The sequence below is a fragment of the Streptomyces sp. NBC_01591 genome, assembly GCF_035918155.1.
GTDB lineage: Bacteria > Actinomycetota > Actinomycetes > Streptomycetales > Streptomycetaceae > Streptomyces.
In genome coordinates this window covers 1266414-1727786 of sequence record NZ_CP109327.1, presented here as the reverse complement: position 1 = coordinate 1727786, position 461373 = coordinate 1266414, and the positions used below count along the sequence as shown (strand labels likewise).

Genomic DNA, 461373 nt, shown 5'->3' with positions numbered 1-461373 from the left:
TCGAGGACTCGACGCGTACCCGCATCTCCTTCGAGGCCGCCGCCAAGCGCCTGTCCGCCGACGTCATCAACTTCTCCGCGAAGGGCTCGTCCGTCTCCAAGGGCGAGTCGCTCAAGGACACCGCACTGACCCTGGAGGCGATGGGCGCCGACGCCGTCGTCATCCGGCACGGCGCCTCCGGGGCCCCGTACCGCCTCGCCACCTCCGGCTGGATCGACGGCGCCGTCGTCAACGCCGGTGACGGCACCCACGAGCACCCCACCCAGGCTCTCCTGGACGCCTTCACGATGCGCCGCCGCCTGGTCGGGGCCGACAGCGGTCTCGGCCGGGACCTCGAAGGCCGCCGGATCACCATCGTCGGCGACATCCTGCACAGCCGGGTGGCCCGCTCCAACGTCCACCTGCTGACCACGCTCGGCGCCCACGTCACCCTGGTGGCCCCGCCGACCCTCGTCCCGGTCGGCGTCGAGCAGTGGCCCTGCGACATCAGCTACAGCCTCGACGAGGTGCTGCCGAAGTCCGACGCGGTGATGATGCTGCGTGTGCAGCGTGAACGGATGAACGCCGCGTACTTCCCGACCGAGCGCGAGTACTCCCGCCGCTACGGCCTGGACGCCGACCGCATGGCGCGGATGCCCGAGCAGGCCATCGTCATGCACCCCGGCCCGATGGTACGCGGCATGGAGATCACCGCCGAGGTCGCCGACTCCGACCGCTGCACGGTCGTCGAGCAGGTCGCCAACGGCGTCTCGATCCGCATGGCCGTCCTGTACCTGCTGCTGGGCGGGTACGAATCCGCCGCCCCGGCCACCCCGTCCCGTACCGAGGAGAACAAGTAGTCATGAGCAAGATCCTTATCCGCGGCGCGAAGGTCCTCGGCGGCGAACCCCAGGACGTCCTGATCGACGGCGAGACCATCGCAGAGGTCGGCACGGGCATCGAGGCCGGTGACGCGACCGTCGTCGAGGCCGGGGGCCAGATCCTGCTGCCCGGCCTGGTCGACCTCCACACCCACCTGCGCGAGCCCGGCCGCGAGGACTCCGAGACCGTCCTCACCGGGACGAAGGCCGCTGCCGTCGGCGGCTTCACCGCCGTGCACGCCATGGCCAACACCTTCCCGGTGGCCGACACCGCCGGTGTCGTCGAGCAGGTCTGGCGGCTCGGCAAGGAGTCCGGCTACTGCGACGTGCAGCCGATCGGCGCCGTCACCGTCGGCCTGGAGGGCAAGAAGCTCGCCGAGCTCGGCGCCATGCACGACTCGGCCGCCGGAGTGAAGGTCTTCTCCGACGACGGCAAGTGCGTCGACGACGCGGTGATCATGCGCCGCGCGCTGGAGTACGTGAAGGCCTTCGACGGCGTCGTCGCCCAGCACGCCCAGGAGCCCCGCCTCACCGAGGGCGCCCAGATGAACGAGGGCGTAGTCTCCGCCGAACTCGGTCTCGGCGGCTGGCCCGCCGTCGCCGAGGAGTCGATCATCGCCCGCGACGTCCTGCTCGCCGCCCACGTCGGCTCCCGGGTGCACATCTGCCACCTGTCGACCGCCGGCTCCGTCGAGATCGTCCGCTGGGCCAAGTCCAAGGGCTGGAACGTCACCGCCGAGGTCACCCCGCACCACCTGCTCCTCACCGACGAGCTCGTGCGGTCCTACAACCCGGTCTACAAGGTGAACCCGCCGCTGCGCACCGAGGCCGACGTCATGGCCCTGCGCGAGGCGCTCGCCGACGGCACCATCGACTGCGTCGCCACCGACCACGCCCCGCACCCGCACGAGGACAAGGACTGCGAGTGGGCCGCCGCCGCCATGGGCATGGTGGGCCTGGAGACCGCGCTCTCCGTGGTCCAGCAGACGATGGTCGACACCGGCCTGATCGACTGGGCGGGTGTCGCCGACCGGATGTCGTTCCGCCCGGCCGCGATCGGACGGCTCGACGGACACGGCCGGCCCGTCTCGGCCGGTGAACCCGCCAACCTCACCCTGGTCGATCCGGCTTACCGTGGTGTCGTGGACCCCGCGGGCTTCGCCTCCCGCAGCCGCAACACTCCCTACGAGGGGCGCGAGCTGCCGGGCCGAGTCACTCACACCTTCCTGCGGGGCCGTGCAACGGTCGTCGACGGGAAGCTCGCGTGACATCACTCACCCCTCTGTACCAGCTCGCCGCCGACCGGAAGTCGGCCGAGGTGACCGACTGGTCGGCCCGGATCAGCTGGGTCATCGGACTGATCGTGCTCATCGCCTTCGTCTACTGGCTGATGCGCCAGGGATGGAAGTGGCGGGGCAGCCTCCAGTCCGGCCTGCCGGAGCTCGGCTCCACCCCCGAAGGGTTCGCGGACGGCGAGAAGCTGCTCACGCTGACCGGCCGGTACCACGCCTCGACCACCGCCGGGCAGTGGCTCGACCGGATCGTCGCCCACGGCCTCGGCACCCGCAGCCGCGTCGAGCTCACCCTGACCGATCAGGGCCTCGACGTCGTACGCCCCGGCGCGGCCGACTTCTTCGTGCCGGCCGCCGCACTGCGTGAGGCCCGGCTCGACAAGGGCATCGCCGGCAAGGTCCTCCCCGAGGGCGGCCTGCTGATCATCACCTGGGCGCACGGCGACAAGCTGATCGACTCCGGCTTCCGCTCCGACCGCTCGGCCGAGCACCCGGCCTGGGTCGAGGCCATCGACCAACTCACCAGAACTACGGAAGGCACCGCACGATGACGATCTCCACCCGGGGAGCCGCCAAAGCTCCCGCCGTACTCGTCCTGGAGGACGGCCGCGCCTTCCGCGGCCGCGCCTACGGGGCCGTGGGGGAGACCTTCGGCGAGGCGGTTTTCTCCACCGGCATGACCGGCTACCAGGAGACGCTGACCGACCCCTCGTACCACCGCCAGGTCGTCGTGATGACCGCCCCGCACGTCGGGAACACCGGTGTGAACGACGAGGACCCCGAGTCCGGACGGATCTGGGTCTCCGGCTACGTCGTCCGCGACCCCGCCCGGGTGCCCTCCAACTGGCGCTCGCAGCGCTCGCTCGACGAGGAACTGGAGCGCCAGGGCGTCGTCGGCATCAGCGGCATCGACACCCGCGCGCTCACCCGCCACCTGCGCGAGCGCGGCGCCATGCGCGTCGGCATCTTCTCCGGTGACGCCGTCGCCGACGAGACCACGCTGCTGGCCCGCGTCCAGCAGGCCCCCGAGATGGTGGGCGCCGACCTCTCCGCCGAAGTCGCCACCAAGGAGACGTACGTCGTCCCCGCGATCGGCACCAAGAAGTTCACCGTCGCCGCGATCGACCTCGGCATCAAGGGCATGACCCCGCACCGGATGGCCGAGCGCGGCATCGAGGTGCACGTGCTGCCCGCCACCGCCACCCTGGAAGACGTGTACGCGGTGCAGCCGGACGGCGTCTTCTTCTCCAACGGCCCCGGCGACCCGGCCACCGCCGACCACCCGGTCTCCGTCATGCGAGGCGTCCTGGAGCGGAAGACCCCGCTCTTCGGTATCTGCTTCGGCAACCAGATCCTGGGCCGCTCCCTCGGCTTCGGCACCTACAAGCTGAAGTACGGCCACCGCGGCATCAACCAGCCCGTGCAGGACCGTACGACCGGCAAGGTCGAGGTCACCGCGCACAACCACGGCTTCGCCGTCGACGCCCCGCTCGACAAGGTGTCCGACACCGAGTTCGGCCGCGCCGAGGTCTCCCACGTCTGCCTGAACGACCAGGTCGTCGAGGGGCTCCAGCTTCTCGACCAGCCGGCTTTCAGCGTCCAGTACCACCCCGAAGCAGCCGCGGGCCCGCACGACGCCGCGTACCTCTTCGACCGCTTCGTTTCCCTGATGGAGGGCCAGCGTGCCTAAGCGCTCCGATATCCAGTCCGTCCTGGTCATCGGCTCCGGCCCGATCGTCATCGGCCAGGCCGCCGAGTTCGACTACTCCGGAACCCAGGCCTGCCGCGTACTCAAGGCCGAGGGCCTGCGCGTCATCCTGGTGAACTCCAACCCGGCGACGATCATGACCGACCCGGAGATCGCCGACGCCACGTACGTCGAGCCGATCACCCCCGAGTTCGTCGAGAAGATCATCGCCAAGGAGCGCCCCGACGCGCTGCTCCCCACCCTGGGCGGCCAGACCGCGCTCAACACCGCGATCTCCATGCACGAGAACGGTGTCCTGGAGAAGTACGGCGTCGAGCTCATCGGCGCCAACGTCGAGGCCATCAACAAGGGTGAGGACCGCGACCTCTTCAAGGGCGTCGTCGAGGCCGTCAACGCCAAGATCGGCCACGGCGAGTCCGCCCGCTCGGTCATCTGCCACTCCATGGACGACGTCCTCGCGGGCGTCGAGACGCTCGGCGGCTACCCCGTCGTCGTCCGCCCCTCCTTCACCATGGGCGGCGCCGGCTCCGGCTTCGCGCACGACGAGGACGAGCTGCGCCGTATCGCCGGACAGGGCCTCACGCTCTCGCCGACCACCGAGGTGCTCCTGGAGGAGTCCATCCTCGGCTGGAAGGAGTACGAGCTGGAGCTGATGCGCGACAAGCACGACAACGTCGTGGTCGTCTGCTCCATCGAGAACTTCGATCCGATGGGCGTCCATACGGGTGACTCGATCACCGTCGCCCCGGCGATGACGCTCACCGACCGCGAGTACCAGCGGCTGCGCGACATCGGCATCGCGATCATCCGCGAGGTCGGTGTCGACACCGGCGGCTGCAACATCCAGTTCGCCATCGACCCGACCGACGGCCGGGTCATCGTGATCGAGATGAACCCGCGCGTCTCCCGCTCCTCGGCGCTCGCCTCGAAGGCCACCGGCTTCCCGATCGCCAAGATCGCCGCCAAGCTGGCCGTCGGCTACACGCTCGACGAGATCCCCAACGACATCACCGAGAAGACCCCGGCCTCCTTCGAGCCGACCCTCGACTACGTCGTCGTCAAGGCCCCGCGGTTCGCCTTCGAGAAGTTCCCCTCCGCCGACTCCAGCCTCACCACCACCATGAAGTCGGTGGGCGAGGCCATGGCGATCGGCCGGAACTTCACCGAGGCGCTCCAGAAGGCACTCCGTTCGCTGGAGAAGAAGGGCTCGCAGTTCACCTTCGTCGGCGAGCCCGGCGACAAGGCGGAGCTGCTGGCCGAGGCGGTCCGCCCGACCGACGGCCGGATCAACACCGTCATGCAGGCGATCCGGGCCGGCGCCACCCAGGAAGAGGTCTTCGACGCCACGAAGATCGACCCCTGGTTCGTCGACCAGCTCTTCCTGATCAAGGAGATCGCCGACGAGCTCGCCGCCGCCGACGAGCTGGGCCCCGAGCTGCTCGCCGAAGCCAAGCGGCACGGCTTCTCCGACGCCCAGATCGCCGCGATCCGCAGCCTGCGCGAGGACGTCGTGCGCGAGGTGCGGCACGCGCTGGGCATCCGCCCGGTCTACAAGACGGTCGACACCTGCGCCGCCGAGTTCGCCGCGAAGACGCCGTACTTCTACTCCTCCTACGACGAGGAGAGCGAGGTCGCGTCCCGCACCAAGCCCGCGGTGATCATCCTCGGCTCCGGCCCCAACCGCATCGGCCAGGGCATCGAGTTCGACTACTCCTGCGTCCACGCCTCCTTCGCGCTGAGCGACGCGGGCTACGAGACCGTGATGGTCAACTGCAACCCGGAGACCGTCTCCACCGACTACGACACCTCCGACCGCCTGTACTTCGAGCCGCTGACGCTGGAGGACGTGCTGGAGATCGTGCACGCGGAGACCCTCGCCGGACCGGTCGCCGGTGTCATCGTCCAGCTCGGCGGCCAGACCCCGCTGGGCCTGTCGCAGGCGCTCAAGGACAACGGCGTACCGGTCGTCGGCACGTCCCCGGAGGCCATCCACGCCGCCGAGGACCGCGGCGCCTTCGGCCGCGTCCTGGCCGAGGCCGGGCTCCCGGCCCCGAAGCACGGCACGGCCACCACCTTCGACGAGGCCAAGGCCATCGCCGACGAGATCGGCTACCCCGTCCTCGTACGCCCCAGCTACGTGCTCGGCGGCCGCGGCATGGAGATCGTGTACGACGAGGTGCGCCTCTCCTCGTACATCGCCGAGTCCACCGAGATCAGCCCCACCCGGCCGGTCCTGGTCGACCGCTTCCTCGACGACGCCATCGAGATCGACGTCGACGCGCTCTACGACGGCACCGAGCTCTACCTCGGCGGCGTCATGGAGCACATCGAGGAGGCCGGCATCCACTCCGGCGACTCCGCCTGCGCGCTGCCCCCGATCACGCTCGGCGGCTACGACATCAAGCGGCTGCGGGCCTCCACCGAGGGCATCGCCAAGGGCGTCGGCGTACGCGGACTGATCAACATCCAGTTCGCGCTCTCCGGCGACATCCTCTACGTCCTGGAGGCCAACCCGCGCGCCTCGCGCACCGTCCCCTTCACCTCGAAGGCGACCGCGGTCCCGCTCGCCAAGGCCGCCGCCCGCATCTCGCTGGGCGCGACCATCGCCGAGCTGCGCGCGGAGGGTCTGCTCCCGGCCAACGGCGACGGCGGCACCCTGCCGCTGGACGCGCCGATCTCCGTCAAGGAGGCCGTCATGCCGTGGTCGCGCTTCCGCGACATCCACGGCCGCGGCGTCGACACCGTCCTCGGCCCGGAGATGCGCTCCACCGGTGAGGTCATGGGCATCGACTCGGTCTTCGGCACGGCGTACGCCAAGTCGCAGGCCGGCGCCTACGGTCCGCTGCCGACCAAGGGCCGCGCCTTCATCTCGGTCGCCAACCGCGACAAGCGCTCGATGATCTTCCCGGCGCGCGAACTCGTCGCCCACGGCTTCGAACTGCTCGCCACCTCCGGCACCGCCGAGGTCCTCAAGCGCAACGGCATCAACGCCACGATCGTGCGCAAGCAGTCCGAGGGCGTGGGCCCGCAGGGCGAGCGGACCATCGTCCAGCTGATCCACGACGGCGAGGTCGACCTCATCGTCAACACGCCGTACGGAACGGGCGGCCGCCTCGACGGCTACGAGATCCGTACCGCGGCCGTGGCCCGGTCCGTGCCGTGCCTGACGACGGTCCAGGCGCTCGCCGCCGCCGTCCAGGGCATCGACGCACTCACCCACGGAGACGTCGGCGTCAGGTCCCTCCAGGAACACGCCGAACAACTGACCGCGGCCCGCGACTAGCAGAACGGCAGGGGGACACCGGAAACGGTGTCCCCCTCTCTGTGAGGACACTCCCGATGTACAAGTTCTTCTTCCGCCTGGTCTTCAAGCGGATGGACCCGGAACAGGCCCACCACCTGGCCTTCCGATGGATCCGCCTCGCCGCCCGCACCCCCGTGCTGCGCACCTTCGTCGCCGCCGCGCTCGCCCCCCGGTACGAGGAGCTGCGCACCGAGGCCCTCGGCCTGCGGATGCACGGCCCCTTCGGCCTCGCCGCCGGTTTCGACAAGAACGCCATCGCCATCGACGGCATGTCGATGCTCGGCTTCGACCACATCGAGATCGGTACGGTCACCGGCGAACCGCAGCCCGGCAACCCCAAGAAGCGCCTCTTCCGCCTCGTAGCGGACCGCGCGCTGATCAACCGCATGGGCTTCAACAACGAGGGCTCGGCCGCCGTCGCCGCCCGCCTCGCCGCCCGCAGGCCGGTCTTCCGGACCACGGTCGGCGTCAACATCGGCAAGACGAAGGTCGTGCCGGAGTCCGAAGCAGTCGGCGACTACGTGAAGTCCACCGAGCGCCTCGCCGCCCACGCCGACTACCTCGTCGTGAACGTCTCCTCGCCCAACACCCCGGGGCTGCGCAACCTCCAGGCCACCGAGGCGCTGCGGCCCCTGCTCAGCGCCGTGCGCGAGGCGGCCGACCGGACCGTCACCGAGCGGCGGGTCCCGCTGCTCGTCAAGATCGCCCCGGACCTCGCGGACGAGGACGTCGACGCGGTCGCCGATCTCGCGGTCGAGCTGGGCCTGGACGGCATCATCGCCACCAACACCACCATCGCCCGCGACGGCCTCGGCCTGAAGTCCTCGCCGTCCCTGACCGCGGAGACCGGCGGGCTCTCCGGCGCGCCCCTCAAGGAACGCTCCCTGGAGGTGCTGAGCCGCCTCTACGCGCGCGTGGGCGACCGGATCACCCTGGTCGGTGTCGGGGGCGTCGAGAACGCCGAGGACGCCTGGCAGCGCATCCTCGCCGGCGCCACGCTCGTCCAGGGCTACAGCGCCTTCATCTACGAGGGCCCGTTCTACGCCCGGGCGATCCACAAGGGCCTGGCCGCGCGCCTGGCCGCCTCCCCGTACGCCACCCTTGCCGAGGCCGTCGGCGCAGAGACCAGGAAGGCCACCGTATGAGCCCCGAACCGTTCGGCGCGCGCCTGCGCCGCGCCATGGACACCCGCGGGCCGCTGTGCGTCGGCATCGACCCGCACGCCTCGCTGCTCACCGCCTGGGGCCTGAACGACGACGTCACCGGGCTCGAACGCTTCACGCGCACCGTCGTCGAGGCACTGGCGGACCGGGTCGCCGTGCTCAAGCCGCAGTCCGCGTTCTTCGAGCGCTTCGGCTCGCGCGGCATCGCCGTCCTGGAGAAGGCGGTCGAGGAGGCGCGGGCGGCCGGCGCGCTCGTGCTGATGGACGCCAAGCGCGGCGACATCGGCTCCACCATGGGCGCCTACGCGGCGACCTACCTGGAGAAGGACTCGCCGCTGTTCTCGGACGCGGTCACCGTCTCGCCGTACCTCGGCTTCGGCTCGCTGCGCCCGGCGCTCGACGCGGCGGTCCTCTCCGGCGCGGGTGTCTTCGTGCTCGCTCTCACCTCCAACCCGGAGGGCGCCGAGGTGCAGCGTGCCACCGCCGCCGACGGCCGCTCGCTGGCCCAGCTCATGCTCGACCACATGGCCGCCGAGAACGAGGGGATGACCCCGCTCGGCTCCGTCGGCGCGGTGGTCGGAGCCACGCTCGGGGACGCGGGGGTGAACCTGGCGATCAACGGCCCGCTGCTCGCTCCCGGGATCGGCGCGCAGGGTGCGACGCCCGCGGATCTGCCCGGCGTGTTCGGCGCCTCGGTGGGCAATGTGGTGCCCAGCGTGAGCCGCGGCGTGCTGAGCCAGGGGCCGGATGTGGCAGGGCTGCGCGAGGCCGCCGAACGGCTCACGGACGAGATCCGGGCAGCCGTGGCGGATAGCTGACCATGCCACGTAACAGGGCGTTGACTCTTTCCTGACCAAAAAACTCGGTTGTTATGCCGGAAATGTCCCGGTCGGCCAAGGCTGACCAGGACTTTTCGCTGGTTCTCGCTGACTCCGGCGGCCTTGGCCGCTAGTCTCCGTCGAGAGCCGACGTACACAAGTTGTCCGTCGCTCACCTGGTGTGGAGCGTTCAGCTTCCTCACCGGTCCGTATCCGACAGATCGACATCCGAGGTGACGTAGGCGTGGCTCTTCCGCCCCTTACCCCTGAACAGCGCGCAGCCGCGCTCGAAAAGGCCGCCGCGGCTCGCCGGGAGCGGGCCGAGGTCAAGAATCGACTCAAGCACTCCGGCGCCTCCCTCCACGAGGTCATCAAGCAGGGCCAGGAGAACGACGTCATCGGTAAGATGAAGGTCTCCGCCCTTCTGGAGTCCCTGCCGGGCGTGGGCAAGGTCCGCGCCAAGCAGATCATGGAGCGGCTCGGCATCTCCGAGAGCCGCCGGGTCCGGGGTCTCGGCTCCAACCAGATCGCATCCCTGGAGCGTGAGTTCGGCGGCAGCCCCGCCTGAGGTTCTCAGGCACTCCTGAGAACCTGGATAATCGCTCCATGGCTGCAACATCCCGGGGGACGTCCCCCGTACCCCCGGACGTACGTCCGCGGCTGACCGTGCTCTCCGGCCCCTCCGGGGTCGGCAAGAGCACGGTCGTCGCTCATATGCGCAAGGTTCACCCCGAGGTCTGGCTCTCGGTGTCGGCGACGACCCGCAAGCCGCGCCCCGGCGAGCGCAACGGTGTTCACTACTTCTTCGTGGACAACGAGGAGTTCGACAAGCTGATCGCCAACGGCGAGCTGCTGGAGTGGGCCGAGTTCGCGGGCAACCGCTACGGCACGCCCCGCCGCGCCGTGCTCGACCGCCTGGAGGCGGGCGAGCCGGTGCTGCTGGAGATCGATCTCCAGGGTGCCCGGCTGGTCCGGCAGTCGATGTCGGACGCACAGCTGGTCTTCCTGGCCCCGCCGAGCTGGGAGGAACTGGTCCGCCGGCTCACCGGCCGCGGGACCGAGGCGCCCGAGGTGATCGATCGCCGGCTTGCCGCCGCCAAGATCGAACTGGCCGCCGAGTCCGAGTTCGACACGACGCTGGTCAACACCTCCGTCGAGGACGTGGCCCGTGAGCTGCTAGCCTTGATGCTGGAGGCTTCCGGCCACCGTGCCGACAGCGACTGACGAAGTCGGTACGCACGCCACCGCGGAACTCCGCACCGTCAAAGATTTCTTTGATCTTTACCCCCTTCGGAAGGCAGAGAGTGTCCTCTTCCATCACCACGCCCGAGGGCATCATCAACCCGCCGATTGATGAGCTCCTCGAGGCCACCGACTCGAAGTACAGCCTCGTGATCTACGCCGCCAAGCGTGCGCGCCAGATCAACGCGTACTACTCGCAGCTCGGCGAGGGTCTCCTGGAGTACGTCGGTCCGCTCGTCGACACCCACGTGCACGAGAAGCCGCTCTCGATCGCGCTCCGCGAGATCAACGCGGGCCTGCTCACCTCCGAGCCCATCGAGGGCCCCGCGCAGTAAGCAGGAATTGCATCTTCACCTCAGGCCCGGCGGCCACGGCTGCCGGGCCTGAGGTGTGTCCGGGGCGACAGCGTCGGACCGGGTGCGGTGAGGCAGCATGGGGGTGTTCGTATCCGAGTGCGGGGAGACGCAGTGGACAAGCCGAAAGTCGTTCTGGGGGTCAGCGGGGGCATCGCCGCGTACAAGGCGTGCGAACTGCTGCGTCGGCTGACCGAGTCCGGTCATGACGTGCGCGTCGTACCGACCGAGTCGTCGCTCCACTTCGTGGGGGCGGCCACCTGGTCCGCGCTCTCCGGCCACCCGGTCTCCACCGAGGTCTGGAACGACGTCCACGAGGTGCCGCACGTCAGGATCGGCCAGGGCGCCGATCTGGTGGTCGTAGCCCCCGCCACCGCCGACATGCTCGCGAAGGCGGCCCACGGTCTCGCCGACGACCTGCTGACCAACACGCTCCTCACGGCCCGCTGTCCGGTCGTCTTCGCGCCCGCCATGCACACCGAGATGTGGGAGCACCCCGCCACCCAGGAGAACGTCGCCACGCTGCGCCGCCGGGGCGCCGTCGTCATCGAGCCCGCGGTCGGCCGGCTCACCGGCGTCGACACCGGCAAGGGCCGGCTGCCCGACCCCGGGGAGATCTTCGAGGTCTGCCGCCGGGTGCTGGCCCGCGGGCCCGTCGAACCCGACCTGGCCGGCCGCCATGTGGTCATCAGCGCGGGCGGTACGCGCGAACCGCTCGACCCGGTGCGCTACCTCGGCAACCGCTCCTCCGGCAAGCAGGGCTACGCCCTGGCCCGTACCGCGGTCGCCCGCGGCGCCCGGGTCACCCTCGTCGAGGCCAACACCGGCCTGCCCGACCCGGCCGGCGCCGACGTCCTGCACGCGGGGACCGCCGTGCAGCTCCGCGAGGCCGTGCTGAAGGCCGCCGCGGACGCCGACGTGGTCGTGATGGCGGCGGCGGTCGCCGACTTCCGTCCCGCCGAGTACGCCCCGGGGAAGATCAAGAAGAAGGACGGCCAGGAGCCCGCGCCCATCACGCTCGTCCGTAACCCCGACATCCTCGCCGAGGTGGCCGGCGAACGCGCCCGGCCGGAGCAGATCGTCGTCGGTTTCGCCGCCGAGACCGACAACGTCCTCGCCAACGGCCGGGAGAAACTCCGCCGAAAGGGCTGCGATCTCCTCGTCGTCAACGAGGTGGGAGAGCGCCGGACATTCGGCTCGGAGGAGAACGAAGCGGTGGTGCTCGCGGCCGACGGCGCCGAGACCCAGGTGCCGTACGGGCCCAAGGAGGCGCTCGCCGACACGGTCTGGGATCTCGTGTCGTCGCGGCTCGGATGAAATTCGTGTGTCACGCCCGCGGCCGGGCCGAAATCCTTGAAATATGGGCATAAATGGCATTGTCCGAGGGCGATCGGCCCGCGTCGGCGGGCCGTGCCGCAGGTCACAGATCTCCCAAAGGGCGAGACATGTTGTCCGCCGAACGAAAGCGACCGATAAACTGGGGCCGGACTACGCCGGGCGCAGCTCCCGGCCGTCCGCCAAATGATCAGCCAGCAGCCGCTGCAACCCCAGGGAGCGATGTGTCCCGCCGTCTCTTCACCTCGGAGTCCGTCACCGAGGGTCACCCCGACAAGATCGCTGACCAGATCAGCGACACCATTCTCGACGCACTGCTCCGTGAGGACCCCCGGTCCCGCGTCGCCGTCGAGACCTTGATCACCACCGGTCTGGTGCATGTTGCGGGTGAGGTCACGACCAAGGCCTACGCCGACATTCCGACCCTCGTACGCAACAAGGTCCTGGAGATCGGCTACGACTCCTCCAAGAAGGGCTTCGACGGCGCCTCCTGCGGTGTCTCGGTGTCCATCGGGGCGCAGTCTCCCGACATCGCGCAGGGTGTCGACACCGCGTACGAGAAGCGGGTCGAGGGCGATGAGGACGAGCTCGACAAGCAGGGCGCCGGCGACCAGGGCCTGATGTTCGGCTACGCCTGCGACGAGACGCCCGAGCTCATGCCGCTCCCGATTTACCTCGCGCACCGGCTCTCCCGTCGGCTCTCCGAGGTCCGCAAGAACGGGACCATCCCGTACCTGCGCCCCGACGGCAAGACCCAGGTCACCATCGAGTACGACGGCGACAAGGCCGTCCGTCTCGACACGGTCGTCGTCTCCTCGCAGCACGCCAGCGACATCGACCTCGACTCGCTGCTCGCGCCCGACATCCGCGAGTTCGTCGTCGAGCACGTGCTCGGGCAGTTGATCGAGGACGGCATCAAGCTGGACACCGACGGCTACCGGCTGCTGGTCAACCCGACCGGGCGCTTCGAGATCGGCGGCCCGATGGGCGACGCCGGCCTGACCGGCCGCAAGATCATCATCGACACCTACGGCGGCATGGCCCGCCACGGCGGCGGCGCCTTCTCGGGCAAGGACCCGTCGAAGGTGGACCGCTCGGCCGCGTACGCCATGCGATGGGTCGCCAAGAACGTCGTCGCCGCGGGCCTCGCCGCCCGTTGCGAGGTGCAGGTCGCGTACGCGATCGGCAAGGCCGAGCCCGTCGGTCTGTTCGTCGAGACCTTCGGCACCGCCGCCGTCGACACCGAGAAGATCGAGCACGCCATCGGCGAGGTCTTCGACCTCCGCCCGGCCGCGATCATCCGCGACCTCGACCTGCTGCGCCCGATCTACGCCCAGACCGCGGCCTACGGCCACTTCGGCCGTGAGCTTCCCGACTTCACCTGGGAGCGCACCGACCGCGTGGACGCGCTGCGCGCGGCGGCCGGGCTGTAGGACTGCCGCTTCTTCGTCTGTACGCCGGGGCCCGGACACCGCACGAGGTGTCCGGGCCCCGGCGCGTCCGGCCTCCCGTACCGCCTCCACGGGGCCGCTGTCAGTGCTGTCTGGTAAGAATTTGGCTGTGAGCAGCGAGAACGAGCGATCCGCGGATCCCGGCGACGGGGCCCCGGAGCAGCTTGCGCTGATTCGGGAGACGGTGCGGAAGGCCAAGGTGCCGCGGGCCAAGCCGCGGACCTGGCGCGGCGCCGCGCTCGCCAAGGAGCTGCCCGTCGCCCGAGTGCTCGTCAACAAGGGCGTGCTCCATCTCGACCAGTACTTCGACTACGCGGTGCCCGAGGAGCTCGACGCCGACGCCCAGCCCGGAGTGCGGGTGCGGGTCCGCTTCGGGGCCGGGGGGCGCAATGTGCGCGGTGGCCGGCGCGAAGGGGGCGGGCTGATCGACGGCTTCCTCGTCGAGCGGCTCGCCGAATCGGACTACACGGGTGCCCTCGCGGCGCTCGCCTATGTCGTATCGCCCGAGCCGGTGCTGGGACCGGAGCTGCTTGCGCTCTCGCGGGCCGTCGCCGACCGCTACGCGGGCAGCCTCGCCGATGTGCTGCAGCTCGCCGTGCCGCCCCGGAACGGCAGGGCCGAGTCCAGACCCTCGCCCGAGCCCCTGCCACCGCCGCCCGCACCGTCGGCGGGGAGCTGGGAGCGGTACGCACAGGGGCCGGCGTTCCTGCGGGCACTGGCCGAGGGCGGTGCGCCCCGGGCCGTCTGGACCGCGCTGCCCGGACCCCACTGGCCCGAGGAGATCGCCAGGGCCATGGCCGCGACCCTCGCCTCCGGGCGCGGCGCCCTCGTCGTCGTCCCCGACGGCCGGACCGCGGGGCGGGTGGACGCCGCGCTCACCGAGCTGCTCGGCCCGGGGCGCCACGCGTTGTTGACCGCCGACTCCGGACCGGAGAAGCGGTACCGGGAGTGGCTCGCCGTGCGGCGCGGCTCGGCGCGGGCGGTCGTCGGGACGAGAGCGGCGATGTTCGCACCGGTCGCCGACCTCGGCCTGGTCGCCGTCTGGGACGACGGGGACTCCAGCCACAGCGACGACAACGCCCCCTTCCCGCACGTCCGCGAGGTGCTCGAACTGCGGGCCGCGCACGGCCGCTGCGCGTTCCTGCTCGGCGGTACGAACTGCACGGTGGAGGCCGCCCAGCTGGTGGAGAGCGGCTGGGCGCTGCCGCTGCGCGCGGACCGGGAGCAGCTGCGGATCGCGGCGCCCCTGGTGCGTACGGTCGGCGACGGGGAGCTGGCACGGGACGGTGCCGCGAGGGCCGCGCGGCTGCCCAGCCTGGCCTGGCAGACGGTACGGGACGGGCTGCGCAGCGGCCCCGTCCTGGTCCAGGTGCCACGCCGCGGATACGCGCCGCGGCTGGCCTGTGAGCGCTGCCGCGAGCCCGCTCGGTGCCGGCACTGTGCGGGGCCACTGGAGGCGCCGGATCAGCGGGATCTCGATTGCGCCTGGTGCGGGCGGGCCGAGACCGCCTGGCACTGCGTCGCCTGCGGCGGGAACCGGCTGCGGGCACAGATCGTCGGCGCCCGCCGGACGGCCGAGGAGCTCGGCCGGGCGTTCCCGGCCGTGCCGGTGCGGACGTCCGGCCGCGACCACATCCTCGACTCGGTGCCGGACGTGCCCGCACTGGTCGTCAGCACCCCGGGCGCCGAGCCGGTGGCCGAGGGCGGCTACGCGGCCGCGCTGCTGCTGGACGGCTGGGCGATGGTCGGGCGCCCCGACCTGCGGGCGGGCGAGGAGGCGCTGCGCCGCTGGACGGCCGCGGCCTCGCTGGTGCGCGGGCAGCCGGAGGGCGGCACGGTGGTGGTCGTCGCCGAGCCGACGCTGCGGCCCGTGCAGGCCCTGGTGCGCTGGGACCCGGTCGGACACGCCCGCCGCGAGCTGGCGGAGCGGGCCGAGCTCGGCTTCCCCCCGGTGTCCCGGATGGCCTCGGTGACCGGCACGCCGGAGGCGCTGGCCGCGTTCCTGGCGGCGGCCGAACTGCCGCCGGAGGCCGAGGTGCTGGGCCCCGTACCGGTGCCGGTCACCGGACCGGGCAGGCCCCGCAGACCCGGGGACGCACCGCAGGGGGAGTCCTGGGAGCGGGCGCTGCTCCGGGTGCCTCCGGGCAGCGGGGCGGCGCTGGCGGCCGCGTTGAAGGCCGCGCAGGCGGCGCGGATGTCCCGGGGGAGCGGTGAGCAGGTCCGGATCAGGGTGGATCCGCCGGACATCGGGTGACACGGCGGACCATGGGCGCCGCGCGCGGGGTGACCAGGGCCGTTTCGACGGACGGGAGCCCCGGAGCGGTCATGCGGCTGCCCCGCCGTGCCTCGGGCGTGGCGGGGCAGTGGCGGGGTGGTCAGCCGTTGCGTGGGCCGGGGAAGACGCCGGGGCGCAGGTCCTCGCGCAGTGACGGACGGTCCGCCGACAGCTGCGGCGGCATGGAGCGTGCGGCGGGTACGGCGGGCAGCGCGGGCGTGTTGCCGGGACCGGGCACGACGGGCAGGGTGCGCGGCACCGCGGCCTCCGCGGCGGACTCGGCCGCCCCCGGCTGCCGGGCGTTGCGGCGTGCTCCGTAACGGCGGTGCACCGCCTGCTTGGTGACCCCGAGCGCGGAGCCCACCGCGTCCCAGGAGAAGCCCAGCGAGCGGTCGAAGTCGACGGCCGCGGTGACCAGGGTCTCGACGCTGTCGCGCAGTTCCTGGGCCAGCCTGACGGTGGGGGCCGGGGCCCTGCCGTAGACGACGAAGCCCGTGGACGGGCCGGAGCGGCGCGGACGGTAGACGTTGCCCAGTTGGGCGGTGAGCGTGCGCAGCGCGTCCACCTGCCGCCGGACCCGCTCGATGTCCCGCACCAACAGATGCAGACTGGCCCTCGCTTGGGCGTCGTGGGTTGCGTGGTCGGCCATGAAGAAGCCTCTCGAACCGGCATTGAAAGGGATCGGGCCGCACCGTGGCGGCTCGCTTCGGTCAATCTCTCTTGACCAACGCCTCAGCCGTGGATCTGGTCACGCTTCAGGGGCGCGTGCGCCCTTCAAAGGGGCGCGCAGTCATGCGTACGCCCCCCGGCCGCCGGGCCCATAGACTTGTGCGTTGCTCGTCACCGCACGTTCCGGCCCGAGAGGCAGTCAGCCACCCATGAAGCTCGTCTTCGCAGGCACCCCCGAGGTAGCCGTACCCGCCCTGGACGCCCTGATCGCCTCCGACCGGCACGAGGTGGCCGCCGTCGTGACCCGGCCCGACGCCCCCGCCGGGCGGGGCCGCCGCCTGGTCGCCAGCCCCGTCGCCGAGCGCGCCGAGGAGGCCGGCATCGAGGTGCTCAAGCCCGCCCGGCCGCGCGACGAGGACTTCCTCGCCCGGCTGCGGGAGATCGCCCCGGACTGCTGCCCGGTCGTCGCCTACGGGGCGCTGCTCCCCAAGGAGACGCTCGCCGTCCCCGCCCGGGGCTGGGTCAACCTCCACTTCTCGCTGCTGCCCGCCTGGCGCGGCGCGGCCCCCGTGCAGCACTCGATCATGGCCGGGGACGAGGTGACCGGCGCGTCGACCTTCCTGATCGAGGAGGGGCTCGACTCCGGCCCGGTGTACGGCGTCCTCACCGAGGAGGTGCGTCCCACCGACACCAGCGGTGACCTGCTCACCCGGCTGGCGTTCGCCGGCGCGGGGCTGCTCGTTGCGACGATGGACGGCATCGAGGACGGCACGCTGCACGCCGTGCCGCAGCCGGCGGAGGGCGTCACCCTCGCACCGAAGATCACCGTCGAGGACGCCCAGGTGCAGTGGTCCGCGCCCGCCCTGCGGGTCGACCGCGTGGTGCGCGGCTGCACGCCCGCGCCCGGCGCGTGGACGCTGTTCCGGGGGGAACGGCTGAAGCTGATCCAGGCCGTGCCCGTGCTGGACCGTGCCGATCTGGCGCCCGGCGAGCTGTCGGCGGCCAAGAACAATGTGTACGTGGGCACCGGATCGCACGCGGTCGAGCTGCTCTGGGTCCAGCCCCAGGGCAAGAAGCCGATGCGGGCCGCGGACTGGGCACGCGGGGTGCGGATCGCCCATGGCGAGCTGCTGGGGAGCTGAGGCCCGCCGGGGCCGGGGCGGCGACGTAGGCTGGGAGAGTTCGTCCTCTCACCATCAGCGGAGCACCTTTCACGTGAACGACCAGCAGCGTCGCCGTCCCGCCAAGCCGCATCGCCGCCCCAAGAAGGACCCCGTCCGGTTCCTCGCCTTCGAAGCCCTCAGGGCCGTCGACGAACGGGACGCGTACGCCAACCTCGTCCTGCCCCCGCTGCTGAAGAAGGCACGCGCCAAGGGCGACTTCGACAACCGGGACGCGGCGCTGGCGACCGAGCTGGTCTACGGCACGCTGCGCCGCCAGGGCACGTACGACGCGATCGTCGCGGCCTGCATCGACCGGCCGCTGCGCGAGGTCGACCCGCCGGTCCTGGACGTGATCGACATGGGCGTGCACCAGCTGCTCGCCACCCGGATCCCCACCCACGCGGCGGTCTCCGCCAGCGTGGAGCTGGCCCGGGTGGTGCTCGGCGAGGGGCGGGCCAAGTTCGTCAATGCCGTGCTGCGCAAGGTCTCCGCGGACGACCTCGACGGCTGGGTGGCCCGGGTGGCCCCGTCGTACGAGGAGGACGCCGAGGACCACCTCGCGGTCGTGCACTCGCATCCGCGATGGGTCGTCTCCGCCTTGTGGGACGCGCTGGGCGGCGGCCGCGCCGGGATCGAGGACCTGCTCGAAGCGGACAACGAGCGGCCCGAGGTCACCCTGGTCGCCCGCCCCGGCCGCTCCACCACCGATGAGCTGCTCACCGCCCTCGGCGACGAGAACGGCCTGCCGGGCCGCTGGTCGCCGTACGCCGTACGGATGGCGGAGGGCGGCGAGCCCGGCGCGCTGACCGCCGTCCAGGAGGGCCGGGCCGGGGTCCAGGACGAGGGCAGCCAGCTGGTGGCCGCCGCCCTCGCCAACGCACCGGTGGAGGGCAGCGACAGCCGTTGGCTCGACGGCTGCGCGGGACCCGGCGGCAAGGCCGCCCTGCTCGCCGCGCTCGCCGCCGAACGGGGCGCCGCCCTGCTCGCTGCCGAGAAGCAGCCGCACCGGGCCCGTCTCGTCGAGCGCGCGCTGGCCGGCAACCCCGGCCCGTACCAGGTGATCACCGCCGACGGCACCCGACCGCCCTGGCAGCCCGGCAGCTTCGACCGGGTCCTCATGGACGTGCCGTGCTCGGGCCTCGGCGCCCTGCGCCGCCGCCCGGAGGCGCGCTGGCGTCGCCGCAAGGAGGACCTGGAGAACTTCGCGCCGCTCCAACGCGGCCTGCTGCGCGAGGCGTTGAAGGCGGTGCGGGTCGGAGGCGTCGTCGGCTACGCGACCTGCTCGCCGCACCTCGCGGAGACCCGGGTCGTCGTCGACGACGTGCTCAAGGGACGTGGCGGTCAGCCCGTCGAGGCCGAGTGGGTGGACGCCCGCCCGCTGATGCCGGGCGTGCCCGCGCTGGGCGACGGCCCCGACGTCCAGCTGTGGCCGCATCTGCACGGCACGGACGCGATGTACCTGGCACTGCTGCGGCGTACCGCCTGAGGCGTATCCGCGACGTCCCGCCCGGCCCTGTTTCCGTCAGCGGGGTCAGGCGTCCAGCCGTCGCTTGCCGAGCCAGTTGACCATCTCCGGGTCGCGGTGGTCGAAGAACAGCGTCGCTCCGGTGTCCAGGGTGGCGATGGATGCCATCTGCTCGTCGGTGAGCTCGAAGCCGAAGACGTCGATGTTCTCCGCCATGCGCTCGGGTCGGACGGACTTGGGGATCGCGACGACGCCGCGCTGGACGAGCCAGCGGAGCACGACCTGCGCGACGGACTTGCCGTACTCCTTGCCGATCCCGGCCAGGAGCGGGTTGGTGAACAGGTCGTTCCTGCCTTCGGCGAAGCCGCCCCAGGACTGGATCTGGACGCCGTGCTCGCGCATGAGCGCCTGGTCGGCGGCGCGCTGGAAGAACGGGTGGGTCTCGATCTGATTGACCGCGGGCGTGATGTCGTTGTTGACGACGAGGTCGACGAGCCGGTCGGGGTGGAAGTTGGCGACACCGATCGCCTTGACGCGGCCCTCACGGTGGAGGTCCTCCATGGCCCGCCACTGGCCGTACACATCGCCGTACGGCTGGTGCATCAGGTACAGATCGAGTTGGTCCAGGCCGAGCCTGTCCAGCGACCTCTCGAAGGCCCGCCCGGTGTTCTCCTGCGCGGGCGCGTCCTGGACCCACAGCTTGGTCGTGACGAACAGCTCCTCACGCGGGATGCCGCTGTTCTTGATGGCACGGCCGACGGCCTCCTCGTTGTTGTAGGCGGCCGCGGTGTCGAGCAGGCGGTAGCCGACGGCGAGGGCTTCGGAGACCGCCTGCTCGGTCTGCTCCGGCGGGATCTGGTACACGCCGAAACCGAGGAGCGGCATCTCGACGCCGTTGTTCAGGGTGACGTTCTGCATGGGACTTCCTTCTGGGTGGGGCAGGCCGGCCGGCCGGAGGGCGACCGCGGGGGGTGATGGACGGACATCTCCAGGTCACGCAGCTCGATGTACTTCATCGCGCTCTCTCGCTGTCCTTCTTCAGTCATCCACCGTGCCGCCCCGCGCGCCATTCGGGCAGGCCGGGTCGTTCCGGGGAGCGGCAGGCGGGGGTGTGACAGGGCCCCCTCGCGGACACCACCGCCGCCGGCACGGGCGACACTGGTCCCATGGCACCCGAGCAGCACACCGGCGGTGAAGAACTGGGGCGCTTCCTGCGTGCCCGCCGCACCCGGACCAGCTGACCAGGATCGGCCTTCGCTCCCTTCGGGACACGGAACGGTGGGCCCCGAAGCGCCCGACGGGGGCCGAAACGCACTAATCGCACGGCCGGAACTCCTGGATCGCGCGAACTGTAATGATCCCGTGAGGCTTTGGCCCGCACCGGGGCGGGGAAGTGGCGCGGAACATGGCAGGCTTGGGACATGGCCCAGATCAACCCCAGCATCCTGTCCGCCGACTTCGCCCGTCTCGCCGAGGAGGCGAAGGCAGTCGAAGGTGCCGACTGGCTCCACGTCGATGTGATGGACAACCACTTTGTGCCCAATCTGACCCTCGGCGTGCCGATCGTCGAATCGCTCAGCCGGGCCACGGACACCCCGCTGGACTGCCACCTGATGATCGAGGACCCGGACCGCTGGGCTCCCCAGTACGTCGAGGCCGGCGCCGGTTCCGTCACCTTCCACGTGGAGGCCGCGGCGGCCCCCGTACGGCTGGCGCGGGAGATCCGGGCCAAGGGCGCCCGTGCCTCCATGGCGCTCAAGCCCGCGACGCCCATCGAGCCGTACGAGGACCTGCTCCCCGAGCTCGACATGCTGCTGATCATGACGGTGGAGCCGGGCTTCGGCGGCCAGGCCTTCCTGGACATCATGCTGCCGAAGATCCGCCGCACCCGTGAGCTGATCTCCAAGCACGGCCTCGAACTCTGGCTCCAGGTCGACGGCGGCGTCTCCGCGTCCACCATCGAGCGGTGCGCCGAGGCCGGCGCGGATGTCTTCGTCGCGGGTTCGGCGGTGTACGGGGCGACGGACCCGGCCGAAGCGGTGCGGGCCCTGCGCGCCCAGGCGGACGGGGCCACCGCCTCGGCGGCCTGGGCATGCGGCCACTGACACCGGAACCGACTACCGCTCCGATTGCGGGTCGGCCCGGCCAAGGGCAGATGAACTCGGTCCGACGGGACCGATCAAGGAACGCCGGATCTGACAGGATGAACGGCGTATCGAGAGTGTGAACAGCAGTGAGGAGATCGCGGTGTCTGCAATGTCGGCGGGCCGGTCCGCCCTGCGGATGGGGCCCGCGGAGCTGGTGCAGGCGGCGGCCATGGCCCGCCGCTTCTACCTCGAGGGAAAGTCGAAGATCCAGATCGCGGAGGAGTTCGGCGTCAGCCGCTTCAAGGTGGCCCGGGTCCTGGAGACGGCTCTTGAGCGCGACCTCGTACGGATCGAGATCCGCGTCCCCGCCGAACTGGACGCCGAGCGTTCCGACGCGCTCCGGGCCCGCTACGGGCTGCGCCACGCGGTCGTCGTCGAATCCCCGGCCGAGGAGCAGGATGACGCACCGGACCCGGAGAACCTGGGCGAGGTCGCGGCCGATCTTCTCGGCGAACTGGTGAACGAGGGTGATGTGCTCGGGCTGGCCTGGGGCCGGTCCACCATCCACATGGCGGCGGCGCTCGACCGGCTGCCGCCGTGCACGGTCGTGCAGCTCACCGGGGTGTACGACGCGGGGACGGCCGAGCGCGGCTCCGTCGAGGCGGTCCGGCGGGCCGCCCAGGTGTCCGGCGGCGAGGCCCACCCCATCTACGCGCCGATGCTGCTGCCCGACCCGGCCACGGCTGCCGCGCTGCGCCACCAGACCGGTATCGCCCGCGCCTTCGACTACTTCGACAAGGTGACGGTCGCGGCGGTCTCCATCGGATCCTGGGAGCCGGGCATCTCGACCGTCCACGACATGCTCACCGACGAGGAGCGGGCGCACTACGCGTCGCTCGGCGTCGCGGCGGAGATGTCGGCGCACCTCTTCGACACCGAGGGGCGGCGGGTCGGCCGGGATCTGGGGGAGCGGTGCATCACGGTCGAGGCCGACCGGCTGCGCCGGATCCCCGAGGTGGTGGCGATCGCGGGCGGTCAGCGCAAGGCCGCGGCGATCGGGGCGGTGCTGAGGTCCGGGCTCGTCACCAGCCTGGTGACGGACACGGCGGCGGCCGACTACCTGCTGACGGAGTCGGCGGCACCGCAGCGGCCGGCCCTGGAGCGGGCCGACCCGGACGGCGACTGAGCGGTGCCGGGGGCGGTGGTCGCCGCCCCCGCGGGTGGCGGCCACCGAACCGCCCGGACGGCGCGTGCGCGGCCCGGGCGGGTTCCGGCTCGGTGGCTCAGTCCCGGACCACGCCCAGGACCGTCGCCTCCAGGTACTCCTCCGGCTCCTCGTACTGGCTCACATCGGCCGGGTTGTAGCGCGGGGTCTGCCTCGACCAGTCGAGGTTGCCGCGCATCCAGCTCCGCATCCCGTCCAGGTACGGGGTGAGCATCCAGGACAGCTGCGGGTACGCCGCCAGCAGCTCGGCCTCGGCGGTGAGGAAGCGCTCCGTCTCCGTCGCGATCTCCGCGCAGACGTGTTCGAGCGCCTGCCGCCGGCCGTAGCCGCGATGGTGCCGGACCAGATGGACGAGATTGTGGATCTCGCCGAGCACCTGCTCCTTCTCGTACGAGTACACGTCGTTGGCCCAGCACACGACATTGCACGAGGCTTCCAGCGCGGCCATGAACCGGGAGTCGTTGTGGATCGACTCGGGAGCCTCGATCCCGGCCACGATCTCTATCAGGTCCATGCAGACATGTATCGCGCCGGTGTGGCGCCGCTTTGCGATGTACGTTTCCTCGGACGGCACCACGCCGGCCGCCCGGTTCCCGGCCTCCCACGTGGTGGCTGTCGTGAGATACGTGGTGAGGTGCCAGCCGAACCGGGTGCGCCAGTGCGGGGCCGCGGTCGGCGTGGTCCGCTCCCACAGATCGGCCAGGGCGACCACGGCGGCCGGGAGCGGGCCGTCCGGCAGGGTGCCCGGGTCGTCGCTCTCGATGACGGTCCGCATCAGCTCGACCACGTCGCGTACTCGCTCCGGGCTGCGGCCCAGATGGCCGTCGTCGAGCTGGTCGTCGACGAGAAACAGCCATACGAACCAGTCCGCGACGAGGTCGAGATTCTTGCTGTCGGCGGTCGGGTGCACCATGCCGACGAACGAACCGAAGTCCGCCTGCGCGAAGCGGTCCTTGGCCGAATCGCGATGCACCAGACCGGTGTTGCGGGTCCATTCGTCGAGGTGGACTCTGGTGTGCCCGACGTGCGGGTTGGTGCGCTGGGGGAACGGGCAGTAGATGTCCGGCAGTTCGCTCTCCACGGGTGGGTCGTGATCCTCTCCGGTCGTACGTTTGACGGAAGTTGTGACCCTTCCGGCTGTTCCTCCGGGGCGTAGACGAGACCCGCGGGACCTGCGGGTTTGAAGCTACCTGACCCGTTGTCACCAGGTCCAGGGAAGATGATCGCGAATGATTCGAATGTCCTTCGGGTAGGGTCCGCGGGCAAGGCAGGTTCCACTTGCCCGGGACTCCCGCCCGACTCCTTCGGAGGAACATACGGACGCGGGTGTCTTTTGTCGTGTCTTCGTGGAAGCGACCTGCTCCGTTTCGTGTGAAAAAATGAGCGTTATGCGTTTTCTTGAGCCCGGTACTGGTCGTTACACAGAGTCCCCCTCGGTCCCGTACGACCTCACGTACGACGACGTCTTCATGGTCCCGGGCCGTTCGGCAGTCGGTTCCCGCCAGGGTGTCGACCTCTCCTCGCCCGACGGCACCGGCACCACCATCCCGCTCGTCGTCGCGAACATGACGGCCATCGCGGGCCGCCGGATGGCCGAAACGATCGCCCGCCGCGGTGGGCTCGTCGTCATCCCGCAGGACATCCCGATCGAGGTCGTCACCGATGTCATCTCCTGGGTGAAAACGCGACACCTGGTGCTCGACACGCCGATCGTGCTGGCCCCGGGCCAGACGGTCGCCGACGCACTGTCGCTGCTGCCGAAGCGCGCGCACGGCGCGGGCGTCGTCGTCGACGAGGAGCAGCGGCCCCTCGGCGTCGTCACGGAGCACGACCTGACCGGCGTCGACCGCTTCACCCAGCTCTCCGAGGTCATGTCCAAGGACCTGGTGCTGCTCGACGCGGACATCGACCCGCGCGACGCGTTCAACAAGCTGGACGGCGCCAACCGCAAGCTCGCACCCGCGGTCGACGCGGAGGGCCGGCTCGTCGGCATCCTCACCCGCAAGGCCGCCCTGCGCGCCACCCTGTACACCCCCGCCACCGACGCCGAGGGCAGGCTGCGGATCGCCGCTGCCGTCGGGATCAACGGCGATGTCGCGGGCAAGGCCAAGCAACTCCTCGACGCGGGCGTCGACACGCTCGTGGTGGACACCGCCCACGGCCACCAGGAGTCCATGATCAACGCGGTCCGGGCCGTCCGCGCGCTCGACCCGCAGGTCCCGATCGTCGCGGGCAACATCGTCGCCGCCGAGGGCGTGCGCGACCTGATCGAGGCCGGTGCGGACATCGTCAAGGTCGGTGTCGGCCCCGGCGCCATGTGCACCACCCGGATGATGACCGGTGTGGGCCGGCCGCAGTTCTCCGCCGTTCTGGAGTGCGCCGCCGAGGCGAAGAAGTACGGCAAGCACGTCTGGGCGGACGGCGGCGTCCGGCACCCGCGCGATGTCGCCATGGCGCTCGCCGCCGGCGCGTCCAACGTCATGATCGGTTCCTGGTTCGCCGGTACGTACGAGTCGCCCGGCGACCTCCAGCAGTCCGCCGACGGCCGCTTCTACAAGGAGTCCTTCGGCATGGCGTCCGCGCGCGCCGTGAAGAACCGCACGTCGGACGAGTCCGCCTACGACCGGGCCCGCAAGGCGCTCTTCGAGGAGGGCATCTCCACCTCGCGGATGTTCCTCGACCCGGCCAGGCCCGGCGTCGAGGACCTGATCGACTCGATCATCGCGGGCGTCCGCTCCTCCTGCACCTACGCCGGTGCGGCCTCCCTGGCGGAGTTCGCCGAGAAGGCGGTCGTCGGGGTGCAGAGCGCCGCCGGGTACGCCGAGGGCAAGCCGCTGCACGCCAGCTGGAGTTGATCCCGAAGCACGGCAACGCCGGTGCCCCTCCAGGCCGTTCGAGCCCGGAGGGGCACCGGCGTTTCCGGGTGCCTCGCCGGATGTCTTCGCCGGGCGGCAGAGATGTCCGGTTCCGGCCCTCGGCCGGCGCAGCGATCCGCTTCAACCCCATCGGTCTAAGTAACATGAAGCTCAATCAGCTCTCCGTTCCTCTGTGGTAAGGGATCTCATGTCCTTCTTCACCGACCTGGCCCATCAGTACATCGACGGAGAGTGGAGGCCGGGCAAGGGGTCCTGGGACATCATCGACTTCAATCCGTACAACGGTGAGAAGCTCGCCTCGATCACGGTCGCCACGGCCGACGAGGTGGACCAGGCGTACCGGTCCGCGCAGGACGCCCAGCGCGCCTGGGGCGAGACCAACCCGTACGCCCGGCGGATGGTGCTGGAGCGGGCGCTGCGCATCGTCGAGGAGCGCGAGTCCGAGATCGGCGACGCGATCGTCGCGGAACTGGGCGGCACCCGGCTGAAGGCGGCCTTCGAGCTGCATCTCGCCAAGGAGTTCCTGCGGGAGTCGGTCCAGCTCGCGCTGCGGCCCACCGGGCAGATACTGCCCTCGCCGACCGAGGGCAAGGAGAACCGCGTCTACCGGGTGCCCGTCGGCGTCGTGGGCGTGATCAGCCCCTTCAACTTCCCGTTCCTGCTGTCGCTGAAGTCGGTCGCCCCCGCCCTGGCGCTCGGCAACGCGGTGGTGCTCAAGCCGCACCAGAACACCCCGGTCTGCGGCGGCACGCTGGTGGCGAAGGTGTTCGAGGAGGCCGGGCTGCCGGCCGGTCTGCTGAACGTCGTGGTCACCGACATCGCCGAGATCGGTGACGCCCTGCTGGAGCACCCCGTACCGCAGGTCATCTCCTTCACCGGCTCGGACAAGGTGGGGCGGCACGTCGCCACGGTGTGCGCGGCGAACCTCAAGCGCGCCGTGCTCGAACTCGGCGGCAACAGCGCGCTGATCGTCCTCGACGACGCCGATCTGGACTACGCCGTGGACGCGGCCGTCTTCAGCCGGTACGTGCACCAGGGCCAGGTCTGCATGGCCGCCAACCGGATCCTGGTCGACCGGGCAGTGGAGAAGGAGTTCACCGAGAAGTTCGTCGCCAAGGTCGCCTCGCTGCCCGTCGGCGACCCGGCCGACCCGGAGACCGTGATCGGCCCGCTGATCAACTCCTCGCAGGCCGAGGCAATTTCCTCGCTCGTCGACCAGACCGTGGCGGCCGGTGCGACGGCCCTGCTGCACGGCACGGCCGACGGCAACCTGGTGAGCCCGTCCGTGCTGACCGGGCTGGCCGCCGATTCCCCCGTCCTGTCCCAGGAGATCTTCGGGCCGGTCGCGCTCCTCATTCCGTTCGACGGCGAGGACGAGGCGGTACGGATCGCCAACGACACCCCGTACGGCCTCAGCGGGGCGGTGCACACCGGCGACATCGAGCGCGGTGTACGGATCGGGCAGCGCATCCACACCGGCATGATCCACATCAACGACGGCACGGTCCACGACGAGCCGATCGTCCCCTTCGGCGGCGAGAAGAGCTCCGGCCTCGGCCGGCTGAACGGCGACTCGATGGTCGAGGCCTTCACCACCCAGAAGTGGATCTCGGTGCAGCACGGCCGCTCGCGATTCCCGTTCTGACCGGTCACGCACCGCGGTGAGCGCGTCCGGGCGGGCGCGCCGTGGTCTACTTCGGGGGCGGCCCGTGCCGCCCCCGACTCCGGCCATCGCAGAGAAGTGAACCGCCCGAAGTGCGCCTGAACGACCTCGACGAACGCATCGTCCACGCCCTCGCCGAAGACGCCCGGCGCTCCTATGCGGACATCGGCGCCATGATCGGCCTGTCCGCGCCCGCCGTGAAACGCCGCGTGGACCGGCTGCGCGCCGAGGGCGCCATCACCGGCTTCACGGTCCGGGTGGACCCGGCGGCGCTGGGGTGGGAGACCGAGGGGTTCATCGAGATCTACTGCAGCCGCAACACCTCTCCGGAGGCGATCAAGCACGGGCTCGCGCGCTATCCGGAGATCGCCTCGGCGTCCACGGTGACCGGGGAGGCCGACGCGATCGTGCAGGTCTTCGCCGCGGACATGCGCCACTTCGAGCAGGTCCTGGAGCGGATCGCGGGCGAGCCGTACGTGGAGCGGACGAAGTCCGTGCTGGTGCTGTCGCCGTTGCTGCGGCGGTACTCCTCGGGCGTGCCGGAGTAGGTCCCGGGCGCCGGACCGCGTGAGACCCAGGTCACCCTTTTGACCTGCGAAGACGTCCCACGCAATGAATCGCCGCCGGCGACCTTTGGCACGCAATGGATCGACGGTGTACGCGCAACGGTCGAGCCTTGTCCGGCGTGAGCGGCGGACCGTACCTTCGATACGTCCCCGCCCACCCCGCACCGCCCGAGGTCAGCCATGCCGCCGTTGCGCACCGCCCTGCTCCAGAACTCCGGACGACCCGGGCATGTGGCAGAGAACATCGAGGTGCTCCACGGCGCGGCGCGGCGGGCGGCGGACGCCGGGGCGCGGCTGCTGGTCTGCCCCGAGCTGTTCCTGACCGGGTACGCGATCGGGGCCGATGTGCCCCGGCTGGCCGAGCCGGCCGACGGGCCGTCCGCCCTGGCCGTCGGCGAGATCGCCGCACGGCACGGGCTCGCCGTCCTCTACGGCTACCCGGAGCGCGCGGGCGAGCGCGTCTTCAACGCCGCACAGCTCATCGGCCCGGACGGGACACCGCTCGCCAACTACCGCAAGACCCATCTCTTCGGCTCCTTCGAGCACGAGTGGTTCACCCCGGGCGAGCAGACCGTGGTCCAGGCCGAACTGGACGGCGTACGCATCGGGATCATGATCTGTTACGACGTCGAGTTCCCGGAGAACGTCCGCGCCCACGCCCTCGCGGGCACCGATCTGCTCCTGGTGCCCACCGCACAGATGCACCCCTTCCAGTTCGTCGCCGAGTCCCTCGTGCCGGTCCGTGCCTTCGAGAACCAGATGTACGTGGCGTACGTCAACAGGACCGGTCCGGAGGGCGAGTTCGAGTTCGTCGGGCTGAGCTGCCTGGCCGGTCCCGACGGCGCCGTCCGCAGCCGCGCCGGACGCGGCAAGGAACTGGTCGTCGGCGAGGTGGACCCCTCGCTGCTGAGCGCCTCGCGCGCCGCCAACCCCTATCTGCACGACCGCCGGCCCGGCCTGTACGGCTCCCTCGTCTGAGCCCGCCCCACCCGTTCCACCTTCATTCGCGCAAGGAGTCCGTACCCCATGACGTCCACGGTGCCCAACGCCGTCCAGCACACCGAGGCCACCGAGCCGATCACCATGTTCGGGCCGGACTTCCCCTACGCGTACGACGACTTCCTGGCGCACCCCGCCGGCATCGGGCAGATACCCGCGACCGAGCACGGCGCGGAGGTCGCGGTCATCGGTGGCGGACTCTCCGGCATCGTCGCCGCGTACGAGCTGATGAAGATGGGGCTCAAGCCCGTCGTCTACGAGGCGGACGAGATCGGCGGCCGGCTGCGCACCGTCGGATTCGACGGCTGCGACCCGGAACTCACCGCCGAGATGGGCGCGATGCGGTTCCCGCCGTCCTCCACCGCGCTCCAGCACTACATCGACCTGGTCGGCCTGGAGACGAGGCCCTTCCCCAACCCGCTCTCCCCGGCCACCCCGTCGACCGTCGTCGACCTCAAGGGCGAGTCGCACTACGCGCGGACCATCGACGACCTGCCGCAGGTCTACCGCGATGTGATGGACGCCTGGAACCGCTGCCTGGAGGAGGGCGCGGACTTCTCCGACATGAACCGCGCGATGCGCGAGCGCGATGTGCCGCGCATCCGGGAGATCTGGGCGAAGCTCGTCCAGAAGCTCGACAACCAGACCTTCTACGGATTCCTCTGCGACTCCGACGCCTTCAAGTCGTTCCGCCACCGGGAGATCTTCGGCCAGGTCGGCTTCGGGACCGGCGGCTGGGACACCGACTTCCCCAACTCCATCCTGGAGATCCTCCGCGTCGTCTACACCGAGGCGGACGACCACCACCGGGGTATCGTCGGCGGCAGCCAGCAGCTCCCGCTGCGGCTCTGGGACCGCGAACCCGCCAAGATCGTCCACTGGCCGCTCGGTACGTCGCTGTCCTCGCTGCACGGTGGCGAGCCGCGCCCCGCCGTGACCCGGCTGAACCGCACCGCCGGCAACCGGATCACCGTCACCGACGCCACCGGCGACATCCGTACCTACCCGGCCGCGATCTTCACCGGGCAGTCCTGGCTGCTGCTCTCGAAGATCGACTGCGACGACGCGCTCTTCCCGATCGACCACTGGACGGCGATGGAGCGCACCCACTACATGGAGTCGTCCAAGCTCTTCGTCCCCGTCGACCGGCCGTTCTGGCTGGACCAGGACGAGACGACGGGGCGGGACACCATGTCGATGACGCTCACCGACCGGATGACCCGGGGGACGTACCTCCTGGACGACGGCCCCGACAAGCCCGCCGTCATCTGCCTCTCGTACACCTGGTGCGACGACAGCCTGAAGTGGCTGCCGCTCTCCCCGAACGAGCGCATGGACGTCATGCTCAAGTCGCTCGGCGAGATCTACCCGGACGTCGACATCAGGAAGCACATCATCGGCAACCCGGTGACGGTCTCCTGGGAGAACGAGCCGTGGTTCATGGGCGCGTTCAAGGCCAACCTGCCGGGCCACTACCGCTACCAGCGGCGGCTGTTCACCCACTTCATGCAGGACCGGCTGCCCGCGGACCGCCGGGGTCTGTTCCTCGCGGGCGACGACATCTCCTGGACGGCCGGATGGGCCGAGGGCGCCGTACAGACCGCGCTCAACGCAGTCTGGGGCGTGATGACCCGGTTCGGCGGCGCGACCGATGCGACGAACCCCGGCCCGGGCGACGTCTTCGACGACATCGCCCCGGTCGAACTCCCTGAGGACTGAGCCTCGTTACGCGGGCCGGCAGACGCTGCGCTGCCGGCCGAGGCCCGAGATCTCGACCTCCATCACATCGTCCGGGCCCAGGTAGGGGAAGCGGCCGGACAGCGCCACGCCCTGCGGGGTACCGGTGTTGACGATGTCGCCGGGCTCCAGCACCAGGTACTGCGACAGGTGGTGCACCAGGTGCGCCACGCTGAAGATCATGTCCGCGGTGCTGGAGTCCTGTCGCGGCTCGCCGTTGACGTAGCTGCGCAGCCGCAGCTGCTGCGGGTCACCGACCTCGTCGGCCGTCACCAGCACGGGGCCCAGCGGGTTGAACGTCGCGCAGCTCTTGCCCTTGGACCACTGCCCGCCCGACTCCTCCAGCTGGAAGGCCCGTTCGGAGACGTCGTTGCTGACGGCGTAGCCCGCGATGTGCGCGGCGGCGTCGGCGGGGGAGTCCAGGTAGGAGGCGCGGCGGCCGATGACGACGGCCAGCTCCACCTCCCAGTCCGTCTTCTTCGAACCGCGCGGGATGAGCACGTCGTCGTACGGGCCGACGACGGTGTTCGGCGACTTGTAGAAGAGGATCGGCTGCTCGGGCGGCTCGGCCCCCGACTCCGCCGCATGGGCCGCGTAGTTCTGGCCGATGCAGAGCAGCGCGGAGGGCCGGGCCACGGGAGCGCCGATCCGCTGACCGGTGATGTCGATCTCCGGGAGAACCGGCTCGGCGGGCACCAGGTGCGGGTCGTCGGCGAGCGCGGCGAGGAACGCGCCGTCGATGTCGTCGGTGATGCCGGACAGGTCGTAGTGACGGCCCTCGGGGCAGACGAGGACCGGGCGCTCGTGGCCCGGCTCGCCGATGCGCATCAGTCGCATGAAGTGAAATCTCCTGAACGGTACGGGGGTTGGGGGCTCTGGGCCCTTAACGCAGGCGGGCGAGTGCGTCGACGGTGACGGCGTGGACCGGGGGTCGCCCGGCGAGCAGTCGCAGCACCTCGTTGACGGCGCTGGTGCCCAGCCGCTGCCGGCACTCGACGCTGCCCGCCGCCTGGTGCGGGGTGAGCAGCACGTTCGGCAGGGCACGGAACGGGTGGTCCGTGGGCAGCGGCTCGGCGTCGAAGACATCGATCGCCGCGTCCAGCCGGCCCGAGGCCAGCTCGGCGAGGAGCGCGTCCTCGTCGACCAGCCACGACCTGGCGGTGTTCACCAGACCCGCCCCGTCCGGCATCAGCGCCAGCTGCTCGGCGCCGATCATCCGGTGGGTCTCCTCGGTGACCGGTGCGTGCACGGCCACGATCCTGCTGCGCGAAAGCAGCGTCTCCAGGGGTACGGACTCCACGCCGAGTGCCTCGGCGTCCGCGTCGGACAGGTACGGGTCGGTGACGCTCACCCGCGCCCCCATCGCCCGCACCAGGGCGATGTAGGCACGCCCGGTGCGGGAGGCACCGATCACGCCGATGTCGCTGCCGTGGATCTCGTGGCGCGGCGGGGCCGCGCTCGCCGCCGCCCACTCCAGCCCGCCGCGCAGGGCGTGGTCGAAGCGCTGGATGCGGTGGAGCAGCGAGAGCGTGAACGCGAGGGCCACCTCGGCGACCGGGCGGGCCATCTCGTCACCGGCCTGGGTGACCAGGATGCCCCGCCGGAACACCTCCTCGGTGACATAGGGCGCGACCGCCGAACCGGTGTGCGCCACCAGCTCCAGCCGGTCGGCCGATTCGAGGAGCCCGGCGTCCACCTTGGGCGCCCGCCACGAGGTGATCAGCGCGCGGGCGCCGGGCAGCGCGGCCGCGACCGCCGCCCGGTCGGAGTGGTCGTCGACGACGCTGAGTTCGGCCGCCCGCTCCAGCTCCCGCCACACCTCGGTGGTGAAGAACTGGGCCCGCAGGCCCGGCGGTACGGCGACGACCACCCGGGAGCGGTCGGCAGGATCAGGAGAGCCAAGCATCGAGGTGCTCCGCAATGAAGGCGTCATCGGTCAGCCAAGGGTAGGCCGCGGCCACCCGGCTGATCTCCTCGGCCTGTCCCGGAGAGAGCGTCTCGGCCGGGTCCAGGCACCGGATGTTCGCCAACAGGCCCTGGCGGTGCAGCACTTCGTGGACCCCGGCGATGCAGCCGCGGAACGCGCCGCGCACATCGAAGACCGCGCTGTTGGCATCGGTCAGCTCCGGGCGGCGGGCCAGGCAGCGCACCATCGCCTCGTGGTCCCCGCCGCGGGCCTTCCTGACGTCGTCGAGGAGCGTCACCGCGGAGCCGGTCCACACGGCCCACTGGCCGAGGAGCCCGCCCGCGAACCAGCGGGGCGTGCCGCCCGCAGTCTCGTACGGGGTGAGCAGATCACCGATGATGTCGTCGTCGTTGCCGGTGTACAGCGCCACCTCGTCGGCCCGGTCGGCGGCGGCCACGGCCCGTACGACATCCGCGGTGCGGTAGCGGTCGAACGGGGCGATCTTCACCGCGGCCGTGTTCGGCAGATCGGTGAACGAGGACCAGAAGTGCGGCGACAGGTAGCGTCCGCCGACCGCCTCCTGGAGGTAGAAGCCGATCACCGGCAGCACCTCGCCGACCGCCCGCGCCCGCTCCAGCAGGCCCTTCTCGTCCGCGCCGGGCACAGCGGGGCTGAGCAGCACCGCGTCATAGCCGAGTTCGGCGGCGGTCTCGGCCTCCGAGACGGCCTGCGCCGTGTAGCCGCAGGCACCGGCGACCTTGATGAACGGACGGCCGGCCTCGGCGTCGATCGTCTCGGCGGCGAGTTCCAGGACCGGCCGGAACAGACCGACCTCCGGTTCACGGATCTCGAACTGGGTGGTGTGCACGGCGACGGCGACACCGCCCGCGCCCGAGGCGAGGTAGTAGCGGGTCAGCGCACGCTGTCGGCGCTCGTCGAAGGAGCCGTCGTCGTGCAGGGCGAGCGGGTGCGCGGGGATCACGGCACCGTGGGCGAGCGCGTCCAGAGCGGGGGTCGACACGAGGGAGGGAGTGGACATGGGGTGGATCAGAACCTTCCGTCACGGACCTGGAACTTGGTGGGCTTGCCGGAGAGCGGCAGCCCGCGGCGCAGCCAGTCGGCCTGCCACTCGACGAGGGTGCGCAGGGCGACATCCGGGTAGCCGAACAGCGCGTGGCAGCGGCTCGCGTCGGAGAGCAGCGCGGTGGGCGCCTCCTCGCCGGCGAGGACCGGCTCCTTGCCGAGCTCCTCGCCGAACCACTGGGCGATGCGGCGCACCGAAGCGGTCTCGGGGCCGGTGAGGTTGAGGGTGAACGCCTCGCCGTCGGTGGCGTGCAGCAGCGAGCGCAGGGCGACCTCGTTGGCGTACCCCTGCCACACCACATTGGCGTGACCGGTCGTCACATCGACGGGTTCGCCGGCCTGTACGCGGTAGGCGATGTCGGCGAGGACGCCGTAGCGCAGGTCGACCGCGTAGTTGAGGCGGATGTTGGCGACCCTGGTGCCACGGGTCAGCGCCGCGTGGCCGAAGATCCGCTCCCGGCCCAGGCACGACATGGCGTACTCGCCGACCGGACCGACCGGGTCGCTCTCGGTGCAGCCGCCGGAGGAGACCGGCACCAGCGGGTAGACGTTGCCGGTGGAGAACGCGGCGATCCGCGCCCCCGACCAGCGGCGCGCCACCCGGTCCGGCATCGCGGCGTTCACCGCCCAGGCGTGCGAAGGGGCTCCGGCGGAGCCGAACTTGGCGCCGACCATGAAGACGACGTTCCCGGCGTCCGGCAGCTCGGCCAGATCGGCGTCCGGGTCCATCAGGTCGAAGGCCACGGTGGAGACCCCGGCGGCCTCCAGCTCGTCGGCGGCGGACTTGTCGGACCAGCGGGAGACCGCGTACACGGTCACGTCCTGGCGGCCCGCGGCGTCCAGCGCCCGGCGGGCGAGCCGGCACAGGCTGGGGCCCATCTTGCCGCCGGCGCCGAGCACCAGCAGATCGCCTTCGAGGCGGCCGAGATCGGCGACGAGCGCGGGGGAGGGGGTGGCGAGCCGCTCTTCGAGCGCGGCCTCATCGGTGAACATTCGTAGCTATCCCTTGATTCCGGACGCGGTGACGCCCTCGGTGAAGTAGCGCTGGCCCACCATGTACGCGGCGAAGATGGGCACGAACGCGATGACGGAGCCGGAGAGCACCACATTGAGCGGCACGTTCTGCTGCTGGAGCGAGGCGATGCCGACGGTGAGGGTGCGCATGTCGGTGGACTGGCCGATGACCAGCGGCCACAGGAAGTCGTTCCAGTGCCACAGGAAGACGAAGACGCCGAGCGTGGCCAGGATCGGCTTCAGCAGCGGCAGCACGATCCGGTAGAAGATCTGCCACTCGTTGCAGCCGTCGAGCCGGGCCGCCTCGAAGAGTTCGTCCGGCAGCCCCTGGATGAACTGCCGCATCAGGAACACCGCCTGGGCGTTGGCCAGGGTCGGCACGATCAGTCCCCAGTAGGTGTCCACGCCGCCCAGCTTCGCGATCATCGCGAAGGTCGGGATCATCGTGACGTGGTACGGGACCATCACCATCGACAGGAACGACCAGAACATCGTCTCCCGGCCCGGGAAGCGCTTCTTGGCGAAGGCGTACCCGGCGAGCGAGGCGAGCAGCAGCACGCCGACGACCGAGACGACCGAGTAGATCAGCGTGTTGAACAGCCAGCGCGGCACGTCCTGGGCGTTCATGACGGTGTCGTACGCCTCGCCGGTCAGCGGCCACGGCAGCAGACTGCCGGGGAACTCGACCGCCGCGGACGGCTTCAGGGAGAGTACGACCATCGCGTAGAACGGGAAGATCGTCACGATCGCTGCCACTGTCAGCAGCGCGGCGCGGCCGATCCGGCCGGCCCGGGTGGGCCGCATGCCGTGCGGGACGGTGTCCTGCTCCGAGAGCTTGCGCAGCTTGCGTTCGGCGCGGCGTGCGGCGCGGTCGGGGGCCGCGGGGGTCTTGGCCGCGGGCGGGGTCTCGGTCTGGGCGGGTGCTGCGGTCATGGTCACTGGTCCTTCCCGATCACGAGCCGCTGGATCACCGCGACCACCACGGTCAGCGCGAAGAGCGCGACGCCGATGGCGGAGGCGTAACCCAGGTCGAAGTACTTGAAGCCCGCGTCGTAGAGCTGGAAGACGAGCGTGTAGCTGGCGTTGGCGGGGCCGCCGCCGGTCATCGTGTAGACCGCGTCGAAGACCTGGAACGACGCCGTCGTCTCGATCACGGCGAGGAAGAACAGGGCGGGCTTGAGCTGCGGCAGCACGATGTACCGGAACCGCTGCCAGGGGCCGGCGCCGTCGGTGAGCGCAGCCTCCTCCAGCTCACGGGGGATGTCCTGCATCCGGGCCAGCAGGATGAGCATCCCGTACCCGAAGCGGGACCAGACGCCGACGATCGCGAGCGCGGGCAGCACCAGCACGTCGTCGGAGAGCCAGGAGCCCTCGGACATCCCGAACCAGCTCATCAGGGTGGACCACGGTCCGCCGGTCGAGAAGATCCAGACGAAGACGGTGGCGGCCAGCACCAGCGAGGTGACGACCGGCAGGAAGAACACCGAACGGAAGAACTTGGCGCCGCGGAACGCGCGGCGGGTGATCAGCGCCAGGGACACCGAGGCGATGAGCGTGCCCGGCACCGCGAGCACGGTGTAGAGGACCGTGACCTTCAGCGCCTGCCAGAACAGCGGGTCGTCCCACAGGCGGGTGAAGTTGTCCAGCCCGATGAAGCTGCCGCCGCCCGTGAGGGAGTAGTCGGTGAAGCTCATCAGCACCCCGGCGATGCCCGGACCGAACCGGAACGCCAGGAAGAGCAGGAAACACGGAAGGACGAAGAGCAGGCCGATCCGGGCCTCGCGGCGCGCCTGCGGCCCGCTGCGACGGCCCCGGCGGGTTGGTTCCGCGACGACTGCCACGGGGATCTCCTTGCGGTACGGGGGAATTGCGGGGTTTTTTGGGGGGGAATGCCCCCGGGGAGGAGCGGTACCGGGTCCGGGTGCGGCCGGACCCGGTACCGCGCCCGGTCAGCGGCCGAGCATCGCCTGCGCGGCCTTCTGCGCGGCGTTCAGCGCCTCCTGCGGGCTCTTCTTGCCCAGCAGCGCCGCCTGGATCTCGGGCGCGAGCACGCCCTGGACCTCACGGGCCTTGTCCTGCAGCGGGCCCACGGTCATGCTCGGCAGCGTGGCGCCGACCGCCGTCTGAAGGGCGTCGCCGGGGTACAGGTCGCCGCCGGACTTGCGGGCCGGGAAGTAGCCCGCACCCTTCTGCAGACCGGCCGCGTTCTTCGACTCGGCGACGAAGTTCAGCCAGTCACCGGTGTTCTTCTTGTCGGCGCCCTTCAGCATCGACAGCGCGCCGACCGTGCCGTAGCCGACCGACTTCGCGTCCTTGAGCGGCGGCTGGACGACGATGTTCTCCTTGCCCCAGAACGGCTCGACGTCCGCCGGGGTGTTCTGCCAGGTGCAGGCCACCTTGCCCTTGGCGGTCGGGGTCTGCTCCAGCTTGGGCGTGGTGGTGACCAGGTCCTTGTCGGTGTAACCGCCGTCGACGAGCTTCTTCAGGTACGTCAGCGCCTTGACGCCGGCCGCGTCGTTGAAGGTGACGTTCTTGCCGTCCTCGGAGAAGACGTCGCCGCCGGCCTGCCACAGCAGCGGGTAGAAGGTCATGTTCAGGGTCTGCTGGGTGTCACCGCTGTAGCTGGTGGCGTAGTAGCCCTTCTCCTTCAGCTTCGGGGCCAGCGCCTCCAGGTCCGCCCAGCTCGTCGGGTAGGTCTTCTCGCCGATCGCGGCAAACACCCGCTTGTCGCAGATCAGCGGGTTGGCGCTGGTCAGGATCGGGGTGCCGAGGGCCTTGCCGTCGACCGTGACGGACTTCAGCGCGAAGTCCGTGTAGTCCGACTTGGCGTCGGCCGGCATGTAGTCGTCGGCCGGGACGATGTTCTTGGCGTACTTCGGCAGCTGGTCCGGGATCAGGTAGACCGCGTCCGGGCCCTTGCCGGAGGCGATCGCGGTGGCCAGCGCGGTGTCGCGGTTGGCCCACGGGAAGGTCTCCACCTTCACCTTGACGCCCGAGTGCTCCTTCTCGAACGCCTTGACCAGGCCGTCCCAGTACGCCTTGTTCTTGGCCTCGTCGAAGATGACCGGGTAGGTCCACATGGTGACGGTGTTGTCGTCGCTGCCGCTGCCGGAACAGCCGGCCAGCACTCCGGCGGCGAGCGCGGTCGCCACCACGGGGGCGGCTACGGCGCGGACTCTGGAACGACGGGTGAGGAGACGGGACATGAGGTGGTCCTCCGAGGACGTGAGGGTGGGGCGGGAAGGAGTCACTGCGCCGGGACCGTCTGGACGGTGCCGGTGTGCCGGGCACGTTCGGCGGCGAACGCCGCGAGATGACTGCCGAGCGAGGTGGCGGGACCGGAGCGGACCGCCCCGGCGTCACCCGTGGCGACGGCGGTGACGAACGCCTCGACGAGTGCAGCGTCCCCGCCACCGTGCCCGTCGGCCGCGTTCGAACCGGAGGCGCCGAGTTCATGGACGGTGGTCTCGCCGGTACGGAAGTCCTGCACCGTGACCCGCTCGCCGTCGCCGATCAGCCAGCCGTGCGAGCCGAAGATCCGGGTCTGGCGGTGCGTCTGCTCGGTGAACGCCACCATCTGGAAGGTTGCGGTCACCCCGTCCGTCAGCTGCATCGCGAGGACCTGGTGGTCGACCACGTCGTTGTCGCTGCGGTACGCGCAGACGCCGTACGGGCCCTCGCGCAGCGCCTGCACGAGACCGGCCTCGTCGGTCGCCTCGGTGACATGGGTGACCGGCCAGACCGCGCCCTTCTCGCGCAGCGTCGGCATGTACAGCTTCAGCGCGCTGTACGGGCAGCCGGACTCGACCGCACAGTCGAGGCAGCGCTCGGCGGAGCCGGCCGGGGCGTTCTCCGGCCGGAAGTGCTTCAGCCCGCCGAAGCTCGAGACCTGCTCGATCCGGCCGCCCATCACGTACGTGATCCAGTCCAGGTCGTGGCAGGACTTGGCGAGCAGCATCGGGGAGGAGTCCTTCTCGCTGCGCCACGGCCCGCGCACATAGCTGTGGGCGTAGTGCCACCAGCCGACCGGCTCCAGATGGTCGAGGGAGACCAGCTGCCCGAGCACGCCGGAGTCCACGACCTCCTTCACCAGGTCGGTGTACGGGGTGTACCGCATGACGTGGCACACCGCGAACAGGACCCCGGACCGCTCCACACCTTCGACGATCCGCCGGGTCTCCTCCTCGGTCGGGGCGAGGGGCTTCTCGGCGAGGATCGCGTAACCGGCCTCGGCCAGCGCCAGCACCGGCTCCACATGGAAGCGGTCCTGGGTGGCGACGACGACGGCGTCGGCGATGCGGTTCTCGACCAGCGGCCGCCAGTCGTCGAACTCGACGGGTGCGCCGGCGGCGGCCCGCGCCGCGGGGCGCGGATCGGCGACGGCGACGAGCTCAGCGCGCTCGGGGTGCGCCTTGATCCACTCGGCGTACGTCAGACCGCGGTTGCCGGCGCCGACGAGCGCGACCCGTACGGGCCGGCCGGTGATCGGGGTATGCGTGGACACGGGAATCCCTGGTACTCGATGGGTTGGGGTCTTTCGTTCGGATCAGGCCGGATCAGGGAGGACAACGCGGCGAGCGTGCGTGCCGGACCCCGCGAGCCCGGCCTGATCCAAACGAGAGGCCCCACGGTCAGAACCGCAGCGTGGCCGCGGTGTGGGCGACACGGTCGCCCTCGTCCGGCAGCGCGGTGCGCTCGGTGCCGTCCTCGACGCAGCCGGTGTGCAGCAGATGGCTGGAGGTGCCGCCGAACGCCGCGGGCCGCAGTTCGAGCCGGCCGCCGGTGAAGGTGGAGCCGGTGGCCCGGTAGCGGTTGGGGCCCTCGGTGACCAGCACATGGGCGGTGCCCTTGGGCGCGGTCGAGTCGAGGCCGGTGAGCTGCCAGTCGACGGTCCGTCCGGAGCCGGTACGGGCGAGCAGGGCGCCGTCCTTGTTGGTGCCGTTCAGACGTGTGCCGTCGACGCGCAGCCGCTGGTCCTTCGCCGAGGTCAACTTCAGCCCGGTGTCGCGGAGTTCGCCGCCCAGCACGGTGATGTCGGCGTGCGCGAGCGAGACCGGGGCGGTGTCCTTGGAACCGGTCAGCGTGCACTGGTCCAGGGTGAGCGGGCCCGTGCCGTTGAACACCGCGCCGTCGACGCCCTTCAGAGTGGAGCGCTGAAGGGTGAGCGGGGCGGTGACATTGGCCTGGGTGATCTCCGCGCCCGCCGCGAACGCGAACGAGGAGTCGGCGATCACATTGGGGCGGGCGGAGAGGTCCGAGGCCCGGGAGACGATCAGCGGACCCGTGGCCGTACAGCCGCGCATCTGCACACCGTCGGCGTTGACCCAGAGCATTCCGGAGCCGGCCAGCGACTTCTTGCCGATGACCAGGACGTCTTCCAGGGTCAGATCGGTGATCTTGACCCGGGCGACGAACCAGGAGCAGGCGTGCCGGCGTACGGTGATCCGCTTGGCCCTGCCGCCCCAGGCGGCACCGGAGTTGGCGAAGGTCATCAGGCCGGAGTTGCCGGTGTAGACGAGGTCGTGCTCGAACTGGCCGTGCGTGACGAACGGGCCCTCGTCGTCACCGTCGCCGTGGCAGTTGGTGACGTAGCAGTAGGCGGAGGCCGTGAAGTCGTTGAGATGACGGGCGTTGGAGGTGTGACAGTCCTCCACGTGCCCGTACAGGCAGTAGATCTGCTGGGTGAGGTAGCCCGCGCCGCCGTAGGTGACGGACTTCGGGTTGGTCAGCGAGCACTGCTCGGTGCGGTAGTACGTGCACCAGCGGCGCATCACCACGGGCCAGAAGGTGCCGATGGCCTCGATCCCGGAGACGTCGCAGCGCACCGCGTACTCGTACGCGACCGGGTGCGAGCCGGTCATCTCGTCCTCGCCCCAGCCCTCGAAGACCATGTTGCGGACGTGGGCGCGGTCGACGGGCTCGATGCGGGTCCAGCTCAGCTTGCGGCCCGCGGCCAGGTCCCAGCCGATCTGGTAGTTGACCCGGATGTGCGTCGAGTCGACGACATCGGTGACCTGGACGAGACGCTGGATCTCCTTCTCGTACTTGCCCGCCAGGGCGTTGATCTCCACGGCCCACCACTGGCCGACGGCGAACTTCGAGGAGTCGCCGACCTCGAAGAGGTCCGAGAGGTCCGGCATCGCCGTGCTCAGGGTGTGCTCGACGGTGGTGTCGGTGACGGTGCCGCGGAAGGAGAGGACGGCGCCGAAGGGGTTGTCGTGGGTGTTCTTCTCGATGCCTTCGGTGCGTATGCGGTGGCCGCCGAAGTCGAGTTCGATGTTCGAGCGGTTCCAGAGGTGGCGTTTGGTGAACAGGAGGTCGGTGTGGGCCTCGATGCGGTGGACGCTCTTGTCGGCGATCATCGCGTCGAGGGCGGCGTCGGCGGGGGTCTTCGCGTCGAAGTGGCCGAAGGTGCGGAAGTCGAGGGTGCCGGTGTGGAGCTGGTGCCAGCGGCCGGTGCCGTTCTTGGCGGGGGCGATGACGGTGCCGCCGTTGTGGGCGGCTTCGGACTTCTTGTCCCAGCGCACGGCCATGGCGCCGCCGTCGCCGGGGGCGTGGTAGCCGGCGGTCAGGACCTGGGTGCCGTCGTCGAGGGGCTTGGTGTTCAGCGCGCGCAGTGCGGCGACCGTGTCGACGCGGAGCACGTCGCCCGTGTGCGAGGGCGCGGCCTGTGCCTGGCCGGCGGCCACGGCCGAACCGGCCATGACCAGACCGGCCAGACCCGAAGCCCGCAGCAGATTCCGGCGGGACGAAGCGGAGGTGTGGTGGTGCGGAACGCTCATGCGGACTTCGCCTTCCGAGAAGTGCGATAAGTGAGGGAGCGTTCCTGCGGGGGACTGCCATGAGGCGGATGGCTGAAAAGGGTCCGGCCGTCGGATGTTCACAGCGCGATGGGCAGGCGCCGGAACCAGGCCGGAAAGGGTAAAACGCCGGTGACCATGGAGTGTCACCGCGGTTGGCAGGGAACCTACGGCGGGTTACGCCGTTTGGTCAAGACCCGAATTCGTCGGAATGCGACGTGTCGGTGTCGGAAGTGGTGCCGTCCGAGTCGTCGACCCAGCCGAGCGAGACGCTGATCCGGCGGGCCGCGTCCCGTACCTGGCCGCCCAGTTCCTGGTAGCGCCAGGCCGGCAGGCCGAGCTTGAGGCCGGTGATGGAGACGGCCCCGGCGCACACCGAACGGTCGTCGAAGACCGGCGCGCCGATGCAGATGATGCCCTCGGCGTCCTCCTCGTCGTCCAGGGCGTAGCCGACCCGGGCTATGTCGCGCAGATGCGACAGGAAGGTCGCCGGGTCGGTGATCGTGCGGGAGGTGCGCCGGGGCAGCCCGAACCGCTCGACGACCGCGGCCGCCTCGCTCGGCGGCACGGCGGAGAGCAGCGCCTTGCCCAGGCCTGTGCAGTGCGGCAGCTCGCGCTGCCCCATCCGCAGATCGAGCCGGACGCGCTGGTCGAGCTCGACCTGGTCCACGACGACTGCATGGCCGTCCTCGGGCACGGCGAGCCTGGACGCCATTCCGGTGGCCCGGGTCAGCTCGCGCAGGACCGGGTGGGCGACCCCGCGCAGGGACACCTGGGAGCGCGCCCGGTCGCCGAGCCTGGCCAGGCTCATGCCGAGCCGGTAGCGGCGGTTCATGCCCTCGCCGTCGTCCGAGACGAGGCCGTAGGCACGCAGGGTCTGGAGCATGCCGAAGGCGGCGCTCTTGGAGATGGAGCAGGCCTGGCCGACCTCCGTGACGCTCAGGCCGTTCCCCTGTGCGGGGGCGGCGAGCGCCTCGAGGATGTCCGCTGCCCTGGCCACGCTCTTGACCCAGTACTTCGGTTCTTCTGGGGCAGCACTGTTCGTCATAGCAGAACAGCGTAGTGCCTCGGGGGAGGCCCGAACGCGCTTTCTCTGTGAAGAAAGCGCGGAATCGGGCCTTCCTGGGTTCGGAAAGGTCTTGACCGGCCCTGGAGCCGCACGTAATATCCAGGCACTGTTCTGCTCTACAGAACAGCGTTCAGAAAAAGCGAAACGCACCACCTCAAGCACCACGGATCATCCTCATTCCTGCGGCGACTGCCGGGCGGATGGCGCCAGGGATTCACGGGCCGGGCAGGGCCTGCGAAGACCGACGACTCTCGACGCAAGGAGCAAGCGATTATGAGTTCAGGCCCGGTGGGCAACGAATCCGGAGCCCGACTCGCCGAGCGCGCCCGCCAGGTCGTACCCGGCGGCGTGAACAGCGGTCAGCGCAGCGTTCCCGGACTGACCGACCTGGTTGTCACGGGGACGGACGGCGCACGGTTCCGTACCGCCGACGGACGCGAGTACACCGACTTCCACTCGGCGTTCGGCCCGCCCCTGCTCGGCCACAACGACCCCGACGTGGCCCGCGCCACCGCGGAGGCCGGCGCCACCCTCGGCCACATGGGCGTCGGTGTCACCGAGGGCGAGGTCCTCCTCGCCGAACAGCTCACCGAGCTGATCCCCTCCATCGAGAAGGTGCTGCTCACCAGCACCGGCAGCGAGGCCACGTTCCACGCGCTGCGCGTTTCCCGCGCCGCCACCGGCCGCCGCCTGGTCGTCAAGTTCCAGGGCTGCTACCACGGCTGGCACGACGCCGTCAGCCTCAACGTCATCTCCGCGCCCGAGAAGGTCGGCGGCCACGACCCCATCTCCACCGGCATCCTCCCCGAGGTCCTCGAAGCCACCCTCGTCCTGCCGTTCAACGACAGCGAGGCCGTCCGCCGCACCTTCGCCGAGCACGGCTCCGACATCGCCGCCGTCATCGTCGAGCCCGTCCCGCACAACGTCGGCGCGCTCCTGCCGTACCAGGAGTTCCTCACCACGCTGCGCGAGGAGACCACGAAGGCCGGCAGCATCCTGATCTTCGACGAGGTCATCACCGGCTTCCGCCACGACATCGGCGGCTGGCAGAAGATCTCCGGCGTCACGCCCGACCTCACCACCCTCGGCAAGGCGATCGCCAACGGCGCCCCCGTCGGCGCGATCGGCGGCCGCGCCGACCTGATGGACCTCTTCTCCACCCGCCCCGGCGCCCCCGCCTTCTTCGCCGGCACGTACAACGGCCACCCGTCCGTCGTCGCCGCCGCCCTCGCCACCCTGCGCAAGCTGCGCGAGGAGCCGGTCCACGAGCACGTCTTCCGGCTCGGCGAGCGCGTCCGCACCGAACTGACCGGGCTGTACGAGCGCCTCGGCGTCCCCGCAGTCGTCACCGGCTACGGCTCCGTCTTCGTCAGCTACTTCATGCCGGGCGAGGCCCCCCGCACCTACGCGGACCTGCTGAACAACGACGCCTCGCTGTTCGTCGGCTACCGCCGCAAGCTCCTCGACCACGGCCTGTTCGAGCTGCCGCTCAACCTCAAGCGCAGCCACATCAGCTACGCCCACACCGACGCCGACGTGGACCGTCTCATCGAGGGCACCGAGGCCGCGGTCAAGGCCGTGCTCGCCGACGGCGGCGCCGACGACCTGGAGAACACCTCCACCATGGGCGGGGCGACCCGCTGATGCTCACCGTCAACCGCACCCGCCCGGCGGGCCCCGCAGGCCGGATCACCCGCGTCGAGACACTGATGCTCGGCACCTCCTGGCGCGACTTCGGCTACGTCCGGGTCCACACCGACGAGGGCCTGTCCGGCATCGGCGAGATCACCCACCCCTACCGGGTCCGCGAGGTCTGCGCACTCACCGAGGCACTGGCACAGCGCCACCTCATCGGCGCCGACCCCTTCGACATCGAGGAGCTCTGGCTCCGCGTCTACCAGGGCGACTTCCTGCGCGGCGGCGACATGGGCGGCATCGCCCTGTCCGGCCTCGACCAGGCCATGTACGACCTGATGGGCAAGGCGCTCGGCGTCCCCGCCTACCGGCTGACCGGTGGCGCCTGCCGGGACGACGTACGCGTGTACGCCAACGGCTGGTACACCGGCGAGCGCGAGCCCGAGACCTTCGCGGCCAAGGCGAAGGAGACCGTGGCGAAGGGCTTCACCGCCCTCAAGTTCGACCCGTTCGGCCCCGGCCTGCACGAGCTGGAGCGCGCCGAACTGCGCCGCTCCGTCGACCTCGTGGCCGCCGTCCGCGAGGCCATCGGACCGGACGTCGACCTCTTCATCGAGGGCCACGCCCGGTTCGCCATGCCGACCGCGGCCCGGCTGGTGCGGGAGCTGGAACCCTTCGACATCGGCTGGTTCGAGGAGCCGATGCCGTGGACCCACATCGAGCGCTACGCGGAACTGCGCCAGCGCGCGGCGTTCCCGATCTCCGGCGGCGAGCACTTCCACAACCGCTACGAGTACAAGCAGCTCTTCGCCACCAACGCGGTCGACATCATCCAGCCCGACCTCTCCATGGCCGGCGGTTTCACCGAGGTCAGGAAACTCGCCGCGATCGCCGATACCCATGGCATGCTCGTGGCCCCGCACAACTCGAACTCGCCGCTCTGCACCACCGTCTCGGTGCACGCGACGCTCGGAATCCCCAACTTCAAGATCCTCGAAACCTTCGACGGACTCCTCGAGGACTACGTCTTCGACGCGCTCAAGGGCACCCTCCCGGTCGTCGACGGCCGCATCGGCCTGCCGACCGCACCGGGTCTCGGCGTCGAGCTCGTCGACGAGGTCTTCGAGGAACACCCGCCCAGCCACCGCTTCTGGAACATGTTCGCGGACGGCTGGGAGAAGCGGAACCGGACATGATCGTCGACGTCCACTCGCACCTCTTCCGGCACAGCCACGACTTCACCGACCCGTTCAAGTCCGACTCCGCCCGCGCCCACGCGGGCGAGGTCGACCTCACGGTGAAGTGGGAGGAGTACGCCGCCACCGCACCCGAGGGCACCCGCACGATCGTCGTCGGCGGCAAGGCGCGGCGCAGCGGCCTCTGGGTCGACGACGCCGCCGTCGCCTCGTACGCCGGACAGCACCCCGACCGGCTGATCGGCTACCTGTCCCTGGACCCGACCCAGCCCGGCTGGCAGGAAGAACTCCGCTACGGCCACCAGGAACTGGGCCTGCGCGGCATCAAGCTGATGCCGATGTACGCGGGCTTCGATCCGGCCGCCGAGGAGTACGACGAGCTGTACACGTACGCCGAACGGCACGGACTCCCGCTCCTCGTGCACACCGGCACCACCTTCGTGTCGAGCGCACCGCTGGAGTGGGCGATGCCCCGCCACCTGGACGCCGTCGCCATCCGTCATCCCGAACTGCGGATGGTCCTCGCCCACCTCGGCCACCCCTTCGAGGGCGAGTGCATCGCGGTCATCCGTAAGCACCCGCATGTGTACGCGGACATCAGCGCCCTGCACTACCGGCCCTTCCAGCTCTGGCACAGCCTCCGGCTGGTCCAGGACTACGGGGTCTTCCACAAGCTGATGTTCGGCAGCGACTACCCGTTCACGACGGTCGACGACTCGGTGAAGGGACTGCGGGAGATCGCCCGTATCCCCGGCATCCCCGGACTGCCGCCGCTCGACGTGGACGCGGTGGAGGAGATCATCCACCGCCCGTCGCTGGACCTGCTGGGCCTGAACGGCTGACCCGGCCGTTCCCCCGAACCTGCCGGTACGGCGCCGGGGTCATCCCCCTGTCCCCCGGTACCGACCGGCAGCCGGGCCGCCGCGCCACCACCCATGTGTCCCTGCGCGGCGGCCCGGACCCTTCCGGCGATCAGGACCGGACCTCTCCGGCGATCAGGACCGGACCCGACCCACCCCACCCCCTCCGCCTCCGTACCTCTCCGCCTTTCCGTACCTCTCCGCCTGGAGGAACCCCCGCCATGACCGCAGCCGTCCCGCCCCGCGGAACCGACCGCTTCGATCTGACCGGCCGCACCGCGGTCGTGACCGGGGCCGCCCGGGGCCTCGGCCGGTCCTTCGCCGTCGGCCTCGCCGAGGCGGGCGCCGATCTGGTCCTGGTCGACCTGCCCGGTGCCGAGGGCGTCGCCGAGACCGCTGCGGCGATCGAGGCACTCGGCCGCAACTGCCGGACGTACGGACAGGATCTCGCGGACATCGACGCGCTGCCCGGCTTCGTCGACGCCGTACGCGCCGAGGCCGGTCCGCTGCACATCCTGGTCAACAACGCGGGCACGGCGGCGCTGGAACGCTTCAACGAGATCACCCCCGCGAGCTGGTCGCACATCATGCGGGTCAATGTCGACGCCGTCTTCTTCCTCAGCCAGCGCATCGCCGAGCACATGACGGCGGACGCGGTCGCGGGCCGCATCATCACCATCACCTCGAAGAACGCACTGGTGGCGGAGGCCGGCCTGGCCCACTACAACGCCTCCAAGGCCGCCGCCCAACTGCTCACCGAGACCCTGGCGGTCGAACTCGCCCCGCACGGCATCACCGCCAACACCCTTGCTCCCGGCATGGTCGAGACCCCGATCGACGGCGAGTTCCCCTTCGACCGGGGGGCCTTCGAATCCGCGTACCGCGAGCGCATCCCGCTCGGCAGGTACGCGCAGCCCGACGAATGCGTCGGTGCGCTGCTGCTGCTCGCCTCGGACGCCGGGGCGTATCTCACCGGGGCGCGCATCGTCGTCGACGGGGGAGTGCTGGCCGACCAGATGCCGCGTATGCGCTTCATGCCGCCGTACCGCAACACGATCTGACCGCGACCGACCGGCAGTCGGTTCCCACCGAGCACGCATCGACAACGCGAGGAGCGCCTCCGTCATGTCCGTCAATGCTTCGTCCCCCGCTCCATCCTCCGTTTCGTCCCGCCGGAATCTGCTGCGGGCTTCGGGTCTGGCCGGTCTGGTCATGGCCGGTTCGGCCGTGGCCGCCGGCCAGGCACAGGCCGCGCCCTCGCACACGGGCGACGTGCTCCGCGTCGACACGGTCGCCGCACTGCGCGCGCTGAACACCAAGCCCCTCGACGACGGCACCCAGGTCCTGACCGCCGGCTACCACGCCCCCGGCGACGGCGGCGCCATGACCGTGCGCTGGGACAAGAAGTCCGAAGCCGCCCACAACGGCGGCACCGTCATCGCCCCCGCCAAGAACGGCACCGGCCGCTGGCACCAGCTCCACACCGGCACCCTCGACTTCCGCACCTTCGGCCACTTCGACGCGAAGACCCCCGCCGACGCCGCCCTCGACGCGATGATCGCCGACAAGAGCGTCCACCGCATCGAGGCCCACACCGACCTCCTGTTCACCAAACGCCACCTCTGGAACCGCTCGAACATCGAACTCGACTTCGGCGGCCACCGCATACGCACCGAAGGCATCGAGAAGAACACCCACGACAACCCCTTCGGCGCCGTCCTCTCCTTCCGCGGCACCGTCACCGACACCACCGTCAGACATGCGCTCTCCGGCAAGGTCATCGAGCTCACCGACACCTTCCCGGTCCCCGACGCCAAGGCGTTCGAGGTCGGTCAGTGGTGGGCCGTGCAGGTCGACCCGGTCGCGGGCGGCGGCGGTGACGAACGTGAACTGCAGAAGCTGGTCGAGATCACCGAGATCGTCGACGCGGGACACATCCGGATCGGCTACCTCAACGGCTGGGAACTCGCCGCGGGCCGCAAGCTCACCTGGACCCGCATCGAACCGGTCCACAACACCCACATCCGCAACATGGTCTTCGAGGGCGCCGGCCCCGACGAGTACACCGGATCCCACCCCGTCAGCTTCGAGTACGCCGTGGGCTGCGACGTCTCCGGGATCCACGCCACCGGGTCCTTCTGGCCGGTCATCATGCGCCGCTGGTGCACCCGCTTCCGTACCGAGGAGTGCTCGCTGAAGAACCCGCCCACCGTCGAGTACGGGGGCGCGGGCTATCTCACCCAGCAGATCTACTGCCTGTACGGACGGGTCGCGGACTGTACGACCAGCAACGTACGCCACCTCAACGACCTCACCGCCTCCGCCTACTGCACCGTGGTGAACTGCCACGGCGACGGTGACGACGCGGGCGGGAACCCCTTCACGACGCACGGGCAGTACGAGCACGACCTGCTCTTCGACGGCAACTCCGGGCTGATGGACATCGCCAACTCCGGGGCCCAGTGGGGGATTTCCGCCAAGCGGATCACCGTACGCAGACATGTCTGCTCCTGGTTCACCGCCAATACCAAGATCACCGATCTGACCCTCGAAGACATCACGGTGATCGCGCGCCCCACCTTCGACCAGGCCGGCACCCTCACCGTCAACGCCGACGGCGCCCAGGTGCGCGGCTGCACGGCGAAGACCTTCGCCGTCGCCCAGCGCTCCGCCCGCTCCACCCGGCCGACCACCATCAGCGACTGCTCCTTCGAGCCGCCCGCCGGTGCCGTCCTCGTCCAGACCCCGGTCACCGCGCCCGTGCACTTCGTACGCTGCACGTTCAAGGGCGTCGACGGCGCGATCCTGCGTGGGGCAGGGCCCGTCCACTTCACCGACTGCACCGTCACCGGCGCCGAGAACGCGGCCCCGCTCTCGGTCGGCTCGGCGGATCTGCGGATCGACGGCGGCAGTTACGACAACACCGGCATCGAGCTCAGCGCCGTGCGCGACCAGCGGATCACCGTCACCGGCGGCGCCCGCCTCACCGGAAGCAACAAGGCCAAGGCGCTGCTCGGCCGTGCGGCCGGCGCCGGGAAGGTCACCTGGGACATCACCGGACTCAGCAGCGCCGCCTCCGGACCGGACACCGCCCATGTCCGCGTCGCCGAGGGCACCAACCACTACGCGGCCACCGGAAGCCGCTTCACCGGCGGCACGCTCCACCTCGCCCCCGACGCCCTGGACTCCGTCCTGCACACCTCGTGCGTGGAGGACGGAACGAAGCGCAGCGCCATGCCCGCGAACGGCGACAAGGTGCGCACGGACGGGAACCTGACCCTGTGACAGCCGTCATCCGGACCGCGACGGCGGCCGACGACCCGGCCCTGGCCGCCCTGTGGCAGCGGTGCTTCGACGCCCCGCAGATCGCCGCCCTGCACGCCCTCGACCCGGACCGCCACCGGCACACCTTCATCGCGCAGAACGCCGCGGGGGACGGGATCGACGCGGTCGTCGTCTACGTACCGAGGCTGATCCGCGACGCGGCCGGCACCCCGCAGCGGGTCGGCGGCATCGGCAGCGTCGCCACCCGACCCGAGGCCCGGGGCCAGGGGCTGGTGCGGCGGCTGCTGGTGGCGGCGGAGCGCACCATGACGGCCGAACAGTGCGCCTGGTCGCTGCTGTTCACCGGGACACCGGGCGTCTACCGGGGCTCGGGATGGCAGGAGTTCGCCGGCACGTACACCGAGGGGACGCTCGCGCCCTCGCCCGCTGCCGGGGAGTTCCGGATCCGTGAGGCCACCGCGCAGGACGCCGCGGAGGTGGCCGCGCTGCACCACGCGTACAACGCGGACCGGCCGCTCAGCTCGTTGCGGGCGCCGGAGGACTGGGCGGTGCGCGTGCCCGCCTGGTACGGCCCCCCCGACCGGTCGCTCGTGGCCGAGGACCCCGGGTCGGGGGCGCTCGTCGGCTGGATGGTGGCCCAGCACGAAGGGGAGTGCGTGGAGGTACGCGAATTCGCGGGCGCCCCCGAGTGCCTGGGCGAGCTGTTCGCCGCCGTCGGCGAACGGGGCCGGGCGGCGGGCATGGGCCGGGCCCGGGTCCGGCTCCCCGACGGCCCCGGGGTCCGCGCCGCGCTGCCGGTCCTGCTGGCGGGCGCCCGGCAGGTGGCGGAGCACGTGGGTATGGCACGCCCGCTGCACGCCACCGCGGAAGCCGTGCGCGCCACGGTCACGGCACCCGGCGCGGTCCACTGGTACGGCGACTGCTTCTAGCGCACTTCAGGAGGAAGACCGTCGGACCGGCCCCCTGATGCGGCGCACCGTCAGCGGCAAGGGGTGAGCAGACAGCGCCCCACCGGGCCGGCCCCCGCGTCCAGCCGCCGGCGGAACTCCTCGGCCAGCAGTGGCACATCACGCAGCCGCCACAGCACCAGCGCCGCCGACCAGGCCGCCTCACGGGCCCGTTCCAGACTCCACGAGCCGAGCAGATGGGTGAGCGGGTCCGCGAGTTCCAGCAGGTCGGGGCCGGGCATCAGATCCTCGCGGATCCGCTCCTCCAGCATCACCAGGAGATCGCCCACCTGCTCGAACTCCTCCTCCAGATCGGGCGGGGCGCAGCCGAGCGTGCGGCAGGTGTCCACGGCGGCGAGCGGCAGATCGTGGCCGATGTGCGCGTTGTGCCGCGCCCCGTTCCGGTACGAGAGGCCCTACGCCTCGTTCTTCGACGTCTGCTCGTCGTACGCCGACGTGCCCGAGTCCAGCAGGGGCTCCTGGGTCTTGAGGTGTGCCGGGGCGAAGGCGCGCAGCACGTGGTAGCCGGTGATCACCACGATGGTGCCCAGCGCGATCCCGCTCAGTTCGAAGTTGTCGGTGATCTTCAGGCTGACGCCGCCGACGCCGATGATGATGCCCGCGGCGGCCGGCACCAGATTCAGCGGGTTGCGCAGATCGACCTTGGCGTTCAGCCAGATCTGGGCACCGAGGAGGCCGATCATGCCGTAGAGGATGACGGTGATGCCGCCGAGCACACCGCCGGGGATGGCGGCGACGACCGCGCCGAACTTGGGGCAGAGGCCGAAGAGCAGGGCGAAGCAGGCGGCGGCCCAGTACGCGGCGGTGGAGTAGACCCGGGTCGCGGCCATGACGCCGATGTTCTCCGAGTACGTGGTGTTCGGCGGACCGCCCACCGCGGTCGACAGCATCGACGCGGCGCCGTCGGCGGCGATCGCGGTGCCCAGCTTGTCGTCCAGCGAGGAGCCGGTCATCTCACCGACGGCCTTCACATGGCCGGCGTTCTCGGCGATCAGCGCGATGACCACCGGCAGGGCGACCAGGATCGCCGACCACTCGAAGCTCGGCGCGTGGAAGGAGGGCAGTCCGATCCAGTCGGCCTTGGCGACACCCGACAGGTCGAGCCGCCAGTGGTCCACGGCCTCGGCACCGCCGGCCGGGGAGTGGATCTTGCCGAAGACCCGGTCGAGGACCCAGGACAGCGCGTACCCGAAGACCAGGCCGAGGAAGATCGCGATGCGCGAGAAGAATCCGCGCAGGCACACTACGGCCAACCCGGTGAACAGCATCACCAGCAGGGCCGTCCACTGGTCCTGTGGCCAGTACGTCGACGCGGTCACCGGAGCCAGGTTGAAGCCGATCAGCATGACGACGGCACCGGTGACGACCGGCGGCATGGCCGCGTGGATGATCCGGGCACCGAACCGCTGCACCGCGAGACCGGCGAGGAAGAGCACCACGCCGACGACGAAGACCGCGCCGGTGACCACGGCGCTGCTGCCGCCGGTCGCCCGGATCGTCGCCGCGACCCCGACGAAGGAGAGCGAACAGCCGAGGTAGCTGGGCACCTGGCCGCGCGTGGCCAGCAGGAAGATGGCCGTCGCGACACCCGACATCATGATCGCCAGGTTCGGGTCCAGGCCCATGAGTACCGGAGCGACGAACGACGCACCGAACATCGCGACCACGTGCTGGGCGCCCAGTCCGAACGTACGGGGCCAGGAGAGCCGTTCGTCCGGCCGGACCACGGCCCCCGGCGCGGGGGTCTTCCCGTCGCCGTGCAAGGTCCAGCGCACGCCGAGGCCCATGGTCGCTCCCTGTGTGTAGGTGCGGAGCCGAGCGCCTCGCCGGGCACGTCGCTGCCGCAGAAATGATCAGCGCCATGGTAATGCCGGACCGTGGTGTGTTCGTGGCCGGGCCGGGCCCTCCTGACCACGGCCGATGCGGGTGGCGGAGGGGAGCGGCACCGGCCGCCCGCCGTCCCGAGGGCTCAGGGGCGCGGCTCGGCGGCCGCCGTGCTCGGGGCACCGGCGTCCGAGGACGACACCGCCTTGCGGTCGCCCGCCCGCAGCACCCCGGCCCCCAGCACCAGACCGAACGCGAGCACCGTCACCAGGCCGAACGACACGACCAGCGACGTCGCCTCGGCCAGCGAGCCGATCGCGGACGGGGCGATCAGCCCCGAGGTGTACGTGATCGTGGCGACGCCCGCGATCGCCTGGCTCGGGTTCGGTCCGCTGCGCCCGGCCGCCGCGAAGGCGAGCGGGACGACCACCGCCACACCGAGGCCCAGGAGGCCGAAGCCGCACATCGCGAGCGGCGCGTTCGGCGAAGCGACCACGAGCACCCCGCCGACCGTCGCGAGGACACCGCCGACCCGTACGGTCCTGACCGCGCCGAAGCGGTCGACGACCTTGTCACCGGCGATCCGGGCGACCGCCATGGTCAGCGCGAACGCCGTGGTGGAGGCCGCGGCGAGCCCGGCGGAGGTGTCCATGATGTCCCGGAGGTAGACCGCGGACCAGTCCAGGCTGGCCCCCTCGGCGAACACCGCGCAGAAGCCCACCGCGCCGATGATCAGCGCCGACTTCGGCGGCAGGGCGAACCGCGGCGGCGGCTCCTCGTCCGGCTGGCTGTGCAGGTCCAGCACGCCCTGGCAGGCGATCAGGCCGAGCACGGTGAGCACGAGGGCGGCCAGAGTGTGGTGCAGCCGGGCGTCGGCGCCCAGATGCGCGGCCACCGTGCCCGCCGCCGAACCGATCAGGGCGCCCACGCTCCACATCCCGTGCAACCCGGACATGATCGACTTGTCGAGGCGGTTCTCCACCTCGACGCCGAGGGCGTTCATCGCCACGTCCGACATGCCGGCCGACGCCCCGTACATGAAGAGCGCGGCGCACAGCGTCAGCAGGTTGGGTGCCATCGCGGGCAGGATCAGCGCCAGCGTCCACAGGGCGAGCAGTCCGCGCAGCGCGGTCCTGGCGCCGAAGCGATGGCTGATCGCGCCGGCCAGCGGCATGGCGAGCGAGGCGCCGATCGCCGGGAAGGCGAGGGCGAGGCCGAGCTGACCGGCGCTGACCCCGGCGTGGTCCTGGATCCAGGGCACCCGGGTGGCGAAGCTGCCGGTCACCGCGCCGTGCACGGTGAAGACCGCGGCGACGGCGAACCTGGCCCGCCTCACCTGCTCCATGCCGAAGACCGTGTCTGTGGAATCCGTTGTCATGCTGCCGTGCCCTCCCTTGGGAATTCTCTGTTGCCGGCGCTCCCGGCGCCCGTCTCCACGGTGCGGGCGTAAAGTATCAGGAACCCTGCCTGATAAATAGTGCGCCTGTGCATCCAGTGCGCCAGCGATCTGGAAGGATCCCGGCATGCCCGCATCACCGAGCACCGCACGGGCCATCAACGACCGGCTCGCCCTGCGACTGCTCCAGCAGGACGGCCCGCTGACGGCCACGCAGCTGAAGACCCTGACCGGCCTCTCCCGCCCCACCGTCGCCGACCTCGTCGAACGGCTGCAGGGAGCCGGCCTGATCCGCGTCGTCGGCGAGGCCGGCGCCGAGCGCCGCGGTCCCAACGCCCGGCTCTACGGGATCGCCGCCGACCGCGCCCATCTCGCCGCCCTCGACGTACGCACCGGCAGCGTCGCCGTGGTCGTCGCCGACCTCCTCGGCGCCACGCTCGCCGAGGCCACCCTGCCCATCGGCAGCGACACCGACACCGAGGCCGCCGCCGAACAGGCCGCCGCGCTCCTGGAACGCACCGCGCGCGAGGCCGGGGCCGGACCGCTGCACAGCGTCGGCATCGGCGCGCCCGGTCTGATCGACCCGGTCACCGGCGAACTGCGCAGCACCACCGGGCTGCCCGCCTGGCACCGGCGACTGGTGCGGGTGCTCCAGCAACGGCTGCCCGCGACCGTGCTGGTCGAGAACGAGACCAATCTCGCGGCCGTCGCCGAACACCGCGGCGGCGCGGCCACCGACCGCGACACCTTCGTGCTCTTCTGGCTCGGCCACGGCGTCGGCGCCGGGGTCATGCTGGACGGGAAGCTCCGCCGGGGAGCCTCCGGCGGAGCGGGCGAGATCGGCTTCCTGCCGGTGCCCGGCATCGCCGGCGCACCATCGGCCGTCAACTGCGACGGCGGGTTCCACGCGCTGGTGGGCTCCGCCCCGGTCTGCGAACTGGCCGCCGCCCACGGCATCGCCGTGCCTCCGGGCGCCGCCGAAGAGGACAAGGAACCGGGCGCGGCGTCCGCCGTGCGGGCCGCGCTGGCGGGGGAGGGGGACAGCGAGGCCTTCCTGGACGCCCTCGCCGGCCGTCTCGCGCTCGGTGTCGCCGCCATCGCCTCGGTCATCGACCCGGGCTGTGTGGTGCTGGCGGGCGAGGTCGGCCACGCGGGCGGAGACGCGCTCGCGGCGCGGGTCGAGGAGCGGCTGACCCTGATGTCACCGCTGCGCACCGAGGTCCGGGCCGGGCGGCTGGGCGGCGCGGCGGTGCTCCGCGGCGCGCTGCTCGCCGCCCGGGAGGCGGCTCAGGACGAGTTGTTCACGCCGGCCGGCTGAACCGCCGGCCGGCTGAACCGCCGGGCGGGGCACTCCCCGAACGCCGTGCTCCCCGCGGCCCGTTGGGGGCGTGGCCGGTTGCCGCGCGGGTGTTCGGCGGAGCATGGCCGGGCCCGGCGGTGACCGGGGGCGATCCGGTCACCGCCGGGCGGTACGGGGAGGGTCAGCAGGCCCCGAGGGCCTGCCGGTCGAGGCGTTGTCCGGCCCGTCGGCGCCGACCGAGAGCTTGTTGCCGCCGTCGACATGGGCGAACGCGTAATTCAAATGGGTGACTTTGTCCCAGGGGATGTCGGAGGCCGGATAAGCGGGCTTGCCGTCCTTGCCGGTCCGCCAGTTGGTGAAGTATCCGATGACCCGCCGCTGATGGTCGGCGCCCATCTTCTCGCGGCCCTCGGTGTCGTAGACGGAGCAGTAGGGGACGGCGACACCGGGCGTCCCGTAGAGCCCGTCGGGGCGACAGGACTCCTGGTCGGCGGCGGCCGACGGGGTGGTGGCGAGCGAGCCCATCAGCAGTCCGGCGACGGCTACGCCGGCTGCGAGCAGGGTGGCTCTCGCACGGGTGGGGGACAGCACGTTCGGTTCCTCCCGGGAGGTTCGGCAGAACACAACCGGCAAAGGGGTGGGTCGTGTTGGTGCCCCGGGTGTGCGCACACCGCGGGACCGCTCCTCGGAGGTGACGCAGAGATTAAAAGGACTAGACCAGTGCGTCAATAGGTCTGGACCTTTAAGTGTCAACTTCTTCGGCCGGGGTTGTCCTGTGAGCCAGTCCACAGACACTCACCCGCATGGCCCACCGCGGGGCGTGGCACACTGATCGTGTACCAGCAGCAGCGCACTCCGGGGTCGGTGCAATTCCGAACCGGCGGTTATAGTCCGCGACCCGTCCGCATCCAGCGGCCGGTTGACCAGGTGGGATTCCTGGACCGACGGTTAAAGTCCGGATGGGAGGCAGTGCGCGGCGGGCCGTTTCGCGGGTACGCCGCCGTCGGCGGATGGTTTTCGGGCGACCGATCCATCCGTGTTTTCCGGCATTTTCGGCGTTCCCCCGTGGCGTTCCCGCTTCATCTGTCGTCATCGACAGGCCCCGGAGTCCGTGCCCGAAGAGGCAGGAGGACCCGGTGGCCACCGCAGCCGACATCACCGCCATGCGCCGTGCGATCACGCTCGCCGCCCGCGGTCTCGGCTCCACCAGCCCCAACCCCGTGGTCGGCTGCGTCATCCTCGACGCCGCGGGCCGCCACGCCGGGGAAGGCTTCCACCAGCGGGCCGGCGGCCCGCACGCCGAGGTCCACGCCCTGCGCGACGCGGGCGACCGGGCCCGGGGCGGCACCGCCTACGTCACCCTCGAACCCTGTAACCACACCGGCCGTACCGGCCCTTGTGCCCAGGCGCTCATCGAGGCTGGGGTCGCCCGGGTCGTCCATGCGGTCGGCGACCCGAACCCGCAGGCCACCGGTGGTGGAGACACCCTGCGCGCGGCCGGGATCAAGGCCGAGCAGGGGCTCCTCGCGGACGAGGCCGAAGCGGGCAACGCGGCCTGGCTGACCTCGGTGCGCCTCGGCCGCCCGTACGTCCTGTGGAAGTACGCGGCGAGCCTCGACGGCCGGATCGCGGCCGCCGACGCCACCAGCCGCTGGATCACCTCTGCCGAGTCCCGCGCAGACGTCCACCGGCTGCGCGCCGAGGCCGACGCCGTCGTGGTCGGCTCCGGCACCGCCCGCACCGACGATCCGCAGCTCGGTGTACGCGGCATCGAAGACGCCGTGCAGCCGCTGCGCGTGGTCGTCGACACCGGCGCCATCGCCGTACGTCCCGGCGCCCGCGTCCTCGACGGCACCGCGCCCACCCTGATCGCCGTCGCCGAGGACGCCGACGCCCGGCACCTGCCCGAGGCGGCCGTCCTGCGGCTGCCGCGTGCCGCCACCGGCCCCGGCCTGGACATCCCCGCCCTGCTCCGTGCCCTGTACGGGCGCGGCGTCCGCTCCGTACTCCTCGAAGGCGGCCCGACCCTGGCCGGGGCCTTCGTCGCCGCGGGAACAGTCGACAAGGTCGTCGGCTATCTCGCCCCCGTACTCCTCGGCGCAGGCCCCGCGGCCCTCGCCGACGCCGGAATCTCCACCATTGCCGAGGCGTTGCGCCTCGATGTGACCGAGACCGTCCGTATCGGCCCCGATCTGCGCATCACCGCCGTCCCCGGCCCTGCCCGGAAGGGAAACTGAGTGTTCACCGGAATTGTCGAAGAACTGGGTGAAGTCACTGCCGTCGAGAAGCTCGGCGACGCCTCCCGATTCCGCCTGCGCGGCCCCGTGGTCACCGAGGGCGCCAAGCACGGCGACTCCATCGCCGTCAACGGCGTCTGCCTCACCGTCGTCGACCTCGGCGACGGCGAGTTCACCGCGGACGTGATGGCCGAGACCCTGAACAGGTCCAGCCTCGGCGCCCTGGACACCGGTTCCCGGGTCAACCTGGAACGCCCCATGGCGGTCGGCGGCCGGCTCGGCGGCCACATCGTCCAGGGCCATGTCGACGGCACAGGGCGCATCGTCGAGCGCAGGATCTCCGAGAACTGGGAGATCGTGAAGGTCTCCCTCCCCGCGGAGCTGACCCGCTACGTGGTGGAGAAGGGGTCGATCACCGTCGACGGCGTCAGCCTCACCGTCGTCGACGCCGGACCCGACTACTTCACCATCAGCCTCATCCCCACCACCCTCGCCCTGACCACGCTCGGCATCAAGGAGCCCGGCGACCCGGTCAACCTGGAGGTGGACGTCATCGCGAAGTACGTCGAGCGACTGCTCGGCAACCCCGCGCAGGAGCCCGAGGAGCCGGTCCGGTGACCGCCCTGAACTGGCTGAACTCGGAGGCGTTCACCGTCTTCGGGCAGCACATCATCTGGTCCGACATGATCGGCAACACCGTCGGTCTGATCGCGCTGACCCTGGGCTGGCTCCGCTCGATCTGGACCTGGCCGGCCCAGCTGCTGTCCGGCGTCGTCCTGGTCGCGGCCAACGCGTCCGTGCACCAGGCGGGCAGCGTCGGCAAGCAGCTCGTCGTCATCGCCGTGGCCGTCTGGGGCTGGCAGCAGTGGACCCGGGGCAGGCAGCAGGCCCAGGACGGCTCCATCGCCGTACGGTTCGCCACCTGGCGCGAGCGCGGCTACCTGCTGGGCGGCGCCGCGGTCGGCACCCTCGCGGTCGGCGGCCTGTTCACCGCGTTCCCCTCGCTCTCCTGGAGCCCTTGGGCGGACGCGTACATATTCGCCGGCACGCTCGTCGCGATGCTCGCCCAGGCCCGCGGCATGGTCGAGTTCTGGTTCGCCTGGCTGCTGGTCGACCTGGTCGGCGTACCGCTGAACTTCCACAGCGGACTCGCCTTCTCCGGTCTCATCTACGTCGTGTACGGCGCCCTGGTCCTGTGGGGCATGCGCGACTGGTGGCTGCGTTCGCGGACACCCGCTCTGGAAGGAGCCACGGCATGACTGCCCAGCCCACCTGGTTGCACCGGGAACACGAAAGCGCCGCCGAGGACCTCCGCCTGGACCCCGTCGAGCAGGCGATTCGGGACATCGCCGCCGGACGGCCCGTCGTGGTCGTCGACGACGAGGACCGGGAGAACGAGGGCGACCTCGTCATCGCCGCCGAGAAGGCCACCCCCGAGATCGTCGCGTTCATGATGAGCGAGTGCCGCGGCCTGATCTGCGCGCCCATGGAGAACGACGAGCTGGAACGGCTCGAACTGCCGCAGATGGTCGACCACAACACCGAGTCGATGCGGACCGCGTTCACCGTCTCCGTCGACGCGTCCGCCGCCCACGGCGTCACCACCGGCATCTCCGCCGCCGACCGGGCCACCACGCTCCGGCTGCTGGCGGGCGGCGAGGCAGGCCCCGGCGACTTCGTGCGGCCCGGCCACATCTTCCCGCTCCGCGCCCGCTCCGGCGGCGTACTGGTCCGCAACGGCCACACCGAGGCAGCCGTCGACCTCGCCCGGCTCGCCGGACTGCGGCCCGCCGGGGCCATCGTGGAGATCGCCGGCGAGGACGGCGTGATGCTGCGGCTGCCCCAGCTGGTCCCGTTCGCCCGCAAGCACGGCCTCACGATCATCTCCATCGAGGACCTGATCGCCTACCGCCGCAGCTCGGAGCCGACCGTCCGCCGCGAGGCCGAGGTACGGCTGCCCACGAGCTTCGGCGCGTTCACCGCCTACGGCTACCGCTCCACGACCGACGGCGTCGAGCATGTCGCGCTCGTCCACGGCGACCTCGGCGACGGCGACGACGTCCTGGTCCGGGTCCACTCCGAGTGCCTGACCGGTGACATCTTCCAGTCGCAGCGCTGCGACTGCGGCCCGCAGCTGCACGCGTCCATGCGCCGGATCACCGAGGAGGGCCGCGGCGTCGTCGTCTACCTGCGCGGCCACGAGGGCCGCGGCATCGGCCTGCTGTCCAAGCTGCGCGCCTACGAACTCCAGGAACGCGGCATCGACACCCTCGACGCCAACCTGGAGCTCGGCCTGCCCGCCGACGCCCGGGACTACGCGGCCGGCGCCCAGATCCTCACGGACCTCGGCGTCCACAGCCTCAGGCTGATGACCAACAACCCCGACAAGACGGCCGCGATCCTGCGGCACGGGCTCGCCGTCACCGGCCGCGAGCCGATGCCCGTCCAGGCCGGCGAACACAATCTGCGCTACCTGCGCACCAAGCGTGACCGCATGGGGCACGACCTGCCCTGGCTCGACACCGCCACGGCGTCGACCTGCGGCAACCAGTGAGATCACGGAAACGAGCGGTAGGAGAGACATGAGCGGCAAGGGCGCACCCGAACTGTCCGTACGCAACTGCGGTGACCTGCGCGTGGCGGTCGTCGCCGCGCAGTGGCACGAGAAGGTCATGGACGGACTCGTCGACGGCGCCCTGCGCGCCCTGCACGAACTCGGCATCGACGAGCCGACCCTGCTCCGGGTGCCCGGAAGCTTCGAGCTCCCGGTCGTGGCCAAGGTCCTCGCGGGCCGCGGCTACGACGCGGTCGTCGCCCTCGGCGTGATCATCCGCGGCGGCACCCCGCACTTCGAGTACGTGTCCCACGGCGTCACCAGCGGCCTCACCCAGGTCGCCGTCGACACCGGGGTCCCGGTCGGCTTCGGCGTACTCACCTGCGACACCGAGGAGCAGGCGCTCGACCGGGCCGGCCTGGAAGGGTCCAACGAGGACAAGGGGCACGAAGCGGTCACCGCGGCCGTCGCCACCGCCGCAACGCTGCGCACGGTCAGCGAGCCCTGGCGCTGAGCGCAGGGCACGGACCCCGTACTCTAAGACCATCATGGCGAACAAAACCTTCGAAGAGCTCTTCGCCGAGCTGCAGCTCAAGGCCGCCAACGGCGACCCCTCCACCTCCCGTACCGCCGAGCTCGTGGACAAGGGCGTCCATGCCATCGGCAAGAAGGTCGTCGAGGAGGCAGCCGAGGTCTGGATGGCCGCCGAGCACGAGAGCAAGGACGCCGCCGCCGAGGAGATCTCCCAGCTGCTGTACCACGTCCAGGTGATGATGGTCGCCCGCGGGATCTCGCTCGACGACGTCTACGCCCATCTCTGAGCACCACCTCCGCACCACGCACATCCGCACGTCCGCAGAAGACACCCTCCTCGCAAAGGAAACCTGACCTCATGCTGCGCATCGCCGTCCCCAACAAGGGTTCACTCTCCGGGCCTGCGATGGCGATGCTCCATGAGGCCGGCTACCAGCAGCGCAAGGAGTCCAAGGAACTCGTCCTCGTCGACCCCGAGAACGAGGTCGAGTTCTTCTACCTGCGGCCGCGCGACATCGCGATCTACGTCAGCTCCGGCCGCCTCGACATCGGTATCACCGGCCGCGACCTGCTGCTGGACTCCGGCGCCGACTCCGAGGAGATCCTCCAGCTCGGCTTCGCCCGCTCCACCTTCCGCTACGCCACCAAGCCCGGCACGGCACAGGGCCCGCAGGACTTCGACGGCATGACGATCGCCACCTCCTACGAGGGCATCGTCGCCAAGCACCTCGCCGACGTCGGCGTCAACGCCTCCGTCGTCCACCTTGACGGCGCGGTCGAGACCGCCATCGAACTCGGTGTCGCCCAGGTCATCGCCGACGTCGTGGAGACCGGCACCAGCCTGCGCAACGCCGGACTCGAAGTCATCGGCGAGCCGATCATGAAGTCGGAGGCCGTCGTCATCCGCCGCACCGGCGCACCCGACGACGACCCCAAGGTGCAGCAGTTCCTCCGCCGCCTCCAGGGCGTCCTGGTCGCCCGCTCCTACGTGATGATGGACTACGACTGCCGCGTCGAGCACCTGGAGCGCGCGGTCGCCCTCACCCCGGGCCTGGAGTCGCCGACCATCTCGCCGCTGCACCACGAGGGCTGGGTCGCCGTCCGCTCCATGGTCGCCGCCCGGGAGGCCCAGCGGATCATGGACGATCTGTACGACCTCGGCGCCCGCGCCATCCTCACCACCGCCATCCACGCCTGCCGCCTCTGACGGCCGGGCGACCACCCGGAAGACAGAAGAACATCATGTCCGCCCCCGCACCCCGGCCCGAACTCCCCACCCTCCCGGTCACGTTCCGGCCGACCCGAACCCGGGTGGTCCTGCTGACCGTGGGGGCGGCGATGTTCCTCGTCATCACCGCCGTCGCGCTGACCCTGGAGCAACTGAGTCCGGGGGAGCGGGCGAGCTTCGTCTTCACGGCGCTGCTGTTCTTCGGAGTGCTCGCACTCCTCAGCCGCCCGAAGATCGTCGCGGACGAGGAGGGGGTGACCGTGGTCAATCTCACCCGGACGCGCCGGCTGTCCTGGGCGGAGATCCTCCGGGTCAACCTGCGCGTCGGTGACCCCTGGGTCTTTCTCGACCTGAGCGACGGGACCAGCATGCCCGCCCTCGGCATCCAGCCGGGAATCGCCAAGCAGCAGGCCATCCGCGACGCCCGTACGCTCCGCGCCCTCGCCGAGAACCACGGCACCGGAACGGACATCGGCTGAGCCCTCTGCCCCGTACGGCCGCTTCTTGATTACTCTGGAGGGCGGCGGTGTCCCTGTGCGCCCCGCCCCGCACCAGAGGTCCATGAGAAACGAGACCGGCGGGGCTTTCCTGCGACCCAAGGAGTGACTCCTTCCAGCAATGGACGGATCGTCCGGTAGTACCTGCGCCGCCCCTTCCCCGGAGGCGGCGGCATGACCACCCCCCTGCTGCTTCTGAGCGCGGCATTCCTTCTCATCCTCGCCAACGGATTCTTCGTGGCAGCCGAATTCGGGCTCGTCACGGTGGAGCGGCCGGACGCCGAACGTGCCGCGGCCGAGGGCGACCGGCGGGCCCGCACCGTCGTCGAAGCCCTGCGTGAACTCTCCTTCCAGCTCTCCGGCACCCAGCTGGGCATCACCATCACCTCACTGGTCGTCGGCATGCTCGCCGAACCGGCACTCGCCCAGCTGCTGGACGGCCCCCTCACCGCGACCGGGCTGCCCGACGGCGCGATCCCCGGTATCAGCGTGGTGATCGGGATGATGGTGGCCTCCGCCGTCCAGATGGTGATCGGCGAACTCGTGCCCAAGAACTGGGCGGTCTCCCGGCCGCTCCAGGTCGCCCGGTTCGTCGCCGGCCCCCAGCACCGCTTCTCCGCCGTGTTCCGGCCGGTGATCAGTCTGCTGAACACCGTGGCCAACCGGCTGGTACGACTGCTGGGCGTCGAACCCACCGACGAGCTGGCCTCCGCCCGCACCCCCGGGGAGCTGGTCTCCCTGGCCCGGCATTCGGCCGAGGCCGGCACCCTCGAACAGGACACCGCGGATCTCTTCGTACGGACCCTTTCGCTCGCCGGACTCACCGCCCAGCACGTCATGACCCCCCGGGTGAAGGTCAGCGCCCTGCAGTCCTCCGCGACCGCACAGGACGTCCTCAACCTCACCCGCGCCACCGGCCTCTCCCGCTTCCCCGTCTACCAGGAGCGGATCGACGAGGTCGTCGGCATGATCCACCTCAAGGACGCGCTCGCCGTGCCCGCCCGGGACCGGCTTCGCACCCCGGCCGGACGGATCGCCGTACCACCACTGCTGGTCCCGGAGACCCTGCCCGTCGAACAGCTGCTCCAGCGGCTGCGCAACGAGCAGCCGATCGCCGTCGTGGTCGACGAGTACGGCGGCACCGCCGGAGTTGTCACCCTCGAGGACATCATCGAGGAGCTCGTCGGCGAGGTCAGGGACGAGCACGACGCCGAAGGCGCCGACCGGCCCGAACTGGCCCCCGCCGCCGCGGAGGACGGCCGCCCGGCCTGGGACGCCGAAGGCAGCTGCCGGGTTCTCACCCTGCGCCGGATAGGACTCGACGTCCCCGACGGACCGTACGAGACCGTGGCCGGACTCGTCGCCGATCTGCTGGGGCGCATCCCCGCCCCCGGCGACCGGGCCGAGCTGCCCGGCTGGCGGATCTCCGTGCGCCAGGTCGGCCACTACCGCGCCGAGAAGGTCCGCTTCGTGCGCACGGCCGAGGCGCCCGGCACCGGGGCCCCGGTGGCCCATTCAGTCCTGGAGGCCGTGCGATGAGCCTGGTCCAACTGCTCTTCGCCGCGCTCCTCGTGCTGGCGAACGGCTTCTTCGTCGGGGCCGAGTTCGCGCTCGTCTCCGTACGGCGCAGCCAGGTCGAGCCCCTCGCGGCGGCCGGGTCGGGCCGGGCCCGCCAGGTGCTGTACGGGCTGGAGAACCTGCCACAGATGATGGCCGCCGCCCAGTTCGGCATCACCGTCTGCTCACTGACCCTCGGCGCAGTCGCCGAACCGACCGTCGCCCATCTGCTGGAGCCGGTCTTCCAGGCGATCCACCTGCCCGAGGCCCTCATCCACCCGCTCGGCTACGTCCTGGCACTCGTCTTCGTGGTCTTCCTCCACCTCGTCATCGGCGAGATGGTCCCGAAGAACCTCGCGATGGCGGCGCCGGAGAAGACCGCGCTCTGGCTCAGCCCCGGCCTCGTCGGCTTCGCCCGCCTCTGCCGACCGGTCACCGCCGCACTGGGCGCCTGCGCCCGGCTGGTGCTCCGGATCTTCGGCGTCGAACCGAAGGACGAGGTGGAGGCCGTCTTCACCAGCGAGCAGCTCAACCGGCTCGTCGAGGACTCCGGCCAGGCCGGACTGCTGGAGCCGGAGGCGCAGGAGCGGCTGGAGGACGCACTGGAGCTGGGCAGCCGGCCCGTCACCGACGTGCTGCTCCGCCGGGCCTCCCTGGTGACCGTGGACCCGTCCGTCACCCCGCACCGGATCGAGGAGCTGACCGTGCGCACCGGCTACTCGCGCTTCCCCGTCTGCGCGGAGGGCGGCGGTCCGTTCATGGGCTATCTGCACGTCAAGGACGTCCTGGACCTGGAGGACGGCGAGCGGGCCGTCCCCCAGCACGTATGGCGCCCGATGGCGACGGTACGCGCCGAGCTGCCCCTGGACGACGCCCTGACCGTGATGCGCAGGGCGGCCACGCACCTGGCACAGGTCGCCGATGCGTCCGGCCGGATCCTCGGCCTGGTCGCCATGGAGGACGTCCTCGAGATGCTCGTCGGCGAGGTGCGCGACCCGGCCCACCGGGTCGCGGTCCCGCGCCGGGCGGCGGAACCCGCGAGCACGACGACCGGCTACGGCGAACTCACCGCGTCGGTCCGCTAGGTGTATTGATTGCCGGAGGGGCCGTCGCCCGGTTCCTCCGGCAACCGGGGCTCACAGGGCCGGTGGCTCCTGCGGTCCCCGGTCCACCGGCCCCCGGCCGGACAGCACCTCGCCGTACGCCTGCATCAGGTCCGGCAGCCGCAACGTGGCCAGATCGTCCCGGCTCGGCACGGCCGCGTAGCCGGAGAGCCGCAGATCGCGGTAGGCGCAGCTCTTCTCGTACAGGGTGCGCAGGAACCGGCCGTTGCCCAGCTCGTCGATCCAGCCCTGCTCGACGACATGGCCGCTGATGGAACGCAGCTCGTCCAGAGACTCCTCGTCCCACGCGTCGCCGTTCTCCGCCGCCAGCACCTCGCCGATCGAGGTGAGCTCCAGCGGCCGGTAGCTCGGGAAGTCCACCCGGGTGGTGAAGCGTGAGGAGAGCCCGGGATTGGTGGTCAGCAGCCGGTCCATGCCCTCCGGGTAGCCCGCGAGGATGACGACGAGATGGTCCCGGTTGTCCTCCGCACGCTTGAGGAGGACCTGCAGGGCCTCGTCTCCGTACGCGTCACCCTTGCTGTAGCCGCTGTTGGCGAGGCTGTACGCCTCGTCGACGAAGAGCACCCCGCCGAGCGCGGAGTCGATCAGCTCATTGGCCTTGACCGCGGTCTGGCCGAGGAACTCGCCCACCAGATCCGCCCGTTGGGCCTCGATCAGATGGTCGCCGCCGAGCAGCCCCAGCGCGTAGAAGACCCGGCCCAGGATGCGGGCCACCGTGGTCTTGCCGGTGCCGGACGGGCCCGAGAAGACGAAATGGCGCTTCGGCGGCTGTACGGGCAGCCCCTGGCCGGCCCGTAGCCGCGCCATGTTCAGCTGCGCGGACAACGCCTTGACCTGGCGCTTGACGGGCTCCAGACCCACCATCCGCTCCAGCTCGGCGAGCGCCTCGGCGAGCAGCACCGGATCGCTGGGCCCCGCCGGGAACGGGGACGGCGGCTGTCCGGTCGCCGCCGCCCTGCGCCGTGCCCCACCGGACGGCGGCGGCATCCCGAGGCCCGGAAGGCCGGGCACCTCACCGCCGGGCCGCAGCTCCCGGCCGTCCACCGGATCGGCGCCGAGCAGCGGATCCGCGTCCGGCTGAGCCTCCGACACGGTGCCGTCCGTGCCGAGCCCGGCCAGCGACACGGCGGCCAGGCCCGCTGCCTCGTCGGAGCCCTCCAGGCCGTCGTAGTCCGCGATCGCGGCGAGCCGCGCCGAGGTGTCCATGAACGCCGGGTCGATCCGGTGCACCGCCCGGTAGAGCGGCAGGGCGGCGGCGCTGCGACCGGTGCCCTCGTGCGCACGGGCCAGCCAGTAGCGCAGCTCCTTGCGCTGCGGCTGCTCGCTGCGGCAGCGCATCAGGGCGGTGGAGAGCAGCGGCTCGGCCTGCCCGTACATCTCCAGCCGTACCCGCGCCATGCCGCCGAACAGCCCCGCCTCGATGCCGAGCAGCGGATCGTCCACCAGTTGCTCGGTGTTGCGTACGAGCTGGTCCCAGTCCTTGACCAGATACGAGCGGCAGGCGTGCAGAAAACGCACCTGCGGGTCCGCGTCCACCGGCGGCAGGCCCGCGAGTGCGCGGTCCAGCTCGGGGACATGGCGGCCGTCCAGCCAGTGCGAGGCGTGCGCCAGCAGCAGGTCGCGCGCGCTCTCCAGCACCGGCTGCACCCACCAGCCCAGCCAGTACCAGGAGTTGAGCGTGCGCCGATGGCGGGTGCGCTGCTCGCCGAAGCGCTCGCGATGGCGATACATGCGCAGCAGCGCTGTCGTCGTGTCGACCCTCAGCGCGTGGAGGCCGAGCCAGCCGTCCGCCATGCCGGGATCGAGGCGAACCGCAGCCCTGAACTCCTCTTCGGCCTGCGGGTAGGCGCCCATGGTGTAGGCGTCCACGCCGCGCAGCCAGGCGAGGTCGGCCGGGGCCTGTGCGCCCTGCGTGCCGATGTCCATCTGGTCCCCCACAAACCGTGCCCCCAGGATGTCCCGCCGCACGATTCTGCCCACCGGGGCGCGCCGAATCACTTTGTCACGGACGGGAATTGACCGCACCGAGAGGCATCGTACCTGCGCAGGGAGTGTGCGACTAAGAGCGCCGCAGGCAGAAGGGAGACCGTGACCCAGGGTGAGCGGAATCCGTCGGACCGGCGTGGGGGAGGGGGTGCGAGGGCAGAACGAAGCCCCCGATCACGGGGGAACAATCGGGGGCTTCGCGTCTGTGGGGGCTCCGAAAAGCCGCACATTGAGAACGTAAGACCTGTACCGCCCCCGGGTCAAGCAGAGTTGAGGTACTTCCGGGGTGATTTCTCACCATTCAGCACGACGGCGCGAAGCGCTCACGATCTGTGACGGAATGGGTCGCTCCCGCTCCCGTTCCGAGCCCCTCCAGCAACTCGTACCCCACTGGCAACTGCCGTACCAGAGCGTCCGCGTGGGAGCGGGAAGGGTCGGCCGAGAAGTGCTCAGCCTCGGCCGCCGTCCACCCGTCCCAGAAGTCCGAGAGCGCCGGCCCGTCCCTGCGGCGGCCGCGCTCCCAGGACTCCGCGGCGGCGAGGTCCATCCACAACAGCCGGGCCAGCCGCGGCCGCAGCGCCCGGCGGCCGGCCCCGACTCCCTCGATCAGGACCACCGGTGCGGGCTCCAGGCCGCGGGGCGTTCCGAATCTCCGCGCGGTCCAGTCGTACGGCGCGTACCGCGCGCGCTCGCCGCGCTCCAGCGGTTCGAGCACCTGCTCCCGCAGCCGGTCCACCCAGGTGAAGAAGGACTCGTGTGTGGCCAGGTCGTCCAGATGCAGGACGGGGGCGTCACCGAGTGCGGCGGCCAGACGGGAGGTGAAGGTGCTCTTCCCCGATCCCGCGTGGCCGTCGACGGCGATCAGCCGGACCGGCCCGCAGGACGGCGCCAGGGCACGCAGCCGCGCGGCGAGGAGCGAGAGGTCGTTCATGTCCACCAGCCTACGAGCCGGTCCGGAGCAGTCGCAGGTCACGCCAGTGGACCAGACCAATATTGGTTTACCGACGCGAGCCGAATCGCTGGCCGGATCAGGCCACGACCCGCAATAGTTGGCGCACTGTCGTGCACCTGCACCCCATTCCGCTTACGACCGGGGGTCTCGCCCATGAACAGACCGACCTCACGCAGAACCGTGCTGACCGCCGCGCTCGCGGCAGCGGTCACCGCCGGGGCGGTGTCGTCCGCCGGCTCCGCGACCGCCGCCGTGCCTTCCGCCGCCCCGCCCCGCGCCCCCTCGGCGAAGGCCCCTGCCGTGGACAACCGTTTCTGGCACACCTGCACCGACTGGCGGGCGGGCTCCGGTGCCGGGACGCGGGCCCTCGCGGGCCGTCGCCCGGGGTTGGTGATCGACCACGCCGTGGGGCGCACCGACTACACCGATCCGCACACCGGCACGACCGCCACCTGGGAGTACGCGACCTGGACCTCGCCGGTCCACCGGTCCGCCGTCCCGGCGACCGAGGTGATCGCCTCCTGGAACGCGGAGACCCCCGCGGGCACCTGGATCCAGATCGAGCTCCAGGGCCGCTATTCGGACGGCACCTCGACACCCTGGTACGTGATGGGCCGCTGGGCCGCCGGTGACGGCGACATCCGCCGTACCTCCGTCGACGACCAGACCGACGGCAAGAGCTCCGTCTGGACCGACACCTTCTCGGTGGACGACGCGGCGAGTGGACTGCGACTGGTCTCGTACCGGCTGCGGCTCACCCTCCACCGCACCCCGGGCAGCCGCCTGACGCCCACCGTCCGGCGGCTCGGCGCGATGGCGTCCGACGTCCCGGACCGCTTCACCGTGCCGGCCAGCACCCCCGGCCTCGCCCGCGAGTTGCGGGTGCCGCGCTACTCGCAGAACGTCCACGTGGGCCAATACCCCGAGTACGACAACGGCGGCGAGGCCTGGTGCAGTCCCACCTCCTCGCAGATGATCATCGAGTACTGGGGGCGCCGGCCGACCGCCGACGATCTCGCCTGGGTCAAGCCCGGTCTGGCCGACCCGCAGGTCTGCCACGCCGCCCGGTTCACCTACGACTACCAGTACGAGGGCTGCGGCAACTGGCCGTTCAACGCCGCGTACGCCGCGACGTACGACGAGATGAACGCGGTGGTGACCCGGCTGGACTCGCTCACGGACCTGGAGACGCTGATCCGTGCGGGTATCCCGGCCATAACGTCGCAGTCCTTCCTCAAGGAGGAGCTGACCGGCGCCGGGTACGGGACCTCCGGCCATCTGATGACCGTGATCGGGTTCACCGCGGACGGCGACGTGATCGCGAACGACCCGGCCTCGCCGGACAACGAGGCCGTGCGCCGGGTCTACAAGCGCAGGGAGTGGGAGAACATCTGGCTCCGCACCAAGCGCTACGACGCGAACGGCAAGGTCAGAAGCGGTACGGGCGGGGTGTGCTACCTCTACTGGCCCGCTGACCCGGCACCGGGTCAGCACCGGGTCCTGAAGTCGTTCGGCCTGCTGTGAGCATGTGCGGCGCCATGGCCGCCTCGACCGCCTGACGGCAGAGTTCCGGGCCGTCGGGCGGTCGGGTGGCCGTACTTGTCCGCCGTGACCTTGATCGAGCGAGTGCGAGCCGGCGGGACACTTCGTGGACGGCCGCGCCGCTCGTCAAGGTCGCGGTGGTCCATTTGTGCCGCAGGTCGTGCGGCCTGCGGACCACGGTCAGCGGCTGTCGGCCGCCGCGAGGAGTGCGTCGCGGAACTCCGCGGCGGTCTGGAATCCGATGACCGGTTCCTCCTGGAGCGCCTTGTCGATCACGTCGGCCAGTGCCCGGGGGACGCTCGGCCTTCGCTCGCGGACGGGCACCGCCGGCATGTCGAGCACGACCTGCCACACGTCCTTGTCCCGCGCGAAGTCGCGGGGATACTTCCCGGTCAGGATGTTGTACAGGCACGCGGCGAGGGCCCACACGTCACCGGCCGGGGTGGCGTTCTTGAAGTCGCTGACCTGTTGGCGGGGCATGAACCACGGCTTGCCGGCGGTCTCCCCGGTGCGTGTGAGGCCGCTGAGGCCGGCCCGGTCGAAGGCCTTGCCGAGGCCGAAGTCGCTGATCTTCGCGGTCGTCGAGCCGTCCGCCTCGTTGTGCAGCAGGATGTTGGAGGGGCTCAGATCGCGGTGGATCACACCTTGACGGTGCGCGTGGTCCAGCCCTTCCAGCGCCTGGAGCATGATCCGGAGCGCCTCGTCCACCGGCACCCGTCCCCCGTTGCGGCCCGCCAGAAGGTCCAGGCTGCCACCGGTGCAGTACTTGCTGGTGAAGAAGAACGTGCCGTTGGAGAACCCGGAACTGTGCAGACGGGCGATGCTGGGATGGCCCAGCGCCTGGGTGAGCACCATTTCGCGAAGGAAGCGGGCCCGCGACTCGGGACGTACCGCCACCTTCGGGAGCATCACCTTCAGCGCCACCTCTTTCCCGGTGGCCTCATGGCGGGCCAGGTGCACCGCGCCCATTCCGCCGCGGCCGAGTTCCTTCAGGAGCGTGAACCCGGCGATGGAGGACAGCTCCTCGTGCCCGGGATGCGCCAGGCCCAGCAGCATCCGCAGCATCGCGGCGGGCTCGGCCTGGCAGGACGCGCAGAGGTACTCGCCGACTCGGACGCGCGACTCGCCGCTGACGTCCCGGCCACACTTCTTGCACCGGAGCCGTTCCGAGGTGTGCTGGACCTCGACGCCGACCCGGAAGACGGTGGCGCCGACCCTGATCTCGTCGCCCTCGTCGAGGTCGCGCTCGGGGAACATCTGGGCCGCGCCCTCTTCGGGTGTCTGGTCGCTCCGGCGCTGGCCGATCTTCCGGTCGTTGACGAAGGTGCCGTTCAGGCTGCCGAAGTCACGGATGCGGATGTCGGGCGGGTTGATGTCGAGCAGGCAGTGGTGGCGCGAGACCGTGCGGTGGTGCTCGTCGTTGGGCAGCTTCAGCGTGCAGTCGCGGGCGCGGCCGAGTACGGCGGTGGTGCGCTCGTCGAAGACGTACTCGGTGCGATCGAGCCGTCCTTCGACGAGGGTCAGCGTGACGGTGGGCGGGCGCGTCATCGGGGTGTGCCTCCCTGGTCTCCTGCGTCTCCTTGCCGCTTCCCCCGCTGCCGCTTGTAGAACTCCTCCTCGAGCTCGGCGACGGCAACGGACGGGGCGACGGAGGACGACGAGCGTTTGAAGGCACCGTCGTCGGTGACGTAGAAAATGGCGCGGCCGATGGCCATCTCACCGCGCGGCACCGGGACGTAGATCATCCAGCCGACGCTGAACCGATCGGCGACCAGCTCCGACACCGAATACTCCGGGCTGTTCAGAGACAGGCTCAGCATGTACTGCCGTACCCGGGCGAGGGCGTCCTCCTCGTGCATCGGCTGCGGCACCCTGGTCACCAGGCCGGCGAGAGAGAGCTGGTACAGGGCACCGTCGATGTCGGAACGGCCGTCGTCGCCGAAGGCGGCCACCAGGGTCTCGCGGGTGACGACCCCGTTCTCCACGGCGGACACCAGCGTCGACGCCTTCGCCCGGTGGTCCTCGCCCGGCGTACCCGTGTTCCCGATGAGACCGGCGACGATGCCGGCGACCGTACCGGCGGTCCACACACCCGGCACCGCTGTGGCCGACTCCTCCGCCGACGCGGACTCGCCGCGGTGCCACTGCCCGGCATCCCACCAGTAGCAGAACGACAGCAGACCCGTCTCGGCGCGCGGGTTCAGCACCTGGTTCGCCACCCAGTCCGGGGCGCCCGCGTACAGGTCCGGCAGCTGCTCGCCGCCGTTGTAGGCGGTGTCCAGCGCGGGAGCGTCCCACACGCCTCCCGACAACACGGCCCGTCCGTCGGGGAGTCGGTACAGCGTCGAGCCACCGCGACGGGAGCTCTCGAACCAGCCCATCGACGGCAGCATCCTGGGGCCCCAGTCCGACCCGGCGGCGACGAAGGCCGCCGAGATCACCGCCCACCGGGCCCACATGCCGGGGAAGCCCGGGAAGTCGTTCACGCTGAGGACCGGCCACACCTTCGCCCGGCGGTCGGCGCGAGCCGCGGCGGCGGCCTGCTGCGGGGTGCGCCGCTGCCTGCCGTTGTGGTGGACATACGCCGCGAGCCACACCGGCAGCCGGGTCCGCGGATACGCTGCCAGATCCTCGCGGTACTTCTCGGGCGGGAACAACTGCTCGTCCGGAAAAGGCTCCTTGCCGAAGTCGCACGTGACGTCCAGCTCGCCGTCGTCGGACAACTCCAGCAGAAGCCGCCACCAGGGACCGTCGCCGAGCCCGGCCGACACCTCGCGGTGCTCGCGCACCAGCGCGAGGACGGACGGTGAGGGCTCGATCTGCGTCGACCGGCCGCCGTTGACAACGACGACTGTCGACCGCTCGGCCGTGGCCGTCAGGGCGAACACCGAGCTCAGCGACTGCCAACCGGGCGGGGCCGTGTCCATGAGTTCACGGGCGGCACGGCGGGCCAACTGCCGTGCCTGTCCCGGTAAGCCGTATGCCCCGCCCTCGACGTCGTCGATGTTCTCCTGAAAGTCCAGCAGGAATTCGTCCACCAAGGCTCCTCACCTTTCCGGGCTCCGTCCGTCGGCCGGTCCGGGAATCTCCAACTCCCAGTCGAGCAGCCACGACCGAAGGGTCCCGTCGTCGTCTCCGGAGACCACCGTAAGTCCGTCGGGCGACACCGCGAGACAGGTTGTCGCCGTCTGCTCGGGGCTGTCCAGGGTGCGCAGGCAGCGGCCGGTGGCGACCTCCCACAGATTTATGCGGGAGCCGTGGCCGGCCGAGAACGCGAAGCGTCCGTCCGCGGTGACGCACAGCGCGTTCGGGCTCGACTCCTTCTCGAACTCCCGCACCTGATGCCCGGTGGCGGTGTCCCACAGCCGGATCGTCCTGCCATAACCGGTGTCGCAGGAGAGCAGGGAGGCTCCGTCCGCACTCGCGCACACCATGGTGACGCTGCTCGCGTGGCCCTCCAGGACACAGACGCAACGGCCCTCCGCCAGATCCCACAGCCGCACCGTCCTGTCCGACCCGGCGGACGCGGCGAGCCGCCCGTCGGCCCCGACCCACAAGGCGTGCACCGCCCCCTCATGGCCAGTCAGGGTCCGTGCCGGACCGCCGGTGTCCAGGTCCCAGACCCTGATCGCGCCGTCACCGCCCCCGATCACCGCCGACCGCCCGTCCGCGCCGAACCGCACCGGCACCGAGGGCGACGGGAGGTACTCGTACATGTGCAGGACACGTCGGCACTGTCCGGACGCGACGTCCCACAGCCGTACGGTGCCGTCCTGGCCGGCGGAGACGGCCCGGCGGGCATCGGCACTCAGACAGACCGACCGCACACCGTGCTGGTGGCCTTCGAAGGCGCGGGTGCGGGTGCCCTTGCGGACGTCCCACCAACCGACGCTCCCGTCGGAGCCGCCGACCAGAGCGTGCCGCCCGTCGTGGGTCAGCTCGACCGCGTACACCGCGCCCTGCGCCGCCGGCATGGCCCGGGGCGACCAGGCCGTCCGCGGCCGGGCGCGCACCGTGCACCGGCTCAGCTCCCGCCATGCGTCCATGACCCGCGGCGCCCGTTCGTACCCGGGAATCCGCCGGGCCCGCGCGAGCAGGTCCAGCGCCTCGGCGAGCCGCCCGTCCGTCCTGGCCTGCTCCGCCTCGGTGACCATGGCGGCCACCCGATCGTCCAGTGTCCGGAGTTCCAGGTGCGGGCGGGGTCGGCTCAGGTGCGGCGGGGCCGTGTGGCCCGCGGGCAGATCCAGCTCCCAGGCGTAGACGCCGCTCCTGTGGTCGTTGTCGCCGTAGGAGAGGGTGCCGGCCACGACCGCGAGACCGGAGCGGCCCGAGGCGTCCAGCAGCACGGCGTTCACACCCGTGTCGCGATAGGTGCGCAGACACCGGCCGCTGTCCAGGTCCCAGAATTGCGCGTCGCCCATGGTGTCGTCGCCGGTGAGCAGGAACCGCCCGTCGGAACCGAGTGACATGAGGCGTCCCCGTACGCGGCCCCGCAGAGTCCGCACGCGCAGGCCCTGGCGAAGGTCCCACAGGGCGATGGTCCTGTCCTGGTGGGCGACGACCGCTGAATTTCCGTCCGGACGGAAACACAGGCCGATCACCGGTGACGAGTGCCCGAGGAGAACCCGCGCACAGCGGCCGCTGCTCAGCTCCCACAGCCTGATCGACGGCCCGCTTCGCTCCCAGCCGCTCGACAGGGACCATCGGCCGTCCGCGCTCACCTCCACCTGCTCCACGCCCGCCGCGTGTCCGTCGGGCGTCGTCGTGAGCTCGCCCGTGCGTCTGTTCCAGAAACGGAGCGAACCGTCGTCGGACCAGCCCCACAGCGCCAGACGGCCGTCGGGGCTCAGCCGGACTCCTTGGCACTTCTCGTCGAGGGTGCGCAGGCACCGCCCGTCGCTCAGATCCCAGAGCCGGACGGTCTTGTCGTCGCCGGCCGAGACGGCGAAGCGGCTGTCCGCGGCGATGTCGACGGAGTGGACGCTCCGGCCGTGCCCGCCCTCGCCGTGTGCTTCGAGCGTCCGAAGACACCGCCCGGTCGTCAGGTCCCACAGCCGGACGGCGCCGTACTCCCCGGTCACGGCCAGCCGTCCGTCGGGAGTGACGCGGACCGGCCGGCGCGAGGAGCCCCCTTTCGGCTTGGCCCCGTACCGGAGCGTCCGGTACGTCGTACGGACGCTCCCGGACCGGACTGTGCGGAGCGCCGTCAGGACCTCCGGCTCGTCGGGCCGCTCGCGCGCCACCCCCTCCAGAAGCCCGCCCGCCGCGACGAGGTCGCCCCGCTCCAGGTGCACCTGGGCCAGCAGTTGACGGGCCTGCCAGGAGTCGTCGTCGGCCCGAGCGGTCTCCAACGCGGCGACCGCCTCTTCGTCGCCGGCGGCACCGCGCCGCCAGCGCAGCATCGCGAGGTTGTACGTGGCCCCCGGATGCCGAGGGTCGGCCTCCAGCGCCTCCCTGAACGTCTTCTCGGCCTCGGCGCTCCTGTCCGTGCTGTCCTCGGCCCCGCTGCCCAGGTCGAGCAGGGACAGGGCGCGGTTGTTGAGTTCGTCGGCGAGCAGGTCTGCCTCGGCCGGCTCCGGGCGCGGATACGTACGGCCGCACACCTGGCGGTGGATGGCGACGAGCTCCGCCGCGACATCGACCATGGACCTGGGCCTGTGCCGCGGATCCGTGGCCAGACAGCGTTCGAGGAGGTCGGCGAGCGGATCGGGCAGGGGCGGCAGCCAGTCCTCGCCCGTGCCGCCCCTGGCGCGGTAGCCGGCCAGCGACCTCCCCACGCCGGGTCCGGCATACCAGCTCAGTCCGCCGTTGAACATCTCGAAGACCGACACCGCGAAGCTGTAGATGTCGGTGCGCCGGTCGAGCGGCCGCCCCTCCGCCTGCTCCGGCGAGGCGTACTCCGTGGTGTGCCCCCCGGCGTGGGGGACGAGAACGGTGACGCCGGGCCGCGGGCCCGGCTGCGCAGTGGCGTCGGGATCCGCCGGTGGCCGGGGCACACCGGCGGCGGCCGCACGGGCACGGGCCAGCCCGAAGTCCGTCACCTTGACCGTACCGTGCTCGTCGAGAACGACGTTGTCCGGTTTGACGTCCTGGTGGACGAGCTTGCGGCTGTGCGCGTGTTCCAGGCCCCACGCCATCTGGATCGCCATGTCCAGGATCCGGGCCAGCGCTCTCGACTGCCCGCCCGCGTACAGCCGACGATCGTCGATCCAGTCCTTGAGGCTGCCTCCCGTGGCGTACTCGGCGAACACACAGGGGATGCCGTCGATCGTGCGCACGTAATAACAACTGCACACATGCGGATGCAGCCCCAGCTTCACCCAGGTCTCCGCCTCGGTGACGAACCTCTGCCGGCTCTCTGCGTTCCGGAAGTGCTCCGGCTTCGGGCACTTCATCGCCAGGTCGGTCCCCCACACCTCGTGGCGCACCCGGTACACCAGCCCCATGCCACCTGCTCTGGGCTCGTCGTCCAGCACGGTGTACCGGTCGTCGACGGTCTCGTTCTTCGCCCAGTACGAAGAGGGTGTGGGGGCCCTGTCGACCATATGCGCGCAGACCTCCAGGTCGCCGGATGCCGGGGTGGTTCATGCCCTGCTCAAGACAACAGGACACGTCCGGGGGAGCTTCCGGTTCCAGTCGAGGTGGCCCGGTGCGAACAGGCGTCGTCCCGCGGCCCGTCGGCAGGCTGCTCGTGCCGACGGGCCGCGGGACGGTTCCCCGGGCGGTCAGCGCACCCGGAGCGCCTCGCGGATGGTGGTGAACAGGTCGGTCTGGTCGGTGAGGCCCAGGACCCGGTAGGCCTGCGGGCCCTGGGCCGCGATCCGGACCTGGGTGCCGGTGTGCTCCTGCGACTCGCCGGGCGGGTTGGTCGAGTAGTTGACCTTGATCTGCTGGCCCTCGTCGGTGATCAGCGTGGAGGACAGGCCGGGCGGCTGGGCCTCCAGGGGCACGATCTGGCTGCTGTGGCCGTGGTCGGCGGTGGTGACGACGAGTGTGTCGGGGTGCTTGGCGGCGTACGCGCGGGCTGTCTTCACGGCGCGGTCGAACGCTGCGGTCTCGCCGATCTGGCCGCACGGGTCGGCCGCGTGGTCCTGCTTGTCGATCGACGCGCCCTCGACCTGGAGGAAGAAGCCCTTCTTGCTGTGCTTCCGCTTCTGCTTCGACTCCAGGAGCTGGATGGCCTTGGCGGTCTGGTCGGCGAGGTTCGGGGTGCCGGAGGGCCGGTTCGGGTTGGAGGTGACGCAGCGCTGCGGGTCGGTCCCGCCGACCGCGGCGGTCTTGCCGGTCCACTCGGTCGGAACGTTGCCGGGCGCGAAGAGCCCGAGCACCGGCTTGCCGCCCTTGACGGCCTTCAGGGAGGCGTTGTCGGTGACGACCTGGTAGCCCAGCTTCCGGGCCTGCTCGGTGACGGTCAGGCCCTTGTACCTGCCGTCGGTCACCTTCTGGTCGAAGCGCTGCTTGCCGCCGCCGAGGAGGACATCGACCTTGTGGTTGACGCTCTGCTCGGCGATGGAGCCGGGGCCGCCCTTGGCGATGGTGTCGGTGGGGCACTTGGCCATGTCGGCGGGGCCCTGGCAGGAGCGGTCGGTGGCGTGCGAGGCGAGGACGGCCGGGGTGGCGTCGGTCAGCTCGGCGGTGGTCACCGAGCCGGTCGCGTACCCGCCCTTCTGTGCCAGTTCCAGAATGGTCGGCACGGCCTTGTCGGTGCCCGGCGTCTTGGAGATCCGCCCGTTGACGGTCTTCACGCCGGTCGCCCAGCCGGTGCCGCTGGCCGCGGAGTCGGTGACGTAGTCCGGCGTGCCGTCCGCGTGCACGGCGTAGGTCGTGTAGGCGCCGCTCAGCGGGAACCTGTCCATGTTCAGGCGGCCGGCCGCGCCCACGGTGTAGTCGCGCGCGAGGGTGATCTCCGAGTCGCCCATGCCGTCACCGATGAGCAGGATGACGTTCTTCGCCTTGCCGCCCTTGATGGCGTCCTTCGCGTGCTCCTTCGTGCCGTACGCACCGGCCGTCGCCGTGAGGGCGACAGCGGCGGTGGCGGTGGCGACGAGGACCGCGCCGGTGGCTATCAGGTGACTGCGGGACAGGCGCTGTCTGGGCATGGAAATCTCCTTGATCCGGTCGGCGGGGAGCACCGACGACGATCACCTCATCAGCGGCGGGTGAACCATCGGTGACGTGGAAGCCGCGTCCGTCCTGCCGGGACATGGCATGAGGTGCCCGTCGGCTCCGGGCAGGTGCTTGCCCACCCGTGCCCGGTCGCCGCGCAGCCGCGGGCGCAGGCGCAGGCGCAGGCGCAGGCGTACGCACGACAGCGGGCCCCGGCGGAAGGAAATCCCGCCGGGGCCCGCTGCCCGGTGCGTACGGCCGGTGGCTGGTGCGTACGACCGGTGGCCGGTGTCAGTCCGTGCCGGACTCCATCGCGGCGCGGTCCAGCATCGACTCCTCGTCCGTGGCCTCGCCACGTGAGGCGATCGCCTGGGCGCCGCCCCGGTCCATGGCGCCGATCAGGCCGGTGGAGGCAGCCTGTGCGGCGCCGATCGGCGTCGGGTGGCCGGTGCCGACCAGGCCCAGGCCCGCGTACTGCTCCAGCCGTGCGCGGGAGTCGGCGATGTCCAGGTTCCGCATGGTGAGCTGGCCGATCCGGTCCACCGGGCCGAACGCCGAGTCCTCGGTGCGCTCCATGGAGAGCTTGTCCGGGTGGTAGCTGAACGCCGGGCCCGTGGTGTCGAGGATCGAGTAGTCCTCGCCGCGCCGCAGCCGCAGCGTCACCTCGCCGGTGACGGCCGCGCCGACCCAGCGCTGCAGGGACTCGCGGATCATCAGCGCCTGCGGGTCCAGCCAGCGGCCCTCGTACATCAGGCGGCCGAGCCGGCGGCCCTCGTTGTGGTACGCGGCCAGGGTGTCCTCGTTGTGGATCGCGTTGACCAGGCGCTCGTAGGCGATGTGCAGCAGCGACATGCCGGGCGCCTCGTAGATGCCGCGGCTCTTGGCCTCGATGATCCGGTTCTCGATCTGGTCGGACATGCCGAGACCGTGGCGGCCGCCGATCGCGTTGGCCTCCATGACGAGGTCCACCGGGGAGGCGAATTCCTTGCCGTTGATGGTGACCGGGCGGCCCTGGTCGAAGCCGACCGTCACGTCCTCGGTGGCGATCTCCACCGACGGGTCCCAGAACCGGACGCCCATGATCGGGTCGACCGTCTCGACGCCGGTGTCCAGGTGCTCCAGGGTCTTGGCCTCGTGCGTGGCGCCCCAGATGTTGGCGTCCGTGGAGTACGCCTTCTCCGTCGAGTCCCGGTACGGCAGCCCGTGCGCGAGCAGCCACTCGGACATCTCCTTGCGGCCGCCGAGCTCCGTCACGAAGTCCGCGTCCAGCCAGGGCTTGTAGATCCGCAGGTGGGGGTTGGCGAGCAGCCCGTACCGGTAGAACCGCTCGATGTCGTTGCCCTTGAACGTGGAGCCGTCGCCCCAGATCTGCACCCCGTCCTCGAGCATGGCCCGCACCAGCAGCGTGCCGGTCACGGCACGCCCCAGCGGCGTGGTGTTGAAGTACGGACGCCCGCCGGACTTGATGTGGAACGCGCCGCAGGCGAGCGCCGCCAGCCCTTCCTCGACCAGCGCGGCACGGCAGTCGACGAGCCGGGTGATCTCGGCGCCGTACGCGGAGGCACGGCCGGGCACGGAGGCGATGTCGGGCTCGTCGTACTGGCCGATGTCGGCGGTGTACGTGCAGGGGACGGCACCCTTGTCGCGCATCCAGGCGACGGCTACGGAGGTGTCGAGCCCGCCGGAGAAGGCGATGCCGACGCGCTCGCCGGTGGGGAGGGAGGTGAGGACTTTGGACATGGCAAGACTATGCACCACATCGCATGATCATGCAACATGGGGCATGAGACATGGCGACGACGGAATGGCTTCCGTTGCACCCGCCGCCCGTACGGTGAGCATCTGGCCCATGACGCACCGCGCGGCCGGGCAGGTCGCCCGGCCGCGCGGCCTCAGCGCGTATTCCGCGGAGCGGACGGTCCTCAGCTGATCGCCTTGATCAGCTCTCCGTCGGTGGTGTCGCCGCTGAGCTCCCAGAAGAAGGTGCCGCCGAGGCCCTGGCTCTTCGCCCAGGTGGTCTTGGACGTGATGGTGGCGGGGGTGTCGTAGCTCCACCAGTTGGTGCCGCAGTGGGCGTACGCCGTGCCGGCGACGGTGCCGGTGGCCGGGCAGCTGTTCTTGAGGACCTTGTAGTCCTCGATGCCCGCCTCGTACGTGCCGGGTGCTGCGCCGGTGGCGGTGCCGCCGGGTGCGTCCTGGGTGACGCCGGTCCAGCCGCGGCCGTAGAAGCCGATGCCGAGCAGCAGCTTGGACGCGGGGACGCCCTTGGCCTTCAGCTTGGTGATGGCGGCTTCGCTGCTGAAGCCCTCCTTCGGGATGCCGTCGTAGGAGGTGAGCGGGGAGTGCGGGGCTGTTGGGCCCTTGGCTTCCCATGCGCCGAAGAAGTCGTACGTCATCACGTTGTACCAGTCCAGGGACTGGGCGGCGCCGGCGTAGTCGGCGGCGTCGATCTTGCCGCCCTCGGAGCCGTCGGCGGTGATGGCGGCCGTCACCAGGTTGTTGCTGCCGAACTTCGAGCGCAGCGCCGAGGTGAGGCCCTTCAGCGCGGCCGGGCCGCTGGTGTCACAGGTCAGGCCGCAGGCGTTGGGGTGCTCCCAGTCGATGTCGATGCCGTCGAAGACATCGGCCCAACGCGGGTCCTCCACCAGGTTGTAGCAGGACTCGGCGAACGCGGCCGGGTTCTTCGCGGCCTCACCGAAGCCACCGGACCAGGTCCAGCCGCCGAACGACCAGATGACCTTCAGGTCCGGGTGCAGCTTCTTCAGCTTGCGCAGCTGGTTGAAGTTGCCGCGCAGGTCCTGGTCCCAGGTGTCCGCCACACCGTCGACGGACTGGTCGGCCGTGTACGCCTTCTCGTAGTCGGCGTACGAGTCGCCGATCGTGCACTTGCCGCCCTGGACGTTACCGAAGGCGTAGTTGATGTGCGTGAGCTTGTCGGCCGAGCCCGAGGTCTCGATGTTCCTGACGTGGTAATTGCGGCCGTAAACACCCCAGTTGGTGAAGTATCCGACCACCTTGTCACCGGCCGCTGTGGGGGCGGCGTCGGCGGACGCGGGGGCTGCTGCCCGCGTGGTGGTGGGGGTCGTGCCGGCCGACGCGGTGCCCGCGACACCCAGCAGGGTGGCGCCGAGGGCGGCGGTACAGGCGGCTGCGGCGAACGCCCGGAAACGGGCGCGGGGACGATGCGGTCCGAACATCTTGTCTCCTCGTGGGGGAGGGAACTTCCTTGTGGGGGCAGGCAGTCGGCCATCGCGTGGACTTGGCATGAACGTGCAAAGGCCGTTCCAGAGGGAACCGTAGATGGACTAGACCAGTGGGGTCAATGGTTCGGACCATTTCCGGTGATCGTTCCGTCCGTGGCCGAGTCGCCCGGTCACCCCGTGACGGATATCGTCCGATCGGGCATACTCAAGCCGCCACAGCCGCTGGCCAGCAGCTCTCGTAATCCGAGGGGGCCTGCGTCGGCTGGGTAACAGTGCTTTTCCGGGCCCGGCCCGGAAACCCCCGGCGGCGCCGCCCACACCCCTCGCGCGCGACCGTCGCAACGCCCGACAGGGAGGAGAGCGCCGTCATGTCCGACCGTGCCCCGCATTTGGTGGAACGCCGTCTGCCCACCGAGGAGTCCAGGCAGCTCGTCGCGCTCGTCCGCGACATCGCCCAGCGAGAGATCGCGCCCCGGGCGGCGGAGGAGGAGGAAGCGGGCCGGTTCCCGCGCGAGGTCTTCACGCTGCTCTCCGAGTCCGGACTGCTGGGACTGCCCTACGACTCCGCCCACGGCGGCGGCGACCAGCCGTACGAGGTCTACCTCCAGGTCCTCGAAGAGCTCGCGGCCGCCCGGCTCACCGTCGGCCTCGGCGTCAGCGTCCATTCCCTCGCCTGTCACGCGGTCGCCGGATACGGCACCAAGGAGCAGCGGACCGAACACCTCCCGGCGATGCTGGGAGGGGGCCTGCTGGGCGCCTACTGCCTCTCCGAGCCCGCCTCGGGATCCGACGCCGCCTCGCTGCGTACGAAGGCCGTACGGGACGGCGACGACTGGGTCATCACCGGCACCAAGGCGTGGATCACCCACGGCGGCATCGCCGACTTCTACACGGTCCTGGCTCGCACCGGAGCCGAGGGCGCCCGAGGGATCACCGCGTTCCTGGTCCCCGGTGACGCCGAGGGGCTCAACGCGGCCGCCCCCGAGAAGAAGATGGGCATGAAGGGCTCGCCCACCGCCCAGCTGAACTTCGACGGCGTACGGGTCTCCGACGCGCGCCGGATCGGCGAGGAGGGCCAGGGCTTCGCGATCGCCCTGTCCGCACTCGACTCCGGGCGCCTGGGCATCGCCGCCTGCGCGATCGGCGTCGCCCAGGCGGCCCTGAGCGAGGCCGTCGGCTATGCCACCGGGAGGCAGCAGTTCGGCCGCCCGATCGCGGACTTCCAGGGGCTGCGCTTCATGCTCGCCGACATGGCCACCCAGATAGAGGCGGGCCGGGCGCTCTACCTGGAGGCGGCCCGCCTCCGTGACGAGGGCAAGCCCTTCTCGCGCCAGGCGGCCATGGCCAAGCTGTTCTGCACGGACATCGCCATGCGCGTCACCGTCGACGCCGTCCAGGTGCTCGGCGGATACGGCTACACCCTCGACTTCCCCGTCGAGCGGCTGATGCGCGAGGCGAAGGTGCTGCAGATCGTCGAGGGCACCAATCAGATCCAGCGGATGGTCATCGCGCGCCACCTCGCGGGTCCTGAGACGCGCTGACCCGCAGCGGCCGGTCCGACCACACGGGCGTCGCCATGATCCGGTTCCACTCCTGGTCATGGCGGCCCGGCAGGGTCCGGTCCGCGCTCTCCCAATGACGCAGCAGGGCCCGGTAGATGGGCGGATCGGTGGAGTGCGGCACGGATCGCGGCGCCGGCCGGGGATGCACGGGCTGGGGCACCGGCTGTGAACCGGGCTGCGGAACCGATTCTTCGGCGGTGGGAGCGGCGAGACGGCGGCGGCCGGGACCGGCCGTTGAATGCAGCAGGGTCATGCCTGGCCAACGGCGCGGGGCGGGCCCTGGTCACTGTCCGGGCGATTCGAGAGCCCGTTCGCCCCGTCCCCGGGCGGCGGACGGTCTCACCGCGGGCACCACGTCGGCCGGGCCTTCGTGGTGCGGCGCAGATGTGCCGGGTGGGCCCGGGACGTGTCCGGGCCGGTCGCGCGCGGGCGCGGGGGTTGCCGTCAGGCGGCGTGACGCTGCATCTGCGGCACCCGCAGCGGGCGTGAGCCGGGGCCGCCGGCGTGCGAGAACGGCTGCATGCGCCAGTCGAGCCCCTGAGGGAGCGTCAACAGCAGGCCCGTCTCCTGCTCCTGGGCGTCGAGCGACTCGTCGGCGGGCCGCGACTGCGACGCCGCACGGCCGGTACCGGCGCAGACGGTCAGCACGAACGGATTCCACGGCGTCGGGCACAACGCGTGCTCCGGCAGCACGTCCTCGTCCGCCAGGAGCGCGATCGGCTGCGCGCAGTCCGGGCAGATCACCCGGTACATCTCGAATGTGTCGTACGCGTCGGGAGCGGTGTCCTCGACGGGATCCGGTTCGGTACGTCCGGTGAGCTTCAGGCTCTGCATGGGAAATTCCCCCCTCAGGTGGGCCGACCAGGCGACACGGCCTCGACCACAGCAAGCACTTCCCGTCGCGCATCGGCCGTAACCGCGAGCGGGTCGGCTACCCACCCGTAAACCTGTGGTATTCGTCACATGGCCGCCGCAGGTGCCCCTTCCGGGGCTCCCGCCGCTGTGCCTGGAGGGACCTGGGGCAATAGGTTGATCCGTATGGAGGAGCTGGACCGTCAGATCGTGGAGTTGCTCGTCAAGGACGGGCGGATGAGCTACACCGACCTGGGCAAGGCCACGGGCCTGTCCACATCGGCCGTTCATCAGCGTGTCCGCAGGCTGGAGCAGCGCGGGGTGATCCGGGGTTACGCCGCGGTCGTCGACCCCGAGGCCGTCGGCCTGCCACTCACCGCGTTCATCTCGGTGAAGCCCTTCGACCCGAGCGCGCCGGACGACATCGCGGAGCGGCTCGCGGACGTCCCGGAGCTGGAGGCGTGTCACAGCGTCGCGGGTGACGAGAACTACATCCTCAAGGTGCGCGTCGCGACGCCGCTGGAGCTGGAGCACCTGCTCACCCGGATCCGCTCGCTGGCCGGTGTCTCCACCCGCACCACGGTCGTCCTGTCCACGCCGTACGAGGCACGGCCCCCGCGGATCTGAGAGGCCGCCCGATCGGGGGTCACCCGACGGCCTCCGAAGGGGGCGCGGGCCGCGCGGCTCCGGGCAGGCGCGAGACTGGTCCCATGACCGAGAGCACCGCCCCCCAGAGCGAACACCGCACCGTGCTGCTGCGCGGTGGAGACGTCCACAGCCCCGCCGACCCCTTCGCCACCGCCATGGTGGTCGAACGCGGCCACGTCGCCTGGGTGGGCTCGGAAGGGGCCGCCGACGCCTTCGCGAGCGGCGTCGACGAAGTGATCGACCTCGACGGTGCGTTGGTGACCCCCGCGTTCACCGACGCCCACGTCCACACCACATCGACCGGCCTGGCCCTCACCGGCCTCGACCTGTCCGGTGCCCGGACCCTCGACGAGGCGCTCGGCCTGCTGCGCGCCTACGTGGCTGCGCACCCCGCGGACCGGGTGGTCCTCGGCCACGGCTGGGACGCCACGCGCTGGCCGGAGCAGCGCCCCCCGTCGCGCGGCGAGCTCGACGCGGCGGCCGGCGGCCGGCCGGTCTACCTGCCCCGTGTCGACGTGCACTCCGCGGTCGTCACCACCGCCCTGCTCGACCTGGTCCCGGGCGTCACCGGGCTGACCGGCTACCACCCCGACGCACCGCTGACCGGCGCCGCCCACCACGCGGTCCGCTCCGCCGCCCACGGCGCCGTCTCGCCGCAGCAGCGGGCCGACGCCCAGCGCGCCGCCCTGCGGCACGCCGCGTCGCTCGGTATCGGCACCGTCCACGAGTGCGGGGGCCCCGACATCTCCGACGAGGAGGACTTCGCCGCACTGCTGAAGCTCGCCGCCGCGGAGAGCGGACCGCGGGTCTTCGGCTACTGGGCCGAGCGGGTCGCCGACGAGAAGGACGCCCGCCGGATCAGGGAGCTCGGCGCCGTCGGAGCGGCCGGGGACCTCTTCGTGGACGGCTCGCTCGGCTCGCACACCGCCTGCCTGCACGAGCCCTACGTCGACGCCCCGGCCGGACACGGCACCGCCCATCTGGACGCGGCGCAGATCGCCGCCCATGTCACCGCGTGCACCGAGGCGGGGCTGCAGGCCGGTTTCCACGCCATCGGCGACGCGGCGGTCTCCGCCGTGGTGGAGGGGGTGAAGGCCGCCGCCGAGACGCTCGGCCTGCCCCGGATCCGGGGCGCCCGGCACCGTGTCGAGCACGCCGAGATGCTCACCCCAATGACCGTGGCCGCGTTCGCGGAGCTGGGCCTGACCGCTTCCGTCCAGCCCGCCTTCGACGCCGCCTGGGGCGGTGAGGAGGGCATGTACGCCCAGCGGCTCGGCGTCGAGCGGGCCAGGACCCTCAACCCGTACGCGGCGCTCCTGCGGGCCGGTGTGCCCCTCGCCTTCGGCTCGGACAGCCCGGTGACCCCGCTCGACCCGTGGGGCACCGTACGGGCCGCCGCCTTCCACCGCACGCCCGAGCACCGGATCTCCGTTCGGGCGGGCTTCACCGCCCACACCCGGGGCGGCTGGCGCGCTGTCGGCCGTGACGACGCGGGGGCCCTGGTGCCCGGCGCCCCGGCCGACTACGCGGTCTGGCGCACCGCTGACCTGGTGGTTCAGGCCCCGGACGACCGGGTCGCCCGCTGGTCGACCGACCCCCGCTCGGGCACGCCCGGCCTGCCGGATCTCACCCCCGGCGCCGAGCTGCCGGTCTGCCTGCGGACCGTAGTCTTCGGACGAACTGTCTACGAGCGGCCGAACGAGTGACGTCCGAACATTTCGTATCGTCACCGGTGGTGGTCTCCGTTCCGCCGCGACCTGCGGATCTTCGCTACTGACCAGGCAAGTTTCGTAAATATTGCAGGTCAGACGGCTATTGACAGAACGCGCCCACCGGCCGGTAGGTTCGGCCGAGTCCACCACAGGACGTCCGACCGGTTAAACCTCCACGCAGTCGTCGAACGCCGCTGGGTCATGGGGTGGTGTGCCGCACCGGCGCACCACCACTGACAGCCAGGTTCAGCGCTCGCGCCTCGGGGGCGAGGGAAGGTTTCAGCCGGTCGGCGGTGCGACCCGGGTGGGGCCCGGACGTTCAGTAGACAACGGCTCTAGGTCGACCCGCAGCCAGCGGGCCCCAGGTCGGCCCGAAGGGCGCTGGGCCCCCATCCGTAGTTCCCGTCCGTGCTCGTACCCGCACTTCTGTCCGCACTTCCGTCCTTCTGTCCCCGGCGGTGCCCGGCCCTGTCCGACCGTGTCGGAGACCGGTCCCCGCCCGCTGGATATGGTGTGCACCTGCGTACGGACTTAAGGGGCAGTAAGTGAACGACGGCGGTCAGCGGCGGTACGGCCCGCTCGGCAGAATCCTGGTGATCATTCCGACCTACAACGAGGCCGAGAACATCAAGCCGATCGTCAGCCGGGTGCGCGCCGCTGTGCCGGACGCCGACATCCTGGTCGCCGACGACAACAGCCCGGACGGCACCGGCAAGGTCGCCGACGAGATCGCCGCCGGGGACAGCCAGGTCCAGGTGCTGCACCGCAAGGGCAAGGAAGGACTGGGCGCGGCCTATCTCGCGGGCTTCCGCTGGGGCACCGAGCACGGTTACGGCGTGCTCGTGGAGATGGATGCCGACGGCTCCCACCAGCCCGAGGAACTGCCCAGGCTGCTCACCGCGCTCAAGGGCGCCGACCTGGTGCTCGGCTCCCGCTGGGTGCCGGGCGGGCGCGTGGTCAACTGGCCGAAGTCCCGCGAAATGATCTCCCGCGGCGGCAGCACGTACTCCCGGCTCCTCCTCGGGCTGCGGACCAGGGACGTCACCGGCGGCTACCGGGCCTTCCGCGCCGAGACCCTGGACGGCATCGGCCTCGACCAGGTCGCCTCGCAGGGCTACTGCTTCCAGGTCGACCTGGCCCGCCGGGCCGTCGAGGCGGGCTATCACGTCGTCGAGGTGCCGATCACCTTCGTCGACCGGGAGATCGGCGACTCGAAGATGAGCCGCGACATCCTGGTCGAGGCGCTCTGGCGGGTCACTTCCTGGGGTGTCACCACCCGTACGAACCGGGTTCTGGGCCGCAAGGCGATCTGATCCGTCGAGCCCGCCGTCACCGGCGGCGGGCACCGGGGCCGCCGCCCATGATCACCCCCTTGTGCCGCTCGGCCGCCCGTACGGGCACACTGGGGACCATGACGACCGGCACACCGCCCCCGACCGCCCCCAAACGCTCTCGCGCCCGTACCTTCGTCCCCCTCGCCATCGCCGCCTGGGCGGTGCTGGAGATCTGGCTGCTCACCGTCGTGGCCGACGTGGCGGGCGGGTTCACCGTGCTGCTGCTCCTGGTGGCGGGGATCGTGCTCGGTGCCGCGGTGATGAAGCGGGGCGGCCGCCGGGCCTTCCGCAACCTCACCGAGACCCTCCAGCAGATGCCGGGGCAGCCCGGGGCCGCCGCTGCCCCACCGGCCGCCGGTTCGGGCGGCAAGGGCAACGGCTTCCTGATGCTCGGCGGGCTGCTGCTGATGATCCCGGGGATCATCTCGGACGCGGCGGGACTCCTGCTGCTGGTGCCGCCGGTCCGTTCGTGGCTCGGTCGGTACACGGAGCGGTCGCTGGAGCGCCGGATGCGTGCCGCGAGCCCCGGCAGCCTTTCCGACGCCTTCCAGCAGGCCCGCATTCACCGGCCGGACGGAAAGGTCGTCCAGGGTGAGGTCATCCGCGAGGACGGCACACAGCCGGGCACACGCCCCGACGAGGGCCCCCGGCCGCCGCTGACTCCCTGAGCGTTCGTTGCGGGGCGGCCGGGGCCGGACACCTGCCCCGGCCGCCCCGCAACGGCCGGCACGGCCGACGGCCGGGCACATCCGCTCCGCAGTACGACAGAGCCGCGGGCCGTGACACACAGTCGGTGTCACGGCCCGCGGCTCTGTCGTACTGAGGTGTTACGCGGTCAGTCAGGCAGACTTCCTGCTGTCCCGCGGGTGTACGGCGATGTTCATGGCTCCGGAGCGCAGAACCGCCAGCCTCTCGGCGAGCACTTCCTCCAGCTCCTCGCGTGTGCGTCGCTCCATGAGCATGTCCCAGTGCGTACGCGCAGGCTTGCCCTTCTTCTCCTCGGGGCCATCCCCGTCCACCAGGAGTGCCATGGCGCCGCACGCCTTGCACTCCCACTCCGGCGGAATTTCCGCCTCTACCGAGAACGGCATCTCAAATCGATGTCCGTTCTGGCATGCGTACTCCACCGCCTGGCGCGGGGCCAGATCGATGCCGCGGTCCGTCTCGTAGCTGGTAACCACGAGTCGCGTGCCGCGGAGAGCTCGCTCACTCATGAATCGTGCCTCCCGGGCTTGTCGCCCACAGGACAGGTGTCGCTGTCGTCGTCATCCGGTCAACGTCCGGTCGGCGGTAAAGATTCCCGTTGCCGGTCATGCGTCGCCCGTCGTGCCGCTGCTTTTTCAGGTTTCCCAGGGTTTCAAGTACCCAGCGATGCCCGGTTTGTCACATCTGGCGGAAGTTGTCACCCAACGGTTTGGCCTCTTCCGCTCGCAGTAACGGTCCTCCGGGCAGGCCAAAGGCGTACACTACCGCCCTTTCACTTCAACGTCTAAATCCGTTCCGGAACAGGATTGCCCGCGGCCGCCACGGCCCGCCGTATCGGCACCCTCGCGAGCAGTACGGAACCGACCACGAAGAAGATCACCAACGAGATGATGGCATCCCGGTAGCTGCCGGTCAGCTGGTATGCGAGCCCGAACACCAGTGGCCCCAGCCAGCTCAGTCCGCGGTCGCTCATCTCGTACGCGGAGAAGTACTCGGCCTCCTTGCCGCGCGGCACCAGATGGGAGAACAGCGAGCGCGACAGTGCCTGGCTGCCGCCCAGTACCAGGCCGATCGCCGACGCCAGTGCATAGAAGAAGACCGGCGTTCCGGCGGGGAGGAAATATCCGGCGACGAGAATCAGCGTCCAGACCACGAGCGAGCCGAGGATCGTGCGCTTCGCGCCGTACACCCGTGCCAGCCGGCCCATCCCCAGGGCTCCGGCCACCGCGAGCACCTGCACCAGCAGCACCGCCGTGATCAGGGTCGTCTGGTCGAGGTCCAGCTCCTCCGAGCCGTACACCGAGGCCTGGGAGATCACCGTCTGCACCCCGTCGTTGTAGACGAGGTACGCCAGCAGGAAGGAGAGCGTCAGCGGATGGCGGCGCATGTCGCGCAGGGTGGCCATCAGCTGCCGCCACCCCGAACCGACCGCCCCCTCGCCGCTCGCCGCCACGTGCCGGTCGCGCAGCCTGCGCAGCGGCACGATCGTGAAGGCACCCCACCAGAGACCGGCCGACGCGAGACAGATCCGTACCGCGTCGGACTGGGAGAGGCCGAAGGAGTCGTGGCCCGTGTACAGGACCAGGTCGATGACGAGGACGAGCGCACCCGAGGTGTAGCCGAAGGCCCAGCCGCGCGAGGAGACCGCGTCCCGCTCCTCCGGGCCGGCGATCTGCGGCAGATACGCGTTGTAGAGCACCATCGACACCGAGATCGAGGCGTTCGCCACGATCAGCAGGAGCGCGCCCAGCAGATAGCGGTGACCGTCCAGGAAGAACATGCCGGTGGTCGCGGCGGCCCCCGTGTAGGCGGCGGCCGCGAGCAGCGGCTTCTTGCGCCCCGTACGGTCCGCGGCGGCGCCCACGATCGGCATCACGATCACCGCGACCACGACGGACACCGAGACGGCGTAGGCGAACAGCGACCCGGCGCGGACCGGAATGCCGAGCGGGTGCACGAAGCCGTCGGCGTCGGCGGCCGCCTTGGCTATCGAGGTGAGATAGGGGCCGATGAAGACCGTCAGGACGCTCGTCGAGTAGACGGAGCAGGCGAAGTCGTAGAAATACCAGCCACGTTGTTCACGTCTGCGGCTCGCGGCCCCGGCGGAATCCGCTGTCGGTTCCGTCGGCTCAGCGGTTTCCGCGGTCTCGGCGCTCAACCCGCACCCCCTCGTCTCTCCCCGTGAAGACGTCGCACGGCCGGGCGTCAGGCCCAGGCCCCCCGCTCGCTCAGCACCGTGCGCAGCGTCTCGATGTGATCGGTCATGATGCCATCCACGCCGAGGTCGAGGAGCGCTGCCATCCGTTCGGGTTCGTTCACGGTCCAGACGTGCACCTGGAGTCCGCGCGCGTGCGCCTCGCGCACGAAGCGGTGGTCGACCACCCGGACGCCGTTCTGGCTCTCCGGCACCTGTGCGCACACCGCGCCCGCCCGCAGCGCCGCCGGTATTCCGTACGAGCGCAGCCGCAGGCCCAGCACGCCCCGGACGCCGTAGGAGGTGGCGAGCCGGGGGCCCGCCAGCCGGTGCGCCCTGGCCACCCGGGCCTCCGAGAACGAGCCGATGCAGACCCGGTCCCAGGCATCTGTGCGGCGGATCAGTTCGACCAGCGGGACCAGCGCGGAGCCGGCCTTGATGTCGACGTTCCAGCGGGCCCCGGGGAACGTCTCCAGCAGCTCCTCGAAGAGCGGCAGCGGCTCCCGGCCGGCCACCCTGGCCTGCCGCACCTCACTCCACGGCAGCTCGGCAATCCGGCCGTTGGCGTCCGTCACTCGGTCCAGGGTGGCGTCGTGGAAGGCCACCAGACGGCCGTCCGACGTGGTGTGCACATCGGTCTCGAAGTACCGGTACCCGGCGTCGGCGGCCCGGCGGAACGCGGCCGTGGTGTTCTCGACCCCGTCCGCCGCACCGCCTCGATGGGCGAAGGGGATCGTCGCGGGATGGTCCAGATAGGGGTGGCGTACTGAGGTCACTGCGGAAGTATGGCCTGCTCCGGTGTCCGGGCGGTGACGGTGGCGTCGCCGTTCTCCGGCGCGGATGCGACGGCGCCCTCCTCGATGGCGCCCCCGCCGGCCCCGGTCTCCTCGCCGGCCCCGGTCTCCTCGGCCGGCTTCCCGCCGACCGCGAAGAAGCGCAGGAAGAACTGGGCGAGCGGACCGATGGCCAGGGCGTACACGACCGTGCCCGCGCCAAGGGTGCCGCCGAGCAGGAAGCCGGTCGCCACGACCGCCACCTCGATCAGCGTCCGCACCAGCCGGATGGAGCGCCCGGTGCGCAGATGCAGTCCGGTCATGAGCCCGTCGCGGGGTCCCGGGCCGAACCGCGCCGCGATGTACAGCCCGGTGGCGATGCCGTTGACCACGACCCCCGCGACCAGCACGGCTATCTGCGCGGCGAGACCGTGCACGTCGGGTACGAGCGCCAGCGTGCCGTCCATCGCGATGCCGACGGCGAAGACATTGGAGACGGTGCCCAGGCCCGGACGCTGCCTGATCGGGATCCACAGCAGCAGGACGGCGGCGCCGACGATGATCGAGACGACCCCGATGGACAGGCCGGTGCGCTCGGCGAGTCCCTGATGCAGCACGCCCCAGGGTTCGAGCCCCAGACCGGCGCGGACCAGGAGCGCCGCACTCGCCCCGTACAGCGCGAGACCGACGTACAGCTGGATCAGCCGTCGGGTGAGGTGCGCCCCGCGAGGGACGGCTGTGATGGACAAGGGGTGCCCCCTGGTGTGGTGGTAGTGGACTGCCGCATGTCACTCTGTGGCAGGGGATTGGCTGCCAACTATGGCCAATCCGAGGAAGGTGGACTGATTTCCATGGCTCAGTGGACTTCGGCAGTGGGTGCGGCGCAGCTTGCCCGGCAGCTCCGGGCCCAACAGCCCCGGCCCGCCGGACCGGGCGCCCGCAGGCCGCCCGCCTATCGCGCGCTGGCCGACGGGATCCGTCTGCTCGTCCTCGAAGGCCGGGTGCCCGTCGCCGCCAGGCTCCCCGCCGAACGCGAACTGGCGCTCGCCTTCTCCGTCAGCCGCACCACCGTCGCCGCCGCGTACGAGGCGCTGCGGACCGAGGGGTTCCTGGAATCCCGCCGGGGAGCCGGCAGCTGGACCGCCGTGCCCGCCGGGAACCCGCTGCCCGCACGCGGTCTGGAACCGCTGCCCCCGGAGTCCCTCGGCTCGATGATCGATCTGGGCTGCGCCTCACTGCCCGCCCCCGAGCCGTGGCTGACCCGGGCGGTCCATGGCGCCATCGAGGAGCTCGCGCCGTACGCCCATACCCACGGCGACTACCCGGCAGGGCTGCCCGCGCTGCGGCAGATGATTGCCGACCGCTACACCGGGCGCGGCATCCCGACCATGCCCGAACAGATCATGGTCACCACCGGTGCGATGGGTGCGATCGACGCGATCTGCCACCTCTTCGCGGGCCGCGGCGAACGGATCGCGGTGGAGTCCCCGAGCTATGCCAACATCCTGCAGCTGATGCGGGAGGCGGGCGCCCGGCTGGTGCCGGTGGCGATGGAGGAGGGGCTCGGCGGCTGGGACATGAACCGGTGGCGGCAGGTGCTGCGGGACGCGGCGCCGCGGCTCGCCTATGTCGTCGCCGACTTCCACAATCCCACCGGAGCGCTGGCCGGCGAGGACCAGCGGCGTGACCTGGTGGACGCGGCCCGCTCCGCCGGTACGGTCCTGGTCGTCGACGAGACCATGAACGAACTCTGCCTCGACGCCGATGTGCAGATGCCGCGCCGGGTCTGCGCCTTCGACCCGGCGGGCTCCACCGTGATCACGGTCGGATCGGCGAGCAAGGCCTTCTGGGCGGGCATGCGGATCGGCTGGGTGCGCGCCGCGCCGGATGTGATCCGCAGCCTGGTGGCCGCCCGTGCCTACGCCGACATGGGCACGCCCGTCCTCGAACAGCTCGCCGTGAACTGGCTGATGCGTACCGGCGGCTGGGAGGAGGCCGTGCAGGTCCGGCGCGAACAGGCCCGGGAGAACCGGGACGCGCTCGTCGCCGCGGTCCGCCGGGAGCTGCCCGACTGGGAGTTCTCGGTTCCACTCGGCGGCCTGACGCTCTGGGTGCGGACCGGCGGCCTCTCCGGCTCCCGGCTGGCGGTGGCCGGGGAGCGGGTCGGTGTACGCGTTCCGTCCGGGCCCCGGTTCGGGGTCGACGGCGCCTTCGAGGGGTACGTACGGCTGCCGTTCACGGTCGCGGGCCCGGTCGCGGACGAGGCGGCGGTACGGCTCGCGGCAGCGGCGCAGCTGGTCGGCTCGGGGGCGGGCGCGGGGGTCGAGACGCCGCGGACGTTCGTCGCCTGATTCCTCGCCCGGCCGGACCACAGGGGTGCGGGGTGACCGGCCGGTCACCCCGCACCCCTGTGAACAGCTCCGTTCAGTCGGTGACCGCCATGCCCTCGGCGGCCACGGCCACGGTGCGCGCCGCCACCGGCTCCGGGACGCCCGTTTCGGCCGGCGCGGGCGCCTCGGCCGGTGCCTGCCGCCCGGGGAGCAGCCCGAGGACCGCCTGCCGCTGGGCCTCGCCGGTCGCTTCGTCGTACGGATCGGGCGTGGCCGGGACCTGGAGCCGGAGCACGGGGCCGGTGCCGAGCCTCGCGTATCCACGGCCGGGCGGGACATCGGGTGTCGGGGTGGTGTGCGGCTCGGTACCGAGTACCGACTCCACCTGCTCGCGGGAGCAGTGGCCGAGGACGACGCGGGCCCTGCAGTGCGTCCGTACGGCCTCGCCGAGGGTGTCCAGGCTGTCGAACTGATCGGTCAGGACCACGGTGACGTTGGCCGCCCTGCCGTGCCGCAGCGGCACCTGGAGCAGCTCCTGCGGATCGGGCCTGCCGTCGGCGGCGGCCAGGTGCCCGAGGACGCCGGGCCGGTCCAGCAGGATCCAGAGCGGGCGCTTGGTGTCCTCGGGCGCGGGGTGGCCGGACTGCCGGGCGCGATTCGCGGCGATCAGCCGCCGCTCCGTCTCGTGGGCCGCCCACTCCAGGGTCGCCAGCGCGCCGGCCAGTCCGCACTCCACGGCCAGTACGCCGTCGCGCCCGGTCAGGCAGGCGTACTCACCGGTTCCGCTGCCCTCGACGATCAGGATGTCGCCGTGCTGGAGCGCCTGCAGGGCGATGGAACGCATCAGGGTCGTGGTGCCGCTCCCGGGTTGCCCGATCACCAGCAGATGCGGCTCGGTGGAGCGGGCGCCGGTCCGCCAGACGACCGGAGGGGCGTCGCGGGTGGCGTCGCCGTCGTGCACCGGGACCGTGCGCTGCACCGCGTCGCCGTCGGTGAAGCCGAGTACGGTCTCGCCGGGCGCGGTGACGAAACGCTGGGCGCCGATCGAGGTGGGCAGGGCGCCGAGGACGCTCATGACGAGCTGGTTGCCCTCCTCGTCCCAGGCGAAGTGGTACTCGCGGCCGCGGCCGGACTTGGCGTGCAGCAGCCGCTCGATCCGGGCACGGGAGGCGGCCTCGCTGTCGGCGAAGTAGGCGGGATAGGTCACCTGAAGACGTGTCAGCCGCCCGTCGGCGTCGAACTCGTAACCGCTGAAGGCCTTCTCCCAGTCGCCCCCGTGGGAGAACAGCGGACCGGGGTCGTCGGCCACGGAGAAGTACGGCACGAGCGCCTCGTACAGGGACCGCAGCCGCGCGGTCTCCGCCTCGTCGGGACCGGTCTTCACCGGGGTCCGCTCCCGCCCCGCCCAGGCGGCGGCGCCCATCATCGTGACGAGGGCGATAAGGCCCCCGTACGGCATGAGCGCGAACGCGAGTACGCAGGCCGCGACGAGGAACAGCGTGGGGCCACGCTTGTCCTTGGGCGTCGCGGCCCACTTCTGCCGTCCGGCTCCGGCCAGCAGCCGCAGACCACGGGTGATCGTGATCAGCGGATGGAGGACGTCCGTGGCGTTGTCGGCGGCCGTGCGCGCGAACTCGCGACTGCGAGTGATCGAGGCGCTGCCGCTGCTCAGAATGCGGGGGAGTGGTCGCCGGGCCACGTCGGTCTCCTGAAGGGGTGGGAGCGGTCGCGGAGGGTCAGAACTTGATCCCGCCCAGGAGGCCGGCGAGACTCGCGCCGCCCGCGGTGATGCTCGGTGCGATGGCGGTGCCTGCCAGATAGAAGCCGAACAGGGCAGTGACGAGGGCGTGAGAGGCCTTGAGGCCGTCCTTCCTGAAGAACAGGAAGACGATGATGCCGAGGATGACGACGCCTGACATGGACAGGATCATGAGTGGTTCTCCTGGTTGGGGGGACAGTCACCATGAGCCCTTCCAGGTTCACCGGAAGTATCCATACGACAAAAGCTGCATTTGGGTGAAAAGTCATTATTTTCACTTGAATGGCCGACCGGATGATCCCGGTGGGGCGGAACATTCGGTGTCGCGTACTGTTCCGCCGCACCATTCGTGATCCTTTGCCACGGGTGGGCCGGGTCATGTGCCCGCTCGAGCAGTACCCTGTCGATTCACTCGTACGGCCCCCACGGCGTACGCCCCGGCAGGTCGACAGTGGTGAAACCGGTTGCATGGAAGGCGGTCCGTCCGATGAGCGAAACCCCCGATCCCGAGGTGGTCGAGCTGGCGACGAAGGTCTTCGACCTCGCTCGCCGCGGTGAGACCGACGCGCTCGCCGCGTACGTCGACGCGGGTGTCCCCGCGAACCTCACCAACGACCGGGGCGATTCGCTGCTGATGCTCGCCGCCTACCATGGCCACGCCGCCGCCGTCACGGTCCTTGTGGCCCGGGGCGCCGACCCGGACCGGGCCAACGACCGCGGGCAGACGCCGCTCGCCGGGGCCGTTTTCAAGGGCGAGGACGCGGTGATCGAGGCACTGCTCTCCGCCGGGGCCGATCCGGCCGCCGGAACGCCCTCCGCCCTGGACACGGCGCGCATGTTCGGCAAGGCCGACCTGCTGGAACTCTTCGGCTCCCGCTGACCGGGTACGCCGTAAATGTGGTCGCGGTGGCGAAATGGCTGGGTCATCATGACGTCGCGGGCCCGGTTCCGGGCCACCGACGAGAGGCAGAGGAAGATGGTCTACACCAAGCAGAAGACGGCGGTCGGCCGATCATGTTGCTGCGCGGCGTAGTGCCCACCCGGCACTTGGAACTGCACAGTCCCGGTTGCGTCGACAGCTTGATGTGAGGCTTTTTCCATGTTTGATCCGTTCATAGCGCCGAGCGGCACCCTGCTCGGCCTGCTGCAGAGGGGCCGTGGCGACGGCACGCTCCACGCGCTCGCCGCACCACGCCCAGAGGCCCTGGCGGCTCTCAACCACTGCGTCCTGAGCGATCCGCGTCACGACTGGCAGGTGGAGAACCGCTCCCTCTACTACGCACGCCTGTATCTCGACCTCGACGGCGGCATCGAAGAGATCGAGCGGCACCTGTGCGATCCCGACGACCACCTCGACACCGACGACTCACGCACCGGGCTGGCCCTCGCCGTGCTCGGTCACCTCGCCTCGTACGGACGCGGCGACGCCCTGGCCCTGCTGCGGCGGTATGCCGCGACCGGCGCCAACTGGGCCTGGGCCCTCGACGAGCTCGCCCTGCGCGACGACGACGCGGGACTCCGCGCCCTCGCCGTACCCGTGCTCGGCCGGTTCCCGGCCACCGAGGAGGGCGCCGCCGAGCTGGCCGCCGCCGTACGGGACGCCTACGAACCCCGCCCCTGGCGGCTCTGGGCGGACGACCCGCGCGACGTGGTCGGCGCCAGGGTCAGAGCCGCCTCGGAACAGGGCTCGTTCGACCGCTGGCAGCGCCAGATGCGGCCCGGCGGCCCCCGTCCGGGCTGGAGCGTCCAGGCCGTCTTCGACTGGGCCGAGCAGGGACTCGAACGCGGCAGCACCCTCCATGTGCCGGCCGCCCGCTGCCTCACCGCCGTCGCGGGCCCCGAGGACCGGCCCACGATCGTCGAGGCCGCCCGCAGCGGCCCCGACGGCGCACGCTGTGCTGCTTTGCACTACCTGGCGGAGGCCAGGGACCCGGCCGTGCTCGACCTGATCGAGACCGCAGCGGTCAGCGCCTCGCGCACCGTCGCCGACGCGTCCGTCGCCGCCTTCGAGCGGATGTGCGGTGACGCGGCGGTGGACCGCGCCCGGCGCTGGGCCAGACGGCCCGACGCGCTCGGCGCCTCCGCGGCCGGTGTGCTCGCCTGCCGGGGCGGCGCCCAGGACGCCCCACTGGTCCTCGGCGCACTCCGCGAGGCCGTACGGGGCGAGGGACCGGACGCGCCACGCCTGTGGACCCTCGTCGACGGCGCGGGGCGGCTGGGCATCGTCTGCGCCGCTCCCGTACTGCGGCACGTCTACCGGGAGACGTCCTCATCCCATCTGCGCGGCCGGGCGGCCCGTGCACTGGCCGCCACCGATCCCTCCTTCGCCACCGGATTCGCCGTCGAGTGCCTGTGGGACTGCGAGGAGACCACCCGCGAGGTCGCCGCACTCCACGCGGAGACCGGAGACATCAGGGTCGCCGAGCGACTCCGCCGCCTCGCCGCCGACCCGGCCGAGGAGGCCGAGGTGCAGACGGCGGTACGCAGCCGGATCGGGCCCGACACCCCGGCGGCCTGACCGAGCGGTACAGCGACGCGCGTCGGGGGCGCGCGGCGTGAACGGGCGGGCGGCGCCACGCGCCCCGGCCCAAACGCTCACGGGACGTTCCCCGGGCGGAAAGATCCAAGTCGGCCCGGTCACGCCCGGCGTGGCGACAACACGGATATGCGTGTCGTCATCGTCACCGAATCCTTCCCGCCCGATGTCAACGGCGTGGCCCACTGCACCCTGCAGACGGCCCGGCATCTCGCCGACCGCGGCCATGAACCGCTCGTCATCGCCCCGGCCACGGCCGGCGCGACGACCACGTCCCGTCCGGACCCCTCCGACACCTTCGAAGCCGACGCCCCCTGCCCCGTGGTGCGCGTCCCCTCCCTCCCGCTGCCCGGCTATCCCCAGGTCCGGGTCGCGCTTCCGAGCCGGCGGCTGACCGCCGCCCTCACCGCCCACCGCGCCGAACTCGTCCATCTCGCCGGACCGTTCGTGCTCGGCGCACGGGGCATGGCAGCCGCCGCCAGACTCGGGCTGCCGGCCGTGGCCGTCTACCAGACCGATCTGGCCGGCTACGCGCGCACGTACCTCGGTACCGGCGAGAACACCGCCTGGCGCCGGATGTGCGCTGTGCACAGCGCCGCCGACCGCACCCTCGCCCCGTCCACCGCCGCCCTGCGCGACCTCACCGATCACGGCGTGCCCCGGGTGCGGCTGTGGCCACGAGGCGTCGACACCGCACGGTTCCGGCCCGCCCTGCGGGACGAGTCACTGCGCCGCCGGCTCGCGCCCGGCGGGGAGCGGATCGTCGGATACGTCGGGCGGCTCGCCCCGGAGAAGCACGTCGAACTCCTCACCGGGGCCTGCGCGATCCCCGGGGTCCGGGTCGTGGTCGTCGGGGACGGCCCCAGTGAGCCGGCGCTGCGGACCGCCCTGCCCGGCGCGGTCTTCCTCGGCCGCAGGACCGGCGACGACCTCGCCCGGGTCTTCGCCTCGCTGGACATGTTCGTGCACACAGGACCGTACGAGACGTTCTGCGGTGGCGGCATGAACGGCCGCGGACAGCGGATGGTCATCGTCCGGCTGGCGAACTTCATCACCCCGTCGTCCGGAGGGCTGCGCACCGCGCTGGCCGGCCCGCCGAAGCACCGATCTGCTGCCCCAACTGCTGTACCTGGCCGGAGCGGAGCTGCGGCACCAGGCGTGCGGCACCGGCGCACGCCTCGACCGACGGACCGAGGAGGCCCTGCGGAGCGCGCTGGCCACCGTACAAGCGCAGTGGGTCGCGCCGTCCGGGTCGTTGTCCGCACCACGGGGCAGTATGGAGGGATGACCGGACGCTGGGAGTTCTGGATCGACCGAGGCGGGACGTTCACCGATGTCGTGGGCCGGGATCCCGGCGGCCACCTGGTCACCCGCAAGCTGCTCTCCCACGACCCGGACCGCTACCGAGACGCAGCCGTGGCCGGAATCCGCGCGCTGCTCGGCCTCGGCCCCACCGACCCGGTCCCCGCCGACCGGGTCGCCGCCGTGCGGATCGGCACGACGGTCGCCACCAACGCCCTGCTGGAGCGGCGCGGCGAGCCGACCGTCCTGGTCATCACGGAAGGCTTCCGGGACGCCCTGCGCATCGCGTACCAGAACCGGCCGCGGCTCTTCGACCGCCGCATCCTGCTGCCCGAGGCCGTCTACGAGCGGGTGATCGAGGTCCCCGAGCGGATCGACGCCCGCGGCCGGGTCGTCACACCACTGGACCGGGACGCGGTCACCGAGCGGCTGAGGGCCGCCCGCGCCGACGGACTGCGCAGCGCGGCCGTCGTCCTGATGCACGGCTACCGCCACCCCGGCCACGAGAGCGCCGTGGCCGACGCGGCCCGCGAGGCGGGCTTCACACAGGTCAGCTGCTCGCACGAGGTGAGCCCCCTGATCAAGCTCGTACCGCGCGGCGACACCACCGTCGTCGACGCCTACCTCTCGCCGATCCTGCGCCGGTACGTCGAGGAGGTCGCCGCTGAACTCGACGGCATCCGGCTGATGTTCATGCAGTCCAACGGCGGGCTGCGTGAAGCCTCCCACTTCCGGGGCAAGGACGCGGTGCTCTCCGGCCCCGCCGGGGGCGTGGTCGGCATGGCCCGCACCTCCGAACAGGCCGGATTCGGCCGGGTCATCGGCTTCGACATGGGCGGAACGTCCACCGATGTGTCCCACTACGCGGGCGAGTTCGAGCGCGAACTCGGCACCCAGGTCGCCGGTGTGAGGATGCGCGCGCCGATGATGAGCATCCACACCGTCGCGGCCGGCGGCGGCTCCGTCCTGCACTTCGACGGCCGGCGCTACCGGGTCGGCCCCGACTCGGCGGGCGCGATCCCCGGCCCGGCCTGCTACCGCCGCGGCGGCCCACTGACCGTCACCGACGCCAACGTGATGCTGGGCCGGATCCAGCCCGCGCACTTCCCGGCCGTCTTCGGACCTGACGGCGACCTCCCGCTCGACGCGGACCTGGTCCGCGAACGCTTCGACGCGCTCGCCGAGGACGTGGCGCGCGCCACCGGAACCCGGCGCACGGCCGCTGAGACCGCCGCCGGGTTCCTGGAGATCGCCGTGCTCAACATGGCGAACGCGGTCAAGAAGATCTCCGTGCAGCGCGGGCACGACATCACCCGCTACGCCCTGACCGGCTTCGGCGGCGCCGGTGGTCAGCACGTCTGCGCCGTCGCCGACTCCCTGGGCATCGACACGGTCCTCGTACCGCCGCTGGCGGGCGTGCTGTCCGCGTACGGCATCGGCCTCGCCGACGCCACCGCGATGCGCGAACAGTCGGTGGAGGCGCAACTGAACGAGGCGACCCGGACCGCGGTGGGCGAACTCTGCGACGAACTGGCCGCCCGGACCCGCGCCGAACTGCGCGCCGACGCCGTCCCCGACAGCGCGATCAGCACCCGTGCCCGCGTGCTGCTCCGCTATGCCGGTACGGATTCGAGCCTGCCCGTCGGCCTGGACACCGCACCCGCCATGGCCGCGGCGTTCACCGCCGAGCACCGGGCGCGCTACGCGTTCACCATGGACAAACCCCTGGTCGTCGAGGCGGTCTCGGTCGAGGCGACCGGAACGGCCGGTCGGCACGAGCCACCCCCAGCCGACTCCACGCCCCGCGCGGGCACGAAGCCCCGACCGCGCGACACCGTGCGGATGTTCGCCGACGGCCGATGGCAGGACACCCCGCTCCACCGCCGCGAGGAACTCCGTCCCGCGGACACCGTGACCGGCCCCGCCGTGATCGCCGAGGCGGATGCCACCACCGTCGTCGACCCGGGCTGGCAGGCCGCTCTCGACGGCACCGGCCATCTGCTGCTCACCAGGGTCCGCCCGCGCCCGGACCGCACGGCCGTCGGCACCCGGGTCGACCCCGTCATGCTGGAGGTCTTCAACAACCTCTTCATGTCGATCGCCGAGCAGATGGGAGTGCGTCTGGAGAACACGGCCCACTCCGTCAACATCAAGGAGCGGCTCGACTTCTCCTGCGCGCTCTTCGACGCCGACGGCAATCTGATCGCCAACGCCCCGCACATTCCCGTCCACCTCGGCTCGATGGGGGAGTCCATCAAGGAGGTGCTGCGGCGCAACGGCGGCGCGATGCGTCCCGGCGATGCGTACGCCATCAACGATCCGTACCACGGGGGGACCCACCTGCCCGACGTCACCGTGGTGACGCCGGTGTTCGACGAGACCGACGGCGAGCGGCCGGAGCTGCGCTTCCTCGTGGCCTCACGCGGACACCACGCCGAGATCGGCGGCATCACCCCCGGCTCCATGCCCGCCTTCAGCCGCACCATCCACGAGGAAGGGGTGCTGTTCGACAACTGGCTGCTGGTACGCGACGGCAGGCTCCGCGAGGACGAGACGCGCGAGCTGCTCACCACCGCCCGGTACCCCTCCCGCGACCCGGAGGCCAACCTCGCCGACCTGCGCGCCCAGATCGCCGCCAACGAAAAGGGCATCGCCGAACTGCGCCGCATGGTCGAGCAGTTCGGGCCCGACGTCGTCGCCGCGTACATGGGGCACGTGCAGGACAACGCCGAGGAGTCCGTCCGCCGGATCATCGCCGAACTCCACGACGGTGCCTACCGCTACGAGACCGACAACGGCGCGGTCATCGAGGTGGCCCTCACCGTGGACCGGGCCGCCCGCACCGCGGTCGTCGACTTCACCGGCACCTCACCCCAGCAACCGGGCAACTTCAACGCGCCGAAGTCCGTGGTCATGGCGGCTGTGCTGTACGTCTTCCGGACCCTGGTCACCGACGACATCCCCCTCAACAGCGGCTGCCTCAAGCCCCTGGAGGTCCGGATCCCGGAAGGCTCCATGCTGGCCCCCGTCCACCCGGCGGCCACCGTCGCGGGAAACGTGGAGACGTCCCAGGCCGTCACCGGCGCCCTGTACGCGGCCCTCGGCATCCAGGCCGAGGGCTCGGGCACCATGAACAACCTCACCTTCGGCAACGAACGGGTCCAGTACTACGAGACCGTGGCGAGCGGCTCAGGCGCCGGCGACGGCTTCGACGGCGCCGACGCCGTGCAGACCCATATGACCAACTCCCGCCTCACCGACCCCGAGGTCCTCGAATGGCGCTACCCAGTCCTGCTGGAGAGCTTCCGGGTACGCGAGGGCAGCGGCGGCAGCGGGCGCTGGCACGGCGGCTGCGGCGTGGAGCGGCGGATCCGCTTCCTGGAACCCGTCACCGTGGCACTGCTCTCCGGCCACCGCCGGGTCAGGCCGTACGGCATGGCGGGCGGCGGACCCGGCGCACCGGGCGACCAGCTCATCGAGCACCCGGACGACCGGGCGGCCACACCACTGCGCGGCTGCGACACGGCCGAGCTGGAGCCGGGAGACGTATTCGTGCTCCGCACACCGGGCGGCGGGGGCTACGGAACCCCGGAACCGGACCGCGACGACCGTACGTGACCTACCGGCGAACGGCTGTGAGGCTGCCGTCGACCGGCCCCCGGCAAGGGGTCGCTTCTGCGCCGTTTCGACCGTTGTCAGTGTGAGGACCTAATCTGTGCAGCGTGACTTCGCCTGCCTACACGGACAACGCTGCGCCCCAGCTCAGCGCGGGACCGCGGCCCGCCCCGGGCCCGGCCGCCGACGAGGGGCTCTCGCGGCGGCTGCGCGCGCTCGCCTGCACGGCGCCGCTGCACGACCTCGATGTCCGCAAGGCGAATCTGGCCGGTGAGTACACGGTCTACGCGATGGCCGAGGTCGCCCTCGCCGCGATCGACCTCGTCACCCTCAACATGGACTTCGACACGGGTGCCGACCACGACCAGATAGTGGCCAGGCTGCTTCCCCGCGTCGCCGCTCAGGCCCCCCGCCGCCCCGTGGCCGAGCACGAACGGGTCGCGCGCTGGGTGCTGGAGAACCTCATCAACGTCGGCAGCGTGGACCGCGGATTCCGCGCGGTGTACGGCACTTTCGGCCCCGACGGGGTGTACGTCCGCCGGGACTACGACTTCAAGCTGATCGAAGAGGTCCCGGGATACGGCGGCACCGTCTACCTCCGGGCCACCGACGAAGCGGTCAACGTCCTGGTGGGCGCCCTCGACACGGACGTCACCAGCGCCCAGATCGCCGCCGAGGTGAAGCTGGAGGTCCTCATCAGCCGGGGCCGCCTCGCGGACGCGCAGCTCGCCGCCGAGCAGGCCCGCTACCGCACCGTGCAGTACGCGGAAACCCTCCGCAAGACGCTGGAGGCCACCCGGCGCAACGTCCGCGCCGTCGACTGGCTCAACGCGGTGCCCGACATGATCGCCGAAGCGCTGGATCACGTCGCCGACCGCTACCGCCACGAGAACGCGATCCTCACCAACATCCGCAAGGCGCGCGACGAGGCGGAGGAGCCCGAGCACAAACGCCGCGCCGCCGAGCTCGTCGACATCGTCAAGGACTGCATCCGCCGCCACACCCAGCTGCAGTCCCGCCTGCTGGAAGCCGGACCGCTGTTCCGCGCCGAACAGGACCGGCAGGCGTTCGCCACCCCCACGGCCCGCACCGGCCTCGACCTGTACGGCCAGCTGGTCGCCCCGCTGCTGCCGCTCCCCGTCGAGCAGGCGATCCGCGTCACCGACGCCTTCTTCGCCCACGGCACCGGACTGCGCACCCCCACCTCGGTACGGGTGGGCGACCTCGTCGACATGCTGCTCACCCCGCCCCTGGAGCGGGAACACCTGGGCGCCGAGATGCCCGAGCCCGATCTGATCGCCACCCCCGACGACAGCAGGTTCAGCGAGGAACAGCTCGCGAGCGCCATGGACCTCCTCGACCTGGAACACGATGCCCCGAGGCGGCTCTCCGGACTCCTCGCCGACGCCCGGCGCCGCGATCCCGAACTGCCCTACCTGGTCGCCCTGCTCGCGGTGCACGCCGCGAGCCCGCCGGTCGGCACCGCCTACCGGCAGGGAGAGCAGCGACTGCTGTTCTCCGTCGACGACGGCACACAGCTCGACGACCCGGAGTTCGGCGGCGCCGACCTGATCGTGGGCACCGCCCTGCTGGACGCGGCCGGAATGGCCGCGGACCGCACGGAGGCGTCATGACCGGCGCGGTGCGCCCGGCACGGCGGCCGGCACCCGCGCCACGGGCCCGGACCGGACCGCGCCGCCCGGGACGCACCCCGCGAGAGCCGGCGCCGTCCACCCCCGTACCGAAGAGTTTCCGCAGCAAGGAGCGACAGTCGTGAGCGACCACCGCGCACAGCACGCCGACGCGTGGGGCGAGCCGACCGCCGCGTACCCGACCGAGGGCAGTGGGCCCGCCGACCCGGTGGGCCCCGCCGCCGCTCCGGCCGTCACCCCGGCCGACGCGGCCGACGCCGCCCGGCTCGTCGCCTTCGGCCTGCAGCCCAAGCTGCTGCCCGCACGCGACGCCGAATACGCCGAACTGCTCCGCCGCTACCGGGAGGAGCCCGCCTTCGCCCGGCTCGCCGACGCCGTGGCGACCGGACTCGGCCTGGTCGTCCTGGAGGTGTCCACCCGTGCGGGCATGGCCGTGACCGCCGGTGAGGACTCGGTCTTCGCCGTCCGCATGGGCGACTACGCCCGCCGCGCCTCGTCCGACTCCGCCGACCGCTTCCTGCACGGGCTCGCACACCTCGCCGTCGCCGCGATGGCCTTCCCCCGCCCCGAGGACCTCGCCGACGACGCGTACATCGGCCGGATCACGGTCAACGGCGTCGACTCGTTCGTACGCCAGGCGTGCCACCGCCTGGAGGAGCGCGCCGAGGAGCACGGAGACAACACCGACCCGGCCACCGACGCCCCCGGACTCGAAGTGGCCTGGCGGATCTACGCCCGGCGCAGCTCCACCGGCGCCACGAAGGACGCCCGGCGCCTGGCCGGCTCCACCACCGGCATTGTCGGCAAGGCCGTCGCCTTCCTCACCGACTCCGGCTTCCTCCAGCGCACCGGGGACGACGCCGGCGGCGCCTTCCGCACCACCGCCCGCTACCAGCTCCAGGTCCGCGACATGGCCGGCACCGCCGCCATGGCCGAACTGCTGGAACTCGGCGTCGTCCCGGTCACCGACGGCACGGCGACGCTGCTGCCGCCGCCCGACCCCGACGACCTGGAGCTGGCCGCCGACGCAGGTCTGCCCTTCCACGCCTGACCGGCCCGCCCCACCACCGCCGTCTCCCTCCCGCTCCCTGAACGACGAGAGTCCGCCGCCATGTACGAGCTGTCCCGGGTCCGCCTCTACTCCATCGGGCCTGCCGGCGCACGCTACGCCGACACCGTGCTCGACCTGCGCGGAGTGGGCGAGCCCGTGCCCGACCCCGCACCGGCCCAGGCGGAGTTCTTCGAGGAGGAGCCGGTCGGCCCGCCCCGCCGCCCCGCCCCCGCCGGCGTGCTCTTCCTGGAGAACGGCGGCGGTAAGTCGGTGCTGCTGAAGCTGATCTTCTCGGTGATGCTGCCCGGCCACCGCAACACCCTCGGCGGCGCCAGCTCCGGCGTGCTGCGCAAGTTCCTGCTCGCCGACGACTGCGGGCATGTCGCCCTGGAGTGGCAGCACACCCTCACCGGCGAATGCGTGGTCGTCGGCAAGGTCAGCGAATGGCGTGGCCGACAGGTCTCCAACGACCCGCGGAAATTCGCCGAGGCCTGGTACTCCTTCCGGCCCGGACCCGGCCTCAGCCTGGACTCCCTGCCGGTCGCCGAGGCCACCTCCGTGCGCCGCCCCGTCGAAGGCGCTTCCGGCGCGCAGGGCAGACGGCGCACGATGAAGGGCTTCCGTGACGCCCTGACCGAGGCGGGCAAGTTCTACCAGCACCTCGATGTGCACTGGGAAGAGATCCACGACCGCTGGAACGAGCACCTCGGAGACCTCGGACTCGACCCCGAACTCTTCCGCTACCAGCGCGAGATGAACGCCGACGAGGGCGAGGCGGCAGGGCTCTTCGCGGTCAAGAAGGACTCCGACTTCACCGACCTGCTCCTCCGCGCCGTCACCGACACCCGCGACACCGACGGCCTCGCCGACCTGGTGAGCGGCTTCGGCAACAAGCTCGGCCGCCGCGCCGAACTGACCGCCGAGCGCGACTTCACCGCAGGCTCGGTCGACCTGCTCGGCCGGATCGTGGAGGCCGCCGACACCCGTTCCCGTACCCGGGACGTCCACGCGGGCGCAGAGCGCCGCACCCGTACGCTCGCCCGCAGGCTCTCCGCCCGCGCCAGGCAGGAACGAGGCCGGACCGCCGAGCTGGCCCAGCAGGTGACGGGCGCCGCGCACACCGTCACCACAGCCGAACAGGCCCGCAGCCGCAGCGCCCTGATCGCCGCCGAACTGGCCTACCGGCACGCCTCCTTGGCCCTGACCGCAGCGGAGAAGGGCGCCGCCGCCCAACGCCGCGAACTGGGCGACGCCCGCACCCTGCACTCCGCCTGGCAGGCCGCCGAGGCCGTACTGCGCCACCGCGCCGCCGCCGACCGCTCCGCACGGGTGGCCGTCGCCATCCGCGAGGCCGAGCGGGACGCCGCGCCCGCGCTCGCCGCCCGCGCCGAGGCAGCCGCCGAGCTCGTGCAGGCACTGCACACCGCCGCCGAGGCCGGCGAGACCCTCGCCAACGAGGAGGAGGAACGCTCCGACACCCTCCAGACCGCGGGCGAGACCGCCCACCGGGACGCCACCACCGCCGCCACCGAGGCCCAGCGTGCCCGCAGCGAGGCCGGACATCTGCGCCAGCGCCTCGCCGAGGTCGAGCAGGAGACCGCACAGGCGGTACGGGCCGGCTGGCTCGACGACACCGCGCCGGACGCCGACCCGGCGCGTGCCGCCCTCGCCGCCAGCGACGCCGAGCAGTCCGCCGTCGCCGCGTGGGACACCGCCAGGGAGGCCGCCCGCTCCGCGGCCGACGTGGCCAGGGAAGCCGCGGCCGCCGAGAGCCGCGCCGACCTCGCTGCGGCGCGCGCCGCCGACGCCGCACAGGCCGCGGAACAGTCGTACGAGGCCGAGCTCGGGGCCGCCGAGTCGATCGCCGCCGACCACCGCCTGGCCGACCTGCTGGGCCTGCCCGCCACCCACGGCCCCGGCGTGCCCCGCCCCCGCCGGGGCGCGGCCGGAACGGACCCGGACATGGACCCGGACGCCCCGCACGATGCGGACGGCACCGGGACCGACACCGGCCCGGCCACCACCGACCGACGGCCTGCCGCCGCGGAGGCGACCGGCCGGGCGGACGAGGCAGGGCAGCCCACCCGGGCGTCCCACGGCACGCACACCGTCACGGCCGAACAGGCCACCGCCCCCGAACAGCCGCTCACCGCCCAGGAACTCGACCGCAGCGCCGACGAACTGCGGGAGCTGCTCGACCAGTCCATCGCCTCCGCCGAGCGCCGCCTCTTCGAACTGCGCACCGCGGCCGCCGACGACTCCCGCATCCTCGGCGCGCTCGGCGACGGTGGACTGCTGCCGCCCGGGCCGGATGTCCTCGCCACCGTCGAGTACCTCGGCGAGCACGGCATCCCCGCCCTGCCCGGCTGGCGATACCTCGCCCAGGCCGTCGACCCCGCCGACCACGCGGCCGTCCTCGCCGCCCGTCCCGAACTCGTCGACGGCGTCGTCATCACCGACCCCGACTCGCACGCCCGCGCCCGCGACGTCCTCAGCGGCGCCGCTCTGCTGCCGCGCTCCGCGGTCGCAGTCGGCACCGCCGCCGCGCTGCTCGCCCCCGTCCCGGCCGCCGGCACGGGCTCCGCGGCGAGCGCGGAAGGGGTGTTCCTCGTCCCGCCGAACCCGGCGATGCACGACGAACACGCGGCCGACGAGGAGCGGCAGGCCCTCAGGACCAGGGCCGCGGCCCGTGACGAGGACATCCGTACCCTCGCGGCCCGCCTCACCGCCGACCGTTCCCTCGCCGCCCGCATCGGCTCCTGGCGGGCCGACTGCCCGCCCGGAATGCTCGCCGAACTCGCCGAGGCCGCCCGCACCGCCCGCACGGCCGCTCAGACCGCCGAGGCCGAGCTCGCCGAGGCCCGTACGGTGCGCGCCGAGGCGGACGAGGCCGCCGCGGACACCGCCCGCGTCCGCGAGGAGCGCCAGGAGGCCGCCCAGCGTGCCCGCCGCGCCGCCGACGCCCTGGCGGGCCTCGCGTACCGGCTCCGCGAACGCGCGGGCTGGCAGGCGAAACTCCGCGAACTCGTCGACGAGGCAGCCGAGTCCGAAGCCCGTGCCACCGTCTGCCTGGAGCGGGCCCGCGCCGCCGACGAGGACCGCAGGGCCGCCCAGCGCGCCGCCGACGACGCCCGCCGTACCGCCCGCGCCCTGCGCGCCGAACGAGCGGAGATCGCAGGCGCCCCCGAGCACCTCCCGGAGCCGGCGGACGACAACCCGCGCCCCGCACTCCCCTCGCTGCGCGAGGCGTACCGGGCCGCGTCCCAGCTGTACGAGAAGGTCGGCGTCGGCGCCGATCTGCGCGCCGAACAGGCCCGCGCGGAGAGCGACGAGAGCGCCGCCCTCGCCGAACTGGACCGGCTCACCAACAAGGTCCGCACCCGCGCCGCCCAGCTCCTCGAAGGCACCGACGGCGCGGACGGCCCCTCCCGGCAGGCGGCCGCCGCCCGCGCCGAGTCCCTGGTCCAGCTCCTGGAGACCAGGGCCTCCACGGCGAGCGAGCAGCTGGGCCGGCTCCGCGGCGAGGCCGAGCGCCTGGCCCCGGCCGACGGCGAGTCCCACCACACCGAACTCCCCGACGAGCTGGTCCCCGCCGACGCCGACCGGGCCCAGACCCTCCTGCGCACCGCCACGGCCGAACTGGCCGCCGCCACCGCGACCCTGGACACCACCCGCGCCGCCCACGCCGAGCTGCTGCACGCCCACCGCACCGCCGAGGACTCGGCAGGCGGCTTCGACGAGACGGCGGCACTCCTGCGCGACCTGCTCAGGGACCACGGCGCGGACGACGACACCGAGGCCCCCGAGCCGTACCCGGGCAGTCTCGAAGAGGCCCGGCAGTCCGCCGCCGAGGCCCGCCGCTCACTGCGCGGCTGCGCCGCCGACCTGTCCGCCGCCGAGAGCGCCGTACGGGAAGCGAGCGACGTCCTCGTACGGCACGCCAACTCCACGCGTTACGAACAGGTCCGAACCCCGGCCCGTCAGCAGATCCGCGAGCTGCCGGCCGCGGCGCTGCCCGAGCACGCCGAGAAATGGGCCGCCGCCTTCGCGCCCCGGCTCCGTGTACTCACCGACGAGCTGGCCCAGCTGGAGCGCAACCGTGACTCCATCGTCGACCGGCTCCGCGGCCTCGTGGAGTCCGCGCTCACCACCCTCAGGTCCGCCCAGCGGCTCTCCCGGCTCCCCGAAGGGCTGGGGGAGTGGTCCGGCCAGGAGTTCCTCCGGATCCGCTTCGAGGAACCCGACCAGGCGACCCTCACGGAGCGTCTCGGCGAGGTCGTCGACGAGGCGACCCGTGCCGCACTGAAGAAGAACTCCGATATGCGCAGGGACGGAATGTCCCTGCTGCTGCGCGGTGTGCAGGCGGCGCTGGAGCCCAGGGGCATCGCCGTGGAGATCCTCAAACCGGACGCGGTGCTCCGCGCCGAGCGCGTCCCGGTCGGACAGATGGGCGACGTCTTCTCCGGCGGTCAGCTGCTCACCGCGGCCATCGCCCTGTACTGCACGATGGCCGCGCTGCGCAGCAACGACCGGGGCCGTGACCGGCACCAGCACCGGCACGCGGGCACACTCTTCCTGGACAACCCCATCGGCCGCGCCAACGCCACCTATCTGCTGGAGCTCCAGCGCGCGGTGTCGGACGCCCTGGGCGTGCAACTGCTCTACACGACCGGATTGTTCGACACCACGGCGCTCGCCGAATTTCCGTTGGTCATCCGGTTGCGCAACGACGCGGATCTGCGTGCCGGGCTGAAATACATCAGCGTGGAGGAGCACCTGCGTCCCGGGCTGCCGCAGCAGGATCCGAACGGCGAGACGGTGCACGGCGAGATCACCGCCACCCGCATGTTCAAGCGCGCCACGACACCCCCCGGCACCGCTCAGGTTCCCGCCGACGAGTAAGGACGGGCAGGGGCGAGCAGGCACGGGCAGGGACACGCAGGGACCGGAACGGACGGGAACCGACGAGAAGAGGGCGCGCGGGAACGCGCAGGACGGGCCAGGAGGAGAGCAGGGGCGCGGCCCCTTGGGCGTTCAGGCCCGTGAGAGGCTTTCCGCGCTCCGTCGGCGTATCCGCGCGTCGTCCCGCTGCGCGGCCCGCGCCGCCCGCCGTGCCCGGCGACGCTCACGGCGCAACTGCCGCGCCGAACTGCTCGGCATCGAAACCACGCCGTTGCGCTGATTCCAGACCTGCCGGGTGATCCAGACGTCCAGTACCGACCAGGTCGCGACCACGGTGCTGCCCACACTGCTCAGCACCATCGGAAAGGCCAGCCAGGACTCGGTCAACGTGCACAGGAACGCCACCATGGCCTGGATGATCGTCAGCGACATGATGAGAACGGCACGCACGGCGGAGCGGCGGACCGGGTCCGGCATCCGTCGCCGGGTCGCGGGTTCTTGCACCCACAGCTGCTGGCGCGGGATCTTCGCCCCGCCCACCGCAGCCGAGCTTGCCGTCGCGGCCGGTGCCGACGACACCGCGCCCCGACGCTGTTCCGTCTTCAAGGACTCTCAACTCCCCACCACTGTCCGACTTCAGATTTGCTGCCCGGCATGCGCCGTTTCTACGCGGGCGGATCGGACCGTGCCGCCTCGCGGTGTCTGTCCCGCGGCGCCCCCGGCGGATCAGGCATTCCGCCCCCGACCATGATCCCGCCGAACAGACCCTGGTTCTCCCCGTGTTACCCCTGCCCCGTACAGAGAGACGAGTGAACGGCCGTGAAGATTCCCCCGAGCCGTCGCGAAGCGAATAGTTCCAGCCAACTGCCCTGCCGAACAGGATGAAGCCCTGGCGGGTCTCTTCTGCCGCTTTCGCGAATTTCATTGCCCGGAATACCGGGACAACCCGTGACCAACACCGGAAAGCGCGGCCGAAAATTGTCAGGACATCCCTTCGAGTTGCTACTCCGTCAGTAGTAGGCTCGCGCCGTTTGTTGACGAAACACGACCCCGGCCCCGCGGGGTCGAGCTGGGGGAGTCCATGCGCTTTCGCGGAAAGTCCATCCGCAGGAAGATCGTGGCGCTGCTGCTGGTGCCACTCGTCTCCCTCACCGGACTCTGGGGATTCGCCACCTACCTGACGGGGCGCGAAGCCCGTCAGCTGATGGACGCGAGCACGCTCGTGGAGAAGGTCGGTCATCCTCTGGAGGACACCGTCCGCGCCATTCAGGACGAGCGCCGCCAGACCCTTGTCTTCCTCGCCGACCCCAGGGCCTCCAACGCCCTCCCGCTCCTGCAACGCCAGCGAGCGGCCACCGACCGGGTCCTGACCGACGTCAAGGACAGCGCCCGGCAGAAGGACATCCGGGACGCGCTGAGCTCCGAGGACGACACACAGCTGAACTCGATCCTCGGCACCGTCGAGGGCCTGGGCGCACTCCGCGACTCGGTCGACAGACGCACCATCGACCGCCCCAGGGCCATGGAGTTCTACGGCCGGCTCATAGACCCCTGCTACCGCTTCCTGACCGGCCTCCGCACGATGGAGAACGTGTCGATGGACAAGCAGGTCCGTGGCCTGGTCGGCATTTCACGAGCCCGCGAAATGCTCTCCCGTGAAGACGCCCTGGTCGCCTCGTCGCTCATCGCCGGACGGCTCACCGCCTCCGAACTGCGGCAGATCTCCGACCTCGTCGCCAACCGCAAGCTGCTCTACGAGATCAACGTCGACGCGCTTCCCGCGTCGGAGCGCCAACGCGTGGAGCAGTACTGGGCGAGTCCGGACAGCGAACCGCTGCGGACCGCGGAGAAGACCCTCATCGAGGGCGGTCCCACCCAGGACCCGCGCGCCGTCGACGCCGAACGCTGGCAGGAGGCGGCCCCACCGGTCCTGGACCGGCTGGCCAACGACTCCAGGGAGATGAACAACCGCTTCCAGGACCGCGGCAAGCCCGCCGGTTACAGCGTCCTGATCAAGGCCGGGATCGCGGGCGTCCTCGGATTCCTGGCCCTGACCGCCTCGGTGTTCGTCTCCGTACGCATCGGCCGTGAACTGATCCGGGACCTCTCCCGGCTCCGCAAGGACGCCCATGAGGTCTCCGGTGTACGACTGCCGAGCGTGATGCGCCGGCTCGCCGCCGGGGAGCAGGTCGACGTCGAGACGGAAGCCCCGCATCTCCAATACGAGCGGGACGAGATCGGCCAGGTCGGCCAGGCCCTCAACACCCTGCAACGGGCGGCCGTCGAAGCCGCCGTCAAGCAGGCGGACATGCGACGCGGCGTCTCCGAGGTCTTCGTCAATCTCGCCCGCCGCAACCAGGTCCTGCTGCACCGGCAGCTGACGCTCCTGGACACGATGGAGCGCCGTACCGAGAACACCGACGAACTCGCCGACCTCTTCCGCCTCGACCACCTGACCACCCGCATGCGACGCCATGCCGAAGGCCTGGTGATCCTCTCCGGCGCGGCCCCCTCCCGCCAGTGGCGCAAGCCGATCCAGCTGATGGACGTGGTGCGGGCGGCGGTCGCCGAGGTCGAGGACTACGAGCGGATCGAGGTCCGCCGGCTGGCCCGCATCGGTGTGGGCGGCCCCGCCGTCGCCGACCTCACCCATCTGATTGCCGAACTCCTGGAGAACGCGACCGTGTTCTCGCCCCCGCACACCGCGGTCCAGGTGCTCGGCGAACGCGTCGCCAACGGCTTCACGCTCGAAATCCACGACCGCGGCCTCGGCATGGCGCCCGACATCCTCCTGGACGCCAATCTCAGGCTCGCCGAGACCCCCGAGTTCGAACTCTCCGACACCGACCGCCTCGGCCTGTTCGTGGTCAGCCGTCTCGCCCAGCGCCAGAACGTCCGCGTCTCGCTGCAGACCTCCCCGTACGGTGGCACGACCGCCGTCGTCTTCATCCCGGCGGCGCTGCTCACCGACGCCCCGGACACGCATGGCACCGGATTCCGCCTCGACCGCCGGGCCGAGCGGGCGATCGGCAGCGGCGGCAGAGCAGCCGGTGAAGCGTCCGGCAGCGACCGGGACCGCAGGGACGGCGCACCGGACCGCCGGGCCGGAAGCAGGTCCCCGGGCCTCGCCCCCGTGCCGACCGGTCTGGTGGACCCGGCCCTCCTGGACGGGCCCGTCGAACTCGAAGGACCCGTCGGACCGCTGGGCTTCGAGAGCGACCCCGTGCTCGATCCGCTGCTCGACCCCCTGCTGGGCGGCGCCTCCGACATCGACGACACCGAGAGCGAACGCGGCGGCATCTTCCGCTCCCGCGACCTCCGGCGCGACGCCGACCGCGAACAGCACACACAGGCCACCGACCAGGGGGCGGAGCCGGCGTCCGGCGTACGGCCGCTGCGCCCCGGCGCTCCGGTGCCGCTGCCCCGCCGCAAACCGCCGACCCTGGTCGCCGACAACGGCCGCCGGGTCGACGAGGCGGGCCGCGCCCATCCCCCGACCGCAGAGCACGACGACGCGGGCAGGTCCGACGCCGACAGCCCGTCCACCGAACCCCGGCAGCCCACCGGCTTCCGGAGACCCACCGAGCCCGCCACACCCGATGAGTCCGCGTCCCCCGGAGCCCCGAACACCCGGGAGACCGTGGGCGGTCTGCCCCGCCGCATCCGGCAGGCCAGCCTCGCCCCGCAACTGCGTGAGGAATCGAGCGTCCGCGATGCCGAGCCGGCCCGGACGGAACCGGACCAGGACTTCGAGCGTGATGCGGAAGAGGTGCGCAGCCGCATGGCTTCGCTCCAACGCGGCTGGCAGCGCGGCCGTCGGCAGAACGCCGAGGACGTGACCGGCCCCGGTGACACAGCACAAGGAACCACTCCGGGAGGGGACGGTCGATGACCGCACCGAACGTCGCAGCAACCAACGCCGCACGCCAGGGCTCCGGCCAGCTCAACTGGCTCCTCGATGAACTCGTCGAGCGCGTCGCCAGCATCCACAAGGCGCTGGTGCTCTCCAGCGACGGCCTCGCCACCGGTACGTCGAAGGACCTGACCCGGGAGGACAGTGAGCATCTGGCGGCCGTCGCCTCCGGATTCCACAGCCTTGCCAAGGGCGTCGGGCGGCACTTCGACGCGGGCCGCGTCCGCCAGACCGTCGTGGAACTCGACGAGGCGTTCCTGTTCGTCACGGCGGCCGGTGACGGCAGTTGTCTCGCGGTGCTGGCCGACGCCGACTCGGACGTCGGCCAGGTCGCGTACGAGATGACGCTGATGGTCAAGCGCGTCGGCGCCCACCTGGCCAACGCTCCCCGGACGACCGGTCTGTCCGCCGGGGGGTGAGTGGACGGTGAGCGCTGACTCCTCCAGATCTCCGACAACGCCCACCGACCCGCAGGCCTCGCGCTGGTACGACGCCGATGCGGGACCGGTGGTCCGTCCGTACGCGATGACCCGGGGCCGAACCAGCAGCGCCTCCCGCCATCGGCTCGACCTGATCGCGGTCGTCGTCCCCGAACCCGAGGCCGACGACCCCGGCCGGGACCAGACGCTCTCCCCGGAACACGTGGAGATCATCGAACTCTGCAGTGGCATGCCCCAGTCGATCGCGGAGCTCGCGGCCGGCCTGGATCTCCCCGTCGGGGTGGTCCGGGTGCTGGTCGGCGACCTCGTCGAGGACGAGCTGGTGCACGTAACCCGTCCCGTTCCGCCGGCCGAGCTGCCGGACGTGAACATTCTTCGCGAGGTGATCAATGGCCTTCGGGCGCTCTAGCCGCAAGAAGCGGCCCGTTGAGCCCGTTACCCTGAAAATCCTGGTGGCGGGCGGCTTCGGAGTGGGTAAGACGACTCTGGTCGGCGCGGTCAGCGAGATCAGGCCGCTGCGTACGGAGGAGAGACTCAGCGAGGCGGGCCGTCCGGTGGACGACCTGGCGGGCGTGGAGGCGAAGACCACCACCACGGTGGCCATGGACTTCGGCCGGATCACGCTGCGCGAGGACCTGGTGCTGTACCTCTTCGGTACCCCGGGGCAGGACCGTTTCTGGTTCCTGTGGGACGAACTGGCCCAGGGCGCGCTGGGGGCCGTCGTGCTCGCGGACACCCGGCGGCTGGAGGACTGCTTCGCGGCGGTCGACTACTTCGAGCGCCGCGCCATCCCGTTCACGGTCGCCGTCAACTGTTTCGAGGGAGCCGACGAGTTCCCCACCGCGACGGTGCAGGCGGCACTGGACCTCGACCCGGAGGTGCCCGTGCTCATGTGCGACGCGCGCGACCGCGGCTCCGTACGGGACGTACTGGTGGCCGTCGTCGAGCATGCCGTGGCCCGCGCGGATCGCGTTCGCGAGCCTGCCGCGACATAGGGCCGCGCGGCCCGTACCCCCGCCGACCGGGCTAGGGGCCATACGTTGTCGGGTGACTGAGCAAGGAGTTTTCTCCCTGCTGTGACGGGCCGTCAAGACTGTTGACGGCGGCCGTTGTCGGCGAGCCACTTGGCGGCGGTCTCCGCCAGCTCGCGGTCGCGGCCCGCCAGCATCATCCGGATCATCTGCACGTCGCCACGGAGCGACCAGGCGGGATGCCCGAAGGTGGCCGGATTGTTCTTCTCGATCAGGAAATGCGCGGGCCAGGCGGTCCCGTACCCGATCAGCGGCAGCGCGGCCGCGTACCTCTTGCGCCCCCGTGCCAGGCCGTAGGCGGTGACCGCGAGCCCGGTCAGTGTGCCGGTCAGATGGACCCAGCGGGTTGCGGCCCTCGAGTGCATCGCCACGTAGTAGGGCCAGAACTCCTCGTACGAATCGAACGTCTGCTGTGACATACGGGCACCGTAATGGCTGGGACCGCAACCGGAAACGGCCGATGCGCGTCGGAGAAGAAGAAGCGGGCGGCCGAGACCCACGGGGGTGGTCCCGGCCGCCCGCTTCAGCGCATCGGCGTCAGTGCCCCGCGACGGACCGCCGGGCCACCGGGAAGTCGAAATAGGTGTCCGGGAACAGCTCGGGCTTGAAGGTGTAGTGCCACCATTCCTCGGCCAGATTCACGAAGCCGACGTCCGTGAGCGTCTTCTTCAGGAATTGCCGATTGGCGCGCTGCGCCCCCTGGATGCGCGGGTCATCGGTGTGGGAGAGCGTGTCGAAGCAGTCGAATCCGGTGCCCATGTCCACGGAGTTGTCCGGGAATCGCTCGGCCGCGGGCGCGTGGCAGGGCACGTGCGGGTCGCCGGGCCGGTACGGCGGGGTCGGCGCGGCGGGCAGCTTCACCAGGGTCAGATCCACCGTGCTGCCGCGGCTGTGCCCGGACTTCTCCGCGATGTAACCGTCCGCGAACAGCCGTGTCTTGTCGACCCGGGGGTAGAACTCGCCCTTCATGGTCTCGTCGTCGAGATCCTTCGCCCACCGTACGAAGTGGTCGACCGCCCGCTGCGGCCGGTAGCAGTCGTACACCTTCAGCGAGTAGCCCCGACGCAGCAGCCGGGTCTGCGCGTCGTGCAGCGCCCGGGCCGCGGGCCGGGTCAGGATGCAGAGCGGCTTGCGGTAGCCGTCCACCGGGACGCCCATGAAGTTGTGGGCGGTGGGGTAGCGCATCTCCTGGATGATCGTCGGATCCACCGAGCTCAGCGCGACGAACTCCTCGGGCGCCTTCGGCTCGGGCCTCGCCAGAGCCGTGGGGGCGGCGGCGGTGACGGCGAGCAGGGTGGCGGCAGCGGCCACCAGGACACGGAAAGCGGAAGCGAAACCTGTCATGAGCACATAATCCAATAGTGCGGGGGAGTCCGCCGGAGGATCGGATACAGTCCGCGCGTGTCCGCCCCCAGGAACAACCCCGAGAAGCCGGCCAAGGACTCCCACTGCGGCAGCTGCGGAGCACCCTACGCCGCAGCCGTCACCTGGCCCCGCACCTGCACCGCCTGCGGCAGAACCGCCTACCGCAATCCGCTGCCGGTCGCCGTGGCCCTCCTCCCCGTCACCGACCGGGACGGCACCGGCCTCGTAGTGATCACCCGCACCATCCCGCCCCACCGCGGCGGCCTCGCACTCCCCGGCGGCTACATCGACCACGACGAGGACTGGAAGCACGCCGTCGTACGGGAACTCGGCGAGGAGACCGGCATCGGAGCCGACGAACGGGACGTCCGCCTCGCCGACGCACTCAGCGCCCCGGACGGCCACCTGCTCCTCTTCGGCCTCCTCCCGGAACGCCCCGCAGCCGCCCTCCCGCCGTCCCGTCCCACCGACGAGACCTCCGGCTTCCGGCTGCTCCGCACACCCACCGAGCTCGCATTCCCGCTGCACACCCGCGCCGTCCGCACGTGGTTCGACGGCGGCTACCGCTGACCGGCTCGACGGCTCCGCCGCACACCACCAACCGGCCTACAACCCGCGCACCCGCACCGGGTACCCCACCAGCCCCTCCTCACCCTCCCGCTCGACCACGACCCGCCCGTCCACCAACCGCGACACGTACCGCTCGACCTCCGCCCGTTCCCAGCCGTCCCCCGCATCCCGGACCACCAGCCCGCCCCCACTGCGCCCCGCCGCCGGAGCCCACACCTCCAGCTCCACACCACCGTCCGCACCCCGCACCGGCAGCACCGAACCCGCCCGCGCCAACACCGGCACCCGCGACAGCGGCGCATCGAGCAACACCTGCCCCGGACCCTCGTACACCTCACCGGTCGCCGTGTCGTACCAACGCCCCCGCGGCAACCGCACTGCCCGGCGATCCGCGCCGCGCTCCAGCACCGGAGCCACCAGCAGAGCGTCACCCAGCAAGAACGCGTCCTCGCACTCCCGCAACGCCCGGTCCCCGGGCGCACGCCACCAGAGCGGCCGCACATACGGGGCGCCGGTCAGCCCGGCCAGCCGCGACAGCGTCACGAAGTACGGGTGCAGCCGCTCCCTCTCCGCCAGCGCGGCCCGGGCGTGCTCCAGCACCCGGGGCCCGAACTCCCACGGCTCCCGCCGCCCCGCGTCGATCGCCGCATGGGTACGGAACAACGGCAGATACGCACCCAGCTGGAACCACCGCAGATACAGCTCCGGCGACGGCGACCCGTCGAACCCGCCCACATCGGGCCCCGAATACGGCACCCCGCACAGCCCCAGCCCCAGCACCAGCGCCAACGAGGCCCGCAGCCCCGGCCAGCCGGTCGCCACATCACCGGACCAGGTGCCCCCGTACCGCTGCATCCCCGCCCAGCCGGAACGCGAGAACAGGAACGGACGCTCCTCGGGCCGCAGCCGGAGCAGCCCCTCGTACCCGGCACGCGCCATCGCGAGCGCGTACACATTGTGGGCCTCGCGGTGATCACCCCCGCGGCCCTCCAGACAGTGCCGCGCCGAACGCGGCAGCGTCGGATCCCCGAACGCCGCGAACGACACCGGCTCGTTCATGTCGTGCCACACACCGGAGAACCCCTGCGCCAGCCGCTCCTCGTACAGACCACCCCACCACTCCCGCACCCGCGGATCGGTGAAGTCCGGGAACACGCACTCGCCCGGCCACACCTCCCCACGCACCACCCGCCCCCGCGCGTCCCGGACGAACGCACCGCGGTCCCCGACCACCGCCCCCGCGTCGAACACCGCGTTCCCCGGCTCCGCCTTCACCGCGGGATCGACGATCGACACCAACCGCACGCCGTCCTCCCGCAACTCCTTCGCCAGGCCCGGCAGATCGGAAAAACGCCCGTGATCGACCGTGAACACCCGGTGCGCGTCGTAGTGGTCGATGTCCAGATGCAGTGCGGACAGGGGCAGCCCCCGCTCCCGGTAGCCGGCGACGACCCGCCGTACCTCCCGCTCACTCCCGAACCCCCACCGGGCGTGCTGCGGACCCAGTGCCCAGGACGGCGGCACCGCCGGGGCACCCGTGAGAGCCGTCCAGCCCTGCAGCACCCGGGCCGGCGTACCCGCCACCACCCAGCAGCGCAACGGCCCCCCGTCCATCCGCACCTCGCACATCCCCGGCCGGTCATGGCCGGAGCCCGCGCCCTCCTCGCCCTCGCGCAGAGTCACCCGCCCCGACCAGGTGTTGTCGTGGAACATCAGATGCGTCCCCGCGTCGCAGACCACGAGCTGCACCGGCATCGTCAGATACAGCGGATCGTCACCGGGCCCGAAGCGCCCACCCGGATCGGTGTTCCACAGCCCGTACACACCGTCCCGCAGCCGCGGCCCCGACGCCCGGCCGCCGAGCCCGAAGAAACGCGCATCCGCCGGAACCTCGGAACGCTGCACCCACCGGGCACCACCACCCGCAACCGGCTCCCACCAGCGCGGCGGCAGCTCGCGCCGGAGCACCACCCCGCCAGGGGTACGCAGCTCCACGGCCCCGTGCCGCGACACCGCGACGGTCAGCCGCTCCGAGACCACCTGCCAGCCGCCGTCCTTGTCCGGCTCCAGCTCGGCCCGCGGATCCGGCTCGGGCGCCGCACCGGGCAGCGCGTACGACGGCAACGCCTCCGCCCCGTCCCAGCCCCAGAACACCGCACCGCCCACCGCCACCCGCACCCGCAACTCCGAACGGGCGAACCGCACCACACCCCCGCCCGGCTCCGGCTCCGCCCCCACCACCAGACCGGGCACGCGCGCCCGCTCCGCACCACGCCGGGGCAGCGCCCGCGCATCCGCACTCCGGCGCCGCAAGGAGGAGCGCACCGCGCGCAGCCCTCGCACCGAACCGACCATCTTCACCGAGCGCACCAGGTCACGACCGTCCATGCAGCTCACCCTGCCATCCGGCGAGGCGGGCGCGGGCTCCGTTCAACTTCCGTTCACCCGTGGCCGGACCACATGTCCGGACACGCGACCATGGGCGGGGAACCCTGGTGCGAAAGACGATCACATGGCATCGTCCGTAAAAGCCGCCTCACGCGCACACCCCAGCACGTGTGCGCGACCCACGCCCATCCCGCGTACCCGTACAGCCAGGGAGCCGCCCCATGACCGCCGCAGCCAACGAAGCCCCCCTCTGGCAGCCAGGCCCCGACCGCATCGCGGCCGCCGCCGTCACCCGCTTCCAGAAGTGGGCGTCCCAGCGCTACGGAGCTCCGGCCGACGGCGGCTACCCGGCTCTGCACCAGTGGTCCGTGGATGAGCTCGACACCTTCTGGAAAGCCGTCGCCGACTGGTTCGACATCCGCTTCTCCACCCCGTACGAGACCGTCATCGCCGACCGCACCATGCCCGGCGCCCAGTGGTTCCCCGGCGCCACCCTCAACTACGCCGAACACGCGCTGCGCACAGCCGAGGACCCCCTGCGCGCGGACGCCCCCGCCCTGCTCCACGTCGACGAGACCCACACCCAGGTCCCCGTCTCCTGGTCCGAACTCCGCCGCCGGGTCGGCTCGCTCGCCGCCGAACTCCGCGCCCTCGGCGTCACACCGGGCGACCGCATCAGCGGCTACCTCCCCAACACGCCCGAGGCCGTCGTCGCCTTCCTCGCCACCGCGGCCGTGGGCGGCGTCTGGACGTCCTGCGCCCCGGACTTCGGCGCCCGCAGCGTCCTCGACCGCTTCCAGCAGGTCGAACCCGTCGTCCTCTTCACGGTCGACGGCTACCGCTACGGCGGCAAGGAACACCACCGCGCCGACACCGTCGCCGAACTGCGCCGCGAGCTCCCCACGCTGCGCGCCGTCGTCCACATCCCGCTGCTGGGAACCGAGGCCCCCGAGGGCGCCCTCGAATGGTCCGCCCTCACTTCCGCGGACACCGAGCCCGTCTTCGAGCAGGTCCCCTTCGACCACCCGCTCTGGGTGCTCTACTCCTCCGGCACCACCGGACTCCCCAAGGCCATCGTCCAGTCCCAGGGCGGCATCCTGCTCGAACACTTCAAGCAGATCGGCCTGCACTGCGACCTCGGCCCCGACGACCGCTTCTTCTGGTACACCTCCACCGGCTGGATGATGTGGAACTTCCTCGTCTCCGGCCTCCTCACCGGCACGACACTCGTGCTGTACGACGGAAGCCCCGGCTACCCGGACGTCAGCGCCCAATGGCGCGTCGCCGAACAGACCGGAGCCACCCTCTTCGGCACCTCGGCCGCCTACGTCATGGCCTGCCGGAAGGCCGGCATCCACCCGGGCCGCGACTTCGACCTCTCCCGCGTCCAGTGCGTCGCCACCACCGGCTCCCCGCTCCCGCCCGACGGCTTCCGCTGGCTTCACGACGAAGTGGACGACGACCTGTGGATCGCCTCCGTCAGCGGCGGCACGGATGTCTGCAGCTGCTTCGCCGGCGCGGTCCCGACCCTTCCCGTACACATCGGCGAACTCCAGGCCCCGTGCCTGGGCACGGACCTCCGGTCCTGGGATTTTGCGGGCAAACCACTCATCGGCGAGGTCGGCGAACTCGTCGTCACCGCGCCCATGCCCTCCATGCCCATCCGCTTCTGGAACGACCCCGACGGCAGTCGCTACCACGACAGCTACTTCGACATGTACCCCGGCGTCTGGCGTCACGGCGACTGGATCACGATCACCGAACACGGCTCGGTCGTCATCCACGGCCGCTCCGACTCCACCCTCAACCGCCAGGGCGTACGGATGGGCTCCGCCGACATCTACGAGGCCGTCGAGCGGCTCCCCGAGATCCGCGAATCCCTCGTCATCGGCCTCGAAGAGCCCGACGGCGGCTACTGGATGCCGCTCTTCGTCCACCTCGCCGACGGAGCGCGGCTCGACGACGCGCTGCGCGACAGCATCAAGCGGACCATCCGGGAGAACCTCTCCCCGCGCCATGTCCCCGACGAGGTCATCGAAGTCCCCGCCATCCCGCACACCCTCACCGGCAAGCGCATCGAGGTCCCGGTCAAGCGCCTCCTGCAGGGCACGCCCCTGGCCAAGGCGGTCAACCCCGGCTCGATCGACAACCTCGAACTCCTCCACTTCTACGAGGAACTCGCCCGCAAGCGTCACTGACCGTCTGCGTTGTCAGTGCCCCTGATTACTCTGAGTGAGCAATGATCGACAGCGCACTGGGGGAGTCATGGCGCACATCAGGAACAACGGAAACAGCAAGCACGGCAGGACAGCGGGGTACAGCCGGTCCGGCGCGTCCATGCGACGCACGCTGCGCCGCGAAGCACCCAGCACTGTCGGTCTCCTGGCCGACGAGCAGGACTTCGCGGCGATGCGGCGCTACCGCACCTTCGCCTTCGACGACCACACCGTCTATCTGCAGGAGGTCGAAACCCTGCTGAAGTCCCTCTCCGCACGGGGCATGCACGCCACGGTCGCTCTCTTCGACCCGGAGGAGTACGCGGAGTTCTGCGCCGAGTCTGGGCTCGCTCCCGACACCCCGGCCAGCCGCAGCCGCTTCACCGCCGAGGTCGCCTCCACCGGCGCCACCGTTGCGTATACCGGACAACCCATCGACACCCTGATCCCGCTCCTGGTCAACCGGGCCGTCCGCCGGGCCACCTGGGAGTACGCCACCATGATCCTGGCCGGCCTCGGCGAATGCGCGGACTGCGGCAAGGACGTCGGCCACGCCGCCTTCGACCGGGCCTCGCACCTCCTGCTCCGCATCCTGGAGACGGCAGGCCCCGGCACCCACCATCTGGTCTGCAGCACTCCCACCGACAACGAGCACCTGCTCGCCGTCCTGCACACCGAGCGCGACGCCACGGGGCCCGCCCGACTCGGATCCGAGGAAGGAGCAGAGTTCGTCACGGTGCTCGCCGTGGGCATCGCCCTCGAAAGGCCCGGGGGAGTCGTGCTCCGTACGAGCAATTCCGGTGCCCAGGACCGGGTGCACGGCTGGCGGCTGACCCGCGGCAACCTGCTCCCGCTCAGCGCCGGCGAGGTCTTCAGCGCCTACTGCACCGACGCCGACACCGGCGAACCGGTCGCCCCGGAGTCACACGTGGAGTACTGCGCCGGCTTCGACCTCGGCGCGGACGAACCGGAATCGCACCACTGACAGGCCGAAGGGGCTCCCCGCACCAACGGCGGGGAGCCCCTTCACCACAGAACGCCGCGGGACCTACTCGCCCGACAGCACCACCTGAGCCGCGACCCGCGCCTCCTCGGCGGAGTCCGCCGCACGTGCGGCGGAAGCGGCACGCTCGCACTGCGCGAGCGTGTACTTCGCCAGCGTGGCACGGACGTAGGGAATGGACGCGGCACCCATCGACAGCGACGTCACACCCAGCCCCGTCAGGACACAGGCCAGCAGCGGATCGGAGGCGGCTTCACCACAGACACCACAGCTCTTGCCCTCGGCCCTGGCCGCCTCCGCCGACAGCGCCACCAGATCGAGCAGCGCGGGCTGCCACGGGTCCTGCAGCCGCGACACCGCACCCACCTGACGGTCGGCGGCGAAGGTGTACTGAGCCAGGTCATTGGTGCCCAGCGAAAGGAACTCCACCTCCCGCAGGATCGAACGCGCCCGCAGTGCGGCGGACGGAATCTCCACCATCGCGCCGCACTTCGCCTGCAGACCGGCCTCACGGCAGGCGTCGGCGAAGGCCCTGGCATCCGCACGGTCCGCCACCATCGGCGCCATGACCTCAAGGTGCACAGGCAGGCCCTGGGCCGCCTTCGACAGCGCGGTCAGCTGGGTACGCAGCACGTCGGGGTGGTCCAGCAGACTCCGCAGTCCGCGCACACCCAGCGCCGGGTTCGGCTCGTCCACCGGAGTCAGGAAGTCCAGCGGCTTGTCGGCCCCGGCATCCAGCACCCGTACGACCACACGCCCTTCGGGGAAGGCCTCCAGCACCGCCCGATAGGCCGCAACCTGCTTCTCCTCGGACGGCGCCTGCTTGCTGTCGTCGAGGAACAGGAATTCGGTACGGAACAGCCCCACGCCCTCCGCGCCGGCCTCGACCGCCGCCGGCACATCGCCGGGCCCGCCGACATTGGCGAGCAGCGGGACCTTGTGGCCGTCGGAGGTCGCACCCGGACCGGACGAAGCCGACAGCGCGGCCTTGCGCGCCGCAGCGGCACTCTCCATCTCCGCACGCTTCTCGGCGCTCGGCTCGACGAAGATCTCACCGGTGCTGCCGTCCACGGCGATGACCGTGCCCTCGGCCAGCTCGCCGGCACCGGGGAGCGCCACCACGGCGGGCACCCCGAGTGCGCGGGCCAGGATCGCGCTGTGGCTGGTCGGCCCGCCCTCCTCGGTCACGAAGCCGAGCACCAGAGCCGGGTCGAGCAGCGCCGTGTCCGCGGGCGCCAGGTCCCGCGCGATCAGCACATAGGGCTCGTCACTGTCCGGCACACCGGGCATCGGCACACCGAGCAGCCGGGCCACGATCCGATTGCGCACGTCGTCGAGGTCGGCAACACGGCCTGCCAGGTACTCCCCGGCGTTGGCGATCAGCGCCCGGTAGGCGGCGAACGCGTCGTAGACGCCACGCTCGGCGGTGCTGCCGACGGCGACACGCCGTTCCACGTCAGCCATCAGCTCGGGGTCCTGCGCCATCATGGCCTGGGCCTCGAGCACATGCTGAGCCTCACCACCGGCCAGGTTCCCGCGCGCGATCAGGTCGGCCGCCACGGCTTCCACGGCCTGGCGAGCGCGCCCCTGTTCGCGCTCGGCCTCCTCGGCGGGGATCTGCTTGGCCGGCGGCTCGAGCACCGCCGTACCCATATGACGCACCTCGCCGATCGCCACCCCATGGCTCACACCGACGCCTCGCAGCGTTGTCTCCATTGCACCCGTCTCCGGTCGTGCGGCGGTCCGTGCCCCCGCGGTGGATATCCAGTCGGCTGTCATCGTTCCGAGTTCGTCACTGCCAGCCGAACAAGGTGTCGCCGACCTTCACGTCGCCGTCCTCGCGGACGTCGGAGAGGGATTCGGCGGTGGCTTCCAGCGCCACGACCGGGCACACGGGCGACTTACCGGCCGCCTCGACGGCCGCAGGGTCCCAGCGCACGATGCCCTGACCGCGCGTGACCGTGTCCCCCTTGTTCACGAGCAGCTCGAAGCCCTCGCCATTGAGCTGAACGGTGTCGATGCCGAGGTGCGTGAGCACCCCGTGCCCGTGCTCGTCCACGACGACGAACGCGTGCGGGTGCAGGGAGACAATGATGCCGTCGACCGGCGATACCGCCTCGGACGGCTCACGCACGGGATCGATGGCGGTTCCAGGACCCACCATCGCGCCGGAGAAGACCGGGTCCGGTACCGCAGCGAGCCCGATGGCACGTCCGGCAAGAGGGGACGTCACAGTGGTCATAGGGAGCCTCCCAGGGGTGGAGCTTGATCGGCGCCGTCACAGCCTGTGGGCGACGGCGTGCTGTTCAGCAGCGTAAATCATAAGAAGTCCCGGTTCCGCCCGAGTCCTGGCGGTTCGCGGCCTTAGAGACGTACCGGAATCGATTTGCCTCGACTCCCGGCGGCCTGTACTGTCGTACTTCTGCCTGACCCCAACGCGACTTTGAGTCGGGGGTCGGCGGCGACTTTTAAGCCCTGACTCTAACCCGGACTCGGCACCTGCATGCCTGCAGGGGCTGGTCAAGGAAAGCGAAAAGGACTGATAGAGTCGGACTCGCCGGAAAGGGAAACGCGAAAGCGAAGAACTGGAAAGCGAAGCAAAACCCCGTTTCGACCGGGAATCGGACACGAAAGAGTCTGATAGAGTCGGAAACGCAAGATCGAAGGGAAAAGCCCGGAGGAAAGCCCGAGAGGGTGAGTACAAAGGAAGCGTCCGTTCCTTGAGAACTCAACAGCGTGCCAAAAGTCAACGCCAGATATGTTGATACCCCGGCCTGCTTCGGCAGGTTGGAGGTTCCTTTGAAAGTCCTACGGGGTCACTGACCCGGTAGGCAATTTACACAGCGAGGACGCTGTGAACGACCGGTCTTATTCCGTCCGGTCGTTCCGCTCTCGTGTTGTGTTGTCCCGATCACGGGAAAACATTCACGGAGAGTTTGATCCTGGCTCAGGACGAACGCTGGCGGCGTGCTTAACACATGCAAGTCGAACGATGAAGCCCTTCGGGGTGGATTAGTGGCGAACGGGTGAGTAACACGTGGGCAATCTGCCCTTCACTCTGGGACAAGCCCTGGAAACGGGGTCTAATACCGGATAACACTCTGTCCCGCATGGGACGGGGTTGAAAGCTCCGGCGGTGAAGGATGAGCCCGCGGCCTATCAGCTTGTTGGTGGGGTGATGGCCTACCAAGGCGACGACGGGTAGCCGGCCTGAGAGGGCGACCGGCCACACTGGGACTGAGACACGGCCCAGACTCCTACGGGAGGCAGCAGTGGGGAATATTGCACAATGGGCGAAAGCCTGATGCAGCGACGCCGCGTGAGGGATGACGGCCTTCGGGTTGTAAACCTCTTTCAGCAGGGAAGAAGCGAGAGTGACGGTACCTGCAGAAGAAGCGCCGGCTAACTACGTGCCAGCAGCCGCGGTAATACGTAGGGCGCAAGCGTTGTCCGGAATTATTGGGCGTAAAGAGCTCGTAGGCGGCTTGTTGCGTCGGTTGTGAAAGCCCGGGGCTTAACCCCGGGTCTGCAGTCGATACGGGCAGGCTAGAGTGTGGTAGGGGAGATCGGAATTCCTGGTGTAGCGGTGAAATGCGCAGATATCAGGAGGAACACCGGTGGCGAAGGCGGATCTCTGGGCCATTACTGACGCTGAGGAGCGAAAGCGTGGGGAGCGAACAGGATTAGATACCCTGGTAGTCCACGCCGTAAACGTTGGGAACTAGGTGTTGGCGACATTCCACGTCGTCGGTGCCGCAGCTAACGCATTAAGTTCCCCGCCTGGGGAGTACGGCCGCAAGGCTAAAACTCAAAGGAATTGACGGGGGCCCGCACAAGCAGCGGAGCATGTGGCTTAATTCGACGCAACGCGAAGAACCTTACCAAGGCTTGACATACACCGGAAAGCATCAGAGATGGTGCCCCCCTTGTGGTCGGTGTACAGGTGGTGCATGGCTGTCGTCAGCTCGTGTCGTGAGATGTTGGGTTAAGTCCCGCAACGAGCGCAACCCTTGTTCTGTGTTGCCAGCATGCCCTTCGGGGTGATGGGGACTCACAGGAGACTGCCGGGGTCAACTCGGAGGAAGGTGGGGACGACGTCAAGTCATCATGCCCCTTATGTCTTGGGCTGCACACGTGCTACAATGGCCGGTACAATGAGCTGCGATGCCGCGAGGCGGAGCGAATCTCAAAAAGCCGGTCTCAGTTCGGATTGGGGTCTGCAACTCGACCCCATGAAGTCGGAGTTGCTAGTAATCGCAGATCAGCATTGCTGCGGTGAATACGTTCCCGGGCCTTGTACACACCGCCCGTCACGTCACGAAAGTCGGTAACACCCGAAGCCGGTGGCCCAACCCCTTGTGGGAGGGAGCTGTCGAAGGTGGGACTGGCGATTGGGACGAAGTCGTAACAAGGTAGCCGTACCGGAAGGTGCGGCTGGATCACCTCCTTTCTAAGGAGCATCTAGATTCCGCAAGGAATCCAGTGCCACTACGTCGGCAAATGTCCGACGGTGGTTGCTCATGGGTGGAACGTTGACTATTCGGCACGGTTCTTCAGGGATCATTAGTACTGCTTCGGCGTGGAACATGAATTCTGGGGGATCGGGTCGGGCACGTTGTTGGGTATCTGAGGGTACGGCCGTATGGTCGCCTTCAGTTGCCGGCCCCGGTAAAGCATCGCTTCGGTGGTGTGTGACGGGTGGCTGGTCGTTGTTTGAGAACTGCACAGTGGACGCGAGCATCTGTGGCCAAGTTTTTAAGGGCGCACGGTGGATGCCTTGGCACCAGGAACCGATGAAGGACGTGGGAGGCCACGATAGGCCCCGGGGAGCTGTCAACCGAGCTTTGATCCGGGGGTGTCCGAATGGGGAAACCCGGCAGTCGTCATGGGCTGTCACCCGCTGCTGAACACATAGGCAGTGTGGAGGGAACGAGGGGAAGTGAAACATCTCAGTACCCTCAGGAAGAGAAAACAACCGTGATTCCGGGAGTAGTGGCGAGCGAAACTGGATGAGGCCAAACCGTATGCGTGTGATACCCGGCAGGGGTTGCGCATGCGGGGTTGTGGGATCTCTCTTTCACGGTCTGCCGGCCGTGAGACGAGTCAGAAACCGTTGATGTAGGCGAAGGACATGCGAAAGGTCCGGCGTAGAGGGTAAGACCCCCGTAGCTGAAACATTGACGGCTCGTTTGAGAGACACCCAAGTAGCACGGGGCCCGAGAAATCCCGTGTGAATCTGGCGGGACCACCCGCTAAGCCTAAATATTCCCTGGTGACCGATAGCGGATAGTACCGTGAGGGAATGGTGAAAAGTACCGCGGGAGCGGAGTGAAATAGTACCTGAAACCGTGTGCCTACAAGCCGTGGGAGCGTCGCTGTATGTGCTTGCACATGCAGTCGTGACTGCGTGCCTTTTGAAGAATGAGCCTGCGAGTTTGCGGTGTGTTGCGAGGTTAACCCGTGTGGGGAAGCCGTAGCGAAAGCGAGTCCGAACAGGGCGTTTCAGTAGCACGCTCAAGACCCGAAGCGGAGTGATCTAGCCATGGGCAGGTTGAAGCGGAGGTAAGACTTCGTGGAGGACCGAACCCACCAGGGTTGAAAACCTGGGGGATGACCTGTGGTTAGGGGTGAAAGGCCAATCAAACTCCGTGATAGCTGGTTCTCCCCGAAATGCATTTAGGTGCAGCGTCGTGTGTTTCTTGCCGGAGGTAGAGCACTGGATAGGCGATGGGCCCTACCGGGTTACTGACCTTAGCCAAACTCCGAATGCCGGTAAGTGAGAGCACGGCAGTGAGACTGTGGGGGATAAGCTCCATGGTCGAGAGGGAAACAGCCCAGAGCATCGACTAAGGCCCCTAAGCGTACGCTAAGTGGGAAAGGATGTGGAGTCGCAGAGACAACCAGGAGGTTGGCTTAGAAGCAGCCACCCTTGAAAGAGTGCGTAATAGCTCACTGGTCAAGTGATTCCGCGCCGACAATGTAGCGGGGCTCAAGCGTACCGCCGAAGTCGTGTCATTCGTACATGTATCCCCAACGGGAGTACGGATGGGTAGGGGAGCGTCGTGTGCCGGGTGAAGCAGCCGCGGAAGCGAGTTGTGGACGGTTCACGAGTGAGAATGCAGGCATGAGTAGCGATACACACGTGAGAAACGTGTGCGCCGATTGACTAAGGGTTCCTGGGTCAAGCTGATCTGCCCAGGGTAAGTCGGGACCTAAGGCGAGGCCGACAGGCGTAGTCGATGGACAACCGGTTGATATTCCGGTACCCGCTTTGAAACGCCCAGTACTGAGCCCATTAATGCTAAGTCCGTGAAGCCGGCCCGATCTCTTCGGAGTTGAGGGTAGTGGTGGAGCCGATGAACCAAGGTGGTAGTAGGTAAGCGATGGGGTGACGCAGGAAGGTAGTCCAGCCCGGGCGGTGGTTGTCCCGGGGTAAGGGTGTAGGACGCACGGTAGGTAAATCCGTCGTGCACATAGTCTGAGACCTGATGCCGAGCCGATTGTGGTGAAGTGGATGATCCTATGCTGTCGAGAAAAGCCTCTAGCGAGTTTCATGGCGGCCCGTACCCTAAACCGACTCAGGTGGTCAGGTAGAGAATACCGAGGCGTTCGGGTGAACTATGGTTAAGGAACTCGGCAAAATGCCCCCGTAACTTCGGGAGAAGGGGGGCCATCACTGGTGAGGAGACTTGCTCTCCGAGCTGGGGGTGGCCGCAGAGACCAGCGAGAAGCGACTGTTTACTAAAAACACAGGTCCGTGCGAAGCCGTAAGGCGATGTATACGGACTGACGCCTGCCCGGTGCTGGAACGTTAAGGGGACCGGTTAGCTGACTTTCGGGTCGGCGAAGCTGAGAACTTAAGCGCCAGTAAACGGCGGTGGTAACTATAACCATCCTAAGGTAGCGAAATTCCTTGTCGGGTAAGTTCCGACCTGCACGAATGGCGTAACGACTTCTCGACTGTCTCAACCATAGGCCCGGTGAAATTGCACTACGAGTAAAGATGCTCGTTTCGCGCAGCAGGACGGAAAGACCCCGGGACCTTTACTACAGTTTGATATTGGTGTTCGGTTCGGCTTGTGTAGGATAGGTGGGAGACTTTGAAGCGGCCACGCCAGTGGTTGTGGAGTCGTCGTTGAAATACCACTCTGGTCGTGCTGGATGTCTAACCTGGGTCCGTGATCCGGATCAGGGACAGTGTCTGATGGGTAGTTTAACTGGGGCGGTTGCCTCCTAAAGAGTAACGGAGGCGCCCAAAGGTTCCCTCAGCCTGGTTGGCAATCAGGTGTTGAGTGTAAGTGCACAAGGGAGCTTGACTGTGAGACCGACGGGTCGAGCAGGGACGAAAGTCGGGACTAGTGATCCGGCAGTGGCTTGTGGAAGCGCTGTCGCTCAACGGATAAAAGGTACCCCGGGGATAACAGGCTGATCTTCCCCAAGAGTCCATATCGACGGGATGGTTTGGCACCTCGATGTCGGCTCGTCGCATCCTGGGGCTGGAGTCGGTCCCAAGGGTTGGGCTGTTCGCCCATTAAAGCGGTACGCGAGCTGGGTTTAGAACGTCGTGAGACAGTTCGGTCCCTATCCGCTGCGCGCGTAGGAATATTGAGAAGGGCTGTCCCTAGTACGAGAGGACCGGGACGGACGAACCTCTGGTGTGCCAGTTGTTCTGCCAAGGGCATGGCTGGTTGGCTACGTTCGGAAAGGATAACCGCTGAAAGCATCTAAGCGGGAAGCCTGCTTCGAGATGAGTATTCCCACCCCCTTTGAGGGGTTAAGGCTCCCAGTAGACGACTGGGTTGATAGGCCAGATGTGGAAGCCCGGTAACGGGTGGAGCTGACTGGTACTAATAGGCCGAGGGCTTGTCCTCAGTTGCTCGCGTCCACTGTGTTAGTTCTGAAATAACGAACGGCCGTGTTTTTCCGGTGTTGGTTAATTTCATAGTGTTTCGGTGGTCATTGCGTTAGGGAAACGCCCGGTTACATTCCGAACCCGGAAGCTAAGCCTTTCAGCGCCGATGGTACTGCAGGGGGGACCCTGTGGGAGAGTAGGACGCCGCCGAACAATCATTGTGGAAAGCCCCGTGCCCTTGTGGCACGGGGCTTTTCTGCGTTCACGAGATCCTTGCGTCACCCCTGTGCATCCGAGAGCGATGGCTGAGGGTAAGGTCAGGGGGCATCATTGGCACGTTCTTCACAGGAGGCCCCCGGGTGGAGGTCCAGGAGACTCGGGTTCAGACGGACCGGGTACTCACCATCCCCAACATCCTCAGCATGGCTCGCCTTGTAGGGGTTCCGCTCTTCCTGTGGCTGATCCTTCGCCCCGTGTTCGGCGGCCCCCAGAGCGACAGCTGGGCCCTGCTGGTGTTGATGCTCAGCGGAATCAGCGACTACCTCGACGGTAAGCTCGCCCGCCGGTGGAACCAGATCAGCAACCTCGGCCGGCTCCTGGATCCTGCTGCGGATCGCCTCTACATTCTCTCGACCCTCGTCGGCCTGACCTGGCGGGAGATCCTGCCGCTGTGGCTCACCGCAGCGCTTGTTGCCCGTGAGCTGATGCTCCTCGTGATGGTCGGAATCCTGCGGCGTCACGGCTATCCGCCGCCCCAGGTGAACTTCCTGGGGAAGGCGGCCACGTTCAACCTGATGTACGCGTTCCCCTTGTTGCTGCTCAGCGACGGAAGTGGTTGGCTTGCATCGCTGGCCGCTATTTTCGGATGGGCGTTCGCAGGTTGGGGTACAACGCTCTATTGGTGGGCAGGGATCCTCTACGTGGTTCAGGTCCGCCGCCTCGTCAAGGCGGATGTAGCAGCCGATTGAGCTCGTTGATGCGGTGCCGCGCAGTGTGGCCGGCCCGCCGCTGATGACCCGGATGGTGCCCCGACGGGCGAAGTCGGCTAGACCGTCGTCTCTTCAAGGAGGACGTTTCCGACATGAAGGCCGTCGTGATGGCTGGCGGCGAAGGCACTCGCCTTCGCCCCATGACCTCAAGCATGCCCAAGCCGCTTCTGCCCGTAGCCAATCGGCCGATCATGGAGCACGTGCTTCGGCTGCTCAAGCGGCACGGGCTGAATGAGACCGTCGTAACGGTCCAGTTTCTTGCCTCGCTGGTCAAGAACTACTTCGGGGACGGCGAAGAGCTCGGGATGGAGCTCAGTTATGCCAACGAGGAGAAACCCCTCGGCACCGCGGGGAGCGTGAAGAATGCCGAGGAAGCACTGAAGGACGACACCTTCCTCGTCATTTCCGGTGATGCACTCACCGACTTCGATCTCACCGATCTCATCGCCTTCCACAAGGAAAAGGGCGGTCTGGTCACGGTGTGTCTGACCCGTGTTCCGAACCCCCTGGAATTCGGCATCACGATTGTGGACGAGGGCGGCCAGGTCGAGCGCTTCCTGGAAAAGCCCACCTGGGGCCAGGTCTTCTCGGACACCGTCAACACCGGCATCTACGTCATGGAGCCCGAGGTATTCGACTATGTCGAAGCCGACGTCTCGGTGGACTGGTCCGGGGATGTCTTCCCTCAGCTCATGAAGGAAGGCAAGCCCATCTACGGCTACATCGCCGAGGGCTACTGGGAGGACGTCGGCACCCACGAGAGCTATGTGAAGGCGCAGGCCGATGTTCTTGAACGCAAGGTCGATGTCGACATCGACGGCTTCGAGATCTCTCCGGGCGTCTGGGTCGCGGAAGGTGCGGAAGTGCATCCCGACGCGGTGTTGCGCGGACCTCTCTACATCGGGGACTACGCAAAGGTCGAAGCTGGTGCGGAGATTCGCGAGCACACAGTCATCGGATCGAACGTCGTCGTCAAGAGCGGCGCGTTCCTGCACAAGGCCGTGGTGCACGACAACGTATACATCGGTCAGCACAGCAATTTGCGCGGATGCGTGATCGGCAAGAATACCGACGTCATGCGGGCGGCCCGTATCGAGGACGGCGCGGTCATCGGGGACGAGTGCCTGATCGGTGAGGAGTCGATCATTCAGGGCAATGTCCGTGTCTACCCGTTCAAGACCGTCGAGGCCGGCGCCTTCGTCAACACCTCGGTGATCTGGGAATCGCGCGGACAGGCTCATCTCTTCGGCGCCCGTGGCGTGTCCGGGATCCTGAATGTCGAGATCACGCCGGAACTGGCGGTCCGGCTCGCCGGCGCCTATGCGACGACCCTGAAGAAGGGCTCGACGGTCACCACCGCACGTGATCACTCCCGCGGTGCCCGTGCCCTGAAGCGAGCGGTGATCTCGGCTCTTCAGGCCAGCGCCATCGATGTCCGGGACCTGGAGAACGTACCGCTGCCCGTCGCGCGCCAGCAGACCGCGCGGGGCAGCGCCGGCGGGATCATGATCCGTACGTCTCCCGGCGTACCCGACTCGGTCGACATCATGTTCATCGACGAGCGGGGAGCGGACCTGTCGCAGGCGCGGCAGCGGAAGCTGGACCGGGTCTACGCACGTCAGGAATACCGCCGTGCCTTCCCGGGCGAAATCGGCGATCTGCACTTCCCGTCCAGTGTCTTCGACTCGTACACCGGATCGCTGCTGCGGAACGTCGACACCGCGGGGATCGCCGATGCGGGGCTCAAAGTGGTCGTCGACGCCTCCAACGGGAGTGCCGGGCTCGTACTCCCGAGTTTGCTGGGGCGGCTCGGTGTCGACGCGTTGACCATCAACCCCGGTCTCGACGAATCACGGCCCACCGAGTCCGCCGAGACCCGGCGCTCCGGACTGGTGCGGCTGGGCGAGATCGTCTCCTCGGCGCGGGCCGCGTTCGGCGTGCGGTTCGACCCGGTGGGTGAGCGGCTTTCCCTGGTCGACGAGCGGGGCAGGATCGTCGAGGACGACCGGGCGCTCCTCGTGATGCTCGACCTCGTGGCGGCCGAGCGGCGCAGCGGGCGGGTGGCGTTGCCGGTCACCACGACACGCGTCGCCGAGCAGGTCGCGGCGTACCACGGCACGCAGGTCGAATGGACGACGACATCGCCCGACGATCTGACGCGTGTGGGACGCGAGGAAGGCACCATCTTCGGTGGAGACGGGCGCGGGGGCTTCATCGTTCCCGAATTCAGCAGTGTCTTCGACGGGTCGGCCGCGTTCGTGAGGCTGCTCGGCCTCGTCGCCAGGACTCAACTCACGCTCAGCCAGATCGATGCCCGCATTCCCCGTGCGCATGTCCTGCGTCGTGACCTCGCCACCCCCTGGGCCGTCAAGGGCCTGGTCATGCGCCGGGTCGTGGAGGCCGCCGGTGACCGCAGCGTCGACACGACGGACGGGGTGCGGGTGGTCGAGGCCGACGGGCGGTGGGTGATGGTGCTGCCGGACCGGGCCGAGGCGGTCACCCATTTGTGGGCCGAGGGGCCGGACGACGCCTCCGCACAGGCGCTGCTGGACGAATGGGCGACGGTCGTGGACAGCGCAGGTCAGTGACGGTTCTTCCGGTGTGTCCGGAGGCGTCCAGCGGCGCATGCGGGCACACCGGTGGGGCCATTCGGCGGTAGCAGCGGCGACGTGCGACGATGTGCGGCATGTCGCAGCAGCCCCCCGATCGGAGTACCGCCTCGCCTCCCGCGCGTCCCGACGCGTCCATGTCGCTGCTGACCAATGTGATGGACCACAGCCTGGACGACGGATACGCCGAGGCATCGGCGCGTCGCAAGGCCGACGGGAGCGCGGACCTGCCCCGTACGCTCAAGTCGAAACTCGGCCTCGCTGCATGTCTGGTGCTCGCGGCCCTCGTCGTCACGCTCGGGGCCGCGGAGGCGCGCGTCTCCGCACCGGTCCTCGCCAAGGAGCGCCAGGAGCTGATCGACCGCATCGACGACGAGACGGCGGCGGCCGACAGCCTCGAGGCGCAGGTGGACAAGCTCCGGGACGACGTGGGCAGGCGCCAGCGCAAGGCGTTGGAGAAGCACGGCGGGGACCAGGGAGAACGGGTGGCGCTGCTCGCCGGGGCGACCCCGGTGGAAGGCCCCGGAGTGAAACTCGTCGTCGACGACGCCAAGGACACCGACCAGGGCGGCGGCGGACCGAGGGAGACCAGCGGATTCGCCGACACCGGGCGGGTCCGCGACCGGGACCTCCAGCGGGTCGTCAACGGGCTGTGGCAGTCCGGCGCGGAGGCGATCGCGATCAACGGGCAGCGTCTGACGGCCCTGTCGGCGATCCGCGCGGCGGGCGACGCCATACTGGTCGACAACAGACCGCTCGTTCCGCCGTACACGGTGCTCGCGGTGGGGAACGGGAAGCGACTCGGCACCGCGTTCCAGGACAGTGCCGACGGTCAGTATCTGCAGGCGCTCAAGGACACCTTCGACATCCGGACGAGCCTGTCCGCGCAGCAGAAGGTGAGCCTTCCGGTCGCGCCGAGCCTGATCGTACGTACAGCAGAGCCTTATAAGGCCGCAGACACCGGCAGTGGTGCGGCAGACACAGGGAAGGGCACATCGTGATCGCCGTACTGGGCCTCGTCGTGGGAGTCGTGGTCGGACTGTTGGTCCGGCCCGAGGTGCCGGCGGTGGTCGAGCCCTATCTCCCGATCGCCGTCGTGGCTGCCCTCGACGCAGTCTTCGGCGGTCTGCGCGCCATGCTCGACGGGATCTTTGTCGACAAGGTGTTCGTCGTGTCGTTCCTTTCGAACGTCGTGGTGGCCGCGCTGATCGTGTTCCTGGGCGACAAGCTGGGCGTCGGAGCGCAGCTGTCCACCGGTGTGGTGGTTGTGCTCGGGATCCGGATCTTCTCCAACGCCGCGGCCATCCGCCGGCACGTCTTCAGGGCCTGAGGCCGATGAGCAACGAAGAACTTCCCGGCGACACGGAGAAGGCCGACGAGCCGACGGCAGGCTCCGCCAAGGAACTCACCGGTCGTCAGCGGCTGATCGCGGGACTGTGGCCGCCGCGGGTGACGCGGGCCCAACTCATCGTCGCGCTACTGCTGTTCGTGCTCGGTCTCGGACTGGCCATTCAGGTGCGGTCCAACAGCGACAACAGCGCACTGCGGGGTGCCCGGCAGGAGGACCTGGTCCGGATCCTCGACGAGCTGGACGACCGGACACAGCGCCTGGAGGACGAGAAGCAGCGGCTGGGCGCTCAGCGCACGGAGCTGGAGAACAGCTCCGACCAGGCCGAGGAGGCGCGTAAGCAGACGGTGGAGAAGGAGCGGCAACTCGGTGTTCTCGCGGGCACCGTGGCGGCGCACGGGCCGGGGATAACGCTCACCGTCAACGACCCCGGGGACGGGGTGAAGGCGGACATGCTGCTCGACGCGCTCCAGGAGCTGCGGGCGGCGGGCGCCGAGGCGATCGAGGTCAACGGGGTGCGCGTGGTGGCCAATACGTACTTCTCCGGTGACGGCGGCAACGTCAGGGTTGACGACCGTAAGATCACCGCGCCGTACGTCTTCGAGGTGATCGGCAAGCCCCAGGATCTGGAGCCGGCGCTGAACATCCCGGGCGGCGTGGTGCAGACACTGGAGAAGGAGCAGGCCACCGTGCAGATCGCGCAGGTCGACGACATCGTCGTGGATGCCTTGCGACCGGCGAAGCAGCCTGACTACGCTCGGTCGTCATCCCCGTGAGGCCGCGGCGCGGAGGGAGCGACGGATACGGGCACGAGGTTGCGGGGGGTCGCCGCATCGTATTGGTGGTGCGTGGTGGAAACTGTCGAGTGGATACGGACGTTGTGAAGATGTCCGGGTCGGCAGGTGTGTTCATTCAGGGTTCGTCCTGCCCCACGGGCGGGTCTATTTCGGTCAAGGGGAATCGCCCGTGAAGTTGTTTGGGAAGTTGTTCGGCAAGAGCGCTCGCGACGAGGCTGCCCGCCATCGCGCACCGCGCCATGGCCAGGCAGACGAGCAGGGCACGGAGCGCCCGCTCTTCCGCGATCAGGTGTCGGGTACGGGCAGTGACAATTCGGGAGCATCCGGCGCGTCGTCTGTTGACCATGCCGGTCCCGGCCGCATAGGTTTCGGAGAATCGCCGACCTCGAGTACGGGTGGAGAGTTCGCCCCCAGGCAGGAGGGTTCGTCCATGCCGGTCTGTACGAGGTGCGGGCATCGCAACGCCGAGGCCAGTCGTTTCTGCTCCAACTGCGGTGCGCCGCTGAAGGGCGGGGTTCCCGAGCGTGCCTCGGAGACGACCTCGACCATCTCCATCTCCGGTCTTGAGGCATACGAGGCGGAGGCCACCGGGCAGACGGCAGTGCCGTCCCTCTCGCCCGAGGCGCAGGCCGCCGTCGATGCCCTTCCGCTCGGCTCGGCGCTCCTGGTGGTGCGTCGCGGTCCGAACTCCGGCAGCCGCTTCCTGCTGGACGGTGAGCTGACCACGGCCGGCCGCCACCCGCAGAGCGACATCTTCCTCGACGACGTGACGGTGTCGAGGCGGCACGTGGAGTTCCGCAGGAGCCCCGACGGCAGCTTCACGGTCGGGGATGTGGGCAGCTTGAACGGCACCTACGTCAACCGTGAGCGCATCGACTCCGTCGCGCTGTCCAACGGCGACGAAGTGCAGATCGGCAAGTACCGGCTGGTCTTCTACGCGAGCCAGCGCGGTATCTGACCCGTCAGGGAAGGTCCATGCTGAGAACACCGACGGGCGGTGCCGTGGCCGGCACCGCCACCGCCGACGACCGCCCGATGAGCATCGGCACGGTGCTCCTGCGGCTGCGGGACGAGTTCCCCGAGGTCACGATCTCCAAGATTCGGTTCCTGGAGGCCGAAGGGCTCGTAGAGCCGCAGCGGACCCCTTCCGGTTATCGCAAGTTCCGTGGCGCCGATGTGGAGCGGTTGGCTCAGGTGCTGCGCATGCAGCGGGACCACTACCTCCCGCTGAAGGTCATCCGTGAGCATCTGGACGCCCTTGCCCGTGGTGAACAGGCCGCCCTGCCCTCCGGGGGCGGCCCGCGGGACCTGACCGACGGTGGCTGGGATGCGGAGCCCGGACGGGCCACTGCGGCCCGGATCGGCCGTGCCGAGCTGCTGGCGGCCGCCGAGGTCACCGAGAGCGACCTCGACGAGTGGGAGTCGTACGGCCTGGTCGTTCCGACCGCCGAGGGCGGTTACGACGCCGAGATGGTCACGGTGGCCAAGCTTGTGGCGGATCTGGGCAGGTTCGGTCTGGAACCGCGTCACCTGCGCGCCATGCGGGCGGCCGCGGATCGTGAGGTCGGGCTCATCGAGCAGGTGGTCGCGCCCTTGCGCCGGCACCGGAATCCGCAGACCAGAGCCCATGCGGAGGCCACTGCGAAAGAGCTTGCGGAGCTGTCCGTGAGGCTCCATTCGGCCCTGGTGCAGAGTGCTCTGCACATCCGGCTCCACTGATCGCGCCGGTGCCCGACTACCCAAACCTGCCGAGCACGTCCTAGGGTTGCTGTGTGAACGAGCTCGACGTTGTGGGTGTCCGGGTGGAAATGCCCTCCAACCAACCGATCGTGCTCCTGCGTGAAGTGGGAGGCGATCGGTACCTCCCCATTTGGATCGGTCCTGGTGAGGCGACCGCGATCGCCTTCGCCCAGCAGGGCATGGCTCCGGCCAGGCCGCTGACCCATGATCTCTTCAAGGACGTGCTCGAGGCCGTCGGCCAGGAGCTCACCGAGGTCCGCATCACGGACCTTCGGGAAGGGGTCTTCTACGCGGAGCTGGTCTTCGCCAGCGGGGTCGAGGTGAGCGCGCGGCCGTCCGACGCCATAGCGCTCGCCCTGCGCACCGGAACGCCGATCTACGGCAGTGACGGGGTGCTCGACGACGCGGGCATCGCGATCCCGGACGAGCAGGAGGATGAGGTGGAGAAATTCCGCGAGTTCCTCGATCAGATCTCTCCGGAGGATTTCGGTACCAACAGTCAGTGACCGTTCTTCGGGGTCGCCGTCAGCGCATTCGGCAAGCCTTTCCCGTTCATGAGACACGGGAAACCACCCTCAGGGTGATTATCACTCGGCGTGCCGAGTGTGGCGATCGTTGACGCACCCCGAGTGACTGCCTACCTTCGAGATGGCAGGTCAAGGACGGAGGTCGGCGTGAGTAGCAGCGGCGACGGTACGGCAGCGGGTGGGCCGTATCCGCAGCAGGGGAGTACAGCCGACCACACCATCATGCAACCGGTTCAACCGGCGGCGGTGGCGGGGGACGGAGTGGCATCGGCCAACGAGATCGGCTACCGCGGGCCGACCGCCTGCGCGGCGGCCGGGATCACCTACCGGCAGCTCGACTACTGGGCGCGCACGGGACTGGTGGAACCGAGCGTGCGTCCGGCGTACGGCTCCGGCACACAGCGGCTCTACAGCTTCCGGGACGTCGTCCTGCTGAAGATCGTGAAGCGCTTCCTGGACACGGGCGTGGCACTCCAGAACATCCGCACCACGGTGCAGCATCTGCGGGCCCGCGGATTCCAGGACCTTGAGCGGATGACGCTGATGAGCGACGGGGCGACGGTCTACGAGTGTTCCTCGCCCGACGAGGTCGTCAGCCTGCTCCAGGGCGGCCAGGGGGTCTTCGGCATCGCGGTGGGTGTGGTGTGGCAGGACGTCGACGTCGCCCTCTCGCAGCTGCACGGCGAGCGGGTGGACACCGGCGAGACCCTCATCGGGAACAATCCCACCGATGAGCTCGCGCGGCGGCGCAACCGCGCCGGCTGACGCGGCCGCCGGTTCGGGCGCGGCGATTGTCAGTGCCGTAGGGCAGCATCGATTGATGTGAGAGCCGCGCCCACCATCCTGCATCTGGACATGGATGCCTTCTACGCCTCTGCCGAGCAGGCGGCGAAGCCGAGCCTGCGCGGCAAGCCGGTCGTGGTGGGCGGTCTGGGGCCGCGCGGGGTTGTCGCCACCGCGTCGTACGAGGCGCGTCGCTTCGGGGTGCACTCGGCGATGCCCACGGCGCAGGCGCGGCGGCTGGCGCCCAACGCGGCCTATCTGGTGCCCCGCTTCCAGCTGTACCGGACGGTGAGCGACCAGGTGATGGAGCTGCTCGCGCGGCTTTCCCCGCTGGTGGAGCCCCTCAGCCTGGACGAGGCCTTCGTGGACCTGGAGGCCGGAGGGACCGCCGATGACACGGCTTCGGCACTGGAGATCGGTGAGCAGCTGCGTACGGCCATCAAGGCGGTCACCGGGCTCAGCGGTTCGGTCGGGCTCGCCGGTTCCAAGATGCTGGCCAAGATCGCTTCGGAGGAGGCGAAACCGAACGGTCTGCTGCTCATAGAGCCCGGCACGGAGCGGGAGCTGCTCGCACCCATGTCGGTACGGATTCTCCCCGGCGTCGGGCCCGCGACGGCGGACCATCTGCGCCGCGCCGGGATGACGACGGTCGACGACCTGGTGGAGGCGGGTGAGGACGAGCTCGTACGGCTGCTGGGGAAGGCCCACGGCGGCTCGCTCCACCGTATGGCGTTCGGGTACGACGACCGGCCGGTGGTCGCGGAGCGGGACGCCAAATCGGTGTCGGTCGAGGACACCTTCGACGCCGATCTGCACGACCGGGTGCGGATCAGGACGGAGGTCGAGCGGCTGGCCGACCGATGTGTCCAGCGGTTGCGGGGCGCGGGGCGGTCCGGGCGGACGGTGGTGCTGAAGGTGCGCCGGTACGACTTCTCGACGCTCACGAGGTCCGAGACGCTCCGCGGGCCCACGGACGACCCCTCGGTGGTCCGTGAGGCCGCCGCACGGCTCCTGGAGGCCGTGGACACCACTGGAGGCGTCCGGCTCCTCGGAGTGGGCGTGACGGGGCTTGCCGACTACACGCAGGAGGATCTCTTCGCCCAGGCCGCCGGTGAGCAGACCGCAGTCGAGGAATCGGCCGGGGGGACGACACCGGCGGGGGACGACGGGGCCGAGCTGCCGGGCGATCCCCGGGCGGAGGCCCCGGAGACCGCCGAGCAGCGCGCCGCACGGCGGTGGCCCGCCGGACATGACGTACGCCATGACGTGTACGGCCATGGCTGGGTCCAGGGCAGCGGCGTCGGCCGGGTGACCGTGCGGTTCGAGGAGCCCGAGTCGGCGCCAGGCCGGGTGCGTACGTTCCGGATCGACGACCCGGAACTCCAGCCGGCCGATCCGCTGCCGTTGGTGCGGGACCCGGTGGACTACTCGTCCTGGCCGGCCAGTCTGCCGAAGTCCCTGTCCGGGCCGGTCTCCTCGGGCGGGGAGTCCAGACCGTAGTGCCGGTAGAGCTGGAGTTCCTGTTCCGGTGAGAGATGGCGGCCGACGCCGAAGTCGGGCGCGTCCTTGATCAGCGCTCGGTCGAAGGGGATGCGGAGCGTGTCCTCCACGAATTCGCTGGGTTCCAGCGGGACGAAGGCGTCCCGGCTGAAGAGTCCGGTGCGTACGGCTGCCCACTCGGGCACACCGGTCGCGTCGTCGAGATACACCTCGTCCACGGTTCCGATCTTGGTGCCCTTGCGGTCGAACGCCTTGCGGCCGATCAGGCTGCGCGGATCGATGTCGGTCTGCACGGTCCCTCCCACTGGTCGCGGCTACTCCACAAGCACTACAAAAAGGCAGATCCGGGTGGTTGGCCACTCGAGAAATCAGCCACGAACCCCGCTGGTAGGCTGGTGATGGCTGCTGACCCCGTGCGGGAGAGTCCTCCGGAGCTGATCCGAAGGCGCCGAAGGAGCAAATCCTCCCCGGAATCTCTCAGGCCCCCGTACCGCACGGACGAGGTCACTCTGGAAAGCAGGGCGGGTATCGTGCGGCCGAGTGCCGGTGCGAGTCCCTTCCTCACCGACGGTGAAAGCCGGTACGCCGCAGGGCGCGCCGGTGAAGCTCTCAGGTTGAGATGACAGAGGGGGAGGCCGTTCGGGCACCCGCGCCGTGGTGCCCCTCGCAGGTCGTGACAGACCAGGAGGCCTCCACCATGACCCCCCGTCGCACTCCGCTCTCCCAGCTGGAGCAGGGCATTCCGTTCGAGCATCGCCATATCGGACCCGATGCCGAGGCGCAGTCGAAGATGCTCGCCCAGGTCGGTTACGGCTCGCTGGACGAGCTCACCGCGGCCGCGGTGCCCGATGTCATCAAGAGCGCGGAGGCACTCGGGCTGCCGGCCGCACGCACCGAGGCCGAGGTCCTCGCCGAGCTGCGCGACCTCGCGGACCGCAACCAGGTGCTGGCCCCGATGATCGGGCTCGGCTACTACGGCACCTTCACCCCGCCGGTGATCCTGCGCAACGTCATGGAGAACCCCGCCTGGTACACGGCCTACACGCCGTACCAGCCGGAGATCTCGCAGGGCCGCCTGGAGGCGCTGCTCAACTTCCAGACCATGGTCGCCGAGCTGACCGGGCTGCCCACCTCCGGCGCCTCGCTGCTCGACGAGGGCACCGCGGCTGCCGAGGCCATGGCGCTCTCCCGGCGCGTCGGCAAGGTGAAGGACGGTGTCTTCCTGGTCGACGCCGACGCCCTGCCGCAGACGATCGCGGTCATCGAGACCCGCGCCGAGCCGACCGGTGTCGAGGTCGTCGTCGCCGACCTGTCCGACGGCATCCCGGCGGAGATCGCCGAGCGCGGTGTCTTCGGCGTGCTGGTGCAGTACCCGGGCGCCTCCGGAGCTGTCCGGGACATCAAGCCCGTCATCGAGCAGGCCCACGGGCTGGGTGCGATCGTCACGGTCGCCGCCGACCTGCTCGCCCTGACCCTGCTCACCTCGCCCGGTGACCTGGGCGCGGACATCGCGGTCGGCACCACGCAGCGCTTCGGTGTGCCGATGGGCTTCGGCGGACCGCACGCCGGATTCATGGCCGTACGTGAGAAGTTCGCCCGCAGCCTTCCCGGCCGCCTCGTCGGTGTCTCCGTCGACGCGGACGGCAACAAGGCCTACCGGCTGGCCCTGCAGACCCGCGAGCAGCACATCCGCCGCGAGAAGGCCACCAGCAACATCTGTACCGCCCAGGTGCTGCTCGCCGTCATGGCCGGAATGTACGCCGTCTACCACGGCCCGGACGGGCTGCGGACGATCGCCCGGCGTACCCACCGTTACGCGACGATCCTGGCCGAGGGCCTGCGCGCCGCCGGGGTCGACGTCGTGACCGGCGCCTACTTCGACACTCTCACCGTGCGCGTCCCGGGCAGGGCCGCGGAGACCGTCGCCGCCGCCCGCGAGTGTGGGGTCAACCTGCGGCTCGTCGACGCCGACCTGGTCTCCCTCGCCTGCGACGAGACCACCACGCGTGCGCAGATCGCCGCCGTCTGGGCCGCCTTCGGCGCCGACGGGGACATCGAGGCGCTGGACGCCACCGCTGCCGACGCGCTTCCCGAGGGTCTGCTGCGCACCGACGAGATCCTCACCCACCCGGTCTTCCACCAGCACCGCTCCGAGACCGCGATGCTGCGCTACCTGCGCAGGCTCGCCGACCGGGACTACGCGCTGGACCGCGGCATGATCCCGCTCGGCTCCTGCACCATGAAGCTGAACGCGACCACCGAGATGGAGTCGATCACCTGGCCCGAGTTCGGCGCGCTGCACCCCTTCGCTCCGGCCGAGCAGGCGCAGGGCTTCCTCACCCTCATCCGCGAGCTGGAGGAGCGCCTCGCCGAGGTCACCGGGTACGACGCGGTCTCCATCCAGCCGAACGCGGGCTCGCAGGGCGAGTTCGCGGGCCTGCTGGCCGTGCGGGCGTACCACCGGGCCAACGGCGACGAGCAGCGCACCGTCTGCCTCATCCCGTCCTCCGCGCACGGCACCAACGCGGCCAGCGCCGTCATGGCCGGCATGAAGGTCGTCGTGGTCAAGACCGCCGACGACGGCGAGGTGGACATAGAGGACCTCCGCGCCAAGATCGAGAAGCACCGCGACGAGCTCGCCGTGCTCATGATCACGTACCCGTCGACGCACGGTGTGTTCGAGGAGCACGTCGCCGACATCTGCGCCGAGGTGCACGACGCCGGCGGTCAGGTGTACGTCGACGGTGCCAACCTCAACGCGCTGGTGGGCCTCGCCAGGCCGGGCCGGTTCGGCGGCGACGTCTCGCACCTGAACCTGCACAAGACCTTCTGCATCCCGCACGGCGGCGGCGGCCCCGGCGTCGGCCCGGTCGGCGTGCGCGCGCACCTCGCGCCGTACCTGCCGAACCACCCGCTGCAGCCCGCCGCGGGCCCCGAGACCGGTGTCGGACCGATCTCGGCCGCTCCGTGGGGCTCGGCCGGTATTCTCCCCATCTCCTGGGCGTACGTACGCCTGATGGGCGGGGAGGGCCTGAAGCGTGCGACGCAGGTCGCCGTGCTCGCGGCCAACTACATCGCCAAGCGTCTGGAACCGCACTACCCGATCCTGTACAACGGCCCGGCCGGTCTGGTCGCGCACGAGTGCATCGTGGACCTGCGGCCGATCTCCAAGGCCACCGGCGTCAGCGTCGACGACATCGCCAAGCGTCTGATCGACTACGGCTTCCACTCGCCGACCATGTCGTTCCCGGTCGCCGGGACGCTGATGATCGAGCCGACCGAGAGCGAGAACCTCGCGGAGCTCGACCGGTTCTGCGACACGATGATCGCCATTCGCGGCGAGGTCGAGAAGGTGGCCTCCGGCGAATGGAGCATGGACGACAACCCGCTGCACAACGCTCCGCACACGGCGGCGATGCTGGGCGGGGAGTGGAAGCACGAGTACAGCCGTGAGGTGGCGGTCTTCCCGGCCGGAGTCTCGGCCGCCGACAAGTACTGGCCGCCGGTGCGCCGGATCGACGGTGCCTTCGGTGACCGTAACCTCGTCTGCTCCTGCCCGCCGCTGGACGAGTACGACAGCTGAGTCATGAGCGTCACCGCGTGACGCGGTCATGCGTCGGGGCCGGTTCGGAGGATTCTCCGGGCCGGCCCCAGCTCGTACCGGCCGCGATCAGGCGGCCCTCATCACCCGATCGGTGCCCAGGGGCCGGTGCGGAGCGATGATCTGGCCGTCCGGGAGCAGCTCACCGGTGTCCTCGAAGAGCAGGACTCCGTTGCACAGCAGGCTCCAGCCCTGTTCCGGGTGGTGCGCCGTCAGGCGTGCGGCTTCCCGGTCGGCTGAGTCGGCGGTCGGGCATGGTGGCTGATGCTGGCACATGGCTGGGTTCTTTCGCTGCGTTGTAGTGAATGTCCTGCGGCTGGATGAGGTGTTCATGGCCGCCCCCCGTATCGATCGGTCCGGTCCCAGTGTTGCCCCACGGGCGTCAATCCGCAGGGATTTCGCAGCAGCACTTCCCCTTACTCGAAGGACGCATCACCCGCGCGGACGGTTCACCGCAACTGCACTGTCCCTTCGGGTGGTTCGGGGTGGCCGGACCGGGCTAGTCCGGACGGGCATCGAAGTGCGCCCCCTCAGCGCTGTGCCCCGCCACGGGCTTGAGTTCTAGTAGTCGTTGCAACACCCCAGTTCAGGGGATGCAATGGACTTCCAGATCCGCAAAGAACGCTTGAGGCAAGGGCCCAAGAAGCTGTACCGGGAACGGGAGGCGTACTTCGCGCTCATGAAGCAGGGCGTGAGCAACACGGAGGCCTGCCGAATCGTCGGAATCAACCGGCGCACGGGCAAACGATGGCGGCATGGCTACCAGATCGCAGGCAGGAAGTGGGTGCCCCCGACCAGGGTGGTTCCCACTTCCGGGCCGTCGCGCTACCTGCGAGAAGCAGACCGGATCCACATAGCCGAGCGGCTGAGGGAGAAGGCATCGATACGGGTCATCGCGGCTGAACTGGGACGTAGTCCTTCGACTGTCAGCCGCGAGATCAGACGCAACCGGCATCCAGAAGAGCGGCCAGTACCGCCCGTTCGCAGCTGCGGCCCGAGCCGGGGCTGGCAGGCCCCGGCCGAAGCCGGGGAAGATCGGTCAGAACCCGGAGCTGCGGGAGTACATCCAGGACCGCCCGGGCAGGCGCTGGAGCCCGGAGCAGATGGTCCAGCACCTGCACCGCGACTTTCCCGACCGTCCGGAGATGCACGTGGTCCACGAGACCATCTACCAGGCCCTCTACGTCCAAGGCCGCGGAGAACTCCGACGGGAACTGACCAAGGCTCTGCGTACAGGACGCGCCCGTCGCAAGCCCCGCCGCCAAGCCCAGCAGCGTAATCCCCGCTACTCGGCCCCCATGGTGATGATCAGCGACGCCCGGCCGAGGCCGCTGACCGGGCCGTCCCCGGCCACGGGGAGGGAGACTTGATCATCGGCAGGACAGCGGGTCAGCCACTGGCACACTGGTGGAGCGGACCACCCGATACGTGATGCTCGTCCACCTGCCCCACGGTCGCGGCACTGAGCTCGTGCGCGATGCCCTCCTGGAGACCGTCCAGGTCCTGCCGACACACGTGAAACGGTCGTTGACCTGGGACCAAGGCAGTGAAATGGGCCGCCATCACGAGTTCGCAATCGCGGTCGGCATGCCTGTCTACTTCTGCGACCCTGCCAGCCCCTGGCAGGGTCGCAGAAGTAGAACACCTATGGGTGCAGTCTTGGCGGGCTGAACTTCTCCGACGGGAGGTGTTCGGCGGGACCGTCGGGTGACTCGGAGAACAACGGCCTGCTCCGGCAGTACTTCCCCAAAGGCACCGACCTGTCCGGGCACACCCGGGAGCATCTGGACGCCGTGGCCACCGGGCTGAACAGCCGACCACGCAAGACGCTCGGCTGGGAAACCCCAGCCGAGCGCCTACATGGACTGCTCACGGCCTGATCACCCGACCGCGTGTTGCAACGACTCCTGGAATTCGCCGGGTGGTGGCGGGGCACAGCGTTCTGATGCGGGGGCCGGTTCTCAGGCCGGTGATCCGAGCAGGGGGCCGGGGCCGGGGGGGATGCGCAGCGTCATCACGCGGAGGAGATCGGCGACCCGGTGCGGGCGGTGTGCCGCGATACCCGGTGGGGCGGGAGCCAGCGGAACCAGCAGATCGGCAGGGGCGAGCGTCCCGCCGGAGGCGTCGGCCTCGACGTCGCTGTGCAGCCACAGCGCCAGCATGTAGAGCTCCGGGATGGACAGCAGCCGCGGCTGGTAGGGCGTTGTGGCCGTCTCGGCCTGGCGCAGGGCGAGTTCGGTCGAGGCGATGTAGGGGCCCTCGAAGAAGTGCGAGAAGGTCCAGCCGTCCGGAGTGAGCATGGTGTCCGCCGCGGCGACGGCCTGCTCCGAGCTGTGGATCAGGAACCGCCACGCGGCGAGTCGGGTGGCGGGAGCGAGCCCGCCCGGCCCGATCCGGTCCAGTACATGGACGGGGAGCGGAAGTTCGGGGCTCAGTGGTCCCTCGGCCGACCGGAGGGCGGGCGTGCGGGCTTCGCGGACCGCGGTGGGTGAACCGAGTGCCGCGAGAACGCTGCGCAGAGCGGGCGCGGGAGCCGGGGGAACATGCAGCGGCATAGTGGGTCGCCTCTCACTTCGGAGACACGGTGGTGCGTGGGCGGGTGCAGACGGCGCTGTCGGCATGCGGGGCCAGAGGAGGCCGGTGACTGGGCCGGTGCGTCAACTCTCTGCCTCGTCCGCGGAGTTTATACGACACGTGTTCACGCGGTGATTCCACTAGCCGTCGCAGGTATTGCCGACAAGGCCGTATCGAGACTTTATTATGCGGAGAATCTGCTGATTTTGCGTCAGCGGCGCAGCCGCCGCCTGGGATTTTTCCCGGGCGCGGACGGCCGAAACGCGACGGTATTCACCGCGCGCCGGGCGGGGAAACCTGCTCCGCATCATGCCCATGGAATGTGCCCCGGGCGGCCGCACTCAGATTACTGGGTCCGTGGCGTTCGCAGGGGCGTTATGGATCACCGGCCTGGGCATTATCGATCGTGACGCGAGCGGCCTGGGCCGCGGGCCGCCCACTGAGGGAGGGACGCTTCGATGGGGGAGAAGGTCGTGGCGGGCGCCTTTGACCTGTCCGATCGGCAGGGGTACCGGAAGAAGCTCCACCAGTGCCTGGAGGGACTGGAGCGGCTTCTGGCGGAACGGAGGTTCGACCGGCCGCGCAACCTCATGGGCGTGGAGATCGAGCTGAATCTCGCGGGTGCCGACGGCATGCCGAAGATGATGAATGGGGAGGTCCTCCCGCGCATCGCGAGCCGTGATTTCCAGACCGAACTCGGGATGTTCAATTTGGAAGTGAACATAGTCCCGCACCGTCTGGACGGACGCGTTTTCGATCAGTTGGCCGAGGAGCTCAGGACCGGGCTCGGATATGCCCACCGGAAGGCGGGCGAGGTCGATGCCGGGATCATGATGATCGGTATTCTGCCCACCCTGCGCCGCGAGGACCTCGTCGTGGCGAACCTCTCGGACGCGGACCGCTACACACTGCTGAACGATCAAATGGTGGCTGCGCGGGGCGAGGATTTCTCCCTCGATATCCAGGGCGTGGAGCGATTGGTGTGCACCTCCGCCTCGATCACCCCCGAGGCCGCCTGCACCTCGGTCCAGCTCCATCTGCAGGTGACACCGGCGCGATTCGCGGCCGTGTGGAACGCCGCCCAGGCCATCGCCGGGGTCCAGATCGCACTGGGGGCCAACTCGCCCTTCCTGTTCGGCAGGGAGCTGTGGCGGGAATCGCGGCCGCCGCTCTTCCAGCAGGCCACCGACACCCGGCCGCCCGAACTCCAGAACCAGGGAGTACGGCCCAGGACCTGGTTCGGTGAGCGGTGGGTCGGCTCGGCGTACGAGCTCTTCGAGGAGAACCTGCGTTACTTTCCGCCGCTGCTCCCGATGTGCGACGAGGAGGATCCGCTGCGGGTCCTCGACGAAGGCGGGGTGCCGCGGTTGCAGGAACTGGTGCTCCACAACGGTACCGTCTACCGCTGGAACCGGCCCGTGTACGGACTGGCCGACGGAGTACCCCATCTGCGGGTGGAGAACCGGGTCCTGCCCGCCGGCCCCACCGTCACCGATGTGATCGCCAACGCGGCGCTCTACTACGGGCTCGTGCGGGCGCTCGCCGAGGAGGCCCGTCCGGTGTGGACCCGGCTGCCGTTCGCCGCGGCGGCGGAGAACTTCGACACCGCGTGCCGCCTGGGCATCGACGCGGAGCTGATCTGGCCACGTCCCGGCCGCGCGGGCGGGCTGACCCGGATGCCGGCCGTCAAGCTCGTACGGGACGAACTGCTGCCGCTGGCCGCCGCGGGGCTCGACGCCTGGAACATCGAGCCCGCGGACCGCGACCGCTACCTCGGGGTCATCGAGGAGCGCTGCAAGCGACGGGTGAACGGAGCGTCCTGGCAGGCGGACACCTACCACCGGGCGCGGGAGGCCGGGCTCGACCGGCACGCGGCGCTCGCCGCGACCACCCGGTGGTACGCCGAACTGATGCACAGCGGGGAGCCCGTGCACAGCTGGCCGACGGGTGCCCCCAAGCCGTGAGCCCGCGGTTACTGCTGGGTGGCGTGACTGCTCTGACCGGCCGTCATGACGGCCTGCAGGATCACTGCCTGGATCTCGGCCGGGTCGATGACCTGGTAGCCCCCGCCGCCGGTCACCTTCGCTATCTCGTTCACCTCCTCGCGGTCGGCCTCGGGACCGACCGCGATGGCGAGCAGTGGCACCGGACGCTCCGGATCGGCGATCCGCTTCAGCTCAGCGATCAGGGCGCTGCGGGAGATGGAGAGGTTGTCCTGGTTCGATCCGTCGGTGAGGATCACGACCGCGTTGAACTTGCCCTTCACATAGGTCGCCTGGGCATCCTTGTAGGCGGCCAGCATCGTGTCGTACAGACCGGTCGCGCCGCCCGGCACGGGCTTCAGCGCCGCGAAGGCCGTGGTGAGCTTCTCGCGGTGGGTGCCGCCGCCCTTCGCCGGATCACCCAGCCGGGCGGCCGGCACCAGTCTGCGGTAGTCCTTGTCGCCGTCGAGCGCGGTGGCGAACTCCCAGAGCCCGATCTCGTCGTTCGGGGTGAACTGGTTGAGGGCCTGGATCAGGGACGCCTTGGTGACATCCATCCTGGACTGGTTGCGCCCCGGGACGATCGTGGCCATCGACCCCGACGCGTCGACGACCGTGGTCAGCCGGGCGCTCTGCACCGTGATCGTCCACATGCCCAGGGTCTGCTGGAGCTCTTCGGCGGTCGGTGCGGCGGCGGCCGCGGTGGCGTACGGCTGGGGCTTCTTGCCGCCCGCCGGTGCGACCACCGACTCGGCGGCTGTGCCGTCGACGTTTCTGAAGCCGTGCTTCTCCAGCGTGGCCTGCGAAGAGGGTTCGTCCAGCAGCGTCCTGAACCGCAGAGCCGCGCGGCTCTCGGACGTGCTCATGCTGGTCTCGTCGACCAGCGTGTACGGATAGTTGAGGAGCGGTGTGCCGTCCTTGGGGTAGAAGAGGTCGAGCTTTCCGCCGCCGGTCGACTCCGCGTTGTGGGCGAACGCCGCCTGCTCGGAGAGGAGCACCGCCTGGTTGCGCTCCGGGTTGCCTTGTTCGGCGCCCGAATCGCTCTGTGCCAGTGTTTCCAGCACCTGGGTGTCACCGTCCGACATGCGTTGCGCGAGCAGCTTGGCGGTCGCCGCGACCCTGGTGTCGCTGTCTCCGCCCTGCTTCTCGGACGACGCACCGATGCCGGCGAGCGCCAGCAGACCGGTGGCGCTGCGTGCGGGGTCGGCCGAGCCGAGGCGCACCTTGTCCGAATCCATGGTCGCGGCCGTCAACTCCGCCCAGGAGTACTTCTTCTTCGGCCAGCCGAGACTCTTGGCCGCGGACGGCACCATGGCCATGGTCACGGGGGAGGACGCGATGGAGTCGCCCGGTGTGACCGGGACGCCGTCACCGGAGCCCTTGGCCCGGTCGGGCCAGAGGTCGGAGTCGGGCAGCCAGATCTGGAAGTCCGGGGTACGGGTGTCGCTGGTGAGGGAGTTGGCGACCTTGTAGGAGTCGCGGGCGGTCACCGTCACGTACAGGCAGCGACCGTCGGACCGCACCTCGTCCTTGCGCGCCTTGTCGGCGACGGCGCGAACGGCGGGGGCGATGTCCGGGGAGGCCACCATGGACAGGCGTACGGCGGAGTCCTCGCAGCTCTTCGAGAACGACAGCAGACCGCCCTGCGCCGCGACGGCCGTTCCCGCCGCCACCGCGAGGACGAGCATGGTCGCGATCGCAACAGTGCGCCGACGGCGCGGCGGTGATTCGTCCCCGCTTGCGTCCCTGGCGTAGTCGTCGGGCAAGCTGTGACGTCCCATGTCGGTGGTGCCCCTCCTTGAGGATGAACAAGGAAAAGGGGGACCACACCATCGGCAATGGTGGTTGTCCCCCGGCCTGTCACGCATGATCTTCGTACCTGCATTCGAGACCCTAGCCGGACGGGGAGCAGGATGGGGTGTGAATGCACAACTGAAGGCAGGTGTACAGGTGGAGGCGGGGCGTGTGGCTGATTCTTTCCCCCAAGAGGTTGTTTCGCGACGGATTCTTCGGTCCGAAACGGTCCTCGTGCTGGCTCTCTCGTTGGGTGCCAGCGGGGTGTCTGCCCTGATCAGTTTTGTCGGGTCACTGACGAAACCAGGGGGTTTGAAGGATCAGGCCGCGACGCTCAACAGCTCGTACGCGCCGGGGCGTCCATGGCTGGATCTCGCCTGGCAACTCTTCGGTATCACGACGGCCCTGGTGCCCGTCGCCCTGGTCGCGCATCTGCTCATCCGGGAGGGGGCCGGCCTGCGGGCCATCGGTTTCGACCGCACCAGGCCGTGGCCGGACCTGGGGCGCGGCACGATGGTCGCGGCGGGCATCGGAAGCGCCGGCCTCGCCTTCTATCTGGTGGCCCGGGCTGCCGGGTTCAATCTGACCGTGGTCCCGGAATCACTGCCCGATGTGTGGTGGAAATTCCCGGTCCTGATCCTGTCCGCGATCCAGAACTCCGTCGTCGAGGAAGTGATCGTCGTCGGATATCTGCTGCGCAGACTGGGGCAGTTGGGGTGGACGCCGATGGCGGCTCTGGTCGCCAGTTCGGTGCTGCGTGGTTCGTACCACCTGTATCAGGGGATCGGCGGCTTCATCGGCAACATGGTGATGGGCGTCGTCTTCGTGTTGCTGTACCGGCGCTGGGGGCGGGTCGGGCCGCTGGTCGCGGCGCATGCGCTGCTGGACATCGGGGCGTTCGTCGGATACGCCCTGCTGGCGGGGAAGGTGGGCTGGCTGCCCACGCCGTGAGGGACGGGTCGGGCGCAGGGGGAGTGGAGAAGTGGTCCATGCGCCCCGCGCCGTCGTCCGAGGGGTCAGAGTGCCGTGAGCAGTTCGCCGTCGATGACCGTCACGGCGTCGCCGGTCAGCAGGGTACGGTCGCCGCGAAGCGAGGTCCGGACCAGACCGGAACGGGCGGAGGCCTGCAGTCCGGTCAGATCGTCACGGCCGAACCGGGCCGACCAGAAAGGTGCCAGCGCGGTGTGGGCGCTGCCGGTCACGGGGTCCTCGTCGATCCCGACACGCGGGAAGAAGCCGCGCGAGACGAAGTCGTAGCCGCGGGCCGGGTCCTCCGCGGCGGCCGTGGCGATGACACCCCGCCGGGAGACGTCGGCCAGCCTGGCGAGGTCGGGGGTCAGCCCTCGTACGGTCGCCTCGTCGGACAGTTCGACGACCAGGTCGCCGATGTGCGGGCCGGTGTCGTGGACGGAGAGCGGTTCGGCGCCCAGAGCGGCGGCCAGCCCGGTCGGGGTGGCCTCCGGAGTCAGCGGGGACGTGGGGAAGTCGAGGGTGATCGCACCGTCCGGGCGGGCGGTCGCGGTGAGGATCCCGCACCGGGTCGCGAAACGCATCGTGCCGCTCGCCGTCCCGGTGGTGTGAAGGACATGCGCGGTGGCGAGGGTGGCATGCCCGCACATGTCGACCTCCGTGATCGGGGTGAACCAGCGAAGTGCCCAGTCGGCCTCGCCGCCCGGGGGCAGCGGGTGGGTGAAGGCGGTCTCGGAGAGATTCAGTTCCATGGCGATCCGCTGGAGCCGGTCGTCGTCGGCGAAGGTGTCGGAATCCAGGACCAGGACTCCCGCCGGGTTGCCGGTGAAGGGGCGGTCGGTGAACGTGTCGACGATTCGAATCCTCATGACGCGACCTTACGTATGGTGCAGAGCCGTGTGCCAAGGCCAATTCTGTGTCGCTGGACCTCTGCGCCATCGGCCCTGGAACGCCGACCGGCGAACGGTGTCGGTGGCACCCGATACGGTCCGCGTATCGGACCGAGGAGGGCCTGCCCCATGGGAACCAGGTGGAGCTTGACGATCGACTGCGCGCAACCGGCGAGGCTGGCCGCGTTCTGGGCGCTGGCACTGGGCTATGCGGAGAAGCCCGCGCCTGCCGGGTTCGGGAGCTGGGAGGAGTGGTTCTCGCATCATGAGATCCCGGAGGACGAGTGGGACCAGGGTGCGTACCTGTCCGATCCGGACGGGGTGGGTCCCAGTCTGTCCTTCCTGCAGGTGCCGGAGTCGAAGGTCGTGAAGAACCGCCTGCACCTGGACGTACAGGTGGGCGGCGGTCGTGACACCCCTTGGGAGGAGCGATGGCCGCGTGTGGCCGAGGCGGTGCAGCGCCTGACCGCCGCCGGTGCGACCGTGGTCCGTGCGGACGAGTTGCGGGGCAGGCCGGACCATGTGGTGATGGCCGACCCGGAAGGAAACGAGTTCTGCCTGCTCTGACGGTGGCTTCCGTTCCGCACGGCACGCTGCTTCGGCGTCCGGGCATCGCTCCCCGGCGACGGCGCGGTCCGGGCTCACGCGTTCCCGTCGGCCTCCCGGTCTGCTTCCCGAGCGGCGCGCTCCAGCCGGTTCCGATGGTTCTCCCACCACACCGAGTCGCCCGGCGGCATGCTGTCGTTGCCCTTGCTCATCCCGACGGCACCGTCGACGAGTTCCCGGACGATATCGGCGTGCCCGGCGTGCCGGTGCGTATCGGCAACCACGCGCACCACGGCGTGATGCAACGTCACCTCGTTCCTGTCGCTCGGCCACCACGGCACCCGGCCTATCGTGTCCAGCGCCAGTGCGTCGATCGTGGCGTCCGCGTGCGCCCATGCCCGGCGGTACAGCTCCACGATCTGCTCGCGTGACTCGTCGGCGGTGACCCACATGTCCGCGTTGGCCTCGGCGCCGTCCTCGACCCAGGGCAGCGGCTCGCCGGACGGCCGTCCGAAGGTGTCGCCGAGGTAGCCCAACTCCACGCTGGCCACGTGCTTGACCAGGCCCAGGAGGTTGGTGCCGGTCGGCGTCAGCGGGCGGCGGGCATCGTACTCCGAGAGCCCTTCGAGTTTCCACAGGAGGGCGTCGCGGGCGGACTGCAGGTAGAAGTGAAGGTCGGCCTTGCGATCCGATTCGGTCATGGCGCCAGTCTGCCGCTCGCGCGATCTTTGTTCACCGCCTTTGTCCGACGCGCTTGTCCGCCCAGCATCGCGTTCGACCTCAGGATCAAGGGCGGTCCGCGGCTGGCGGTCGTCGTCGACGACGGAACGATGACGGTGACCCGCGACGCCCCGCCGCGCGCCTACGACTGCACGATCACGGCGGCACCGGTCACGTTCCTGCTGGTCTCCTTCCGGCGCACGCCGATCTGGAAGGCGATCGCGTGCGGCCGGATGCGGGCCGGCGGCCGCAGGCCGTGGCTCGCCACACGGCTCGGCGAACTCGTCGCCACTCCCTGACCCGGGAAACGGCTCCGCCCCGCGGAACGTCGTCGGCACCATCGATCAGCCGGCCGTTCGAAGCGGTCAGGTATGTGCCGACGCTTCTCTTCTCCCTCGTGCCGGTACGGCCAGTACGGTCGCGAGACGATTCCCGCCACCCTCGGCACTCCGAGACGGAATGCGGGTCCCAGGTTGGGCTCAACGGCAGAGCTTCATGATGGTGTCGTCGAAGTCGGGAAACTCTTGTGTGGCCTGCGCGATGATCGCCGCTGCCGATGTGCGGCGGTCCGGAGCGAATCGCTCCGCGATTGCTACCAGGTCGCGATTGACCTGGGGAGCCCAATCGGGCTCGGGCTCGTACGTGGTGGCTGCTTCCCACGGGCCGAAGCCGTCAGCCAGCAGCCACACGAAGGCGTCCAGGTCGCGAGCGACGACGCCCGTCTCTCCTTCGGAGCCCAGAAAGACAACGGGCTGCTCCACCAGTTGCCGACCTGGGCGGACCAGCCAGAACGCTGCGTATCCGCCGGTGCCGTCCTGGCCGAATACGCGGAAGCCGTCGCCGTTCAGCTCGCCGTTGCCTGTCCACGCGCGGAACCACTCAGTGGTCTCATCGGCGGTCAGGAAGGATTCGTAGGGTTCGAAGTCGACACCGTCCGCGCCCGTGTATTCGAGCCGGACCGCCATGGCGGCGGCGAGCGCGGCAGGGAACTGGCGGTCTCCGTTCGAGGTCATGCGAGCAGAGTAGCGATCGGCAAGGGATTGTCAGGCGATCGGTTCCGATATATCGTTGACGCATCGCGACAGATCAACGATGGAAGGAGCGTAGCGATGCGTTCACATGGACACGAGCAAGAGTTCGGGCATGGACATGGGCACTGCGGGCCCGGTCATCAGGGGCGTGGCGACTTCGAGGGGCGCCGGGCGGCCTTCGGGCAGTTCGGGCCGCCGTTCGGGGGCGGGCCCTTCGGGGGTGGCCCCTTCGGTGGCGGGCGCGGCCGGGGTGGCGGCAGGGGGAGGGCGCGGCGTGGTGACGTACGCGCGTCGATCCTGGCGCTGCTGAAGGACCGGCCGATGCACGGGTACGAGATGATCCAGGAGATCGGTGAGCGCAGCGGCGGGGCCTGGCGGCCCAGCCCCGGCTCGGTCTATCCGACCCTCCAGCTGCTGGAGGACGAGGGCCTGATCGTCAGTGCGAGCGAGGGTGGCAAGAAGCTGTTCACGCTTACCGACACCGGCCGCACCGAGGCGGAGTCGGGGCCCGAGGCGCCCTGGGAGGAAGCCGGGCGTGGCGTCGACTGGGAGAGCGTCAACGAGATCCGGCAGGCCGGCTTCGGCCTGATGGAGGCGTTCGGCCAGGTCTGGAAGACCGGCTCGGCCGATCAGCGCCAGAAGGCGCTCACGGTCATCAATGACGCCCGTAAGAAGCTCTACCTGATCCTTGCCGACGAGCACTGAGCCCGTGGGTACCACGCACGCGGGCGCAAGTGCCCGTGTGCGTGGTGCCCATGGTTGCGGCGCCGAGGGCCTCGCGGTCGAGCCGCGAGGCCCTCACTCGTCGGCCGGGTGGCGTCAGGCGGCGATGAGTCCGCCCAGCTTGCGCAGTGATTCGACGAGCGCGGCCGTCGCCGAGTCCTTGAGCTTTCCCGCCATCAGGGAGACCGCGGCGCCGGTGAACTCCCCGTCGATGCGGACCGTGGTCGCGTCCCCGTCGGCGGTCAGTGAGTAGCGCATGGCCAGGCTGACACCCATCGGGCCCTTGCCCTTGGTGGTCAGCAGGCGCGCGGTCTCCAGCTCCGCCACCGTCCAGGTCACCTCGGCCGGGAAGCCCATGAGCTTCATGTTCTCCTCGTAGGTGGCCGCGAGTTCGAGTGTCGCCGGACCACCCTTGGGGAAGCTGGTGTGGGTGGCGTTCCACTGGCCGTACGCGGTGAAATCCGTCAGCTGGGCCCACACCTTCTCGGCCGGTGCTTCGATGCGTGCCTCTGCACTGACTTCGGCCATGCGACCACCCCTTCTCGGCGGGTTACGGTGTCGCGGAACGTAGCCGCACCGGCGGGAACATTCAATACTGATGAACCGTCATATCCATATGGCCGGTTCCTTCCGCTCCCGCTCGCCAGATCAGAGCGGCGTCGAACCGGTCGAAGGCGCGCGGGTGCGGACCGTCGTCGTGGCAGTGGAACGCGGCCCAGAAGAGGTCGGCGTGCAGGGCGTCGGCCGGTGCGTGGACCCGGTACACGTACTCCCGCCCGTCGAGCGCCGGCAGGGCGACCAACCAGGACACGTCCGCGGGCTCCCTTCCGGCTGTCGCATGGGGGTATGGCCTGTGGGACGTACAGCGGCGGCTTCCGGTTGCCAGGGGAGCGCGTGGCAAGGCGGCGCGCGCCCTTTTCTCCGATCGGATCCAGAAATGGCGATATCTCATCCGCAAGGAGGAGAAACCGTTCGGGTGTGCCCAACTTGCGTCGGATGCCTGGATGGGTCCCTCCGTGGATGCGTCGGCGCTGCGGGACTGATGGGGTGAGAGAGTGCAAAACCGGATGCCGCGGATACCTCAGCAACCCGTACCGAACCGCGCCGAGCTCGACGCCAGACTCACGGTGGAGCTGGCCGCCGTGGTGACGGGCGCCCGCAGGCGTGCGCTGCGCGACGGTGACCGGCAGATCGACACGGCGCATCTGCTGCACTCCCTCATCGAATCGGACCCCGCGGTGCGGGCGGCCTTCGAGGGCGGACCCCAGCTGGCCAGGGTGCTCGGCTATCTCGTCCAGCGCAGTATCGGATACGGGCTCCGCTGGCAGGGCTCGGTGGAGGACTCCGGCGCCGTCCCGGTCGTCCCGGACCCGGATTCCGTCGCGCGGGACGCGGGGACGGAGGGCTGGTCGCCCTTGGCGGCTTCGGTGATGGCCGGAGCGCTTGAGCGGGCGGAGTCGCGCGGCGACGTGCGGGCCGGGGGGCTCGATCTGCTCGCGGCCATGGCCATGGATCACGAGTGCCGGGCCGTCGAGGTGCTGGTGCGGGGCGGGGTCGACGCGGATCGGCTCGCTGCCCGGGTTGCGGGCGCGGCCGGTCAGGGTGTGTCGGAGACCGGCAGCTGATCGCCCGGTGCCCGGCGGCCGGCCCGGCCCCGGGAACTGACAGGGAGGGCTGTCGTGGAGCGATGTACCCGGCGGCGAGCATGTCAGGGGTCACCGGGGTGACGCTCCTGACCGCAGCTGTCATGATGGGCCGATGCACGCGTCTCAGGGGAGAAGCGCCAGCCTGGGACTAGCCCTGGCCTCGGCGTTCGCATTCGGTGGTTCAGGGGTGGCGGCGAAGCCGCTGATCGAGGCAGGGCTCGATCCGCTCCACGTGGTCTGGCTGCGGGTGGCGGGCGCGGCCCTGGTCATGCTGCCGGTGGCCTGGCGCCACCGGGATCTCGTGCGCAGCCGGCCGGTACTGCTGCTCGGCTTCGGGCTGCTCGCCGTCGCGGGTGTGCAGGCCTGCTACTTCGCCGCGATCTCCCGTATCCCCGTCGGTGTCGCTCTCCTCGTCGAATACCTGGCGCCCGCGCTCGTGCTCGGCTGGGTCCGGTTCGTCCAGCGCAGGCCAGTGACCAGGCGGGCCGCGGTCGGTGTGGTGCTCGCCGTCGGCGGACTGGCGTGCGTGGTCGAGGTCTGGTCGGGGCTGAGCTTCGACGTGGTCGGACTGCTGCTCGCGCTCGGTGCCGCCTGCTGCCAGGTCGGCTACTTCGTCCTGTCGGACCAGGGGAGTGCGGACGCGGCGGACGGCGTCGAGTCGCCGCATCCCGTCGGTGTCATCGCCTACGGGCTGCTGATCGGTACGGTCGTTCTCACCGTGGTCGCACGGCCCTGGGGCATGGACTGGTCGGTCCTGGGCGGCACGGCCGGCATGGACGGCACGGATGTTCCGGCCTGGCTGCTGCTCGTCTGGATCGTGCTGCTGGCGACCGTGATCGCCTACGTGACCGGGGTGATCTCGGTGCGGCTGCTCTCGCCCGCGGTGGCGGGCGTGGTCGCCTGCCTGGAGGCGGTCATCGCCACCGTGCTCGCCTGGGTGATGCTCGGCGAGCACCTGTCGGCGCCCCAGCTCATCGGCGGTGCCATGGTGCTGATCGGTGCCTTCATCGCCCAGTCGTCAACGCCGCGGACGCCCTCGGGCCCCGTCGCGTCCGGGCCGGGCGCGGGGGCTGCCGAGGGACCGGACGCCGACCGCACCGCCGCCGAGGGGGAGTTGTCCGCGGGTCGTGCCGCGACGTGATGTGACGATCACACATTCGACCGTGCTCTCGCCGCCCGGCGCCCGGCGCGGGCGGGCCCATCGCCCGGCGGCGGGGCCCGCCCACCCCTTGGGGTGCCTCAGAGCGCGGTGATGTAGTCCGGCACCCCGATCGCGGGGTCGAGGTCGTCCGAAGGGAGCGGCGTCGCATAGCCGCGGGCGAGCGGGACGACGCCCGCCCAGTGGGGCAGCTCGAGGTCGCGGGGTTCGTCGTTGGGGCCGCCCGTGCGGATCTTGGCGGACACCTCCCGCAGGTCCAGCCGGATCACAGCGGTCGCGGCCAGCTCCTTCTCGTCGGCGGGCCGGGAGTCGGCGGACCGGCCCGGCACCACGTGGTCGACGATGGCGTCGAGGGCGGTCCGCCGCTCCTGCGGGTCGGTGACCGTGTGCGCGATGCCGTGGACCACCACGGAGCGGTAGTTGATCGAGTGGTGGAAGGCGGAGCGGGCCAGCACCAGCCCGTCGACATGCGTCACCGTCAGGCACACCGGAAGACCGGGGTCGGTGCGGCCCGCCTCGCGCAGCGGCCGGGAGCCCGTCGAGCCGTGCACGTAGAGCCGGTCGCCCACCCGGCCGAAGAGTGTCGGCAGGACGACGGGCGCGCCGTCACGGACGAAGCCGAGGTGGCATACGTACGCCTCGTCGAGTATCGAGTGGACCACCTCCCGGTCGTATGCCGCCCGTTCACGGGAACGGGTCGGGACGGTGCGCTCGGTCGGCTCGTATCCGGCTGCGGCATCCGGGGCCGTGCTCTGCGGCGATGCGGTGTCCGACATTGCGCGCTCCATTGCACTAGTGCATAATCTTGTTTGTGCTAGGAGAGTATCGGATTGTTGGGCGGCGCGCATCGGAGATTGCCGCCAATGTGGAGCGCGCGGTCGGGTCCGGTGAGCTCGAACCCGGTCAAGTGCTGCCTCCCATGCGCGAGTTGGCCGATCGGCTGGGGGTGAACCCGAATACGGTGGCGGCCGCCTACCGCACGCTGCGCGAGCGCGGGGTGATCGAGACGGCCGGGCGCCGGGGCAGCAGGGTGCGGCCGCGTCCCGCGAGTACCGCGCGCGGTTCGCTCCGGGTCGAGGCGCCGGCCGGCGTGCGGGATCTGGGCGCGGGCAACCCCGATCCGAGCCTGCTGCCCGCGCTGGAGAACGCCCTCGCGGCGGTCGCGGGGGAGTACGCGCGGCAGCCCGGAATGTACGGACAGGCGCCGGTGGACCCGGAGTTCGCCGACCTCGCCCGTGCCGCACTGGACGCCGACGGGGTGCCGGCCGGACCCGTGGTCGCGACCTCCGGATCGCTGGACGCGATCGAGCGCATTCTGGTCGCGCACCTCAGGCCCGGGGACGCGGTGGCCGTCGAGGACCCCGGCTGGGGCAGCATGCTGGATCTCGTACCGGCGCTGGGACTGCGCCCCGTGCCCGTCGCGGTCGATGACGAAGGGCCGCTGCCCGATGCTGTCGAGCATGCGCTGAACGCCGGTGCCCGCGCGCTCGTGGTCACCGACCGTGCGCAGAATCCGACCGGAGCGGCGATCGGTGCCGGACGCGCCTTCGAGCTCCGGGGAGTCCTCGCCGGACACCGCGGTGTCCTCCTGATCGAGGACGACCACGGGCACGGCATCGTGGATCTGCCGCTCCATCCGTTGGCGGGCGCCACGGACCGTTGGGCCTTCGTGCGGTCCGTCGCCAAGGCATACGGGCCGGACCTTCGGGTCGCCGTGCTGACCGGCGACCCGGTCACGGTCGACCGGGTGGCGGGGCGGCAGCGGCTGGGCCCCGGCTGGGTCAGCAGACTGCTGCAACGGACCGTGGTGCACCTGTGGACCTCGGGTGCCGTCGACCCGGGCGAGGTCGCGCGGGCGTACGCGAGGCGGCGGGACGGTCTCGTGCGGGCGCTGGCGGAGCGGGGTGTGGAGGCCCACGGACGCAGCGGGATGAATGTGTGGGTGCCGGTCGGTGACGAGACCGGCGCCGTGGCAAGGCTGCTGCACTCCGGCTGGGCCGTGGCGCCCGGGGCGCGGTTCCGGATGACCGCGCCCCAGGGAATCCGGCTCACCGTCTCGTCGCTCGCCGAGGCCGAGCTCGGGCCACTGGCGGATGCGGTGGCGGCAGCGGCGGGACCGGTGAAGCCGCTGGCCTACGGGTGATCCTTGGCCCTGGCCCGGCCGCCGGAGGCCCGGCCGCCCCGGGCCCTGCTCTGGGTGAGAGCGGCGCCCGCCAGGACCACGAGGGCTCCCACCGGAGTGTTCCAGCTCAGCTGCTCGCCGAGCACGAGCACTCCGGCGGCGGTGGCGATGACCGGGATGAAGTAGGTGACCATCTGAGCGGTCGTCGGTCCCACCTCCTCCACCAGGCCGTACTGCAACAGGACCGCGAGGCCGGTGCCGAGCGCACCGAGGGCCACCACGGCCAGGGTCGGGAGTAGCGGGAATCCATCGGGGGCCGAGGTGAACAGCGGGGTCACCAGGGCGAGCTGCACTGTCCCGAGGAAGAGCTGACTGCCGGTGAGCGTCAGCGTCGACGAACCGCTGCCCGCCAGCGTCCTGCGGACGTAGATCCAGCCGATCGGATAGCTGAGGGAGGCGAGCAGGGCCATGGCCGTGCCGGTGAAGTCCAGCCCGGAGAAGCCCTGCCAGGCGCCCAGCACGGTCAGTACGCCGAGAAAGCCGAGCCCGAGTCCGGCGACACGGCGACGGGTCGGCCGGTCCTCGGAGAGCGCGACGAGCGACAGCGCCATGCCCCACAGGGGCGAGGTCGCGTTGCAGATGCCTGCCAGCGTCGACGGAATGGTCAGCTCGGCATAGGCGAAGAGCGAGAACGGAAGAGCGTTCAGGAAGAACGCGGCGACGGCCAGGTGCCCCCACGTGCGGGCGCCACGGGGCAGCCGCTCGCGCCGGACCACCATCGCGACGGCCAGCACCGCCGTGCCCGACAGCAGACGGCCCAGGGTGACCTGGAACGGGGCGTACCCCTCGGTGCCGACCTTGATCAGCAGGAAGCTGAAGCCCCAGATGAGCGAGAGCGCCCCGAACCGGATCCGCCAGTCCAGCGCCGGGCGAGCGACGGGCGCCGTAGCCGTGGCGGCCGGCGGGACGGCCGTCGGGGCCGGGACGGAGGGCTCCGTGGGAGGTGGGCTCTTCGGTGTGGCGGCGACGCTCATGGGCTCAACGATGGCGAACCGGACTACGTAGAACAAGCGAGATTTTGTGCGGAGGTCTGCGTAGCATTGCTTACATGTTGAATCTGGAGCGCCTGCGCACCCTGGACGCACTGGCCCGGCACGGTTCCGTGAGCGGCGCCGCCGAGGGGCTGCATGTGACCACTTCGGCGGTCTCCCAGCAGATGGCGAAGCTGGAGCGGGAGGTGGGGCAGCAGCTCCTGGCCAAGAACGGGCGCGGGGTCCGGCTCACCGACGCCGGCCGACTGCTCGCCGACCATGCGGCCCGGATCCTGTCCCAGGTCGAGCTGGCCCAGTCCGACATCGAGGCGCAGCGCGGTGAGGTGGTGGGCGAGATCCGGCTCTCCGCCTTTCCGACCGCGGCCCGCGGACTCTTCCCGGCGGCACTCCACGCGCTGCGCGCGAACCACCCCGAACTGCGCGTGCACACCCGGGAGCTGGAGCCCGAGGACGGAATCCGTGCGGTGATCCGGGGCGACGTCGACCTCGCGGTGGTGCTCGACTGGAGCAACAAGCGGCTGCCCGTGCCCGCAGGCCTGGCCAAGGCCGAACTCCTGGACGACGCACCGGACATCGCGATGCCGGCCGGTCACCGGCTCGCCGACCGGGACGAGGTGGACCTGGAGGACTTCGCCGACGACGACTGGGTGTCCTGGCCCGAGGGCGAATTCTGTTACGACTGGCTGATGTTCACCCTCCGCTCCAAGGGCATCGAACCGCGCATCGCGCACTTGGCGGGCGAGCACCACACCCAACTCGCCCTGATCGCCGCCGGGATGGGCGTCTGTGTGGCGCCGAGGCTGGGCCGCGGGCCGGTGCCCGACGGGGTGCGGCTCGTGCCCGTACGGCAGAAGATGCGACGTCACGTCCACGCCGTGTGGCGTACCGACGCGGACCGGCGCCCGTCGATCAGGGCGGCGGTGGCCGCCCTGCGCGCGGCGGGCCTGGAGCTGGACGCGCAGTGAGCCACGGGCACCGACGCGGTGTGCGGGGGTTTTCCTCAGCACCGGGGTCCACCGATCGGTGGACGGCTCGCAGGAGGTGGCTCTCACGCCGTGGGCGGGCTCGCGAGCTTCCGGAAGTCCCAGGAGGTGATGGTCTGCGGTGTCAGTCGCAGCCAGGCGTGACGGCCGTCGTGCGGCATGGTGTCCATCCCGAAGTACTTTGCCGCGAACAGCCGCTCCGGGACGGTGAGTTCGGGGCACGGCTCGCCGGTTCGGGGCGCCTCGCCGACGGGGACGGCCTCGCCGGAGAGCTCGATGCCGCGCAGATCCGCGTACTCCACTCCGTCGTCCACGACCACCGCGATCCGCGGGTCATGGCGCAGCTGGGACCAGCGCAGGCTGCGGGTGATCGAGTACAGCCAGAGCGAAGTTCCGTCCCAGGCGAACCAGAGGGCGCCGATGTGCGGGCGGCCGTCCGCGGACACGGTGGCCACGCGGCAGGTGCGCTGCTCGGTGAGACAGGTGTCGCGTTCGGCGTCCGTCATCATGATCCGACGGCCCCGTCGCTGAATGGCGGCCATGGGGGTGCCCCCTCCCATTGTCTGACTGTGTGTCAGAAATCATGGGGTCTCTTCCCTCATCGCGCAATGGCGGTTAGCCTCGCGCGCCCGGTCCGCCGCAGAAAGGGTCAGCCGTGCCGTCGAAGAATCAGCTCGTCGAGCAGCTCGATCCGGCCACCACCGTGCTTCTGACGGTCGAATGCCAGCAGGGGGTCGTGGGCCCGGGGAGCGCACTGCCCGAACTGGCCGACCAGGCCCGCTCCTCCGGCGCCCTGCACCGTGTCGCACGGCTGGTCGCGGCCGCGCACGAGGCCGGGGTCCAGGTGCTGCATGCGGTGGCCGAGCGCCGCCCCGACGGGCGGGGCGCCAACAGCAACGCCCGGCTCTTCCGGGCCGCCGGGCGGTTGCCCGTGCAACAGCATTGCGGCACCACGGCGGTACGGATCGCCGCACCGATCGAAGTGGCCGACGAGGACCTCGTCGTACGCCGACTGCACGGCCTCTCGCCCATCGCCGGCACCGATGTGGACGCACTGCTGCGCAACCTCGGCTGCCGGACCCTCGTCGTCACCGGGGTCTCGGCCAATGTCGCCATTCCCAACGCGGTGTTCGACGCGGTGAATCTCGGCTACACCGCCGTGGTGCCGTCCGACGCCATCGCGGGGGTGCCGGCCGACTACACCCCCGCGATGATCCGCAACACGCTCGCCCTCGTCGCCACCATCACGAACACGGACGAGGTACTGGGCTGCTGGCTGAGCCGGACATCCCGCAGGGGCCGTTCCTGACGAGGGAGGGGGTTTCTCCCGCCGGAAACGCTCACGCCGCCGCGGCGCGTTCGGCCGCGGCCAGGATTCGCCTCGACGGCGGTGTCGTAGATCGTCTTCTGGCTCACCCGGGCCAACTCGTCGATGTGCGCACGGGTGGTGGGGTAGTCGCCTTCCGGGAGCCGGGCGTAGACCCGGGTCCGGGTGGCGTCGCCCTTGGCCCGGTTCTCGCTTCGGGCCTGGCCGTGCAGCTCAGCTCCAGCCGGCTGCTGTACATCATGGGACGCGACGGGGTGCTGCCCGCGCGGATCTTCGGATCCCTCCACCGGCGCACCAGGACCCCGGTGTTCTGCCTCCTGTTCACCGGAGCCATGTGCTTCCTCGGCCTCGGCCCCTCCCTGGAGACCGCGACCTCGTTCATCAACTTCGGCGCCTTCCTCGCCTTCACCGCCGTCAACGCGTGCGTCATCGTCTGCTTCGTCCGCAACCGCGGCACCAGTGGTGTCAAGGTGCTCGGCTACGCTGTCGCGCCGGCATTCGGTGCCTGTGTGACGATCTACTTGCTGACGCAGCTCAGCGCGATGGCTCTCACCAACGGCGGGTGCTGGCTCGCCATCGGATTCGGCTGTCTCCTCCGGCTCACCCGGGGATTCCGAAGGCCGACTCCCGAACCGGGCATGAGCGACGGCCCGGCAGAAGCGGTCGGGGACAGGATGGAGCAGGCGGTCGTGGTCCTGTCAGGTGGCGAGGCGATCAGGGCGCGAGCGTGATCGAGCCGCCCGCGACCGTGATCTTCTTGGCGGGCAGCGGCTCGGTGGCGGGTCCATGCGCCACCGCACCCGTGGACGCGTCGAACCTGCTGTCGTGACAAGGGCAGTGGATGGTGCCGTCCGAGACGCTCGACACCGCGCATCCCTGGTGGGTGCACTTCGACGAGAACGCCTTGAACTCGCCGGCCTTCGGCTGGGTCACCACGACACCCCGGTCGGCGAAGACCTTTCCGCCGCCCTCGGGGATGTCGGCCGTGCTCGCCAGTGCGCCGCCGCCGCCGTCCGTTCCGTCGTCGGCCGGCCTGACCATATCCGAACCGCCCGAGTCCTTCTGGTCGCCGCAGGCGGTGAGTACGGCAGCCACCGAGGCGGCCCCGGCCGCGACGACAACGGCCCGGCGCCCGGGACGGCCCTCGTGGTTCCGCGATGTGTTCATACTGGCTTTCCCTTCTGTAGTTCCGCAGTGTTCACGATTTCGGTCCTCGACCAGGGGTACGCGCGGCGGGCCCCCTGTGTTCAACGCCCAGGGACTTCTCGGGGTACTCCCGCGGCCGGCGGCGCGGCGGAGAACCGCGGCATGCGGACGACGACCACACTGTCATCGGCAGGTCCGTGCACCGGCATGAGCGGGGCACGTGGATTGTCAGAGGCGTCTGCGAGGCTGAGCGGCATGACAGTGAGGAACTTGAACGACCTCGAGCGGGCCATTCGCGGCGGTTGGGGCGCGGACACCACGACGCCGGATCACCGTCCGAACTGGACTCCGGACAATCCGGCGCGCGACCAGTGCGGTGTCACCGCCCTGGTGGTGCACGATCTGCTGGGCGGTGAGCTGATCCGCGGTGAAGTTCATGTCAACGGCGAGCGAGTGGACTACCACTGGTGGAACCGTCTGGGCATGGGGATCGAAGTCGATCTCACCCGCGAGCAGTTCCGCCCGGAAGAGATCGTCGTCGGAGGGGATGTGATCGAACGACCTGCGGAGATCGTGCGGCTCCGCGAGGAGTACGAACTTCTCCGCAGCAGAGTCGTGGCGGTGCTTCGTTCGTAGGCGTCACCTCTCCGGGACGACGGAGTCGGGGCCGCAATCGGCCAGACAGCCTTCGGCGGTCAACGAGCCGGTGACCACGAACGGGGCCACCACGTCCAGATGCCCCTTCACCATGAGATCCCCGTAGTGGAAGAACGGCGCGTCCATCCGCTGGTCACCGACCAGGGCACGGTCCGTACGGGCGTCGTCGCCGAGAATCTCCGCGCACAACTTCGGTATCAGCGGTACGTGATCGGGATCGGCGTCGTTTGCGGAGCTCTGCGACGAATGCCTGGAAGCTGTCGAACTCCGGCCGCACGAGCTCTGTCAGCCAGCCGCTCCCGTCCCCGACCCCGGCTGCGCGGAACGCTTCGGACATGGCGCCCCGCTTCGCCTCGGCGACCCGGCGGGTGACCGCCATGTCGATGGGCAATGGCCCGTCGACGTCATGGGTGGGGCCGACGGCAGCGGATCGGGTTCTGTTCACCGAGTCATGGCGGGATTCTATGAACCACCACTGACAGCCCGTCCCGTCGACGGGGCTCCGCGCCCGCCTCCAGAGGTGTCGGCGCTGCGCCTGGTGAGCGTGCCGCTCTCCAGGCCGAGTTCGCGTTCGGCCGTGCTGACGGCCATCCGCGTGACGGCCTCGGGGCGGTCCGCGGTTTCGGTATTGGCGTGTGCGCCGAGGCCGTCGATGACGACCAGGATCTGAATGGTCGCCACATACGGGTCGGCGGTGCGGAAGTCGCCGCACTCGACCCCGTCACGGACGAGGTCCTCCAGGCGGCCCCGCCACAGCGCTTCCTGGTGGCCGACCCTGTCGCGGAGGGCGGGCCGGTAGCGGCTGAGGTGCCGGGCGTTGATCCACAGCCGGCTGATGTCGTCGTATGCGGCGCCCGTCGCGAGCGCGAAGAAGCGTGCGAGGCGGTCCGTGGGTGTTTCCGCTGTCCGGTCCGTCGGCAGCAGGGTGTTCAGTTCGGCACCGGCGGCGGTGCCGAACGCCTCGGCCACGAGGTCCTCGACCGCGGGGAAGCAATGGCTGATGAGGCCGGGGAGGACACCGAGCTGTTCGCCGATCCGGCGCAGCGTGATGCACTCCAGCCCCTCGGTCAGGGCGATGGCCGCCGCCGCGTCGACGATTTCCGCACGTCGGTCCGACGGGACTTACGGATCCGCTTCCGCTGAGGGCTTGACGACATACCGGCGACGCTATTGACGGCGCGACCAATGAGCAACCGGCGGGAGGACCGGTGCCCGGAGGCGGCGGAACAAGCCCCCGAGCCGCCGCCGCAACTGCCGATCGCGGCGGGAAACGGACCCTAGCGTCGGTTCCTGCAAGCCATAACCGACGCCATGGAGGACAGGGATGAACAACAGCATTCGTACGGCGGCCGCTGCCGCAGCCCTCGTTGCCGGTCTCGTCACGGTGGGCGGTACCACCAACGCCGCTGCCGCCGAGCGTCCGGAGCGGATCACCACCCAGGAGCAGCTCGCCAGGAGCATCGCACAGGCGGTCGCCGCCGAGCAGCAGAAGGGTGCCGTCACCGACGGAGTCATCGGCGGCATGGTGGTCAACTCGACTGTTCCGCGTTCCTGCTGACGAATCGGAGGTGAGCACCGTGGACAGCACTGCGGACCTTGCCCTGGACGGGCGGGAAAGCCCCCTCAGATGGTGTCCGAGCGGTGATGCGAGCCGCCCGGAGTCCGTTGTCCTCGGCGTGCGGTCCGGGGAGCGTGATCAGGTCGCCTACCTGGCCGAACCCGTACCCGCCGCCGACGTTCTCGGCAGCATTCCGGAGGGGATCGCCCCCAACCGGGTGCTCCGGTTCGCCTCGCACTGCGTTTCGGACTGTGCGAACCGGGTCGGCGAGGCCTGCGGGCTGATCGAACGCATCACGACCGTGCCGGCCGAGCCCGGCCCGGCCGCCGTGCCACGGTGCCACCTCCGCCCGCACTGCAAGTGGTGGAACCAGGTCGGTGTCGAGGCCTGCCACCGCTGCCCCGCCCTGACGACACTGGAACCCCGCGACGACGAACTCGCCGTTCTCGTCGCGGACCCGGCGACCACCCGTGAACAGCTGGAGAGCTGGATCGCCGCCGCACAGTGAGCGATACCGTAGACGCAGTCGGTCACGGACCGGACCGAAAGCACGAGAGAAGGGATGTCGTGGACAACTGGATACGGTGCTTCCGCCCGGCCCCCGACACCGGAGCGCAGTTGCTGTGCTTCCCGCACGCAGGTGGTTCGGCAAGTGGCTACGTCCCGCTGTCGACCGCGGTCACGGGGACGGTGGAGGCACTGGTCGTGCAGTACCCCGGGCGGCACGACCGCATCGCCGAACCGTTCGCCGAACGGTTCGGCGATGTCGTGGACGCGGTGCTGGCCTCGCTCCCCGCGAGCGGGAGCCGGCCGCTGCTGCTGTTCGGCCACAGCATGGGCGCGCTCCTGGCGTTCGAGACGGCGCGGCGGCTCGCAGCCGAAGGGCGGGAGCCCGCGGCGCTGTTCGTCTCGGGCAGCGAGGGCCCGTCGCGGCCGCGGAGCGCGCGGCTGCCCGACCCGCCCAGCGACCACGACCTGATCGCGGAGATGCGGCTGCTGTCCGGCACGGACGAGGAGTTGCTGGCCCATCCGGAGATCCTCGAGCTCGCACTGCCGCCGCTGCGCGCCGACTACGCCATGCTGTTCGCCCGCGTCCACGTTCCCGGGCCGCCGCTCCACTGCCCGGTTGTCGCGCTGACCGGTGACAGCGACCCCCGGGTCTCCGTCGAGGGCGTACAGGCATGGGAGCGGGAGACCGAAGGACCCTTCGAGCGGCATGTGCTGCCCGGCGGCCACTTCTTCCTGGGCGACCACCTGCCCTACGTCGCGGATCTCGTCGCCGCGCAGGTGTCCGGGCGAGTCTCCCGTACGGTCGTCTGACACCACGCACCGCACAGGGCTTTGGCCCCGGCCCCCTTCCGGGTCGGGGCCAAAGCCCTGTGCGGTGTCCTCACTCACTCCGCCTCGAACTCCGAGAGCAGGGCGTCCAGGGAGTCGTCGCCCTCCCCGGCGGCGACGATCCGGCGGGCCATCTCGTGCAGCGTCAGCTGTTCCAGGAAGAGCGTGATGGGGACATCGAGGTCGAAGTCGTCCCGGAGGCACCCGACCAGGTGGACGGCGGTCAGGGAGTCGCCGCCGGCCGCGAAGTACGTCATCTCCGGATCGTCGGCGTCCGCCAGGCCCAGGGCCTCGGCGATCAGCGCGCGGATGTCCTGCTCCAGGTCGGCGGAACGGCCGCCCTGCTCCGGCTGCTCCCCGACCGGTGCGACCGGGACGAGGCGGTACGCGCCGTGGCTCTCGCCGGCGAAGGGGTAGGACGGCAGCGCGACCCGTCGGCCGCCGCCCTCCCGCACCACCTGCTCACCCGCCAGCCAGGCATCGCCGAGCGGGTCGGGCCCGCCGCGGCCCACCGCACCGCCCGAGGCCAGTTCGGCGAGCAGATCCGCCGCCCCGGCCCGGTCCTCGGCCCGCACATAGCCGCGCACGGCCATCGGGGCACGGCCCAGGCAGAGGGTGTGCGCGGTGTCGGCGAGGGACGGGGCCCCCGGCGCCCGCAGCGCCTCGGCCAGCCGCCCGGCCATGGCGGTGAGGTCCTCCCGGGTGCGGGCGGACAGCAGCAGGACCTCCGGTGCACCCTCGGCGGCCGGCTCACCGGCATTGGTGCGCCGGGGCGCCTCCTCCAGGACCACGTGCACATTCGTGCCGCCGATGCCGACCGAGCTCACCCCGGACCGCCGGGGGCCGAGTTCGGGCTCCGGCCAGGCGGTCGCCCGTCCGACCAGGTGGAACGGCGAGTCGTCGAAGCCCAGTTCGGGGTGCGGGCGGCCGGCGTCGGCGTTCGGCACCAGGGTCGCGTGCTCCAGCATGAGCACCGACTTGATCAGCGCGGCCACGCCCGCCGCGGCGTCCAGGTGGCCGATGTTCGACTTCACCGAGCCGATCCCGATCCGCCCGGTGCCGAGCGCTCCCTTGAACGCGGCGGTCGCCGCCGCCGCCTCGATACGGTCACCGAGCGCGGTGGCCGTGCCGTGCGCCTCCAGGTACTGGGCGTCGGCCGGGTCGAGACCGGCCGCCGCCCAGGCCTCCACGACCGCGGCGGTCTGCTGGTCGACGCCGGGCGCGGTGAACCCGACCTTGGTGGCTCCGTCGTTGGTGACGGCGCTGCCCCGGATGACTGCCCTGATCGGGTCGTTGTCGGCGAGCGCGTCGGACAGCCGGCGCAGCACGACCACGCCCACGCCGTTGCCGGGCACGGTGCCGCCGGCCCGCTCGTCGAAGGGCCGGCAGCGGCCGTCCGGCGAGTAGATGCCGCCCTGCTGGTGGACGTAGCCCCGCTTGCGCACCGTGTCCACGGCGACGCCTCCGGCCAGCGCCGTGTCGCACTCGCCGAGCAACAGGGACTGCACCGCGAGGTGCACCGCCGTCAGCGAGGTCGAGCAGGCCGTCTGCACCGTCAGGCTCGGACCTTCCAGGCCCAGCCGGTAGGAGATCCACGGGGCGAGGAACTCGCGGTCGGTCAGGATACGGACCTGGAGCGCCCCGAGGGACGCGGCGAGCCGTGGGTCGGTCTGCGCGGCCAGCATGTGCTCGGTGGGGCCGCCGCCGACGTACACGCCGGTACGTGCCGACCCGCCCAGCGGGCTGCGGCCGGCGTCCTCCAGCGCGGACCAGGCCGTCTGCAGGAGCAGCCGGTGCTGGGGGTCGAGGGCCGCCGCCTCGGTGCGGTTGAAGCCGAACAGCTCCGCGTCGAAGCGGTCCGCGTCCGCGAGATGGCCCTTGGCCGGTACGTAGTCGCGGCCGCGCACCTCCTGCGGGTCGGCGCCGTCGGCGATCAGTTCCGCCTCGGTGAAATCGGTCACCGAGCAGAGCCCGCCGAGCAGATTCTCCCAGTAGGTGTCCAGGTCGGGCGCGCCGGGGAAGCGGCCGCTCATTCCGACGACTGCGATCGCGGAGTCGGCTGCGAGGGGCTCGGCGGCGCTTGCGTTCTCGGTCATCGTGTGGAGCCTTTCCGGTTGCTGAGTCGTCGGGCTGCGGCGGTGCGTCGGGCGTGCCGGTCACCGCCGCGCGCGGCGGCCGTGTCGGCGGGAGGAGCGGTGGCGGGGGCCCCGGGGGCCGACCGGTCGAGGTGGGCGGCGAGGGAGCTGACGGTGGGGTGACGGAACAGGTCGACCAGGCCGAGTCCGCCGTACGTGCCCAGCTCGCGCAGGGCGGACAGGACGCTCAGCAGCCGGATCGAATTGCCGCCCAGATCGAAGAAGTGGTCGGTGACGGCGACGAGTTCGAGATTGAGCACCCGAGCCCACAGGCCGGCCACCAGCTGCTCGGTCGCGGTTCCCTCGACGGTGGTCGAGCCGTCCGGCCGGCACCGCACGGTGGCGGGTTCCGGCAGCCGGGCCCGGTCGATCTTCCCGTTGCTGCTGAGCGGCATCTCGTCCAGGCGCACGAACACCTCGGGCACCATGGACCCGGGCAGCCGCCGGGCGAGATGGGCGCGCAGCTCCGCGTCCGGGGGCGCCGCCCCGTCCCGGCCCACGACGTACGCCACGAGCCGCTGGGCGGTGCCCGTGCCGCGGACGGTGGCCGCTGCCAGGGCGACGCCCGGCGCACCGGCCAGCAGGGTCTCGATCTCACCGAGCTCGATGCGCACGCCGCGCAGCTTGACCTGGAGGTCGGAGCGCCCGAGGTAGTGGATGAGACCCTGCGCGTCGATCCGGCCGAGATCGCCGGTGCGGTACATCCGGGTGCCCGGTGCGCCGTGCGGGTCGGCGACGAACCGTTCGGCGGTCAGGGAGGGTCGGCCGATGTAGCCCCGCCCCAGCGAGGCACCGGCCACGTAGATCTCACCGGCGACCCCGGCGGGGACCGGCCGGAGCCGCTCGTCGAGCACGTAGACCCGGGCGCCGGGCACGGCGCCGCCGAGCACCACGGGCTCACCGGGGGTGAGGTCCCCGGTGGTCGCGTAGACGGTCACCTCGCTGGGGCCGTACGCGTTCACGATCCGGCGTCCGGGCGCGCTGAGCCGCTCGACCAGTTCGGCGGGGCACGCCTCGCCGCCGACCGCGACGGTCCGCAGGTCGGGGAGCTGTCCGGTCAGGTCGGGCAGCAGCATCGCGGCGGACGGCGGCAGGAACACATAGGTGATGCGGGAGTCCCGCAGCCGATCGAGGAGCGCCTCGCCGATCCGCTCGTCCTCCCGCGGGATGTGCAGTTCCGCTCCCGCCACCCAGGGGAAGAAGAGGTCGGACACGGCGACGTCGAAGCCGAACGACACGAACTGCAGCACCCGGTCGTGGGCCTCGACCGGGAAGGAGTGCCGGACCGCCTGTGTGAGGTTGACCAGCGCCCGGTGCTCGATGGCGACGCCCTTGGGGACGCCGGTGGAGCCCGAGGTGAACAGGACGTAGGCGAGGTCCTCGGGGCCCGGTGCGGCACCGGTCGGGGCGGAGCCCGGTGTGACGGGGTCGGTGACGGCCGGGCGGTCGACCCGGATGCACGGCACCTCCAGGCTCTGCCCCTTCTCCGCGGTCTCCCGGGAGGTCAGGAGGAGTCCGGTGCCCGAACTCTCCACCATGTGGCGGAGCCTGGCCTCCGGGTGGGCCCGGTCCAGCGGAACGTACGCGCCGCCCGCGCGCAGGACGGCGAGGGCCGCGATGCCCTGGTCGGCCGAGCGGGGCAGCAGCAGACCGACCCGGAAGCCGGGCCGCACCCCGGCGGCGCGCAGCCGGGCGGCCAGCGCGTCGGCCCGGGCGAGCAGTTCGGCGTAGCTCAGGCGGAGGTCGCCGCAGACCAGGGCCGTGGCATCGGGGCGTTCGGCCGCCCGGTCGGCGATCAGGTCGGGCACCAGGCGGTCCGGCGGCGCGGCCTCCGCGAGGCGGTCGGCGCCGGCGATGGTCCGGCGGCGCTCGTCGGCCGGCACCAGCTCCACGGCGGACAGCGGTGCGGACGGGTCCGCGAGGAGCCCGGCCAGCAGCGTACGGAAGTTGTCCGTCCAGCGGCGGACCGTCCCGGCCTCGAACAGGTCGCTGCGGTAGATGAACTGGGCGGCGAGTCCGGCGCCCCACCGCTCCATGAACAGGTGGAAGTCGAACTTGGCGGTGTCCAGCGTCAGGGCGAGCCGTTCGGTCGTGGCGCCCAGCAGCCGCAGATCCGGCGCGGCCTCGTCCTCGTAGCTGAGCGCCACCTGCACCACCGGGTCGTGGCTGGTCTCACGGACCGGGGCGAGGGTGTCGACCACCGCCTCGAACGGTGCGTCCTGGTGGGGCTGTGCCGCCAGCATCGAGGCCCGGACCCGGCGGGTGAGTTCGTCGAGCGAAGGGTCGCCGGACACGTCCACCCGCATCGCCAGGGTGTTGGTCAGCATCCCGACCATCTCCTGGAGTTCGGACCGCTCGCGCCCCGACGACGGGTAGCCGACGACCAGGTCCTCGGCGCCCGAGAGACGGGAGAGGAACGCGGCGTACGCCGCGAACATCGTCATGAACGGGGTGGCGCCCTGAACCGCGGCCACTTCGGCCAGGCGCTCCCTGACCTCGGCGCCGAGGAGGAAGCGCTCGGTGCCCCCCGCGGCCGTGCGGACCGGCGGGCGCGGGCGGTCCAGCGGCAGTTCCATTGCGGTCGGAGCGCCGCGCAGCCGGTCGACCCAGTGCTCCACGGACGCCTCGAACGCGCCGTCCGCGGCGCGCTCCCGCTGCCAGGCCGCGTAGTCGGGGAACTGGAGCGGTAGTTCGGCCGGCCGGTACGCCAGACCCCGGGCCTCGTGACGGTACCCGTCGGACAGCTCCTCCAGCATGAGCCCGAGCGACCAGCCGTCGCAGACCAGGTGATGGGCGACGAGGAGCACCCGGTGGCTGCCGTCCTCGACGGCGTACACGGTGCAGCGCAGCAGCGGCCCCGCGGCGGTGTCGAAGGGGCGGGCCGCCTCGGCGCGCACCAGGGCGTCCGCACCGGCGGCGGACACGGCCCGCCGGACCGTGAGCCGCACCCGTCCGACGGCCGAGACGCGCTGCGCGGGGGTGCCGTCGTCGGCGGTCCGGAAGACGGTCCGCAGCGCCTCGTGGCGGGCGACGAGCGCGTCCAGCGCACGGCCGAACGCCTCGGTGTCGAAGGGCCCGTGCACCGCGAAGGCGACCGGGACGTTGTACTGGGGGGAGCCCGGATTCAGCTGGTCGAGGACCAGCAGGCGGCTCTGGGCGTCGGAGGCGGGGAACTCGTACTCCTCGTCCCCGTCGCCCTCCCCGGCGTAGAGGTCGATGAGCTCGACGGCGTCGACGGTCATGGTTCTCAGTCCCCTCGGAGGGCGGTTTCGAGGACCGCGGCGATCACGGCCGCCGGGCCCGGAGTGAGTACGTCGCTGTGACCGCAGTCCAGTTCGTGCACATCGAGCGCGGCGGTCACGCGCTTCCAGGCCTCGGTCTTCTCGGCCGTGGTCGGCCAGTCGTCGTGCGTCGCGGAGAAGAGCGTCGTCGCGCCGTCGTAGTGGGACGGGCGCCACTCCCGTACGAGCCGGGTGTGATGCGCCCCGGCGTCGACGAGGGTGTGGAGTTGCGCCTCGGAGAGGCCGTCGAAGGTGCCCTCGCGGGCCTGGGCGAACAACGTGGACCGCTTCAACGGCCCGTTCGGCAACGGAAGTTCCGGCGCATGGGAGTGGAGCAGGATGCGCAGCATCTCGTCCTCCACGGCGGCGGGGGCCAGCGGGTTGCGCCTGATCTCGTCCGGCATCGGCATGGCGTCCACCACGGCGAGCATCCGGACCTCCTCGCCGGCCCGGCGCAGCCGCACCGCGAGTTCGTGGACGAGCGGACCGCCGAAGGACCGGCCGAGCAGCAGATACGGTCCGTGCGGCTGGAGCTCACGGACGCTGCTCAGGTACAGGTCCGCCATCTCGCCCATGGTGGACGGGAGTTGCCCGACCCCGGTCAGCAACGCCGGACTCTGCAGGGTGTGCACCGGGCGGGCCGGATCGAGGTGCGGCAGCAGGTTCACGTACGACCAGCTGATACCGAGGCCCGGGTGCACGCAGATGAGCGGGGTGCGATTGCTGCCGGTCCGCAGGGTGAGCACATGCTCCAGGCTGTTGTGGTGCGGCTCGTCCGACGTCGTCGCGGACCCGGGGCGTGCGCGGGTGGGGCGCAGCGGCATCCGCGGGGCGGGTCGGTTCGCGGACGGCGGCGCGTCGAGCCGGGCGGCGAGACCGGCCGGGGTCGGCGCGTCGAACAGGGCGGAGACCGGGATCCGTACGCCGAGGACCGTCTCGATCTTCGACTTCAGGCGCAGCGCGGTCAGTGAATGGCCGCCCGCCTGGAAGAAGTCGGTGTCGGGCCCGACCGCGGGGACCCCGAGCACCGTGCCGAACAGGGCACACAGCTCCCGCTCTCGCGGGGTGCGCGGAGCCCGGTGGGCCGCCGGTTCCCCGGTGGGGCCGGGGTCGGGGAGCGCGGCCCGGTCGACCTTCCCGTGGCGGGTGAGGGGCATCTCGTCGATCCGGGCCCACAGCGACGGCACCAGGTGCGCGGGCAGCTGCTGGGCGGCATGCGCCCGCACCCGGTCGAGGGTCCGGTGCCACTGCTCCTTCCGGTCCATGTCCTGAGCCGGCACCAGCCAGGCGGCCAGCAGCTTGCCGCCCGCCGCGTCCCGCCGGGCGCCGACCACGGCCCGTGCCACGCCGGGGCAGCCGGCCAGCGCGGCCTCGACCTCGGCGGGCTCCACCCGGAAACCACGCACCTTGACCTGGTCGTCGGCCCGGCCCGCGAACTCCAGCACGCCGTCCGCCGTCCAGCGGGCCAGGTCCCCGGTGCGGTACATGCGGCTGCCGGGCGGCCCGTACGGATCGGCGACGAACCGCTCCGCGGTGGGTACCGGCCGCCCGAGGTAGCCCTGGGCGAGGCCGCTGCCGCCGATGTACAGCTCACCGGTGGCGCCCGCCGGGACGGGGCGCAGCCGGGCGTCCAGGACACGGGCGCGGGTGTTGTCCAGGGGACGCCCGATGGGGACGGCGCCCGGATGACCCGCGGACGCCCCGGTGGCGGTGTGCGCGGTGGCGAACACCGTCGTCTCGGTGGGGCCGTAGCCGTTGACGACCACGGTGTCCGGGCAGTGCTCCTGGATCCGGAGCACGGTGTCGGGTGCGAGGACGTCGCCGCCGGACCACACCTCGCGGAGCCCGGACAGCGCCTCGGGCGAGATCTCCGCGACGGTGCGCAGCAGTTCGGGTGTGAGCATCAGCGCGGTGACCCGCCGTTCCCGCACCACCCGCTCCAGCAGGTCGGGGGTGACCGCTTCGGCGGGGGCGACGACCACGGTCCCGCCGTTCAGGAGCGGGATCCACACCTCGTACGTCGAGGCGTCGAACGTGTACGGGTTGTGCAGCAGCACCCGGTCGTGGGCACCGCCCGCGAAGCGGCCGTCGGCGGCGAGTTCGGTGATCGCCCGCTGCGGGACCACCACCCCCTTGGGCTCACCGGTGGAGCCGGAGGTGTAGATCACGCAGGCGGCGGACCCGGGATGAGCGGGAACACCGTCGAAGGGCACGGGCCGGGAGGCCTCGGTGACGTCCAGCACCGCGGTACCGGCGGGCAGCGCGGTGGCGGCCGGGCCGGTCCCCGCGGTGAGGACCAGGGCGGGCGCTGCCGCGGTCATCAGCCGGGCCAGCCGCTCCGGCGGGTGCGCCGGGTCGAGGGGAAGCCAGCAGGCGCCCGTCTTGAGGACCGCGAGCTGGGCCACGACCAGGGACGCCGAGCGGGGCAGCAGCAGGGCCACGGTGTGCCCCGGCGCCACACCGGCCTGGACGAGGCGGCCGGCCAGCCGGTCCGACGCGGCGTCGAGCCCGGCGTAGCTGAGGATCTCGCCGTCCGTGTCGACGGCCGGTGCGTCCGGGGTACGGGCCACCCGGTCGGCGAACCGCCCGGTCGGCGTGGCGGGTTCAGCGAGTGTGCAGGCCGGGCCGTCGGCCAGGGCCAGCAGGTGGTGCCGCTCCGCCACGGGCAGGGCGTCGACGTCCGCCACCGGTGCCTGCGGCGAGCGGGCCAGCTGCTCCAGTACGTGCGCCAGGCGCTCGGTGACCGCGGTGGCGGAGATGCCCCGGCGGCAGCTCACCGACAGCAGCAGCCGGTCCTCGGCGACCGCCGCGATCGTGACCGGGTAGTGCGTCGCGTCCGTCACCTTCACCAGGCGGACGGCGCCCGGGCCGTCGTCGCTCCCGGAACCCCGCGGGAAGTTCTCGAAGGCGATGATCGAGTCGAAGAGCTCGCCGGCCCCCACGGCGCGCTGCACCTCGGCGGCGCGGGCGTGGTGGTGTTCCAGCAGCCGGGACTGCTCGTCCTGGATCCGGCGGAGCAGCTCCTCCACCCGCTCGCCGTCCCGCAGCCGCACCCGTACCGGCAGGGTGTTGATGAACAGGCCCACCATGGACTCGACGCCGGGCAGGTCGTGCGGGCGCCCCGAGACGACCGCGCCGAAGACCAGGTCACGGGAGCCGGTCAGCCTGGCCAGGACCAGGGCCCAGGAGACCTGCACCAGGGTGTTGAGGGTGACGCCCGCCGCTGCGGCCCGCCGGACCAGCATGTCGGTGAGGCCGGTGGTGAGCCACAGCTGTGAACGGTCGGGCGCCTTGTCCGCTCCGGTGGGGGCCAGCAGCACGGGCCGTTCCAGGCCCTCCAGCGACTCGCACCATGCGGCCTCCGCCTTGTGCCGGTCCTGGCCGCCCAGCCACACCAGGTAGTCCCGGTAGGGCGCGGCGGGCGGCAGCGGGGACCCCGCCACCAGGGCGGCGAGGTCCCGCTCGACAACCGGCATCGACCAGCCGTCCAGCAGGATGTGGTGGAAGGACACGATCAGTTCGGCACCGGTGTCGTGCCGCAGGAACGTGGCACGGACCAGGGGCGGGCGGGCCAGGTCGAAGCGGAGCGCCGCGTCCTCGCGCAGCACCTCGTCGGTCCGCACGCGCACCTCGCCCGGGGCGAGTTCCGTCAGGTCCACGTCGGTCCACGGCACCCCGACCGCCTTCGGCACGACCTGGACCGGCCGGTCCAGGCGCTCGTGCCGGAAGCAGGCGCGCAGATTCGGATGCCGGTTCAGGAGCGCGGCGACCGAGGCCCGTACCGTCTCCCCGGTGACCGAGGGGCCGATCAGGAAACGGGCCTGCACCAGATACGGGTCGGGGCCGTCGGTCTGCCGGGCGGCGTGGAAGAGCAGCCCCTCCTGCAGTGGGGAGAGCGGCAGTACGTCCGCGATGCGCGCGTTCATCGTCGCTCCCCCTCGCCGCCGGTGGAGTCGGTGTCGTCGAGGCCGGCGTCCAGGTCGCCGAAGTCCATCTCCTGCGCGAGCAGTTCGAGCTGGTCCCCGGTCAGGTCGACGAGCGGGAAGTCGGACGGGGCGTGGACGGCCCCGTCGTCCGGCCCGCAGTGGTCCGCGAGGACGGAGAGCGCCTTGGACCACGCCCCGGCCAGTGTGCGTACCTCGTCCTCGGTGAGCACCCCCGACGGGTAGGAGAAGCTCGCCTCCAGGACGGGCTCGCCGTTCTCCTCACGGGCCAGCACGTCCACCTCCAGGGTGTGCGCCAGCGGCACGGCGTCCGGGCCGGGTTCCAGCAGCCGCCCGCCCGCCGCGTCGCCCGCGGCGAACCGGCCCAGATAGTTGAAGCGGACATCGGGTGCGGGGAGCGCGGCGAGTGCCGGGCCGGTCTCCGGGTGGAGATAGCGCAGCAGACCCCAGCCGAGCCCGCCGGAGGGAACCCCCCGCAGCTGCTCCTTGACGCACTTCAGGGCCTCTCCCGGCTGACCGCCCGGCACCACCGAAGCGGCACCGAGGTCCAGACGGACCGGATACTGCGTGGTGAACCAGCCGACCGTGCCGGACACGTCGACCGGGGCGGAGATGACCTCGCGCCCGTGGCCCTCCAGGTGGACGACGAGCGCGGATCCGGTGCCCCGCCGCTGGACGGCCGCCGCGGTCAGGGCGGTCAGCATCACCGTGTCGGGGCGGCAGTTGAAGGCGCCCGGCAGGGTGAGGAGCACACTGCGGGTGAGCCCGGGGTCCAGCTCGAAGGTGAAGGTCTCCCGTCGGCCGTCCGCCCACCGCCCGTCTGCGAGGCGGGCCGTGTCGTCCGCCAGCTGCCGCTCCCACCAGGGGAGTTCGTCGAGTCGTAGCCCGGCCTCCTGGGAGAGCAGCCGGGACCACCGGGTGAACGAGGCGGTCTTCGCGGGCGCGGCGTCGCCCTCGGGGCGGCCGTCCAGTGCCGCGGCGAGCTCCTGCCCGAGCACCCGCCAGGAGAATCCGTCCACGGCCAGGTGGTGCACGGTCAGCAGCAGGGCACCGGGCCGGCCGGCACCGGGGTCGAGCCACACCGCCCGCACCATCTCGCCGTGCTCGGGCCGGAGGGCGATGGTGCGCGCCAGCTCCGTCGCCCGGGCGTGGAGATCGGCGTCCACCCGCACGGCCACCCGCACGGCTCGCGCATCGGCAGGTGCGCTCACCTCGGGTACCTGGAGCTCCCAGCCGGTGTCGCCCTCGCGCACCAGGCGCATCCGCAGCGCGGCATGCCGCTCGGCCAGTACGGAGAGGGCCTCCTCGATCGCCGCGAGTCCGGTGCCGAGCGCCAGGGGGAACAGCATGGACTGGGTGAACGTGGCGGTGTCCCGGACCTGTTCGCGCCACCAGTGCATCACCGGGGTGAGGGGCAGCCGGCCGGTTCCGGTGTCCTCCTCTTCCGGGGCGTCGGCGTCGGGCGTGCGGGCCAGCACGGCCAGCCGGGCCGGGGTGCGTACGGTGAACACGTCGTGCGGCGAGAGCACCAGACCGGCCGCCCGCGCCCGGGCGGCGAGCTGGATCGCCATGATGCTGTCGCCGCCGAGACGGAAGAAGTCGTCGTCGGCACCGGCCTGTTCGAGATCCAGGAGCTCGGCGAAGAGCCCGCAGAGGATCTCCTCACGCGCCGACCCGGGGAGCCGGACGGCGTCCTCGGTCCGTGGGGCGGGCGCGGGCAGGGCGGCCCGGTCGAGCTTGCCGTGCGACGACAGCGGCAGCGCGTCCAGAGCCACCACGGCGGCCGGGACCATGGCCGCGGGCAGGCGCCCGGAGGCGTGCAGGAGCAGCGCGTCCGCGTCTATCTCCGCCCCCCGCGCCGGCACCACGTACGCGACGAGCTGTGCGGTGTCCGCCCGGTCGTGCCGTACGACGGCCACCGCCCCTTCCACGGTGGGGTGTTCGGTGAGCGCGGCGGCGACCTCACCGGGTTCGATCCGCAGCCCGCGCAGCTTCACCTGCTCGTCGCTGCGCCCGAGGTAGTACGTGCTGCCGTTGTCGTCACGGTGGGCGAGGTCGCCGGTGCGGTACATCCGGCTGCCGGGCGGACCGTAGGGGTCGGCGACGAACCGTTCGGCGGTGAGCGCGGCACGTCCCAGGTAGCCACGGGCGAGCGCGGGACCCGCCAGGTACAGCTCACCGCCGACACCGGCCGGAACCGGACGGAGCCGCTCGTCGAGGACATAGGCGGTGGTGCCCGCCACCGGTGTGCCGATGGGCGGCACCGTTCCGTCGGCGGCCAGCGGTCCGGAGACGGTGGAGACGACGGTCGATTCGGTGGGCCCGTAGGCGTTGTGGAAACGCCGCCCGGCGGCGGACCAGCGGGCCACCAGCTCCGGTGGGCAGGCCTCCGCGCCGACAACGAGGGCGCGCAGGTCCGGATGCGGTCCGGCCGGCACGGTCGCGAGCACGGACGGCGGGACGAATGTGCAGGAGATCCGCCGCTCGGTCAGTACCGTCCCGAGGGCCTCGCCCACGAGCGGGCCCGGGGGCGGCAGCACCAGGGTTCCGCCCGAGCCGAAGGCCAGGCACAACTCGCCGACGGAGATGTCGAAGGAGGGCGGCCCGAGCTGGAGCACCCGGCTGTCGGCGTCCAGCACGATGCCGTCCACCAGGCTCCGGGTGAGCGCGGCCACACCGGCGTGGGTGACCACCACACCCTTGGGGGTGCCGGTGGAGCCGGAGGTGTGGATGACGTGGGCGGCATCGTGGGGTGCCGGGCCGCCCGGCGGCAGCGGCTCCCCGGCCCAGGCGGCCTCGTCGAGGACCAGGGTCGGCAGACCGGTCTCCAGCGGCGCGGCGCCGGGTTCGGTGACGAGGAGTACCGGCACGGCCTCGTCGAGGACCCGGCGGAGCCGCTCGGCCGGGTGGGCGGGGTCGACGGGCAGATAGGCGGCGCCGGCGCGCTGGACGGCCAGCGCCGCCACCGGCCAGTCGCTGCCGCGGGCGAGAGCGAGGGCCACGATCCGCCCCGGGCCGACGCCGAGGCGGACCAGGTGGCCGGCCAACCGGGCCACCCGGTCGTCCAGTTGGGCATAGCTCAGGGTGTGCCCCGGGGACTCGACGGCCGGCGCGCCCGGTGTGCGGGCCGCCTGCCGGGTCACCAGCTCGGGCAGCGAGACCGGGGCGGGGGCGGCGGGCCCGGCGGAACCGGCGAGCAGCCGACCGCGCATGGCCGACGGCACCACGTCGATGTCGCCGATCAGCGCGGTCGGGTCGGCGGCGATCTGCCGCAGGAGCTCGACGTAGCACTGCGTCCAGCGGGCCACCGTCTCGGGACTGAAGACATCGGTGCGCAGCCCGAAGCTGCCCTCCATGCCGTCACCGCTGTCCTTCACCACGCCGACCAGATCGTGCTCACCGCCCGTGTGGATCCGCTCGGGCTCCGCGAACTCCTTCATCACCGAGACGCTCGGCTGCTGCGTCAGGTGCATGAACACCCACTGGAACAGCGGGGCCCGGCCCGCGCTGCGCTCGGGCGCGGCAGCCGACACGATCCGGCCGACCGGCACGTCCGCGTTGGCCATCAGATCCGGGAAATCGACCGCGAACCCGGCGAGCACGTCCGCGAAGGACCGGTCCGCACTCACCTTCCATCGGGTCGGCACGGCATTCATGACGTACCCGATCACCTGGTCGAGGCCCTTGGCCGCGCGGTTGGCGATGGGGGTGCCGATCACCAGGTCGTCGGCGCCGCTGACCCGGTGCGCCAGGACGGCGAAGGCGGCCATGAGGACGATGTAGACGGAGGCGCCGCGCTCCCGGGCCAGGGCCCGCACCGCGGCGGTGGTCGGGGCGTCGATGTGGAAGGGAATCTGCGCGATGCCGTCGCCCTCGGTGACGGCTGCGGCCCCGCCCGGCACGGTGAGCGGACCGGGCGGGTCGGCGAGATAGCGCCGCCAGAAGTCGAGCCGGCTCGCGAAGACCCCGGACTCCGCCAACTCGCTCTGCCAGCACGAGAAGTCGGCGTACTGGACGGCCGGACGAGTGAGGGGCGGCTCCAGACCGTCGCGCAGGGCGCCGTACGCCTGCGCGAACTCGTTCTGCAGCACATCGAACGACCACCAGTCGCTGATGGTGTGGTGCAGACTCAGCATCAGCGTGGAACGCCGCTCGTCGACCCGGACGAACCGGGCCCGGATCAGCTTGTCCCGGCCGAGGTCGAAGGGGCGGCTGCGGAAGGTCTCGAAGGCCTCGTCGATCGTCCTGTCGGTGCCCCGCAGATCCTCGCGCTCCAGATCGAAGGCCCCGTCGTCGTGGAACTCGACATGCAGCTCACCCGACGGGTCCGTCACGATCCGGGTCCGCAGGATGTCGTGGTGACGCTGGATCAGCGTCAGCGCCCCCTCCAGATGCCCCGGGTCGACGGGCTGCTCGAAGTGGTAGGCGGCGCACAGGTTGAGCGCGGGGGTACCGGGATACAGCGAGTCGTACACCCACAGGTCGTGCTGCGCGGGGCTGAGCGGCACCCGGCGGCCCGGGTCGCGCGGGGGTATGACGGCGGGTATCTCGCGGGCCCGCCCCGCCTCCAGGAGGCGACGCATCAGTCGGACCCGCTGCTCCCTGCCGAGTGCGCCGAACCGGTCGGCCATGGAAGGGGATGCCGCACCCGGGGCGGTGCGCGAAACGGTGGGGGCGCTCATCACAGGTTCTCTTTCAGTTCGGCCAACCGGTGCAGCCCGGCCAGTACGTCGTCCCGTCCGATGCCGAAGTCGATGAAGCAGGCGACCTCGTCGACGCCCAGATCCGCCAGATCGGCGAGCATCTTGGCGCAGTGGCCGGGGGAGCCGAGCAGGCTGCCCCAGCTCAGATAGCGTTCGAAGGCGAAGTCGGCGAGCATCGCAGTCTGTTCCTCGGTGAGCCCCGCGGTGGTGGCGTCCGCGGACCGGTTGGCCGCCGTCTGGCGGACGTACGAGGCGAGGTAGGTCTTGAGTGGTGCGCCCGCCATCCGGCGGACCTCCGCGTCGTCGGTGCCGACGTAGGTGTGGGCCATCAGCGTGACGCGGCCATGTGCGTCGGTGCCCCGCTGGTCGGGGGCCGCTGCGCAGGCGACCCGGTAGAGCGCGATCTTCTCGGCCAGCTCGTCACGGCTCTGCCCGACGGTCGCGCCGAGCACCCCGGCGCGCAGCTGTCCGGCCGCCTCCCAGGTCTCCGGGTTGCCGGACGTGGTGACCCACAGCGGCAGGGTGTCCTGCACGGGCCGGGGCTGGGGCGTGACGGAGACCGGGGTGCCCGTGCCGTCGGGGTACTCGGCGGGCTCGCCCGCCCACAACGACCGCAGCCGCGGGATCGTCTCCAGCGCGGTGCGCCGGCGGTCCGCGTACTGGCCCGGGGCCAGCGTGAAGTCCTTGGAGTGCCAGCCGGTGGCGACGGAGAGGCCCACCCGCCCGTGCGAGAGGTTGTCCACGACGGCCCAGTCCTCCGCCACCCGCAGCGGGTGGTGCAGCGGCAGGACGACGCTGCCCGCGCGGATCCCGATCCGCTCGGTGGCGACGGCGAGCGCCGCGCTGAGCACCGGCGGGCTGGGGAAGACCTGACCCACCTGCTGGAAGTGGCGCTCGGGGGTCCACACGGCGTGGAACCCGAGCCGGTCGGCGGTACGGGCCACGGCGAGGATGTCCTCGTAAGTCTCGGTGTGCCGGGCCGCGCCGGCGGTGGTGCTGTCCGCACCGAAGAACATCACACTGAGGTCCACTGCCACTCCTCCTGCTTTCTGCTGGGCTGGGTCTGGGGTTGCGGACGCCGCGGCACCCGGGGACGGCGCGGGATGGGGGAAGCGGCGGCGGGGGCGGGCAGGGCGACCGCCCGTTCCAGCTCGGCGGCGAAGGCGGCGACCGTGGGCGCGGCGAACAGCTGGGCCACGGTCACCTGCCGTCCGGCGCCGAGCCGGGCCACGGCGCGCACCGCGCGCAGGGAGTTGCCGCCGAGAGCGAAGAAGTCGTCGTCCGGACCCGCGCTCGGCACGCCGAGGACCTCGCACCACACGGCGGCGGTCTCCCGTTCCAGCGCGGTCATCGTGCGCTGGGCGGTGGCGCGGTGCCGGGCCGGTGCCACGATCCGGTCGTTCTCACCGGCCCGCCGGGGCGGCCCGGTGAGGCCCAGCCCCGACAGGGGCGTGTCGGGGGCGGTCGCGGCCGCCTCCAGGGCCTGCGGGAGGGCGTCCGCGAGCCACTGGACGAACTCCGCTTCGAGGGCCTCCCCGCGGTACTCGAACGTCAGCGTCAGCCCGTCCGGTGCGCCCTGGTCCGAGGTGGAGTCCGTGACGTCCACCAGGAGTTCGAACCGGGCGGCGCCGGTGCGCACGACCTCGACGCCGTGTTCGGCACCGGGCAACGTGACCTCGGCCCGCGCGTTGTTCTGGAGCGCCAGGACCACGTCGGTGAACGGCTGACGGCCGGGGGAGCGCGGTGGGTTGAGGGCGCCGACCACGTCCTCGAACGGCACGTCCTGGTGGCTGAACGCGGCGAGGTCCGTCTCCCGTACCCGGGCGAGCACTTCGGCCGCGGTGGGGTCCCCGGACAGATCGGTGCGCAGCACCAGCATGTTGACGAAGAACCCGACGACGTCCTCGACGCTGCCGTCCCCGGCGCGTCCGGCCACCGGGGCGCCGATCGCCAGGTCCTCGTCCGCACCGGCCCGTACCAGCACGGTGGCCAGCGCGGCGTGCAGGGCCATGAAGAGGGTGGCGCCCCGGGCGCGGGCCGATTCGACCACCCGGGCGTGGGCCGCCGCGTCGAGCCGGCGCACCACGACCCGCGCGTCCGGACCGGGTACGGCGGGACGCCCGGCGCGGCGAGGCAGCAGCGGACCGCCGGCCGGCAGCCCGTCCAGTTCCTTGTGCCAGTACGTGAGCTGGCGGGCGGCGAGCGCGTGCGGGTCGGACGGTGAGCCGAGCCGGTCGAGCTGGTGACGGGCGTGCTCCGCGTACTGGACGGTGAGCGGGGGGAGTCCGGCCGCGTCCGCGCCCCGGGCCCGTGCCTCGTAGGCGCGGGACAGATCGCGGAAGAGCGGCCGCAGGGACCACCCGTCGCCGGCGATGTGATGGACCAGCACCAGGAGCGCGTGCTCGTCCGGGTGCTCCCGGGCGGTGAACAGGGTTGCTCGTACCGGGAGTTCGGCACGCAGGTCGAAGCGGTGGCGGGCCTCCCGCTCGATCTCCCGGTCCATCGACTCCTCGGCGATCCGCAGGTGCCGGAAGGGCGGCCGCGCGGCAGCCCCGCTCAGCACCCGTCGTACGGGGGATCCGTCGGACTCCTCGAAGACGGTGCGGAGCACTTCGTGACGCTCGGCGACCCGGGCCAGGGCGTCGTCCAGCGCGGCCGGATCGACCGGGCCCCGGAGCCGGACCAGCATCGGCAGGTTGTACGCGGCACCGGCCCCGATCCGGTCCAGGAACCACAGCCGGTGCTGCGCGTGCGACACCGGGAGCGTCCCGGAAGCGTTCCCGGGCACGGCACTCGGCGCGGGGGGCACCGGTGGAGCGGTGTCGACGAACGGGGCGAGGAGCGCCGGGGTGGACGCCTCGAAGAGCCCGCGGATGTCGATCTCGGCGCCGAGCGCGGTACGGATCCGGCCCAGCAGCCGGGCGGCGAGCAGGGAATGGCCGCCGAGGGCGAAGAAGTCGTCGTCCGGGCCGACCCGGTCGGTGTGCAGCACCTGGGCGAAGAGCTCGCACAGCGCGGCCACGGTGCCGCTCACCGACGCCCGGCCGGCGGGGGCCGTCGCGGGTCCGGGCTCCGGGAGGGCGGCCCGGTCCAGCTTTCCGCTGGGGGTCAGTGGCAGCGCGTCCACCGGTACGAAGACCGCCGGGACGAGGTAGTCGGCCAGCACGCCGCGGGCGTAGGCGCGCAACTCCGCTTCCCGGAAGTCCTGTCGGGCGCTGCCGCGCGGCACGACGTACGCGGTCAGCTGGCGGTCGCCCGCCGGGTGCTCGTGGGCGACGACCGCCGCCCGGTCGATGCCGGGGTGCCGGGCCAGTACGCTCTCGACCTCGCCCGGCTCCACCCTGAAGCCCCGGATCTTCACCTGGCTGTCGGCCCGGCCCAGATATTCGAGGACCCCGTCGGCGCGTCGTCGCCCGAGGTCCCCGGTGCGGTAGACGCGCTCACCGGACGGGGCCGCGACGAAGCGTTCGGCGGTCAGCGCGGGCCGTCCCCGGTAGTCACGGGCGACGCCCGCCCCGGCGGCGTAGATCTCACCGGTGCGGCCGTCCGGCACCGGACGGAGCTCCTCGTCGAGGATGTGCAGCCGCTTGCCCGCCAGCGGACGGCCGATCGGCACCGGGCCCGCGCCGAGCTCGGCGGCGCTCACCGGGTGGACGGTCAGGAAGATCATGCACTCGACGGGGCCGTAGCCGTTGCTCAGCCGCAGGTCCGGCCGGCGCTCCAGGGCGCGGGCCGCGTGCGGCGCGGACAGGGCCTCGCCGCCCACCACGAGTTCCCGCAGTCCGTCCATCACCTGCGGGTACTCGTCGACGATGACGTTGAAGAGGGACGCCGAGAGGTACATGGAGGTGATGCCGTGCTCGGCGACGAGCCGTGCCATCACGAACGGCTCGGGCCGCTGCCCGGGGTGCAGGACGCAGGTCCCGCCGTTCATGAGCGGCCCCCACAGCTCCAGGGCGAACGCGTCCCAGGACAGCGGCGCGCACTGGAGCCAGACCGCGCCGGGGCCGAAGGACGCGAAGGTCTGTCCGGTGAGGGTGGCCGTGAGCGCGTGGTGCGTCGAGGCGATGCCCTTCGGCCGCCCGGTCGATCCGGAGGTGAACATCACGCAGGCGATGTCGTCGGGCCGGACCGGGACGGCGCCGCGCGGCAGTGGCTGCGCCCCGTGTACGTCCTCGATGTGCACCTGCGCCACGTCGAGCATCCCGGGCGCGGCGTCGCGGGCCGAGACGACCAGGGCGGCCCCCGCGTCCTCGGCCATCGCGCGCAGTCGTTCGGCGGGGAAGCCGGGGTCCAGCATCACGTACCCGGCTCCGGCCTTGAGGATGCCGAGCACCGTCACGACGAGCGCGGTGGAGCGCTCCAGGTACACGCCGACCGTGTCGCCGGCCCGGATGCCCCGCGCGGCCAGCAGACCCGCCAACCGGGCCGCCCGCTCGTCGAGTCCGGCGTAGTCGATCCGTTCGCCGCCGTGGATCAGCGCTGTCGCGCCGGGCGTCCGTGCCGCCTGCTCCTCGAACAGTTCATGCACGCACCTCATCCCGCTCACCTCCCTGGTGCTCGCCCTGCTCGACCGGCTCCTGAGGTGCGTCGAGGTCGGGCAACAGGACGTCGATGTCCCTGATCGAGCGGCTGGCGAGTCCCCAGAGGGCGACCGCGGTCCCGCCGATGCCGGCGAGGAACAACATCGCCGACATGCCGCTGCCCGGACCGTCGCCGACGAGGGGACCGAGCCCGGTGAAGAGCCCGGAGCCCTCGGCGGCCAGCGGTTCGAAGACGTGGTCGGCGAGCGGTCCGGAGACCGCCATGGCCAGGGGCACGGAGATCTGCGACAGGAACATCACCGCGCCGAAGACCCGGCCGTGCCACTCGTGGGGGACCTTGGTCTGCACGATCGTCTGCATCGACGCGTTGACCACGGTCATGAGCAGGGCGCCGACCAGGATCGCCAGGCACCAGCCGGTCACGCTGCCCACCAGGCCCATCACCACCAGGCCGGACAGACACATGCCGACCACGCCGAGCATCATGCCCCGGCCCCGGTTCGCGGGTCCGCCCCAGGCCGCCATGAGCAGGGCGCCGGCCACTCCGCCGACGCCGACCGAGGTGTTGACCGCGGCGAGTGCGCCGTTGCCGGCCCGGAGCAGCACCATCGGCGAGATGAGGGCGAAGCCGAAGACCATGACGAGGTTGACGACACAGAAGTTGACGATCAGGTCGCGCAGGCTGGGTACCCGGAACAGGTAGCGCAGCCCCTCGACCGCATCGGCGGTGATCCGTCGGCGCGGTGCGTCGGTGGTGGCCTTCGCCACCCGGTCGCCGTTGAAGCGCACGAGCTGGATGCCGATGAGGGCGAACGCGTAGCTCGCCAGGTCGACCAGGAGCGTCGGGCCGATCCCGAAGAGCGCGACGAGCAGACCGCCCAGCGCGGGGCCGCCGATCCCGGCGGCACTCTTCGCGCCGGCCAGCAGGCCGTTGGTGCGGTCCAGTTGGTCCTTGCGGACGAGGAGGGGAACGGCCGAGGACAGGGCCGGGAACTGGAAGGCGGCACAGACGCCGAGCAGCACGGTGGCCGGATAGACCTGCCAGGCCTGGAACGCGCCGAGGTAGTGGAGCAGGGCCAGGGTGCCCACGACGAGGAGCCCGCCGGCGTCGGCTATCCGGAGCGCGGTGCGCTTGGGTATCCGGTCGACGATTGCACCCGCAATGGGACTGAACAGGGCCTGCGGCAGCATGGCGCACAGCGACAGGATGGTGACGGCTGTCGCGTTCCCGCCGGCCGACCACACCTCGACGATGAAGGCGAACCGGACCGCCGCGCTTCCCGCCAGGGATACCGCCTGACCGGACCAGACGAGGAGGAAGGGCCCCATTCCCGAAAAACGACCGGGAATGTCCGTTGATATCCGGGCGCCCATCAGGATCCGGATCCCTTGTGCACCGACGTCCGGCACGTCGTGCCGGAGCTGTCGAATGGTTTGGTTGCCACGCCTCAATCCCCCAGGATTTCGCGTCCTCTGCGGATCACCACGGATCCCTGTCTGAATCGAACGGGGGCATCATGCGGCGACCGATTACCGCTGCGTTCCCTTGGCGAACGCGGGAACGGGAAGAAAGCGGGAACGATTCGGGAGGGAACCGGGAGCCGGGAAGGCAAGGGTCGTTCTGTAGTTGTCTGCAGAAGGAGTACTCACGTGAAGGACCCCAGGGATCGTTCGCCCGACGGGACGGAACTGCGCCAGGCCCTCCAGGACCTGTCCACCGTGGAGCGGTGGGCCGAGCGTGTGGCGTCCGGTGTCCAGTCCCATCCGTACACCGCGCCGGAGTCCTGGGAGGGGCCCCAGCTCAGCGTCGAGACCAGAACCGAGAACGGCATGCACACGGTGGCCGGGATCGTGGAGTGGCCGCCCGGGGACGACGCCGGCCTGGCGGTCCTGGACGAGACGGAACGCGCGGTGCTCCGTTCCCTGGTGAGGTCGTTGCTCGACCTGGCCGGTCATGAGTCGGGAACGGCCCGTACGCGCGTGGTCCTCACCCCGCTGGGCCCCCGCGTCGCCGCCTGTCAGCTCGACGTGGAATAGCGGTGCCGGTCCGGTTCCCGCGGCAGTTCCCGGAGGCGGTATCGGGGCAGGAACGGACCGGGAACGCCGATCAGCAACATCAGTGGTGTCGGGAAGCGGAACACCGCAGAACCTCACAAACACCACTTAGGGGCGGGACATGGGACGCAAGCTTGCTGGACTCTTCGGGATCATCGCCGCGACGCTGGCCTTCGGTATCGGCACAGCGGTCGAGGCGGGGCAGTCGCACGACTCCCGGAGCATTCAGCAGGTTGTCGCCGACGACAAGGGCCCGACGGTCATCGGTACGCAGGGCACCGACGACGACAAGGGCCCGACGGTGATCGGCACCCATGTGCTCGCCGACGACAAGGGTCCGACGGTCATCGGTACGCAGGGCACCGATGACGACAAGGGCCCGACGGTGATCGGCACCCATGTGCTCGCCGACGACAAGGGTCCGACGGTGATCGGCACCCATGGCACCGATGACGACAAGGGCCCGACGTCCCCCACCATGTGATCCCACCGCCTCGACACGCGAGCCCCGCACCGGAGTCACGGTGCGGGGCTCGTCGCTGTCCGTCCCGGGGCGGGCCCGAGCGGGCGGCTGCGTGCACGCGTGCTGTTACGGGGTAAGGCGACGGCGGGCGGTCGTCAGCTGCGCCGGTGCTCCGCCGGAACGCCCATCTCGGCGAAGAGCTGTTCGGCCTCCGCCAGGTACCGCGCCGCGTCCGGCGTGTCCCCGAGGGCGTCGGCCATGCCCGCGAGGGCGTAGGCCTGCTCGATGCGATAGCTGAGGGACGAGGCGAGCTCGTGGGCATGGGTGTGCAGCGCGAGCGCCGCCGCCATGTCGCCCTGCCGGCGGCGCAGTCGGCCCACCACGTTCTCCACCTTGGCCCGGCGCAGGGGCGAGGAGTTCGTCCGCATCAAGTCGAGGGCGAGCTCCGCCTGGTCCGGGACGCGGGGAGGCTTTCCCAGCCGGTTCTCCACATCGGCGGACAACGCCAGGGTCAGCGCGAGGTTCACCTCGTTGCCGGCGTCCCCGTACAGTGCGCGGGCCTCCGCCAGGCAGCGGTCGGCCTCCTCGTACGCACCCAGGCCGACATGGGCGAAGGCGAGGTCGGTGATGGCTCCGGGAAGTCCTTCGTGCTGCCCCAGCTGCCGGCTCAGTTCGGCCGAACGCCGGGCCGCGTCCCGAGCCTCCTCGTACCGCCCCCACTGTTCGTAGAGCGTGCTGAGGATGGTCAGGCTCTCGGCCTCCGCGCGCGGCATGTCCAGGTCGCGTTCGTGTGCGATCGCCGTCTCCATGTGGCCCAGGGACGCGGAGAAGTCGCCGAGCAGACTGTTGAACTGGCCGAGGATGCTCTCGCTGTGGGCCTGGGTGTGCAGGTCGCCGAGCTGGACCGCGACGTCCCGGCTCTTGCGGGCGGCTTCGAGGCCCTCGGAGAGACGGCCGAGCTTCCAGCAGGCGACGCCGAGGTTGGACAGGCTCACTCCCAGCAGTGCCAGGTCCTGCAACCGGCCGGCCGCGGCGACCGCGACCCGGCTCAGCTCGCCGAACTCCTCCAGGAGCCCGAGGTCGTTGAGCTGGAAGACGAGATTGCGGGCCAGGCACACCACATAGCGGTCGTGCCCCCTGCGCTCGGCGAGCGTGACGGCCGCGAGGAGCGAGCTCTGCTCGCGCAGGAACCAATTCCGCGCCTGCTCGGGGGTGCCCAGGCCGGGCAGTTCCGCCGTGGAGGGCTCGATACCGGTACTGCGCCGGCGCCGCCCGGAGTAGAGGAGATCGCACGCCACCTCGGTGGCGGTCAGGTAGTAGCCGAGCAGCCGCTCCACCGCCTCGGAGTCGTCGGGGGACTCGACGAGCAGGCTGTGCGCGAAGCTGCGGACCAGGTCGTGGAAGGTGTAGAGGCCGATCTCCGGCTGCTGCACGAGATGGACGTCGAGCAGCATCTCCAGCAGGTCCTCCGCCTCCCGGGCGCCGGAGCCGAGCAGCGCACCGGCCGCGTGGACGTCCATCTCGCTGCCCGGGTGCAGCGCCAGCGTCGAGAACGCGTTCCGGCACTCCTCGTCCAGGGCCTGGTAGGACAGGCGCAGGGTGGCGGAGACGCTGCGGGCGCCCGAGCTGAGCTCGTCGAGCCTTCGGGTCTCGTCGCGCAACCGTTCCGCCAGGTACTGGAGGGTCCAGCGCGGGCGGTTGCGCAGCCGGGCGGTGGCGATCCGCAGGGCGAGGGGGAGGTGGCCGCAGAGCCGGGCGATCTCCTCGGCCGCCTCGGGCTCGGCGGCGACGCGCTGGGCACCGAGCGTCTCGGCCACCAGCATCGCGCTGTCCTCGGGCGGCATCACTCCGATGGAGATCCACCGGGCGCCGTCCAGATCGACCAGGCGGGCCCGGCTGGTGACCATGACGAGGCTGCCGGGGGAGACGGGCAGCAGCGGACGGATGGCGGCGGCGTCGGCCGCGTTGTCGAAGAGGATCAGCAGCCGCTTGCCGACCAGGGTGGCACGCCACAGAGCCGTGCGGGCGGGTACGTCGTCGGGGATGAGGTTGCCCGGGACGCCGACGGCCCGCAGCAGACTGTCGAGCGCGATGCCCGCGGTTACCGGCTGGTCGCCCGGCGTGTATCCGCGCAGGTCGATGTGGAGTTGACCGTCCGGGTACTCCGGTGCGAGCCGGTGCGCGGCGCGCACCGCGAGCGAGGTCTTGCCGCAGCCGCCCATGCCGTCGATCGCCACGATCTGGGGTCCCTGCTCGCCGCCGGCCTCGGCGCCACGCAGGATCTCGGCCAGTTCCCGGTCCCGGCCGGTGAAGTCCGCGAGGTCGTACGGGAGGGTGCTGGGGGGTTCCGCGGGCAGCGCCACGGCCACCACCGGGGCGGCCGCCGGCTCGGGTCCGGCCAGTTCGGGGCTCTCCCGCAGGATTCCCTCGTACAGCTTGGTCAGGTTGGGGCCGGGATCGATGCCGAGTTCCTCGGCGAGGAGCTCGCGCACCTTGCCGTACTCGTCCAGGGCCTCGGCCTGCCGCCCGGACCGGTACAGGGCGATCATCAACTGGCCGCGCAGGGACTCGCGCAAGGGGTGCTGCTGGACCAGTTCCCGCAGTTCGACGACGAGTTCGGCGGCCTCGCCGAGTGCGAGGTGGAGTTCGAAGAGCTGTTCCGCCGCGGTCAGCCGGCGCTCCTCGATGGAGGTCGACGCCGCCTCGATGACCGGACCGCCGCCGCCCGACAGAACAGGTCCCCGCCAGAGTGCGAGGGCGCCGCGCAATATCTCGGCGGCCTCGGCCGTACGGCCGTCGGATGCAGCGAGCTTCGCTTTGCGTATCAGTAGGCCAAATTCGGCCACGTCGATTTCGCATTGTTCCTGGGCGACGCGATAGCCGGGTCCGTCGGTGACGAGAACTTCGGCACCGCCGGGTATCCGTCTTCGGAGATCCGCAACTGCCTTGCGTACTTGGTGCGGTGCCGTCGTCGGCGGTTCCTCGTCCCAGGCCGCCTCGACCAGCCGGGAAACCGGAAGCACTTTTCCGGGCTCCAGAAGCAGAGTGGCCAGAACTCGCTCCTGTATGACACCGCCCAGTCGCAGTCGCGTCCCGTTGGACCACCCCTCTATCGGGCCAAGAATGTTGAAGCGCAGCCGAAACTCTTCCGTAGTTGACACGCATCCTCCCCCTCAGCTCTGCGCACCCGCAGCGCTTCCCCAGCGCGAGGCGATCGTAGCCCCTGGCGGAAGGAACTCGCGGTACTGCACCGGGAAGAGTTCGGGAATGGCTCGATGGAGGCTGTTCATCGACGGCAGGCCTTCGCTGCCACGGAGAGTACGGAGCATACGGAGCGTGAGCGGACCGGAAAGATCCCCGTCCGGGCCGTGTGTTCCGGACAGTCCTGGGCGGCCGGGTAACCGGTCATTGCGTTTTCTGAGCATGTGGAGACCGAGGAGACAATGATGAATTCCCAGCCCGCACCCGGGCTCGACGTTCTGCTGCAGAATGCGCGCCGGCGGGCGGGACTCACTCAGGAACAGCTCGCCGGACTTTCCACGGTGAGCGTACGAGCCATTCGCGACCTGGAACTGGGGCGGGTCCAGCACCCGCGCAGGGAAACGCTGAAGCTCCTCGCCAATGCCATGAGACTGAGCGACGCGCGGCGCGTCGAGCTCGAACTCGCCGTCGATGCAAAGGCAGCGGGGCGTGTCTTCCAGGACATCTACGGAGCGGGCCTCGCCACACCACCCCCTCCGCTGCGCCCGCTGATCGGACGGCGTCCGGAACTGGAAGCGCTGACAGCCCGGTTGCGCACGGATCACGAGCGGCTGCTGACTCTGGTGGGTCTGCCGGGAGCGGGAAAGTCGCGGCTTGCCCAGGAGGCTGCCTCGGTGATCCACGCCAGGGACCGGGTTCCGGTGCTGTGGGTCTCCCTGGACAACACGGCCGACACCACCGGATCGGCCCCCGGCACCCCTCAGTCGACCGTGACCGGGTGGGTGCGCGCACTCGTCCGGGACGGTGAGGAATTCGAGGAACTGGCCGCGCTCATAGGGTCCAAGGCGACCTTGATCGTCCTGGATGGTTACGATCCGTCACCATCCGTCACCCCTCGCCTGCTGAGTCTGCTGCGCGCCTGCGAGCGCCTGAAAATACTCACCACCACCGACCGGCCGGTCCAGCTGCCCGGTGGGCGGCTGCTGCCACTGGCCCCACTCGCGGTGCCGACCGCCGCCGATCTCGCCGTCGACGCGGTGGGCGGCTCCCTCGTCGCGGACCGGCACGCCGTCGAGCTGACGCTCTCCCATGTCAGTTACATGCGGCCCGACTTCCTCCCCACCGACTCCGTCGTCACCACCGTGGCCCATATCTGCCGGGCCCTGGACGGCATGCCGCAGGCGCTGGAAGCCGCGGCCTCGTGGCTGCTGCTGTACTCCCCCCAGCAACTCCTGGACATCGCCCGCACCACACCGCTGGTCCTGCTCGACGGGGTCACGCCCGCCGATCCCGCCGCCGGCCCCACCCTGAGCGAGCGGCTCACCGCCGCCGTGACCGGGCTCGACCCGCAGGCCGCCGCCCTGCTCCGCACACTGGCGACGCTGGAGGACCCGTGGACGGTGGACGGCGCCGCGCGTGCCTGCGGCACCTCCCTGGCCGGGACCGCCCGTGACGTGCACGCCCTGCTGGTCCGCGGCCTGATCCGCCGGCTCCCCACCACGGCGGGCGACCCGGTCGGCTTCACCGTGCTCAATCTGGTCCGCGCGGTGCTCGACGCGGAGCAGGAGACGGAGCAGGAGACGGAGCAGGAGACGGTGCCCGCCGCTCTCGCCGTCGCCCTGAGCGAGTGAGGACCGCCCCTCACATCACCCCGTTCACCGTTCCGTCGCCCACCCCGTTCCCGCCCTCATGAAAGGCACCGCACCCATGCGCAACCTGATTTCCCTCGCCGACCTCACGCCCGCCGAGCTGGACCACATCGTCCGGCGCGCCGCCTCGTTCGGCCGCGACGGCATCGTGCCGAAGCCGCTGGCGGGACGCCAGGTCGGTCTCTACTTCCGCAAGTCCTCGACCCGGACCCGTACTTCCTTCTGGAGCGCGGCGACCCGCCTCGGCGCCGATGTGATCACCTTCGGTCCGAACGAGCTGCAGCTCACCACCGGCGAGACGGTCGAGGACACCGCCCGGGTCCTCGGGCAGTACCTGGACGCCCTCGTCGTACGCACCAACGGGGACGTGGAGGAGATCCGCCGGCTCGGCAGCAGCGAGGACCTGGCCGTCGTCAACGCCCTGAGCCTGGACGAGCACCCGACCCAGGCCATCGCCGATCTCGCCACGCTGACCGAGGAGTTCGGCTCGCTCGACGGTCTGCACCTGCTCGCCGTCGGCGAGGGCAACAGCTCGGGCGCGGCCCTCGCACTCGCCGCCGCCCTCACCCCCGGCCTGCGCCTCACCCTGCTGTGCCCGCGGGGGTACGAGGTACCCAAGGAGACCCTGGACCTGGCGGCCGAACTCAGCGGCGGCAAGGCCCTGGTGAGCCAGGTCGTGTCGGCCGACGAGGTCGAGGGACCGGTGGACGCGGTGTACACCAGCCGGTGGCAGACCATGGGCGTGACGAAGGAGAACCCCGACTGGCTCAGGGACTTCGACGGCTTCCAGATCAACCGAGCCTTCCTGGACCGCTTCGCCGGCCCACGCACCGTCTTCCTGCACGACCTGCCCGCGGTACGCGGCGAGGAGGTCACCGACGAGGTGCTCGACGGCCCGTCGAGCCGGGCCTGGCGGCAGGCCCACCACAAGATGACCGCCGCCGCGGCGGTCCTGGAGTGGTGCGTACGCGGCGTCCAGGACTGACCGCCCGCCCCGCCCGGCTCCCGGCAGGCATGGGTTCACGCTCCATGCCTGCCGGGAATTCTTTTTGCTCTCCGCCGGCCATCGTGCGAAAGGGCGGGTGCGGGCGCATGTCGCGCCTCGCACCCGCCCTTCCGGGACGGGACAGCCGATGGGTTCAGCCACCCATCGCCGCAACCACCGAACGCGGCCGCATATCGGTCCAGTTCGCCTCGATGAATTCGCCGCATTCCTGCTTGCTGCCCTCGTCCTTCACCAGTTCCCAGCCCGCCGGCTGCTGGATCCGGGCCGGCCACAGCGAATACTGACCCTCTTCGTTGGCCAGCACTACATAGCGGCCCTGGGAGTCCTCGAACGGGTTGGTTGCCATGATTTCCACCTCGGTTGGACGAAGTTGTACGTGATGTCGTCAGGTGTGTCTGCGTGTTTCGTCTGCATCAAATGCTAGGAGCCGCGGACCGGTTCGCCGGGCAGAAACCCAGGCAGATCGGCGGCACCACGGAGCGCGGGATCAGGCGGGCACACGGGCCGTCCGATGCGCGTAGGTGAGCGCGACCCCGGTCGCCACGGTGGCCGCGCGCACCGCGCCGAGCGCCTCGCGCACCAGCTCCGAACGCTCCACCGGCATCACTTCGAACCCGGGCTGACCTGCGCGGACAATGTTCACCGCGGCTTCGAGCACGGCGATCTGGGCCTCGCCGAGCGCCTCCCGCCGGTCGACCCGTTCCCGTACCTCCGCCAGGACGTCCGCGAGCACCTCCGCCGCACGCACGTTGTGGCCGGTCTCTGCCATGTCATGACTCCTCGGTCGTTCGCCGGCGGTGTGCACGGGGCCGGGCGCTGAATTCTGCGGGTGCAGTGCGGCCAGTCTCATGCCCCGCCGACCACCCGGCACCGGACTGTCGGTCAACTGCTCCTCTGCTGCCGCCCAGTTGCCGCCGCTGACGCCGGAAACGGATCCGGAGCGAATCTACGGTTGTGGCCGAAAGGAAGTTCCGGGCAAGCCTGGATCTCTTTCTCCCCTTGTCATCCAATGATGTGGACGAAGCGAACTATGAAGCCTGCGGAATGGGCGGCTCGTCATCGATCCGGGCCGCTGGATGTTGTTGTCACCGGACTGCAATCCGATGCGCACACCTGGAATCTCATCTACATCCAATTGCTGCTCGAGGACCTCGGGCACAAGGTCGTCAATCTGGGTTCCTGTGTGCCCGAGGACGAGATCGTCGAGTCCTGCTGCAAGTTCCAGCCCGACCTACTGGTCGTCAGCAGCGTCAACGGGCACGGCTTCCACGACGCCGAGCCGCTGATCGGGGCCATTCGGTCGCGCTGGGAGCTGACCGGCCTGCCTGCGGTCATCGGCGGCAAGCTCGGCGTTTCCGGAGACGGGGAGGAAGAGGCCGACGCCCTGATGAGGGCCGGGTTCGACGCGGTCTTCCAGGACGGCGTCGACATCGCCGCTTTCGAGTCCTACGTCGACTCGCTGCCCAAGGAGGTGGAACGATGACCGCGCCGGTCCAGGAGGCACCTCCCGGGAGCCGCTCCACCGTGCACCGGCGACCGCTCTCCTTCGGCCGTTTCGTCGCCAGGGCACAGGCCCGGGGCACTCTCGTGGTGCAGCCCCGCATGGGCTTCTCCGACCCCGCGCTGATGCGGGCCGGCCTGCTGGCCACCAAGGGAGCGGCCGACGCGGTCGTCGGCACCATGACGATCGACAGCTACACCCGGGTCAACGACGAGGCGTCCGCGGCGCGCGCCCTGAACGGCGGCGTCCCGCTCAACGGATTCCCCATCACCTCCTACAGCCCGCAGACCTCGCGCTGGGTTCTCGACGGTGTCCGGGACGCGGGCTTCCCGGTGCAGATCCGGCACGGATCGGCCCGCCCCCAGCGCATCGTGGCCGCACTGGCCCGGCTCGGCCTGGACGCGACGGAGGGCGGCCCGGTCTCCTACTGCCTGCCCTACGGACGCACCCCGCTCCTGGACTCCGTACGCAACTGGCAGGAGAGCTGCGACTTCCTGGCCGGACTGCGCGGCACCGGGGCCGAACCGCATCTGGAGACCTTCGGCGGTTGCATGCTCGGCCAGCTCTGCCCGCCCGGACTGCTCGTCGCGATCAGTGCGCTGGAGGCGCTCTTCTTCCACCGGGCAGGGCTGCGCAGCATCTCGCTCAGCTACGCCCAGCAGACCAACGCGGACCAGGACCGCGACGCGATGCACGCGCTGCACCGGCTGGCCGGCGAGTTCCTGCCGGACGCCGACTGGCACATCGTCCTCTACACCTACATGGGCCTCTACCCGCAGACCCGGCACGGCTCCCTGGAGCTCCTGGAACGCTCGGCCGAACTGGCCGTGGAGACCGGGGCGGCCCGGCTGATCGTGAAGACCGCGGCCGAGGCGCACCGCATCCCGACCGTGGCGGAGAACGTCGAGGCCCTGCGGGTCGCCGCGCGGGCCGCCGCCCGGCATCGGACGGCGACCGGCGCCCGGCCCGGGAACGCGCCCGTCCCGCGCACCGACCCGGCGGACAACGCCGTGTACGCCGAGGCCCGTGCTCTGGTCGACGCGGTGCTGAACCTCGACGACGACCTGGGCCAGGCCCTGCTGAAGGCCTTCGCCCGCGGATACCTCGACGTCCCCTACTGCCTGCACCCCGACAACGCGGGCCGCACCCGGAGTCACATCGACGGGTCCGGCCGCCTCACCTGGTCCGAGATCGGGGCGATGCCCCTCGGGCCCGTCCGCGACCGCGGCCGACGGCTCACCGCCGCAGGGCTGTTCGACGCCCTGTCGTTCGTACAGCGCCGGCACGACCGCGTCCTTCCCCCGTCCGCTTCCCGCCACCCGCTTCCCCCGGCGGCCCGTCGCCCGGCAGCCCATCGGCAGCACACCCAGGAGGTAGCACCATGACCAGCACGATCGCCGAGTCCCACGGCCGCGTCGCGCCCCCGTTCCCGTCCTCTCCCGACCAGCACCTGATCGCCGAGCCGACCCGTGCCACGCTGCGGGTGCAGAGCCGGATGCTCGCGGCGACCCGCGCCTTCCTGACCGGGCAGGGGTTCCAGGAGCTGCTGCCGCCGGTCATCGGACCGGTCACCGACCCGGGCATCCGAGGCTCCAAGCAGGTGGACGTCGACTTCTACGGCCACAAGTACAAGCTGATGACCAGCGCGATCCTCTACAAGCAGGCATCGCTGCTGGCCTTCGGCAAGATCTTCTACATCGCGCCCAACGTGCGCCTGGAACCGCTGGAGACGGCCGTCACGCACCGCCATCTCGCCGAGTTCCACCAGATCGACGTGGAGATCCGCGACGCCCGCCGCGAGGACGCGATGGAGCTCGCCGAACGGCTCGTCGCGCATGTCGTCGACGAGGTCGTCCGCGAGATGCCGGGGGACCTGGAGCTCCTCGGCCGGGACCGGGACGCCTTCCGCGAGGTGGTCCAGGGGGCGTTCGGCCGCACCACGCACCGGGAGGCCACCGCGGACCTGGTGGCGCTCGGCCACCCGCAGGACCCCGGCGCCGAGATCGACTGGGAGGGCGAGGAGATCCTCTCCGCGAAGACCAGCCGCCCGTTCTTCGTCGTCGACTACCCCAAGGGTTCGCGGGGCTTCTACGACCAGGAGGACACCGACCGCCCCGGCATCCTCCGCAACTTCGACCTGATCGCCCCCGAGGGCTACGGCGAACTGGCCAGCGGCAGCGAGCGCGAGCACGACTACGCGGCCCTGGTCACCCGGATGCGCGAGACCGGCGAGAACCCCGCGAAGTACGGCTGGTACCTCGACCTGGCCCGCCGCGGCATCCCCGCCAGCTCCGGGTTCGGCATCGGCCTGGAGCGCTTCACCCGGTACGTCACCGGCCGCACCGCAGCCTGGGAGGCCAGCGCCTACCCGAAGCTCCCCGGCGTGGTGTCGGCATGAGCACCGCACTGAGCGCCGCGGGCTTCCCCGAGGAACAGGTGCGGCACCGGGCCAGGGCCGGAGCGGCGGCGGCCTTCCCCGGGCTGGAGTCCTACGGCAGCAGCCTGCTGGGCGCGATCCCGGCCGGCCAGGACCCGTACGACCTGCTGGAACGCGCCAGGATCGTGCCCCCGGTGTTCATGCCGGAGCGGCTGAAGAAGCTCATCGACCTGGCCCGCGAGCCGCTGTACACGGACGTCGAACTGGACACACAGGTCGGCGGGTTCACCTCCCGGCTGCCGCTCTACGTGTCCGCGTTCGGCTCGACGCAGGTCGCCAGCCACGACCTCGGCGAGGCAGCCGGACGACAGGCCGGACGGCTCGGCATCCCGATGGTCATCGGGGAGAACGTGGTGCCGGTCAACGGCTTCCGCGCCGCCGCCGACTCCGGGGCCTCCCCACTGCTCGGGCGAATCGCCGCCTACACGGCCGCCGCCGACGACGAGCACGGCGGTGTGGTGGTGCAGCAGTCCACCGAGGACGCGGACGCCGAGGTGTGGAACCTGGTCTACAGCGACCCGGTGTCCGAACCGCTGCTGGCCACCGGCCGCCTCGCCTTCGAACTGAAGGTCGGCCAGGGTGCCAAGCCCGGGCTCGGAGGTCTCACCGTCCTGGGCCGCGAGGCCGGCGGCAGGGTCGCCGAACAGTACGCCATGGACCCGGTGTTCGGCGCCGACAGCGACTCGGTGCTGCGGATCAGCAGCCCCGGCACCTTCACCGAGGAGATCCTGCGCCAGCAGATCCGGCTGATGCGGAACAACTTCCCCCGCGTGAAGGTGTGGGTGAAGCTGCACCCCGGGCGCGACGTGGCCCATGCCGCGGCCACCGCCTGGGCGGCCGGCGCGGACTCCGTCACGGTGGACGGCGCGGAGGGCGGCACCGCCTGGGCGCCGACCGCCTTCCTCGGCCAGGTGGGACTCCCGCTCGGCGAGTGCCTCACCCGCATCGGCCGCACCGACCACTGCCTGCTCGCCAGCGGGCGGATCTGGGAAGGCAGCAGGGCCGCGAAGGCGCTGGCCCTCGGCGCACGCGCCGTCGGCCTCGGCCGGGCCGCACTGCTCGCCGTGGACGAGGACGCCGAAGCCGGCCTGGTCCGGCTGGTCGAGAGCATCGCCCTGGAACTCCGGCTGCTGATCAGCTCCGTCGGCAAGTACCACGCGAACGCCCTGGAAGCGGACGACGTCCTGCTGCCGGCCGACGCCGCGACGGTCTCCCGCACCGGCTGATTCCGCGCTCCACCGCTCCACTTCGCACCATCCGCACGTCATCCACCGTGGCTCCGTCGGTCTCCCGGCACGCCGCGAGACCACGAGATCCGAGCTACCAAGAAGGTGTCGAGATGTCCCAGCCGCAAGCAGATCCAGCTCTCTCCCTCGGCGTCGTCGTCCCCGCGCACGTCGCCGCGTACAACGACACGGCCGAGAACCTTCCCGAGGGCGCGCTGCACGCTCTCTTCGCCGCGCAGGCCGCCCGCACCCCGGAGGCCGTCGCACTCGTCCGCGAGGACCGCCGTCTCACCTACCGGGAGCTGGACGGCGCGGCCAACGCACTCGCACACCGACTCGTCGCCGAGGGCGTACGGCCGGGCGACGCCGTCGGCCTCCTCTTCGACCGCTCGTTCGCCTACGTCATCACGGTCCTCGCCGTGCTGAAGAGCGGCGGGGTGTACGTACCCCTCGACCCCCGTCAGCCCGAGGAGCGCCTCGGCTGGATCCTCGGCAACACCGGGGCCACCCTTCTGGTGACCGACCGCCCGGCCGGAGAGACCGGCTTCGCGGGAGACCTGCCCGCCCTGCGGCTCGACGACGAGAGCGCCACGGCCGGCACGGATGCCACCGCCCCCGATGTCACGGTCCACCCCGACCAGCCGCTGTACATGATGTTCACCTCCGGCTCCAGCGGCACCCCCAAGGGCGTCGTGAACACCCACCGCAACGTGGTCGAACTGGCCCTGGACCCGGGCTTCGGCGCCGCGGCCCACGAGCGGGTGCTCGCCTACTCGCCGCTGCCCTTCGACTCCTCGACCTATGAACTGTGGGTTCCGCTGCTGCGCGGCGGACTGGCAGTCGTGCTGTCCGCCCCGAAGATCGACATCGGCGAGCTGGCCGACGCCGTCGTCCGCTACGACGTGACCGCCGCCTACTTCACGACCGCCCTCTTCGACGCCATGGCCAGCGAGGCGATCGACGGCCTCAAGCAGCTGCGCGAGATCTGGACCGGCGGCGACGTCCTGTCCGCCACCGCCCTCCAACGGGCCCTCGGCCACTGCCCGGACACCACGTTCGTGCACGTCTACGGTCCCACGGAGGCGACCGTCTTCTGCAGCTACCAGGCCTTCACCCCCGAGGTGCGCACCCTCGACCGGCTGCACCTCGGCATCCCGATGGCGAACACCGCCATGTACGTGCTGGACGCCGACCTGCGCCACACCGCCCCGGGCGAAACCGGCGAACTCTACGTCGCGGGACCGCACCTCGCCCAGGGCTACGGCCGACTCCCGGCCCTGACCGCCGAGCGCTTCACCGCCGACCCGTACGGACCGGCCGGCACCCGCATGTACCGCACCGGCGACCTGGCCGCCTGGAACGAACACGGCGAGGTCGTCTTCCTGGGCCGCGCGGACCAGCAGGTCAAGCTGCGCGGCAACCGCATCGAGCTCGGCGAGATCGAGACCGTACTGGTCCGCCACCCCTCCGTCGCCCAGGCCGCGGTCATCGTCCGCGAGGACCGGCCCGGCGACAAGCGCCTGGTCGCCTACGCCGTACCCGCCGAGGAAGGCGTCCTGGACGGAGCCGAACTCCTCCATTACGTGGGCGAGCAGCTCGTCGAGTACATGGTGCCCTCGGCGGTCGTCCCGATGGGGACCCTGCCGCTGACCCCGAACGGCAAGCTGGACCGGCGCGCCCTGCCCGCACCCCGCGCCGGCGCGGCAGCCGACGGCCGGGGCCCGCGCAACCCTGTCGAGGAGGTCCTCTGCGGCCTTTTCGCCCACTCCCTCGGCCTGCCGTCCATCGGCATCGACGACGACTTCTTCACCGTCGGCGGCCACTCGCTGCTGGCGACCCGGCTGGTCAGCCGGGTGCGCACCGTCCTCGACGTCCAGCTGACACTGCGACAGTTCTTCGAGTACCCGACCGTGGCGCTGCTCGCCGAATACGTCGCCACCGGCGGCGGAGAGTCCGCCCGCCCGGCCCTGACGGCCCAGGAGCGGCCCGAACCGCTGCCGCTGTCGGCGGCCCAGCAACGGCTCTGGTTCCTCGACCAGTTGGAGGGCCCGTCGGCGACGTACAACATCCCGCTCGCCGTTCGGGTACGGGGTGACCTCGACGTCGCGGCCCTGGAGTCCGCGTTCACCGATGTCGCGGGACGGCACGAGAGCCTGCGCACCGTGTTCGGTCAGGCCGAGGGGCAGGCCTACCAGCGGATCCTGCCCGCCGACAGCGTCCGGGTGGAGCTGCCTGTCACCCCGGCGGCCGAGGACGACGTCGCGGCACTGCTCACCGCCGAGTCCGAGCGCATCTTCGACCTGGCGGCCGATCTGCCGTTCCGGGCACGGCTGTTCAGCCTCGGCGAGCACGACTACGTACTCCTGGTGGTCATGCACCACATCGTCTCCGACGGCTGGTCCTACCAACCGCTGATGCGTGACCTGAGCACCGCCTACGCGACCCGTTCGCGTGGTGAGCGCCCTGCCTGGGAGCCGCTGCCCGCCCAGTACGCGGACTACGCACTCTGGCACCGCGGCGTGCTCGGTGACCCGGCTGACCAGGAGAGCGTTGCCTCCCGTCAACTCGACTTCTGGCAGCGGACATTGGCGGACCTCCCGGAGGAGGTCACGCTGCCCGCCGTCCGGCAGCGGCCGGCCGTCGCCTCCTACCGAGGCGCCACCCACACCGTGCACCTCTCCGAGGATGTCCACTCCTCGCTCGCGGAGCTGGCGCGCGAGTCGGGCGCCTCGGTGTTCATGGTGGCCCAGGCGGCGGTGTCGACGCTGCTGTCGCGTTCCGGCGCGGGCTACGACATCCCGCTCGGATCGCCGATCGCCGGTCGTACGGATCAGGCCCTCGACGATCTGGTCGGCTTCTTCGTCAACACGCTCGTCCTGCGCACGGATCTGACGGGCGACCCGAGCTTCCGTGAGCTGCTGACCCGGGTCCGGGAGACCGACCTCGCGGCCTGGAGCCACCAGGACCTGCCCTTCGACCGGCTGGTCGAGGCCCTCAACCCGGACCGGTCCGCCGCCCGGCACCCGCTGTTCCAGGTGATGCTGACGCTGACCGACGCGGCCACGCCGAGGCTCGTCGCCGGGGAGCTGGACACCGAGTCGGAGTTCACCTGGCTGCGGTTCGCCAAGTTCGATCTGACGTTCTCGTTCGCCGAGCACCGTGGGGTGGATGGTGGGCCGGGTGGTCTGGACATCACGATCGAGTACGCGACGGATCTGTATGACGCGCGTTCGGTGGAGTTGGCGGGTGAGCGGTTGGTTCGGTTGTTGGGTGCTGCTGTGTTGGCGCCGGATGTGCCGGTGGGTGATTTGGAGTTGTTGTCGGCGGGTGAGCGTGGGGTGTTGCTGGGGGAGTGGGCCGGTGCGGTCACGGGTGGTCCGGATGTGGGTCTTGCGCGGTTGTTCGCGGCGCAGGTGGTGCGGACTCCGGATGCGGTCGCGGTGGTGGGTGGGGGGCGTGAGGTTTCCTATCGTGAGCTTGATGTGCTGGCCAATGGTGTGGCGCGTCGGTTGATGGGTGAGGGGGTGCGGCCGGGCAGTCGGGTCGCGTTGTTGCAGGATCGTTCGGTGGATGCGGTTGTTGCCACGTTGGGTGTGGTGAAGGCGGGTGCGGTGTATGTGCCGTTGGACACCCGGTATCCGGCGGATCGTGTCGAGTTGATTGTGGGGGAGTCGGGGGTCACGCATGTGGTGACGGACCGGGATCCGGGTTCGCTGGTGTTGCCGGTGGGTGTGCGGGTGCTGGGTCCGGTGTCGGGTGGTGGGGGTGTTTCCTTGGACACCTCGGATCCTGGGGTGTCGGTGCATGCGGATCAGCCGGTGTACGCGATGTTCACGTCGGGTTCGACGGGTGTGCCGAAGGGTGTTGCGGTCACGCATCGTAATGTCGCGGATCTGGCGGCGCAGACGATGTACGCGAACGGCAATCACACTCGGGTGTTGTTCCACTCGGCGATGGCGTTCGATGCCTCGACGTACGAGATGTGGGTGCCGTGGCTGAACGGCGGCACCCTCGTAGTAGCCCCCGCAGGGCATCTCGACGCAGCAGCGTACGAGGAGTTGATCGCTGAACACGGCATCACCGCCTTGTGGTTGACGGCGGGTCTGTTCCGGGTGATGGCGGAGGAGGCGCCCGGGGCGTTTGCCGGGGTGCGTGAGGTGTGGGCGGGCGGTGATGTGGTTCCGCCGGAGGCGGTGCGCCGCGTGATGGACTGCTGCCCGGACGTCACGGTGGTGAACGGTTATGGTCCGACGGAGACGACGACCTTCGCCTCGACGCACCGTATTCACCGTCCGTTGGACTACGCGGGTGCGATCCCGATCGGTGAGCCTCTCGACAACCACCGGCTGTATGTCCTTGACGAGGGCCTGCGGCTGGTCCCGCCGGGTACCCCGGGGGAGCTGTACATTGCGGGGGCCGGCCTGGCGCAGGGGTATCTCGACCGCCCCTCGCTGACCGCCGACCGCTTCGTCGCCGACCCGTACGGCCCGGCCGGTACGCGGATGTACCGCACCGGGGACCTGGTCCGCTGGAACCACGAAGGCTCCCTCGAATACCTCGGCCGGGCCGACCAGCAGGTCAAGCTCCGCGGCTTCCGCATCGAACTCGGCGAGATCGAGAGCGCGTTGACCGCCCACGAGCCAGTGGGTCAGGCGACCGTCGTGGTCCGGGAGGACCGGCCGGGCGACAAGCGCCTCGCCGCCTACCTCGTCGCCGCCGACGGCGCCCGCATCGACACCGACGCGGTGCGCCGAGAGATCGTCGGCGCACTCCCGGAGTACATGGTCCCGTCCGCCTTCGTGGTCCTCGACGAGATCCCGCTCACCGTCAACGGCAAGGTCGACCGACGTGCCCTGCCCGCCCCGCAGTTCGGCAACGAAACCACCGGGCGCGCGCCCCGGGGACCGGGCGAGGAGGTCCTGTGCGGCCTCTTCGCGGAGGTCCTCGGACTCCCGTCGGTCACCATCGACGACCACTTCTTCCACCTCGGCGGCCATTCCCTGCTCGCCACCCGTCTCATCAGCCGCATCCGGCAGACCTTCGGTGTCCAGATCACCGTCCGGGACCTCTTCCAGGGCCCGACGGTGGCCTCGCTGGCCGAGTACGTGGAAGCGGGCGGGGACGCCGTGCAGCGGCCCGCACTGCGGGAAGCGGTGAGGCCCGAGCGGGTGCCGCTCTCCTCGGCCCAGCAGCGCCTCTGGTTCCTGCACCACCTGGAGGGGCCCTCGGCGACGTACAACATTCCGCTGGCCCTGCGCCTCTCGGGCGCACTCGACCAGCAGGCCCTCCAGCTCGCGCTCACCGACCTGGTGGTGCGGCACGAGTCGCTGCGCACCCTCTTCGGGATGGCGGACGACGCCGCCTACCAGTGGCAGCTCCCGGCGGCCGAGGTGCGGGTGGAGCTGCCCGTCGTCGCGGCGACCGAGGCCACGTTGGAAGTGGAGCTCGGCGCACAGGCCGCCCGGAGCTTCGATCTCGAATCCGAACTGCCCCTCCGGGCAGCCCTGTTCGCACTCGGGGACCAGGAACACGTGCTGCTGGTGGTGATGCACCACATCGCCTCCGACGGCTGGTCCACCGCCCCGCTGCTGCGGGACCTGGCAGCCGCCTACACCGCCCGCGCCGAGGGCGCCGCCCCCGTGTGGGAGCCGCTGCCGGTCCAGTACGCCGACTACACCCTCTGGCAACAGGAACTGCTCGCGGCGGACGGGGACCGGCAGGTCGAGTTCTGGCGCCACACACTGGACGGGCTGCCCGACGAGGCCACCCTGCCGGCCGACCGGCCGCGCCCGGCGGTCGCCACCTACCGCGGCTCCACCCACAGCGTCCACGTCCCCGCGGAGCTGCACGAAGCGCTGACACGACTGGCCCGGGAGACCGGCAGCACGATGTTCATGGTGGCCCAGGCCGCCGTCGCCACCGCGCTCTCCCGCTCCGGGGCGGGGGAGGACATCCCGATCGGCGCCCCGATCGCGGGCCGCTCCGAGCAGTCCCTCGACGATCTGGTCGGGTTCTTCGTCAACACCCTGGTGCTGCGCACGGATCTGACCGGCGCCCCGAGCTTCCGCGAGCTGCTGACCCGGGTCCGGGAGTCCGACCTGGCGGCATGGGCCCACCAGGACCTGCCCTTCGACCGGCTGGTGGAGACCCTCAACCCCGAGCGCTCCACCGCCCGACACCCCCTGTTCCAGGTGGTTCTCACCCTCCAGGAAGCACTCACCCCCACCCTCGAACTCCCCGGAATCACAGCCGAGTCGGGCTTCACGACGCTGGAGATCTCCAAGTTCGACCTGACCTTCTCCTTCCACGAACACCGCACGGCCGACGGCCGCCCCGGTGGGCTGGACATCAGGGTCGAGTACGCCACCGACCTGTACGACGCCGGCACCGTCGAGGCAGTCACCGCCCGGCTGGTCCGGCTGCTGGGCGACGCCGTCGAACGTCCCGAAATCCCCGTAGGTGAACTGGAGTTCATCGGCGCGGACGAGCGCCACCAGCTCCTGGAGCGCTGGAACGGGGCGGTCACCGGTTCCTCCGGTGCGGGGCTCGCGGAACTGTTCGCCGCGCAGGCCGCCCGTACCCCGGACGCGATCGCCCTGGTCGACGGCGACCGGGAGCTGACCTACGCGGAGCTGGACGCGGACACCAACCGACTGGCCCACCACCTGGTGGGCCTCGGTGTCCGGCCGGAGCGTGTCGTCGCCGTCCTGATGGAGCGGTCGGCGGACCTGCTCACCGGGATCCTCGCGGTGGTCAAGGCCGGCGGCGTCTACGCCCCGCTCAACACCGCGGACCCCGACACCCGGCTGCTCCGGATTCTCACGGAGACCGAGGCGTCGGTCCTGCTCACCGACCGGGCGCTGGCCGATCACCCGATCGTGGCCCAGACCGCCGCCGAGACCCTCGTGCTCGACGGAACCGACGACTTCGCCCACCTCCCGTCGACACCACCGGCGCCCGGCGCCCACCCCGACCAGCGGCTGTACGTGATGTTCACATCGGGTTCGACGGGGGTCCCGAAGGGTGTCGCGGTCACGCACCGCAACGTGGCGGACCTGGCCGCGCAGACCATGTACGCGAACGGCAGCCACACCCGGGTGCTCTTCCACTCGCCGCACACCTTCGACGCCTCGACGCACGAGATCTGGGTGCCGTGGCTGAACGGGGGCACGGTCGTGGTGGCACCCCCGGGATACCTCGAACCCGGGACCCTGGGCGGGCTGCTGGCCGAGCACGGGATCAGCTCGTTGTGGTTGACGGCGGGTCTGTTCCGGGTGATGGCAGAGGAGGTCCCGGAGGCGTTCGCGGGGGTGCGTGAGGTGTGGGCGGGGGGTGATGTGGTTCCGCCGGAGGCGGTGCGCCGCGTCATGGACCGCTGCCCGGACCTCACCGTTGTCAACGGTTACGGTCCGACGGAGACCACGACCTTCGCCACGACGCACCGTATCCACCGCCCGCTGGACTACTCGGGTGCGATCCCGATCGGTGAGCCGCTCGACAACCATCGGCTCTACGTTCTGGACGAGGGACTGCGGCTGGTGCCGCCGGGTACGCCCGGCGAGCTGTACATCGCCGGCGCCGGTCTCGCCCGTGGCTACCTCGGCCGGCCGGGCATGACGGCGGAGCGCTTCGTCGCGGACCCGTACGGCCCGGCCGGTACGCGGATGTACCGGACGGGCGACCTGGTCCGCTGGAACCTCGAAGGGTCCCTGGAGTACCTCGGCCGGGCCGACCAGCAGGTCAAGCTCCGCGGCTTCCGCATCGAACTCGGCGAGATCGAGGGCGCGTTGACCGCCCACGAATCAGTGGGTCAGGCGACCGTCGTGGTCCGGGAGGACCGGCCCGGCGACAAGCGCCTCGCCGCCTACCTCGTCGCCGCCGACGGCGCCCGGATCGACGTGGCCGAGCTGCGCGGTCATGTCTCGGGAGCCCTGCCCGAGTACATGGTCCCGTCCGCCTTCGTCGTCCTCGACGAGATTCCCCTCACCACCAATGGCAAGGTCGACCGACGCGCCCTGCCCGCACCCCAGGTTTCCCACGCCGCCAACGGGCGAGCACCACGCACACTGCAGGAAGAGGTGCTCTGCGGCCTCTTCGCGGCCGTTCTCGGACTGCCGTCGGTCACCATCGACGACCACTTCTTCCACCGGGGCGGCCACTCGGTGCTGGGCACCCGTCTGATCAGCCGCATCCGGCGCGCGTTCGGGGTCCAGCTCGGGGTGAAGGACCTGTTCCGCAACCCGACGGTGTTCGCCCTCTCGGAGTGCGTCACCGCGAGCAGTGGCGAACTGCCCCGGCCGGCGCTGATGGCCGAGGAGCGGCCGGAGATCGTTCCGCTCTCCTCCGCGCAGCAGCGGCTGTGGTTCCTCGACCAGATGGAAGGCCCGTCCGCCACCTACAACATCCCGCTCGCCCTGCGGCTCAAGGGCCCCCTCGATCACCGTTCGCTCCAGCTCGCCCTCACCGACGTAACCACCCGCCACGAAGGCCTGCGTACCGTCTTCCCCACCCACGAGGGAACCCCCCACCAGCACATCCTCCCCCCGACCACCATCGACCTCCCCCTGATCACCACCACCGAGGAGGCACTCACCGCACGACTGGCCGACCTCTCCTCGGCCACCTTCGACCTGGCCGTCCAGCCGCCGATCCGCACGCACCTGCTCTCGCTCGGCGAGCAGGAACACATCCTGCTGGTGGTCATCCACCACATCGCCTCCGATGGCTGGTCCAACGGACCGCTCTTCCGCGACCTGGCCACCGCCTACGAGGCCCGCACCGAGGGCACCGCGCCCGCGTGGGAGCCGCTGCCGGTCCAGTACGCCGACTACTCCCTCTGGCAGCAACGGCTCCTGGGGAGCGACGAGGAACGCCAACTCGACTACTGGCGAAATGCGTTGGCGGACCTGCCGGAGGAGGCGACGCTCCCGGCCGACCGGCCAAGGCCGGCCACCGCGTCCAACCGGGGCACCACGCACACCGTGCACTGCCCGGCCGACCTGCACGACTCGCTCACCTCGCTGGCCCAGGACACCGGAAGCACCCTGTTCATGGTGGCCCAGGCGGCGGTGTCGACGCTGCTGTCGCGTTCCGGCGCGGGCTACGACATCCCGCTCGGATCGCCCGTCGCCGGTCGTACGGATCAGGCCCTCGACGATCTGGTCGGCTTCTTCGTCAACACCCTCGTCCTGCGCACCGACACCAGCGGCGACCCGAGCTTCCGTGAGCTGCTGACCCGGGTCCGGGAGACCGACCTCGCCGCCTGGAGCCACCAGGACCTGCCCTTCGACCGGCTGGTCGAGGCCCTCAACCCCGAGCGCACCACCGCCCGGCACCCCCTCTTCCAGGTCATGCTCACCGTCGGCGACATGTCCGCCGAAGCACCCGAACTCCCGGGGCTGGAAGCGGAGTACGAGTTCTCGAAGGTGGAGATCGCCAAGTTCGATCTGACCTTCGGCTTCGCCGAGCACCGTGGGGTGGATGGTGGGCCGGGTGGTCTGGACATCACGATCGAGTACGCGACGGATCTGTATGACGCGCGTTCGGTGGAGTTGGCGGGTGAGCGGTTGGTTCGGTTGTTGGGTGCTGCTGTGTTGGCGCCGGATGTGCCGGTGGGTGATTTGGAGTTGTTGTCGGCGGGTGAGCGTGGGGTGTTGCTGGGGGAGTGGGCCGGTGCGGTCACGGGTGGTCCGGATGCGGGTCTTGCGCGGTTGTTCGCGGCGCAGGTGGTGCGGACTCCGGATGCGGTCGCGGTGGTGGGTGGGGGGCGTGAGGTTTCCTATCGTGAGCTTGATGTGCTGGCCAATGGTGTGGCGCGTCGGTTGATGGGTGAGGGGGTGCGGCCGGGCAGTCGGGTCGCGTTGTTGCAGGATCGTTCGGTGGATGCGGTTGTTGCCACGTTGGGTGTGGTGAAGGCGGGTGCGGTGTATGTGCCGTTGGACACCCGGTATCCGGCGGATCGTGTCGAGTTGATTGTGGGGGAGTCGGGGGTCACGCATGTGGTGACGGACCGGGATCCGGGTTCGCTGGTGTTGCCGGTGGGTGTGCGGGTGCTGGGTCCGGTGTCGGGTGGTGGGGGTGTTTCCTTGGACACCTCGGATCCTGGGGTGTCGGTGCATGCGGATCAGCCGGTGTACGCGATGTTCACGTCGGGTTCGACGGGTGTGCCGAAGGGTGTTGCGGTCACGCATCGTAATGTCGCGGATCTGGCGGCGCAGACGATGTACGCGAACGGCAATCACACTCGGGTGTTGTTCCACTCGGCGATGGCGTTCGATGCCTCGACGTACGAGATGTGGGTGCCGTGGCTGAACGGCGGCACCCTCGTAGTAGCCCCCGCAGGACACCTGGCCCCGGCCGACTACCAGCGGCTGCTGGCCGAGCACCGGATCAGCTCGTTGTGGTTGACGGCGGGTCTGTTCCGGGTGATGGCGGAGGAGGCGCCCGGGGCGTTTGCCGGGGTGCGTGAGGTGTGGGCGGGGGGTGATGTGGTTCCGCCGGAGGCGGTGCGCCGCGTGATGGACTGCTGCCCGGACGTCACGGTGGTGAACGGTTATGGTCCGACGGAGACGACGACCTTCGCCTCCACGCACCGTATTCACCGTCCGCTGGACTACGCGGGTGCGATCCCGATCGGTGAGCCGCTCGACAACCATCGGCTGTACGTTCTTGACGAGGGCCTGCGGCTGGTCCCGCCGGGTACTCCGGGGGAGCTGTACATTGCGGGGGCCGGCCTGGCGCAGGGGTATCTCGACCGCCCCTCGCTGACCGCCGACCGCTTCGTCGCCGACCCGTACGGCCCGGCCGGTACGCGGATGTACCGCACCGGGGACCTGGTCCGCTGGAACCACGAAGGCTCCCTCGAATACCTCGGCCGGGCCGACCAGCAGGTCAAGCTCCGCGGCTTCCGCATCGAGCCGGGCGAGATCGAGACCGTCCTCGCCGGCCGACCGGGCGTGGCCCAGGCCACCGTCGTCGTCCGGGAGGACCGGCCCGGCGACAAACGCCTCGTCGCCTACCTCACCGCGGAGGAAGGCGCCCGGGTCGAACCCGGGGACGTCCAGCGGCAGGTGTCCGGGCTGCTGCCCGACTACATGATCCCGTCCGCCTTCGTGGTCCTCGACGAGATCCCGCTCACCGTCAACGGCAAGGTCGACCGACGAGCCCTGCCCGCCCCGCAGTTCGGCAACGAAGCCACCGGGCGCGCACCGCGCACCGCAAAGGAAGAAGTCCTCTGCGGACTCTTCGCGGAGATTCTGGGACTGCCGGTGGTCACCATCGACGACCACTTCTTCCACCTCGGCGGGCATTCGCTCCTCGCCACCCGGCTCGTCGGCCGGATCCGCACCGTACTCGGGGTCGAACTCTCCGTTGCGACTCTCTTCGAAAACCCGATCGTGGCCGCGCTCGTCGAGAAGCTCGACGGCGCCGAGGCCGCACGGCCCAGACTTCGGCCGATGCGCCGGATGGGAGTGACCAAGTGATTCCCCTGTCATTCGCCCAGCAGCGGCTGTGGTTCATCGCCCAGATGGAAGGGCCGTCGACCACCTACAACATCCCGCTCGCCGTGCGCCTCAACGGCGAACTCGACCGCCCGGCCCTTCAGTCGGCACTCCTGGACCTGGTCGGCAGACACGAGAGCCTGCGCACCCTCTTCCCCGACCAGGACGGCACTCCGTACCAGCACATCCTTGCCGAGGAGGACGTGGAGCTCCCGCTGCCGGTCGTCCCGGCCGACGCCGCGACGCTGCCGACCGTTCTCGCCGAGGAGTCCGCCCAGGTCTTCCACCTCGCGGTGGACCTGCCGATCCGGGCCCGCCTGATCGCCCTCGGCGAGCAGGAGCACGTCCTGCTCATCGTGATGCACCACATCGTGTCGGACGGCGGCTCGACCGCTCCTCTGCTCCAGGACCTCGCCACCGCCTACGAGGCCCGAGCCCAGCTCGTCGCGCCCGGCTGGGAGCCGCTCCCGGTCCAGTACGCCGACTACACCCTGTGGCAGCAGGAACTGCTCGGTGAGGGCGACGACCCGGAGAGCGCCGGATCCCGCCAACTGGAGTTCTGGCGCCAGGCGTTGGCGGAGCTGCCAGAAGAGGCCACGCTGCCGGCCGACCGTCCGCGCCCGGCCTCCGCCTCGTACGTGGGCGCCACCTGCGACGTCCACCTGCCCGCCGAGCTCCACATCGGTCTGACACACCTCGCGCGGGAGTCCGGCGCCACCCTGTTCATGGCGGTCCAGGCCGCCGTGGCGACCGCCCTGTCCCGCTCCGGCGCCGGCCCCGACATCCCCATCGGCTCCCCGGTGTCGGGCCGCATCGACGAGGCACTCGACGGTCTGGTCGGGTTCTTCGTCAACACGCTGGTGCTGCGCACGGATCTGACCGGCGACCCGAGCTTCCGCGACCTGCTCTCCCGGGTCCGCAAGACGGACCTGGCGGCCTGGGACAACCAGGACCTGCCCTTCGACCGGCTGGTCGAGGTGCTGAACCCCGAGCGCTCCGCCTCCCGCCACCCGCTCTTCCAGGTGATGCTCACCATGGGCGAGGCCGGGTCCGACGTCATCGGGTTCCCGGGGCTCGACGCCCGTACCGAGTACAGCGCCCTGCAGATCGCCAAGTTCGACCTGACCTTCGGCTTCGCCGAGCACCGCACCCGCGACGGTCGGCCCGACGGCCTGGACATCACCATCGAGTACGCCACCGACCTCTACGACGCCCGAACCATCGACGCCCTCATGGCACGGCTGAACAGGCTGCTGGAAGCCGTGGTCACCTCGCCCGACACCCCGCTGTCGGTCCTCGACCTGCTCGGTGAGCACGAGCGGCGGCTGCTCCTGGAGGAGCGGAGCGGCACCGCCACCGGCACCTCCGAGAAGAGCCTGGCGGAACTGTTCGCCGCCCAGGCCGCCCGCACCCCGGACGCGATAGCCCTGGTGGACGAGGACCACGATCTGACGTTCGCCGAACTCGACGAGGTCACCAACCGGCTGGCCCACCACCTCATCAACGTCGGAGTCGAGCGCCACGACGTGGTCGCCGTCCTGATGGAGCGCTCGACCGACCTGCTCACCGCGCTGCTCGCCGTGGTCAAGGCCGGTGCCGTGTACGCCCCGCTGAACACCACCGACCCGGACAGCCGGCTCGTCCAGATCCTGGCCGACACCCGCGCACCGGTCCTGCTCACCGACCAGGCCCTCTCGGAACACCAGGTCGTCCGGGACGCCGACGCGCAGATCGTCGTCCTGGGCGACACCACCGACCTCGGCCGGCTCCCCGCCACCGCTCCCGCCCACACCATCCACCCCGACCAGCCGGTGTACGCGATGTTCACATCGGGTTCGACGGGGGTGCCCAAGGGCGTCGCGGTCACCCATCGCAACGTGGCGGACCTGGCCGCGCAGAGCATGTACACCAACGGCAACCACCGGCGTGTGCTGTTCCACTCGCCGGCCGCCTTCGACGCCTCGACGTACGAGATCTGGGTGCCGTGGCTGAACGGCCGCACGGTCGTGGTGGCACCGCGCGGCCATCTCGCCCCCGCCGACTACCAACGGCTGCTCACCGAGCACCGGATCACCGCGCTCTGGATGACCGCCGGTCTCTTCCGCGTCATGGCGGAAGAGGCGCCCGGGGCGTTCGCCGGGGTGAGTGAGGTGTGGGCGGGCGGTGACGTGGTTCCGCCGGAGGCGGTGCGTCGCGTCATGGACCACTGCCCGGACGTCACGGTCGTCAACGGTTACGGTCCGACGGAGACCACCACCTTCGCCTCCACGCACCGCATCCACCGCCCGCTGGACTACTCGGGTGCCATCCCGATCGGTGAGCCCCTCGACAACCACCGGCTGTACGTTCTCGACGCCGCCCTGCGGCTGGTCCCGCCGGGCGCTCTCGGCGAGCTGTACATCGCGGGGGCCGGCCTGGCGCAGGGGTATCTCGACCGCGCCTCGCTGACGGCGGAGCGCTTCGTCGCGGACCCGTACGGCCCGGCCGGTACGCGGATGTACCGGACGGGCGACCTGGTCCGCTGGAACCTCGAAGGGTCCCTGGAGTACCTCGGCCGGGCCGACCAGCAGGTCAAGCTCCGCGGCTTCCGCATCGAACTCGGCGAGATCGAGGGCGCGTTGACCGCCCACGAGTCAGTGGGTCAGGCGACCGTCGTGGTCCGGGAGGACCGGCCCGGCGACAAGCGCCTCGCCGCCTACCTCGTCGCCGCCGACGGCGCCCGCATCGACACCGACGCGGTGCACCGCGAGATCGCCGGCGCACTCCCGGAGTACATGGTCCCGTCCGCCTACGTCGTCCTCGACGAAATCCCGCTCACCACCAACGGCAAGGTCGACCGACGAGCCCTGCCCGCACCCCAGCAGAGCACCGACACCGGCGGGCGCCCGCCCCGCACGCCCGCCGAGGAAGTCCTGTGCGGCCTCTTCGCCGCCGTTCTCGGACTGTCGTCGGTCACCATCGACGACCACTTCTTCCGGCGCGGCGGCCACTCCCTGCTCGCCACCCGCCTCATCAGCCGCATCCGGGCCGTGTGGGACACCGAGATCACCATCCGGGACCTGTTCCAGTACGCGACCGTCGCGCAGCTGTCCGAGCGGATCGCGGCCGAGGGCAGCGGGGAACGGCGGCCGGCACTGATGCCCGGGGAGCGGCCGGAGATCGTTCCGCTCTCCTCCGCGCAGCAGCGGCTGTGGTTCCTCGACCAGATGGAAGGCCCGTCCGCCACCTACAACATCCCGCTCGCCCTGCGGCTCAAGGGCCCCCTCGATCACCGTTCGCTCCAGCTCGCCCTCACCGACGTAACCACCCGCCACGAAGGCCTGCGTACCGTCCTCCCCACCCACGAGGGAACCCCCCACCAGCACATCCTCCCCCCGACCACCATCGACCTCCCCCTGATCACCACCACCGAGGAGGAGCTTGCGGAGCGGCTGGCCGCCCAGGCCGGCCGGACCTTCGACCTGGCGGCCGAACTGCCGTACCGGGCACAGCTGCTGAGACTCGGGGCCGAGGACCACGTCCTCATGCTCGTGATCCACCACATCGCCTCCGACGGCTGGTCCAACGGACCGCTCTTCCGCGACCTGGCCACTGCCTACGAGGCCCGCACCGAGGGCGCCGCCCCCGCGTGGGAGCCGCTGCCGGTCCAGTACGCCGACTACTCCCTCTGGCAGCAACGACTCCTGGAACGCGACGAGGAACGCCAACTCGACCACTGGCGCGGGGTGCTCGCCGACCTGCCGGAGGAGGCCACGCTTCCCGCCGACCACGCCCGCCCCGCCGTCGCCTCCAACCGAGGCCGCACCCACGCCGTGCACTGCCCCGCAGAGCTGCACACCGCCCTGATGTCGCTGGCCCAGGACACCGGGACCACCCTGTTCATGGTCGCCCAGGCAGCCGTGGCGACCCTGCTGTCCCGGTCCGGTGCCGGCCACGACATCCCGCTCGGATCGCCCGTCGCCGGCCGCACCGACCAGAAGCTCGACGACCTCGTCGGCTTCTTCGTCAACACCCTCGTCCTGCGCACCGACACCAGCGGCGACCCGAGTTTCCGTGAGCTGCTGACCCGGGTCCGGGAGACCGACCTCGCCGCCTGGGCCCACCAGGACCTGCCCTTCGACCGGCTGGTCGAGGCCCTCAACCCCGAGCGCACCACCGCCCGGCACCCCCTCTTCCAGGTCATGCTCACCGTCGGCGACACCAGCAACGAGGCCCCCCGACTGGCCGGACTGGAGAGCGAGTTCGCCATTCCGCCGGTCTCCGTCGCGAAGTTCGACCTCACCTTCGCCTTCGCCGAGAACCACGCCGCGGACGGCCGCCCCGACGGCCTCGACATCCTGATCGAGTACACCACCGACCTGTACGACGCACGGACCATCGAGGCCACGGCGGACCGCCTGGTCCGGCTCCTCACCGGGGCCGTGGCCACCCCCGATCTGCCCCTCGCGGAGCTGGAGATGCTGTCCGGGCACGAGCGGGCCCAGCTGCGGGAGTGGAGCGGTGCACAGTCCTCGGCACCCGGCCCCGGACTCGGCGCACTGTTCACGGAGCAGGCCGCCCGCACACCGCAGGCCGTGGCGCTGATCCACGAGGACCAGCAGGTGACGTACCAGGAGCTGGACATCTGGTCCAACCGGCTGGCCCGCCACCTGACCGCGCACGGGGTCACCCCCGGCAGCATCGTCGCCATTCACCTGGAGCGGTCCCCGCAGCTCATCGCCGCGCTGCTCGCCGCCCTGAAGGCCGGGGCCGGATACACCCTGCTCGACCCGCAGTTCCCGGCCGACCGGCTGAACACCGTGCTCGGGCAGACCGATCCGGCGGCGCTGGTCACACAGGCCCACCTGACAGCCCTGTCGACCCCGGCCACCCTGGTCGACCTGACCGCGGAGATACCCGCGATCAGTACTCTGCCGGGGACGCCGGTGGAGACGGGCGGGCACCCGGAGTCCATCGCCTGCGTGATGTTCACCTCCGGTTCGACCGGAGTCCCCAAGGGCGTCGCCGCCTCGCACCGGGCGCTGGCCGCCACGTTCATCGGCCCCGACTACCTGGACTTCGGACCCGGGCAGACCTATCTGCAGAGTTCACCGGTGTCCTGGGACGCCTTCGCCCTGGAGGTCTTCGGACCGCTCCTGCACGGCGGTGTCTGCGTCCTCCAGCCCGGCCAGCACACCGACCCGCACCAGATCGCGGAGCTGGTCGAACGGCACGCGATCACCACCCTGCAGATGTCGGCGAGCCTGTTCAACCACATGCTCGACGAGCACCCGGCGGTCTTCTCCCGGATCAAGGAGGCCATGACCGCCGGTGAGGCGGCCTCACCCGCCCACACCGCCAAGGCACTGGCCGACCACCCCCACCTCCACCTGGTCAACGGCTACGGGCCCGCCGAGAGCATGGGCTTCACCACCACCCACACCCTCACCGGGCCGGCGCCCGCCATCCCGATCGGACGGCCCATCGCCGGGAAGCACGCCTACGTCCTGGACGAGAACCTCCGGCTGCTGCCACCGGGCGTCCCCGGCGAGCTCTACGTCGCCGGGCACGGCCTCGCCCACGGCTACATCGGACAGCCCGTGCTGAGCGCGGAGCAGTTCGTCGCCGACCCCCACGGGGCACCCGGCTCGCGGATGTACCGGACCGGCGACCTGGCCCGCTGGAGCCAGGACGGTGCGCTGGAGTATTTCGGCCGGGCCGACCAGCAGATCAAGTTGCGGGGCTTCCGCATCGAGCCGGGTGAGATCGAATCGGCACTGCTGCGGCACCCCACCCTCGCCCAGGTGGCGGTGCTGATCCGCGAGGACCGGCCCGGAGACAAGCGACTGGTGGCGTACGTGGTGCCCACCGAAGGCAGCAGGCCGGACCTCCCCGAGCTGCGCCAGCACGCGGTGGCGGCCCTGCCCGAGTACATGGTTCCGGCCACGATCATGCCGCTGGAGGCACTGCCCCTGACGGTCAACGGCAAGCTCGACCGCCGCGCACTGCCCGAGCCGCCGCAGGCCGACACCGCCGGCGGCCGGGAGCCGCGCACCCCGGCGGAGGAAGTACTCTGCGGCCTCTTCGCGGAGGTCCTCGGACTGACAACGGTCACCATCGACGACCACTTCTTCCAACTGGGCGGCCACTCGCTGCTCGCCACCCGGCTGATCGGCCGGATCCGCTCCATCTGGGACACCCGCGTCACCATCCGGGACCTGTTCCAGTACCCGACACCCGTACTGCTCGCCGAGCACATCGCCACGAACACCGGCGGCGACCCGATGGAGACGCTGCTGCCGATCCGGGCCGCGTCCGCCGCCGACACCGAGGCCCCGCTGTTCTGCGTCCACGCGATCTCCGGGATGAGCTGGTCGTACGCCGGTCTGCTCCGGCACATCGGCGGGCGACGGCCACTGATCGGGCTGCAGGCAAAGGAGTTGACCAGCCCCTCGGACCGGCCGGCCGGCATCGAGGAGATGGCGGACGGCTACGTGGCCGAGATCCGCTCGGTCCAGGCCCACGGCCCGTACCACCTGCTCGGCTGGTCGTTCGGCGGTCTGGTGGCGCACGCCATCGCGGCCCGGCTGGAGGAGCAGGGCGAGGAGGTGGCCCTGCTGGCGCTGCTCGACTCCTACCCGCTGCCCGACGGATTCCGGCCACCCGCCATCACCGGCCGGGAGGTGCTGACCGCCCTGCTCGGCGGCCGCGGTGCCGAACTCGACGTACGGTGCGCCGACACCGCCCCGGACGCCGAGGAGCTGGCCGCCGTGCTCCGCGCCGAGGACGCGATCCTGGGAGCGCTGGAGCCGGCCCAGGCCGCGGCGGTCGTCGCCGCCACGGCCGGAAACCTGGAGATGCGCTACCGGTACGTTCCCCGGCGGCGGTTCGGCGGCGACGCGGTGTTCTTCGACGCCGCACGCACACCGGCCGCGACGGGCGGCGCCGACGCCTGGGCACCCCATGTCACGGGCCGGGTCGAGGAGTACGACATCGACTGCGAACACTGGGACATGACCACGGCCGAGCCGCTGCGCGAGATCGGAAAGGTGCTGGCCGAGGAGTTGCGCGGGGTGCGTCACTGACCCAGGACCACACCGGTGCCCGGGTCCGCCACGACGGCGGACCCGGGCACCTTCGCGTGCCTGCGCCGCTGCCCCCGGGACGCCGAATTGCCCGCGGGCTGCCGCTCATGCCGCCGGGCGGCAGGTTCCGGCCTGCATAGCGTGAAGCCATCCGCAGGCCACGGCTCCCGGCGACAGAAAGTCAAGGAAATGGTTGATCATTCCGGCTGGCGTGTCGGGGTAGCTTCAGCCCCCGTCCACCACGGCGAGATCCTGCAAGGCGTGTTCACCGGTGACGGCGGGCTCACCCGAGGTCTCGTCACTCTTCCCTGCACCATTCACGCGACCCGCGCGACGTTCATCCCCGCTCCCGGCGCCGAGGTCACCGTCACGCCGGACTGGAAGGGCAAGGCACGGCGCGCGGCCGAACTCGCGGTCCGCGCCGTGACGCCGCCGGGCGCCGAGCCGGCGGGCGGTCATCTGGACCTCACCGGTGACGTACCGCTGTGCCGGGGCTTCGGCTCCTCCACGAGCGATGTGCTCGCGGCCATCTGGGCGGTGAAGGACGCGTTCGTCAGCCCGCTGCCGCCGCAGGACGTCGCCCGGATCGCGGTGTGCGCGGAGACCGCGTCCGACTCCCTCATGTTCGAGGAGTCCACCGTCCTCTTCGCGCAGCGCGAGGGCACGGTGATCGAGGACTTCGGCTACCGGATGCCGGCCCTCCGGGTCCTCGGCTTCGGCTCACGCCCCGAGGGCGGCGGACGGGGCGTGGACACCCTGACCCTCTCACCGGCCCGCTACGGGCAGGACGAGATCGACCTCTTCACCCGGCTGCAGGGGATGCTCCGGGAGGCCATCCAGATGAAGGACGTGGCCCTGCTGGGCTCGGTGGCCACGGCCAGCACGGAGATCAACCAGCGTCATCTGCCGATCCCGGACCTCGACTGCATCCGCGACATCGCGCGGACCACCGGAGCCGTCGGGGTACAGGCGGCACACAGCGGGGACATCGCCGGTCTTCTCTTCGACCGGGACGACCCCGAGGTCGAGGCGCGCACCGGCCTGGCCCAGGACCTCCTGCAAGAGCTCGGAATTCACGAGCAGTGGAACTACACAACGGGTGACTGACATGACGACGACTCTGCCCAAGGCTCACTCCTCGATCGTGGAGGCGACGGAGCTGCCACGCATCATCAAGGTGACCGACAACCTCTACGCGGCGGCCTTCAGCCTGATGAAGCTGCTGCCCGCCCGCTACATACTCGACCGGGCCGAGGCCGCCGGCCTGATCTCCTCGGGCACCCGGATCATCGAGACCTCCTCGGGCACCTTCGCCCTGGGCCTGGCCATGGTCTGCCGCCTGCGCGGCTACCCGCTGACCATCGTCGGCGACTCGGCGATCGACCGGGACCTGCGCACCCGGCTCGAAATGCTCGGTACGACGGTGGAGATCGTCGAGCACACCGGCCAGGCCGGCGGCATCCAGGGCGCCCGGCTCGCCCGCGTCGCCGAGCTGCGCCGTCAGTACCCGGACGCCTTCGTCCCCGGCCAGTACGACAACCCCGACAACCCGGGCGCATACAGCGTCGTCGCCGACCTGATCGGCAACACCGTCGGCGCCGTGGACTGCCTGGTGGGCCCGGTGGGTTCGGGAGGCTCCACCGGCGGACTCGCCGCCGCGCTGCGGCAGACCGGCCCGGCGCTGCACCTGGTCGGCGTGGACACCCAGGGCAGCATCATCTTCGGCAGCCCGGACGGCCCGCGCACGCTGCGCGGACTCGGCAGCAGCATCCACCCCGGCAACGTCAAGCACGCGGCGTACGACGAGGTCCACTGGGTGACGGCCCCCGAGGCCTTCCACGCGACCCACGAGCTCTACCGCGCACACGGCCTGTTCATGGGCCCGACCAGTGGCGCGTCCTTCCAGGTGGCGTCCTGGTGGGCCGAGCAGAACCCGGACAGCACCGTCGTGATGGTGCTCCCGGACGAGGGCTACCGTTACCAGTCCACCGTCTACAACGACAGCTGGCTGCGCGAGCAGGGGATCGTCCCCGCCCCCGCCGTCGACGGCCCGCTCACCGTCGAGCACCCGCTGGACGCCACCGCCGCCTGGTCCCGGCTGCTGTGGGCCCGCCGCGGCTTCGACGACGTGGTGATGCCGGTGGTCGGCTCATGACCGAGCGCCTGCTGCTCCTGGTGGAGAGCAACACCACCGGTACGGGACGGCTGTTCGCGCGGCGCGCGGCCGAGCTGGGCGTGGTGCCCGTGCTGCTGTGTGCGGACCCGGACCGCTACCCGTACGCCGCCGAGGACCGGCTGCGGACCGTCGTCGTGGACACCTCCGACGAGGCCGCGCTGTGGGCCGCCGTCCGCGCACTGGAGGACGGGGCCACCGTCGCGGGCGTCCTGACCAGCTCCGAGTACTACGTACCGACCGCCGCCGCACTGGCGTACCGGCTCGGGCTGCCCGGCCCGTCGGCCGAGGCCGTGCGCGCCTGCCGCGACAAGGCCGAGCAGCGCCGGGTGCTCGCCGGCGCGGGCGTCGGGTCGCCGGACTTCGCCGTCGTCTCCGAGGTCGCCGACGCACTCGCCGCGGCCCGCTCCATCGGACTGCCCGTCGTGGTCAAACCGGTCCAGGGATCGGGGAGTCTGGGCGTACGGCTCTGCACCGACCTCGACCAGGTCGCCGAGCACGCCGGGACACTGCTGGCGGCCACCGTGAACGAACGGGGCATCGCGGCACCGAGCCGGATCCTGGTCGAGGAGTACCTGACAGGACCGGAGTTCTCCGTCGAGGTGTTCGGCGCCGACGCCGTCGTCACCGTCGCCAAGCACGTCGGCGCGCTGCCGGTCTTCGTCGAGATCGGCCACGACGTGCCGGCCGCGCTCCCCGGCGAACAGGAGATCGCGCTGCGCGAGTCCGCGGTACGCGCCGTGCGGGCGCTCGGCCTCGGCTGGGGAGCCGCCCATGTGGAACTGCGGCTGACCGGGCCCCGGACCGCCGAGGTCATCGAGGTCAACCCCCGGCTGGCCGGCGGCATGATCCCCGAACTGGTCCGCAGGGCCTGCGGGATCGACCTGGTGCGCGCCCAGGTGCTCGCCGCGCTCGGCACCGCTCCCGAGCTGGAACGTGGCGGGTACGCCCGTGCCTCGATCCGGTTCCTCACCGCGGAACAGGACGGCATCCTCGCGCCGTCCGCCGCACTCGCGGAAGCCGTGGCCAGGGCCCACACGGTACCGGGCACCGTCGAGGCGGTGCTCTACCGCGCCCCGGGCGAACCCGTCGGCCCCGCCGAGGACTTCCGGGGCCGCGTCGGCCACGCCATCGCCGTCGCCGACCGCTCGGTACGGGCGGCCGAAGCCGCCGACCGGGCCGTGGCCCTGCTCGGCGAGGCCGTGACCTACGCGGATCTGCACACAGAGGAGGCATTCGCATGACCGCAGCGACGGCGCACGGCGTCGACACCGGCCGGCTCAAGGCCGCGCTCGACGCCGAGGCGCACCGCATCGTCTACGACCAGTACCTGCCGGACACCGCCGACGGGCTCGGCGAGGAGCTGCGCTGCATCAGCGAGGTCGACCGGGCCCATCTGATCATGCTCACCGAGCGCGGGATCGTGGACGCGGGCCGGGCCGCGGCCCTGCTGCGCACTATCGAGGAACTGCGCGGACAGGACTTCGCACCGGTCCGGGCCACCCCGATGCCGCGCGGCGTCTACCTGGCGTACGAGGGACACCTCATCGAGAAACTGGGCGACGGGACCGGCGGCATCCTGCACACCGGCCGGTCACGCAACGACCTCAACGCCACCACCACCCGGCTGAAGACGCGCGGCCCCTATCTGGCACTGCTCGACGCGGTCGACCGGCTGGCGGGGGTGCTCCTGGCGAAGGCCGAGGAGTACCGGGACGTGGTCATGCCCGCCTACACCCACGGCCAGCCGGCCGTACCGATCAGCTATGGCCACTACCTCGCCGGTGTCGCGGGCGCGGTGCTGCGCGCGTACGAGGCGCTGCTGGACGCCGGACGCCAGCTCGACGTCAACCCGCTGGGCGCCGGTGCGATCGGCGGGACGTCCGTCCCCATCGACCCACAACGCACCGCCGAACTGCTCGGCTTCAGCTCCGCCGCGCCCAACTCGGTCGACGCGGTGGCCTCCCGGGACTTCGTGCTGGACCTGCTGTCCGCGTCCGCCGTCCTCGGCGTCGCGCTGGCCCGGGCCGGGCGGGACCTGAGCACCTGGACCTCGGAGGAGTTCGGGCTGCTGCGGGTGGGCGACACCCTCGTCGGCTCCAGCTCGATGATGCCGCAGAAGCGCAACCCGTTCCTGCTCGAACACATCCAGGGCAGGTCCACCGCGAGTCTCGGCGCCTTCGTCGGCGCGGCGTCCGCGATGACCACCGGCGGCTACACCAACGCCATCGCCGTCGGCACCGAGGCCGTACGGCACCTCTGGCCCGGACTGAGCAGCACCACCGACGCGGTGACGCTGCTGAGCCTGGTGGTGGCGGGAACGGAACCGGAACGGGAACGCATGACGGACCGGGCCGTGGACGGCTTCACCTCGGCCACGTACCTGGCGGAGCGGCTCGTCCTGGACGGGACGCCGTTCCGGGCCGCGCACCATCTCGTCGGCGAGACCGTGCTCGGTGCCCTGGAATCCGGCCGGTCGCTGGTGGACGCGGCCCGGTTCGCCGCCGTCGACGACGGCGGGCTGGCCCCCGACCGGGTGGCCGCGGCGTGCGCCCACGGCGGCGGACCCGGTTCCACGGGCGACGGAATACGCGCTCTCGGCATCCGACGGGACGCGCTGAAAGCCGAGTCGACCGACCGGCGCACCCGCTGGTCCGGCGGAAGCGCGCTGCTGTCGCAGGCCGTGGCCGAGGCGGTGACATCATGTCGGCCCGCCTGACCGAACGCGCTCCCGGCAAGGAGCAGGAGCAGCCGCCGCGCAGCGGACTGTTCGGCCACCACGACTTCCGGCTGCTGTGGCTCGGCGAGACGACCAACCGCGTCGGCATCAACATCACCGGGGTCGCCATGCCCCTGGTGGCCGTCGTGACGCTCGACGCGAGCACGTTCTGGGTGAGTGTGCTGGCGGCCGCCCCCTGGCTGCCCTGGCTGCTCATCGGCCTGCCTGCCGGTGCCTGGGTGGACCGGATGCGACGCCGGCCGATCATGCTGATCTGCAACCTGGTCCCGCTCGTGCTCCTGGCGAGCGTTCCGGTGGCGGGCTGGCTCGGCGTCCTGACGATGACCCAGCTGATGGTCGTGGCGCTGATCAACGGCTTCGCCGCGGTGTTCTTCGGGATCTCGTACAAGGTCTACCTGCCCTCCATCGTCGAACCCGAGGACCTCCAGGAGGCCAACGCCAAGCTGCAGGGCAGTGAATCGGTGGCCCAGGTCGCGGGGCTGGGCGGCGGCGGCCTGCTGGCCCAGGCGTTCGGCGCCGCCTCCGGACTCCTCGTCAACTCGGCGACGTTCCTCGTCTCCGCGCTGTGCCTGCTCGGAATCCGCAGCAAGGAGCCGATTCCGGAGAAACCCGAGGAACGCCGGGCCCTGCGGCAGGACATCAAGGAGGGCGTGCAGTACACCTTCAGGGACCCGTACCTGCGCGTCCTCACCCTGTACGGCACCGCCACCAACCTGCTGCTGACGGCCGAGGCGGCGATCCTGCCGGTCTTCATCATCCGTGAGCTCGGGGTACCCGAAGGCGCGACCGGCTGGCTCCTCGCGTCGAGCAGCATCGGCGGGATCCTCGGGGCGACCACCGCGAAACGCCTGATCGCACGGTTCGGCTCGGCCCGCGGACTGCTGGTCGCCACGATCGCCAGCGCCCCGTTCGCCCTGCTGATCCCGCTGACCAGGATGGACTGGACCCTGTCCGCACTGGTGGTCGGCAGCGCGGTCCTCTCGCTCGGTGTCGTGCTCGCCAACGTGATCCAGGGGGCGTTCCGCCAGCGCTACTGTCCGCCCCAGCTGCTCGGCCGCGTCTCGGCCAGCGTCTCGGTCGCGAACTTCGGCGCCATTCCCTTCGGTTCCCTGCTCGGCGGGATCCTCGGCACCGCCCTCGGCCTGCGGCCCACCCTGTGGCTGCTCACCGCGGGACTCGCCCTGACCCCGCTGCTCCTCCTGATCGGGCCGCTGCGCCGAAGGCGGGACCTGCCGGTCGCGCCGGCCACGCCGTGAGACCCGACTCGCCTGTCACTCTCGTACGAACAGGAGAGACCCCGTGGAACAAACCCTGCCGCAGGTCGTCCGTGAGCTGCCACCCCCTGGCTCACTCGACCTCTGGCTCCTGCGGGTCTCGGATGTCCCCATCGGCATCCTGGACGAACAGGTACTCGACGCGACCGAGCGTCAGCGTGCCGCCACCCTCATGCACGCCGCCGACCGGACCCGGTTCACGGCCGCGCATGTCGCCCTTCGCCGACTGCTCGGCTCGTACCTGAGCCTGCGCCCCGAGGAAGTCCACTTCGGCCGGGACACCTGTCCCTGCTGCGGCGGGCCGCACGGCCGGCCCACCGTGCGCGACGCCGACGACCGGCTGTTCTTCTCGCTGTCCCACCGGGGCGATCTCGCCGTCGTCGGTACCGCAGCGGCCCCCATCGGGGTCGACGTGGAACTGGTGCCGGACGAGGACGGCACCGCCGACCTCGCCGCGATGCTGCACGTGGACGAGCAGGCCGAACTGGCCGCGCTGAGCCCCATGGCGCGGCCGCGGGCCCTGGCCCGGCTGTGGACCCGGAAGGAGGCCTACCTCAAGGGCCTCGGCACGGGTCTGGGCCGCGACCCCGCTCTCGACTACGTCGGCTCGGGACGCCCCGAGGGCCCCTACCCGCCATCCGGCTGGACCCTGCTCGACGTACCGGTGGACCGGGGCTACGCGGCGGCGGTGGCGGTACGCGGCGAGCTGACCGTGGAAGGTCCGCTCGTCCGGAGGCTCGCCGGCCTCGACGTCGTACGGCACACCTGCGACGCCCTGCAGACGGCAAGAACTCCGCCCTGACCTCCCGCCGAGTCCGCCGGGTGCACCGTCGCGGTGATCACCCGGCGGCGGGCACGCACCACCCGGCCGCTCCCGCCGCGGCTGCCGATCACCGGAACGTCCTCGCCAACACTCCTACGGACTTTTGGAACTGACGATGTCAAACGCTGTGCAGCAGGCCCCCGCGGCCCTCCTCCCGCAAGTGCTGCCCCGTACCACCGGGCAGCCCGACACCGGCGCCGAGCACGTGACGGGCGCCCAGTCGCTCATCCGCTCGCTCGAAGAGGCCGGCGCGGAAACCGTGTTCGGCATTCCCGGCGGATCGATCCTGCCCGCCTACGACCCGATGATGGACTCGACCCGGGTCCGTCATGTGTTGGTCCGCCACGAGCAGGGCGCCGGGCACGCGGCCACCGGCTACGCGCAGGCCACCGGCAAGGTGGGGGTGTGCATGGCGACTTCGGGTCCGGGCGCCACCAATCTGGTGACCCCGATCGCGGACGCGCACATGGACTCGGTGCCGCTGGTCGCCATCACCGGTCAGGTCTCCTCCAGGGCGATCGGTACGGACGCCTTCCAGGAGGCGGACATCGTCGGTATCACCATGCCGATCACCAAGCACAACTTCCTGGTCACGAACGCCGACGACATCCCGCGGACGGTCGCCGAGGCCTTCCGCATCGCCTCGACCGGCCGCCCCGGACCGGTACTCATCGACATCACCAAGGACGCCCTGCAGGCGGCCACCACCTTCCGGTGGCCGCCGAAGACGGATCTGCCCGGCTACCGTCCGGTCACCAAGCCGCACGCCAAGCAGATCCGCGAGGCCGCCCGCCTCATCAGCGCGTCGAGCCGCCCGGTCCTCTACGTCGGCGGCGGAGTCATCAAGGCACGGGCCACGGCCGAACTGCGCACCCTGGCCGAACTGACCGGGGCCCCCGTGGTCACCACCCTGATGGCACTGGGCGCCTTCCCCGGCAGCCACCCGCAGCACGTGGGCATGCCCGGCATGCACGGGGACGTCGCGGCGGTCGCCGCGCTCCAGAAGGCCGACCTGATCGTCGCCCTCGGAGCCCGCTTCGACGACCGGGTCACCGGCAAGCTGGACAGCTTCGCCCCGCACGCCAAGGTCGTCCACGCCGACATCGACCCCGCCGAGATCTCCAAGAACCGGGTCGCCGACGTGCCGATCGTCGGGGACGCCCGCGAGGTCCTCGTCGCCCTGGCCGCCGCCGTGCGCGCCGAGCGGGAGGACGGCCGGGTCGGCGAGGCCGCCCGGACGGGATATTCGGCCTGGTGGCGGGAGCTGAACCACTGGCGGGCCACGTACCGTCGCGGCTACGAACTGCCCGCCGACCCGGGGCTGCTCTCCCCGCAGCAGGTCATCGAGCGGATCGGTCAACTCGCCCCGGAAGGAACGCTGTTCGCTTCCGGTGTGGGCCAGCACCAGATGTGGGCGGCACAGTTCCTCCCGCACGAGGAGCCGGGCACCTGGTTCAACTCGGGCGGCGCCGGAACGATGGGGTACGCGGTGCCGGCCGCGATGGGCGCCAAGGCCGGCCGCCCCGAGCGGACGGTCTGGGCGATCGACGGCGACGGCTGTTTCCAGATGACCAACCAGGAACTCACCACCTGCGCGCTCAACAACATCCCGATCAAGGTGGCGATCATCAACAACGGCGCGCTCGGGATGGTCCGCCAGTGGCAGAACCTCTTCTACGGAGCGCGGTTCTCCAACACGGTGCTGCACGACGGCGCCACCAACGCCACCACCGGATCGACCCGCGGAGTGGGATCCGCCACCAACCACGGCACCCGGGTCCCGGACTTCGTACAGCTCTCCGAGGCGATGGGCTGTGTGGGCCTGCGCTGCGAGAACCCGTACGAGCTCGACGCGATCATCGACAAGGCCAACGCGATCAACGACCGCCCCGTCGTGGTGGACTTCATCGTCCACGAGGACGCGATGGTGTGGCCGATGGTCCCAGCCGGCACCTCCAACGACGACATCATGGCCGCACGCGACGTACGCCCCGACTTCGGCGACTCCGCGGACGACTGAGAGGACCCTCTGACATGTCCCAGCACACGCTCTCCGTCCTGGTCGAGGACACGCCCGGCATCCTCGCCCGTGTCGCCGCCCTGTTCTCGCGTCGCGGCTTCAACATCGACTCGCTCGCGGTCGGCACCACCGAACATCCCGAGCTCTCCCGCATCACCATCGTCGTCAGGGTCGACCACCAACTGGCCCTGGAGCAGGTGACCAAGCAGCTCAACAAGCTGGTCAACGTTCTCAAGATCGTCGAGCTGGAGGCCGACTCCGCCGTCCAGCGCGAGCTGGTCCTGGTGAAGGTGAGCGCCGGCAACGGCACCCGGGCCCAGATCGTCCAGATCGCCGAACTCTTCCGCGCCAGAACCGTCGACGTCTCGCCCGACGCCGTCACCCTCGAAGCGACCGGCTCAGGCGACAAGCTCGACGCGATGCTCCGGATGCTCGCGGGCTTCGGCATCAAGGAGCTCGTCCAGTCCGGCGCGATCGCGATCGGCCGCGGCTCCCGGGCCCTGGCCGACCGCTCCGCGCGCGAGGCCCGGCCGATCCGCCTGACCCCGGCCGCCACCGCGACGACGGCCGACGCGCAGAGCGCCTAGCGCCGCTCGGTACAGACCACCGGCCTTCCTCTTTCCCGTCCGCACACCCTCACGTTCCAGGAATCAAGGAGAACCACCATGCCCGCCGAGCTGTTCTACGACGACGATGCCGACCTGTCCATCATCCAGGGCCGCAAGGTCGCGGTCATCGGCTACGGCAGCCAGGGCCACGCCCACGCGCTGTCGCTGCGTGACTCGGGTGTCGACGTCCGGGTCGGTCTGCACGAGGGCTCGAAGTCCAAGGCGAAGGCCGAGGAGCAGGGTCTGCGTGTGGTGACGCCGTCCGAGGCGGCCGCCGAGGCGGACGTCATCATGATCCTGGTCCCGGACCCGATCCAGGCCCAGGTCTACGAGGAGTCGATCAAGGACAACCTCAAGGACGGCGACGCGCTGTTCTTCGGCCACGGCCTGAACATCCGCTTCGGCTTCATCAAGCCGCCGGCCGGCGTCGACGTCTGCATGGTCGCCCCGAAGGGCCCGGGTCACCTGGTGCGCCGTCAGTACGAGGAGGGCCGTGGTGTTCCGTGCATCGTGGCCGTCGAGCAGGACCCCACGGGCAACGGCCTGGCGCTGGCCCTGTCGTACGCGAAGGCCATCGGCGGCACCCGTGCCGGTGTCATCAAGACGACGTTCACGGAGGAGACCGAGACCGACCTGTTCGGTGAGCAGGCCGTCCTGTGCGGTGGTACCGCCGCTCTGGTCAAGGCCGGTTTCGAGACGCTGACCGAGGCCGGCTACCAGCCGGAGATCGCGTACTTCGAGTGCCTGCACGAGCTGAAGCTCATCGTGGACCTGATGTACGAGGGCGGCCTGGAGAAGATGCGCTGGTCGATCTCGGAGACCGCCGAGTGGGGCGACTACGTCACCGGCCCGCGGATCATCACCGACGCCACCAAGGCCGAGATGAAGAAGGTCCTCGCCGAGATCCAGGACGGCACCTTCGCCAAGAACTGGATGGCCGAGTACCACAACGGCCTGCCCAGGTACAACGAGTACAAGAAGGCCGACAGCGACCACCTCCTGGAGACCACCGGCCGCGAGCTGCGCAAGCTCATGAGCTGGGTCAACGACGAGGACGCGTAACACCGACGCCCCGGACGTCCGGCCCCCGGGTGCGCGAAGGCGCCCGCGGGGACCGGGCGCCGCGCCGTGCGCCGGATAGCCTGGGCCAATGCTCACCGAAGTCACAGCGACCCGCTACGTCACGCCCCTGCGGGAGGGCGGATCGCTTCCCGGGATCGTCGAGGCCGACGACCTCGGCACCTATGTCATGAAATTCACCGGCGCCGGACAGGGCCGCAAGACGCTGGTCGCGGAGGTCATCTGCGGGCAGCTCGGCCGCAGGCTCGGGCTGCGGGTCCCCGACCTCGTACAGATCCAGCTCGACCCGGTCATCGGACTCGCCGAGCCCGACCAGGAGGTGCAGGAGCTGCTGAAGGCCAGCGGCGGGCTCAACCTCGGGATGGACTTCCTGCCCGGCTCGATCGGCTTCGACTCGCTCGCCTACCAGGTGGACTCCCGGGAAGCCGGACGGGTCGTCTGGTTCGACGCGCTGATCAACAACGTCGACCGGTCCTGGCGCAATCCGAACATGCTGATCTGGCACGGCGACCTGTGGCTCATCGACCACGGCGCCACCATGATCTGGCACCACAACTGGCCCGGCGCCCAGGCGTCCGCCGCCAAGCCGTACAACGCCTCCGACCACGCGCTCGCCCCGTTCGCACCCGACATCGCGGCGGCCGCCGCCGAGCTCGCCCCGCTGGTCACCGAGGAACTGCTCACCGAGGTCGCGGCCGACGTCCCCGACGAGTGGCTGGTGGACGAGCCGGGCTTCGACAGCACCGACGAGCTGCGCCGCGCCTATGTGGAGGCGCTCCTGCCGCGCGCCGCGACCATCCATGAGCGGATCACGATGGAGGGCCCCACCGAGCCCAAGCCGTCCCAGGCCCCCGGCTGGCTCACCGAACACCTCACCCCCTGGCCGCACCCCACCAAGAAGAACGACAAGGACGGCCAGCGGTGAGCGAGCGCGATGTCTTCGAGTACGCGCTGCTGCGCGTGGTCCCGCGGGTGCAGCGCGGCGAGTTCTTCAACGCGGGCGTGGTCGTCTACTGCCGTGCGCGGAGCTTCGTGGCCGCCCGCACCCATCTCGACGAGACCAAGCTGAGGGCCCTGGACCCGACCGCCGACGTGATCGGTGTACGAGCCGCCCTGCATGCCGTCGAGGGAGTGTGCCGCGGCGGTACGGCCGCGGGCCAGGCGGCCCGTGACGACGCCGGCCGCCGTTTCCGCTGGCTGATCGCGCCCCGCTCCACCGTCGTCCAGCCGAGCCCCGTGCACAGCGGCCTCACGGCCGACCCGGAAGCCGAGGTCGAGCGGCTGCTCGATCTGCTGGTGCGCTGATCCGCCGTCCGGCGGCGCCGCCCGCGACCACTGCGCGGGAGTCGCCGCCGGGTGTGACATGCGCCCCGGCGGCCGTGGGCCGTTGACACCGGGTGCCAGGGCTTCTAGCGTCTCGTCTGCTGAAGGTACTAAGCGGTTGCTCAGTAATCGGGAAGGTTCCGCGCACACGAGGTTCCGTGGCGGGGTTGCCCCGACGTCCGCTGAGCGGCGATCCAAGGGCGAGGAGAACCAAGCATGTCCACCACCGAGCAGCGCGTCGCCGTCGTGACCGGAGCGGCACGGGGCATTGGCGCCGCCACCGCGGTACGCCTGGCGGCCGAGGGCCGCGCCGTCGCCGTACTCGACCTCGACGAGGCGGCCTGCAAGGACACCGTCGAGAAGATCACCGCCGCCGGAGGCACCGCGCTCGCGGTCGGCTGCGACGTGTCGGACAGCGCCCAGGTGGAAGCCGCGGTCGCGCGGGTCGCCGCCGGGCTCGGCGCCCCGACGATCCTCGTCAACAACGCGGGCGTGCTCCGCGACAACCTGCTCTTCAAGATGAGCGAGTCCGACTGGGACACCGTGATGAACGTGCACCTCAAGGGCGCGTTCCTGATGGCCAAGGCCGTTCAGAAGCACATGGTGGACGCCAAGTTCGGCCGTATCGTCTCGCTCTCCTCCTCCTCGGCGCTGGGCAACCGCGGCCAGGCCAACTACTCCGCAGTCAAGGCCGGTCTGCAGGGCTTCACCAAGACCCTCGCCAAGGAGCTCGGCAAGTTCGGCATCACGGCCAACGCCGTCGCCCCCGGCTTCATCGTCACCGAGATGACCGCGCAGACGGCGGCCCGCGTCGGCATGGGCTTCGAGGAGTTCCAGGCCGCGGCCGCCACCCAGATCCCGGTGCAGCGCGTCGGCCGCCCCGAGGACATCGCCAACGCCATCGCCTTCTTCACGGGTGACGAGGCGGGCTTCGTCTCCGGCCAGGTCATGTACGTCGCCGGCGGACCGCTCAACTGACCCGAAGGGCTGCGGACATCATGACTGTGCAGGACAGTGGAAAGGTCGCGCTCATCACGGGCGGGAGCCGGGGCATCGGCTACGGCATCGCCGAGGCGCTGGTGGCCCGCGGCGACCGGGTGTGCATCACCGGACGCGGCGAGGACGCCCTCAAGGAGGCCGTCGAGCGGCTGGGCGCCGACCGGGCGATCGGCGTGGCGGGCAAGGCGCACGACGAGGCGCACCGGGTGGTGGCCGTCGAGCGCACCATGGAGGCGTTCGGCCGGGTCGACTTCCTGGTCAACAACGCCGGTACCAATCCGGTCTTCGGGCCGATCGCGGAGCTCGACCTCAATGTCGCCCGCAAGGTTTTTGAGACGAATGTGATCTCGGCGCTCGGCTTCGCGCAGCAGACCTGGAAGGCCTGGCAGAAGGAGAACGGCGGGGCGATCGTCAACATCGCCTCGGTCGCCGGACTCTCCGCCTCGCCCTTCATCGGCGCGTACGGCATCAGCAAGGCGGCCATGGTCAATCTGACCATTCAGCTGGCGCACGAGTTCGCGCCGGTCGTCCGGGTCAACACGATCGCCCCCGCGGTCGTGAAGACCAAGTTCGCCCAGGCGCTGTACGAGGGCCGTGAGGAGGAGGCCGCGGCCGCCTATCCGCTCGGTCGGCTGGGGGTCCCCGAGGACATCGGCGGTGCCGCCGCGTTCCTCACGTCCAGCCAGTCCGACTGGATCACGGGTCAGACCCTGGTGGTCGACGGTGGAATTTTCCTGAATGCGGGCGTGGGCTGAGAACAGCCTGAGCGGATTTGGCCCTGATTGACTCAAGTGCCCTGTCGGGCCTGCGGATTGACCCGACGGGGCACTGCGGTATGGTCTGCCGACCCATGGCTGATCGAGGAGCGTTCACGTGTTCTACCGGGCCAGTCTGCAGGCCGCTGCAGCCCTTGCTTCCCTTTCTCTGCTTGCAGGCTGCGGACTTCTTTCCGACAGCGGCTCGGAAGTCGAGCAGAAAATAGTCGTCGGTACGACCAGTGAGCCCTCCACCCTCGATCCGGCGGCGGCGTGGGACAACTCCTGGGAGCTGATGCGAAATGTCTTCCAGACCCTGATGAGCTACCCCTCCGGCAGCACGAGCCCCGAGCCCGATGCTGCGGAATGGTGCAAGTTCACCGACACCACCAGCACCTCCTACCGGTGCAAGCTCCGCGAGGGCCTGAAATTCTCCAATGGGGACAAGCTCGACGCCGAGGCAGTGAAGTTCTCCATAGACCGGATCAGGGAGCTCAAGGTCAAGGGCGGCCCGGTCGGCATGCTCGGCTCGCTCGACCGGGTCGAGACCAAGGGGGACGACATTGTCGTCTTCCACCTCACCAAGCCGGACGCCACGTTCCCCTTCATTCTCACCACGCCCGCGATGTCGCTGGTGGCGCCCGGCGCCTATTCCGAGCACAAGCTCCGCAACGACGGAAAGATCACCGGTTCCGGCCCGTACCTACTGGATTCGTACAAGCCGGGTAAGCGCGCCGAACTGGTGAAGAACCCGGACTACAAGGGGTACGCCGACCGCAAGAACGACGCGGTGACCATTCGGTACTTCAAGGGTTCCGCCCCGGTGGTCGCGGCGTTGCGGAAGAACGAGATCGACGCGATCTACCGAGGTCTGACCGCCGAGGACGTCGTCAGCCTGGAGGAGAACAAGGACAAGGCAAGCAACTTGCAGATCGTCGAGACGGTCGGCGCGGACATTCGCTTCCTGGTCTTCAACCCGAAGGACCCCGCAGCGGGGAACGTGGCCGTACGGCGGGCCATCGCCCAGCTCGTCGACCGTGACGCGCTGGTGGCCAAGGTCTACCAGGGCACGGCCGAGCCGCTGTACTCGATGGTCCCCAAGGGCATCGCCGGACACACCACCAGCTTCTTCGACGCGTACGGCGATCCGGACAAGGACAAGGCGAAGCAGATCCTGGCCAAGGCGGGCATCACCAAGCCCGTGGACCTGACGCTCTGGTTCACGACCGACCGGTACGGCTCGTCCACCGCCCCCGAGTTCGACGAGCTGAAGCGGCAGCTGGAGAGCTCCGGGCTGTTCAGGATCACGCTGAAGAGCAAGCCCTGGAAGACGTTCCAGGAAGGCTTCACCAAGGGCCAGTACCCCGTCTTCGGCCGCGGCTGGTTCCCGGACTTCCCGGACCCGGACAACTTCATCGCCCCGTTCCTCGGCAAGGAAAGCGTCACGGGGATGCCGTACATGAAGAACGAGATCACCAAGGAGCTGCTGCCGCAGACCCGCAAGGAGAGCGACCGGGGCGCGGTCAGCAAGCAGTTCGAACGGGCCCAGCGGATCCTGGTCGACGACGTGCGGATGCTGCCGCTGTGGCAGGGCAAGCTGTACGTCGCCTCGGGCGAGGACATCGGTGGCGGCGAGCGCGCCCTGGACCCGCAGACGGTCATGCAGCTGTGGGAGCTGTACCGCAAGGCCAGCTGGTAGGCCCCGGACGGGGCCGGCAGGGCGCGTTGTCAGTGGTCCCCGGTAGGTTCTCGGATGAAAAGCTGATTGCTTACCGGAGGTTGTTGAAGTGACCGACACCGACCTGCTGCCCGAGTCCTGGCGCGGCGTCCTCGGCGAAGAGCTGCAGAAGCCGTACTTCAAGGAGCTCACCGAGTTCGTCGAGGAGGAGCGGGCCAAGGGGCCGGTCTATCCGCCGCGCGACCAGGTGTTCGCCGCCCTGGAGGCCACGCCCTACGACCAGGTGAAGGTCCTTGTCCTCGGCCAGGACCCGTACCACGGGGAGGGCCAGGGACACGGGCTGTGCTTCTCCGTGCGGCCGGGTGTGAAGACGCCGCCGTCCCTGCGGAACATCTACAAGGAGATGAAGGAGGAGCTCGGCCTGCCGGTCCCCGACAACGGGTACCTGATGCCGTGGGCCGAGCAGGGCGTACTCCTGCTCAACGCCGTGCTGACGGTGCGCGCGGGCGAGGCCAACTCGCACAAGGGCAAGGGCTGGGAGAAGTTCACCGACGCCGTGATCCGCGCGGTCGCGTCGCGGCCCGACCCGGCGGTCTTCGTGCTCTGGGGCAACTACGCCCAGAAGAAGCTTCCGCTGATCGACGAGGAGCGCCATGTGGTGGTGAAGGGTGCGCACCCTTCGCCGCTGTCGGCCAAGAAGTTTTTCGGCTCCAGCCCGTTCCGGCAGATCAACGCGGCGGTGGCCGCCCAGGGCCACGAGGCCATCGACTGGCGCATCCCCGACCTGGGCTGATCGGAGGTTCCGGCCCCGGCCGGCGGCGGGCGTCCGGCGGACCGGCCGGGGACGCCCGCCCGAGCCTCAGCGGGATTGGCCGCGGCTGCGGCTAGCGTCGAACGGGAACGGGGGGACGGGCGCGCAGGGAGGTCGCAGTGACGGAGCAGCGGGAGGCGTCGAAGGACGCCGTCATGACCAGGATCGGCCAGGCGATCATGCTGCTGCACGGCGGCGACCGGGAGGAGGCCCGTAATCGTTTCGGTGAGCTCTGGTCGGAGATCGGCGAGGACGGTGACGCCCTGCACCGGTGCACCCTCGCCCACTACATGGCCGACACCCAGGACGACCCCGGCGATGAACTGGCTTGGGACCTGCGGGCGTTGACCGCGGCCGACGGGCTGGGCGACGAGCGCACGGCGCAACACCCCGATGCGCCGGCGGTGCGGGCGTTCTATCCCTCGCTGCATCTCAATCTCGCGGCGGACTATGTGAAGCTCCGGCGTCCTGACGCGGCGCGGATCCATCTGGACCGGGCGCGCGCCGCTTCCGGCGTGCTCGCGGACGACGGGGCGGACGACGGGTACGGGGGAGGGGTGCGCGCGGCGATCGCGAGGCTGGAGCTGCGGCTGCACGAGCTGTGAGGGTGGCCCGTCCATGGCCGACGGGCCACCGCTCGTTCCGTCCGTCCGGGCTCAGTGGCCGTAGGTGTCGTCGCAGATCCGGGACTGCGGGCTGCCTGCGGGCCAGCGCCCGTAGCCCCGCCCCAGTGCGCAGACGTCCGTCCCGGCGACCTTGGCAGGCGGGGCCGGGACGGGTGCGGTCGCTGCGGCTGGGGCACGGTGCGGGCGGGGGCGCGTGGCGGCCTGGTGCCGCTGCCGCAGGGGTGCGCGGGGCGCGGCGCGGCGGGTGTCCGGCGGTGCGCCGTTCGCGGGGCGGGAAGCGGACGCTGACGGCTCGGGGGCCGGTACGGCTTCCAGGGTGTCGTGGACGGGGGGCAGCACGATCTGCGGTGCCAGGTCCTGGGTGGGCCCGCTGGCACGGGGTCGCGGCGGAACGTCGGGTCGCGACTGGACGGACACGCAGCCGGACAGCGTCGTGACGGCCACGCCCACCAGCAGGCTCACGGTGATTCTGGTTCGTTGCACCTGATCAACTCTGCTGTGCGGACCCGGCTCCGGGGGGCCGGGAAGCCGGGATTGGCCCGCAAGAGTGACGCCGGTCAGCGCGGCCCCGTCCACTGCGGTCCCAGCATCCCGCTCAGCAGTTCGGCGAAGCCGGTGCGGAGCTCCTCCTCGCTCGGCACGGAGCGGCTGTACGACCCCGCGGCGCACGAGAACATCAGTCCCTCGCACCAGGCCGCCAGGGACAGGGCATGCCGCTCGGGCTCGGCCGACCCGGCGGCCGTCATCAGCGCCATCAGCGGTTCGCGGAACTGGCGGCCCGTCGCGTCGAAGAACTCCCGCAGTTCCGGGCGGCGGGTCGCCTCCAGGGCCAACTCGTAGCGGCAGACGAGCAGTTCGAGGTGGCGGGTGAGGTAGCGGTGCAGCGCCACCGCGAGACCGGCCACCAGCGCCTCCGCCCTGGCGGCAGGGCCGTTCTCCGGGCCGTTCTCCAGGGTGGAGCCCGGAACCGGGAGTTCACCAGGGGCGAGCACCCGCGCCTCACGTTCCGCCAGCCGTCGCACCGCTGCCTCCAGCAGGGACTGCCGGGTCCGCGCGTAGTTGGACGTCGAGCCCTGGGGGAGTCCGGCGCGCTCGTCCACCGCGCGGTGGGTCAGCCCGCGCATCCCGCGTTCGGCGAGGAGCGCGAGGGCGGCATCGGCGATGAGGTCGGCCCGGGAGGTGCCGGCGGTGCGTGTGGTCATGGGGGCAACCTACCTTCGAAACTACACCCGTAGTACGGTGAACCTGTCACTACGGGTGTAGTTCAGCGGTTCCGTGGTTCCGCGGTTCCGTGGTTCCGCAGTTCCGTGGTTCCGCAGTTCCGTGGTTCCGCCGTTTCGTGGTTTCGAGGATTCGTGGAGGAGTCATGGAAAAGCCCCATGCCGTCGTCATCGGCAGCGGAATCGGCGGCCTCACCGCGGCGGTGGCCCTGTACCGCCGCGGCTGGCGGGTCACCGTTCTGGAGCGCGCGGCCTCCCTGGAACCGGTCGGGGCCGGCATTGCCCTCGCCCCAAACTCCCAGCGCGCCCTGGACGTCATCGGCATGGGCGACGAGATCAGGTCTCTCGCCGCCTGGCAGGGCGAGGGCGGCATGCGTGCCCCCAGCGGCCGCTGGCTCTCCCGTACGGACAGCGCCGCCGCGGCCGAGCGGTTCGGCGGCCCGATGGTCCTGCTGCACCGGGCCGTCCTCGTCGACCGCCTGGTGGCCCGGCTGCCCGACGGCACCGTCCGGACAGGTACCGCCGCGGAGCTGCTGGACCCGGGGACGGCGGCCGGGGCGCCTGCCGTGGTCGGGACGGCGGGCGGGAACATCGAGGCCGACCTCGTCATCGGCGCCGACGGCATCAACTCGGCCGTACGACGCGCACTCTTCCCGGACCACCCCGGACCCTCGTACGCCGGATTCACCACCTGGCGCATCGTCGTCCCCGCGCCGGAGCGGCCCTTCGCCCCGCACGAGACCTGGGGGCGCGGCGCCCTCTGGGGCACCCAGCCGCTCAAGGACGGCCGGATCTACGCCTACGGGGCCGCCGTCGCCCCGGCCGGGGCCCACGCCGCCGACGGCGAGAAGGCGGAGATGATGCGCCGGTTCGGCAGCTGGCACGACCCGATCCCGGCGATCATCGCCGCCGCCGATCCCGGTCAGGTGCTCCGCAACGACGTCCACCAGCTGATCGATCCCCTGCCGTCCTTCCACCGGGGCCGCACCGTCCTCGTCGGCGACGCGGCGCACGCGATGGCGCCGAGCCTCGGCCAGGGCGGCAACCAGGCCGTCGAGGACGCGATCGTGCTCGCCCACCATCTGACGCCGGGCGGTGACCTCGGCGCCGGGGCGGCGGCGTACACCGCCGACCGGTTGCCCCGCACCTCGGCCATCGTCCGCAAGGCCGCACGGACTTCGCGTCTGATGCGCCTGACCAGCGCTCCCGCCGTCGCGATGCGCGACGCGCTGCTGTCCGCCGTCTCACGGTTCGGGCCCACCCTCGTCCTCCGTACCTTCGACGGGATAGCCGACTGGCAGCCGCCGCAGCACACGTATGCTGCCCCTCGCGAGGTGAACACCGCGCCGGCGGGCACCGAACAGTGAGAGGGAGACCCCTGTGAAGGTCGGCTGCATCGGGCTCGGCGACATCGCGCAGAAGGCGTATCTGCCGGTTCTGACCACCCTGCCCGGGGTCGAACTGCACCTGCAGACCCGTACGCCCGCCACTCTGGCCGCGGTTGCCGAGGCCCATCGGATTCCGGCCGGGCAGTGCCACACCGACCTCGAGTCGCTGATCGCCCAGGGGCTGGACGCCGCGTTCGTCCACGCCCCGACCGCCGTGCATCCGGAGATCACGGCCCGGCTGCTGGAGGCCGGCGTCGCCACCTACGTCGACAAGCCGCTGGCCTATGAACTAGCCGATTCCCAGCGGCTGGTGAGCCTCGCCGAGGAGCGCGGAACGAGCCTCGCCGTCGGCTTCAACCGCAGGGTCGCGCCCGGCTACGCGCAGTGCGCCGAGCACCCGCGCGAGCTGATCCTCATGCAGAAGAACCGGGTGGGGATGCCGGAGGATCCGCGCACCATGGTGTTCGACGACTTCATCCATGTCGTCGACACCCTCCGCTTCCTGGCGCCGGGCCCGGTCGAGCACACCGTCGTCCGGGCCAGGATCCGCGAGGGCCTGATGCACCATGTCGTACTGGAGCTCTCCGGTGACGGATTCACCGCCATCGGCACGATGAACCGGCTGAGCGGCTCGACCGAGGAACGGCTGGAGGTCTCCGGCCGGGACTCCAAGCGCGAGGTCGTCAACCTCGCCGAGGTGATCGATCACAAGGGGCAGCCGAGCGTACGGCGGCGCGGCGACTGGGTGCCGGTGGCCCGTCAGCGCGGCATCGAGCAGAGCGTGCTGTCGTTCCTGGACGCGGTGCGCGCCGGAACAGTGCTGAGCGCCCAGGACGCCCTGCGGACGCACGAGCTGTGCGAACACATCCTGCGCGACCTGGGCTGCGCCTAGAGCCTGTCCGGTCGATCATGTGCGGAGCCAGATGATGAGGGCTGCGGCGGTGACGGTGCCGAGGTATACGTAGCCGCGCCTGTCGTATCGCGTTGCCACGGCCCGGGACTGTTTCAGCTGCTCCTGGCCGCGGCATCGCCGATCCGAGGAGGCGGCGTTCATCGAACCCATCGCCCAGACCGAACCTGCATGGGTGCGCTCACCGTCGTCAGTACCGGGCCTGCCCGCACGGGTCTCGTCAATGACGGTGAGCAGCCAGCCGTCGGTTGCTCTGGTCCTCCAGAACAAGCCGGTTTACCTAGTGCTACCGGATCGGATGGCTTTATCGAGACTCACGACAGCGATTGTTCACGACTGCGGGGACTCCCGTGTCCCGTGTCAGGCGTGACTTGTTACGCGGAGGATGAGTTGCGTAGGTGGTGGACGAACTTCGAGGAGTGGAACGGGCATGGGTTCTGAAGAAGGGCAGTCCTGCACGTGCGATGCGGTTGTGTGCCATGGGCCAGCGCTGCTGGCGGCTGACTTTCAATACCAGTTCGAGGAACTGTCCACGGACTCGAAGGCGGCGAAGCGCCGCCGATCCGAAGAGGCCGGCACGGTGTTGCAGCTGGTGCTCAGGCTTGTTACCAGGCTGAAGGGCGATGCCCCGGTGGTCTTGGACTTCGCCGCCGAGGCGGAGGAGCTGGAGCTTGACCAAGACGTGCTGCAAGAGAGAGTCGCGTGGCTGGTGGATCACCGCAGGTCCTCGCGGCTGAAGTCGGCGGGCGTCGGGAAAGCTTGGGTCGGGGCGACATTATGCTGGGGGAATGGTTGAGTCGTTGCCTTCCGTGGTCGCGGGTCGGTGGCGGCCGAGTGTCAAGTTCACCGTTCGCGTCGGGCGTCGCACGCTCGTGGAATCGCTGTATCTCCTTACCGCGCCGTTGAGCGCCGCTGTCGGTCCGCTGCTGGTGGCCGGCGGCCTGTGCGTCGGAACAGTCGGTTCGTTGATGCCGAGCGGGTCGCCCGTCGCAGCCCGGGCCCTGGCGCTGGCGCGATGGCCCGGCGATCTGGAGTGGTGGCGGATCAGCAGGGTGCGTTCCCGAGTCGGCGGGGCACCGGGCGCAGGCCAGCGGCCGAGGTCGAAGGAGACGGCCGACGCGGCCGACCCGGGGCTGTGGCTCGACCTGGCGCACGCGGTGACGGTGCTTCCCGTCGTACTGGTCACCTCGGTGGTGACGGTGCTGTGGTGGTTCGTGGGAGTCGCGACCGCCACGTACCCCCTGCGCAGCCAGGTCACGCCCGGGTCGCTGCGGCCGATGACCCTGTACGCGGGCAGCGACCGGTCCCACATCGCCCTGAGTCTGGGGCTGACGTCGCCGGCCGAGCGGCTCGCCTTCGCGATCACAGTCGCCGCGCTGCTGCTGTTCACCCTGCCGCTGGTGACCCGGGTATGCGTCGCGGCCCAGGCCGGTCTCGGGCAGGCGCTGCTGTCCAACATGTCCGCGTTGCACCGTCGGATCAGTGGACTGGAGCAGGAGCGCGACACCGCCCGCGCGCAGGCCGTCGCAGTGGTGACGGCTGAGGCGGCTGCCCTGCGTCGGCTCGAACGCGACATCCACGACGGGCCCCAACAGCAGTTGGTCCGTCTGACGATGGAACTGGGACGCGCGCAGCATCATTTCGACAGCAGGCCGGAACTCGTCCGGGCCGCACTCGCCGATGCGGTCCTCCAGGCCCAGGAGGCGCTGGACGAGCTACGGGCCCTGTCACGAGGCATCGCCCCGCCGATCCTCGCCGACCGAGGACTACGGGAGGCGCTGTCCTCTCTGGCCGCGCGCTGCGTCGTACCCGCTGAGCTCGACGCCGGTCCCATAGGCCGTCGGCTGGAAGCCGCCGTCGAGACGGCCGCGTACTTTGTGGTCGCCGAGGCGCTGACAAACGTGGCCAAGCACAGCCACGCCCGCCGGTGCACGGTCGGAATGCGTCACACTGAGGGAATCCTGCGGGTCTGGGTGACGGACGACGGCGTGGGCGGCGCGGCCTTGGCCAAGGGACACGGACTGCAGGGGTTGGCCGACCGGGTGCATGCGGTCGGCGGCCGACTGCGAGTCAACAGTCCCGAGGACGGCCCGACGACGGTCACCGCGGAGCTGCCATGTCGCTGACCTCGGACGAAACAGTGCCTGGAGCACCGTCGGACCCTACGGCCCGAGATCCGCTGCGGATCGTCGTCGCCGATGACGCGGTGCTGCTGCGCGAGGGCCTGGTCCGCCTGCTCGCCGAGGACGGTCACGAGGTGGTGGCGGCGGTCGGTGACGGCCCTGCCCTGGTCGAGGCGGTGCTCGCACACCACCCGGACGTGTCGGTCGTCGATGTGCGGATGCCGCCGACCCATACCGACGATGGTCTGCGCGCGGCGATCACCGCCCGCGGACAACTGCCAGGCGCCCCCATACTGGTGCTCAGCCAGTACGTGGAGGTCTCCTACGCCGCCGACCTGCTCGCGGACGGTTCCGGCGCTGTCGGCTATCTGCTGAAGGACCGGGTCGCCAAGGTCGAGGAGTTCCTGGACGCCCTGGACCGCGTCGCCCGTGGCGCGACGGTGCTCGACCCTCAAGTCGTCGCCCAGTTGCTGGCCGGACGGCGCCGGGACGACCCGCTGGGCGCACTGACCGCGCGTGAACGGCAACTGCTGGCACTGATGGCCGAGGGCCATTCCAACACAGCCATTGCCCGGCGGCTGGTGCTCTCCAACAGCGCGGTGGAAAAGCACATCGGCAACGTCTTCGCGAAGCTCGGCCTACCGCCCGACGACGCCCAGCACCGCCGGGTGCTCGCTGTCCTCGCCTATCTCAACGCCTGATGGCGGCCCATCACCATCCGCCTTTGAAGAAGGCCAGGAGCGCTGGCGCCGGGTCGGCTGTGGTGGTCAGGTTCGCCCCAGCAACAACGATGACGGCCGACGACAACAAGGCCGAGAGAAGACCGAACGACCTGAACACGCGCCTCGTTCGCCTGTCGGACGCCCCTGTTCTCGCAAACCTCTTCCACGACACCACACTCATGCCGACAAGGACGGCCGCCACCATCGTGGCGGCCACGGCCATCACCGCGTGGTATCGGGAAAAGTCGCTGACCATCACCTCGATGGCAGGCGGAGTTCGGTCACCGGAATTCGGGTAGTCAGCCAGTCGCTGCCTGACCTGATCGAGCGTATCGGCGAGTTCTCCATGGGCCGCGTACATCGGTAGCATCGACAGCAGCGAGGAGAAAGGCGCTATCGCTCCCTGGATGTTGGCCATGACCGCCGCCAACGAGAACAGCGCGAGCGCCGTGACGACAACCCCGGCCGACGCGAGAGCGGTCCTGCCTCCCGCCGCGAACTCGCCGGCCCGCAGAAAAGCTCTCCAGAGCAGAACACCGAGCGTTGTCAGCACGGCCAGCAGGGTCGCAGCGATCACGGCCTTGACCACGTGGTAATGGAGCCAGTAATCAACAACCCTCTCCAAGTCCGGGGAAAAGTCCCGGTCGCCGGAACTCCAGTAGTCGACGAACGACTCGGAGAGGCTGTCGCTGAGGATTCGCTGATCGCCGAAGCCGCCACCGGACATGCTCGCCGCCAATGGGCCGGGGGCGAAGATGAAAGCCGGGACCAGGGCCACGGCAAGAGCGACGAGCACAGCGAATGCGCGACCAGGGATACCTGCGGATCGGGATTGTTCGTGCCTGCTGGTGGGTTGTGCCGTTGTTGTCATGCGGATGACCATGTCGCACCGGCGCTCGCCCGGTCACTGAGGTCTGCCATCCACTTGGGGTGTGGCCTGCCACACCCCGGCCGTGATCCGCCTGTCCTGTCGCAGTGCATCTGACAGACAGCGAGCTGCTGACCTGCCGGGTTGCCACGTCGCTTGAGAGCGGTGGGGCGCTGACCTGTGAGGTTGCCAAGCGGTTTGAGAATGACGCCGGGCGCTGTTCCCGGACGAGTTGGCTCTCGCGGAAGGGGGCGCGCTACGGGCCGCCTCCCCGGAACGCCGGATACTCGTTCGGTCGCTTGTCAGCGAGGGCATGCAGAATGTGTCCATGAGTCACGACTATCGGCCCGGTGACGTGCTGTTGCTGGAGTGCCCGTTCACTGAGACCGTCGTCACCGGGGTCACCCCTTACTACGTCTCCGTGTGGTGGCCGTGGTTGGAGGTGGACCCGCAGGCCGAGAACATCAGGTGGAACGGCCGGAGGGCGCTTCCAACGCCCGCGGCCCGCGAGTGGGAGATCTTCCGGACGGAACCGGCAGAGAGTGCGCTGAAGCCGGGCGATACCTGCCTGGTGGGAATCCCCGCGACCGTGGTGCATGTCCAGGCGGTCCACCGCTTCGATCCACCCCTGGTCACCGGCATGCTGCCGCGGCCCGCGTCCTACGTCGAGGCCCTGCGGCAGGGTGAGACCCATGACCCTGACCTTGACGACCAGGGCTACACGATCGATCCGGCCGGCGGTGAACCGATACGCGTCGAGCTGCTCTTCCGTCCGTACGCCTTCCTCGAACCGGGTGATGAGGTCGCCGACCGGAACGGGCGCGCCTGGCGGTTCGATGCGGCCTGGGACTGGCACCCCTTCGACGGTGAGCAGTCGGGTACTCCGGCCTGGCCGCTGGCGCTGCTCTCCCGCCTTGGTGGGCCGACACCGAAGGAAGCCGCAGCGGTCGCCCGGGCGACAGCGGTCGGCAGCCACGCGGACGAACTGGAGCGGTGGAGCGGACTCACTCTCGCGCGACCAGCCGCCCATCAGCAGTAGCCTCGCGGGACCGAACGAAGATCAGGTGGGCGGCGCTGCCAGCAGTCAAGATCGCCCGAAGAGTGTTCATTCCACTGGGTGCAAAATGGTGAGAATCCGACAAAACTGATGAGGCTGAGTGGGAAACTGCCTGCTGCACTGCGACAGGACTGTCCTGTCGCAGTGCATCTGTCAGATGGTGAGCCGTTGACCTGGTGGGGTGCCACGTTGATTGCGAACGCTGGCCCTCAGTGTTCTCAACTGACATGGCTTTCACGGAATCGTGCTGACGGATGGGACAGCTGACTCAGCCGCCTTGCTCTTCAGTGAAGCTCCGCCATCTTGAAGTGGCTGGTCAGCGGGGTGGCGTGACCTCGTTTCGGGGTGCTCGTGCTGGTCGTGGGCGGCAGTCTGTGTTGTAGATCGTCCGGCGGGTGGTTTTGCCGATGAGTTCACCGTCCTCGAACGGTCTACCCAGCGACACGACCGTTCTCGACAGGAGTGCCATGTCCACCATCCAGCCAGTGATCGTGACTGCCGACCAGGACGTTCTGCTCGGCTTCTATACGAAATTGTTCGGCGCTGAGGAGATCTTCCGGGTACCGGCGGAAGGCCCGGCCTTCTACCTCGGCTTGCGCATCGGCGACACCGACCTCGGGTTGGTGGCCAAGCCGAACCCGGGGACTGGGGCGGCGTCGCGGATCCTGCTCAGCATCGGTGTCGACGACGTCGACGAGACGCTCGGCCGGGTGGCGGCGCTGGGCGGCTCGGTCCGCAGCGGCCCCAACGACATGCCATGGGGACAGCGCGTCGCCCACATCCAGGACCCCGACGGCAACCCGGTGAACCTCACTCAACCGATCCCGGCCCGGTGACGCTGTTCCGGGGGCATGTGCTGACCGTGGGCTACCTGCGGTAGAGATCAATTGTCGGTTGATTGTGATCTCAGTGTCGTCCACGAGTCGAGGCGGCCCGCGTCCGGCGCCGCCATGAAGCTCAGGCCACCCGCGCTAGCTAGGGGGTCGGCGGCCGGGCCCGGCCGCCGGTGAGCCTCCGGATGCGTCGAACCCCGCCCCGATGCAGGCTGGGGTGATGGACCACCGGCCCGTGGAGGTGACCTCGTGAGACCTCACGACGAGCCAAAGGGTTGGGGCGCACTCCAGCCGCCGCCGGGTTACTACTCGGCCGACGGGCGACCCCCCGACGAAATGCAGCGCGGTCTGATCCTCGACTGGGCGGTCAACCAGCGGATCGCGAGCGGCTGGCGGGTGGAATCCCGCTCCGGGACACAGGTCGTCATGGTCCGGGGAAACCCGTTGAACCACGTGCTGCACGCCATCCTGATGGTGTTCACCTGCTTTCTCTGGGGCGCCGTATGGCTGGTGCTGGCCGTGACCAACAAGGTCGAGCGGGTCTCGCTCACCGTCGACGCCAAGGGAAACATCGTCTCGGTGAACGGCCCCCGGTAGGCCGGGCCCGCACCCATCGGCAGGGCTGTCATCGGCAGGGCTGTCCGTTCCCGGCTCATGGCCCCGAGCGGGCGACCGGTTCGGCGACCGCGGCTGCCGTCACACCCGCTTCACCCGTCACCCCGGCCGGCCCGCCCCGGTCACGCCTCATGAGCGATCGGACCGCCTCGAAGGCGCAGAACAGGGCCAGCACCCCCGCTGCTCCCTGTACCGGCCAGTCGCCGAGCCGCACATAGAGCGTGGTGCCCGTCGCCAGCGGTACGTCGAACACGGCGGCCCCGCTCGTGTCCGTACCGAGCGGAGCACCGACCCGCTCGCCCCGCGGGCCGTACACCGTACTGACGCCGGTGAGCGTCGCATGCACCACCGGGCGGCCGTTCTCGGCGGCCCGCAGCGCCCCGAGCGAGGCATGCTGCCCGGGTGCCCAGCCGTGCTGGAACGAGGAGGTGGACGACTGGGCGATGAGCAGCTGCGCACCGTCCCGGGTGAGCCGACGGCTCATGTCGGGGAACGCGGACTCGAAGCAGACCAGCGGCCCGATACGCAGACCGTTCCCGCCGTCGGCCCCGGGCAGCGACATCGTCACCTGTCGGGTGCCCCGCAACCGGTCTTCACCCGCCGCCCGGCCCAAGGACGTGGCCCAGCCGAGCACCGACCGGGCCGGGATGTACTCGCCGAACGGCACCAGCCGCATCTTGTCGTAGCGGTCCCCGGTCAGCCCGTCCGGACCCACCAGCACCGCCGACTTGAAGATCCCCGTCCGGCCCGACCGGTCGGTCTGCCGGGCGTCCACATTGACCAGCACATCCGCGCCCACCCGGCGCGAGAGGGCGGCGATCCGGGCGGTGATGTCCGGACGCAGGGCGAGATCCACACTCACACTGCTCTCGCCCCACACCACCAGATCGAGATCGCGCCCGGCCAGCGAACCGGTCAGCCGCTCACTGAGGGCGAGCCGGCGCTCGGCGCTGTGAACCCCCGTGAACACACCCGGCTGCACGACGGCGATCCTGGCCACGCCCGACTCCTCGGGCTGCGGCGCCCACTTCGCCATCGACCCCACGGCCAGACCGCACACCACGATGCCCACCGCGGCCACCGCGCGGGCGGCCGCGGTCACGAACAGCAGGGCGACAGCGGTGTTCACCGCCACCACCACGAGGCTGACCAGCCACACCCCGCCCACCGATGCCACGCGGAGCGCGGGAGCCACCTGCCACTGGCTCGCGCCGAGCAGCCCCCAGGGACCGCCGAGCGCCTCCCAGGAACGGACCAGTTCGATCACCAGCCAGCCACAGGGCACCACGACGACCGCGGGGGCGACGGCTGCGGCGGACACCGGCCCGCCCAGCATCCGATGGACCAGCAGCCCCCACGGAGCCCACAACAGACCGAGCAGGGCGGCCAGGACCACGATGAAGACATGGAGGCTCGGCATCAGCCAGTGATGCACCGCGAGCATGTAGCCGGTGCCGCCGAGCCAGCCGTCCAGCGCCGCCCGGCGCTTCGTGTCGGCGGACCGGATGAGCAGCAGCCACGGAACCAGGCCGACTCCGGCGAGCCACCACAGGGATGGGGCGGGAAACGCGAGTGCGGGCAGTGCACCCGTGAGCAGCGCGAGGCAGCCGCGCCACCGGCCGGACCGCAGCATCCGTTGCCACTGCTCGCTCCGACCGGCCGGAATCCGCATGCCGCGCCTCCTCGTCCTGCCTGATCAGCAGTCTCACCCCTGCTTCCCCGTTCCGCAGTTCTTCCCCGGTGCGGGGAAGCGGAAGCACCGGAGGGCCGGGATCAGTCCGGCGGGAATAGGTCTCCTGCGCCGCGCCATTTCTCGTGGACGGTCACGGTACGGATCCGCCAGCCGCTGTCCGTACGCGACAGCGTGAACGCGTACCGCCCGCCGGAGACGAAGTTCGGCGCGGTGGCCCGTGCCTCCGAGGCGTTGCCACCGGTCGCGGTGCTCTCCAGCCGCATCGGGTTCAGATAGTCGGCCCGCACCTCGGCGCGGTCGCCCGGGTAGCCGCCGAGGTCCTGGAGATCGAGCCGACGGTTGACGATCAGATGCTGACGCACGGGGAAGAGCCGCATGGTCTCCGCCAGCCACTCGGCGACCTCCCGCGCCGGTCCTTCGACACCACCGGCGCCGCGGTAGTCGGCACGGCCGTCCGCGGTGAACAGGGCGCGGTAATCCGCCCATTCACCGTCGTCCACCGCCATCGCATAGCCGGTGATCACTGCATCGACGGACAGTCGGTCCATCACGGTCGCGAGATCCACGCGCTGCGTCATCGGGTCAGTGTCTGCCCGCCGGCGTGCGAGGCCAAGAGGCGTGCACGCACGGCGGGGTGACGCTGTCCTCAGCAGGGCACCACGGCTACCGGGCCGAGCGCGTGGGTGAGCGTGGTCTGTGCGACGGGGGAGAGCCCGAGCCCGAGGGACTCGCCGCCCCGGCGCCGCCCGATCACGGTCAGCGCCGCGGTGGCCGATGCCGTGACCAGGGTGCGTGAGGCGGAGCCGCCGACCGGTTCCCTGACGACTTCGACCTGCGGGTACTTCTCCCGCCAGCCGGCGGTCAGTTCCGCGAGGGTACGTTCGGCGGAGTCCGCCGCCGCGTCCCGGTCGAAGACGGGGCCGCCGGAGAGCATCGAGGAGAACATCGTCCAGCCGTGCACGATCCGCAGCCGCGCACCGGGCCGGGAGGCGGCGGTTTCGAAGGCGAACTCGAGAACCGCCTCGCTGCTCTCGTCGGCGGCCACCCCCGCGACGAGGTCGGGATGTGTTCCCGCCGCCTCTGCCGCGTCCTCGTCCGACGGCCCACTGTGGACCACGACGACGGGGCACGCGGCCATCGACGCGGTGGCCAGGCTGTTGGAGCCGAGCATCAGGGACCGGAAGCCGCCCAGACCGCGCGAGCCGACGACCACCAGCGAGGCGTTGTGGCTGAGCGAGGTGAGCGCCGCCGAAGGGAAGTCCAGCGGTGTCAGCGTCGACGGGTGCAACTGCGGAGCGATCTCGGAGACTCTTCGGACGGACCGGGCGAGCAACTCCTCCGCGTCGCGCCGCAGCGTGTCCTGGTCGACGCGCCGGTCGGGTGTGCGGGCGTGCACGATCGTCAGTCCGAGTCCTCGCCGTGCGGCTTCGTGGGCGGCCCAGTCGAGTGCCTCGCGGCTGTGCGACGAGCCGTCGACCGCGGCGATCACGGGTCGGTCGGTGCTGGTCATGGTTTCCCTCCAGGGTTCCGGCGGTGCATGTCCCAGGCTGGTACGCGCGGACAGCGCGCGGCAGGGACTTTCGACCCTATCTGCCCGGAAGATCCGGGACGCATGGGGCCACCCGCGTCGGGCTGTGACACGTCCCCGGCCAGTTCGGCGGCCGGCCTGCCCTGGAGCAGCACGCCGACGGCTGCCGCGCCGACCACCGAACCGACCTGGCGGACGGTGTTGTTGACGCCGGAGGCGGCGCGGTTCGCCGACAACACGGAAGCGGTCGCGGGCATCGAGGCGCGGCACCTGGCGCGCCGGTGCGGTCCGTGAGGCTTTCCGCCCCTGCGATTGTCAGTGCCGGGTGCGATCCTGCCCCCATGGACGAGCTGATGCGGCAGCGGCGCGTGTACGGCGCCGACCATGACGATCCCGACCCGGGGCCCCGGCCGGGTCACACCTACCGGGAGTTGGTGGGCGGCCCGCTCGACGGCCTGCTTCTCGACGTGACCGGCTGGACGGACAGGGCGCTGCGCGAGGGGGCGGCACTGAACACGGAGATCGGGCGGTTCGGCCCGGGAGGCAGAGCGGAGTACGGGCCGCGGGACGGCGACCCCGGCCGCTGGGACTGGCGGGGCGACACACCCTGACCCGTCGGAGCAGGTCACACCCCCGGGGACGTACGGGTGCTGCCGGGCATTGTCGACGACTTCGCGCCCCGGCGCACGACGAGCAAGGCCCATCAGGACCAATCCCCTGAACCGTCCGATACTGGACGCATGGCACAGAAGACGTCCCGCCCGCATGCCCCGCCGACCCTGACCGTCAAGGGCCGGAACGTACGCATCCGCACCATCGGGGTGGTGGTGCTGGCGGGGCTCGCGATCTGGTTCATCGCCGTGAACACCGGGTCGGTCGCCATCCGGCTGTGGATCCCCACCGTCACCCTGCCGCTCTGGGCGGTACTCGCCGTGACGCTGTTCGCAGGGATGGTCCTGGGCGGATACCTCTTCCGCCGCCGAGCGAGGCGCTGACCCGGCGGCCGGGCCTGCGAAACCTAGCCTGCGGACTCACCCGCGTGCGGGCTCAGCACACCCGCGGCCACCAGCACGAACAGCAGCACGCCGAGCAGTACGCGGTAGATGACGAACGGCATGAAGCTCTTGGTCGTGATGAACTTCATGAACACTTGGTGGTTTCGGGGCCAGCGCGGCGCTGACCTGCATCGTCATCCAATCTAGAAGATCAACTGGGAGAGGCTTGGGAGAACTGGGCAACCAGTCCTCCCTCAAGGTCGGCACGAATCCCTGCCACCGCGCCTGCAGTGAATCCATGATGGCGCGCTCCATCGTCGGCGTGACGTTGCTGTACGTGCCCTCGACGCCAGCGATTTCATGGCCCATGCGGGACTCCACGGCGACACGGCTGTGTCCGTCCTCGTCGATCCACTCCTTGTGGCCGTGACGGAGCAGGTAGAGCCGCTTCCCTGCGTATGCCTTCACCGCTGGCCAGCCGGGAAGCGGCCGCCAGGTGCCGCCCCGCCCGCCGCCTTTTGCGCGCGGCATCGACGCCTCCTGGCCGTCAGCGATCTTCCGCCAGTAGTGGTAGGTGAAGTTCGCCTTCGCTAGAGGGCCGCCATTGATTGATGGAAACACCCACTCGCTGTCGTGGCTGTCGAGCAGCATCTCCAGCAGCTCGGCCAGGAATGGGGGGAGCACCAGCGTCCGGTGGCTGTCGTACTTGGGTGGCAGCAGCGTGAGCACACTGGCCTTCCACTGGTGCTGGTGCTGGACGCGGATCGCCGGCATGCGCTTGTCGCCCAGGTAGCGCTCGATGGATTCCTCGCGGCGCTCATCATCAGGGTCGGAGGCGGGCCAGGCAGGATGGGTGTACTCGCGGCGCAGCGCATACAGCTCGGCTGGGCGCATCCCGGTGCAGGCCATGGTCAGTATGAAGACGTAGCCGGGGAATCCCCAGAGATCGAGGCGTTGGTCGCAAGCTGGTGGACATCAGCGATGTCCATGTACCGCTTCTTCTCTTTGACCTTCTTCGTGTACTTACCGCGGCGACGCTTGTGGGAGACGGGGGAAGCCTTGCGAAGCTCATCCTCGACCGCGTCGTCCATCATCATCGCGAACAGGCCCAGGATCTCCCGCCCGTAGTCGGCACCGACGTTAGGCCGGGCGAGGAGCTCTTTCTTCCAACCGCGGTAGGCCGAAGGCTTGATGTCGCCGACTGCGGTCTCTCCCCACCGGGGAACGATGTACAGCCTCGCCATGGACCGGCAGGCCTTCTCGCGGAGATGTCCGACGTCGATGCCGTCGAGCCAGTCCTTGACGTAGTCCTTCATCAGGACCGCGCCGTCACGCCGGCTGGTGTACCGGTCGTTGCGGACATCTGATTCGCGGTCGAGGCCGTAGTCGTATGCCTCTTGATCGGTGTTGAACCCTGACTGACTGTCGTAGATCTTCTTCCCAGTCTCAGGGTGCACTCGCCCGGAGTCCCAGCGCACGCGCCACTTGTTGCCGCGCTTCTCAGGCCATGGCATGGCAGCCCCTTTCACCTGAAGGTGGTGCGGAAGTCGGCGGGCACCCCTGCCGCCTGACTCCGCGTGACTGCTCTACTGTGCCGTGCCGACGATGCAGCCGCGACATGCTCGGCAGTCTCTGCCCTGCCTCGCCATGAACCGCCGGACAAGCTCACGAACATGCCCGTCAGTGGCCACGGCTGGAGTCAGGGCGCACACCCACTCTTCGCCGGCGGTGGCGGCGGACCCGCAGTGTCCGGCAGCCGGTCGGCACCGCTCCCTGTCCGGCAGCCGGTCGGCACCGCTCCCTTTCCGGCTGGTTCCGCTCAGCCTCATGGCCCGCGGCGGCGTCGTCACCATCCTGCAGACATGGCTGATCGACTGGCACGACCGGCTCGGCTGGGGCCACCCTCGCTGGAACGGCGACATGCAGCAGCAGCTCGACGAAGTCGTTCAGGCGCTGCGGGTCAACCTGTCCTGGGCCGCGGCCAGTCACCCCGCCATCGACGAGTGCGCACGCGAGATCAGCCAACTCGCGCGGCAGTGCGAGCAGCAGGTCACCGGCGAGCGGAGGCCGCGAACCGTGCCCGTCGGCTGCCCCTGCGGCGCTGTCCTCCGCGTCACCCTCGACACACCAGGCGTCCGGTGCCCCGGATGCGGGGAGCAGTACGGGCACAGCGAGTTGATGGACCTGCCGCTGGCCGACCGACGGATCGCGGCATGACGAAGCGGCCGACCGCGGTCCTGCTCGGTTGGCCAAGGGCCGCGGGCGGGACAGGGCGGACGGGGGTGTTCCACCCGCCGCGGCTGGGCACACATGGGAGACCGCCACAGGGGAGGGAACCCGCAGTGAGCCGCAAGCTAACAGGCCTTCTGAAAGTTACCGCGATCGGCTTGGTGGCCATCGCGATCGTGGCCTGGTGGATTCTCTGCAACGGAGCCTTCGCGGCAGCGACCGCGCAGACAACGCTCAACGGCGAAATGTCCGGCGCCTGGTTCGGATACATCCTCGGTCTCTGCGGAACTCTCTTCTTCGCCGCTCTGGCGGGCGTTCCGATCGGCATCGCGATGGCCGTAACAGCATCCGCGGTCCGCGAAGAAGCGGCGCGTTTGGGCTTCATCCTCGGAGCAACCCTTGGCGCCATCGCGATCCCCTGGCTCCTTTGGCATGCCGGCGTGCCATCACTCGATGCATTTCAAGGGGGATAGGAGTCCATGCCCAGGACAACCCAGCGAGGGGGCGGCGGGACACGGCGAAGCCGCCGCCGAAGGCTCGCTCACCACGGGGCCGGCCACAGTTCTGGCCCACCACCACGCCAGTCGATCATCCCGGACAGAGCCACATCCTCCTCGCTGATGTCATCCATCCCAGCCCGGCGCAGGAACTCGGTCACGTCCCGCAGACTGTGTGCCATCCCGAGGATCGCCCCATCCACACGCACCCGGCGCCCACCCGACTCATCAGGCGGGTACACGACCACAGGCAGATAGCCGGACATGGGTGTCAGTCAGTGACGGGGTGCAGCGACTCCGCCTCGAGGTCAACATCGACGTCGGGGTGCTCGTAGTTTGCGAGGGCCAGGCCGAGGGCGAAGAACGTTGGCGCCCACTCACCCACGTAAATGCCCCAGTGATCCGCACGAGCCACCCCAAGGCGCTCGACCGTCATCGACCCGAACCACGAGGCGACGGACAAGCCGATCGTGAGGAAGCCGACGCAGTAGGCGTGCTCGGACTTCAGGCCCTTCTCATGCAGCATCTTGACGATCATGACTCTCCCAGGGGAGTGAGGTCAGTGCTCCCTCCACCGTCACCCAGAAGGCCGTCACCCGCACCTGGGGAGTGAACACCAACGCGCACCACCGCCGTGTGCCCCGAGCCGCAAGCTGAAAAGGAATGCAGCGGAAGCCGCGGGTCGGACGGGTACGTGCCCGTCACCGGGGGATAAGAGCCCATGCCGAGAGCAACCCGGCGACGGGCGGTCAAGATACGGCGAACCTTGCTCGATATCGCCAGCTACCGATGCCCTGCATGCGGGCAGTACGGGCGCCTGGAGCTAAGGGACCTCCCGCGCACCGAATGGCCGGTCGCGGCATGAAGAAGCGCCCCCGACCGGTGGTCGCGGGCGCTGCCAATCGTGCGGTTACTCAGGAGGGGAGTCGCTGTGAGCGGAAGCGAGTTCGATTCCACGGATACGCCGAAGCCATCGCATCAGTACGTACAGGCCACCTCCGAGGATGCCGCACGGTTCCCAGATCTCCGTGACCAGAGCAGAAATTCCCCCATGCCCGACGATGTAAATCGCCTGGGCACCGACCACTGCGGCGATAAGACTCTGAGATCGCGAAGCTGTTGACAGAATCCAGTCCGCGGGCAGCCACAAGGGCGTCATCAGGTCACGGACGCGAAGCCGCAATGCCGCCCACACGAAGCCGAGGGCGTAGAGCGTGCTGCGGCGCGACGAGAGGACCAGCCCGTCGTCCGGGTCCCCGGCGAGAACCGACGCCCACTCTTCCCGGAGGTGGCTGCGGCTGGGGCCTGCGATAAACGAGGCGATCCCCATTGTTCCGTTGGCCACCGGTCGCCGAGGAGCCCTCCGCGACGTATCGACGGCCGGTTCAGAGCCATTACGCAGGGCCGTCACCAGCAAGCTGATTCCGGCCAGTAGGACAGCTGCTGCGGTGATAGCCCCGAAGATCCAACCCACGGTGACTAGTGACTGACCGACACTGTTTGCTGCACCGGCCATCTCCAGCAAGAGTCCGACGACGAGCATGAGGATGGCCGCCGTCCCGGTTAGAACCGGGGTTAGCACTGTGATGACGGCCGTGAGGCTCGCCCCCTGGGGCTCCTGTTCGTAACGTTCGCTCATGCCTGCCCCCTGTCATGTGTGGGCACCAAGCCGAACAAGCGGGGTCTACGCTGTCGGGCCGCATGTGTCGCACGCAGCCCGGCGGCCGTGAGTTCGTAGTAGTAGCGCTTCGGCCGACCGGGATGCTCCGCAGTCTCTGCCGTCCGCGTCACCCATCCCGCATCAGTGAGGCGCTCAAGGATGGGGTAGACGGTTCCGGAGCCGAGAGCTGCTTCCTCGCAGATCTTCAATCCCCATGCGGGGCTGTCCGATGTGGAAGACAGCAGCACTTGAAGTACTTCAAGTGTGGGTCGTGTCAGGCGTATTGAGGCCATGAAGATGAGTGAAGCACCCCGGCCACCCATATGTCGAGTACGACACACGGGTGGCCGTTGGGGCGTGAACGCGAAGCGCCCCGACCAGCCGGTCGGGGCGCTACCAATTCCACCAAGGGCGCCAGGTCATTCAGCCCATCTGCCGGCGCAGTACCCGCAGCGTGTCCACGAACGCCTGCGCCTGCGCGATGAAGATGTCCGCCTCATCCGCGGTCAGGTCAATGTCCGTCTCGCCCTGGACGTACAGAAGCGGCTCAGCAACCTCCGACCCCTGATCCCCGCGATACAGCTCCGCGCGCAGCATCACCGCAGACAGGCCCGACAACGGTTTTGGGTTCGACAACTGGACCTGCTGCGACCAGTGAGCCGTGGACGTCGGCCCAAAGTGGTGGCCCATCGGACGGTGACGGTCCTTGCACCACGACGGGCACGGCGACGGATGCGACACCGGGACGGACTGAGCCGGGACCAGAGCAGGCTCGGGCAGTACAGTAGTCATCGAGGTACTCCTTTGATCGGGATGGATCTCACGGATCAGCGGCAGCAACCGCTGGTTGAACAGGCCGGACGGGTGATGACCGTCCGGCCGTTCGCGTTACTGGGGGTTGAACGGGGAGACGAACAGGCCTTCGCCCATGTGCAGAGTGAGTAGCCCCGCGTTCTGTAGCAGGACAGCCGCCTTGCTTGCAGTCCGAACGCTGACGCCGGCCGCGCCTGCCATGACGGCGAGGGAAGGAATCCGCTGTCCGGCTAACCAGTGGCCAGTGTTGATCTCGTGGCGTATCAGCTCGGCCATAAGCGGATACTTGACCCGCCCATCAACGCGCGGCCATGACGCCGGATCGAAGGCGGCCTCGTCATAGTTGTGTGTGCCGTTATGGCGAGGTCCCTCAGTACGGATCGCGAGCGCCTCGGCAGTGAGTGCTTCGAGGCGACTGCCATGCCACTCGATTGTCTGGCGTACTGAGGTTCCCCCGAGATGCGGAGTGGGTTGACAGGGGGTCAGATGGGACTCATGAGAGGAACATCGACCATGGCTGCCCCCAGGAAGTACTCGCTGGAGTTGCGTGAGCGTGCGGTGCGGATGTATCGCACCTCCGACCCGAGGCCGCAGATCAAGAAGCTCGCCGCCGACCTCGGTGTGCATCCGGAGGCCCTGCGCGGCTGGATCCGCCAGGCCGAGGCGGACGCCGGCGAGCGGGATGACCGGCCCACCACCGATGAACGCGCCGAACTCGCCGCGCTGCGCAGGGAGAATGCCCAGCTCAAGCGGGCGAACGAGGTTCTGCGGACGGCCTCGGCGTTTTTCGCGGCGCAGCTCGACCCGACCCGGCCCAGGTGACGGCGCTCGTTGACGAGCACCCCGGCCTGGGGGTCGAGTGCGTACTCCGGGAGCTTTCCATCGCCTCCTCGACGTACTACCGCTGGCGCCGTGCCGAGCGCGAGCCGTGCGACCGCGTTCGCCAGGACGCGGAGCTGACCGAGCACCTCGCACAGAACGACGGCGACGGGGTATGGGGCCTGACCGAACAGCTGCAGGCACTCACGATCGACGAACTACGGATCGCGAACTGGCAGCGGGAGAACGAGGGCCGCAAGGCCTCCCAGCAGACCAGGCGGCCCACGCCGATCCAGCGCCCGGGCCAAGCACCCAGACGCGACAAGAACAGCCCCGAACGAACATCGAAGCGGATGGCCGCCAAGCAACGCGCCGCCGAACGGCGCCGAGCGATCGCCCGGGGCGAGATCACCTGACAACTCGATAGCGCGACACCGAGGGGGTGCCCTGTGGCGAACGTGGGCTACGCAACTCTGCAGATCATCCCCTCGGTACGCGGCATCGGGAACGAGCTGCGCCGCCAGCTGGTCGGCCCGGCCGGCGGCGCCGGAGACGACGCCGGGCAGGCTGCGGGCGGCGGATTCGCAGATGCGTTCAAGGGCACCCCGGCCGCGATCGGCGTCACCGAGATCGCCTCGAAGATCGGGGAGCAGTTCACCGAGGCGTTCACGTCCGCGCTCGAACAGGGCAGTGTCACCAAGACCCTTGCCAACCAGCTCGGCTCGTCTGGTGCCACTGCGTCCAAGCAGGGAGCCGCCGTCGGCCGGCTGTTCGCCCGCGGGGTCACCGAGAACTTCGAGCAGGGCGCCGAAGCGATCCGGGCAGTCGTGTCCGGCGGCCTGGTCCCGCCCGACTCAACGGTCAAGCAGCTGGACGTCATCGGCACGAAGATGACCGATGTCGCCAACAGCTTCGGCACGGACATGACTCTGCAGTCGCAGGCCGTGTCCGCACTGCTGAAGAACAAGCTGGCCCCGGACGCCACCACGGCCCTGGATCTGATCACCGTCGGGTTCCAGAAGCTCGGCCCGAACGCCGAAGACCTCCTGGACACGCTCCAGGAGTACCCGGTACAGCTGCGGAAGCTGGGCCTGGACGCACAGACATCCCTGGGCCTGTTCCAGCAGGGCCTTCAGGGCGGCGCCCGCAACACAGACATCATCGCGGACGCGTTCAAAGAGTTCAGCATCCGCGCGATCGACATGTCCACCACGTCGCAGGACGCCTACAAGATGCTGGGCCTGTCGGCGTCGGACATGTCCGCGCAGATCGCGAAGGGCGGCGACAGCGCATCGGCCGGCCTCCAGACGGTCCTGGACCGGCTGCGCGGCATCACGGACCCGGTGAAGCAGAACGCCGCCGCAGTCGGACTGTTCGGAACTCAAGCCGAAGACCTCGGATCGGCCCTCTTCGCGCTGGACCCCTCGAAGGCCAGCGCAGCACTCGGCGACGTCACCGGCGCGGCCGACAAGCTCGGCGAAACGTTCCGGTCCGGGCCCGGGTATGAGATCAAGATCTTCACCCGGGCCGTGAAGCAGGGCCTGGTCGACTTCATCGGCGGTCAGGTCCTGCCGATCCTCAGCGAGTGGGGCACGATCGGCTGGTTCCGCGAGTGGGGCATCTGGCTCCTCCCGCTGGCCGTGCTGATCGGCGGGGTGACCCTGGCCCTGTCCGCGCAGGCCATCACTACCGGCATCACGATCGGCGTCACGACGGCGTACTCCCTCGCAAGCCGGGGCATCGCCGCGGTGACGCGGGGCTGGGCAGCCGCTCAGGCTCTCCTCAACGGAGTCATGGCGCTCAACCCGTTCGTCCTGATCGCAATCGCCGTGGTCGCCCTGGGCGTCGCCCTCGTCATCGCCTACAAGAAGAGCGAAACGTTCCGGAACATCGTCACCGGGGCATGGGAGGGCATCAAGACGGCGGCCGCCGCAGCATGGACCGGGTTCATCAAGCCCGCAGCCGACGGATTCATGACCGGTCTGAGGGCCATCGGTGACGCCGCATCGTGGCTCTGGAACACGGTCTTGAGCCCGGTGTTCGGGTTCATCGGCACCGCCGCGAAGGTCCTCTTCACCGCGGTCGTCGTCGTCATGCTCCTGCCGATCATCGCGGCGTTCAAACTCCTCGCCGCGGTCGGATCCTGGCTCTGGGAAACGGTCTTGTCCCCGGTGTTCGGATGGATCGGTGACAAAGCGGTCTGGTTGTGGGAGTCCGCGCTCAAGCCTGCTTTCGGCTCGATCGTCACGCAGATCCGCACCCTGGGCGCTATCGCGTCCTGGCTGTGGAAGAACATCTTCCAGCCGGTTCTCGGCTGGATCGCGGACAAGGCAGTCTGGCTGTGGCAGGAGAAGATCAAGCCGGTCTGGGACCTGTTCAAGATCGGTATCGGTCTCCTCGAGGTGCGTGGCGCGGGCGGTCACGGTGCCGTGATGGCCATGCGGAAGTGGGCCGCGGCTGGCGGCTCTGGTGATTCCCCGGGGTTCGCGAAGGGGGGCGGGCTCTTCGACTGGGTTAGCGGGTCACGTCGCCGGACGGGTACCTCGCGGCGATCGTCGACGAGCCGTGGGCGGGGGTGGTGCTGTCGTACAACGGCAACACCCCGCCCGCCCTTGCGGATGTATCTGCGGTGCGGAAGGTCCGCATCGTGCGCCAGGACCCGGGCGGCGCCGCACCCGTCCCCGTGCGGTCCGCCGACCCGGAATGGGCGATCGGCGGCATCGGAACCGCCTATGACCACGAGGCGCCGCTCGGCGTCGCGGTCGTCTACACCGCCACCCCGATCTACGAGGACGGGTCCACCGGCCCGGCATCCTCGCTCGCCGTCACCACGCCCGCACCAAAGTCGTGGTCCCACGATGTGTGGATCAAGAGCCTGGACGAGCCAGGACTGTCGGCGCTGGTCACGGTCAGATCGTGGCCAGACCTGACATGGAGCGCCCGGATCGACTCTGCCGCAGTGGAGGGCTCGGCCTACCCGGTGGCATCCCAGGACGTCTACGCGGCCGCCGAGTCGAGCATCGTCATAGACGCCGAAGGCTCCCAGATTGAGGCGCTGGAGCGGCTGCTGGTGACACCCGGAGTGAGGCTGATCCAGACCCGCCCCGACTATCACCGACCCGACCAGTACGTGCTGCTGAACGACGTGCAGCAGGTCATGGACAGCATCCCTACGCAGTCCCGCAGCTATCAGGCAGCCCTGACACAGGTAGACCGTCCGGACACCGCCGGGCAGCCGATGCGTATCCCCGGCTGGTCGTGGGACATCCTCGCCGAGCGGTTCGCGACGTGGGACTCGGTCGCTGCCAGCTACTCCTCGTGGGCGTCGCTCAGCACGAACGGCATCCTCTGATGCTGTCCATCTCCGCTGCGGCGCTGGCCGCCTTGCCAGGGGCATGCGGGCGCCCGTACCGGGCCGAGTGGACGGTAGACGGCGGGCAGACATGGCAGCCGTGCGGGCTCGTCGCCGGGTCCGCCCAGGTCCAGGCGTCCCGCACCCAGGCCGTCCGGTACTCCGCATCAGCCACCCTCACCGATGTGCCGCTCGGCCGCGACGGCATCAACCCCGTCTCGACGAACGTGCGCCTGTGGCAAGGCATCACACCTGCCCGCACCAACACGGTATGGATCCCCGCCGGTCGGTACACCGTGAACCGGCCGAAGAAGACCAAGACCGGGATTCAGGTAGAGCTCGACGGCCTGGAAGAGGAGATCCAGGCCGCCCACTTCCCTGTGCCGCGCACGATCGGCCCGGACTCGGCGCGATCCCTGGTGGACTTGCTGGCCGGTGAAGCACTGCCGGGCGTCCCTGTCGCGTGGCGGACGGGAGTCGACCCGGACAGCACGGTGCCGCAGATCGTCGCGGACGAGGACCGGTGGGCGGTCCTGTCCGGCGGCACGGACACCACCGGGGCCGCGACCGGGATCGCCGCAGCTCTCGCCGCCGAACTGTGGGTCGACGCACGGGGCATCGTCACCGTGGGCCCGGTGCCCACCCTGGCCGACCCGGTGGTGTGGCGGGTCTCCCGCGGTGCCGGTGGTGCCCTGGTCGAACCGCAGCCGGAGCAGACTGCGGAAGGGCTGGCCAACGTGTGGTCGGTGTCCGGCGATGCGGGCGACGGCGCTCCGGCAGTCGGACCGGTCCACGCATGGGACGACGACGAGGGCAGCCTCACATATGCCGGCCCCGACCCGGTCGACGACCCGCTCGCCCCACAGCGCCTCGGCCTGACATGGGTACGGGTCCGCTCCCAGCGGTACTCCTCGTCGCTGATCACTTCGGCCGGCCAGGCCGAAGAGGTGGCCCGAGCCCGGCTCGCCGACAGCCTCGGAGTGCAGAACACGCTGTCGCTGACTGCAGCGTGCAATCCGGCACTTGAGTGCGGCGACGTGATCGAAGTGGAGACCGGCGTGGGGGTGTGGGAGCGGCACCTAGTCGACTCGCTGTCGTACACGCTGGGCGCCGCTTCCATGTCCTGCACGACCCGGACGACGCCGAGGAGGATCACGTGAGTGCTGCGGAAGACCTCGGCCGGGCGCTCGGCGGCGCCCCTGCGGGGGCGTCGACAGTGTCGGCGCAGGTCGTCGATGTCACCGACACCGGAGTGAACCTCGACTATCAGGGGGCGCTGCTCCTCAACGTGCCGTGCCCGGACTCCTACCGCGGTCGGGCGGCTGGCGACTGGGTCGCGGTGCGGCCCGGTACGAATCCTGTGGTGCTGTGGCGGCTAGGCCCAATACCGTTCAGTTAAGCCCTGCTGGGTTATCGTGGGTGCATGCCGCGTTCTGGTTGGGTGAAGCCGTCTTCTGATGTCCGGTTGTCGGATTTGGTGTCTGTGGGGTTGCTGACGCGGGTGTTTCCCGCGGACGTGGTTGACGCGGTGATCGAGGAGGCGGGGCGTACTGAGCGGCGTCACCGGTCGTTGCCTGCCCGGGTGATGGCGTACTTCTCGATGGGGATGGCGTTGTATTCGGATGGTTCCTACGAGGATGTGTTCGCGCAGCTCACGGACGGGCTGTCGTGGGCGTCGGGGTGGTCGGAGTCGTTTCCGCCGCCCTCGAAGTCGGCGATCTTCCAGGCCAGGGCTCGTCTGGGGTTCGAGCCAGTGCGGGATCTCTTCGCCCGTGTCGCGCGTCCGCTGGCGGGGCCGGACACGCCGGGGTCGTGGCTGGCCGGGCGTCGCCTGGTGGCGATCGACGGGACGTGCCTGGACGTGGCGGACACGGCGGCCAACGCGGAGTTCTTCGGGCGGCCCGCTTCCAGCAGGGGGGAGCGGTCCGCGTTTCCGCAGGCCCGCCTGGTGGCATTGGCGGAATGCGGTACTCATGCGGTCTTCGACGCTGTCACCGGCCCGTGCAGTGTGTCGGAGATCGAGTTGTCCCGGCAGCTCGTCGGGCGACTTGAGCCGGGCCAGCTGGTCCTGGCCGACCGGGGCTTTTACGGGTTCCGCCTCTGGCAGCAGTCCGCAGCCACGGGCGCGGATCTGCTCTGGCGAGTGAAGACGAACCTGAGGCCCCGGTATCTGGAAACCCTGGCCGACGGGTCGTGGCTGGCCAGGATCGTCCCGACGTCGGGCCCGAACCGGGCCACGACGGATCCACTCACGGTCAGAGTGATCGACTACACGGTCGATGACGGCCGGGACAACCCCGAGGAATACCGTCTGCTGACCACGATCCTCGACCCGGCCGAGGCCGGCGCCGAGGACCTCGCAGCCGCCTACGTCCAACGGTGGGAAATCGAGACCACCTTCGACGAACTGAAAACCCACCAGCGCGGGCCCCGCGCGGTACTGCGCTCGAAAGCCCCCGAGCTCGTCCAGCAAGAAATCTGGGGACACCTGTGCTGCCACTACGCCATCCGCACCCTGATGGCCGACACCGCCGCACACGCCGGCCACGACCCCGACAGAGTCTCCTTCGTCAAAGCCCTCCGCATCGCTCGCCGTTCAGTCGCGCAGAGCGCATTTCCCCCCTCCGAGCACTGACACGGCCGACACGATCTGGCATCACGCCATCCGATGGCTCACCCAACACCTCAACCCACCACGCCGAAAGCGCACACACCCACGAGTCGTCAAACGCAAGATCCTGAAATGGGCCGCGAAACGCTCCCACCACACACACTCGCCCCAACCCAAACACAACCCCCACATCACCATCCAAATCCACTAACTGAACGGTATTGCGGCTAGGCCCGGACCCGGGAGGCACGGACGAGGCGAGCGTCCGGCGGATCGCGGAAGACGCGGCCGCGGACCTGATTGCGATCTCGTCCTACACCTGGGGGACCGCGTCGCCGGGGAGCGGCTACGAGCAGGTCACCGCACTGTGGACGCGGAAGGACGCCCGCGGCACGGGGCAGCTGTACGCGCAGATCGGCGGCTCGACTCCGTCCCCGGCACCGCCACCGACCCGGCCACCGAAGACGGTGACGATCACGGCGTCGGCATCGGGGAGTTGGCGGGGCGGGCGACCCGACGACTACGCGGGCAACCCGATCCAAGGCGACTGGACCGGCGGCGGCAACCGCCGCGGCGGCTGGTTCTACGGCACAGCGATCGCCGCAGCCTGCGCCGGGAAGACCGTCTCGTCGATGCGGGTCGCATTCACTCGCCGTGCCGGGTCTGGCGTCAACGCCAAGCGCCCGCTACACCTTTACCTCCACGGCTACACGTCGCCGCCGTCCGGGCAGCTCACCCTCGGGGACGGCCCGGAGGAACTGCTCTCGCTGTCGGCCGGCGGCCGGGGCACAGCGACGCTGCCCGCCTCGTGGCGTGCCGCTCTGGCATCTGGCAGCGCCCGGGGCCTGGCGATCTATGCGTCCGGCCGTACCGACTACATGGCCGTCACCGGCGGCACCATCTCCATCAATTTCTCTGCCTAGGAGTCTCATGGCGACCATCGGATATGCCGGGCTGCCCGTGCCCGAGGGCGGTGACGCACCGGTCGGACCGGGTGCACTCGCGGATCTGGCGACAGTGATCGACTCCCATCTGTGGCAGCACGTCGCGGACCTCGCCGAGCGCAACTCGGTGTATGCGGGGGCGCCGGTGCACACCGTGGTCACCGCCGAGAACGGATCTGTCTGGGTCAAGACCAACTCGGCGGCGAACACCTGGGCAACCGTCTGGGAACCAACCCCTGCGTGGCGGACCCTGCCGCTCGCGTCCGGTTTCCAGGCCGGTCAGAACACGCCGCAGATTCGGCTGATCGGCACCCGCGTTCACATGCGCGGGCGCATCATCCGCACGGACGGCGGACTCATCGTCGGCACCAACGGGATCCAGGTCGCGACGGTGCCGGCCGACTGCAAGCCACAGCATGTGGCCACCTCGACGGCGTTCTTCTCCATGAGCGGTGACCCGTTGGTCGGCGCGGGCCGCGTTGAGGCGTGGAGCGACGACGAGACCGTGCCGCGGGCGTTGACGTTCTGGTCGCAGGACGGAGCGCAGGACGGCGGCACCGTCGGCACACCGTGGATCGATATTTCCGGCTCCTACTGGATCGACTGAGAGGCCACACCCGTATGACCCTGTACACCTACGGCGGCAGCCCCGCCGAAGTCCTGACCGACCCTGCCGGAAACGTGGTCCCCGACTACCCCGTCGTCGTCCGGGTCGCCGGGACTGGCGCGGTGATTACCGCGCTGTACGAGTCGGACGGTGTGACCCCGATCGGGCAACTCCGCTCCAACGCAGCTGATTCGACCGCGCCGGGTGCGATACGGCAGTGGATGTGCGAGTGGCCGCAGATCGAATACGAGTACCTTGCTACCGGCGGCCGCACGGTGCGGTGGTACATGACCGGCCGGGAGGTGGCCACCGAGGCGCTGCAGGCGGCGACGGCCGCCGGACAACTGGCGACCAGCGCGGCAGGCGACGCTGCAGCAGCCCTGGCCGCAGCGGGCAACGCGTCCGCGACAGCCGCGACAGCGAGCAGCGCGGCAGCGGCCGCAGAGACCGCGGCCGAGCAGGCACAGACCGACGCGGCCGCAGCCATCGCCGCCGTACAGTCCCGGCTCGGCGAAGCCGCCACCGTCGATAACCTGCCGGCCGTTGTCTTCGACGCCCACCGAGGCGGCGCCGGAGAATCCCCGGAGAACAGCGTGGATGCGCTGCGCGCGGCACGGGCGTACTCGCAGATTCTCGACGTCGACGCCCGGCTCCTGGCCGACGGCACGCTCGTCTCGATGCACGACGCGACCATCGACCGCGTGACCAACAAGTCCGGCACCGCCGCACAGATCACGGCCGCGCAGTTGGCCGCCGCACGCCTGGACCCGAGCACGTGGTTCGCAGCCGGATACCCCGACTTGCCGATCCCGACCGTCGAAGACCTGCTGAACGAGTTCGGCGGCCGGTACGTGCTGACGATCGAGGCGAAGGATGCCGCGTCCGTCCCGAAACTGGCTGCCATGATCAAGGCCCGTCGGCTTGAGCGCTCGGTGCTGATCAACAGCAACACGCCCTCGGTGATGGCCACGATCAAAAGCAGCGGGTGCCTCGCACACCTGTGGCGGTCTGCCTCGCAGATGGCGAGCGACAACCCGACCACAATCAAGGCCAGCGGCGCGGACCTCCTGGACCTCGACATCGCGGGCACGGACGCACAGATCACCGCCGCGATCGCCCAGAACTACCCGCTCGGCGTCTACGCACACACCCTCGCCCGCCGCGTCCAGCGAGACCGGGCCCTGGCGCTCGGGTGCCGCGGCATCATCGCGGACTACCCCGCCTACGTCAGCGGGGCCGTTCCGCGCCGCACCGCCAGCACGTTCGGTATGGGGACCTGGGGCCCCGGCTACGTTCCCTCGGCCGCGGCCCGCCCGGTCCTGGACGCGCAGGGCCGGATCCCTCTCCCGCCGCCAGCCTCCGCCGACCCGGCCGACGCGCAGGTTCTCCTCGCTGGGGAAGTCTCGCCAGCGCCCGCCACCACGACGGTGGACGTGAAGTTCAGCGTCCCGACCTCTGGTTCCGCTGGCTGGTCGCTGCTCTCGCTGCACCTGGGCGCCGACGTCGACGCCACGATCCTGTCCAGCTCGGACATCCGCCACAACGGCTACACCGTCCAGGTCTCCAACAACCGCAGCCTGCGGATCTACCGGGACGACAAGGCGGTCGGCACATCCACCCAGCTGGCCAACACGACGGCCGGGGCCGACCTCGCGGCGGGCACCGTCTACACCCTGCGGTGCGTGATCACGGCCACGCAGATCACGCTGTCCGTCCCCGAGGTGTCCGGACTGACCACCACAGTCACGGATTCCACCCACCGAGTGCCGTGGTCGGTGTTCGTCGGGCGCAATTACAACGCGGCCGCCACCGGTTTGATCAACATCGCGAGCATCAGCGCCACTTGATCCCCTCTTCATCCCGAGCCCCGAGCCGCTACGGCCGGGGCTCCTCGCATGTCTGGAGGCCCCATGGCCAACCCCCTGTCCGCCGCTGCTGTCCTTGCCGCCCTCCGCGCGGAGGGCGTGCGGGTCGTCGAGGTCGGCAACTGGCGCACCCACAACCGCAATTCGAAGGGCCCGTGGGGACCGGTCAACGGCAGCATCGTGCACCACACCGTGGCCAAGGGGACCGCGGCTACGGTGCGGATCGCCCGCGATGGCTACGCCGACCTGCCCGGCCCGCTGTGCCACGGAATGATCGCGAAGGACGGCCGGGTACACCTGGTCGGCTGGGGCCGGACCAACCACGCCGGGGGCGGCGACCCCAAGGTGTTGGAACAGGTCACCGCCGAGTCCTACGGTGCTCGACCGACTCCGCCGACCCGCGGCAACAGCAACGGGATCGACGGCAACGCGCGCTACTACGGTTGGGAGTGCGAGAACCTAGGCGACGGCAAGGACCCCTGGCCCAAGGCGCAGTACGACGCGATCGTGCGTGTGCAGGCCGCCCTGTGCCGGGCGCACGGTTGGTCGGCGAAGTCCGTGATCGGCCACCTGGAGTGGTCGAGCGACAAGGTCGACCCCCGCGGCTTCAGCATGTCGCAGCTGCGCGCCGACGTCGCCGAGCGCCTCAAGCATCCCGCGTCATGGCCGCCCGGTCAGACCACCCCTACACCTCCGAAGGAGACGCCCATGTCCACAACGGACGACCGCGTGAAGGCCCTGCATAGCAACTTGATCTCCATAGGAGAGATCGGCACCACGGCGAAGGGCACCAGTTCGGGCCGCGAGGAGCACGCCGCCGGGTACTTCCTCGCCCACATCCTCGACGAGGTGCGCCAGCTGCGCGCCGACGTCGCCACACTGAAGAAGGAGTCCTGACATGGCTGCACCCGTCGAAACGAAGGTGAAGGCCGCGAGCGCGGGGGCGTTCCTCGCCGGTCTCGCCGTCGCTGTGCTGAACGCGATCACCGCAGATTCCAGCCTGCTCGGCCCGCTCCCGTCGTGGGGCCAGGCGCCGCTGCTCGCGCTCGTCCCGGCCGCCCTCACGTGGCTTGCCGGGTACCAGGCGAGACACACCGTCCGTGACCACGTCGACCCGACCAGCGCCTGACGTAAGTGGAGTAGCACGTGCCTGATGAGCCGACTCTCGGCGAGGTGATGCGCCGACTCGAAGATGTCCGCACCGACCTCAAGGACGACTTCCGGGAGCTCGGTCTCCGTCTGGACAGCAAGGTATCGCTCGAGCGGTACCAGCTCGAGCAGCAGGCCCGAGACGACGCGTTGAAGCTTCTGGTCGAGCGGGTGCGGGGCATCGAGGAGGCGCGGGAGCAGGCTGCGCAGAACCGCCGGGATGAGGATCAGCATGCGGCGGACCGCCGGGCCGCTGACCGGCGCCTCATCTTCACGGCCCTGATCGCACCGGTTCTGCTGCTGATCCTGACCGTGTATTTGAATGCGCAGGGGGCGGGAGCATGAGGCGACACAAGAGCGCGGGCGCCGAACGGCGCCGCACCGACCTCGTGTTCACCCTCGCCGCTGCGGTGGCCTTGGCAGGGTTCGCGTTCCTCGTTGTGACGATGCAGGGGCTCTCTCACGACCTCCGCACCGCGAACGAGGCGAGGGATGCGCTCGCGCAGCAGGTGGAGCGGCTGGGGGAGTCTCCGGTGGCGGGCCCACCCGGTAGCCGCGGCCAACCCGGCGCATCCGTCGTCGGCCCACCCGGACCGCAGGGCGATCAGGGCGCTCCTGGCCCGATCGGCCCGACGGGACCTGTTGGCCCGAGCGGTAGCCCCGGCATCGACGGCAAAGACGGCGCATCCGTCGTCGGCTCGCCAGGCCCCACGGGCGCCCCGGGTACGGACGGGCAATCCGTCGTGGGGCCGGCCGGTCCGAAGGGCGACACCGGTCCTACTGGCCCGCCGGGCACCGACGGCAAGAACGGCACGGACGGGCGCGACGGCAAGTCCGGGCAGACCTGCCCGGACGGCTACAGTCTCCAGGTGCCGCCGGATGATCCGGATGCCCTGGTGTGCCGCCGTACTGGCGCCGCCACTCCGACGCCGGACCAGTCCCGCAGCCTCCTCGGCCTCGGCGCTCTGGCGGCAACCTCGATGTACAGGAGACTCAATGGCTGATGCCCCGACCCGTCAAATGCAGCGGAGCGTGGAACCGCGGACGGGCGCCGCTGCCGGGCCGCCGCCAGCGCCGCAGTACGCCGGGCTGTTCATCGAGCCCGACATCCCGCCCCTCGACGACGAGTCCGAGTGACATCGCCCCCTCCCGCTCCGGCGGGAGGGGGTTTCTCTGCTGCAGCGGCCGTTCATCAATCGGTCGGCTGCTGATCCTGAACCATGAACCGCTGGAGAGCCGGGATTTGACGTCCCGTCTGTTCATTTGCCCGTTCATCTGTGACACTGTTCAGGAATCGTGAGTTAGCTACTTCCTGAACGGGAGGCGTATGGACCTCATCGGATACGGCCGCGTCAGTACCGACGAACAGAACACGCGACGACAGCGGCTCGACCTCGAAGACGCCGGATGCATCCGCATCTTCGAGGAGAAGATCAGCGGCAGGATCAGCCACGACAAGCGCCCCGAACTCTCCAAGGCCCTGGACTGGATGCGCGAGGGCGACATGCTCTGCGTGCAGGAAGTCGACCGCCTCGGCCGCAACCTCCTCGACGGCCTGCTCCTAATGGGGCACCTCGGCCAACAGGGCATCCCGCTGCGCGTCCTCAAGGGCATCGGCGCCGGCGACCACTACCCCGAGGAGCATGCGAAGCACGACCCGCAGGCAGACATGATGCTCAAGCTGGCCATGCTGCTCGCAGAGGAGCGCCGCAAGGACATCAGCCGTAAGACGAAGAACGGCCTCGACGCTGCTCGAAGGTCGGGTAAGCAGCTCGGCCGCAAGCAGGTGATGACGGAGACCCTCACGATCCAGGCCGTAGCCCTCCGCGACAAGGGCTTCACCATCCGGCAGATCCAACCGCACCTGCGGATCGCCGAGGGGAAGAGCAAGGGCAAGAACCCCAGCGTCGGCGCAATCTCCCAGGCCCTCCGCGCCTACGACGCTGAGCACACCACCACCGATGAGCACGCAGTGGACGCATGAGGCAACCGCGCAATCGGCCCTCTCCGCTTCAAAGGGAGGGGGTTCTCGTCACGCCGCTTCGTACCGGTGCGCCCGGCCGCCGCGCCACTCAATCCAGTGCGGGTTGTCGAGGAGGTCCCAGGCGTCTTCGAGCCCAGCCCGTCTGAGGAACTCGACGAGGTCGTGGTCGTTGTGGGCGAGCCCGGCAATCTCCCCGTTGATCGTGACTCTCCGCCCACCGGTGCGGGACAAGCCGTGGACGACTATCGGGGCGCTCATCCCTCTAAAGGCTGTCCCGTAACTGCTGGTCACGGGTGAGATGATCTTGTCGTGTCTCGTGTGATCACGGCGTCGGAGCCGTCTTGGATAGCCCCGTTCGCCGGGTTGAGCCCGCGTCAGTTCGGCAAGCTGATCACCGCGTTGCGGCGCGAGGGGGCGGACCCGGTCCGCGAAGGCCGGCCCTGGAGCCTGCCGCTCGAGGACCGCGTCCTGCTGGTCGCCGCATACTGGCGAACCAATCTCACGCTGCGGCAGTTGGCGCCGCTGTTCGGCATCTCGAAGTCGGCCGCTGACAGCATCATCGACCACCTCGGCCCGTCGCTGGCGCTCCAGCCCCGGCAGCGGTTCCGCAAGGACACCGTGCTGATCGTGGACGGCACCCTGGTCCCCACGCGTGACCACCAGGTCGCCGAGAAGTCGAAGAATTACCGGTACTCGACCACCAGGTCGTCATCGACGCCGACACCCGGCTCGTCACGGTCGGCCAGCCGCTGCCCGGCAACCGCAACGACTGCAAGGCGTGGGAGCTGTCCGGCGCGAAAGCCGCCGTCGGCCGCACCACGGTGATTGCGGACGGCAGATTCCGGGGCACCAGCCTGGTCATCCCGCACCGCCACGAGAAAGGCCAAACCGGCGAGCCGGTCACGGGCGGCGAACAGGGCCCGGGACAGGGCGAGGGCGGTGTGCCGTTCCTCCTCCCACCGCAAGGTCCGCGCCCGCGTCGAGCACGCCTTCGCCCGGATGAAGACCTGGAAGATCCTGCGCGACTGCCGCCTCAAGGGCGACGGCGTACACCACGCCATGCTCGGCATCGCCCGCCTGCACAACCTCACCCTCGCCGGGTAACGAAGAAACAGGCAGGTCAACGACCATGTCGTAGATCATTAACGGGACAGCACTTAGTTCACCTCTCCCCGAGTTGGCTCAGTATCCGCCGTAGCCACCGGGTACGCCCACCACGACAATGGCTACGCGGCCGTAGCCGTTGTCGTAGCCGTACCCGTTGCCGTAGCCGTAGCCGTACCCGTTGCCGTAGCCGTACCAGTTGCCGTATCCGTACCCGTCGCAGTCATCCCACCAGCCGCACCGGTCGTAGGAGTGGCTAGCCGCGGAGGTCGCGTGGGCAGGGGCGGCCGCAGCTGCCCCTCCGGCACCAACGGCGGCGCCACCAGCCAGCATCACACCGGCGGCGGCTACAGCGAGGGAACGCTTGATATGAGGTGCTCGCATGAGTCTCTACCTTTCCTTCCGCCACCGAAGATCGAAGGCGGGTGGCCACAGCGCATGCAAGACATACGGTGCGGTTCGCAGAGGTCACAGCTCCAAGCGGGAGCACGTCTCGCCGCTCATTGGTTCCGGTCCTTCCGGAATCTTGCCGCCCGAGGCGTGCCCCGGTTGCGACTCTCACAGGCATCACGTTAATAGCAGATACCCTCTCCAGCATCTTGAGCAGAAGTCTGCTCAATTCCGCAGGTCAGCGGTCGGCGGTCAGGCCCGAGCCATGACGTCCCCCCTGACGCCGTCCCTCTTCGACGGTGACGCCCCAGAGCCCACACCACCCGCATGGAGTATGGGCAGAGAAGTGGAGACACAAGGCGGTCGGCGGTCCGAGGGCGGGCCAGACGGTTCAGACCGTCGAGCAGCGCGGGAAAGGGACACGGAACGGGCGCCGACGCCGATGCTGAGCTCCATCACCCAGTCCGGGGTGGGTGGCCGCCGCTCCTCACCCTGCTGCCGCTCAGCTTCCCGCCGTTCCTCATCGGCGATCCACCGGTCGGTCTGGGCGAGCTGCTGCTCCTGCACTCTCCTGAGGAAGCGCAGCATGACCAGGCGCGACGGAATATCGGACATAAGTTCGATTCTAGTTGGTGTGGAGCCTGGTGCGCGCTCTGCCTACCCCTGCCATGCTGGCTCTGGCCCCGCCGCATCCCCCGCCGGCGGGGCCACCAAGATCGCTTAGAGCAACGTCACTCAGGACACAGCGTCCCCCGTAGTGCGGCATTCAACTGCTTGCCCTGCGCGTCCGTGAGCGGCCGGGCGTCGTTCCCGAACCGCTGCGCCGCAAGCCAATCCACGTTGGCGAAACCGTCCCCTGCGAGCGAGGCGCACTGGTTCCGACCGGCATCGATGGCCTTCTGCTCGTCCACGATGATCTGCGGATCCACTGCCGCAATCGCGTCTAGGTACGCGTCGCGGTCGTTACCGGTCGGCGCGTCTGGGATGCCTGCGGCCTTCTCTGCGGTGCTGCTCTTGCCGGCATCACCTGTGGCGCTGCTACTCGGTTCCGCCTTGTTCACATCCGCGTGCCCGGTCGAGCAGGCGGCGAGGGACAGCAGTACGGCGGCAGCGAGCAGGGCAGCAGCGGGTTTCACGATGGCACTCCGAAAGTAGGCGTGCAGGGTCTGACACGTGGGGCACGCGAATGGTTGCGCAGGTGCCGCACGGCGCCCCGGCCCGGTTGTCATACCGGCCCAGTACCGTGGGCTCATCCCATTCGCGCCTATGGCTGGGCGCAGCTACGAGACCGCCCCTCACCCGGAACAGCGCCCGGGGGAGGGGCGGACGAGCGTCAGCCCTCGTCGGGTGAGGGCTCCGGATGCAGCACGGCCTTCTTCACGGCCATCTCCGGTGCGTACCGGGACACCCCGGCCGCCTCAGCGTGCGCAGTCACGGCAGCCTGGAACGTTTCTGCTGCCTGCCGCCACGCGGCCCAGCCTTCCTCGGTGTACGGCTCGGCGTGCGCCTTCTGCTTGCTCGGCCACCGCCTTGCGCTCAAGCTCGATCAGATCTTCAGGGATATCGATTGCCACGGCCGGATCGTAAACGGCGGCACTGACAATCGAACGGAGCCGCGCAGGTCAGGCTGCTGTGACAACATCCGCCCGGACCGCGGCTTCCCACTCCACTAGCAGCCGCTGGCACTCCGCCTCACCCTCCGGCGACAGCGGGCCGGCTGCCCACAGCGCGCGGATGTCCGCGTTCACCGCGGCGGGGGAGCGCACAGGGGTGGCGGGCGAAGGAGTGATCGACATGGGAACAGGCTACGGGGCAGGACTGACAATGGCGCCGACCGCGTCGAGGGCGAGGTGCCAAGGGAAACCCGCCGGGTTTCCCTGCTTCGGAGGATGGGACTCGTACCCGTCTGGTCCGTCGAGGAAGACCACACCCTGCGCTCGCAGATCCGCGATGCTGCGGGCCACGGCCGGCTGAGCGCCCTGAGCCTGATTGAAGTAGGGCATGGCCAGTGCGGGCACGCCCATGTGTACGCCCTCGGAGATGAGCCCGAGCGCGAGCGTGTCCGAGATGCCGCCGCCCCACTTGTTCAGGCTGGTGCAGCTGAGCGGCGCGAACAGCATCGCGTCAGCGTTGGGCAGTGCGTCTTTCTCCCAGGGGAGCTTGTACCGAGACCGCACCGGGTGCCCGGTCAGCTTCTCCAGTTCGGCCATGCGCGGCTCCCACCAGGTCGCAGCGGACGGCGTCAGGATCAGGCAGGTGTCCCAGCCGCGGGCCTGGGCTTGGCGAACCCCCTCGTCGATGTACTGGGTCGGGCCGGCCGCGCAGGCGATGAGATAGAGAACTCGCTTCGTCATGCCGGGAGTCCACATCGCGCGGCCAGGCGACGCAAGTCCCCGCCGGGAACCGGGGTCGCCCCGACCACGTCGGCCACCAGGTCGACCGTGGACTGTCGGCCGATGACCTCTTCCGGGGCCAGCCGCGCCGCCTCGATCAGCGAGTCCGCCGCAGTCTCCTTGCGCCGTGTCAAGAGCTGAGCGCGTGCCATCGTGATGAGGTGCTGCGCCTGCCGCTCCTTCGACAGCCCATGCAGTGCTTCGCCCTCGAGCCCGTCCGCGGCTTCGATCGCTGACCACCCGTCCTCGAACCTGGTCAGCACGTCTACCCGGTGCAGCCCGACGTTCGTCGGCCCGAACATCGTGTAGTCCTCGTCGAGGTCGTCGCCCTGCTGGTCAGCCACCTCGGCAGCCTGGTCAACGTGTTCGCTGGCTTGCCGAACCGCGGCCGTCGACCGGTCCAGGGATGCGGCTGCGATCGCCGCGTTCAGGTACAGCATGCCGAGGGTCGACAGCCCCAGCGGTCCGCTTGCCTCCAGCTCCGTGGACAGGCGCCGCGCTGCCCCTATGGCGAAGTCCACGGCCGCGCGTGGCTGCTGCTGGTACGTGAGCGACTTCGCTACCCGTCTCGATGCCGCCCCGATCGCGACCGCATCGCCGGAGCGTTCGGCCGCAGCCAGGGCTCGGTCGGCAACCACCGCAGCCTGAACGGCTGTTGCCGGGCCGTACTTGTGAAGGAAAGACGCGGTGAGCTGCAGAACGCGCGATAGCAGGGCGTGAGCCTCGCTGGCCTCGGCGCCGGCCCGCGCGGCGGACTGCCTGGACCTGACGATCAGTGCGGGCAAGTCCCGGCCGAGCGCCCCGTAGTGGCAGGCCTGGAACGCTTCGCAGCAGTAATTGAGTCGTCGACGCAGCTCCGCGAGCGGCGGGGGATCCCCGTCCTCGTCGTCGTTGCGGTACAGGACATCGATGACGGCCAGCGCCTCGACAGGCGGCATGGTCGCCGAGGGCGGCTCAGGGGGCCCGTCCATCAGTAGCTGCTCCAGGGGGATGCGCAGGACGTCGGCCGCGCGCACCAGCACGGATAGGCGCGGGTCCTGCTGACGCTGCCCGCCCTCCAGATCCTGCCCACCTGCGGGTTTGCCCCATCAGCCGACCGAAGTCCGCTTGTGTGAAGCCGCGCCGCTCTCGCCAGTAGGCGATGCGCCGGCCGATGCGCCCAGTCTCCATGGAGGACTCCCCGAACAGGGCACGCACTTTGCGTGCCCACCCCCGTTGTACCCCGTCCTACCTTGCAGTCACAGCAGATCAACGAGAGCTGGGGACGCCATGACCGTGAGGGACTTACCGCCAGTCAGTGACCTGACGGAGCAGCAGCAGCGCGGATGGTCCTGCGTCTGGTGCAGGACAGCGCTCACTGTCGGCGCCGACACCGACCTTGGCGAGCAGCGGGCCCGCCCCGAGGGAGGCGCCGCGTACTCGTGGTTCCCGCGGGCCTGCTCGGACACCGCCGCCTGCGCCGTCCGGGAAATCGAGCAGACGCCATGACGGCCTTAGCTGAGGGACCGGCGTCCCGGCCACTCCCGAATCCCCGCACCCTTACATGGGACCAGTCCGCCGGCCGTGCCTGCATCTGGTGTCAGCGGCCCCTCACCACTGGTGCGGTCAGCGTCGGCATCATCCGGGACCGACTCGGCGCCCATGTCCTCGACACGGGGGTCTGGGCCGGGCCGTGCTGTCAGGGGAAGACGTCCTGAAGCCGTAGCCTCAGATACATGGGAACTAGAGTTCGAATTATTTCCTGCATGTCCTTTCGGCATATGCGGATCGCGGGTTGAATGATGGGTGACGCTGGCTGCTGCCACGGCGTTGCGTCGATAGCCCGCCCCTGTTCGGCCGCCTGCTTGCCGCGCACCCCTATAGCGGCGGGCGGGCGGTCATGACCCTCTCGATCATTCCTGTTCAAACTCGCTCGAACGCATGACGGTTATGCACGTGTCACGTGTCACTGCCATTCGTTGAAGTCTGACCAGGGCGAGGCCGCGGTCCACCCCTCCAGGTGGCGGCCTCGCCCTGGTTCAGTTGCGTGGGAGATCGAATGGGAGACGAGTGGGAGATGATCATGTCGAGCGGGCTCGAATCGCCTCTAATTCTCTCTAATAATCTCCACCTGGAGTCGAGGGATGGGGCACTGGAAAGCACGCCATCGGACCCCCTTAGCCTGCGGACTCACCCGCCTGCGGGCTCAGCACACCCGCGGCCACCAGCACGAACAGCAGCACGCCGAGCAGTACGCGGTAGATGACGAACGGCATGAAGCTCTTGGTCGTGATGAACTTCATGAACCAGGCGATGACCGCGTACCCCACGCCGAACGCGATGACGGTCGCGAAGATGGTCGGCCCCCACGACACATGTCCCTCGCCCGCGTCCTTCAGCTCGAAGACACCCGAGGCGAGCACCGCCGGGATCGCGAGCAGGAAGGAGTACCGTGCCGCAGCCTCACGGGTGTAGCCCATCAGCAGACCGCCGCTGATGGTCGCTCCGGAACGGGAGACACCCGGGATCAGGGCCATCGCCTGGCAGAAGCCGAAGATCAGGCCGTCCTTCACACCGAGTTCCCTGAGCGTCTTGCGCTGCTTGGCGGCCCGGTGCTTCCCGCCCACCTCGTCGCGGGCGGCGAGACGGTCGGCGATGCCGAGGACGATGCCCATCACGATCAGTGTGGTGGCGATCAGTCGCAGATCGCGGAACGGGCCCTCGATCTGGTCCTTGAACGTCACCCCGAGCACGCCGATGGGGATGGAGCCCACGATGACCAGCCAGCCCATCTGGGCGTCGTGGTCGCTGCGCATCGACCGGTCGGTCAGCGAACGGAACCAGGCCGAGACGATCCGGACGATGTCCTTGCGGAAGTAGATGAGGACTGCCGCCTCCGTGCCGATCTGGGTGATGGCGGTGAACGCCGCACCCGGGTCGTGCCAGCCGGCGAAAGCTGCGGTGAGCCGCAGATGTGCGCTGGAGGAGATCGGCAGGAACTCGGTCAGTCCCTGAACGAGGCCCAGGACGAACGATTCGAACCAGCTCATGGGGCTTTGGCCATCCCGGAGTGATCGTGCATCGGCCGTCGGCAGCGAGGGCCGTCGGCAGTGTGCGCATTGCGGTCAAATGAGGACAGGCCCATGACGGGCCCTGGAGATCTTCGGTCGGTCGCGGGCAGGGTATCGCCCTGAGATGAACAGCGTTACGCGTACCCCCGGGCCGCCCACCGCCCCCGTGCCGGCCGCCCTGCGCACCAGCTCACTCGGCGGCCAGCCGGTGGCGCTTGCGCCAGGCGACAACGGCCGCGCCGAGCCCCGTCAGCACGATGAAGCCCATCGCGGCCAGGAACGCCGGCGATGTCGGTGACGACGCCTCGCTGCCCGCGACGACGTACGCCGCGGTGTTCGGAATCGAGCCGATCCCGGTGGCCACCAGGAACGGCGGATACCCCATGCGCGACACCGCCGCGCAGTAGTTGGCCGCCGCGAACGGCACGCCCGGGAACAGCCGCAGCGCCAGCATCGAGCGGAACCCGTGCCTGCTCAACTGGCCGTCCGCCGCCCTGAGCCACCGCCCGCGCAGCAGCGTACGGAGCGCGTCCTGCCCCAGCACCCTGCCCAGCCCGAACGAGACGCCCGCGCCGAGCACCGTCCCCGCCAGCGCGGCGGCCAGTCCCGCCTGTGTACCGAAGAGCGCGCCTGCGGCGAGATTGAGCAGCGGCCGCGGAACGAAGGCCACGGTGCACACGCCGTACGCGACACCGAAAAGGATCACCGCGACGGCGCCACCGCTGAGTTGGGCGGGCCAGCCGGTGGCGAGCAGCCGCTGGGGTTCGAAGAGGAGCATCGTCGCCGCGGCGCCCAGCAGCACGGCCACGAGCAGCGAGAACCGGGACCAGGGCGAGAGCAGCGCCCTCGTGCAGCGCACGGCGAGGCCGGTGGCGGGCTGGGAGGCGGGGACGGGGTCGAGCATGCGGGGAGAGTAACCGACGCCGGTGTGTGATCGCCGTAGTGCGCGGCAGGAGGCGGGCAGCCAATGCCCGCCCGTCGCCCGCCCCGGCCGCCGGCGCGGGCCGAACTCCCTTGCCGGGACCGCGGTGTCCGCCGGAAAACCATTCGACGTGGCCATGCCCGTCGGACATGATCGACCCATGTTCCGGTACGCCTTCCCCGCAGCGCCGTCCGCAGTCGCGGACGCGCCGAAGGCTGCCGTGAGCCCCATCATCGCAGCAGCGTTCACCGCTGCCGCAGCGCCCATCGGCGGCGCCCGAAGCTGACCCTCCCCCGACAGTCCGGCGGACCCCGCAAGGGGAGGGTCGGCGGGGCCCTGGGGTCTTCTCTCTCAGCTTCGAGCACCAAGGAATGAACCATGCCCAAGACGGCATACGTGCGCACCAAGCCCCACCTCAACATCGGCACCATGGGCCACGTCGACCACGGCAAGACCACCCTGACCGCCGCCATCACCAAGGTCCTCAGCGACCGCGGGACCGGCACGTTCGTCCCGTTCGAGCGGATCGACCGGGCGCCGGAGGAGACGCAGCGCGGCATCACCATCAACATCGCGCACGTCGAGTACGAGACCGACACCCGCCACTACGCGCATGTCGACATGCCGGGGCACGCCGACTACATCAAGAACATGGTCACCGGCGCCGCCCAGCTCGACGGGGCGATCCTGGTCGTCTCCGCGCTCGACGGGATCATGCCGCAGACCGCCGAGCACGTGCTGCTCGCCCGTCAGGTGGGCGTCGACCACATCGTCGTCGCCCTCAACAAGGCGGACGCGGGTGACCCCGAGCTGACCGACCTGGTCGAGCTGGAGGTCCGCGAGCTGCTCACCGCGCACGGTTACGGCGGTGACGCCGTTCCCGTCGTGCGGGTGTCGGGCCTCAAGGCACTGGAGGGCGACCCGCGCTGGACCGCGGCCGTCGAGGCGCTGCTGGACGCGGTCGACACGTACGTGCCGATGCCGGTCCGCTACACCGACGCGCCGTTCCTGTTGTCGGTGGAGAACGTCCTGACCATCACCGGCCGGGGCACCGTCGTCACCGGAGCCGTGGAGCGCGGCACCGTCCGTACCGGCGACCGGGTCTCGGTGCTCGGACCGGACCCGGACATCGAGACGGTCGTCACCGGGCTGGAGACCTTCGGGAAGCCGATGGAGTCCGCGGAGGCCGGCGACAACGTGGCTCTGCTGCTGCGAGGGGTGGAGCGAGACCGGGTCCGCCGCGGCCATGTGGTCGCGGCGCCGGGCAGCGTGGCACCGAGCCGTCGCTTCACCGCGCAGGTGTACATCCTGTCGGCGCGGGAGGGCGGCCGGACCACCCCGGTGACCACCGGCTACCGGCCGCAGTTCTACATCCGCACCGCGGACGTCGTCGGCGACGTCGACCTCGGTGCGGTGGCGGTGGCGCGCCCGGGCGACACGGTCGACCTGACCGTCGAGCTGGGACGTGACGTCCCGCTGGAGAGCGGACTCGGCTTCGCGATCCGGGAGGGTGGCCGCACGGTCGGCGCCGGCACCGTCACCGGACTGCTCTGAGCCGCGACGCACCAAGGGCCCGCCTCCCGTACCCCACGGGAGGCGGGCCCGGCACCGTGCGCGAGACTGGCGGAATGACAGACACAGCACTGGTACTGGGTTCCGGCGGTGTCACCGGCAGCGCCTGGGAGACCGGAATCCTGCACGGGCTCGCGAAGTCGGGTGTGGACCTCTCCGCGGCGGATCTGATCATCGGCAGCTCGGCGGGAGCGGTGGTCGGCGCACAGCTGGCCTCCGGACTGCTCGGCCTTCCCGAGCTCTACGAAATCCAGCTCGCCGATCCGCAGGGTGTGACCGGCGGCAAGCTCGGCACGCTCACGCTGCTGCGATACGCGGGGGCCGTACTGTCCGCCCGGACCCCCGAGGCGTACGGCCGGAAGCTGGGCAGGATCGCGCAGGACGCCCGGCTCGGTGTCACCGAGGAACAGCGGCGCGAAGCCGTCGCGAGCCGTCTCCTGTCGCCCGAGTGGCCGGAACGTCCCCTGCGCATCACCGCCGTCGACGCCACGACCGGCGAACTCCACACGTTCGACAAGGACAGCGGCGTGTCGCTCGTCGACGCCGTCACCGCGAGTTCCGCGGTCCCCGGCGTGTGGCCCGTCGCCCGCGTCGGGGGTCGGTGCTGGATCGACGGCGGCGTGCACTCCACGGCCAACGCCCAGCTCGCCGCCGGTTACGGACGCGTCGTCGTCATCGCTCCGTCGGCCAGTGGCAACAAGGCCATCGCCTCGCCGCGCTCGCAGGCGGCCGGGCTCGCCGCGAACGGTGCCCGTGTCGAGGTCATCACCCCGGACGCCGCGGCGAAGAAGGCATTCGGCCGCAACCCCCTCGACCCGAACTGCCGGGCCGCGGCAGCCCGCGCCGGGCTCGCCCAGTCGGCGGCACACACCGAAGCCGTGGCCGCGGTCCTGAGCAGCTGATCCGGCACCCCACAATGGGGGAGTGAACGACTCGATACCGGTCATCCGGGACGTGGACCAGGGCACCGCCAGACTTCTCCCCGACGTGGACCGGGACAGGGCCTGGCTGCTCACCGTCGACGGCGCGCCGCAGTCCTACGTCGACCTCGACGCGCCGGACCATCTCGAGTTCGAGTACGCCCGACGGCTCGCCCATGTCGTCGACTGCGTGGCGGCACCGGGCGCACCGCTGGACCTGCTCCATCTCGGCGGCGGTGCGCTCACCCTGCCCCGCTACACCGCCGCGACCCGGCCCGGCTCCCGCCAGGACGTAGCCGAGGCCGACCTCGGGCTCCTCGAACTGGTCGCCGAGCAGCTGCCGGTCCCCGACGGCAGCGGGATCACCGTGCACGGCACGGACGCCCGCACCCGGCTGGAACGGACCGCGCCCGGCTCCCTCGACATCCTGATCGCGGATGTCTTCGGCGGCTCCCGGGTACCCGCCCACCTCACCACCGTCGAGTACGCGCAGGCTGCCCGCCGGTCGCTGCGGGACCACGGAATCTACGCCGCCAACCTCGCGGACGGTGCGCCCTTCGGCTTCCTCCGCTCCCAACTGGCCACCTTCGCGGCCGTCTTCGAGGAACTCGCGCTGATCGCCGAACCAGCGGTGCTGCGCGGCCGGCGCTTCGGCAACCTCGTCCTCGTCGCCTCCCCGAGCCCCATCGACACCGCGACGCTGACCCGCCGCTGCGCCGCCGACGCCTTCCCCGCCAGGGTCGAGTACGGTGCCGCGCTGGACCGGCTCGCCGGAGCCGCCCGGCCGGTCAGGGACGGTGAAGCGGTCGCCTCACCCGAGCCGCCCGACGGAGCCTTCAGCATCGGCTGAGGCCGGTGCCGGGGCCTTCGCCACCTCGGTGGTGACGGGGGCCCGGGTCAGACCGCGTACCTCGGGTACGAACAGCACGGCCCCGGTGACCAGCACGATCAGCGCAGCACAGCCCCACAGGGCCTCGCTCCGCCCGACCAGCGACTCCACCGGACCGGCGAGCGCGGTGGCCACCGGCATCATCGCCACCGAGCCGAACCAGTCGTACGCCGAGACGCGCGAGAGCTTCTCCTCCGGGATCTCCTGATGCATGGCCGTCATCCACGAGACCCCGAACACCTCGATGGCGACGCCGCTGACGAACATCACCGCGCAGAGCCAGGCCACCGGCAACGGCACCGCGAGGCCCGCCGACGGCAGCGCCAGCGGGAAGACGCAGAGCGTTCCGGCCAGCAGCAGCCGCCGGGGCTTCCAGCGCATCATCAGCAGCGCCCCGCCCAAGGTGCCGGCCCCGAACGCGGCGAGCGCGAAGCCCCAGGGGCGGGCACCACCGAGCTCGTCCCGGGCGACCAGCGGACCGTACACCGACTCGGCCGCACCCACCGCGGCGACCACCACAGAGAACTGCGCCACGATGCTCCACAGCCAGGGGCGGCCGACGAACTCCTGCCAGCCGTCCCGCAGATCGGCGAGCAGACCGCCGCCCGGCGCGCGCGGGGGAATGTGGCTGACGTCCAGGAACGCGCGCAGCGCGCCCGCCACCGCGAAGGCCACGGCATCGATGGCCAGCACCCAGCCCGGGTCCATCGCCGCGATCATGGCACCACCGAGCGCCGCACCACCGATCGTCGCGCCCTGCATGGCCATCCGGAACAGCGCGAAGGCGCGACTCGCCTGCTCACGGCTGACGCTGGACATCAGCATGCCCTCGGCCGCCGGGTTGAAGAACGCCTGCCCGGTGCCGCACAACGCGGTGAGCAGCATCATCTGCCACAGCTTCGGATCACCGGCCAGGACCAGCCAGGCGAACGCTGCCTGTGAGAGGCAGTTGAGGGTGTTCGCCGCGACCATCACCCGGTGGCGCGGCAACCGGTCCGCGATCGCCCCGCCGATCAGCAGGAAGAGCACCAGGGGCGCGGTTCTGGCGGCGGCCACCAGACCGACGTCGCCGCCGTCACCGCCCGCCTGCAGAACGGCGAACGCCGCCGCGATCAGCGCGCCATGGGTACCCAGGCCCGTGATGATCGCGGCGGCGGTCAGCAGACGGTAGTTGCGGCCGGGGTACAGCGGACGGGATGAGGGGGCGGAGGCGACGGTCACCAGGGGACTATCGCTGCCGCACCCCCGCCGTGCCAACTGCTTTCCGGGAGAGGCCAAGCGGGTCAGTCGGACTTGACGACGTCCACCAGCCGAACCGTGCTGAGGATCTGCTGGATCGTCGTGTCCGGGAGTTCGTCCTTGACGGAATCGGCTCCGTACAGGACCCAGGACGCGAACTCACCCTTCTTGTTCTTGAAGGTGAAGGCGATCGTCTTGCCGTCGCTGTCGCACTTCTTACGCTTCGTGACATTCGGAGCGGTGGCGGTGACGACCTGGCCGGTGAGCCCCGACTTGGTGGTGTACTGCTTGGCGTCGGTGAACTTGATGGTGCTCTGCGGCATGTGCTGCGCGTAGGCGGCCCACGCCCAGGTGCCGGCCTCGCTGTGGGCGTTCTTGGCGGCGTCGGTGGCGCCCTGGGCGCCCCTGGTGCCGGCGCTCGCGAGGCTCATGTCCTCGGAGGTGCCGTCCTTGTCGGAGTCGGCCACGCACCACTTCTTCTGGAAGTACGACGGCGCGGAGAAACCGATGAGGGGCGAGCCGTCGCCCTTCTTGTCGTCCTCGAAGTACGAGAACGTGCCGGGCGTCCCGACCTCCCAGTCGCCGGGCACGTCGAACCGCGTGCCCCACTTGGGATTGGTGACGACCTTCCACCCGGGGATGAGGGGCTTGGGGTCCCCCTCGTCGCCGCGCGGGTTCGCCTCGGTGGAGGCGGACCCGGACGGCTTGACGGGGGCCGACGACTGCTTGCCGTCGGCGACGTCCTTGCCCTTGTCGTCCTTGTTCATCACGACAACACCGGTCACCACGGCGGCCACGACGACAGCGGTGGCCGCGACGATCGCGACGGCGGTGGTCTTCTTCTTGTTGTTGTTGTTGTCGCCGGGCTGCGGGCTACCGGGCGGGCCGGGTACCGCGTACTGCGGCACGGTCGGCTGCTGGTACGGGTTCGGCTGCGGATAGCCGGGCTGCTGGCCCTGCTGCGGATGCCCCGGCTGTTGTCCGGGCTGGCCCTGCTGCTGATATCCCGGCTGCTGATAGGGATTCGGCTGCTGGTACCCCGGCTGCTGGTACGGGTTCTGATTCTGGTCCTGCGGGTTTTGCTCGCCCCCGGGCGGCTGCTGTCCTGGCCACATGGCGAGTAACGATAGAGGGGTGGTGGCCGGTCTGCTACGCCCGCCCCCGTGTGCGGACGGTGAAGGACGTGATCAAGGAGGGGCGCCGGGGGACGACGGGGATGGTCAAAGAGTTCTACTCATGAGTAACATCTGGCCATGAGTGCTGAACAGATGACCGTCGGCGAGATGCTCGTCGCGACGGTTCCGATGGCCCGGACCCTCAATCTCGAGTTCCTGGAGACGACCGCCGAGCGCGCGGTCGTCCGCCTGCCGGACCAGGCCGAGTACCACAACCACATCGGCGGACCGCACGCCGGAGCGATGTTCACGCTGGCGGAATCGGCGAGCGGAGCGATCGTCATCGCCGCCTTCGGTGACCAGATGTCGCGTGCCGTGCCGCTCGCGGTGAAGGCGGAGATCGGCTACAAGAAGCTGGCCAAGGGAGTCGTCACCGCGACGGCGACCCTCGGCCGCCCGGTGGCCGATGTCGTCGCCGAACTCGACGAGGGCAAGCGGCCGGAGTTCCCCGTGGCCATCGAGATCCAGCGCGCGGACGGCGCGGTGACCGGTGAGATGACGGTCGTCTGGACACTGCGTCCCAACGCCTGATCCCGGCCGGTTCCGCGAAGGGCTGCCACGCACCCCCGAGAGGGCGCGTGGCGGCTTTTCGCGCTGTCCGGGCAACTGGCGGGACAGGTAGGCTTCCCGCCGTGCGCCGAGGAGTTGCCCGGCGGGCAACAGGCATCAGTTACGGGAGGAACCGGCGTTGCACATCCAGGAATGGCTGGAGACCATCCCCGCGATCAGCGTCTACGCCCTGGTGGCCGCGGTCATCGGGCTGGAGAGCCTCGGTATTCCGCTGCCGGGCGAGATCGTCCTGATCAGCGCGGCGCTCCTGGCCGCCGGGCATGACGGAATCAACCCGTGGATGGTCGGCGCCTGCGCCTCGGCCGGCGCGATCGTCGGTGACTCGATCGGATACGCCATCGGCCGCAAGGGCGGACGGCCGCTACTGGTCCGGCTGGGCGGGAAGTTCCCCAAGCACTTCGGCGAGAGCCAGATCGCGATGGCGGAGCGGTCGTTCGAGAAGTGGGGCATGTGGACGGTGTTCTTCGGCCGCTTCGTGGCGCTGCTTAGGATCTTCGCGGGTCCGCTGGCCGGCGTACTGCACATGCCCTACTGGAAGTTCCTGATCGCCAACGTGTTCGGCGGCATCGTCTGGGCGGGCGGCACCACGGCCGTCATCTACTCGGTGGGAGTCGTCGCCGAGGCCTGGCTCAAGCGGTTCTCGTACCTCGGCCTCGTGGCCGCGGTGCTGATCGGCGTCGCCTCGATGCTGATCGTGAAGAACCGGGCCAAGAAGGCGGCGGGGCAGTCGTCGGCCGCCTCCGCGCCCGGGCCGGCGACGGTACCGGCCGTGGACTGACCGGACGGGGACGGTACGGACCGGGCGGTGCGATTCCGCACCGCCCGCCGCGCTCAGCCCTCGTGGGCCTGACGGTGCGCCTTGGCGAGCTCCACATAGCCCACAGCGTTGAACTTGATGCCTTCCAGCTCCTCCTCGGTCAGCTGCCGCTTGACCTTGGCGGGGACACCGGCGACCAGCGAGCCCGGAGGCACCTGCATCCCCTGCGGGACCAGCGCCTGCGCCGCGATCAGCGAACCGGCCCCGATACGGGCGCCGTTGAGGACCGTGGCGCCCATGCCGACGAGGACATCGTCCTCGATGGTGCAGCCGTGGAGCACGGCGTTGTGCCCGACCGAGACGCGCTCGCCGACCGTGACGGGGAACCCGGGGTCGACATGGACGCTGCAGTTGTCCTGGATGTTGCTGTCGGCCCCGATGGCGATCGGGCCGCAGTCGGCGCGCAGTACGGCGTGGTACCAGACGCTGGAGCCCGCGGCCATCGTGATCTCGCCGATGACGACCGAGGTCGGTGCCGTGAAGGCATCCACGTCGATGTCCGGCTCCTTGCCGCCCATCCCACTGATCAACGCCTGCTCTGCCATCGCCCGTTCCTCCGTGCTCAGGTGTCGTGCAGCTGCGGTTCTCCGGTTTCGGCAGCCGGCCGCGGCTGTTCGATCGCGTCGATCGCTCCGGAGAAACGGTATGCGACGGTCGGGGGACCGCGGCCGAGTGGGGTGAACATCACAGGTCGTCGCGGTGATCGGGTCGGGCGCCGCCGACTACCGTGAGCGAGTGCCGACGAACAGGAACACGTTCTCTTCCCTTGCCGCCTGGCGGCGGCGCGCCCTGTCCCGGGCCGTCCACCGCAGCTGGCGCTGGGTGCAGGAGACAGGCGCCGTCACCGCGGATCGCCCCGGCGCGCTGCGCTTCGGCCGGATCGGCGCGGGCACCCGGCTGGCTTTTCCGCAGGGCACGGTCTTCGGGGAGCGGTGGATCGAGCTCGGCTCGCACTGTGTGATCGGCGAACAGGTCACGCTGACGGCCGGACTCATGCCCGACCTGGACCTCGGTCCCGATCCGATCCTGACCCTGGGGGACGGGGTGGTGCTCGGCCGCGGCAGCCATGTGGTCGCCGACACCACGGTGACCATCGGCTCGGACACGTACTGCGGGCCGTATGTCTACATCACGTCGACGAACCACAGTTACGACGATCCGCACGAGCCGGTGGGCCGGCAGTGGCCCCGCATGGAGCCGGTCGCCATCGGGCCGGGCTGCTGGATCGGCACCGGAGCGGTGATCCTCCCGGGCGCCACGCTCGGGCGCAATGTGGTGGTCGCCGCGGGAGCGGTGGTACGGGGCGAGGTGCCCGATCACGCGGTGGTGGCCGGCGCCCCCGCCCGTGTCGTACGCAGCTGGCACCCCGAGAAGGGCTGGCAGCCGCCGCTGCGTACCCCTGCTCCGGTACCGATCCCGACGGGCGTCACGCCCGAGCAATTGCTGGCCCTGGCGGAACCGGGTGAGAAACCGGGCCCGTCCGCCGGCTGACCGCGGTGGCTGCCGGGCCTCATCCGGTCGCGAGCAGCACTGTGCCGACCAGGGCGAGACCGGCCCCGGCGGCCTGCACCCCACGCAGCCGCTCCTTCAGTACGCCGCGCGCGGCCAGGGCGGTGACCACCGGACAGAGCGAGGCGAGCACGGCGGCCACCGTCACCGGTCCGTGCTGTGCGGCGATCGAGTTCGTGCCGTTGGCCGCGACATCCGCGAGCCCGATGAGCGCCAGCGCGGGCAGCGCGACCAGCACCGCGGCGGCCCCGCCCTCCTCGGGCAGCGCCTGTGCCCCGCGGCGCTCCGATGCGTACAGGGCCGCACCGCCCACCGCGATATTGGTGAGGCGCTGGACGGAGAGGGCCAGGAACAGCCCGGTCACCGTCGTGGACGCCTCCGCGATCAGGGACATCACCGCCCCGAAGCCGAACGCGGCCACCAGGGTCAGCAGCACCGCCCGGCGCTGCACCGGCGCCCCGCGCAGCTGCGGACCGCCCGCCGGCACGACGCCCACCACGGCGATACCGACCCCGGCGAACTGCGGCAGCCCCGGCCGCTCCCCGATCACGAGCCCGACACTCACCGGCACGGCGACACCCAGCGATCCGAGCGGGGACACAACCCCCATCGGGCCGAGCGCCAGGGCCTTGTAGAAGCTCTACATCGCGACCGGCCCGACGACGCCCGTCGCGACGGCGAACCACAGCTGCGGGCCCGCCTCGCTCCAGCCGCCGGTCGCGATCACGATGACGCCCAGCACCGCGGTCGCGGCGGCCTGCGAGACGACGACCACGGTGAGCGCGGGGATGCGCCGGGTGAGCAGCCCACCGCCGAAGTCGGCCAGTCCCCAGAGCAGGCTGGTGGCCAGCGCGAACAGTGCTGGCATTGCATGCCTCGCAGTACAGTGCGATGAATGCTTGGGTACACCGCACCGTAGTGCAGTATTTTCGACCCCGTCATCCAAAATATTGGACGGAATGTGTCTGACCTCGATCAGCTCACTCAGTCGCTCGCACGCAACCTCAAGCGCTGGCGGGGGGAACGCGGCTTCACCCTGGACGTTCTCGCAGCCCGTGCCGGGGTCAGCCGCGGCATGATCATCCAGATCGAACAGGCCCGCACCAACCCGAGCGTCGGCACCACGGTCAAGCTCGCCGACGCACTGGGTGTCAGCATCACCACGCTCCTCGACCACGAGCAGGGCTCACCGGTGCGACTGGTGCCCGAGAGCCAGGCGGTGCGCATGTGGTCCACCGACGCGGGCAGTTCCAGCACCCTGCTCGTCGGTACGGAGGCGAGAGGGCCGCTCGAACTCTGGTCCTGGCGCCTGATGCCCGGCGACAGCAGCGCCTCCGATCCGCACCCCGAGGGCACCGTCGAACTGCTCCACGTCACCGCGGGCGAGCTCACCCTGGTCGTCGATGGCACCTCGTACGCCGTACCGGAGGGCGGATCCGCCTCGTTCGAGGCCCATCACCCGCACACCTACCGCAACGACGGCTCCGAGCCGGCCGAAGTCACCATGGCGGTTTCCATCCCGCCCGTACGGTGAGACGGCCGGCCGAGGCCCCCGGGGTCGCTGTTAGCGTGATGCGCATGCGCGCTCCCATCGGCTCCTTCGAGAACGCCGGTCCGGCGGCCGACCGCCTCGACCTGCTCACCGGTCCTGTCGCCGCGGCCGTGACCGCAGGCTGGGGCGGTTTCCCCGCCGAGCAGATCATCCATGTCGACACGGACCCGGACATCGCCGACACGGCGGTCTTCGTCGAGCACCACGGCGCGGAACTGCTCGACCGGTCGGCCAACTGCGTCGTGGTGGCGGGCAAGCGCGGCGGCGAGGTGACGCTCGCGGCCTGCCTCGTCCTGTCCAACTCCCGCGTCGACGTGAACGGCGCGGTCCGCAAGCAACTGGGCGCCCGCAAGGCATCCTTCGCCCCGATGGACACGGCGGTCGGCGAGACCGGCATGGAGTACGGCGGCATCACCCCCATCGGCCTCCCCGCCGCGTGGCCGCTGCTGATCGATCCCGCCGTTGTCGACGAGGAGTGGGTGCTGATCGGCAGCGGCAGCCGCCGCGGCAAGCTGATCGTCCCGGGCAAGGCCCTGGCGGCGCTGCCGGGCACGGTGATCGTCGAGGGGCTCGGCATCAGGAGCTGAGGCCGCGACCGCTGCCCGTCGGGGGCCGGGCCTCAGCCGGGCGAGTGGCAGAGGGCCTGAACCAGTGCACCGGACCGGTGGGATGTCAGCCAGCGGGAGGCGAAGTCGACGGCGTCGTCGATGCGGAAGAGCCGACTGGTCGACGAGCCCACCGGGCCCGTGCGGACCGGCGCAGCCTTGTCCGAGCGGGCGAAGTCCGCGCCCAGGGCCGCGAAGTCGCTGTCGTCCAGCGCGACGTCCTCGTACTCCCACCACTGGCGGCGGCCCCCGGCCGTCACCACGCAGCGGTAGCTCCGGCGTGGCGGGGCGGGTACCCGGTACTCGCCGAGGTGGAACGCGGTGCAGGTGTCGAATCCGGTGCCCAGCATGAGCACCTGGGCCCGCAGATCGTAGAGCCGGGCCAAGGGCGATTCCTCGCCGAGGTGACAGTCGGGGCTGTGACCCGCCATCAGCTTCCGGGCCAGTGGGCCGAGCGCGGCGAAGGACGTCTGCGGGTGGCCGCTGCGCGCCGCCCCTTCGTCGAGCCGCACGGCCTCCGACAGCCGGCCCATCGACGGTGCCGCCGACGTCGCCGGGTCGAAGGGCGGCATGCTCGCCCGCACGGCCTCCCGGTCCCGGTCGCCGAGGCCGCGCACCCGGTCGAGGTAGTGCGGGGACGTATCGGAGTTCTCCGGCGTGAAGGCGGGGACGACGAGTGTGCCGTGCCCGAGGGCGCCCCGTAACGCACCGACCATCGCACGGACCCCGCCGCTCACCGCGCCCACTGCGCGCATCGACGCATGCACCAGGAGGACACCGTTGCGCTCCACACCGAGCTCGGCGAGCTGCCCGGCCAGCCTGCTTCGGCTGTGGGTGACGGTCGGCGCAGTCGTAGTACTCACAGCGGGCCATTCTCCCAGCCGGACACCGGGTGCGACACCACGCACATTCGGGCGAGGGACGGAGGCGCGCTTCAGCGGCCCAGGGCGGGAATTTCGATGGCCGGGCACCGGTCCATGACCATGTCCAGCCCGGCCGCACGCGTGCGGCCGTACGCCTCCGTGTCGATCACACCCAGCTGGAACCAGACGGCCCTGGCGCCCGCCGCGACCGCCTCGTCGGCCACCGCGCCCGCCTGCTCACTGTTGACGAAGACGTCCACCACATCGACCGGGAACGGAATCTCGGCCAGCGAGGCATAGCCGTCCTCGCCGTGCACCCGCTCCGCCTTGGGATGCACCGGGACCACCCGCTTGCCGAAGCGCTGGAGCACCTCGGCGACGCCGTAGGCCGCGCGCGACCGGTTGTTGGACAGGCCCACCACGGCCCAGGTGTCGCCGCTGTTCCGGAGCATCCTGTGGATCGTCTCTTCGTCTGCGTACATGATCCGCACAACGGACGGCGGCCCCGGACCATTCCCGTGCGGGGCATATGGTGGCCGGATGCAGGAGCAGTACCGGACAGTCGCCCGAGCGGGCGTGCACGAGACCGAGATCAACCGATCGCGCTTCATCTGCGCGCTCGCCCCCGCCGCCACCGAGCAGGAGGCGCAGGACTTCGTCGCACGCATTCGCAGGGAACACCCGACCGCCACCCACAACTGCTTCGCCTATGTGATCGGCGCCGACGCCTCCGTGCAGAAGGCGAGCGACGACGGGGAACCCGGGGGCACCGCGGGCGTACCCATGCTGCAGATGCTGACGCGCCGTGAGATGCGCTACGTCGTCGCCGTCGTCACCCGCTACTACGGCGGCGTCAAGCTCGGTGCCGGAGGACTGATCAGGGCCTACGGGGGAGTGGTCGGCGAGGCCCTCGACGAGCTCGGCACCATCACCCGCCAGCGGTTCCGCCTCGCCACGATCACCGTCGGCCACCAGCGCGCGGGCAAGCTGGAGAACGACCTCCGTGCCACCGGCCGCAACGTGCGCGAGGTCCGCTACGCGGAAGCCGTCATCATCGAGATCGGACTGCCGGACGCCGACGTCGAGTCCTTCCGCGGCTGGCTGGCCGATGCGACAGCGGGCGAGGCCGAGCTGGAGCTGGGCGGCGAGGCGTACGGGGACGTTTGACCAGTATCCCGCGCCCGCACAGCACTTTCCCCGCACGGACCGATCTTCCGGGGCGAAGGCCCGGACGTGGTCGGCGGTGATGCGAGACTGTGGTGGGTGAGAAGAGAGGGGCTCACCACTCGGGGGCGGAGGAAGAGAGAAATGCGGGTCGGAGCCGGGTCTTGAGAATTCTGCATACATCGGACTGGCACCTGGGGCGCTCGTTCCACCGGGTCTCCCTGCTCGAAGCCCAGGCCGCCTACCTGGATCACCTGGTGGCGACGGTGCGCGAGCACGAGGTGGATGTGGTCCTCGTCGCGGGTGATGTGTACGACAGGGCCGTTCCTCCGCTGTCCGCCGTCGAGCTCTTCGACGACGCGCTGCACCGGCTCGCCGCCGCCGGTGTGCCCACCGTGATGATCTCCGGGAACCACGACTCGGCACGCAGGCTGGGCGTCGGCGCGGGACTGATCGGGCGGGCCGGGATCCATCTGCGGACCGACCCCACCGGCTGCGATACCCCCGTCGTCCTGCGGGACGCGCACGGCGAGGTGGCGTTCTACGGGCTGCCCTACCTGGAACCGGCCCTGGTGAAGGACGTCCTCAAGGCGGAGCGCTCCGGGCACGAAGCGGTGCTCACCGCTGCCATGGAGCGGGTACGCGCCGATCTGGCGAGCCGCCCGGACGGCACCCGGTCCGTCGTGCTCGCCCACGCCTTCGTCGCGGGCGGCGAGCCCAGCGACAGCGAGCGCGACATCACCGTCGGCGGGGTGGCCGCCGTACCCGCCGGAGTCTTCGACGGCGTCGATTACGTGGCGCTCGGCCATCTGCACGGCTGCCAGACCGTCACCGAACGCGTCCGCTACTCGGGCTCGCCGCTCGCCTACTCCTTCTCCGAGGTCACCCACCGCAAGACGATGTGGCTGATCGACCTCGACGCCTCGGGCACGGTCGGCGCCGAACGTGTGGACTGCCCGGTGCCCCGACCCCTCGCCAGACTCCGCGGCCGCCTCGACGACCTCGTCGACGACCCCGCGCTGGAGCAGCACCGGGAGTCCTGGATCGAGGCCACCCTCACCGACCCGGTGCGCCCGGCCGAGCCGATGGCCCGGCTCGTCGAGCGGTTCCCGCACACACTCAGCCTCGTATTCGAACCCGACCGGGCTCCCGACGACCCGCTCGCCTCGTACGCACAGCGCCTCAAGGGGCGCGACGACCAGCAGATCGCCGAGGACTTCGTGGCACATGTGCGGGGCGGCTCCGCAGCCGACGAACAGGAACGAACGGTGCTGCGCGGCGCCTTCGACCACGTCCGCGTGGACGACGGTGTGCGCGAGGTGAACCGTTGAGACTCCACCGGCTCACCGTCACCGCCTTCGGCCCGTTCGGCGCCACCCAGGACATCGACTTCGACGCCCTCTCGTCGGCCGGGCTCTTCCTGCTGCACGGGCCGACCGGCGCCGGGAAGACCTCGGTCCTCGACGCGGTCTGCTACGCCCTCTACGGTGCGGTGCCCGGCGCCCGTCAGAGCCCCGGCACCTCCCTGCGCAGCGACCATGTCCCGGCGGATCTCGCCACCGAGGTCGGTCTGGAACTGACCGTCGGCGGCCGGCGCCTCGAAATCACCCGGAGCCCCGCACAGCCCCGCCCCAAGAAGAAGGGCAGCGGCTTCACGACGGAGAAGGCCCAGAGCCGGCTGCGGGAGTACGACCCCGACGACGGCTGGCGGCCGCTCAGCCGCTCGCACCAGGAGATCGGCGAGGAGATCACCCAGCTCGTCGGGATGAGCCGGGAACAGTTCTGCCAAGTTGTGCTGCTGCCGCAGGGCGACTTCGCACGCTTCCTGCGTGCCGATGCCGAAGCACGCGGCAAACTCCTCGGCAGGCTCTTCGACACCCGCCGTTTCGCCGCCGTCGAGGAGCGACTGGGCGAACTGCGCCGGAGTGCCGAAACCAAGGTCAGGGCCGGGGACGAACGCGTCCTCGCGGTGGCCCAGCGGATCGCCCAGGCTGCCGGACCCGCCGCGCGCGAATCGCCGCTCCCCGACATCCAGCCCGGCGAACCGGGACTCGCCGAGGGCGTGCTGGAATGGGCCGCGACGGCCCGCAGCGGTGCCCGCGAACGGCTCGACATCGCCGCCAGTGTCCTGGCCATGGCCGAAGTCCGGCAGTCGGCCGCCCGCCTGGCCCTCGACGGCGAACGCGAACTGGCCGCGCTCCAGCAGCGGTACGAGGAGACGCGGCGCCGCGCCGCCGTGCTCGAAGCCCGCCGCCCCGACCGCGACCGGCACCACGAACGTCTCGCACGGGCCCGCAAGGCGGACCTCGTCGCGCCCGCTCTGGAGCTGCACGAGGAGACCGAGCGCGCGTACCGCACGGCCTCTCAGGCCCGTGACCGTGCCCGCGCGGTGCTGCCCGGCACCCTGGCCGACGCCGGTGCCGAACAGCTGGCGGAGCTGGAGCGACGGCTCCGGCAGGAGCTCGGCGGGCTCGACGCCGCGAAGCGTGCCGAGCGGCGCAGCGCACAGATCGACACCGAGCGGACCCAACTGGAGCGCCAGGCCAGGGCCGACGAGGAGCTGATCCGCGAAGCGGAGGCCTGGCTGGCCGACTGGCAGTCCACCCGCGACGGACTGCGGGCACGCATCGAGGCGGCCCAGGAATCGGCCACCCGCGCCGAACAGCTGGCCGGCCGGCTGGAGCCCGCCCGTGCCCGGCTGGACGCGGCCCGCCGCCGGGACGCGCTCGCCGCCCAGGTGTCGGCCGCCGCCGAGCGGCTGGCCGCGGCCCGCGAGCGCGCCGCCGCAGCCCACGAGTCGTGGCTGGAGCTTCGCGAACGACGGCTGCGTGACATCGCTGCGGAACTGGCGGCGGAGCTGGTGGACGGCGAGGACTGCAAGGTGTGCGGCTCGGCCGACCACCCCAGGCCGGCCCGCGCGGCCGACGGACATGTCGACAAGGCCGCCGAGGAGGGGGCGCTCGATGCCTACCGGCGCGCCGAGGAGGCGCGTACGCGGGCGGACCGGGAGCTCGGCGTCGTACGCGAGCAGCACACCGCTGCCCGCGCGGCCGCACAGTCGGCGGTGCCGCAGCCGAGGGACGGGGCCGGTGCCGTGGATCCGGCAGCGTCCGGATGCGTGACCGGGGGCGCCGCCGCCGGTTCGGCCGGACCGCCGTCGATGGCCCGGACCGGGGCGGTCGCCGTCGGCCCGGCCGGCACCGGGCCCGACGCCGACCCCACCGTTGCCGAACTCGGCGCGCTCGTCGACCGGTTGACGGGCCTGCATGCCGAGGCGTACCGCACCGCAGCGGGCATGCATGCCGCGCGTGAGGCCCTCGCAGCCACCGAGCGGGAACAGTCCGAACGCCTCGACGGCCGGCAGCTCGCCGAGCGCCGGGCCGCCTCCCGCACCTCTCTCCGCGAGGGCCTGGACCGTGAACAGGCCGCGCTGGAAGCCGAGTTGGCGACCGCGCGCGGCGATTTCGGCAGTGTGGCCGAACACGCCGCGCTGCTGCAACGCCGGGTCGCGCTGCTCGCCGGGGCCGCCGAGGCGGTCCGGGCGGAGGAGACGGCCGCACAGCACCGCAAGGAGGCCGACGACCGGCTCGCGGACGCCGCGTTCCGGGCCGGGTTCGACACCCCGCAGGCCGCCGCCGAGACCCTGCTCGACGACGCCGGGCAGCGCGAACTCCAGCGGCTCATCGACGCCTGGCAGTCCGAGGCGGCGGCGGTGGCCGACCGGCTGGCGGAGACGGAGACCCGGGCCGCCGCCGACCGCCCACCGGCCGCGGTGGACGTCGCGCAGGCCGCGTACGACACGGCCGAGCGGTCGCTGCGGGACGCTTCCGCCGCACTGGCCGCCGCGCGCGAGCGCTGCGCCGAACTCGGCCGGCTCTCGCGCGGCGCCGCGGACGAGGTGCGCGGAATCGGTTCGCTGCGCGAGGAGTACGACCGGGTGGCGCGGCTGGCCGGACTCACCGCGGGTACCTCCGCGGACAACGAACGCAAGATGCGACTGGAGTCGTACGTGCTCGCCGCCCGGCTCGAACAGGTCGCCGCCGCAGCCACCGCACGGCTCCAGCGCATGTCGTCCGGCCGTTACACCCTGGTCCACTCCGACGCCCGCACCGGAGGCCGCAGATCGGGTCTCGGACTGCATGTCGTCGATGCCTGGACCGGCCGCGAGCGCGACACGGCGACGCTCTCGGGCGGCGAGACGTTCTTCGCCTCGCTCGCCCTCGCGCTCGGCCTCGCCGATGTGGTCACCGACGAGGCGGGCGGGGTACGGCTGGACACCCTCTTCATCGACGAGGGCTTCGGCAGTCTGGACGACCAGACCCTCGACGAGGTGCTCGACGTACTGGACTCGTTGCGCGAGCGGGACCGCAGCGTCGGCATCGTCAGCCATGTCGCCGATCTGCGCCGCCGCATCCCCGCACAGCTCGAAGTGGTGAAGGAGCGGCACGGATCGGCGGTGCTGCACCGCACCTCCGGCGAGGTCAGCGGCTGATGGCGCGGCGGGGGAGCGGCGAGGAGTAGACGACGCTCGTGGTCACCGAACCGAGGGCGCCGATCCTGCCCGAGACCTCCTCCAGGTGACGCATCGAGCGGGCGGTGACCTTCAGTACGAAGCAGTCTTCGCCGGTGACATGGTGGGCCTCCACGATCTCCGGAGTCGTGTCGAGCAGATCGTGGAACGGCTTGTAATGGCCGTTCGGGTATCGCAGCCGTACGAGGGCGAGGATCGGCAGCCCGAGCCGCTCCGGGTCGACCACGGCGGCGTAACCGCTGATCACCCCGGCCTCCTCCAGCCTGCGCACGCGCTCGGTCACGGCGCTCGGCGACATCGCCACCGCGCGCGCCAGCTCGGCGAAGGACGCACGCCCCTCGCGTTGCAGGACATCGAGGATGCGCCAGTCGGTGGCGTCCGGGGAATAGTCGGTCATGCCCCGGAGGCAACAGGGAAATCCCCGGCAGATCAAGCATTGTGCCGAGGATCTCATCTTCCGGGGGCGGATCACCGGCCGTAGATTTCTGGGCATGACATCGCAGCTCACCGCCACCGCGGCCCACCCCGTCCTCCGCGTCCCGCCGGCCTCCCCGGCGGCGGCCGCCGCCTACTTCGGCGCCTCGCTCGCCTTCCACGCGGATGTCTCCGATGTCGCCGCCGCGCTCGCGGCCGACGGCGATCCGGGCTTCGTGCTCCTGGACTCGCGCTCCACCGAATCCTGGAACCAGGGGCATGTCCCCGGCGCGGTCCACCTGCCGACCGCGCTCATCGCCGAGCAGGCCCGGAACCTTCTCGACCCGGCGGTTCCCGTGGTCACGTACTGCTGGGGCCCCGGCTGCAACGGCGCGACACGTGCCGCGCTCGCCCTCGCCGAACTCGGCTACCAGGTCAAGGAGATGCTCGGCGGACTCGAGTACTGGGTGCGCGAGGGCTTCGAGTTCGAGACCTGGGAGGGGCGGGAGCGGCGCGACGCGGACCCGCTCACCGCACCGGTCGACTCCGGTGACTGCGGCTGCTGATTGTCCTGGCTGTTGCGACCGTCCCGGCTGCCGTGACCGACCTGGCCTCTCCGGCCCGCAGATGTGCCCGGCGACCGGGCTCGTGCCGTGAACCGAGCCCGGTCGCCGCGCCATCGCGTCAGAGCTTGGACAGCTCGTCGACGAGATCGTCGAGTCCGAGCGGCCCCTGCGACAGGGCGGCCATGTGCCAGGCCTTGGCGTCGAACGCGTCACCGTGGGCCTTGCGGGCGTTCTCCCGGCCCAGCAGCCAGGCGCGCTCGCCCAGCTTGTAACCGATGGCCTGTCCCGGCATCGAGAGGTAACGGGTCAGTTCGCTCTCCACGAAGTCGGCGGGACGGCCGCTGTGGTTGCCGAAGAACTCCTGAGCCAGCTCGGGGGTCCACCGCTCGCCGGGGTGGAACGGGGAGTCCGCCGGGATCTCCATCTCCGCGTGCATGCCGATGTCCACGATCACCCGGCAGGCCCGCATCATCTGCGCGTCCAGATAGCCGAGGCGGCGCTCCGCGTCGGGCAGGAAGCCCAACTCGTCCATGAGCCGCTCCGCGTACAGCGCCCAGCCCTCGGCGTTGGCGCTGACACCGCCGATCGACGCCTGGTAGCGGGACAGGCTGTCGGCGACATGCGTCCACTGGGCGATCTGGAGGTGGTGGCCCGGTACACCCTCGTGGTACCAGGTGGACACCAGGTCGTACACCGGGAAGCGGGTCTCGCCCATGGTGGGCAGCCATGTGCGACCGGGGCGCGAGAAGTCCTCGGAGGGGCCCGTGTAGTACGGGGCGGCGGCGCCGCCGGGCGGGGCGATGCGGGACTCCACCTTCCGTACGCGTTCGGCGAGTTCGAAGTGCGTACCGTCGAGCGCTTCGATCGCCTCGTCCATCAGACCCTGCAGCCAGGCCTGGACCTCGTCGACGCCCTCGATGTGCTTGCCGTGCACATCGAGATGGGCCAGCGCCTCCCAGGGGCCGGCGCCGGGCAGCACCTTCTCGGCCTCGGTCCGCATTTCGGCGAGCAGCCGGTGGTACTCGGACCAGCCGTACGCGTACGCCTCGTTCAGGTCCAGGTCGGTGCCGTTGAAGTAGCGCGACCAGCGGGCGTACCGCTCGCGGCCCACCGTGTCCGGCGCCCCCTCGACCGCGGGGGCGTACACATCGCGCATCCAGTCGCGAAGCGCCACGACCGATTCCGTGGCCTGCCCGGCGGCGTCGTCCAGATCGGCACGCAGCCCCGTGGGTCCGGCCGCCACGAACTCCTGGAAGAAGCCCGAACCGCCGTCCCCTGCCCACTCGTCGAGCTGGCCGATGAAGGTGGCGGTGGCGCGCGGCCCGCCGTACAGCTTGCGCTCCAGACCGAGTGCGAGCGATTCCTGGTAGCCCTTCAGCGCGGCAGGCACCGCGCGCAGCCGGTCCACGACCGCCGCCCAGTCCTCGTCGGTCTCCGTCGGCGTCACCGTGAACACCTCACGGATGCTGTGCGCCGGGGAGGACAGATTGGAGACCGTGCGCAGCCCCTCATCGGCCTCGTGAACGGCGAGTTCCGCCGTGAGGCGCTCGCGCAGAAGACGACCGCAGCGGCGCTCGGCATCGCTGTCCGCGCCGGGCAGCTGTTCGGCGGCATCGAGCTTCGCCAGGGTGGTGCGGGCCAGCTCGGCAAGAGCTTCCTGCCCGGCGGGGGAGAAGTCGGGAAGGCGGCGCGAGCTCTCCGCGACACCGAGATAGGTACCGGCGATCGGGTCGAGTTCGATGAATGCGTCGACGTAGGTGTCGGCGACCTGGCGGGGCAGCGCGCTGCTGGAAGTGTCTGACATGCGGACATCCTCGTACGGCGAAGGCCTCCGCGTCATCATCATTCGGCCTCAGAGGCCTGACTCCGCCGATCCTCCGGACGGCGGCAGCAGCGGCCCGCACTCCCACTGCTGGAATATCAGCCTGGTCTCGACCCGGGCGACTTCGCGGCGCGAGGTGAATTCGTCCAGTACCAGGCGTTGCAGATCGGCCGTGTCCGTGACCGCGACATGGACCAGATAGTCGTCCGGGCCGGTCAGATGGAACAGCGCACGGGACTCCGGCAACGTCCTGATGCGCTCGACGAACGGACCGATGAGCTCTCGGCGGTGCGGCCGGACCTGCACGGAGAGCAGCGCCTCCAGGCCCCGGCCGAGCCGGGCCGGGTCCAGACGCAGCTGGTGGCCGAGAATGACGCCGGACCGGCGCAGCCTGGTCACCCGGTCAAGGCACGTCGACGGTGCGACGCCGACCTCGGCGGCCAGCTCGCGGTAGGTGGTCCGGGCATCGTTCTGCAGCAGCCGCAGAATGTGCAGGTCCACCGGATCAAGAGCGACAGAATCGGCCATCTGCCGAACGTAGCACGGGAGAAGACCCCGAAGTTCCGGTGGTTGTTCAGAGTGATGCCATGGACACCGAATCCTCGATGGCGCCCCCGACGACAGCCCGGTCCAGGGCGCTGGCCACCGAAGCCGTGCACGCGGGCCGCGACGATCTCGCGGCCCTCGGACTGCACGCCCCGCCGATCGATCTGTCCACCACCTACCCCTCGTACGACTCCAGGGGCGAGGCGGAGCGGATCGACACCTTTGCCGCCACCGGCGCAAAGCTCGAAGGGCCGCCGGTCTACGCGCGGTTGGACAACCCGACGACGGCCCGGTTCGAGACCGCCCTCGCCCGGCTCGAAGGGACGGGGAGCGCAGTGTCGTTCGCCAGCGGAATGGCGGCGCTCACCGCCGTGCTGCTGGTCCGCGCGAGCATGGGACTGCGCCATGTAGTCGCCGTCCGGCCGCTCTACGGCTGCAGCGATCACCTGCTCGGCGCCGGGCTGCTGGGCACGGAGGTGACCTGGACCGATCCGGCGGGCATCGCCGAGGCGATCCGTCCGGACACCGGTCTGGTCATGGTGGAGACGCCCGCCAACCCGACGCTTGCCGAGGTCGACATCCGCGCGATCGCGCACTCCTGCGGCTCCGTGCCGCTGCTTGTCGACAACACCTTCGCCACCCCGGTACTGCAGCGGCCCGTCGAGCACGGTGCTCGGATCGTGCTGCACAGCGCCACCAAGTACCTCGGTGGGCACGGCGATGTGATGGGCGGGGTCGTCGCCTGCGACGAGGAGTTCGCGGCCCGCCTGCGGCAGGTGCGTTTCGCCACCGGCGGGGTGCTGCATCCGATGGCCGGGTATCTGCTGCTGCGCGGCCTGGCCACGCTTCCGGTACGGGTACGGGCGGCGTCCGCGAGCGCCGCCGAACTGTCCCGCCGACTGACCGCCGATCCGCGCATCGCCAGGGTCCACTACCCGAAGCTCGGCGGAGCGATGGTCTCGTTCGAGGTGTACGGGGATCCGCACCGGGTGATCTCGGCCGTGCGGCTCATCACGCCCGCGGTGAGCCTCGGCAGCGTGGACACCCTGATCCAGCATCCGGCCTCCATCAGCCACCGCATCGTGGATGAGGGAGACCGGCAGGCCTCCGGCGTCGGGGACCGGCTGCTGCGTATGTCGGTCGGTCTGGAGGATGTCGAGGACCTGTGGGCCGATCTGTGCCAGGCGCTGAGCTCGCAGGAGGCCGGACGGAAGTCCTCCACGGTCGGGTCCTCCGTGGCCGAGTCTTCTGCGGTCGGGTCCTCCGCGGCCGGGTCCTCCGTGGCCGGGGAGTCAGCGACCGGCCTGCTCGTACGGGGGCAGTGAGCGGACCGGCGTCGCGTCCAGCCGGGCGGTGACGACCAGGGTGCCCTCCTCGATCTGGTAGTCCAGCGGCAGGGACAGTGCGCGCATGGCCGCGACCATGCCGGTGTTGGACGACTGTGTGACGGCGTAGACGCTCTCGCAGCCTGCCTCGATGGCGAGTGCGACCAGGCGGCTCAGGAGCTCGGAGCCGATGCCGCGGCGCTGCCAGTCGTCCTCGACGAGGAGGGCGACTTCGGTCTCGTCGCCGTCCCAGAGGAGGTGGCCGAGCGCGACCAGCCGGCCCGAGGCCGTCTGTACGGCCAGCGTGCGGCCGAAGCGAGGACTCAGCAGGTGGTCCAGGTAACGGTCGGCGTCGTGGACCGGCCCGTGGTAGCGCATCCGCAGCGTCTGCTCGGAGCAGCGGTCGTGCATCGCACGTGCTGCTCCGAGGTCACTGCGGTCCGCGCGGCGCACGGTGATCTCGTTGCCCTCGGGCAGGGTGAGCACGTGCTCGCTGCGCGGGACGCGGGGGCCGAGCCGGGCATCGAGCTCGACCAGGGCACGGGCCCGGGCGAACTCGGTCGGCGTGAACGGAAGATAGGGCCGTTCGACGGTGATGACGCCCCCGGACGGGTCGCGCAGCCGCATCACCGTCTCCTCCAGCACTCCTTCGACGGGCGTGGTCTCACCGGTCGCCCGGCCGGTGATCGAGACGGCGGGCAGCGAGTGGATGGTGCAACGGCCGAGCAGCTGCCGCAGCGCGAGGGGGAGTTCGGCCGCATCAAGGGCGGTGCGTGTGGCGAGGCCCAGGACGCGCGTCGGGGCGTCGACCAGATCGTGTGTGTCGGCCCGCTCGATCCAGGTCGAACTGCCCCCGGCGGCGGAGATCGCCCGGCTCAGCTGTTGGGCCGGGAGCGGGGCGGGCGCGCGCAGCAGGAACTCATCGACCGTGCCCCGGGCCAGCGGGTGCGTCTGCAGGGTGAGGATGTCGACCCGGTGCTGGGCGAGCGCGCTGCACAGCGCCGCCAGGCTGCCGGGCGTGTCCCGCACCGTGGTTCGCATCCGCCACAGCACCGTGTCCTCGGGGGAGGGGGCCGGGCCCGCGGCGGTGGGCGTGCTCACCAGCGCGGTCGCCGAGGCATCGGTGTGGCGGCCCGGGACCGTGCCGTCGCCGTCTCCCTCGGCGAGGAGGCCGGTGCAGGTCGGCGGCGGGGCGTGGCTGTGCCGCCGTGCCCACCAGGTGTGGAACCCGGCTGTCAGCGCCAGGGCCACGGCCGAGGCGATCAGCAGGTACGGTCCGTCCGGCTGGTGCCCGATCAGGTTCGCGATGGCGTCGGCCACCGCGACCGCGGTGAACAGTGCGGCCAGCTCGGTCACGTCCCGCCGCCAGTGGTGGGAGCGGCGGGCAGTCTTCGCGGATGTCGTATCAGTCATGGATTCACTCTGACTGAGCGTTGTTGCCTGACCACGAACACTCTGTGACTGATGGGTTAAGTGTGGATCTAGTCCCTTATCACCCCATTCCTATCTGTTGGTGACCTGCTCGATCGCGTGCTGATCTGTGTGACTGATCCGTGTGCCTGATTGTGCCTGCCATCGCGCCGTACCGGTCGCTGCGGGCGAGCGGAACCTGCGTGTTACGCCACGATGTCCTGCGCCGTCACGTCCGTCCCGAACCCTGCTCCCAGGCGGCTTCGAGACGTGCCGCTTGACGTACCAACTGCGACGATCCGCCGCGCGCGGCCGTTTCGGCGAGCCCGGGTATCGGCTCGCCACCACCGACCGCACCACAGTGCTCCACGCACTCGGCGGCCACGGAGAGCAGGTCACTCAGCCCACGCGTGCCCTTCTTGCTTGCCAGAAGTCCCGGCAGAACGGGCAGCAGCACGGAAAGCACTGTCCGGTACGCCCCCGTGGCGGCCGCGGTACGGACGGAGTCCGCGAGCCGATTGGGCTTCACCAGCTGGTGATCGAGGAGGATCACCAGCTGCTCGCCGAGCAACGTCGTGTCCAGCCGCTGCTGAGCCGCGAGCATCAGCAGGGCGTCCACCGCCGACAGCCGGTCCTCCGGATACCGGGCACCCATCCCGTATCCCACCGCCAGGTGCGTGGCCTCGGCGGCCGGCCCACCCAGTTCTACAAGGCCGAGGAGCGGCTGGGCCGCATCCTTCAACTCATCGGTCGCACACGTCGCGATGGCCGGGAGCAGCCACGCGGCCAGTGTCTCGCTGTCCTCGGGGAGTGTCGCGGTCCAGGAATCCGGGTGCTCGTTCCCGTGGTCGCAGGTGCGGTGGCGAGGGGTGTGCGCGCTGCCCAGCCAGTGGAAGGAGCGCGGGAACTCCCGCTCGATGAAGGGGTGTTCATCGCTGGCCATCAGGACGCGCCGGGTCCAGTCGGTCGGCTGTTGTCCCACCCAACCGCGGGCGGTGGACTCCTGTCTGTCCAGATCGAACCGTTCCACGGTCGCGAGCGGCCGGCCGGCCCGCAGCCAGGCGGCCAGCCGGTCGCCCTCCGGAGTGCCGAGCCGGGCGGCTGCCGCGGCGGCCTCCTGCTGACCGCCGCGCCGTACACGCAGCAGGGCCTGCGCGAAGTCGGCTTCCCCGGGCTGGACTCCGAGCTGCTGATACGTACGCAGCCGCTCGACCAGCACCGCAGGGTCGAGCGAGCCGGTGTGCCAGGTCGGGAAGGCCAGCAGGAATGGTGTGCTGCCGGTGAGCACGGCGTCGGCGGCTTCCCACAACCGGGCCTTCATCACTCCCTTGAGCGCGGCATGGACACAGACACCGCTGCCGGTCCAGGCCGCACGCCCCTCCTGCACGGCCTGGATCGGAACCCGTCCGAGCAGCACGGCCAGGACCAGGGTGATTCCCGCCTCCGAGCGGAGCCGCATCTCGACCCTCGACTGCGATTCGTCGACGAGCCACCAACTGCCCGCCAAGGCATCCCGCAACGCCTCGGTCAACGCCGAGCGGTCGGTGTGGGCCTGGCGGACCAGCCCGTCCAGCGCCCGCTCGAATGCGGTGACATCCCGTGATGAGGCTCTCGCCAGGACCACCACCTCCTCGACGAGCTCGGGCAGCGTCGCCGGCGCCGGTTCGATACGTCGCGGGACGGGAGCGGACGGCAGGAGTTCCACGTACGGCTCCGCCGCCGACCGCTCGTCCAGCAGGTCGCCGAACACCTCGGTCGCCGCCGTACGGAGTGCCGGACCCAGCAGTGACGCCGACAGGGCGGTTTCCTCCCGAACCGCTGTGTCGACGGCGGGCAGAAACCGTGCGATGAGTTTGAGCGCCCGCTCCTGGATGTCGAGGTCCGCGTGTCCGAAGGCCTCGGCGACGACGGGCAGCAGTTCGCCGGCTTCCGATCGATCGCGGCGCAGCGTCTTGCCGATCAGCACCAGCTGGGCACGGACGAGTTTCTTCTCCGGGCGGAACAGCAGGGAACCCGAGACATCCGCCAGGGACCGCACGGGCAGTTCGCCTTGCTCGTCCAGCCGCGCGAGCACCTCCTGGGCGTGGCCGGCCACGGTGGAGATACCGTCCGCCGCCATGGCGATCCAGTCCGCCACGCGCTCCGCCTCCTCCTCTCCGGTCAGCGAGAGCTGACGCAATACGGCGAGGAAGAACCGCAGTTCGCCGGGGGTTCCGCCGCGGATCAGCCGGGCCACGCAACCGTCGACGAGCGGCGCCCGCTCCAGCGGCCCGTCGTCCGCGAGGGCGGCGAGAGCCACGTGCCATCGGCTCGGGTCGTTCGGTTCGTCGAACCAGAGCATCTGCGACGGAAGTTCCGCCACCTCGAAGAGCCGCGGCACGAGAACGGTGAGATACGGGTCCGTACGGAGGACGTCGGCCAGCGGTCGTCGCTTCTGCTGCCACTGTGAGACCGAGAGCGCCTCGGCCCAGCCCCGCACGAAGCCGTCCGTGGTGGGCACCGGGCACCGTGCGATCTTCACCAGCCCGGTGATCAGCTCATAGGAGGTCTCCGCCGTCCCGGGACGGGCCGCCAGCCGGTGGGCGACGTCACCGAGCCAGTCGGGGTCACGGTCCGCGAGAACATCGAGGAGCATCGGGAAGGGAGGCCGTGTCCAGCTCTGCAGGTCCCGGCCGCCGATCCAGGCGGCGCAGCCCGCAGCTCCCGTGTGACAGCCGGCGCCCGCGACCAGCAGGGCCTTGCGGATCTTGTCCTGTTTCTCCCAGGGCCAGCTCCGCGCCTCCTTGCGCAGCGCCTTCAACTCCGCCAGCGCCGACGTGCGTCCCGCCCGGTCCAGCTCGGACAACAGGGCAGGCACGTCCATCCTGCGCGCTTCCCGTACGGCGGTGAGCAGCTCCTTCATCGCGCACCCCCGGCGACCGGCGTACCGCGGCGGACCATCCGGACGGCCAAGGCGTGCTTGCAAGGGCCCCGCCGTCCGCGGTAATCCGCCCACCACTGGCAGGTACAGCTCAGCATTCCGTCATTCTCCCTCACCTGGTATCGGCTTTCCCCCGAGGCGACGGCCGCCATGTCTCCGTCGAGCACGACCGCACCCGAGCCGGCCAGCTGCCGGGCCGCCACCAGACGCGGATTGTGCCGCTCGGCCCGGTCGGCGTCGTAGGGCAGCTCGCGGTGGAAGTAGGATGCGTCGGCGAGGTCGTAGCCGACCCGGCCCGCCGTCCCCAGCCGGGTGAGCGCGGCCCGTACCCGTTCCACCGTGAGACCCGACTGTTCCGCGAGGTCCGCGAGATCGATCCGCGGCTCCCAGGCCAGCAGCACGGACACCAGCTCGGCGTCGGCCGCGGCATCGTCGGTGGCCAGCGCGTCGAGCACCCCGCCCTCGCCGGAGAAGCCGCGCGAGACATCGGGCGAGAGCGTCAACGTGAGGCGCATGCCCGGCAGCACCACCTCCCATGCGCTCGCGGTCGCCGCCCCGTCGGCCACCGGCCCGTACACCCGCAGCGAGGTGGCATCACGCAGCACCCGCTGCAGCACCACCAGCCGTTCGGGACCCGGCAGACACACCGACCCCGACACCGGACGCGTGGTCGGACGGAGAGCCTTCCCGGCGGGGATCACCCACTGGGCGCCCCGCGAGGCATTCCCGGCCGAACGCGGCAGCGAACGCAGGAACCGGACGGCCTCGGCCGCCGGCAGCTCGGCCCGCAGATCGAAACCCGCGGACACCACCTGCGCCTCGGCGAAGCCGCGGAGCCACCGGTCGGGCAGGGGCACCTTCTTCTCCACGACCGGACCGTCCAGCGTGGTGACGGCCATCTCGTCCGGGCCGACCCGCATGTGCAGCGGATCGTCCCCCGTTATCCGCGAGAGCGCCTCCCGCAGCGGATTGTTGACATCCACATTCGTGGTGCCATGGTCCGTGCGTGCACCGTCCAGACCCTCCTGGAGCACATCGAGGCGTGCGTACACCCCGCAGCAGCCGGAGAACGACTCAAAACGCAGACGGTCGCCGTTGCCCGTCACCACCGGGTCGAGGGACGAGGGCAGGGCGCGCCGGTAGTAACGCGCGGATGCCACGTCCGCCACGGCCAGCAGACCTCGGGCGGCGATCCTCGGCGATGTGAGGAAGCCGGCGAAGAACCGGGGGTGGGACTCGGCGCCCCGCGGCGTGAGACCACCGGCGGTCTCCAGGCCGAGGAGCTGCCCCGCCTGTGAGGAATCCAGGGCGGACGGGCGTGAGTAGGCCAATGCCTGAACGGATCGGGTCATGGAAAAACCGTAGATCCCACCACTGACAATCGGCTTCCGACCATGGCCCGGGGCCGATCGCCGGGCGCCGGTTCACTGACCGACGCGCCCCGGCTGCAGCACCTTGCTGAACAGTACGGAACCGCCCTGCGCCCGCAGCCGAACGGTCAACTCGCCGCTGTCGCCGTCGATGTCGACTTCCCCGAAGTACTGCGGCGACTCCATCGGTGACACGTTCGCCCGGTCGGGCGCCCGCACGAAGACCCGGTCGGGACCGAACGTCGCGTCGAGCGCGTTCGCCTGGAACTGACCCGCGGCCAGCGGCCCCGACACGAATTCCCAGAACGGCGCGAAGTCCTTGAACACCGCACGCTCGGGCTCGTAGTGCTGCGCCGACGTGTAGTGCACATCCGCCGTCAGCCAGACCGTGCCGGTGATCCGGCGGTGCTTGATGTACCGCAGCAGTTCCGCGATCTGCAGCTCACGACCGAGCGGTGCTCCGGGATCGCCCTGCGCCACCGCCTCGAAGTCCGTCGCCCCGTCGGTCACCACCAGTCCCAGCGGCATGTCCGCGGCGATCACCTTCCACACCGCGCGGGACCGGGACAGCTCGTGCTTGAGCCACCTGAGCTGCTCGGCACCGAGGATGCCCGTCGCGTCGTCGGGCTGTCGGCCGGGGGAGTTGGCATTGCGGAAGGACCGCATGTCGAGGACGAACACATCGAGCAGCGGACCGTGTCGCACCACGCGGTGCATCCGGCCCTCCCCGGACGCGGCATGCAGCGTGGACACCGGGAAGTACTCGCGGAACGCCCGCATCGAACGGGCCGCCAGCACATCCACGTTCTTCTCGGTGTAACGGGCGTCGCCGAGGATCTGCCCGGGATACCAGTTGTTGCGCACCTCGTGGTCGTCCCACTGAACGATCGAAGGCACCTGGGCGTTGAACTCACGGAGGTTGCGATCGAGCAGGTTGTAACGGAAGTTCCCGCGGTACTCGGCAAGGGTTTCGGCGACCTTCGCCTTCTCTTCGGTGGTGACATTGCGCCAGACCCGTCCGTCGGGCAGCGTCACGCTCGGCTCGATCACGCCGTCCGCGTAGATGTTGTCACCGCTGCAGAGGAAGAAGTCCGGATCGAGGCGGCGCATCTCGTCGTACACCACATAGCCGCCGATGTCCGGGTTGATGCCCCAGCCCTGCCCCGCGATGTCGCCCGACCACAGGAAGCGCACCCCGTCCCGGCGCCGGGCCGGCGCCGTCCGGAAGGTTCCGTACACCGGCTCCCCGGTACGGCGGGGGTCCTGGGGGTCGGTGAGTGTCACGCGGTAGTGCACCTGCTCGCCCGGCGGCAGCCCGTACAGCGGAGTCGTCCCGGTGAAGTCGGTGCCGGAACCGACGAGCGGACCGTGCCATGTGTGGGCCCGCCGGAAGGACTCCGTCGCCGACGTCTCCACGATCATCCGGGCCGGCCGGTCCGCCCGCACCCAGACCAGCGCGGATGACGAGGTGACATCGCCCACCTGCACACCCCACGCCGCGCGCGGCCGGCCGGACAGTGCGAAGGCGGGGGCCGCGGTGCCCACCGCGGGGAGTGTGAGCGCGGCCGACGCGGCGAGGGAACCGCGCAGCACACTGCGGCGATCGGGGGACGGAATTCGCGGACGGTACGACATCGAGGCGCCTCCGGGGCAGTGGTCAGCGGGACGAACGGGTGGCTGGTCGAGCGACCCCACCCTTGTGCCCGTCGGCGGCGCGCACACCAACCTCAGATGAACACCCGGCCCCGGCCTCCGTCGGTGGCCGGTCGGTCCGTGCCCTGTCGCCCGGGGTGCGGATCCGGCGACCGGCGCGGTGTCAGCGACTGGTGTCGAGAATGACGCGCGCCACGAGTGCGGGATCGTCGTTCATCGGCACATGACCGCAGCCCGGCAGCCGGACCAGCCGGGCGTCGGGGATGGTGTGCTTGGCCCTGATTCCCTGCCGGCGCAGCAGGATCCGGTCCCGGCTGCCCCAGGCGACGGTCACGGGCAACCCCGGCACATCGTCGGTGAACGCGGTATTCCCCCCGGTGGCAAGCGTCTGATGGAAACCGGTCGCCTCGCGCAGGGCGATGGTCTCCGCGACGACGGCATCGGGCGAACGGCGGCCGGGCCGGGCGTAGATGGTGCTGGTCAGTGCCGTGCGCCCGGCCGCGCTGTGCGAGAGCCGCTCGATCAACGGGACCGGTATCGACAACGCGGCCCGCCGCATGGCCCGCAGCGTTACGAATGCGTAGCGTCGCTCGCTCTCGGTCCAGAAACCGGCGGGCGAGAGCGCCGTCACCGACCGCACGAGCTTTTCCCGGCCGAGCTCCAGCGCGAGCAGACCACCGAGCGAATTGCCCGCCGCATGCGGCCGGTCCAGACCGATCTCCGCGCAGAAGGTGCTGAGCACCCTGACCACGGTCGGCAGGTCGTACAGCAGTCCGTCGGGCAGTTCCGGCGAGACGCCGAAGCCGGGGAGATCGACGGCTATCACATCCCGCTCGACGGCGAGCACGGACAGCACAGGGTCCCAGGCCTGACGGTGATGGCCGATGCCGTGAAGCAGGAGCAGCGGCTCGCCGGCCCCGGTCCGTTCATACGCCACGGACACGGTCCGGGGCCCTTGCAGTGAGTCGACGCTGAACGAGACCGTGGTGGCCATGCTGGTGCTCCCGGGGTGATCCGGCATGAAGGGGCCATGCCTGAAGGCGGCTTAGACGTCTCGTCAATAACAATTACCGTTCAGTAGCCTGCAGTTCAAGAGGGGTAGGCGATTCACGCTGGACAGGGTGGGGCGGGTCGGCTGGGATGGAGGGGTGACAGCCGACACCGCGACCGATGTCTTCGAGAGCCACCGTCCCGTGCTCACCGGCGTTGCCTATCGCATGCTGGGCCGGATTGCCGATGCCGAGGACGTGGTGCAGGAGGCCTGGCTTCGCTGGTCTTCCGTATCCCGGGAGGACGTACGGGAGCCGCGCGCCTTTCTCGTGAGGATCATCACCCGCCTCGCCATCGACCGGTTGCGACAGGCGCAGTCGCGACGTGAGACGTACGTCGGGCCGTGGCTGCCGGAGCCGGTAGTCACCGATTTCGGACCGGCCGTGCCCGACACCGCGGAGCAGGCTGTCCTGGCCGATTCCGTGTCGGTCGCCGTGCTCGTCGTCCTGGAGTCCCTGTCGCCGCTGGAGCGAGCCGTCTTCGTGCTGCGCGAGGCATTCGGCTTTCCGTACGCGGAGATCGCCGCCACTCTGGACCGGACCGAGGCCGCGGTGCGCCAGCTGGCGGGGCGGGCGCGGCACCATGTGGAGGAGCGCAAACCGCGCTACGACGTCGACCCGGCACACCGCCGTGACCTCACCGAGCGATTCCTCGCAGCGGCGGCGGGTGGCGACATCGAGGAGCTGCTGGTCCTGCTCGCACCCGACGTGCGGCTCGTCGGGGACAGCGGCGGAAAGTCCAGGGCGCCGCTGCGGGTCATCGAGAGTGCCGACAAGGTCGGCCGCTTCGTTTTCGCCGTCGCCCACGATCAGGTCGGGGACCTCGACTTCCGGTTGCTGGAGCTCAACGGCGGACCGGGTCTGCTGGTGTTCCTGGGTGGAAAGGTCGACTCGGTCGTTCAGCTGGACGTCGAGGACGGGCTTATCCAGTGCGTATATGTCATGCGGAATCCTGACAAGCTCACTCGCTTCATCGACTTCGACTTCCCGGAGGCGTAGCGGGGCCCTGGCCGCCGGTCGCACGTTCGACCGGCGTCGGTGACTCCGGTTGTTCGGGTTCCCGCGCCGCCCCTGTCCGAAGCCTGTCCGAAGCCCCGCGTCCTGCTGGTCGGCCGCGGGGCTCTGTGCTGCGCGCGCCTCACGGCACTACGAACGTCCTGTGAACGCTCTGCGGCAGAGACCCGTTTCGCTGCGTGACGGACCGAGGATTGGTCTTGACCAAGGGTGTGTACCGTCCTATGGTCTCAACGTTAAGACAGGAACCTTTAATAAATAACGTCGCGGAATAGACGCTGGGTGATTGCGGAGGACAGGGTGGGGACCACGCAGCTGGAAACGGTGCAGGAGCCGAAGTACTGGCACCTCAAGACCGTGCTCAGTGAGGCACTCGACTCGGACTTTGCGGTGGGGGAGATCCTGCCCAACGAACGCGAGCTCGCCGCTCGCTTCGGAGTCGCCCGAGCCACGCTCCGGCAGGCTCTGGAACAGCTCGAACTCGAAGGAAGGCTGCAGCGTCGGCGAGGCGTCGGGACCACCGTCGCCCCGCCGCGCGTCGGGGTCGCCGTCTCCACGGCACAGCGGGACTGGTCCGGCGGCGGTGCGGCAGAGGCCTGGCAGCCGGTGGACTGCTCGACGGCCGTCCCGCCGTCGTCAGTGGTGGCCGTGCTCGACGTGGAAGCCGACGAGGCAGTGCACATCGTGCGCCGGATACGGGTGACCCACGGACAGACGGTCGCGGCGGAGCTCCTGTACATCCCGTCGTCGTCCGTGCCCGAACTCTCCGCGATCGACGCCCCGTCCGGGCCGGCCCGGGCCCGTCGTGTCCTGCGCGAACTGCACCGTCTCGACCTCGACGGTCAGGACCGGTCGGTGGAGCTCGGCTCGGCACGGGTGGACGACGCCAAGGAGCTCGACCGGCTTCCCGGCGCCCCCGTGCTAGTCGTCACCACCCGCTACCTCGTGGCGGGCGGCACCGCTGCGCTCTCCGTTGCCACGTACCGGGCCGACACCTGCCGGCTCACCTTCGGTGACTCGGGCGACCTGGAGATCAGCCACCACGGCCAGGAGCGCCAGGCCTCCTGAGTACGGCCGGCTCCGCCGGTTCCTCGTCGGCACGCACGGCCCGTCGCACTCAGCGGCGGGCCGTCACCGTTCCCTCCACCGCGAAGAGCTGCTCCTCGACGTGGTCGAGAGCCAGCCGCAGGGCACCGGTGGCGACCGCCGCCTCACCGAGCAGCGACAGCGTGACCCGTGGCGGCCGAAGACAGTAGCGGGCCAGTTCGCTACGGAGCGGATCGAGCACATCGTCCAGCCCGGTGGCCCAGCCACCCACCACCACGAGCTCGGGGTCCAGCGCCAGAACCAGCGCCGCGACATCGTGCACCAGGCGCTGAATGAACCGCTCGACCGCCGCCTGCGCCCGGACATCGCCGTGCCGTGCCTCCGCGAACACAACGGCGACCGCGGGCTCGTCCAACGGATCCAGCGGAGTGTCCGTCGTGGACAGAAGCCGCTCCGGAGTCACCTCGCGGCCGAGCAGATGCAGCGCGCCGATCTCGCCCGCGGCGCCGCCGAAACCGCGGTGCAGCCGCCCGCCGATCAGCGAACCGGCGCCCGGGCTGAGCCCCGCCAGGACGAACACGATGTCGTCGGACTCGGTGGCCGCACCCTTCCAGTGCTCCGCGACCGCCGCAGCATTGGCGTCGTTCTCCACCAGGACGGGGCAGCGGAAGGAGCGCCTCAGCCGCTCACCCAGCGCGAGACCCGTCCAGCCCGGCAGCGCGGTCCCCAGCCGAACCGTCCCGTCGGCCTCCACGATGCCAGGACTGCCGACCCCTACCGCACGGAGACTGCTTCTGGCCACACCCGTCCGCCGCAGGAGGTCGGCCACCACGGCCCTGACCTTGTCGAGCCGGTCATCGGCGCAGGCGGTCTCCGACACCTCGCGGGCACCCGCGCCGATGATCCGGCCGTCCAGCCCCGACAGCAGCGCGGAGACACGATGCGGGCCGATCTCGATGCCGAGCAGATGGCCGGCCTCGGCGCGGAACCGGAACCGGCGGGCCGGCCGCCCCTGGCGTCGGGTCTCACCCCCGTCGGGAACCGACTCGACGACCAGACCGGCCTCGAAGAGCCCCTCCATGACACCCTCGACCGTCGGACGGGACAGTCCGGTGATCCGGGTCAGGTCCGTCAGAGTCGGGGAGTCGGCGCCACGCAGAGCGTGCAGCACCACCGCGGAATTGATGCGTCGCAACAGCGACGGATCCCCACCGGTCAGCCGGCCCACGGTGTGTCCTCCCAGCTCGAACGCATGTCAGGCGGATGGTACTCGTTGCCCAGGTGCGGGGCGACCGTGGGCTGCAGTGGGTTTTCACCGGGCAGGGCCTTCAGCCCGGAGCGACGAACCCGGATTCGTACGCCGCGATCACCGCCTGGGTACGGTCCCGCGCACCCAACTTGGTCAGTACGGCACTGACATGGGTCTTCACCGTCTCGACGCCGACCACGAGTTTGGCAGCGATCTCGGCGTTCGACAGGCCACGGGCCATCAGCCGGAGGACCGCGGATTCCCGCTCGGTGAGCGCTGTCCGGTCCATGGCCGCTCGCGCCTTGCTCGTCCCGTACTCGGCGGCGAGCTGCCGGACCGCCGCCGGGAAGAGCAGCGACTCACCCTCGGCGACCAGACGCACCGCATGCACGATCTCGGCGGGCCGGGCACGTTTGAGGAGAAAGCCGTCCGCACCGGCACGCAGCGCCTCATAGACGTACTCGTCGTTCTCGAATGTGGTCACCACCAGGATCTTCGGCGGATCCGGCACTGTGCGCAGCACCACCCGTGTGGCCTCGATACCGTCCATCAACGGCATCCTGACATCCATGGCCACCACATCGGGGCGCAGCTGATGCAGCAGTGGGATCACGGCGGCACCGTCGCCCGCCTCACCCACCACCTCGATATCGGGCTGAGCCTCGAGGACCGCGCGCAGCCCCGCGCGGACGAGGGGTTCGTCGTCGACCAGAAGTACGCTAACCGGCATCGGGTCAGCCTAGGCCGTTCAACGGAAGACTCGCGTGCACTCGCCACTCTCCCTCGTGCGGCCCCGTCTTGGCCTTGCCACCCAGCAGCGCAGCCCGCTCCCGGATTCCCCGCAGCCCGCTCCCGCCGCCCTGCACAGCTGTCGAATCGGTGAGCGGATTGGTGACCTCCAACTCCAGTCGGCCGTGGGCGACAGTGATCCGTACACGGACGGGAACCGCTCCCGAATGACGCAGCACATTGGTGAGGGACTCCTGAAGGATGCGATACCCCTCGCGGGACACCGCGCCCGGAACCTGCTCCAGCGGACCTGACACGGCCGCGTCGATCTTCGCACCCGAACCGCGCGCCGAGTCCAGGAGCCGGTCCGCTTCCACGAGTGTCGGCCGCTGCCCCACTGGTGTGCCCGATTCGCGCAGCACCCGAAGAACCCGCTCCAGATCGTCGAGCGCGTCCCGGCCCGTCTCCTCGATCGCGGTCAGTGCCCGTTCGGTGAACTCGGGGTCGTGCACCGCCCGGGCCGCGCCGGCCTGCACGACCGCGACCGTCAACGCGTGTCCGATCGAGTCGTGCAGCTCGCGTGCGATGCGGTTGCGCTCCAGCAACTGCTCGGTACGTTCCTCCAGAGCGGTCAACCGCTGCACTGGCGAGGGACCGAGAAGCCGTTGGGCGCTCGCGTTGATCAAGTTGCCGCTGATCACGACGATGGCGAGCAGCACCAGGAGGGGCAGGGGGGCGAGCAAGACATACCACCAGTGCGGCTCCACCCCGCGGACCAGCCAGGCATTGCTCGGACCGTTGCCGAAAGCGGTGAGGACGAGGTCCACCGCAGTTGCCGACAGCCACACCGTCGCGTACCCCACGGGAACGGCGAGCACCATTCGTATCTCCAGCCACAACACGGTTCTCCAGCGATCACCCCAAGTGGCCGCACTGGTCGCGGAGATGGCGGCATCAGCTGTGCCTCGCTCTTCCGGGGCGAGCAGAAGCTGTGCCTGCACCCCCTCGGCGAGCCGCATACCGGGGACCAAGCCGACCGGTACGGCGAAGACCATGGGCGCCCATGGGGAATTTGGCGAGATGAACATCCACACGCTGTAGCCCGCACCCGGGATGAGGATATGCAGCCACCGGGTGTAGGTGACAGATGCGGCGAGCGGGCGCAGTAGGCGGAACATGCTGCCATCGTGTCAGTCCGCACGGGCGCGGCGGCTCCCCCGAGCGAGGGAGATGATCCCCACCCGCGGGGGAGGCGAGGCACCCGGCGTGGCCGCGAGGCTGAGGACATGACCAGCATCGACGTCCATGAGCTCACCAAGGCATACGGCACGACCCGTGCCGTGGACAACCTCACGTTCAGTGTGCGACCCGGGCGCGTCACCGGCTTTCTCGGCCCCAACGGCGCAGGCAAGTCCACCACCATGCGACTCGTTCTCGGCCTCGACCGGCCCACCGGCGGCAAGGCCACGATCGGCGGGCAGTTCTATGCCACGCTCGACGATCCGCTGCGTCGGGTGGGCGCCTTGCTGGACGCCCAGGCCGCCCATGGCTCGCGCACCGCGCGGAACCACCTGCTCGCCCTGGCGGTCAGTAACGGCCTCGGTGCGCGCAGAGTCGAGGAGGTCCTGGAGGAGGCGGGCCTCGGCGAGGTCGGCGGAGCCCGGATCAAGACCTTCTCACTCGGGATGCGACAGCGGCTGGGCATAGCGGCCGCCCTGCTGGGCGATCCGGAGGTCGTGATGCTGGACGAGCCGTCGAACGGCCTCGATCCGGAAGGCATCATCTGGATCCGGGAGCTGATGAAACGGCTCGCCCGCGAGGGACGCACAGTCCTGGTCTCCAGTCATCTGATGAACGAGACCTCGTCGTTCGCCGATCACCTCGTGATCCTCGGCCGGGGCCGACTCCTCGCCGACCTGCCGATGCAGGACTTCCTGGATTCCCGCAGCAGGCCCCGCGCACGGGTGCGCACCACCGAATCCACGCGGCTGCGCGATGTCCTGATCCGCAAGGGATACGACCCCGCGCGGGATGACGACGGCTGCTGGACCGTCGAGGGTGCGAGGGCCGGGGAGATCGGCGCGATAGCCGCCACCGAAGGCATTCCTGTCCTCGAACTCACCGACGAACAGGCCACGCTGGAACAGGCCTACCTCGACCTCACAGCAGACGCCACGGAATTCGCATCGGCGTCGACCTCATCCGCCAACCGTCAGGAGGCCTGACCATGTCGACCACCGCAGTGCTGCGTTCCGAGTGGATCAAGATCAGATCGGTCCGGTCCGTCGCGGGATCCTTGATAGCCGTCCTCGTCGTGACACTCGCCATCACCTTGCTCGCCTTCTCCACCGTCGGCCAGGCCGAGGCGAACAATGCCGATGCCGAGCCGGTCTTCGACGCCTTTTACGCACTGAACTTCGGCCAGATCGCGGCCATCAGCTTCGGGGCGACCGCGATCTCCTCCGAGTACCTCAACGGAGCTCTGCGGATTTCGCTCGCCGCTGTACCGCGCCGCAACCTCTTCTACGCTGCCAAGATCGGGCTCCTCGGGGCGCTGGCACTTGCCGTCGGCCTCGTCACCAGCTTCAGCGCTTTCCTCGTGGGACAGCTGTTCATGGGGAAGTACGCGATCGGCCTGGGCGAGCCGGGAGCTCTGCGGGCAGCCTTCGGGGGCGGGATATATCTGGCGCTGATGGCCCTGTTCGCGGCCGGATTGACAGTGGTGCTGCGCAGCGCGGTAGCTGTACTCAGCCTACTCATCCCGTTCGTGCTCATCGTCTCCTTCGTGGTCGGTGACGTCGCAGGTGGTGCCGCGCAATATCTGCCGGACCGGGCGGGACAGTTGGTGCTTCACCAGAACCCCGAAGGAAGCCTCGGACCGTGGGGCGGACTCGCGGTGACAGCGGCTTGGGCGGCAGCCGCACTCCTGGCAGGCTGGTGGGCGCTCCGGCGCAGGGACGCGTAGCCAGCTGTCACGATTTCCATACGGATCAGGACGGCTGAAAGCGCATCAAAGCTCATGGCAAGGAGCGGCTTGTCAGTGCTGGGCGGTTTACTGGCGGCATGACCACCGCACATCACCTCCGCCTCATCGACGAGATGCGCACCTCGGACTTTCCCACGGAGCGTATCCGGTCAGGCTCGGGAGTCAGCGGGCCCGGCTATCACACGGCATCCTTGCACGCCGATGTCGATCACTGGGACGACGACGCTGTGCGGCGGCTGGAGCACCGGGCGCAGTGCCTTGCAGAGCATGACGCATTGCTGACGCTGCTCACCGGTCGCTGGGGTGAGCCGCAGATGATCAGCCTCTGGAGTGCGCAGGAGCGGATGACCGCCGGTGAGGAGATACCGGAGGCATGGGCCGATACGGTTGCGGGCTGCGAGTTTCTTCAGCTCTGGAGCATCGAGGACCGATGGATCGCCATCGGTCTCTATCTGGAGGAGGAAGGACCGGGGTGTGAGCTGAATGTCGTGGTGACGGAGATCGACCCGCCGTGACATGAGCAGGCTGCTGTCGGCCGGACGGGCCCGGATCCGCCTCTGGTGGCGGTCGGTCCGGGGCTCGGACACCGTTCGCTGCGCGGCGGGCCGATTGCCCGCCGTCTACGACGGGTGCAGCCGGCCGGCGATTGGGCAGTGGGCCGGGCTGGTGGTTGGGGGTGGGGGCGGCGCTCGCCCGGCTCCTGGGCTCGGGTTGGCAGCGGCCGTGGTGCCGGGAACGGGTGATGGCCATCGGCGCCGAGCCCGGACCACGGTGCCGGTACGTGGCATTCGGCGCCGAGCCCGGATCATGACTGCCGGTACGCGGCCATGAGTGCCGAGCCATTGCGTAACTGTCGGGGAGTGTGTAGGCGCCGGGGCGTCAGGACTTGTCGGTGGGGACGGTGGCGTTGTTGTCGACGTGGGCGAGGAGGCGTCCGTACTCCTCCGCCATCGTCTGAGCGGTCCAGTGGGCGTTCAGACCGCTGGGGTTGGGCAGGGCCCAGACGCGGGCGCCGCCGATCGTGTGGTCCTGCGGACCGATCCGGGCGGTACGCCTGCCGAAGGCCGTGCGGTAGGCGGTGACCCCTACGACCGCCAGCCACCGTGGTCGCAGCAGTTCGACCTTGGCTGCCAGGAGCCGTCCGCCCTCGCGGAATTCCTCGGCGGACAGCTCGTCCGCCCGGGCGGTGGCCCGGGCGACCACATTGGTGATGCCAAGGCCGTAGCGAAGCAGTTCGGTCTGTTCGGCCGGCTTCAACTGCCTGGGCGTGAAGCCCGACCGATGGAGTACCGGCCAGAAGCGGTTGCCGGGGTGCGCGAAGTGGTGGCCCGTCGCCCCCGTCATCAGGCTCGGGTTGATACCGCAGAACAGCACACGCAGGCCGCCCGCGACCACATCGGGAACGGTGCGGTCGCGGGCGGCCTGGAGCTCTTCGGGCGTCATCCGGCTGGGGGCGTGGCCGTCAGAGGATGGAGCCCGGTGTGTACGCGGCGGCCTCGGGGTGCTGCTTGGCGATCTCCTCGATGCGGGAGATCAGCGCGGTGACCTGGTCGCCCGCGGCCCCGGTGAAGGAGAGCTTGTCGGCCATCAGAGCGTCGAGCTGGGCACGGTCGAGCGGGATGCGATCGTCGGCGGCCAGCTTGTCGAGCAGCTCGTTGCGTTCGGCGCCCTGCTCGCGCATGGCCAGGGCCGAGGCGACCGCGTTCTCCTTGATCGCCTCGTGGGCGACCTCACGGCCGACACCCGCGCGCACCGCGCCCATCAGGACCTTGGTAGTGGCGAGGAACGGGAGGTAGCGGTCCAGCTCACGGGCGACGACGGCCGGGAACGCCCCGAACTCGTCGAGCACGGTCAGGAAGGTCTCCAGCAGACCGTCGAACGCGAAGAAGGCGTCCGGCAGCGCCACCCGGCGGACCACGGAACAGGACACGTCGCCCTCGTTCCACTGGTCGCCGGCCAGCTCGCCGGTCATCGACGCGTAGCCGCGCAGGATCACCATCAGGCCGTTGACGCGCTCGCAGGATCGGGTGTTCATCTTGTGCGGCATCGCGGACGAGCCGACCTGACCCGGCTTGAAGCCCTCGGTCACCAGCTCGTGCCCGGCCATCAGGCGGATCGTCTTGGCGACCGACGAGGGCGCCGCGGCCAGCTGGACCAGCGCGGTCACCACGTCGTAGTCGAGCGAGCGCGGGTAGACCTGGCCGACCGATGTGAAGGCCTGGGCGAAACCGAGGTGCGCGGCGATCCGCTGTTCGAGGTCGGCGAGCTTCCCGGCGTCGCCGCCCAGCAGGTCGAGCATGTCCTGCGCCGTACCGACGGGGCCCTTGATGCCCCGCAGCGGGTAGCGGCCCAGCAGGTCCTCGAGCCGACCGTACGCCACCAGGAGCTCGTCGGCCGCGGTCGCGAAGCGCTTGCCGAGCGTGGTCGCCTGCGCGGCGACGTTGTGGGAGCGGCCGGCCATGACCAGCTCGCGGTACTCGCCCGCCAGCTTGCCGAGCCGGGCCAGCACAGCCACCGTGCGGTCGCGCATCAGCTCCAGAGAGAGCCGGATCTGGAGCTGCTCGACGTTCTCCGTGAGGTCCCGGGACGTCATGCCCTTGTGGACCTGCTCGTGGCCGGCGAGGGCGTTGAACTCCTCGATCCGGGCCTTGACGTCGTGCCGGGTGACCTTCTCGCGCTCGGCGATGGAGGCCAGGTCGACCTGGTCGATGACACGTTCGTAATCGGCGAGCGCGGCGTCCGGCACCTCGATCCCGAGGTCCTTCTGAGCGCGCAGCACCGCCAGCCACAGCTGGCGTTCCAGCTTCACCTTCTGCTCGGGGGACCAGAGGACGGCCAGCTCCGTGGAGGCATAGCGGCCGGCCAGGACATTGGGGATGCGAGGCTTCGCAGACACAGCAGTCACGTGTCCTGAGTTTACCTGTCGTCCTCGGCGGTTCGTGAGCGCCCACAAAATGGATAAGGTCCAGGTCAGAGGCTCCTGGACGGCGACGGCCTCGGCTGGCCCGCGGACCACCTGCGGCCCGGTCCGCCTCACCCGCCCGGCTCGGTGCGCCGGACGCACCGAGCACCCGGTCGAGTGCCGGGTCGACCTCGCCCACGTCGGCGGCGAGGGCGTCATGACCCACGATGCGGCGAACCGCTCCACCCTGCGGAGCTGGTGCAGTACCCGTACGGTCAGTGCGCCCGCCGGTACGTGGATCTCTACGTTGAGCCGTTCGGGTTCGCCCGGACACCGGCGTCGGCCGAGCCGTGCGCGCCGGCCGCGGCGCTCGTCGAGCACGCCGCGCAGCTGGTGGCCCTCGCTCGCCATCTCAGCACCCTGCGCGCGGCCGAGGGAATCAGGGAAGCGGACCGACGCGGTCGCCGCTCGCACGGCCGCGGCCGTGAGCGTCGTCCTCGCCGGTGTCGGATTCCGGTAGAGCGCGTGAGACGACGAAGCCCCGCCGGATATCCGGCGGGGCTTCGTGGCGCGGCGGGCTGCGACGGCGTGCAGCGTCCGGCGCGGGCACCGTTGCATTCCGGCTCTCCGCTTTTGAGCACGCGGAGCAACGATGTGGTGACGACACGTGTGGTGCGGCCGATGCGACGGCGTCTCCTCCCTCGCCGGCGTAGCGGCGGGCCGGTGGCCCGGCGACCGGCCCGCGCGCTGTGTCACGTCCCGAGAAGTCGGACCGGGGCCCTGCGCCACCGGTCACCGGCACCGAATGCGCCCCGCTACCCCGCTGCCAGGAGCGCCGACGGTGCTGGGAATCAACGGAGCCCGTAGTAGAGGGAGTTGTGTGCGGTGTCCGGCAGGTACAGCACATCGTTTCCGTCCGAGTCCCGCCGCACCGCGAGCCGGTCCGCGCTCACGCCCGGCGCGGCGGACTGCGCGGTCCAGGCCCCGTCCGCCGACTGCGTCGCGGCGAAGACCCGGTCGGTGCCGGAGCCGGTGACGTAGTAGATCCGCTTGGTGTCCGTCTCGTCCCAGGTGATGCCCAGTGCCGCGGCCGTCTGGCCACCGGCGTACACGGTCTTGCTGACCCAGTCGCTGCCGCTCGGGTAGGCGTAGTACACGCGGAAGTTGCCGCCGCTGTCGGTCGAGCGGTAGCGGTAGGCGACCTTCGGGGTGGAGCCGTCGAGGGTGAGCTTGGCGCTCTGCACCGCCGGACCCGTGTAGGTGTTGTCGCTGCTCCACACCTCATCCGCGGTGAGGTCCTGGATCACGTCGGACGTGCCGGGTGTCACCGGGGTGGTGGCGGCCGCGCCCGCGCTGTCCGCGAAGGCGCCCGTCGACGGGTCGTAGCGCAGGTAGGAGAGCTGGTGCCGGAACGCGCTCGACGGGGCCTTGGACCACTCGTACAGGATGTGCACGCGCCCGGCGGCGTCCACCGTCAGGTCGTCGGGGTACACGGCGCGGTTCAGCGCGCCGGCGAAGGTGGCGACCACGCTCCAGCGCGCGGCGGCGTTGTCCCAGCGGTACAGCTTGCCGGGACGCTGGTCGGTGCCGGCACCGACGCGGGCGGCCAGGAACAGATCGCCGTTCGGTGCGGTGGTCACAACCGGGTAGGTGATGCCCTCGCCCTGGTCGGGCAGTTCGGCCGCGTGGTCGGTGACGTCCCCGCCGGCGGCTTCGGTGCGGAAGTAACGCCAGGCGTTGGCGTGCATGGAGGCGAACACATGCAGGCGGCCGCTGCCGTCGCGCGCGACGGACGGCTGGTTGTGACCGTTGTCGTCGGCGAACTCGGCCTGCTGCCCGCTCTTGTCGAGCAGCGGCAGACGGCTCCAGACCCCGTCCGGGTCGCGCCGCGCGATGGCCGGGCGGTGCGTGGCGGCCGTCGAGCCGGGCTCGTTGAAGGCGAAGTACGTGTACTGACCGCGGCCCTTGTACGTGGCGACCGGCGTCCACCAGGCGGCCTGGTTCGACGAGTCCATCGTGTACGGAACCTTCTCGATCACCGTTGCCGCGGCTGCCGTGAGGTCCGCGCTGTCGGCCTGGGCGGCCGGGACGAGCGTGAGCAGGGCGGCCAGGGCCGCTGCCGAGGCGGCATACGCGCGTGCCGTGGGACGTCGCAAGGCGAACTCCTTCGCGGGCGTGATGGTGAGGCGGACGGGAGCGGCCCCGCAGGTCGGTCCACCGCTCTGCCGCGCCGGAAACTTACAACAGATCCCAGATCGTGAATAGAGATTGCGCAATGCGGATCTGAATTACGTGTTGGGGAAAAGGTGTGCAGCATGGCAAGGGCCCGGTGAAGGCTGTTCTGCCTTCACTGGGCCCCGACCGCCGCGCGCCGGCTCAGCGCTTGATGAGATCGGTGACCTCCTCGGCGGCCTTCTTCATCGCGTCCTTCGGCTTCGACTTGCCGACCAGGACGGCCTGGACCTGCTTGGCCACGGCTTCCTCGATCTGGGCGTTCTGCGCGAACTGCCAGAACGGGCTGCCGGTCGCCGTATCGGTGATCTTCTCGGTCCACTCGGTGGTGAAGGTGTCCTTCGCGACCTTCGGGTCGGCCAGGCCCGCCGTGGTGGACGGCGGCAGGGCGCGGGAGGCGAAGTACTCGGTGGTGGTGGCGAGGTCGGAGGTGGTGTGCAGCGCGAACTCCGTCGCCGCGTCCTGCCCCTTGCCCTTGACGATCGCGATCACACCGCCCCACAGCAGCGCCTGCGGTGTGTCACCGGAGCGCAGCACCGGCCGCTTCATCGGTTGCATCGCGTCGGCCAGCGTCTTGTCCTTGGACTGGGCCGCTGTCACGCCCTTGCCGACGATGGCGTCGTCGTAGAAGGCGGCCTTGCCCTGCCCGAACAGGGCACGCGCGTCGAAGCGGTCCACGTCCGCGGCGATCAGCTTCTCGTCGTGCAGCTTCTTGTACCAGGTGACCGCGTCGATGGAGGCGTCGTCGCCGATGGTCACCTTGCTGTCCTCCAGGAGCGTGCAGCCGAAGGTCTGCATCCACGGGAAGATGTCCTTGAGCTGCGCGACCTTGGTGGCCGCGGCGTAGGGCACGACACCGCCGCCGAGCCCCTTCAGCTCCCGCAGCGCGTCCTCGAACTCCTCGATGGTGGTGGGGTGCTTCTTGATGCCGGCCTTCTCCAGGAGCTTGGAGTTGGCGATCACGCCGATCGAGCCGGTGTTCCATGGCAGGCCGTACTGCTTGCCGTCGTACATGCCGCTGTCCAGCGCCACGTTCGTGTAGCCGCCCTTCAGGGCCACGGAATTGAGATCGGCGAGCTTGCCCATCTGCGCCACCGCGGCGAGCCAGGCGATGTCGAGGTGCACCGCGCCGGTCGTCTCCCCGCCACCGAGCTTGAGGGTGAGCTGGCTCAGGTACTCGTTGTACGGGTACGAGACCGCGCGGATCTTGGAGCCCTTGTCCTTCTCCCACGCCGCGATGATCTTCTCGATCGAGGGCTTGGCGGCCTCCTCGTTGAGCGACCAGGAGGTGAAGTCGAAGTTCTTGGACTTCGTGTCGCCGCCGTTGGAGGAGGTGCCGGCGCCGGACGGTGCGCAGGCGCCGAGCACGCCGGCGCCGGCCACACCGAGCGCGCCGATGCCGAACATGCGCAGTGCGCCGCGCCGGCTGATGCCAGAGGTGGTCATGGTGTCTCCATGGGGGAGTGGGCGGAAGGGGAAGTGCGTGGGGGAGGGTGCGGGCGGATCCCGCGGGCTCAGCTCTTGACCGAGCCGGCGGTCATGCCGCCGACGAGGTAGCGCTGCAGGAACATGAAGGCGACGACCACCGGCACGGAAACCACCAGCGAGGCGGCCATCAGCTCCGGCCAGGCGGTCTGGAACTCACCGATGTAGGTGGAGACGAGGCCGGGCGGCAGGGTCTGCTTCTCCTTGTCGGCCAGCGTCACAGCGAAGATGAAGTCGTTCCAGCCGCGGACGAAGGCGAACAGCCCCGCGGCGATCATTCCGGGCGCGGCCAGCGGCGCCACGATGGAGTGCAGCGTCCGCCACCGGGACGCGCCGTCGATGGACGCGGCCTCCAGCAGGGCATCCGGGATGGTGTCGAAGATGCCCTTCAGCATCCAGACGCACAGCGGCATCGTGAACGTGGTGAAGGACAGCACCAGGGCGGTGTACGTGTTCAGCAGGCCGAAGCTGGAGAACACGGCGTACAGCGTCACGAGCAGGAGCGCCTGGGGGAACATCTGGGAGGCCAGCACCAGGTGCATCAGCGACCGCCGCCCGCGGTAGCGGAACTTGGAGAACGAGTAGCCCATGTATGTGGCGACGACCACGCTCAGCACGGCGGTGATCGAGGCCACGATGAGGGAGTTGACCAGGTACTTGATCAGCTGGTCGTTCTCGGCGAGGGCTGTGAAGTTGCTGAAGGTGATCTCGGTGGGTATGAGCTTCGGCGGGAACTGGAAGGTCTGCTCGGGGCTGCTCAGGGCCGTGGCCAGCAGCCAGTAGACCGGCAGCAGGCCGAAGGCGCCGATCACCAGGATCGCGGTCCAGGCGGCGATGCGCGAGCGCAGCAGGTCCTTGCGTATCCGGCGCCGCGAGGTACGCCCGGCCGACGTGGCGGACGGCCTCAGCCGGTCGGTGCCGGACAGCGGGGTGGAGGTCGTGGAGGTCATCGGGCGTCGCCCTTCCGCTCGGTGATCCTGAGGTAGAAGGCGACCAGGATGAGCAGGAGCACCATCCACAGACCGCCCAGCGCGGTCGCCCGGCCGATGTCGAAGCCCTTGAAGGCGGTCTGGTACACGGCGGTCGCGAAGGTCTCGGTGGTGCCGGCCGGGCCGCCGCCGGTGAGCACGTAGATGGTGTCGAAGTGCTGGAAGTTCCAGATGAACTCCAGGAGCAGCACGATCGAGGCGACACCGCGGACCTGAGGCCAGGTGACGGCGAAGAAGCGCCGGATCGAGCCCGCCCCGTCCATCGAGGCCGCCTCGTGCAGTTCCTTGGGCACGGTCTGCAGACCGGCCAGGAGCATCACCATCATCCAGGGGAAGCTTGCCCAGGTCTTGGTGACGATGACGGCGAGCATGGCGGTGCCGGGCTGGCCGAGCCAGGAAATGGATTCCTCGATGATCCCGGCCTTCATGAGGATGCCGTTCAGCACGCCGTAGTTCGCGTTGAAGATCCACATCCACAGGAAGGAGACCACCACGCCCGGGATCACCCACGGGAAGAGGAACAGCCCGCGCAGGAATCCGCTGCCCTTCAGGCCCGAGTTCAGCGCCAGCGCGAGCGCGAAGCCGACCACGAAGGGGACGAGCGTCGCACCGACGGTGAAGATCAGCGTCTGCTTGAGGATCGTGAGGAAGTTGCCGTCCAGCCAGAAGGTGAAGTTGTCCAGGCCGACGAACTCCCGGCCCGGCAGTCGCAGATCCTGCTTGAAGAAGCCGGTGAACAGCGCGGACAGCAGCGGATAGATGATGATCGTCGCGAACAGGGCGAGCCCCGGTGCGGTCAGCAGCAGTGCGAACGCGCCGTTGGAGAGCCGTCCGCCGGTCCGCTCATGGCGTGGAGCGGCCTTCTGTGGAGGTGCGGCCGTACTCATGGGTGTGTCCTCTCGAACGGGGCGGGAGCAGTGATGCAGGGCGTGGCACGGGAGGCCGTGCGCAGACAGACGGATGTGACGCGGCCGGGCGTGAGTGGTGAGCCGCCTTGTCTACCGCTTCGGCCGAGGCCCTGTGTGAATGTCATGCATGCTCCGTTGAACGCAAGTTGCAGCATGCGGGATCGTTCTCCATATCGCGCGACGGCGTCAACCCTTTTGGTCGGCGAATCGCCGGTTCCGTACAAGACCGGCGAAGTTGCCGCACGTGCCATGAGCTTGGCTGTTGGCCCACGGCGGCGGTGTCGTCGGCTGCGCTCGAAACTTACAACACATCCCACTGGTGGAACAGTGGTTGCACAATATGCATGTGATGTACGTTCGAGGTCGCTCCGCTGCGGCGGAGAGCATCCGAGCATCACACCAAGGAGGCCGCACCGTGCGGGAAGAAGAGGTCCATTACGACATCGCCGTCATCGGCGGTGGCCTGGCGGGGACCTGCGCGGCCATCGCCGCGGCCCGGCTCGGCCGGCGCGTCGCCCTGGTCAACAACCGGCCCGTCCTGGGCGGCAACGCCAGCAGCGAGGTCCGCGTCTGGGTCTGCGGCGCCACGGCCCACGGCGTGCATCGCTGGGCCCGCGAGACCGGCATCATGGGCGAGCTGTACACCGAGAACCAGTACCGCAACCCCGAGGGGAACCCGTACTACTGGGACCAGGTGGTCCTCGACGCCGTCCGGGCCGAATCGGGCATCGACCTCTACCTCAACACCGACGTACGGGAGGTCGACGCGAGCGGCCCGGACGACGCACGCGAGGTGCACTCCTGCACCGGCTGGATGATGGGCTCCGAGCGGCGTATCACCTTCCACGCACGGCAGTTCCTCGACTGCACCGGTGACGGCCTGCTCGGCCACCTCGCAGGCGCCCACCACCGCATCGGCCGCGAGGCGCGCTCGGAGTTCGGCGAGCCATGGGCGCCCGAGGACGGGGACGAGGCGCTGCTCGGGTCGACGATCCTGTTCCACACCAAGGACACGGGCCGGCCTGTGAAGTTCGTGCCGCCCGCCTACGCCCGCGACCTCGCCACCACGCCCATCCTGCGCAACCGCGTGCTGCGCACCGGCGACAACGGCTGCGACTACTGGTGGATCGAGTGGGGCGGCGAGATGGACACCGTCCACGACAACGAGCGCATCCGCGACGAACTCCAGGCCGTGATCATGGGCATCTGGGACCACATCAAGAACTCCGGCGAGTTCCCGGACGCCGAGAACCTGACGCTGGAGTGGGTCGGCAGCCTCCCCGGCAAGCGCGAGTACCGCCGCTTCCTCGGTGACCACATGCTGACCCAGCAGGACATCCTCGAGCAGCGGCAGTTCGCCGACCGCGTAGCCTTCGGGGGCTGGTCCGTCGACCTCCACCCGGTGCAGGGCATGTACGCCGATGAGCCCGGCGCCCGCCAGCGCTACGCGGACGGCATCTTCCACATCCCGCTGCGCTCCCTGTACTCGGCGAACGTCACGAACCTCCTGTTCGCCGGGCGCAACATCTCCGCCACCCACATCGCCTTCGGCGCCACCCGCGTCATGGCCACCTGCGCCACGCTCGGCGAGGCCGCGGGCACGGCCGCCGCGCTCTGCGTCGCAGAGGGCCTCAGCCCGCGCGAACTCGCCGCCAACCACCCCGAGCTGGTGCGTCGCACCCTGCTGCGGCAGGACGCCTCGGTCATCGGCCTGTACGACGACGACCCCGACAACCTGGCGCGCACGGCCCGCGTCAGCGCCTCCTCGAACCTGAGCCGCCTGGCCGCCGAGCCCACGTCGGCCGCGCCCGGCGAGCCGTACCCGCTCACCCGCGATCTTGCGCTGCTGCTTCCGGTGGACCCGGCACTCGACACGGTCGACCTGCTCGTCCACGGCGCCGAGGGTGAGCGGCCGAGCGAACTCACCGTGGAACTGTGGAGCACCGGCCGCCCCGAGAACGCGGTACCCGTCGACCACCTGCTCACCACCACGGTGACCGTGCCGACCGGTGGCCCCCACTGGGTCACGGCCCGCTTCGACCACCGCCCGGACACCCCGGAGAACGTCGTACTGATCGTGCGCGCCTGCCCGGGCGCGGCGCTGGTCCTCGTCCCCGAGCGCACCGACGGCGTCCTCGCACTGCGCAGCAGGGCCGAAGGTGACGCGGCCGTCGACCACGACATCCCGGAGGAGGAAGGCCAGCTGGTCCTGGAGTGGCAGGCCCGCGGCCTGCGCCGCCGAACCTTCGGCTTCCGTGCGACCCCGGACACCGCCGCGTTCCGGCCCGAGCGGGCCGTCGGCGGATTCCAGCGCGCCTACGGGGGCCCGCAGATGTGGTCGTCCGATCTGCTGCCCGACCCGGACCGAGCCACGCAGTGGCTGCGCCTCGACTGGGGCATGGGGCAGCGACTCACCGAAGCGCGCGTGGTGTTCGACGACGACGTCGACGAGTACCTCAACAACCTGCACCGCCACCGCACCCCGTTCGAGGTCATGCCGGAACTGGTCCGCGACTACCGTATCCAGAGCCGCGAGCCCGACGGCACCTGGCACACGCTGCTGACGGTGACGGGCAACCGCCGCCGCCACCGTGTGCACGATCTGAAGGGTGCGGACGGCGGGGTCGTGCACACCGACGCGCTGCGGCTCGTGGTGGACGCGACGCACGGGGCGCGGCATGCGCACGTGATCGCGTTCAAGGCGTACGGCGCGTAGCCACGTGGCGAAGGGGCCCGGTGAAGGTCGAACGACCTTCACCGGGCCCCTTCGCCACGTGATTCAGAGGGCGCCGAGTGCTTGGCTGATGGCGTCGGCGGCTTCGATGACCTCGCGGGTGAGGGCGAGGCGCTGCCCTTCGACTTCGGCGTGGTTGCCGAGGAGGGAGGTGGGGCCCCACAGCGAGATGGCGGCGACGACGTCACCCGAGGCGTCGCGGACGGGCGCGGCGAGGGAAGCACGGCCCAGGGCGCGTTCTTCGGCTTCGATGGCGTAGCCGGTGCGGCGGACGGTGTCGATCTCGGTGTCGAGGAGGTCGTGGCTGGTGGTCGTGTAGTCGGTGTGCGCCGTGAGCGGTTCGGGAAGCAGCTTGCGGCGCTCCTTGGGCGTGAGGCCGGTGAGGAGGCATTTGCCGATGCTGGTGGCGTGCAGCGGGGCGGTGTGTCCGGCCTGCGTGTAGGACTTGGGGGTGCGGGTTCCCTCGAAATTGCACAGGAACATCAGCTCGGTGTCGCGGCGGACGGCGACGTTGGCTCCGAGTCCGGTGCGGGTGGCAAGGTCCTGGAGGACCATGCGGGCGGCGCGGTGGACGGGGTGGCGATTGGTGGCGGTGGCGGCGAGCGGGAGGATGCCGAGGCTGAGGCGGTAGAGGTTGCTGACGGGGTCGCGTTCCACCATGTCGAGGCGCTCGAGGGTGGACAGGAGGCGGGAGGTTGTGGAGGAGCCCAGTCCGGTGAGTTCGGCGACGTCGGAGACGCGCAGTTCCGGACGTCCGGAGTCGAGTGCGCGCAGCACCGAGACCGCTCGTTCGACGCTCTGGTTCGTCCCGACGTCGGTCGCCCGCGTAGCCATGACCCTCCTCATTTTGCAAACGGCTTGCACAATCTGCATCAGCATATCGCGTCGATCTGAGGGCTGTTCTTGAAATCCGTCGGCTCTCGGCCGGAATGTATACGGCTCATTCACCGTGCTGCACGGGGCATCGGTGGGTGGATGTCATCCGCGTGAAGGGAAGCGCATGGCAGGACGGACGCCTTCGCCGATGCCACCGGCGTGCGCCACTGCTTCGTCGCCTTGGTCCGGGAAGTGGGCTCCGCGAGTGGTAACACCATCGCAAGCCGGATGAACCTTGAAGGCCTCGCGAATATGTGAAGCCTCCGGCGAAGACATCCGGCGCCGCGGTCCGGTTTGTGGGGTGCTACGGGAGCGGATCCGGGTCGACCCGCCGCCACGTCGCCACGGGGCCGGGGTCGCGGGCGTCCGCGGGGGTGACCCAGAACGCACTCCCCAGCTCGGCGCTGTACTGGGCGCCCGTCCTTCCGTCTCCGGAGGAGCGACCGGTCAGCCGACGACCGATCCACGGCATCAGATGCTCGCGTGCGAAGCGGACGTCGTCGACGCGTCGGCGGGCCCACCCGTGGGGTACGGCGGTCGGCAGCGGTGTCCGCCAGTCGTTCTCCGGAGGCAGCCCCAGCGTCTGCCAGACCGCCTCGGCCACCCTGTTGTGTCCGTCGGCCGTCAGATGCAGCCGGTCGACGTCCCACAACCGGGGATCGCCCAGCGCCGGTGCGCCGTACAGATCGACGACCACCGCTCCGTGCCGGGCCGCCAAGTCGTCGATCAGCGAGAACAGCTCTTCCATCCGCGGACGGAAACGCTCCATCACCGGGCCGTTGCGCCCCGGGCTCCGCATGAGCACGAGCCTCTTGCACGAGGGTGCGAGACGTTCCACGGCCTCTTCGAGCCGTCCGCGGACCATACCCATGTCGCACTTGGGCCGCAGTGTGTCGTTGAGTCCGCCGACGAGTGTGACGACATCCGCCCGCATGGCTACGGCCGCATCGACCTGCGCGTCCACGATCTGGCCGATCAGCTTGCCCCGTACGGCGAGATTCGCGTAGCGGAATCCCGGCGTGCGGGCGGCGAGCCGTCCGGCGAGGACATCGGCCCAGCCGCGGTACGAACCGTCGGGCAGCAGATCCGACATGCCCTCGGTGAACGAGTCGCCGACCGCGACGAGACTGCTGTAGGAGGCATTTATTTCCATGGCGACGCGATCGTATCGCGATGGGCCCGGCCCCTTCCGGGGTGCGGCCCCGGGGCGCGGCCGGTATCCGTACCCCGCCCCGGGCATCCGTGTCAGCGTGCCTTCGGGCGCCCCACCAGTTCGCGGAGCACGTCCTCCATGGTGACCATCCCGGCCAGCCGATCGTCCTCGTCGAGAACCGCCGCCAGGTGCGTACGGCTGCGCCGCAGCGCGGTCAGGACATCGTCGAGCGGTGTGTCGGCCCGGACCCGGGCGATGGGGCGCATCGCGGTCACCGGGAAGGGCACATTGCGCGGCGTGGCATCGAGGGCGTCCTTCACATGGAGGTAACCCAGGATCCTCTCCTCGCCGTCCATCACCGGGAAGCGGGAGAAGCCGGTCTCGTTCGAAAGCCGTTCCAGCTGTTCCGGTGTGGTCCCGATCCTGGCGTACATGACCCGGTCCACTGGCATCACCACATCACGCACCGGGCGACGGCCCAGCTCAAGGGCGTGGCGCAGTCGCTCGGCCGAGCGGTCGTCGACCAGACCGGCGTCGCCCGCGTCCGTCACCAGCCGGGCCAGTTCGTCGTCGGAGAACGTGGCGGCCACCTCGTTCTTCGTCTCGACCCGCAGGATCTTGAGCAGCGCGTTGGCGAAGGCGTTGATCGCGAAGATCACCGGGCGCAGCGCCCTGGCGAGGGCCACCAGCGGCGGTCCGAGCAGCAGCGCGGCGCGTACGGGCTCGGCCAGGGCGATGTTCTTCGGCACCATTTCACCGAGGAGCATGTGCAGATACGTCGCCACGGACAGCGCGATCACGAACGAGATCGGATGGATCAGTCCGTGCGGCACACCCACCGCGTCGAAGACGGGCTCCAGCAGATGCGCGAAGGCCGGCTCGGCGACGATACCGAGCACCAGCGTGCAGAGGGTGATGCCGAGCTGTGCCGCCGCGAGCAGCGCCGATACGTGTTCGAGGCCCCAGATGACGCTTCGCGCCCGCCGGTTCCCGGCCTCGGCATCGGACTCGATCTGGCTGCGGCGTACGGAGATCAGCGCGAACTCCGCACCGACGAAGAAGGCATTGACGACCAGGGTCATCAGTCCGATGAAGAGCTGGACGGCGATCATCGTGCGTCCTCCGTCTGCTCGTCGTCGCCGGGCAGCGGCGCGTGCAGCAGGGCCCGCGCGGCGCGGCGTCCGGATGCGTCGACCACATCGATCCGCCAGCCCGCCAGCTCGACCGCATCGCCCACGGCCGGGATGCGGCCGACCTCGGTGGCGATGAGCCCGGCGAGTGTCTCGTACGGTCCGTCCGGCACGCGCAGTCCGATCGTCTTCAGCTGGTCCACGCGCGCGGCGCCGTCGGCCGACCACAGGGTCCGTCCGTCGGCGTCCTCGCCGGCCGGAGCGAGGTCTGCGGTCTCGTGCGGGTCGTGCTCGTCGCGCACCTCGCCGACCACCTCCTCGACGATGTCCTCCAGCGTCACGACTCCGGCCGTGCCGCCGTACTCGTCGATGACGACGGCCATGGCGATCTTGCCGGACAACCGGTCCAGGAGCCGGTCCACCGTGAGGGTCTCCGGTACGAGCAGGGGTTCGCGCAGCATCTCCGAGACGCGTGTACGGGACCGCTGCTCGGCGGGGATGGCCAGCACGTCCTTGATGTGCGCCACGCCGACGACGGTGTCCAGGCTGCCGAGGTAGACAGGGAAACGGGACAGGCCCGTCGCCCGGGTGGCGTTGGCGACGTCCTCGGCTGTCGCCTGCGCCTCCAGCGCGGTGACCTGGACCCGGGGGGTCATCACGTTCTCAGCCGTCAGTTCCGTCAGATTCAGCGTGCGGACGAACAGCTCCGCCGTGTCCGCCTCCAGCGCACCTTCCTTCGCACTGTGCCGGGCCAGCGCCGCCAGCTCCTGCGGGCTGCGCGCGGAGGCCAGTTCCTCGGCCGGTTCCAGACCGAAGCGGCGCACGATCCGGTTGGCGGTGTTGTTGAGGTGGCTGATGAAGGGCCGGAAAACGGCGGTGAAGGCCCGCTGCGGCGTGGCCACGGTCTTCGCGACGGCGAGCGGGGAGGAGATCGCCCAGTTCTTCGGGACCAGTTCACCGACGATCATCAGGAACACGGTGGACAGCGCGGTTCCCAGGACGAGGGCCACCGAGGACGCCGCGCTCGGGGGCAGGCCCATGGCTTCCATCGGACCGCGGATCAGTTTCGCGATGGACGGTTCGGAGAGCATGCCGACCACCAGATTGGTGACGGTGATGCCGAGCTGAGCGCCGGAGAGCTGGAAGGTGAGGCTGCGTACGGCCTTCATGGCGCTCGCCGCGCCCCGCTCGCCCCGCTCGACGGCGCGTTCGAGCTGTCCGCGCTCGACCGTCGTCAGAGAGAACTCGGCCGCGACGAAGGCGCCGCAGGCCAGCGAGAGCAGTACTGCCACGAGCAGTAGAAGCACTTCGGTCATCGGTTCACCTCCGTCCCATGATCGGGCAGGGTCAGGAGGATCGCTCGGTGCCGGCGGTGCCGACTACTGGGAGGCTCGCCCATGGGCGGACGCTCACACCTTTCGGAAGGATCGGAACAGGAGGAGAACCATAGTAAAGGATCGGCAAAGCCGGTCGATCGCTCGGAGGTCTCATCGGTCCGTGAGCGGCTTCACCCAGCGCCGCCAGTGATCCTCGCGGTGGTAGCCCCCTGCGGCCCAGGTGTGGTGTGCCCGTTCGTTGGCTTCCAGGACCATGGCGTCGACCCGTCGCCCACCCAGGGTGAGGAATCGCTGTTCCGCCGCTTCTATCAAGGCGGTGGCGATACCTTGCCGGCGGCAGTCGGGGTGCACGGCCAGCCGGTAGGCGGAGCACCGCCAGCCGTCGAAACCGGCTATGACGGTTCCCACGAGGCGACCGTCGCGTTCCGCCAGCAGCAGGGCTTCGGGGTCTCTCGAAATCAGCCGGGCCACGCCGTCGTGGTCGTCGCTGATGCTCGTTCCCTCTGCGGCCTCGCGCCAGAAGCGCAACACGGTGTCGACGTCGGGGAGGCCGGCGCAGCGTATGGGGAGATCACTCATGGGACGAGCCAAGCAGAGCGCCGATCCGTTCGGCGAACGATTTCGGCGCCGGACAGTGGCTCGGTGACTCCGTGGCTCAGTAGGCGGAGTTGACGTTGTCGATGGATCCGTAGCGGTCGGCGGCGTAGTTGGCGGCCGCGGTGATGTTGGCGACGGGGTCGGTGAGGCTCTTGGCGGTGCCGTTGACGTGGTAGGCGTTGAAGGTCGGCTCGATGACCTGGAGCAGGCCCTTGGAGGGGGTGCCCTTCTGTGCGTTGACGTCCCAGCCGTTCTGGGCGTTGGGGTTGCCGCTGGACTCGCGCATGATGTTGCGGTGCAGGCCCTCGTAGGTGCCGGGGATGCCCTTGGCCTTCATGACGGCGAGGGATTCCTTGATCCAGCCGTCGAGGTTGTTGGCGTAGCCGCTGTTGCCCTGCTGGGTGTCGCCGGTGGTGGCGGTCTTGGCCGCGGGGGTGGTGGGCTGCTTGGTCTCGGCGGCGTGTGCGGAGGTCGAGGTGAGGGTGAGGGCGGCTGCCGCGGCGGCGGTGGTGGCCAGTGCGGTGAGGGACAGGGTGCGCAGGCGGCTGGTGCGGTTCAGGGTGTGGGTGGTCATGCGGAAGTGACTCTCCTTGGTGTGGGGTGTGCCGTCCGGTGTGGGTGGCGGCGTGCGGGGCGGGGCCCTGCGTGGTCCGGCGGGGGTCCGTCCGGGCCGGTCGCGGTGTCCCGCAACGAGAGCCATGGTTAGCGGTGGCCGGGGCGGGGGTCAATGATGTGACGTACTACCCGAATACGGAGCAATGTCCGAAATGAGACGCTCTGGGCCGTTTCTATGTCGTTCGGGCGGCCCTATATTTCTACTATCCGGCCTAGGATGTGACGTGGCCCCTATGGGTGGCATCACATCCACAGGGCCATTTCGAGGGCTTCGACGGGGCGTTCCGTGCGCGGCGAACCGTGCACCCGGCGCCGGTGGACTCCTCTTGCCGGTGCTAGCGCACGCGCGCTAGCGTGTTGCCGTGCCCAAGACTCAGCTGAACGTGAGAGTGGACGAGGCCACCGCCGAGGCCGCGCGACAGCGCGCGCTGCAGAGGGGGATGAGCGTGAACCGCTACATAGAGGAGCTCGTGAGGCAGGATGCCGGCGAGGTCGGACACACCTTCGTCGAAGCCGCGGCCGACTTCATGAAGCAGTACGAGTCGGTGTTCGCCGAGGAGTTCGGCCCGGAGCGCAAAGGCACGCGTTGAACCTCCAGATCGACCTTTCCTGGCTGCTCATGGTGGCCGAGCACAAGACCCCCGGCGATCCGCAGGTGGTCGACTGGGGTGCGCTCGTGGCTGCCGTGGCCCGTCATGAGGCCGAGATCTTCGGCAGCCCCGTCTACAGCGACCCGCATTCCCGGGCCGCTGCCCTCCTGCAGTTGCTGCTCCATGTCCCCGCGCTCGAACACTCCAACGCGATGTTCTCCTCGGCCGTCGCGTACGGATATCTCGTCGCCTCCGGACTCAAGGTCACCACCTCGCCCGAGCAGGTGCGCGACTTGGCCCGGCTGGTGAAGGAGGGCAAGGCAGACGTCCGGGCCATCGCCGACGAGCTCCGCCAGTGGAGTCTGTGACGGCCCCGGCACGCGAGGCAGGGCCGAGGCGTCAGTCCAGCACGGCCGGCCGCCTCGCCACCCCCAGCACGCATGCCGACGTGGGCAGCCGGACCCCCCACTCCGGCATCCTGACCCGGCGGTAGGTCTCCACCACGAATCCGGCCCTCTCGATGGCGGCCAGGGTGTCGCGCGCCGTATGACACCCGCCCGTGACCAGCGGCCAGATCGTACGGTCCAGTGCCCGCTGCGTTGCCGCCATGGCCCGGTCGTCGGCCCGCACATGCTCGAAGAACCGCAGCTCACCCCCGGGCCGCAGCACCCGCACGATCTCCGCGAGCGAACGCTCCACATTCCGTACCGTGCACAGCACCAGCGAGGCGACGGCCCCGTCGAACGCCTCGTTCTTCACCGGCAGCGCCTCCGCCGCACCCGGCACCACATCCACCGGGATTCCGGCACGCAGCGCCGACCGCACCGCCAACTGCCGCAGGCTGCGCTCGGGTTCGATGGCCACCACCTCCGACACCGCGGGCGGGTAGTGCGCGAAGTTCAGGCCATTGCCCGCACCTATCTCGATGACCCGGCCCGACAGGCCCGCCAGCAGCTCCGAGCGCACCGCGCCCAGTCCGGCCTTGGTCTCCGCGGCCACGCTCATCCGGGCGTAGAACCGGGCGAAGACGGGGTGGTGCACCGCGTCATCCGGGATTCTCGTGCTGCGCAGACGCATGACGGACCTCCTCGTCCGGGCGCTCGGGCAGAAAGCACGCTACTTGGATTCTCCCCCGTCCTGAGCGGCTCAGACGCTCAGTCGGCGGGCCGATTCCCGCCCAGCTCCGCCGCGAGCCAACTCCGGGCCCGGGCACGGAAGTCGGTGGGCTCCAGTGTTCCCGCACCGGCCGGCACCGCACCCAGCAGCGGGGCGCCCGCCACCACGGGCAGGTCCACCAGATTGCAGCGCGCCGCGAGGTCCGGCTCGGCAGGCATGCTGCCCACCACCACTCCGAGACACTCCAGCCCCCGGGTCCGCAGCGCCTCCGAGGTCAGCGCGGTGGTGTTGAGCGTGCCCAGACCGGCGGGCGTCACGACCAGCACCGGGGCGGCCAGCAGCCGGGCGGCGTCGGCGAGGGTCGAGCCGTCGTCGTCGAACCGTACGAGCAGACCGCCCGCACCCTCGATCAGCACCAGATCGTGCGCGGTCGCCAGTTTCTCCGCCGCGTCGGCGATTTCGTACGGCCGTACCGGCGGGAGACCCGCCCTGCGGGCGGCCGTGGCAGGCGCCAACGGTTCGGGGAAACGGGCCAGCTCGACCGCGGTGACATGACCACCCGCCAGCCGTGCCACCTCCGCGGCATCACCGGGCTCTCCGGGGGCCAGCCCCGTCTGCGCAGGCTTGAGCACCGCGACGCCGCGGTCCCGGCACGCCGCCGCCACGGCCGCCGTCACGACCGTCTTGCCGATCTCCGTGCCCGTCCCCGTCACTACCAGAACCGTCATCTCATCCCTCTCGCGCTGCCGCGCACACGGCGCGGCAGATCCGTGCCACGTCCTCGTCACCGGTCACATACGGCGGCATGGTGTAGACGAGGTCGCGGAACGGCCGCAGCCACACCCCTTCCCGTACCGCCGCCCGGGTCGCGGCCGCCATGTCCACCTCGTGATCGAGCTGCACGACGCCGATCGCACCCAGCACCCGTACGTCCCGCACCCCGGGCAGCTCCGACGCCGGGGCGAGCCCCTCCCGCAGCCCGGTACCGATCCGCTTCACCTCCCGCTCCCAGTCCTGGCCGAGCAGCAGATCGATGGAGGCGCACGCCACCGCGGAGGCGAGCGGGTTGCCCATGAACGTCGGTCCGTGCGCGAGCACCGGCACCTCGCCGCGCGAGATGCCCTCTGCCACCCGGGAGGTACACAGCGTCGCCGCCATCGTCAGATAGCCGCCGGTCAGCGCCTTGCCCACGCACATGACATCGGGCGAGATCCCCGAATGCCCGGCGGCGAACAGCTCCCCGGTACGGCCGAAGCCCGTGGCGATCTCGTCGAACACCAGCAGCACATCGTGCTCGTCGCACGCCTCGCGCAGCACCCGCAGATACGCGGGGGAGTGGAACCGCATCCCGCCCGCGCCCTGCACCACCGGCTCCACGATCACCGCGGCCAGCCGGTCGGCGTGCTCGGCGATCAGCTCCCGCAGATGCCGTACGTACGCGGCGTCCGGTTCCGCGTCGAAACCGGGCGGGGGCTCGTCGGCGAAGATCTGCCGGGGCAGGACCCCCGACCACAGCTCGTGCATGCCGCCTTCGGGGTCGCACACCGACATCGGCTGCCAGGTGTCCCCGTGATAGCCGCCGCGCCAGGTCAGCAGCCGCTGCTTGGCGGGCCGCCCGGCCGAGCGCCAGTACTGCAGACACATCTTGACCGCGACCTCGACGGAGACCGACCCCGAGTCGGAGAGGAAGACGTGCCGCAGCGGCTCCGGGGTGATCTCGACCAGCCGGGTGGCCAGCCGCACGGCGGGCTCGTGGGTGAGCCCACCGAACATCACATGGCTCATCCGGCCCAGCTGACCACGGGCCGCCTCGTTGAGCACCGGATGGTTGTAGCCGTGCACCGCCGACCACCAGGACGACATGCCGTCGACCAACTCGGACTGCCCGTGGGCCGGTTCTGCCAGCCTCAGCCGCACCCCGGACGCGGACTCCACGACCAGCGGCTCCTGACGCCCCGGCATCGGGCCGTACGGATGCCAGACGTGGGCCCGGTCCAGGGACCGCAGTTCGGCCGGGGAGAGGGCTTCAGGCATTGGGGGCGAGATCCGTTCCCGCGCCGCGACGGCGGACCGCCACCAGGTCCGTGCGTGCGGCCGGCGTGTCCTGGGACTCGGCCGCGGCCTCCCCGGGCGCGTCACCGCAGGGGGCGCATCCGCCGTCGTGCGCACCGCATCCGCCACCCGGCTGCGCCCGGTGCCCGGGCAGCGTCGTCGTGCCCGCTCCCTCCACCTCGAAACCGGCGTCCGCGATCATGTCCAGGTCCGCCTGACCCGCCTGCCCCTCGCTGGTGAGGTAGTCGCCCAGGAAGATCGAGTTGACCAGGTGCAGGGCCAGCGGCTGCATCGAGCGCAGATGCACCTCGCGTCCGCCCGCGAGCCGTACCTCCACATCCGGGCAGACGAACCGGACCATCGCCAGAATGCGCAGACAACGCTGTGGAGTGAGGTTCCACTCCTTGGCCAGCGGAGTTCCCTCGAACGGGATCAGGAAGTTCACCGGCACCGAGTCCGGGTCCAGTTCGCGCAGCGAGAAGACGACATCGACGAGGTCGGCGTCGCTCTCGCCCATCCCGGCGATCAGTCCGGAACACGCCGAGAGCCCGGCGGCCTGCGCCTGGTGCACGGTCTCCACCCGATCCGCATAGGTGTGGGTGGTGGTGATCTCCCCGTACGTCCCCTCGGACGTGTTCAGGTTGTGGTTGTACGCGTCGGCGCCCGCCGACCGCAGCCGGTCGGCCTGCCCGTCGGAGAGCAGCCCGAGGCAGGCACACACCTCCACGCCCTCGTTCTGTTCCTTGATCGCCTCGATGGTCTCCGACACCCGGTCGACATCGCGGTCCGTCGGACCGCGGCCGCTCGCCACCAGACACACGCGCTTGGCCCCGCCCGCCACCCCGGCGGCGGCGGCCTTCGACGCCTCGTCCGGTTTCAGCCAGGTGTACTTGAGGATCTCGGCCTTCGAGCCGAGCCGCTGCGAGCAGTACGAGCAGTCCTCGGGGCAGAGACCGGACTTGAGATTGACCAGATAGTTCAGTTTCACGCGCCGCCCGAACCACTGACGGCGCACCTTTCCGGCCGCGGCCACCACTTCGAGCAGATCGTCGTTGGAGGTCGCCAGTACGGCGAGGGCTTCTTCGCGGGTCGGCAGCTTGCGCCGCAGCCCCTTGTCCACCAGCGTGTTCAGGAGGTCCATGGCGAAGATCCTGGCCTACCGCACGGCCCGCAGCCAAGGAGGAACCGGACAACAGAGCCTGCCGATGGTGTGTGTATTGCCACACCATGACCTGCTACACCCGCGGTTAGAGTCTGTGAGCTGCCTACAAAAGGGACCGCTCATGCCCTTCGACCCGTTCGACTGGATCGACGAGGAGGCGCGCCGCCGCGCGGACGCCGGACTCGTCCGTACTCTGCGCCCCAGGCCCGCCGCACCCGGACTTCTGGACCTCGCGAGCAACGACTATCTGGGGCTGACCCGGCACCCCGACATCACCGCTGCCGCGGCCGAGGCCGCGCGCACGTGGGGTGCGGGCGCGACCGGATCGCGACTTGTCACCGGCTCCACCGCACTGCACGCAGAACTCGAAAGCGAACTGGCCGAATTCTGCGGCTTCGAAGCGGCCCTAGTGCTGTCATCCGGCTACGCGGCCAATCTCGCGGCCGTCACGGCGCTCACCGGTCATGGCTCACTGATCGTCTCCGATGCGGGCAACCATGCCTCGATCGTGGACGGTTGCCGGCTCTCCCGCGCCGGGACCGCCGTCGTTCCGCATGCCGATCCCGACGCCGTACGCAAGGCTCTGCGGTCGCACGAGGGACGGGCGCTGGCCGTCACCGACTCGGTCTTCTCGGTCGACGGCGACGCGGCACCGCTGCCCGAACTGGCCGACGTCTGCCGTAGCGAGGGCGCCGCGCTGCTCGTCGACGACGCGCACGGCCTGGGCGTGCTGGGGGACGGCGGCCGTGGGGCGCTCGCCGCCGCCGGTCTCGCGGGCGGCGAGGGAATCGTCACCACGCTCACCCTCTCCAAGTCCCTGGGCAGCCAGGGCGGAGCGGTCCTCGGACCGGCCCGGGTCATCGAACACCTCGTCAACACGGCCCGTACGTTCATCTTCGACACCGGTCTCGCTCCGGCCGCGGCGGGCGCCGCACTGAGGAGCCTGCGGCTGCTGCGCCGCGAGCCGGAGCGGGCCGGCAGGGCCCGTGCCGTCGCCACGACGCTGTACGAGCGGCTGACCGCGGCCGGCCTGACCGCCGTGCGGCCGGACGCGGCCGTGGTCTCGGTGCGTGCCCCCTCGGCGGACGCGGCGGTGCGCTGGGCGGCCGACTGCCGCACCGCCGGAATCGTGGTGGGGTGCTTCCGGCCCCCGTCGGTGCCGGACGGCGTGTCCCGGCTGAGGCTGACGGCGCGAGCTGATCTGACCGAGGAACAGATCGCCACCGCCGTGTCGGTCGTGCGGCGGACTGCTCCCGTCAGCTGACCGGAACCCGGTGCAGGCCGGCGACGAACGAGTTCCAGGCCGCCGCGGAGAACCGCAGCGGTGGCCTGGACACATCCTTGGAGTCCCGCACGGCCAGCCGCCCGTCACCGAACGGTGCGGTCTCCACACAGTTGTTCATACCCGTGCTGCGGCTGCTGCGCCGCCACCGTAAGCCGTGCTGTGCGAGGCAATCCGACATGAGGCCCCCTTGGGCGGTCCGGGGTCACTGACCGTCGCGGTCGATCGCGGCGATGAGGTCCAACGAGTGCTCCGGCGACAGCGCGTGTGCCTGCATCGTGCGGAAGGCCGAGCTGTACGCCTCAAGGTCTTCTTTCCGCTCCAGGTAGAGGCTACTCGTCAAATGGTCGAGAACGACCACATCCAGATCAGAAGTGCTCGGAAATGAGAAGATAACGAAAGGTCCGGTGAGGCCGGCATAGCCACCCACCGAGAACGGCAGCAACTGGAGCTGCACATGAGGAAGTTGAGCCACACGAGTCAGATGACGCAACTGCTCCCGCATCACCCGGCACCCGCCGACCTCGCGCCGCAGCACCGCCTCGTCGAGCACCGCGCTCAGCCGCAGCGGCGGATCCGTCCGCAACACCCCCTGCCGGGCGAGCCGCACCTCCACCAGTGAGTCCAGCTGGCCGGCGGGCAGCCCGTCCAGCGACGCCCGGGTCACCGCCCGCGCGTAATCGGCCGTCTGCAGGAGCCCCGGCACCACCGAGGTCTCCAGCGTGCGCGCGGTCCGCGCCTGGGACTCCAGACTGATGAAGTCGCGGTACTGGGGCGGGATCAGACCGCGATAGGCGTGCCACCACCCGGTGCCGCCACCGCCCGCCGAACCCGCCAGCGTGGCCAGGAGATCCCGCAACTGGGCGTCGTCCACGCCGTACGCGTCGAGCAGCCGGGTCACATCGGCGGGTTGCACCCCGCTCACCCCGGTCTCGATCCGGCTCACCTTCGACTGGTGCCACCCGAGCATCCGCGCCGCGTCCCGACTGGTCAGTCCCGACACATGGCGCAGACTCCGGAGTTCCTCCCCGAGCTTGCGGCGTCGAACCGCAGGGCCGTGCTGCATCTACGGCCTCCCTCCCTCTTCTGCCGAGCGGACAGTGTGCCGCCCACAGACGGTTTCGCGTGGCAGGGTTCACCGCATTGAGCGACAGATATATGCATATCTTGGTGGATCGCCGTCACAGAGGGCAGCATCAATGGCAATCTGGCCCGAAGCGCAACCCAGACCGATCGCGGGTCGGTCCGGGTGGGAAAGGGACGGCTCGCCATGGCAGACCATCAAGAAGCACACCTCACTCTGCCGAGCGATCCGGTCTCGGTCTCGGCAGCCCGCAGGTACGTGGCCAAGGTGCTCACCGAATGGGGCCTGGCCACCGACACCGACTTCGCCGACAGCATCCAGCTCATCGTCTCGGAGCTCGCGACCAACGCCGTACAGCACACCTTCGGGCAGTCGCCCACCTTCACCGTGGACCTCCGGCTGGAGCGGGAGGAGCAACTGCTTCTCGGGGTGACGGACAGTCACCCCCGCTGGCCCAGGCGACTGCCCGCCGCCGTTCAGCAGGACAACGGACGCGGCATGGTGATCATCCGCTGTCTGGCCAAGGAGTGCGGGGGCCGGCTCACCGTCACCCCCACCGCCGACGGCGGCAAGACGGTGTGGATCGCGCTTCCGTGGAGCATCCCCGTGCAGAGCTGACCAGCGCGTTCCGGTGGCCGCCCGCCCGCGCGGTCACCCGGCTTCGCCGCCCGGCCGCTGCGCCGACGCCGACCGCCCGAACCCACTGCGCAACAGGGCCTGGAACGTCGCCGCGGCGGCGCTCGCCCGGTCACCGCGGTGCACCACCGAGATCGTCCGCCGGAAGGAAGCGGGATCCAGCCGCCGTACCGACAGCGGCGTCGGCGACATCGCGGCGACCATCTCCGGGACGACCGCCATCCCGATACCCGCACTGACCAGGGCGCACACCAGTGCGTAGCCGGGCGACTCGCAGACCACGGCGGGTGTCGCCCCGGCCTCGGCCAGCGCCTGCTCGACCCCACGGCGCGGCGGATGCGTCGGCGCGCTGCTGATCAGCGGCCGTCCCGCCAGCTCCGTCACCGGCAGTCTCCCGCTGCCTTCGGACAGCATCTGACCGACCGCCGTGATGAGGACCAGCTCCTCGACCAGCAGCGGTTCGGCGAAGACCCCGGCGGGCCAGGCCACGGCGGCAGTCGGCTCGTACACATGAGTCAGCGCCAGATCGACCTCGCCCGCGGCCACCGCGGCGACGCCCTGGGGCGGTTCGTACTCGGTCACCGCCAGCTCTACATCCGGGTGGGCGCGCCGGAAGGCGCTCAGCACCGGCGGCAGCAGATGCATGCCGGCCGTGGTGAACGTGCCGACCCGCAGACGTCCGCCGGAGAGCCCGGAGAGGCGGGCCAGCTCATGGCGTGCCTGGTCCATCTCGTCGAGGGCGCGCCGGGCGCGTCCGGCCAGCAGCTCGCCCGCGGCTGTGAGCCGGGCCCCTGCTGCTCGCGACGATCGTCGTGGCGCTGGCGCTGGCGCTGGTCTGGTTCCCCGCCGTGGCGCTCCTCGTGGACCGGCTGGGCCGGTGGCTGCGCCGGCCGCGTACCGCGCGCGCCATCGAGGGCGGCAGCGGCGCGGCGCTCGCCGCGTTGGGCCTGATGCTGGTGACCGGTCCCCTGCTGCACTGAGCGCGGAAGGGGCCAGCGGCCGGGGCAGCAGGGCCTGTCCGGCGGAGCAGGGCCGGGGACGCGGCCTCGATCCGCCGACGGGCCCCGCCTCAGCGGACCCGCCCGTAATAGACGCTCTTGGTCCAGATCCTCTCCAGCCGGACCACCGCGCCGGTCCTCGGCGAGTGCCAGATCTTGCCCTTACCGGCGTAGATCCCCACGTGGTAGACGCTGCGGCCATAATGGAAGAAGACCAGGTCGCCGCGTTTCCTGTGCGAGGCCGAGACATGGCGGGTCCGGTTGTACTGCTGCTGGGCCGTGCGGGGGAGCTTCTTGCCCGCCTTTTTGAACGAATAGAGCGTCAGCCCCGAGCAGTCGAAGCGGTTGGGGCCGGTGGCCCCCCATCTGTACGGCGAGCCCTTCTTCGAGGCCGCGATGTTGAGCGCCTTCATCGACAGAGTCGCCGCCTGGGCATCCGTCGTGGCGCCCGGGACGAACATGGTGCCGCCGACGGCGGCGAGCGTCAGAACCGAGGCCGTACCGGCCCGGACGAGCAGAGACGGGACATGAACCTGCGCAGTCATGCGCAACCCTTCGTCAGCCGCCTGTGAAGGATGACCTGTCGGGTTCGGGCTGGCGAAGTTGCCCGGCCGCGTGCGGCGGCTTCACCCCGAGGGTCGACCGGTGTTCAGGTCGACCCGTGGTGCTCGGGTCCTCCACTCCTGCCGATCCACTTATGTCGACCAGGCATCCGGGCGGCGGCAGGACTCGGCGTCCGCCCGGACCGCCCCGCCGCGGTGGCGGGGGCTTGTCGTCCCAGGGATCTTGACTCACCGACTGCCGGATTTCCGAGCTGAAACAGGGATATGTGAGGCTCCTCACGACTGATCCGTTCGGGTGGACATGATGATTTTCGACGCTCCGCCGGTGATTCGGGCCGCTTCCGTACCAGGGGCGGAAGGGTGGATTCCGCCCACTGTCCACGCGGAAAACGCAAATTGAGCCATCCCTCGTGAGGGGGACTCCCTACGCCGAACGAGCGAGGATTTTCCATGGACGCGTCGGGCGTGTCGGGTACGGGAGTTGGGTGAAGGCCGCCGGATGCCGGGACGAAGGGAGTTGGCCGAACCCAGCCGTGCGCGCGGAGCGCGGAAGTCGGTCAACTCGCCGGAGCGGGGGGTACGGTGACGCGTCCGGCCCGCCGTTCCCCGTCCAGTACGCGCAGCGCCCGGGCGAGTGTGGCGGCGTGGATCCGTGCCTCGCCGCGCTCGTGCATCAACGCGAGGGCGTCCCGCAGTGCCCCTGCCTGCGAGACAAGGGCCTGTGCGGCGCGCAGCGCGCCGTAGGTGTCGCTGCCACGGGCCGGGTTGATCCGGCCGACCTGGTCGAGGACTTCGAGGTAGCGGTCGATGAACTCCCCCTCGGCGCACGTCAGTGCGGGAAGCGGCGGGAACTCCGGCGGCTGCATCGGGTGTTCACCTCGCGCCGTGCGGGGGGAGTGAGGAATTCCGGTTCTCCAGGACGTGGTCCACCAGTCCGTACGCCTTGGCACCCGCCGCGTCGAGAATGAGGTCGCGTTCGGTGTCGTCGGCGATCTGCTCGGCGTCGCGGCCCGTGTGACGGGCCAACAGGGCGATGAGCATCCTGCGGACCCGTTCCAGTTCCTGCGCTTCGATCTCCAGATCGGACGGTTGGCCCTGCACCGGCTCGGTGAGCTCGGGCTGCCGCACGACGACCCTCGCGCCGGGCAGTGCGTGCCGCCGGCCGGGAGCGCCCGCGGCGAGCAGCGCGGAGGCGCAGGAACCGGCCTGGCCGAGGCAGTAGGTCTCCACCTCGCAGGCGAGGTACTGCATCGTGTCGTAGATCGCGGCCATGGCCCCGAACGAGCCGCCGGGGGAGTTGATGTAGAGCGATACGGGCCGGTCCGGGGCGTCGTGTTCCAGGTACATGAACTGCGCGATCAGATCGGTGGCCGCGGTGTCGTCCACCGGGGTGCCGAGGAAGACGATCCGCTCGGCGAGCAGCTTGGAGTACGGGTCGAGGGTGCGGCTCCCGTTGGTGGTGCGCTCGGTGAACTCGGGCAGTACGTGACGGGCGGTGGGACGGAACAGCATGGCGATGCCTCTCCTGCGGGGTCTGCACGGGGGTCTGCAAGCTTCCGTAAAAAATGTACAGGACGTACAGAAGGTTATGATGGGAGCGCGATCCTGGTGATCCACGAAAGTCCCAGGTCAGAGGCTATTTTGGCTGTTCGCTGAGGGCGGATGTCTCACAATCTCTAGACGTCTTGATCATCAGGCTGCTTCGCCCTCACTGAAACCGAGTAGAGAAGTGAGGCGGTCCGAGGCGACGCGGAGGTCCTCGTGGCTCGGATGGACGTACACCCGCTTGGTGAAATTGGCGTTGGCATGCCCGACCCATACGGCGAGGATGATGTCCGGCACGCCGTTGACGGCGAGAAACGTGAGGCACCAGTGACGCGCGTCGTAGAGCTGGACCTTCCGCAGCTTCAGCTTCCGCTGCAGGGAGTACGAGGCCTCACGGAGGTCTCGAGTCGTGAGCAGCTGGCCGAGGGCCACGATGAGTCACGCCTGGTCAACCACCGCCTGAAAGTGACCGAGGCATCTGAAAGTGGCAGTGCACCCCCGCAGGTGACGTCACCCATTGAGATGATTTCTGGCACTCGCGTTGCGGCCCCTTTCAGAGCCGAGCCGTCCGGCCCGCGTCCGCGGGCTCCGCATAGCCGTGGAGGCACGGAGCCCGAGACAGCGACGAGTTGCCCCGCCGCTGCGTCGGCAGTGCGACTGCTTCCCTGCCGACGTCCGGCAGCGGCCGCACTCGCCAACGCCCACCCTTCCCGCGATCGACCCGGTGTACAGGACTTCGACCCCGCCCGGAGCGCCGCCGTCCTGTCAAGGACCAGCCAACCCGGTGTCCGCACGCGCTCTTCGCCAGCTGGGACTTGCCCGATTACGCGGGCTACTCGTTCGGTCCAGCCGGGGACGAGGACAAGATCGCCGTGTGGATCGGTTCTGACGGTGCGCCCGAGGACGTGGCGGGTACGTTCACCGAATGGTTCAACGCGGAGATGGATCGGCACGAGCAGCACATCGCCGAGTTCGACGATGCGAAGGTAGCCGAACTGCGAATGGCTTACGGCAAGGGTGTCGAAGAGCCGCGCATGGCTGGCATTGACCCAGATGATCCTTACTGCCTGCTCGGATACTCGCTGGGCGGCTCCTACGACCAGGCCGCGTACACCACCGAAGACCTCGACCTGTTCTGGGTGGGCCCCGGCGTATGCTGCGGTGTTCACGGCGTGTACGGGCTGATAGACAGGTCGGGCACCTGGCGGATCCCGTACGGCACCAAGTTCAGGGCCGTTCGGCCATTCCGTGATGGCGTCGCCGAGGTCATCGTGGCCTCGAAGGGCACCAGCGATACCGGCCCGCGGACCAGGATTCGGCCGGATGGATCGATCGTGCGCGGACAGGCGGGGTTCATGGGCGGAGGTTCGGGCGTTCGTCCCACCGCTGGGACGTACGCCCGCACCGCCGCTTATGAGAACACTGTGTGGGACACCCCCGGGGTGCACCGCGCGGGGCCTGGTCAGCAGCGGGCCAGCACCGCCACCTCATGGCCGAACCCCACCACCAGCCGGCCATCCAAAGTGACAGCCACCGCGTACACCTCCGCAGGGAACACCAACTCCGGTCCGGACGGCCGGCCGGTGGTCAGGTCCCACACGCGCACCGTCCCGTCCCCGCTGCCGGTGACGGCGACCGGACGCCGGTACACCGCCCCCACCAGCCGCCCAACAGGCCCCGAAGCCGCATCCACCAGCCCCAGCAACTCCTCCGGGTCGGCATTCACCAGAAACCCCGGATCCACCAACCGCCCATCCGCGCCCGCAAGCACGGCCCGAAGTGCGGCTCAAGGCCCGTTTCCCGGTTCGCTACGGCCTCGGCCGAGGCAGGCTCCGATGCCGAGATCGTGACGGTTCCGTCCCCGGCGGCGCGGCGGAGGATCGCCAGGCTGTCGTGTATCAACGCTCTGCTCCATTCATCTTGGGGTCTTCTTGCGGTCTCGTTCCGGTGGTGCCGCACGCGGCGGGCACCGGTGGTGGGCCGACGGGACTGACGGGAAGCCGTCGGCGGCCTCAACGCGCCGTCAGGCGGCGTCGCCTCGCCAGGTCCGGTAGCCGGCTGAGGCGGCGACGTCGGTGAGGCCGCGGAAGTCCGGGCGGCGGGCGAGGGTCCGGTTGGCGGCCTGGTAGGCGTCGTCCGTACGGTCCGCCTTGAGGAACAGCTTGACCTGTACGGCGCGGATCCAGTCGCGGGTGGGGTTGTCGGGCTCGCTGCGGGCGAGGGCGGCGAGCCGCTGCCGGACGGGCGGGTCCAGAAGGCCGAAGTCGATGGTGACGTCCTCGAGTTCGGTGAGCGCGTAGAACTACTCGGGCAGCGTCGTCAGGCCGTTGAACCCCAGGTCCAGTACCCGCAGGCGGGACAGCCGGGCGAAGGCGTCGTCCGGCAGGGTCAAGGGCGGCCGGATCCCTTTCCTGCTTCCGGTCCGTTCTTTGTACCGGGTCTGCTCGCCCCAGCGGCTGATTTCCAGCTCTTCGAGCGTGGTGATCGCCCACACGCGGTCGAGCAGGCGGTGGCCGGGGGAGTGGTCGGCGTTGCCGCTGTTGCCGTTCATACGCAGGACGCGCAGTCGTGGCAGCCGTGACAGGTCGGGCAGCCGCTCCACCCGGCCCAGGGCGCTGTCGAGGTTCAGCTCCTCCAGCGCGGTGGCGAGCAGCAGGTCGTCGGGGACCGAATCCAGCACTGCCACCGACAGGTTGAGCCTGCGCAATCCTGGTAACCGGGTGGCGAGTCGCGGGAACGGGACGAGCTTCGGGTCGGCCTCGACGCGGTCGGCCGGTGCCGGGTGCAGCCATGACAGGTCGAGTTCTTCGAGGGCGGGCAACCGGGACAGGGCGTCGGGGAGAGGGCACGACAGCTTCCAGGTACGCAGTACCCGCAGCTCGGAGAGGTCACCGAGCTGGTCGGGCAGGGCCCGCAGGGGGTTGTCGGCGATGTTCAGCACCTGCAGGCCACGCAGCAGGCAGATCTCCGCGGGCAGTTGTGCCAGCGCCATGTTCGAGATGTCGAGTTCCTCCAGATGCGGAAGCTCGCCGAGCCGTGCCAGCAGCCGGTCAGCGCCGGACCACCGGCCCGCGAGCCGGAGCCTGCGCAGTGCGGCACCCGTTCCGGGTCCTGCCGCAGGGCCCGGTGCGTCGCAAGGTCGAGTTCGGTGACCTCCGCGGGCCGGGCCCGCAGCCGTGCCACCTAGTCCGCGGAGGCCGCCAGGTGCGGCCCGGGTGTGTCGCGCAGGACGGGCATCCCGGCTGCCAGCGCGGCTTCGAACGGTCAGGACCTACTACGGAGCCGTCGGGGTGTCCCGTAGCGACTGGTCAGCAGTGTGACGTGCTGCCCGTACGTCGGTCACCATGCGCCCCTGACCGGCGCGGGCCGAGCCCGCCACAAAGGGGCAGCGTTGTCGTACTCGTGCTGTAGAACGCTGCCTGACAGCGACAGTCGCCCAGCCCCGTGTCGTTGCCACCGGGGCCCTGGCGTGCCGTGGCGGCGTTCGTTCCGAGGGAGATCGTGGTGGTTGAGTTGTACAGGGGATCGGGCAGGCGCACGAACAGCGTGCCGTTCGTCAGCAGGTCAGCCGAGCTCCGCCGGCTCGACGCAGCCCTGCAGCACATGGGAGCCGGTGGCCCGGCCCTCGTCGACATCACCGGTGAGGCCGGTATCGGCAAGAGCCGGTTGCTGGCGGAGTTCAGTACGCTCGCCCGCCGCCGCGGGGCGGCCGTGCTGCGCGGCCGGGCCACCGAGTACGAACGGCACAGCCCGTTCCAGCCGTTCGCCGACGCGTTCGCCGACCTCGACCAGCGGGTGCTCAGAGTGTTCCCGTCGCTGCGGGAGCTCCTTCCGGTGCTGCGGGGGAGGGCCGAGCCCTCGGGCGAGCCGTGGAACAGGGACCGTTTCTGCCTCTACCGGGCCACCGCGGACGCACTGCGCCGCATCCGGGGCGCGCGGCTCGTCGTGGTCCTCGACGACCTGCACTGGGCGGACCCGGCGTCCCTGGAACTCGTCGACCACCTCGTGCGGCACCCCGTGAAGGCCCCCTTCCTGCTCGTCGTGTCGCGCCGCGACCGCCAGGCCCCGGCGGCGCTCACCACGGCGCTGGCGCGCGGGGCCGACACCGGCGCGGTGCTGCGGATCTCTCTCGGCCCGCTCGACGAACGGGACTGCGTCGAGGAACTGGCCCGCGACCTGCCGCAGCAGCGTGCGGCCGAGATGTACGCCGCGAGCGAGGGCAACCCGCTGTACTTCCTGGCGCTCCTGACGGCCCATCGCACCGCCCGGCTGCCCGGGCCCCCGGTCCGGGACGGTGGTCCGCCCGCGGGCCTGGAAGCACTACTACTCGACGAACTCGCCCCTCTGGACCCAATTGAGCGCAGCACCGTAGAAGCCGCCGCCGTACTCGGCGACCACGCCACGGCCGACCTCATCGCCGCTCTCACCGGCTCACCCGTCCCCGACGTCGTCGAGGCCCTGCGCGGGGTGATGCGCCGCGATCTGATCCGTACGGACCAGGCCGGACGCCGTCTGGCACTGCGCCACCCGCTGATCCGGGCGCTGGTCCACGACAGCACCGATCCCTGGCGGCGGCAGGAGCTCCACCGCAGGGCGGCGGCCGAACTGGCCGAGGCCGGCGCACCCCTCGCCGAGCGGGCGCACCACATCGAGCGTTCACTGACCGGCTGGGACCCGGAGGCCGCCGCGATCCTGACCAGCGCCGCCGGACAGACCGCCGTGACGGCCCCGGCCGCCTCGGCCCACTGGCTCGGTGCCGTCCTCGCGATCCTGCCCAACACCCCCGGACACCTCGACAAACGCCGTGAGTTGATGCTGATGCGCGCCGGGGCGCTCGGCACGACCGGGGCGCTGTGGAAGAGCAGAGACCTCTTCCACCGAGTGATCGACATGCCCGCCGGCAACGAGGACGGCGAGGACGGCGAGGACGCGCTCCGTACCTCCGCCGTCGTGCAGTGCGCCGTCATCGAGCGTCAGCTCGGACGCTACGCCGAGGCCGACGCGCTGCTGCGCCGCGAACTGGACCGGAGGCCCGGGCCGTCACCGTCCCAGCGGATCGGTCTCGTCATCGAATGGTGCTGCCGCGCGCAGTTCGTCGCCCGCTTCCCCGACGTACGGGAAGAACTGGCCGAGGCGTTGCGCGGCGCCCGCGATCTGGGTGACGGACTCGGCGAGATGGGCGCCCTGACGCTGGCCGCCATGAGCGAGGCGTACGAGGGTGACACGGCGGAGGCCCGTCGGCTCGCCCGGACCACGGCGGGGCTGGCGGACGCGCTCACCGACGGCGACCTCGCCGGGCTGTGCGAGCCCCTGGTCAGACTGGCCTGGACCGAGGTGATGCTCGACAGGTACACGGACGCCGAGCGGCACAGCGACCGCGGTGCGGAGATCGCCCGGCGGACCGGCCGGTTCTACGTCCTGTCGCAGCTCCTGCTGTGCAAGGCGTACGCCCACTTCCTGACCTGCCGGGTCACCACGGCGCTGGAGCTGGCCGACGAGGCCGCGACCATCGCCCGTGCCCTGGGCAGCGGCGAACTGCTCGGCTTCACCCTCGCGATCCGGTCCCTGTTCCTCATGCAGGCCCGCCCGCCGGGCGATCCGGACGTCCTGGCCGCCGCGGAGGAGGCGGCGGCAGCGGCGGAGGGCACGGGCGAGAGCTGGTGGTCCACGCTGGCACGGTCTCTGCTCGCCTTCGCCGCGATGGGCGCCGGTGACCCGCACCGCGCACGGGACGTCCTGCTGGACGCGGGCGGCGGCAGGGACCTGCCCCGATTGCAGCCCTCGCTGCGGCCCGAGTTCCTGGAACTGCTCGTCGCCGCCGCCTTGGCCGTCGGCGAGACGGAAGAAGCCGAACACGCGGCCGAACGCGCCCTCAAGGAGGCCGAACAGCTCGACCTGCCGACCCGCCGGGCCGCGGCGCTGCGCGCCCTCGGCCGGATCGAGGCGCACCGCGGGGACCCGGCCGCGGCTGGACGGGCGTTCGCCGAAGCCGCCCGGGAGAGCGCGCTGTCCGGGGCGACCCTCCGGGAGGCCCAGAGCCTGCTGTTCGGCGCCGCGTTCACCAGGGCCGCCGGTGACGGCGCCGGCGCGGCCGCCATGTGGCGCCGTGCCCGTCGGCAGGCCGCCGAGGGCGGGGCCACGCTGCTGGTCGCCCTGGCCGACCAGCAGCGTCCGGAGGTGCTGGGTGACACGGACGGGTCGGCGGAGCCGTCCGGACCGGCCGCCGGGCTGGCCCAACTGACCTCACGGGAACGGGAGATAGCGGAACTGGTCGCAGAGGGTCTCACCAACCAGGCCGTGGCCTCCCGGCTCTGCCTCAGTCCGCGCACGGTCGAGAGCCACATCGCCTGCGTCTACCGCAAGACGGGCGTCCCGTCCCGCGCGGCCCTCGCCACCCTGGTGGCCCGCCACAGGGTTACGGCACCGGGCACGCCGCCGCCCTCGTGACCAGTGCCGTCGGCCGGACGCGGACCGGGACGCTCCTCGGCCGAGCGTCCCGGAGGGCCTCCGTGCCGTGGAGTGCGGGTCGAGTTGCGTAGTTTCACTGAGCCTCGCTCGACAGGGGACGGGCGACGGGACGTCGGAGTGCCATCGGACCAGACTGTCGGTGCGGGTGCGGGAAACCAGTTCGATTGCTGCGGATTGCTGTGGGAGGAACGTGTGGCCGGTGACGTGGACCGAGGAGCAGCGCGGCAAGGTGTATTCCACCCGGGCGCGGGTCAATCCGGACCATCTGACCGAGGGGCTCGACCGGGGGCCGTGCTGGCTGGCTGCGGTGCCGCCGTTCGACGCGGCTCGCTGTTTCGCCGAGGCGCGCGACAAGAGCCGTCACGACGCGTTCAGCGGCTGGGAGTACGCGGGGCAGCAGGTGGAGAAGGGGGCGCGGCACGCGGCGCCTTCGATGGCCGCACTCGGGCTGCGCGCGGCGGCCCTCTACCGCAGCGGTGAGCGTCCGGACGTGCTCGACCTCGACGTGGAAGTGGCCATGACGGGTACGCGAACTTCGTTCTGCTCTCGCTCCAGCACGAGGGTGACGACCGCGTCCACGTCTGGTACCACGACGAGGAGCCGGACCGGATGGACGGCGGCATCCCCTTCGTGGAGTTCCTGCGCAGAATGCTCGACCGCGCCCGGCAGGAGGATCCGTTCCCCAACGGGATATGACCGGGACGCGGCGCCCTGTGCCGACCGATCGTCCTTCCCGGACCGGCCCCGGGCCCTCCCCGGTCCCGACCTCGGCCCGTGGGCGCCGAGTACGTGGGGATTTCCTTACTACGTCCGGCGAGGGCATCAGTAGAACTCCCCAATCGGCTACGGAAACTCGCGGAACCGGCCTGATCGCGGCCTACGGCCGACTTTGATGTGCCCCACGTGGTGAAGGCCGGCAGGCCCGGCCCACTGTCAGAGGCACGTCCTATGGTCCTCACTGTGAGTGAATCGATGAGTGAATCCCTTCTTGCTGCTGTCACCCCTGCCCATGGCGGCGACGCCCTGGAGCAGGCCACCCTGGTCCGTTCCCTGATCGCGGACGGGGCGGATGTCTCGGCGCGCGACGAGGACGGCGCCACCGCGTTGCACCGGGCGGTGAAGGCCCCGTACAACAGCGACGGCCCGCTGCCGTGCCCGGAGGTCGTACGGGCGCTGCTGGAGTGCGGCGCCGATGTGCACGCCGTCGACAAGAACGGTGTCCCGCCCGCCGGGTGGGCCGTGGCGTTCAGCGACTCCGATCCGGCGGCCGTGGTGCGGCGTTCGGTGGACATACTGACGCTGCTCGTCGAGCACGGCGCCCGGCTGGACGGCCCGAGCGGTTTCACCACCGGCAGGTCGTTCGCCCACCACAGATGCGTGGCCGCGCCGCTCTACGCCTTCCTGCTCGACCACGGCGCACCGACGGACGCGGTCAACGATCGCGGAGACACTCCGCTGCACGCGACCGTTCGTTCGGCGCGACCGGGGCTGGTGAAGCTGCTCCTGGAGCGCGGCGCCGACAACGCCGCGGTCAACGGCCTCGGCCGGACTCCGCTGGGGATCGCGTTGCGTCTGCCGGAGTACAGCATGGAGCAGCGGCAGGCACGGTCGGAGATCGTGTCCCTGCTTCAGGCTGCGGGTGCCCCGGCGCATGTGCGGTATCCCGTGGTGGAGGGCGGGCCGCTGCCCATCGACATGGAGGCGCTGCGGCAAGCGGCCGGGGTGATGCGGACCGAGCTGTCCGAGGTGTGTGAGGCCGCCGGGATCCCGGACAACAGCGGCTGGCTCACCACGCTGGTGGAGCCGGACTTCGACAGCTACCAGGACTTCGTCGCCGAACTGGGCGACGGCTGCGACCCCGACCATCTGCCGCTTCTTCCCGAGTTGTGCGCCAGGGCGCTCGGCCGGACGGGCGCGACGCGCACCCTGGTCGGCGACCAGCGGGTGGACACGCCGTTCTTTCATCACGGCGACCTGGTGGTGAAGGGCGACCTGGATGTGGTGGCCCCCTTCGTGGTCACCGGCTCGCTGACGGTCGAAGGCGTGCTGGCGGACTGCGGCCCGGATTCGGTGGTGGCCATCCGCGGCGGGGTGACGGCCCGAGGGGTGTTCACCAACGGCGAGATGTCCGTCGACGGAGACATCGAGGCCGATGTCGTCTACGGCGACTACAACGACAACACGCTCCAGGCGGGCACCATCCGCGCCCGCCTGGTCATCGAGGACGAGCACGAGACGATCGCCTCGGTGGAAGCGGAGCTCCACTTCGACCTGGACGACTTCGAGCAGGGGTACGGCGACAGCGTCCAGGAGCAGTTGCGCGAGCTGCTGGTGGACGAGGTGTTCGCCGTTGACGAGGACGAGGACGAGGACGAGGAAATGATGGACCGGGGTCTGCTGTTCGCCCGGCTCCGCGAGGGTCTGCCGGTCTTCCGCACGGACGCGCAAGCCGAGGCCCACTGAGCGCATGTACCCGTCGGCCTGGCGGCTCGCCCCAGCCGACCGCGCCTCGCACTTCCCCCACCGAATCCGCCTTACCGGGCACTTCACCCCACGGAGCAACCGCAGATGGCCGATGACGAAACCCAGAGCGGCCCGTCAGTACCCCCCGCCCTCACAACGGTGCACTCACCGGTGGGGTACCGCCTCATCAGCGCCCAGGAGGCGGAGGAGCGGTTCCGGGTCTCCGCCGATGTCGGCTACCCGTACGTGGACTTCGCCGACGAGCAGGAGATCCGCTTGTACGAGGGCGGTCTGCATGTCGCGGGTCACCTGGAGCCGGAGGGCGACAGCGACTGGGTGCCGTACAACACCGTCGTGGACGGTGATCTGACCGTCGACGGTGACCTGGCCTGGTGGGACGACCTCGGCAGCAACTTCTTCCTGGTCACCGGGGCTCTGCGGGCGCGCAACGTGCTGTTGTCCGGCTGCCCCAACGTGGTGGTGCGTGGTGACCTGGAGGTGGCGGGCGGCATCTGCGGCTCGTACGGGGACGACGGCGGTTGGCTCGTGGTGTGCGGGCGGACCCGCGCCCGGATCATCATCAGCATGTCGTACTTCGGCATGACCTTCGCCGAGCAGCCGCAGGCACTGCTCGTCGCCGACCCCCACTACACCAACTGCCCGGTGGACTTCACCAAAGTGGAGCTGGGCACCGTCCTGCTGCCCGAACTCCTCGACGACCACGGCACGGCTGACGCGCGGAAGATCGAGGAGGCCTTGCGCGAGGGGCGGCAGGTGCTGCGCGCCGGGGTCCGGCCGAGCCATCTGGCCGCCCTGGAGGAGCTGGACGCGCTGCTGGTGCGTGCGGAGGAGGTGACCGGACTCGACCTGTCCGGACGCAAGTTGAGGCACTTCCCCGAGCAGCTCCTCTCCTTCCCCAACCTGCGGGTCCTCTCCCTGGAGGGCAACGCCGAGCTCAAGACAATCGACCCGCGCATCGGCGAGCTGGCCGCCCTCGAAGAACTCCACCTGGCCGGGACACAGCTGACCGGGCTGCCCGAGTCCATCGGCCGGCTGCGGAACCTGCGGCTGCTGGACATCTCCGACAACGCCTTCACAGCCCTGCCGGACTCCCTCGGCGACCTGGACCGCCTGGAGGTGCTGCGCGCCGCACGGCTGACCTGCCCGCTCCCCGACACGCTCGCCCGGCTGCACACGCTGCGCGAACTGGACCTGTCCCGCCAGCACCAGGGCCGCTACTACCGCGACGGGGTCGACTTCCCCCCGATCGTCACCCGCCTGACCGGACTGAGGACGCTCGACCTGTCGTACGTCTGGCTGGCCTCCGTCCCCGACGAGCTGCTGAACCTGACCGAACTGAAGGAACTCAACCTGCGCAACTCCCTGTCCGCCCGACTGACGCGGCTGCCCGACCTGGCCCGGCTGCCCCGGCTGCGCGTCCTGCGCCTGAGCGGCAGCGCCTCGGGCTCCAACCAGCCCCCGCCCAGCCGCGACCTGCTCTCCGGCATCTGGCGCATCACCACCCTCGAACACCTGGAGATCGACCGCTGGGGCAAGGAAACGTTCGACGGCCGGAAGGCGCGCACCGCCTTCCGCGCGCTGCCCGACGACGCGTTCACCCACCTGTCGAACCTGCGACACATCGACCTGTCGTTCAACGAACTCACCACCCTTCCAGAGTCGTTCTTCGGACTGCGCCGGCTCGAGTTCGCGGGCCTGCGGTACACCAAGCTCGACCGGCCCACGCTGGAGCGTCTGCGCGCGATGTTTCCGCGGACCCGGCTCGACCTGCGGGACACCGGCACCAAGGAGGTCGTCCACGACCCGAACTGGCAGTCCGTGCACGCCCTGGTCAGGACCGGCGGCGGCAAGCTCTTCGCGAAGGACCACCAGGAAGCCGCAGCCGACTTCGAGGAGGCCCTCACCCTCTGCGTCCCCGGCGCCTGCCACTCCGACTACGACCAGCTCTATGCCCTCTACGGCCTGGTTGACGCCCTCGGTCAACTCGTCGACAACGCACCGGACGCCGACCGGCCCCGGCTGACCGCCACACTCATCCGGTACGCCGAGCAGGCGCTCTCCCTGATACCCGGACAGATCTGGCACTTCACCGACGAGGGTGCCTTCCAGGAAGAAGTCAAACGCCGCACAGGCAATGCCCTGGCCTGGCATCTGCTGCACGGCGGCGAGCCGGAGCGCGCGCTCGCCGCCGTCGAGCAGGCGCTGACCGTCGCCGCCGGGCCGGATTACGACTTCGTCCGCGACACCCAGGTCCGCGTCCTGCTCGCCCTCGGCCGCACCGACGACGCCTACCGGGTGGCCGACCGGGTCCTCACCCGTGACCCCTCCTTCGGCGACTTCGGCGACTTCGGCGACCTCGCCGCCCAGCCCGCGTTCCAGCGGTGGCGCCAGGACCAGCGCACCGCCGCACCCGAGGCCCCGGGGAGCGCCCGGTGAGACCCGACCGCGCCGTACCGTCGCCCGGCACCCGCCCACTCGACGAACTCGACCAGGTGCCCTGGGCCGAACTCCGGCACGCCTACGGCCCGGCGACCGACGTCCCGGAGCAGCTGCGCGTTCTGGTCCGCGGCGACGGGGAACGCCGGACACAGGCGTGGGACCGTATGTGGTCCAACCTCTACCACCAGGGAAGCGTCTACGAGGCCACGCTCCACGCCGTGCCGTTCCTGTTGCACATGCTCGCCGAGGAGACCACCCCTCACCCGGCCCGCGTCCTGGTCTACCTGCGTCACCTGGTCGTCGGCGAGGATGAGGTCGAGTTGCTGCCGGACGGCTACGACGAGGCCGGATTCGCGGACTGGCCGCAGCAGGACAGGGAACTCGAGGCCGCCACCCATGCGGCCGTGGCAGCGGGCGTGCCGGTCATCGTGCCGCTGCTGGACCACCAGGACCCGGGGGTCGCGGGCGAGGCGGCCCATCTCCTGGCCTGGTTCCCTGGCAGGGCGGCGGACATCCTGCCCGCGCTGCGCCGGCTGAGCGTCCGAAGCCCGCTGCCCAGAAGTGACCGCACGACGGTGCTCATCGCCATCGGGCTGCTGGCGGGCGCCTGCGGGGACCGGTCCGACACGGCCTTTCTGGAGCGGATGCTCGCCGACGTGGACGACCCCGACCGCTGGGCGGCGGCGGTGGCGCTGAGCAGGATCGCCACCCCCGATGTCCCGGCCGCGGCCATCGACGTGCTGGTCGGGGAGCTGGGCGCGATCAGTGTCGATCCGGAGGAGTACGGGATGGAGCCCAGGACCGGCTTCTGCTTCAACTCCCCGGAACAGCTGATCGTCCCGACGCTCCACCGGCTGCCCGCCGCCTCCCGGGACGCCGCACTGGACGCGGCCGGACGGGCCATCGCCGGTATCGAGAACCAGGACCGGGTGCCATGGGCAGAGGCCGCGGATCTGGTCGTCCTCGCGCTCGGCGATGCCGAACCCGGCAGCGCGGACACGCTGACGCCCTGGCAGCACGCGATGCTGCGGGCGCTGCTGACCGGTGACCGGATCTGGACGTCGGGGCAGTTGGGCATGCGCCTGTCCTCGGAGTACGGGCTCCCCGACACCCCGGACGCGCTGGAGGAATGGCTGGACCGTGCATGACCGGGGGCGGCCGGGCGTCGGCCGGGGGGCCGATTGTCAGTGGCCGCCGCCAACGTCGAAGACGCCGATGAGATGACGGCCGGAATTCCCGGCAGCTCTGTGCTGCGCTGTCGCGTCGCCAGACTGCCGGGGCGCTGGATGACCGAAGTGCGGCACCGCTGAATCGCTCCGTAGTGCTGGATCGCAGGGATTGCTGAACAATCTGCGTGAGCTTGACGTCAAGCCGCAGGAGCCGCAAGGAAGAGCCTCTGACGCCTGCCGCCACTCAAACTGCCTCGCGACGCATCCAAGGTTTCGTCGACACAGACGGCGAAGGGCATTTACGGGACAGCCCTTAGCGAGTCTGACCGTTAATTTACTCACATCAGGAGACCAAAATGGACACTCGAGATCCACGGTTCAGCGGACTCAGCATTGGTACTGGAGTCGTTCGCTATTCAGATCTCAGCTATTTGATTATCGCGAACGATGCCGCTGTCAGCGAAGGTTACACAGATTCGCTACTGTTCTCTCTGGATCGTGGAAATTGGGGCGCCGGCACAGTGGAATGGCTTGCCTGTTCCGGAACGGTCTGCCATGTGCCGACCGAACGTTACCTGGTGCTGGGCACCGATGGATCGGTACAAGCTAGTGGTGGCGGCGCTGTAAAGGAAGAGGCATCCATCGCAAGCTGCGGAGTGGATCCGAGGAAGCGCGGCCCTCTTCGTGAAGTACGTGGTATCGCGAAAGGTAGAGCCTATGCCGTAGGAACCTGCCGGCAGGCCTATGTTCGCGATGGCGAAGATCAGTGGAAATGCATTGACCAGAGCGCCCAAGTCGGTGACACCCCGATCACCGACACGAGCTTCGAGTCCATCGATGGGTTCAGCGAACAGGAGATATACACGGTCGGTTGGGAAGGTGAAATCTGGAAGTATGACGGTTCCTTCTTCACCCAGCAGAACAGTCCGACCAACCTGGCGCTCTACAAAGTTCGCTGCGCGTCGGACGGTTTTGCCTATGCCTGCGGCCAGCTCGGCACCTTGCTTCGGGGACGCGATGATCAATGGGAAGTGATCGAGCATGAAAGCACCAAAGAAGACCTCTGGGGCATGGAGGTTTTCGATGGACAGCTGTACGTGTCTTCCACCCATTTCGTCTATCGACTCGAGGACGGCAAGCTCAAGCCCGTCGATTTCGGAGACGACGTTCCGCAGACCTGTTATCACCTGAGCGCGGCCGACGGGATCATGTGGTCCATCGGGCCCAAGGATGTAATGGAGTTCGATGGTTCGAACTGGAAGCGGAGTCTGCGAATTGACTGACCCGGCGATCCCGGCCTGCCCATGCATCAGGATCGGCGACTGACGAACACCCTTCCCATCGTCCTTGACCTACACGTCGAAGAAGCCGGCTTCCTCGCCGTCCTACGCGACTACGCATGCCGCATGACGATCTCGACGTAGCTATTCAGCTGGGTTGAGTGGTTCGGTCAGGCGGCTGCTGTGTCGGGTGTGAGGGTCCTACGCCCTCCGGCGGTATGGCCGGTGCGGGAAGGTGGAGAACGCGGGCTGCGTCCCGGGCTGCGAGATCATGTCGATGCCAGCGATCGTGCGGTGCTGGTGATCACCAGTGTTGTCAGCGCGGCAAAGTACATTCCGCTCATGACGACAACACTCCCGATGTACCCGTGGACCGATGGTGAGGGCGAAGAAGGTTGGTTCGAAGGAATCGATTTGTCCTTCGACACCTGGAAGTACGACGAGGAGATGCCCTTTGACGATGCCGAACTGGTCTGGCAGGAGCTCCTCGACCGGCTGGTGGAGGAAGATGTCAGCCTGACCACCGAGCAGCAGCAGATCGTGCGCCCCATCTTTGACAGGCTCTGGGCCACCTATGCAAAGGCGAGCTGATCGTGCTCGGCGCGGGAGTCGGCCTCACCGCCGAAGTGCTGCGCAGCGCCCGAGGCATCGAGATGCGCGGCAAGGACCGGCTGCGGGCCGGACTCGACCACGCGGCGGCGCAGTACACCCCCTTCCCGGGCCGTGTCACCGTCGACGGGATCGTGGTCCACAAGGGAGAAACGGTCCTGGCAGTTCCTCGTCCTGCCGGACTCCGTCCTGGACGACGGACTGCTCGACGTCTGCGTGATGGGAGCCGAGGTCCCCGCCACGGACGTCCCGGAGCTGCTGCGCACGGGTGCGCACGTCGGCCTCGACGGCACGGTGTACACCAGGGGGCGCAGGGTCGTCCTCGAACGCACCGACGGGCAGCCCCTCTGCTTCGAGCACGACGGCGAACTGATCGCGGACTGCGGATCCCGCCTCACCGTGGACGTCCTGCCGGGCGCCCTGCCCGTACCGTGCGCCCTGGTGGATCCCTCGGACCCCCGGTGACGGCTGTCACGGGCTCCCTCACCGGGGAGCCGGCGAACTGGGCGAGCGCCCTGCGCGTCGAGGACGTCCCGGACCGCGTCGTCGTACTCGCGGCGTGATTCGGCACTGCCCAACTGATCGCAGGTCGCGGGCGGTCGGAGCGCCGCGCGCGACGTGGGGGTGTGCGACTGCGACCACGTTCCTATGCGGTCCCACGCCGCTGTCACGGCAGTCCCACCAGTCAGGCAAAGTCGGCCGCGGCCTTGGTCGCGGGCTCTCGGCCCGAGGTAATGCGAACGGCCCCTCGGTCCACCTCACGCGAAGGTGTGAAACCACCACGCCCCGTAGGAGTCGCCCACCCCCGTGACAACGGGCGAAGAACCGTTCCGCGCGTCAACTCCAGCCTTGAACGGCCGCACAATCTCATCCTCTGCGCATGCCATGGTGTCCGCCGGGCGCCCCCCACGCCCACCACCGACCGAAAGCGAGGCACCGTGAAGAAGTCCATCGCCTGCTGGACCGCGGCAGTGGCATGCGTTCTGCTCGCCCTCACCGGAACCGCCGAAGCCTCCGACGCCATCATGGCAAAGCCCAAGGCGTGGTACTCCACCGCCGTCTGTGGTGTCGAGAAGATCGGAAGTGGCGACCACGGAGACAAGCAGCTCAAGGGCAACGGAAAGGGGAAGAGCAAGTCGGAGGCCGAAAAGTCCGCCCAGCGAGATGTACAGGCCCAGATCAGCAAGAAGTACGGAAAGGGGTACCGGGCGCACCACTGCACCTTCCGCAGCTCCAGGCGGTAGGCCCCGCGCCTGTGGAAACACGTGAACAACAGAAAGCGTAAGAAGCTGCCGAAGCGGCTTGCCGCGGCTGCCGGTGACGGACGAGTCGGCCTTCTCCAGCGACTCCTCGCCCAAGGGGCCGATCCCGACACCCGCGACCCTGACGGAGCCACACCGCTCTATCTCGCCGCCGTCCAAGGCGAAAACCGCTGTGCCGAGCTGCTCCTGGCGGCCGGGGCCTCGCCCAACGCCGAATCCCGGGGGTGGCGCAGCGGACTGCCACTCGCCGCAGCCACCGCCAAGGCCAACCTGCCCCTCGTCGAGCTGCTGCTGTGTCATGGAGCCGACCCGCACCTGCGGGAGTCGGGGGGCGGCTCGGCGCTCGCCTGGGCACAGGGCTGGAGCGACGACACCGAGGAGCGGCAAGCCGTCCTGGCGCGGCTGCGCAGCCTCACCGTTTGAGCCGTCCCCACCGGACGGTCGGCACCTCCGGTTTGCCGAGTGCTGCTGGGGGTGCCCCTATGTGCTTCGTCGACCCTGGCCGGGGTTGTTCACGGGGTTTGTTCTGGGTTCGCAAAGCGTGAAGTTCCCCGTGGGTCGGGTGCCGTGTGGGCAGACCTGTGGTCGATGTGGCGGGTGGCCGCGTCGGTGCGGGGACGCGACGGGGCGGAAAGGGTGTTCGAGCGAGGCTGACCCATTTCGGCCATGACGCTCCGAATGCGTGGAAGTCACTCTCCGTGAGCGTGAGGCTGCGTCTGACCTGCTGTTCTTGCTATGCCACTTCCGGTGAGGACACCCAGTGCTTCGCCTACGACGGCTACCGCCGTCTGACCGAAGCCTGGACCCCGTCCTCCAACGACTGCACCACCACCCGCGCGGCGTCCGCCCTTGGCGGGCCAGCCCCGTACTTGGACCAGCTGGACCTACAAGCCCGGCGGCCTGCGCGACACCCAGACCGAGCACAGGGCCACCGGCGACACCAAGACCGGCTACGGCTACCCTGCCGTCAACGCTTCCGGCACCGGCCAGCCCCACACCCTGACCTCCGTCATCGTCAACAGCGGCACAGCCAAGACCTACGCCTACGACGAGCACCAGGCCGTGCCTCTGCGAGGCAGGTCAGCAGATGCCGAGCCGCCTGCCGACGCCTTCGGGCTGGCCGGGAGACCTCACGGCCAGGACGTCTGGCTGCACCAGCCCGATCGCGTCATGTGAGGCGTCGATCCCCGCAGAGACCCGCCAGGATTCGGGGCAACCAGAAAACTCTTCGTCTCACCTCGTCTCACACATCTCTCACAGACGAGAGCGCACGGGAGCACACGAGAGCCTCTGACCTGGGAAATCGCTGTCGCTACGGACCACGGCGGACATTACATAGGCTAGGGAGCATGGCCTACGAGATTCCGGTGACGCAAGCCCGAGCTGAGCTCGCCGAATTGATCAACCGTGTCGTCTACGGCGGCGAGCGCGTGGTCGTGACGCGGCACGGCAAGCCGCTGGTGGCGCTCGTCTCGGCCGCTGACCTGGAGCGACTCGAGAAGGACGAGGCGGCCGCCGAGGAGCAGGTGATCAGTTCGGTCTCCTCGATCGGCTCCTCGGTGTCCGCTCCCGGCGAACGGCGGCGTTTCGGTATCGCGGCGGAGCACAGGGGGCACGACGAGCCGGGCAGGTGAGCTACGTCCGGCGGTGCGCGACGCCGGAATGCCGTGTACCCCCGTCCGTTGTGACGGGGGTACACGGCGTGTCCGGGTGCGGGGTCAGCCCGCCAGGGCCGGCTCCGGGATGCGTGCCTGAGGTGCGACCGGCGGGGGCTGTGTTCGTCGTCGGCCGCCGATGAGCACCGCGCCCAGCCCGAGCGCCGCCCACAGTGCGAGGGTGAGCAGCGGGCCGCCCGCACCGCTGCCGTCGAAGAACGCGACCGACCGCAGCAGTGAGCCGCCCGCACCCGGCGGCATCAGCTGCCCGATCGCCCCGACCGGCGCTGGCAGCAGTTCGGGTGTCAAGAAGGAACGTTCGTTTTAGGTTTGGGGCATGGCCCGTGTATCCCAGGAGCACCTCGACGCCCGCCGCCGGCAGATCATTGACGGCGCGGCGCGCTGCTTCGCGCGCGACGGCTTCCACGGCACATCGATGCAGGGTGTGCTGAAGGAGGTCGGTCTGTCGGCCGGGGCGGTCTACCGCTACTTCAGCGGGAAGGAGGAGCTGATCGAGGCCATCGCCGACGAGGCGTTCACCAGCATTCGGCGGGCCTTCAGGGAAGCCGCGGACACCACTCCGCCACCGGCGCCGGACGTGCTGCTGGGCCGGGTGCTGCGCGGGCTCTTCTCGGGAGAGGTGTGCGGTCTGGACGGGCGGCAGTTCGCCTCGCTGATCGTGCAGGTCTGGTCCGAGACCATGCGCAACGAAAGCCTGGCCGCCACTTTCGACGACGGGTACGGCGCCATGCGGGTCGTCTGGACGGACGTGGTCGAGGGATACCGCAAGGCGGGAGTCATGCGGGCGGACGTACCCGCCGACCATGTGGCGCGGACGATGATGGCGGTCGCGCAGGGATTCTTCGCCCAGATGGCGCTCTTCGGCGACGCCGAACCCGAGGTGCTGGAGAACGGCCTGCGCGGCCTGATGGCCATGCAACTGCCGTCGGCCGGTTGATGCGCGGGAATTTACGCGCCGGAATCAACGCGCCGGAATTGTCACGCCGGAGTTAACGCGCCGGAAAAACTCCGGTTCTAACATGCACTACCTCGCGCGAGTCAGCGGCTCGCTGTTCAACGACCGCGTTGAACACGGCTGATGCCTCGCCGCGCCCAGGGACGGAACTGGGCACAGGACTGTGAGGTGGAAGCATGCGACTGACCCCGCACGAGCAGGAACGCCTGCTCATCCATGTTGCCGCCGATGTGGCTCAGCGGCGCCGGACGCGCGGACTGCGGCTCAACCACCCCGAGGCGGTCGCAGTGATCACCGTCCATCTGCTGGAAGGCGCCCGCGACGGCCGTACGGTCTCCGAGCTGATGGCCTCGGGCCGCAAGGTGCTCGGCCGCGGCGACGTCATGGACGGGGTGCCCGAGATGATCCACGACGTCCAGGTCGAGGCCACCTTCCCGGACGGCACCAAGCTCGTCACCGTCCACGAACCGATCGTCTGACGGGAGGCGCCACCGATGATTCCCGGAGAGATCCTGTACGCGGACGGGCCCGTGTCGTTCAACGAGGGCCGCCCCGTCACCCGCCTCACCGTGCTCAACGCCGCCGACCGGCCGGTCCAGGTGGGTTCGCACTACCACTTCGCCGAGGCCAACCCCGGCCTGCGCTTCGACCGTTCGGCCGCCCGCGGCCTGCGGCTGAACATCGCCGCCGGAACCGCCGTGCGCTTCGAACCCGGCATACCGATCGACATCGAACTCGTACCGCTCGCCGGACGGCGCGTCGTCCCCGGGCTGCGCGGCGAGACCGGAGGTGCCCTCGATGGCTGAACTCGACCGCGCCGTCTACGCCGACCTGTTCGGCCCCACGACCGGCGACCGCATCCGGCTGGCAGACACCGATCTGCTCGTCGAGATCGAGGAGGACCGCTCGGGCGGCCCCGGACTCTCCGGTGACGAGGCGGTGTTCGGCGGCGGCAAGGTCATCCGCGAATCGATGGGACAGTCCCGCACCACCCGCGCCGAGGGCGCCCCGGACACCGTCGTCACCGGCGCCGTGATCATCGACCACTGGGGCGTCGTCAAGGCGGACATCGGTATCCGCGACGGCCGGATCACCGGGATCGGCAAGGCCGGCAACCCGGACACCATGGACGGCGTCCACCCCGACCTGGTCATCGGCCCGGAGACCGAAATCATCGCGGGCAACGGCAAGTTCCTCACCGCCGGGGCCATCGACGCCCACGTCCACTTCATCTCGCCGACCCTGATCGACCAGGCGCTCTCCTCCGGCATCACCACCCTGGTCGGCGGCGGCACCGGACCGGCCGAAGGCACCAAGGCCACCACGATCACCCCGGGTCCGTGGCACCTTGCCCGGATGTTCGGGGCGCTGGACGCGTACCCCGTCAACATCGGTCTGCTCGGTAAGGGCAACACCATGTCGCGCGAGGCCATGCACTCCCAACTGCGCGCCGGGGCACTCGGATTCAAGATTCACGAGGACTGGGGTGCCACCCCCGCCGTCATCGACGCCTGCCTGGGCGTCTGCGAGGAGACGGGCGCCCAGCTCGCCATCCACACCGACACCCTCAACGAGGCCGGATTCGTCGCCGACACCCTCGCCGCCATCGCCGGGCGCTCCATCCATGCGTACCACACCGAAGGTGCCGGCGGCGGGCACGCTCCGGACATCATCGGCATCGTCTCGGAGCCGTACGTCCTGCCCAGCTCCACCAACCCGACCCGGCCGCACACCATCAACACCATCGAGGAACACCTCGACATGCTGATGGTCTGTCATCACCTCAACCCGGCCGTGCCGGAGGATCTGGCCTTCGCCGAATCCCGGATCCGGCCGTCCACCATCGCGGCCGAGGACATCCTCCACGACCTCGGGGCCATCTCGATCATCTCGTCCGACTCCCAGGCCATGGGCCGCATCGGCGAGGTCGTCCTGCGCACCTGGCAGACCGCCCATGTGATGAAGAAGCGCCGCGGTGCCCTGTCCGGCGACGGGCGGGCCGACAACCGGCGAGTGCGTCGCTATGTCGCCAAATACACCATCAACCCGGCGGTCGCCCAAGGACTCGACCGGGAGATCGGTTCGGTGGAGACCGGCAAGCTCGCCGACCTGGTGCTGTGGGAACCGGCGTTCTTCGGCGTCAAGCCGCAGACCGTGATCAAGGGCGGCCAGATCGCGTACGCGCAGATGGGCGATTCCAACGCCTCCATCCCGACTCCGCAACCGGTGCTGCCCCGCCCGATGTTCGGCGCTGTGGGCCGTTCGCCCGCGGCCGACTCCGTCAACTTCGTGGCCGATGCGGCCGTCCAGGACGGGCTGCCGGAACGCCTCGGTCTCGGGAAGGCGTTCGTGCCGATCAGCAGTACGCGCGGCGTCACCAAGGCGGACATGCGGGAGAACGACGCCACTCCGCAGGTCCACGTCGATCCCGACAGCTTCGCCGTGACGATCGACGGCGAGCCGGTCGAACCGGCGCCGGCCGCCGAACTGCCCATGGCCCAGCGCTACTTCCTCTTCTGATGCGGGACACGCGACGCCCGATGCGGGACACGCGACGCCCGATGCGGGACACGCGACGCCCGATACGGCACACGCGACGCCCGACGCGGGACGTGCGATGAGTCGCGCGGCTCTGCTCGTCCTCGCCGACGGCCGGTTCCCCGCCGGTGGCCACGCCCACTCCGGCGGCGCCGAACCGGCCGTGAAGGCAGGACGGATCCGCGACGCCGAGGACCTCGCCGAGTTCTGCCGGGGCCGCCTGCACACCGCCGGGCTCACGGCCGCCGCACTCGCCGCGGCGGCCGCCCACGGCCACGATCCGCTCGCGCTCGACGAGGCCGCCGACGCCCGTACCCCGTCACCCGCGCTGCGCGCCGTCGCCCGCAAGCTCGGCCGGCAGCTGATGCGGGCGGCCCGCGCCACCTGGCCCAGCCCCGAACTCGCCGCGCTCGCCGAGGCCCGGCCGCGCGGCGCCCACCAGCCCGTCGTCCTCGGCCTCACCGCGCGCTCGGCGGGGCTCGGGCCCGAGGACGCCGCGCACTGCGTCGCCTACGAAGCCGTCAGCGGACCGGCCACCGCCGTCGTCCGCCTGCTCTCCCTCGACCCCTTCGAGGCCACCGCCGTCCTCGCCCGCCTCGCACCCGAACTCGACCGGATCGCCGAACAGGCCGCCGCGGCGGCGCACGGAACCCTCGACGCGCTGCCCGCCGCCTCGGCCCCGCTCCTCGACATCACCGCCGAGGCGCACGCGGCCTGGCCGGTCCGCCTGTTCGCCTCGTGACCCCGTACGAAACAGGAGCCGCACCCATGCACCTCGACCACACCCAACACGGCCCCGCCGCCGTGAGCGCCGACGCCGCCCGGCCCGACGGAACCCGCCGCGCCCTGCGCATCGGACTCGGCGGACCGGTCGGCTCCGGCAAGACCGCGACCGTCGCCGCCCTCTGCCGGGCCCTGCGCGACCAGCTCTCCATCGCGGTGGTCACCAACGACATCTACACTCGCGAGGACGCGGCCTTCCTGCTGCGCCATGCCGTCCTGCCGCCCGAGCGCATCCAGGCCGTGGAGACCGGCGCCTGCCCGCACACCGCGATCCGCGACGACATCTCCGCCAACCTCGAAGCCGTCGAGGACCTGGAGGACACCGTCGGGCCACTCGATCTGATCCTGGTCGAATCCGGCGGCGACAACCTCACCGCCACCTTCTCGAAAGGGCTGGTCGACGCGCAGATCTTCGTCATCGACGTGGCGGGCGGCGACGACATCCCGCGCAAGGGCGGTCCCGGTGTCACCACCTCCGACCTGCTCGTCATCAACAAGACCGACCTCGCTCCCCACGTCGGCTCCGATCTCGACCGGATGGCCCACGACGCCGCACAGCAGCGCGGACCGCTCCCCGTCGCCTTCACCTCGCTCACCTCCGAGGAGGGCGTGGGGCCCGTCGCGGACTGGGTGCGCGGGCGGCTCGCCGACTGGACCGCATGAGCATCCAGGCCACCGCCCGGATCACCGCGGCCCTCGACGGCCGGGGCGTCACCTCGCTCCCCGTGCTGCAAGGCGACGGACCGCTCGCCCTGCGCCGGACCCGGGACACGCCCGGGTCCGGCGCACGGGTCACCGTCGTCGGCGCCATGAGCGCACCGCTCGGCGGGGACCGGCTCGCCATCGCGACACAGGTCGGCGAAAGCGCCCGGCTCACCGTCGACTCGGCAGCGGCGACCGTGGCCCTGCCGGGACCGGGCGGCGAACCCGCCACGTACGACATCGAGTTGAATGTGGCGGAGGGGGCCGAGCTGCGCTGGCTGCCGGAACAGCTCGTCTCGGCGCACGACAGCGTCCTGCGCATGACCACCCGCGTCCGACTCGCCCCCACCGCACGGCTGGTGCTGCGCGAGGAACAGATCCTCGGCCGCCACGCCGAGAGCACCGGCACCCTCATCAGCCGCCTCACCGTGCACCGCGCCGGCCGTCCGCTGATCGACCAGCAGATGACGTACGGTCCGGGAGCCCCCGGCGGCTGGGACGGCGCGGCGGTCCTGGGCGGCCACCGGGCCGTCGGGCAACTCCTCGTCGTGGAACCGGGGTTCGACGAGAAGCTTCCCGAAGCGCGACTGCTCGGGGAGACCGCCGTTCTCACCCCGCTCGCCGGACCGGCCGTGCTGGTCACAGCCCTCGCCCCCGACGCACGCCTGCTGCGCCGCGTCCTGGACGAGGCGCTGGACGAACTGCTCGACGCCCCGGCGGGTTGAACACCGCTGGACCGTGCCTCACGCCTTCCGGTCGTACGCCTCCAGCCAGGCGTCCTCCGCCGCGTAGTCGAAGAGCTTCTTCCCGTACGCCCGCAGCATGGCCGGGAAGGCCTCCGTCCAGTCCTTGCCCGCCAGCTGCGCCGCGATCCACTCGACCGTCCCGGGAAGCGACTGCACATAGCCCGTGACCGGCCGGTACCCGAGCTCGCGCTCGGCGGCCGTCATGTCGTACACGATGGGGTGGGCGGCGCTCCACGGCGTCGAGCCGACGCCGTCCTCCCCGGGCGCCCCCGCCATCAGCACGGTCTCCGTCCTGCGGCCGAGCACCGCGTCGACGGCCTCGCCGATCTCCGCGACCGTCGGCGCCTGCGGATCCCCGGCGTTCAGCACCCGCGAACCGGGCCGCAGGGCGGCGAGCCGGATCAGCTCGGCCAGGTTGGAGACATGGACCGGGTGGAAGCGGGATTCCCCACCGAAGGCGAGCACCCGCCGGTCGCGGCCGTCCAGGAGCCGTTTCACGAAATACAGCTCACGCGGCGAGCGGCAGTACTCCCCGTGGATCGCCCCGGCCCGCAGCAGCGTCACCGGCAGCGCGTCCCCGGCCGCCAGCAGATCCCGCTCCAGCCGTATCTTCCGCGTCCCGTACGTCGTGTCGCCTGGCGGCAGGGTGCGCTGCGACTCCGGGATCGGCAGCGGATAGCGCGGAGCACCGTCGGGTTCGCCCTGCGTGTCGAAGCTGCGGCCCTGCTCGTCCTCGTACACCGCACCGCTGGAGATGACCACCGCCGAACCGATCCGGTCCGCGAGACCGGTCAGCTGACGGGCGTGAACCGCGTCGTACGCCACCATGTCGACCAGTACGTCGCAGCCGTCGCCCAGCGCCGCCGCGAGCGCCCCGTCGGCGTCCCGGTCCAGGGCGGTCGTGCGCACCGCTGTGTCCCACCGCGCGTCCCGGCCGCCTCCGCGAGAGGCGGCCGTCACCTCCCAGCCGTCCTCGACGAGCGACTGCACCGCCACTCGCCCGATCTGTCCCGTCGCCCCCAGCACCCATGCGTTTCCCTTGCTCATGAGGGCCACGCTAGAGCCGGGCGGCCACCCGGGCCGGCGAAGTTCACCGAGCGCGGATCCGCCGTCAGCGTCGAAACTTCGGGAACTTCTTCGACTTTGCCGCCTGTTCGGCCTGCGCGGCCTTCGCCTTGACCGCGTACTCGTCGACGTACTCCTGACCCGAGAGCTTCAGGATCGCGTACATGATCTCGTCGGTGACCGCCCGGACCGCAGCCTTCTGGTTCTCCATGCCGGCGTAGCGGGAGAAGTCCAGCGGCTCGCCGAAGCGGATGGTGACGCGCTTGATGCGCGGGACGACCTGTCCCGGCGGCTGGATCTCGAATGTACCCACCATCGCGCACGGCACCACGGGCACCTGTGCCGTGATCGCCATGACGGCCACGCCCACCTTGCCCTTGTAGAGCCGGCCGTCGTGCGAGCGGGTGCCCTCCGGGTAGATGCCCAGCAGCTCGCCCTTGCTCAGCACACCGAGCCCTTCCCGGATTGCCGCCTGTCCGGCTTCCTTGCCGGAACGGTCCACCGGGATCTGTCCGATGCTGTGGAAGAAAGCGGCGGTCAGCCGACCCTTCAATCCCGGTCCGGTGAAGTACTCGGCCTTGGCGAGAAACGTGATGCGCCGTTTGAGGATCGCGGGCATCAGGAAATGGTCGGAGAACGACAGATGGTTGCCGGCGACGATGGCCGCGCCGTCCTCCGGGATGTGTTCCAGGCCCTCGATCCTGGGGCGGAAGAACAACCGGAGCAGTGGCCCGAGGATGACGTATTTGAGCACGTGGTAGAACACGGGGCGGCTCCTAGGGCCTCTCGTCTGGATCAGGTCCGGCCTGCCGGCGCACAGCTCCGGGAGGGCAGCCTATGTGCAGCTGTCGTCCCGTGCAGCCACCTTCCTGACGTAGTCCTCGACCGCCGCGTCGAGTCCGATGTCGTGCTGGGCCCGCTCGGACAGGTACCAGCGGTGTTCGAGGAGTTCGTGGTACAGCTCGGCCGCGTCCATCCGGGCGGACACGTGGTCGCGCGCCGCGCGCACGGTGGGCCGGAAGATCTCCCGGACCCAGCGGTGGGCCAGTACCTCGGTGCGGGCGCCGTGCCGGTCGCCGGGAGCGTAGTCGTCCTGGGTGGCCATCCAGCTCTCCAGGTCGTTGAGGAGCCGTCGTGCCTGGTTCTCCTCGGCGTCCATCCCGGTGAGGCGCAGGAGCTGGCGCTGATGATGGCCTGCGTCCACGACCTTGGGCACGAACGTGACGGTGTCCCCGTGGTCCGAGTGCGATATCTGCATCTCGGCGACGTCGAAGCCCAGGTCGTTGAGGCGGCGGATGCGGCGCTCCATGTAGTGGTGCTTGCCCGCCGGGTAGACGGAGGTACGCGTCAGCTCCGTCCACAGCGCCTCGTAGCGTTCCTCGATCTCCCGGCCGAACGCGATCGGGTCGATGGAAGGGTGCAGCGCCCCGGCCGCCTCCAGGTCGAGCATCTCGCCGCTGATGTTGACCCGGGCGAGCTCGATGTCGTACGCGCGCTGCCCGTTGCTCAGCCGGGGGTGCAGCTCCCCGGTCTCGGCATCCACGAGGTAGGCGGCGTACGCGCCCGCGTCCCGCCGGAACAGGGTGTTGGACAGCGAGCAGTCCCCCCAGGCGAACCCCGTCAGATGCAGTCGCACGAGGAGAACAGCGAGGGCGTCCATGAGGCGGTGCACCGTGCCGGGGCGCATGGTCGTCTCGAACATCGACCGGTAGGGGAGCGAACCGCCCAGGTGGCGGGTGATCAGGACGGGTTCGAGGGGCGAACCGTCGGCCTCGGTCCGGCCGGTGACCACGGCGAGCGGGTCGACGGCGGGTATCCCGAGACGGTCGAGCGTACGCAGGAGTTCGTACTCGCGCAGCGCCGGCCGTTCGGCGAGCTCCTTCACGGCCACGGTCTCCTCGCCCGCTCGCGCGTAGCGCACGACGTGCCGGGAGATGCCGCGGGGGAGCGGTACGAGGTACTCGTCGGGCCACTGCTCCAGGGGGATGTGCCAGGGCAGTTCGAGCAGGAGGGCCGGGTGTTCGGCGTTGGTGGCGCTGATCTGCAGAGTCATGCGGTCACAGTCCCTGGGTCGCGCGGCGGGTCGACCGTGATCGGACCCCGAAGGGGCGGTGCGGGTCAAGACCCGGGCCCGACCCACCCCACCACCGTGCTGCCCCCGACGGGGTCCCGCCGCCCGCGGTCAGTCCTTCAGATGCTCCAGGATCCGGTGCATCCCGCTGTTCCAGTTCTCCTTGAGCGCCGCGACGGCCGCGTCCAGGTCGCCGCGCTGCAGGCACTCGGCGATCCGCTCGTGCTCCTCCGCGGAACGCTCCAGGATGTCCTGGTCGCCCAGGGCCACCCGCTCGTAGCGGTGCATCGTCACCTTCAGGGAGGTGATCAGCTTCATCAGGCGGTCGTTCGTGCAACCGGACAGGAGCAGGTCGTGCCACGCGTCGTCGTAACGCTCTATGACGTCGTGCGGCGCCTGCGGGACCGAGAACGCGCGCGCCTCCTCCAGGAGGCGGGGGGCCGTCGCCGCCAGGTGCTCGGGATCGCTGGACTCCAGGGCGAGCGCCTCCAGCGTCGCGACGATCGCGGACAGGTCACGGAACTCCTGCGCACTGAGCGGCGTGAAGCGGAAGCCCTTGCCGCGCTCGCTGGTGATGACGCCCTCGCGCTCCAGCGTGATCAGTGCCTCGCGCAGCGGAGTACGGCTGACGCCGAGTTCGGTGGCGAGCTGCCCCTCGTTGATCGGCGAGTTGGTCGCGATCGTGCCGCGCCCGAGGCGCTTGATCAGTTCCTCCTTGACCTGTTCGCGCAACGGGCGGTTTTCGATTGGCATGTGAGGCTGCCCTCCCCTTCGGTCCGGTCGATTATCCGCTACCGGAAAGTCACGCGGTACCGGCGCCGTCGACCGGGATGATCGCTCCGCTCAGGAACGCCGAGGCGTCGGAGGCGAGGAACGCCACGGTCTGGGCGATGTCGCGGGGCTGCCCGATCCGGCCGAGCGGCCGGTCGGCGGCGTCGGCGTAGAACGCGTCGGAGCTCTCGCCGAGCTGACGGGCCTCCTCGGCGAGCATCCCGGTCGCCGTGTCACCGGGGCAGACACAGTTGACGCGGATGTTGTCGGGGCCGTGGTCGATGGCCATGGCGCGGGTCATGTTGACGACGGCGCCCTTCGACGCGCAGTACGAAACGGCCCGGCCGCCGCCGCGGATGCCCCATCCGGAGCCGGTGTTGACGATGGAGCCGCCGCCCCGGGCCGCCATCCCCGGGATCACCAGGCGGCTCATCAGCATCACCGAGCGGATGTTCACGGCCATCACCAGGTCCCAGTCGTCCTCGGTGATCTCGCAGACCGTGGAGCGGCGGATGATCCCGGCGTTGTTGAAGAGGACGTCCACGCCGCCGAACCGCTCCTGCGTCGTGTGCACGACGGCCTCGCAGTCCTCGCGCCGTGACACGTCGCAGCGTACGAAGGTCCCTCCGGTGTCCTTCGCGGTGCGTTCACCGCCGTCCGTGTCGATGTCGGCGATCACCACGCGGGCGCCGAGCTCGGCGAGGACCTGGGCGGTGGCGCGGCCGATGCCGGCTCCGCCGCCGGTGACGATCGCGCGCTTGCCGTCGAGGGAGATCATCCTGGGCTCCTTGTGTCCTGGGTCGGGGTGTCGGGGTTACGCGGTCACATCGCCAGGCGGTACAGCGATGTGCGCCGCCTGCCGGTGATGACGGGGAGGTGACCGGACAGCTCCGCGTCGAGCGCGTCGTCGCCGGTGTCGAGGAGCAGGGGGCGGCCGCCGAGCGCGGCCAGTTTCGCTTCCGTGCACAGCACCAGCAGGTGCTCGCGACCGCCTGCTGCGCGCAGGACGCGCGGCGAGATCTGCTGGTTGCCGCGGCCGAGGAGGAAGCCCTGGCCGCCGATGGGGGAGAGGGCGATCCAGGCCGGGCCGAGTGCGAGGAGGGCCTCCTCGCCGACGTCACGTGCCACGACGCGGGGCGGGCGGCCCGGCCGCAGGGCGAGCGCGTCGACTCCGGTGAGCGAGACGTCCGCGCCGAGCGCGGCCGCCACCGCCCGGGTGGTGCTGCCGGGGCCGAGCACGAGCAACCCGTCCCCGACCCGCTCGGCGACCTCGGCCGCGATCCCGCCGACCGCATCCGGCGCGGTGGCGGTGCTGCCGGTCTTGCGCTGCTGCACCCGGACCGGCACGTCCGGGACGGGCAGCCACCCGAAGAGCCGGGAGGTGACGCGGCCTTCGCCCAGGGCGTCCTCGTCGCGGTCCATCACCTCGGCGTCCCGCAGCCGGACGCCGCCCGTGCGGGCGAGCCACGCCGCCGCGACCTCACCCGCGGCGCGCGGGCTGACGGCGAAGACGGCCGAGTGCATCTTCACGCCGGTCGGTACGCCGAGGACCGGACAGGGCGCGTCGCCGAGGGCGCCGAGCACGTCCCGCGCGGTGCCGTCGCCGCCGGCGAAGACCAGGAGGTCGATGCCCTCGGCGACGACGGCCCGCACCGCGGCGGCCGTGTCCGCGGCCGAGGTGTCCCGCCCGGTCCCGGCGGCGTACACGACCCGCCCCGCAAGCCCCGCGGCGGCGACGGAGTCGGCGCCCAGGGGACCGGCGGCGGTGACGACGAGGAGTCCGTCCCGAGCCGACTCGCCCGTACGCGCCGCCAGTTCACCCAGAGCCGCGGCCGCACGCGCCCCCGCCAGTGGGCATGCGCCCAGCGACAGCGCCACGCGGGCCCGGTCCGGGCCGTCGGTGCCACCCAGGCCCACCCGGCCGCCGAGTCCGGCGACCGGGTTGACCACCAGGCCGATCCTCGTCACGGGCGGCCCGCCTCGCCCAGCACCTTGCGGCGGTAGGCGCGCCACGAGACCGCCCAGACCGCGGGGTCGTCCAGGGCCTCCGGGCGTACCCGGTGGATGGTCGAACGGTGCGGCGCCGTGCGCACGGTCTCCGGGTCCTCGTACGCCTCGCGGGCGATCTCCGCGAGGATCGCCGCGTACTCGTCGAGGTCGGCGCGCGTGTAGGACTCGGTCGGCTCCAGCGTCATGGGTTCCGGCACCACGTACGGGTGGTGGCTGGTCCAGTAGTGCGTGCCGAAGTCCGCGGCGCGCAGGCCGATGTCCTCGGAGTGCAGGCCGGTGTCCTGGTGGAGCTTCTCCCAGCTGTAGCGGACCTGCTCGACGCGCGGGCGCCCGGCCGCGTACGGGACGGAGACGCCCGGGATCTGCCGGACCTTGTGGAGCAGGTAGTTGTTGTTGAGGACGGCCGTCTCGGCGGCGGCCCGCAGCCCCTCGGCGCCGAGCGACATGATCCACGCGTACGCGCGGACCAGATTCGGCACGACGCCGTAGAACGGCCGCATCTTGCCGACCGACTCGGGCCGCTCGTCGTCCAGCCGGTACACGCCCGTCTCCGGGTCGAACTCGACGGTGGGGCGCGGGAGATACGGGGCGAGCTCCTCGGTGACGGCACAGGCCCCGGCCGCCGGACCGCCGCACGCGTGCGGCGTCGAGAACGTCTTGTGCAGATTGAAGTGGCACAGGTCGAAGCCCGCGTCCCGGGCGCGCGTGATGCCGAGGATGCCGTTCGCGTTGGCCTGGTCGTACGAGCACAGGCCGCCCGCCTCGTGCACGATCCGTACGAACTCCTCGATGCGCGGGTTGTAGATGCCGGTGTCCTCGGGGTTCGTGATGAGGAGCGCCGCCGTGCGCGGGCCGACTGCCGCCTTGAGGGCCTCGATGTCCGGATAGCCGTCCGCGTCCGGGTGGAGGGTGATGACCTTGAAGCCGGCCGTCTTCGCGCAGGCCGCGTTGGACGGGTGGGAGAAGATCGTCGTGATGACCTCGTCGCGCTGCTCCAGCTCGCCGCGCGCGGTGAAGTAGGCGCGGATCATGGCCACGTTGGTGTAGATCGCGGCGGAGCCCGCACCCGGCTGGAGCGAGACCCGGTCCATGCCGGAGATCTCCTTCAGGAGCTGCTCCAGACTGTGGATGATCCCGAGGACGCCCTGGACCGTGTCCTCGTCCTGGAGGGGGTGCAGCGCCGCGATCCGGAGGTCGCGGACGAACTGGTCGTTGACCTTGGGGCTGTACTTCATGGTGCAGGTGCCCTGGCCGACGTCGATGTTGAGATCGGCGCCCAGGTTCTCCTGCGAGAGCCGCAAGTAGTGGCGCAGGACCTGCTGTTGGGACATCTCAGGCAGGGCGGGCGGGTCGGTGCGGCGCAGAGCGTCGGGAATCGTGGGCTTCCCGATGGACGGGTCCGCGGTCGGGACGAGGACGCCGCGCTCGCCCGGTGAACCGAGCTCGAAGATCAGCTTCTCGTCCCAGGAGGCCTGCCGGAACCGGCGGAGGCGCGGCTTGCCTGCGATGCGCGCCTCCTCGGGGGAGACGGATACGGGCGCGTGCGGGGCGGTCACTTGACGATCTCCTCAAGGGTCGCGGCGAGCCGGTCGATGTCGGCCTTGGTATGGACTTCGGTGACGCAGAACGCGGCCTCGTGCGTGCCGGTCGGGGTGGAGCCGAAGATGCCCCGCTCCTTGAGTTCGGCGCGGATCTCGGTGGCCGTTCTGCTGCCCGTGTAGCGGACGGTGAAGTCGGCGAAGTGCAGGGCGTCGCCGTACGGGACCGCGATGCCGGGCACCTCGGCGAGGCGCCTGCGGGCGTACGCGGTGAGCGCGAGGATCGTGTCGCCGATCTCCCGCATGCCCTGCGGTCCCATCAGCGCGAGATAGACCCCGGCACCGATGCCGTGCAGCGCGGCGGCCGTGCCGACCCACTCCTTGCCCTCCTCGCGCAGCGCGAACGAGGTCCGCTCGTAGGCCACGTCGCCGAAGCCGTACTCGCCCTCGACGGTCGTGGGCACGAGGCCGAACAGACGTGACGGGTACTCGGCGACCAGTGCCTCCTCGTCGCGGGTGGCGATGAAGCCCGCGTTGGCGCCGCCGAAACTCTGGTGCAGGCCCAGCGGCTGGATGTCGCCGCACGCGATGTCGGCGCCGTACGCGGAGGGAGGCGCGAGCACGCCGAGCGTCAGCGGATTGCAGCCCACGACGTACAACGCACCTGCGTCGTGGGCGAGTTCGGCGAGGCGGGGGAGCGCCTCGTCGACGATGCCGAGCGCGGAGGGAGTGTCCGCGTACACCGCCGCCGTGTCGCCGGCGGCGAGCGCCTCGCGCACCGCGTCGAGGTCGGCGCAGCCGGTGTCCGGGTCGACCGGGACCACCGTCACGTCGTGGTCGGGGCGTACGTAGTCACGTATGCGGGAGAGCTTGTCGGTGTCGATCGCGGTGGCGACGAGCACGCGGCGGCGGCCCGTGATCCGGCCGGCCATGCGCAGGGCCGTCCCCGAGGCCTGGAAGCCGTCGTACACCGGGACGTTGACGATCTCGACGTCGAGCAGCTCGGCCATCATCGACTGGTACTCCCACAGCGCCTGGAAGCGACCGTGGTCCTCGTACGGCTCGCCGGCGTACGCCGTGAGGAACTCGCTGCGGTTGACCACCTCGTCCACGACCGCCGGTACGTGGTGCTGGTAGCAGCCGGAGCCGAGGAAGCTGAGCGCCTGCCGCGTCGAAGTGTTGCGGCCGAGCAACTCCTCCATATGACGGGTGAGTTCGGCCTCCGAACGCAGCGGGGCCGGCAGATCCAGGGGGCGGTGCAGCCGGATGCCGTCCGGGATGTCGGCGTAGAAGTCCTCGACGCTCGCGGCGCCGATCTCCTCCAGCATCGCCTGCCGCACGGCCGGAACCGCGTTCGGGATGTAGGGATGGGCGTGGGTGTGGGCGGAGTCCTGGGGTGACGTCATGCCGCGCCTTTCGCGTGAGCCGACTCGGTCGGGTCAGTCATGGACCACAGCAACAAAAGTCTTTGGGTGTACACCTCTTGACGGCGGGCTCCGTCATTCAGTGTTCTGAATACAGCATTAGGCATTCAGGCTCCAGGAGGCAAGAGTGTCAACAAGACCCACCCGACGGGTTGTTCTGGCCACAGGTCTCGCGACCGCGGCAACGTCCCTGGTCAGTGGATGTGCCATGGGCGGCGCGGGCGGCGGAGAGGCCCGCGACATCGGCGGCGGGAAGGACGACGGAGGGGGCAAGGTCGGCGGAAAGATCACCGTCTGGTCGTGGGATGTCGCCGCCAAGGCCATGAAGCGCCTCGCCCGCACCTTCGAGGAGCGCCACCCCGGCACCACCGTCGACATCGTCGACATCGGCTACGACAACGCCTACGACAAGATCACCGTGGGCCTGCGCGGCGGCTCGGGCCTCGCCGACGTCCTCACGGTCGAGGGCAGCCACATGCCGCGCTACCTGGGCAACTTCCCGAGCGGTTTCTACGACCTGACGAGCCTCGGCGGCCGCTACGGAGGCGACTTCGACCGCGCCGCGTGGCGCACCGTCACCGGCAAGGACAGCGCGGTCTTCGCCCTGCCCTGGGACATCGGCCCCTGCGCGCTCTACTACCGCACGGACCACTTCCGCGCCGCAGGAGTCGACCCCAAATCGCTGCTGACCTGGGACGACTACGTGGTGGCGGGCGTCCGCATCAAGAAGGCGACCGGCCGCAAGCTGCTCATCATGGACTCCACGGACACCGGGATCCTGCCGATGCTGCTCCAGCAGCAGGGCCAGTCCTACTTCAAGGACGGCCGGGTCGCGGTCGACACCCCGGAGGCCGTGAAGGCCCTGACGCTGATGAAGACCCTGCACGACGAGGGGCTCGTCGACTACGAGAAGGGCTGGGACGGCCTAGTCACCGGCACCAAGGAGGGCAAGGCCACCACCACGCCCACCGCCGCCTGGTGGATGGGTACGCTCACCGACGAGATGCCGGAGCTGAAGGGCAGATTCGGGGTGGTGCCGCTGCCCGGATTCACCGCCGACGGCATCCGCACCTCGAACATCGGCGGCTCCACGCTCTGCGTCCCCGCGCAGAGCAAGAACCCCCGGCTGGCCTGGGCGTTCATCCAGTTCCTGCTCACCGGCAAGGCGAACCAGGTCTCCATGCTCAAGCGCGAGGGCCTCTTCCCCGCCTATCTGCCCGCGCTCGACGACCCGTACCTGAGCGAGAAGCAGGAGTACTTCGGCGGCCGGCCGGCCCTCGACGTGTTCGCCCGGCTCGCCCGCAACATCCCGCCGGTCGAGAACAACAAGGACGACGCGAAGGCCACCGACATCATGGTCTCCGCCGTCACCGGCGTGATGCTGCGGGGCAAGGACCCGCGCGCCGCCCTGGACTCGGCCGCGCGGCAGATCGCCGCGGCCACCGGCCGCGAAAGGGTGAAGTAGCCCGATGGCCGTCGACACCGCCCACGACCGGCCGGTCGCCCCCGCCCGCGCCCCGGCCCCGGCACGCCGCAGGCGCCGGCGCCCCACCGCCTGGATCTTCGCCGGACCCGCGGCCGCCCTCTTCGCGATCTTCTTCGCCTATCCGCTGGGCGCGAGCCTCCTGCAGAGCTTCACCACCGAGGACACCGGCGCCACCCGCTGGGTCGGACTCGACCAGTACCGGCGCATGATCGACGACCCCGCGTTCCTGGAGTCCCTGTTCAACACCGGGATCATCCTCGTCGTGCAGGTCCCCGTCATGATCGGCCTGGCACTCGTCCTCGCCGTCCTGCTCAATCAGTCCTGGCTGCGCTTCCGCGGCACCTGGCGCGCGGTCTACTTCCTGCCCGCCGTCACCACACTCGTCGCGTACGCCGTCGTCTTCCAGGTCCTCCTCAAGACCGACGGCGGCCTCGTCAACCAGATCCTCGGCACCATCGGCATCGGCCAGGTCGACTGGCTCAACAGTCCCACCTGGGCGCGTGTCTCCCTGATCGCGTCGCTGACCTGGCGCTGGACCGGCTACAACGCCGTCATCCTGCTCGCCGGACTCCAGTCCATCGGCAAGGAGCAGTACGAGGCCGCGGCGATCGACGGCTCCGGCACCCTGTCCACGTACACGCGCGTGATCCTTCCGCAGCTGCGCCCGGTCGTCCTGTTCTGCGTGATCACCTCCACCATCGGGACGCTCCAGCTCTTCGACGAGAACTACGTCCTCACCCGCGGCGGCCCCGACGACGCGACCCTCACCCCGGTCGTCTACCTCTACAAGGTCGGCTTCCAGCAGCTCGACTTCGGCTACGCCGCCGCCATCGCCTGGGTCGTCGTGGCCCTCATCGCCGCGATCTCCGCCCTCCAGTACGTCGCCTTCGGAAGGGAGCGCCGCCGGTGACCGCCCTCCAGCAGGCCCCCGTACGCGTCCACCCGGCCCGGCGCGCCGGCCGATACCTCGTCCGCCTGTTCCTCGCGGCCGGCGCCGTCGTCAGCCTGGTGCCGTTCCTCTGGATGGCGATCGCCGCGACGCACTCCACGTCGGAGCTGTTCCGCTCCCCGCCGCCGTTCCTGCCCGGCGGGGAGCTGCTTGACAACCTCGTGCGGCTCCAGGACACCATCGGCTTCGGGCGGGTCCTCCTCAACAGCGTCGGCATCGCCGTCGTCCACACCGCGCTCAGCTCACTGATCTCCGCCATGTGCGGCTACGGACTCGCCAAGTACCGCTTCCGCGGCCGGGGCCTGCTGCTCGGCGCCGTGCTCGCCACGATGATGATCCCCTTCCAGGTGCTGCTCGTGCCGCTGTTCCAGATGATGGCGAGCGTCGGCTGGATCGACTCGTACCAGGCGGTGATCCTGCCGTTCCTGGCGAACTCCTTCGGCATCCTCCTGATGCGGCAGAGCTTCGTCGACTTCCCCGACGAGCTCCTCGAATCGGCCCGGATCGACGGCTCCGGCGAGCTGCGCACCTTCTACCAGGTCGTGCTGCCGTGCGTACGCCCACAGCTCGGCGCCCTGGTCATCTTCACGTTCATGGCGCAGTGGAACAGCTTCATCTGGCCGCTGCTCATGCTGAACTCCGAGGACAAATACACCGTGCCCGTCGCGCTCAACACCCTCACGGGGCTCTCCCACGTCGACTACTCGGGCTTGATGCTCGGATCTCTCCTCGCCACGCTTCCGCTGATGCTCCTCTTCCTGCTCTTCCAGCGGCAGTTCGTGGCCGGACTCCTCGGCGGGGCGGTGAAGGGATGAGCCGCCTGACCCGCGTCCCCGGCGTCCTGTACGGCGGTGACTACAACCCCGAGCAGTGGCCCGAGGACGTCTGGGCCGAGGACGCCGAGCTCATGCTCGAAGCCGGCGTCACCATGGTGACCGTCGGCGTCTTCTCCTGGGCGAGGCTCCAACCCGGCCCGGACACCTGGGACTTCGCCTGGTTCGACCGGCTCCTGGACCTGCTGCATGCCCACGGCATCGCCGTCGACCTGGCCACCGCGACCGCGTCACCACCGGCCTGGCTGGTGCGCGCCCACCCCGAGATCCTGCCCGTCACCGCCGACGGCGTACGCCTCGAATTCGGCTCGCGCCAGCACTACTGCCCGTCCTCGCCCGAGTACCGGGCCGCCGCGCTGCACCTCACCCGCACCCTCGCCGAACGCTACGCACACCATCCGGCCCTCGCCCTGTGGCACATCCACAACGAGTACGGCGACCATGTCACCGAGTGCTTCTGCGCCCGCTCCGCCGCCCACTTCCGCACCTGGCTCACCGACCGCTACGGCACGGTCGAGGGCCTCAACCACGCCTGGGGCACGGCCTTCTGGTCGCAGCGCTACGGCACGTACGACGAGATCGAACCGCCGCGCACCGCTCCCGGACCGGTCAACCCGACGCAGCTCCTGGACTGGCGGCGCTTCTGCTCCGACGCCCTCCTCGAATGCCACCGCGCCGAGCGCGAGGCACTCCGGGAACTCAGCCCGGACATCCCGGCCACCACCAACTTCATGTCGATGTTCAAGGCACTCGACTACTGGAAGTGGGCCGAGCACGAGGACCTCGTCTCCGACGACGCCTACCCCGACCCCGCCGACCCCCGCGCCCACGTCAACGCCTCCCTCAACTACGACCTGATGCGCTCCCTCAAGGGCGGCCGGCCCTGGCTGCTCCTCGAACAGGCGCCGTCCGCCGTCAGCTGGCGGCCGGTCAACGTCCCCAAGAAGCCCGGCCTGCAACGCCTCTGGTCCCTCCAGGCGCTGGCCCGCGGCGCCGACGGCATCATGTACTTCCAGTGGCGCGCCTCCCGCGCCGGCGCCGAGAAGTACCACAGCGCGTTGCTCCCGCACCGCGGCACCGCGTCCCGCGGCTGGCGCGAGACCGTCCGCTTCGGCGCCGAACTCGCCCGGCTTGGCGAAGTCACCGGCGCCACCACCCCGGCGGACGTGGCGATCGTCCTCGACTGGGACTCCTGGTGGGCCCTGGAGGCCGACGACCACCCCAGTGCCCGGATGCGCTGGCGCGAGCTCCTGCGCCCCTGGTACGCGGCACTCCACGCCCGCGCCGTCACCGCCGACTTCGTACCCCCGCACGCCGGCCTCGACGGCTACCGGGCCGTCCTCGCGCCCAATCTCCACCTGCTGCGGCCCGAGAACGCCGCACGCCTCGCCGCCTACGTACGCGACGGCGGCCACCTGGTGTGCGGCCCCTTCAGCGGCGTCGTCGACGGCCACGACCACATCCACGACGGTGGCGCACCGGGACCGCTGCGGGACGTACTCGGCGTGTCCGTCGACGAGTTCTGGCCGATCCCCGACGGAGCGGCGGTGCCCCTCGCCTCCGGCGCCGAGGCCACCCTGTGGAGCGAGTGGATCGAGCCCGAGGGCCCGGACACGGAGGTCGTCGACGCGTACGCGGCCGGCGAGCTGACCGGTCGCCCCGCCGTCACCCGCCACCCCTACGGCACCGGCACCGCCTGGTACACGAGCGCCCACCTCGGCGACGGCATCGCGGCGGTGCTCGACGAAGCGCTGCGCGCAGCGGGCGTACGCCCCGTGCTCGACGCCCCCGACGGCGTCGAGGCCACCGTGCGCTCGGGCCCGCAGGCCACCTACCTCTTCGTCCTCAACCACAACGACCACGACACCCGGACGCCACTGACCGGCCCCTACGCCGCCGGCGGCACCGACCTGCTCACCGGAACCACCGTCCGCGACCACATCGACCTCGGCCCACTCGGCGCCGCCGTCCTGCGCATCGCCACCGACTCCCTTGGAGAGACCCGGAAATGACCCGTTGGAGAGACCGGCACCTGACCGGACACCGTCCCCTGAGCGCCCTGACCGCACTCCTTCTCGCCGGCGGCGCCCTCGCCGTACCGCAGACGGCCACCGCCCACGGACACCCGAAGCCCCCGCCCTCCTACGCCGACGTCCTCGAACTGCACGGCACCCCCGCCGCAGCCCAGCCCGGCGACGACGAGGACAACAACCCCGTCACCGTCTTCGCCGACCGCGGCGCCTGGCACGCCTACGCCCTGCCGGAGCCCGGCGACAAGGACGCCTACGGCGGCTTCACCGGCCCCCTCTACATCGCCCAGGAATACCCCTGGTGGCTCAGCAAGTCCTTCAGCCGCATCCGCCTCACCGAACACGGCCGCCCCCTGGACCTGGCAGGCGGAGGCGCACCCCGTTCCACCTCGCTCCCGGGCCGCCTCCTCCAGTCCTACGACCTCGGCCGCGGCCTGCGCCTCACCCTCGAACTCCGCTTCGCCACCGACCGCAGCGCCCTGGTCAGGGCCGAGGTCCGCAACACCGGCCCGGCGCCCCGCACCCTGGGCGCCGACTGGACCGGCAGCCTGCTGCGGCCCGCCGACAAGCCGATGCGCGACGCGCCGTCGCTGACCGCAACCGGCTCCGGCGTCGGGGTCGACTTCGCGAAGGTCCGCGAGACCTGGGACTACCTCACCGACGGCACGGAACGCTTCGAGGTCACCCACAAGGACCGCGTCCGCACGACCGTGGACGGCGACACCTACCGCACCGAGGCCGCGGAACCGGTGACCCTCGCGCCCGGCCGCTCGCACAGCTTCGACTGGACCGAGTCCTACACCTTCACCGCCGCCGAGCGCACGAAGGAGCAGGCGAAGGCCCGTGACGTACTGGCCCGCCCCGCATCCGTCGTATCCGCGTCCGACGCACGCTGGCGCGGCTATGTCGCCGGGGTGACCCGGGGCGTTCCCGCCGACCGGCGGCGTACGGCCGTGAAGTCCCTGGAGACCCTCGTCACCAACTGGCGCAGTGCGGCGGGGCAGATCAAGCACGACGGGATCACACCGTCGATTTCCTACAAGTGGTTCACCGGCGGCATCTGGGCCTGGGACACCTGGAAGCAGGCCGTCGGCACCGCGCGCTTCGCACCCGAGCTGGCCGAGTCACAGATCCGCTCCATGTTCGACTGGCAGATCGAGCCGGACTCCACGACCCGACCCCAGGACGCCGGGATGATCCCCGACGTCATCTTCTACAACGACCCCGCACGCGGCGGCGGCAACTGGAACGAACGCAACTCCAAGCCCCCACTGGCCGCCTGGGCCGTGTGGGAGGTGTACGCGAAAACCGGGGACAAGGCCTTCCTGCGCGAGATGTACCCGAAGCTCACCGCGTACCAGGCGTGGTGGTACCGCAACCGGGACCACGACCACAACGGTCTCGCCGAGTACGGCGCCACCGTCGACCCGGCCAACAACACCCCCGAGGAGCGACGCCTCGCCGCGGCCTGGGAGAGCGGCATGGACAACGCGCCCCGCTTCGACGCCACCCTCGGCACCGGCATCGTCGCCAACAAGGCCGCCGACGGCACGCTCCTCGGCTACTCCATCGACCAGGAGTCCGTCGACCTGAACTCCTATCTCGCCGCCGACCAGGGCTACTTGGCGCGCATCGCGGGCGCGCTCGGCCGCCGCGCCGACGCCAAGCACTGGAAGGAGCGCTCCACCGCCACCTCCGCCGCCGTCCGCGCGACGATGTACGACCCCGCGGACGGCTGGTTCCACGACACCGCGCTGGGCACCGGCGCACCGCTCACGGCCCGCGGCCGCGGCATCGAGGGCGCCGTCCCGCTGTGGACCGGCACGGCGTCCGCCGCGCAGGCCCGCACCGTGCGCGACAAGCTGACGGACCCGGCGGAGTTCGCCACCACCGTGCCCTTCCCGACCGTGGCGAAGAGCTCCCCCTACTTCTCGCCGACCGCGTACTGGCGCGGCCCCGTCTGGCTCGACCAGGCCTACTTCGCCCTCGGCGGTCTGCGCCGCTACGGCTACGGCAAGGACGCGGACGCCCTGACGGACCGCCTCCTCACCCATGCGTCGGGCCTCGCGGGCAACGGACCGGTCATGGAGAACTATGACCCGACCACCGGGGCGCCGCTCAACTCACCCAACTTCAGCTGGTCCGCGGCGCTGCTGCTGCCGATGCTGACGGGAGACAGGTAGCAGGCGGGCGGCAACCGTCCTCGGAGCGGGCGCAGGCCGCGCCGCTTTGCTCGCACCCATGTTCCCTCTGCACCGTCCGGGCCTGCCCGAGGACCTGCCCGATCCCCGGCTGATGTGGGCCAGATGGGAGGAGCTCGCGGACTCGTGGGACCTCCCGGCGATGCGGCGGGCCCTGGACCTCTCCGGCCTGGACAGTCGGGGCTGAACCGCCGTGCGCCGGCGTCGGCGTGACGTCAGGACGGTCGCGGATCCAGCAGCCGGAATCGCAGCCGGCAGATCACCGCGTCCGTCTCGTGGCGTACGGCGTGGGCGACGACCGCGCCCCGCTGGTTCTGCAGCAGCCGCTGCCACACATGGGCCGGCTCGGCCTCGGGGATGAGGACGGTGATCCGGACCCCCGGATCCGCGGCCGTCAGTCCGCGTACGTACGCCGCGACCGGCCGGCCGACCGTACGACGGTCCGATTCCACCCGCACCAGTGGGACGCCCGGCTCCCACAACTCCCAGTCCCGCGCGAGGGATTCGGCCCGCAACCGGTCCTCGGCATCGGGGTGGCACACCGTGACCGCCCGGACCTCGTCGCCCAGTGACACCGCGGCGGTCAGGGCCTCGCTGGTCAGCCGGGTGAGCGAGGCGACCGGAACCACGACCAGCGAGCGGTCGCGGTGCGGGGGCTCCGGGATACGGCCGACACCCAGTCGCTCACCGATCCTGCCGTACGCGCGGTGGACACACTCGAAGCCGACGACCACCGACCGTGGTGGCCTGGTCGGAGAGCGCAGAGGCATGACCGGCCGCGACCTCGGTGCTCACCGGGGCCGAGCGGAAGAGACCGACCGCGATCACTGCGAGGACCGACCCGATGAACACCGCGGTCGGCACGACGAACGTCCGCGCCGAGTCGGCGATCCCGCGCAGATTCACGCCGGTGATCAGGGCCAGCACGCCGAGGCAGAGCCATACGCGGTCGTCGTGGAGACCGGGGAGGGCGGAGGTCAGCGCGGCCACTCCGGCGGTGACGGCGACCGCGACGTTGAGGACGTAGTCCAGGACCAGGGAGGCGGCCGCGACCAGGCTGGTGCGGCGGCCGAGATGCGCCCGGGCGACCGCGTAGCTTCCGCCGCCGTCCGGGAAGGCGGCGATGACCTGCCGGTACGAGGCCACGAGAACGGCCAGGAGGAAGGCGATCGCCAGGGTGACGGGGAGCGTGAAGCCCAGTCCGTGACCGCCGGCCGCTGCCAGGACCAGGACGATCGCCTCGGGACCGTAGGCCACCGAGGCCATCGCGTCGAGCGAGAGCGCGGCGAGGCCGGTGAGGGCGGTGAGCTGGTGGCGGGCCCCGGTATCGGGGGGTTCCTCGGCGCTCGGCGCCATACCGGGGGCTGAGGTCGGAACGGACATGTGATGCGCGGTCCTTCGATCGGGTCCGCTCAGCGTGAGCCCGGGTCCGGCCGACGGCGACGGCCGCTTGCGCGATCTTGGCGCGAAACGGCGATCTCTTCGCGCGTTCCTGACGCGCGGGGCAGGGCCGGGGCACAGCCGCACCCGACCTGCGGTGCCCGATCCCGCTCCGTCACACCCGCTCCGTCACACCCGCTCCGTCCGCAGCCGTACGGGACCCAGCAAGCCGCTGACACGCTGACCGGGGAAGACGAAATGGGTCGGGCTCGTCGCGTCCAGGTGGGGCGCCAGTGTCCCGAACACGGTGATCTCCACGGAATTGGCTCCGGGCACGACCAGGCCCGTCAGGTCGAACACGTACGGGGAACACACCCGCACCCCCGCGGCGACGCCGCCCACCCGTACCTCCGCCGTCCCCCTGACCCGCCCGAGGTCGAGCGACACACGTCCCGCCACGGAGTCGGCAGGCACGGCCACCACGCGGCTGTACCGCACCCCGCCGCTGTACTCGGCGAGGCCCTGGCCCTCCCAGTCGCCGAGCCGGATCCGCCCGGGGCCGACCGTGCAGCGCACCGGACCGGCCAGCGCGGCACCCCCCTCGTACCCGGGGCGCGTCCGGACCCGCAGCGCCGCGGCCCGCGGCCCGTCACGACCACCGGGCGGCAGCTCGACCGTCACGGTGCGCACCCCCCGGGCGTCGACGGCGGTCACGGCGGCGGGGCACTCGGAGCCGTCCACGTGGACGGTGACCTCGCCGTGCACCGGCACCGTCAACCGGGTGGTCCCGGGAGGGAGTTCGCACCACAGCCACTCCACGCCGCCCCGGTGCCCCGGAACCGCGAACCGGACCGGAACCACCGTGCCGTCGTCGGCCTCCGGCTCCAGCCACGCGGCACCCGGCAGCGGATGGGGGCGGCGGCGCAGACACAGGGCGGCAGGATCACCCACCGGCTCGCGACGCACCCGGACCGGCCCGCGCCCCCGCGGTCCCTCGGCCCACCAGCGGGAGTCGCTGTGCAGCGTCGCGACGGGCTCGCCGTTCCCGTCGTGGAGGACCGCGTCCACCAGGACCGCGCGTTCGCCGCCCCCGGACGTCTCGACCGTGATGTCGTTGTCGCCGATACGCAGAACCGCCGCCACGTCATGGCGCCGCACACGAGGCACCGCGTGCTCGGCGTACGGGTCGAAGCCGCCCTGCCTGCCGATGAGTTGTCCGTTCACCCGCAGCGCACAGGGCACCCGGGCGGCCACCTGGACGACGGCCCGGGCGGGGAGGGCGGACAGGTGCAGCGTCGTGCCCATGGTCCCGGGCGCGTGGATCCACTCCGGGCGCCGGTAGCGCTCGGCATCGCGTACGAACGCCAGATGCGCCCGCAACTCGCAGTCGTGATCAGGCGTCAGTTCCAGTTCGAGCAGGCGGACTCCGGCAGACACCCGCACCGGGCCCACCGCGAGATGGCCCCCGTCGTCGAGAGCCACCGGCGCGCCGTCGATCCGGGCCCGCTTCGCCGCCGCGGCCCCGATCGCGAGGTGCCCGTCGAAGGCCTCGCCCAGGTGCAGTGCCGCACGCAGCCGCACCACCTCTCCGGCGACCACGTGGCCGATGTGCACGAACTCCTCCGGCACATGCCCCTTCGGCCCAAGAACCGCACGATGGACCGGGTCCTTGTACACGCCCAGGGTCTCGGACCACTCGACTACCGATGGGTTGCCCCGTCCCGCCCCCTCGCGGAGCACGACCGCGCGCGGACCGAACGTCGCGTGGACCGTGGCCCGCGCCGGATGACCGGAGCCGGAAACCGCGGCCCATCCGTCCCGGACACCCTCCCCACCGGCCGCCTCCACCCGGTGCCGGAAGGTCCGGCACTCGGTGACGGCCGTGCCGGTGGGCGGCCCGGTCGCGGGGCGGGCGAAATCGCCCCAGGTGTTGTCGAGCGTCGGGACGAGCACCATGTCCCAGTACGCGTCCGGGGGGATCTCGACGGTGGTGACGTCCGGTCCCGCGCCGGGCCCGTCGATCGCGCGGGACGACACCGGTGCGGCCTGCTCCTCGTCGTGGCCCGGGAAGACCAGTACGGCCGCGGGGCCCGTGTCGAACGGGACGTCCACCTCGACGGCCCGGGCGTCGTCGGCGACGGGCAGCACCGGCAGCATCCGGGGAGCGCCGCCGAACGGGTCGACCAGAACGGCCGGGCCCGCCACGTCCCGCACCCGCACCCGGGTACGCCGGACATAGCGGGCGGGGTCGAAGTCGTAACGGGCGTCCAGCCAGCCGAGGGCGGCGCCCCGCTCGTCGGGGGCGGCGACCGACGCACGGGTCGCCCGTGGCGCGGCCGCGGTCAGGAACACCACCGTGGCGCCGTCCACGCGGCGCGCGAGCGCGGGTACCGGTGCGCGGACGACCGGGTACACACCGCCGAGAGCGGCGGCGAGCGAATCGGCCGACTCGTCCGCCCCGGGGACGTGCACGGCCCGGCCGTCCGCGAAACACGCCCACAGCTCATCCGCCGCCGTGGCCGCCCCGGAGCCCACGACACGCTCGGGGAGCTCGCCCCATGCGATCAACCGCCCACCGGCGGAGGCGAACTCGACGAGCCGCTCCGCCGTCTCCCGTTCGAGGACGGTGCACGAGGGCAGCACGATCGTGGTGTACGCCTCGTCCGCGACGCACAGCCGTACGCCGTCGTCCAGCCGTGCGACGCGGGCGCGGGCCAGGGACGCGTCGTCGACGACATCGGCATCGAGGCCGAGGCGGTCCATGACTCCCGGCCGGGTGTGGAACCAGGCCATGTCCCCGACGAGTTCGAGATACGCCGACTGGGCGCGGGCCGCCGCGTCGGTGACACCGTCCAGGGCGGTGCCCGCCTGGGCGGTGGTGGTGGGCAGCAGGATCGCGATGTCGCACAGATGGTGACCGAGACTCAGGATCGCGCAGAGCCGGGTCACGGCGTCGGCGAAGACGTGGTGGTGGCGCCAGTACGGCTGGCGCCAGTCGGTCGCGGGCGGCGCCCACTCCCACCAGCCGCCCTTGGTCGTGTAGTAGACGGCATGCGGGGTGTAGAGAGTGGCGCCGGACCGGAGCCAGGGGAGCAGCCAGTCGAAGGTCTCCTCCAGGGTGACGCCCCAGCCGGTGGAGTGGAAGGCCTCGACCCAGGTGCGGGGACGGCCGTAGAGGTGGGCGAGCGAGGAGTGGATGCGGGCGTCCCCGTGGTGGTCGGAGCCGGGCGCCGAGAACCAGCGGTGGGTTCGCGCGTAGTCGGCGTACAGCTCCACGCCCGAGACCGGGTGTCCGGCGCGGGCCGGGTCCTGCTGGTCGCAGCCGACGAGCAGTCCGTGCCGCTCGTGCCAGGCGGCCAGTGGCCGGAAGAACGCGTCCTCGGCCAGTTCGGCACGGGTCAGGTGATAGTCGCGGCGGATCCGGTGGACGTCCGGATCCGTGCTGTCGTCGTACAGCGCGTCGAGCCGCTCGGTGATGTCGTACCCGCGAAGGCGCCGAAAGGCGTCGGCGAAGCCGGTGGACCAGGTGGGCAGGGACGGCAGTTCGTCCTGGAACGAGCCGACGACGACGGACCCGAGCCGGCCGCCGAGCCGGCGCTCGAACTCCCCGTGCACCCGGTCCAGCAGCGCCGCACACGCCTCGGCACCGAGGTAGTCGAAGCCGAGCGCCTCATGGTGATGGAGCGTCAGGCGCCAGCGGCCGGCGCCGGGCGCCCGTACGACCCCGCCGGCCACCGCCACGGGGACCGCCGGGCCGATGCTCCGGCCGTCGTCGTCGAGCGGTTCGGCGCGCCCCGCGAGCGGCCGGCCGTGCGGCGGACACCGCAGCTCGCCGGCCCGGTCCGCCGAGGACTCCACCACGGCCCGCACACGGTCGAGCCGGCGGCCCGCGTGCGCGGGCCGCTCGTCGACGAGGCGTGCCTGGAGACCGGCGCCGGAGAAGCCGAGCTGGTCGTAGAACCAGAGTCCGACCCCCAGTTCGCGGGCGTCGTCGCACACGCCGTCGAGCAGCGCCCACCACGCGTCGGACAGAAACGGCGGGTCGTCGGCGTCGGAGCCGAACAACGGGCCCGACGGCGCCAGGTTGAGGAGCACGAGATTGTGCACCCCGCCCTGCGCGAACCGCTCCAGCTGCGCCCGCAGCCGCGCCCGGTCGAGCCGCTCCCCGCTCCACCACCAGATGGCGACGGGCGAGAAGGCGCGCGGGGGCCCGGCGAGGACCGCCGCGATGCTCGGCGGGAGGAGCGGGTCCACCGGGTGTGTCATGAGAGGTCGGTCCTCAGCCCTTGAGGCCGCCCGCGAAGCCCTTGATCACATAGCGCTGGAGGACCACGAAGACGACCAGGATCGGCAGCGCGGCGAGCACCAGTCCGGCGAAGACGAGCCCGTAGTCCGAGACGTACTGGCCGACGAACGCGAAGATGCCCACCGGCACGGTCTCCTTGTCGGAACCGCCCAGGTACAGCAGCGGAGTGAAGAAGTCGTTCCAGATGAACACCGCGTTCAGGATGATCACGGTGCCGGTGATGGGGCGCAGCAGGGGGAAGACGATCCTGGCGAACGCCTGCCGGTGGTTGCAGCCGTCGATCAGCGCGGCCTGCGCGTAGTCCTGCGGCAGCGCACGGATGAAGCCGGTGTACAGGAAGACGGTGAACGGCAGTTGGATGCCGGTGTAGAAGAGCACCATGCCCTGGTACGTGCCGAGCCAGCCGAGGTCGTCCACGAGTTTGTAGAGCGGGATCATGCCGAGCTGGAACGGCAGCACGATGCCCAGCAGGAACACGATGTACAGCCCGTAGCCGAGGCCGCGTCCGCGCCGCGCGAGGTAGTAGGCCCCTGTGGAACCGAGCACGATGAGCAGCAGCAGACTGACGACGGTGATGACCGTGCTGTTGAGCAGGGCGGGCCCCAGTGACGCGGAGGACCAGGCGTTGCCGAAGTTGCCGACGGTGGGCGGTGAGGGCAGCGAGAGGGGCGATTCGGAGATCTGCCGGGGGTCCTTCATCGCCAGGGTGATCAGGGCATACACCGGGAACAGGAAGACGACGGCGACGGCGATCATGACCAGTTCGAGGGCGTACTGCCCGTACCGCGGTCTGCGGCCCCCGCGGCCGGGTTTCCGGTTTGCCGCTCCGCGGGCCGTTGCGATGCTCACGCGGTGACCTCCCTCGCACGCAGATAACGGAGCTGGACCAGGGAGACCGCGGCGACGAACAGCGCGAGGACCAGGGCCACGGCGGTGCTGTAGCCGAACTTCCCGTAGACGAACGCCTCCTTGTACAGGACGGTCGACAGCGTCTCGCTGGAGGTGCCGGGTCCGCCGTTCGTGGCGGCGTACACCTGGTCGAAGAGTTTGAGACCACCGATGGTCGACAGCATCAGGTTGATCGTCAGCGCCGGGGCCAGCAGCGGCCAGGTGACATAGCGGAAGCGCTGCCAGGACCCCGCCCCGTCGATCCTCGCGGCCTCGTGCAGTTCGGCCGGCACACCCTGGAGTCCGGCCAGGAAGACGACCATCGAGTAGCCCGCGTACTGCCACACGACCATCGCCGCGACGGACCACAGGGCGAGCGAGGGATCGCCGAGCCAGTCCTGACGCAGCCCGCCGAGCCCGACCGCGCCGAGCAGGCCGTTGAGACCGGCGCCGTTCTCGGGGTTGTAGACGTACTTCCACAGGATCGCGACCATGACGGGGCTGACCACGGCCGGTGCGAAGAAGATCAGCCGCAGTACCGCGCGGGACTTGATGTTGGTGTGGACACCGAGCGCGAGCAGCAGGCCGATGCCGTTCTGGACGACGACCACGGCGATGGTCAGGAGCAGGGTGTTGCTGACGGACTCCAGGGCCCGGCCGTCGTCGAGCAGGGTGCGGAAATTGTCCACCCCGGTGAAGGAGAAGCCGCCGATGCCGGACCAGTCGGTGAAGGCGTACATCACCCCGGCGAGGCTCGGGTAGAGCACGACGATGCCGTAGACGACGAGAGCCGGGACGACGAAGAGCCAGGGCGGGACGGTGTGGTCGCGGTGCCGGACCGGGCGGCCCCGACCGGTCCGCGGACCGCCCTCGGCCTGGCGGACCACGTCGGGGACGGTCTTCTCGGGGGTACTCGTCACGACTTCTTCCCGTAGGCGTCGTCCATCTGTCCCAGTGCGCCGTCGACGTCCGTCTTGCCGGCCAGCAGGTTCTGCACGGCGGCGAAGTGGGCTGGCTGCACCTCGGCGTTGGGCCAGCTCTGGTCCATGAAGGGGACGGCCCGGTTGTCGTCGATGATGGGCAGGAAGCCGTCGAGGACCGGGTCGATCTTCGTCGAGGCGTTGCGCTTGAACGGGATCGCGGCCACGGACTGCGCCCAGCGGTCGACGTTCTCCTGCTTCCCGAGGAATTCGACGAACGCCTTCGCCCCGGCCGACTGCTTGGACCGCGCGGAGATCCCGAGCCCGACGACGATGCCCGCCGGGATCCACAGATTCGCGGCGTCATCCCCGCCGGGGAAGGGGAACATGCCGAGGTCCTCCGGAGTCCGGGCGGCCTGGCGGAAGTTGGCGAGCACGGCGGAGACCTGGACGGCCATCGCCGCCCTGCCACTGGCGACCATAGAGGTCTGCTGCTCGTACGTCGTTCCGTTGGGGTTCTCGTTGAAGAATCCCCGGCGCTGCAGCTCCTGGTACTTGCCCATCGCGTCGGCCCACCCGGAGCCGCGGAAATGCGCCTTGCCGGAAGCCATCTCGGCGTCGAAGCCGGGATTCTTCGCATAGACGGCGTTGGGGACCAGCGCGTAGGTGATCAGCTGGGTGACCCACGCCGTCTGCGTGCCGAGCGCGATCGGAATGATGCCCTTGGCCTTCAACTTCGCACAGACATCGAGGAGTTCGCTCCACGTCCGGGGCGGCTCCACCCCTGCCTTGGCGAAGGCCTTCTTGTTGTAGATGGCGCCGATGGCGCTGCTTCCCGCCGAATACAGATACGTCTTGCCCTCGTGCCGGTACGCGGGGTGGAAGTTCGCCGGGACTTCCTTGGTCCAGGCCTGTTCGCTGAGGTCGGCGAGCAGCCCGGCCCTGGCCAGCTCGACCATGGACATGGCGCTGCCGCTGCCGGGATAGAGCACATGCACATCGGGGGCGTTCCCGCCGGCCAGCTGGGTGCGCACCACCGTCTGCACCTGGTCCGTGGGCGCGAAGGAGGTGGCGAACGCGTCGTCGGGGTGGGACTTGCGGTAGAGGGCGACGAGCTCCTCTATCGGCTTCTGCTGGTCGGCGACGCCGACGACGCGCAGCTTGCCGGAACCGCCGCCGGAATCGGAGCAGGCCGTCAGCACGGGCGGCAGGGCGGCGAGCGCCGCGACCCCGCCGCCGATCCGGAGAAATCCCCGGCGGCCGACCGTACTCCGGTCCGGCCGGAAGCGAGAACCCGTCGTCATGGTGTGACCTCCTCGTGCGAACGGGCGGACGATGGTTTCGCCGCCGGTCCTGATGTGCGTCGGCTCGGGGTGAGCGACGGCCGCGGCCGGTCCGCCTCGGGCGTCCTCGCAGGGCCGCCCACCGGGGGATGGGTCGCGGTGAAGCGGTAGGCGCCCGAGGACACGCGGTAGAGCACGTGGTCGGAGGCGGTCGAGATCAGCGTGATGTGGCGGTCGTCGGGGCTCGGCGCCACGCCCGATTCGCGGACCGAGCCGGGGTCCGTGGTGGGCACGTACACATCGGCGGTGGCGCCGGGCGGCACCAGGACGCGCAGGGCGATCCGGCCGTCGTGCCGCTCCCAGGTCACCTTGACGGTGCCGCGGACGGACTCGTGGCGGGCGCTCGCGTGGCGCAGGCCGCCGGGGCGGGGCCGGATCCGCAGCTGCCGGTATCCGGTGGAGTCCGGCGCCTGGTCCAGGCCGGCGACACCACGGTAGAGCCATTCGCCGATCGAGCCGAGCGCGTAGTGGTTGAAGGAGTTCATCGACGGTGCCCGGAATCCCGTGCCGGGGGTCCAGCCGTCCCATCGTTCCCAGATCGTGGTGGCGCCGTGCCGCAGCGGAAACCGCCACGAAGGCACCTCGTCGCGGAGCAGGAGCGCATGGGCGAGGTCGGCCCGTCCGTGGGCATCGAGTACGGGCGCGGCGAGCGCCACCCCGAGGAACCCGGTCAGCAGGGCGGGGCCGGCCGACTCGATGAGTCCGGCGAGACGGCGGGCGGCGGCTTCGGTGAGCCCGGCGGGCAGCAATTCGAAGGCGAGCGCCAGGAGATACCCGGTCTGGGTGTCACCCGCGACGCGAACGGAAAGGCCGTCTGCGGCAGCCTCGGAGGTGACGAAGCGCTCGGTGAACGTGCGGCGGATGTCGTCCGCCAGCCGGTGGTAGCGCTGCCCGACGTCCTTCTGCCCCAGGACCTCGGCGGCCTCGGCGGTGAGACGGGCGCTCTGCGCGAAGTACGCGGTGGCGACGACCTCACGCGGGGTGGGGGTGCCCGGGGCGAGCCAGTCGGCGAAGTGCGGGCCCACCCGATGGCGCCAGACCAGATCAGGATTGTGACGGTGAATCAGGTCGACCCAGGTGCACATGCCCTCCAGGGCCCGGGCGAGGAACCGCGGGTCGTCGTAGACGCGGTACAGGTGCCACGGGATGATCACCCCCGCGTCCGCCCAGCCGGGCGCGCCCTCGTCGGCGACTCCCGCCAGGCGCGGAGCGACATTGGTGAAGCCGCCGTCGGGGGTGCGGGCGTCATCGATGTCGCGCAGCCACTTGGTGAAGAACGCGGCGACATCCGCGTTGAGCGCGGCCGTGGGGAGGAAGACCTGCGCGTCGGCCAGCCAGCCGAGCCGCTCGTCGCGCTGCGGACAGTCCGTGGGCACACTGACGAAGTTCGAGCGCTGCCCCCATGCCGCGCAGTCGTGGAGCTGTCTCAGCTCGGCGTCCGAACAGTCGAACTCCCCGGTCCACGGCGTGTCGCTGTGCAGCGCCACGGCGACGACATCGGACTCGGTGAGCTCGGGGACGCCGCTGATCTCCGCATACCGGAACCCGTGATACGTGAAGCGCGGCTCGAACACGATGTGCTCGCGCCCGTCCCCGACGAGCACATCGGTCGCGGCGGCGGTGCGCAGATTGGCCGTGTACAGCCGCCGCGACTCGTCCAGCACCTCGGCGTGACGGACCATCACCCGTGTCCCGGCCGCGAGCCGGCGGACACTCAGCCGCACGCGCCCGGCGAGGTTCTGGCCGAAGTCGACGATGTGGGTACCGGGGGAGACGCGCTCGACCGAGCACGGGCGCAGTTCGGTCATCGCCCGCACGGGCTCGTCGACGGAAGCCACCAGCAGACGGTGATCGGTGTCCGTGATCAGGGCCGGGGACCAGCCGGAGTCGTCGAAACCGGGAAGCTCCCAGCCGTCGGCGGCGTGCCGGAGGTCATGGCACTCGCCCATCAGCAGATCCGAGCGACGGATGACCCCCGTGCCGGTGCGCCAGGTGTCATCGGTGACGACCGCGGAGCTGAGGCCGTCCGCCCCGGTCAGGTGGAGCTCGGCCAGGAACTGGGGGGACGAGCCGTAGTGGGCTCCGGCCCTGCGCGGTTCGAAGCCGACGAACCCGCTCCACCAGCCATCGGCGACGGTGGCCGCGAGGACGTTCTCGCCGTCCCGCAGCAACGCGGTGACGTCGTACGTCTGGTACTGGACGCGGCGGTGGTAGTCGGTCCAGCCGGGCGCGAGTTCGGCGTCGCCGACCCGTTCGCCGTTGAGCCGGACCTCGTACAGGCCGCGCGCGCTGACATGGAGCCGGGCATGGGTGCCGGCCGATGCGGCGAAGGTCCGGCGCATCACGGGGCACGGGGCGAGCCCGTGGTCGTCGAGAGCGAACTCGCCCTCGGTGGGCGCGTCCATGACGTCGACCGGACGCGGGTCGTGGGTGATCCACGAGGCCCGCCATTCACCGGTGCGGATGAAGGCGGTCTCGAACCACGACGTGGCCTCGGCGGGCGTGTCCGTGCCGGCGGGCCACACGGAGACCCGCCAGTGGTAGCGCGCACGGCCCCGGAGAGCCGGTCCCGCGTAGTCGACGGCCGTCGCACCGGGATCGGGCACCCGGCCGGTGTCCCAGAGGATTCGCCCTTCCCCGTCCAGATCCTCGGCACGTGCGGCGACACGGACCCGGTACGCCACCGGGTCGTCGCCACGACGGTCGGAGGCCAGCCGCCAGGAGAGCCGGGGCGCGGGTTCGTCGATGCCCAGCGGGGTGGTGCGGTGCTCGCATCGCAGGGCGTACGGCCGTAGCTTTTGGGCCTCATGACGGCTCGTCACTGTCACTTCGGCGGGGCGGCGGGCGGGTCCACCCGCTGCCGGAGAACCGGACACGAGCACGTCCTTCCGTCGCACCGAATTTCCCGATGTGAAATCTAACGTTAATTCTGTGGCGTGGAGACTATGAGTCGCTCTGGGGGGTGTCAAGGGTGTTGCCGACCTGTCCTCGATCGCTCGGGAGAATGGTCGATGTCTGCCCAACTAACCGCCTGTGAACGGCAATGTGACCACTTGCGGGTGGTCTTGTGGCGTGTGTTTCCCCTGTGATATCCACGCTGTGATTACCACATGGACGGGCGTGAAATCACGTGCCGATCCCACCTCGTACCGGACGGAATTCCGTTCGACGAAGGGACGAGTTTCATGCAAATGAACAGTGGGTCAGGTGGTACCGGAGCGTTCGGAAGACGGGTGATGCTCGGCGGGACGGTCGGAATGGCCCTGGCCGCGTCCGGCCTGTCGGCGGGCAGGGCCTGGGGTGACACGCCCTTCCACGAGGACCCGTTCACCCTGGGCGTCGCGTCCGGCGATCCGTGGCCGGACGGGGTCGTACTGTGGACCCGTCTCGCGCCCCAGCCCCTCGCGCCCGACGGAAGCGGAGGCATGCCGCCGTACGCCGTCGACGTCCAGTGGGAGGTCGCCCGGGACGATCGCTTCCGTTCCGTCGTGCGCCGGGGACGGACCCGCGCGGTGCCCGAACTCGCCCACTCCGTCCACGTCGAGGTCTCCGGACTTCAGCCGGACCGGCACTACTACTACCGCTTCCGCGCCGGCGGCGCGCACAGCCCCGTCGGCCGTACCCGCACCGCGCCCCCGCCGCACAGCCGGCCCAGGAAACTGGACTTCGCCTTCGTCTCCTGCCAGGCGTGGTTCGAGGGCTTCTACACCGCCTACCGGCACCTCGCCGAGGAGGACGTCGATCTGGTCCTGCACCTCGGCGACTACATTTACGAGAACGCCATCGACGCCATGGGCGGCGTACGCAACGTCCCCGTCGCCGCCGAGCTGCGTCCCGAGCCGATGAACCTCGTCCAGTACCGCAACCGCCACGCCCTCCACCGCTTCGACCCCGACCTCATCGCCGCCCACCAGGCCCACCCCTTCGCCCTCGTCTGGGACGACCACGAGGTCGAGGACAACTGGGCGCGCGACAAATCCAAGACCGACACCGAACCCGACCAGGACCCGGCGGTCTTCCGCGAGCGCGCGGCGGCCGCGTTCCAGGCGTACTACGAGCATCTGCCGCTGCGGCTGCCGAACAAGCCGAACGGCTTCGAGGCCCGGATGTACCGCCGTCTGCGCTATGGGCGGATGGCCACCTTCCACATCCTCGACACCCGGCTCTTCCGCGACGACCAGCCCTGCGGCGACGGCATCAAGAGCGGCTGCGACGAACGACTGGCGCCCGGCCGCACCATCCTCGGCCCCGAACAGGAACAGTGGCTGCACCGCGGCCTCGGACGTTCCGACACGACCTGGAACATGATCTCCCAGCAGATCCCCGTGGCCCAGGTCGACACCGACCCCGGCCCCGGCCAGGCATTCGTGATGGACTTCTGGGACGGCTACGTGGACGCCCGCCAACGGCTGTTCAAGGAGATAACCCAGCGCAACGTGAACAACCCCGTCGTCCTCACCGGCGACATGCACCGCCACCTCGCCGCCGACCTCAAGCAGAACTTCGACGACCCGGAGTCACCCACGCTCGGCGTCGAATTCGTCGGATCGTCCATCTCCACCACCAAGGACGGGATGGACCTGGACCCCTCCGGCGCCAAGCTGCTCGCGGCCAACGAGCACATCAAGTTCACCAACTTCCAGCGCGGCTACGTACGCTGCTCGCTGACCCGGGAGAGCTGCCGCGCCGATTTCAAGGTGCTCCCGTACGTCACCACCCCCGGCGCACCCGTCTCGACCCGGACCTCCTACGTGACCGAGGCCGGCCGACCGGGACTCCAGCAGGCCTGAGAGCACGAGGGGGAGGCGGTGCCCCGGAAAGGGGGCGCCGCCCGTGTGGGGCATCGGAAGGCCTTGCCGCCGGACCCGGCCCCGCCCCCCGGGGTCAGGATTCGCGCGTCGCCGCCATCCCCAGGGTGATCAGGCCGAGCACCACCCAGCCGAACCAGAGCCAGCCGCTGCTTCCCAGCGCCACCGTGTAAGCGGTGACCACGACCAGGGCCGCCAGCGTGAGCACTCCCATGGCCTTCGTGGATCCGGACATGCCCGCACCCTCCTCATCGGCCGGACGGCCGTGGATGCCATCGTCACCCCTGAGGCACGCCCACCGCTACTGCCCGCGCGCCTGCAAAGAGGCGAGATAGGCGTTGTACGCCTGCAACTCCTGGTCACCGTCCCGGTCGGCCGCGCGGTCGGAGCGCTTCGCCGTCCGCTGCTCGGAGCGGTACCACTGGAAGACCAGCGCGATCAGCACCAGCACCGACGGGATCTCGCTGAAGGCCCAGGCGATACCGCCCGCCCAGCCCTGATCGCTCAGCGCGTCGATACCCAGCGAGGCCGGCGGATTCTTGTACGTCCCCACCATCGGCGTGGTCGCCATCATCAGCGCGATGCCGAAGAACGCGTGGAACGGCATCCCGGCGAACAGTTCCAGCATCCGCATCACATAGCCGGGCCGGTGCGGCCCCGGGTCGATGCCCATGATCGGCCAGAAGAACACCAGGCCGACCGCGAGGAAGTGCACCATCATCGCGATGTGACCGGTCTTCGAGCCCATCAGGAAGTCGAAGAGCGGGGTGAAGTACAGCCCGTACAGGCTGGCGATGAAGATCGGGATCGTGAAGGCCGGATGCGTGATGATCTTCATGTACCGGCTGTGCAGCAGCTTGAGCAGCAGCTCGCGCGGACCGGTGCGGCCACGGCCCGCGACCGGCAGCGCACGCAGCGCCAGGGTCACCGGAGCACCCAGCAGCAGGAGGATCGGCGACAGCATGCTGATCACCATGTGCTGCACCATGTGCACGCTGAACATGACCATGCCGTAGTCGTTGAGCTTGGTGCACATCACCAGGGCGATGCTCAGCACGCCGACGACGAAGAACACGATCCGGCCGACCGGCCAGCTGTCCCCACGTCTGCGCAGCCGCAGCACGGCGTACGCGTACAGGCCGATGCCGAGAAGGCAGCCGATGAGGAAGAACGGGTCCGCGGAGAATTGGAGCCCGCGTCCCAGCGTGAACGGCGGCAGATCCATGTTCATGCCGTGCCCGCTGTGATCCATCTGTTCACTCCTGCTGGGGGCATCCCCGTTTCGTGCCGGTTGTCCCGACCAGAGTAGAACTGCCCCCGACCGCAGCTGCGGCCGGGGGCAGTCCGTCGGACAGAATGTCGCTCAGAGCACGCACTCCGCCTCGGCGTACCGCTCGGCCGGGACGGTCTTCAGCGTCTCCACGGCCTCGCCCAGCGGCACCATCACGATGTCCGTGCCGCGCAGCGCCGTCAGCATGCCGAATTCGCCGCGGTGCGCGGCCTCCACCGCGTGCCAGCCGAAGCGGGTGGCGAGCACCCGGTCGTACGCGGTCGGCGTGCCGCCGCGCTGCACATGACCGAGGATCACCGGGCGGGCCTCCTTGCCGAGGCGCCGCTCCAGCTCGCCGGAGAGCTGTGTGGCCATGCCGGCGAACCGCTCGTGCCCGTAGATGTCCTTGGTGCCCTGCTCGATCTGCATGGACGTGCCCTCGCGAGGCTTGGCGCCCTCGGCGACGACGACGATCGCGAACTTCTTGCCGGCCGAGAAACGCGCGCCGACCACCTCGGTCAGCTCGTCGATGTCGAACGGTCGCTCCGGCACGACGATGGCGTGCGCACCGGCCGCCATGCCCGAGTGCAGGGCGATCCAGCCGGTGTGGCGGCCCATGACCTCGACGATCAGCACCCGCTGGTGCGATTCGGCGGTCGTCTTGAGCCGGTCGAGCGCCTCGGTCGCGACACCGACGGCGGTGTCGAAGCCGAAGGTCACATCCGTGGAGGCGATGTCGTTGTCTATGGTCTTCGGCACGCCGACGATCGGCAGACCCGCCTCGGAGAGCAGGTTGGCCGCCTTCAGCGTGCCCTCTCCGCCGATCGGGATGATCGCGTCGATACCGAGATCGGAGACATGGCCCCTGGCCTGCTCCACGCCGCCCCGCAGATGGGCGGGCTGGACCCGGGAGGAGCCGAGGATCGTACCGCCCCGGGCGAGGATGCCGCCGACCGCGTCGAGATCGAGCTTGCGGTAGTCGCACTCGAGGAGGCCCTTCCACCCGTCGTGGAAGCCGATGACCTCGTCGCCGTGGTCGACCACCGCGCGGTGCACGACGGAACGGATGACGGCGTTGAGGCCGGGGCAGTCGCCGCCGGAGGTGAGCACACCAATTCGCATTGCCCGGGAAACCTTTGCAACGTGGGCCGACGACCGGACCACGTCGTCCGGTTGGATCCCCGCCACCCTACCGGCGCAGGGTGGCGGGACCGAACCGGGCGTCCGCCTGCTGGACTCCGCTCAGACGAGCTGAACAGGCCTCATCAGGCAGGTTGCGTCAGGCCGGCTGCGTGGCCGACGCGATGCGCTCGGCGCGCAGTGCCTCGTACCAGCGGTCGTCCGTCGGCGGCAGGGCGTTCACATCGAGGGCCAGCTTCAGCAGCAGGTCCGCGATCTGCGGGTTGCGCGCCATGACGGGGCCGTGCATGTACGTACCGAAGACGGTGTCGTTGTACGCCCCCTCGGTGCCGTCGCCGGTGCCGTTGCCGCGGCCGAACTGCACCCGGGCGAACGGTCGTGCCGTCGGGCCGAGATGGGTGACGCCCTGGTGGTTCTCGAACCCGGTCAGCGGCGGCAGGCCGAGGCGCGGGTCGATGTCGGCCAGTACGTCACCCACGCAGCGGGCACCCTCGCCACGGGTGGAGACCACGTCGAGCAGCCCGAGACCGGGCTCGCGCTCACCGAGGTCGTTGATGAACTCGTGGCCGAGGATCTGGTAGCCGGCGCAGACCGAGAAGATGATCGCGCCGTTCGACGCGGCCCGGCTGAGCCCGCCGTCGCGGCGCAGCCGCTCCGCGGCGAGACGCTGAGGCCGGTCCTCACCGCCGCCGATCAGATAGATGTCGCCGGACGTCGGGATCGGCTGGTCGCTGCGCACGTCGACGCGCTGCACGTCGAGACCGCGCTGCCGGGCCCGGCGCTCCACCACCAGCGCGTTGCCCTGGTCGCCGTAGGTGCTGAGGAGGTCGGGGTAGACCCAGACCAGACGCAGACCGTTGCTCATGCTTCGTCCTCTCCGGAGGTGGCCGGGGCCGGGGTCAGTTGCCGACACGACGGCGCAGATCCTGGAAGGCGGTGTAGTTGGCGATGACCTCGATACGGCCGGGTGGGGCCTGCTGCACGGCCTCGTCGAGGTTCTCGCAGACCCGGAAGTCGAGACCGGCCACTTCGAGACGGACGGCCAGGTCCAGCTTGCGGTCGCCGAGCACGAAGATCGGGTGACCGGCGAGCTGGGTGTAGTCCACGTCCCACAGCCAGGAGGTGTCCGTGCCGTCCGCGCCGCGGGCGTTGACGGAGAGGATCACCGGCGTGGGCGGCGGGTCGATCAGGGAAAACGTTTCGAGCCAGCCCGCCGGGTTCTTCGCGAGCAGCAGCCGCAGCTCACGGCCGAGGAAGGAGACCACGTCGTAGCGGCCCGCGACGGCCTGCACCTGGTACATGCGCTCCAGCGCGACCTGCGGCGGCACACCGAAGACGGCGGCCACGGCGGCGGAGCTGGTGGCGTTGGCCTTGTTGGCGCGGCCGGGCAACTGGAGGTGGATCGGCCACGCCGAACCGTGCGGGTCCAGGACGTAGTCGCCGTGCAGGACCCAGCTGGGAGCGGGCCGGCGGAATCCGCACTCGCCGCAGAACCAGTCGTCGCCGGGGCGCTGCATCACACCGCCACAGGCGGGGCAGGACCAGGCGTCGTCCTTCCACGCCTGTCCCGCCGCGACCCACACCACATTGGGGGAGGAGGACGCCGCCCAGACGATCAGCGGGTCGTCGGCGTTGGCGACGATCACGGCCTTCGAGCCGGACAGCCCCTCGCGCCACTTCTCCGCCAGCATGCGGGTCTCCGCCGCGCGGTCCAGCTGGTCGCGGGAGAGGTTGAGCAGCGCGATCACCTTGGGCGTCGTGTCGCGCGCGACCCCGGCCAGGTACTTCTCGTCGACCTCGATCACGCCGTACTGCGCGTCCGAGCCGCCGGCCAGCGCGGAGGTGATGCCCGCCGGCATGTTGGCGCCGAGCGCGTTCGACACGACCGGGCCCGCGGCCCGCAGTGCCTCGGCGATCAGCCGGGTGGTCGTCGTCTTGCCGTTCGTCGCCGACACGAGGATCACGTCCAGGTGCTGCGCCAGCCGCCCCAGCAGGTCGGGGTCGAGCTTGAGCGCCACCCGGCCGCCGATCACCGATCCGCTGCCGCGCCCTGCGGCGCGTGACACCGCCGCCGCGGCCTTGCCCGCCGTCACGGCCAGCTTGGCCCGCGGCGACAGCGGCTCCGTGTTGCCTGCCATCGTCCTAGATCCTCCTTGCATCGGTCCACGCCCAGCCTATCGATGTCCGGCGCGGCGACCGCACCCTGGCACCGCCGGGAAGGTGGAGGTCACGTGGAACGTACGATTGCGGCCATGCGAAACCGCCCGATCCCCGGCAGTTCCGGACTGATTCGTGCCATGAGCCTGCTCGGTGATCCGGTGCTGCACGGGACCTGTGAACCCGTCACCGACTTCGGTCCCCCGCTCGCCCGTCTCGTCGAGGACATGTTCGCCACCATGTACGCGGCCGAGGGCGTCGGCCTCGCGGCCAACCAGATCGGCGTTCCACTGCGGGTGTTCGTCTACGACTGCCCGGACGACGACGACATCCGTCACCTCGGGCATCTCGTCAACCCCAGGCTCGTCGAGGCCGACGGCATCACCGTACGCGGCCCGGAGGGCTGTCTGTCGCTGCCCGGCCTCGAAGCGGGCACCCCGCGCTTCGACCGGGCCGTCGTCGAGGGCTTCACGGTCGACGGCGAGCCGGTCCGGGTCACCGGCACCGGCTTCTTCGCGCGTTGCCTCCAGCACGAGTGCGACCATCTCGAAGGCGCGGTCTACACGGACCGGTTGACCGGGTTGCGTCGCAGGAGGGCGCTGCGCGCGGCCCGCCGGGCGCCCTGGGCGCGCACCGGCTGACCGCGTCCGGGGCCTCAGAGGCTCAGAATCCGGGGCCGCCCGGCCGGTCGCCCGCGGCGGCCAGCCTGCCCCACAGCAGATCGGCCAGGCTGCGGACCAACTGCTCGCGGGAGCAGGGGCGTTCGCCCAGCCACCAGTCGCCCGCGGCGTGCATCATGCCGACGATGCCGTGGCCCCAGATGCGGGCCATGGCATCGCTGTCCGGGCCCAGGTCCACCCGCTCGGCGATCACCAGGGCGAGTTCCTCGCCGAGCCGGCGCAGCAGGGGCGCCGAATGCCGTCCGACGTCGAAGCCCTGCTCCGTCGAGGGCGCCGCGTCGTCGGACGGGTGCATCAGGAAGCGGTAGACCTGCGGGCGGGCCTCGATCGCGGCGAGATAGGTGTCGAGCGTCGACTCGACGCGTTGGCGGCGCTCGGCGGGGGCGTCGAGTGCGGCCCGCAGGGCGATCAGCAGGGCGTCGGTGTGGCGCTTGGCGAGGGCGCGGTAGAGGCCGCCCTTGTCGCCGAAGTGCCGGTAGAGGATGGGTTTGGTGATGCCGGCCTCCGCCGCGATGGCGTTCATCGAGGCCCCGGGCCCGTCCCTGAGCACCACGCGGTCGGCGGCTTCGAGCAGCTCGCGGCGGCGGCTCTCGGCCGCTGTCCGCTGGCGCTCTGCCTGTCGTGTGCTCTCCATGTCGCCTCTCCCCGCCCCTGGCCGTGCAAATGCGTCTTGCCTGCGCAACGTAACACCCTGCCCAGCGCTGTGCGGATCCGAACCGGAGCGGTTGACAGAGGCTACTTGTCGGTAACAGACTGCGGTTACCGCAAGTAACGAGTGGTTTTTCCATAGCAGTACGTGGAGGGGAACATGGCGGAGTTCACGCTCGAACTCAACGATGACCAGAAGCAGGTCCGTGACTGGCTTCACGGCTTCGCCGCGGATGTGATCCGTCCGGCGGCTTCGGAGTGGGACGAGCGTGAGGAAACGCCCTGGCCCGTCATCCAGGAGGCGGCCAAGGTAGGCATCTACTCCCTCGACTTCTACGCCCAGCAGTTCTTCGACCCGACGGGCCTCGGCATCCCGATGGCGATGGAGGAGCTCTTCTGGGGGGACGCGGGCATCGCCCTGTCCATCGTCGGTACGGGCCTGGCGGCCGTGGGCGTCCTCGCCAACGGCACCGAGGAGCAGATCGGGACCTGGATCCCGCAGATGTACGGCGACGCCGACGACGTCAAGGTCGCGGCCTTCTGCTCCTCCGAGCCGGACGCGGGTTCCGACGTCGCCTCGATGCGTACCCGCGCGGTGTACGACCAGGCCAAGGACGAGTGGGTGCTGAACGGCACCAAGACCTGGGCGACCAACGGCGGCATCGCCAACGTCCATGTCGTCGTCGCCGTGGTCGACCCGGAGCTGGGGTCCAAGGGGCACGCCTCGTTCATCGTGCCGCCGGACACCCCCGGTCTCTCCCAGGGGCAGAAGTTCAAGAAGCACGGCATACGTGCCTCGCACACCGCCGAGGTCGTCCTCGAGGACGTCCGGGTCCCCGGCCACTGTCTGCTCGGCGGCAAGGAGAAGCTCGACCAGCGCCTGGCACGGGCCCGCGAGCGCGCCGCGTCCGGTGGTGAGCGGGTGAAGAACGCCGCGATGGCCACCTTCGAGGCGTCCCGCCCCGCGGTCGGCGCCATGGCGGTCGGCACCGCCCGTGCGGCGTACGAGGTGGCACTGGACTACGCGAAGACCCGCACCCAGTTCGGCCGGCCCATCATCGACAACCAGGGCGTCGCCTTCCAGCTCGCCGACATGCGTACGCAGATCGACGCGGCCCGGCTGCTGGTATGGCGCGCCTCGTGGATGGCGACCACCGGAAAGCCGTTCACCTCGGCCGAGGGCTCCATGTCCAAGCTGTACGCGAGCGAGACGGCGAAGAAGGTCACCGCCCAGGCCGTCCAGATCCTCGGCGGCAACGGCTTCACCCGTGAGTACCCGGTGGAGCGGATGCACCGGGACGCGGCGATCTACACGATCTTCGAGGGCACGAGTGAGATCCAGCGGCTGGTGATCGCCCGCACCCTTTCGGGCATGCCGATCCGTTAGGGGTTCCGCGCGCGTTCTCCGATCGCCGGACGGGCCGAATCCCGGGCCCGCCCGGCGGTCGAGGAAGCGATCCGTCAGGCCGGCAGCTGGGCCTCGATGGCCGCGATGAGCTCGGGCGCCTCCGGCTCCGTGCCCGGGCGCAGGCGCGCGACCGGTACGCCCGCCGGCGAGATGAGGAACTTCTCGAAGTTCCACTGGACGTCACCGGCCTCGCCGTCCGCGTCCGCCAGCTGAGCCAGCTCGGCGTACAGCGGGTGGCGCGTTTCGCCGTTCACGTCGGTCTTCTCCAGCAGCGGGAAGCTGACGCCGTATGTCGTCGAGCAGAAGGTCCGGATCTCCTCCGCGCTGCCCGGCTCCTGGCCGGCAAACTGGTTGCAGGGCACGCCGAGCACGGTGAAGCCGCGGCCGGCGTACTCGTTCTGGAGCCTTTCCAGGCCCGCGTACTGCGGGGTGAGTCCGCACTTGGACGCGACATTCACCAACAGGACCGCCCGGCCCCGGTAGTCGGCCAGGGAGGTGGGCTCGCCGGTGAGTGTGCGCAGGGGGATGTCGTGCAGCGTCATGAGGGTCTCCTCGTGAGGTGTGGCTTCCGCAGCCATTGTCACGCCGGAGCCGGTCCGTACGAAGCCGGTTGCCGGGCCGCCCGGAGCCCGCGTACGTCACCGACCTGCGGGAGTCCGGCCGCCGCGCCGACCGCGGCATGACCCCGACGGGCGACCCGTGTGCGGGTACGGGCCGGGGCGCCGAACTCCTGTGCCTCGCCCAGGAGATCGGCAAACCCGGACCCGCGAGGGCCGGCGAAGGCGGTGTCACCGGGAGGGCGCCGACGGATCCGCCGCCCGGCCGGACGCCGACTGCGTGGAGCCGATCGATTTGTAGTAGAGCGTCGTCGGCTTGAGGACCCCGGCCGGGTCCTCGGCGTAGTCCGGGATCGAGCCGCACTCCGTCCAGCCCGCCGAACGGTAGAGCCGCTCGGCGGGACTTCCGCTCTCGGTGTCCAGGACCAGCAGCGTGACGCCCGCCCCGGCAGCGGACCGCTCGGCGGCATCGAGCAGTGACCGGCCCAGGCCCCGGCCGCGGGCCGACGGACGCACCATCAGCTTGGCCACCTCCGCGCGGTGGCGGGCGTTGGGCAGTGGGGCCCGGACCAGGCCGATCGTCCCAGCGACCCGTTCGGCGTCGCGGGCGATCCAGACCTGAAGACGGCCCGCGTCGACGGCCCCGGCCCGCTCCCGCCACCAGGCGGCGGCCGAGTCACGGTCCAGCGGCGCGAGGAAACCCACCGACGATCCGCCGTCCACGGTGTCCACCAGGAGCGCGGCCAACTCGTCTGCGTAGGTGACCAGTTCGGGGCCGCTCACGGTGACGATCTCGATCATGTGCGGGGTCCTCTCACAGCCGTCACAGCCTTCGCGGCGGTCATGGCAGAACGATCATCAGTGCATAGCGGACCTGTTCAGGCCCCGGGCAGTGGAAGTGCGAGGGGCCGCGCAGCCGGAACCGGAGACAGTCGCCGCTGCGCACGGTGTGTGCGGTGCCGTCGACAGTGATCTCGACCGCTCCCTCCAGTACCCAGAGATGCTGCTCCACGCCGGGCACCGGTGGGTTCTCGTACGCGATGGTGGCCCCCGCGTCGAGCGTGCCCTCGATGACCTCCGCGCGCAGACCGGTGTGCGGAGGCGACACCGAGCGGCGTACGAAGCCCGATGCCTCGTCCCGCCAGACCGGTTGCCGCGCGGCGGGGACGAGTTGCGGGGGCTCCGCCTCCACCTCCAGCAGCAGCCGGGACATCGTCCGTTCGTAGACCGTGCACAACTTGCCGAGCAGGGCGGCGGTCGGGCTCAACTCGCCGCGCTCCAGCCGGGACAGCGTGGAGCGGCTCACCCCGCTGCGTCGCGAGAGTTCGTCCAGCGACCAGCCGCGTTCGGTGCGTAGTTCACCCAGCCGCGAGGCGAGCCGGGCATCGACGGAGCAGGGCTCCATCTCTTCGGTTTCTCTCACAATGGAGATGATATCCCTCGCTGGAGACAGATTGGGTCATGGCGACCGCACTTGGAAGCGGCTGTTCTGCTGACCGGGTGCCGACGTGACACGCTGGGTCGGGGAGGGCCCGGTGACCCACTCGGGTCTGCCGGGTTGCTCTGCTACCCGAGGAGGCCGCAATGGCCAGTACCGCCGCCAACGGGCCGGGAGTGGCGCCCGACACCACCCCGAGTTCGAACCACCCCTTCCGGATCGGCTGGACCGCCTTCGCGGCGGTGCTGATGATCTTCGGCGGAGCGATGTCGGTCTTCCAGGGAATCGCCGCCATCGCCAAGGACGACTTGTTCATCGCCACGCGCAACTATGTGTTCCAGTTCAACCTCACCGGCTGGGGCTGGATCCATCTCGTTCTGGGCATCGCCATCGTCATCGCCGGCTGCGCGCTGTTCACCGGAGCCGTATGGGCACGCGTGGTGGGCATCGTGCTCGTGGGTCTGGGCGCAGTCGCCAACTTCCTCTGGCTGCCCTACTACCCGCTCTGGTCCATCGTGCTCATCGCCATCGACGTCTTCGTCATCTGGGCGCTGTGCGCGGATCCGCAGGGGGAGGAGAAGGTCTGAGGTCACGACAGGGGTCCGTCATCCACGATCCGGCCGGGCGACGGCGGGGGACGGCGCGAGCCTGAGCGTGACGACGTAGGAGACCACTACCGAGACGATCACGAGCGGCATCACGGTGAGGCCCTCGGACCCCAGCAGCAGTGTCGCCAGCAGTACCGACGTCATCGGGAGCTTGAGCATCGCCACGCACATGGCGCCGATGCCCATCGCGAAGCCCGACGTGAGGTCCAGGCCCGGGAGATGGGACAGGGCGATACCGCCCGCCGCTCCCACGAACATCGCCGGGAAGACGGGGCCTCCCCGGAAGCTGCTCAAGGACACGCAGTACGCCAGCGCCTTGCAGACGACCAGCACCACGAGTGTGCCCACCGAGTATCCGGCGCTCTGGGCCAGCAGCGGATCGAGGGCGTTCTCCCCGGAGTACAGCACCTCGGACGCGTCCCTTCCGGTGCTTTCCGCGTACACGAGGGCGGCCGCACCGACGACCAGGCCCATGACGACGGTGGCCACCACGGTCCGCCGCTCCACCCGCGCCTGGAGGAACAGGGCGAGCCGCTGAATACCCGTGCCGGCCAAAGCCGCTGCCAGGCCCAGGACGAGCGCCCAGCCGAACTGCGCGAGGTCGGGCCCCGCGGCCCGGGGTACATGATGAAGTGCCAGGGAGTACGTCCCGAGCCCGGTCCACGAGCCGAGTCCGGTGAAGATGAGCGCGCCGATACCGGCCGCCAGCAGACCCGGCACCAGGACCATTCCGAGCATCATCCCGGCCAGTCCTGAGACCTCCATCAGGAGAAAGGCCCCCAGGAGCGGCGACCCCAGCAGCGCGCTGATGGCGGCGAAGCTTCCCGCGGCCCCCAACACGGCACTCGCACCGGACTTGATGCCGGGCTTGACCAGGCGCGCCGCGTACACGGCCAGTCCGCCGCCGAGCGCGATGAGCGGCGCCTCGGGACCGAGCACCGCCCCGACGCCAAGCGAGGCGAGCGCCGCCAACGCGACGCCGGGCAGCTCCACCGCCGAGGGCGCCCCCGTGCTCACCATCCCGTCGGCGGGCCGGTGACCGCCCTTCCCCGGCAGGTGGCGGACGGACAGCCCGACCAGCAGGCCCGCCACGGCGAGCAGTGGCACCGGCCACCAGGACGGCGTACCGGTGAAACCGAGCGCCCGGGGCAGGTCGTGGTAGGTCCGCGACTGGAGTTCATGGACGAGCGCGAGGAATCCGAACGCCATCGCCGAGACCGGGACTCCGATACCCGCCGCCATCACCAGGAGCACGGCGTAGCCACGGGTGCGGATCAGCGCGAAGGGGTCCGCTGCCGCCGCGGCGGGCGCTGCGGCGGGCTGCGTCGACACGATCGTTGTCTCCTCGGCATCGCAACCCGTCTGGAACACGCTGTCCCGCAAGCGTCCACAAGGAGATAGCACAATGCGCCGATCCCGCCGTGCTGTAGCCGCTGGCGGCGTGCGGTGATTCCCGTACTGCCATTCCTCTGGACCAGCGGACAGGCCCTAGTCGTCCCGGGCCGCGGGAAGCCGCCCCGCCCGCACCGCGTCGACGAGCGCCCGGTGGTCCTGCTCGTTCCGGTCGGCGTACTTCTCGGCGAAATATGTCAGTGCCCGGTCGAACGAGTGGCCGCGACCCAGGTACGCCGCGATGGCGATCCGGTCGCCGGAACGCGCGTGGGCGCGGGCCAGTATGGTGCCGCATGCCTCACCGAACACCCGCATGCCGGACGGCACCATGTCCTCCGGTTCGACGATGCCCTTCCAGTCGCGCAACTGGCGTACGTAGAAGTCGCGGCGTCTGCCGTCGACCCCGTCCACCCGCTCCCAGCCGAGGAAGATGTCGCCCGCCGCCTGCATCAGCCGCTGTCCCGAGACCACGCGCTCGCCCTGGTTCCGGTACGGGCCGGCGCCGGCATGGGGCGCGAGCACCGAGGTGTCGGCCTCCTTGGCCTGGAGGAGGAGCGGATCCTTGCCGTCCCTGCCGAGCATCAGGACGATCCAGCACCGTGTTCCGACGCTGCCGACACCGACCACCTTGCGTGCCATGTCCACGAAGCGGAAGTCGGAGAGCAGGGTCCGCCGGTCCGACGGCAGGCTGCGGCCGTAACGCGCGATCAGTCCGCGGAACTGCTCCTGCGTCGCGTCGCGCTCGCCCTTCGGGAGCAGATCGGCGACCGGTACGAGCAGCGGCGGGTCCGCCGCGATGCGTGGCCGGCCGTCCACGGTCTCGGTGAGTCTGTCGAAGGCCTGCAGGTTGTCCCGGGTGCGGGCCTTCGCCGCGGCCCGGGCCAGCCTCTTGCGGCCGCGCTTCGCCAACTGCTGGGACGCCAGCGCTTCGAGACCGCCGATGTCGATCCGCGAATACCACACGTCGAGATTGCGCATGCCGGCGAACCGGATCATCGACTCCCGGTACGACCTCGCCGTGGTCAGCACGATGTCCGCGCGCTCCCTGTCGGTGAAACCGTTCGCCCGGCCCGCGATGACGAAGCTGGTCGCCAGGCGTTTGACGTCCCACTCCCAGGGTCCGGGGGACGTCTCGTCGAAGTCGGTGATGTCGAACAGCAGGTTCCGCTCCGGCGAGGCGAGCAGCCCGAAGTTCATCAGATGGGCGTCCCCGCACAGTTGGGCCCTGATCCCGGAATCCCTGGTGGTGGCCAGGTCGGAGGCCATGATCGCGGCGGCGCCCCGGTAGAAGCGGAACGGCGACTCGGACATCCGTCCGTAGCGGATCGGCACGAGCTCGGGCACTCGGGCCGCGGACTGGGCTTCGAGGATGCCCAGCGGGTCGGGCCGGTCGGCCCGCGGCTCGAACTCGGCATGGCTCGACCGAGGCGTTTCACGCCGGGCCGCCTTGCCGCGGGCTGCTCGCTGCTCGGGCGTCGCACCCGGTGCCGTCCTGAGCATCGAGGGCGCGTCCTGGGGCATCGGGGTCGGGTCCTGCGGCATCGGGGCCCTCCTGACTGCTCCACGGGCGTGGGCGCCACTCTCGCCGCACCGGCCCTGACCGGCACCGCACCGGCCGGCACATCTGCGCCCTGTGTCCGATCATCGCGGGTCGGCCAGGTTCCGGCATCATCTGGACACCGCCCGTCACGGCCCGCGCCCGGACCGCTACCGTCGGCCCGTACCGCCGTGGCGGAGGCCGATGTGGTGCCAGATCGCCCGCTGACACTTGAGCGCGGCCGTGCCCACCAGGATCAGCACCGCGATGTTGACCAGCAACTGGATGAGCGAACCCCGGGCATCGGACCAGCTGGCGAACGCGGTGGAGACGCTGAGATCGGCGGCGGCCGGGATGGTCGTGACCGAGATGAAGACGCCCAGCAGGGCACTCGTCCTGGCCTCGGTGAGCGACACGATGCCGACGATGCCGGCCAGCGTCGCCACGGCGACCGAGAAGAAATTGGGGGTGTTGATCAGGTTGGAGACCGGCCGCAGCCCCGCATCGAACGCAGCCGACTGGAGGCCGAATCCGCGGATCAGGAGACTGAAGAGGAAAGTGACGAGGATCGTCAGCAGGAAGCCCGTGCACAGCGCCGTCAGCCCCTGCCGGATCCGCTGCCGGTCGCCCCGGTCGATGCCCAGCGCGACGCTGACGATGGCACCGTATTCGGGGCCGACGACCATCGCCGCGACAATCAGGATCTGGGAGTTGGTGACGATCCCGACCGATCCGATGAGGCCCGCGATAACCAGGTACAGGTAGAAACTCGGCGGGTATGTCCCCTGGGCGCGGATGCGGGCCTCCACCTGCTCCCACACGGGCGCGCGGGTCAGTGGCCCGAGCCGCTCGGTCCCGGCGTCGACCGCCAGGCCGGAGAAGGCCATGTCCACCGGTTCGATGACGATGGAGCCGCGCAGGTCCAGGTGCAGTGAGCGCAGGCTGCGCAGCAGTTCGTTCGCGGCCCCCGTCAGCACATCGCACGCGATCCCGTCGCCGTCCGGATTGCGTACCGCACCCGGCTGCACGATCAGGTTCAGCACACACGGATCACCGGCCAGCCGGTCCACCACCTGGTCGGTCAGGTCCGGCGGGCTCACCGCGCGGACATGGATCATTTCCATCCCGAACCTCCACGGAGTCCCGCACCGGCGCCACCGGTCACGGCCGGACCGTGTGCGTGTGCGTGTGCAGAGTCCCCTCATCCAGTAACGCCGCGGGCGCGACGGCGGGCAATCCGGGCCGCACGGCACCGGGGGAGCCCATGCGGCAGCCGGGACGGCCCGAGCGGCGATCACGGGGTGCCGGGCGGATAGTGGAACGGAGCGGGGCCGTCCAGCGATTGGATGCTCATGGACCGATACCCGCCCATTGCCGAACACGGGCTGGTGGGTGACCTGCAGACCGCCGCACTGGTCTCCTCGCAGGGCGTCGTCGACTGGTTCGCCGCCCCGAGGTTCGATACCCCCAGCATCTTCGCCGCACTGCTCGACCACGACGACGGCGGCTTCTTCCGGCTGGCACCCGACGACACCGAGAGCTCCTGCCGCCGGCTCTACTACCCGGACACCGCGGTCCTGGTCACCCGCTTCATGTCGCCGGACGGCGTCGGAGAGGTGCTGGACTGGATGCCGCCCGTACGCACCGGGATCCCCACCGACCGGCACACCCTGGTGCGGACGGTGCGCGCGGTGCGCGGGACCGTACGGTTCGCCATGGAGTGCCGGCCCCGGTCCGACTACGGCCGGGTCTCCCACGAACTCGATCTGCGCCTCGGGGGAGCCGTGTTCCGGGCGCCGGGGATCGCGGCACACCTGCAGACCGGGGCGTTCACCCACCTCTCGCTCATCACGGCGGCCCGGACCCTCGACGAGGCGCTGGACCGGGCACTCGCCAGGGAACGCGGCTGACGGCGCTCAGACCGGCAACTGCCGGGACGGGGGACCGAGAAGGACGGCGGTGTCTCCCGGCCGGACATCCGGGGTGTGCGTGTGGGTGACCGGGTCGAGCCGCCCGTCGGCGCGGACGACGAACAGCACGTCGTGCCCGGCCGGGACGGCTCCGTCGGCCCGCCGCGTCATCACCCGGGCCCCGGCCTCGTACCGGCGGGCCAGCTCAGGCCCGGTCAGGCCGGTACGGAAGAGGGGCTCGCCCCCGGTGTACGGCGCGACCACGCCCCGGCTGTCGGCGGCGGGACCGAGCCGGTGGACCGGGCCCTCGACGCTCTCCCGCAGGGTCATGGCGGCGAGGGCGTTGAAGTCGTCCTCCTCGGTGAGCAGCAGCACACCGGTGATGCCCTCCAGCTCCGCCCCGGCACCGGAGGCCGCCGCGAGCAGTTCGCCCGGCGCCAGCGGCAGCCCGGCCTCCTCGATCCGGGCCCGCTGCCGCTCGGCGCCCGCCCACATCAGCACGTCCAGCCCCGCCGAGTTCAGCGCGCGCCCCAGGTCGATGGCCCAGGGCGCGCCGCCGACCAGCAGCGGCCGGGACCGTGCGGGGCGCAGCACCCCGAGCCGCCGGGCGACCGGAAACGCCGTCAGGCCGTACAGCGTGACGGTGGCGACGATCACCACGAAGGTCGCGGGAAGAATCCGTTCGGCGCCGTCGACGCCCCGCGCCACCAGAGTCGCCGAGAACGTGGAGGCGGTCGCCGCGGCGACGATGCCACGCGGGGCCATCCACCCGATGAACCATCTCTCCCCGCCGCGGACATCGGTACCGGCCGTCGACACCAGAGCCACGATCGGGCGCACCACCAGGACCAGGAGGGCGACCAGCGCGAGCGAGGGCAGCACCACGTGCCGCAGCGAGGCCGGGGTGACCGTGGCCGAGATCGAGATGAACAACAGGCCGATGATCAGCGAGACCAGTGTGTCGAGGAACGGCCGGCGAGCCGGAATGTCCAGGCCCGGCAGGTTCGCCATGGCCATTCCCATGACGACCGCGGAGATGAGCCCGGTGTCCTCGCGGAGCGCGTCACAGGCGGCCGCGATCCCGATCACCGCGGCGATCTGCACCGATGTCGCCAGCTCCTCGCTCAGCCGGACATGACGCAGCAGCAGCCACAGCACACCGGTTCCGACCGCACCGCCCACCGCGCCCACTGCGGCGCTGGCCGAGAACTGCTCCAACTGGCTCCCGAATCCCTCTAGTTCACCGGCCACGACGGCGTGGAAGACGAGCGCCCCCAGGATGCCGCCGACCGGGTCGATCAGGGAGCCCTCCCAGATGAGGATGCGTTGCAGCCGCTCGGAGGGCCGTACGAAGTCGAGCAGCGGCCCGACGACCGTCGGCCCGGACACGACGAGGATCGCGCCCAGCATCACGGCCGCTCCCTTGGACATGCTCAGCACCGGCACGGCGAACAGCGCGGCGGACAGCCAGGTGATGAGCGCCCCCAGCCAGATCAGCCTGACCACGATGCGACGCATATGCCCCCGCAGCCGCCTGATCTCCAGACCGAGCCCGGCCTCGTAGAGGATCACCGCCACCGCGAGGGACACCAGTGGGGAGAAGGCTTCGCCCAGCAGCTTCTCGGGATTGACGTTGTCCGTCAGTGCCCCGGCGGTGAAGCCGACCGGCAGCAGGATCAGCAGTGCGGGGACCCGCAGCCGGCTCGCCAGCAGCTGGGAGCCGACCGCCAGCACCACGATCAGTCCTACGCCCACCATTACTTGATCGGCCGTCATGTCCGTGCCTCCTTGGACGCCGGGCAGCGCGGCGAGCCGATGGATGTTTCCGCCCTCGCGAATGGGTCAGCCTCCGGTGGCGCAGCCGGGGAGAGTGTCATCCCGCCATCGACGTAGATCGTGGTGCCCACGACGTAATCCATCAGGTCGGACGCCAGCAGGGTCACCGCGGTGGCGATGTCCCCCGGATCACCCACCCGGCGGTAGGGGATCAGCCGGAGGAGCTCGGCCTCGGCCTCGGGGGTGTCCCAGGCACTCGTGTTGATGGGAGTGCGGATGGCGCCGGGGGCCACGGCGTTGACCCGGATGCCCCGCGGGGCGCATTCCCGGGCCAGCGGATGTCCACCGTGCCGAACTCCTCGACCATGCGGGCGAACATCCCGACGACCTGATCCTCCCGGGAGACGTCCGCCTCGTGCGCGTACGCTCGCACGCCGAAGGCCTCGACCTCGCGCACCGCGTCCTCGGCCGCTTCGCGGCCGGAGACGTAGTTGACGACGACATCGGCACCCGCCCGCCCCAGCTCCACCGCGGTCGCCCTGCCGATGCCGGAGCTCGCACCGGTCACCAGGGCCTTCTGCCCACGCAGCACAGGCAGTGGCATCCGCGGTCGGTCCGCGTCCGCCGGTGAAGTCATCGCCGTCTCCCGTCGTCGGCGCGCGGCGGTGCCGGAACCCCGCAGGATTCCGGGCCGGCCCCGTCGGCCGTCCGCGCGCGACAACCATCCGTGGCAGCGGTGGAAGGGCGGGGCACGGCTCGCATCACTCGGCCGTCGGGGGGACCCGCTGTCCCTCCGACGGCGTAACCGGGGCCACGTCCGCCCACGTCCACGACCGAGATGCGAACCGGCCCGCCCGCTGCTCCAATGACGGAGGCACAGGCCCCGGCCGGACGCGGGGCAGTCGAGATTCTGAGGAGCCGGTGTGAGTAGCGAGACCGACGAGACGGGGCCGATCGACTACCTGGTGGTCGAGTTCCCGGGAAGCCGGATGACGGGCGAGGGACTGCCCCTGCTGGTCGACCTGGTCGACCGGGGAATCATCCGGATCCTGGATCTGGTCTTCGTCAGGAAGGACCAGGACGGAACGGTCGAGGGCGTGGAACTCTCCGAGCTGACCGCGGACGGCCACGAAGACCTCGTCGTGTTCGAAGGGGTGTCCTCCGGCCTGCTCGGCCGGGACGACATCGACGAGGTGAGCGCGGTTCTCGAACCCGGCAGCGCTGCCGGGATCGTCATCTACGAGAACGCGTGGGCCGGACCGCTCGCGGCCGCCCTGCGCCGCTCCGGGGGACGGCTCGTCGCCAATGGGCGCATCCCGATCCAGGAGATCCTGGCATCGCTCGACGCGGCCGAGGCCGGGTCCAGGGCCTGAGCCCCCGTCCCGGGCCGGCCGTTCCAGAGCGGCTGTCGGCCGGGCCGTCCGTTCCCGCAGAGCCAGTCAGAGGAGATGCACCATGCCAGGCCTACTTCGTGGCGTCGCCCGTACAGCGGTGATCGCCGGAACCGCGACCTCGGTCTCCAACCGGGTCTCCCGGCGGCAGGCGGGCCGCTGGGCGCGGCAGGACGCCGAGCAGGCGCAGGCCCGGCCCGCCCCCGCGGCGCCGCCTCCCGCGCCCACGTCCCTCGCGCCGGAGGACGAGATGAGCAACAAGATCGCCCAGCTCAAGGACCTCGGCGACCTCAAGAGCCAGGGAGTGCTGAGCGAGAGCGAGTTCGAGGCCCAGAAGGCCAGAATCCTCGCCACCTGACCGGCCCGGCGGTGCGACCGGGCCCGAGCCCCCGGCTCACTTCCGCTTGTCGTCCCAGGGCGTGCCCATCCAGCTGTCGAAGGTGCGGATCAGCGCGCCCAGCGCGGCGGCGAGCCGCCAGTCGACCCACGGCGCGTGGACATGGATCTCGTCACCGTCCGAGAGGAACTCCAGCGGAACCTCCTGACCGGCCCGCCAGATGATGCGCCGCGGCCCGCGCGCCGCATCACCGCTGCCGCTCAGAAGGCTGCCCACGCCGATCGCCACCTGGATGGGCAGCAGCAGCCACCACACGTACCACCAGAAGATCCGCCCCTTGAAGCCGACCGCTTCCGGGCAACCGGGCTGGGCGACCGTCCAGCGGGTCCGCAGGCCCTTGCCGGAGAGGGCCTTCTCCCGGACGAGCGTGCCGATGAGCTCGCCCTGCGCGCCCAGCACGTGGTACGTCGCGACGCCGTCGGCCGCGGACGCGGTGACCAGGGTGGCCAGCCGGGCCCGGCGCTCGGGGTCGGCCCACAGGACGAAGGAACGCGCACCCGACTTGCGGGCCGCGAGGTACGCGGGTATCCCGCCCTGCGGCAGTTCGCGTTCCACATGGGCTACCACCCGGGATTCGCCGCCGGGCCCGTCGGTGAACTCGATGACATGGCCGACGGGCGAGACCTCGACCGTGACCGGCTTCAAGGTCAGCACGCTGCTCACCAGTGAACTCCTCCGTTGTGTGCTGCTCGGATGTCTGTGTGCTGCTCGGACGTCGCGCAGTGGACGGGCGTCCTGAGAAGATCGATCCGTGGATTCCGCCGAGCCCTTCCCCGAGCCCCTCCCCGGATCCGGCACGGAGCCCCCGCCCGGGGACGACCCGGACGGCCGGACCGTCCGGCGACGGGTGGTGCGCTGCCGCATGTGCGGCCGCCCGCTCACCGGTACGGAGTCACGCCGCACCGGCCTCGGCCCCGCCTGCGACGCCAAGCTCCACCCGGCGCCCCCGGACATCCGCTCCCGCCGCCACGAGGTCGAGCAGGACCCGCTGCCCGGCACCTGACCCGGGCACGGCCAGGACCGCCCGGCGGATCGGGGTCGGACAGACCTACTCACCGAGACGGCGGAACAGCCCCTCCTGCACCACGGACACCAGCAGGTTGCCGTCCCGGTCGTAGATCCGGCCCCGCGCCAGCCCCCGCCCGCCCGTGGCGACCGGCGACTCCTGGTCGTACAGGAACCACTCGTCCGCCCGGAACGGGCGGTGGAACCACATGGCGTGGTCCAGCGAGGCCATGTCGAAGCCGCGCGGACCCCACAGCGGCTCCACCGGTATACGGACCGCGTCGAGCAGCGTCATGTCGCTGGCGTACGTCAGCGCGCAGGTGTGCACCAGCGGGTCGTCGCCCAGCGGGCCGACCGCGCGCATCCACACCGCGCTGCGCGGGTCCGCGTTTTCGACTTCTTCCTTCGTCCAGCGCAGCCGGTCGACGTACCGGATGTCGAAAGGCTGCCGACGGGCCATCCGCTCCAGCGCCTCCGGGAGCGCCCCGAGGTGTTCCCGGACCTCCTCGGCGACGGTCGGCAGCTCCTCGGGATCCGGGACCTCGCGGGCCGGCGGCAGCTGGTGCTCGAAGCCCGCCTCCTCCGGCCGGTGGAAGGACGCCGTCAGATTGAAGATCGTCCGGCCCTGCTGGACGGCCGTGACCCGCCGGGTGGTGAACGACCGGCCGTCCCGGACGCGCTCCACCTCGTACACGATCGGCACACCCGGCCGCCCCGGACGCAGGAAGTACGCGTGCAGCGAATGGACCGGCCGGTCCCCGTCGGTGGTCCGGCCCGCCGCGACCAGTGCCTGCCCGGCGACCTGCCCGCCGAAGACCCGCTGAAGGGACTCCTGGGGGCTGCGCCCACGGAAGATGTTGACCTCGATCCGCTCCAGGTCGAGCAGATCGACCAGGCGCTCGGCGGGATTCGTCATGCGGTTCGTCTCCACTCTCGCAGCGGCGCCGCATCCACGGCGTACGCCCTCACAGCTGACCGACGGAGGTCACGCGGACGACGGCCCGGCCCTGCTCGTCGGAGGCGGCCAGATCGATCTCCGCGCTGATGCCCCAGTCGTGGTCGCCGTTCGGATCGGCGAAGGTCTGCCGGACCCGCCACAGACCGTGCGCCGCGTCCTCGTCGATCTTCAGCAGCTTCGGACCGCGGGCGTCCGGACCGGTGCCCAGGTCGTCGTACTCGTCCCAGTAGGCGTCCATCGCGTCGCCCCACGCGTCCTCGTCCCAGCCCGCGTCGCCGTCCAGCTCGCCGAGCTCGCCCACCTTGTCCAGCGCGGCCAGCTCGACCCGGCGGAACATCGCGTTGCGCACCAGCACCCGGAAAGCGCGGGCGTTGGCCGTGACCGGTTTCACCTCGTCGGCCCGCTCCTGCGCCTGCTCGGCGGTCTCCACCTCCGGGTTGGCGAGCTGCTCCCACTCGTCCAGGAGACTGGAGTCCACCTGACGGACCATCTCGCCCAGCCAGGCGATCAGGTCCTCCAGGTCCTCGGACTTGATGTCGTCCGGGATGGTGTGCTCGAGCGCCTTGTACGCGCTGGCGAGATAGCGCAGCACGATGCCCTCGGTGCGGGCCAGCTCGTAGTTGGAGGTGAACTCCGTGAACGTCATGGCGCGTTCGTACATGTCACGGATGACGGACTTCGGCGAGACCGGGTGGTCGCCCACCCACGGGTGGCTCCTGCGGTACACGTCGTACGCGTGCCACAGCAGCTCGCTCAGCGGCTTCGGGTACGTGACCTCCTGGAGCAGCTCCATCCGCTCCTCGTACTCGACGCCGTCCGCCTTCATCTGCCCGACCGCTTCGCCGCGCGCCTTGTTCTGCTGGGCGGCGAGGATCTGCCGCGGGTCGTCGAGCGTCGACTCGACGACGGAGACCATGTCCAGCGCGTACGAGGGGGAGTCCGGGTCCAGCAGGTCGAACGCGGCCAGCGCGAAGGTGGACAGCGGCTGGTTGAGCGCGAAGTCCTGCTGGAGATCGACGGTGAGCCGGACGATCCGGCCCTCCGCGTCCGGCTTGTCGAGCTGCTCCACGACACCGCCGTCCAGCAGCGAGCGGTAGATCGCGATGGCCCGGCGGATGTGCCGCAGCTGCGCCCGGCGCGGCTCGTGGTTGTCCTCCAGCAGATGCCGCATGGCCTCGAAGGCGTTGCCGGGACGCGCGATCACGGACAGCAGCATGGTGTGCGTGACCCGGAAGCGGGAAGTCAGGGGCTCCGGGTCGGACTGGATCAGCTTGTCGAACGTGGTCTCCGACCAGGCGACGAAGCCCTCGGGGGCCTTCTTGCGGACCACCTTGCGCTTCTTCTTCGGGTCGTCGCCCGCCTTCTTGACGGCCTTCTCGTTCTCGATGACGTGCTCGGGCGCCTGCGCCACGACGAAGCCCGCCGTGTCGAATCCGGCCCGGCCCGCGCGGCCGGCGATCTGGTGGAACTCACGGGCGCGCAGCGTACGCACGCGGGTGCCGTCGTACTTGGTGAGCGCGGTGAACAGCACAGTACGGATGGGGACGTTGACGCCGACGCCGAGGGTGTCCGTACCGCAGATCACTTTCAGCAGACCGGCCTGGGCGAGCTTCTCCACCAGGCGCCGGTACTTCGGCAGCATGCCCGCGTGGTGCACCCCGATGCCGTGCCGTACATAGCGGGAGAGGTTCTGGCCGAACTTGGTGGTGAAGCGGAAGTTGCCGATCAGATCGGCGATCTTCTCCTTCTCCTCCTTGGTGCACATGTTGATGCTCATCAGCGACTGCGCCCGCTCGACGGCCGCGGCCTGGGTGAAGTGCACGATGTAGACCGGAGACTGCCTGGTGTCCAGGAGCTCGGTGAGGGTCTCGGTGATCGGGGTCAGCCGGTACTCGTAGCTGAGCGGGACCGGCCGGGTCGCCGAGCGCACCACAGACGTGGGGCGTCCGGTGCGGCGGGTCAGGTCCTCCTCGAACATCCGGACGTCGCCGAGCGTGGCCGACATCAGGATGAACTGGGCCTGCGGCAGTTCCAGCAGCGGGATCTGCCAGGCCCAGCCGCGGTCCGGCTCGGCGTAGAAGTGGAACTCGTCCATCACGACCTGGCCGATGTCGGCATGCTTGCCGTCGCGCAGCGCGATGGAGGCCAGCACCTCGGCCGTGCAGCAGATCACCGGGGCGTCGGCGTTGACCGAGGCGTCGCCGGTCAGCATGCCGACGTTCTCCGTGCCGAACAGCTTGCACAGGTCGAAGAACTTCTCCGAGACCAGCGCCTTGATCGGCGCGGTGTAGAAGGTGACCTTGTCCTGGGCCAGCGCGGTGAAGTGCGCACCCGCCGCGACCAGGCTCTTCCCGGAGCCGGTCGGGGTGGAAAGGATCACGTTCGCGCCGGAGACCACCTCGATCAGCGCCTCCTCCTGGGCCGGATAGAGGGTGATGTCCCGCGTCTCGGTCCATGACGAGAAAGCCTCGAAGAGGGCGTCGGGGTCGTCGGTCGGGGGCAGCTGATCGATAAGGGTCACGCCCCCATCTTGCCTGCCTTCCGCCCGGATGAGGGAACCGGACGACCGTATGAAGATCATGGGCGATAGGCTTCCCACTCAACTCGGCCGTGCCGTAACGGCAGTGGCAGCGATACGACTCTGGGGGCGGGAAGAACGATGATGGGACCGGCACACTCTCTGTCAGGGGCGGCGGCCTGGCTGGGGGTGGGCGCGGCGGCGGCGGCCGCCGGCCACGCGATGCCGTGGCCCGTCCTCGTCGTCGGGGCGCTGATCAGCGCCGGGGCCGCGCTGGCCCCGGACCTCGACCACAAGTCCGCGACCATCTCGCGCGCCTTCGGGCCGGTGTCCCGGGGGCTCTGCGAGGTCGTCGACAAGCTCTCGCACGCCGTCTACAAGGCGACCCGGATGCGCGGCGACTCGAACCGCAACGGCGGCCACCGGACGCTGACCCACACCTGGGTGTGGGCGGTCCTGATCGGCGCCGGCGCCTCCGCCGCGGCGATCACCGGCGGCCGGTGGGCGGTCCTGGCGATCCTCTTCGTCCACCTGGTGCTCGCGGTCGAAGGGCTGCTGTGGCGGGCCGCCCGGATGTCCAGCGACGTCCTGGTCTGGCTGCTCGGCGCGACCAGCGCCTGGATACTGGCCGGCGTCCTGGACAAGCCGGGCAACGGCTCGGACTGGCTCTTCGCCGCCCCCGGCCAGGAGTACCTCTGGCTCGGGCTGCCCATCGTGCTCGGCGCCCTCGTCCACGACATCGGTGACGCGCTGACCGTCTCCGGCTGCCCGATCCTGTGGCCCATCCCGATCGGCCGCAAGCGCTGGTACCCGATCGGTCCGCCGAAGGCCATGCGGTTCCGGGCCGGGAGCTGGGTGGAGCTGAAGGTGCTGATGCCGGTGTTCATGGTGCTCGGGGGAGTGGGCGGGGCGGCCGCGCTGAACTTCATCTGACCGCCGCGTCCGGCGTCCGGAGCCGGGCCGGTGTACTCAGGCGGACTCGCGCGGTACCAGCCGGTGCGCCAGGACGATCTCCCTGGCCGCCCCCGTACCCTCCCCGTCGAGCCGGCCGACCAGCAGCTGTGCGGCCGAACGCCACTTGATGTCCATCGCAGGCCGGAGAGCCGTATGACGAGCTCTCCAAGCCGCAGAACCGTGCTCGGTGCCGCGCTCGCCGCGGCGTCCGCCGCGGCCCTGGCGGGCTGCTCGGGCGGCCGCCCGGCGGACGGCAGAACAGCGGTACGGTTCCTCGGCCCGGAGACCCCCGAGACGTTCCGGGCGGTCATCCGAGGCTTCTCACCACCCAGGGCTGGATCGACGCCCTGAACTGGTACCGCACCCTCTTCGCCGACGGATCGTCACCGCGCGGCGTCCCCTCGTACCAGCTCTCCTCGCTCTTCACCTCCGGCCGGGTGCCGTTCTTCGTCGGCGGCCCCTGGAACCTCGGCGCCTTCGCCGGGCTGAAGGACTTCGCCTGGGGCACCGCGCCGCAGCCGAAGTTCGCCCGCGGCCGTGCCGTCACCCCCACCGACTCCTGGTCCTGGGGCGTGAACCCGTACGCCGAACACCCCGAAGCGGCCCAGCGGTTCATGGAGTACGCCGCACTGACCACCGAGGGCAGCCTCCGCACCGTCGAGGCATCCCCGCTCATCCCGTCCAACCGCCGGGCCTTCGACCGTTACGCGGCGGACCTGGAACACAAGGCCACCAGGAGCACCGCAGGAGTGGCCACGATCATGCGCTACGAACTCGCGCACACCGCCGTCAGCCGGCCGCGCAGCATCGGCTACACCCAGTTCGAGACCGTCCTGGGCTCCGCGTTCTCCGACATCCGCAACGGCTCGGCGGTGGAACCCCGGCTGGCGAAGGCCTCCGGAGAACTCGTGCCCACCTGGGAGCGACTGCGATGACCACCACAGCCCCCCGGACCCCGAAGCGCTCCCCGCGCCGCCGCTCCACCTCGCAGGGCAGGACCGCCCTGTACTTCCTGGCCCCCGCCCTCCTCGCCCTCGTCGTACTGCGACTGCTGCCCGCCGCGATGGCCGTCATCAGCAGCCTGCGCCACCACAGCCTCGTGGACGGCGTCACCACCTTCGTCGGCCTCGGCAACTACGCCGACCTCTTCGCCGACAGCCAGTTCTGGCAGAGCGTCCGCGTGACGCTGCTGTTCAGCCTGGTCATCAACCCGCGCGATCCGCCGCGACGACCGCTTCACCACCGGTGTACGCACCCTGTACATGATGGGCGGCAGCTTCGGCCCCGGCGCCAAGGCCGAGCACAACATCGTCAGCGACATCACCGCCGCCCGCATCGTCTTCGACTCCGGCATCCGCACCGTCGTCACCGGCCTGGACATCACCACGCGGCTGCGCATCGAACGGCCCGGCATCGAAGCGATCCGGGAAGCCGGTGCGTACGGTGCGGCGCTCGCCCGCGAGATCGACGCCTGGACCGGCTTCACCGGCGAACCGTGGAGCGTCCCGCACGACCCGATCACCGCGCTCTCCCTGCTGCGCCCCAACCTCTACACGACCGAGCGCGGCAAGGTCGAGGTCACCGACGAAGGCCTGACCGTCTTCACGGCGGACCCGGACGGCCACGTGGACCTGGTCGTGGACGCCGATGTGGAGGCCGTCGCGGCAGAGATCGTGGCCCGGATCGTACGGGCCTCGAAGCGCGACTGACGGTCCCCGCGGACCGGTCACTCCCGCCGAGGGGACCGGCCACTGCCTCCCGGTCGGCCGACCGGGAGGCAGACGGGCTGCTCAGCCGTGCCAGGACCGCCACAGCGCCGCGTACGCGCCGTCCGCCGCCACCAGGTCGTCATGACTGCCCAGCTCACTGATCCGGCCGCCCTCCACCACCGCGATCACATCCGCGTCGTGAGCGGTGTGCAGCCGGTGCGCGATCGCCACGACCGTACGGCCGTCCAGCACCCGGGCCAGCGAACGCTCCAGATGGCGGGCGGCCCGCGGGTCCAGCAGCGATGTCGCCTCGTCCAGCACCAGTGTGTGCGGATCGGCCAGGACCAGCCGGGCCAGCGCGATCTGCTGGGCCTGAGCCGGAGTCAGCGCCAGACCGCCGGAGCCGACCTCGGTACCCAGCCCCTCCTCCAGTGCCCTCGCCCAGCCGTCCGCGTCGACCGCCGCCAGCGACGCCCACAGCTCGGCGTCCTCGGCGCCCGTACGGGCCAGCAGCAGGTTGTCCCGCAGCGAACCGACGAACACATGGTGCTCCTGGTTGACCAGCGCCACATGCGTACGCACGTCCTCCGCCTTCATCCGCGACAACTCGGCGCCGCCGAGTGTCACTTCGCCCGTGCGCGGGGCGTAGATCCCGGCCAGCAGCCGGCCCAGCGTCGACTTGCCGGCGCCGGACGGGCCGACCAGCGCGAGGCGCGTACCCGGTGCGACGTCCAGCGACACCCGGTGCAGGACGTCCAGCCCGGCGCGGTACCCGAAGCGCACCTCGTCGGCCCGGACATCACGGCCGTCCGGGACGACCTCCGCATCGCCCGCGTCCGGTTCGATGTCCCGCACCCCGACCAGCCGCGCCAGCGACACCTGGGCGACCTGCAACTCGTCGTACCAGCGCAGGATCAGACCGAGCGGGTCGACCATCATCTGCGCCAGCAGCGCACCCGTCGTCAGTTGCCCCACGGTCAGCCAGCCCTCGATGACGAACCAGCCGCCGAGCATCAGCACCGCGCCCAGAATCGTCACGTAGGTGACGTTGATGACGGGGAAGAGCACGGAACGAAGGAAGAGGGTGTACCGCTCCCACGCCGTCCACTCCTTGATCCGCCGGTCCGACAACGCCACCCGGCGCGCACCCAGACGGTGCGCCTCCACGGTCCGTCCGGCGTCCACGGTCTCCGCCAGCATCGCGGCGACCGCGGCGTAACCCGCGGCCTCCGAACGGTACGCGGACGGCGCCCGCTTGAAGTACCAGCGGCAGCCGAGGATCAGAACGGGCAGGGCGAGCAGCACCGAGAGTGCCAGCGGCGGAGCCGTCACGGTGAGGGCGGCAAGCAGCAGCCCCGCCCACACCACGCCGATCGCCAGCTGCGGCACCGCCTCGCGCATCGCATTGGCCAGCCGGTCGATGTCCGTGGTGATCCTGGAGAGCAGATCGCCGGTACCGGCCCGCTCCAGCACCCCCGGCGGCAGCCCGACCGACCGTACGAGGAAGTCCTCGCGCAGATCGGCCAGCATTTCCTCACCGAGCATCGCGCTGCGCAGACGCATCAGCCGGGTGAACACGGTCTGCACGATCAGCGCGAGCGCGAACACCCCGGCGGTGCGCTCCAGATGGAGGTCCCGCACCCCCTCGGACAGGTCCTCGACCAGCCCGCCCAGCAGATACGGGCCGACGATCGACGCGATCACCGCGATGGCGTTGAACGCGACGAGCACGGCGAACCGCCCGTGATGGCGCCGGAACAGCTCCCGTACATAGCTCCGTACAGTGGTGGGGGTGCCGACCGGCAGGGTCGTCGCCGACTCCGGCGCGGCCGGGTCGTACGTCGGTTCTGCGACGCCGATCATGCCCGTTCCTCGACTTCCTCGATCGTTCCGGTCGCGCCCCGAGAGGTCGGGGCCGCGATCTCGTCGTCCGTCTCACGTGTCACGACCGCCCGGTAGCGGGGGTCCGTGTGCAGGAGTTCACGGTGCCCGCCGACCGCGACGACGGTGCCCCGGTGCACCAGCACCACCCGGTCCGCGAGGTCGAGCAGCAACGGTGACGAGGCGAACGCCACGGTGGTGCGGCCCTTGCGCAAGGCCTTGATTCCGGCGGCGACCCGGGCCTCCGTGTGCGAGTCGACGGCGGAGGTCGGCTCGTCGAGAACCAGCGCCTCCGGGTCGGTCACCAAGGAGCGGGCCAGCGCGAGCCGCTGGCGCTGGCCGCCCGAGAGCGAGCGGCCGCGTTCGGTGATCCGGGTCGTCATCGGGTCGCCGTCCGCGGCGAGCGACGCCTGCGCCAAGGAGTCCAGCACATCGCCGCACTGCGCGGCCGTCAGCGCCTCCTCGGCGGTCACCCGGCCGGATGACGGAACGTCCAGCAGTTCGCGCAGCGTGCCCGAGAGCAGAACCGGGTCCTTGTCCTGGACCAGCACGGCGGTCCGGGCGGAGTCCAGCGGGAGTTCGTCCAGCGGCACGCCACCGAGCAGAACGGACGGGGCCTTCCGCGCCGCGGCGTCCTCGTCCGCGCAGGCGGGTGCGCCGCTCTCGGCCCCCGCAGCGACCGCGTCCTCGTCCGCGTCCACATGTGCGTGTCCGCCGAGCCGCTCGGCCAGCCGGCCCGCCTCGTCCGGATCTCCGCAGACCACCGCGGTGAACAGGCCGGCCGGGGCCATCAGACCGGTGACCGGGTCGTACAGATCGCCGGTCGGCGCGGCGTCGACGGTCGACGGCTGGGCCGTGCGGCGCAACGACAGCACCCGGACCGCACGCTGGGCGGAGGGCCGCGAGAAGGAGTACGCCATCGCGATCTCCTCGAAGTGGCGGAGCGGGAACAGCATCAGCGTCGCCGCGCTGTACACCGTGACCAGCTGACCGACCTCGATCCGGCCGTCCCGGGCCAGCACCGCCCCGTACACGACCAGTGAGATGAGCAGCACGCCCGGCAGCAGCACCTGGATGGCCGAGATCAACGACCACATCCGCGCGCTGCGCACCGCGGCCTCGCGGACCTCCTGGGAGGCACGCCGATAGCGGCCGAGGAAGAGTTCCTCGCCGCCGATCCCGCGCAGCACCCGCAGCCCCGCCACGGTGTCCGAGGCCAGCTCCGTGGCCTTGCCCGCCTTTTCGCGCTGGAGGTCCGCGCGCCGGGTGGCCCGGGGGAGCAGCGGCAGCACGGCGAGGGCCAGCAACGGCACGGCGACCGCCACCAGGATGCCCAGCGACGGCAGATACAGCAGGAGCCCCGCACAGATCAGTACCAGGGCGGCGGCGGCCGCGGCGAACCGCGAGAGGGCCTCGACGAACCATCCGATCTTCTCGACGTCACCGGTGGATACGGCGACCACTTCGCCGGCCGCGACCCGGCGGGTCAGTGCCGAGCCGAGCTCGGCGGTCTTGCGGGCCAGCAGCTGCTGGACCCGGGCGGCGGCGGTGATCCAGTTGGTGACGGCCGTCCGGTGAAGCATGGCGTCGCCCAGCGAGATCAGCACGCCCAGGACCGCGATCAGCCCGCCCGCCCACGCGAGCCGGCTGCCGGAACGGTCGACGACCGCCTGGACGGCGAGGCCGACGGCGGGCGGCAGCCCTGCGATGGAGCACTGGTGCAGCAGGCCCCAGGACAACGATTTGAGCTGGCCCTTGAGCTGATTGCGGCCGAGCCAGAGCAGGAAGCGTGGGCCTGACCGGACATCGGGATCGCCGGGATCCGGGTAGGGAAGATCGCGAATCTGCATGACGTCCCATGGTTCGGTGTGACGGCTTGTTCGGTGGATGAATCAATGCCGGTGGATGAATCACTGCCGTGAATGAATCGAGGTGAATGACTCAAACCGTGCAAGGTTCGCCCCGGGACGTCGGTCGGAGCAATTGGTTTTCTCCACGAACAGCACTGTCGCGCCATGGTCGCGATGCGGACGGGCAGGCCGGGCCGGCCCCGCAGGGCGCGTACCCGGCCTGCCCGGTCGCATCGGCCGGTCAGGCCTTCTCGGGGTTCTCCGAGTCCATGCCGGAGCGGGCCTTCTTCCACTCACCGCGGGTGAAGTCCGGGATCTGCTGCGGCGCGCCCTTCGCCTTGATGGACAGGTGGCTGAGCGGCACGGGCGACGTCCAGGTCGCCGCGTCGTACACATCGAAGTCGGGGACGAGGCCGAGCCGCATGCACTGCATCAGCCGGAACACCAGCATGTAGTCCATACCGCCGTGGCCGCCGGGCGGGTTGGCGTGTTCCTTCCACAGCCAGTGGTCCCACTCCTGGTACTTGGCGAAGTCGCCCCAGCTGTCGTTGGTGTGGTCGGGCTCGATGTAGATACGGGCGGGGTAGTCCTCGAAGACGCCCTTCGTGCCGCCGAGGCTGTTGATCCGCGAGTACGGATGCGGAGTGGACACATCGTGCTCCAGCCGGATGACCCGTCCCTTGGCGGTCTGGACGAGACTGATGGTCCGGTCGGACTCGATATAGGTCTCCTTCCAGCTCGGGTCGCCGGCCGGCATGTTCTTCTCGCGGTACTCGGCGAGTCCGAGGGACGGGGAACCGACACTGGTGATGCTCACCGCACGGTCGCCGCGGTTGATGTCCATGTAGTTGGCGACCGGGCCGAACCCGTGGTTGGGGTAGAGATCGCCACGCAGCCGGGTGTGCCACAGCCTGCGCCAGGGGCCCTCGTAGTAGTCCGGGTCGAACATCAGGCCACGCAGATCGTGGTTGTAAGCGCCCGCGCCGTGCAGCAGATCACCGAAGAGACCGGCATGCGCCATGCGCAGCACCCGCATCTCGTTCTTCCCGTAGCAGCAGTTCTCCAGCTGCATGCAGTGGCGCCTGGTGCGCTCGGACAGGTCGACCAGCTCCCAGAGCTGGTCGAGCTGGAGCGCGATCGGACACTCCACGCCGACATGCTTGCCGTTCAGCATGGCGGTCTTCGCCATCTGGAAGTGGAAGTCCCAAGGCGTTGCCACATAGACGAAGTCGATGTCTCCGCGCTTGCAGAGGTTCTCGTAGTCGTCCTCGCCGTTGGTGTAGACGGCGGGCGCCGGCTGACCCGCGGCGGTCACCTTCGCGGCGGCCCGTTGCGCCTTGGCCTTGACCGGATCGCAGACGGCGACGACCTGTACACCACTGATGGCGAGGAAGAGATCGATCATGCTGCCACCGCGATTGCCGAGGCCGACGATGCCGACCCGGACCGTGGAGCGCCGGTCGAAGGGGACCCCCACCATGGTCCTGCCCTGGCGCTTCGGCGTGGCCGACCCGTCCGCGGCAGTGGCCTCCGGGCCCTGGCCGGGGGCGGCTGCCGCGGAGGAACTGCCGAGGGCGCCGAGTCCCAGCCCGGCGCCGGCCACTCCGGCGGTCGTCCAGAGCACCGAGCGGCGGCTCATGGAACCCTCGTCGCCGCCCTGCGTACCGTCGTTCTGCTGTGCTGCGTCGTTCATCGATCCTCCAGAAAGGGGGTCTGACGTGCGCGGCTGATGAATGAACCTCGGTAAGGACCTTGGTAGTTGGGTCTGCGGTTGCGCAAGGGGAGCGATTGGACTCCCGTTCCGAAACCATGGACTTTCGTGCACCCGGGATGCACCCGGAATGCGCCCGGGATGTGCCCACAAAAAGGCCGGGCGGGCTCGAATACGTCGAGCCCGCCCGGCGATCCAGGGCGACTGCGGGGCCGAACGGCCCCGGTGATCAGCGCACCACAGCCCCCGGCCGGGTGGCCCGTTCCAACTCCATCAGCACCGAGTAGTACGAATGCCCCGTGGCCCGGTCCATTCCGATCTCGCACATGCGGTTGGCCGAGAGGTACGCGTCGTACTCGCGCGCATTCACCTCGGCGGCCTCCTTCGCCGTCGCCGAGGCCGTCAACTCCTTGTGCAGCATGCCCCGGTCGCCCGCGAAGGCGCAGCACCCGGCGTCGTCGGGGATCACGACCTCCTCGGCGCAGGCCTCCGCGACCCTACGCAACTGCTCCACATCGTCCAGATGCTGCATGGAGCACGTCGGATGCAGGACCGCCGAACCGGTCTTCCGGAGGACCGTCAGCTCGGGAAGCAACTCGTCGGCCGCCCAGACCAGGGAGTCGACAATGGTCAGCTCCCGGTGCAACTCCCGGTTGTCATCGGTGAGATACGGCACCACTTCATGGGCGATGCCCAGGGTGCACGACGAGGCGTCGACGACCAGCGGCAGCTTTCCGCCGGCCGTCCAGCCCCAGGCCGCTTCCACGATGCGGTTGGCCATCACGGCGTTGCCCTCGTCGTACCCCTTGGAGTGCCAGATCGTCGCGCAGCAGGTCCCCGCGACATCGTCCGGGATCCAGACCGGCTTCCCGGCGCGGGCGGACACGGCGACCACGGCCTGCGGCAGCGACGGACCCCGGTGGCCCTCGGGGCCGCCGAAGATACGGTTCACACACGCCGGGTAGTAGACGGCGCTCGCCCCGACACGGGAGGTACGCGGCAGCTTCCGGGCGGCGGCGCCGGGAATCTCGGGCAGCCACTCGGGCACCAGATCGGGGCGCACGGCCTTGCGGGCGAGAGCGGTGATGGTCTCCAGCGGTCCGTCGCCGAGCCGGTCGCCGATCCGGTCGGCCGCGGCCACCGCGAGCCGTGCCGCCGCCTCCACCGCCTTGAAGTTCTTCGCCGTGAGCGCCGCGATCCGCTCCTCGCGCGGCGAGTGCCGCCGGTGGCGGAAGTCCTTCATCATCGCGCCGGTGTCGATGCCCACCGGGCAGGCCAGCTTGCACGTCGAGTCGCCCGCACACGTGTCGACGGCGTCGTAACCGTACGCGTCGAGCAACTGCGTCTCCACCGGGGAGCCGTCCGGCTGCCGCATCATCTCCCGGCGCAGCACGATCCGCTGGCGCGGGGACGTGGTCAGATCATGGCTGGGGCAGGTGGGCTCGCAGAAGCCGCACTCGATGCAGGGGTCGGCGATCGCCTCGACCTCGGGAATGGTCTTCAGCCCGCGCAGATGGGCCTTCGGATCGCGGTCGAGGACGATCCGGGGCGCCAGGACGCCGTCGGGGTCGATGATCTGCTTGGTGCGCCACATCAGCTCGGTCGCCTTCGGGCCCCACTCCAGCTCCAGGAAGGGGGCGATATTGCGGCCGGTGGCGTGCTCGGCCTTCAGCGAGCCGTCGAAGCGCTCCACCGTCAGCCGGCAGAAGTCGTCCATGAACGCGGCGTAGCGGTCGACGTCGGACGGCTTCGCCGCGTCGAAGGCGAGCAGGAAGTGCAGGTTCCCGTGCGCGGCGTGGCCGGCGACGGCGGCGTCGAAGCCGTGCTGGGCCTGGAGTTCGAGCAGGGCCTCGCAGGCCTCGGCCAGCCGGGAGGGCGGTACCGCGAAGTCCTCCGTGATCAGCGTCGTACCCGAGGGCCGGGATCCGCCGACCGCGGTGACGAAGGCCTTGCGGGCCTTCCAGTAGCCGGAGATGACCTTGGCCTCGCGGGTGAACGCATTGGTCACCGAGGCGACGGGCGCGACCAGGTCGAGCCCCTCGACGACGGCCGCCGCCGCCCGCTCGTACGCCCCCTGGCCGGGTTCGTCCGGAGCGCGGAACTCCACCAGCAGCGCCGTGGTCTCCCTGGGCAGTTCGGCCCAGTCCGCCGGCACGCCCTGGACACTCACCGAAGCGCGCAGCGTGTTGCCGTCCATCAGCTCGACGGCGATCGCCCCCGCCTCGTTGAAACGGGGCACGGCGGCCGCCGCGGCGGTGAGGGACGGGAAGAACAGCAGGGCCGTGGAGATCCGGCGGTCCAGCGGCAGTGTGTCGAAGACGACCTCGGAGATGAAACCGAAGGTGCCCTCCGAGCCGACCATCAGGCCGCGCAGGATCTCGACCGGCGTCGAGCCGTCGAGGAAGGCGTCGAGCCGGTAGCCGTTGGTGTTCTTGATCTCGTACTTGGCGCGGATCCGGGCCGTGAGCCCGGCATCCGCCTCGATCTCCGCCTTCAGGGCCAGCAGCCCTTCGCACAGCTGCGGCTCGGCGTGGGCGAGGTCCTCGTCCGCGGCCGGGTCACCCGTGTCGACGACGGTGCCGCTCGGCAGCACGAAGGTGAGGGAGGAGACCGTGCGGTACGAATTGCGGGTCGTGCCCGCCGTCATCCCCGAGGCGTTGTTGGCGACGACTCCGCCGATCGTGCAGGCGATCGCGCTGGCCGGGTCGGGCCCCAGCAGCCGGCCGTGCCGGGCGAGGGCGGCGTTGGCCCGCACGACCGTCGTACCCGGCCGGATGCGGGCCTGCGCGCCGTCGGCCAGGACCTCGATGCCCGCCCAGTGGTGGCGGACGTCGACCAGGATGTCCTCGCCCTGGGCCTGGCCGTTCAGACTGGTGCCGGCGGCCCGGAAGACGACCTCGCGGCCCCTGCCGTGCGCGTACGACAGGATCGCCGAGACGTCGTCGATGTCCTCCGGGACCACGACGACCTGGGGGAGGAAGCGGTAAGGGCTGGCGTCGGAGGCGTACTTCACCAGGTCGGAGACCTTCCAGAGCACCTTCTCCGGCCCGAGCAGGGCGATCAGCTCGCCGCGCAGCGGTTCGGGCGTTCCCGGAGCCTGCCGGGCGGGGACCCGGTCCATGGACGGCGTACGCACTGCGCCGGGGCGCAGTGCTTCCGGATTCGGCTCCAGCAGTGGCATCTCGAGGTCTCCTCGGCGGTTCGGTTCGGTACCACGGCGGCGGACACGCGTCACCCGGCGGGCGCAGGCGTGTCCGTGCCGTGTCTAACAGCGACGCTCCGGCATTCCGTTGACCAGAGCGGACAGCAGCCCGCCGAGCACCTCGCGCTGATCGGCGGTCAGTGGGGCCAGGATCTCCTCTGCGGCGGCCCGGCGCGCGTCGCGCAGCGACCGGAGGGTGGCGAGCCCCTCCTCGGTGATCTCGATGCGGACCACCCGGCGGCTGTCCGGATCGGGGGCGCGACGCACCCGTCCGCTCGCCTCCAGGCCGTCGACCAGGGTGGTCACGGCGCGCGGGACGACGTCCAGGCGCTGCGCGAGATCGGCCATCCGGGGCGGGCCGTCGTAATGCGCGACGGTGCGGAGCAGCCGGAACTGCGCGGGAGTGATGCCGATCGGCTCCAGCTGGCGGCTCTGGATCCGCTGGAGCCTGCGGGTCACCCGCAGCAGCTGTTCGGCGAGCACGCCATCGGCGTCGGAGGAGTCCATGAAGGGAACAATATCAGGACCTCGTTCATTGTGAGTATAGGTAACAATGAGCTATGCTCTCAAAAATGCGCTCGCCCGGGCCCCTGCTCAAGTCCCTGGAGCCCCCGCCCGAGTCGCAGCTGCCGCACGCCCGACGAAGGAGCCCATGAAACCCGACGAGATCAACTGGACACCCCCGCCGAAGGGCGAGAGCCGTCCGCCCGCCGAGGTGCGCCGCATCCTGCGCCTCTTCCGTCCCTACCGAGGCCGGCTCGCGCTGGTCGGGCTGCTCGTCGGCGCGTCGTCACTGGTGTCGGTCGCCTCGCCGTTCCTGCTGCGCGAAATCCTGGACACGGCCATCCCCCAGGGGCGTACGGGACTGCTGTCGCTGCTCGCCCTCGGCATGATCCTCACCGCCGTGATGAACAGCGTCTTCGGCGTCCTGCAGACCCTGATCTCCACCACGGTCGGCCAGCGGGTCATGCACGACCTGCGCACCGCCGTCTACGCCCAGCTGCAGCGGATGCCGCTCGCCTTCTTCACCCGGACCCGTACCGGCGAGGTCCAGTCCCGCATCGCCAACGACATCGGCGGCATGCAGGCGACCGTCACCTCCACCGCGACGTCGCTGGTCTCCAATCTCACCGCGGTCATCGCCACCGTCGTCGCCATGCTGGCGCTCGACTGGCGGCTCACCCTGGTCTCGCTCCTGCTGCTGCCGGTCTTCGTCTGGATCAGTCGCCGGGTCGGCCGCGAGCGCAAGAAAATCACCACCCGGCGCCAGAAGCAGATGGCCGCCATGGCGGCCACGGTCACCGAGTCGCTCTCCGTCAGCGGCATCCTGCTCGGCCGGACGATGGGCCGTGCGGACTCCCTCACCAAGGGCTTCGCCGAGGAGTCCGAGAAGCTCGTCGATCTCGAAGTGCGCTCCAGCATGGCCGGGCGGTGGCGGATGTCCACGATCGGCATCGTCATGGCAGCCATGCCCGCAGTCATCTACTGGGCAACCGGCCTCGCCCTGCAGTCCGGCGGACCCGCCGTCTCCATCGGCACGCTCGTCGCCTTCGTCTCGCTCCAGCAGGGCCTCTTCCGGCCCGCCGTGAGCCTGCTCTCCACCGGGGTGCAGATGCAGACGTCCCTCGCGCTCTTCCAGCGGATCTTCGAGTACCTCGACCTCGACGTGGACATCACCGAGCCCGAGCACCCGGTCCGACTGGAGAAGATCCGCGGCGAGATCCGCTTCGAGGATGTCGATTTCAGCTACGACGAGAGGAGCGGCCCGACCCTCAGCGGCATCGATGTGACCGTCCCGGCCGGCGGCAGTCTGGCGGTCGTCGGACCGACCGGATCCGGCAAGTCCACGCTCAGCTATCTGGTGCCCAGGCTCTACGACGTCACCGGCGGCCGGGTCACGCTCGACGGGGTCGACGTACGCGATCTGGATTTCGACACCCTGGCAAGAGCCGTGGGCGTGGTCTCCCAGGAGACCTACCTCTTCCATGCCTCGGTCGCCGACAATCTGCGCTTCGCCAAGCCGGACGCGACCGATGCCGAAATCGAGACGGCGGCCCGTGCGGCACAGATCCACGACCACATCGCCTCACTGCCCGACGGCTACGACACCCTCGTCGGCGAGCGCGGCTACCGCTTCTCGGGCGGCGAGAAGCAACGCCTCGCGATCGCCCGCACGATTCTGCGCGATCCGCCCGTCCTGGTGCTCGACGAGGCGACGAGCGCCCTCGACACCCGTACGGAATTCGCCGTGCAGGAAGCGATCGACGCTCTCTCCGAGGGGCGCACCACCATCACCATCGCGCACCGGCTCTCCACCGTTCGCGACGCCGACCAGATCGTCGTCCTGGACGGCGGCCGGACCGCCGAGCGCGGCAGCCACGAGGAACTCCTCCAACAGGACGGCCGCTATGCCGCGCTGGTCCGACGGGATACCGAACTGGCCCCCGCGACAAGCTGATCAGCGGGGCCGGGCGTGCCCCGCCGAGGCGGAACACGCGGCGACGCCGCCGCTCCCGTGGGACGGGGAGCGACGGCGCCGGGCGGAGCAATGGTCAGACGAGCCAACCCACGAAGTGGACGATGCCGGCGAGCAGGTTGGTGATGACGTTCATTCGGTGTTTCTCCTTGTGCGTGGTGCAAATCTGGGACAGCGCAGTCGCGGTCTGCAGCCCGTCGCTTGCGCCCTGTAATCATCCCGTGCCGTAGGGGAGTTGAGCAACGAATAGCGGAACGATCACGCGTTCGAGCGAACATCCGATCCCCTGTTCGTGCGTTCCCTTCATGAACTGCGGGGCCCGTGTCGTCCGGGCGGTGGTTCCGGACGGCGGGATAGCGTGCCCGCATGGTGAACGAGTCCCCGGACACCCCGCCTCGCCGCACGCTCCGCCCGACCCGGCGCGGCCGTCTGGTGCTGTTCATCGGCGTCGTCCTCGTCCTGGTCGTGGCAGCAGCCGTGCTCGTGCCGCTGCTGACGAGAGGGCCGCAGGTCGAGCGGGCTCGCCCGCTCGTGATTCCCGAGGGGTGGCGGGCCTCCCAGGTGTACGAGGCCGTCGACAAGGTCCTCGCTGTCGAGCCCGGGACCACCGAGAAGGCCGCCGATGCGGCGGACCTGCCGCTCCCGGCAGCGGCGAAGGGCAACCCCGAGGGCTACCTCTTCCCGGCGACGTACCCCGTCACCTCCGAAACGACCCCGCAGGGCCTGCTCAGGTACATGGTCGACACCGCGGTCGAGCGATTCGGTGCGGACCACATCGCCGAGGGTGCACGGCGCAACGGCGTCTCGGTGTACCAGACGGTGACGATCGCGAGCATCGTGCAGGCCGAGGCGGACACCGTGGCCGACATGGGCAAGGTCGCCAGAGTCGTCTACAACCGGCTGGCCCGGGGCATGCCGCTCCAGATGGACTCCACGCTCAACTACGCGCTGAACCGCAGCACCCTGCACACCACCACGGGCGACACGAAGATCGACAGCCCGTACAACAGCTATGGGCGCAAGGGGCTGCCGCCCACACCCATCGGGAACCCGGGGGAGCAGGCGATGACGGCGGCGATCAACCCCACTCCTGGAGCGTGGCTCTACTTCGTCACGGTCGCACCGGGCGACACCCGCTTCACCAGCAGCTATACGGAACAGCAGAGAAACGTGGAGGAGTTCAACCGCAACCGCCGCAGCGCGTCCGGCGGCTGAGCGCCCGCGCCGTCACACCGCGGCGGGCACCGGCGTCTCGTCGTCCTCCGCCGTCGTGTCCTTCCCGTCCAGCAGTCGACCGATCGCGCGCACCGCCGCCCGACCCGCCCGGTTGGCGCCGATCGTGCTGGCGGACGGCCCGTACCCGACGAGATGGATGCGCGCGTCCCGTACCGCCTGGGTGCCGTCGACCCGGATGCCGCCGCCCGGCTCGCGCAGTTTCAGCGGCGCGAGATGATCGACGGCGGCCCGGAATCCGGTGGCCCAGAGGATGACATCCGCCTCGACCGTCCGGCCGTCGTCCCAGGCGACCCCGCTCGGAGTGATCCGGTCGAACATCGGCAGCCGGTCCAGCACCCCCGTCTCGCGGGCGCGCCGCACCGCATCCGTGAGCGGCAGCCCGGTCACGCTCACCACACTCTGCGGCGGCAGCCCGCGCCGCACCCGCTCCTCCACCATCGCGACCGCGGCCCGCCCCCGGTCCGCGTCGAAGGGACCGTCCCGGAAGACCGGCGGCCGACGCGTCACCCAGTACGTCTTGGCCGCCACCTCGGCGATCTCCATCAGGTGCTGCGTACCGGAGGCGCCGCCGCCGACCACCACCACGCGCTGTCCGGAGAATTCCGTCGGCCCCGGGTAGTTCGCGGTGTGCAGCTGCCGCCCCCGGAAGCTTTCCTGGCCCGGGTAGCGCGGCCAGAACGGCCGGTCCCAGGTGCCGGTGGCGTTGATCAGGGCACGGGTGGCGTACGTACCCTCGGAGGTCTCGACGAGCAGCCGCCCATCGGCGCCCTCGCGCACCGCGCTCACCTCGACGGGGCGGTGAACCCGCAGGTCGAAGGTGCGCTCGTACTCGGCGAAGTACTCACCGATCACCTCGGAGGAGGGGCGGCTGTCGTCCGCTCCGGTGAGTTCCATGCCGGGCAGCGCATGCATGCCGTGGACCTTGCCGTAGGTCAGCGAGGGCCAGCGGAACTGCCAGGCGCCGCCGGGGCGCGCGGCGTGGTCGAGCACGACGAAGTCGCGATCGGGCTCCAGGCCGGTGCGGCGCAGATGGTAGGCGCCGGACAGTCCTGCCTGTCCGGCGCCGATCACGACGACATCGACCGTGCGTGCTGCGGCCACCCCAAAGTTGTTCACGCTTCTACCAACTACGCCGGGGGTGAGGATCTTCCCCGACCGGCCCCGGGCTTCTTCCTGCTGGTCGCCGGTTGCAGGCCGGTCAGCGGCCCCCGGCGACCAGCAGCGGCGCCCCGCCCGGCGCGGACGCCGGCCTGCCTTCGAAGTCGAAGGGCCGCCCGCTCCACGCGCTGCGCACCACGGACAGGAACTCCGCGGTCCGCGCGTAGCGCCGGTCGTGGTCCAGATGGTCACCGAACCGCCGCTGCTCCGTCGAGTCGCCACCCGTGACGACATTGAGCAGCAGCCGCCCCCGGGTGATCCGCTGATAGGTCGCCGCCATCTGCGCGGCGAGCACCGGTGAGATCACTCCCGGCCGGAACGCCACCAGGAACTTCAGCCGCTCGGTGTGCTGGGCCAGTGCAACCGTCGTCAGCCAGGCATCCTCGCACCAGGTGCCGGTGGGCGTCAGTACGGCTTCGAAGCCCAGTTGCTCGGCGGCCTTGGCGATCTGCGCCAGATACTCGATGTCGGGAGCGCGCACCCCGCTCACCGGAGTGATCCGGTCCCGCCTGATCCCGCCGTCGGTGTACGCGTGGCGGTCGACGAGCGTACGACCGTCACCACCGGTGGGCAGGAACCAGTGCAGATGAACATTCATGACGAGGCCTTTCCGTAGGAGCGGGGAGATTCAGATCGGCGAAGGTGTCGGCGATCGCCTGCTCGGAGGCGATCGCGGCAGGATCGACCGCCACGGACACGCGGGTCCCGGAACTGCGCTTGACCGCGTCCAGGGCCACCTCGTACGGCAGTCCGGTCTCCTTCGCCCAGACCTTCGCCCATGCCTCCGGATGCTTGAACACCCAGGACTGGGCCCGCTGCAGACGGACCAGCAGATCGCCGATCGCCTCGGCCTTCTCGGCGTCCTTCAGCGCGGCCGGCGAGGCCACCTGGAAGCTGATTTGAGCTGCTTCGGGGACTTCGGCGGCGAGTCGTCCGGGACGACGATGGCCTCGCCGTCGGACGAGCCGTGTCCGGCGCCCACCACGACGATCCTGGAATCGGAACCGGCCGCGAAGACCGGCGGCGTAAGCGTGCGGGACTCCGGTGGCACTGAGCACCTGCCACAGCGCGAGCAGCAGCAGCGGCCCGACGGCGCGCCGGAGCCAGCGGGGCACGGCGCGCAGACGCGCACCCCGCGCGGAGGCCGGAACAATGGGCTCCAGATCGAGCGACCGACGAGCGGAAGAAATGGGAGTTCTGCTGGATTCTGAGGATGTGTCCGGTGGCGCGAGGGCATGGCCGATGGTCATGAGGGCTCCACGAGCAGTCCACGGACAGGGGAAGGCGCGCCGCGACCACGGGTGCGCGAACCACTGCCGCCGTTACGGCACAGGGATCACGAGGCGCGATGGGTGGGGCGAGGTACGCCGGGGCGCGAACGGGCAGGCGCGTACGACGGCGAGAACGGGTGGCCGGAGCGCCCGGTCACCGGCGGAGAAAGCGCTGAAAGAACGTCAGCAGCCGTGACGACACACGGCGGAGGCCACCCGCAGCAGGTCGATGTGACCGCGCGAAGTGAGCAGGGCTGAACGGAACATGGCGCTGAACGTAGCGATCCCTGATCGAAGCGGTCAATGGTGTCTCGGCAGGTGGACGCGCGATCTCGCGGCATGGGCGAGATGATGGACGTATGCCCCACGCCTTCGCCACCAGCGTCCTGCACATCACCACCGGCACGACGGAGACCGTCACCGACCTGACCGCCGACTGCGAGCAGTTCCTCACCCGGAACGCCGCCTCCCGGGACGGCCTCCTCAACATCTTCGTACCGCACGCGACCGCCGGCATCGCCGTCCTGGAGACCGGATCCGGCAGCGACGACGACCTGCTGGCCACCCTCCACACCCTGCTGCCCGCCGACGGCCGCTGGCAGCACCGCCACGGCAGCCCCGGCCACGGCCGCGACCACGTACTGCCCGCCCTCGTCCCACCGCACGCGACGCTTCCCGTGATCGGGGGCCGGCTGGAGCTGGGGACGTGGCAGTCGGTGTGCCTGGTCGATACGAACAGGGATAATCCGGAGCGTCAGGTCCGGCTGTCGTTCCTCGGGTAAGGGGCACTGCAGGGGCGATATCCGGCCGTACCAAGTGGCAGTCGGCGTGACAGGAGCAGTGCCGAGCCGATCTCCGCCAGCCAGTCCGCGAGGTCCGGGCGCCGGCCCGGGCGGCCTGTGCGGACGCGTGGTCGACCACGGTGAGGGCCGCGCACAGGGTGATCTCGGCCTCGGCCGTGTCGAGGCCCGGCTTGACCTCGTCGAGGACGCGGAGCCAGAGGGCGAGGCAGTCGCGCTGTGCCTGCTTCGACGCCTTGCGTTCCCTCCCTGGCAGCTGGTCGGGCTCGCCGATGAGCAGATCGATCAAGTGGCTGTGCTGGAAGGCGAATTCGATGTACGAGCGCAGCAGGAAGTGCAGGCTCTCGTCAGGGGTGGTGGCGCGGGCGAGCGCCGGTGCTGCGCTGTTCGCTGGCGCGGGCTACCGCTGGGACGAGGAGGTCCGTCCTGCCTGGACGCCTCGCCCTCGTGTAGCGGGCCGGCGCGCTCGCCGCCCGTCTGCGGTTCCGGCGCGGGCGGCACCAGCGGCCGGCTGCCGGGCCCGCTGAGCCGTTGGCCCGATACCCGTGACACACCCGTACCGCCCCGCGAGTCCTTCCGGGCCTGGTGGCGACGCACCCGAGAAGGGAGCGGCGAAGTGGGCACCCGGGAGACCTTCCTTGCACGGATCACACAGTCGCACCGGCCGACGTACCCGCGACCGAGATACCCGACAGCGTCCCCGTCCCCCGCGACTACAGGAGCAGTCACGCCGGAAACGATCCTGCAGCCCTCTTCGTCGAGCGCGTCGCCGAGTACCAGGCCACCGTGATCCGCACGACCGCGGAGGGTGTCGGAGGCCGGTCTCTCATCCGTGAGAGGGAGGCCTCCCGTGCGTCCGGGGTTGCTGCAGCCGGGCCGCGAGCTTCCCCGGCAGGACATCCCGGTTTGCCGGAGTGAGCTGGACGACCTCGATGTCGGCGCGCCGCTTTAGGGCGTCGGTGAACGGATCGCGGTGCGTGTGGACCGTGGCGACGACGTCGACCTCTGCGACGAACAGCGCGCCGACCGCGTGCCGGAACGCCGTGCACGCCAGTTCCATCCGCCCCAGCTCGTCGATGAGCACCAGCCGCCCCGTTGCCTCCTCGGTTGCTGCCGGCCGGAGCGACGGTAGCGCCAGTCGTTCCATGACGCCCAGGTCGACGCCGTATTTCCCTACCAGCGGCGGACCGGGCAGGTCCACATGGGCGAGCACCTCCCGCCAGCCTGCCAGGGTCTCCAGGGCGAAACCGACGCGGGCGCCGGATTGCCGGATCTCCTCCGTGGTGAAGCCGGTGGCCGCGTGAGTGGGCAGCAGCGCGGCCAGCCGGCGGAGGGCAGTCGTCTTGCCCGAGCCAGGGCGGCCCTCGAGCAGGATCCTTGTCGGCACACTGCCATCTTCACTCCCGCTTCCGGAAGCGGCCCGGGTGGGCTCGGCCGAACGGGGGATTTGGGGTGCGGACCGGTGCCGGTGCCGCCGCTGCGGGTATGGCGGCGCGCATGAGCGGAATTGAACTCAGCAGCACCGCGTTCGACGACAGAACGGTGATCCCCCGCCGGTACAGCGGGGAGGGTGAGAACATCTCACCGCCCCTGACCTGGTCGGGGGTGCCCCACGAGGCCACGGAGCTGGTACTCCTGTGCGAGGACCCGGACGCGCCCGGGACGACCTTCCTGCACTGGCTGGTGACCGGCATCGATCCGAGGACCACCGGGGCGGCGGAGGGCCAGAAGCCCCAGGGGGGCCTTCCGTGGCCCAATGGCTTCGGCCGCGTGGGCTGGGGAGGGCCGATGCCTCCACCGGGGCACGGGCCGCACCGCTACTTCTTCCGCCTGTACGCCCTGGCCGAGCCGCTGCCGCTGCACGACCACCCGGGCGCCGAGGACGTGCACCGTGCCCTGAAGGGCAGGGAGCTGGCCTCCGGCACCCTGGTCGGGACCTATCAGCGCTGACGCGTCAGCGCTGCTAGGTCCCATGGGCGCCGTACAGCCGGACGAACCGGGCCGTGGTGACCATCCTGCGGTGCACCAGGCCGCGGGCCCGCCGCTCGCACAGCTGGACGTGCTCCTGCCCACCATGCCCGATCGGCTGGACGAGCCGACCACCGGAGCGGAGCTGATCCACGAGCGGCTCAGGCACTCGCGGGAAGGCCGCGCAGACGATGACGGCGTCGTACGGGGCACGGGCCGGCATCCCGAGGGTCCCGTCGCCGAGTACGACTTCGGCATAGCCGACGCCCTGCCCGGCCAGCCGCAAGCGGGCCTCGTCGACCAGGTCGGGCCAGCGCTCGACGCTCACAACGTACGCGGCCAAGCGGGCCAGCAGCGCGGTCTGCCAGCCGTATCCGGTCCCGGCCTCCAGGACCTGTTCGTCTCCGGTGAGGCCGAGAGCGGAGACCATCATGGCGATCAGCGAGGGCTGGGTGGTCACCTGCCAGTGGGGGAGTGGCACGGGCGTGCCCCGGTACGCGGGTGCCACCTCGTCCGCGGGGACGAATTCCGCCCGGGGGGATGCTCCGTACGGCCTCCCGGAGACGGCCGTCGGTCACGCCCACGGCCACGGCGTGGGCCGCGCGGACCAGGTCCTCGGGGGTCCCTTCATGGGGCATCGGACCGCGGGGCCGCGTCACAGCCGATGGGTTCGTAGTGGTCCGAGCCGGGCCGCTTGACCATCGGCTCGGTGAGCCGGCCCTGCTGGTTGAGCTACCGGGCGGCGGACCGTCGTCTGTTCCAGGGAGTACCCCAGCGCTTGGCCAACGCCGGTAACGCTACCGCCCAGGGCTTGGGCGGGGTGATCAAGACGTCCGTCTCCTCCGCGCCGCACCTGCACCTGTCATGGTGCCCCATCCGCCGTTCATCCGCCGCGCTGCCGCTCCCGCCCAGTGTCGGCACGTTCCGCGCGCGGCACGATCCGGGGCGGTCGGGGGCAAGGGGCGACCCGTGAACCGGGAGGCGCAGCGCGCCGACGTCAGGACGGGGTCCCCGGGTCGGTGTACCGCAGCAGCGCGCCCACGCCCTCGTACAGCCTCAGCTCGTTCTCCGGTACGACGACCAGCTCGGCGCTGGTGCCGACGAGGGCCCGGACAAGGGCCTCGTCGGCGCGTTCCTCGCGCGGGGCCCGAATGCCGAAGGACATCAGTTCCGCCTCGGTCAGGGCGAGCTGAGTGGGCTGGGAGCCTGCCCAGAGCCGCAGCGAAGACCCTGGCGGCCGGTTCAGCAGCAGTGCCGCGACCTGGCCGCGCTGGAGGGCGGCGACGGTCGCGGCCAGCCCCTCCGTCATGGGTCCGTCCAGGGCACGTCGGCCGATGAAGATGTCCACGAGTTCCCGGTCGTGCGCGGCCATGCAGCCGCGGAAGACGCCGTCGAGCTGCGGCTCCAACAGGGCGCGTCCGGTGTCGGTGGGGGTCCGGCCGCCCACGCGTACGACTTTGTCCCGCAGGGCGTGCGGCAGGCGGCGGATCAGTACGTTGCACGCCCACTCGTCCCCGCCCACGACGACGGCGTCGGCATGGGCGCGCCGCGCCCGTTCGTCCAGCCGGTGGCCGAGCCGGAGGGAGGTGCGGTGCCAGGTCGCCACCGCTACCCTGCGGTGCAGCCGCTCACCCGGGGTGACGGTGGACGTGGGCCAGGTGCCGGTCTCCGCTTCCAGAGTTACCCAGCCGTGGGTCTCGGCGGTCGGAAGGCCGCCGTAGTGGACGACTACGGCCATGTAGGGGATATCCGGAACGTGCTGGGTGACCAGGGGCATCGCGTCCGGCAGGGCGCTGTAGCGCGCGGAGTCGCGTTCGGGCGGCTTGGGCAGCTCCCCGCCCAGGACGAGTGTGCCGTGGGCGGCGAAGATGGCCTGACCATGCACCCCCGGCACCTCTGTATCGGCACCGACCGCCTCATCCAGTACGTTCAGCAGCGCCCGGTCCGAGCCCTGACGGGACAGACTCTCGCGCAGCCGCCGCCAGCGCAGCGCGATCACCCGCTCGGGATGCTCGACGTCTCGGGAGGTATCCAGGTACACGGAGGCGAATGGACCCGGCTCCGCGTAGAGGGGTTCAAGAAACGACAACCTCATCGCCACTCCTCGTCGATGGTCTCCCCTCCTTCGATGATGCGCGCCCCGGGGGGCGATGGAGCTCGACGAGCGCAATGCGGTGCGGAACGCGGGGCGATCGGGCACCGGCCGGCAGCAGTCGGCCCATCGTGAGCATGGTGGCGGTGACCAGGCCGTCCAGCACCGCCAGGCCGCGGGCCGGGACAGCAGGGCGCTGAGCAGTCGGGCTCCGTGGCCGAGGTGGTGAACCAGGTCAGGCCTGGGAGGTCGGTGGAAGGCTGTTCGACCCACCCCGGTCGGCAGCTGTGGCAGATCTGGTCATCGAAGGCGAAGACGGACTCGCCGTGCCCGTTGGCGCACCTATGCCTTTCGTCAAGCGAGGCGTGGGGGTTTGGCTTCGTAGAAGGTTGCGTCGCTCGCCGGCCGGGGGCAGTCCAGGGCTGTGATGTGGGCTCTTGCCGATGTCCGGGCCGAGGAAGACGCTCAAGCCGCTGATGCCGATCATCGTGCCCCCACATGGTTCGATGCGGTGCCGGCCTCAGTGGGCGCGGGCCCGCCCGCGCGCATCCACGTTATGCAGACCTGCCGTCCGGACACTGCCGGGCATCGCGCCCGGCCGGGCGGCGGTCGGGCCTCTGATCAGCGTCTCCGACGGCACCCCTCGGGCCCGGTGACACCACCCCCCAGGTCATCAACTTCGACAGGGGGCAACAGTCATGCCGAGCCCGGAGGCCAGTGGCCCTCTTGCAGAACCGCGAAGAAGATAACGGGGGCTCACGGGAGCAGACCTTGCAGGAGCGATCCGCCCAAGCTCAGCTCTCGATCGGAAGGCCGATGGGTCACGAGAGGTACCACAAGCTGGGCCAGTACACCCGACGGTTCCTGTGCTTGCTGAATCCGCTGGCTCTGCTCCTCTGATTTCAAGATGAGAGAGGCGCAGCACCACTGTGCGACGCGGCGCCACCACTGTGCGACGCGGCGCCGGCCGGCGTCGACATGGTGCTGCTCCACACGCTGGCGCCGATCCCTGGTCGGGGCCGGTCTCGCGGCGGTGGGTTCTGGCGCACGTGGCGGAGGGGCAGGCGGGGCGGTACGGTCACGCCGACCAGCTGCGTCAGAATTCGATGGAGCCGTCGGCCATCAGCCCGGAGCGCCGTGGATGCCGATGCTCGGTTCGGAGGGCGAGAGGCCCAAGTCGGTGCGTCGGCGGTCCTCAAGGAATTCGATGCGCCGGGCCTGTTCGTCGGTGATCACATCGCACACCCAGTCCCAGTGGAGCGCCACCCGGTCGCCGGCGGACAGCCCGTCGAGCAGCGTCAGTCCACCGGCCGAGCAGCGTACGGTCTCCTCCCGCCACGCGCCGTCGGCCAGCCCCGCGCCGTCCCAGCACAGCGGGCGTGACCGCACGGTCGCGATGTCTCTGTCGGCGGCCACGACCACTCCCGTACGGACGCGGCACTGGTCGAGCACGGACAGGGCGGTCGGATGGCCCATGGACCGCAGCATCGGGGCCCACGGATACACCTCGAACACCTGGAAGCTGTGATGGGCCAGGGCGCGCCGCCCGGCGTCGCGCCAGGTGCCGCCGAGCTGTCCCCGGAACCGGTCGGTCATGCGCTCCACCAGAGCGGCGGGATCGGCCCGGTCCAGCAGCTCGTTGCCGATCCAGTACGCCTCGACCACCCGCACGTCGAGCGGGTCCGCCAGCCCGGCCGTCTCCGCGAGGAACTGGAGATAGCACCAGGCCCCCTCGAACTGCCGGGCGCGCCGCTCGATGTCGGCGGTCGCGTCACGGCGCAGGAGGGCCGCCGCGTCGGCGGGCCCGCAGTAGCCGAGCTCGTTGGGCGGGTAGGCGTATCGCGCGAACAGCAGGGCACCCTCGGCACTCACTCAGCAGATCCTCGGTAGTTGTTCGCCGATCGGCAGCCCGATCACCCGGCTCCCGCCCAGCCCCGTTTTCGCCACGACCATCCCGGCGTGATCCGGAACGCAGCTGCCGATCCGGCAGGCGGACCGGCCCAGGGGATGGGCCTGCATGGCGGCCAGCACCCGGTCCGCGTCCTCGGCCGGGACGATCGCGATCAGTTTGCCTTCGTTGGCCACTTGGAGCGGGTCGAGCCCGAGCAGGCTGCACGCGTCGCGCACCGTGGGCGGCACGGGAAGCAGCCGCTCGACCAGTTCGATGCCCACGTCCGAGGCGCGGGCGATCTCGTTCAGTGAAGCCGAGACGCCCCCGCGCGTGGGGTCCCGGAGCACATGGAGGTCGGTACCGGTGGCGAGCATGGCGGCGACCAGTCCGTGCAGCGCGGCGGTGTCGCTCTCCACCGTCGTGCCGAACTCGAGGCCCTCCCGGCAGCTCATCACGGCCACACCGTGCACGCCGATGTCACCGCTGACGAGCACGGCGTCGCCGGGGAGCGCCCGGCGCGCGTGGATGTCGACACCGGGAGGAATCACGCCGATGCCCGAGGTGTTGAGGTAGACGCCGTCACCACTGCCGTGCTCCACGACCTTCGTGTCCCCGGTGACCAGGCGTACGCCGGCGTCTTCGGCGGCCCGGCCCACGGCCTGCGCGATCCGGCCGAGGTCGCTCAGCGCGGTGCCCTCCGCGAGGATGAAGGCGGTGGACAGGAACAGGGGCGTCGCACCCGACATGGCCAGGTCGTTGACCGTGCCGTTCACCGCCAGCTCACCGATCGACCCGCCGGGGAAGAACATCGGCTTCACCACGAACGAGTCCGTGGAGAAGGCGAGGCGGGTGCCGGAACCGATCGTCAGGACGGCCGAGTCACCGAGGTCGGCGGCGGCCGCGGCACCGTACGCGGGCAGGAACAGGTGCTCGATCAGCTCACCGGACATCGCACCGCCGCCCCCGTGGCCCATGACGACGGACGGGATGTCCCGCAGCGGTACCGGGCAGGCCCACCCCTCGATGTCGAGGTCGGGCACATCATTCACCATGGCGGTCACGTCTTGCATCGCGTCAGTCACTTCACATCGACCAGTTCCAGGCGGCGGTGGGTGTAGTACGCGGCGCACGCGCCCTCGGAGGACACCATGGTCGCGCCGAGCGGGTTCCTCGGCGTGCACTCCTTGCCGAACGCCTCGCACAGGTGCGGCTTGATCAGGCCCTGGAGGACCTCGCCCGAGCGGCAGAGCGACGACTCGGCGGTGTAAATGTCCGTCACGTCGAACCGCTGCTCCGCGTCGAACACCCGGTACTTCTCGGAGAGCCGCCAGCCGCTGCGGGGAATCGCCCCGATGCCGCGCCAGGTCCGGTCGGTCACCTCGAAGACATCGGCGAGCATCTCCATGGCGGGCACATTGCCCTCCTCGCGTACGGCTCTGGGGTAGGCGTTCTCCACCTCGTGCCGGCCCGCCTCCAGCTGCACGACGGTCCGGCGGACCCCTTCGAGAATGTCCAGCGGCTCGAAGCCGGTGACCACGATCGGCACCTTGTACTTCCGGGCCAGCGGCGGGTACTCGGCTGTTCCCATCACACTGCACACGTGGCCTGCGGCGAGGAACGCCTGCACCCGGCACGTCGAGGACTCCATGATCGCGGCGATCGCGGGCGGCACCAGCACATGGGACACCAGCAGGGAGAAGTTCCGCACCCCGAGCCGCCGGGCCTGGTACACCGTCATGGCGTTCGCGGGGGCGGTGGTCTCGAACCCGATCCCGAAGAAGACGACTTCGCGGTCAGGGTTCTCCCGGGCGAGCTTCAGCGCGTCGAGGGGCGAGTACACCACGCGTACGTCGCCGCCGGCGCTCTTGACGGAGAACAGGTCCTGGCTGCTGCCGGGCACGCGCAGCATGTCGCCGAACGAGCAGAAGATGACGCCGGGGCGGGCGGCGATCGCCAGCGCCCGGTCGATGGTCTCCAGCGGGGTGACGCAGACGGGACATCCCGGTCCGTGGATCATCTCCACACCGTCCGGCAGCAGTTGGTCGATGCCGTGCCGGATGATCGAGTGGGTCTGGCCGCCGCAGACCTCCATCAGAGCCCACTTCTGCGTGGTGGCCGCGTGGATCTGGTCGATCAGCTTCTTCGCGACATCGGGGTCACTGAACTCGTCGAGATACTTCACCGGCCGACTCCTTCGGGAGATGCACCCTGCTGGGCTGCGCGTTCGAAGCCGTCTCCGAACTCCTCGGCCAGGATGCCGAGCCGCTCGAAGTCGGCAAGGGTGTCCAGGGCCGACCGTTCATCGAGGCGCTGGATGGCGAACCCGACGTGCACGATGACGTATTCACCGACGGTCACATCGGGGATGTACTGGAGGCACACCTCCTTGCGGACCCCGCCGAAATCGACCTCGGCCATCACGGTGCCGTCGACTTCGGCGGTACTGAGGACACGCCCCGGAACAGCCAGACACATGGTCCCTCTCCTCTGTGGATCCCTCTTGAGGTACGGCGGTACGGTCGTGCGGCAGCATCAGCCCGATGCGGCGATCACGAGCTGGCCGAGGGCGATCCCGCCGTCGTTCGGGGGGAGCAGGCGCGGCCGCAGGACGGTGAAGCCTCGTTCGGTCAGGCCGCGTTGCGTCGCCTCGAGCAGTACGGCGTTCTGGAAGACGCCGCCGCTCAGCGCCACGGTGCCGAGGCCGGTGCGCGTGCGGCAGAGGTCCGCGAGGCGGGCGGCCAGAGCGGCGACGGCGGCGTGGAAACGCGCGGCGATCAGCCCGGCCGGAACGCCGTCCCGTACGTCGGACACCACGGCCCGAACGACCGGGCCCGGATCCGCGACGGCGGGTTCGTCCCCCTTTCCGGGCCGGATGCCGAAGCGGTAGCCGCCCTCCGGTGCCGCGGGGCCGGCTGCCGCGGTACGGGCCAGCCCTTCCAGTTCCATGGCCGCCTCCGCCTCGTACGCCACCACGTGCCGGACGCCGGCCAGGGACGCGACCGCGTCGAAGAGCCGGCCCATGCCCGACGTGGGCACGCAGCCGAATCCGGTTGCGAACTGATGGGCCAGCACGTCGCGTTCGGCGGGCGGGCAGGCACGGACTGCGGGCATGTCGTCGACCCAGGGGATGCCGGCCGCGTGCAGATGTGCGAGGGCCATCCGGTACGGCCGCAGCACACTCGCGTCGCCCCCGGCCAGCGGTACGTAACCCAGGTGCGCGGCCCTGCTGAACGACGCGTAGCCGGCTACCAGGACCTCGCCGCCCCAGGCCGCCCCGTCGGCGCCGTGGCCGGTGCCGTCGAAGGCGATGCCGATCACGCGCTCGTCCGCGCCCAGGCCGTGCTCCGCCATCACGGACGCGATGTGCGCGTGGTGGTGCTGCACGGTGCGGACCGGCCGCCCGGCCGCGTGGGCGCGAGCCCAGTCGCCGGAGTGGTAGCCGGGGTGGCGGTCGGCCACCAGCCGGGTGGGCGCCACCCCGGTGAGGTCCTCCAGATGCTTCTCGGTCCGGGTCAGAGCATCGACCGTGGACAGGTCGTCCATGTCGCCGATGTGCTGGCTGAGCCAGGCGTAGCGGCCCTCGGCCAGCGCACAGGTGTTCTTCAGGTCGGCGCCCACGGCGAGCGTCGGGGGCACGTCGAAGGGCAGCGCGAGCGGCAGCGGGGCGTATCCGCGCGAGCGGCGCAGTGGCAGCTCGGCACCGGCGGCCCAGCGGCTGACCGAGTCGTCGCACGGCACATGGATGCGCCGGTCGTGCCGTAGCCAGGCGTCGACCAGCGGTGCCAGGACGGTCAGCGCGTCGCCGTCGTCGGTGACGATCGGCTCGCCCGACAGATTGGCCGACGTCATCACGAGCGCGTCCGGGCCCGGCCGGTCGTCACCGATCCCGAAGAGCAGGACGTGCAACGGGGTGTACGGCAGCAGCAGTCCGAGGTGGGGGCTGCCGGGCGCCACGGCGTCGGACACCCCCGCCCCGGGCCGGGCGGCGTGACGGGGGAGGAGGACGATCGGCCGGCGCCCACCGCTCAGGAGCTCCTCCTCGTCCGCCGTGAGGGTCACCAGCTCACGCGCCACGTCGAGGCCCGGCACCATCACCGCGAACGGTTTGCCACCGCGCTGCTTGCGTCGGCGCAGCTCCGCCACGGCGGCGTCGTCGCGGGCGTCGCACACCAGGTGGTAGCCGCCGAGGCCCTTGACCGCGATGATCCCGCCCTCGGCGAGAAGCTTCCGTGCGGTCCGCAGCGCGTCCGCGTCGTGCGACGGGACCACGCCCTCCTTGCCGACGAGTTCGAGCCGTGGCCCACAGTCGGGACAGGCGATCGGCTGGGCGTGGAAGCGCCGGTCACGCGGGTCCTCGTACTCCGCCCGGCAGGCCCTGCACATCTCGAAGTTCGCCATCGTGGTGGCGGCGCGGTCGTACGGAAGGCCGGTGACGATCGTGAACCGGGGGCCGCAGTGCGTGCACGTGATGAACGGGTGGCGGTAGCGCCGGTTCGACGGATCACCCAGTTCATCGAGGCAGTCCCGGCAGGTGGCGATGTCGGGCGAGACCAGCGTCCTGGCCCGGCCGGACGCGCTGGACCGCTCGATGGTGAAGCCCGTACCGCCGAGGGTCGGCTGGTCGCTCGTACGCACGTCCTCGACGACCGCGAGCGGTGGGGCGTCGGCGCGGAGACGGCTGCCGAACTCCTCCACGGCCCCGGCCGTTCCCTCGACCTCGGCGAGCACTCCGTCGCCGGTGTTCGTCACCGAGCCCGTGAGCAGCAGCTCCGAGGCGGTGACATAGACGAAGGGCCGGAAGCCCACGCCCTGCACGACGCCGCGCACCTCGAATCTGCGCCGGATCCGCTGCTCCCGGCCGCGGCCCATCATCTCCAGTCCCGACAGGGCCTCCCGGGCCTTCGCCCGGTCGATGAGCTCGACGGCGAAGCCCATATGGAGAAGCACCCAGTCGTCGCGACTGGGCGCCTCGTCGAGCATGCCGATGTTGACGCGGCGCCTGGCGCCCTCCACGTCCACCAGAGCCAGCTGGCCCGCATACCCGTCCACGATCTCCACGACACGGCCAGGAATGCCTAGGCACATGATCAGGATCTCCGGGGTTCGGTGCTGTTCACGGACGCGGTCGGTACGGCCGGCACGAGCTGCCGGACCAGGGTGTGCACTGCCTGCATCGCCTCGGGCACCACGCTGTCGACGGCTTCGCTGAGCCCGATGCCCTCCTCGACTCCGGCGGGTGTGCAGCCGACGAGGTAGGTGAGCGGAAGCGTACCGCCCAGTTGATCCAGATTTGCCAGGACAGCAACCGGATTCATCCCGTGGGCGTCGAATTCACCCGAACCGAGGTCCTCCATACCGATGCGGAGCACCGTCACCTCCCCGGGGGCACCGCCCCCCGGGTACGCGTCGACCAGAACCAGCGCGTCGTACCCGTCGAGCAGGTCGTACGCGAGATGCATGCCGCGGATGCCGTAGTCCACCACCCGGACCCGCGGGGGCATCCCGCCGTCGCGGGCCAGCCGGCGCACGACCTCCGGGCCGAAGCCGTCGTCGCCGAGAAACAGATTGCCGATGCCCGCGACCAGCACCCGGGCGGCCGTGTCAGGTTCCTTCGTCATCCTCGGCTCAGCCGCCCCCGGACTGGAGGTCGGGCGATTCCGGGTCCTGAGTCTTCTCCGGCTGTACGGAGGTGCCGGAGCGTCCGTCCGAGGTGCCCGAGGGGCGGTCGGCCGGGCCGCCCGACGGCCGGTCCGAGCCGGTGCCGCGGGACCCCTTCGGGCCCCGTTCCTCCTGCGGCTCCTCCTTGACGCCGCTGTTCTTCTCCGGTGTGTCCGCCATGGGGTGCTCCTCACTCACTTCACTCGGATCGGGATTCACATCGAACGGATGCGCAGGTAGCGGCGGATGTCGGGGATGGACCTGATCCCGACCGCCACGGCGACGAGCGCCACGGCCGTGGTTGCTCCAGCGGCGATGATGCCCAGGGTCTTCATGATCGGTTCTCCTCTCGGTGCTGCGCCGTCTCTTCGGCGCTCAGGGGTGTCAGCTCGTCGGGCGCGAAGTAGAAGTAGCGGCCGTACCAGTCGTGCAGGTCCGACGCGGGGTCGTCGACGAGGACCAGGGCGATGTGCGTACCGCCGTCCACGTCCGAGAGAACCGCGGTCACCCGGGCCACCTGGCCGGCGAAGAACAGATCCTGCGCGTCTGCCCGCCGGGAGGGGTGGACGCGGACCAGGCTGCCATTGGCCACCCGGACCCCGTCGATCACGACCGCGTCGCTTCCGGGCCGTATCGAGGCGTCGGCCGCCGGGTCCCACCAGGGGGCGCCCGCGGTGTCGAAGGCGGCGGGCTCCACATCCTGGACGTCGGCCGCCGGGCCAACGGGAGCCGTGGGCTGCGGCGGGTGCGGGTCGCGCAGCAGGCCGTGCAGCTGCTGGAGGTCGGCGGGCGACATGCCGTCGCACCGGTCGATGATCTCCCGGGCCCGGGGGTCAGTGGCCCTGGCCTCCGCCTTCTCCTCCTCCGTCATGGTCATCACGCGGAGGGTCAGGATCTCGTCGATCTCGGTCGAGTCGAACAGGTCGCCGGGGCTCTGCTCGGCGACCTCCGGGTAGTCGTACAGGATGATCGGCGCACCGAGCAGGGTATCCGTCGTCCCCTTCGGTCCGGCCAGCACGGGCCAGCACCTGCGCTGCCGGCAACGGCCGGCGGCCGCTGCCGCCCCGGCGGGCGGTTCGAGCAGCGAGACGAACTCGGTGTCGTGCGCCCGCAGCAGCAGATGCGCGCCGATCAGCGAGGACCGGATCGCGGCGTCCTTGGTGGCCGCGGGCTCCGGATGCTCGTTGCGCACCGCCACCGAGAGGCGCACGTATCCGTCGTCGACGACGGCCCGCGTGCGGACCCGGACCGCCAGAGGCATCCGCCGTCGCACGATCCGGCCCACCACCACGCCTCGCGCGTCGGTCACCGGCTCGGTGTCCTCGCCGCCCGGGACCTCGTGGACGGCGTCCGCCACCTCCCCCAACGGCAGGGCGGTCAGAACGACTTCACGCTCGACGGCCTCGTCCCAGGACATCACCGACACCCCGTCGACGGTGAGCTGCTCGACCGGTACGTCCACCCCGTCCTCGCCCGTGCTCCGCACCTCGCGGACCTGGAGCTGGAGGAAGCGCAGATGCACGGTGACGGCCGCCGGCCCGTCGTGCGGTGCCAGCAGGCACTGCATTTCCATCTCCGGCTCCTCGCCAAAACTCGCCGCCGTGGCGTGCGGCGGACCGAGGACCCCGAACTGCCAGCGCGACCGGTTCTTGTGCGAGCTCGCCCGGTACGGGTACAGGAGGTACCCCTCGTACAGGACGGCATCGGCGATCGAACGCACCTGGTCAAGACTCACAGGACCACCTCGTCGTGCTCGGCCAGGAGGGCCTGGACCGTCTCGTCCCAGCTGATCAGCCCGCGCCGGGCCCGGAAGTCCGCGAAGCGTGCCAGCACCTCGTGGTCCAGCCGGATCCATCCGGTGTTCGGGTAGTGCGCCGCCACCATGCGTCGCCACACCTCGACCGGCATCGGGTGCCGGGCCTCGCAGTCCCATGGCACCTGCTCGACCCCGAACCCCTTGCTGCCGCGGGTGAAGACCGTGCCGGAGAACATCAGGGCGAGGGGCACTGAACCCTCGCCCAGGGCGTGCAGATAGCGGGAACCGATCACGTCGAAGTCGTATGTGCAGGGCAGGGCGAGATCGACCTCGGTCGCACCGCTGAACCCCTGCACGGTGGTGTCGCAGCTCATCCACTGGAACGGCTTGAGGGTGTCCGTCCAGCGGTCCCGGCCGCCGAACAGCGCCACCAGGCCGCTCTGTTCGGCCTCGTCGTAATGGCGCCGCTGTGGCTCGATGCGGACCTGGCAGTGCAGCGCGATGGCGTGGATCCGCCGGCCCGTCCGTTCCTCGATCCGCAGCCGCGCGGTCAGCTGCGGAGCGGCCGCGTACGGCTCGGCGACGACGTCGAGCACGGAGAACGCGAAGTCGTTCACGGTGCCCCGATCCCCGCGGCGGGCCGGCTGTGGTCCGCCACCCGCGCGAAGAAGCCGTCCATCGCGGCACGGGCCTCGGGGCCACCGTCGAACCCGCGCCACAGCGAGCGCAGTTGCCCCACCAGCTCGTAACAGGCGTCGATCGGCACCAGATGGCACGAACCATCGCTCTCCGCCGTACGCCGGATCAGCAGCGCCTCCACGTCCGGACGCAGCACGGCGAGCTCCGGGCTCGACTCGACGACGGCCGCCCAGGCATCCAGCGGCAGTTCCGACTCGGTGGCCCCGGCGGGCCCGGGGTAGAACGCAACCATCCGGTCCTGGACGGAGTTGCGGAACAGGAAGGCGAGCCCCACGGGAATCTGCAACTCGTCCCAGGCGCGCCCGTCCACGGTCAGCCCGGCGAAGTGCAGATAGCGCTCGGGGACCGCCCGGTAGCGCAGCTCCGCGTTCTCGTCGGTGAACAGCAGATAGCAGGCCCGGCAGCCGCACATCAGGGCGCGGCTATCGAGGTTCACCACATGGGGGTGGCTCTCGCCGATCGGTTCCGCGCACATCTCGCAGCGCTCACCGGCGGGCGGCCGTGGCCGGTTGCGCCTGAGCCGCAGCAGGGTGGAGGCCGGCGAGGCGGAACGGCCGGCGGCGATCACGGCGCCACCGCCGCGGGGACCGACACCGAGACCGCGGCACCGTCCGACAGCAGGGGCAGCGGCGTCAGATGCCCGCCGTCCTCGTCGAGGCAGACCCCGGCCCGTCGCACGTCGTAGTGCGCATGGCAGCCGGCGCAGCGCAGGATCGCGTCACCGGAGCTCCCGCCCAGCCGCCGTGCCAGTGTGGCGCCGTCGAACGGCCGCTCGCAGCGTGCGCACCGGTCCTCGAAGGCGAAGAGACCCGCACCCGCGCGGCACGCCACCACCGGCATCCTGCCGACGTCGACCCGCGTCACTGCGCCGGACTCCAGCCCCGACAGCTCGGGCACGACCTTCCACGACGCGCCGTCGTCGCCGGCCGTCCCGGACTCCGCGTGCAGCCGGGCGAACAGCGAGTCCACCGGCACCAGCGGCCCCGCTGCCCCGGCGTCCTCGTCGGCCGCGGTCTCGACCTCGATCGAGGTGATCTCCGGCGCCGCCGCCTCCACAGCACCCTGCACGGCCAGCTTGAGCGTGACCGAGGACGACGGGCAGCCGTCACAACTGCCCAGCAGCCTCAACCGGACGGTGCCCTCGTCGGTGACGGCGAGCAGCTCCACATCACCGCCGTGCGACCCCAGATACGGTCGTACGCTCTCCAGCGCCCGCTCGACCCGGGTCTCCACGCCGTATGGATGCAGCCCGTGCACCAGCAGGACGCCGGCCACCAGCTCGTCGTCGGCCAGGGCGGCCAGGACGTCGTCGTCCAGTCGCCCCTGCTCGTGCACAAGGTCGAGCAGCCGTTCCAGCCCGGCACCGTAGAAGTCGGTGACGAGCCGGACCAGTTCCTCGCTGCGCTCGCGGGCGACCGCGCCGCCCGAGCCGCTGGCGGCGATCAGGGTGTCGATGCGTTCACCGGTCGTCCGCCAGTCGGGCGTGGCCGGGGACTCCTCCCGCGCCATCACTCACTGCCCGCGGACTGGGTGGGGGAGTGCAGAAGTTCCAGCTTCTTGCCCTCGCCGAGATACATGTGTACACCGCAGGGCAGACAGGGGTCGAAGCTGCGCACCGTGCGCATGATGTCGATGCCCTTGAAGTGCTCCCGGTCGTTCTCCTCGAAGATCGGCTGGCCCTGCACGGCGTCCTCGTAGGGGCCGGGCGTGCCGTACGTGTCGCGGGGGCTCGCATTCCACGGAGTCGGCGGGTACGGGTGGTAGTTGGCGATCTTGCCGTCCCGGATCACCATGTGGTGGGAGAGGACACCGCGGACCGCCTCGCTGAACCCGCAGCCCACGCTCTCCTCGGGCACCTCGAACTTCTCCCAGGTCTTGGTGTTCCCGGAGCGGATCTCCACGAGCGCCTTCTCCGCGAAGTGAAGCGCGCAGGCGGCCGCGTAGGCCTGGAAGTAGCTGCGCGCACGGTTGCGCTCGATGGTGTTGCTCCACTTCGGGACGTGCCACTCCAGCTCCACCGGCCCCTTGAGGGCGGTCTTGGGGAGGTTGATCTTGACGCTGTGGCCGGTGGCCTGGATGTAGCCGATGTCGATCAGACCGGCCAGCGCGGTGGTCCACAGCCGCGCGAGCGGCCCGCCGCCCGTGTCGAGCGCCAGGTAGTCCTTGCCGTCGAACCACCGGGGTGACATGACCCAGCTGTACTTGTCGTCCAGGTCCCGCTTCTGCGGCTGCGGGTTGGTGTGCTGGTTCCACGGGTGGCGCCGGTCCACCGGATTGCCGAGGGGGTCGTGGGAGACGAAGGTCTCCTGCTCGTCCCAGTCGTTGTAGTACGACGAACCGAGCAGGATCCGGATGCCGAGGTTGATCTTCACCAGGTCGGTGGTGACCAGCTTCCCGTCGACGACGACACCGGGGGTGACGTACATCTTCCGGCCCCAGTCGGTCATGTCCTTGTACTCGAAGTTGCAGTGCTCCGGGTCCTGGAAGGAGCCCCAGCAGCCCAGCAGGATGCGCCGGTTGCCGACCTGTTCGTACCCCGGCAGGGCTTCGTAGAAGAAGTCGAAGAGATCGTCGTGCATCGGCACGACCTTCTTCATGAACTCGACGTACCGCTGGAGGCGGGTGATGTAGTCCGTCATCAGCTGGATGGTCGCCACGGTGCCGACCCCGCCGGGATAGAGCGTGGAGGGGTGGACGTGCCGGCCCTCCATCAGGCAGAACATCTCCCGGGTCATCCGGCTGACCTGGAGCGCCTCGCGGTAGAACTCGCCGGTGAACGGATTCAGCGATCGCATGATGTCGCCGATCGTCTTGTATCCGTGCGCGTCGGCGTGCGGGGAGGGGGTGCGGTTGGCCTGTTCCAGCACCCCGGGGTTGGTCTCCGCGACCATCTTCTCGCAGTAGTCGACCCCGACCAGGTTCTCCTGGAAGATGTTGTGGTCGAACATGTACTCTGCGGCCTCGCCGAGATTCACGATCCATTCGCCGAGGTGCGGCGGCTTCACCCCGTACGCCATGTTCTGCGTGTAACAGGAACATGTAGCGTGGTTGTCACCGCAGATTCCGCAGATGCGACTCGTGATGAAGTGCGCGTCCCGCGGGTCCTTTCCCTTCATGAAGACCGAATAGCCCCGGAAGATGGAGCTGGTGCTGTGACACTCGGCGACCACTTTCTGCTTGAAGTCGATCTTCGTGTAGATACCCAGGCTGCCGACGATCCGGGTGATGGGATCCCACGCCATTTCGACCAGGTCGTTCTTTCCCTGGCCGCCTCCGGCACCTTTGTGCTGCGTCGCGGTCATTGGCCGCCTCTTCTTTCTGTCCGTTGCGGTGGTGTACGCGGTCACTCACCAGGTGCGTGTGGCGCCGGTCGTGAGTTTCCTGCCGGGCTTACGCCATTTCGGTTCGCGGTCCAGGGTGTGGGTGGTGAGCTGGCGCAGCCGCCGCATCGTCGACCCGTACAGCCCGACCGCGTTGGTCGAGAGCTTTCCTCCGGGGGGCTCGTCCATGAACGGCATGAACTTGTCCGGGAACCCGGGCATGGTGCAGCCGATGCAGATGCCACCGACGTTGGGGCAGCCGCCGATGCCGTTCATCCAGCCGCGCTTGGGCACGTTGCACTTGACCGCGGGGCCCCAGCAGCCCAGCTTGACGATGCACTTCGGCGAGCCGTACTCCGTCGCGAAGTCGGCCTGCTCGTAGTATCCGGCTCGGTCGCAGCCCTCGTGGACCGTCGACCCGAACAGCCACGTCGGCCGCAGCGCGTCGTCGAGCGGGATCATCGGGGCCTGGTCGGTGGCCATGTAGAGCAGGTAGGTGAGCGTCTCCGAGAGGTTGTCCGGCTGGATCGGGCACCCGGGGACGCACACGATCGGGATGCCGGCCTTGGACTTCCAGTCCCAGCCCAGGTAGTCGGGAACCCCCATTGCGCCGGTCGGGTTGCCCGCCATGGCATGGATGCCGCCGTACGTCGCGCAGGTGCCGGCCGCGACGACCGCGGTCGCCTTCGGAGCCAGCCGGTCGAGCCACTCGCTGGTCGTCATCGGCTGGCCGGTGGCGGGATCGTTGCCGAATCCGCACCAGTAACCCTCGTCGTGCAGCCGCTCGTTCGGAATGGATCCCTCTACCACCAGAACGAACGGTTCCAGTTCTCCGCGATCGGCCTTGAAGAACCATTCGAGAAAATCATCGGCGCCGCCGTTCGGACCGCATTCGAAATCGATGAGCGGCCAGTGGACGGCGACCTGCGGAAGTCCCGGCAGGGCGCCGAGCGCGATCTCCTCGATGCTCGGCTGCGTGGCGGCGGTCAGGGAGACGGAATCGCCGTCACAGCTCAGTCCTGCGTTGATCCACAGCACGTGGATCAGTGTGTCCTCCGCCTTTACCGCTTCCTCTGTCGGCATGGCAGTGTCGCCTTTCAGGATGACGGCCTACCGGCCATCGGCCCCCACGGGTGGGTATGCGCACATTGCTACCATCACGCCTCGATTCACGGGCACCGGCAACAGGGGAATTCGCCGTCCCGCCGCGTCACCGGGGCCCGAATGACGGCATACGGTGGGCCGCTCGGGTGGTCCGGGCGGGGGACCGGTCCCGTCGGACGGTGCCACGGTCCTCCCGTGGCCCTACGGTCGGAGCCACCCGCGGAAGGACGAGGCACCGGTGCACGAGCTGGCCATCACACAGAGCGTCGTCGACTCGGTGTGCGAACGCGCCGAGGGGCGTCCGGTCCGATCGGTCCGCGTCCGCGTCGGCGTGCTCACGGCCGTGGTGCCCGACTCGATGCGGTTCTGCTTCGGCCTGGTCACGGAGGGAACGGCCGCCGAGGGTGCGCAGTTGGAGATCGACCAGCCGCCCGGCGCCGGCCGCTGCCGCACCTGTGCCGTCGAATTCACCCTGACCGACCTGATTCTGCTGTGTCCCTGCGGCAGCGCGGATGTGCAGATCACATCGGGACAGGAACTGCAGATCGTCTCCATGGAAGTGGGCTGAACCATGTGCGGTACCTGCGGCTGTGCCGAGGAGTCCGGCGGGACCAGGATCGTGATGCTGCGGGAGGATGGTGCACCGGACCACGGACATCCGCATCCGGACCCGCACCCTCATCCGCACGAGCGTCGTCAGCCGAGTGGAGCCGGTGAGACCGTCACCATCGAGCAGAAGGTACTCGCCAAGAACGACCTGCTCGCGGAGCGCAACCGGACGTGGATGGCCGACCGCGGCGTCGTGGCGGTGAATGTGATGAGCTCGCCGGGCGCGGGCAAGACAACCCTGTTGGAACGCGCCGTCACCGACCTCGGCGGCCGCCGGCCGGTGGCCGTCGTTGAGGGCGATCAGGAGACGAGGCTCGACGCCGACCGGATCAGGCGTACGGGCTGCGCCGTGGTGCAGGTGAACACGGGGGCGGGGTGCCACCTCGACGCGGAGATGATGCGGGACGCCCTCACGGCGCTGTCCCCGGCCGAGGGGTCGCTGCTCATGGTGGAGAACGTCGGAAACCTGGTGTGCCCTGCCCTGTTCGACCTGGGGGAGCGCAGCAAGGTCGTGATCATCTCGGTCACCGAGGGCACGGACAAGCCGCTGAAGTACCCGTACATGTTTGCCGCTGCCGACCTGATCCTGATCAACAAGTCCGATCTGCTGCCCTATGTCGACTTCGACGTAGAGCAGTGCGTGCGGCACGCGCGCTCGGTGAACCCGGACGTGTGTGTGCTGACTGTCTCCGCGACCACCGGCGAGGGCCTGGCCCACTGGTACGACTGGCTGGCGAAGCAGCGGTAGCCGCTCCGCCGCCGCATCGCGGTCAGCCCCGGGGGAACGGGGGCTGCGGGACCGCGGTGCCGGACGCTGGGCGCTCCTTGCGGACGAAGGCCCGGCGCAGCCCGTGGTACGGGTGGTGCGGGTCCGCGAAGATGCGGTGCATGCGGACGAGTTCGGCCTCCCGGTACGGGGCCAGGTCGACCCGGTCCCGCTCCTCCTTCTTCGCGTGGATCCGGGACTGCGTCGCGGGCAGGGCTGCCAGGCGGGTCGCCAGGGCGCCGACTTCCGAGTCGAACGACTGAGGGGCGCACGGGATCACCCTGTCGATCAGCCCGAGCCGGTGGGCCGCCGTGGAGCTGACCGGCAGGGCGTCCCGCATGAGCCGGTCGGCCGCTGCCGCACCCACCCGCCGCGGCAGCGTGTACGTCCAGTACTCCGATCCGTACAGCCCCATCCGGCGGTAGTGCGGATTGAATACCGCGCCCGCCCTGCACCACACCTCGTCGGCGGCGAGGGCCAGCATCACCCCACCCGCCGCGGCGTTCCCGGCCAGGGCGGCGACGACGAGCCGGTCCGTGGTGGTCAGCACCGCCTCCACCAGATCGTCCATGGCATTGATGTTGGCCCAGGACTCGGCGCCGGGATCGGCCGCTGCCTCGATCACGTTGAGGTGGATGCCGTTGGAGAAGAAATCCCGGCCGCCGCCGACGACCAGCACCGATGTGGGCCGGGAGCAGGCGAACCGGTAGGCGCGCAGCAGGCGTTGGCACTGCGCCGTGCTCATCGCGCCGCTACGGAACGAGAACGACAGGAAGCCGGTCCCGGCCTCCTCCCGGTAGCCGATCTCGGACCAGGTGTCGTCGTCCCCGGTCCGGTGCAGCGGAGCCGGCCGCTCGGGCACGGCGGACAGCCGCCCGGCCAGCGCCGAGGTGGCGGGGAGCTTGAAGGCGGCCGGGCCGCCCGGCGCCCGCCGTGGCCGCAGCTCGGGAATCCACACCGCGCCGTCGGCGGTCGCCCGGCAGATCGCGCCGTCCCGGGTGGCCACCACATCCCCCGGACGCCCGCTCAGCCGGGACTCGGGATACCCGCCGTGCAGGAACCACTCGCCGCCCAGCAACTCGTCTAGCACCCCGGGCTGGGAGTCCGCCGCCCTGAGTTTGCGGACCACCGTCGCGGTGGAGTCCGACCGCCAGTCGATGCGACGCAGCGACTGGCGGAACAGGGGGCGGCAGCCTTCGCCGGCGCCGGAGGCCTGTGGCGCAGGGGTGTACGTCCCCGACGCGAAGCGTCCGACCGCCAGGAGCACCGCCTCCACGGCGGCGTCCGAGATCTCGTTACGGTACAGGTCGCTCTTGCCCAACGGGGGCAGTGGACAGGCCACGGACGCCCAGACATCGCCCGCGTCCATCTCCGCGTTCGCCTGAAGTACGGTGACGCCCCAGCGGTCCGCTCCCTCGTGGACGGCCCAGTCCAGGGAGGAGGGCCCGCGGTCGCCGACCGGCCCCGGATGGACGACGAGACAGGTGTGGACCGACCAGACGTCCCTCGGGATCGCGGTCTTCAGGTACGGCGCCACAACGAGGTCCGGGCACTCCCGGCGGACGGCTTCCCGGACCGGGTCTTCCTCGTACGCGAGCTGCACGGCAACGGAGTGCCCGTGGTCCCTCAGCTCCGCCTGGACACGTTGGGTAAGGCTGTTGAAGGCGCTTGCGACAAGCAGGATGTGCACGGCGATCTCCCGGTGGCTGCGGTCCGTCCTGATCGAGCGTGAGCGTGGACTCCTGCTCAGCGGAACCAACTCGGCGGGAACATGCCGGGAATTCACTCGAAGCGCACAGAACGGACGGGGAGCCGACGCACCGGTGTCCCCAATCCTCATCGAGCGACTGCCAGCGGGTGCAGCGGGTGAGGGACGGGGGGCGACATCGCACCACACTGATCTGCACTGAGTGGCCACGGGCGCCTGCCGGCCAGGATGGCCCACTCACACGTGCCAGGGTAGGCGCGGCGGTCCGCGGAGGGGAGCACTCCGCACTCCACGGACCTACCGCGCCGGCTTCCCCGGCCGGCCTTACCCTGCGCCCTCCGAGCCCGGGAAGGACAAGGATTCCCAGCGTGCCGGAGTGCCCACTTCCGGGAGGCAGGCCGTGTTGTCGAACTGCTCCGAGCGGGCGAGGAGATGGACGTGCACACGTCTTGACTGGTGGTCGCTGCCGCACGCACCGTTGCTGGGCCGTTCTTTCCAAGGGGGGTACGTGAACAGCAAGTTGCTCGGTGCGTGTACGGGTCTGGCCCTCTTCGCCGTGGTGGGCGCCTTGCCGGCGCCTGCCTCCTCCGAGCCGCGGCCGGGGCCGACGCGTGCCCTGCCGCTGGGCGCCGTCGGCTTGACCGAGACCCGTAGCACGCGGACGTTGCAGCCCGGTGTCACCCTCACGCGGATCGTGCGCGGTGCCGACGCCCCGGCGCTTGCGTGGACGGTCGAGGTCTCCATACCCGGCGGCGCCACCTCGCCGGACCCCGACGCGCCGCCGACGGCGCTGAAGGACCGGGCGAGCGCCGACGAGCTGGCTGCCGACTTGCAGGAGGACGGCTTTGACACCCGGGTCGAGGAGGTCACGACTCCGGTGGTCGCCGACTACGCCGGTGGAACGCTTGGATGGCGGGTCCGGGTCGGGCGGTTCGACTCGCAGTCCGCCGGGACGGCGGAGCGCACCCGGCTGAGAGGGTCCGGGTATGCAGGGTCCGTCGTGTACACCGGCTGGGACGGGAACCCGGCGGACCGTGGCCCGTGGCGGATCGACGTGCTCACCATCGACCCGGACCGGTTCCGCGGCGGGCTCAGGGCATCGTACGGGGCCGATCTGGAGAACCGCGAGAAGACCAGCGAGCTGGCAGCCGCCGCCGGCGCGACCGCGGCGGTCAACGGCGGGTTCTTCGTCCTCGACCCGAGCGCTGGAGCACCGGGCGATCCGGCCGGCGTCGGTGTCTACGACGGCCGGCTGCTGAGCGAGCCGGTGAACGGGCGCCCAGGCCTGGTGATGCGCGACTCCGGCCGGCACAGCGGGGTCGCCCGGCTCACCTGGGAGGGACGGGCCGTCGGCCGGGACGCGTCGCAACCTCTGGACGGCGTCGACCGCGTACCGGGCTTGATCAGGAACTGCGGCGGCACCGCCGACGACACTCCGACCCAGCTGCCCCTGCACGACGTGACCTGCACCGACCGCGACGAACTCGTGGCGTTCACGCCGGACTACGGACGGCGGACGCCACAGGGAGACGGCGTGGAAGCGGTACTGGACGCCCGCGGGCGGGTCCTCGAACTCCGCTCACCGCGCGGCGGATCGCTGCCGGCCGGCGGCAGCTCCGTGCAGGCGACCGGCACGCGCGTCGCCGAGCTGGCCACCCTGGCGCAGGTCGGCCGACCCCTACGCATCGAGGGGATGTTGCGGGACGGCAGCGGTCACAAGGTCTCCCCATCACCGGCGACCAGCATCCTCAATGGCGGCCCCGAACTGGTCCGCGACGGGCGGATGCACGTTACGCCTGCCACCGACGGAATGGTGCAGCCCGGCAACGCGAGCTTTTACTACGGCTGGGTGCACAAGCGCAACCCACGCACGCTGGCCGGGGTGGACACCGCCGGCAGGACCGTGTTCGTCACCGCCGACGGACGCAGCACGGACGCGCTCGGGCTGAGCATCCCCGAGAGCGCCGCCGTCGCAAGGACACTCGGCCTGCGCGACGCGGTCAATCTCGACGGCGGCGGGTCGACCACGATGGTGGTCGACGGAGAAGTGATCAACAACCCGTCCGACGCGGCCGGTGAACGCCCTGTCGGGGATGCACTGCTGATCCTGCCGGACCGAGGCTGACCCGGCCCGGTCCGAGAACACCGGAGCCAGCGACCACCGACCACCGGGAGCCGCCATGACCGCCGTCCCACTCCACCGATCCCGCCTCCTGCTCGTCCTTGCCGCGCTGCTGCTCGCCGTCGCATCGACCCCGCCGGCGCTCGCTACCGCGTCGACAATGTCACCTGCCTGGGAGGCGGGCGGGTCGCGGGTCCCGTCCCGGGGTGCCGAGGTCGTCGCGGTCACCCAGGTCGCCGACCGGCAGGTCGACTTGTCGGTGCGTTCACCGGCCCTCGGCGGCCGGACGGTGAACGTACGTCTGCTCACGCCCGATGGCTGGGACCTGGGCGACCGGAGCCGGCACTGGCCGACGCTCTGGCTGCTGCACGGCTGCTGCGGGGACTACACGTCGTGGACCGCTCGTACCGACATCGCGCGGACCGACAGCCTGCGTGACGTCCTCGTGGTCATGCCGGAGGCCGGCTGGAACGGCTGGTACAGCGACTGGTGGAACTACGGCCAGGGCGGTGACCCGGCGTGGGAGACCTTCCACACCAAGGAACTGCGCCTGCTCCTGGAGCACGGCTGGGGGGCGAGCAGGAACCGCGTCGTGGCGGGACTTTCGATGGGTGGCCAGGGCGCCCTGCTGTATGCCGCCCGGCACCCCGGGATGTTCAAGGCGGCCGCGGCGTACTCCGGTTCCGTGCACCCGCTGCTCAACGACGAGTCGACGAACCGCATCATGGGGTTCTTCGCAGGCCAGGGCAACGACCCGCTGAGGGTCTGGGGCGACCCGGTCGCGCAACGTGACGTCTGGGCGGCCCACGACCCGTTCCACCTGGCCAAGCGCCTCACGCCGATCCCCGTCTACCTGTCGTGCGGTGACGGCACCTCCGGCCCCTTGGACCCGCCGGGCAGCACGAGCGCGCTCGAGGCGGACTTCAACAGGCAGAACCAAGCCCTTGCGAGCGAACTCGAACGCAAGGGCGCGAAGCATGTGACCACCAACTTCTACGGACCGGGGACCCATGGCTGGCCGTACTGGCAGCGTGAGCTGCACTCCTCGCTACCGATGCTGCTCCAGGCCCTGAGGGCCGACGGCTGAACGGCCGCGTGCCCGCTGAGGAACAGCCGGCCGTCCATCGCCGCGTTCGAAAGGCCCTTGGTCATCGACGCGAGAACCGGGCGTTCCCGCTCGGTCAGCGTGGCGAGCGGATCGGCTCGCCACGGGCCGGCCAAGAGTTTCGCGGCCACCACCGGGTCCTTGATCGGCGCGTGGGCGCTCCACGAATCGCCGTACGGGGTGGACAATCCACTGCCAACTCGCTCGTGATGCCGGGCGCGAGCACGATGTGGCCCTCCTGGTTGGACCGGCTCATGAGCACCGTCCCGCGCAGCCGTGAGTGCAGGTCTCCTCGGCGAGGCCGGTCACGACCAGCGCCCCCCTCCAGGCGCCGAACATCGGCTCGATCCCGACAGCACAGATCACAATCTGGCCTGTGGGTTTCGGCGAGACCTCAGTCCGTGGACTGGCTGGACGTCCCGGCACTCGCGTATACGCGGCTCGCGAACTCGGCGATCTGTTCGTCGCTCAGATTCTTCGCAAGATTTGCCTCCGTGATCATGCCGACCAGACGGTGGCCTCCCAAGACGTCGATCACCGGCAGCCGCTTGATCTGGTGTTCCTCCATGGTCGTCAGGACGTCGCCGGCGTCTGCTTCGGCATCGATCCAGTGCACCTTGGCCTTGAGCGATCCGGCCTGCACGGTTGCCGGGTCGATGCCCTCGGCGCAGCATTTGACGACGATGTCACGGTCGGTGATCAAGCCTGTGAGCTTGTTGTTGTCGCCGCAGATGGGTAGGCAACCGACGTTCAGATCGCGCATCATCTTCGCCACGTCGAACAGCGACTGGTGCGCACCGACGCACTGCACGCCGCCGGACATGATGTCTCGCGCTCGCAGTTTCTCAGCCATGATTTCCTCCCGTTCCGACAGCGTTGCCTCCTCCGTCATCGATCACAACACGAATGGCTCAACACCGCTCCTCGGAAGCGTCGGCGATACAGGGATCCCGAGCGTCGCGCACGACCCCGGCGGCCCTACCGTATGGTCGGCGGGGGGGCGGCTGCCCAGGAATCGGCGGCCTCC

The 461373-nt window shown here is 70.5% G+C and carries 390 protein-coding genes, 3 rRNA genes, 15 pseudogenes and 3 riboswitches (2 of these 411 running past the window's edge); of the genes and pseudogenes, 217 read left to right on the top strand and 191 right to left on the bottom strand.

What is annotated here, in order from left to right:
• The 13 genes from OG978_RS08020 to OG978_RS07960 all read left to right on the top strand — a co-directional run.
• A protein-coding gene (locus OG978_RS08020; protein ID WP_326769963.1) for an aspartate carbamoyltransferase catalytic subunit crosses the window boundary here: on the top strand, positions 1–839 show its 3' portion. Its footprint begins 148 nt before the window's first position; only the last 839 of its 987 coding nucleotides appear in the window; its start codon lies beyond the left edge, outside the window; it ends in the stop codon at positions 837–839.
• Positions 840–841: 2 nt separating this feature from the next.
• Positions 842–2128 carry a dihydroorotase gene (locus tag OG978_RS08015; protein ID WP_326764529.1) on the top strand — a complete coding sequence of 429 codons (1287 nt, stop codon included), beginning with the start codon at positions 842–844 and terminating at the stop codon, positions 2126–2128.
• Positions 2125–2703, top strand: a complete 579-nt coding sequence (locus OG978_RS08010) for a PH-like domain-containing protein (RefSeq protein ID WP_326764528.1) — start codon at positions 2125–2127, stop codon at positions 2701–2703. The genes OG978_RS08015 and OG978_RS08010 overlap by 4 nt, the downstream gene beginning before the upstream one ends.
• Complete coding sequence (carA, locus tag OG978_RS08005; protein WP_326764527.1) at positions 2700–3842, top strand: glutamine-hydrolyzing carbamoyl-phosphate synthase small subunit; 1143 nt, start codon at positions 2700–2702, stop codon at positions 3840–3842. The genes OG978_RS08010 and carA overlap by 4 nt, the downstream gene beginning before the upstream one ends.
• On the top strand, positions 3835–7143 hold the full coding sequence (gene carB / locus OG978_RS08000) for a carbamoyl-phosphate synthase large subunit (RefSeq protein WP_326764526.1): 3309 nt from the start codon (positions 3835–3837) through the stop codon (positions 7141–7143). Before carA ends, carB begins: the two co-directional genes overlap by 8 nt.
• 56 nt (positions 7144–7199) lie before the next feature.
• Positions 7200–8309, top strand: a complete 1110-nt coding sequence (locus tag OG978_RS07995; protein ID WP_326764525.1) for a quinone-dependent dihydroorotate dehydrogenase — start codon at positions 7200–7202, stop codon at positions 8307–8309.
• Positions 8306–9145, top strand: a complete 840-nt coding sequence (gene pyrF / locus OG978_RS07990; protein ID WP_326764524.1) for an orotidine-5'-phosphate decarboxylase — start codon at positions 8306–8308, stop codon at positions 9143–9145. The genes OG978_RS07995 and pyrF overlap by 4 nt, the downstream gene beginning before the upstream one ends.
• A 244-nt stretch (positions 9146–9389) precedes the next feature.
• On the top strand, positions 9390–9713 hold the full coding sequence (locus OG978_RS07985; protein WP_003970367.1) for an integration host factor: 324 nt from the start codon (positions 9390–9392) through the stop codon (positions 9711–9713).
• A 38-nt stretch (positions 9714–9751) separates the two neighbouring features.
• Positions 9752–10369, top strand: coding sequence for a guanylate kinase (gene gmk, locus OG978_RS07980; RefSeq protein ID WP_326764523.1), 618 nt, complete (start codon positions 9752–9754; stop codon positions 10367–10369).
• A gap of 80 nt (positions 10370–10449) precedes the next feature.
• Positions 10450–10722 carry a DNA-directed RNA polymerase subunit omega gene (rpoZ, locus tag OG978_RS07975; RefSeq protein WP_015607348.1) on the top strand — a complete coding sequence of 91 codons (273 nt, stop codon included), beginning with the start codon at positions 10450–10452 and terminating at the stop codon, positions 10720–10722.
• Between the two features lie 132 nt (positions 10723–10854).
• Positions 10855–12057, top strand: a complete 1203-nt coding sequence (gene coaBC / locus OG978_RS07970; protein WP_326764522.1) for a bifunctional phosphopantothenoylcysteine decarboxylase/phosphopantothenate--cysteine ligase CoaBC — start codon at positions 10855–10857, stop codon at positions 12055–12057.
• A gap of 242 nt (positions 12058–12299) precedes the next feature.
• A complete protein-coding gene (gene metK, locus OG978_RS07965; protein ID WP_189543751.1) occupies positions 12300–13508 on the top strand; it encodes a methionine adenosyltransferase in 1209 nt (402 codons plus the stop codon).
• Between the two features lie 127 nt (positions 13509–13635).
• Positions 13636–15780: a primosomal protein N' gene (locus tag OG978_RS07960; protein ID WP_326764521.1), complete on the top strand. Its 2145-nt coding sequence runs from the start codon at positions 13636–13638 to the stop codon at positions 15778–15780.
• A 121-nt stretch (positions 15781–15901) separates the two neighbouring features.
• Here the strand turns inward: OG978_RS07960 and OG978_RS07955 are convergent, their stop codons facing one another.
• On the bottom strand, positions 15902–16450 hold the full coding sequence (locus OG978_RS07955; protein ID WP_326764520.1) for a hypothetical protein: 549 nt from the start codon (positions 16448–16450) through the stop codon (positions 15902–15904).
• A 229-nt stretch (positions 16451–16679) separates the two neighbouring features.
• On the opposite strand from OG978_RS07955, the gene fmt reads away from it, so the two are divergent.
• Both fmt and OG978_RS07945 read left to right on the top strand, forming a co-directional pair.
• Positions 16680–17612, top strand: a complete 933-nt coding sequence (gene fmt / locus OG978_RS07950; protein WP_326764519.1) for a methionyl-tRNA formyltransferase — start codon at positions 16680–16682, stop codon at positions 17610–17612.
• Positions 17613–17685: 73 nt separating this feature from the next.
• On the top strand, positions 17686–19119 hold the full coding sequence (locus OG978_RS07945) for an RsmB/NOP family class I SAM-dependent RNA methyltransferase (RefSeq protein ID WP_326764518.1): 1434 nt from the start codon (positions 17686–17688) through the stop codon (positions 19117–19119).
• 45 nt (positions 19120–19164) lie between these two features.
• Here the strand turns inward: OG978_RS07945 and OG978_RS07940 are convergent, their stop codons facing one another.
• Positions 19165–20016, bottom strand: coding sequence for an aldo/keto reductase (locus OG978_RS07940; protein ID WP_326764517.1), 852 nt, complete (start codon positions 20014–20016; stop codon positions 19165–19167).
• 503 nt (positions 20017–20519) lie between these two features.
• Between OG978_RS07940 and rpe the strand changes: the two genes are divergently transcribed.
• Both rpe and OG978_RS07930 read left to right on the top strand, forming a co-directional pair.
• Positions 20520–21203, top strand: a complete 684-nt coding sequence (rpe, locus tag OG978_RS07935; protein ID WP_326764516.1) for a ribulose-phosphate 3-epimerase — start codon at positions 20520–20522, stop codon at positions 21201–21203.
• Positions 21204–21354: 151 nt separating this feature from the next.
• Positions 21355–22371 carry a sugar-binding transcriptional regulator gene (locus OG978_RS07930; protein ID WP_266919297.1) on the top strand — a complete coding sequence of 339 codons (1017 nt, stop codon included), beginning with the start codon at positions 21355–21357 and terminating at the stop codon, positions 22369–22371.
• A 97-nt stretch (positions 22372–22468) separates the two neighbouring features.
• On the opposite strand, the gene OG978_RS07925 is transcribed toward OG978_RS07930, so the two are convergent.
• Complete coding sequence (locus tag OG978_RS07925) at positions 22469–23491, bottom strand: terpene synthase family protein (protein ID WP_326764515.1); 1023 nt, start codon at positions 23489–23491, stop codon at positions 22469–22471.
• A gap of 307 nt (positions 23492–23798) precedes the next feature.
• Here OG978_RS07925 and OG978_RS07920 point away from each other — a divergent pair, with 307 nt between their 5' ends.
• From OG978_RS07920 to OG978_RS07900, 5 genes are all read left to right on the top strand, one after another.
• Entirely contained in the window at positions 23799–25265 is a 1467-nt protein-coding gene (locus OG978_RS07920; protein ID WP_326764514.1) for a GuaB1 family IMP dehydrogenase-related protein, read from the top strand.
• 208 nt (positions 25266–25473) lie between these two features.
• Positions 25474–26931, top strand: a complete 1458-nt coding sequence (locus tag OG978_RS07915; protein WP_326764513.1) for an aldehyde dehydrogenase family protein — start codon at positions 25474–25476, stop codon at positions 26929–26931.
• A 110-nt stretch (positions 26932–27041) separates the two neighbouring features.
• Positions 27042–27497: an Lrp/AsnC family transcriptional regulator gene (locus tag OG978_RS07910; protein ID WP_326764512.1), complete on the top strand. Its 456-nt coding sequence runs from the start codon at positions 27042–27044 to the stop codon at positions 27495–27497.
• Between the two features lie 198 nt (positions 27498–27695).
• Positions 27696–28493, top strand: a complete 798-nt coding sequence (locus OG978_RS07905; RefSeq protein ID WP_326764511.1) for a carbon-nitrogen hydrolase family protein — start codon at positions 27696–27698, stop codon at positions 28491–28493.
• A gap of 48 nt (positions 28494–28541) precedes the next feature.
• Complete coding sequence (locus OG978_RS07900; protein WP_326764510.1) at positions 28542–30233, top strand: flavin monoamine oxidase family protein; 1692 nt, start codon at positions 28542–28544, stop codon at positions 30231–30233.
• A gap of 6 nt (positions 30234–30239) precedes the next feature.
• Here the strand turns inward: OG978_RS07900 and OG978_RS07895 are convergent, their stop codons facing one another.
• The 10 genes from OG978_RS07895 to OG978_RS07850 all read right to left on the bottom strand — a co-directional run bounded on the left by OG978_RS07895 (position 30240) and on the right by OG978_RS07850 (position 42102).
• Positions 30240–31088 carry a fumarylacetoacetate hydrolase family protein gene (locus OG978_RS07895; RefSeq protein WP_326764509.1) on the bottom strand — a complete coding sequence of 283 codons (849 nt, stop codon included), beginning with the start codon at positions 31086–31088 and terminating at the stop codon, positions 30240–30242.
• A 46-nt stretch (positions 31089–31134) separates the two neighbouring features.
• Positions 31135–32157, bottom strand: coding sequence for a hydroxyacid dehydrogenase (locus OG978_RS07890; protein WP_326764508.1), 1023 nt, complete (start codon positions 32155–32157; stop codon positions 31135–31137).
• Positions 32141–33196 (bottom strand): dihydrodipicolinate synthase family protein, encoded by a 1056-nt coding sequence (locus OG978_RS07885; RefSeq protein WP_326764507.1) that lies wholly within the window; start codon positions 33194–33196, stop codon positions 32141–32143. Before OG978_RS07885 ends, OG978_RS07890 begins: the two co-directional genes overlap by 17 nt.
• A gap of 8 nt (positions 33197–33204) precedes the next feature.
• Positions 33205–34233 carry an NAD-dependent epimerase/dehydratase family protein gene (locus tag OG978_RS07880; protein ID WP_326764506.1) on the bottom strand — a complete coding sequence of 343 codons (1029 nt, stop codon included), beginning with the start codon at positions 34231–34233 and terminating at the stop codon, positions 33205–33207.
• Positions 34234–34239: 6 nt separating this feature from the next.
• Entirely contained in the window at positions 34240–35187 is a 948-nt protein-coding gene (locus OG978_RS07875; RefSeq protein ID WP_326764505.1) for a carbohydrate ABC transporter permease, read from the bottom strand.
• Between the two features lie 2 nt (positions 35188–35189).
• Positions 35190–36095 carry a carbohydrate ABC transporter permease gene (locus OG978_RS07870; RefSeq protein WP_093541011.1) on the bottom strand — a complete coding sequence of 302 codons (906 nt, stop codon included), beginning with the start codon at positions 36093–36095 and terminating at the stop codon, positions 35190–35192.
• A 108-nt stretch (positions 36096–36203) separates the two neighbouring features.
• Positions 36204–37460, bottom strand: coding sequence for an ABC transporter substrate-binding protein (locus OG978_RS07865; protein ID WP_326764504.1), 1257 nt, complete (start codon positions 37458–37460; stop codon positions 36204–36206).
• Positions 37461–37501: 41 nt separating this feature from the next.
• Positions 37502–38758 (bottom strand): Gfo/Idh/MocA family protein, encoded by a 1257-nt coding sequence (locus OG978_RS07860; protein ID WP_326764503.1) that lies wholly within the window; start codon positions 38756–38758, stop codon positions 37502–37504.
• 127 nt (positions 38759–38885) lie between these two features.
• Entirely contained in the window at positions 38886–41036 is a 2151-nt protein-coding gene (locus tag OG978_RS07855; RefSeq protein ID WP_326764502.1) for a peptidase C14, read from the bottom strand.
• A 208-nt stretch (positions 41037–41244) separates the two neighbouring features.
• Complete coding sequence (locus OG978_RS07850; protein WP_326764501.1) at positions 41245–42102, bottom strand: IclR family transcriptional regulator; 858 nt, start codon at positions 42100–42102, stop codon at positions 41245–41247.
• 294 nt (positions 42103–42396) lie between these two features.
• Between OG978_RS07850 and OG978_RS07845 the strand changes: the two genes are divergently transcribed.
• From OG978_RS07845 to OG978_RS07820, 6 genes are all read left to right on the top strand, one after another.
• Positions 42397–43767: an aspartate aminotransferase family protein gene (locus OG978_RS07845; RefSeq protein WP_326764500.1), complete on the top strand. Its 1371-nt coding sequence runs from the start codon at positions 42397–42399 to the stop codon at positions 43765–43767.
• Positions 43767–44954, top strand: coding sequence for a mandelate racemase/muconate lactonizing enzyme family protein (locus OG978_RS07840; RefSeq protein WP_326764499.1), 1188 nt, complete (start codon positions 43767–43769; stop codon positions 44952–44954). Before OG978_RS07845 ends, OG978_RS07840 begins: the two co-directional genes overlap by 1 nt.
• Positions 44951–45796, top strand: coding sequence for an amidohydrolase family protein (locus tag OG978_RS07835; protein ID WP_326764498.1), 846 nt, complete (start codon positions 44951–44953; stop codon positions 45794–45796). The genes OG978_RS07840 and OG978_RS07835 overlap by 4 nt, the downstream gene beginning before the upstream one ends.
• A 239-nt stretch (positions 45797–46035) precedes the next feature.
• On the top strand, positions 46036–46875 hold the full coding sequence (locus OG978_RS07830) for an SDR family NAD(P)-dependent oxidoreductase (RefSeq protein ID WP_326764497.1): 840 nt from the start codon (positions 46036–46038) through the stop codon (positions 46873–46875).
• 64 nt (positions 46876–46939) lie between these two features.
• Positions 46940–49099: a peptidase C14 gene (locus OG978_RS07825; RefSeq protein WP_326764496.1), complete on the top strand. Its 2160-nt coding sequence runs from the start codon at positions 46940–46942 to the stop codon at positions 49097–49099.
• Entirely contained in the window at positions 49096–50028 is a 933-nt protein-coding gene (locus tag OG978_RS07820) for a GNAT family N-acetyltransferase (protein WP_326764495.1), read from the top strand. Before OG978_RS07825 ends, OG978_RS07820 begins: the two co-directional genes overlap by 4 nt.
• Positions 50029–50078: 50 nt before the next feature.
• On the opposite strand, the pseudogene OG978_RS07815 reads toward OG978_RS07820, so the two are convergent.
• The 3 genes and pseudogenes from OG978_RS07815 to OG978_RS07805 form a co-directional block, all read right to left on the bottom strand.
• A pseudogene (locus OG978_RS07815) lies at positions 50079–50432 on the bottom strand (DUF5995 family protein); the annotation flags it as partial.
• A gap of 30 nt (positions 50433–50462) precedes the next feature.
• Positions 50463–51854: a uracil-xanthine permease family protein gene (locus OG978_RS07810; RefSeq protein ID WP_326764494.1), complete on the bottom strand. Its 1392-nt coding sequence runs from the start codon at positions 51852–51854 to the stop codon at positions 50463–50465.
• A gap of 182 nt (positions 51855–52036) precedes the next feature.
• Positions 52037–53269, bottom strand: a complete 1233-nt coding sequence (locus tag OG978_RS07805) for an MFS transporter (RefSeq protein WP_326764493.1) — start codon at positions 53267–53269, stop codon at positions 52037–52039.
• A 145-nt stretch (positions 53270–53414) separates the two neighbouring features.
• Between OG978_RS07805 and OG978_RS07800 the strand changes: the two genes are divergently transcribed.
• Positions 53415–54605: an ROK family transcriptional regulator gene (locus tag OG978_RS07800; RefSeq protein WP_326764492.1), complete on the top strand. Its 1191-nt coding sequence runs from the start codon at positions 53415–53417 to the stop codon at positions 54603–54605.
• A gap of 183 nt (positions 54606–54788) precedes the next feature.
• Here OG978_RS07800 and OG978_RS07795 read toward each other — a convergent pair.
• Positions 54789–55178 (bottom strand): annotated as a pseudogene (locus OG978_RS07795) (chitinase); the annotation flags it as partial.
• A gap of 255 nt (positions 55179–55433) precedes the next feature.
• Positions 55434–55564, top strand: a riboswitch (FMN riboswitch).
• A gap of 159 nt (positions 55565–55723) precedes the next feature.
• On the opposite strand from OG978_RS07795, the gene ribD reads away from it, so the two are divergent.
• From ribD to OG978_RS07745, 10 genes are all read left to right on the top strand, one after another.
• Positions 55724–56824 (top strand): bifunctional diaminohydroxyphosphoribosylaminopyrimidine deaminase/5-amino-6-(5-phosphoribosylamino)uracil reductase RibD, encoded by a 1101-nt coding sequence (ribD, locus tag OG978_RS07790; RefSeq protein ID WP_326764491.1) that lies wholly within the window; start codon positions 55724–55726, stop codon positions 56822–56824.
• Positions 56825–57442 (top strand): riboflavin synthase, encoded by a 618-nt coding sequence (locus tag OG978_RS07785; RefSeq protein ID WP_326764490.1) that lies wholly within the window; start codon positions 56825–56827, stop codon positions 57440–57442.
• The gene (locus OG978_RS07780) at positions 57439–58083 is read left to right on the top strand and encodes a nicotinamide mononucleotide transporter family protein (RefSeq protein ID WP_326764489.1); all 645 of its coding nucleotides are present in this window, start codon (positions 57439–57441) and stop codon (positions 58081–58083) included. The genes OG978_RS07785 and OG978_RS07780 overlap by 4 nt, the downstream gene beginning before the upstream one ends.
• Complete coding sequence (locus OG978_RS07775; RefSeq protein ID WP_326764488.1) at positions 58080–59378, top strand: bifunctional 3,4-dihydroxy-2-butanone-4-phosphate synthase/GTP cyclohydrolase II; 1299 nt, start codon at positions 58080–58082, stop codon at positions 59376–59378. The genes OG978_RS07780 and OG978_RS07775 overlap by 4 nt, the downstream gene beginning before the upstream one ends.
• Positions 59379–59406: 28 nt before the next feature.
• Positions 59407–59892 carry a 6,7-dimethyl-8-ribityllumazine synthase gene (gene ribH, locus OG978_RS07770; RefSeq protein WP_326764487.1) on the top strand — a complete coding sequence of 162 codons (486 nt, stop codon included), beginning with the start codon at positions 59407–59409 and terminating at the stop codon, positions 59890–59892.
• 34 nt (positions 59893–59926) lie between these two features.
• Positions 59927–60199, top strand: coding sequence for a phosphoribosyl-ATP diphosphatase (locus OG978_RS07765; protein WP_018524273.1), 273 nt, complete (start codon positions 59927–59929; stop codon positions 60197–60199).
• A gap of 71 nt (positions 60200–60270) precedes the next feature.
• Positions 60271–61119 carry an ATP phosphoribosyltransferase gene (hisG, locus tag OG978_RS07760; RefSeq protein WP_072489486.1) on the top strand — a complete coding sequence of 283 codons (849 nt, stop codon included), beginning with the start codon at positions 60271–60273 and terminating at the stop codon, positions 61117–61119.
• A gap of 35 nt (positions 61120–61154) precedes the next feature.
• A complete protein-coding gene (locus OG978_RS07755; protein WP_326764486.1) occupies positions 61155–61619 on the top strand; it encodes a PH domain-containing protein in 465 nt (154 codons plus the stop codon).
• 192 nt (positions 61620–61811) lie between these two features.
• On the top strand, positions 61812–63176 hold the full coding sequence (locus OG978_RS07750) for a hemolysin family protein (RefSeq protein WP_326764485.1): 1365 nt from the start codon (positions 61812–61814) through the stop codon (positions 63174–63176).
• The gene (locus OG978_RS07745; protein ID WP_326764484.1) at positions 63173–64279 is read left to right on the top strand and encodes a hemolysin family protein; all 1107 of its coding nucleotides are present in this window, start codon (positions 63173–63175) and stop codon (positions 64277–64279) included. Before OG978_RS07750 ends, OG978_RS07745 begins: the two co-directional genes overlap by 4 nt.
• Positions 64280–64330: 51 nt before the next feature.
• Here OG978_RS07745 and OG978_RS07740 read toward each other — a convergent pair whose 3' ends face one another.
• Together OG978_RS07740 and OG978_RS07735 are read right to left on the bottom strand one after the other, a co-directional pair.
• Complete coding sequence (locus tag OG978_RS07740; RefSeq protein WP_326764483.1) at positions 64331–66244, bottom strand: AAA family ATPase; 1914 nt, start codon at positions 66242–66244, stop codon at positions 64331–64333.
• Positions 66245–66605: 361 nt separating this feature from the next.
• Complete coding sequence (locus tag OG978_RS07735; protein WP_326764482.1) at positions 66606–67235, bottom strand: uridine kinase family protein; 630 nt, start codon at positions 67233–67235, stop codon at positions 66606–66608.
• Positions 67236–67409: 174 nt separating this feature from the next.
• Between OG978_RS07735 and OG978_RS07730 the strand changes: the two genes are divergently transcribed.
• A complete protein-coding gene (locus tag OG978_RS07730; protein WP_326764481.1) occupies positions 67410–68780 on the top strand; it encodes a peptidase C39 family protein in 1371 nt (456 codons plus the stop codon).
• Positions 68781–68978: 198 nt separating this feature from the next.
• Here the strand turns inward: OG978_RS07730 and OG978_RS07725 are convergent, their stop codons facing one another.
• The 5 genes from OG978_RS07725 to argG all read right to left on the bottom strand — a co-directional run bounded on the left by OG978_RS07725 (position 68979) and on the right by argG (position 78644).
• On the bottom strand, positions 68979–70346 hold the full coding sequence (locus tag OG978_RS07725; protein WP_326764480.1) for a protein kinase domain-containing protein: 1368 nt from the start codon (positions 70344–70346) through the stop codon (positions 68979–68981).
• The gene (locus tag OG978_RS07720) at positions 70343–71836 is read right to left on the bottom strand and encodes a hypothetical protein (protein ID WP_326764479.1); all 1494 of its coding nucleotides are present in this window, start codon (positions 71834–71836) and stop codon (positions 70343–70345) included. The genes OG978_RS07725 and OG978_RS07720 overlap by 4 nt, the downstream gene beginning before the upstream one ends.
• 9 nt (positions 71837–71845) lie before the next feature.
• Entirely contained in the window at positions 71846–75343 is a 3498-nt protein-coding gene (locus tag OG978_RS07715) for a protein kinase domain-containing protein (RefSeq protein WP_326764478.1), read from the bottom strand.
• 180 nt (positions 75344–75523) lie between these two features.
• Positions 75524–76897: an alkaline phosphatase gene (locus OG978_RS07710; RefSeq protein ID WP_326764477.1), complete on the bottom strand. Its 1374-nt coding sequence runs from the start codon at positions 76895–76897 to the stop codon at positions 75524–75526.
• Positions 76898–77195: 298 nt separating this feature from the next.
• The gene (gene argG, locus OG978_RS07705; RefSeq protein ID WP_326764476.1) at positions 77196–78644 is read right to left on the bottom strand and encodes an argininosuccinate synthase; all 1449 of its coding nucleotides are present in this window, start codon (positions 78642–78644) and stop codon (positions 77196–77198) included.
• A gap of 64 nt (positions 78645–78708) precedes the next feature.
• Here argG and OG978_RS07700 point away from each other — a divergent pair, with 64 nt between their 5' ends.
• The gene (locus tag OG978_RS07700) at positions 78709–78834 is read left to right on the top strand and encodes a hypothetical protein (protein ID WP_326764475.1); all 126 of its coding nucleotides are present in this window, start codon (positions 78709–78711) and stop codon (positions 78832–78834) included.
• On the opposite strand, the gene OG978_RS07695 is transcribed toward OG978_RS07700, so the two are convergent.
• Positions 78827–80101, bottom strand: coding sequence for a glycoside hydrolase family 18 protein (locus tag OG978_RS07695; RefSeq protein WP_326764474.1), 1275 nt, complete (start codon positions 80099–80101; stop codon positions 78827–78829). The genes OG978_RS07700 and OG978_RS07695 overlap by 8 nt on opposite strands.
• A gap of 374 nt (positions 80102–80475) precedes the next feature.
• Between OG978_RS07695 and OG978_RS07690 the strand changes: the two genes are divergently transcribed.
• Positions 80476–81648, top strand: a complete 1173-nt coding sequence (locus OG978_RS07690; RefSeq protein WP_326764473.1) for an acyl-CoA dehydrogenase family protein — start codon at positions 80476–80478, stop codon at positions 81646–81648.
• Positions 81649–82113: 465 nt separating this feature from the next.
• Here OG978_RS07690 and OG978_RS07685 read toward each other — a convergent pair whose 3' ends face one another.
• Positions 82114–82503 carry a hypothetical protein gene (locus tag OG978_RS07685; RefSeq protein WP_326764472.1) on the bottom strand — a complete coding sequence of 130 codons (390 nt, stop codon included), beginning with the start codon at positions 82501–82503 and terminating at the stop codon, positions 82114–82116.
• Between the two features lie 204 nt (positions 82504–82707).
• Here OG978_RS07685 and OG978_RS07680 point away from each other — a divergent pair, with 204 nt between their 5' ends.
• The 4 genes from OG978_RS07680 (at position 82708) to fxsA (ending at position 86883) form a co-directional block, all read left to right on the top strand.
• Entirely contained in the window at positions 82708–83148 is a 441-nt protein-coding gene (locus OG978_RS07680) for an Lrp/AsnC family transcriptional regulator (protein ID WP_072489340.1), read from the top strand.
• A gap of 83 nt (positions 83149–83231) precedes the next feature.
• Complete coding sequence (locus OG978_RS07675; RefSeq protein ID WP_326764471.1) at positions 83232–84875, top strand: amidohydrolase; 1644 nt, start codon at positions 83232–83234, stop codon at positions 84873–84875.
• A 551-nt stretch (positions 84876–85426) separates the two neighbouring features.
• A complete protein-coding gene (locus tag OG978_RS07670) occupies positions 85427–86194 on the top strand; it encodes a polyprenol monophosphomannose synthase (protein ID WP_326764470.1) in 768 nt (255 codons plus the stop codon).
• Between the two features lie 98 nt (positions 86195–86292).
• Positions 86293–86883 (top strand): FxsA family membrane protein, encoded by a 591-nt coding sequence (fxsA, locus tag OG978_RS07665; protein WP_326764469.1) that lies wholly within the window; start codon positions 86293–86295, stop codon positions 86881–86883.
• 171 nt (positions 86884–87054) lie between these two features.
• Here the strand turns inward: fxsA and OG978_RS07660 are convergent, their stop codons facing one another.
• From OG978_RS07660 to yczE, 4 genes are all read right to left on the bottom strand, one after another.
• Complete coding sequence (locus OG978_RS07660) at positions 87055–87429, bottom strand: RNA polymerase-binding protein RbpA (RefSeq protein ID WP_007262928.1); 375 nt, start codon at positions 87427–87429, stop codon at positions 87055–87057.
• 275 nt (positions 87430–87704) lie between these two features.
• Positions 87705–89078, bottom strand: a complete 1374-nt coding sequence (locus OG978_RS07655; RefSeq protein WP_326764468.1) for an MFS transporter — start codon at positions 89076–89078, stop codon at positions 87705–87707.
• Between the two features lie 47 nt (positions 89079–89125).
• Complete coding sequence (locus tag OG978_RS07650; protein WP_326764467.1) at positions 89126–89890, bottom strand: glycerophosphodiester phosphodiesterase; 765 nt, start codon at positions 89888–89890, stop codon at positions 89126–89128.
• Positions 89887–90636: a membrane protein YczE gene (gene yczE, locus OG978_RS07645; protein ID WP_326764466.1), complete on the bottom strand. Its 750-nt coding sequence runs from the start codon at positions 90634–90636 to the stop codon at positions 89887–89889. The genes OG978_RS07650 and yczE overlap by 4 nt, the downstream gene beginning before the upstream one ends.
• A 102-nt stretch (positions 90637–90738) precedes the next feature.
• On the opposite strand from yczE, the gene OG978_RS07640 reads away from it, so the two are divergent.
• Entirely contained in the window at positions 90739–92238 is a 1500-nt protein-coding gene (locus OG978_RS07640; protein WP_326764465.1) for an SCO1417 family MocR-like transcription factor, read from the top strand.
• Positions 92239–92311: 73 nt separating this feature from the next.
• Here OG978_RS07640 and OG978_RS07635 read toward each other — a convergent pair whose 3' ends face one another.
• Together OG978_RS07635 and OG978_RS07630 are read right to left on the bottom strand one after the other, a co-directional pair.
• Positions 92312–93916 carry a hypothetical protein gene (locus tag OG978_RS07635; RefSeq protein ID WP_326764464.1) on the bottom strand — a complete coding sequence of 535 codons (1605 nt, stop codon included), beginning with the start codon at positions 93914–93916 and terminating at the stop codon, positions 92312–92314.
• A gap of 37 nt (positions 93917–93953) precedes the next feature.
• Positions 93954–94148, bottom strand: a complete 195-nt coding sequence (locus OG978_RS07630; RefSeq protein WP_018103962.1) for a hypothetical protein — start codon at positions 94146–94148, stop codon at positions 93954–93956.
• Positions 94149–94463: 315 nt separating this feature from the next.
• On the opposite strand from OG978_RS07630, the gene OG978_RS07625 reads away from it, so the two are divergent.
• The 7 genes and pseudogenes from OG978_RS07625 to OG978_RS07595 all read left to right on the top strand — a co-directional run bounded on the left by OG978_RS07625 (position 94464) and on the right by OG978_RS07595 (position 109034).
• Entirely contained in the window at positions 94464–94856 is a 393-nt protein-coding gene (locus OG978_RS07625; RefSeq protein ID WP_326764463.1) for an ankyrin repeat domain-containing protein, read from the top strand.
• A 219-nt stretch (positions 94857–95075) separates the two neighbouring features.
• Entirely contained in the window at positions 95076–96494 is a 1419-nt protein-coding gene (locus OG978_RS07620) for a HEAT repeat domain-containing protein (protein ID WP_326764462.1), read from the top strand.
• A 147-nt stretch (positions 96495–96641) separates the two neighbouring features.
• Positions 96642–97493: pseudogene (locus tag OG978_RS07615) on the top strand (glycosyltransferase); the annotation flags it as partial.
• A gap of 303 nt (positions 97494–97796) precedes the next feature.
• Complete coding sequence (locus OG978_RS07610) at positions 97797–101432, top strand: hydantoinase B/oxoprolinase family protein (protein ID WP_326769962.1); 3636 nt, start codon at positions 97797–97799, stop codon at positions 101430–101432.
• A 104-nt stretch (positions 101433–101536) separates the two neighbouring features.
• The gene (locus OG978_RS07605) at positions 101537–103063 is read left to right on the top strand and encodes a hypothetical protein (RefSeq protein WP_326764461.1); all 1527 of its coding nucleotides are present in this window, start codon (positions 101537–101539) and stop codon (positions 103061–103063) included.
• A 139-nt stretch (positions 103064–103202) separates the two neighbouring features.
• Complete coding sequence (locus OG978_RS07600) at positions 103203–104132, top strand: hypothetical protein (RefSeq protein WP_326764460.1); 930 nt, start codon at positions 103203–103205, stop codon at positions 104130–104132.
• Positions 104133–104192: 60 nt separating this feature from the next.
• Entirely contained in the window at positions 104193–109034 is a 4842-nt protein-coding gene (locus OG978_RS07595) for a hypothetical protein (RefSeq protein WP_326764459.1), read from the top strand.
• A 132-nt stretch (positions 109035–109166) separates the two neighbouring features.
• Here the strand turns inward: OG978_RS07595 and OG978_RS07590 are convergent, their stop codons facing one another.
• The gene (locus OG978_RS07590) at positions 109167–109640 is read right to left on the bottom strand and encodes a hypothetical protein (protein ID WP_442817666.1); all 474 of its coding nucleotides are present in this window, start codon (positions 109638–109640) and stop codon (positions 109167–109169) included.
• A 475-nt stretch (positions 109641–110115) separates the two neighbouring features.
• Here OG978_RS07590 and OG978_RS07585 point away from each other — a divergent pair, with 475 nt between their 5' ends.
• From OG978_RS07585 to OG978_RS07570, 4 genes are read left to right on the top strand one after another with little or no spacing between them, the layout of a single operon-like run.
• On the top strand, positions 110116–112926 hold the full coding sequence (locus OG978_RS07585) for a sensor histidine kinase (RefSeq protein ID WP_326764458.1): 2811 nt from the start codon (positions 110116–110118) through the stop codon (positions 112924–112926).
• Positions 112923–113366, top strand: coding sequence for a roadblock/LC7 domain-containing protein (locus OG978_RS07580; RefSeq protein ID WP_072489357.1), 444 nt, complete (start codon positions 112923–112925; stop codon positions 113364–113366). The genes OG978_RS07585 and OG978_RS07580 overlap by 4 nt, the downstream gene beginning before the upstream one ends.
• Before the next feature lie 7 nt (positions 113367–113373).
• Positions 113374–113796: a DUF742 domain-containing protein gene (locus OG978_RS07575; protein WP_326764457.1), complete on the top strand. Its 423-nt coding sequence runs from the start codon at positions 113374–113376 to the stop codon at positions 113794–113796.
• Positions 113777–114382 carry a GTP-binding protein gene (locus OG978_RS07570; RefSeq protein ID WP_326764456.1) on the top strand — a complete coding sequence of 202 codons (606 nt, stop codon included), beginning with the start codon at positions 113777–113779 and terminating at the stop codon, positions 114380–114382. Before OG978_RS07575 ends, OG978_RS07570 begins: the two co-directional genes overlap by 20 nt.
• A 92-nt stretch (positions 114383–114474) precedes the next feature.
• On the opposite strand, the gene OG978_RS07565 is transcribed toward OG978_RS07570, so the two are convergent.
• Together OG978_RS07565 and OG978_RS07560 are read right to left on the bottom strand one after the other, a co-directional pair.
• A complete protein-coding gene (locus OG978_RS07565) occupies positions 114475–114837 on the bottom strand; it encodes a DUF962 domain-containing protein (RefSeq protein WP_326764455.1) in 363 nt (120 codons plus the stop codon).
• A 118-nt stretch (positions 114838–114955) separates the two neighbouring features.
• Positions 114956–115762, bottom strand: coding sequence for a M15 family metallopeptidase (locus OG978_RS07560; RefSeq protein ID WP_326764454.1), 807 nt, complete (start codon positions 115760–115762; stop codon positions 114956–114958).
• A gap of 57 nt (positions 115763–115819) precedes the next feature.
• On the opposite strand from OG978_RS07560, the gene OG978_RS07555 reads away from it, so the two are divergent.
• On the top strand, positions 115820–116353 hold the full coding sequence (locus tag OG978_RS07555) for an NUDIX domain-containing protein (protein WP_326764453.1): 534 nt from the start codon (positions 115820–115822) through the stop codon (positions 116351–116353).
• A gap of 36 nt (positions 116354–116389) precedes the next feature.
• Here the strand turns inward: OG978_RS07555 and OG978_RS07550 are convergent, their stop codons facing one another.
• On the bottom strand, positions 116390–118741 hold the full coding sequence (locus OG978_RS07550; protein WP_326764452.1) for a glycoside hydrolase family 31 protein: 2352 nt from the start codon (positions 118739–118741) through the stop codon (positions 116390–116392).
• A 221-nt stretch (positions 118742–118962) separates the two neighbouring features.
• Here OG978_RS07550 and OG978_RS07545 point away from each other — a divergent pair, with 221 nt between their 5' ends.
• Together OG978_RS07545 and OG978_RS07540 are read left to right on the top strand one after the other, a co-directional pair.
• On the top strand, positions 118963–120939 hold the full coding sequence (locus tag OG978_RS07545) for an acetoacetate--CoA ligase (protein WP_326764451.1): 1977 nt from the start codon (positions 118963–118965) through the stop codon (positions 120937–120939).
• A gap of 67 nt (positions 120940–121006) precedes the next feature.
• Positions 121007–121942, top strand: coding sequence for a hypothetical protein (locus tag OG978_RS07540; protein ID WP_326764450.1), 936 nt, complete (start codon positions 121007–121009; stop codon positions 121940–121942).
• Positions 121943–122005: 63 nt separating this feature from the next.
• Here OG978_RS07540 and ptsP read toward each other — a convergent pair whose 3' ends face one another.
• Entirely contained in the window at positions 122006–123676 is a 1671-nt protein-coding gene (gene ptsP, locus OG978_RS07535; RefSeq protein WP_326764449.1) for a phosphoenolpyruvate--protein phosphotransferase, read from the bottom strand.
• Positions 123677–123752: 76 nt separating this feature from the next.
• Positions 123753–124202, bottom strand: a complete 450-nt coding sequence (locus OG978_RS07530; protein ID WP_326764448.1) for a PTS sugar transporter subunit IIA — start codon at positions 124200–124202, stop codon at positions 123753–123755.
• Positions 124203–124884: 682 nt separating this feature from the next.
• Here OG978_RS07530 and OG978_RS07525 point away from each other — a divergent pair.
• The 13 genes from OG978_RS07525 (at position 124885) to OG978_RS07465 (ending at position 140105) form a co-directional block, all read left to right on the top strand.
• A 16S ribosomal RNA gene (locus OG978_RS07525) occupies positions 124885–126410 on the top strand.
• 295 nt (positions 126411–126705) lie between these two features.
• A 23S ribosomal RNA gene (locus OG978_RS07520) occupies positions 126706–129831 on the top strand.
• A gap of 77 nt (positions 129832–129908) precedes the next feature.
• Positions 129909–130025 (top strand): 5S ribosomal RNA (gene rrf, locus OG978_RS07515).
• The 16S, 23S and 5S rRNA genes sit together here, the layout of an rRNA operon.
• Before the next feature lie 146 nt (positions 130026–130171).
• The gene (locus OG978_RS07510; protein WP_326764447.1) at positions 130172–130780 is read left to right on the top strand and encodes a CDP-alcohol phosphatidyltransferase family protein; all 609 of its coding nucleotides are present in this window, start codon (positions 130172–130174) and stop codon (positions 130778–130780) included.
• A gap of 113 nt (positions 130781–130893) precedes the next feature.
• The gene (locus tag OG978_RS07505) at positions 130894–133389 is read left to right on the top strand and encodes a mannose-1-phosphate guanyltransferase (protein ID WP_326764446.1); all 2496 of its coding nucleotides are present in this window, start codon (positions 130894–130896) and stop codon (positions 133387–133389) included.
• Between the two features lie 98 nt (positions 133390–133487).
• Positions 133488–134411, top strand: a complete 924-nt coding sequence (locus OG978_RS07500; RefSeq protein ID WP_326764445.1) for a DUF881 domain-containing protein — start codon at positions 133488–133490, stop codon at positions 134409–134411.
• A complete protein-coding gene (locus OG978_RS07495) occupies positions 134408–134740 on the top strand; it encodes a small basic family protein (RefSeq protein ID WP_003970459.1) in 333 nt (110 codons plus the stop codon). Before OG978_RS07500 ends, OG978_RS07495 begins: the two co-directional genes overlap by 4 nt.
• 5 nt (positions 134741–134745) lie before the next feature.
• Complete coding sequence (locus OG978_RS07490) at positions 134746–135534, top strand: DUF881 domain-containing protein (protein WP_326764444.1); 789 nt, start codon at positions 134746–134748, stop codon at positions 135532–135534.
• A gap of 190 nt (positions 135535–135724) precedes the next feature.
• Positions 135725–136513, top strand: a complete 789-nt coding sequence (locus OG978_RS07485; protein ID WP_326764443.1) for an FHA domain-containing protein — start codon at positions 135725–135727, stop codon at positions 136511–136513.
• A 17-nt stretch (positions 136514–136530) separates the two neighbouring features.
• Positions 136531–137274 carry a transcriptional regulator FtsR gene (ftsR, locus tag OG978_RS07480; RefSeq protein WP_326764442.1) on the top strand — a complete coding sequence of 248 codons (744 nt, stop codon included), beginning with the start codon at positions 136531–136533 and terminating at the stop codon, positions 137272–137274.
• Positions 137275–137327: 53 nt separating this feature from the next.
• Positions 137328–137801: a bifunctional nuclease family protein gene (locus tag OG978_RS07475; protein ID WP_006123076.1), complete on the top strand. Its 474-nt coding sequence runs from the start codon at positions 137328–137330 to the stop codon at positions 137799–137801.
• A gap of 168 nt (positions 137802–137969) precedes the next feature.
• A complete protein-coding gene (locus OG978_RS07470; RefSeq protein WP_326764441.1) occupies positions 137970–138587 on the top strand; it encodes a MerR family transcriptional regulator in 618 nt (205 codons plus the stop codon).
• A 57-nt stretch (positions 138588–138644) separates the two neighbouring features.
• Positions 138645–140105 (top strand): DNA polymerase IV, encoded by a 1461-nt coding sequence (locus OG978_RS07465; protein ID WP_326764440.1) that lies wholly within the window; start codon positions 138645–138647, stop codon positions 140103–140105.
• Here the strand turns inward: OG978_RS07465 and OG978_RS07460 are convergent.
• On the bottom strand, positions 140030–140398 hold the full coding sequence (locus tag OG978_RS07460; RefSeq protein WP_326764439.1) for a PRC-barrel domain-containing protein: 369 nt from the start codon (positions 140396–140398) through the stop codon (positions 140030–140032). The genes OG978_RS07465 and OG978_RS07460 overlap by 76 nt on opposite strands.
• Positions 140399–140511: 113 nt before the next feature.
• Positions 140512–140608, top strand: a riboswitch (glycine riboswitch).
• A 194-nt stretch (positions 140609–140802) separates the two neighbouring features.
• On the opposite strand from OG978_RS07460, the gene gcvP reads away from it, so the two are divergent.
• Positions 140803–143688: an aminomethyl-transferring glycine dehydrogenase gene (gene gcvP / locus OG978_RS07455; protein WP_326764438.1), complete on the top strand. Its 2886-nt coding sequence runs from the start codon at positions 140803–140805 to the stop codon at positions 143686–143688.
• A gap of 87 nt (positions 143689–143775) precedes the next feature.
• Here the strand turns inward: gcvP and OG978_RS07450 are convergent, their stop codons facing one another.
• Positions 143776–143982, bottom strand: coding sequence for a DUF5999 family protein (locus OG978_RS07450; protein WP_311203086.1), 207 nt, complete (start codon positions 143980–143982; stop codon positions 143776–143778).
• Positions 143983–144304: 322 nt separating this feature from the next.
• Here OG978_RS07450 and OG978_RS07445 point away from each other — a divergent pair.
• Positions 144305–145586 (top strand): annotated as a pseudogene (locus tag OG978_RS07445) (IS30 family transposase).
• Positions 145587–145667: 81 nt separating this feature from the next.
• Here the strand turns inward: OG978_RS07445 and OG978_RS07440 are convergent.
• Positions 145668–146261, bottom strand: a complete 594-nt coding sequence (locus OG978_RS07440) for a hypothetical protein (RefSeq protein WP_326764437.1) — start codon at positions 146259–146261, stop codon at positions 145668–145670.
• Positions 146262–146738: 477 nt separating this feature from the next.
• Here OG978_RS07440 and OG978_RS07435 point away from each other — a divergent pair, with 477 nt between their 5' ends.
• The gene (locus OG978_RS07435) at positions 146739–148244 is read left to right on the top strand and encodes a glutamate-cysteine ligase family protein (RefSeq protein WP_326764436.1); all 1506 of its coding nucleotides are present in this window, start codon (positions 146739–146741) and stop codon (positions 148242–148244) included.
• Between the two features lie 8 nt (positions 148245–148252).
• Here OG978_RS07435 and OG978_RS07430 read toward each other — a convergent pair whose 3' ends face one another.
• Complete coding sequence (locus OG978_RS07430) at positions 148253–150043, bottom strand: substrate-binding and VWA domain-containing protein (protein WP_326764435.1); 1791 nt, start codon at positions 150041–150043, stop codon at positions 148253–148255.
• A gap of 184 nt (positions 150044–150227) precedes the next feature.
• On the opposite strand from OG978_RS07430, the gene OG978_RS07425 reads away from it, so the two are divergent.
• The gene (locus OG978_RS07425; protein WP_326769960.1) at positions 150228–151007 is read left to right on the top strand and encodes a CPBP family intramembrane glutamic endopeptidase; all 780 of its coding nucleotides are present in this window, start codon (positions 150228–150230) and stop codon (positions 151005–151007) included.
• Between the two features lie 65 nt (positions 151008–151072).
• Here OG978_RS07425 and OG978_RS07420 read toward each other — a convergent pair whose 3' ends face one another.
• On the bottom strand, positions 151073–151894 hold the full coding sequence (locus tag OG978_RS07420; RefSeq protein WP_326764434.1) for a PhzF family phenazine biosynthesis protein: 822 nt from the start codon (positions 151892–151894) through the stop codon (positions 151073–151075).
• 150 nt (positions 151895–152044) lie between these two features.
• On the opposite strand from OG978_RS07420, the gene OG978_RS07415 reads away from it, so the two are divergent.
• Positions 152045–152482, top strand: a complete 438-nt coding sequence (locus tag OG978_RS07415) for a VOC family protein (RefSeq protein WP_326764433.1) — start codon at positions 152045–152047, stop codon at positions 152480–152482.
• Between the two features lie 74 nt (positions 152483–152556).
• Here OG978_RS07415 and OG978_RS07410 read toward each other — a convergent pair whose 3' ends face one another.
• Positions 152557–153162: a DinB family protein gene (locus tag OG978_RS07410; protein WP_326764432.1), complete on the bottom strand. Its 606-nt coding sequence runs from the start codon at positions 153160–153162 to the stop codon at positions 152557–152559.
• Positions 153163–153189: 27 nt separating this feature from the next.
• Here OG978_RS07410 and OG978_RS07405 point away from each other — a divergent pair, with 27 nt between their 5' ends.
• Positions 153190–153480: a hypothetical protein gene (locus tag OG978_RS07405; protein ID WP_326764431.1), complete on the top strand. Its 291-nt coding sequence runs from the start codon at positions 153190–153192 to the stop codon at positions 153478–153480.
• A gap of 180 nt (positions 153481–153660) precedes the next feature.
• Here OG978_RS07405 and OG978_RS07400 read toward each other — a convergent pair whose 3' ends face one another.
• A complete protein-coding gene (locus tag OG978_RS07400) occupies positions 153661–154194 on the bottom strand; it encodes an SMI1/KNR4 family protein (protein ID WP_326764430.1) in 534 nt (177 codons plus the stop codon).
• 96 nt (positions 154195–154290) lie between these two features.
• Between OG978_RS07400 and OG978_RS07395 the strand changes: the two genes are divergently transcribed.
• The gene (locus OG978_RS07395) at positions 154291–154917 is read left to right on the top strand and encodes a PadR family transcriptional regulator (protein WP_326764429.1); all 627 of its coding nucleotides are present in this window, start codon (positions 154291–154293) and stop codon (positions 154915–154917) included.
• Positions 154918–155031: 114 nt separating this feature from the next.
• Here the strand turns inward: OG978_RS07395 and OG978_RS07390 are convergent, their stop codons facing one another.
• Entirely contained in the window at positions 155032–155463 is a 432-nt protein-coding gene (locus tag OG978_RS07390; protein WP_326764428.1) for a type II toxin-antitoxin system Rv0910 family toxin, read from the bottom strand.
• A gap of 61 nt (positions 155464–155524) precedes the next feature.
• Positions 155525–155746: a hypothetical protein gene (locus OG978_RS07385; RefSeq protein ID WP_326764427.1), complete on the bottom strand. Its 222-nt coding sequence runs from the start codon at positions 155744–155746 to the stop codon at positions 155525–155527.
• A 244-nt stretch (positions 155747–155990) separates the two neighbouring features.
• Between OG978_RS07385 and OG978_RS07380 the strand changes: the two genes are divergently transcribed.
• Positions 155991–156560, top strand: coding sequence for a Clp protease N-terminal domain-containing protein (locus OG978_RS07380; protein ID WP_326764426.1), 570 nt, complete (start codon positions 155991–155993; stop codon positions 156558–156560).
• Between the two features lie 133 nt (positions 156561–156693).
• Positions 156694–157722: an EamA family transporter gene (locus OG978_RS07375; RefSeq protein ID WP_326764425.1), complete on the top strand. Its 1029-nt coding sequence runs from the start codon at positions 156694–156696 to the stop codon at positions 157720–157722.
• 98 nt (positions 157723–157820) lie between these two features.
• Here OG978_RS07375 and OG978_RS07370 read toward each other — a convergent pair whose 3' ends face one another.
• Positions 157821–158516, bottom strand: a complete 696-nt coding sequence (locus OG978_RS07370; protein ID WP_326764424.1) for a pyridoxamine 5'-phosphate oxidase family protein — start codon at positions 158514–158516, stop codon at positions 157821–157823.
• Between the two features lie 35 nt (positions 158517–158551).
• On the opposite strand from OG978_RS07370, the gene OG978_RS07365 reads away from it, so the two are divergent.
• The gene (locus tag OG978_RS07365; protein WP_326764423.1) at positions 158552–159883 is read left to right on the top strand and encodes an aminotransferase class I/II-fold pyridoxal phosphate-dependent enzyme; all 1332 of its coding nucleotides are present in this window, start codon (positions 158552–158554) and stop codon (positions 159881–159883) included.
• On the opposite strand, the gene OG978_RS07360 is transcribed toward OG978_RS07365, so the two are convergent.
• The gene (locus tag OG978_RS07360) at positions 159874–160896 is read right to left on the bottom strand and encodes a DMT family transporter (RefSeq protein WP_326764422.1); all 1023 of its coding nucleotides are present in this window, start codon (positions 160894–160896) and stop codon (positions 159874–159876) included. The genes OG978_RS07365 and OG978_RS07360 overlap by 10 nt on opposite strands.
• 74 nt (positions 160897–160970) lie before the next feature.
• Between OG978_RS07360 and OG978_RS07355 the strand changes: the two genes are divergently transcribed.
• Positions 160971–161879, top strand: coding sequence for a LysR family transcriptional regulator (locus OG978_RS07355; RefSeq protein ID WP_326764421.1), 909 nt, complete (start codon positions 160971–160973; stop codon positions 161877–161879).
• 83 nt (positions 161880–161962) lie between these two features.
• Here OG978_RS07355 and OG978_RS07350 read toward each other — a convergent pair whose 3' ends face one another.
• On the bottom strand, positions 161963–162439 hold the full coding sequence (locus tag OG978_RS07350) for a pyridoxamine 5'-phosphate oxidase family protein (protein WP_326764420.1): 477 nt from the start codon (positions 162437–162439) through the stop codon (positions 161963–161965).
• A 113-nt stretch (positions 162440–162552) separates the two neighbouring features.
• Between OG978_RS07350 and OG978_RS07345 the strand changes: the two genes are divergently transcribed.
• Positions 162553–163206, top strand: coding sequence for a cysteine hydrolase (locus OG978_RS07345; protein ID WP_326764419.1), 654 nt, complete (start codon positions 162553–162555; stop codon positions 163204–163206).
• A gap of 125 nt (positions 163207–163331) precedes the next feature.
• Positions 163332–163955: an APC family permease gene (locus OG978_RS07340; protein ID WP_326764418.1), complete on the top strand. Its 624-nt coding sequence runs from the start codon at positions 163332–163334 to the stop codon at positions 163953–163955.
• Here the strand turns inward: OG978_RS07340 and OG978_RS07335 are convergent.
• Positions 163939–164391, bottom strand: coding sequence for a Rieske (2Fe-2S) protein (locus OG978_RS07335; protein WP_326764417.1), 453 nt, complete (start codon positions 164389–164391; stop codon positions 163939–163941). The two genes, OG978_RS07340 and OG978_RS07335, sit on opposite strands and share 17 nt — an antisense overlap.
• Before the next feature lie 234 nt (positions 164392–164625).
• Between OG978_RS07335 and OG978_RS07330 the strand changes: the two genes are divergently transcribed.
• Complete coding sequence (locus OG978_RS07330; protein ID WP_326769959.1) at positions 164626–165006, top strand: YunG family protein; 381 nt, start codon at positions 164626–164628, stop codon at positions 165004–165006.
• A 3-nt stretch (positions 165007–165009) separates the two neighbouring features.
• Here the strand turns inward: OG978_RS07330 and OG978_RS07325 are convergent, their stop codons facing one another.
• Positions 165010–165216 carry a hypothetical protein gene (locus OG978_RS07325; RefSeq protein ID WP_326764416.1) on the bottom strand — a complete coding sequence of 69 codons (207 nt, stop codon included), beginning with the start codon at positions 165214–165216 and terminating at the stop codon, positions 165010–165012.
• Positions 165217–165489: 273 nt separating this feature from the next.
• Positions 165490–165996 carry a TetR family transcriptional regulator C-terminal domain-containing protein gene (locus tag OG978_RS07320; RefSeq protein WP_326764415.1) on the bottom strand — a complete coding sequence of 169 codons (507 nt, stop codon included), beginning with the start codon at positions 165994–165996 and terminating at the stop codon, positions 165490–165492.
• Between the two features lie 24 nt (positions 165997–166020).
• Here OG978_RS07320 and OG978_RS07315 point away from each other — a divergent pair, with 24 nt between their 5' ends.
• From OG978_RS07315 to OG978_RS07300, 4 genes are all read left to right on the top strand, one after another.
• On the top strand, positions 166021–166170 hold the full coding sequence (locus tag OG978_RS07315) for a hypothetical protein (RefSeq protein WP_326764414.1): 150 nt from the start codon (positions 166021–166023) through the stop codon (positions 166168–166170).
• A gap of 181 nt (positions 166171–166351) precedes the next feature.
• Positions 166352–166585 carry a hypothetical protein gene (locus OG978_RS07310; RefSeq protein ID WP_326764413.1) on the top strand — a complete coding sequence of 78 codons (234 nt, stop codon included), beginning with the start codon at positions 166352–166354 and terminating at the stop codon, positions 166583–166585.
• 19 nt (positions 166586–166604) lie between these two features.
• On the top strand, positions 166605–167093 hold the full coding sequence (locus OG978_RS07305; protein ID WP_326764412.1) for a hypothetical protein: 489 nt from the start codon (positions 166605–166607) through the stop codon (positions 167091–167093).
• 59 nt (positions 167094–167152) lie between these two features.
• Positions 167153–167905, top strand: coding sequence for a thioesterase II family protein (locus OG978_RS07300; protein ID WP_326764411.1), 753 nt, complete (start codon positions 167153–167155; stop codon positions 167903–167905).
• Positions 167906–167979: 74 nt separating this feature from the next.
• On the opposite strand, the gene OG978_RS07295 is transcribed toward OG978_RS07300, so the two are convergent.
• Genes OG978_RS07295 through OG978_RS07265 form a run of 7 tightly spaced genes read right to left on the bottom strand, consistent with a single transcriptional unit; the run spans position 167980 to position 187859 of the window.
• Positions 167980–170019 (bottom strand): beta-ketoacyl synthase N-terminal-like domain-containing protein, encoded by a 2040-nt coding sequence (locus tag OG978_RS07295; RefSeq protein ID WP_326764410.1) that lies wholly within the window; start codon positions 170017–170019, stop codon positions 167980–167982.
• Positions 170016–173300 carry a non-ribosomal peptide synthetase gene (locus OG978_RS07290; RefSeq protein ID WP_326764409.1) on the bottom strand — a complete coding sequence of 1095 codons (3285 nt, stop codon included), beginning with the start codon at positions 173298–173300 and terminating at the stop codon, positions 170016–170018. Before OG978_RS07290 ends, OG978_RS07295 begins: the two co-directional genes overlap by 4 nt.
• A 5-nt stretch (positions 173301–173305) precedes the next feature.
• Positions 173306–177265 carry a non-ribosomal peptide synthetase gene (locus OG978_RS07285; protein WP_326764408.1) on the bottom strand — a complete coding sequence of 1320 codons (3960 nt, stop codon included), beginning with the start codon at positions 177263–177265 and terminating at the stop codon, positions 173306–173308.
• Positions 177262–181965: a non-ribosomal peptide synthetase gene (locus OG978_RS07280; protein ID WP_326764407.1), complete on the bottom strand. Its 4704-nt coding sequence runs from the start codon at positions 181963–181965 to the stop codon at positions 177262–177264. Before OG978_RS07280 ends, OG978_RS07285 begins: the two co-directional genes overlap by 4 nt.
• A complete protein-coding gene (locus OG978_RS07275; protein WP_326764406.1) occupies positions 181965–183017 on the bottom strand; it encodes a MupA/Atu3671 family FMN-dependent luciferase-like monooxygenase in 1053 nt (350 codons plus the stop codon). The genes OG978_RS07280 and OG978_RS07275 overlap by 1 nt, the downstream gene beginning before the upstream one ends.
• Positions 183002–186526, bottom strand: a complete 3525-nt coding sequence (locus OG978_RS07270; protein WP_326764405.1) for an amino acid adenylation domain-containing protein — start codon at positions 186524–186526, stop codon at positions 183002–183004. The genes OG978_RS07275 and OG978_RS07270 overlap by 16 nt, the downstream gene beginning before the upstream one ends.
• On the bottom strand, positions 186510–187859 hold the full coding sequence (locus OG978_RS07265) for an MFS transporter (protein WP_326764404.1): 1350 nt from the start codon (positions 187857–187859) through the stop codon (positions 186510–186512). Before OG978_RS07265 ends, OG978_RS07270 begins: the two co-directional genes overlap by 17 nt.
• A gap of 321 nt (positions 187860–188180) precedes the next feature.
• Between OG978_RS07265 and OG978_RS07260 the strand changes: the two genes are divergently transcribed.
• Together OG978_RS07260 and OG978_RS07255 are read left to right on the top strand one after the other, a co-directional pair.
• The gene (locus OG978_RS07260; protein WP_326764403.1) at positions 188181–188567 is read left to right on the top strand and encodes a hypothetical protein; all 387 of its coding nucleotides are present in this window, start codon (positions 188181–188183) and stop codon (positions 188565–188567) included.
• A gap of 139 nt (positions 188568–188706) precedes the next feature.
• Positions 188707–189069 carry a hypothetical protein gene (locus tag OG978_RS07255; protein ID WP_326764402.1) on the top strand — a complete coding sequence of 121 codons (363 nt, stop codon included), beginning with the start codon at positions 188707–188709 and terminating at the stop codon, positions 189067–189069.
• Positions 189070–189203: 134 nt separating this feature from the next.
• On the opposite strand, the gene OG978_RS07250 is transcribed toward OG978_RS07255, so the two are convergent.
• Entirely contained in the window at positions 189204–192071 is a 2868-nt protein-coding gene (locus tag OG978_RS07250; RefSeq protein WP_326764401.1) for an AfsR/SARP family transcriptional regulator, read from the bottom strand.
• Positions 192072–192494: 423 nt separating this feature from the next.
• On the opposite strand from OG978_RS07250, the gene OG978_RS07245 reads away from it, so the two are divergent.
• Positions 192495–193880: a helix-turn-helix domain-containing protein gene (locus tag OG978_RS07245; RefSeq protein WP_326764400.1), complete on the top strand. Its 1386-nt coding sequence runs from the start codon at positions 192495–192497 to the stop codon at positions 193878–193880.
• A 76-nt stretch (positions 193881–193956) separates the two neighbouring features.
• On the top strand, positions 193957–194883 hold the full coding sequence (locus tag OG978_RS07240; protein ID WP_326764399.1) for an ornithine carbamoyltransferase: 927 nt from the start codon (positions 193957–193959) through the stop codon (positions 194881–194883).
• 154 nt (positions 194884–195037) lie between these two features.
• On the opposite strand, the gene OG978_RS07235 is transcribed toward OG978_RS07240, so the two are convergent.
• Both OG978_RS07235 and OG978_RS07230 read right to left on the bottom strand, forming a co-directional pair.
• On the bottom strand, positions 195038–195250 hold the full coding sequence (locus tag OG978_RS07235; protein WP_093549323.1) for an MbtH family protein: 213 nt from the start codon (positions 195248–195250) through the stop codon (positions 195038–195040).
• A gap of 141 nt (positions 195251–195391) precedes the next feature.
• Entirely contained in the window at positions 195392–195673 is a 282-nt protein-coding gene (locus OG978_RS07230) for a hypothetical protein (RefSeq protein WP_326764398.1), read from the bottom strand.
• Positions 195674–195934: 261 nt separating this feature from the next.
• Here OG978_RS07230 and OG978_RS07225 point away from each other — a divergent pair, with 261 nt between their 5' ends.
• The 22 genes from OG978_RS07225 (at position 195935) to OG978_RS07120 (ending at position 235522) form a co-directional block, all read left to right on the top strand.
• Positions 195935–196387, top strand: a complete 453-nt coding sequence (locus OG978_RS07225) for a cobalamin B12-binding domain-containing protein (RefSeq protein WP_266422476.1) — start codon at positions 195935–195937, stop codon at positions 196385–196387.
• Entirely contained in the window at positions 196384–197790 is a 1407-nt protein-coding gene (locus tag OG978_RS07220; protein ID WP_326764397.1) for a methylaspartate mutase, read from the top strand. Before OG978_RS07225 ends, OG978_RS07220 begins: the two co-directional genes overlap by 4 nt.
• The gene (locus OG978_RS07215) at positions 197787–198803 is read left to right on the top strand and encodes an asparagine synthetase A (protein WP_326764396.1); all 1017 of its coding nucleotides are present in this window, start codon (positions 197787–197789) and stop codon (positions 198801–198803) included. The genes OG978_RS07220 and OG978_RS07215 overlap by 4 nt, the downstream gene beginning before the upstream one ends.
• Positions 198800–200068: a glutamate synthase-related protein gene (locus OG978_RS07210; RefSeq protein ID WP_326764395.1), complete on the top strand. Its 1269-nt coding sequence runs from the start codon at positions 198800–198802 to the stop codon at positions 200066–200068. Before OG978_RS07215 ends, OG978_RS07210 begins: the two co-directional genes overlap by 4 nt.
• A 113-nt stretch (positions 200069–200181) precedes the next feature.
• Positions 200182–211551 carry a non-ribosomal peptide synthetase gene (locus OG978_RS07205; RefSeq protein WP_326764394.1) on the top strand — a complete coding sequence of 3790 codons (11370 nt, stop codon included), beginning with the start codon at positions 200182–200184 and terminating at the stop codon, positions 211549–211551.
• A complete protein-coding gene (locus OG978_RS07200; protein WP_326764393.1) occupies positions 211548–218633 on the top strand; it encodes a non-ribosomal peptide synthetase in 7086 nt (2361 codons plus the stop codon). The genes OG978_RS07205 and OG978_RS07200 overlap by 4 nt, the downstream gene beginning before the upstream one ends.
• A gap of 189 nt (positions 218634–218822) precedes the next feature.
• Complete coding sequence (locus OG978_RS07195; RefSeq protein WP_326764392.1) at positions 218823–219740, top strand: GHMP family kinase ATP-binding protein; 918 nt, start codon at positions 218823–218825, stop codon at positions 219738–219740.
• A 1-nt stretch (position 219741) separates the two neighbouring features.
• Positions 219742–220788 carry a PLP-dependent cysteine synthase family protein gene (locus OG978_RS07190; protein WP_326764391.1) on the top strand — a complete coding sequence of 349 codons (1047 nt, stop codon included), beginning with the start codon at positions 219742–219744 and terminating at the stop codon, positions 220786–220788.
• A complete protein-coding gene (locus tag OG978_RS07185) occupies positions 220785–222050 on the top strand; it encodes an ATP-grasp domain-containing protein (protein WP_326764390.1) in 1266 nt (421 codons plus the stop codon). The genes OG978_RS07190 and OG978_RS07185 overlap by 4 nt, the downstream gene beginning before the upstream one ends.
• Positions 222047–223525 carry an argininosuccinate lyase gene (gene argH, locus OG978_RS07180; protein ID WP_326764389.1) on the top strand — a complete coding sequence of 493 codons (1479 nt, stop codon included), beginning with the start codon at positions 222047–222049 and terminating at the stop codon, positions 223523–223525. The genes OG978_RS07185 and argH overlap by 4 nt, the downstream gene beginning before the upstream one ends.
• Positions 223510–224802: an MFS transporter gene (locus OG978_RS07175; protein WP_326764388.1), complete on the top strand. Its 1293-nt coding sequence runs from the start codon at positions 223510–223512 to the stop codon at positions 224800–224802. The genes argH and OG978_RS07175 overlap by 16 nt, the downstream gene beginning before the upstream one ends.
• Before the next feature lie 43 nt (positions 224803–224845).
• A complete protein-coding gene (locus tag OG978_RS07170; RefSeq protein ID WP_326764387.1) occupies positions 224846–225622 on the top strand; it encodes a 4'-phosphopantetheinyl transferase family protein in 777 nt (258 codons plus the stop codon).
• Positions 225623–225758: 136 nt separating this feature from the next.
• Complete coding sequence (locus OG978_RS07165; RefSeq protein ID WP_326764386.1) at positions 225759–227663, top strand: acetolactate synthase large subunit; 1905 nt, start codon at positions 225759–225761, stop codon at positions 227661–227663.
• A gap of 14 nt (positions 227664–227677) precedes the next feature.
• Positions 227678–228250, top strand: coding sequence for an acetolactate synthase small subunit (gene ilvN / locus OG978_RS07160; protein WP_326764385.1), 573 nt, complete (start codon positions 227678–227680; stop codon positions 228248–228250).
• A gap of 78 nt (positions 228251–228328) precedes the next feature.
• Positions 228329–229333 (top strand): ketol-acid reductoisomerase, encoded by a 1005-nt coding sequence (gene ilvC / locus OG978_RS07155; RefSeq protein ID WP_326764384.1) that lies wholly within the window; start codon positions 228329–228331, stop codon positions 229331–229333.
• 88 nt (positions 229334–229421) lie between these two features.
• Positions 229422–230276 (top strand): HipA family kinase, encoded by an 855-nt coding sequence (locus OG978_RS07150; protein ID WP_326764383.1) that lies wholly within the window; start codon positions 229422–229424, stop codon positions 230274–230276.
• Positions 230273–230656 (top strand): DUF3037 domain-containing protein, encoded by a 384-nt coding sequence (locus OG978_RS07145; protein ID WP_326764382.1) that lies wholly within the window; start codon positions 230273–230275, stop codon positions 230654–230656. The genes OG978_RS07150 and OG978_RS07145 overlap by 4 nt, the downstream gene beginning before the upstream one ends.
• A 234-nt stretch (positions 230657–230890) precedes the next feature.
• A complete protein-coding gene (gene fabG, locus OG978_RS07140) occupies positions 230891–231652 on the top strand; it encodes a 3-oxoacyl-ACP reductase FabG (protein WP_326764381.1) in 762 nt (253 codons plus the stop codon).
• A 20-nt stretch (positions 231653–231672) separates the two neighbouring features.
• Positions 231673–232428 carry an SDR family oxidoreductase gene (locus tag OG978_RS07135; RefSeq protein WP_326764380.1) on the top strand — a complete coding sequence of 252 codons (756 nt, stop codon included), beginning with the start codon at positions 231673–231675 and terminating at the stop codon, positions 232426–232428.
• A gap of 118 nt (positions 232429–232546) precedes the next feature.
• Positions 232547–234127, top strand: coding sequence for an ABC transporter substrate-binding protein (locus tag OG978_RS07130; RefSeq protein ID WP_326764379.1), 1581 nt, complete (start codon positions 232547–232549; stop codon positions 234125–234127).
• 88 nt (positions 234128–234215) lie between these two features.
• The gene (locus tag OG978_RS07125) at positions 234216–234899 is read left to right on the top strand and encodes a uracil-DNA glycosylase (protein WP_326764378.1); all 684 of its coding nucleotides are present in this window, start codon (positions 234216–234218) and stop codon (positions 234897–234899) included.
• Positions 234900–235036: 137 nt separating this feature from the next.
• Positions 235037–235522 carry a hypothetical protein gene (locus OG978_RS07120; protein WP_326764377.1) on the top strand — a complete coding sequence of 162 codons (486 nt, stop codon included), beginning with the start codon at positions 235037–235039 and terminating at the stop codon, positions 235520–235522.
• A gap of 51 nt (positions 235523–235573) precedes the next feature.
• Here OG978_RS07120 and OG978_RS07115 read toward each other — a convergent pair whose 3' ends face one another.
• The gene (locus tag OG978_RS07115; RefSeq protein ID WP_326764376.1) at positions 235574–236026 is read right to left on the bottom strand and encodes a hypothetical protein; all 453 of its coding nucleotides are present in this window, start codon (positions 236024–236026) and stop codon (positions 235574–235576) included.
• Positions 236027–236100: 74 nt separating this feature from the next.
• Positions 236101–236745: a TetR/AcrR family transcriptional regulator gene (locus tag OG978_RS07110; protein ID WP_326764375.1), complete on the bottom strand. Its 645-nt coding sequence runs from the start codon at positions 236743–236745 to the stop codon at positions 236101–236103.
• A 164-nt stretch (positions 236746–236909) separates the two neighbouring features.
• On the opposite strand from OG978_RS07110, the gene OG978_RS07105 reads away from it, so the two are divergent.
• Positions 236910–238130: an FAD-dependent monooxygenase gene (locus OG978_RS07105; RefSeq protein WP_326764374.1), complete on the top strand. Its 1221-nt coding sequence runs from the start codon at positions 236910–236912 to the stop codon at positions 238128–238130.
• 13 nt (positions 238131–238143) lie between these two features.
• Entirely contained in the window at positions 238144–239043 is a 900-nt protein-coding gene (locus OG978_RS07100) for a Gfo/Idh/MocA family protein (RefSeq protein ID WP_326764373.1), read from the top strand.
• Between the two features lie 15 nt (positions 239044–239058).
• Here the strand turns inward: OG978_RS07100 and OG978_RS48255 are convergent, their stop codons facing one another.
• Positions 239059–239331, bottom strand: a complete 273-nt coding sequence (locus OG978_RS48255; protein WP_442817665.1) for a hypothetical protein — start codon at positions 239329–239331, stop codon at positions 239059–239061.
• Between the two features lie 160 nt (positions 239332–239491).
• Here OG978_RS48255 and OG978_RS07090 point away from each other — a divergent pair, with 160 nt between their 5' ends.
• The 3 genes from OG978_RS07090 to OG978_RS07080 are packed head-to-tail and all read left to right on the top strand — an operon-like array spanning position 239492 to position 241885.
• Complete coding sequence (locus OG978_RS07090) at positions 239492–239857, top strand: hypothetical protein (protein ID WP_326764372.1); 366 nt, start codon at positions 239492–239494, stop codon at positions 239855–239857.
• Positions 239850–241187: a sensor histidine kinase gene (locus OG978_RS07085; protein ID WP_326764371.1), complete on the top strand. Its 1338-nt coding sequence runs from the start codon at positions 239850–239852 to the stop codon at positions 241185–241187. The genes OG978_RS07090 and OG978_RS07085 overlap by 8 nt, the downstream gene beginning before the upstream one ends.
• Before the next feature lie 53 nt (positions 241188–241240).
• Complete coding sequence (locus tag OG978_RS07080) at positions 241241–241885, top strand: response regulator transcription factor (protein WP_326769958.1); 645 nt, start codon at positions 241241–241243, stop codon at positions 241883–241885.
• Between the two features lie 10 nt (positions 241886–241895).
• On the opposite strand, the gene OG978_RS07075 is transcribed toward OG978_RS07080, so the two are convergent.
• The gene (locus OG978_RS07075) at positions 241896–242702 is read right to left on the bottom strand and encodes a hypothetical protein (RefSeq protein WP_326764370.1); all 807 of its coding nucleotides are present in this window, start codon (positions 242700–242702) and stop codon (positions 241896–241898) included.
• A 400-nt stretch (positions 242703–243102) separates the two neighbouring features.
• Here OG978_RS07075 and OG978_RS07070 point away from each other — a divergent pair, with 400 nt between their 5' ends.
• The 3 genes from OG978_RS07070 (at position 243103) to OG978_RS07060 (ending at position 245261) form a co-directional block, all read left to right on the top strand.
• The gene (locus OG978_RS07070) at positions 243103–243813 is read left to right on the top strand and encodes a hypothetical protein (protein ID WP_326764369.1); all 711 of its coding nucleotides are present in this window, start codon (positions 243103–243105) and stop codon (positions 243811–243813) included.
• A 485-nt stretch (positions 243814–244298) separates the two neighbouring features.
• Positions 244299–244667: a VOC family protein gene (locus tag OG978_RS07065; RefSeq protein WP_326764368.1), complete on the top strand. Its 369-nt coding sequence runs from the start codon at positions 244299–244301 to the stop codon at positions 244665–244667.
• 246 nt (positions 244668–244913) lie between these two features.
• Positions 244914–245261, top strand: a complete 348-nt coding sequence (locus OG978_RS07060; RefSeq protein WP_326764367.1) for a hypothetical protein — start codon at positions 244914–244916, stop codon at positions 245259–245261.
• Positions 245262–245316: 55 nt separating this feature from the next.
• Here the strand turns inward: OG978_RS07060 and lnt are convergent, their stop codons facing one another.
• The 3 genes from lnt to OG978_RS07045 form a co-directional block, all read right to left on the bottom strand.
• A complete protein-coding gene (gene lnt, locus OG978_RS07055) occupies positions 245317–246951 on the bottom strand; it encodes an apolipoprotein N-acyltransferase (protein WP_442817664.1) in 1635 nt (544 codons plus the stop codon).
• Between the two features lie 101 nt (positions 246952–247052).
• Positions 247053–247550, bottom strand: coding sequence for a nuclear transport factor 2 family protein (locus tag OG978_RS07050; RefSeq protein ID WP_326764366.1), 498 nt, complete (start codon positions 247548–247550; stop codon positions 247053–247055).
• 68 nt (positions 247551–247618) lie between these two features.
• A complete protein-coding gene (locus tag OG978_RS07045) occupies positions 247619–248482 on the bottom strand; it encodes a universal stress protein (protein ID WP_326764365.1) in 864 nt (287 codons plus the stop codon).
• A 102-nt stretch (positions 248483–248584) separates the two neighbouring features.
• On the opposite strand from OG978_RS07045, the gene OG978_RS07040 reads away from it, so the two are divergent.
• The 3 genes from OG978_RS07040 (at position 248585) to OG978_RS07030 (ending at position 249495) form a co-directional block, all read left to right on the top strand.
• Positions 248585–248794 carry a hypothetical protein gene (locus OG978_RS07040; RefSeq protein ID WP_326764364.1) on the top strand — a complete coding sequence of 70 codons (210 nt, stop codon included), beginning with the start codon at positions 248585–248587 and terminating at the stop codon, positions 248792–248794.
• 47 nt (positions 248795–248841) lie between these two features.
• Positions 248842–249111, top strand: coding sequence for a hypothetical protein (locus OG978_RS07035; protein ID WP_326764363.1), 270 nt, complete (start codon positions 248842–248844; stop codon positions 249109–249111).
• Positions 249112–249240: 129 nt separating this feature from the next.
• Positions 249241–249495, top strand: a complete 255-nt coding sequence (locus tag OG978_RS07030; protein ID WP_326764362.1) for a LapA family protein — start codon at positions 249241–249243, stop codon at positions 249493–249495.
• Between the two features lie 23 nt (positions 249496–249518).
• Here the strand turns inward: OG978_RS07030 and OG978_RS07025 are convergent.
• A pseudogene (locus OG978_RS07025) lies at positions 249519–249647 on the bottom strand (undecaprenyl-diphosphatase); the annotation flags it as partial.
• A 759-nt stretch (positions 249648–250406) separates the two neighbouring features.
• Positions 250407–251009, bottom strand: a complete 603-nt coding sequence (locus OG978_RS07020) for a hypothetical protein (protein ID WP_326764361.1) — start codon at positions 251007–251009, stop codon at positions 250407–250409.
• Positions 251010–251322: 313 nt separating this feature from the next.
• On the opposite strand from OG978_RS07020, the gene OG978_RS07015 reads away from it, so the two are divergent.
• Together OG978_RS07015 and OG978_RS07010 are read left to right on the top strand one after the other, a co-directional pair.
• Entirely contained in the window at positions 251323–251712 is a 390-nt protein-coding gene (locus OG978_RS07015; RefSeq protein WP_326764360.1) for a hypothetical protein, read from the top strand.
• Between the two features lie 125 nt (positions 251713–251837).
• Entirely contained in the window at positions 251838–252197 is a 360-nt protein-coding gene (locus OG978_RS07010) for a hypothetical protein (protein WP_326764359.1), read from the top strand.
• Between the two features lie 68 nt (positions 252198–252265).
• Here OG978_RS07010 and OG978_RS07005 read toward each other — a convergent pair whose 3' ends face one another.
• From OG978_RS07005 to OG978_RS06980, 6 genes are all read right to left on the bottom strand, one after another.
• Complete coding sequence (locus tag OG978_RS07005; protein WP_326764358.1) at positions 252266–252487, bottom strand: hypothetical protein; 222 nt, start codon at positions 252485–252487, stop codon at positions 252266–252268.
• A gap of 5 nt (positions 252488–252492) precedes the next feature.
• Positions 252493–252759: a hypothetical protein gene (locus OG978_RS07000; protein ID WP_326764357.1), complete on the bottom strand. Its 267-nt coding sequence runs from the start codon at positions 252757–252759 to the stop codon at positions 252493–252495.
• A 372-nt stretch (positions 252760–253131) separates the two neighbouring features.
• Positions 253132–253860 carry a hypothetical protein gene (locus OG978_RS06995; protein ID WP_326764356.1) on the bottom strand — a complete coding sequence of 243 codons (729 nt, stop codon included), beginning with the start codon at positions 253858–253860 and terminating at the stop codon, positions 253132–253134.
• A complete protein-coding gene (locus OG978_RS06990; RefSeq protein ID WP_326764355.1) occupies positions 253857–254174 on the bottom strand; it encodes a PadR family transcriptional regulator in 318 nt (105 codons plus the stop codon). Before OG978_RS06990 ends, OG978_RS06995 begins: the two co-directional genes overlap by 4 nt.
• A 130-nt stretch (positions 254175–254304) precedes the next feature.
• Positions 254305–254673, bottom strand: coding sequence for a DUF6907 domain-containing protein (locus OG978_RS06985; RefSeq protein WP_442817826.1), 369 nt, complete (start codon positions 254671–254673; stop codon positions 254305–254307).
• A 96-nt stretch (positions 254674–254769) separates the two neighbouring features.
• Positions 254770–254970 carry a GntR family transcriptional regulator gene (locus OG978_RS06980; protein ID WP_326764353.1) on the bottom strand — a complete coding sequence of 67 codons (201 nt, stop codon included), beginning with the start codon at positions 254968–254970 and terminating at the stop codon, positions 254770–254772.
• Between the two features lie 237 nt (positions 254971–255207).
• On the opposite strand from OG978_RS06980, the gene OG978_RS06975 reads away from it, so the two are divergent.
• From OG978_RS06975 to OG978_RS06900, 16 genes are all read left to right on the top strand, one after another.
• On the top strand, positions 255208–255516 hold the full coding sequence (locus tag OG978_RS06975) for a transposase (RefSeq protein WP_326764352.1): 309 nt from the start codon (positions 255208–255210) through the stop codon (positions 255514–255516).
• Positions 255513–255929 carry a hypothetical protein gene (locus OG978_RS06970; RefSeq protein WP_326764351.1) on the top strand — a complete coding sequence of 139 codons (417 nt, stop codon included), beginning with the start codon at positions 255513–255515 and terminating at the stop codon, positions 255927–255929. Before OG978_RS06975 ends, OG978_RS06970 begins: the two co-directional genes overlap by 4 nt.
• 42 nt (positions 255930–255971) lie before the next feature.
• Entirely contained in the window at positions 255972–258443 is a 2472-nt protein-coding gene (locus OG978_RS06965) for a phage tail tape measure protein (RefSeq protein WP_326764350.1), read from the top strand.
• Between the two features lie 29 nt (positions 258444–258472).
• Positions 258473–258865, top strand: a complete 393-nt coding sequence (locus OG978_RS06960) for a hypothetical protein (RefSeq protein ID WP_326764349.1) — start codon at positions 258473–258475, stop codon at positions 258863–258865.
• A complete protein-coding gene (locus OG978_RS06955; RefSeq protein WP_326764348.1) occupies positions 258865–260025 on the top strand; it encodes a phage tail protein in 1161 nt (386 codons plus the stop codon). The genes OG978_RS06960 and OG978_RS06955 overlap by 1 nt, the downstream gene beginning before the upstream one ends.
• Complete coding sequence (locus tag OG978_RS06950) at positions 260022–260264, top strand: hypothetical protein (RefSeq protein ID WP_326764347.1); 243 nt, start codon at positions 260022–260024, stop codon at positions 260262–260264. Before OG978_RS06955 ends, OG978_RS06950 begins: the two co-directional genes overlap by 4 nt.
• 24 nt (positions 260265–260288) lie before the next feature.
• Entirely contained in the window at positions 260289–261500 is a 1212-nt protein-coding gene (locus tag OG978_RS06945; RefSeq protein WP_326763669.1) for an IS4 family transposase, read from the top strand.
• 197 nt (positions 261501–261697) lie between these two features.
• Positions 261698–262399, top strand: a complete 702-nt coding sequence (locus tag OG978_RS06940) for a hypothetical protein (RefSeq protein ID WP_326764346.1) — start codon at positions 261698–261700, stop codon at positions 262397–262399.
• Positions 262400–262406: 7 nt separating this feature from the next.
• Positions 262407–263027, top strand: coding sequence for a hypothetical protein (locus OG978_RS06935; protein WP_326764345.1), 621 nt, complete (start codon positions 262407–262409; stop codon positions 263025–263027).
• A 14-nt stretch (positions 263028–263041) separates the two neighbouring features.
• On the top strand, positions 263042–264874 hold the full coding sequence (locus OG978_RS06930) for a glycerophosphodiester phosphodiesterase (protein ID WP_326764344.1): 1833 nt from the start codon (positions 263042–263044) through the stop codon (positions 264872–264874).
• 63 nt (positions 264875–264937) lie between these two features.
• The gene (locus OG978_RS06925; RefSeq protein WP_326764343.1) at positions 264938–265789 is read left to right on the top strand and encodes a peptidoglycan recognition protein family protein; all 852 of its coding nucleotides are present in this window, start codon (positions 264938–264940) and stop codon (positions 265787–265789) included.
• Between the two features lies 1 nt (position 265790).
• On the top strand, positions 265791–266021 hold the full coding sequence (locus OG978_RS06920) for a holin (protein WP_326764342.1): 231 nt from the start codon (positions 265791–265793) through the stop codon (positions 266019–266021).
• 17 nt (positions 266022–266038) lie between these two features.
• On the top strand, positions 266039–266386 hold the full coding sequence (locus OG978_RS06915) for a hypothetical protein (protein WP_326764341.1): 348 nt from the start codon (positions 266039–266041) through the stop codon (positions 266384–266386).
• Positions 266383–267045, top strand: coding sequence for a collagen-like protein (locus tag OG978_RS06910; protein WP_326764340.1), 663 nt, complete (start codon positions 266383–266385; stop codon positions 267043–267045). Before OG978_RS06915 ends, OG978_RS06910 begins: the two co-directional genes overlap by 4 nt.
• Complete coding sequence (locus tag OG978_RS06905) at positions 267038–267178, top strand: hypothetical protein (protein ID WP_326764339.1); 141 nt, start codon at positions 267038–267040, stop codon at positions 267176–267178. Before OG978_RS06910 ends, OG978_RS06905 begins: the two co-directional genes overlap by 8 nt.
• Before the next feature lie 190 nt (positions 267179–267368).
• The gene (locus OG978_RS06900) at positions 267369–268025 is read left to right on the top strand and encodes a recombinase family protein (RefSeq protein ID WP_326764338.1); all 657 of its coding nucleotides are present in this window, start codon (positions 267369–267371) and stop codon (positions 268023–268025) included.
• 48 nt (positions 268026–268073) lie between these two features.
• On the opposite strand, the gene OG978_RS06895 is transcribed toward OG978_RS06900, so the two are convergent.
• A complete protein-coding gene (locus OG978_RS06895) occupies positions 268074–268283 on the bottom strand; it encodes a hypothetical protein (RefSeq protein WP_326764337.1) in 210 nt (69 codons plus the stop codon).
• A 51-nt stretch (positions 268284–268334) separates the two neighbouring features.
• Between OG978_RS06895 and OG978_RS06890 the strand changes: the two are divergent.
• Positions 268335–269129: pseudogene (locus OG978_RS06890) on the top strand (transposase).
• A 78-nt stretch (positions 269130–269207) separates the two neighbouring features.
• Here the strand turns inward: OG978_RS06890 and OG978_RS06885 are convergent.
• From OG978_RS06885 to OG978_RS06850, 8 genes are all read right to left on the bottom strand, one after another.
• Positions 269208–269513, bottom strand: a complete 306-nt coding sequence (locus OG978_RS06885; protein ID WP_326764336.1) for a hypothetical protein — start codon at positions 269511–269513, stop codon at positions 269208–269210.
• Between the two features lie 737 nt (positions 269514–270250).
• Positions 270251–270655 carry a hypothetical protein gene (locus OG978_RS06880; protein WP_326764335.1) on the bottom strand — a complete coding sequence of 135 codons (405 nt, stop codon included), beginning with the start codon at positions 270653–270655 and terminating at the stop codon, positions 270251–270253.
• Positions 270656–270852: 197 nt separating this feature from the next.
• The gene (locus tag OG978_RS06875; protein ID WP_326764334.1) at positions 270853–271059 is read right to left on the bottom strand and encodes a hypothetical protein; all 207 of its coding nucleotides are present in this window, start codon (positions 271057–271059) and stop codon (positions 270853–270855) included.
• Positions 271060–271141: 82 nt separating this feature from the next.
• On the bottom strand, positions 271142–271315 hold the full coding sequence (locus OG978_RS06870) for a hypothetical protein (RefSeq protein ID WP_326764333.1): 174 nt from the start codon (positions 271313–271315) through the stop codon (positions 271142–271144).
• Between the two features lie 9 nt (positions 271316–271324).
• Positions 271325–271873 carry a flavoprotein gene (locus OG978_RS06865; protein ID WP_326764332.1) on the bottom strand — a complete coding sequence of 183 codons (549 nt, stop codon included), beginning with the start codon at positions 271871–271873 and terminating at the stop codon, positions 271325–271327.
• On the bottom strand, positions 271870–272934 hold the full coding sequence (locus tag OG978_RS06860; protein ID WP_326764331.1) for a DNA-binding protein: 1065 nt from the start codon (positions 272932–272934) through the stop codon (positions 271870–271872). The genes OG978_RS06865 and OG978_RS06860 overlap by 4 nt, the downstream gene beginning before the upstream one ends.
• 1134 nt (positions 272935–274068) lie before the next feature.
• Complete coding sequence (locus OG978_RS06855) at positions 274069–274941, bottom strand: undecaprenyl-diphosphate phosphatase (protein WP_326764330.1); 873 nt, start codon at positions 274939–274941, stop codon at positions 274069–274071.
• Positions 274942–275152: 211 nt separating this feature from the next.
• Positions 275153–275866: a TVP38/TMEM64 family protein gene (locus OG978_RS06850; protein ID WP_326764329.1), complete on the bottom strand. Its 714-nt coding sequence runs from the start codon at positions 275864–275866 to the stop codon at positions 275153–275155.
• Between the two features lie 396 nt (positions 275867–276262).
• On the opposite strand from OG978_RS06850, the gene tuf reads away from it, so the two are divergent.
• From tuf to OG978_RS06835, 3 genes are all read left to right on the top strand, one after another.
• A complete protein-coding gene (tuf, locus tag OG978_RS06845; RefSeq protein ID WP_326764328.1) occupies positions 276263–277438 on the top strand; it encodes an elongation factor Tu in 1176 nt (391 codons plus the stop codon).
• Between the two features lie 74 nt (positions 277439–277512).
• Positions 277513–278358, top strand: coding sequence for a patatin-like phospholipase family protein (locus OG978_RS06840; protein ID WP_326764327.1), 846 nt, complete (start codon positions 277513–277515; stop codon positions 278356–278358).
• A 22-nt stretch (positions 278359–278380) separates the two neighbouring features.
• Entirely contained in the window at positions 278381–279226 is an 846-nt protein-coding gene (locus OG978_RS06835; protein ID WP_326764326.1) for a spermidine synthase, read from the top strand.
• Here OG978_RS06835 and OG978_RS06830 read toward each other — a convergent pair.
• Together OG978_RS06830 and OG978_RS06825 are read right to left on the bottom strand one after the other, a co-directional pair.
• Positions 279188–280486 carry an MFS transporter gene (locus tag OG978_RS06830; RefSeq protein ID WP_326764325.1) on the bottom strand — a complete coding sequence of 433 codons (1299 nt, stop codon included), beginning with the start codon at positions 280484–280486 and terminating at the stop codon, positions 279188–279190. The genes OG978_RS06835 and OG978_RS06830 overlap by 39 nt on opposite strands.
• 62 nt (positions 280487–280548) lie before the next feature.
• The gene (locus OG978_RS06825; protein WP_326764324.1) at positions 280549–281619 is read right to left on the bottom strand and encodes a hypothetical protein; all 1071 of its coding nucleotides are present in this window, start codon (positions 281617–281619) and stop codon (positions 280549–280551) included.
• Between the two features lie 153 nt (positions 281620–281772).
• Here OG978_RS06825 and OG978_RS06820 point away from each other — a divergent pair, with 153 nt between their 5' ends.
• Positions 281773–282210, top strand: a complete 438-nt coding sequence (locus tag OG978_RS06820) for a DUF4442 domain-containing protein (RefSeq protein ID WP_326769956.1) — start codon at positions 281773–281775, stop codon at positions 282208–282210.
• Positions 282211–282367: 157 nt separating this feature from the next.
• On the top strand, positions 282368–283027 hold the full coding sequence (locus OG978_RS06815; protein WP_326764323.1) for a DedA family protein: 660 nt from the start codon (positions 282368–282370) through the stop codon (positions 283025–283027).
• Positions 283028–283080: 53 nt separating this feature from the next.
• On the opposite strand, the gene OG978_RS06810 is transcribed toward OG978_RS06815, so the two are convergent.
• Positions 283081–283611, bottom strand: coding sequence for a gamma carbonic anhydrase family protein (locus OG978_RS06810; protein ID WP_326764322.1), 531 nt, complete (start codon positions 283609–283611; stop codon positions 283081–283083).
• Between the two features lie 190 nt (positions 283612–283801).
• Between OG978_RS06810 and OG978_RS06805 the strand changes: the two genes are divergently transcribed.
• Positions 283802–284557, top strand: a complete 756-nt coding sequence (locus OG978_RS06805; RefSeq protein ID WP_326764321.1) for an acyltransferase — start codon at positions 283802–283804, stop codon at positions 284555–284557.
• Between the two features lie 19 nt (positions 284558–284576).
• Here the strand turns inward: OG978_RS06805 and OG978_RS06800 are convergent.
• Positions 284577–285443, bottom strand: a pseudogene (locus tag OG978_RS06800) (EamA family transporter).
• Positions 285444–285536: 93 nt separating this feature from the next.
• On the opposite strand from OG978_RS06800, the gene OG978_RS06795 reads away from it, so the two are divergent.
• A complete protein-coding gene (locus OG978_RS06795) occupies positions 285537–286109 on the top strand; it encodes a helix-turn-helix domain-containing protein (RefSeq protein WP_326764320.1) in 573 nt (190 codons plus the stop codon).
• 44 nt (positions 286110–286153) lie between these two features.
• A complete protein-coding gene (locus OG978_RS06790; RefSeq protein WP_326764319.1) occupies positions 286154–286714 on the top strand; it encodes a YbaK/EbsC family protein in 561 nt (186 codons plus the stop codon).
• A 32-nt stretch (positions 286715–286746) separates the two neighbouring features.
• On the opposite strand, the gene OG978_RS06785 is transcribed toward OG978_RS06790, so the two are convergent.
• On the bottom strand, positions 286747–287595 hold the full coding sequence (locus OG978_RS06785; protein ID WP_442817663.1) for an aminoglycoside N(3)-acetyltransferase: 849 nt from the start codon (positions 287593–287595) through the stop codon (positions 286747–286749).
• Between the two features lie 71 nt (positions 287596–287666).
• The gene (locus OG978_RS06780) at positions 287667–288077 is read right to left on the bottom strand and encodes a CoA-binding protein (RefSeq protein ID WP_326764318.1); all 411 of its coding nucleotides are present in this window, start codon (positions 288075–288077) and stop codon (positions 287667–287669) included.
• 58 nt (positions 288078–288135) lie between these two features.
• Between OG978_RS06780 and OG978_RS06775 the strand changes: the two genes are divergently transcribed.
• The 3 genes from OG978_RS06775 to OG978_RS06765 all read left to right on the top strand — a co-directional run bounded on the left by OG978_RS06775 (position 288136) and on the right by OG978_RS06765 (position 293251).
• Entirely contained in the window at positions 288136–288762 is a 627-nt protein-coding gene (locus OG978_RS06775; protein ID WP_326764317.1) for a YigZ family protein, read from the top strand.
• Positions 288763–288923: 161 nt separating this feature from the next.
• On the top strand, positions 288924–290090 hold the full coding sequence (locus OG978_RS06770; RefSeq protein ID WP_326764316.1) for an exonuclease SbcCD subunit D: 1167 nt from the start codon (positions 288924–288926) through the stop codon (positions 290088–290090).
• On the top strand, positions 290087–293251 hold the full coding sequence (locus OG978_RS06765; RefSeq protein WP_326764315.1) for an SMC family ATPase: 3165 nt from the start codon (positions 290087–290089) through the stop codon (positions 293249–293251). The genes OG978_RS06770 and OG978_RS06765 overlap by 4 nt, the downstream gene beginning before the upstream one ends.
• Here OG978_RS06765 and OG978_RS06760 read toward each other — a convergent pair.
• Positions 293241–293687, bottom strand: a complete 447-nt coding sequence (locus tag OG978_RS06760) for an Lrp/AsnC family transcriptional regulator (protein ID WP_326764314.1) — start codon at positions 293685–293687, stop codon at positions 293241–293243. The two genes, OG978_RS06765 and OG978_RS06760, sit on opposite strands and share 11 nt — an antisense overlap.
• A 94-nt stretch (positions 293688–293781) precedes the next feature.
• On the opposite strand from OG978_RS06760, the gene OG978_RS06755 reads away from it, so the two are divergent.
• Positions 293782–294270, top strand: a complete 489-nt coding sequence (locus tag OG978_RS06755; protein WP_326764313.1) for a rhodanese-like domain-containing protein — start codon at positions 293782–293784, stop codon at positions 294268–294270.
• A gap of 118 nt (positions 294271–294388) precedes the next feature.
• Here OG978_RS06755 and OG978_RS06750 read toward each other — a convergent pair whose 3' ends face one another.
• Together OG978_RS06750 and OG978_RS06745 are read right to left on the bottom strand one after the other, a co-directional pair.
• Positions 294389–296074, bottom strand: coding sequence for a DUF885 domain-containing protein (locus OG978_RS06750; protein ID WP_326764312.1), 1686 nt, complete (start codon positions 296072–296074; stop codon positions 294389–294391).
• 48 nt (positions 296075–296122) lie between these two features.
• A complete protein-coding gene (locus OG978_RS06745; protein ID WP_326764311.1) occupies positions 296123–296620 on the bottom strand; it encodes an Lrp/AsnC family transcriptional regulator in 498 nt (165 codons plus the stop codon).
• 59 nt (positions 296621–296679) lie between these two features.
• Between OG978_RS06745 and OG978_RS06740 the strand changes: the two genes are divergently transcribed.
• A complete protein-coding gene (locus OG978_RS06740) occupies positions 296680–297963 on the top strand; it encodes a trans-sulfuration enzyme family protein (RefSeq protein ID WP_326764310.1) in 1284 nt (427 codons plus the stop codon).
• Here OG978_RS06740 and OG978_RS06735 read toward each other — a convergent pair.
• The 5 genes from OG978_RS06735 to OG978_RS06715 all read right to left on the bottom strand — a co-directional run bounded on the left by OG978_RS06735 (position 297931) and on the right by OG978_RS06715 (position 306310).
• Positions 297931–299376, bottom strand: a complete 1446-nt coding sequence (locus tag OG978_RS06735) for a GNAT family N-acetyltransferase (protein ID WP_326764309.1) — start codon at positions 299374–299376, stop codon at positions 297931–297933. The two genes, OG978_RS06740 and OG978_RS06735, sit on opposite strands and share 33 nt — an antisense overlap.
• A gap of 226 nt (positions 299377–299602) precedes the next feature.
• Entirely contained in the window at positions 299603–302275 is a 2673-nt protein-coding gene (locus OG978_RS06730) for a DUF7824 domain-containing protein (RefSeq protein ID WP_326764308.1), read from the bottom strand.
• A complete protein-coding gene (locus tag OG978_RS06725) occupies positions 302272–303645 on the bottom strand; it encodes an SWIM zinc finger family protein (protein ID WP_326764307.1) in 1374 nt (457 codons plus the stop codon). Before OG978_RS06725 ends, OG978_RS06730 begins: the two co-directional genes overlap by 4 nt.
• A gap of 72 nt (positions 303646–303717) precedes the next feature.
• Positions 303718–305298, bottom strand: a complete 1581-nt coding sequence (locus OG978_RS06720; RefSeq protein ID WP_326764306.1) for an alkaline phosphatase D family protein — start codon at positions 305296–305298, stop codon at positions 303718–303720.
• Between the two features lie 181 nt (positions 305299–305479).
• Entirely contained in the window at positions 305480–306310 is an 831-nt protein-coding gene (locus OG978_RS06715) for an alpha/beta fold hydrolase (RefSeq protein ID WP_326764305.1), read from the bottom strand.
• 154 nt (positions 306311–306464) lie between these two features.
• On the opposite strand from OG978_RS06715, the gene sigJ reads away from it, so the two are divergent.
• The gene (gene sigJ, locus OG978_RS06710) at positions 306465–307364 is read left to right on the top strand and encodes an RNA polymerase sigma factor SigJ (RefSeq protein WP_326764304.1); all 900 of its coding nucleotides are present in this window, start codon (positions 306465–306467) and stop codon (positions 307362–307364) included.
• 315 nt (positions 307365–307679) lie between these two features.
• Entirely contained in the window at positions 307680–308447 is a 768-nt protein-coding gene (locus OG978_RS06705; RefSeq protein WP_326764303.1) for a GntR family transcriptional regulator, read from the top strand.
• Between the two features lie 49 nt (positions 308448–308496).
• On the opposite strand, the gene OG978_RS06700 is transcribed toward OG978_RS06705, so the two are convergent.
• The 3 genes from OG978_RS06700 to OG978_RS06690 all read right to left on the bottom strand — a co-directional run bounded on the left by OG978_RS06700 (position 308497) and on the right by OG978_RS06690 (position 311582).
• Positions 308497–309654, bottom strand: a complete 1158-nt coding sequence (locus OG978_RS06700; protein ID WP_326764302.1) for an ROK family protein — start codon at positions 309652–309654, stop codon at positions 308497–308499.
• Between the two features lie 100 nt (positions 309655–309754).
• Positions 309755–310405 (bottom strand): response regulator transcription factor, encoded by a 651-nt coding sequence (locus tag OG978_RS06695; protein WP_326764301.1) that lies wholly within the window; start codon positions 310403–310405, stop codon positions 309755–309757.
• A gap of 4 nt (positions 310406–310409) precedes the next feature.
• Positions 310410–311582, bottom strand: a complete 1173-nt coding sequence (locus tag OG978_RS06690; RefSeq protein ID WP_326764300.1) for a sensor histidine kinase — start codon at positions 311580–311582, stop codon at positions 310410–310412.
• 108 nt (positions 311583–311690) lie between these two features.
• Between OG978_RS06690 and OG978_RS06685 the strand changes: the two genes are divergently transcribed.
• The 3 genes from OG978_RS06685 (at position 311691) to OG978_RS06675 (ending at position 313905) form a co-directional block, all read left to right on the top strand.
• Positions 311691–312629: an ATP-binding cassette domain-containing protein gene (locus OG978_RS06685; RefSeq protein WP_326764299.1), complete on the top strand. Its 939-nt coding sequence runs from the start codon at positions 311691–311693 to the stop codon at positions 312627–312629.
• A 2-nt stretch (positions 312630–312631) separates the two neighbouring features.
• Positions 312632–313369: an ABC transporter permease gene (locus OG978_RS06680; RefSeq protein WP_326764298.1), complete on the top strand. Its 738-nt coding sequence runs from the start codon at positions 312632–312634 to the stop codon at positions 313367–313369.
• 98 nt (positions 313370–313467) lie between these two features.
• Positions 313468–313905 carry a hypothetical protein gene (locus tag OG978_RS06675; protein ID WP_326764297.1) on the top strand — a complete coding sequence of 146 codons (438 nt, stop codon included), beginning with the start codon at positions 313468–313470 and terminating at the stop codon, positions 313903–313905.
• A 364-nt stretch (positions 313906–314269) separates the two neighbouring features.
• Here OG978_RS06675 and mug read toward each other — a convergent pair whose 3' ends face one another.
• The 6 genes from mug to OG978_RS06645 form a co-directional block, all read right to left on the bottom strand.
• Positions 314270–314833, bottom strand: coding sequence for a G/U mismatch-specific DNA glycosylase (mug, locus tag OG978_RS06670; RefSeq protein WP_326764296.1), 564 nt, complete (start codon positions 314831–314833; stop codon positions 314270–314272).
• A 19-nt stretch (positions 314834–314852) separates the two neighbouring features.
• Positions 314853–316295 carry an adenylosuccinate lyase gene (gene purB, locus OG978_RS06665; RefSeq protein ID WP_326764295.1) on the bottom strand — a complete coding sequence of 481 codons (1443 nt, stop codon included), beginning with the start codon at positions 316293–316295 and terminating at the stop codon, positions 314853–314855.
• 848 nt (positions 316296–317143) lie between these two features.
• Positions 317144–318448: a BNR-4 repeat-containing protein gene (locus OG978_RS06660; RefSeq protein WP_326764294.1), complete on the bottom strand. Its 1305-nt coding sequence runs from the start codon at positions 318446–318448 to the stop codon at positions 317144–317146.
• Between the two features lie 220 nt (positions 318449–318668).
• A complete protein-coding gene (locus OG978_RS06655) occupies positions 318669–319970 on the bottom strand; it encodes a sugar ABC transporter substrate-binding protein (protein WP_326764293.1) in 1302 nt (433 codons plus the stop codon).
• A gap of 68 nt (positions 319971–320038) precedes the next feature.
• Positions 320039–320959, bottom strand: a complete 921-nt coding sequence (locus OG978_RS06650; RefSeq protein ID WP_326764292.1) for a carbohydrate ABC transporter permease — start codon at positions 320957–320959, stop codon at positions 320039–320041.
• Entirely contained in the window at positions 320956–321885 is a 930-nt protein-coding gene (locus OG978_RS06645; protein ID WP_326764291.1) for a carbohydrate ABC transporter permease, read from the bottom strand. Before OG978_RS06645 ends, OG978_RS06650 begins: the two co-directional genes overlap by 4 nt.
• 436 nt (positions 321886–322321) lie before the next feature.
• On the opposite strand from OG978_RS06645, the gene OG978_RS06640 reads away from it, so the two are divergent.
• A complete protein-coding gene (locus tag OG978_RS06640; RefSeq protein ID WP_326764290.1) occupies positions 322322–324622 on the top strand; it encodes an FAD-dependent oxidoreductase in 2301 nt (766 codons plus the stop codon).
• Positions 324623–324685: 63 nt separating this feature from the next.
• Here the strand turns inward: OG978_RS06640 and OG978_RS06635 are convergent, their stop codons facing one another.
• From OG978_RS06635 to OG978_RS06610, 6 genes are all read right to left on the bottom strand, one after another.
• Positions 324686–325474, bottom strand: coding sequence for an IclR family transcriptional regulator (locus tag OG978_RS06635; RefSeq protein ID WP_326764289.1), 789 nt, complete (start codon positions 325472–325474; stop codon positions 324686–324688).
• Positions 325475–325820: 346 nt separating this feature from the next.
• Positions 325821–326669, bottom strand: coding sequence for an SGNH/GDSL hydrolase family protein (locus tag OG978_RS06630; RefSeq protein ID WP_326764288.1), 849 nt, complete (start codon positions 326667–326669; stop codon positions 325821–325823).
• Between the two features lie 92 nt (positions 326670–326761).
• Positions 326762–327781, bottom strand: a complete 1020-nt coding sequence (locus tag OG978_RS06625) for a hemolysin family protein (RefSeq protein WP_326764287.1) — start codon at positions 327779–327781, stop codon at positions 326762–326764.
• A complete protein-coding gene (locus OG978_RS06620; protein WP_326764286.1) occupies positions 327778–329115 on the bottom strand; it encodes a hemolysin family protein in 1338 nt (445 codons plus the stop codon). Before OG978_RS06620 ends, OG978_RS06625 begins: the two co-directional genes overlap by 4 nt.
• A gap of 171 nt (positions 329116–329286) precedes the next feature.
• The gene (locus OG978_RS06615) at positions 329287–329715 is read right to left on the bottom strand and encodes a GNAT family N-acetyltransferase (protein WP_326764285.1); all 429 of its coding nucleotides are present in this window, start codon (positions 329713–329715) and stop codon (positions 329287–329289) included.
• Positions 329716–329791: 76 nt separating this feature from the next.
• The gene (locus OG978_RS06610) at positions 329792–330307 is read right to left on the bottom strand and encodes a transglycosylase SLT domain-containing protein (RefSeq protein WP_326764284.1); all 516 of its coding nucleotides are present in this window, start codon (positions 330305–330307) and stop codon (positions 329792–329794) included.
• Positions 330308–330710: 403 nt separating this feature from the next.
• Between OG978_RS06610 and OG978_RS06605 the strand changes: the two genes are divergently transcribed.
• Together OG978_RS06605 and OG978_RS06600 are read left to right on the top strand one after the other, a co-directional pair.
• Entirely contained in the window at positions 330711–330938 is a 228-nt protein-coding gene (locus OG978_RS06605) for an antitoxin (protein WP_093551072.1), read from the top strand.
• Entirely contained in the window at positions 330935–331306 is a 372-nt protein-coding gene (locus tag OG978_RS06600) for a fic family toxin-antitoxin system, toxin component (protein WP_326764283.1), read from the top strand. The genes OG978_RS06605 and OG978_RS06600 overlap by 4 nt, the downstream gene beginning before the upstream one ends.
• A 31-nt stretch (positions 331307–331337) precedes the next feature.
• On the opposite strand, the gene OG978_RS06595 is transcribed toward OG978_RS06600, so the two are convergent.
• The 4 genes from OG978_RS06595 to bioB form a co-directional block, all read right to left on the bottom strand.
• The gene (locus OG978_RS06595) at positions 331338–332015 is read right to left on the bottom strand and encodes a class I SAM-dependent methyltransferase (RefSeq protein WP_326764282.1); all 678 of its coding nucleotides are present in this window, start codon (positions 332013–332015) and stop codon (positions 331338–331340) included.
• 77 nt (positions 332016–332092) lie between these two features.
• A complete protein-coding gene (gene bioD, locus OG978_RS06590; protein ID WP_326764281.1) occupies positions 332093–332782 on the bottom strand; it encodes a dethiobiotin synthase in 690 nt (229 codons plus the stop codon).
• A 1-nt stretch (position 332783) separates the two neighbouring features.
• The gene (locus OG978_RS06585; protein WP_326764280.1) at positions 332784–334088 is read right to left on the bottom strand and encodes an adenosylmethionine--8-amino-7-oxononanoate transaminase; all 1305 of its coding nucleotides are present in this window, start codon (positions 334086–334088) and stop codon (positions 332784–332786) included.
• The gene (gene bioB / locus OG978_RS06580; protein WP_326764279.1) at positions 334081–335247 is read right to left on the bottom strand and encodes a biotin synthase BioB; all 1167 of its coding nucleotides are present in this window, start codon (positions 335245–335247) and stop codon (positions 334081–334083) included. The genes OG978_RS06585 and bioB overlap by 8 nt, the downstream gene beginning before the upstream one ends.
• 142 nt (positions 335248–335389) lie before the next feature.
• Here bioB and OG978_RS06575 point away from each other — a divergent pair, with 142 nt between their 5' ends.
• Positions 335390–336532 (top strand): 8-amino-7-oxononanoate synthase, encoded by a 1143-nt coding sequence (locus OG978_RS06575; RefSeq protein WP_326764278.1) that lies wholly within the window; start codon positions 335390–335392, stop codon positions 336530–336532.
• Here the strand turns inward: OG978_RS06575 and OG978_RS06570 are convergent.
• Entirely contained in the window at positions 336525–336731 is a 207-nt protein-coding gene (locus tag OG978_RS06570; protein WP_326764277.1) for a DUF397 domain-containing protein, read from the bottom strand. The two genes, OG978_RS06575 and OG978_RS06570, sit on opposite strands and share 8 nt — an antisense overlap.
• A gap of 24 nt (positions 336732–336755) precedes the next feature.
• Entirely contained in the window at positions 336756–337616 is an 861-nt protein-coding gene (locus OG978_RS06565; RefSeq protein WP_326764276.1) for a helix-turn-helix domain-containing protein, read from the bottom strand.
• A gap of 204 nt (positions 337617–337820) precedes the next feature.
• On the opposite strand from OG978_RS06565, the gene OG978_RS06560 reads away from it, so the two are divergent.
• Positions 337821–338252 (top strand): ATP-binding protein, encoded by a 432-nt coding sequence (locus tag OG978_RS06560; protein ID WP_326764275.1) that lies wholly within the window; start codon positions 337821–337823, stop codon positions 338250–338252.
• A 33-nt stretch (positions 338253–338285) separates the two neighbouring features.
• Here OG978_RS06560 and OG978_RS06555 read toward each other — a convergent pair whose 3' ends face one another.
• On the bottom strand, positions 338286–338999 hold the full coding sequence (locus OG978_RS06555) for a LysR substrate-binding domain-containing protein (protein ID WP_442817662.1): 714 nt from the start codon (positions 338997–338999) through the stop codon (positions 338286–338288).
• Positions 339000–339061: 62 nt separating this feature from the next.
• On the opposite strand from OG978_RS06555, the pseudogene OG978_RS06550 reads away from it, so the two are divergent.
• A pseudogene (locus tag OG978_RS06550) lies at positions 339062–339250 on the top strand (LysE family transporter); the annotation flags it as partial.
• 89 nt (positions 339251–339339) lie between these two features.
• On the opposite strand, the gene OG978_RS06545 reads toward OG978_RS06550, so the two are convergent.
• From OG978_RS06545 to OG978_RS06520, 6 genes are all read right to left on the bottom strand, one after another.
• Positions 339340–339813, bottom strand: coding sequence for a C40 family peptidase (locus tag OG978_RS06545; RefSeq protein ID WP_326764274.1), 474 nt, complete (start codon positions 339811–339813; stop codon positions 339340–339342).
• Between the two features lie 3 nt (positions 339814–339816).
• A riboswitch (cyclic di-AMP (ydaO/yuaA leader) is annotated at positions 339817–339989 on the bottom strand.
• A 399-nt stretch (positions 339990–340388) separates the two neighbouring features.
• Positions 340389–340697, bottom strand: coding sequence for a hypothetical protein (locus tag OG978_RS06540; protein WP_326764273.1), 309 nt, complete (start codon positions 340695–340697; stop codon positions 340389–340391).
• A 7-nt stretch (positions 340698–340704) separates the two neighbouring features.
• Positions 340705–341340 carry an ATP-dependent Clp protease proteolytic subunit gene (locus OG978_RS06535; protein WP_326769954.1) on the bottom strand — a complete coding sequence of 212 codons (636 nt, stop codon included), beginning with the start codon at positions 341338–341340 and terminating at the stop codon, positions 340705–340707.
• A gap of 183 nt (positions 341341–341523) precedes the next feature.
• Positions 341524–341808 carry a hypothetical protein gene (locus tag OG978_RS06530; protein ID WP_326764272.1) on the bottom strand — a complete coding sequence of 95 codons (285 nt, stop codon included), beginning with the start codon at positions 341806–341808 and terminating at the stop codon, positions 341524–341526.
• 1030 nt (positions 341809–342838) lie between these two features.
• The gene (locus OG978_RS06525; RefSeq protein WP_326764271.1) at positions 342839–343147 is read right to left on the bottom strand and encodes a hypothetical protein; all 309 of its coding nucleotides are present in this window, start codon (positions 343145–343147) and stop codon (positions 342839–342841) included.
• A 531-nt stretch (positions 343148–343678) separates the two neighbouring features.
• The gene (locus OG978_RS06520; protein ID WP_442817825.1) at positions 343679–344467 is read right to left on the bottom strand and encodes a leucine-rich repeat domain-containing protein; all 789 of its coding nucleotides are present in this window, start codon (positions 344465–344467) and stop codon (positions 343679–343681) included.
• 413 nt (positions 344468–344880) lie between these two features.
• Between OG978_RS06520 and OG978_RS06515 the strand changes: the two genes are divergently transcribed.
• The 12 genes from OG978_RS06515 to OG978_RS06460 all read left to right on the top strand — a co-directional run bounded on the left by OG978_RS06515 (position 344881) and on the right by OG978_RS06460 (position 358721).
• Positions 344881–347823 carry a helix-turn-helix transcriptional regulator gene (locus tag OG978_RS06515; protein WP_326764269.1) on the top strand — a complete coding sequence of 981 codons (2943 nt, stop codon included), beginning with the start codon at positions 344881–344883 and terminating at the stop codon, positions 347821–347823.
• Positions 347824–348043: 220 nt separating this feature from the next.
• Entirely contained in the window at positions 348044–348673 is a 630-nt protein-coding gene (locus OG978_RS06510) for a hypothetical protein (RefSeq protein WP_326764268.1), read from the top strand.
• Between the two features lie 131 nt (positions 348674–348804).
• On the top strand, positions 348805–350307 hold the full coding sequence (locus OG978_RS06505) for an ankyrin repeat domain-containing protein (protein WP_326764267.1): 1503 nt from the start codon (positions 348805–348807) through the stop codon (positions 350305–350307).
• Between the two features lie 105 nt (positions 350308–350412).
• Positions 350413–352764, top strand: a complete 2352-nt coding sequence (locus OG978_RS06500; RefSeq protein ID WP_326764266.1) for a leucine-rich repeat domain-containing protein — start codon at positions 350413–350415, stop codon at positions 352762–352764.
• Positions 352761–353915, top strand: a complete 1155-nt coding sequence (locus OG978_RS06495) for a hypothetical protein (protein ID WP_326764265.1) — start codon at positions 352761–352763, stop codon at positions 353913–353915. The genes OG978_RS06500 and OG978_RS06495 overlap by 4 nt, the downstream gene beginning before the upstream one ends.
• Positions 353916–354292: 377 nt before the next feature.
• Positions 354293–355219: a hypothetical protein gene (locus OG978_RS06490; protein WP_326764264.1), complete on the top strand. Its 927-nt coding sequence runs from the start codon at positions 354293–354295 to the stop codon at positions 355217–355219.
• 222 nt (positions 355220–355441) lie between these two features.
• Complete coding sequence (locus tag OG978_RS06485; RefSeq protein ID WP_326764263.1) at positions 355442–355807, top strand: hypothetical protein; 366 nt, start codon at positions 355442–355444, stop codon at positions 355805–355807.
• Positions 355808–355939: 132 nt separating this feature from the next.
• On the top strand, positions 355940–356290 hold the full coding sequence (locus OG978_RS06480; RefSeq protein WP_326764262.1) for a hypothetical protein: 351 nt from the start codon (positions 355940–355942) through the stop codon (positions 356288–356290).
• A gap of 473 nt (positions 356291–356763) precedes the next feature.
• A complete protein-coding gene (locus OG978_RS06475; protein WP_326764261.1) occupies positions 356764–357069 on the top strand; it encodes a hypothetical protein in 306 nt (101 codons plus the stop codon).
• A gap of 21 nt (positions 357070–357090) precedes the next feature.
• Entirely contained in the window at positions 357091–357510 is a 420-nt protein-coding gene (locus OG978_RS06470) for an ankyrin repeat domain-containing protein (protein WP_326764260.1), read from the top strand.
• A gap of 426 nt (positions 357511–357936) precedes the next feature.
• Positions 357937–358263 carry a hypothetical protein gene (locus OG978_RS06465; protein WP_326764259.1) on the top strand — a complete coding sequence of 109 codons (327 nt, stop codon included), beginning with the start codon at positions 357937–357939 and terminating at the stop codon, positions 358261–358263.
• Between the two features lie 173 nt (positions 358264–358436).
• Positions 358437–358721: a type II toxin-antitoxin system Phd/YefM family antitoxin gene (locus OG978_RS06460; RefSeq protein WP_326764258.1), complete on the top strand. Its 285-nt coding sequence runs from the start codon at positions 358437–358439 to the stop codon at positions 358719–358721.
• 84 nt (positions 358722–358805) lie between these two features.
• On the opposite strand, the pseudogene OG978_RS06455 reads toward OG978_RS06460, so the two are convergent.
• Positions 358806–359045, bottom strand: a pseudogene (locus tag OG978_RS06455) (ABC transporter permease); the annotation flags it as partial.
• A 34-nt stretch (positions 359046–359079) separates the two neighbouring features.
• On the opposite strand from OG978_RS06455, the gene OG978_RS06450 reads away from it, so the two are divergent.
• From OG978_RS06450 to OG978_RS06420, 7 genes are all read left to right on the top strand, one after another.
• Positions 359080–359700 carry a TetR/AcrR family transcriptional regulator gene (locus OG978_RS06450; protein WP_326764257.1) on the top strand — a complete coding sequence of 207 codons (621 nt, stop codon included), beginning with the start codon at positions 359080–359082 and terminating at the stop codon, positions 359698–359700.
• A 194-nt stretch (positions 359701–359894) separates the two neighbouring features.
• Complete coding sequence (locus OG978_RS06445; RefSeq protein WP_326764256.1) at positions 359895–360197, top strand: urease subunit gamma; 303 nt, start codon at positions 359895–359897, stop codon at positions 360195–360197.
• 15 nt (positions 360198–360212) lie between these two features.
• Positions 360213–360524: an urease subunit beta gene (locus OG978_RS06440; RefSeq protein WP_326764255.1), complete on the top strand. Its 312-nt coding sequence runs from the start codon at positions 360213–360215 to the stop codon at positions 360522–360524.
• Positions 360517–362238, top strand: coding sequence for an urease subunit alpha (locus OG978_RS06435; protein ID WP_326764254.1), 1722 nt, complete (start codon positions 360517–360519; stop codon positions 362236–362238). The genes OG978_RS06440 and OG978_RS06435 overlap by 8 nt, the downstream gene beginning before the upstream one ends.
• A 97-nt stretch (positions 362239–362335) precedes the next feature.
• On the top strand, positions 362336–362998 hold the full coding sequence (locus OG978_RS06430) for an urease accessory protein UreF (RefSeq protein ID WP_326764253.1): 663 nt from the start codon (positions 362336–362338) through the stop codon (positions 362996–362998).
• Positions 362999–363024: 26 nt separating this feature from the next.
• Entirely contained in the window at positions 363025–363702 is a 678-nt protein-coding gene (gene ureG / locus OG978_RS06425; protein WP_326764252.1) for an urease accessory protein UreG, read from the top strand.
• The gene (locus OG978_RS06420; RefSeq protein WP_326764251.1) at positions 363699–364466 is read left to right on the top strand and encodes an urease accessory protein UreD; all 768 of its coding nucleotides are present in this window, start codon (positions 363699–363701) and stop codon (positions 364464–364466) included. The genes ureG and OG978_RS06420 overlap by 4 nt, the downstream gene beginning before the upstream one ends.
• 18 nt (positions 364467–364484) lie before the next feature.
• Here OG978_RS06420 and OG978_RS06415 read toward each other — a convergent pair whose 3' ends face one another.
• From OG978_RS06415 to gcvPA, 8 genes are all read right to left on the bottom strand, one after another.
• Positions 364485–365534, bottom strand: coding sequence for an NAD-dependent epimerase/dehydratase family protein (locus OG978_RS06415; protein WP_326764250.1), 1050 nt, complete (start codon positions 365532–365534; stop codon positions 364485–364487).
• A 64-nt stretch (positions 365535–365598) separates the two neighbouring features.
• The gene (locus OG978_RS06410) at positions 365599–366318 is read right to left on the bottom strand and encodes a lysophospholipid acyltransferase family protein (protein ID WP_326764249.1); all 720 of its coding nucleotides are present in this window, start codon (positions 366316–366318) and stop codon (positions 365599–365601) included.
• 69 nt (positions 366319–366387) lie between these two features.
• Positions 366388–367605, bottom strand: coding sequence for a DUF4032 domain-containing protein (locus tag OG978_RS06405; protein WP_326764248.1), 1218 nt, complete (start codon positions 367603–367605; stop codon positions 366388–366390).
• 129 nt (positions 367606–367734) lie between these two features.
• Complete coding sequence (locus OG978_RS06400; protein WP_124719143.1) at positions 367735–368376, bottom strand: GntR family transcriptional regulator; 642 nt, start codon at positions 368374–368376, stop codon at positions 367735–367737.
• 49 nt (positions 368377–368425) lie between these two features.
• Positions 368426–369172, bottom strand: coding sequence for an SDR family NAD(P)-dependent oxidoreductase (locus OG978_RS06395; protein ID WP_326764247.1), 747 nt, complete (start codon positions 369170–369172; stop codon positions 368426–368428).
• A gap of 44 nt (positions 369173–369216) precedes the next feature.
• Positions 369217–370362 carry an ATP-NAD kinase family protein gene (locus OG978_RS06390; RefSeq protein ID WP_326764246.1) on the bottom strand — a complete coding sequence of 382 codons (1146 nt, stop codon included), beginning with the start codon at positions 370360–370362 and terminating at the stop codon, positions 369217–369219.
• Entirely contained in the window at positions 370359–371960 is a 1602-nt protein-coding gene (gcvPB, locus tag OG978_RS06385) for an aminomethyl-transferring glycine dehydrogenase subunit GcvPB (RefSeq protein WP_326764245.1), read from the bottom strand. The genes OG978_RS06390 and gcvPB overlap by 4 nt, the downstream gene beginning before the upstream one ends.
• The gene (gene gcvPA, locus OG978_RS06380) at positions 371957–373348 is read right to left on the bottom strand and encodes an aminomethyl-transferring glycine dehydrogenase subunit GcvPA (protein WP_326764244.1); all 1392 of its coding nucleotides are present in this window, start codon (positions 373346–373348) and stop codon (positions 371957–371959) included. Before gcvPA ends, gcvPB begins: the two co-directional genes overlap by 4 nt.
• Before the next feature lie 226 nt (positions 373349–373574).
• Here gcvPA and OG978_RS06375 point away from each other — a divergent pair, with 226 nt between their 5' ends.
• From OG978_RS06375 to OG978_RS06350, 6 genes are read left to right on the top strand one after another with little or no spacing between them, the layout of a single operon-like run.
• The gene (locus OG978_RS06375; protein ID WP_326764243.1) at positions 373575–374831 is read left to right on the top strand and encodes an ABC transporter substrate-binding protein; all 1257 of its coding nucleotides are present in this window, start codon (positions 373575–373577) and stop codon (positions 374829–374831) included.
• 4 nt (positions 374832–374835) lie between these two features.
• Positions 374836–375762 carry a carbohydrate ABC transporter permease gene (locus tag OG978_RS06370; protein ID WP_326764242.1) on the top strand — a complete coding sequence of 309 codons (927 nt, stop codon included), beginning with the start codon at positions 374836–374838 and terminating at the stop codon, positions 375760–375762.
• On the top strand, positions 375759–376616 hold the full coding sequence (locus OG978_RS06365) for a carbohydrate ABC transporter permease (protein WP_326764241.1): 858 nt from the start codon (positions 375759–375761) through the stop codon (positions 376614–376616). The genes OG978_RS06370 and OG978_RS06365 overlap by 4 nt, the downstream gene beginning before the upstream one ends.
• The gene (locus OG978_RS06360) at positions 376613–378646 is read left to right on the top strand and encodes a beta-galactosidase (RefSeq protein WP_326764240.1); all 2034 of its coding nucleotides are present in this window, start codon (positions 376613–376615) and stop codon (positions 378644–378646) included. The genes OG978_RS06365 and OG978_RS06360 overlap by 4 nt, the downstream gene beginning before the upstream one ends.
• Positions 378643–380847: an MGH1-like glycoside hydrolase domain-containing protein gene (locus OG978_RS06355; RefSeq protein ID WP_326764239.1), complete on the top strand. Its 2205-nt coding sequence runs from the start codon at positions 378643–378645 to the stop codon at positions 380845–380847. The genes OG978_RS06360 and OG978_RS06355 overlap by 4 nt, the downstream gene beginning before the upstream one ends.
• A 58-nt stretch (positions 380848–380905) precedes the next feature.
• The gene (locus OG978_RS06350; RefSeq protein ID WP_326764238.1) at positions 380906–381052 is read left to right on the top strand and encodes a hypothetical protein; all 147 of its coding nucleotides are present in this window, start codon (positions 380906–380908) and stop codon (positions 381050–381052) included.
• Between the two features lie 28 nt (positions 381053–381080).
• On the opposite strand, the pseudogene OG978_RS06345 reads toward OG978_RS06350, so the two are convergent.
• From OG978_RS06345 to OG978_RS06320, 6 genes and pseudogenes are all read right to left on the bottom strand, one after another.
• Positions 381081–382248: pseudogene (locus tag OG978_RS06345) on the bottom strand (APC family permease).
• 186 nt (positions 382249–382434) lie between these two features.
• Positions 382435–386511 (bottom strand): hypothetical protein, encoded by a 4077-nt coding sequence (locus OG978_RS06340; RefSeq protein ID WP_326764237.1) that lies wholly within the window; start codon positions 386509–386511, stop codon positions 382435–382437.
• A 13-nt stretch (positions 386512–386524) separates the two neighbouring features.
• Entirely contained in the window at positions 386525–387400 is an 876-nt protein-coding gene (locus tag OG978_RS06335; RefSeq protein WP_326764236.1) for a carbohydrate ABC transporter permease, read from the bottom strand.
• On the bottom strand, positions 387397–388359 hold the full coding sequence (locus tag OG978_RS06330) for a carbohydrate ABC transporter permease (RefSeq protein WP_326764235.1): 963 nt from the start codon (positions 388357–388359) through the stop codon (positions 387397–387399). Before OG978_RS06330 ends, OG978_RS06335 begins: the two co-directional genes overlap by 4 nt.
• Positions 388356–389663, bottom strand: coding sequence for an extracellular solute-binding protein (locus OG978_RS06325; RefSeq protein WP_326764234.1), 1308 nt, complete (start codon positions 389661–389663; stop codon positions 388356–388358). Before OG978_RS06325 ends, OG978_RS06330 begins: the two co-directional genes overlap by 4 nt.
• Positions 389660–392578, bottom strand: a complete 2919-nt coding sequence (locus OG978_RS06320) for an alpha-L-rhamnosidase (RefSeq protein WP_326764233.1) — start codon at positions 392576–392578, stop codon at positions 389660–389662. Before OG978_RS06320 ends, OG978_RS06325 begins: the two co-directional genes overlap by 4 nt.
• Positions 392579–392938: 360 nt before the next feature.
• Between OG978_RS06320 and OG978_RS06315 the strand changes: the two genes are divergently transcribed.
• Entirely contained in the window at positions 392939–394492 is a 1554-nt protein-coding gene (locus OG978_RS06315) for an alkaline phosphatase D family protein (protein WP_326764232.1), read from the top strand.
• A 94-nt stretch (positions 394493–394586) separates the two neighbouring features.
• Here OG978_RS06315 and OG978_RS06310 read toward each other — a convergent pair whose 3' ends face one another.
• From OG978_RS06310 to OG978_RS06290, 5 genes are all read right to left on the bottom strand, one after another.
• Complete coding sequence (locus OG978_RS06310) at positions 394587–394745, bottom strand: hypothetical protein (protein ID WP_326764231.1); 159 nt, start codon at positions 394743–394745, stop codon at positions 394587–394589.
• 66 nt (positions 394746–394811) lie between these two features.
• Entirely contained in the window at positions 394812–395762 is a 951-nt protein-coding gene (locus OG978_RS06305; RefSeq protein WP_326764230.1) for a cytochrome c oxidase assembly protein, read from the bottom strand.
• A gap of 111 nt (positions 395763–395873) precedes the next feature.
• A complete protein-coding gene (locus OG978_RS06300; RefSeq protein ID WP_326764229.1) occupies positions 395874–396902 on the bottom strand; it encodes a 6-phosphofructokinase in 1029 nt (342 codons plus the stop codon).
• 157 nt (positions 396903–397059) lie between these two features.
• Positions 397060–397785, bottom strand: a complete 726-nt coding sequence (locus tag OG978_RS06295; protein WP_326764228.1) for a type 1 glutamine amidotransferase — start codon at positions 397783–397785, stop codon at positions 397060–397062.
• 34 nt (positions 397786–397819) lie between these two features.
• Positions 397820–399058 carry a Mur ligase family protein gene (locus tag OG978_RS06290; RefSeq protein ID WP_072486330.1) on the bottom strand — a complete coding sequence of 413 codons (1239 nt, stop codon included), beginning with the start codon at positions 399056–399058 and terminating at the stop codon, positions 397820–397822.
• A 114-nt stretch (positions 399059–399172) separates the two neighbouring features.
• On the opposite strand from OG978_RS06290, the gene def reads away from it, so the two are divergent.
• Positions 399173–399718, top strand: a complete 546-nt coding sequence (def, locus tag OG978_RS06285; RefSeq protein WP_326764227.1) for a peptide deformylase — start codon at positions 399173–399175, stop codon at positions 399716–399718.
• 22 nt (positions 399719–399740) lie between these two features.
• Here def and OG978_RS06280 read toward each other — a convergent pair whose 3' ends face one another.
• Complete coding sequence (locus OG978_RS06280) at positions 399741–400391, bottom strand: TetR family transcriptional regulator (RefSeq protein WP_326764226.1); 651 nt, start codon at positions 400389–400391, stop codon at positions 399741–399743.
• Positions 400392–400565: 174 nt separating this feature from the next.
• On the opposite strand from OG978_RS06280, the gene OG978_RS06275 reads away from it, so the two are divergent.
• Positions 400566–401792 carry an acyl-CoA dehydrogenase family protein gene (locus OG978_RS06275; protein WP_326764225.1) on the top strand — a complete coding sequence of 409 codons (1227 nt, stop codon included), beginning with the start codon at positions 400566–400568 and terminating at the stop codon, positions 401790–401792.
• Positions 401793–401866: 74 nt separating this feature from the next.
• Here OG978_RS06275 and OG978_RS06270 read toward each other — a convergent pair whose 3' ends face one another.
• The 3 genes from OG978_RS06270 to OG978_RS06260 form a co-directional block, all read right to left on the bottom strand.
• On the bottom strand, positions 401867–402355 hold the full coding sequence (locus tag OG978_RS06270; protein ID WP_326764224.1) for a glutathione peroxidase: 489 nt from the start codon (positions 402353–402355) through the stop codon (positions 401867–401869).
• Between the two features lie 246 nt (positions 402356–402601).
• Positions 402602–403171: a GNAT family N-acetyltransferase gene (locus OG978_RS06265; protein WP_326764223.1), complete on the bottom strand. Its 570-nt coding sequence runs from the start codon at positions 403169–403171 to the stop codon at positions 402602–402604.
• A gap of 40 nt (positions 403172–403211) precedes the next feature.
• A complete protein-coding gene (locus OG978_RS06260) occupies positions 403212–403775 on the bottom strand; it encodes a helix-turn-helix domain-containing protein (protein WP_326769953.1) in 564 nt (187 codons plus the stop codon).
• 179 nt (positions 403776–403954) lie between these two features.
• On the opposite strand from OG978_RS06260, the gene OG978_RS06255 reads away from it, so the two are divergent.
• A complete protein-coding gene (locus OG978_RS06255) occupies positions 403955–404395 on the top strand; it encodes a DUF7144 family membrane protein (RefSeq protein WP_442817661.1) in 441 nt (146 codons plus the stop codon).
• 18 nt (positions 404396–404413) lie between these two features.
• Here OG978_RS06255 and OG978_RS06250 read toward each other — a convergent pair whose 3' ends face one another.
• The 3 genes from OG978_RS06250 to OG978_RS06240 all read right to left on the bottom strand — a co-directional run bounded on the left by OG978_RS06250 (position 404414) and on the right by OG978_RS06240 (position 408469).
• Positions 404414–405748, bottom strand: coding sequence for a chloride channel protein (locus OG978_RS06250; RefSeq protein WP_326764222.1), 1335 nt, complete (start codon positions 405746–405748; stop codon positions 404414–404416).
• A gap of 156 nt (positions 405749–405904) precedes the next feature.
• Positions 405905–407329 (bottom strand): DUF2252 domain-containing protein, encoded by a 1425-nt coding sequence (locus OG978_RS06245; protein WP_326769951.1) that lies wholly within the window; start codon positions 407327–407329, stop codon positions 405905–405907.
• 186 nt (positions 407330–407515) lie between these two features.
• Positions 407516–408469, bottom strand: a complete 954-nt coding sequence (locus tag OG978_RS06240) for a DUF389 domain-containing protein (RefSeq protein WP_326764221.1) — start codon at positions 408467–408469, stop codon at positions 407516–407518.
• A gap of 228 nt (positions 408470–408697) precedes the next feature.
• Here OG978_RS06240 and OG978_RS06235 point away from each other — a divergent pair.
• Positions 408698–409168: pseudogene (locus tag OG978_RS06235) on the top strand (trehalase-like domain-containing protein); the annotation flags it as partial.
• A gap of 93 nt (positions 409169–409261) precedes the next feature.
• On the opposite strand, the gene OG978_RS06230 reads toward OG978_RS06235, so the two are convergent.
• Together OG978_RS06230 and OG978_RS06225 are read right to left on the bottom strand one after the other, a co-directional pair.
• Complete coding sequence (locus OG978_RS06230; protein WP_326764220.1) at positions 409262–411031, bottom strand: cation:proton antiporter; 1770 nt, start codon at positions 411029–411031, stop codon at positions 409262–409264.
• A gap of 66 nt (positions 411032–411097) precedes the next feature.
• Positions 411098–411668 (bottom strand): annotated as a pseudogene (locus OG978_RS06225) (SDR family oxidoreductase).
• 286 nt (positions 411669–411954) lie between these two features.
• On the opposite strand from OG978_RS06225, the gene OG978_RS06220 reads away from it, so the two are divergent.
• Positions 411955–412404: a DUF6325 family protein gene (locus OG978_RS06220; protein WP_326764219.1), complete on the top strand. Its 450-nt coding sequence runs from the start codon at positions 411955–411957 to the stop codon at positions 412402–412404.
• 82 nt (positions 412405–412486) lie between these two features.
• Positions 412487–412780 (top strand): SHOCT domain-containing protein, encoded by a 294-nt coding sequence (locus tag OG978_RS06215; protein WP_326764218.1) that lies wholly within the window; start codon positions 412487–412489, stop codon positions 412778–412780.
• Positions 412781–412816: 36 nt separating this feature from the next.
• Here OG978_RS06215 and OG978_RS06210 read toward each other — a convergent pair whose 3' ends face one another.
• A complete protein-coding gene (locus tag OG978_RS06210) occupies positions 412817–413482 on the bottom strand; it encodes a hypothetical protein (RefSeq protein ID WP_326764217.1) in 666 nt (221 codons plus the stop codon).
• Between the two features lie 88 nt (positions 413483–413570).
• Here OG978_RS06210 and OG978_RS06205 point away from each other — a divergent pair, with 88 nt between their 5' ends.
• Positions 413571–413822 (top strand): DUF6011 domain-containing protein, encoded by a 252-nt coding sequence (locus OG978_RS06205; protein ID WP_326764216.1) that lies wholly within the window; start codon positions 413571–413573, stop codon positions 413820–413822.
• 45 nt (positions 413823–413867) lie between these two features.
• Here OG978_RS06205 and OG978_RS06200 read toward each other — a convergent pair whose 3' ends face one another.
• Both OG978_RS06200 and OG978_RS06195 read right to left on the bottom strand, forming a co-directional pair.
• Complete coding sequence (locus OG978_RS06200) at positions 413868–414740, bottom strand: acyl-CoA thioesterase (protein WP_326764215.1); 873 nt, start codon at positions 414738–414740, stop codon at positions 413868–413870.
• A gap of 49 nt (positions 414741–414789) precedes the next feature.
• Positions 414790–417363 (bottom strand): DEAD/DEAH box helicase, encoded by a 2574-nt coding sequence (locus OG978_RS06195; RefSeq protein ID WP_326764214.1) that lies wholly within the window; start codon positions 417361–417363, stop codon positions 414790–414792.
• A 78-nt stretch (positions 417364–417441) separates the two neighbouring features.
• On the opposite strand from OG978_RS06195, the gene OG978_RS06190 reads away from it, so the two are divergent.
• The 4 genes from OG978_RS06190 (at position 417442) to OG978_RS06175 (ending at position 419963) form a co-directional block, all read left to right on the top strand.
• The gene (locus tag OG978_RS06190) at positions 417442–418233 is read left to right on the top strand and encodes a metal-dependent hydrolase (RefSeq protein WP_326764213.1); all 792 of its coding nucleotides are present in this window, start codon (positions 417442–417444) and stop codon (positions 418231–418233) included.
• Positions 418234–418407: 174 nt separating this feature from the next.
• Complete coding sequence (locus tag OG978_RS06185) at positions 418408–418605, top strand: hypothetical protein (RefSeq protein WP_326764212.1); 198 nt, start codon at positions 418408–418410, stop codon at positions 418603–418605.
• On the top strand, positions 418593–419189 hold the full coding sequence (locus tag OG978_RS06180; protein WP_326769950.1) for an extracellular solute-binding protein: 597 nt from the start codon (positions 418593–418595) through the stop codon (positions 419187–419189). Before OG978_RS06185 ends, OG978_RS06180 begins: the two co-directional genes overlap by 13 nt.
• Before the next feature lie 282 nt (positions 419190–419471).
• A complete protein-coding gene (locus tag OG978_RS06175; protein ID WP_326769949.1) occupies positions 419472–419963 on the top strand; it encodes a nucleoside hydrolase in 492 nt (163 codons plus the stop codon).
• 81 nt (positions 419964–420044) lie between these two features.
• Here the strand turns inward: OG978_RS06175 and OG978_RS06170 are convergent, their stop codons facing one another.
• The 5 genes from OG978_RS06170 to OG978_RS06150 all read right to left on the bottom strand — a co-directional run bounded on the left by OG978_RS06170 (position 420045) and on the right by OG978_RS06150 (position 429114).
• Positions 420045–421826 (bottom strand): ABC transporter ATP-binding protein, encoded by a 1782-nt coding sequence (locus OG978_RS06170; RefSeq protein ID WP_326764211.1) that lies wholly within the window; start codon positions 421824–421826, stop codon positions 420045–420047.
• Entirely contained in the window at positions 421823–423694 is a 1872-nt protein-coding gene (locus OG978_RS06165; RefSeq protein WP_326764210.1) for an ABC transporter ATP-binding protein, read from the bottom strand. The genes OG978_RS06170 and OG978_RS06165 overlap by 4 nt, the downstream gene beginning before the upstream one ends.
• 241 nt (positions 423695–423935) lie before the next feature.
• Positions 423936–425387 carry a Gfo/Idh/MocA family protein gene (locus OG978_RS06160; protein WP_326764209.1) on the bottom strand — a complete coding sequence of 484 codons (1452 nt, stop codon included), beginning with the start codon at positions 425385–425387 and terminating at the stop codon, positions 423936–423938.
• 247 nt (positions 425388–425634) lie between these two features.
• The gene (locus tag OG978_RS06155) at positions 425635–428586 is read right to left on the bottom strand and encodes an FAD-binding and (Fe-S)-binding domain-containing protein (protein ID WP_326764208.1); all 2952 of its coding nucleotides are present in this window, start codon (positions 428584–428586) and stop codon (positions 425635–425637) included.
• Positions 428587–428670: 84 nt separating this feature from the next.
• Positions 428671–429114, bottom strand: coding sequence for a MarR family winged helix-turn-helix transcriptional regulator (locus tag OG978_RS06150; RefSeq protein WP_124719176.1), 444 nt, complete (start codon positions 429112–429114; stop codon positions 428671–428673).
• Positions 429115–429259: 145 nt separating this feature from the next.
• On the opposite strand from OG978_RS06150, the gene OG978_RS06145 reads away from it, so the two are divergent.
• Positions 429260–431065, top strand: coding sequence for an ABC transporter ATP-binding protein (locus OG978_RS06145; protein WP_326764207.1), 1806 nt, complete (start codon positions 429260–429262; stop codon positions 431063–431065).
• Between the two features lie 384 nt (positions 431066–431449).
• A complete protein-coding gene (mltG, locus tag OG978_RS06140; RefSeq protein ID WP_326764206.1) occupies positions 431450–432298 on the top strand; it encodes an endolytic transglycosylase MltG in 849 nt (282 codons plus the stop codon).
• Positions 432299–432310: 12 nt separating this feature from the next.
• Here mltG and OG978_RS06135 read toward each other — a convergent pair whose 3' ends face one another.
• The 4 genes and pseudogenes from OG978_RS06135 to OG978_RS06120 form a co-directional block, all read right to left on the bottom strand.
• Entirely contained in the window at positions 432311–433435 is a 1125-nt protein-coding gene (locus OG978_RS06135) for an NAD(P)-binding domain-containing protein (protein ID WP_326764205.1), read from the bottom strand.
• A 100-nt stretch (positions 433436–433535) separates the two neighbouring features.
• A pseudogene (locus tag OG978_RS06130) lies at positions 433536–434075 on the bottom strand (LLM class flavin-dependent oxidoreductase); the annotation flags it as partial.
• A 25-nt stretch (positions 434076–434100) separates the two neighbouring features.
• Positions 434101–434504 (bottom strand): annotated as a pseudogene (locus OG978_RS48250) (hypothetical protein); the annotation flags it as partial.
• A gap of 427 nt (positions 434505–434931) precedes the next feature.
• Positions 434932–435015 (bottom strand): putative leader peptide, encoded by an 84-nt coding sequence (locus OG978_RS06120; protein ID WP_326769948.1) that lies wholly within the window; start codon positions 435013–435015, stop codon positions 434932–434934.
• Positions 435016–435107: 92 nt separating this feature from the next.
• Here OG978_RS06120 and OG978_RS06115 point away from each other — a divergent pair, with 92 nt between their 5' ends.
• The gene (locus OG978_RS06115; protein ID WP_326764204.1) at positions 435108–435530 is read left to right on the top strand and encodes a secondary thiamine-phosphate synthase enzyme YjbQ; all 423 of its coding nucleotides are present in this window, start codon (positions 435108–435110) and stop codon (positions 435528–435530) included.
• An 844-nt stretch (positions 435531–436374) separates the two neighbouring features.
• Here the strand turns inward: OG978_RS06115 and OG978_RS06105 are convergent.
• Positions 436375–436935 (bottom strand): nucleoside-triphosphatase, encoded by a 561-nt coding sequence (locus OG978_RS06105; protein ID WP_326764203.1) that lies wholly within the window; start codon positions 436933–436935, stop codon positions 436375–436377.
• Between the two features lie 110 nt (positions 436936–437045).
• Between OG978_RS06105 and OG978_RS06100 the strand changes: the two genes are divergently transcribed.
• A complete protein-coding gene (locus tag OG978_RS06100) occupies positions 437046–437498 on the top strand; it encodes a YbhB/YbcL family Raf kinase inhibitor-like protein (RefSeq protein WP_326764202.1) in 453 nt (150 codons plus the stop codon).
• Between the two features lie 13 nt (positions 437499–437511).
• Here OG978_RS06100 and OG978_RS06095 read toward each other — a convergent pair whose 3' ends face one another.
• From OG978_RS06095 to OG978_RS06025, 16 genes are all read right to left on the bottom strand, one after another.
• Entirely contained in the window at positions 437512–437997 is a 486-nt protein-coding gene (locus OG978_RS06095; protein WP_326764201.1) for a protein-L-isoaspartate O-methyltransferase family protein, read from the bottom strand.
• Positions 437998–438513: 516 nt separating this feature from the next.
• Entirely contained in the window at positions 438514–439611 is a 1098-nt protein-coding gene (locus OG978_RS06090) for a baeRF2 domain-containing protein (protein WP_326764200.1), read from the bottom strand.
• A 1119-nt stretch (positions 439612–440730) separates the two neighbouring features.
• Positions 440731–441480, bottom strand: a complete 750-nt coding sequence (locus OG978_RS06085; RefSeq protein ID WP_326764199.1) for a DUF6390 family protein — start codon at positions 441478–441480, stop codon at positions 440731–440733.
• Positions 441481–442569: a hydrogenase expression/formation protein HypE gene (hypE, locus tag OG978_RS06080; RefSeq protein WP_326764198.1), complete on the bottom strand. Its 1089-nt coding sequence runs from the start codon at positions 442567–442569 to the stop codon at positions 441481–441483. It abuts the gene before it with no gap.
• 8 nt (positions 442570–442577) lie between these two features.
• Entirely contained in the window at positions 442578–443681 is a 1104-nt protein-coding gene (gene hypD, locus OG978_RS06075) for a hydrogenase formation protein HypD (RefSeq protein WP_326764197.1), read from the bottom strand.
• Positions 443678–443974, bottom strand: coding sequence for a HypC/HybG/HupF family hydrogenase formation chaperone (locus OG978_RS06070; protein ID WP_326764196.1), 297 nt, complete (start codon positions 443972–443974; stop codon positions 443678–443680). The genes hypD and OG978_RS06070 overlap by 4 nt, the downstream gene beginning before the upstream one ends.
• Positions 443975–444031: 57 nt before the next feature.
• Positions 444032–446584 carry a carbamoyltransferase HypF gene (hypF, locus tag OG978_RS06065; RefSeq protein WP_326764195.1) on the bottom strand — a complete coding sequence of 851 codons (2553 nt, stop codon included), beginning with the start codon at positions 446582–446584 and terminating at the stop codon, positions 444032–444034.
• Positions 446585–446586: 2 nt separating this feature from the next.
• Positions 446587–447117, bottom strand: a complete 531-nt coding sequence (locus OG978_RS06060) for a hydrogenase maturation protease (RefSeq protein ID WP_326764194.1) — start codon at positions 447115–447117, stop codon at positions 446587–446589.
• A 7-nt stretch (positions 447118–447124) separates the two neighbouring features.
• Positions 447125–447337, bottom strand: a complete 213-nt coding sequence (locus tag OG978_RS06055) for a hypothetical protein (protein WP_326764193.1) — start codon at positions 447335–447337, stop codon at positions 447125–447127.
• Positions 447338–447372: 35 nt separating this feature from the next.
• A complete protein-coding gene (locus OG978_RS48245; RefSeq protein ID WP_442817660.1) occupies positions 447373–447492 on the bottom strand; it encodes a DUF6893 family small protein in 120 nt (39 codons plus the stop codon).
• The gene (locus tag OG978_RS06050) at positions 447489–448892 is read right to left on the bottom strand and encodes a hypothetical protein (protein ID WP_326764192.1); all 1404 of its coding nucleotides are present in this window, start codon (positions 448890–448892) and stop codon (positions 447489–447491) included. Before OG978_RS06050 ends, OG978_RS48245 begins: the two co-directional genes overlap by 4 nt.
• On the bottom strand, positions 448889–449530 hold the full coding sequence (locus OG978_RS06045; protein ID WP_072486392.1) for a DUF6084 family protein: 642 nt from the start codon (positions 449528–449530) through the stop codon (positions 448889–448891). Before OG978_RS06045 ends, OG978_RS06050 begins: the two co-directional genes overlap by 4 nt.
• Positions 449527–450180, bottom strand: a complete 654-nt coding sequence (locus OG978_RS06040) for a DUF5947 family protein (protein WP_326764191.1) — start codon at positions 450178–450180, stop codon at positions 449527–449529. The genes OG978_RS06045 and OG978_RS06040 overlap by 4 nt, the downstream gene beginning before the upstream one ends.
• Complete coding sequence (locus OG978_RS06035) at positions 450177–451121, bottom strand: NifU family protein (protein ID WP_326764190.1); 945 nt, start codon at positions 451119–451121, stop codon at positions 450177–450179. Before OG978_RS06035 ends, OG978_RS06040 begins: the two co-directional genes overlap by 4 nt.
• Entirely contained in the window at positions 451121–452914 is a 1794-nt protein-coding gene (locus OG978_RS06030; RefSeq protein ID WP_326764189.1) for a nickel-dependent hydrogenase large subunit, read from the bottom strand. Before OG978_RS06030 ends, OG978_RS06035 begins: the two co-directional genes overlap by 1 nt.
• A gap of 45 nt (positions 452915–452959) precedes the next feature.
• On the bottom strand, positions 452960–454015 hold the full coding sequence (locus OG978_RS06025; protein ID WP_326764188.1) for a hydrogenase expression protein HypE: 1056 nt from the start codon (positions 454013–454015) through the stop codon (positions 452960–452962).
• 259 nt (positions 454016–454274) lie between these two features.
• Here OG978_RS06025 and OG978_RS06020 point away from each other — a divergent pair, with 259 nt between their 5' ends.
• Together OG978_RS06020 and hypB are read left to right on the top strand one after the other, a co-directional pair.
• Positions 454275–454604 (top strand): hydrogenase maturation nickel metallochaperone HypA/HybF, encoded by a 330-nt coding sequence (locus tag OG978_RS06020; protein ID WP_326764187.1) that lies wholly within the window; start codon positions 454275–454277, stop codon positions 454602–454604.
• A 3-nt stretch (positions 454605–454607) separates the two neighbouring features.
• Positions 454608–455393 (top strand): hydrogenase nickel incorporation protein HypB, encoded by a 786-nt coding sequence (gene hypB / locus OG978_RS06015; protein ID WP_326764186.1) that lies wholly within the window; start codon positions 454608–454610, stop codon positions 455391–455393.
• Between the two features lie 22 nt (positions 455394–455415).
• Here the strand turns inward: hypB and OG978_RS06010 are convergent, their stop codons facing one another.
• Entirely contained in the window at positions 455416–457101 is a 1686-nt protein-coding gene (locus tag OG978_RS06010; RefSeq protein WP_326764185.1) for a hydrogenase maturation protein, read from the bottom strand.
• A 526-nt stretch (positions 457102–457627) separates the two neighbouring features.
• Between OG978_RS06010 and OG978_RS06005 the strand changes: the two genes are divergently transcribed.
• The gene (locus OG978_RS06005) at positions 457628–459244 is read left to right on the top strand and encodes a phosphodiester glycosidase family protein (protein ID WP_326764184.1); all 1617 of its coding nucleotides are present in this window, start codon (positions 457628–457630) and stop codon (positions 459242–459244) included.
• A 157-nt stretch (positions 459245–459401) separates the two neighbouring features.
• The gene (locus tag OG978_RS06000) at positions 459402–460328 is read left to right on the top strand and encodes an alpha/beta hydrolase (protein WP_442817824.1); all 927 of its coding nucleotides are present in this window, start codon (positions 459402–459404) and stop codon (positions 460326–460328) included.
• A gap of 116 nt (positions 460329–460444) precedes the next feature.
• Here OG978_RS06000 and OG978_RS05995 read toward each other — a convergent pair.
• The 3 genes and pseudogenes from OG978_RS05995 to sbnA form a co-directional block, all read right to left on the bottom strand.
• Positions 460445–460700, bottom strand: a pseudogene (locus OG978_RS05995) (NAD+ synthase); the annotation flags it as partial.
• A 40-nt stretch (positions 460701–460740) separates the two neighbouring features.
• Entirely contained in the window at positions 460741–461199 is a 459-nt protein-coding gene (locus tag OG978_RS05990; protein WP_326764182.1) for a CBS domain-containing protein, read from the bottom strand.
• 125 nt (positions 461200–461324) lie between these two features.
• A protein-coding gene (sbnA, locus tag OG978_RS05985) for a 2,3-diaminopropionate biosynthesis protein SbnA (RefSeq protein WP_326769947.1) crosses the window boundary here: on the bottom strand, positions 461325–461373 show its final stretch. Its footprint extends 959 nt past the window's final position; only the last 49 of its 1008 coding nucleotides appear in the window; its start codon lies beyond the right edge, outside the window; the stop codon is at positions 461325–461327.

Bases quoted from the DNA above. Each gene is read 5' to 3' on its own strand.
- OG978_RS07415 (WP_326764433.1), top strand. From the start codon at position 152,045: ATGGGAACCAGGTGGAGCTTGACGATCGACTGCGCGCAACCGGCGAGG.
- OG978_RS07680 (WP_072489340.1), top strand. From the start codon at position 82,708: ATGGAGGAGCTGGACCGTCAGATCGTGGAGTTGCTCGTCAAGGACGGG.
- OG978_RS07730 (WP_326764481.1), top strand. From the start codon at position 67,410: ATGAACAGACCGACCTCACGCAGAACCGTGCTGACCGCCGCGCTCGCG.
- OG978_RS06570 (WP_326764277.1), bottom strand. From the start codon at position 336,731: ATGTCGGATTGCCTCGCACAGCACGGCTTACGGTGGCGGCGCAGCAGC.
- OG978_RS07450 (WP_311203086.1), bottom strand. From the start codon at position 143,982: ATGTGCCAGCATCAGCCACCATGCCCGACCGCCGACTCAGCCGACCGG.
- OG978_RS06450 (WP_326764257.1), top strand. From the start codon at position 359,080: ATGGCCCGTGTATCCCAGGAGCACCTCGACGCCCGCCGCCGGCAGATC.
- OG978_RS07505 (WP_326764446.1), top strand. From the start codon at position 130,894: ATGAAGGCCGTCGTGATGGCTGGCGGCGAAGGCACTCGCCTTCGCCCC.
- OG978_RS06855 (WP_326764330.1), bottom strand. From the start codon at position 274,941: ATGAGCTGGTTCGAATCGTTCGTCCTGGGCCTCGTTCAGGGACTGACC.
- OG978_RS06260 (WP_326769953.1), bottom strand. From the start codon at position 403,775: ATGGAGCCCTGCTCCGTCGATGCCCGGCTCGCCTCGCGGCTGGGTGAA.
- OG978_RS06025 (WP_326764188.1), bottom strand. From the start codon at position 454,015: ATGCCGACAGAGGAAGCGGTAAAGGCGGAGGACACACTGATCCACGTG.
- OG978_RS07290 (WP_326764409.1), bottom strand. From the start codon at position 173,300: ATGACCGTCGACGCCGTCGAGCTCATCGACCTCTACGCCGGGGAGGGC.
- hypE (WP_326764198.1), bottom strand. From the start codon at position 442,569: ATGCAAGACGTGACCGCCATGGTGAATGATGTGCCCGACCTCGACATC.
- OG978_RS06565 (WP_326764276.1), bottom strand. From the start codon at position 337,616: ATGCAGCACGGCCCTGCGGTTCGACGCCGCAAGCTCGGGGAGGAACTC.
- OG978_RS06055 (WP_326764193.1), bottom strand. From the start codon at position 447,337: ATGGCGGACACACCGGAGAAGAACAGCGGCGTCAAGGAGGAGCCGCAG.
- fabG (WP_326764381.1), top strand. From the start codon at position 230,891: ATGTCCACCACCGAGCAGCGCGTCGCCGTCGTGACCGGAGCGGCACGG.
- OG978_RS06760 (WP_326764314.1), bottom strand. From the start codon at position 293,687: ATGACCGACTATTCCCCGGACGCCACCGACTGGCGCATCCTCGATGTC.
- OG978_RS07735 (WP_326764482.1), bottom strand. From the start codon at position 67,235: ATGAACGACCTCTCGCTCCTCGCCGCGCGGCTGCGTGCCCTGGCGCCG.
- OG978_RS06775 (WP_326764317.1), top strand. From the start codon at position 288,136: ATGCAGGAGCAGTACCGGACAGTCGCCCGAGCGGGCGTGCACGAGACC.
- OG978_RS06895 (WP_326764337.1), bottom strand. From the start codon at position 268,283: ATGAGCGCCCCGATAGTCGTCCACGGCTTGTCCCGCACCGGTGGGCGG.
- OG978_RS07755 (WP_326764486.1), top strand. From the start codon at position 61,155: ATGTCCGCCCCCGCACCCCGGCCCGAACTCCCCACCCTCCCGGTCACG.
- OG978_RS07810 (WP_326764494.1), bottom strand. From the start codon at position 51,854: ATGGGCCTCGGCGTGCGCTGGACCTTGCACGGCGACGGGAAGACCCCC.
- OG978_RS06430 (WP_326764253.1), top strand. From the start codon at position 362,336: ATGAGTCGCGCGGCTCTGCTCGTCCTCGCCGACGGCCGGTTCCCCGCC.
- OG978_RS07400 (WP_326764430.1), bottom strand. From the start codon at position 154,194: ATGACCTCGAACGGAGACCGCCAGTTCCCTGCCGCGCTCGCCGCCGCC.
- OG978_RS07105 (WP_326764374.1), top strand. From the start codon at position 236,910: ATGGAAAAGCCCCATGCCGTCGTCATCGGCAGCGGAATCGGCGGCCTC.
- OG978_RS07230 (WP_326764398.1), bottom strand. From the start codon at position 195,673: ATGGCAGAGACCGGCCACAACGTGCGTGCGGCGGAGGTGCTCGCGGAC.
- OG978_RS06740 (WP_326764310.1), top strand. From the start codon at position 296,680: ATGGACACCGAATCCTCGATGGCGCCCCCGACGACAGCCCGGTCCAGG.
- OG978_RS06730 (WP_326764308.1), bottom strand. From the start codon at position 302,275: ATGAAGGAGCTGCTCACCGCCGTACGGGAAGCGCGCAGGATGGACGTG.
- OG978_RS07000 (WP_326764357.1), bottom strand. From the start codon at position 252,759: ATGATCGTCAAGATGCTGCATGAGAAGGGCCTGAAGTCCGAGCACGCC.
- OG978_RS07750 (WP_326764485.1), top strand. From the start codon at position 61,812: ATGACCACCCCCCTGCTGCTTCTGAGCGCGGCATTCCTTCTCATCCTC.
- OG978_RS06310 (WP_326764231.1), bottom strand. From the start codon at position 394,745: ATGTCCGGATCCACGAAGGCCATGGGAGTGCTCACGCTGGCGGCCCTG.
- OG978_RS06885 (WP_326764336.1), bottom strand. From the start codon at position 269,513: ATGCGAGCACCTCATATCAAGCGTTCCCTCGCTGTAGCCGCCGCCGGT.
- OG978_RS07225 (WP_266422476.1), top strand. From the start codon at position 195,935: ATGAAGCCTGCGGAATGGGCGGCTCGTCATCGATCCGGGCCGCTGGAT.
- OG978_RS06375 (WP_326764243.1), top strand. From the start codon at position 373,575: ATGGGCGGCGCGGGCGGCGGAGAGGCCCGCGACATCGGCGGCGGGAAG.
- OG978_RS07550 (WP_326764452.1), bottom strand. From the start codon at position 118,741: ATGGACGGTCGTGACCTGGTGCGCTCGGTGAAGATGGTCGGTTCGGTG.
- OG978_RS07210 (WP_326764395.1), top strand. From the start codon at position 198,800: ATGAGCACCGCACTGAGCGCCGCGGGCTTCCCCGAGGAACAGGTGCGG.
- OG978_RS06340 (WP_326764237.1), bottom strand. From the start codon at position 386,511: ATGACACACCCGGTGGACCCGCTCCTCCCGCCGAGCATCGCGGCGGTC.
- OG978_RS07015 (WP_326764360.1), top strand. From the start codon at position 251,323: ATGGCCCGCGGCGGCGTCGTCACCATCCTGCAGACATGGCTGATCGAC.
- OG978_RS07150 (WP_326764383.1), top strand. From the start codon at position 229,422: ATGCTCACCGAAGTCACAGCGACCCGCTACGTCACGCCCCTGCGGGAG.
- OG978_RS07690 (WP_326764473.1), top strand. From the start codon at position 80,476: ATGTCCGACCGTGCCCCGCATTTGGTGGAACGCCGTCTGCCCACCGAG.
- OG978_RS06420 (WP_326764251.1), top strand. From the start codon at position 363,699: ATGAGCATCCAGGCCACCGCCCGGATCACCGCGGCCCTCGACGGCCGG.
- OG978_RS07435 (WP_326764436.1), top strand. From the start codon at position 146,739: ATGGGGGAGAAGGTCGTGGCGGGCGCCTTTGACCTGTCCGATCGGCAG.
- OG978_RS07235 (WP_093549323.1), bottom strand. From the start codon at position 195,250: ATGGCAACCAACCCGTTCGAGGACTCCCAGGGCCGCTATGTAGTGCTG.
- OG978_RS07745 (WP_326764484.1), top strand. From the start codon at position 63,173: ATGAGCCTGGTCCAACTGCTCTTCGCCGCGCTCCTCGTGCTGGCGAAC.
- OG978_RS07500 (WP_326764445.1), top strand. From the start codon at position 133,488: ATGTCGCAGCAGCCCCCCGATCGGAGTACCGCCTCGCCTCCCGCGCGT.
- OG978_RS06650 (WP_326764292.1), bottom strand. From the start codon at position 320,959: ATGACCTCCACGACCTCCACCCCGCTGTCCGGCACCGACCGGCTGAGG.
- OG978_RS06645 (WP_326764291.1), bottom strand. From the start codon at position 321,885: ATGAGTACGGCCGCACCTCCACAGAAGGCCGCTCCACGCCATGAGCGG.
- OG978_RS07840 (WP_326764499.1), top strand. From the start codon at position 43,767: ATGCTCACCGTCAACCGCACCCGCCCGGCGGGCCCCGCAGGCCGGATC.
- OG978_RS07560 (WP_326764454.1), bottom strand. From the start codon at position 115,762: ATGACAGGTTTCGCTTCCGCTTTCCGTGTCCTGGTGGCCGCTGCCGCC.
- OG978_RS06990 (WP_326764355.1), bottom strand. From the start codon at position 254,174: ATGGCCTCAATACGCCTGACACGACCCACACTTGAAGTACTTCAAGTG.
- OG978_RS06840 (WP_326764327.1), top strand. From the start codon at position 277,513: ATGACAGACACAGCACTGGTACTGGGTTCCGGCGGTGTCACCGGCAGC.
- OG978_RS07740 (WP_326764483.1), bottom strand. From the start codon at position 66,244: ATGGACATCGGCACGCAGGGCGCACAGGCCCCGGCCGACCTCGCCTGG.
- argH (WP_326764389.1), top strand. From the start codon at position 222,047: ATGACCGCAGCGACGGCGCACGGCGTCGACACCGGCCGGCTCAAGGCC.
- hisG (WP_072489486.1), top strand. From the start codon at position 60,271: ATGCTGCGCATCGCCGTCCCCAACAAGGGTTCACTCTCCGGGCCTGCG.
- OG978_RS07675 (WP_326764471.1), top strand. From the start codon at position 83,232: ATGACCGAGAGCACCGCCCCCCAGAGCGAACACCGCACCGTGCTGCTG.
- OG978_RS06280 (WP_326764226.1), bottom strand. From the start codon at position 400,391: ATGGAGAGCACACGACAGGCAGAGCGCCAGCGGACAGCGGCCGAGAGC.
- OG978_RS06445 (WP_326764256.1), top strand. From the start codon at position 359,895: ATGCGACTGACCCCGCACGAGCAGGAACGCCTGCTCATCCATGTTGCC.
- OG978_RS06030 (WP_326764189.1), bottom strand. From the start codon at position 452,914: ATGACCGCGACGCAGCACAAAGGTGCCGGAGGCGGCCAGGGAAAGAAC.
- OG978_RS07240 (WP_326764399.1), top strand. From the start codon at position 193,957: ATGCGCAACCTGATTTCCCTCGCCGACCTCACGCCCGCCGAGCTGGAC.
- bioB (WP_326764279.1), bottom strand. From the start codon at position 335,247: ATGGACCTCCTGAACACGCTGGTGGACAAGGGGCTGCGGCGCAAGCTG.
- OG978_RS07700 (WP_326764475.1), top strand. From the start codon at position 78,709: ATGGCTTCCGTTGCACCCGCCGCCCGTACGGTGAGCATCTGGCCCATG.
- mug (WP_326764296.1), bottom strand. From the start codon at position 314,833: ATGACGCCCGAAGAGCTCCAGGCCGCCCGCGACCGCACCGTTCCCGAT.
- OG978_RS07370 (WP_326764424.1), bottom strand. From the start codon at position 158,516: ATGTCGGACACCGCATCGCCGCAGAGCACGGCCCCGGATGCCGCAGCC.
- OG978_RS07020 (WP_326764361.1), bottom strand. From the start codon at position 251,009: ATGCCATGGCCTGAGAAGCGCGGCAACAAGTGGCGCGTGCGCTGGGAC.
- OG978_RS06725 (WP_326764307.1), bottom strand. From the start codon at position 303,645: ATGACCCGATCCGTTCAGGCATTGGCCTACTCACGCCCGTCCGCCCTG.
- OG978_RS06995 (WP_326764356.1), bottom strand. From the start codon at position 253,860: ATGAGCGAACGTTACGAACAGGAGCCCCAGGGGGCGAGCCTCACGGCC.
- OG978_RS07310 (WP_326764413.1), top strand. From the start codon at position 166,352: ATGAACAACAGCATTCGTACGGCGGCCGCTGCCGCAGCCCTCGTTGCC.
- ptsP (WP_326764449.1), bottom strand. From the start codon at position 123,676: ATGGAGACAACGCTGCGAGGCGTCGGTGTGAGCCATGGGGTGGCGATC.
- OG978_RS06215 (WP_326764218.1), top strand. From the start codon at position 412,487: ATGCCAGGCCTACTTCGTGGCGTCGCCCGTACAGCGGTGATCGCCGGA.
- carA (WP_326764527.1), top strand. From the start codon at position 2,700: ATGACGATCTCCACCCGGGGAGCCGCCAAAGCTCCCGCCGTACTCGTC.
- OG978_RS07070 (WP_326764369.1), top strand. From the start codon at position 243,103: ATGAGTCACGACTATCGGCCCGGTGACGTGCTGTTGCTGGAGTGCCCG.
- OG978_RS07040 (WP_326764364.1), top strand. From the start codon at position 248,585: ATGGGGCCACCCGCGTCGGGCTGTGACACGTCCCCGGCCAGTTCGGCG.
- OG978_RS06090 (WP_326764200.1), bottom strand. From the start codon at position 439,611: ATGAGGTTGTCGTTTCTTGAACCCCTCTACGCGGAGCCGGGTCCATTC.
- OG978_RS06695 (WP_326764301.1), bottom strand. From the start codon at position 310,405: ATGCCGGTTAGCGTACTTCTGGTCGACGACGAACCCCTCGTCCGCGCG.
- OG978_RS07205 (WP_326764394.1), top strand. From the start codon at position 200,182: ATGTCCCAGCCGCAAGCAGATCCAGCTCTCTCCCTCGGCGTCGTCGTC.
- OG978_RS06745 (WP_326764311.1), bottom strand. From the start codon at position 296,620: ATGGCCGATTCTGTCGCTCTTGATCCGGTGGACCTGCACATTCTGCGG.
- OG978_RS06120 (WP_326769948.1), bottom strand. From the start codon at position 435,015: ATGTTCCGTTCAGCCCTGCTCACTTCGCGCGGTCACATCGACCTGCTG.
- OG978_RS06350 (WP_326764238.1), top strand. From the start codon at position 380,906: ATGTTCCCTCTGCACCGTCCGGGCCTGCCCGAGGACCTGCCCGATCCC.
- OG978_RS07375 (WP_326764425.1), top strand. From the start codon at position 156,694: ATGCACGCGTCTCAGGGGAGAAGCGCCAGCCTGGGACTAGCCCTGGCC.
- OG978_RS07420 (WP_326764434.1), bottom strand. From the start codon at position 151,894: ATGAGGATTCGAATCGTCGACACGTTCACCGACCGCCCCTTCACCGGC.
- OG978_RS07625 (WP_326764463.1), top strand. From the start codon at position 94,464: ATGAGCGAAACCCCCGATCCCGAGGTGGTCGAGCTGGCGACGAAGGTC.
- OG978_RS07430 (WP_326764435.1), bottom strand. From the start codon at position 150,043: ATGGGACGTCACAGCTTGCCCGACGACTACGCCAGGGACGCAAGCGGG.
- OG978_RS07885 (WP_326764507.1), bottom strand. From the start codon at position 33,196: ATGTCCACTCCCTCCCTCGTGTCGACCCCCGCTCTGGACGCGCTCGCC.
- OG978_RS06870 (WP_326764333.1), bottom strand. From the start codon at position 271,315: ATGTCGATCACTCCTTCGCCCGCCACCCCTGTGCGCTCCCCCGCCGCG.
- OG978_RS07930 (WP_266919297.1), top strand. From the start codon at position 21,355: ATGTCGGCGGGCCGGTCCGCCCTGCGGATGGGGCCCGCGGAGCTGGTG.
- OG978_RS07490 (WP_326764444.1), top strand. From the start codon at position 134,746: ATGAGCAACGAAGAACTTCCCGGCGACACGGAGAAGGCCGACGAGCCG.
- OG978_RS07530 (WP_326764448.1), bottom strand. From the start codon at position 124,202: ATGACCACTGTGACGTCCCCTCTTGCCGGACGTGCCATCGGGCTCGCT.
- OG978_RS07110 (WP_326764375.1), bottom strand. From the start codon at position 236,745: ATGACCACACGCACCGCCGGCACCTCCCGGGCCGACCTCATCGCCGAT.
- OG978_RS06810 (WP_326764322.1), bottom strand. From the start codon at position 283,611: ATGGCAGAGCAGGCGTTGATCAGTGGGATGGGCGGCAAGGAGCCGGAC.
- OG978_RS06460 (WP_326764258.1), top strand. From the start codon at position 358,437: ATGGCCTACGAGATTCCGGTGACGCAAGCCCGAGCTGAGCTCGCCGAA.
- OG978_RS07005 (WP_326764358.1), bottom strand. From the start codon at position 252,487: ATGTCCGGCTATCTGCCTGTGGTCGTGTACCCGCCTGATGAGTCGGGT.
- fmt (WP_326764519.1), top strand. From the start codon at position 16,680: ATGAAGCTCGTCTTCGCAGGCACCCCCGAGGTAGCCGTACCCGCCCTG.
- OG978_RS06980 (WP_326764353.1), bottom strand. From the start codon at position 254,970: ATGGCCGAGCTGATACGCCACGAGATCAACACTGGCCACTGGTTAGCC.
- OG978_RS06305 (WP_326764230.1), bottom strand. From the start codon at position 395,762: ATGGATCACAGCGGGCACGGCATGAACATGGATCTGCCGCCGTTCACG.
- OG978_RS06270 (WP_326764224.1), bottom strand. From the start codon at position 402,355: ATGACGCTGCACGACATCCCCCTGCGCACACTCACCGGCGAGCCCACC.
- ftsR (WP_326764442.1), top strand. From the start codon at position 136,531: ATGCTGAGAACACCGACGGGCGGTGCCGTGGCCGGCACCGCCACCGCC.
- OG978_RS07065 (WP_326764368.1), top strand. From the start codon at position 244,299: ATGTCCACCATCCAGCCAGTGATCGTGACTGCCGACCAGGACGTTCTG.
- OG978_RS07850 (WP_326764501.1), bottom strand. From the start codon at position 42,102: ATGACGAACAGTGCTGCCCCAGAAGAACCGAAGTACTGGGTCAAGAGC.
- OG978_RS07725 (WP_326764480.1), bottom strand. From the start codon at position 70,346: ATGACGCGCCCGCCCACCGTCACGCTGACCCTCGTCGAAGGACGGCTC.
- OG978_RS06900 (WP_326764338.1), top strand. From the start codon at position 267,369: ATGGACCTCATCGGATACGGCCGCGTCAGTACCGACGAACAGAACACG.
- OG978_RS07360 (WP_326764422.1), bottom strand. From the start codon at position 160,896: ATGAGCGTCGCCGCCACACCGAAGAGCCCACCTCCCACGGAGCCCTCC.
- OG978_RS06955 (WP_326764348.1), top strand. From the start codon at position 258,865: ATGCTGTCCATCTCCGCTGCGGCGCTGGCCGCCTTGCCAGGGGCATGC.
- OG978_RS07295 (WP_326764410.1), bottom strand. From the start codon at position 170,019: ATGACCGAGAACGCAAGCGCCGCCGAGCCCCTCGCAGCCGACTCCGCG.
- OG978_RS07330 (WP_326769959.1), top strand. From the start codon at position 164,626: ATGACAGTGAGGAACTTGAACGACCTCGAGCGGGCCATTCGCGGCGGT.
- tuf (WP_326764328.1), top strand. From the start codon at position 276,263: ATGCCCAAGACGGCATACGTGCGCACCAAGCCCCACCTCAACATCGGC.
- OG978_RS06820 (WP_326769956.1), top strand. From the start codon at position 281,773: ATGACCGTCGGCGAGATGCTCGTCGCGACGGTTCCGATGGCCCGGACC.
- OG978_RS07715 (WP_326764478.1), bottom strand. From the start codon at position 75,343: ATGGTCGACAGGGCCCCCACACCCTCTTCGTACTGGGCGAAGAACGAG.
- OG978_RS06975 (WP_326764352.1), top strand. From the start codon at position 255,208: ATGGCTGCCCCCAGGAAGTACTCGCTGGAGTTGCGTGAGCGTGCGGTG.
- OG978_RS07030 (WP_326764362.1), top strand. From the start codon at position 249,241: ATGGCACAGAAGACGTCCCGCCCGCATGCCCCGCCGACCCTGACCGTC.
- OG978_RS06395 (WP_326764247.1), bottom strand. From the start codon at position 369,172: ATGATCTCCCTCGACGGCAAGCGCGCGATCGTCACCGGCGGCGGAGCC.
- OG978_RS06360 (WP_326764240.1), top strand. From the start codon at position 376,613: ATGAGCCGCCTGACCCGCGTCCCCGGCGTCCTGTACGGCGGTGACTAC.
- OG978_RS06850 (WP_326764329.1), bottom strand. From the start codon at position 275,866: ATGCTCGACCCCGTCCCCGCCTCCCAGCCCGCCACCGGCCTCGCCGTG.
- OG978_RS07190 (WP_326764391.1), top strand. From the start codon at position 219,742: ATGACGACGACTCTGCCCAAGGCTCACTCCTCGATCGTGGAGGCGACG.
- OG978_RS07585 (WP_326764458.1), top strand. From the start codon at position 110,116: ATGCGCTTTCGCGGAAAGTCCATCCGCAGGAAGATCGTGGCGCTGCTG.
- OG978_RS06720 (WP_326764306.1), bottom strand. From the start codon at position 305,298: ATGTCGTACCGTCCGCGAATTCCGTCCCCCGATCGCCGCAGTGTGCTG.
- OG978_RS06780 (WP_326764318.1), bottom strand. From the start codon at position 288,077: ATGTACGCAGACGAAGAGACGATCCACAGGATGCTCCGGAACAGCGGC.
- OG978_RS06910 (WP_326764340.1), top strand. From the start codon at position 266,383: ATGAGGCGACACAAGAGCGCGGGCGCCGAACGGCGCCGCACCGACCTC.
- OG978_RS07845 (WP_326764500.1), top strand. From the start codon at position 42,397: ATGAGTTCAGGCCCGGTGGGCAACGAATCCGGAGCCCGACTCGCCGAG.
- hypF (WP_326764195.1), bottom strand. From the start codon at position 446,584: ATGTGCCTAGGCATTCCTGGCCGTGTCGTGGAGATCGTGGACGGGTAT.
- OG978_RS06500 (WP_326764266.1), top strand. From the start codon at position 350,413: ATGGCCGATGACGAAACCCAGAGCGGCCCGTCAGTACCCCCCGCCCTC.
- OG978_RS07955 (WP_326764520.1), bottom strand. From the start codon at position 16,450: ATGGCCGACCACGCAACCCACGACGCCCAAGCGAGGGCCAGTCTGCAT.
- OG978_RS06625 (WP_326764287.1), bottom strand. From the start codon at position 327,781: ATGATCGCCGTCCAGCTCTTCATCGGACTGATGACCCTGGTCGTCAAT.
- OG978_RS06315 (WP_326764232.1), top strand. From the start codon at position 392,939: ATGCTCGGCGGGACGGTCGGAATGGCCCTGGCCGCGTCCGGCCTGTCG.
- OG978_RS07265 (WP_326764404.1), bottom strand. From the start codon at position 187,859: ATGGGGCCCTTCCTCCTCGTCTGGTCCGGTCAGGCGGTATCCCTGGCG.
- OG978_RS07900 (WP_326764510.1), top strand. From the start codon at position 28,542: ATGACGTCCACGGTGCCCAACGCCGTCCAGCACACCGAGGCCACCGAG.
- OG978_RS08015 (WP_326764529.1), top strand. From the start codon at position 842: ATGAGCAAGATCCTTATCCGCGGCGCGAAGGTCCTCGGCGGCGAACCC.
- OG978_RS07825 (WP_326764496.1), top strand. From the start codon at position 46,940: ATGTCCGTCAATGCTTCGTCCCCCGCTCCATCCTCCGTTTCGTCCCGC.
- OG978_RS07915 (WP_326764513.1), top strand. From the start codon at position 25,474: ATGTCCTTCTTCACCGACCTGGCCCATCAGTACATCGACGGAGAGTGG.
- OG978_RS06610 (WP_326764284.1), bottom strand. From the start codon at position 330,307: ATGACCACCCACACCCTGAACCGCACCAGCCGCCTGCGCACCCTGTCC.
- OG978_RS06865 (WP_326764332.1), bottom strand. From the start codon at position 271,873: ATGACGAAGCGAGTTCTCTATCTCATCGCCTGCGCGGCCGGCCCGACC.
- OG978_RS06825 (WP_326764324.1), bottom strand. From the start codon at position 281,619: ATGTGGCCAGGACAGCAGCCGCCCGGGGGCGAGCAAAACCCGCAGGAC.
- ilvC (WP_326764384.1), top strand. From the start codon at position 228,329: ATGCCCGCCGAGCTGTTCTACGACGACGATGCCGACCTGTCCATCATC.
- pyrF (WP_326764524.1), top strand. From the start codon at position 8,306: ATGAGCCCCGAACCGTTCGGCGCGCGCCTGCGCCGCGCCATGGACACC.
- OG978_RS07565 (WP_326764455.1), bottom strand. From the start codon at position 114,837: ATGTCACAGCAGACGTTCGATTCGTACGAGGAGTTCTGGCCCTACTAC.
- OG978_RS06945 (WP_326763669.1), top strand. From the start codon at position 260,289: ATGCCGCGTTCTGGTTGGGTGAAGCCGTCTTCTGATGTCCGGTTGTCG.
- OG978_RS06905 (WP_326764339.1), top strand. From the start codon at position 267,038: ATGGCTGATGCCCCGACCCGTCAAATGCAGCGGAGCGTGGAACCGCGG.
- OG978_RS07920 (WP_326764514.1), top strand. From the start codon at position 23,799: ATGCGTTTTCTTGAGCCCGGTACTGGTCGTTACACAGAGTCCCCCTCG.
- bioD (WP_326764281.1), bottom strand. From the start codon at position 332,782: ATGACGGTTCTGGTAGTGACGGGGACGGGCACGGAGATCGGCAAGACG.
- OG978_RS07035 (WP_326764363.1), top strand. From the start codon at position 248,842: ATGGACGAGCTGATGCGGCAGCGGCGCGTGTACGGCGCCGACCATGAC.
- rpe (WP_326764516.1), top strand. From the start codon at position 20,520: ATGGCCCAGATCAACCCCAGCATCCTGTCCGCCGACTTCGCCCGTCTC.
- ureG (WP_326764252.1), top strand. From the start codon at position 363,025: ATGCACCTCGACCACACCCAACACGGCCCCGCCGCCGTGAGCGCCGAC.
- OG978_RS06615 (WP_326764285.1), bottom strand. From the start codon at position 329,715: ATGAGTGATCTCCCCATACGCTGCGCCGGCCTCCCCGACGTCGACACC.
- OG978_RS07695 (WP_326764474.1), bottom strand. From the start codon at position 80,101: ATGTTCGGACCGCATCGTCCCCGCGCCCGTTTCCGGGCGTTCGCCGCA.
- OG978_RS06685 (WP_326764299.1), top strand. From the start codon at position 311,691: ATGACCAGCATCGACGTCCATGAGCTCACCAAGGCATACGGCACGACC.
- OG978_RS06190 (WP_326764213.1), top strand. From the start codon at position 417,442: ATGATGGGACCGGCACACTCTCTGTCAGGGGCGGCGGCCTGGCTGGGG.
- OG978_RS06595 (WP_326764282.1), bottom strand. From the start codon at position 332,015: ATGCGTCTGCGCAGCACGAGAATCCCGGATGACGCGGTGCACCACCCC.
- OG978_RS06920 (WP_326764342.1), top strand. From the start codon at position 265,791: ATGGCTGCACCCGTCGAAACGAAGGTGAAGGCCGCGAGCGCGGGGGCG.
- OG978_RS06245 (WP_326769951.1), bottom strand. From the start codon at position 407,329: ATGCCCCAGGACGCGCCCTCGATGCTCAGGACGGCACCGGGTGCGACG.
- OG978_RS07285 (WP_326764408.1), bottom strand. From the start codon at position 177,265: ATGAACGCGCGCATCGCGGACGTACTGCCGCTCTCCCCACTGCAGGAG.
- OG978_RS07540 (WP_326764450.1), top strand. From the start codon at position 121,007: ATGGCGCACATCAGGAACAACGGAAACAGCAAGCACGGCAGGACAGCG.
- OG978_RS07875 (WP_326764505.1), bottom strand. From the start codon at position 35,187: ATGACCGCAGCACCCGCCCAGACCGAGACCCCGCCCGCGGCCAAGACC.
- OG978_RS07390 (WP_326764428.1), bottom strand. From the start codon at position 155,463: ATGGCCGAAGTCAGTGCAGAGGCACGCATCGAAGCACCGGCCGAGAAG.
- OG978_RS07800 (WP_326764492.1), top strand. From the start codon at position 53,415: ATGCCCGCATCACCGAGCACCGCACGGGCCATCAACGACCGGCTCGCC.
- OG978_RS06165 (WP_326764210.1), bottom strand. From the start codon at position 423,694: ATGCAGATTCGCGATCTTCCCTACCCGGATCCCGGCGATCCCGATGTC.
- OG978_RS07545 (WP_326764451.1), top strand. From the start codon at position 118,963: ATGACCGCCGCAGCCAACGAAGCCCCCCTCTGGCAGCCAGGCCCCGAC.
- OG978_RS06265 (WP_326764223.1), bottom strand. From the start codon at position 403,171: ATGATCGAGATCGTCACCGTGAGCGGCCCCGAACTGGTCACCTACGCA.
- OG978_RS06715 (WP_326764305.1), bottom strand. From the start codon at position 306,310: ATGGCCACCACGGTCTCGTTCAGCGTCGACTCACTGCAAGGGCCCCGG.
- OG978_RS07410 (WP_326764432.1), bottom strand. From the start codon at position 153,162: ATGACCGAATCGGATCGCAAGGCCGACCTTCACTTCTACCTGCAGTCC.
- OG978_RS06060 (WP_326764194.1), bottom strand. From the start codon at position 447,117: ATGACGAAGGAACCTGACACGGCCGCCCGGGTGCTGGTCGCGGGCATC.
- OG978_RS06370 (WP_326764242.1), top strand. From the start codon at position 374,836: ATGGCCGTCGACACCGCCCACGACCGGCCGGTCGCCCCCGCCCGCGCC.
- OG978_RS06200 (WP_326764215.1), bottom strand. From the start codon at position 414,740: ATGACGAATCCCGCCGAGCGCCTGGTCGATCTGCTCGACCTGGAGCGG.
- hypB (WP_326764186.1), top strand. From the start codon at position 454,608: ATGTGCGGTACCTGCGGCTGTGCCGAGGAGTCCGGCGGGACCAGGATC.
- OG978_RS07165 (WP_326764386.1), top strand. From the start codon at position 225,759: ATGTCAAACGCTGTGCAGCAGGCCCCCGCGGCCCTCCTCCCGCAAGTG.
- OG978_RS06560 (WP_326764275.1), top strand. From the start codon at position 337,821: ATGGCAGACCATCAAGAAGCACACCTCACTCTGCCGAGCGATCCGGTC.
- fxsA (WP_326764469.1), top strand. From the start codon at position 86,293: ATGACGACCGGCACACCGCCCCCGACCGCCCCCAAACGCTCTCGCGCC.
- OG978_RS06300 (WP_326764229.1), bottom strand. From the start codon at position 396,902: ATGCGAATTGGTGTGCTCACCTCCGGCGGCGACTGCCCCGGCCTCAAC.
- OG978_RS07595 (WP_326764459.1), top strand. From the start codon at position 104,193: ATGTACGAGCTGTCCCGGGTCCGCCTCTACTCCATCGGGCCTGCCGGC.
- OG978_RS06755 (WP_326764313.1), top strand. From the start codon at position 293,782: ATGACATCGCAGCTCACCGCCACCGCGGCCCACCCCGTCCTCCGCGTC.
- OG978_RS07570 (WP_326764456.1), top strand. From the start codon at position 113,777: ATGGCCTTCGGGCGCTCTAGCCGCAAGAAGCGGCCCGTTGAGCCCGTT.
- OG978_RS06440 (WP_326764255.1), top strand. From the start codon at position 360,213: ATGATTCCCGGAGAGATCCTGTACGCGGACGGGCCCGTGTCGTTCAAC.
- OG978_RS07775 (WP_326764488.1), top strand. From the start codon at position 58,080: ATGACTGCCCAGCCCACCTGGTTGCACCGGGAACACGAAAGCGCCGCC.
- OG978_RS07835 (WP_326764498.1), top strand. From the start codon at position 44,951: ATGATCGTCGACGTCCACTCGCACCTCTTCCGGCACAGCCACGACTTC.
- OG978_RS07855 (WP_326764502.1), bottom strand. From the start codon at position 41,036: ATGAGCGTTCCGCACCACCACACCTCCGCTTCGTCCCGCCGGAATCTG.
- gcvP (WP_326764438.1), top strand. From the start codon at position 140,803: ATGACCCCCCGTCGCACTCCGCTCTCCCAGCTGGAGCAGGGCATTCCG.
- OG978_RS06735 (WP_326764309.1), bottom strand. From the start codon at position 299,376: ATGACTGATACGACATCCGCGAAGACTGCCCGCCGCTCCCACCACTGG.
- OG978_RS07045 (WP_326764365.1), bottom strand. From the start codon at position 248,482: ATGACCAGCACCGACCGACCCGTGATCGCCGCGGTCGACGGCTCGTCG.
- OG978_RS07660 (WP_007262928.1), bottom strand. From the start codon at position 87,429: ATGAGTGAGCGAGCTCTCCGCGGCACGCGACTCGTGGTTACCAGCTAC.
- OG978_RS07355 (WP_326764421.1), top strand. From the start codon at position 160,971: ATGTTGAATCTGGAGCGCCTGCGCACCCTGGACGCACTGGCCCGGCAC.
- OG978_RS07255 (WP_326764402.1), top strand. From the start codon at position 188,707: ATGGGACGCAAGCTTGCTGGACTCTTCGGGATCATCGCCGCGACGCTG.
- OG978_RS07830 (WP_326764497.1), top strand. From the start codon at position 46,036: ATGACCGCAGCCGTCCCGCCCCGCGGAACCGACCGCTTCGATCTGACC.
- gcvPA (WP_326764244.1), bottom strand. From the start codon at position 373,348: ATGACGTCACCCCAGGACTCCGCCCACACCCACGCCCATCCCTACATC.
- OG978_RS07135 (WP_326764380.1), top strand. From the start codon at position 231,673: ATGACTGTGCAGGACAGTGGAAAGGTCGCGCTCATCACGGGCGGGAGC.
- OG978_RS07905 (WP_326764511.1), top strand. From the start codon at position 27,696: ATGCCGCCGTTGCGCACCGCCCTGCTCCAGAACTCCGGACGACCCGGG.
- OG978_RS06035 (WP_326764190.1), bottom strand. From the start codon at position 451,121: ATGGCGCGGGAGGAGTCCCCGGCCACGCCCGACTGGCGGACGACCGGT.
- OG978_RS07185 (WP_326764390.1), top strand. From the start codon at position 220,785: ATGACCGAGCGCCTGCTGCTCCTGGTGGAGAGCAACACCACCGGTACG.
- OG978_RS07220 (WP_326764397.1), top strand. From the start codon at position 196,384: ATGACCGCGCCGGTCCAGGAGGCACCTCCCGGGAGCCGCTCCACCGTG.
- OG978_RS07195 (WP_326764392.1), top strand. From the start codon at position 218,823: ATGGTTGATCATTCCGGCTGGCGTGTCGGGGTAGCTTCAGCCCCCGTC.
- OG978_RS06415 (WP_326764250.1), bottom strand. From the start codon at position 365,534: ATGAGCAAGGGAAACGCATGGGTGCTGGGGGCGACGGGACAGATCGGG.
- def (WP_326764227.1), top strand. From the start codon at position 399,173: ATGCGAAACCGCCCGATCCCCGGCAGTTCCGGACTGATTCGTGCCATG.
- OG978_RS07880 (WP_326764506.1), bottom strand. From the start codon at position 34,233: ATGTTCACCGATGAGGCCGCGCTCGAAGAGCGGCTCGCCACCCCCTCC.
- OG978_RS06925 (WP_326764343.1), top strand. From the start codon at position 264,938: ATGGCCAACCCCCTGTCCGCCGCTGCTGTCCTTGCCGCCCTCCGCGCG.
- OG978_RS07215 (WP_326764396.1), top strand. From the start codon at position 197,787: ATGACCAGCACGATCGCCGAGTCCCACGGCCGCGTCGCGCCCCCGTTC.
- OG978_RS06935 (WP_326764345.1), top strand. From the start codon at position 262,407: ATGGCGACCATCGGATATGCCGGGCTGCCCGTGCCCGAGGGCGGTGAC.
- OG978_RS06145 (WP_326764207.1), top strand. From the start codon at position 429,260: ATGAAACCCGACGAGATCAACTGGACACCCCCGCCGAAGGGCGAGAGC.
- gmk (WP_326764523.1), top strand. From the start codon at position 9,752: ATGGCTGCAACATCCCGGGGGACGTCCCCCGTACCCCCGGACGTACGT.
- OG978_RS06575 (WP_326764278.1), top strand. From the start codon at position 335,390: ATGCCCTTCGACCCGTTCGACTGGATCGACGAGGAGGCGCGCCGCCGC.
- OG978_RS06545 (WP_326764274.1), bottom strand. From the start codon at position 339,813: ATGACTGCGCAGGTTCATGTCCCGTCTCTGCTCGTCCGGGCCGGTACG.
- OG978_RS07630 (WP_018103962.1), bottom strand. From the start codon at position 94,148: ATGATCCTGTCCATGTCAGGCGTCGTCATCCTCGGCATCATCGTCTTC.
- OG978_RS06400 (WP_124719143.1), bottom strand. From the start codon at position 368,376: ATGCCAATCGAAAACCGCCCGTTGCGCGAACAGGTCAAGGAGGAACTG.
- OG978_RS07395 (WP_326764429.1), top strand. From the start codon at position 154,291: ATGCGTTCACATGGACACGAGCAAGAGTTCGGGCATGGACATGGGCAC.
- OG978_RS07805 (WP_326764493.1), bottom strand. From the start codon at position 53,269: ATGACAACGGATTCCACAGACACGGTCTTCGGCATGGAGCAGGTGAGG.
- OG978_RS06985 (WP_442817826.1), bottom strand. From the start codon at position 254,673: ATGACTACTGTACTGCCCGAGCCTGCTCTGGTCCCGGCTCAGTCCGTC.
- OG978_RS06295 (WP_326764228.1), bottom strand. From the start codon at position 397,785: ATGAGCAACGGTCTGCGTCTGGTCTGGGTCTACCCCGACCTCCTCAGC.
- OG978_RS06185 (WP_326764212.1), top strand. From the start codon at position 418,408: ATGACGAGCTCTCCAAGCCGCAGAACCGTGCTCGGTGCCGCGCTCGCC.
- OG978_RS07580 (WP_072489357.1), top strand. From the start codon at position 112,923: ATGACCGCACCGAACGTCGCAGCAACCAACGCCGCACGCCAGGGCTCC.
- OG978_RS06655 (WP_326764293.1), bottom strand. From the start codon at position 319,970: ATGACCACCTCTGGCATCAGCCGGCGCGGCGCACTGCGCATGTTCGGC.
- OG978_RS06680 (WP_326764298.1), top strand. From the start codon at position 312,632: ATGTCGACCACCGCAGTGCTGCGTTCCGAGTGGATCAAGATCAGATCG.
- OG978_RS06690 (WP_326764300.1), bottom strand. From the start codon at position 311,582: ATGTTCCGCCTACTGCGCCCGCTCGCCGCATCTGTCACCTACACCCGG.
- OG978_RS06540 (WP_326764273.1), bottom strand. From the start codon at position 340,697: ATGCAGCCGCCGGAGTTCCCGCCGCTTCCCGCACTGACGTGCGCCGAG.
- OG978_RS06790 (WP_326764319.1), top strand. From the start codon at position 286,154: ATGCGCGCTCCCATCGGCTCCTTCGAGAACGCCGGTCCGGCGGCCGAC.
- OG978_RS07995 (WP_326764525.1), top strand. From the start codon at position 7,200: ATGTACAAGTTCTTCTTCCGCCTGGTCTTCAAGCGGATGGACCCGGAA.
- OG978_RS07765 (WP_018524273.1), top strand. From the start codon at position 59,927: ATGGCGAACAAAACCTTCGAAGAGCTCTTCGCCGAGCTGCAGCTCAAG.
- OG978_RS06160 (WP_326764209.1), bottom strand. From the start codon at position 425,387: ATGAACGACGCAGCACAGCAGAACGACGGTACGCAGGGCGGCGACGAG.
- OG978_RS06620 (WP_326764286.1), bottom strand. From the start codon at position 329,115: ATGACCGAAGTGCTTCTACTGCTCGTGGCAGTACTGCTCTCGCTGGCC.
- OG978_RS06000 (WP_442817824.1), top strand. From the start codon at position 459,402: ATGTCACCTGCCTGGGAGGCGGGCGGGTCGCGGGTCCCGTCCCGGGGT.
- OG978_RS07315 (WP_326764414.1), top strand. From the start codon at position 166,021: ATGGCTGATGAGGCCGGGGAGGACACCGAGCTGTTCGCCGATCCGGCG.
- OG978_RS07640 (WP_326764465.1), top strand. From the start codon at position 90,739: ATGGCTCAGTGGACTTCGGCAGTGGGTGCGGCGCAGCTTGCCCGGCAG.
- OG978_RS06555 (WP_442817662.1), bottom strand. From the start codon at position 338,999: ATGGACCAGGCACGCCATGAGCTGGCCCGCCTCTCCGGGCTCTCCGGC.
- OG978_RS07890 (WP_326764508.1), bottom strand. From the start codon at position 32,157: ATGCTTGGCTCTCCTGATCCTGCCGACCGCTCCCGGGTGGTCGTCGCC.
- OG978_RS06240 (WP_326764221.1), bottom strand. From the start codon at position 408,469: ATGGAAATGATCCATGTCCGCGCGGTGAGCCCGCCGGACCTGACCGAC.
- OG978_RS07610 (WP_326769962.1), top strand. From the start codon at position 97,797: ATGACCGGACGCTGGGAGTTCTGGATCGACCGAGGCGGGACGTTCACC.
- OG978_RS06155 (WP_326764208.1), bottom strand. From the start codon at position 428,586: ATGCCACTGCTGGAGCCGAATCCGGAAGCACTGCGCCCCGGCGCAGTG.
- OG978_RS06195 (WP_326764214.1), bottom strand. From the start codon at position 417,363: ATGATCTTCATACGGTCGTCCGGTTCCCTCATCCGGGCGGAAGGCAGG.
- OG978_RS06435 (WP_326764254.1), top strand. From the start codon at position 360,517: ATGGCTGAACTCGACCGCGCCGTCTACGCCGACCTGTTCGGCCCCACG.
- OG978_RS07620 (WP_326764462.1), top strand. From the start codon at position 95,076: ATGTTTGATCCGTTCATAGCGCCGAGCGGCACCCTGCTCGGCCTGCTG.
- lnt (WP_442817664.1), bottom strand. From the start codon at position 246,951: ATGCGGATTCCGGCCGGTCGGAGCGAGCAGTGGCAACGGATGCTGCGG.
- OG978_RS06170 (WP_326764211.1), bottom strand. From the start codon at position 421,826: ATGATCGGCGTCGCAGAACCGACGTACGACCCGGCCGCGCCGGAGTCG.
- OG978_RS06275 (WP_326764225.1), top strand. From the start codon at position 400,566: ATGGCGGAGTTCACGCTCGAACTCAACGATGACCAGAAGCAGGTCCGT.
- OG978_RS06750 (WP_326764312.1), bottom strand. From the start codon at position 296,074: ATGTCAGACACTTCCAGCAGCGCGCTGCCCCGCCAGGTCGCCGACACC.
- OG978_RS07085 (WP_326764371.1), top strand. From the start codon at position 239,850: ATGGTTGAGTCGTTGCCTTCCGTGGTCGCGGGTCGGTGGCGGCCGAGT.
- OG978_RS06355 (WP_326764239.1), top strand. From the start codon at position 378,643: ATGACCCGTTGGAGAGACCGGCACCTGACCGGACACCGTCCCCTGAGC.
- OG978_RS07710 (WP_326764477.1), bottom strand. From the start codon at position 76,897: ATGCCCAGACAGCGCCTGTCCCGCAGTCACCTGATAGCCACCGGCGCG.
- OG978_RS06230 (WP_326764220.1), bottom strand. From the start codon at position 411,031: ATGACGGCCGATCAAGTAATGGTGGGCGTAGGACTGATCGTGGTGCTG.
- OG978_RS05990 (WP_326764182.1), bottom strand. From the start codon at position 461,199: ATGGCTGAGAAACTGCGAGCGCGAGACATCATGTCCGGCGGCGTGCAG.
- OG978_RS06070 (WP_326764196.1), bottom strand. From the start codon at position 443,974: ATGTGTCTGGCTGTTCCGGGGCGTGTCCTCAGTACCGCCGAAGTCGAC.
- ribH (WP_326764487.1), top strand. From the start codon at position 59,407: ATGAGCGGCAAGGGCGCACCCGAACTGTCCGTACGCAACTGCGGTGAC.
- OG978_RS07440 (WP_326764437.1), bottom strand. From the start codon at position 146,261: ATGCCGCTGCATGTTCCCCCGGCTCCCGCGCCCGCTCTGCGCAGCGTT.
- OG978_RS07895 (WP_326764509.1), bottom strand. From the start codon at position 31,088: ATGCGACTGATGCGCATCGGCGAGCCGGGCCACGAGCGCCCGGTCCTC.
- OG978_RS06405 (WP_326764248.1), bottom strand. From the start codon at position 367,605: ATGACTCTGCAGATCAGCGCCACCAACGCCGAACACCCGGCCCTCCTG.
- OG978_RS06490 (WP_326764264.1), top strand. From the start codon at position 354,293: ATGGACACTCGAGATCCACGGTTCAGCGGACTCAGCATTGGTACTGGA.
- OG978_RS07090 (WP_326764372.1), top strand. From the start codon at position 239,492: ATGGGTTCTGAAGAAGGGCAGTCCTGCACGTGCGATGCGGTTGTGTGC.
- OG978_RS07175 (WP_326764388.1), top strand. From the start codon at position 223,510: ATGTCGGCCCGCCTGACCGAACGCGCTCCCGGCAAGGAGCAGGAGCAG.
- OG978_RS06255 (WP_442817661.1), top strand. From the start codon at position 403,955: ATGGCCAGTACCGCCGCCAACGGGCCGGGAGTGGCGCCCGACACCACC.
- OG978_RS06115 (WP_326764204.1), top strand. From the start codon at position 435,108: ATGCCCCACGCCTTCGCCACCAGCGTCCTGCACATCACCACCGGCACG.
- OG978_RS48245 (WP_442817660.1), bottom strand. From the start codon at position 447,492: ATGAAGACCCTGGGCATCATCGCCGCTGGAGCAACCACGGCCGTGGCG.
- OG978_RS06630 (WP_326764288.1), bottom strand. From the start codon at position 326,669: ATGGAAATAAATGCCTCCTACAGCAGTCTCGTCGCGGTCGGCGACTCG.
- OG978_RS06290 (WP_072486330.1), bottom strand. From the start codon at position 399,058: ATGGCAGGCAACACGGAGCCGCTGTCGCCGCGGGCCAAGCTGGCCGTG.
- OG978_RS07350 (WP_326764420.1), bottom strand. From the start codon at position 162,439: ATGGCCGCCATTCAGCGACGGGGCCGTCGGATCATGATGACGGACGCC.
- OG978_RS07245 (WP_326764400.1), top strand. From the start codon at position 192,495: ATGAATTCCCAGCCCGCACCCGGGCTCGACGTTCTGCTGCAGAATGCG.
- OG978_RS06585 (WP_326764280.1), bottom strand. From the start codon at position 334,088: ATGCCTGAAGCCCTCTCCCCGGCCGAACTGCGGTCCCTGGACCGGGCC.
- OG978_RS06100 (WP_326764202.1), top strand. From the start codon at position 437,046: ATGAGCGGAATTGAACTCAGCAGCACCGCGTTCGACGACAGAACGGTG.
- OG978_RS06930 (WP_326764344.1), top strand. From the start codon at position 263,042: ATGACCCTGTACACCTACGGCGGCAGCCCCGCCGAAGTCCTGACCGAC.
- OG978_RS07280 (WP_326764407.1), bottom strand. From the start codon at position 181,965: ATGAGCGCCCCCACCGTTTCGCGCACCGCCCCGGGTGCGGCATCCCCT.
- OG978_RS07270 (WP_326764405.1), bottom strand. From the start codon at position 186,526: ATGAGGTGCGTGCATGAACTGTTCGAGGAGCAGGCGGCACGGACGCCC.
- OG978_RS07865 (WP_326764504.1), bottom strand. From the start codon at position 37,460: ATGTCCCGTCTCCTCACCCGTCGTTCCAGAGTCCGCGCCGTAGCCGCC.
- ilvN (WP_326764385.1), top strand. From the start codon at position 227,678: ATGTCCCAGCACACGCTCTCCGTCCTGGTCGAGGACACGCCCGGCATC.
- OG978_RS06675 (WP_326764297.1), top strand. From the start codon at position 313,468: ATGACCACCGCACATCACCTCCGCCTCATCGACGAGATGCGCACCTCG.
- OG978_RS06325 (WP_326764234.1), bottom strand. From the start codon at position 389,663: ATGACGACGGGTTCTCGCTTCCGGCCGGACCGGAGTACGGTCGGCCGC.
- OG978_RS06635 (WP_326764289.1), bottom strand. From the start codon at position 325,474: ATGGCTACGCGGGCGACCGACGTCGGGACGAACCAGAGCGTCGAACGA.
- OG978_RS07050 (WP_326764366.1), bottom strand. From the start codon at position 247,550: ATGACGCAGCGCGTGGATCTCGCGACCGTGATGGACCGACTGTCCGTC.
- OG978_RS07940 (WP_326764517.1), bottom strand. From the start codon at position 20,016: ATGCAGAACGTCACCCTGAACAACGGCGTCGAGATGCCGCTCCTCGGT.
- OG978_RS06150 (WP_124719176.1), bottom strand. From the start codon at position 429,114: ATGGACTCCTCCGACGCCGATGGCGTGCTCGCCGAACAGCTGCTGCGG.
- OG978_RS07685 (WP_326764472.1), bottom strand. From the start codon at position 82,503: ATGCAGAGCCTGAAGCTCACCGGACGTACCGAACCGGATCCCGTCGAG.
- argG (WP_326764476.1), bottom strand. From the start codon at position 78,644: ATGTCCAAAGTCCTCACCTCCCTCCCCACCGGCGAGCGCGTCGGCATC.
- OG978_RS07335 (WP_326764417.1), bottom strand. From the start codon at position 164,391: ATGAACACATCGCGGAACCACGAGGGCCGTCCCGGGCGCCGGGCCGTT.
- mltG (WP_326764206.1), top strand. From the start codon at position 431,450: ATGGTGAACGAGTCCCCGGACACCCCGCCTCGCCGCACGCTCCGCCCG.